The 449,874-nt window shown below is 61.1% G+C and carries 417 protein-coding genes, 1 tRNA gene and 47 pseudogenes (1 of these 465 cut by a window edge); 223 read left to right on the forward strand and 242 right to left on the reverse strand.

The window, feature by feature from the left end; translation table 11 throughout:
• Together WDJ58_RS23405 and WDJ58_RS23410 are read left to right on the forward strand one after the other, a co-directional pair.
• Positions 1-294, forward strand: a pseudogene (locus WDJ58_RS23405) (succinylglutamate desuccinylase/aspartoacylase family protein) (its annotated part extends 254 nt beyond the left edge of the window); the annotation flags it as partial.
• Positions 290-430: a hypothetical protein gene (locus tag WDJ58_RS23410; RefSeq protein WP_338918011.1), complete on the forward strand. Its 141-nt coding sequence runs from the start codon at positions 290-292 to the stop codon at positions 428-430. The pseudogene WDJ58_RS23405 and the gene WDJ58_RS23410, both read left to right, overlap by 5 nt.
• Before the next feature lie 120 nt (positions 431-550).
• Here WDJ58_RS23410 and WDJ58_RS23415 read toward each other — a convergent pair whose 3' ends face one another.
• The 4 genes from WDJ58_RS23415 to WDJ58_RS23430 all read right to left on the reverse strand — a co-directional run bounded on the left by WDJ58_RS23415 (position 551) and on the right by WDJ58_RS23430 (position 3,550).
• Positions 551-1,051 carry a hypothetical protein gene (locus WDJ58_RS23415; RefSeq protein ID WP_338918013.1) on the reverse strand — a complete coding sequence of 167 codons (501 nt, stop codon included), beginning with the start codon at positions 1,049-1,051 and terminating at the stop codon, positions 551-553.
• Between the two features lie 90 nt (positions 1,052-1,141).
• A complete protein-coding gene (locus WDJ58_RS23420) occupies positions 1,142-1,660 on the reverse strand; it encodes a hypothetical protein (protein ID WP_338918389.1) in 519 nt (172 codons plus the stop codon).
• A gap of 182 nt (positions 1,661-1,842) precedes the next feature.
• On the reverse strand, positions 1,843-2,235 hold the full coding sequence (locus tag WDJ58_RS23425; RefSeq protein ID WP_338918015.1) for a DUF5518 domain-containing protein: 393 nt from the start codon (positions 2,233-2,235) through the stop codon (positions 1,843-1,845).
• Positions 2,236-2,611: 376 nt separating this feature from the next.
• Positions 2,612-3,550: a DUF5694 domain-containing protein gene (locus WDJ58_RS23430; RefSeq protein WP_338918016.1), complete on the reverse strand. Its 939-nt coding sequence runs from the start codon at positions 3,548-3,550 to the stop codon at positions 2,612-2,614.
• 145 nt (positions 3,551-3,695) lie between these two features.
• Between WDJ58_RS23430 and WDJ58_RS23435 the strand changes: the two genes are divergently transcribed.
• Positions 3,696-4,367 carry a CPBP family intramembrane glutamic endopeptidase gene (locus WDJ58_RS23435; RefSeq protein WP_338918017.1) on the forward strand — a complete coding sequence of 224 codons (672 nt, stop codon included), beginning with the start codon at positions 3,696-3,698 and terminating at the stop codon, positions 4,365-4,367.
• A gap of 66 nt (positions 4,368-4,433) precedes the next feature.
• On the opposite strand, the gene WDJ58_RS23440 is transcribed toward WDJ58_RS23435, so the two are convergent.
• Entirely contained in the window at positions 4,434-4,988 is a 555-nt protein-coding gene (locus WDJ58_RS23440) for a hypothetical protein (RefSeq protein WP_338918018.1), read from the reverse strand.
• A gap of 170 nt (positions 4,989-5,158) precedes the next feature.
• Here WDJ58_RS23440 and WDJ58_RS23445 point away from each other — a divergent pair, with 170 nt between their 5' ends.
• From WDJ58_RS23445 to WDJ58_RS23455, 3 genes are all read left to right on the forward strand, one after another.
• Positions 5,159-5,521, forward strand: coding sequence for a hypothetical protein (locus WDJ58_RS23445; protein ID WP_338918019.1), 363 nt, complete (start codon positions 5,159-5,161; stop codon positions 5,519-5,521).
• 180 nt (positions 5,522-5,701) lie between these two features.
• Positions 5,702-5,947 carry a hypothetical protein gene (locus WDJ58_RS23450; RefSeq protein ID WP_338918020.1) on the forward strand — a complete coding sequence of 82 codons (246 nt, stop codon included), beginning with the start codon at positions 5,702-5,704 and terminating at the stop codon, positions 5,945-5,947.
• Between the two features lie 210 nt (positions 5,948-6,157).
• On the forward strand, positions 6,158-6,925 hold the full coding sequence (locus WDJ58_RS23455) for a hypothetical protein (RefSeq protein WP_338918021.1): 768 nt from the start codon (positions 6,158-6,160) through the stop codon (positions 6,923-6,925).
• 139 nt (positions 6,926-7,064) lie between these two features.
• Here WDJ58_RS23455 and WDJ58_RS23460 read toward each other — a convergent pair whose 3' ends face one another.
• Positions 7,065-7,487, reverse strand: coding sequence for a hypothetical protein (locus WDJ58_RS23460; RefSeq protein ID WP_338918022.1), 423 nt, complete (start codon positions 7,485-7,487; stop codon positions 7,065-7,067).
• A 119-nt stretch (positions 7,488-7,606) separates the two neighbouring features.
• Positions 7,607-7,957 carry a hypothetical protein gene (locus WDJ58_RS23465; protein WP_338918023.1) on the reverse strand — a complete coding sequence of 117 codons (351 nt, stop codon included), beginning with the start codon at positions 7,955-7,957 and terminating at the stop codon, positions 7,607-7,609.
• 336 nt (positions 7,958-8,293) lie between these two features.
• Between WDJ58_RS23465 and WDJ58_RS23470 the strand changes: the two genes are divergently transcribed.
• From WDJ58_RS23470 to WDJ58_RS23480, 3 genes are all read left to right on the forward strand, one after another.
• The gene (locus WDJ58_RS23470) at positions 8,294-8,647 is read left to right on the forward strand and encodes a hypothetical protein (protein ID WP_338918024.1); all 354 of its coding nucleotides are present in this window, start codon (positions 8,294-8,296) and stop codon (positions 8,645-8,647) included.
• Positions 8,648-8,859: 212 nt separating this feature from the next.
• The gene (locus tag WDJ58_RS23475) at positions 8,860-9,360 is read left to right on the forward strand and encodes a hypothetical protein (protein ID WP_338918025.1); all 501 of its coding nucleotides are present in this window, start codon (positions 8,860-8,862) and stop codon (positions 9,358-9,360) included.
• A gap of 81 nt (positions 9,361-9,441) precedes the next feature.
• The gene (locus WDJ58_RS23480) at positions 9,442-9,633 is read left to right on the forward strand and encodes a hypothetical protein (RefSeq protein ID WP_338918026.1); all 192 of its coding nucleotides are present in this window, start codon (positions 9,442-9,444) and stop codon (positions 9,631-9,633) included.
• 1,281 nt (positions 9,634-10,914) lie between these two features.
• On the opposite strand, the gene WDJ58_RS23485 is transcribed toward WDJ58_RS23480, so the two are convergent.
• Positions 10,915-11,088, reverse strand: a complete 174-nt coding sequence (locus tag WDJ58_RS23485) for a hypothetical protein (protein ID WP_338918027.1) — start codon at positions 11,086-11,088, stop codon at positions 10,915-10,917.
• Between the two features lie 121 nt (positions 11,089-11,209).
• Between WDJ58_RS23485 and WDJ58_RS23490 the strand changes: the two genes are divergently transcribed.
• From WDJ58_RS23490 to WDJ58_RS23515, 6 genes are all read left to right on the forward strand, one after another.
• Positions 11,210-12,037: a DUF6159 family protein gene (locus WDJ58_RS23490; protein WP_338918028.1), complete on the forward strand. Its 828-nt coding sequence runs from the start codon at positions 11,210-11,212 to the stop codon at positions 12,035-12,037.
• A gap of 2 nt (positions 12,038-12,039) precedes the next feature.
• Positions 12,040-12,753 (forward strand): hypothetical protein, encoded by a 714-nt coding sequence (locus tag WDJ58_RS23495; protein WP_380661793.1) that lies wholly within the window; start codon positions 12,040-12,042, stop codon positions 12,751-12,753.
• A gap of 123 nt (positions 12,754-12,876) precedes the next feature.
• Positions 12,877-13,323: a hypothetical protein gene (locus WDJ58_RS23500; RefSeq protein WP_338918030.1), complete on the forward strand. Its 447-nt coding sequence runs from the start codon at positions 12,877-12,879 to the stop codon at positions 13,321-13,323.
• 280 nt (positions 13,324-13,603) lie between these two features.
• Positions 13,604-14,494: an ABC transporter permease subunit gene (locus WDJ58_RS23505; protein ID WP_338918031.1), complete on the forward strand. Its 891-nt coding sequence runs from the start codon at positions 13,604-13,606 to the stop codon at positions 14,492-14,494.
• Positions 14,491-15,249, forward strand: a complete 759-nt coding sequence (locus WDJ58_RS23510) for an ABC transporter ATP-binding protein (RefSeq protein WP_338918032.1) — start codon at positions 14,491-14,493, stop codon at positions 15,247-15,249. Before WDJ58_RS23505 ends, WDJ58_RS23510 begins: the two co-directional genes overlap by 4 nt.
• A complete protein-coding gene (locus tag WDJ58_RS23515; protein ID WP_338918033.1) occupies positions 15,246-15,821 on the forward strand; it encodes a hypothetical protein in 576 nt (191 codons plus the stop codon). The genes WDJ58_RS23510 and WDJ58_RS23515 overlap by 4 nt, the downstream gene beginning before the upstream one ends.
• Positions 15,822-16,210: 389 nt before the next feature.
• Here the strand turns inward: WDJ58_RS23515 and WDJ58_RS23520 are convergent, their stop codons facing one another.
• The gene (locus WDJ58_RS23520; RefSeq protein WP_338918034.1) at positions 16,211-17,323 is read right to left on the reverse strand and encodes a peptidase; all 1,113 of its coding nucleotides are present in this window, start codon (positions 17,321-17,323) and stop codon (positions 16,211-16,213) included.
• Between the two features lie 171 nt (positions 17,324-17,494).
• Between WDJ58_RS23520 and WDJ58_RS23525 the strand changes: the two genes are divergently transcribed.
• From WDJ58_RS23525 to WDJ58_RS23535, 3 genes are all read left to right on the forward strand, one after another.
• On the forward strand, positions 17,495-17,899 hold the full coding sequence (locus WDJ58_RS23525) for a hypothetical protein (protein ID WP_338918035.1): 405 nt from the start codon (positions 17,495-17,497) through the stop codon (positions 17,897-17,899).
• A 124-nt stretch (positions 17,900-18,023) separates the two neighbouring features.
• A complete protein-coding gene (locus tag WDJ58_RS23530; protein ID WP_338918036.1) occupies positions 18,024-18,887 on the forward strand; it encodes a hypothetical protein in 864 nt (287 codons plus the stop codon).
• A 210-nt stretch (positions 18,888-19,097) separates the two neighbouring features.
• Positions 19,098-19,295, forward strand: coding sequence for a hypothetical protein (locus tag WDJ58_RS23535; RefSeq protein WP_338918037.1), 198 nt, complete (start codon positions 19,098-19,100; stop codon positions 19,293-19,295).
• Between the two features lie 149 nt (positions 19,296-19,444).
• Here WDJ58_RS23535 and WDJ58_RS23540 read toward each other — a convergent pair whose 3' ends face one another.
• Entirely contained in the window at positions 19,445-19,891 is a 447-nt protein-coding gene (locus WDJ58_RS23540; protein ID WP_338918038.1) for a DUF5518 domain-containing protein, read from the reverse strand.
• Positions 19,892-20,170: 279 nt separating this feature from the next.
• On the opposite strand from WDJ58_RS23540, the gene WDJ58_RS23545 reads away from it, so the two are divergent.
• Positions 20,171-20,626: a hypothetical protein gene (locus WDJ58_RS23545; RefSeq protein WP_338918039.1), complete on the forward strand. Its 456-nt coding sequence runs from the start codon at positions 20,171-20,173 to the stop codon at positions 20,624-20,626.
• Positions 20,627-20,744: 118 nt separating this feature from the next.
• Here the strand turns inward: WDJ58_RS23545 and WDJ58_RS23550 are convergent, their stop codons facing one another.
• From WDJ58_RS23550 to WDJ58_RS23570, 5 genes are all read right to left on the reverse strand, one after another.
• A complete protein-coding gene (locus tag WDJ58_RS23550; RefSeq protein WP_338918040.1) occupies positions 20,745-21,440 on the reverse strand; it encodes a hypothetical protein in 696 nt (231 codons plus the stop codon).
• 330 nt (positions 21,441-21,770) lie between these two features.
• A complete protein-coding gene (locus WDJ58_RS23555; RefSeq protein ID WP_338918041.1) occupies positions 21,771-22,625 on the reverse strand; it encodes a hypothetical protein in 855 nt (284 codons plus the stop codon).
• Between the two features lie 134 nt (positions 22,626-22,759).
• On the reverse strand, positions 22,760-23,137 hold the full coding sequence (locus WDJ58_RS23560; RefSeq protein ID WP_338918042.1) for a hypothetical protein: 378 nt from the start codon (positions 23,135-23,137) through the stop codon (positions 22,760-22,762).
• Between the two features lie 111 nt (positions 23,138-23,248).
• Complete coding sequence (locus WDJ58_RS23565; RefSeq protein ID WP_338918043.1) at positions 23,249-24,085, reverse strand: hypothetical protein; 837 nt, start codon at positions 24,083-24,085, stop codon at positions 23,249-23,251.
• Between the two features lie 10 nt (positions 24,086-24,095).
• A complete protein-coding gene (locus WDJ58_RS23570; RefSeq protein ID WP_338918044.1) occupies positions 24,096-24,875 on the reverse strand; it encodes a GIDE domain-containing protein in 780 nt (259 codons plus the stop codon).
• A 230-nt stretch (positions 24,876-25,105) separates the two neighbouring features.
• On the opposite strand from WDJ58_RS23570, the gene WDJ58_RS23575 reads away from it, so the two are divergent.
• From WDJ58_RS23575 to WDJ58_RS23610, 9 genes and pseudogenes are all read left to right on the forward strand, one after another.
• Positions 25,106-25,984 carry a prohibitin family protein gene (locus tag WDJ58_RS23575; RefSeq protein WP_338918045.1) on the forward strand — a complete coding sequence of 293 codons (879 nt, stop codon included), beginning with the start codon at positions 25,106-25,108 and terminating at the stop codon, positions 25,982-25,984.
• Between the two features lie 26 nt (positions 25,985-26,010).
• The gene (locus WDJ58_RS23580) at positions 26,011-26,439 is read left to right on the forward strand and encodes a hypothetical protein (protein ID WP_338918046.1); all 429 of its coding nucleotides are present in this window, start codon (positions 26,011-26,013) and stop codon (positions 26,437-26,439) included.
• Between the two features lie 16 nt (positions 26,440-26,455).
• Positions 26,456-26,554, forward strand: a pseudogene (locus WDJ58_RS26465) (IS5/IS1182 family transposase); the annotation flags it as partial.
• A 155-nt stretch (positions 26,555-26,709) separates the two neighbouring features.
• On the forward strand, positions 26,710-27,219 hold the full coding sequence (locus WDJ58_RS23585) for a DUF3592 domain-containing protein (protein ID WP_338918047.1): 510 nt from the start codon (positions 26,710-26,712) through the stop codon (positions 27,217-27,219).
• A 788-nt stretch (positions 27,220-28,007) separates the two neighbouring features.
• Positions 28,008-29,114 (forward strand): PQQ-binding-like beta-propeller repeat protein, encoded by a 1,107-nt coding sequence (locus tag WDJ58_RS23590; RefSeq protein ID WP_338918048.1) that lies wholly within the window; start codon positions 28,008-28,010, stop codon positions 29,112-29,114.
• Positions 29,111-29,554: a hypothetical protein gene (locus tag WDJ58_RS23595; RefSeq protein WP_338918049.1), complete on the forward strand. Its 444-nt coding sequence runs from the start codon at positions 29,111-29,113 to the stop codon at positions 29,552-29,554. Before WDJ58_RS23590 ends, WDJ58_RS23595 begins: the two co-directional genes overlap by 4 nt.
• Before the next feature lie 268 nt (positions 29,555-29,822).
• Positions 29,823-30,635, forward strand: a complete 813-nt coding sequence (locus WDJ58_RS23600) for a hypothetical protein (protein ID WP_338918051.1) — start codon at positions 29,823-29,825, stop codon at positions 30,633-30,635.
• Positions 30,625-30,957: a hypothetical protein gene (locus WDJ58_RS23605; protein WP_338918052.1), complete on the forward strand. Its 333-nt coding sequence runs from the start codon at positions 30,625-30,627 to the stop codon at positions 30,955-30,957. The genes WDJ58_RS23600 and WDJ58_RS23605 overlap by 11 nt, the downstream gene beginning before the upstream one ends.
• A 10-nt stretch (positions 30,958-30,967) precedes the next feature.
• Positions 30,968-31,339 carry a hypothetical protein gene (locus WDJ58_RS23610; RefSeq protein ID WP_338918053.1) on the forward strand — a complete coding sequence of 124 codons (372 nt, stop codon included), beginning with the start codon at positions 30,968-30,970 and terminating at the stop codon, positions 31,337-31,339.
• Positions 31,340-31,502: 163 nt separating this feature from the next.
• Here WDJ58_RS23610 and WDJ58_RS23615 read toward each other — a convergent pair whose 3' ends face one another.
• Entirely contained in the window at positions 31,503-32,360 is an 858-nt protein-coding gene (locus tag WDJ58_RS23615; RefSeq protein WP_338918054.1) for a type II CAAX prenyl endopeptidase Rce1 family protein, read from the reverse strand.
• A 291-nt stretch (positions 32,361-32,651) separates the two neighbouring features.
• Here WDJ58_RS23615 and WDJ58_RS23620 point away from each other — a divergent pair, with 291 nt between their 5' ends.
• Positions 32,652-33,035 carry a hypothetical protein gene (locus tag WDJ58_RS23620; protein ID WP_338918055.1) on the forward strand — a complete coding sequence of 128 codons (384 nt, stop codon included), beginning with the start codon at positions 32,652-32,654 and terminating at the stop codon, positions 33,033-33,035.
• 88 nt (positions 33,036-33,123) lie between these two features.
• Here the strand turns inward: WDJ58_RS23620 and WDJ58_RS23625 are convergent, their stop codons facing one another.
• From WDJ58_RS23625 to WDJ58_RS23640, 4 genes are all read right to left on the reverse strand, one after another.
• Complete coding sequence (locus WDJ58_RS23625) at positions 33,124-33,546, reverse strand: DUF5518 domain-containing protein (protein WP_338918056.1); 423 nt, start codon at positions 33,544-33,546, stop codon at positions 33,124-33,126.
• Positions 33,547-33,711: 165 nt separating this feature from the next.
• Complete coding sequence (locus WDJ58_RS23630; protein WP_338918390.1) at positions 33,712-34,875, reverse strand: PQQ-binding-like beta-propeller repeat protein; 1,164 nt, start codon at positions 34,873-34,875, stop codon at positions 33,712-33,714.
• A 211-nt stretch (positions 34,876-35,086) separates the two neighbouring features.
• Positions 35,087-35,389 carry a hypothetical protein gene (locus WDJ58_RS23635; RefSeq protein WP_338918057.1) on the reverse strand — a complete coding sequence of 101 codons (303 nt, stop codon included), beginning with the start codon at positions 35,387-35,389 and terminating at the stop codon, positions 35,087-35,089.
• 108 nt (positions 35,390-35,497) lie between these two features.
• Positions 35,498-36,190 carry a CPBP family intramembrane glutamic endopeptidase gene (locus tag WDJ58_RS23640; protein WP_338918058.1) on the reverse strand — a complete coding sequence of 231 codons (693 nt, stop codon included), beginning with the start codon at positions 36,188-36,190 and terminating at the stop codon, positions 35,498-35,500.
• A 159-nt stretch (positions 36,191-36,349) separates the two neighbouring features.
• Here WDJ58_RS23640 and WDJ58_RS23645 point away from each other — a divergent pair.
• A pseudogene (locus WDJ58_RS23645) lies at positions 36,350-37,569 on the forward strand (RNA-guided endonuclease InsQ/TnpB family protein); the annotation flags it as partial.
• 390 nt (positions 37,570-37,959) lie between these two features.
• Here the strand turns inward: WDJ58_RS23645 and WDJ58_RS23650 are convergent.
• Positions 37,960-38,643 carry a CPBP family intramembrane glutamic endopeptidase gene (locus WDJ58_RS23650; protein ID WP_338918059.1) on the reverse strand — a complete coding sequence of 228 codons (684 nt, stop codon included), beginning with the start codon at positions 38,641-38,643 and terminating at the stop codon, positions 37,960-37,962.
• 199 nt (positions 38,644-38,842) lie between these two features.
• Here WDJ58_RS23650 and WDJ58_RS23655 point away from each other — a divergent pair, with 199 nt between their 5' ends.
• Positions 38,843-39,277: a hypothetical protein gene (locus tag WDJ58_RS23655; RefSeq protein ID WP_338918060.1), complete on the forward strand. Its 435-nt coding sequence runs from the start codon at positions 38,843-38,845 to the stop codon at positions 39,275-39,277.
• A gap of 153 nt (positions 39,278-39,430) precedes the next feature.
• Here the strand turns inward: WDJ58_RS23655 and WDJ58_RS23660 are convergent.
• A pseudogene (locus tag WDJ58_RS23660) lies at positions 39,431-39,775 on the reverse strand (IS6 family transposase); the annotation flags it as partial.
• A 159-nt stretch (positions 39,776-39,934) separates the two neighbouring features.
• Between WDJ58_RS23660 and WDJ58_RS23665 the strand changes: the two are divergent.
• The 3 genes from WDJ58_RS23665 (at position 39,935) to WDJ58_RS23675 (ending at position 42,702) form a co-directional block, all read left to right on the forward strand.
• Positions 39,935-40,930 (forward strand): ABC transporter ATP-binding protein, encoded by a 996-nt coding sequence (locus tag WDJ58_RS23665; protein WP_338918061.1) that lies wholly within the window; start codon positions 39,935-39,937, stop codon positions 40,928-40,930.
• Complete coding sequence (locus WDJ58_RS23670) at positions 40,927-41,766, forward strand: ABC transporter permease subunit (protein ID WP_338918062.1); 840 nt, start codon at positions 40,927-40,929, stop codon at positions 41,764-41,766. The genes WDJ58_RS23665 and WDJ58_RS23670 overlap by 4 nt, the downstream gene beginning before the upstream one ends.
• Before the next feature lie 84 nt (positions 41,767-41,850).
• Positions 41,851-42,702, forward strand: a complete 852-nt coding sequence (locus WDJ58_RS23675) for a CPBP family intramembrane glutamic endopeptidase (protein ID WP_338918063.1) — start codon at positions 41,851-41,853, stop codon at positions 42,700-42,702.
• 97 nt (positions 42,703-42,799) lie between these two features.
• On the opposite strand, the gene WDJ58_RS23680 is transcribed toward WDJ58_RS23675, so the two are convergent.
• Positions 42,800-43,456 (reverse strand): hypothetical protein, encoded by a 657-nt coding sequence (locus tag WDJ58_RS23680; RefSeq protein ID WP_338918064.1) that lies wholly within the window; start codon positions 43,454-43,456, stop codon positions 42,800-42,802.
• Between the two features lie 61 nt (positions 43,457-43,517).
• On the opposite strand from WDJ58_RS23680, the pseudogene WDJ58_RS23685 reads away from it, so the two are divergent.
• Positions 43,518-43,985 (forward strand): annotated as a pseudogene (locus WDJ58_RS23685) (HAD-IC family P-type ATPase); the annotation flags it as partial.
• A 70-nt stretch (positions 43,986-44,055) separates the two neighbouring features.
• Here WDJ58_RS23685 and WDJ58_RS23690 read toward each other — a convergent pair.
• Entirely contained in the window at positions 44,056-45,078 is a 1,023-nt protein-coding gene (locus tag WDJ58_RS23690) for a DUF7544 domain-containing protein (RefSeq protein ID WP_338918065.1), read from the reverse strand.
• Between the two features lie 308 nt (positions 45,079-45,386).
• Between WDJ58_RS23690 and WDJ58_RS23695 the strand changes: the two genes are divergently transcribed.
• Positions 45,387-45,608 (forward strand): hypothetical protein, encoded by a 222-nt coding sequence (locus WDJ58_RS23695; RefSeq protein WP_338918066.1) that lies wholly within the window; start codon positions 45,387-45,389, stop codon positions 45,606-45,608.
• 228 nt (positions 45,609-45,836) lie between these two features.
• Here WDJ58_RS23695 and WDJ58_RS23700 read toward each other — a convergent pair whose 3' ends face one another.
• Positions 45,837-46,220: an SdpI family protein gene (locus WDJ58_RS23700; RefSeq protein ID WP_338918067.1), complete on the reverse strand. Its 384-nt coding sequence runs from the start codon at positions 46,218-46,220 to the stop codon at positions 45,837-45,839.
• A 411-nt stretch (positions 46,221-46,631) separates the two neighbouring features.
• Here WDJ58_RS23700 and WDJ58_RS23705 point away from each other — a divergent pair, with 411 nt between their 5' ends.
• From WDJ58_RS23705 to WDJ58_RS23720, 4 genes are all read left to right on the forward strand, one after another.
• Positions 46,632-48,842, forward strand: coding sequence for a histidine kinase N-terminal 7TM domain-containing protein (locus WDJ58_RS23705; protein ID WP_338918068.1), 2,211 nt, complete (start codon positions 46,632-46,634; stop codon positions 48,840-48,842).
• A 207-nt stretch (positions 48,843-49,049) separates the two neighbouring features.
• Complete coding sequence (locus WDJ58_RS23710; RefSeq protein ID WP_338918069.1) at positions 49,050-49,619, forward strand: OsmC family protein; 570 nt, start codon at positions 49,050-49,052, stop codon at positions 49,617-49,619.
• On the forward strand, positions 49,616-50,383 hold the full coding sequence (locus WDJ58_RS23715; RefSeq protein WP_338918070.1) for a methyltransferase domain-containing protein: 768 nt from the start codon (positions 49,616-49,618) through the stop codon (positions 50,381-50,383). The genes WDJ58_RS23710 and WDJ58_RS23715 overlap by 4 nt, the downstream gene beginning before the upstream one ends.
• A 5-nt stretch (positions 50,384-50,388) precedes the next feature.
• Complete coding sequence (locus WDJ58_RS23720; RefSeq protein WP_338918071.1) at positions 50,389-50,886, forward strand: hypothetical protein; 498 nt, start codon at positions 50,389-50,391, stop codon at positions 50,884-50,886.
• A 431-nt stretch (positions 50,887-51,317) separates the two neighbouring features.
• Here the strand turns inward: WDJ58_RS23720 and WDJ58_RS23725 are convergent, their stop codons facing one another.
• The 4 genes from WDJ58_RS23725 to WDJ58_RS23740 form a co-directional block, all read right to left on the reverse strand.
• Positions 51,318-51,950 carry a helix-turn-helix domain-containing protein gene (locus tag WDJ58_RS23725; RefSeq protein ID WP_338918072.1) on the reverse strand — a complete coding sequence of 211 codons (633 nt, stop codon included), beginning with the start codon at positions 51,948-51,950 and terminating at the stop codon, positions 51,318-51,320.
• A 232-nt stretch (positions 51,951-52,182) separates the two neighbouring features.
• Positions 52,183-52,893: a class I SAM-dependent methyltransferase gene (locus WDJ58_RS23730; RefSeq protein ID WP_338918073.1), complete on the reverse strand. Its 711-nt coding sequence runs from the start codon at positions 52,891-52,893 to the stop codon at positions 52,183-52,185.
• Between the two features lie 71 nt (positions 52,894-52,964).
• Positions 52,965-53,510, reverse strand: a complete 546-nt coding sequence (gene merB, locus WDJ58_RS23735; protein WP_338918074.1) for an organomercurial lyase — start codon at positions 53,508-53,510, stop codon at positions 52,965-52,967.
• Between the two features lie 414 nt (positions 53,511-53,924).
• Complete coding sequence (locus WDJ58_RS23740) at positions 53,925-54,137, reverse strand: hypothetical protein (protein WP_338918075.1); 213 nt, start codon at positions 54,135-54,137, stop codon at positions 53,925-53,927.
• Between the two features lie 401 nt (positions 54,138-54,538).
• Between WDJ58_RS23740 and WDJ58_RS23745 the strand changes: the two are divergent.
• Positions 54,539-55,066, forward strand: a pseudogene (locus WDJ58_RS23745) (HAD-IC family P-type ATPase); the annotation flags it as partial.
• 54 nt (positions 55,067-55,120) lie between these two features.
• Here WDJ58_RS23745 and WDJ58_RS23750 read toward each other — a convergent pair.
• Both WDJ58_RS23750 and WDJ58_RS23755 read right to left on the reverse strand, forming a co-directional pair.
• Complete coding sequence (locus WDJ58_RS23750; RefSeq protein WP_338918076.1) at positions 55,121-55,696, reverse strand: hypothetical protein; 576 nt, start codon at positions 55,694-55,696, stop codon at positions 55,121-55,123.
• Positions 55,697-55,730: 34 nt separating this feature from the next.
• Complete coding sequence (locus tag WDJ58_RS23755) at positions 55,731-55,988, reverse strand: hypothetical protein (RefSeq protein WP_338918077.1); 258 nt, start codon at positions 55,986-55,988, stop codon at positions 55,731-55,733.
• A 964-nt stretch (positions 55,989-56,952) separates the two neighbouring features.
• Between WDJ58_RS23755 and WDJ58_RS23760 the strand changes: the two genes are divergently transcribed.
• The 4 genes and pseudogenes from WDJ58_RS23760 (at position 56,953) to WDJ58_RS23775 (ending at position 64,655) form a co-directional block, all read left to right on the forward strand.
• On the forward strand, positions 56,953-60,933 hold the full coding sequence (locus WDJ58_RS23760; protein ID WP_338918078.1) for a hypothetical protein: 3,981 nt from the start codon (positions 56,953-56,955) through the stop codon (positions 60,931-60,933).
• Positions 60,934-61,106: 173 nt separating this feature from the next.
• A complete protein-coding gene (locus WDJ58_RS23765) occupies positions 61,107-62,768 on the forward strand; it encodes a pre-toxin TG domain-containing protein (RefSeq protein ID WP_338918079.1) in 1,662 nt (553 codons plus the stop codon).
• Positions 62,769-63,274: 506 nt separating this feature from the next.
• Positions 63,275-63,619: a hypothetical protein gene (locus WDJ58_RS23770; RefSeq protein ID WP_338918080.1), complete on the forward strand. Its 345-nt coding sequence runs from the start codon at positions 63,275-63,277 to the stop codon at positions 63,617-63,619.
• Positions 63,620-63,661: 42 nt separating this feature from the next.
• A pseudogene (locus WDJ58_RS23775) lies at positions 63,662-64,655 on the forward strand (transposase).
• A 349-nt stretch (positions 64,656-65,004) separates the two neighbouring features.
• On the opposite strand, the gene WDJ58_RS23780 reads toward WDJ58_RS23775, so the two are convergent.
• The 8 genes from WDJ58_RS23780 to WDJ58_RS23815 all read right to left on the reverse strand — a co-directional run bounded on the left by WDJ58_RS23780 (position 65,005) and on the right by WDJ58_RS23815 (position 74,637).
• Positions 65,005-65,793, reverse strand: coding sequence for a hypothetical protein (locus WDJ58_RS23780; protein WP_338918081.1), 789 nt, complete (start codon positions 65,791-65,793; stop codon positions 65,005-65,007).
• An 85-nt stretch (positions 65,794-65,878) separates the two neighbouring features.
• Positions 65,879-66,856 (reverse strand): hypothetical protein, encoded by a 978-nt coding sequence (locus tag WDJ58_RS23785; protein ID WP_338918082.1) that lies wholly within the window; start codon positions 66,854-66,856, stop codon positions 65,879-65,881.
• A 110-nt stretch (positions 66,857-66,966) separates the two neighbouring features.
• A complete protein-coding gene (locus WDJ58_RS23790; protein ID WP_338918083.1) occupies positions 66,967-69,561 on the reverse strand; it encodes a VWA domain-containing protein in 2,595 nt (864 codons plus the stop codon).
• Between the two features lie 93 nt (positions 69,562-69,654).
• A complete protein-coding gene (locus tag WDJ58_RS23795) occupies positions 69,655-71,265 on the reverse strand; it encodes an AAA family ATPase (protein WP_338918084.1) in 1,611 nt (536 codons plus the stop codon).
• A gap of 147 nt (positions 71,266-71,412) precedes the next feature.
• Positions 71,413-71,946, reverse strand: a complete 534-nt coding sequence (locus WDJ58_RS23800) for a hypothetical protein (protein WP_338918085.1) — start codon at positions 71,944-71,946, stop codon at positions 71,413-71,415.
• Positions 71,947-71,951: 5 nt separating this feature from the next.
• Positions 71,952-72,539, reverse strand: a complete 588-nt coding sequence (locus WDJ58_RS23805) for a DUF7437 domain-containing protein (protein WP_338918086.1) — start codon at positions 72,537-72,539, stop codon at positions 71,952-71,954.
• 324 nt (positions 72,540-72,863) lie between these two features.
• Positions 72,864-73,484, reverse strand: coding sequence for a cupin domain-containing protein (locus tag WDJ58_RS23810; RefSeq protein WP_338918087.1), 621 nt, complete (start codon positions 73,482-73,484; stop codon positions 72,864-72,866).
• A 157-nt stretch (positions 73,485-73,641) separates the two neighbouring features.
• Positions 73,642-74,637: a DUF7351 domain-containing protein gene (locus tag WDJ58_RS23815; protein WP_338918088.1), complete on the reverse strand. Its 996-nt coding sequence runs from the start codon at positions 74,635-74,637 to the stop codon at positions 73,642-73,644.
• A gap of 657 nt (positions 74,638-75,294) precedes the next feature.
• Here WDJ58_RS23815 and WDJ58_RS23820 point away from each other — a divergent pair.
• Entirely contained in the window at positions 75,295-76,662 is a 1,368-nt protein-coding gene (locus WDJ58_RS23820; protein ID WP_338918089.1) for an NAD(P)/FAD-dependent oxidoreductase, read from the forward strand.
• A 338-nt stretch (positions 76,663-77,000) separates the two neighbouring features.
• Here WDJ58_RS23820 and WDJ58_RS23825 read toward each other — a convergent pair whose 3' ends face one another.
• The 5 genes from WDJ58_RS23825 to WDJ58_RS23845 form a co-directional block, all read right to left on the reverse strand.
• Positions 77,001-77,402, reverse strand: coding sequence for a carboxymuconolactone decarboxylase family protein (locus tag WDJ58_RS23825; RefSeq protein ID WP_338918090.1), 402 nt, complete (start codon positions 77,400-77,402; stop codon positions 77,001-77,003).
• A gap of 360 nt (positions 77,403-77,762) precedes the next feature.
• Positions 77,763-78,206, reverse strand: a complete 444-nt coding sequence (locus WDJ58_RS23830) for an ester cyclase (RefSeq protein ID WP_338918092.1) — start codon at positions 78,204-78,206, stop codon at positions 77,763-77,765.
• A 6-nt stretch (positions 78,207-78,212) separates the two neighbouring features.
• Positions 78,213-78,980 (reverse strand): methyltransferase domain-containing protein, encoded by a 768-nt coding sequence (locus tag WDJ58_RS23835; RefSeq protein WP_338918093.1) that lies wholly within the window; start codon positions 78,978-78,980, stop codon positions 78,213-78,215.
• A gap of 13 nt (positions 78,981-78,993) precedes the next feature.
• Positions 78,994-79,599: an OsmC family protein gene (locus tag WDJ58_RS23840; RefSeq protein WP_338918094.1), complete on the reverse strand. Its 606-nt coding sequence runs from the start codon at positions 79,597-79,599 to the stop codon at positions 78,994-78,996.
• A 232-nt stretch (positions 79,600-79,831) separates the two neighbouring features.
• Entirely contained in the window at positions 79,832-80,656 is an 825-nt protein-coding gene (locus WDJ58_RS23845) for a helix-turn-helix transcriptional regulator (RefSeq protein ID WP_338918095.1), read from the reverse strand.
• A gap of 236 nt (positions 80,657-80,892) precedes the next feature.
• Here WDJ58_RS23845 and WDJ58_RS23850 point away from each other — a divergent pair, with 236 nt between their 5' ends.
• A complete protein-coding gene (locus WDJ58_RS23850; protein WP_338918096.1) occupies positions 80,893-81,195 on the forward strand; it encodes a DUF7351 domain-containing protein in 303 nt (100 codons plus the stop codon).
• A gap of 19 nt (positions 81,196-81,214) precedes the next feature.
• Here WDJ58_RS23850 and WDJ58_RS23855 read toward each other — a convergent pair whose 3' ends face one another.
• Together WDJ58_RS23855 and WDJ58_RS23860 are read right to left on the reverse strand one after the other, a co-directional pair.
• Positions 81,215-82,282: a methyltransferase gene (locus tag WDJ58_RS23855; protein ID WP_338918097.1), complete on the reverse strand. Its 1,068-nt coding sequence runs from the start codon at positions 82,280-82,282 to the stop codon at positions 81,215-81,217.
• Between the two features lie 573 nt (positions 82,283-82,855).
• A pseudogene (locus WDJ58_RS23860) lies at positions 82,856-83,236 on the reverse strand (transposase); the annotation flags it as partial.
• 1,207 nt (positions 83,237-84,443) lie between these two features.
• On the opposite strand from WDJ58_RS23860, the gene WDJ58_RS23865 reads away from it, so the two are divergent.
• Positions 84,444-84,821, forward strand: a complete 378-nt coding sequence (locus WDJ58_RS23865; protein WP_338918098.1) for a winged helix-turn-helix transcriptional regulator — start codon at positions 84,444-84,446, stop codon at positions 84,819-84,821.
• Between the two features lie 166 nt (positions 84,822-84,987).
• Positions 84,988-85,977 carry a class I SAM-dependent methyltransferase gene (locus WDJ58_RS23870; protein WP_338918099.1) on the forward strand — a complete coding sequence of 330 codons (990 nt, stop codon included), beginning with the start codon at positions 84,988-84,990 and terminating at the stop codon, positions 85,975-85,977.
• A 98-nt stretch (positions 85,978-86,075) separates the two neighbouring features.
• On the opposite strand, the gene WDJ58_RS23875 is transcribed toward WDJ58_RS23870, so the two are convergent.
• Both WDJ58_RS23875 and WDJ58_RS23880 read right to left on the reverse strand, forming a co-directional pair.
• Positions 86,076-86,264, reverse strand: a complete 189-nt coding sequence (locus tag WDJ58_RS23875; RefSeq protein WP_338918101.1) for a hypothetical protein — start codon at positions 86,262-86,264, stop codon at positions 86,076-86,078.
• Positions 86,265-86,337: 73 nt separating this feature from the next.
• On the reverse strand, positions 86,338-86,748 hold the full coding sequence (locus WDJ58_RS23880; protein ID WP_338918102.1) for an ester cyclase: 411 nt from the start codon (positions 86,746-86,748) through the stop codon (positions 86,338-86,340).
• Positions 86,749-87,242: 494 nt separating this feature from the next.
• Between WDJ58_RS23880 and WDJ58_RS23885 the strand changes: the two genes are divergently transcribed.
• Positions 87,243-88,028, forward strand: a complete 786-nt coding sequence (locus WDJ58_RS23885) for a methyltransferase domain-containing protein (RefSeq protein ID WP_338918103.1) — start codon at positions 87,243-87,245, stop codon at positions 88,026-88,028.
• Positions 88,029-88,103: 75 nt separating this feature from the next.
• Here WDJ58_RS23885 and WDJ58_RS23890 read toward each other — a convergent pair whose 3' ends face one another.
• The 4 genes from WDJ58_RS23890 to WDJ58_RS23905 all read right to left on the reverse strand — a co-directional run bounded on the left by WDJ58_RS23890 (position 88,104) and on the right by WDJ58_RS23905 (position 92,881).
• Positions 88,104-88,997, reverse strand: a complete 894-nt coding sequence (locus WDJ58_RS23890; protein WP_338918104.1) for a hypothetical protein — start codon at positions 88,995-88,997, stop codon at positions 88,104-88,106.
• Positions 88,998-89,274: 277 nt separating this feature from the next.
• Positions 89,275-89,898 carry a class I SAM-dependent methyltransferase gene (locus WDJ58_RS23895; RefSeq protein WP_338918105.1) on the reverse strand — a complete coding sequence of 208 codons (624 nt, stop codon included), beginning with the start codon at positions 89,896-89,898 and terminating at the stop codon, positions 89,275-89,277.
• A gap of 117 nt (positions 89,899-90,015) precedes the next feature.
• On the reverse strand, positions 90,016-91,758 hold the full coding sequence (locus tag WDJ58_RS23900; protein ID WP_338918106.1) for a S9 family peptidase: 1,743 nt from the start codon (positions 91,756-91,758) through the stop codon (positions 90,016-90,018).
• 199 nt (positions 91,759-91,957) lie between these two features.
• Complete coding sequence (locus WDJ58_RS23905; protein WP_338918107.1) at positions 91,958-92,881, reverse strand: winged helix-turn-helix domain-containing protein; 924 nt, start codon at positions 92,879-92,881, stop codon at positions 91,958-91,960.
• Between the two features lie 223 nt (positions 92,882-93,104).
• Between WDJ58_RS23905 and WDJ58_RS23910 the strand changes: the two genes are divergently transcribed.
• Positions 93,105-94,226, forward strand: a complete 1,122-nt coding sequence (locus tag WDJ58_RS23910; protein WP_338918108.1) for an FAD-dependent oxidoreductase — start codon at positions 93,105-93,107, stop codon at positions 94,224-94,226.
• Positions 94,227-94,428: 202 nt separating this feature from the next.
• Here WDJ58_RS23910 and WDJ58_RS23915 read toward each other — a convergent pair whose 3' ends face one another.
• On the reverse strand, positions 94,429-95,388 hold the full coding sequence (locus tag WDJ58_RS23915) for a quinone oxidoreductase family protein (RefSeq protein ID WP_338918109.1): 960 nt from the start codon (positions 95,386-95,388) through the stop codon (positions 94,429-94,431).
• 235 nt (positions 95,389-95,623) lie between these two features.
• Between WDJ58_RS23915 and WDJ58_RS23920 the strand changes: the two genes are divergently transcribed.
• Entirely contained in the window at positions 95,624-96,298 is a 675-nt protein-coding gene (locus WDJ58_RS23920; protein ID WP_338918110.1) for a helix-turn-helix domain-containing protein, read from the forward strand.
• Between the two features lie 196 nt (positions 96,299-96,494).
• The gene (locus WDJ58_RS23925) at positions 96,495-97,460 is read left to right on the forward strand and encodes a WD40/YVTN/BNR-like repeat-containing protein (RefSeq protein WP_338918111.1); all 966 of its coding nucleotides are present in this window, start codon (positions 96,495-96,497) and stop codon (positions 97,458-97,460) included.
• A 71-nt stretch (positions 97,461-97,531) separates the two neighbouring features.
• Here the strand turns inward: WDJ58_RS23925 and WDJ58_RS23930 are convergent, their stop codons facing one another.
• The gene (locus WDJ58_RS23930) at positions 97,532-98,083 is read right to left on the reverse strand and encodes a DUF4188 domain-containing protein (RefSeq protein ID WP_338918112.1); all 552 of its coding nucleotides are present in this window, start codon (positions 98,081-98,083) and stop codon (positions 97,532-97,534) included.
• 231 nt (positions 98,084-98,314) lie between these two features.
• Between WDJ58_RS23930 and WDJ58_RS23935 the strand changes: the two genes are divergently transcribed.
• Together WDJ58_RS23935 and WDJ58_RS23940 are read left to right on the forward strand one after the other, a co-directional pair.
• A complete protein-coding gene (locus WDJ58_RS23935) occupies positions 98,315-98,773 on the forward strand; it encodes a hypothetical protein (RefSeq protein ID WP_338918113.1) in 459 nt (152 codons plus the stop codon).
• Between the two features lie 40 nt (positions 98,774-98,813).
• Complete coding sequence (locus WDJ58_RS23940) at positions 98,814-99,548, forward strand: helix-turn-helix domain-containing protein (RefSeq protein WP_338918114.1); 735 nt, start codon at positions 98,814-98,816, stop codon at positions 99,546-99,548.
• 141 nt (positions 99,549-99,689) lie between these two features.
• On the opposite strand, the gene WDJ58_RS23945 is transcribed toward WDJ58_RS23940, so the two are convergent.
• The gene (locus tag WDJ58_RS23945) at positions 99,690-100,697 is read right to left on the reverse strand and encodes an NAD(P)H-binding protein (protein WP_338918115.1); all 1,008 of its coding nucleotides are present in this window, start codon (positions 100,695-100,697) and stop codon (positions 99,690-99,692) included.
• A gap of 110 nt (positions 100,698-100,807) precedes the next feature.
• On the opposite strand from WDJ58_RS23945, the gene WDJ58_RS23950 reads away from it, so the two are divergent.
• Positions 100,808-101,464 carry a helix-turn-helix domain-containing protein gene (locus WDJ58_RS23950; RefSeq protein ID WP_338918116.1) on the forward strand — a complete coding sequence of 219 codons (657 nt, stop codon included), beginning with the start codon at positions 100,808-100,810 and terminating at the stop codon, positions 101,462-101,464.
• A 38-nt stretch (positions 101,465-101,502) separates the two neighbouring features.
• Here the strand turns inward: WDJ58_RS23950 and WDJ58_RS23955 are convergent, their stop codons facing one another.
• The 6 genes from WDJ58_RS23955 to WDJ58_RS23980 form a co-directional block, all read right to left on the reverse strand.
• Complete coding sequence (locus WDJ58_RS23955; RefSeq protein ID WP_338918117.1) at positions 101,503-102,300, reverse strand: DUF6166 domain-containing protein; 798 nt, start codon at positions 102,298-102,300, stop codon at positions 101,503-101,505.
• Positions 102,300-103,280 (reverse strand): transcription initiation factor IIB, encoded by a 981-nt coding sequence (locus WDJ58_RS23960; RefSeq protein ID WP_338918118.1) that lies wholly within the window; start codon positions 103,278-103,280, stop codon positions 102,300-102,302. Before WDJ58_RS23960 ends, WDJ58_RS23955 begins: the two co-directional genes overlap by 1 nt.
• 161 nt (positions 103,281-103,441) lie before the next feature.
• Positions 103,442-104,041, reverse strand: a complete 600-nt coding sequence (locus WDJ58_RS23965; RefSeq protein WP_380661984.1) for a DUF7437 domain-containing protein — start codon at positions 104,039-104,041, stop codon at positions 103,442-103,444.
• 334 nt (positions 104,042-104,375) lie between these two features.
• A complete protein-coding gene (locus WDJ58_RS23970; protein WP_338918120.1) occupies positions 104,376-105,071 on the reverse strand; it encodes a hypothetical protein in 696 nt (231 codons plus the stop codon).
• Positions 105,068-105,742: an RNA polymerase subunit sigma-70 gene (locus WDJ58_RS23975; protein WP_338918121.1), complete on the reverse strand. Its 675-nt coding sequence runs from the start codon at positions 105,740-105,742 to the stop codon at positions 105,068-105,070. The genes WDJ58_RS23970 and WDJ58_RS23975 overlap by 4 nt, the downstream gene beginning before the upstream one ends.
• Before the next feature lie 89 nt (positions 105,743-105,831).
• Entirely contained in the window at positions 105,832-106,410 is a 579-nt protein-coding gene (locus tag WDJ58_RS23980) for a DUF7437 domain-containing protein (protein WP_338918123.1), read from the reverse strand.
• Between the two features lie 222 nt (positions 106,411-106,632).
• On the opposite strand from WDJ58_RS23980, the gene WDJ58_RS23985 reads away from it, so the two are divergent.
• Positions 106,633-107,748: a hypothetical protein gene (locus tag WDJ58_RS23985; protein WP_338918124.1), complete on the forward strand. Its 1,116-nt coding sequence runs from the start codon at positions 106,633-106,635 to the stop codon at positions 107,746-107,748.
• Positions 107,749-107,967: 219 nt separating this feature from the next.
• On the opposite strand, the gene WDJ58_RS23990 is transcribed toward WDJ58_RS23985, so the two are convergent.
• The 4 genes from WDJ58_RS23990 to WDJ58_RS24005 form a co-directional block, all read right to left on the reverse strand.
• Complete coding sequence (locus tag WDJ58_RS23990; RefSeq protein ID WP_338918125.1) at positions 107,968-108,753, reverse strand: thiamine pyrophosphate-dependent dehydrogenase E1 component subunit alpha; 786 nt, start codon at positions 108,751-108,753, stop codon at positions 107,968-107,970.
• Between the two features lie 707 nt (positions 108,754-109,460).
• The gene (locus WDJ58_RS23995) at positions 109,461-109,997 is read right to left on the reverse strand and encodes a hypothetical protein (protein ID WP_338918127.1); all 537 of its coding nucleotides are present in this window, start codon (positions 109,995-109,997) and stop codon (positions 109,461-109,463) included.
• 196 nt (positions 109,998-110,193) lie between these two features.
• Complete coding sequence (locus WDJ58_RS24000; RefSeq protein WP_338918128.1) at positions 110,194-110,604, reverse strand: helix-turn-helix domain-containing protein; 411 nt, start codon at positions 110,602-110,604, stop codon at positions 110,194-110,196.
• Between the two features lie 118 nt (positions 110,605-110,722).
• Entirely contained in the window at positions 110,723-111,271 is a 549-nt protein-coding gene (locus WDJ58_RS24005; RefSeq protein ID WP_338918129.1) for a hypothetical protein, read from the reverse strand.
• A gap of 129 nt (positions 111,272-111,400) precedes the next feature.
• Here WDJ58_RS24005 and WDJ58_RS24010 point away from each other — a divergent pair, with 129 nt between their 5' ends.
• The 5 genes from WDJ58_RS24010 (at position 111,401) to WDJ58_RS24030 (ending at position 116,829) form a co-directional block, all read left to right on the forward strand.
• On the forward strand, positions 111,401-111,814 hold the full coding sequence (locus WDJ58_RS24010) for a transcriptional repressor (RefSeq protein WP_338918130.1): 414 nt from the start codon (positions 111,401-111,403) through the stop codon (positions 111,812-111,814).
• A 103-nt stretch (positions 111,815-111,917) separates the two neighbouring features.
• A complete protein-coding gene (locus tag WDJ58_RS24015; RefSeq protein WP_338918131.1) occupies positions 111,918-112,307 on the forward strand; it encodes a hypothetical protein in 390 nt (129 codons plus the stop codon).
• Between the two features lie 1,182 nt (positions 112,308-113,489).
• Entirely contained in the window at positions 113,490-114,698 is a 1,209-nt protein-coding gene (locus WDJ58_RS24020) for a Cdc6/Cdc18 family protein (protein ID WP_338918133.1), read from the forward strand.
• Between the two features lie 758 nt (positions 114,699-115,456).
• Complete coding sequence (locus tag WDJ58_RS24025) at positions 115,457-115,750, forward strand: PadR family transcriptional regulator (RefSeq protein WP_338918134.1); 294 nt, start codon at positions 115,457-115,459, stop codon at positions 115,748-115,750.
• A 458-nt stretch (positions 115,751-116,208) separates the two neighbouring features.
• On the forward strand, positions 116,209-116,829 hold the full coding sequence (locus WDJ58_RS24030) for a YqjF family protein (RefSeq protein WP_338918391.1): 621 nt from the start codon (positions 116,209-116,211) through the stop codon (positions 116,827-116,829).
• Positions 116,830-116,839: 10 nt separating this feature from the next.
• Here WDJ58_RS24030 and WDJ58_RS24035 read toward each other — a convergent pair whose 3' ends face one another.
• From WDJ58_RS24035 to WDJ58_RS24060, 6 genes and pseudogenes are all read right to left on the reverse strand, one after another.
• On the reverse strand, positions 116,840-117,913 hold the full coding sequence (locus WDJ58_RS24035; protein WP_338918135.1) for a hypothetical protein: 1,074 nt from the start codon (positions 117,911-117,913) through the stop codon (positions 116,840-116,842).
• A gap of 221 nt (positions 117,914-118,134) precedes the next feature.
• The gene (locus WDJ58_RS24040; protein ID WP_338918137.1) at positions 118,135-118,581 is read right to left on the reverse strand and encodes a hypothetical protein; all 447 of its coding nucleotides are present in this window, start codon (positions 118,579-118,581) and stop codon (positions 118,135-118,137) included.
• Positions 118,581-119,438: a ParA family protein gene (locus WDJ58_RS24045; RefSeq protein ID WP_338918138.1), complete on the reverse strand. Its 858-nt coding sequence runs from the start codon at positions 119,436-119,438 to the stop codon at positions 118,581-118,583. Before WDJ58_RS24045 ends, WDJ58_RS24040 begins: the two co-directional genes overlap by 1 nt.
• 1,130 nt (positions 119,439-120,568) lie before the next feature.
• On the reverse strand, positions 120,569-120,925 hold the full coding sequence (locus WDJ58_RS24050) for a hypothetical protein (RefSeq protein ID WP_338918139.1): 357 nt from the start codon (positions 120,923-120,925) through the stop codon (positions 120,569-120,571).
• Between the two features lie 120 nt (positions 120,926-121,045).
• Positions 121,046-121,165 (reverse strand): annotated as a pseudogene (locus tag WDJ58_RS24055) (IS5/IS1182 family transposase); the annotation flags it as partial.
• A 141-nt stretch (positions 121,166-121,306) separates the two neighbouring features.
• Positions 121,307-121,876, reverse strand: coding sequence for a flavodoxin domain-containing protein (locus WDJ58_RS24060; protein ID WP_338918140.1), 570 nt, complete (start codon positions 121,874-121,876; stop codon positions 121,307-121,309).
• A gap of 296 nt (positions 121,877-122,172) precedes the next feature.
• Between WDJ58_RS24060 and WDJ58_RS24065 the strand changes: the two genes are divergently transcribed.
• The 5 genes from WDJ58_RS24065 to WDJ58_RS24085 all read left to right on the forward strand — a co-directional run bounded on the left by WDJ58_RS24065 (position 122,173) and on the right by WDJ58_RS24085 (position 125,474).
• A complete protein-coding gene (locus WDJ58_RS24065; RefSeq protein WP_338918141.1) occupies positions 122,173-122,751 on the forward strand; it encodes a cupin domain-containing protein in 579 nt (192 codons plus the stop codon).
• A 223-nt stretch (positions 122,752-122,974) separates the two neighbouring features.
• Positions 122,975-123,658: a hypothetical protein gene (locus WDJ58_RS24070; RefSeq protein ID WP_338918143.1), complete on the forward strand. Its 684-nt coding sequence runs from the start codon at positions 122,975-122,977 to the stop codon at positions 123,656-123,658.
• A gap of 202 nt (positions 123,659-123,860) precedes the next feature.
• Complete coding sequence (locus WDJ58_RS24075) at positions 123,861-124,028, forward strand: hypothetical protein (protein ID WP_338918144.1); 168 nt, start codon at positions 123,861-123,863, stop codon at positions 124,026-124,028.
• Between the two features lie 184 nt (positions 124,029-124,212).
• Entirely contained in the window at positions 124,213-124,797 is a 585-nt protein-coding gene (locus WDJ58_RS24080; protein ID WP_338918145.1) for a YdeI/OmpD-associated family protein, read from the forward strand.
• 194 nt (positions 124,798-124,991) lie between these two features.
• The gene (locus WDJ58_RS24085) at positions 124,992-125,474 is read left to right on the forward strand and encodes an ester cyclase (protein WP_338918146.1); all 483 of its coding nucleotides are present in this window, start codon (positions 124,992-124,994) and stop codon (positions 125,472-125,474) included.
• Here the strand turns inward: WDJ58_RS24085 and WDJ58_RS26470 are convergent.
• The gene (locus tag WDJ58_RS26470) at positions 125,413-125,769 is read right to left on the reverse strand and encodes a LiaF transmembrane domain-containing protein (protein WP_380661986.1); all 357 of its coding nucleotides are present in this window, start codon (positions 125,767-125,769) and stop codon (positions 125,413-125,415) included. The genes WDJ58_RS24085 and WDJ58_RS26470 overlap by 62 nt on opposite strands.
• Before the next feature lie 258 nt (positions 125,770-126,027).
• Between WDJ58_RS26470 and WDJ58_RS24090 the strand changes: the two genes are divergently transcribed.
• From WDJ58_RS24090 to WDJ58_RS24110, 5 genes are all read left to right on the forward strand, one after another.
• On the forward strand, positions 126,028-126,789 hold the full coding sequence (locus tag WDJ58_RS24090) for a DUF4386 domain-containing protein (protein ID WP_338918147.1): 762 nt from the start codon (positions 126,028-126,030) through the stop codon (positions 126,787-126,789).
• Complete coding sequence (locus WDJ58_RS24095) at positions 126,789-127,844, forward strand: NAD(P)-dependent alcohol dehydrogenase (RefSeq protein ID WP_338918148.1); 1,056 nt, start codon at positions 126,789-126,791, stop codon at positions 127,842-127,844. Before WDJ58_RS24090 ends, WDJ58_RS24095 begins: the two co-directional genes overlap by 1 nt.
• A 101-nt stretch (positions 127,845-127,945) precedes the next feature.
• Complete coding sequence (locus WDJ58_RS24100; RefSeq protein WP_338918149.1) at positions 127,946-129,622, forward strand: transposase; 1,677 nt, start codon at positions 127,946-127,948, stop codon at positions 129,620-129,622.
• Positions 129,623-129,969: 347 nt separating this feature from the next.
• Positions 129,970-130,494 carry a DUF7342 family protein gene (locus WDJ58_RS24105; RefSeq protein ID WP_338918150.1) on the forward strand — a complete coding sequence of 175 codons (525 nt, stop codon included), beginning with the start codon at positions 129,970-129,972 and terminating at the stop codon, positions 130,492-130,494.
• A 6-nt stretch (positions 130,495-130,500) separates the two neighbouring features.
• The gene (locus WDJ58_RS24110) at positions 130,501-130,944 is read left to right on the forward strand and encodes a hypothetical protein (protein WP_338918151.1); all 444 of its coding nucleotides are present in this window, start codon (positions 130,501-130,503) and stop codon (positions 130,942-130,944) included.
• A 218-nt stretch (positions 130,945-131,162) separates the two neighbouring features.
• Here WDJ58_RS24110 and WDJ58_RS24115 read toward each other — a convergent pair whose 3' ends face one another.
• The 11 genes and pseudogenes from WDJ58_RS24115 to WDJ58_RS24165 form a co-directional block, all read right to left on the reverse strand.
• Complete coding sequence (locus tag WDJ58_RS24115; protein ID WP_338918153.1) at positions 131,163-131,558, reverse strand: hypothetical protein; 396 nt, start codon at positions 131,556-131,558, stop codon at positions 131,163-131,165.
• Complete coding sequence (locus WDJ58_RS24120; protein ID WP_338918155.1) at positions 131,558-132,598, reverse strand: NAD(P)/FAD-dependent oxidoreductase; 1,041 nt, start codon at positions 132,596-132,598, stop codon at positions 131,558-131,560. The genes WDJ58_RS24115 and WDJ58_RS24120 overlap by 1 nt, the downstream gene beginning before the upstream one ends.
• The gene (trxA, locus tag WDJ58_RS24125; RefSeq protein WP_338918156.1) at positions 132,599-132,958 is read right to left on the reverse strand and encodes a thioredoxin; all 360 of its coding nucleotides are present in this window, start codon (positions 132,956-132,958) and stop codon (positions 132,599-132,601) included. It lies immediately after the preceding gene.
• A 158-nt stretch (positions 132,959-133,116) separates the two neighbouring features.
• Positions 133,117-133,521 (reverse strand): helix-turn-helix domain-containing protein, encoded by a 405-nt coding sequence (locus WDJ58_RS24130; protein ID WP_338918157.1) that lies wholly within the window; start codon positions 133,519-133,521, stop codon positions 133,117-133,119.
• Positions 133,522-133,661: 140 nt separating this feature from the next.
• A pseudogene (locus WDJ58_RS24135) lies at positions 133,662-134,671 on the reverse strand (sulfite exporter TauE/SafE family protein).
• A gap of 2 nt (positions 134,672-134,673) precedes the next feature.
• The gene (locus tag WDJ58_RS24140; protein ID WP_338918158.1) at positions 134,674-134,823 is read right to left on the reverse strand and encodes a DUF7512 family protein; all 150 of its coding nucleotides are present in this window, start codon (positions 134,821-134,823) and stop codon (positions 134,674-134,676) included.
• A gap of 302 nt (positions 134,824-135,125) precedes the next feature.
• The gene (locus WDJ58_RS24145) at positions 135,126-136,415 is read right to left on the reverse strand and encodes an MFS transporter (protein ID WP_338918159.1); all 1,290 of its coding nucleotides are present in this window, start codon (positions 136,413-136,415) and stop codon (positions 135,126-135,128) included.
• Between the two features lie 32 nt (positions 136,416-136,447).
• Complete coding sequence (locus WDJ58_RS24150; RefSeq protein ID WP_338918160.1) at positions 136,448-137,623, reverse strand: inorganic phosphate transporter; 1,176 nt, start codon at positions 137,621-137,623, stop codon at positions 136,448-136,450.
• A gap of 9 nt (positions 137,624-137,632) precedes the next feature.
• A complete protein-coding gene (locus WDJ58_RS24155; RefSeq protein ID WP_338918161.1) occupies positions 137,633-138,091 on the reverse strand; it encodes a YeeE/YedE family protein in 459 nt (152 codons plus the stop codon).
• A complete protein-coding gene (locus tag WDJ58_RS24160; protein ID WP_338918162.1) occupies positions 138,088-138,645 on the reverse strand; it encodes a YeeE/YedE family protein in 558 nt (185 codons plus the stop codon). The genes WDJ58_RS24155 and WDJ58_RS24160 overlap by 4 nt, the downstream gene beginning before the upstream one ends.
• 8 nt (positions 138,646-138,653) lie before the next feature.
• Positions 138,654-139,847 carry an MBL fold metallo-hydrolase gene (locus WDJ58_RS24165; protein ID WP_338918163.1) on the reverse strand — a complete coding sequence of 398 codons (1,194 nt, stop codon included), beginning with the start codon at positions 139,845-139,847 and terminating at the stop codon, positions 138,654-138,656.
• 248 nt (positions 139,848-140,095) lie between these two features.
• Between WDJ58_RS24165 and WDJ58_RS24170 the strand changes: the two genes are divergently transcribed.
• The 3 genes from WDJ58_RS24170 to WDJ58_RS24180 are packed head-to-tail and all read left to right on the forward strand — an operon-like array spanning position 140,096 to position 141,144.
• Positions 140,096-140,341 (forward strand): sulfurtransferase TusA family protein, encoded by a 246-nt coding sequence (locus WDJ58_RS24170; RefSeq protein ID WP_338918164.1) that lies wholly within the window; start codon positions 140,096-140,098, stop codon positions 140,339-140,341.
• A gap of 2 nt (positions 140,342-140,343) precedes the next feature.
• Positions 140,344-140,916 carry a DsrE/DsrF/DrsH-like family protein gene (locus WDJ58_RS24175; protein WP_338918165.1) on the forward strand — a complete coding sequence of 191 codons (573 nt, stop codon included), beginning with the start codon at positions 140,344-140,346 and terminating at the stop codon, positions 140,914-140,916.
• 6 nt (positions 140,917-140,922) lie between these two features.
• A complete protein-coding gene (locus WDJ58_RS24180) occupies positions 140,923-141,144 on the forward strand; it encodes a HalOD1 output domain-containing protein (protein WP_338918166.1) in 222 nt (73 codons plus the stop codon).
• Positions 141,145-141,269: 125 nt separating this feature from the next.
• Here the strand turns inward: WDJ58_RS24180 and WDJ58_RS24185 are convergent.
• The 7 genes and pseudogenes from WDJ58_RS24185 to WDJ58_RS24215 form a co-directional block, all read right to left on the reverse strand.
• A pseudogene (locus tag WDJ58_RS24185) lies at positions 141,270-142,077 on the reverse strand (aminotransferase class V-fold PLP-dependent enzyme).
• A 69-nt stretch (positions 142,078-142,146) separates the two neighbouring features.
• Complete coding sequence (locus WDJ58_RS24190) at positions 142,147-142,485, reverse strand: thioredoxin family protein (RefSeq protein WP_338918167.1); 339 nt, start codon at positions 142,483-142,485, stop codon at positions 142,147-142,149.
• A gap of 114 nt (positions 142,486-142,599) precedes the next feature.
• Positions 142,600-143,850, reverse strand: coding sequence for a M20 family metallopeptidase (locus WDJ58_RS24195; RefSeq protein WP_338918168.1), 1,251 nt, complete (start codon positions 143,848-143,850; stop codon positions 142,600-142,602).
• 461 nt (positions 143,851-144,311) lie between these two features.
• Positions 144,312-144,725: a hypothetical protein gene (locus WDJ58_RS24200; RefSeq protein WP_338918169.1), complete on the reverse strand. Its 414-nt coding sequence runs from the start codon at positions 144,723-144,725 to the stop codon at positions 144,312-144,314.
• Positions 144,722-145,276 (reverse strand): hypothetical protein, encoded by a 555-nt coding sequence (locus WDJ58_RS24205; protein WP_338918170.1) that lies wholly within the window; start codon positions 145,274-145,276, stop codon positions 144,722-144,724. Before WDJ58_RS24205 ends, WDJ58_RS24200 begins: the two co-directional genes overlap by 4 nt.
• A complete protein-coding gene (locus tag WDJ58_RS24210; protein WP_338918171.1) occupies positions 145,273-146,010 on the reverse strand; it encodes a thioredoxin domain-containing protein in 738 nt (245 codons plus the stop codon). Before WDJ58_RS24210 ends, WDJ58_RS24205 begins: the two co-directional genes overlap by 4 nt.
• A 1,946-nt stretch (positions 146,011-147,956) precedes the next feature.
• Positions 147,957-148,088 carry a hypothetical protein gene (locus tag WDJ58_RS24215; RefSeq protein WP_338918172.1) on the reverse strand — a complete coding sequence of 44 codons (132 nt, stop codon included), beginning with the start codon at positions 148,086-148,088 and terminating at the stop codon, positions 147,957-147,959.
• A 992-nt stretch (positions 148,089-149,080) separates the two neighbouring features.
• Between WDJ58_RS24215 and WDJ58_RS24220 the strand changes: the two genes are divergently transcribed.
• Both WDJ58_RS24220 and WDJ58_RS24225 read left to right on the forward strand, forming a co-directional pair.
• Positions 149,081-149,371, forward strand: coding sequence for a ribbon-helix-helix domain-containing protein (locus WDJ58_RS24220; protein WP_338918173.1), 291 nt, complete (start codon positions 149,081-149,083; stop codon positions 149,369-149,371).
• Positions 149,372-149,377: 6 nt separating this feature from the next.
• Entirely contained in the window at positions 149,378-149,563 is a 186-nt protein-coding gene (locus WDJ58_RS24225; RefSeq protein WP_380661853.1) for a type II toxin-antitoxin system RelE family toxin, read from the forward strand.
• A gap of 186 nt (positions 149,564-149,749) precedes the next feature.
• Here WDJ58_RS24225 and WDJ58_RS24230 read toward each other — a convergent pair whose 3' ends face one another.
• Positions 149,750-150,112 carry a hypothetical protein gene (locus WDJ58_RS24230; RefSeq protein WP_338918174.1) on the reverse strand — a complete coding sequence of 121 codons (363 nt, stop codon included), beginning with the start codon at positions 150,110-150,112 and terminating at the stop codon, positions 149,750-149,752.
• A 154-nt stretch (positions 150,113-150,266) separates the two neighbouring features.
• Between WDJ58_RS24230 and WDJ58_RS24235 the strand changes: the two genes are divergently transcribed.
• From WDJ58_RS24235 to WDJ58_RS24260, 6 genes and pseudogenes are all read left to right on the forward strand, one after another.
• Positions 150,267-150,635, forward strand: coding sequence for a DUF7718 family protein (locus WDJ58_RS24235; RefSeq protein WP_338918175.1), 369 nt, complete (start codon positions 150,267-150,269; stop codon positions 150,633-150,635).
• Between the two features lie 138 nt (positions 150,636-150,773).
• Positions 150,774-151,571, forward strand: coding sequence for a hypothetical protein (locus tag WDJ58_RS24240; RefSeq protein ID WP_338918176.1), 798 nt, complete (start codon positions 150,774-150,776; stop codon positions 151,569-151,571).
• Between the two features lie 379 nt (positions 151,572-151,950).
• The gene (locus WDJ58_RS24245; RefSeq protein ID WP_338918177.1) at positions 151,951-153,207 is read left to right on the forward strand and encodes a hypothetical protein; all 1,257 of its coding nucleotides are present in this window, start codon (positions 151,951-151,953) and stop codon (positions 153,205-153,207) included.
• Positions 153,208-153,339: 132 nt separating this feature from the next.
• Positions 153,340-153,756, forward strand: coding sequence for a hypothetical protein (locus WDJ58_RS24250; RefSeq protein ID WP_338918179.1), 417 nt, complete (start codon positions 153,340-153,342; stop codon positions 153,754-153,756).
• A gap of 554 nt (positions 153,757-154,310) precedes the next feature.
• Positions 154,311-154,460: pseudogene (locus WDJ58_RS24255) on the forward strand (DUF429 domain-containing protein); the annotation flags it as partial.
• A gap of 122 nt (positions 154,461-154,582) precedes the next feature.
• Positions 154,583-155,041, forward strand: coding sequence for a DUF429 domain-containing protein (locus tag WDJ58_RS24260; protein ID WP_338918393.1), 459 nt, complete (start codon positions 154,583-154,585; stop codon positions 155,039-155,041).
• Between the two features lie 70 nt (positions 155,042-155,111).
• Here WDJ58_RS24260 and WDJ58_RS24265 read toward each other — a convergent pair whose 3' ends face one another.
• From WDJ58_RS24265 to WDJ58_RS24275, 3 genes are all read right to left on the reverse strand, one after another.
• A complete protein-coding gene (locus tag WDJ58_RS24265) occupies positions 155,112-155,366 on the reverse strand; it encodes a PadR family transcriptional regulator (protein WP_338918394.1) in 255 nt (84 codons plus the stop codon).
• Between the two features lie 412 nt (positions 155,367-155,778).
• Positions 155,779-156,303: a DUF3368 domain-containing protein gene (locus WDJ58_RS24270; protein WP_338918180.1), complete on the reverse strand. Its 525-nt coding sequence runs from the start codon at positions 156,301-156,303 to the stop codon at positions 155,779-155,781.
• Complete coding sequence (locus WDJ58_RS24275) at positions 156,296-156,592, reverse strand: UPF0175 family protein (protein WP_338918181.1); 297 nt, start codon at positions 156,590-156,592, stop codon at positions 156,296-156,298. The genes WDJ58_RS24270 and WDJ58_RS24275 overlap by 8 nt, the downstream gene beginning before the upstream one ends.
• Before the next feature lie 852 nt (positions 156,593-157,444).
• Between WDJ58_RS24275 and WDJ58_RS24280 the strand changes: the two genes are divergently transcribed.
• Positions 157,445-158,461 (forward strand): hypothetical protein, encoded by a 1,017-nt coding sequence (locus tag WDJ58_RS24280; protein ID WP_338918182.1) that lies wholly within the window; start codon positions 157,445-157,447, stop codon positions 158,459-158,461.
• Positions 158,462-158,762: 301 nt separating this feature from the next.
• Here the strand turns inward: WDJ58_RS24280 and WDJ58_RS24285 are convergent, their stop codons facing one another.
• From WDJ58_RS24285 to WDJ58_RS24295, 3 genes are read right to left on the reverse strand one after another with little or no spacing between them, the layout of a single operon-like run.
• Positions 158,763-159,215, reverse strand: coding sequence for a type II toxin-antitoxin system VapC family toxin (locus tag WDJ58_RS24285; protein ID WP_338918183.1), 453 nt, complete (start codon positions 159,213-159,215; stop codon positions 158,763-158,765).
• Positions 159,216-159,221: 6 nt separating this feature from the next.
• The gene (locus tag WDJ58_RS24290; RefSeq protein WP_338918184.1) at positions 159,222-159,554 is read right to left on the reverse strand and encodes a type II toxin-antitoxin system HicB family antitoxin; all 333 of its coding nucleotides are present in this window, start codon (positions 159,552-159,554) and stop codon (positions 159,222-159,224) included.
• Between the two features lie 6 nt (positions 159,555-159,560).
• Complete coding sequence (locus tag WDJ58_RS24295; RefSeq protein ID WP_338918185.1) at positions 159,561-159,794, reverse strand: helix-turn-helix domain-containing protein; 234 nt, start codon at positions 159,792-159,794, stop codon at positions 159,561-159,563.
• Positions 159,795-160,285: 491 nt separating this feature from the next.
• Here WDJ58_RS24295 and WDJ58_RS24300 point away from each other — a divergent pair, with 491 nt between their 5' ends.
• A complete protein-coding gene (locus tag WDJ58_RS24300; protein ID WP_338918186.1) occupies positions 160,286-160,924 on the forward strand; it encodes a hypothetical protein in 639 nt (212 codons plus the stop codon).
• A 956-nt stretch (positions 160,925-161,880) separates the two neighbouring features.
• Positions 161,881-162,123, forward strand: a complete 243-nt coding sequence (locus tag WDJ58_RS24305) for a hypothetical protein (RefSeq protein ID WP_338918187.1) — start codon at positions 161,881-161,883, stop codon at positions 162,121-162,123.
• Between the two features lie 1,229 nt (positions 162,124-163,352).
• Here WDJ58_RS24305 and WDJ58_RS24310 read toward each other — a convergent pair.
• Genes WDJ58_RS24310 through WDJ58_RS24325 form a run of 4 tightly spaced genes read right to left on the reverse strand, consistent with a single transcriptional unit; the run spans position 163,353 to position 182,517 of the window.
• Complete coding sequence (locus tag WDJ58_RS24310) at positions 163,353-170,891, reverse strand: SpvB/TcaC N-terminal domain-containing protein (protein WP_338918188.1); 7,539 nt, start codon at positions 170,889-170,891, stop codon at positions 163,353-163,355.
• 34 nt (positions 170,892-170,925) lie between these two features.
• The gene (locus WDJ58_RS24315; protein WP_338918189.1) at positions 170,926-180,114 is read right to left on the reverse strand and encodes a neuraminidase-like domain-containing protein; all 9,189 of its coding nucleotides are present in this window, start codon (positions 180,112-180,114) and stop codon (positions 170,926-170,928) included.
• Positions 180,114-182,081 carry a hypothetical protein gene (locus WDJ58_RS24320; protein WP_338918190.1) on the reverse strand — a complete coding sequence of 656 codons (1,968 nt, stop codon included), beginning with the start codon at positions 182,079-182,081 and terminating at the stop codon, positions 180,114-180,116. Before WDJ58_RS24320 ends, WDJ58_RS24315 begins: the two co-directional genes overlap by 1 nt.
• Before the next feature lie 16 nt (positions 182,082-182,097).
• Entirely contained in the window at positions 182,098-182,517 is a 420-nt protein-coding gene (locus WDJ58_RS24325) for a hypothetical protein (protein ID WP_338918191.1), read from the reverse strand.
• A gap of 805 nt (positions 182,518-183,322) precedes the next feature.
• On the opposite strand from WDJ58_RS24325, the gene WDJ58_RS24330 reads away from it, so the two are divergent.
• The 3 genes from WDJ58_RS24330 to WDJ58_RS24340 all read left to right on the forward strand — a co-directional run bounded on the left by WDJ58_RS24330 (position 183,323) and on the right by WDJ58_RS24340 (position 184,580).
• Complete coding sequence (locus tag WDJ58_RS24330) at positions 183,323-183,547, forward strand: hypothetical protein (RefSeq protein WP_338918192.1); 225 nt, start codon at positions 183,323-183,325, stop codon at positions 183,545-183,547.
• 151 nt (positions 183,548-183,698) lie between these two features.
• On the forward strand, positions 183,699-184,034 hold the full coding sequence (locus WDJ58_RS24335; protein ID WP_338918193.1) for a hypothetical protein: 336 nt from the start codon (positions 183,699-183,701) through the stop codon (positions 184,032-184,034).
• 111 nt (positions 184,035-184,145) lie between these two features.
• Positions 184,146-184,580, forward strand: coding sequence for a TRAM domain-containing protein (locus WDJ58_RS24340; RefSeq protein WP_338918395.1), 435 nt, complete (start codon positions 184,146-184,148; stop codon positions 184,578-184,580).
• Positions 184,581-184,601: 21 nt separating this feature from the next.
• Here the strand turns inward: WDJ58_RS24340 and WDJ58_RS24345 are convergent, their stop codons facing one another.
• The gene (locus WDJ58_RS24345; protein WP_338918194.1) at positions 184,602-185,009 is read right to left on the reverse strand and encodes a hypothetical protein; all 408 of its coding nucleotides are present in this window, start codon (positions 185,007-185,009) and stop codon (positions 184,602-184,604) included.
• Between the two features lie 399 nt (positions 185,010-185,408).
• Between WDJ58_RS24345 and WDJ58_RS24350 the strand changes: the two genes are divergently transcribed.
• Positions 185,409-185,564, forward strand: a complete 156-nt coding sequence (locus tag WDJ58_RS24350; RefSeq protein ID WP_338918195.1) for a ribbon-helix-helix protein, CopG family — start codon at positions 185,409-185,411, stop codon at positions 185,562-185,564.
• A 56-nt stretch (positions 185,565-185,620) separates the two neighbouring features.
• Here the strand turns inward: WDJ58_RS24350 and WDJ58_RS24355 are convergent, their stop codons facing one another.
• Positions 185,621-185,992, reverse strand: coding sequence for a DUF5802 family protein (locus WDJ58_RS24355; RefSeq protein ID WP_338918196.1), 372 nt, complete (start codon positions 185,990-185,992; stop codon positions 185,621-185,623).
• A gap of 558 nt (positions 185,993-186,550) precedes the next feature.
• Here WDJ58_RS24355 and WDJ58_RS24360 point away from each other — a divergent pair.
• Together WDJ58_RS24360 and WDJ58_RS24365 are read left to right on the forward strand one after the other, a co-directional pair.
• Positions 186,551-186,895 (forward strand): helix-turn-helix domain-containing protein, encoded by a 345-nt coding sequence (locus WDJ58_RS24360; RefSeq protein ID WP_338918197.1) that lies wholly within the window; start codon positions 186,551-186,553, stop codon positions 186,893-186,895.
• A gap of 579 nt (positions 186,896-187,474) precedes the next feature.
• Complete coding sequence (locus WDJ58_RS24365; protein ID WP_338918198.1) at positions 187,475-188,188, forward strand: DUF7437 domain-containing protein; 714 nt, start codon at positions 187,475-187,477, stop codon at positions 188,186-188,188.
• A 137-nt stretch (positions 188,189-188,325) separates the two neighbouring features.
• On the opposite strand, the pseudogene WDJ58_RS24370 reads toward WDJ58_RS24365, so the two are convergent.
• A pseudogene (locus WDJ58_RS24370) lies at positions 188,326-188,752 on the reverse strand (hypothetical protein).
• Position 188,753: 1 nt separating this feature from the next.
• On the opposite strand from WDJ58_RS24370, the pseudogene WDJ58_RS26475 reads away from it, so the two are divergent.
• Positions 188,754-188,883, forward strand: a pseudogene (locus tag WDJ58_RS26475) (RNA-guided endonuclease TnpB family protein); the annotation flags it as partial.
• 125 nt (positions 188,884-189,008) lie between these two features.
• Here WDJ58_RS26475 and WDJ58_RS24375 read toward each other — a convergent pair.
• Positions 189,009-190,664 (reverse strand): phytoene desaturase family protein, encoded by a 1,656-nt coding sequence (locus tag WDJ58_RS24375; protein ID WP_338918199.1) that lies wholly within the window; start codon positions 190,662-190,664, stop codon positions 189,009-189,011.
• An 867-nt stretch (positions 190,665-191,531) separates the two neighbouring features.
• Here WDJ58_RS24375 and WDJ58_RS24380 point away from each other — a divergent pair.
• From WDJ58_RS24380 to WDJ58_RS24400, 5 genes and pseudogenes are all read left to right on the forward strand, one after another.
• Positions 191,532-192,413 (forward strand): mechanosensitive ion channel family protein, encoded by an 882-nt coding sequence (locus WDJ58_RS24380; RefSeq protein ID WP_338918200.1) that lies wholly within the window; start codon positions 191,532-191,534, stop codon positions 192,411-192,413.
• A gap of 919 nt (positions 192,414-193,332) precedes the next feature.
• Positions 193,333-193,656, forward strand: a pseudogene (locus WDJ58_RS24385) (hypothetical protein); the annotation flags it as partial.
• Between the two features lie 60 nt (positions 193,657-193,716).
• Positions 193,717-194,049: a ribbon-helix-helix domain-containing protein gene (locus tag WDJ58_RS24390; protein WP_338918201.1), complete on the forward strand. Its 333-nt coding sequence runs from the start codon at positions 193,717-193,719 to the stop codon at positions 194,047-194,049.
• A 245-nt stretch (positions 194,050-194,294) separates the two neighbouring features.
• A complete protein-coding gene (locus tag WDJ58_RS24395; protein ID WP_338918202.1) occupies positions 194,295-194,693 on the forward strand; it encodes a type II toxin-antitoxin system death-on-curing family toxin in 399 nt (132 codons plus the stop codon).
• A gap of 18 nt (positions 194,694-194,711) precedes the next feature.
• Positions 194,712-194,897, forward strand: coding sequence for a hypothetical protein (locus WDJ58_RS24400; RefSeq protein ID WP_338918411.1), 186 nt, complete (start codon positions 194,712-194,714; stop codon positions 194,895-194,897).
• A 357-nt stretch (positions 194,898-195,254) separates the two neighbouring features.
• Here the strand turns inward: WDJ58_RS24400 and WDJ58_RS24405 are convergent, their stop codons facing one another.
• A complete protein-coding gene (locus tag WDJ58_RS24405) occupies positions 195,255-195,623 on the reverse strand; it encodes a hypothetical protein (RefSeq protein ID WP_338918203.1) in 369 nt (122 codons plus the stop codon).
• A gap of 250 nt (positions 195,624-195,873) precedes the next feature.
• On the opposite strand from WDJ58_RS24405, the gene WDJ58_RS24410 reads away from it, so the two are divergent.
• From WDJ58_RS24410 to WDJ58_RS24425, 4 genes are all read left to right on the forward strand, one after another.
• Entirely contained in the window at positions 195,874-196,167 is a 294-nt protein-coding gene (locus WDJ58_RS24410; RefSeq protein ID WP_338918204.1) for a translation initiation factor, read from the forward strand.
• Positions 196,168-196,287: 120 nt separating this feature from the next.
• Positions 196,288-196,629, forward strand: a complete 342-nt coding sequence (locus tag WDJ58_RS24415; RefSeq protein ID WP_338918205.1) for a hypothetical protein — start codon at positions 196,288-196,290, stop codon at positions 196,627-196,629.
• A gap of 79 nt (positions 196,630-196,708) precedes the next feature.
• Positions 196,709-197,044 (forward strand): hypothetical protein, encoded by a 336-nt coding sequence (locus WDJ58_RS24420; protein WP_338918206.1) that lies wholly within the window; start codon positions 196,709-196,711, stop codon positions 197,042-197,044.
• A 112-nt stretch (positions 197,045-197,156) separates the two neighbouring features.
• Positions 197,157-197,591 (forward strand): TRAM domain-containing protein, encoded by a 435-nt coding sequence (locus WDJ58_RS24425; RefSeq protein WP_338918207.1) that lies wholly within the window; start codon positions 197,157-197,159, stop codon positions 197,589-197,591.
• Between the two features lie 102 nt (positions 197,592-197,693).
• Here the strand turns inward: WDJ58_RS24425 and WDJ58_RS24430 are convergent, their stop codons facing one another.
• Both WDJ58_RS24430 and WDJ58_RS24435 read right to left on the reverse strand, forming a co-directional pair.
• A complete protein-coding gene (locus tag WDJ58_RS24430) occupies positions 197,694-198,776 on the reverse strand; it encodes a HAMP domain-containing sensor histidine kinase (RefSeq protein ID WP_338918208.1) in 1,083 nt (360 codons plus the stop codon).
• A gap of 129 nt (positions 198,777-198,905) precedes the next feature.
• On the reverse strand, positions 198,906-199,262 hold the full coding sequence (locus WDJ58_RS24435) for a DsrE family protein (protein ID WP_338918396.1): 357 nt from the start codon (positions 199,260-199,262) through the stop codon (positions 198,906-198,908).
• 246 nt (positions 199,263-199,508) lie between these two features.
• Here WDJ58_RS24435 and WDJ58_RS24440 point away from each other — a divergent pair, with 246 nt between their 5' ends.
• Complete coding sequence (locus WDJ58_RS24440) at positions 199,509-200,795, forward strand: mandelate racemase/muconate lactonizing enzyme family protein (protein WP_338918209.1); 1,287 nt, start codon at positions 199,509-199,511, stop codon at positions 200,793-200,795.
• A gap of 193 nt (positions 200,796-200,988) precedes the next feature.
• Here WDJ58_RS24440 and WDJ58_RS24445 read toward each other — a convergent pair whose 3' ends face one another.
• Complete coding sequence (locus WDJ58_RS24445) at positions 200,989-202,419, reverse strand: dihydrolipoyl dehydrogenase (RefSeq protein ID WP_338918210.1); 1,431 nt, start codon at positions 202,417-202,419, stop codon at positions 200,989-200,991.
• A gap of 569 nt (positions 202,420-202,988) precedes the next feature.
• Positions 202,989-203,939, reverse strand: coding sequence for a DUF3179 domain-containing (seleno)protein (locus WDJ58_RS24450; RefSeq protein ID WP_338918211.1), 951 nt, complete (start codon positions 203,937-203,939; stop codon positions 202,989-202,991).
• Positions 203,940-204,119: 180 nt separating this feature from the next.
• Here WDJ58_RS24450 and WDJ58_RS24455 point away from each other — a divergent pair, with 180 nt between their 5' ends.
• The 3 genes from WDJ58_RS24455 to WDJ58_RS24465 all read left to right on the forward strand — a co-directional run bounded on the left by WDJ58_RS24455 (position 204,120) and on the right by WDJ58_RS24465 (position 205,874).
• The gene (locus WDJ58_RS24455) at positions 204,120-204,788 is read left to right on the forward strand and encodes an NAD(P)H-hydrate epimerase (RefSeq protein ID WP_338918212.1); all 669 of its coding nucleotides are present in this window, start codon (positions 204,120-204,122) and stop codon (positions 204,786-204,788) included.
• 290 nt (positions 204,789-205,078) lie between these two features.
• On the forward strand, positions 205,079-205,258 hold the full coding sequence (locus WDJ58_RS24460) for a hypothetical protein (RefSeq protein WP_338918213.1): 180 nt from the start codon (positions 205,079-205,081) through the stop codon (positions 205,256-205,258).
• Positions 205,259-205,499: 241 nt separating this feature from the next.
• Positions 205,500-205,874, forward strand: coding sequence for a hypothetical protein (locus WDJ58_RS24465; protein WP_338918214.1), 375 nt, complete (start codon positions 205,500-205,502; stop codon positions 205,872-205,874).
• 537 nt (positions 205,875-206,411) lie between these two features.
• Here the strand turns inward: WDJ58_RS24465 and WDJ58_RS24470 are convergent.
• The gene (locus WDJ58_RS24470) at positions 206,412-207,185 is read right to left on the reverse strand and encodes an NAD-dependent epimerase/dehydratase family protein (RefSeq protein WP_338918215.1); all 774 of its coding nucleotides are present in this window, start codon (positions 207,183-207,185) and stop codon (positions 206,412-206,414) included.
• Between the two features lie 162 nt (positions 207,186-207,347).
• Positions 207,348-208,745: a dihydrolipoyl dehydrogenase family protein gene (locus tag WDJ58_RS24475; protein ID WP_338918216.1), complete on the reverse strand. Its 1,398-nt coding sequence runs from the start codon at positions 208,743-208,745 to the stop codon at positions 207,348-207,350.
• Between the two features lie 164 nt (positions 208,746-208,909).
• On the opposite strand from WDJ58_RS24475, the gene WDJ58_RS24480 reads away from it, so the two are divergent.
• The 6 genes and pseudogenes from WDJ58_RS24480 (at position 208,910) to WDJ58_RS24505 (ending at position 215,619) form a co-directional block, all read left to right on the forward strand.
• Positions 208,910-210,778 (forward strand): glycoside hydrolase family 15 protein, encoded by a 1,869-nt coding sequence (locus tag WDJ58_RS24480; RefSeq protein ID WP_338918397.1) that lies wholly within the window; start codon positions 208,910-208,912, stop codon positions 210,776-210,778.
• Between the two features lie 309 nt (positions 210,779-211,087).
• Positions 211,088-211,393, forward strand: a pseudogene (locus WDJ58_RS24485) (zinc-binding dehydrogenase); the annotation flags it as partial.
• Between the two features lie 271 nt (positions 211,394-211,664).
• Positions 211,665-212,528 (forward strand): SDR family oxidoreductase, encoded by an 864-nt coding sequence (locus WDJ58_RS24490; protein WP_338918217.1) that lies wholly within the window; start codon positions 211,665-211,667, stop codon positions 212,526-212,528.
• Entirely contained in the window at positions 212,521-213,486 is a 966-nt protein-coding gene (locus WDJ58_RS24495) for a patatin-like phospholipase family protein (RefSeq protein WP_338918218.1), read from the forward strand. Before WDJ58_RS24490 ends, WDJ58_RS24495 begins: the two co-directional genes overlap by 8 nt.
• 3 nt (positions 213,487-213,489) lie before the next feature.
• Positions 213,490-213,963, forward strand: a complete 474-nt coding sequence (locus WDJ58_RS24500; RefSeq protein WP_338918219.1) for a L,D-transpeptidase — start codon at positions 213,490-213,492, stop codon at positions 213,961-213,963.
• Positions 213,964-214,113: 150 nt separating this feature from the next.
• Complete coding sequence (locus WDJ58_RS24505) at positions 214,114-215,619, forward strand: hypothetical protein (protein ID WP_338918220.1); 1,506 nt, start codon at positions 214,114-214,116, stop codon at positions 215,617-215,619.
• A 28-nt stretch (positions 215,620-215,647) separates the two neighbouring features.
• Here WDJ58_RS24505 and WDJ58_RS24510 read toward each other — a convergent pair whose 3' ends face one another.
• The 3 genes from WDJ58_RS24510 to WDJ58_RS24520 all read right to left on the reverse strand — a co-directional run bounded on the left by WDJ58_RS24510 (position 215,648) and on the right by WDJ58_RS24520 (position 217,971).
• Positions 215,648-215,950 carry a hypothetical protein gene (locus WDJ58_RS24510; protein WP_338918221.1) on the reverse strand — a complete coding sequence of 101 codons (303 nt, stop codon included), beginning with the start codon at positions 215,948-215,950 and terminating at the stop codon, positions 215,648-215,650.
• Positions 215,951-215,952: 2 nt separating this feature from the next.
• On the reverse strand, positions 215,953-216,531 hold the full coding sequence (locus WDJ58_RS24515) for a hypothetical protein (protein WP_338918222.1): 579 nt from the start codon (positions 216,529-216,531) through the stop codon (positions 215,953-215,955).
• Positions 216,532-216,609: 78 nt separating this feature from the next.
• On the reverse strand, positions 216,610-217,971 hold the full coding sequence (locus WDJ58_RS24520) for a dihydrolipoyl dehydrogenase family protein (RefSeq protein WP_338918223.1): 1,362 nt from the start codon (positions 217,969-217,971) through the stop codon (positions 216,610-216,612).
• 175 nt (positions 217,972-218,146) lie between these two features.
• Between WDJ58_RS24520 and WDJ58_RS24525 the strand changes: the two are divergent.
• Positions 218,147-219,516, forward strand: a pseudogene (locus WDJ58_RS24525) (FAD-dependent oxidoreductase).
• Positions 219,517-219,660: 144 nt separating this feature from the next.
• On the opposite strand, the gene WDJ58_RS24530 reads toward WDJ58_RS24525, so the two are convergent.
• From WDJ58_RS24530 to WDJ58_RS26480, 5 genes are all read right to left on the reverse strand, one after another.
• Positions 219,661-220,272 (reverse strand): helix-turn-helix domain-containing protein, encoded by a 612-nt coding sequence (locus WDJ58_RS24530; protein ID WP_338918224.1) that lies wholly within the window; start codon positions 220,270-220,272, stop codon positions 219,661-219,663.
• Positions 220,269-220,676, reverse strand: a complete 408-nt coding sequence (locus tag WDJ58_RS24535) for a helix-turn-helix domain-containing protein (RefSeq protein WP_338918225.1) — start codon at positions 220,674-220,676, stop codon at positions 220,269-220,271. The genes WDJ58_RS24530 and WDJ58_RS24535 overlap by 4 nt, the downstream gene beginning before the upstream one ends.
• 1 nt (position 220,677) lies before the next feature.
• The gene (locus WDJ58_RS24540; protein WP_338918226.1) at positions 220,678-221,046 is read right to left on the reverse strand and encodes a winged helix-turn-helix transcriptional regulator; all 369 of its coding nucleotides are present in this window, start codon (positions 221,044-221,046) and stop codon (positions 220,678-220,680) included.
• 206 nt (positions 221,047-221,252) lie between these two features.
• Positions 221,253-221,615 carry a DsrE family protein gene (locus tag WDJ58_RS24545; protein WP_338918227.1) on the reverse strand — a complete coding sequence of 121 codons (363 nt, stop codon included), beginning with the start codon at positions 221,613-221,615 and terminating at the stop codon, positions 221,253-221,255.
• A gap of 809 nt (positions 221,616-222,424) precedes the next feature.
• A complete protein-coding gene (locus tag WDJ58_RS26480; RefSeq protein WP_380661989.1) occupies positions 222,425-222,694 on the reverse strand; it encodes an Hsp20/alpha crystallin family protein in 270 nt (89 codons plus the stop codon).
• Between the two features lie 147 nt (positions 222,695-222,841).
• Between WDJ58_RS26480 and WDJ58_RS26485 the strand changes: the two genes are divergently transcribed.
• Positions 222,842-223,282: a hypothetical protein gene (locus WDJ58_RS26485; protein ID WP_380661886.1), complete on the forward strand. Its 441-nt coding sequence runs from the start codon at positions 222,842-222,844 to the stop codon at positions 223,280-223,282.
• 645 nt (positions 223,283-223,927) lie between these two features.
• Here the strand turns inward: WDJ58_RS26485 and WDJ58_RS24555 are convergent.
• Positions 223,928-225,433 carry an aspartate aminotransferase family protein gene (locus WDJ58_RS24555; RefSeq protein WP_338918229.1) on the reverse strand — a complete coding sequence of 502 codons (1,506 nt, stop codon included), beginning with the start codon at positions 225,431-225,433 and terminating at the stop codon, positions 223,928-223,930.
• 197 nt (positions 225,434-225,630) lie between these two features.
• Between WDJ58_RS24555 and WDJ58_RS24560 the strand changes: the two genes are divergently transcribed.
• Positions 225,631-226,038 carry an ester cyclase gene (locus WDJ58_RS24560; RefSeq protein ID WP_338918398.1) on the forward strand — a complete coding sequence of 136 codons (408 nt, stop codon included), beginning with the start codon at positions 225,631-225,633 and terminating at the stop codon, positions 226,036-226,038.
• A 308-nt stretch (positions 226,039-226,346) separates the two neighbouring features.
• Entirely contained in the window at positions 226,347-227,831 is a 1,485-nt protein-coding gene (locus tag WDJ58_RS24565) for a sodium:solute symporter family protein (RefSeq protein ID WP_338918230.1), read from the forward strand.
• Positions 227,832-228,003: 172 nt separating this feature from the next.
• On the opposite strand, the gene WDJ58_RS24570 is transcribed toward WDJ58_RS24565, so the two are convergent.
• From WDJ58_RS24570 to WDJ58_RS24580, 3 genes are all read right to left on the reverse strand, one after another.
• On the reverse strand, positions 228,004-230,778 hold the full coding sequence (locus WDJ58_RS24570) for a bacterio-opsin activator domain-containing protein (RefSeq protein WP_338918232.1): 2,775 nt from the start codon (positions 230,776-230,778) through the stop codon (positions 228,004-228,006).
• 79 nt (positions 230,779-230,857) lie between these two features.
• Positions 230,858-231,109, reverse strand: a complete 252-nt coding sequence (locus tag WDJ58_RS24575) for a hypothetical protein (protein WP_338918234.1) — start codon at positions 231,107-231,109, stop codon at positions 230,858-230,860.
• 180 nt (positions 231,110-231,289) lie between these two features.
• The gene (locus WDJ58_RS24580; RefSeq protein ID WP_338918235.1) at positions 231,290-232,564 is read right to left on the reverse strand and encodes a RimK/LysX family protein; all 1,275 of its coding nucleotides are present in this window, start codon (positions 232,562-232,564) and stop codon (positions 231,290-231,292) included.
• 227 nt (positions 232,565-232,791) lie between these two features.
• On the opposite strand from WDJ58_RS24580, the gene WDJ58_RS24585 reads away from it, so the two are divergent.
• Together WDJ58_RS24585 and artA are read left to right on the forward strand one after the other, a co-directional pair.
• Entirely contained in the window at positions 232,792-233,814 is a 1,023-nt protein-coding gene (locus tag WDJ58_RS24585; protein WP_338918236.1) for a succinylglutamate desuccinylase/aspartoacylase family protein, read from the forward strand.
• Positions 233,815-234,133: 319 nt separating this feature from the next.
• Positions 234,134-235,057 carry an archaeosortase A gene (artA, locus tag WDJ58_RS24590; RefSeq protein WP_338918237.1) on the forward strand — a complete coding sequence of 308 codons (924 nt, stop codon included), beginning with the start codon at positions 234,134-234,136 and terminating at the stop codon, positions 235,055-235,057.
• A gap of 168 nt (positions 235,058-235,225) precedes the next feature.
• Here artA and WDJ58_RS24595 read toward each other — a convergent pair whose 3' ends face one another.
• Positions 235,226-235,612, reverse strand: a complete 387-nt coding sequence (locus WDJ58_RS24595; protein ID WP_338918238.1) for a helix-turn-helix domain-containing protein — start codon at positions 235,610-235,612, stop codon at positions 235,226-235,228.
• A 346-nt stretch (positions 235,613-235,958) separates the two neighbouring features.
• Between WDJ58_RS24595 and WDJ58_RS24600 the strand changes: the two genes are divergently transcribed.
• On the forward strand, positions 235,959-238,148 hold the full coding sequence (locus WDJ58_RS24600; RefSeq protein WP_338918239.1) for a cupredoxin domain-containing protein: 2,190 nt from the start codon (positions 235,959-235,961) through the stop codon (positions 238,146-238,148).
• A gap of 260 nt (positions 238,149-238,408) precedes the next feature.
• On the opposite strand, the gene WDJ58_RS24605 is transcribed toward WDJ58_RS24600, so the two are convergent.
• From WDJ58_RS24605 to WDJ58_RS24620, 4 genes are all read right to left on the reverse strand, one after another.
• On the reverse strand, positions 238,409-238,789 hold the full coding sequence (locus WDJ58_RS24605; protein ID WP_338918240.1) for a winged helix-turn-helix transcriptional regulator: 381 nt from the start codon (positions 238,787-238,789) through the stop codon (positions 238,409-238,411).
• Positions 238,790-239,381: 592 nt separating this feature from the next.
• Positions 239,382-239,879 carry a histidine kinase gene (locus tag WDJ58_RS24610; RefSeq protein WP_338918241.1) on the reverse strand — a complete coding sequence of 166 codons (498 nt, stop codon included), beginning with the start codon at positions 239,877-239,879 and terminating at the stop codon, positions 239,382-239,384.
• Between the two features lie 514 nt (positions 239,880-240,393).
• Positions 240,394-240,993 carry a hypothetical protein gene (locus WDJ58_RS24615; protein ID WP_338918242.1) on the reverse strand — a complete coding sequence of 200 codons (600 nt, stop codon included), beginning with the start codon at positions 240,991-240,993 and terminating at the stop codon, positions 240,394-240,396.
• Positions 240,980-242,089: a DUF3179 domain-containing protein gene (locus tag WDJ58_RS24620; protein ID WP_338918243.1), complete on the reverse strand. Its 1,110-nt coding sequence runs from the start codon at positions 242,087-242,089 to the stop codon at positions 240,980-240,982. The genes WDJ58_RS24615 and WDJ58_RS24620 overlap by 14 nt, the downstream gene beginning before the upstream one ends.
• 576 nt (positions 242,090-242,665) lie before the next feature.
• Between WDJ58_RS24620 and WDJ58_RS24625 the strand changes: the two genes are divergently transcribed.
• Together WDJ58_RS24625 and WDJ58_RS24630 are read left to right on the forward strand one after the other, a co-directional pair.
• Positions 242,666-244,372, forward strand: a complete 1,707-nt coding sequence (locus WDJ58_RS24625) for a nitrite/sulfite reductase (RefSeq protein WP_338918244.1) — start codon at positions 242,666-242,668, stop codon at positions 244,370-244,372.
• The gene (locus WDJ58_RS24630; protein ID WP_338918245.1) at positions 244,365-246,083 is read left to right on the forward strand and encodes a Coenzyme F420 hydrogenase/dehydrogenase, beta subunit C-terminal domain; all 1,719 of its coding nucleotides are present in this window, start codon (positions 244,365-244,367) and stop codon (positions 246,081-246,083) included. Before WDJ58_RS24625 ends, WDJ58_RS24630 begins: the two co-directional genes overlap by 8 nt.
• A 119-nt stretch (positions 246,084-246,202) precedes the next feature.
• Here WDJ58_RS24630 and WDJ58_RS24635 read toward each other — a convergent pair whose 3' ends face one another.
• From WDJ58_RS24635 to WDJ58_RS24645, 3 genes are all read right to left on the reverse strand, one after another.
• Positions 246,203-247,639 (reverse strand): amidase, encoded by a 1,437-nt coding sequence (locus WDJ58_RS24635; RefSeq protein WP_338918246.1) that lies wholly within the window; start codon positions 247,637-247,639, stop codon positions 246,203-246,205.
• Positions 247,640-247,938: 299 nt separating this feature from the next.
• Positions 247,939-248,583: a DUF302 domain-containing protein gene (locus WDJ58_RS24640; RefSeq protein WP_338918247.1), complete on the reverse strand. Its 645-nt coding sequence runs from the start codon at positions 248,581-248,583 to the stop codon at positions 247,939-247,941.
• Positions 248,584-248,775: 192 nt separating this feature from the next.
• Positions 248,776-249,540, reverse strand: a complete 765-nt coding sequence (locus tag WDJ58_RS24645) for a pirin family protein (protein WP_338918248.1) — start codon at positions 249,538-249,540, stop codon at positions 248,776-248,778.
• Between the two features lie 394 nt (positions 249,541-249,934).
• Between WDJ58_RS24645 and WDJ58_RS24650 the strand changes: the two genes are divergently transcribed.
• Positions 249,935-251,098 carry a redoxin domain-containing protein gene (locus WDJ58_RS24650; RefSeq protein WP_338918249.1) on the forward strand — a complete coding sequence of 388 codons (1,164 nt, stop codon included), beginning with the start codon at positions 249,935-249,937 and terminating at the stop codon, positions 251,096-251,098.
• A 293-nt stretch (positions 251,099-251,391) separates the two neighbouring features.
• Here the strand turns inward: WDJ58_RS24650 and WDJ58_RS24655 are convergent, their stop codons facing one another.
• The 4 genes from WDJ58_RS24655 to merA all read right to left on the reverse strand — a co-directional run bounded on the left by WDJ58_RS24655 (position 251,392) and on the right by merA (position 254,651).
• Complete coding sequence (locus WDJ58_RS24655) at positions 251,392-251,697, reverse strand: putative quinol monooxygenase (RefSeq protein WP_338918399.1); 306 nt, start codon at positions 251,695-251,697, stop codon at positions 251,392-251,394.
• 230 nt (positions 251,698-251,927) lie between these two features.
• Positions 251,928-252,740 (reverse strand): DUF63 family protein, encoded by an 813-nt coding sequence (locus tag WDJ58_RS24660; RefSeq protein ID WP_338918250.1) that lies wholly within the window; start codon positions 252,738-252,740, stop codon positions 251,928-251,930.
• Positions 252,741-252,764: 24 nt separating this feature from the next.
• On the reverse strand, positions 252,765-253,004 hold the full coding sequence (locus WDJ58_RS24665) for a glutathione S-transferase N-terminal domain-containing protein (protein WP_338918251.1): 240 nt from the start codon (positions 253,002-253,004) through the stop codon (positions 252,765-252,767).
• A 135-nt stretch (positions 253,005-253,139) separates the two neighbouring features.
• Complete coding sequence (gene merA, locus WDJ58_RS24670) at positions 253,140-254,651, reverse strand: mercury(II) reductase (protein ID WP_338918252.1); 1,512 nt, start codon at positions 254,649-254,651, stop codon at positions 253,140-253,142.
• 77 nt (positions 254,652-254,728) lie between these two features.
• Here merA and WDJ58_RS24675 point away from each other — a divergent pair, with 77 nt between their 5' ends.
• The gene (locus WDJ58_RS24675) at positions 254,729-255,076 is read left to right on the forward strand and encodes a winged helix-turn-helix transcriptional regulator (RefSeq protein ID WP_338918253.1); all 348 of its coding nucleotides are present in this window, start codon (positions 254,729-254,731) and stop codon (positions 255,074-255,076) included.
• A gap of 82 nt (positions 255,077-255,158) precedes the next feature.
• Complete coding sequence (locus WDJ58_RS24680) at positions 255,159-255,419, forward strand: MarR family transcriptional regulator (protein WP_338918254.1); 261 nt, start codon at positions 255,159-255,161, stop codon at positions 255,417-255,419.
• 17 nt (positions 255,420-255,436) lie between these two features.
• Here WDJ58_RS24680 and WDJ58_RS24685 read toward each other — a convergent pair whose 3' ends face one another.
• The 5 genes from WDJ58_RS24685 to WDJ58_RS24705 form a co-directional block, all read right to left on the reverse strand.
• A complete protein-coding gene (locus WDJ58_RS24685; RefSeq protein WP_338918256.1) occupies positions 255,437-256,222 on the reverse strand; it encodes a sulfite exporter TauE/SafE family protein in 786 nt (261 codons plus the stop codon).
• Complete coding sequence (locus WDJ58_RS24690) at positions 256,219-257,487, reverse strand: M20 family metallopeptidase (RefSeq protein WP_338918258.1); 1,269 nt, start codon at positions 257,485-257,487, stop codon at positions 256,219-256,221. Before WDJ58_RS24690 ends, WDJ58_RS24685 begins: the two co-directional genes overlap by 4 nt.
• Before the next feature lie 19 nt (positions 257,488-257,506).
• Positions 257,507-257,992 carry a dihydrofolate reductase gene (locus WDJ58_RS24695; RefSeq protein ID WP_338918400.1) on the reverse strand — a complete coding sequence of 162 codons (486 nt, stop codon included), beginning with the start codon at positions 257,990-257,992 and terminating at the stop codon, positions 257,507-257,509.
• Positions 257,993-257,999: 7 nt separating this feature from the next.
• Positions 258,000-258,197, reverse strand: coding sequence for a hypothetical protein (locus WDJ58_RS24700; RefSeq protein WP_338918259.1), 198 nt, complete (start codon positions 258,195-258,197; stop codon positions 258,000-258,002).
• 152 nt (positions 258,198-258,349) lie between these two features.
• Positions 258,350-260,053 carry a glutamate synthase-related protein gene (locus tag WDJ58_RS24705; RefSeq protein WP_338918260.1) on the reverse strand — a complete coding sequence of 568 codons (1,704 nt, stop codon included), beginning with the start codon at positions 260,051-260,053 and terminating at the stop codon, positions 258,350-258,352.
• A 608-nt stretch (positions 260,054-260,661) separates the two neighbouring features.
• On the opposite strand from WDJ58_RS24705, the gene WDJ58_RS24710 reads away from it, so the two are divergent.
• Entirely contained in the window at positions 260,662-261,255 is a 594-nt protein-coding gene (locus WDJ58_RS24710) for a hypothetical protein (protein ID WP_338918261.1), read from the forward strand.
• A 168-nt stretch (positions 261,256-261,423) separates the two neighbouring features.
• On the opposite strand, the gene WDJ58_RS24715 is transcribed toward WDJ58_RS24710, so the two are convergent.
• Together WDJ58_RS24715 and WDJ58_RS24720 are read right to left on the reverse strand one after the other, a co-directional pair.
• A complete protein-coding gene (locus tag WDJ58_RS24715) occupies positions 261,424-263,409 on the reverse strand; it encodes a thiamine pyrophosphate-binding protein (RefSeq protein ID WP_338918262.1) in 1,986 nt (661 codons plus the stop codon).
• Positions 263,410-263,482: 73 nt separating this feature from the next.
• Positions 263,483-263,746 (reverse strand): annotated as a pseudogene (locus WDJ58_RS24720) (sensor histidine kinase); the annotation flags it as partial.
• A gap of 357 nt (positions 263,747-264,103) precedes the next feature.
• On the opposite strand from WDJ58_RS24720, the gene WDJ58_RS24725 reads away from it, so the two are divergent.
• Entirely contained in the window at positions 264,104-265,339 is a 1,236-nt protein-coding gene (locus WDJ58_RS24725; protein ID WP_338918264.1) for an MFS transporter, read from the forward strand.
• A gap of 73 nt (positions 265,340-265,412) precedes the next feature.
• On the opposite strand, the gene WDJ58_RS24730 is transcribed toward WDJ58_RS24725, so the two are convergent.
• The 5 genes from WDJ58_RS24730 to WDJ58_RS24750 all read right to left on the reverse strand — a co-directional run bounded on the left by WDJ58_RS24730 (position 265,413) and on the right by WDJ58_RS24750 (position 269,311).
• On the reverse strand, positions 265,413-265,775 hold the full coding sequence (locus WDJ58_RS24730; RefSeq protein WP_338918265.1) for a hypothetical protein: 363 nt from the start codon (positions 265,773-265,775) through the stop codon (positions 265,413-265,415).
• A gap of 162 nt (positions 265,776-265,937) precedes the next feature.
• On the reverse strand, positions 265,938-266,429 hold the full coding sequence (locus WDJ58_RS24735) for an SRPBCC family protein (protein ID WP_338918266.1): 492 nt from the start codon (positions 266,427-266,429) through the stop codon (positions 265,938-265,940).
• Between the two features lie 46 nt (positions 266,430-266,475).
• On the reverse strand, positions 266,476-267,750 hold the full coding sequence (locus WDJ58_RS24740) for an RNA-guided endonuclease InsQ/TnpB family protein (RefSeq protein WP_338918267.1): 1,275 nt from the start codon (positions 267,748-267,750) through the stop codon (positions 266,476-266,478).
• Positions 267,751-268,026: 276 nt separating this feature from the next.
• Positions 268,027-268,521, reverse strand: coding sequence for a peroxiredoxin family protein (locus WDJ58_RS24745; protein WP_338918268.1), 495 nt, complete (start codon positions 268,519-268,521; stop codon positions 268,027-268,029).
• A gap of 40 nt (positions 268,522-268,561) precedes the next feature.
• Positions 268,562-269,311, reverse strand: coding sequence for a DUF547 domain-containing protein (locus WDJ58_RS24750; RefSeq protein ID WP_338918269.1), 750 nt, complete (start codon positions 269,309-269,311; stop codon positions 268,562-268,564).
• A 52-nt stretch (positions 269,312-269,363) separates the two neighbouring features.
• Here WDJ58_RS24750 and WDJ58_RS24755 point away from each other — a divergent pair, with 52 nt between their 5' ends.
• A complete protein-coding gene (locus WDJ58_RS24755; RefSeq protein ID WP_338918270.1) occupies positions 269,364-270,938 on the forward strand; it encodes a radical SAM protein in 1,575 nt (524 codons plus the stop codon).
• Positions 270,938-271,642: a class I SAM-dependent methyltransferase gene (locus WDJ58_RS24760; protein WP_338918271.1), complete on the forward strand. Its 705-nt coding sequence runs from the start codon at positions 270,938-270,940 to the stop codon at positions 271,640-271,642. The genes WDJ58_RS24755 and WDJ58_RS24760 overlap by 1 nt, the downstream gene beginning before the upstream one ends.
• 316 nt (positions 271,643-271,958) lie before the next feature.
• On the opposite strand, the gene WDJ58_RS24765 is transcribed toward WDJ58_RS24760, so the two are convergent.
• Positions 271,959-273,008: an RNA-guided endonuclease InsQ/TnpB family protein gene (locus tag WDJ58_RS24765; protein WP_338918272.1), complete on the reverse strand. Its 1,050-nt coding sequence runs from the start codon at positions 273,006-273,008 to the stop codon at positions 271,959-271,961.
• Positions 273,009-273,687: 679 nt separating this feature from the next.
• On the opposite strand from WDJ58_RS24765, the gene WDJ58_RS24770 reads away from it, so the two are divergent.
• The gene (locus WDJ58_RS24770; RefSeq protein ID WP_338918273.1) at positions 273,688-273,969 is read left to right on the forward strand and encodes an NAD(P)H-hydrate epimerase; all 282 of its coding nucleotides are present in this window, start codon (positions 273,688-273,690) and stop codon (positions 273,967-273,969) included.
• Positions 273,852-274,538: a peroxiredoxin gene (locus tag WDJ58_RS24775; protein WP_338918274.1), complete on the forward strand. Its 687-nt coding sequence runs from the start codon at positions 273,852-273,854 to the stop codon at positions 274,536-274,538. Before WDJ58_RS24770 ends, WDJ58_RS24775 begins: the two co-directional genes overlap by 118 nt.
• A 28-nt stretch (positions 274,539-274,566) precedes the next feature.
• Here the strand turns inward: WDJ58_RS24775 and WDJ58_RS24780 are convergent, their stop codons facing one another.
• Complete coding sequence (locus WDJ58_RS24780) at positions 274,567-275,592, reverse strand: NAD(P)/FAD-dependent oxidoreductase (protein WP_338918275.1); 1,026 nt, start codon at positions 275,590-275,592, stop codon at positions 274,567-274,569.
• 65 nt (positions 275,593-275,657) lie between these two features.
• Positions 275,658-276,818, reverse strand: a complete 1,161-nt coding sequence (locus WDJ58_RS24785; protein ID WP_338918276.1) for a YncE family protein — start codon at positions 276,816-276,818, stop codon at positions 275,658-275,660.
• 355 nt (positions 276,819-277,173) lie between these two features.
• Here WDJ58_RS24785 and WDJ58_RS24790 point away from each other — a divergent pair, with 355 nt between their 5' ends.
• From WDJ58_RS24790 to WDJ58_RS24805, 4 genes are all read left to right on the forward strand, one after another.
• Positions 277,174-277,599, forward strand: a complete 426-nt coding sequence (locus WDJ58_RS24790; RefSeq protein ID WP_338918277.1) for a hypothetical protein — start codon at positions 277,174-277,176, stop codon at positions 277,597-277,599.
• A gap of 82 nt (positions 277,600-277,681) precedes the next feature.
• Positions 277,682-278,239 carry a carboxymuconolactone decarboxylase family protein gene (locus WDJ58_RS24795; protein ID WP_338918278.1) on the forward strand — a complete coding sequence of 186 codons (558 nt, stop codon included), beginning with the start codon at positions 277,682-277,684 and terminating at the stop codon, positions 278,237-278,239.
• Between the two features lie 83 nt (positions 278,240-278,322).
• On the forward strand, positions 278,323-279,351 hold the full coding sequence (locus WDJ58_RS24800; RefSeq protein WP_338918279.1) for a sulfite exporter TauE/SafE family protein: 1,029 nt from the start codon (positions 278,323-278,325) through the stop codon (positions 279,349-279,351).
• 103 nt (positions 279,352-279,454) lie between these two features.
• Complete coding sequence (locus WDJ58_RS24805; protein WP_338918280.1) at positions 279,455-279,604, forward strand: hypothetical protein; 150 nt, start codon at positions 279,455-279,457, stop codon at positions 279,602-279,604.
• A gap of 170 nt (positions 279,605-279,774) precedes the next feature.
• Here the strand turns inward: WDJ58_RS24805 and WDJ58_RS24810 are convergent, their stop codons facing one another.
• Entirely contained in the window at positions 279,775-280,659 is an 885-nt protein-coding gene (locus tag WDJ58_RS24810; RefSeq protein ID WP_338918281.1) for a hypothetical protein, read from the reverse strand.
• A gap of 71 nt (positions 280,660-280,730) precedes the next feature.
• Positions 280,731-282,092 carry a dihydrolipoyl dehydrogenase family protein gene (locus tag WDJ58_RS24815; protein ID WP_338918282.1) on the reverse strand — a complete coding sequence of 454 codons (1,362 nt, stop codon included), beginning with the start codon at positions 282,090-282,092 and terminating at the stop codon, positions 280,731-280,733.
• Positions 282,093-282,224: 132 nt separating this feature from the next.
• On the opposite strand from WDJ58_RS24815, the gene WDJ58_RS24820 reads away from it, so the two are divergent.
• From WDJ58_RS24820 to WDJ58_RS24835, 4 genes are all read left to right on the forward strand, one after another.
• Positions 282,225-283,634, forward strand: coding sequence for an FAD-dependent oxidoreductase (locus WDJ58_RS24820; RefSeq protein WP_338918283.1), 1,410 nt, complete (start codon positions 282,225-282,227; stop codon positions 283,632-283,634).
• A gap of 431 nt (positions 283,635-284,065) precedes the next feature.
• Positions 284,066-284,551, forward strand: coding sequence for a YeeE/YedE family protein (locus WDJ58_RS24825; protein WP_338918284.1), 486 nt, complete (start codon positions 284,066-284,068; stop codon positions 284,549-284,551).
• On the forward strand, positions 284,548-285,015 hold the full coding sequence (locus tag WDJ58_RS24830) for a DUF6691 family protein (protein ID WP_338918285.1): 468 nt from the start codon (positions 284,548-284,550) through the stop codon (positions 285,013-285,015). Before WDJ58_RS24825 ends, WDJ58_RS24830 begins: the two co-directional genes overlap by 4 nt.
• Positions 285,016-285,180: 165 nt before the next feature.
• Entirely contained in the window at positions 285,181-285,795 is a 615-nt protein-coding gene (locus tag WDJ58_RS24835; RefSeq protein ID WP_338918286.1) for a hypothetical protein, read from the forward strand.
• A 6-nt stretch (positions 285,796-285,801) separates the two neighbouring features.
• Here WDJ58_RS24835 and WDJ58_RS24840 read toward each other — a convergent pair whose 3' ends face one another.
• The 5 genes from WDJ58_RS24840 to WDJ58_RS24860 form a co-directional block, all read right to left on the reverse strand.
• Positions 285,802-287,100, reverse strand: a complete 1,299-nt coding sequence (locus WDJ58_RS24840) for a hypothetical protein (RefSeq protein ID WP_338918287.1) — start codon at positions 287,098-287,100, stop codon at positions 285,802-285,804.
• A gap of 248 nt (positions 287,101-287,348) precedes the next feature.
• Entirely contained in the window at positions 287,349-287,951 is a 603-nt protein-coding gene (locus WDJ58_RS24845; protein WP_338918288.1) for a helix-turn-helix domain-containing protein, read from the reverse strand.
• Positions 287,952-288,047: 96 nt separating this feature from the next.
• Positions 288,048-289,313 carry an RNA-guided endonuclease InsQ/TnpB family protein gene (locus WDJ58_RS24850; protein ID WP_338918289.1) on the reverse strand — a complete coding sequence of 422 codons (1,266 nt, stop codon included), beginning with the start codon at positions 289,311-289,313 and terminating at the stop codon, positions 288,048-288,050.
• 133 nt (positions 289,314-289,446) lie between these two features.
• On the reverse strand, positions 289,447-289,701 hold the full coding sequence (locus tag WDJ58_RS24855) for a hypothetical protein (RefSeq protein ID WP_338918290.1): 255 nt from the start codon (positions 289,699-289,701) through the stop codon (positions 289,447-289,449).
• A gap of 138 nt (positions 289,702-289,839) precedes the next feature.
• Entirely contained in the window at positions 289,840-291,189 is a 1,350-nt protein-coding gene (locus WDJ58_RS24860) for a RimK/LysX family protein (protein WP_338918291.1), read from the reverse strand.
• Positions 291,190-291,343: 154 nt separating this feature from the next.
• Here WDJ58_RS24860 and WDJ58_RS24865 point away from each other — a divergent pair, with 154 nt between their 5' ends.
• Both WDJ58_RS24865 and WDJ58_RS24870 read left to right on the forward strand, forming a co-directional pair.
• Positions 291,344-292,363, forward strand: coding sequence for a succinylglutamate desuccinylase/aspartoacylase family protein (locus WDJ58_RS24865; protein ID WP_338918292.1), 1,020 nt, complete (start codon positions 291,344-291,346; stop codon positions 292,361-292,363).
• A 53-nt stretch (positions 292,364-292,416) separates the two neighbouring features.
• The gene (locus WDJ58_RS24870; RefSeq protein WP_338918402.1) at positions 292,417-293,319 is read left to right on the forward strand and encodes a bile acid:sodium symporter family protein; all 903 of its coding nucleotides are present in this window, start codon (positions 292,417-292,419) and stop codon (positions 293,317-293,319) included.
• A 194-nt stretch (positions 293,320-293,513) separates the two neighbouring features.
• Here the strand turns inward: WDJ58_RS24870 and WDJ58_RS24875 are convergent, their stop codons facing one another.
• The 11 genes from WDJ58_RS24875 to WDJ58_RS24925 all read right to left on the reverse strand — a co-directional run bounded on the left by WDJ58_RS24875 (position 293,514) and on the right by WDJ58_RS24925 (position 304,897).
• Entirely contained in the window at positions 293,514-294,050 is a 537-nt protein-coding gene (locus tag WDJ58_RS24875; protein WP_338918293.1) for a hypothetical protein, read from the reverse strand.
• Positions 294,051-294,209: 159 nt separating this feature from the next.
• Positions 294,210-294,872, reverse strand: a complete 663-nt coding sequence (locus WDJ58_RS24880) for a hypothetical protein (protein ID WP_338918294.1) — start codon at positions 294,870-294,872, stop codon at positions 294,210-294,212.
• Positions 294,873-295,060: 188 nt separating this feature from the next.
• Positions 295,061-295,708 (reverse strand): DUF192 domain-containing protein, encoded by a 648-nt coding sequence (locus WDJ58_RS24885; protein WP_338918295.1) that lies wholly within the window; start codon positions 295,706-295,708, stop codon positions 295,061-295,063.
• Between the two features lie 455 nt (positions 295,709-296,163).
• Positions 296,164-296,382 carry a hypothetical protein gene (locus WDJ58_RS24890; RefSeq protein WP_338918296.1) on the reverse strand — a complete coding sequence of 73 codons (219 nt, stop codon included), beginning with the start codon at positions 296,380-296,382 and terminating at the stop codon, positions 296,164-296,166.
• A gap of 296 nt (positions 296,383-296,678) precedes the next feature.
• Entirely contained in the window at positions 296,679-297,029 is a 351-nt protein-coding gene (locus WDJ58_RS24895) for a hypothetical protein (RefSeq protein ID WP_338918297.1), read from the reverse strand.
• Between the two features lie 164 nt (positions 297,030-297,193).
• Complete coding sequence (locus WDJ58_RS24900; protein WP_338918298.1) at positions 297,194-298,207, reverse strand: hypothetical protein; 1,014 nt, start codon at positions 298,205-298,207, stop codon at positions 297,194-297,196.
• A gap of 143 nt (positions 298,208-298,350) precedes the next feature.
• Positions 298,351-300,996, reverse strand: a complete 2,646-nt coding sequence (locus tag WDJ58_RS24905; protein WP_338918299.1) for a VWA domain-containing protein — start codon at positions 300,994-300,996, stop codon at positions 298,351-298,353.
• 186 nt (positions 300,997-301,182) lie between these two features.
• Complete coding sequence (locus WDJ58_RS24910; protein WP_338918300.1) at positions 301,183-301,539, reverse strand: DUF5615 family PIN-like protein; 357 nt, start codon at positions 301,537-301,539, stop codon at positions 301,183-301,185.
• 3 nt (positions 301,540-301,542) lie between these two features.
• Entirely contained in the window at positions 301,543-301,917 is a 375-nt protein-coding gene (locus WDJ58_RS24915) for a DUF433 domain-containing protein (protein WP_338918301.1), read from the reverse strand.
• Positions 301,918-301,932: 15 nt separating this feature from the next.
• The gene (locus tag WDJ58_RS24920; protein ID WP_338918302.1) at positions 301,933-303,543 is read right to left on the reverse strand and encodes an AAA family ATPase; all 1,611 of its coding nucleotides are present in this window, start codon (positions 303,541-303,543) and stop codon (positions 301,933-301,935) included.
• Between the two features lie 106 nt (positions 303,544-303,649).
• On the reverse strand, positions 303,650-304,897 hold the full coding sequence (locus WDJ58_RS24925) for a hypothetical protein (protein WP_338918303.1): 1,248 nt from the start codon (positions 304,895-304,897) through the stop codon (positions 303,650-303,652).
• A 697-nt stretch (positions 304,898-305,594) separates the two neighbouring features.
• On the opposite strand from WDJ58_RS24925, the gene WDJ58_RS24930 reads away from it, so the two are divergent.
• Positions 305,595-305,873, forward strand: a complete 279-nt coding sequence (locus WDJ58_RS24930; RefSeq protein ID WP_338918304.1) for an amphi-Trp domain-containing protein — start codon at positions 305,595-305,597, stop codon at positions 305,871-305,873.
• Between the two features lie 139 nt (positions 305,874-306,012).
• Here WDJ58_RS24930 and ppk2 read toward each other — a convergent pair whose 3' ends face one another.
• Positions 306,013-306,903, reverse strand: a complete 891-nt coding sequence (gene ppk2 / locus WDJ58_RS24935) for a polyphosphate kinase 2 (protein WP_338918403.1) — start codon at positions 306,901-306,903, stop codon at positions 306,013-306,015.
• Between the two features lie 583 nt (positions 306,904-307,486).
• Here ppk2 and ppk1 point away from each other — a divergent pair.
• The gene (gene ppk1 / locus WDJ58_RS24940; RefSeq protein WP_338918305.1) at positions 307,487-309,880 is read left to right on the forward strand and encodes a polyphosphate kinase 1; all 2,394 of its coding nucleotides are present in this window, start codon (positions 307,487-307,489) and stop codon (positions 309,878-309,880) included.
• A gap of 103 nt (positions 309,881-309,983) precedes the next feature.
• Here ppk1 and WDJ58_RS24945 read toward each other — a convergent pair whose 3' ends face one another.
• Both WDJ58_RS24945 and WDJ58_RS24950 read right to left on the reverse strand, forming a co-directional pair.
• Complete coding sequence (locus tag WDJ58_RS24945; RefSeq protein WP_338918306.1) at positions 309,984-310,820, reverse strand: DUF6166 domain-containing protein; 837 nt, start codon at positions 310,818-310,820, stop codon at positions 309,984-309,986.
• On the reverse strand, positions 310,820-311,800 hold the full coding sequence (locus WDJ58_RS24950; protein ID WP_338918307.1) for a transcription initiation factor IIB: 981 nt from the start codon (positions 311,798-311,800) through the stop codon (positions 310,820-310,822). The genes WDJ58_RS24945 and WDJ58_RS24950 overlap by 1 nt, the downstream gene beginning before the upstream one ends.
• Before the next feature lie 311 nt (positions 311,801-312,111).
• Between WDJ58_RS24950 and WDJ58_RS24955 the strand changes: the two genes are divergently transcribed.
• Together WDJ58_RS24955 and WDJ58_RS24960 are read left to right on the forward strand one after the other, a co-directional pair.
• Positions 312,112-312,477, forward strand: coding sequence for a hypothetical protein (locus WDJ58_RS24955; protein ID WP_338918308.1), 366 nt, complete (start codon positions 312,112-312,114; stop codon positions 312,475-312,477).
• Positions 312,477-313,046: a hypothetical protein gene (locus WDJ58_RS24960; protein ID WP_338918310.1), complete on the forward strand. Its 570-nt coding sequence runs from the start codon at positions 312,477-312,479 to the stop codon at positions 313,044-313,046. The genes WDJ58_RS24955 and WDJ58_RS24960 overlap by 1 nt, the downstream gene beginning before the upstream one ends.
• Positions 313,047-313,068: 22 nt before the next feature.
• Here WDJ58_RS24960 and WDJ58_RS24965 read toward each other — a convergent pair whose 3' ends face one another.
• The 4 genes from WDJ58_RS24965 to WDJ58_RS24980 all read right to left on the reverse strand — a co-directional run bounded on the left by WDJ58_RS24965 (position 313,069) and on the right by WDJ58_RS24980 (position 318,282).
• A complete protein-coding gene (locus WDJ58_RS24965; RefSeq protein WP_338918311.1) occupies positions 313,069-313,317 on the reverse strand; it encodes an antitoxin VapB family protein in 249 nt (82 codons plus the stop codon).
• A gap of 363 nt (positions 313,318-313,680) precedes the next feature.
• A complete protein-coding gene (locus WDJ58_RS24970) occupies positions 313,681-314,526 on the reverse strand; it encodes an RNA-guided endonuclease InsQ/TnpB family protein (RefSeq protein ID WP_338918404.1) in 846 nt (281 codons plus the stop codon).
• A 113-nt stretch (positions 314,527-314,639) separates the two neighbouring features.
• Positions 314,640-316,316, reverse strand: coding sequence for a transposase (locus WDJ58_RS24975; RefSeq protein WP_338918312.1), 1,677 nt, complete (start codon positions 316,314-316,316; stop codon positions 314,640-314,642).
• A gap of 193 nt (positions 316,317-316,509) precedes the next feature.
• Complete coding sequence (locus WDJ58_RS24980; protein ID WP_338918313.1) at positions 316,510-318,282, reverse strand: PAS domain-containing protein; 1,773 nt, start codon at positions 318,280-318,282, stop codon at positions 316,510-316,512.
• 390 nt (positions 318,283-318,672) lie between these two features.
• Between WDJ58_RS24980 and WDJ58_RS24985 the strand changes: the two genes are divergently transcribed.
• The 5 genes from WDJ58_RS24985 to WDJ58_RS25005 all read left to right on the forward strand — a co-directional run bounded on the left by WDJ58_RS24985 (position 318,673) and on the right by WDJ58_RS25005 (position 324,917).
• On the forward strand, positions 318,673-319,197 hold the full coding sequence (locus tag WDJ58_RS24985) for a PadR family transcriptional regulator (protein WP_338918314.1): 525 nt from the start codon (positions 318,673-318,675) through the stop codon (positions 319,195-319,197).
• A gap of 224 nt (positions 319,198-319,421) precedes the next feature.
• Positions 319,422-321,287 (forward strand): bacterio-opsin activator domain-containing protein, encoded by a 1,866-nt coding sequence (locus WDJ58_RS24990; RefSeq protein ID WP_338918315.1) that lies wholly within the window; start codon positions 319,422-319,424, stop codon positions 321,285-321,287.
• Positions 321,288-322,051: 764 nt separating this feature from the next.
• Entirely contained in the window at positions 322,052-322,423 is a 372-nt protein-coding gene (locus WDJ58_RS24995; protein WP_338918316.1) for a response regulator transcription factor, read from the forward strand.
• Complete coding sequence (locus WDJ58_RS25000) at positions 322,420-323,511, forward strand: HEAT repeat domain-containing protein (protein ID WP_338918317.1); 1,092 nt, start codon at positions 322,420-322,422, stop codon at positions 323,509-323,511. The genes WDJ58_RS24995 and WDJ58_RS25000 overlap by 4 nt, the downstream gene beginning before the upstream one ends.
• Positions 323,508-324,917: a glycosyltransferase family 2 protein gene (locus WDJ58_RS25005; RefSeq protein ID WP_338918318.1), complete on the forward strand. Its 1,410-nt coding sequence runs from the start codon at positions 323,508-323,510 to the stop codon at positions 324,915-324,917. The genes WDJ58_RS25000 and WDJ58_RS25005 overlap by 4 nt, the downstream gene beginning before the upstream one ends.
• 339 nt (positions 324,918-325,256) lie before the next feature.
• On the opposite strand, the gene WDJ58_RS25010 is transcribed toward WDJ58_RS25005, so the two are convergent.
• Both WDJ58_RS25010 and WDJ58_RS25015 read right to left on the reverse strand, forming a co-directional pair.
• Positions 325,257-326,066 (reverse strand): mechanosensitive ion channel family protein, encoded by an 810-nt coding sequence (locus tag WDJ58_RS25010; protein ID WP_338918319.1) that lies wholly within the window; start codon positions 326,064-326,066, stop codon positions 325,257-325,259.
• A complete protein-coding gene (locus tag WDJ58_RS25015; protein ID WP_338918320.1) occupies positions 326,063-327,058 on the reverse strand; it encodes a hypothetical protein in 996 nt (331 codons plus the stop codon). The genes WDJ58_RS25010 and WDJ58_RS25015 overlap by 4 nt, the downstream gene beginning before the upstream one ends.
• A 201-nt stretch (positions 327,059-327,259) precedes the next feature.
• Here WDJ58_RS25015 and WDJ58_RS25020 point away from each other — a divergent pair, with 201 nt between their 5' ends.
• Complete coding sequence (locus WDJ58_RS25020; protein ID WP_338918321.1) at positions 327,260-330,670, forward strand: PAS domain-containing protein; 3,411 nt, start codon at positions 327,260-327,262, stop codon at positions 330,668-330,670.
• A 145-nt stretch (positions 330,671-330,815) separates the two neighbouring features.
• Here WDJ58_RS25020 and WDJ58_RS25025 read toward each other — a convergent pair whose 3' ends face one another.
• Positions 330,816-331,127, reverse strand: coding sequence for a hypothetical protein (locus tag WDJ58_RS25025; protein WP_338918322.1), 312 nt, complete (start codon positions 331,125-331,127; stop codon positions 330,816-330,818).
• Positions 331,128-331,548: 421 nt separating this feature from the next.
• Entirely contained in the window at positions 331,549-332,604 is a 1,056-nt protein-coding gene (locus tag WDJ58_RS25030) for a type IV pilin N-terminal domain-containing protein (RefSeq protein ID WP_338918323.1), read from the reverse strand.
• A gap of 396 nt (positions 332,605-333,000) precedes the next feature.
• Between WDJ58_RS25030 and WDJ58_RS26490 the strand changes: the two genes are divergently transcribed.
• Together WDJ58_RS26490 and WDJ58_RS25035 are read left to right on the forward strand one after the other, a co-directional pair.
• Positions 333,001-333,165, forward strand: coding sequence for an archaellin/type IV pilin N-terminal domain-containing protein (locus tag WDJ58_RS26490; RefSeq protein WP_380661942.1), 165 nt, complete (start codon positions 333,001-333,003; stop codon positions 333,163-333,165).
• 450 nt (positions 333,166-333,615) lie between these two features.
• The gene (locus WDJ58_RS25035) at positions 333,616-335,073 is read left to right on the forward strand and encodes a hypothetical protein (RefSeq protein WP_338918324.1); all 1,458 of its coding nucleotides are present in this window, start codon (positions 333,616-333,618) and stop codon (positions 335,071-335,073) included.
• Positions 335,074-335,915: 842 nt separating this feature from the next.
• On the opposite strand, the gene WDJ58_RS25040 is transcribed toward WDJ58_RS25035, so the two are convergent.
• Complete coding sequence (locus tag WDJ58_RS25040; RefSeq protein ID WP_338918325.1) at positions 335,916-337,880, reverse strand: DUF7289 family protein; 1,965 nt, start codon at positions 337,878-337,880, stop codon at positions 335,916-335,918.
• A 335-nt stretch (positions 337,881-338,215) separates the two neighbouring features.
• Entirely contained in the window at positions 338,216-338,575 is a 360-nt protein-coding gene (locus tag WDJ58_RS25045; RefSeq protein WP_338918326.1) for a hypothetical protein, read from the reverse strand.
• 9 nt (positions 338,576-338,584) lie between these two features.
• Here WDJ58_RS25045 and WDJ58_RS25050 point away from each other — a divergent pair, with 9 nt between their 5' ends.
• Positions 338,585-338,995 (forward strand): hypothetical protein, encoded by a 411-nt coding sequence (locus WDJ58_RS25050; RefSeq protein ID WP_338918327.1) that lies wholly within the window; start codon positions 338,585-338,587, stop codon positions 338,993-338,995.
• A 43-nt stretch (positions 338,996-339,038) separates the two neighbouring features.
• On the opposite strand, the gene WDJ58_RS25055 is transcribed toward WDJ58_RS25050, so the two are convergent.
• Together WDJ58_RS25055 and WDJ58_RS25060 are read right to left on the reverse strand one after the other, a co-directional pair.
• Positions 339,039-339,479, reverse strand: coding sequence for a type II toxin-antitoxin system VapC family toxin (locus WDJ58_RS25055; RefSeq protein ID WP_338918328.1), 441 nt, complete (start codon positions 339,477-339,479; stop codon positions 339,039-339,041).
• 9 nt (positions 339,480-339,488) lie between these two features.
• Positions 339,489-339,806, reverse strand: coding sequence for an AbrB/MazE/SpoVT family DNA-binding domain-containing protein (locus WDJ58_RS25060; protein WP_338918329.1), 318 nt, complete (start codon positions 339,804-339,806; stop codon positions 339,489-339,491).
• A 255-nt stretch (positions 339,807-340,061) separates the two neighbouring features.
• Between WDJ58_RS25060 and WDJ58_RS25065 the strand changes: the two genes are divergently transcribed.
• Entirely contained in the window at positions 340,062-340,346 is a 285-nt protein-coding gene (locus WDJ58_RS25065; RefSeq protein WP_338918330.1) for a hypothetical protein, read from the forward strand.
• Positions 340,321-340,803 carry a hypothetical protein gene (locus WDJ58_RS25070; RefSeq protein ID WP_338918331.1) on the forward strand — a complete coding sequence of 161 codons (483 nt, stop codon included), beginning with the start codon at positions 340,321-340,323 and terminating at the stop codon, positions 340,801-340,803. Before WDJ58_RS25065 ends, WDJ58_RS25070 begins: the two co-directional genes overlap by 26 nt.
• 729 nt (positions 340,804-341,532) lie before the next feature.
• Here WDJ58_RS25070 and WDJ58_RS25075 read toward each other — a convergent pair.
• Both WDJ58_RS25075 and WDJ58_RS25080 read right to left on the reverse strand, forming a co-directional pair.
• The gene (locus tag WDJ58_RS25075; protein ID WP_338918332.1) at positions 341,533-341,970 is read right to left on the reverse strand and encodes a hypothetical protein; all 438 of its coding nucleotides are present in this window, start codon (positions 341,968-341,970) and stop codon (positions 341,533-341,535) included.
• On the reverse strand, positions 341,967-342,857 hold the full coding sequence (locus WDJ58_RS25080) for a ParA family protein (protein ID WP_338918333.1): 891 nt from the start codon (positions 342,855-342,857) through the stop codon (positions 341,967-341,969). The genes WDJ58_RS25075 and WDJ58_RS25080 overlap by 4 nt, the downstream gene beginning before the upstream one ends.
• Before the next feature lie 1,012 nt (positions 342,858-343,869).
• On the opposite strand from WDJ58_RS25080, the gene WDJ58_RS25085 reads away from it, so the two are divergent.
• From WDJ58_RS25085 to WDJ58_RS25115, 7 genes and pseudogenes are all read left to right on the forward strand, one after another.
• Positions 343,870-344,853, forward strand: a complete 984-nt coding sequence (locus WDJ58_RS25085; RefSeq protein WP_338918334.1) for a site-specific integrase — start codon at positions 343,870-343,872, stop codon at positions 344,851-344,853.
• Between the two features lie 248 nt (positions 344,854-345,101).
• Positions 345,102-345,476: pseudogene (locus tag WDJ58_RS25090) on the forward strand (hypothetical protein); the annotation flags it as partial.
• Positions 345,477-345,577: 101 nt separating this feature from the next.
• Positions 345,578-346,273: a nucleotidyltransferase domain-containing protein gene (locus tag WDJ58_RS25095; RefSeq protein WP_338918335.1), complete on the forward strand. Its 696-nt coding sequence runs from the start codon at positions 345,578-345,580 to the stop codon at positions 346,271-346,273.
• On the forward strand, positions 346,266-346,775 hold the full coding sequence (locus tag WDJ58_RS25100) for a DNA-binding protein (protein ID WP_338918336.1): 510 nt from the start codon (positions 346,266-346,268) through the stop codon (positions 346,773-346,775). Before WDJ58_RS25095 ends, WDJ58_RS25100 begins: the two co-directional genes overlap by 8 nt.
• A gap of 411 nt (positions 346,776-347,186) precedes the next feature.
• The gene (locus tag WDJ58_RS25105; protein WP_338918337.1) at positions 347,187-347,585 is read left to right on the forward strand and encodes a MarR family transcriptional regulator; all 399 of its coding nucleotides are present in this window, start codon (positions 347,187-347,189) and stop codon (positions 347,583-347,585) included.
• A 101-nt stretch (positions 347,586-347,686) separates the two neighbouring features.
• Complete coding sequence (locus WDJ58_RS25110; protein ID WP_338918338.1) at positions 347,687-347,998, forward strand: hypothetical protein; 312 nt, start codon at positions 347,687-347,689, stop codon at positions 347,996-347,998.
• A complete protein-coding gene (locus tag WDJ58_RS25115; protein ID WP_338918340.1) occupies positions 347,999-348,394 on the forward strand; it encodes a hypothetical protein in 396 nt (131 codons plus the stop codon).
• A 205-nt stretch (positions 348,395-348,599) separates the two neighbouring features.
• Here WDJ58_RS25115 and WDJ58_RS25125 read toward each other — a convergent pair whose 3' ends face one another.
• From WDJ58_RS25125 to WDJ58_RS25140, 4 genes and pseudogenes are all read right to left on the reverse strand, one after another.
• Positions 348,600-348,809: a dodecin gene (locus WDJ58_RS25125; RefSeq protein WP_338918341.1), complete on the reverse strand. Its 210-nt coding sequence runs from the start codon at positions 348,807-348,809 to the stop codon at positions 348,600-348,602.
• Between the two features lie 365 nt (positions 348,810-349,174).
• A complete protein-coding gene (locus WDJ58_RS25130; RefSeq protein WP_338918342.1) occupies positions 349,175-349,324 on the reverse strand; it encodes a hypothetical protein in 150 nt (49 codons plus the stop codon).
• Between the two features lie 45 nt (positions 349,325-349,369).
• Positions 349,370-349,840: a hypothetical protein gene (locus tag WDJ58_RS25135; protein ID WP_338918343.1), complete on the reverse strand. Its 471-nt coding sequence runs from the start codon at positions 349,838-349,840 to the stop codon at positions 349,370-349,372.
• Positions 349,789-350,898: pseudogene (locus WDJ58_RS25140) on the reverse strand (methionine adenosyltransferase). Before WDJ58_RS25140 ends, WDJ58_RS25135 begins: the two are co-directional and overlap by 52 nt.
• Between WDJ58_RS25140 and thiL the strand changes: the two are divergent.
• The gene (gene thiL / locus WDJ58_RS25145) at positions 350,897-351,772 is read left to right on the forward strand and encodes a thiamine-phosphate kinase (protein ID WP_338918344.1); all 876 of its coding nucleotides are present in this window, start codon (positions 350,897-350,899) and stop codon (positions 351,770-351,772) included. The pseudogene WDJ58_RS25140 and the gene thiL sit on opposite strands and share 2 nt — an antisense overlap.
• 99 nt (positions 351,773-351,871) lie before the next feature.
• Complete coding sequence (tsaA, locus tag WDJ58_RS25150; RefSeq protein WP_338918345.1) at positions 351,872-352,333, forward strand: tRNA (N6-threonylcarbamoyladenosine(37)-N6)-methyltransferase TrmO; 462 nt, start codon at positions 351,872-351,874, stop codon at positions 352,331-352,333.
• Between the two features lie 248 nt (positions 352,334-352,581).
• Here tsaA and WDJ58_RS25155 read toward each other — a convergent pair whose 3' ends face one another.
• Together WDJ58_RS25155 and WDJ58_RS25160 are read right to left on the reverse strand one after the other, a co-directional pair.
• Entirely contained in the window at positions 352,582-352,968 is a 387-nt protein-coding gene (locus tag WDJ58_RS25155) for a helix-turn-helix domain-containing protein (RefSeq protein ID WP_338918405.1), read from the reverse strand.
• A 107-nt stretch (positions 352,969-353,075) separates the two neighbouring features.
• A complete protein-coding gene (locus WDJ58_RS25160) occupies positions 353,076-353,282 on the reverse strand; it encodes a hypothetical protein (RefSeq protein WP_338918346.1) in 207 nt (68 codons plus the stop codon).
• Positions 353,283-353,545: 263 nt separating this feature from the next.
• On the opposite strand from WDJ58_RS25160, the gene WDJ58_RS25165 reads away from it, so the two are divergent.
• The 3 genes and pseudogenes from WDJ58_RS25165 to WDJ58_RS25175 all read left to right on the forward strand — a co-directional run bounded on the left by WDJ58_RS25165 (position 353,546) and on the right by WDJ58_RS25175 (position 355,439).
• Complete coding sequence (locus tag WDJ58_RS25165) at positions 353,546-353,695, forward strand: DUF7512 family protein (RefSeq protein WP_338918347.1); 150 nt, start codon at positions 353,546-353,548, stop codon at positions 353,693-353,695.
• Positions 353,696-353,733: 38 nt separating this feature from the next.
• The gene (locus tag WDJ58_RS25170) at positions 353,734-354,732 is read left to right on the forward strand and encodes a sulfite exporter TauE/SafE family protein (protein WP_338918406.1); all 999 of its coding nucleotides are present in this window, start codon (positions 353,734-353,736) and stop codon (positions 354,730-354,732) included.
• 169 nt (positions 354,733-354,901) lie between these two features.
• Positions 354,902-355,439 (forward strand): annotated as a pseudogene (locus WDJ58_RS25175) (DUF1684 domain-containing protein).
• A 343-nt stretch (positions 355,440-355,782) separates the two neighbouring features.
• Here the strand turns inward: WDJ58_RS25175 and WDJ58_RS25180 are convergent.
• The 3 genes and pseudogenes from WDJ58_RS25180 to WDJ58_RS25190 all read right to left on the reverse strand — a co-directional run.
• A complete protein-coding gene (locus WDJ58_RS25180) occupies positions 355,783-356,631 on the reverse strand; it encodes a universal stress protein (protein WP_338918348.1) in 849 nt (282 codons plus the stop codon).
• A gap of 87 nt (positions 356,632-356,718) precedes the next feature.
• Positions 356,719-357,339 (reverse strand): DUF1641 domain-containing protein, encoded by a 621-nt coding sequence (locus WDJ58_RS25185; RefSeq protein ID WP_338918349.1) that lies wholly within the window; start codon positions 357,337-357,339, stop codon positions 356,719-356,721.
• Between the two features lie 2 nt (positions 357,340-357,341).
• Positions 357,342-358,277 (reverse strand): annotated as a pseudogene (locus WDJ58_RS25190) (NAD(P)/FAD-dependent oxidoreductase); the annotation flags it as partial.
• Positions 358,278-358,397: 120 nt separating this feature from the next.
• Between WDJ58_RS25190 and WDJ58_RS25195 the strand changes: the two are divergent.
• Positions 358,398-359,087, forward strand: a complete 690-nt coding sequence (locus tag WDJ58_RS25195; RefSeq protein ID WP_380661958.1) for a LiaF transmembrane domain-containing protein — start codon at positions 358,398-358,400, stop codon at positions 359,085-359,087.
• A gap of 307 nt (positions 359,088-359,394) precedes the next feature.
• Here WDJ58_RS25195 and WDJ58_RS25200 read toward each other — a convergent pair whose 3' ends face one another.
• The gene (locus tag WDJ58_RS25200) at positions 359,395-360,003 is read right to left on the reverse strand and encodes a PH domain-containing protein (RefSeq protein ID WP_338918351.1); all 609 of its coding nucleotides are present in this window, start codon (positions 360,001-360,003) and stop codon (positions 359,395-359,397) included.
• A gap of 607 nt (positions 360,004-360,610) precedes the next feature.
• Here WDJ58_RS25200 and WDJ58_RS25205 point away from each other — a divergent pair.
• The gene (locus WDJ58_RS25205; protein ID WP_338918352.1) at positions 360,611-360,934 is read left to right on the forward strand and encodes a hypothetical protein; all 324 of its coding nucleotides are present in this window, start codon (positions 360,611-360,613) and stop codon (positions 360,932-360,934) included.
• 33 nt (positions 360,935-360,967) lie between these two features.
• On the forward strand, positions 360,968-361,420 hold the full coding sequence (locus tag WDJ58_RS25210; RefSeq protein ID WP_338918353.1) for a CPBP family intramembrane glutamic endopeptidase: 453 nt from the start codon (positions 360,968-360,970) through the stop codon (positions 361,418-361,420).
• Between the two features lie 55 nt (positions 361,421-361,475).
• Here the strand turns inward: WDJ58_RS25210 and WDJ58_RS25215 are convergent, their stop codons facing one another.
• On the reverse strand, positions 361,476-362,327 hold the full coding sequence (locus tag WDJ58_RS25215; RefSeq protein ID WP_338918354.1) for a hypothetical protein: 852 nt from the start codon (positions 362,325-362,327) through the stop codon (positions 361,476-361,478).
• Positions 362,328-362,375: 48 nt separating this feature from the next.
• Between WDJ58_RS25215 and WDJ58_RS25220 the strand changes: the two genes are divergently transcribed.
• Both WDJ58_RS25220 and WDJ58_RS25225 read left to right on the forward strand, forming a co-directional pair.
• Entirely contained in the window at positions 362,376-363,236 is an 861-nt protein-coding gene (locus WDJ58_RS25220; protein WP_338918356.1) for a CPBP family intramembrane glutamic endopeptidase, read from the forward strand.
• Between the two features lie 78 nt (positions 363,237-363,314).
• Entirely contained in the window at positions 363,315-363,722 is a 408-nt protein-coding gene (locus WDJ58_RS25225; RefSeq protein WP_338918357.1) for a hypothetical protein, read from the forward strand.
• A gap of 319 nt (positions 363,723-364,041) precedes the next feature.
• Here WDJ58_RS25225 and WDJ58_RS25230 read toward each other — a convergent pair whose 3' ends face one another.
• The 4 genes from WDJ58_RS25230 to WDJ58_RS25245 all read right to left on the reverse strand — a co-directional run bounded on the left by WDJ58_RS25230 (position 364,042) and on the right by WDJ58_RS25245 (position 367,651).
• On the reverse strand, positions 364,042-364,599 hold the full coding sequence (locus tag WDJ58_RS25230) for a hypothetical protein (protein WP_338918358.1): 558 nt from the start codon (positions 364,597-364,599) through the stop codon (positions 364,042-364,044).
• A 347-nt stretch (positions 364,600-364,946) separates the two neighbouring features.
• Positions 364,947-365,732, reverse strand: coding sequence for a CPBP family intramembrane glutamic endopeptidase (locus WDJ58_RS25235; protein WP_338918359.1), 786 nt, complete (start codon positions 365,730-365,732; stop codon positions 364,947-364,949).
• A 186-nt stretch (positions 365,733-365,918) separates the two neighbouring features.
• Positions 365,919-367,049 carry a serine hydrolase domain-containing protein gene (locus WDJ58_RS25240; protein WP_338918360.1) on the reverse strand — a complete coding sequence of 377 codons (1,131 nt, stop codon included), beginning with the start codon at positions 367,047-367,049 and terminating at the stop codon, positions 365,919-365,921.
• 206 nt (positions 367,050-367,255) lie between these two features.
• Positions 367,256-367,651, reverse strand: coding sequence for a DUF5518 domain-containing protein (locus WDJ58_RS25245; protein ID WP_338918361.1), 396 nt, complete (start codon positions 367,649-367,651; stop codon positions 367,256-367,258).
• Positions 367,652-367,759: 108 nt separating this feature from the next.
• Here WDJ58_RS25245 and WDJ58_RS25250 point away from each other — a divergent pair, with 108 nt between their 5' ends.
• From WDJ58_RS25250 to WDJ58_RS25270, 5 genes and pseudogenes are all read left to right on the forward strand, one after another.
• Positions 367,760-368,524, forward strand: coding sequence for a sensor domain-containing protein (locus tag WDJ58_RS25250; protein ID WP_338918362.1), 765 nt, complete (start codon positions 367,760-367,762; stop codon positions 368,522-368,524).
• A 41-nt stretch (positions 368,525-368,565) separates the two neighbouring features.
• The gene (locus tag WDJ58_RS25255; RefSeq protein WP_338913585.1) at positions 368,566-369,438 is read left to right on the forward strand and encodes a universal stress protein; all 873 of its coding nucleotides are present in this window, start codon (positions 368,566-368,568) and stop codon (positions 369,436-369,438) included.
• A gap of 7 nt (positions 369,439-369,445) precedes the next feature.
• Positions 369,446-369,808: pseudogene (locus WDJ58_RS25260) on the forward strand (acyl-CoA dehydrogenase family protein); the annotation flags it as partial.
• A gap of 109 nt (positions 369,809-369,917) precedes the next feature.
• On the forward strand, positions 369,918-371,066 hold the full coding sequence (locus tag WDJ58_RS25265) for an MBL fold metallo-hydrolase (protein WP_338918364.1): 1,149 nt from the start codon (positions 369,918-369,920) through the stop codon (positions 371,064-371,066).
• Positions 371,067-371,082: 16 nt separating this feature from the next.
• Positions 371,083-371,274, forward strand: a pseudogene (locus WDJ58_RS25270) (ISH3 family transposase); the annotation flags it as partial.
• A 265-nt stretch (positions 371,275-371,539) separates the two neighbouring features.
• Here WDJ58_RS25270 and WDJ58_RS25275 read toward each other — a convergent pair.
• Complete coding sequence (locus WDJ58_RS25275; RefSeq protein ID WP_338918366.1) at positions 371,540-371,800, reverse strand: hypothetical protein; 261 nt, start codon at positions 371,798-371,800, stop codon at positions 371,540-371,542.
• Between the two features lie 10 nt (positions 371,801-371,810).
• Positions 371,811-372,764 carry an SDR family NAD(P)-dependent oxidoreductase gene (locus tag WDJ58_RS25280; RefSeq protein WP_338918367.1) on the reverse strand — a complete coding sequence of 318 codons (954 nt, stop codon included), beginning with the start codon at positions 372,762-372,764 and terminating at the stop codon, positions 371,811-371,813.
• Positions 372,765-373,225: 461 nt separating this feature from the next.
• Here WDJ58_RS25280 and WDJ58_RS25285 point away from each other — a divergent pair, with 461 nt between their 5' ends.
• From WDJ58_RS25285 to WDJ58_RS25310, 6 genes and pseudogenes are all read left to right on the forward strand, one after another.
• The gene (locus WDJ58_RS25285; protein ID WP_338918368.1) at positions 373,226-374,110 is read left to right on the forward strand and encodes an NAD(P)H-binding protein; all 885 of its coding nucleotides are present in this window, start codon (positions 373,226-373,228) and stop codon (positions 374,108-374,110) included.
• Between the two features lie 60 nt (positions 374,111-374,170).
• Complete coding sequence (locus WDJ58_RS25290; protein WP_338917916.1) at positions 374,171-375,595, forward strand: PAS domain S-box protein; 1,425 nt, start codon at positions 374,171-374,173, stop codon at positions 375,593-375,595.
• Between the two features lie 210 nt (positions 375,596-375,805).
• A pseudogene (locus WDJ58_RS25295) lies at positions 375,806-375,988 on the forward strand (TlpA family protein disulfide reductase); the annotation flags it as partial.
• Positions 375,985-376,649 (forward strand): annotated as a pseudogene (locus tag WDJ58_RS25300) (cytochrome c biogenesis CcdA family protein). The pseudogenes WDJ58_RS25295 and WDJ58_RS25300, both read left to right, overlap by 4 nt.
• Before the next feature lie 117 nt (positions 376,650-376,766).
• Positions 376,767-378,215 (forward strand): cytochrome ubiquinol oxidase subunit I, encoded by a 1,449-nt coding sequence (locus WDJ58_RS25305; RefSeq protein WP_338917917.1) that lies wholly within the window; start codon positions 376,767-376,769, stop codon positions 378,213-378,215.
• Positions 378,208-379,203 carry a cytochrome d ubiquinol oxidase subunit II gene (locus WDJ58_RS25310; RefSeq protein ID WP_338917918.1) on the forward strand — a complete coding sequence of 332 codons (996 nt, stop codon included), beginning with the start codon at positions 378,208-378,210 and terminating at the stop codon, positions 379,201-379,203. Before WDJ58_RS25305 ends, WDJ58_RS25310 begins: the two co-directional genes overlap by 8 nt.
• A 271-nt stretch (positions 379,204-379,474) precedes the next feature.
• On the opposite strand, the pseudogene WDJ58_RS25315 reads toward WDJ58_RS25310, so the two are convergent.
• A pseudogene (locus WDJ58_RS25315) lies at positions 379,475-379,561 on the reverse strand (IS5/IS1182 family transposase); the annotation flags it as partial.
• Between the two features lie 474 nt (positions 379,562-380,035).
• Here WDJ58_RS25315 and WDJ58_RS25320 point away from each other — a divergent pair.
• Positions 380,036-381,311, forward strand: a pseudogene (locus WDJ58_RS25320) (Cdc6/Cdc18 family protein).
• Between the two features lie 375 nt (positions 381,312-381,686).
• Here WDJ58_RS25320 and WDJ58_RS25325 read toward each other — a convergent pair.
• From WDJ58_RS25325 to WDJ58_RS25335, 3 genes and pseudogenes are all read right to left on the reverse strand, one after another.
• A pseudogene (locus tag WDJ58_RS25325) lies at positions 381,687-382,112 on the reverse strand (metallophosphoesterase family protein); the annotation flags it as partial.
• 86 nt (positions 382,113-382,198) lie between these two features.
• Positions 382,199-382,981 carry a 3-oxoacyl-ACP reductase family protein gene (locus tag WDJ58_RS25330; protein ID WP_338918369.1) on the reverse strand — a complete coding sequence of 261 codons (783 nt, stop codon included), beginning with the start codon at positions 382,979-382,981 and terminating at the stop codon, positions 382,199-382,201.
• Positions 382,982-383,278: 297 nt separating this feature from the next.
• Positions 383,279-383,776, reverse strand: a complete 498-nt coding sequence (locus tag WDJ58_RS25335) for a pantetheine-phosphate adenylyltransferase (RefSeq protein ID WP_338917919.1) — start codon at positions 383,774-383,776, stop codon at positions 383,279-383,281.
• 250 nt (positions 383,777-384,026) lie between these two features.
• Here WDJ58_RS25335 and WDJ58_RS25340 point away from each other — a divergent pair.
• The 3 genes and pseudogenes from WDJ58_RS25340 to WDJ58_RS25350 all read left to right on the forward strand — a co-directional run.
• Positions 384,027-384,452: pseudogene (locus WDJ58_RS25340) on the forward strand (nicotinate phosphoribosyltransferase); the annotation flags it as partial.
• A gap of 311 nt (positions 384,453-384,763) precedes the next feature.
• Positions 384,764-385,510: a SagB/ThcOx family dehydrogenase gene (locus WDJ58_RS25345; protein ID WP_338918370.1), complete on the forward strand. Its 747-nt coding sequence runs from the start codon at positions 384,764-384,766 to the stop codon at positions 385,508-385,510.
• Positions 385,507-385,719 carry a hypothetical protein gene (locus tag WDJ58_RS25350; RefSeq protein ID WP_338917920.1) on the forward strand — a complete coding sequence of 71 codons (213 nt, stop codon included), beginning with the start codon at positions 385,507-385,509 and terminating at the stop codon, positions 385,717-385,719. Before WDJ58_RS25345 ends, WDJ58_RS25350 begins: the two co-directional genes overlap by 4 nt.
• On the opposite strand, the gene WDJ58_RS25355 is transcribed toward WDJ58_RS25350, so the two are convergent.
• The 4 genes and pseudogenes from WDJ58_RS25355 to WDJ58_RS25370 all read right to left on the reverse strand — a co-directional run bounded on the left by WDJ58_RS25355 (position 385,712) and on the right by WDJ58_RS25370 (position 389,180).
• The gene (locus tag WDJ58_RS25355) at positions 385,712-385,861 is read right to left on the reverse strand and encodes a hypothetical protein (protein WP_338917921.1); all 150 of its coding nucleotides are present in this window, start codon (positions 385,859-385,861) and stop codon (positions 385,712-385,714) included. The two genes, WDJ58_RS25350 and WDJ58_RS25355, sit on opposite strands and share 8 nt — an antisense overlap.
• A gap of 718 nt (positions 385,862-386,579) precedes the next feature.
• A pseudogene (locus WDJ58_RS25360) lies at positions 386,580-387,796 on the reverse strand (CBS domain-containing protein).
• Between the two features lie 263 nt (positions 387,797-388,059).
• Positions 388,060-388,482, reverse strand: coding sequence for a universal stress protein (locus tag WDJ58_RS25365; RefSeq protein WP_338917923.1), 423 nt, complete (start codon positions 388,480-388,482; stop codon positions 388,060-388,062).
• A gap of 50 nt (positions 388,483-388,532) precedes the next feature.
• Positions 388,533-389,180 (reverse strand): phosphoribosyltransferase, encoded by a 648-nt coding sequence (locus tag WDJ58_RS25370; protein ID WP_338917924.1) that lies wholly within the window; start codon positions 389,178-389,180, stop codon positions 388,533-388,535.
• Positions 389,181-389,282: 102 nt separating this feature from the next.
• Between WDJ58_RS25370 and WDJ58_RS25375 the strand changes: the two genes are divergently transcribed.
• The 4 genes from WDJ58_RS25375 to WDJ58_RS25390 all read left to right on the forward strand — a co-directional run bounded on the left by WDJ58_RS25375 (position 389,283) and on the right by WDJ58_RS25390 (position 394,533).
• Positions 389,283-389,921, forward strand: coding sequence for a dienelactone hydrolase family protein (locus WDJ58_RS25375; protein WP_338917925.1), 639 nt, complete (start codon positions 389,283-389,285; stop codon positions 389,919-389,921).
• Positions 389,922-390,234: 313 nt separating this feature from the next.
• Positions 390,235-391,029, forward strand: a complete 795-nt coding sequence (gene prs / locus WDJ58_RS25380; protein WP_338918371.1) for a ribose-phosphate diphosphokinase — start codon at positions 390,235-390,237, stop codon at positions 391,027-391,029.
• Positions 391,030-391,849: 820 nt separating this feature from the next.
• A complete protein-coding gene (rdfA, locus tag WDJ58_RS25385; RefSeq protein WP_338917927.1) occupies positions 391,850-392,491 on the forward strand; it encodes a rod-determining factor RdfA in 642 nt (213 codons plus the stop codon).
• 80 nt (positions 392,492-392,571) lie between these two features.
• The gene (locus WDJ58_RS25390) at positions 392,572-394,533 is read left to right on the forward strand and encodes an archaea-specific SMC-related protein (protein WP_338918407.1); all 1,962 of its coding nucleotides are present in this window, start codon (positions 392,572-392,574) and stop codon (positions 394,531-394,533) included.
• A gap of 623 nt (positions 394,534-395,156) precedes the next feature.
• Here WDJ58_RS25390 and WDJ58_RS25395 read toward each other — a convergent pair.
• Positions 395,157-396,106: pseudogene (locus WDJ58_RS25395) on the reverse strand (transcription initiation factor IIB); the annotation flags it as partial.
• Positions 396,107-396,715: 609 nt separating this feature from the next.
• Here WDJ58_RS25395 and WDJ58_RS25400 point away from each other — a divergent pair.
• Positions 396,716-397,735, forward strand: coding sequence for a lysylphosphatidylglycerol synthase transmembrane domain-containing protein (locus WDJ58_RS25400; protein ID WP_338918372.1), 1,020 nt, complete (start codon positions 396,716-396,718; stop codon positions 397,733-397,735).
• Between the two features lie 108 nt (positions 397,736-397,843).
• Here WDJ58_RS25400 and WDJ58_RS25405 read toward each other — a convergent pair whose 3' ends face one another.
• Both WDJ58_RS25405 and WDJ58_RS25410 read right to left on the reverse strand, forming a co-directional pair.
• Positions 397,844-398,074, reverse strand: coding sequence for a DUF5828 family protein (locus WDJ58_RS25405; protein WP_338917929.1), 231 nt, complete (start codon positions 398,072-398,074; stop codon positions 397,844-397,846).
• A gap of 107 nt (positions 398,075-398,181) precedes the next feature.
• Complete coding sequence (locus WDJ58_RS25410) at positions 398,182-398,559, reverse strand: DUF7557 family protein (protein ID WP_338918410.1); 378 nt, start codon at positions 398,557-398,559, stop codon at positions 398,182-398,184.
• 436 nt (positions 398,560-398,995) lie between these two features.
• Here WDJ58_RS25410 and WDJ58_RS25415 point away from each other — a divergent pair, with 436 nt between their 5' ends.
• From WDJ58_RS25415 to WDJ58_RS25425, 3 genes are all read left to right on the forward strand, one after another.
• The gene (locus tag WDJ58_RS25415; protein WP_338917930.1) at positions 398,996-399,454 is read left to right on the forward strand and encodes a DUF2267 domain-containing protein; all 459 of its coding nucleotides are present in this window, start codon (positions 398,996-398,998) and stop codon (positions 399,452-399,454) included.
• 120 nt (positions 399,455-399,574) lie between these two features.
• Positions 399,575-399,658: transfer RNA gene (locus WDJ58_RS25420), tRNA-Ser, on the forward strand.
• Positions 399,659-400,196: 538 nt separating this feature from the next.
• Positions 400,197-400,439, forward strand: coding sequence for a YgaP family membrane protein (locus tag WDJ58_RS25425; RefSeq protein WP_338917931.1), 243 nt, complete (start codon positions 400,197-400,199; stop codon positions 400,437-400,439).
• 228 nt (positions 400,440-400,667) lie between these two features.
• Here WDJ58_RS25425 and WDJ58_RS25430 read toward each other — a convergent pair whose 3' ends face one another.
• Positions 400,668-400,886, reverse strand: coding sequence for a hypothetical protein (locus tag WDJ58_RS25430; RefSeq protein ID WP_338917932.1), 219 nt, complete (start codon positions 400,884-400,886; stop codon positions 400,668-400,670).
• 60 nt (positions 400,887-400,946) lie between these two features.
• Here WDJ58_RS25430 and WDJ58_RS25435 point away from each other — a divergent pair, with 60 nt between their 5' ends.
• From WDJ58_RS25435 to WDJ58_RS25445, 3 genes are all read left to right on the forward strand, one after another.
• Positions 400,947-401,636, forward strand: a complete 690-nt coding sequence (locus WDJ58_RS25435) for a mechanosensitive ion channel family protein (RefSeq protein WP_338918373.1) — start codon at positions 400,947-400,949, stop codon at positions 401,634-401,636.
• A complete protein-coding gene (locus tag WDJ58_RS25440) occupies positions 401,590-401,838 on the forward strand; it encodes a hypothetical protein (RefSeq protein WP_338918409.1) in 249 nt (82 codons plus the stop codon). Before WDJ58_RS25435 ends, WDJ58_RS25440 begins: the two co-directional genes overlap by 47 nt.
• Positions 401,839-403,056: 1,218 nt before the next feature.
• Complete coding sequence (locus tag WDJ58_RS25445; RefSeq protein ID WP_338918380.1) at positions 403,057-403,689, forward strand: TVP38/TMEM64 family protein; 633 nt, start codon at positions 403,057-403,059, stop codon at positions 403,687-403,689.
• Between the two features lie 14 nt (positions 403,690-403,703).
• Here WDJ58_RS25445 and WDJ58_RS25450 read toward each other — a convergent pair whose 3' ends face one another.
• Positions 403,704-403,952, reverse strand: coding sequence for a helix-hairpin-helix domain-containing protein (locus WDJ58_RS25450; RefSeq protein WP_338918381.1), 249 nt, complete (start codon positions 403,950-403,952; stop codon positions 403,704-403,706).
• Positions 403,916-405,547 carry a class III poly(R)-hydroxyalkanoic acid synthase subunit PhaC gene (gene phaC, locus WDJ58_RS25455; RefSeq protein ID WP_380661754.1) on the reverse strand — a complete coding sequence of 544 codons (1,632 nt, stop codon included), beginning with the start codon at positions 405,545-405,547 and terminating at the stop codon, positions 403,916-403,918. Before phaC ends, WDJ58_RS25450 begins: the two co-directional genes overlap by 37 nt.
• Positions 405,548-405,713: 166 nt before the next feature.
• Between phaC and WDJ58_RS25460 the strand changes: the two genes are divergently transcribed.
• Positions 405,714-406,442: an SDR family NAD(P)-dependent oxidoreductase gene (locus WDJ58_RS25460; protein ID WP_338917934.1), complete on the forward strand. Its 729-nt coding sequence runs from the start codon at positions 405,714-405,716 to the stop codon at positions 406,440-406,442.
• A 554-nt stretch (positions 406,443-406,996) separates the two neighbouring features.
• On the forward strand, positions 406,997-407,764 hold the full coding sequence (locus tag WDJ58_RS25465) for a hypothetical protein (RefSeq protein WP_338918374.1): 768 nt from the start codon (positions 406,997-406,999) through the stop codon (positions 407,762-407,764).
• A 153-nt stretch (positions 407,765-407,917) separates the two neighbouring features.
• On the opposite strand, the gene WDJ58_RS25470 is transcribed toward WDJ58_RS25465, so the two are convergent.
• From WDJ58_RS25470 to WDJ58_RS25485, 4 genes and pseudogenes are all read right to left on the reverse strand, one after another.
• A complete protein-coding gene (locus WDJ58_RS25470; RefSeq protein WP_338918384.1) occupies positions 407,918-410,029 on the reverse strand; it encodes an acetate--CoA ligase family protein in 2,112 nt (703 codons plus the stop codon).
• Positions 410,030-410,034: 5 nt separating this feature from the next.
• The gene (locus WDJ58_RS25475; RefSeq protein ID WP_338918375.1) at positions 410,035-410,415 is read right to left on the reverse strand and encodes a Zn-ribbon domain-containing OB-fold protein; all 381 of its coding nucleotides are present in this window, start codon (positions 410,413-410,415) and stop codon (positions 410,035-410,037) included.
• 2 nt (positions 410,416-410,417) lie between these two features.
• Positions 410,418-411,574: pseudogene (locus tag WDJ58_RS25480) on the reverse strand (thiolase domain-containing protein).
• Positions 411,575-411,905: 331 nt separating this feature from the next.
• Positions 411,906-412,811: an N-acyl homoserine lactonase family protein gene (locus WDJ58_RS25485; RefSeq protein WP_338917936.1), complete on the reverse strand. Its 906-nt coding sequence runs from the start codon at positions 412,809-412,811 to the stop codon at positions 411,906-411,908.
• A 654-nt stretch (positions 412,812-413,465) separates the two neighbouring features.
• Between WDJ58_RS25485 and WDJ58_RS25490 the strand changes: the two genes are divergently transcribed.
• Both WDJ58_RS25490 and WDJ58_RS25495 read left to right on the forward strand, forming a co-directional pair.
• A complete protein-coding gene (locus WDJ58_RS25490) occupies positions 413,466-413,936 on the forward strand; it encodes a universal stress protein (protein WP_338917937.1) in 471 nt (156 codons plus the stop codon).
• Positions 413,937-414,195: 259 nt separating this feature from the next.
• Positions 414,196-414,564: a hypothetical protein gene (locus WDJ58_RS25495; RefSeq protein WP_338917938.1), complete on the forward strand. Its 369-nt coding sequence runs from the start codon at positions 414,196-414,198 to the stop codon at positions 414,562-414,564.
• A 229-nt stretch (positions 414,565-414,793) separates the two neighbouring features.
• Here the strand turns inward: WDJ58_RS25495 and WDJ58_RS25500 are convergent, their stop codons facing one another.
• The 7 genes and pseudogenes from WDJ58_RS25500 to WDJ58_RS25530 all read right to left on the reverse strand — a co-directional run bounded on the left by WDJ58_RS25500 (position 414,794) and on the right by WDJ58_RS25530 (position 421,271).
• A complete protein-coding gene (locus tag WDJ58_RS25500; RefSeq protein ID WP_338917939.1) occupies positions 414,794-417,556 on the reverse strand; it encodes a cation-translocating P-type ATPase in 2,763 nt (920 codons plus the stop codon).
• Between the two features lie 73 nt (positions 417,557-417,629).
• Positions 417,630-417,890 (reverse strand): universal stress protein, encoded by a 261-nt coding sequence (locus WDJ58_RS25505; protein ID WP_338917940.1) that lies wholly within the window; start codon positions 417,888-417,890, stop codon positions 417,630-417,632.
• A 188-nt stretch (positions 417,891-418,078) separates the two neighbouring features.
• Positions 418,079-418,297: pseudogene (locus tag WDJ58_RS25510) on the reverse strand (universal stress protein); the annotation flags it as partial.
• 76 nt (positions 418,298-418,373) lie between these two features.
• Positions 418,374-418,439: pseudogene (locus WDJ58_RS25515) on the reverse strand (universal stress protein); the annotation flags it as partial.
• A gap of 107 nt (positions 418,440-418,546) precedes the next feature.
• A complete protein-coding gene (locus tag WDJ58_RS25520; RefSeq protein ID WP_338917942.1) occupies positions 418,547-419,692 on the reverse strand; it encodes a sodium:phosphate symporter in 1,146 nt (381 codons plus the stop codon).
• A gap of 159 nt (positions 419,693-419,851) precedes the next feature.
• The gene (locus WDJ58_RS25525) at positions 419,852-420,274 is read right to left on the reverse strand and encodes a universal stress protein (protein ID WP_338917943.1); all 423 of its coding nucleotides are present in this window, start codon (positions 420,272-420,274) and stop codon (positions 419,852-419,854) included.
• Positions 420,275-420,788: 514 nt separating this feature from the next.
• Positions 420,789-421,271 carry a pyridoxamine 5'-phosphate oxidase family protein gene (locus tag WDJ58_RS25530; protein ID WP_338917944.1) on the reverse strand — a complete coding sequence of 161 codons (483 nt, stop codon included), beginning with the start codon at positions 421,269-421,271 and terminating at the stop codon, positions 420,789-420,791.
• A 229-nt stretch (positions 421,272-421,500) separates the two neighbouring features.
• Between WDJ58_RS25530 and WDJ58_RS25535 the strand changes: the two genes are divergently transcribed.
• A complete protein-coding gene (locus WDJ58_RS25535) occupies positions 421,501-421,893 on the forward strand; it encodes a secondary thiamine-phosphate synthase enzyme YjbQ (protein ID WP_338917945.1) in 393 nt (130 codons plus the stop codon).
• Between the two features lie 592 nt (positions 421,894-422,485).
• On the opposite strand, the gene WDJ58_RS25540 is transcribed toward WDJ58_RS25535, so the two are convergent.
• Complete coding sequence (locus WDJ58_RS25540) at positions 422,486-422,872, reverse strand: cyclic nucleotide-binding/CBS domain-containing protein (RefSeq protein WP_338917946.1); 387 nt, start codon at positions 422,870-422,872, stop codon at positions 422,486-422,488.
• A gap of 181 nt (positions 422,873-423,053) precedes the next feature.
• On the opposite strand from WDJ58_RS25540, the gene WDJ58_RS25545 reads away from it, so the two are divergent.
• From WDJ58_RS25545 to WDJ58_RS25565, 5 genes and pseudogenes are all read left to right on the forward strand, one after another.
• A complete protein-coding gene (locus WDJ58_RS25545) occupies positions 423,054-423,434 on the forward strand; it encodes a universal stress protein (RefSeq protein ID WP_338917947.1) in 381 nt (126 codons plus the stop codon).
• Positions 423,383-423,928: a universal stress protein gene (locus WDJ58_RS25550; protein ID WP_338918376.1), complete on the forward strand. Its 546-nt coding sequence runs from the start codon at positions 423,383-423,385 to the stop codon at positions 423,926-423,928. Before WDJ58_RS25545 ends, WDJ58_RS25550 begins: the two co-directional genes overlap by 52 nt.
• 396 nt (positions 423,929-424,324) lie before the next feature.
• Positions 424,325-424,606 carry a universal stress protein gene (locus WDJ58_RS25555; RefSeq protein ID WP_338917949.1) on the forward strand — a complete coding sequence of 94 codons (282 nt, stop codon included), beginning with the start codon at positions 424,325-424,327 and terminating at the stop codon, positions 424,604-424,606.
• Positions 424,552-424,686: a universal stress protein gene (locus WDJ58_RS25560; RefSeq protein WP_338918385.1), complete on the forward strand. Its 135-nt coding sequence runs from the start codon at positions 424,552-424,554 to the stop codon at positions 424,684-424,686. The genes WDJ58_RS25555 and WDJ58_RS25560 overlap by 55 nt, the downstream gene beginning before the upstream one ends.
• Positions 424,687-424,728: 42 nt before the next feature.
• Positions 424,729-425,571 (forward strand): annotated as a pseudogene (locus WDJ58_RS25565) (universal stress protein); the annotation flags it as partial.
• Positions 425,572-425,643: 72 nt separating this feature from the next.
• Here WDJ58_RS25565 and WDJ58_RS25570 read toward each other — a convergent pair.
• Positions 425,644-428,186: pseudogene (locus tag WDJ58_RS25570) on the reverse strand (calcium-translocating P-type ATPase, PMCA-type).
• Positions 428,187-428,456: 270 nt separating this feature from the next.
• Here WDJ58_RS25570 and WDJ58_RS25575 point away from each other — a divergent pair.
• Both WDJ58_RS25575 and WDJ58_RS25580 read left to right on the forward strand, forming a co-directional pair.
• Positions 428,457-428,962: pseudogene (locus WDJ58_RS25575) on the forward strand (SDR family NAD(P)-dependent oxidoreductase); the annotation flags it as partial.
• A gap of 42 nt (positions 428,963-429,004) precedes the next feature.
• Positions 429,005-429,184, forward strand: coding sequence for an SDR family NAD(P)-dependent oxidoreductase (locus tag WDJ58_RS25580; protein ID WP_338918412.1), 180 nt, complete (start codon positions 429,005-429,007; stop codon positions 429,182-429,184).
• Positions 429,185-429,292: 108 nt separating this feature from the next.
• Here WDJ58_RS25580 and WDJ58_RS25585 read toward each other — a convergent pair whose 3' ends face one another.
• Positions 429,293-430,189: a universal stress protein gene (locus WDJ58_RS25585; protein ID WP_338918386.1), complete on the reverse strand. Its 897-nt coding sequence runs from the start codon at positions 430,187-430,189 to the stop codon at positions 429,293-429,295.
• A gap of 102 nt (positions 430,190-430,291) precedes the next feature.
• Here WDJ58_RS25585 and WDJ58_RS25590 point away from each other — a divergent pair, with 102 nt between their 5' ends.
• The 6 genes and pseudogenes from WDJ58_RS25590 (at position 430,292) to WDJ58_RS25615 (ending at position 434,222) form a co-directional block, all read left to right on the forward strand.
• On the forward strand, positions 430,292-430,783 hold the full coding sequence (locus WDJ58_RS25590; RefSeq protein WP_338918387.1) for a DUF2267 domain-containing protein: 492 nt from the start codon (positions 430,292-430,294) through the stop codon (positions 430,781-430,783).
• A gap of 46 nt (positions 430,784-430,829) precedes the next feature.
• Positions 430,830-431,719, forward strand: a pseudogene (locus tag WDJ58_RS25595) (universal stress protein).
• Positions 431,720-431,806: 87 nt separating this feature from the next.
• On the forward strand, positions 431,807-432,265 hold the full coding sequence (locus WDJ58_RS25600) for a pyridoxamine 5'-phosphate oxidase family protein (RefSeq protein WP_338917954.1): 459 nt from the start codon (positions 431,807-431,809) through the stop codon (positions 432,263-432,265).
• 544 nt (positions 432,266-432,809) lie between these two features.
• Complete coding sequence (locus WDJ58_RS25605) at positions 432,810-433,049, forward strand: hypothetical protein (RefSeq protein WP_338917955.1); 240 nt, start codon at positions 432,810-432,812, stop codon at positions 433,047-433,049.
• An 85-nt stretch (positions 433,050-433,134) separates the two neighbouring features.
• The gene (locus WDJ58_RS25610) at positions 433,135-433,437 is read left to right on the forward strand and encodes a cupin domain-containing protein (protein WP_338917956.1); all 303 of its coding nucleotides are present in this window, start codon (positions 433,135-433,137) and stop codon (positions 433,435-433,437) included.
• 105 nt (positions 433,438-433,542) lie between these two features.
• Positions 433,543-434,222, forward strand: a pseudogene (locus WDJ58_RS25615) (class I SAM-dependent methyltransferase).
• A 139-nt stretch (positions 434,223-434,361) separates the two neighbouring features.
• Here WDJ58_RS25615 and WDJ58_RS25620 read toward each other — a convergent pair.
• A complete protein-coding gene (locus WDJ58_RS25620; protein WP_338917957.1) occupies positions 434,362-434,793 on the reverse strand; it encodes a universal stress protein in 432 nt (143 codons plus the stop codon).
• 149 nt (positions 434,794-434,942) lie between these two features.
• Here WDJ58_RS25620 and WDJ58_RS25625 point away from each other — a divergent pair.
• Positions 434,943-435,216 (forward strand): annotated as a pseudogene (locus WDJ58_RS25625) (amphi-Trp domain-containing protein).
• Between the two features lie 4 nt (positions 435,217-435,220).
• On the opposite strand, the gene WDJ58_RS25630 reads toward WDJ58_RS25625, so the two are convergent.
• Positions 435,221-435,358: a hypothetical protein gene (locus tag WDJ58_RS25630; protein WP_338917959.1), complete on the reverse strand. Its 138-nt coding sequence runs from the start codon at positions 435,356-435,358 to the stop codon at positions 435,221-435,223.
• Between the two features lie 88 nt (positions 435,359-435,446).
• On the opposite strand from WDJ58_RS25630, the pseudogene WDJ58_RS25635 reads away from it, so the two are divergent.
• A pseudogene (locus WDJ58_RS25635) lies at positions 435,447-435,863 on the forward strand (universal stress protein).
• A 295-nt stretch (positions 435,864-436,158) separates the two neighbouring features.
• Here the strand turns inward: WDJ58_RS25635 and WDJ58_RS25640 are convergent.
• A complete protein-coding gene (locus WDJ58_RS25640; RefSeq protein ID WP_338917961.1) occupies positions 436,159-437,328 on the reverse strand; it encodes a CBS domain-containing protein in 1,170 nt (389 codons plus the stop codon).
• Positions 437,329-437,717: 389 nt separating this feature from the next.
• Between WDJ58_RS25640 and WDJ58_RS25645 the strand changes: the two genes are divergently transcribed.
• Positions 437,718-438,347, forward strand: coding sequence for a class I SAM-dependent methyltransferase (locus tag WDJ58_RS25645; protein WP_338917962.1), 630 nt, complete (start codon positions 437,718-437,720; stop codon positions 438,345-438,347).
• 248 nt (positions 438,348-438,595) lie between these two features.
• Here WDJ58_RS25645 and WDJ58_RS26495 read toward each other — a convergent pair.
• Positions 438,596-439,778: pseudogene (locus WDJ58_RS26495) on the reverse strand (APC family permease); the annotation flags it as partial.
• A 575-nt stretch (positions 439,779-440,353) separates the two neighbouring features.
• Between WDJ58_RS26495 and WDJ58_RS25660 the strand changes: the two are divergent.
• Together WDJ58_RS25660 and WDJ58_RS25665 are read left to right on the forward strand one after the other, a co-directional pair.
• Complete coding sequence (locus WDJ58_RS25660; RefSeq protein WP_338917965.1) at positions 440,354-440,713, forward strand: hypothetical protein; 360 nt, start codon at positions 440,354-440,356, stop codon at positions 440,711-440,713.
• Positions 440,714-440,947: 234 nt separating this feature from the next.
• Positions 440,948-441,868, forward strand: a complete 921-nt coding sequence (locus WDJ58_RS25665; RefSeq protein ID WP_338917966.1) for a sodium:calcium antiporter — start codon at positions 440,948-440,950, stop codon at positions 441,866-441,868.
• A 52-nt stretch (positions 441,869-441,920) separates the two neighbouring features.
• Here WDJ58_RS25665 and WDJ58_RS25670 read toward each other — a convergent pair.
• From WDJ58_RS25670 to WDJ58_RS25685, 4 genes and pseudogenes are all read right to left on the reverse strand, one after another.
• A pseudogene (locus tag WDJ58_RS25670) lies at positions 441,921-443,477 on the reverse strand (SLC13 family permease).
• A 514-nt stretch (positions 443,478-443,991) separates the two neighbouring features.
• Positions 443,992-445,176, reverse strand: a complete 1,185-nt coding sequence (locus WDJ58_RS25675; RefSeq protein ID WP_338918377.1) for a PHP domain-containing protein — start codon at positions 445,174-445,176, stop codon at positions 443,992-443,994.
• Between the two features lie 162 nt (positions 445,177-445,338).
• A pseudogene (locus tag WDJ58_RS25680) lies at positions 445,339-445,398 on the reverse strand (hypothetical protein); the annotation flags it as partial.
• 161 nt (positions 445,399-445,559) lie between these two features.
• Positions 445,560-445,856: pseudogene (locus WDJ58_RS25685) on the reverse strand (hypothetical protein); the annotation flags it as partial.
• 350 nt (positions 445,857-446,206) lie between these two features.
• Here WDJ58_RS25685 and WDJ58_RS25690 point away from each other — a divergent pair.
• Positions 446,207-446,494, forward strand: a complete 288-nt coding sequence (locus tag WDJ58_RS25690; protein WP_338917968.1) for an amphi-Trp domain-containing protein — start codon at positions 446,207-446,209, stop codon at positions 446,492-446,494.
• A gap of 82 nt (positions 446,495-446,576) precedes the next feature.
• Positions 446,577-447,455, forward strand: coding sequence for a universal stress protein (locus WDJ58_RS25695; protein WP_338917969.1), 879 nt, complete (start codon positions 446,577-446,579; stop codon positions 447,453-447,455).
• A 159-nt stretch (positions 447,456-447,614) separates the two neighbouring features.
• On the opposite strand, the gene WDJ58_RS25700 is transcribed toward WDJ58_RS25695, so the two are convergent.
• The 3 genes and pseudogenes from WDJ58_RS25700 to WDJ58_RS25710 all read right to left on the reverse strand — a co-directional run.
• Positions 447,615-448,037: a CBS domain-containing protein gene (locus WDJ58_RS25700; RefSeq protein WP_338918388.1), complete on the reverse strand. Its 423-nt coding sequence runs from the start codon at positions 448,035-448,037 to the stop codon at positions 447,615-447,617.
• A 164-nt stretch (positions 448,038-448,201) separates the two neighbouring features.
• Complete coding sequence (locus WDJ58_RS25705; RefSeq protein WP_338917970.1) at positions 448,202-449,320, reverse strand: aminotransferase class V-fold PLP-dependent enzyme; 1,119 nt, start codon at positions 449,318-449,320, stop codon at positions 448,202-448,204.
• Positions 449,317-449,874 (reverse strand): annotated as a pseudogene (locus WDJ58_RS25710) (pyridine nucleotide-disulfide oxidoreductase); the annotation flags it as partial. The gene WDJ58_RS25705 and the pseudogene WDJ58_RS25710, both read right to left, overlap by 4 nt.

Consider the following 449,874-nt stretch of genomic DNA (forward strand, 5'->3'; position numbering starts at 1 on the left):
TCGTCGGCCTGCCCGTGCTAAACGTCCCCGGATTCATCACTCAGGAACGGTATCTACCAATCTACGAACGGGATCTCAACCGGGCATTTCCGGGCAAGGAAGAGAGTACGAGCGCCTACCGGATCGCCCACCGCATCTACACGAATTTTTCTAGCCCCGTGCGATTTCGGGATCGATTTCCACACCTCGACGCGTGGCCGGACGAATATGTTCCACGTGCGAGCCGACATGGAGAACGAGACAGTCGCGCGACTGGCCCACGCGTTCGGGTCGCACGTGATAATCGCAGGTGAGGATTCTCTATGAACAGGACGCCGAAGCCGCCCAGGAGATCATCTGCCACGAGTCGATCGAGACCACCCACCAATCCTACCGCGAGCAGAACGTCATCGAGCGGCGAGATCGACTGGAACGGGCACTTGACGAGTAGTGCCAGCACTCCGCGTCAGCGCGTCCAGCTGGAGTTACCCCACGTGGCGCACGCTCTCCTTCTTCGTGGGGTAACTCCAGAATTTCAGAGAGGACGTCGTTACAGTTGGCTCGCTGGACCTTACTCATCAGACAAGATCTGTTTGAGTTCGAACTCCTCGTCACCTCCAACCGCGTCGGCGACATCACAGACGAACTGGAGCGCCTGAGTCTCTGCCTCGAGGGTGGCGATTCGATCTTCTCGCTCCCGAATTCTGGTTCTAAGCGTTCCCACGAAGTGAGCACTTGGCTCGTCGCCCAGAGAGTGCACCGATAGTGCTAGCTCCGGCAGTCGTTCGTCGGGGCGGGGAATCCGTCCTGCATCGAGTTCCAGTTGGACCCGTTGGACGTGCTTACACGGCGTCGGAGTCTCTGGGTTCTGATGGTCGGGACACGTACACGTCTCGTCCAGCAGATCGACTTCGTACGTGTTGCCCGACGCCGAGTCGACCTCGTAGCACCCTCCTCGATGAAGTGGTGCGACGTCCATATCGTCCTCTCGCGCTCGCTTGGAGCGGGTGTCATCCCGAAGTTGTTGTTCGTCCTCACTATCCGGAATCGTCGATGAATCGGTCACGGCCATTCTGAAGCACCAGTGTCGAAGGATGGGATCGATCGATCCCTCCACCCAATTCGGATCGATAAAATCGTATCACGACGTTCAATAATCTGCTCAGTTTTCTGGGAGAATATCCCCGAGAGACGCACCGACGCCCATAACGATACCGATCAACAGGGTTTGACTCCCCGCGACCATCGGTTCGCTCCACGAAACGCGGCCCCAGACTGTCATCAACCCAACAGCCATCACCCCCGCGATACTGATGATGCCAACCGGTCGTAACGGAAGGATCCCAAAGATCCGGTCTTCGACGACCCGTTCGAACTCACCGGCGTGTAGCACACCGAAAACGAGAGCTACTCCCAGTAGGGCTGTCAGGAAGAGAAACGGTGGACGAGCCGAAAGGAACCGTCCAATTTCGAGTGCGCCGTCCTCGACTATCATCGGCATCCCGAAGACGAAACTTCCGACCAGCGCTTCCCCGGCATCACGGGGGCCGAATTGGTCCTGGAATCGACCGATCACTCCCTGCGGGCGAACGTGTCGAGCGGTTCGCATCGTTTCCCGCACCTGCTCTAACTCCTCCTCTCTATCCACGATCGCCTCTAACTCCGCCAGTTTGGTCAACACGTCGTCGATATTCGCTTCCCTATCGGTCTGTCGTTCGTGGACCGTGCCATTAGCACGTACTGATTGCACCCCGACTTATGATTCCCAGTCGTCGTGGATGTCGACGACTGCCGCATGGACGGGTGGAGAATCACGCAGAGGATCGTGAAAACGAGACGAGAGAGCTCCCGGACTATTCCGCTTTATCCATTCCTCCCTTTTTTCACATGTATGCTTGATCCCACTCGCGAGGCGAGAACAAGTGATACCGCGGCCAAAATCACCAAGCTGTACGGTGATGGCCATGCCATCAAGGTAGCGATAGACGGTCCCTCCACCGTTACGACAGTCGTGAGTGGTGCTGTGATTCCCCCGAGTACGCCAGCTCGAAGTCCGGCGGCACCTGGGCTGGTCGAACGTTTTGCAGCGATAACTCCCGCGATGACTGCTCCAAAAATCATGATACCACCTGCAATGTCGGCCTCGGAATCCGGGAGCCAGTTCACGAGAACTGTGACGGGTAGTGAAACGAGTGCGCCAATAATCGCGAATCGCCACGCCGATGGGACGATATCAGAGCGGAGGAGTTCCGACATGTACGATCCTCACCCCCGATGAGATTTCAATCGCCCGATGAGATTTCAATCGGTCGGACAGTTCTACGGAAATTTCAGTATCCTATACCGATTGATACGCTTGTTTCGGTCGACGTATCGATGGAACTGGACGGCGATGGCTCGACAACAACAGCATTACATTCGAGATGGATGGTGTACTTGTTGAATCAAGGGTCATACAGCATGACTGGGTGGCCACAGAATCGAGCTGATTGGTGTCCGTTTCACCAGCCCGCTGAACGGACCGACACGTTTCCTACTTGACGCCCGAGCGACGAGGGACGTATCCTTTTACTGCGTGATCAGGTCGGTCAGTTTCTCGCTGCCGTGGGGTGTGAGTGTCGTACGTGGTCACCTATGGCTGGAGGTACGGCTTCGGATCGACCGGCGCGAACATGGGAGCGGTATCCAGGAAATATTTGAGACTCGGGAGGTGAGAGGCGCCGAAGACGAGGAGGACGCGCTCGTTTCCCTCGGGAATCGCGTTCCAGAGATTGGAGACGATCCGCAGATTTCGTTGATACCAGGCGGTCAGGACCTTCATCGGAGCGAACGACCCCGGATCACTCGCACCGATCGCTCCGGAGAAGAGAATCTCGTCGTTCGTCCGGGCCCGATCCAGACGGTTGAGGTGACGATAGAATTCGGGTAAGGCCTGTTCATCGAGCATCTGTTGTTCCTCTCGGAATTGGACACGGACGTCCGGAAGCGGGTAGTCGACCGCGGACGGATCGGGAAGCAACGAATTGAGCGGAGCGAGCCGTTGTCGTTCTGCCTCGGTGAGCAGCGCGGCGAGGCTCTGGGGATAGTCGACCGACGCCATGCGCTCTTGGTCGAGTTTCGCCGCCAGCCGACAGCCGATCTGGACGATCTCGTCCGCCGGTTCGATGTCGTCGGGAAGGGCATCCAGAGCGTCATCGCGGTACGCCGCATAGGCTTGATCGACGGCCGGTTGCCGGTCGTATGGGAATTCGACGGCGATTCGATCGGGCTCCCACTCGATCAACCGGTCTGTGAGGGTCTCGAGCTCTTGTTGGCGCTGCTCGCCGAGGACGTCCCCGGCGTCGTGGACCATCAGGTTTCCGCCGGCCCCAGCCTCGGAGATGGCGAGATGGATCGTCCCGAGGAGCATGACCTGCCGCTGGTTCGAGCCCGGGTTCGACCACCCTTCCGAACCCGACTGAGATTGGAATCCGGCTCCGATGCATCCGGCGATCCCGAGAGTCGCTCCGAGCGCACCCAGTCCGAGGAATCGGCGTCGCTCCACGTCGGCGTTCGAACGAGACGTCGTCATAGGTCCCACTCGAGTTTCTGTTCTGAAAAAATAACTTCTGGCTCAAACAGCCATTTGAGAACGACTCATCGGGTTTCTTATTCGGCGTCGCCGAGCCGGATGATACCGGAGGATGTCCCGGTCGAGATTTCGCCCCCTCGGTGCAATGAGTCGGGCCGCCTTCCTCGCGAGCGGGCTGTGGTTTGCTATCGACCTCGTGGCCCAGGTCGGGGGTGCGGTCGTCTTCGAGCCCGTCGTCGGGAACTACCTCGTCGGGAGTCTCGTCGGCGTCATGCTCGGGTTTCCGATTGCCGCGTGGGCCGTCGTTCGGTACGGCCAGCGACACGGCGTCACTCCCGGTGACTGGGGATACGACCGAACGCCGCGTGCGCTTCTGTCTGGTTTCATAGTCGGTGGGGGACTCGTCATTCTCAACCTCACGGTGGTCGTCACCGTTACTGAGGCGATCTTTGGGCAACCCGAACAGATCAGTGGCCTCCTGATCGAGGGACTTGCAGGTGGACTGCCGGTGGTCGTCCTCTTCCTCCTCGCGCACGGTCTCGTCGCTCCGATCACCGAAGAACTCGCCTTTCGGGGTGTCGTCCAGACAGCCCTCACGAGAGAGCAGGGTCCCCTGGTTGGTGTCCTCGGCGCGGCGACGCTCTTCTCGCTCAAACATATTCTCGTCGATGGGTCGCTCGAACGGGTGCTCCCCGTGGTCGTCCTCGCGCTGATTCTCGGCATCGTCAGGGAGCGATGGGGGACCGGGGCGAGCACGGTCACCCACGCGACCGTGAACGTCGTCCAGGGATCGCTCGTACTGATAGCGTTCCTCTGATCTCGTTCGGGGCCGTTCGAGACGAATCTGCCCGAAGCGCTGCGCGCCCTCGTGACCTGACGTGCCTCATCCAGCAACGCTGGCGATGTCGAGTGCTTCACGATAGTTCGCGACTGCGAGTAGCGCGTACCCGCCGACGAACAGCGCCCATTCCCGACGGGTCAACGACCAGTCACGGGGGGACTGGACTCTCTCGAAGGGCTCCTTCCACCGTGGTCCCGACGTCTGATGCCAGATCATGACACCTCTGGTGGCGACGACGATCGCGATGACAGCCGTGAGCTCCATCGGCCCGCTCCGCTCGACGAGTACCGAGAGCGACGGCGTGATACGAGCGCCACTTCCGAGCGCCAGCGAGCCCGTCCCCCATACCACGCCGTATCGAGGCGCCTGGATGACCTGGAGTACGTATCCGAGCGGCGTGTTCACCGATCGGAAGGTGTTTGCCCCGATCGCGATCAGAGACACACCCACGTTCCACGCGAACAGAGAGAGGAACTCCCGAGTGACGCTCCCGGCATACTCGCCCGTCGCTCCCGGATTCGCTCCCCGCAGGAGTCCCTGCGGCAGGAGAGAGTAACCCCCGACCCAGGCGACGGTGAAGAGTATCGCGACGATCACCCACAACGAAACGAACCGGATCAGGACGTCGTCGTGGTTGACGTAGCGTCCCACGATCCTCGAGAGCTTGGAGAGCGTGTCGGTAATCCATTCGTTCATGCTGGTGATGGCCGGGCGACACTTCTCAATTTATCGGAACTATTTACCCAAATCTAGCCAATTCGCCAACAATGAACGCACGTGGTTCGTGGCTCATTAGTATCGGGGTCGGTGCTTTCCTGGGCTATCTCTTTGGTGTACAGCGAGGAGACTTGTGGATTGGCGGTGTTCTGGCAGTTGTTTCGGCGATAGCGGGATATGGGATTCTCGCGTATCCCGAATACCGAACGAGGTGGTCTGCGCCTGAGGGATATTCCAGATTCTGGTACAGTCTCATTGGCGGGTTAGGTCCCATAATAATGCTCATCACGCCAAATAGTATGCTTCTCTCCGACGAACTTCCAGTCGTGGTCTTCTTGGGTTGTCTCTGGCTTGGCGGCGTATCTGCCGGGATAGCGCTTGCTCGTGAATCTCCTGTGCCCACCGATAACTAACCAGGTCCGACCTACCAGTCGATGCAACGAACGTCGGGGGACCGATCCCTTGTGATCGGTCTACGACGCCCTTGATGTACTGCTAACCTGGATCCCTTCGAATCTACCGACCCTCCCGTATCCATCCAAGTGAATTCTTCGACCGGAAGATATGCGTGTTCAGACCGTGACGAGGCGACTATGGCCGACGTGCTCCGCAAGTTCAGAACCCGTCTCCTCGCCTGGGACTGGGATGCGTGGAACCACGCCCGCCGAGCGGTGATACTAACACCTATTCTTATTCTCGCCGGCGGAGCAGCGAGCGTCATCCTCCAGATCGAGCTCGCACACCGCGGATACACCGTCGGGCCCGACGGGGTCGTGACACTCCTCTTCATCATGGCATCGTTGGTTATTGGGTATGTCGTGCTCGCACTTCTGGATTGACGACATTCACGAGGATGGCCGGTAGGAACGTCGGGCGACACGTCTCACGTCTTCATGTTGATTTGCCGATAACGTGAGTGGCTCGGGCTGTTACCCCCTGTGCGACACCACGATGGAGATCATCGATCGCTGACAAGGGATGCCAAGAGGGTACTAATCCCGTTTGAGCGTCTCGAGGATTTATACCCCGGCCAGGTGTGGTTGTGAGTGATGGCCCTCCAGCTCATCGACGCGATTACCGATGGAACCAGACGAGTGCTGACTCGAACCGGCGGCCTCCTGTTGGTGCTTCTGCTCGCCCAGCAGCTGTTGGTCGTCACGTCGATCAACACGCTGCTAGCAGCCGAAATTCCGCCCGAGGCAGCCGACGTGATCGGCCTCACGATACCGGTCTCGGGGACCGTTGCGGGCGCCATCCTGCTCGGGACGTTCGTCTTCAGTGGTGTCTACTTCGTGGTCCTCTCCCGCGCGTTCGCTCGCCCGCTGCCACAGCTCTCTTCGTTCCCAACGGAGCTGTATACCCGACGGGTCGGTCGAGCCACGCTCTCGACGCTCGTCGGCGGCATCGTCGTGTTCGTTGCCGTCATGATCGGGTTCGCCTTCCTGTTCCTGCCAGGAGTGTTCCTCGCGGCGTGCTTCCTGTTCTTCATTTTCGCCGTCGGTGTGGAGGACCGGGGCGTGCTCGGCGCACTCAAGCGGAGCTGGGGCCTCTCGAAGGGCAATCGGCTTCGACTCGTCGCGATCGTCCTCATCTCCGGCATCGTCGGTGCGTTCGTCGGCGCCATCCCAGCTCTCTTCCAGCTGGCCGGCGCCTCCGCGCTCGGCGACGTCGCGTCCGTGCTCCTCAACAGCGTCCTGTTCACGTTCGTCTACGGCATTACGGCGGCAGCGTACCTGCAGCTCGCTGACGGAGAGGGTGGTCTCGGTGGTCCCAGGTCGTCCGCGAGCACGAGCACCGGCCCCAATCCCGAGATATAGCTCGATCCCGACGACTGGTCACTCCTGCAGGTAGCACAGACGAGCCCTCGCCGAGGATAGTTTCTTGGATCTCGCTCGTACACGCAGACACCTCTGCGAGCAGGAGAGAACCGGAATGCCGACCGCGTTTGAGGATCGGTCAGAAGACCGGCCGAAGGCCGAATCGTCCGATAGCTCGATCGAGTCCGAGTCTCAATACCGCTTCTACGAGTGTGACCGTCAGAACGAACCCAAGGAGGATGGGCCAGACGGTGAGGTACGACGAGAGTGGATGAAGGTGCGTACCGTAGAGCCACTGATATACCGTCTCCCCTAGAACCCAGAGCGTCGCGAGTGGTGCGGAGACGAGCGAGAGACGGCCGAACAGATAGAGGGGAACGGCCGCTGTGAGAAACATCCCGACCAGGGCGTACCCGAAACCGACGACGACGATGAGGCTATTTCCAGAAGAGAAATACACGCCGGCCGAGAACAGCCACGAGAGCACGACGATCGTATATAGACCACCTCCGAGAGCAGCAACGGTGCGTGCGTCACGGAGACTGATGGAGGGAAGGACCATACGGACGGTATCTGATTTCGGTGTTAGTCAATCGGTCGGTGCCTCTCCAGCTCTGAGTGATTGTCGAATGACATCACTAGTTGTTACGGTGAGGCCGGCAGAGACGATAGAGCCTCTACTCATACTGAGGTTTCTTCAAACAGTCGACGGTCGACTTCCCACCCAACCCCCAGACTGCCGAGGACAGCGAGGACACCGAGCCACGGGAGGAGCGCGTGGTCCATGAGTGACAACGGAATCCCGACGGCGAACAATCCCCACTGCAGCGACTTGCGCTGTTCACCACCCTTGTAATGAGTGACAACCGACGGGAGGAGCATTAGCCCGGCAAGTACCCCGCAGACGAAACTCGTTTGAAAGGAGGTCGTGCCGATGGTCAGTGTTGGGAAGCGGGTGGCTACGATAGCTCCTCCGGCGACGAGTGCGAGAAACATCGTGAGGCGGACGACCGATGAATCGAGGGAGGGCATCGCGTCTAGATGACGCTCCGAACGTGAATAAACACTGTGTCGAGTCAAACTGTCCTTTAAAGGGTGGTCGAATCTTCATTCACTCTTGATTCTGCGTGTGGGTAGCGGTGGAAGGTATCCTCTCCGTACTCGGCGCAGTCATGTTCCTCAATCCGATGACGTACTATGTCGTCGCTCTCTCCCTCATTCAACGAATTCGAGAAGAGCAATCTCCAGATCATTCGATTGACCGTACTGACGTAGGGGAGGGTGGCGAGAGGCCGACTTCCTCGAAATCTGTCGCCGATGGAGAGCGACTTCGCAATCCATTAACCGCGCTGACGGCTTGGTCCTTGTATGTCCTCTCTTATCAAGTCGGTTTCATTGCTTCCTCTCGGACTTGGCGCGCTGATCGGCGTATTCGCGATCGTTCTCGTTTTGCTGGAACAGTATGAGCCCTCGCCGCTCACGACGTTCGCGATCGTCCTGCTGACGCTCGTCATCGCCACTCAGGGGCTGAAACCGTTCGGTGAAACCGTCGGATACCAGATCCTGCAGGCGCTCGTCTTCGCGTTTGTTGGCGTGGCAGAAGTCGCCACTGGCGAGCTCAATACGCTCGCCGTGGTCTTCATCCTCGTCGGATGCGCTGGTTTCCTCTACTATGGATCTCAGGCGAGACGACGAGGTGTCTGGGAATCGGTCAGTAGCTGAGGCGGTGAACGTACCGACTGTGGGTTCCACGGCGTCATGCAACAGATCACTTTTTTCGTCCAAATTTCCTAAACCGGTCAATCCAGAGAACTTCGCTATCGGTTCTGTTGAACTCTATCGGTTAGACACGACTGCAAGTGCAATACCCTAAACGCAGGTATGCATCATGCTATTCGAAAAGACATATCCATCTAACCAGTAACCGCGAAGATATGCCCTCTAGACGAACGGTTCTCGGTACACTCGGTTCTGGTGCCACATTTGCGATTGCAGGGTGCCTTGACTCTCCGGAACGCGTGGAAGGGTACATTCAGCTCAAGTCGATCATTGGCCTCACCAGGAGGTCTGGGGACACTGAACAAACATCTATTCTTCGTGTCACTGCTAGCTACGAGCCGAACAGCGCTCCACCGGAACTCGGACCCCTCGACGAGGACTGGGCAGATCGGTTTCCGGTTCTTAGAGCCCCGGTCGTCTCCGATGCACTACACAACGCGTTCACCGACCAGTTCGATACCGTACGCTATGTGGTCGGAACCACCAGCCCGCAGTGGGCCGAGGACGGCGAGTCACTCGGGAGCTTCAACGTCGCAACGACACGAACGAACTTCAACCGAGTGCAGGTCCACAACGAGGTAACCACTTCCTCGGACGGAACGTTCCTTGAGATTCACTCCGTTGATGGACTATGGGATTTCGATTCAAACAACTGATAGAGACAGCAGACACACGCCACACTCAGTCGAACTCTATGACTTCACAAGACCAATCTGCTGGTCGTACGATGTTCTCATATGCCCCGTGACACGATCGTCTCGTGGGGGACCTTTGCCCTCTTCATTCTCTTTCCTCCACTGGCTATCATTGCCATCGTCCTCTTTCCCCTCACACTGATTGTGCTCTTCTGGCTCTATTATCGTGGTAAGAGCGAGGCCAAACTGGGCCGTACTCCATCAGAATCGAGTCCGTCACCTACCGATACGTAGGTGGGTGTGCTGACGCTACCGGAAAAGCATATACTGTCCTCATTTCAACAGTACCGCATGCCCGTCCTTGCGCTCAAGCAAACAGAACTGCAGATACTTCGGGTCCTTTTCGTGATACCCGTCCTCCTCGGGATCGCGAGCAGGGCACTATCTGGTGGGTCTCTACTGGACTCTGTCGTTGGCGGAGGGGTGCTTGGGGGATTATCGGCTCTGTTGAAATCCTATTCTTCAGACACATTGTCGTCTGAAACAGCCGGTCGCTGAAGAGTGCTTACCGCTCACGATACCATTCGGACACGTACAGACAGACCCCCAGAACGACACCACCGAACGTCAGGGCTCCTGCAATTTTTGAACTGAAGGAATTGCCAGCGGAGAGTTGCCATCCAATAACAATGGCCGCCACAAACAGACTCAAAGCCCAATCAGTTGATGTAAGAGAGCTATCTAATTCCATGATCTCGAATTCAGTTCCCGCTGTTAAGTGAGTTTGGTATACTGACCACCCCCGGCCAGAATGTATCACTTCCTAAGGATTTCAACAGAGCAGGATTATCGTTCATTCCGTTGGCGCTCATCTACTTCGTGTACCTGTTCGGCAAGCGACGTTCGGTGATACCAGCCTAACTCGACGCCGGTGATTTCACAGTGTCCTTCCAAAAAGCGGAAACTCAACCGAGGACGTAGCGTTGATACCGTCGCTGTGAATACCAGTAGGAAAGGAGCGGAATCCCGACGGGAAGGCAGAGATACATTCCGGGCCCACCGACGAGGATGCGCGTTACAGTGGTTCGAGGAGAAAGCCCACGACTTCAGTCGTGGGATGAATCCGACAATTCCGTAACAACTATGTTGGTCTGCCCTGTCGGTTGTGGTACCGAGTCCGAGGTAAGGATATGCACGCCATCGGGCGGTAGATGAAGCCCGCTATCTCGGTCGGGGGCCGTACTGGCTCGGCCCACAACCCACCCGTGCGGTGCGACGAGTTGGGAACCTCCCGAAGTCGGGGCACGGTCTGTGACCGTGGAACCCCACGACTTCAGTCGTGGGAGGAAGTCAGCACGAGATTGCCAGTGAGACCGAACCACGTGATTCCGAGTCCGATGATCGTTCCCACGATCACGACGAACGAGTACCCCATGAGTACGAGCATCGACGGGGCGACGGTCTCTGCCCCCCATAGTTCACGTTCCTCGTAGATGGGATACGTACAACCGAGTCCGACGACGATCGCCCCGGCGATCCAACACTACTGATCGACTACTCTTGGGGTATCCGTGCCTACCGGTTCGCCAACGCGGCGCCGATAGCGATACCAGCGCCCATCCCAATAGCGATACCCAATGCAAGATTGTCCATCGCGACTCCGAGTGCAACGCCGATACCGGCCCCAATCGCAATACCCACACCGATCATCTGCCCATCCACACTGTCGCCCGCTTCGTCTGAACTCATTAGCACCGATGACGTAGAGAGCTGTGAAATACTACCCTCTGCACAGCCCAGAAACGGAACGTCCCTCCGAGAGAGCTGTCTCTCCCCGTGATTTATTTCGTGAAGACGAGTAGCCAGCACCATGCCCTCCAAGTACAGACGTGGTCTCGACATTACGACCGACAGCCTCGACGTGTTCAGACAGCATACGAGCCTCGCGGTACTCCCCGCCCTGAGCCTGCTCGCTGTGGGAAGTGCGTTAGCCGTCCTCGCCGCCGTCGCGTTCCGATTCGGCATCGTCGACTCGCTGTTCACCAACGACCTCTACAAGTACGGAGCGCTGTTCTGCGCGTTTGCGATCTCCTCAAGCGTTGCGACGTTCTTCAATGCCGCCGTCGTCCACTGTGCGTCGCGGGTCTTCGACGGCGAGCAGACGTCAGTCCGAGACGGGCTCACTGCCGCGTGGCGCGTCCGGCGGCAGATTGCGCTCTGGGCGGTCGTCGCGGCGACCCTCGGCACTGTGCTCTACATCCTCGACGAGAAGTTCGGTGCGATCGGCAGCCTCGCACGATTCGTGTTCGATCTCGCGTGGGCGCTCCTGACGTACTTCATCGTCCCCGTCATCGTTCTGGACCAGGAGACGGGGATTCGGGGACAGCTTCGCCGAAGCGGATCCCTCTTCAAGGACACGTGGGGTGAGAGCGTGTCCGCGACGCTGGGAGTCAGTCTCATCTTCCTCATCGCAGCCCTCCCCGGCCTCGTGCTCTTGGCCGTCGGCTACTTCGTGCTCCACGGACCCATCGCAGCGGGCGCCCTCGTCGTCGGTGGGCTCATCGTCGTCGCCGCAATTGTTGGTTCTCAGACCGTTACGGCTATCGTCAGGACGGCGCTGTATCGCTACGCGACGGCGGGCGAGCGCGTCGGGCCGTTCGAATCGCGAGAGCCCGGTTCCGTCTTCCCCGAGAAGTGACGGTGCCGATGTATGATCGGGGAGCGCCGGAAGATCCCGTGATCATCGACCGGTGGTCCGGCGGCATCGGGTGGCTCGCATACCCCCATGAAACCGGGATGCGAGCAAGTCACGCGTTCGTCGGAGACGACGGCGGTGTCTGGGTCGTCGACCCGCTGGACGCCCCAGACATCGACGACGAACTCGAGACGTTCGGTGAGGTGGCGGGCGTCGTCGTCCTCTCGAACTACCACGCCCGCGATGCCGATACCTTCGCTGCCCGCCACGACGTTCCGGTCTTCCTCCCCCAGTGGCTCTCTCGTGTAGCCGAGCAAATCGAGAGTCCCTCCGAGTACGTGGTCGAGAATATCGGAACCTCTGGATTCGAGATCCGTCGTTGTGCGCCGTTTCCGGGGTGGGATGAGGCCATCGCGTACCGCGAAGCTGACGGAACGCTGTACGTCCCGGACGTGCTGGGAACAGCACCGTTGTTCACTGTCGGAGAGGAGCGACTGGGGACGTACCTCCTGTGTCGTCTCTTTCCACCCCGTGGCGTGTTCGAAGATGTCTCACCCGAACGCATTCTCGTCGGGCATGGAACCGGACTGTTCGAGAACGCACCGACTGCCCTCACAGACGCACTCGCTGGGGCGCGACGGCGGTTTCCCGCAGCACTCCTGCAGAACGGCTGGGGACAAATTCGGGCGCTAACAGCGGCACTTGGGAGTGGTCGATGATCGAAGTTCGATGGCTGGGCTGTGAAATCCCCGCCACATTCCGATTACCCTGCTCAATGAATAACGAGACGAAAAGGTTGCCAGAGTGGGTGGTTTTTGACGACCACTCCGGTTTCGTTCGTAATGCCCTCCATTCTCTCGGTTGCGATCGGGAGCTTCGTCGGATTGTGGCTCGGAATGGGCGTTCTCTGCTTGCCGATACTGGTGAGTTCGAGCTGTCGACGACTCTTCGACTCGGGGCCGTTCGACCACATCGCCTTCAACTACGTCGGAGGAATGGGTGTCTTCACCTTCATCCACGTTGTCCTCATCTTCGCTGGTGCTCTCGTGAACTACGTCGTACGGGTGCAGATCAGTTGGTGGTTTCTTGGAGTAACACTCGTTCTCGCTGGCGGCGGGTGGATAATCGGAAGTATTGTAGTTCCGCGATACGGCTGGTGGCAACCGACTGAATCTGGCTTGGACGGTCGAATCGTCCTCGCCGTAGTGGCAATCTGGTACGAGGTCTGCACGCTGATCCTTGCCGCTCTCTTCGCGTTCGCGTGGTTTCTAGCGTATTATCCAGGATAAGGAGAGTCGTGAAGCCGATATATTCCGCTGACAACGCAAGATACAGCCGGCTTCAATCCAATTGGGGAGTATGGGACGTTCGGATTCGGACATCCAGTCGGACGGAGATGAGAATGACGATGCGCAGATTAACAGACCACTCGACCGCCTCATCAATTTCCTTGCGACATATCTCCCGTAGAGCTGTCTCTTACGGATAGTACAGGTCGGGTGCCTCGTCGCTTCTCTCAATGAGGCACACTCGACAAGATATATCACTCATGTAGAATTAGACAAATTAATGCGTTGGTCCCCGCTTGCTCGCAAAGAAGCCCGAACAGTCGCGACCTCCAAGGGCGTCTGGCTGCTCGCCGTCCTCCTCGTCCTCTGGGGCTATCGGCCCAGCTACGTCGGCTGGGATGGCCTCGGGTCGAATATAACCGCCGGATACGTCCAGGTCGCGGGAACAGTGCTCCTCCCGCTCGGCGTTCTCCTCCTGAGTTACCAGTCGATCGTCGGTAAACGAACCTCCGGGAGCGTCAAGTTCGTTCTCGGACTCCCCTTGACGAGGACTGATGTGCTCCTCGGAAAAGTCGTCGGACGGACGGCTGGTATCGCAGGGCCCGTCTCCGTCGCCTTTCTCGTCATAGCTGGAATCGGACTGGTCGACCACGGACTCTTCGATCCGCTCCCCTTCCTCGGAACCGTGTTCGTGACGCTCCTCTACGTCGGTGTGCTCGTCTCGATGGCAGTCTCCATCTCTGCCGTCGTCAGTCGAACGGTGACGGCCGCCGGGGCCGTCTTCGCGGGAGTCTTCCTCCCGTTCGTCCTGTTCTGGACACGAATCAGTACGACTGTGTTCACGCAGATGACCGGGGTTCCCGTCAACCCCTTCGAACCGCCGGCTTCGGGTCCACTGTTCTTCCTGCTTCGGCTCTCCCCGGCGGGTGCGTATCACGTCGTCTCGAACTGGGTGCTCGGAGTCGGCAACTCCGCGAACATGTACAGCCACGTCCTCACGAAACTCCAGCCCCAGACGTCGACGAATGCGTACGTCGTCGAGGCGACGTTCCCTCCCGGTACGGCCCCGGTCTACCTCCACGAGGCCGTCGGGTTCCTCGTGCTCCTTGCCTGGCTAGTCGTCCCACTAGGACTCGCCCGATACCGCTTTACGCGAGGTGATGTGGTGTGAGCGACGTCGCGATCCTGACCGAGGCGCTGACGAAGCAGTACGGGTCGATGGCTGCTGTCGAAGACCTCGACCTCACGATCGAGCGTGACGAGATCTACGGCTTCCTCGGCCCCAACGGAGCTGGAAAGTCCACGACGATCGGTATCCTCATGGACTACATCCGACCCACCGATGGCCGTGTCCGCGTCCTCGGCCGTGATCCACGGACGGACGTCGTCGACGTCCACGATCGGCTGGGCATTCTACCCGATCGATACAGCCTCTATGACGGCCTCACCGCGCGTCGACACCTGGAGTTCATCATCGACACGAAACGGGCCGGTGATAGCCCCGAGACGCTCCTCGATCGAGTCGGACTGGAGGACGCGGTCGACCAGTCCGTGGCAACGTTTTCACAAGGGATGGAGCAGCGACTGGCGCTCGCGATGGCGCTCGTCGGCGAACCGGAACTACTCGTCCTCGACGAACCGTTCACCGGGCTCGACCCACACGGCGTCCGGACCGTCCGGGAAATCGTCCACGAGGAGAACGAACGTGGGGCCGCCGTGTTCTTCTCCAGTCACGTGCTCGGGCAGGTGGAACTCGTCTGCGATCGGATCGGCATTCTTCACGAGGGGCGGCTCGTCGCTGAGGGCTCTATCGAGGAACTCAGTACCGAAACGGACGTCGGCCCAGACGGGACGGTTGAGGAGATATTCGTCTCGGTGACGGGCGGACACGCTCCTGTAGAGGAAATCACGGAGGTCGACCGATGAGGCGACGGACGCTGCTCGGCGCTGCCGCCGCGTCGATGGCGAGCCTCTCGGGCTGTCTGGGGGCGACCGAGTACACTGTTACGGACGTTCGGGTGGGTCAGTCGTCAGCTCCCGTCGGACTAGACGTCAGTATCATGGAGCCTGACGCTGTCATCGAGCACCCGGCAGGGCTCGAATTCGCGGTCACTAACCAGGGAGACGCCCCTATACGGGTACGGAACACGGGTATCTGGCCGTTCGGACTGCTGGAACTCGTACCGTCGCTCGATATCGAAGAGGCTGGGGGGACGCTCCTTTGGACGAGTCGATACGAGGAGAGTCAGTACGTCGATGCAACGAGTCGCAGTAACTACGGCACGGAGGACACGCCGCTGGTCCACACACTCGAACCAAGTGGAACTGCCAGCGAGACGTACGAACTTCACGGTGACGACATCCGTGGGGCGGGAACCAGGTACGTCCGGGGCGAGTTCGAGCCTCCGATCCTCGAATATTCGACCCAAGAATCCGAGGCCTGGCAGTCGTTTCTGCCGGAGGTCACGGTCACGCTCGAGAAGACTGACCTCCTCTGAGCGGTTTCACTGGCTCTAATGAGCTCTTCAACGGCGATGATTTGTGGGGACCGTGTTGAATACACCGCGTGATTCGGTCAATAATTTATATTCTCGGCTGAAGGTTTGAGCATGGCCAGTCCCTCCATCCGTTTTGTCCTTTGCCTCATAATCGGCCTGTTCACAGGAAGTGCTCTTGGAATACTGTTCGTCCCGGATCCTACAGGAATAACCGCATTCGGCCTTGCAGCAGTGTGTACTACAGGTATTACCGGCTATCTTTACCAAAGTAACTGGCTACGTGGCTAGCTGAGCGATACACCCACTGTCTGCAGCACGCTGTGCCCCTCACCTGATGAACATTTTAGCAGCACGGGTTCACCCTATCTGACCCGAGAAATGTAACACTTTCAAGCGCTGGTCCCATGATCGAGGCGGTCAATTCGGTCACCAAGCGCGACGTTCACCGATAGCGGATTCGGTATACGCCGCCGTGACGGCTCCATCGCGTGAATCTCGGCGTATCTATCGAGCGCTTCGGCAACCATGGACGCACTGACCCGCTCGGCGGCATACTCGTCGGCGGTCCGTATCCCACGACGGGAGGCCCAGAAGCCGACGAGAAGCACCCCGAACGATGCGCCGAGGAGGAGCCACTGTGGACCCATACCGGTTACTGAGGCAATCAGGGCGACCCCGGCGACGAGCACTGTACTCACCCGTATTTCGAACACGTTCGAACGAAGCCGGCCCGCCTCGATCGCCAGCAGGGCCGTCGCGATCTCGTCGTCGAAAGCGTTCAGGAACGTACTCGTGACGAACAGCCGTCGGTACCCGGGAGGACCACGGACGAGCGTGTTGGCCGTCTCCTCGTCGTCGGTGTCGAGTACAAGCACATCTCGAACGTCGAGACCAGCGTGGGTGCGGAGCGTCGAGAGTCGCTCGGCCGACTCACCGGTCGGTTTACTCGTCTCACGCAGGAGGGGAACGATCCACGGGGAGACGTAGAGGATGATGACTCCCACGAGGGCCAGACCGACCGTGAACCAGAACGGTGAGGCGCCAAACGAGACGACCGTCAGGGGTGCGATTAGCACCGCAACCACCCCACTCAATCCGATGACATAGCGGGCCATTTTCGCAAGCGCAGACCGTGTCGACACTTCGATGTCGCGAGCTTCCCGAACACCACGCACTGTGGGTGCATAAGCAGCGATCCAGACGAGTCCCGCAGCGAGGAATTCAACGAAGTTGGTGAGGACTGCGTAGAGGACGTCCGGAACGCCCGGGTTACTCCCCACGAGCGCGGGACCGAACCCAAGCAGTGCGAGGAGACCGTAGGCGAGGAGCGTCACCGGAAACAGCACCACGGCATACAGGAGACGATACTTCCCGACGGGATTCGACAGTCGACGGACGATAGCATTCCCGACCGCCCCGACGATCGCTCCGAGGAGGACGAGTCCGAAGAGCGCGGCGACGGCTGGTCCGAGCTGGGGCGAGGACGCTTGGAGGGGGACCATACGCACACGATTCTGTGAGAATGACAAAGTCGTGTCGAACTCCGGAGAGATGATAGCGGATCGTACCTTCGAGGATGTAGCTTCGTAATGACGAAGAGGCGTTCACGAGGATTTTGAAACATGAGGCTGTCCGGCAGTACAATTTTTGTCTCTCCACGGATTGCGCCAGGTATGAAGCAGTCGCAGTTCCTCTACCTCGGACTCCTCGATCTGCTCCTCATTGCAGGTCTCGCAGCCGTTTTTGGGCCAGCTGTACTGGTCTCGAGTCCGATCGTTCTGATGGGACTCGCTGGTCTCGGTGCGATCCTGGCTGGAACCGTCTCAGCACTGTCACTGGGCCCGATTACACTGTCGTGGCGCCACCTCGTCGGCCTGTCGTACGTGACGTTCGCACTCATGTGGCCGGTTACCTACGCACCGGAAATCGTCGCAGGGACCGCCTCCGGTCAGGATCTCTTTTTATTCGTGGTGGCAACGGTTGGAGCCTTCTCACTGGCGTTTTATGGCGTCGACATCGCGCGAGGTGGGCGCCATTTCTCCGTCCAACAGAACGTCGAACGAGTTATCGGGTTGTAGCATCGTTCCAGTCGTTGCATCACCTGCGTCCAAACGGGTCCGATCTCAGTCGTCCATTCGATTCGAGTAACGGGTACCATCGACGAGGGCAATACAGAAGCGGGAGGCGAGAGCAGGCGTACGTATGCCCTCCAGACGCCATGTATTGAGTAGTCTCCTCGTCGGAACGCTTCATGCGGGCTGTCTCCTCCTCGTCGCCCTCGATCTCGGCTACTCGGTCGGTCCGTCGAACTACTCGGTGCTCGGACTGAGCTGGCGCTACGGCGGCCTCGTCGTCGTCGCAGCGGTCCCTGTCTGGCTCGTGCTTCGATACCGGCTCGTCGCCCCGCTGGTAGCGCTCATAGTGACGACCGGCTACGTCCTCGGGATGGAGCTGACGCCACCGGGTCCGACCTTCCGAGACGTCGCCGAACTCGAACGACTGGCCGAACCGACCGGGATCATCGTCGTCGAGAACGGCCTGTACATCGTTCGCTACATGATCAACGCATCGGTCTGGACCGTGGGCTTCCTGTTCGTCGGGCTGCTCGAATACGCCACCAGAACACGCTGGGAACGGCTCCCGGATGTGTCCAGACCGATCTCGTGGCTATCGATTCCTGCCCACAAACGTCGAGCAGCGGGTATCGCCGCGATCGGTGGCCTGTTGCACGCCACGGTGATGGTGTGGTTCGCGTATCGACTCGGGGTAACGATGTCCAGTGGGTTCGAGGTGCTGCTGTACCTGTACGGGGCGGTCGGGATGTGGCTACTCGCCGCAATCCCGCTCTATCTGCTCGTTCGCCATCGATTGCTCGCACCGGCGACCCTGCTGACCATGTTCGTCCTCAGGGACGTTCAGGCGGAGTTCGCGGCGAATCCGGATGACCCCCACGCGTTCTATATCGGCGCGTGGTTCGTCTTCCTCGGCCTCGTCCTCGTCGTGGGAGGGATCGAATACGTACTCCGTCGAATCGGCGGCTATCAGCGGTTGGGCTCACTGACGTGATTCGGAGTGAAAGATAGCAGCTCTCACGACTCGCCAACAACGAGACAGCTCTGTGTAGTGGACGTAGTGATCTCCCCGAGAACTCTCGAAGGAGGTGTCAGAGGAGGGTTCACATGGAGCTCCACACAGTGAAGTCGGGGCCCCAAGACTGACCCACGCGACCGTACCACGGGACACAAGACCCATTAGACCATGAATACGTCTTGACGTATGTCGGACTGGAGACTCCGCGACACACTTGGTATCCTCATCGTGCTCGGAGGGACTCTCTCGGCGGCCAGAGTCGTAGACGGTATCGCACAGGCGCTTATCGTGCTCGTCGGTGTCGTCATTGCTCTCCTGTGGATGGGGAAATTCTTCTTCGAGGGATATACAGACGCGCTCAGATCGACGAATACCGGTGAGTGAACCAGGAGAGCTGATTTACCGTGTCGCCGACAGACGGTGTACGGCTCCGGTGGCGACTCTATTGAGCGATGGTTGCTCGGCTTCGAATGGACACGGTTAGTCGATGACGGAGTGGATAAGAGAGACGAGTATTCCGCTCGGGGCAGGTCTCAACCGTTGGCAACGGGGGTCGAACCGTCGGGTCGTTTGCCGGCTAGCCAGCCCCCAATTCGCGCCCCGACTTCACCGATGAGCGCAGCGAGTCCGAATCCGAGAACTGCAACCACGATCGTGAACCCGATCGTGAGCAGCGTCGCGCCCGTCACGAACCAGGCAGGTCCGGCCAGTCCTGATGTGGCCGCAAGAACGTCGAAAAGGACCCAGAGTACTGGAAGTCCGCCAACTATCCCGACCCTGGTTCCGACCCCGCTGCTCTCACTGCCAGCTCGGTTGGCCAGATAGCCGGCGAGAATACCACCGAACAACACCGCTCCGAGTGACAGTTCGGACCCCGTTTGCCAGTAACTGAGGGTCGTAAACGGGAGGGAAGCCAACCCACCGATGAGGGCGTACTTCCACGTCGTTCCCTTTTGGGGAGAGGGCCCAGTTTCAGGCATCGTATCTCGATCACCTGTTGAAGCAGACGAGTGATAAAATACCGGTAGAGTGAAACTGTTCTTGAACCGTTCCTCAGGGCGCGTATACGTCCTGTAGTTCTGACCGATCGCGCATTAATACCCGCAGTGAAATATAGTCACAACGCACTTCTCTCCAGGTCCGGTCGATGACGATTCCGATGGGATCGAATCGATGGCAGCACAGCTATCGGATTCGGAGTGTCGGAAGAGTTGTACGCCTTCGGGCGACAGTGATGGACAATACGGTAACCAGGAGACATGTCCGCACAACCAGAGACGCGAGCGCCACTCGTCGACGCACTCGAACTCCTCGGTCTGTTCGTCCTCCCGGCCCTCCTCGTTGGAGTCGTCCTGAGCGTCGTCAGTGGGACCGACGCCCTCGTTGCAGGGCTCGTGATCGGCGGGTTGTTCGGAGCGATCCTGGCCGGACTCAGGCGCGGATTCTACGCCGTCCGTACGGCGGAGGGGGTCGAGCGGCGACTACGATCCCCACCGGAGGACTCGGACAACATGTGGGCTCGCCTTGCGAACATCGAGTACGACCCGAAGTACGACCGACTGCTCGCGCTCGTTCTCTTCGTGGTGGGTGTCGGTTCGTTCGTCGCGATACCGGTCGTCGATCCACAGAACGGACCACTGATTCTGCGGCTGGTGCTCGTCGGCCTGTTCGGCCTGACGACCGCGCTCGTGACGTACGGCGTGCGACGTTCCTGACGCCTCAGCGGCGAGGTCCGAGCCCGCATCCGACGGAAACATCGATCGACCATCGTGAACTGAGGATGGATTTACGCCCCCCTATCGAGTGGAGTGATTGATCAGGTCTACCGTCCGATCAGGACACGAATTCGGCCTCGTCCGAGACGGAACCGGGTGCCTGATCTCCCCTCGATCGCACTCGAATCGTGTATCCACAGGCGGGACAGGTACCGTCGCTCGGTGAGACCTGCGAGCGACAGCGCTCACAGAAACAGACGCCGCGTTTCACGATGACTCGGTACGTCGTCTCCAGAGCCTCGGTACTGGGTTCTTCGACGTCGATCCCACGCAGCCGGAAGATCTCTGTGGCCTCTCGGACGTCGTCCTCGGTCGGAATCGAGAGCTTCGTTTCGGTCGGCTCGTTTCTGAACGAGGTAAAGTAGTCGTGATTCGACTCGTGTCTGACCACGAGTGTCCCTGCCTCCTCGTCCAGCGTGATGGTGTCGACGGTCGACAGCGGGATCGTGGTCTCGCCGACGTGATTCGACCAGAACATGTAGGCGAACAGGACGACGGCGAACACGTGTGAGGCAGACTGCGATCCCACGCCTGCGATACCCACCTGCGAGAAGTGGTAGGCCGTCCCGAGTATCGAAAAGAGCAGGCCACCGGCGCTGACCACGAGCTTCCCCCGTTCCCACCGGTCACCGTACCGCCAGCGGCTCCGCTGTCCGGCGAGGAAGTACCCCGGTGTCGACCGGATCCCAATGGCGTCTTCCTGGACGGTCACGACCCCTCTTGTGACTGTGAAGCGCCAGGAGTCCTCACTCATGGCTCCGCGATAGACCCACAGACGTCCTGTGGCCGCTTGCTGCTCTGGTGGACTGTCGTTGACGACAGGCGTTCGAACGCACGGGACCTCAGTCGGTCACGAATCCACGGCATCTCTGGACCCCGGGGTCTCCCACTGGTCACCACGAATCTGGGGGTACGAAACACGAGGACGCCGTCAGCTGGAATAGGGCGGACATGGAGGGCCATTGTCGTTCGTATTATTGGATGGGTGATAAGTATTGTCGAGGGGCTCGGCCACCGATCGTGAGGGGTCGACGTCGTGAGAAGGTGTTGAGTCCGATCGTGTCGTGTTGTCCGTCTCGCGTTACTACCGTCGTTTCGGAAGCCACTCGTCGACCGCAGCGACTCTGGCATCGGCATCCTCGATGTCTGCCCGATCACATCGATGGGCCGGGCGCCACCACGCGGCCGGTCGGATCACGAGTGTATCGGCGGTAAGTTCGTAGCTAGAAAAGGCCGACCAGGGCCGAAACAGCCGCTGAAGTGGGTGCTGGATCACGAGCCCAACATCGGTCACCCGGAACGTCCGCGGGTTCAGCAGGTTCATGAGCGGGATCGCGACGAAGAGGGCGTAGTACAGCCGCCAGCCCCACTCGATGCCGAATCCGAAGACGGAGACGAACCCGACGGTACTCGCGGTGAACGCGCAGATCATCACACCCCCAGCAACACGGCGCCATCGTCGTGGCCACCGCGCTTCCCACTCGGCGAACTCGGTCGCTCCCTCAAGGATGGCGTCTGCATACCGGGTTCGACTCATCGCCACCAGTATGATCCCTAGCAACATCCCACCGGCCGTGGCGAAGACCGCCAGCGGTATCGCGATGGCGGGAGGGTCGACGTGGAGCGCGTCGGCACCAAACACGCCGCCGAACCAGCCGAACGGGAGTGCGACGAGCACCCAGACGACGTCGTGACGGCCGAGCCGAATAGCGAATCCGGGTATCTTGGAGATCACCCAGCCCGCGACGCCGGTCACACCCATCACGGCGAGCAGAAAGCCGACGTAGAGTATGGCGGCGTCTGCGAACACGCGAGAGAGGGCGATGACGAGGGCGGGAACCACGAGGCAAGCGACGTAGAGCCCGGCGACGAACGCGTACTCAAGATCGGGCCGCTCGGCTTTGGGCTGCCGTAGCGCGGCCTCCGTGTGCGTCGCCATACTGCGGCGTACTGTTTCAGTCAGTAAAAGACCACCTCCGAAGCCTCGGAAGGCCGTTCTTCATATCGCAGTGCAACTAGTTTCAGGCGTCAACATTCAGGTGTCGAACCGGGACCTCACAGCTGAACGGTGTATCATTCCGTTTCGGGGTCACGGATTGAGGACGAAAGAGAGAGGCGATCGCCATCCGTATCAATCCCGATGCGGTCGTAGTCGGTGTCGTCCAACAACCGTTCCATCCGTCGCTCGAACTCCGTTTCGTCGATATCCCCGGAGATGTACTGGTCTCGGAGAGCGTCGAGTGGATCCTCATTCTCGGTCTCCTCATCGGTTCGGAGGAGTTCTGCAATCGGCGAGACGAGGATCACCGCGGCCAGCAACGTGACGATTCCGAGGACGGAACCCGTGCCGATTGGACCGGGACCAACGCCGCCGAGCATAAGCAAGCCAACCCCGATCACGACGAGAATCGCTCTGACGTTGTCAGCGATGACGTTGCGAGCGTCGTCCATGATGCACGTTTCACTAACCAGTCGAAAAAGCCTGATGTCGACCCAGGGATGTGGAGCGGCGTGGCAGGCACATTCAGTGACGCGGTCGAGATCGACTCTAACGAGAAGTACTCAGGCGCTATAGGCGTACCAGAGAAGAACAATCCCGAAGAGCCCGAACAGTGCGCCTGCGTACAGCGCAACGAGTTGCCCATCTCCTGGCGGAAGGATAATCCATAGAACCGGTCCGATCGCAACCATTCCCAGCCCGAACAGGCTCGCAACGACTCGCTCCGTTCGGTCGATCGTCGACGGCTCTCGCTCCGCTGATCCCGATGCGCGGTCAACCAGCTGACTCACCGACTCGAAAGATCCAGACGGAAGCACGATGATCCGTGGCGCGGATGGACTTCCCCGCAAATACGATAGCCAGCAGATGACGAACGCCCCTATACGAACTCTACGGAAGCCCTGGACAGCGTCAACTGGAACCTCGGTACCATCCACGACGAGCGTCTCCGTCTCCGGGTCCACGTGGCCACACGTGGGAAAGCCAGCGGTGAGTACGAGTGGAACCCAGCTCGCGACGAATACGACAAAGGGAGCGTCGGGATGCAGTCGCGTACTCCCGAGGAGGACGATGGCACCGAGTACACTACCCACAACGAGTCCTCGCCGCGAGTACCGCTCCCGGAATGGATCGGCGATGTTCGTCGTGAGTAGGGCTGGATGGTAGCGGCGAGTGAGGAGGCCGAGCAGCGAGATAACAACGAGTCCAATCACTCGGGCGAAATCCCTCGTCAGAACGGCCTGGAGCAGGAGCCAGCACAGGATTGCACCGACGAGAACCACGACTCCCCCCAGAACGCTCGGGAACACGTATGCCAGCGTCTGTAAGAGCGGATCGTCGGTCACGTCGAGTTCCCAGTCGATCGTGGGGTCATCCGGGACGTGATCAGATTCGGGCATGGTAAGCGCCTCAGAGCAGGACGAGAGCGATCGCCGCACCGAGGAGTACGATCCCGAGACAGGCCGCCACGAGCACGGGCCAGAACACGCGCAGTACGGTTCGGTACGGCGTCGTCTCGGAGAGGACGAGCGGATGCGAACCCGCCGCGAGTACCGCGTTAACCTGACCGGCACGGGTGCTGACTCCGGGTTCGTTTCGGACCTCGCCGAAGACCGTCACCGACTCGCCGGAATCGAGCCGACGTTCGATGTATCGGCGATCGTCCCCGACGTTCAGTTCGACGATCTTCAGATCCCAAGTTCGCTCCTCGGAGTCGACATCGGCGTTCCGTTCGATGAACTCCTGAATCCGGTCCGGCGGCGGTTCACCACCATCGACGTCTATCGTTTCACTCGTGTCGAGCCCGAGTCTCACCCGGGTCGGCTTGACGAGCACACTGCCCGTCTTGTCTTCCAGCAGGAACGGCACTGCGGCGCGACCGGAGTCGATCTCGACCCACGATGTGCCGTGTTGGGTCGTGCGACGTTCCTCGACTTCGTACTCAAGGGCCAGACAGTCGGTACCGGTGAACGGGCTCAGGAGGGTTTCTTCGTAGAGGACCGCCGTTCCCGAGATGCTGATCGGACCATTGGTCCCCGTCGAGAGTGAATAGATGTCCGTCGAGGTGCCGCCAATGACCTGTCGAATGGCACCAACCTCTCGTAGCGCAAATCCGAGCGCAAGCAGGCCACCTCCGGTTACCCCTGCGAGAAGGACTAATCCGAGCGGGGAGGTGGGAAGCCCAACCATGAACGACAGTTCCGAATGCTCCCACCTGTGTGTACCGCTTCGACAGACTCCGCTGTATCACTGCCTCAACTGGATCGGTTCGAAGTCAGTGGAGGCGATATATGGGTTCGATATATTCCCAGGTGCCACATGTAAGTAGCCAGTATTATATACCACAGATTCACACCACGAGATGGTACATGCGCGATAGCCCTCCAATAGACGCTGGTGGACTCGCCAGGTCCGCCACGGTGATCGGTCTCGTATTGCTCCTCCTCGTCTCGATGGTCGGCGGCGTGATGGCGTTCGAAGGCGTCAACGAGGGGAACGTGAAAGTTGTCAAGAATCAGGGTGCGGTCACGGGCACGGTCCTTGAACCCGGCTGGCACTTCATCACACCCATCGTCCAGGGGACGGTCAGCATCCCGACACGACCCCAGACGTACACGATGAGTCACCAGAGCGGCGAGGGTGACAACGCGAACCAGGACGACTCGGTGCGCGTCCTCACCCAGGACGGCCTGCACGTCGACGTCGACGTGACCGTCCGCTATCGCGTCACCCCCCGCGACGCCCCACGGTTCCACGAGGAGTACCGCGACCTCCCGACCGCGGAGACGCGCCTCATCCGCCCGACGGTCCGCTCGGTGCTGCGGACCGAGGGCGGGAACATCGACGTGACCGACATCTACACCGGCGAGGGCCAGACCCGCCTGAAGCTCGCCGTCGAACGAGCGCTCAAGAACGAGACCGATGGCAGCGGTATCGTCATCGAGAGCGTCCAGATACGCAACGTCCGGCTCCCCACCGAGTACGCGAACTCCATCGAGCAGAAGAAGGTCAAACAGCAGAAGATCGAGGAGGCCGAGTACGAGATCCAGGTCGCCGAGAAGAACAAACAGCGGCAGGTGATCGAGGCCGAAGCCGAGGCCGAACAGATCCGCATCAAGGGCGAGGCGCTCCGCCAGAACCCCGAAGTGCTCGACCTTCGCTACATCGAGGCGCTCCGGGAGAACGACAACACCATCTACGTTCCGGCGGAGGGCGGCGTCACCCTTACGCGTGACGTGACCGACGACGCCACGCCCACGAACGAGCGGGACACGCCCGGGAACGAGAGCACAGGCTGATCTCGATCCGACTCGGGAGTCTCGAGATGCGACGATACCTCAAAGTCGCGACCGTCGTCGCCCTTGCCTTCGTGCTGTTCGTAGCGATGGCTCGTGCCTCGGGCTTCCTCCTGCTCCCGCTGGCGCTCGCGCTGGTCCTCGGGCTCGGATACGTGGTTGTCCAGGTCGTGACCGGGTCGCCGTCACCCTACCCACGGATCGCGTCGGGCCCATTCGAACGGACCGAAACCACGACGATTCAGCTCTCCGAGACGGCCCCCTGTGAGTCCTGTACCGATTGGGAAGGTCCGGGGGAGCGTCGCACCACGTACCGGGAACTCGTGTTCCTCGGCGTCCCACTCATTGGTCTGTCGACGACGCAGACGGTACTCTGTGAGGTGTGCGCCGACCCGCTGGCTGCCACAGACGAGCGAGAGCTGGACGCTATCGACCGAGAACTCGAACGCAATGGGTGACACTCCGGCGGCCCCGTCTCTGTGGGCGAGAACGTGGTTCGGTCAATTCCGTGAACTTGTCATGAAATCGGCGGTGCGAAACATCGAACGCGCGATCGAGGGGGCAGACCGCTGAACGCTGGCGTCTAAACAACGCCCTGAGAGTGTATAACAGCAGTACAGCCGATCTGATGACCACCCCTGAACATCCCGTCTCGAATAGAGCGCTCGGTCGGACTCGCTCTTCTGGAAGCAACAGCCTTGTTGCATTTGAGATGGCAGTTGAGTCTGATGGGCGATGATGGTCTCTCGATAAACGGGCCGAAGACCCTTGGACAGTCCCTCCTGTTGCTCCTCGTTGCAGTCGGGTTGGCCGGCTATGGGGCAGTCGATTACGTCCAGTCGACGAACGCGGTGAGAGACTCGGTGGAGACCGAAGCGACGATCACCGAGGTGGGCGTCGAGACCGAGTCATCCACAGCCGGCACCGGTAGCGACATCGAGTACGAACCGGTAGTGGAGTTCACCTACATATACGAAGGGGAGACGTACACCGGGGACGAACTGTTCCCTGGTTCGGTCCCGACGAGATACGATTCCGAGTCCGCCGCTCGGAACGCGATAGCCGAGTACGAACCGGAGACGAAGACGACTGCGTACGTCGACCCCGACGATCCAGAAACCGCGTTTCTCGAGAACCGGACGTCCAATAGGCAACTCCTGTTTATCGGTGTCGGCCTGATCCTCGCTCTGTTCGGAGGGTTCTCCGCGGTGAAGAACTATCGGCGAGAGCGCACCTGAGCTGGTAGAGCGTTCGACCACGATACGTTTCCGTTACGGGAACGCTGTCCTCAGCGGAGCAATGATTCGGTCACGGACGGTTAGGGTTCGCTCACCATCCGAACTATAGTCGCGTTTGGAACCGATGACACACTCCGGACGGGGGCGGTCCCCCCGTTCGTGAGTAACGACTTCCAAACGCTACTATAATGGAACCCACGGTGAACCGGTCGGGCCGGGGGGTACCGCGTAGAGTTCAGAAGACGTATTCAGCGACGTAGTCCGTCCAGAGGAACCGAGGAGACGAACACACCTTTGGTTGTTTCGAGACGATTTCACCTATGGTAACTTGGCGGACGAGGCTGGTCGTCGCCACCCTTCTAACGGGAATACTGTTTCAAGCAGCTGCCCGTCGAGAGCCGTTTTCGAGACTCTGGTTTGGTTTTCTCGCTGGCAGTCTCCTGAGCGCGATACTCCTCATCAAAGTGTACCGCGAGGGTCAGCCGGAGTAGTACATTCGCGCTCTCTATGTAGCAGGTGGTTCCCCGGCTACTCGTACTCTGTCAGTAACCGCTTGTCCGGTAGAGACCGTGTATTCGGCGGCCCGTCCTCGTCTTGGCTGTGTCCCCGTGACTATATGAACACGACACAAACGGACAGACGTGCCCTCCAACAGCTCACTCTCTCGACGGGGACTGCTCGCAGCCCTTGGCGGGACTGTCTCGATAGGTCTCGCGGCGGGACTCGGTACGGACGCCGTACTCCCGCCGCTGCAGCTCAACGCTCGAGTGCCGGCCGGAGCGTGGCCGATGGAGAAACGTGACCCCCAGCGCACCGGCTACCAGCCGCAGGCCGGCCCTCAAGTCGGCCTCGTCGAACGGTGGCGCCAGTCGGTTGGCTCCGTCAACATCGTCCGTCCCGGACTGGTCGCGACGGACGGTCGGGTGTACACCGTCGGGCGCTACGCCCTAAAGGCGGTCGCCAGCGCTGACGGCTCGCTCGACTGGACGCGCCGCCGCCGCGACCAGTTCCCGGGCGTCTTCGCCGGTGAGCCCCCGTTCGAGTTCCTCCAGACCGGCCCCACGGTCAGTGACGACCGCGTCTACGTCGTCGGCGGAGTGACCCTGTATGGACAGGCTACCGCCACCGGACAGTCGACGTGGGCGTTCCGGACGACCAGTAGTTTCGAACACGTCCTGCCGGTCGGCAATCTCGTCGTCATCGGTAACTCCCTCTCGAACGGTGATCAGCTCGTCGCACTCGACCAATCGACCGGGCTTCGGCGCTGGTCACAGGCGGCCTCCGAAGTACCACTGGCGTTCGCCGCAGCCGAGGATCGGGGGATGGACAGCGCGCTCCTCCTCACTGGCACGAGTGAGACTGGGGCCGGCCGGTTGGTCGGGCGTGACCCGAGAGACGGCACCGTCCGCTGGCGGACGCCACGCGATCCAGAACTGTTCGGCGCGTTCGCGACGCCCGCAATCAACCAGGGACGGGTGTACGCCGGCGGCCCGATGCTCACCGCGTTCGACGCTGAGGACGGCAGCGTGGTCTGGCAGACGGAGGTACCGGGCCTCGAAGAGCCCGTCTCGCCGGTCACCGACGGGGATCGCGTCTACGTCGTCGGTGATGGGGCCGCCGTCGCGCTGGATGCAGCGAGCGGTGACCGGCGATGGTCGGTCTCGGTCGGTGAGACCTCGCCGTTCGTCGCCCCGGTGCTTGCCGGTGAAACACTGTATCTACCCGGCGAATCGGCGGTGGTTGCGCTCGATACGAACGACGGCTCAACCCGGTTCAACCACGCAGTGTCAGGGACGGACGCACGCATCTACGGGATGGCGAGTGCTGACGGGGCGCTTTATGCGAGAGTGGGGCGATCACTCCGTGCCTACGACCCGGAGGAGGCAGAACGATGAGCCGGTCGGGGTCTGGGGTCGGGGCGGCGATGTCCGGGTACGTCCGGCAGGTGGGGCGTGGACTCGTCTACCTTCTCATCCTCCAGTACTCGGTCGGAATCGCCGTCAGGTTTGTCGTGGAGCGAGCGGTCGGCCCGACGTCGATTTCGACGCCGGGCGTGGTTTCAACCCTCGTCGTCGCTGCGGTGGCCGGGGTACTGGTCAACAGTTCGAATCCGCCAACGTACCGCCGTTTGACGGGGTTCACACTCGTCTCGTTGGCGGTCGGGTTCGTGGCGGACGCGCTCATCGGGGTCGGTGACGGATACGTCGGTGCACTGTATCCGACGTTGCAGGCCGTACTGGTCTGGCTGGGAGCGTTCCTACTCGCGTACGCGGTGGCCTTCGAGATCAAGTGGAGTCGCGCGGTTAGCTCAGTAGAAGAGACGGACTCCGAGTGATTGACGGCTCGACCGACTGGAGTCCGACATCTCGTTTTGATAAGCTGGAGGTCTCCTTCTAGTTAGTCGCGATGTGCGGCCTCACACCCGTACTCACCGCTACAGACGCGCTCACCAATATCACGACCGCCAAATTATATCACCTGTTGGTTTTTCAATGAGTCCGCTCCGACCGGTGCCTCTGGTGAATCACCGGAACAGCCCGACCCCCCGTGACTCAAACCACCATTTGATAAATACTAATCAGCATCCTGAATGACCGTTCGATATGGCCGTCCTGAACGCCCTCCGCCGGACACCGGGCGCCCTCCAGCGCAACCCTGTCCTGTTCGTCCCGATCCTCGTACTCATGCTGTTCCAGGTCCCGCAGTTAGTTCTACAATCGATCAACCCGCTCCTCGCCAGCGTCGTCTCACTCGGGTTCTCGCTGGTGTTCGTCTTCGTGATGCCGTTCTTCCAGGCCGGTGTCATCGGCATGGCCGACGAGGCACTCGACGGCCGAACCTCGCTAGAGAGCTTCCTCAGAGAGGGTAAGGCCAACTACGTCTCGGTGCTCGTCGCCTACCTCGTCCTGGTGGCCGTCAACTTCGCCATCGGATTCGCGGCGTTCATCATGGCGATCCCGATCGGCTTCGCCGTCTTCAGCGATCTGCGTGGCGGCGTCGGTATCGCCGTCCTCGCCATCGCCGGGCTGATCGCCGTCGTCGTGGTGCTCGCGTATCTGCTGTTCGTCTTCTTCATCCAGTTCTACGGGCAGGCGATCGTCATCGACGACCTCACTGCCGTCGACGGGCTAAAACACAGTTACGCGGTCGTTCGTGTCCATCTCGCGAGTACGCTCGGCTACACGGTACTCGTGGGCGTGTTCGGCGCTGTCGCCGGCGGCGTCTTCGGCGTCGCATCGATCCTCGTCTCACCCCGGACCACGGCCGTCCTCTCGCTCCCCCAGCTCTCGATGGTCAGCACCATCGGCGTTGCACTCCTCATCGTCGTCCTCGGCGCGCTGTTCGGTGGGTTCTTCGGCGTCTACTCCGTCGCATTCTACCGGACGATCGATCCCGGAGTCGCCGATGGTGCTTGATCGGAAGACCGCCATCGCGGGGCTCGTGCTCGCTGTCGTCGTGCTGTCTCAGTGGTCGGTGATCGAGGAGCCGCCACTCCAGCTCGCGATCCTCCTCTGTGGTGGCGTCCCCGTCGTCGCGTTGGGTCTCTCCAAGCGGGCCAGAGCCAGTCGGCTCGTCATGGGGGCGATCGGGGTACTGTTCGTCGTTCAGGGGGTGTACGAAGCACTCTCGAGGATCTCCTGGATCGGTCTCGTAGTCGGGGTGGTGTACGGAGGCTCGGAGCGACAGTCATCCCCTACCAGTCGGGACTCGCACCGTGGGGCACACCCGGCGAGGTGACCGACAACCTATGAGTGACAGCACTACGAGCAGTATGCTCCGGGCACGAAAGCAGGAACTGCAGTACCTCCTCGCCGGAGCGATATCGCTCGCCTTCGTCGGGACGGCGATCCTGTATCCCGAGTTCGCGGGGGCCGAAGGGATCCCTGGCGATCTCTTCGTGATCGTCCTCGTCGGCTACGTGTTCGTGCTGGCGAGCGACCGTCTGCGACAATCGCAGTACTATCCACTCTTCCAGGCCGTCTTCTTTCTCTCGTGGGGTGGGTACAACCTCTCGCAGGGTCGATTCGGACTGTTGACGATGGTTCTCCTAGTCGGTGGCACTTCTGCACTCCTTTGGGAAGGGTATCAGCTCTCACGAGAGGGGGCTTCGACAGCATAGAATACTGGCGTGCTCCGTCGAAATACGTTAAGATTGATAAATATCCCGTGATGAATTTAGAGAATGTATGCAGCACTGGATTGTTGTGTGCTACTTGTTCGGAACTCTTGGACTAATCGAACTGGATAGAGAAGAACTAGGTCAGAGCGGTCGCGTGTTCCACTCAGGCATCCGCAGCTGTCGTCCTGTCCTCTTGCGAGGACTTGACGAACAGGCGTTCAATGCCAACGAGAATCGTCAACGCGACCAACGCCGTCGCCAGGAGGGGAACGAGTGGTTGCTGATACGTCGCGAGCTGTCCGGCTTCCGCGAGCGAAGTGACGATTCCGAACAGCGCCATGAAGTTGTGGAATACAAGCGCCCCGTAGAACGACCCGCCAACGAAGTAGATCAGCCCCGTTCCCACACCGACCACAGTGAGGAGACCGACCATCCCGACCGTGTTAAAGGGGGGGCTGTGAGCGAAGTGATAGACGCCGAAAAGCACTGACGAGACGACGAGTGCACTTCCAATCGTTAGGTACCGATTCACTCCACGATTACGCAATAGTGCGGCGATACTGCCTCCGACGACAACGTAGCAGACGACCACCTCGGCGATTGAGACGGGGAGCACCTGTGCGAACACGTTCATGATTACGATAGGGTCGGTCGTCGCAGGCTGTTGCAGAACGTAGAGTCCGAATCCGAGGACACCACCGACGATGATCCCGCCGATGGTGCGGGGACCTGACCGGAAGCCTAGATTCATTCGCGTAGTGAAGTCGGACGCGACGAATTCTCGGACGAGCAGCAAGCCCAGAATCGTCCCGACGACAATGTTCGCTAGGCCAGTGTAAATCAGCCGGTCCGTCACGGCCTCAGGACGAAGGAATGTTTGAATACGCCCTTCCAAGAGCCACGTCAGCGCCGTCCAAGCAACGTAGGTTCCGAGTGCCATGAGCGTCTTCCCGACGGGTGAAAGACTCCGGAAGAAGGGAAGTTTCAGCGCCTTACTGGTTGATTGGGCTATCAAGGCCATACATCAATATTCATCGGCCTGTGCTATAAGTTGTCAACCCGGGTCTCCGCGGCGGGGAATCAATAGAGCGGCGCTTGGTGCCCGACGAGCAACGGAGAAATGAAATACATAATGTTGTGTCGAACGGATCGACTGGACTAGTTAGCTCCCTATCGATGGTGACCGACTTGCGCGCTGTATGCAGCACGGGCACGACAAGTCATCAGCGACTGAGGATTTCAACAACCCCTACTGATCAAAAGCAAATTCGTGTTCGGTACGTATTTTCAACTCCCCCACGACCGACAGTCCATGTCGAGGTCCCCATGGTGGTACGGCATCGCGCTGTTTCCACTCGTCCTCCTCCTTGAATTCCTGGCCAGATTCGGTTCCCGTACGTTCATTGCTGCATCGTCGGCCCCTGGTGAGCCGAACCTCGCGGTCGGGATCGCGTCGTTCGTCCTCTCAGTCGCCGCGTTCTGGGGCGGTATCATCGTGGCGCTGATCGTCCTCGGCTGCCTGCTTGCAGATATCCGAGCGCTCGGTGGGGAGGGGACGTGGTCGCCGAATCCAGCGTGGGGACTTGCTGGACTGGTCCACCTCGTTGGTGCCGTCTTCTCGGTGTTGCTGGTCCTGTCGGTCCCAGCGCTGTCGTACTACCTGTACCGACGTCACGACCGCGTCGGGACCCCCTGAACACGAGGAACCGCGATCCACAGAGAAGGTGACCGAACGTACCACTCTCACCTGGACAGAGAGACCCAGCAGCCACTCGACCTGCCCGTCAGTTCCCGATGGGTGGAGTTCGGTGCGCGCCGGTCTTCTTGGCTAGCCAGCCACCGACCTTCGCCCCGAGAAGCCCGACGAGTCCGGCGAACCCGAGTAGCACCGCCGTGAAGCCGACGGCTAGCATCGAGACTGCGGCGACGCGGAACCAGAGTGGACTGGCCCACGCGATCGCAGCCTCGAGCAGATCGACCAGGAGCCACAATCCCGGCAGTCCTCCGACGACGCCGGCACGGAACCCGACGCTGGAACTGTTCGTCGCCGTCGCTGCCACGCTGGCGAGATAGCCGGCGAGGAGCCCGCCGAAGAACACCATGTTGAGGGAGAACTCGTTCCCCATTCCCGACAGCCAGTAGAGACCGATCGTGAACGGGAGGGAGGCTAGCCCGCCGATGAGGGCGTACTTCCACGTCTCGGTCATTCGGAGGGAGAGGGGACCAATTCGGACCATGGTCAACGGTTCTGTCCGTATCGATAAAAATTTGTGTTGTAGGTGTGCGAGCGGGTCTGATGGGTCAAGTCCATCGTACCGAAGCCATCACTTCTCAGGTCCAGTCAGTCCTGCTGGCCGACAGAGGCATGTGTGCTATGCTGCCTCAAGTGCGTACGCTTTCGACGCCTCGTCTTCGTGACCTTCGGTGAGTACGAAGACGGCGTCATCAGCGACGACGAGGCCTTGCTCGGGTCGCCCCTCCACGGGATGTGACCACCGCTTCGCTCCGGGTCGGACTGGACCCACGCCGATCCCGCCACCGAAGTCGTACGCAGTGATTCGGTCTTCGGACGCCGCGTAGATAGTATCGCCCGCCGCTGCGGGCCCACACTGGGCGGTCTTCCCACCGGTCCACTGTCGGTCTCCTCCCGAACGGATATCGAGCGCGGTGAGACGGTGTCCTGCGGCGATAAGTGTCCGGCCGGCCACGACGAACGAGTCGCTGCTCCATGTGTCGCGTCGCCACTGGACCGCGCCGGCACGTTCGGACTCGAGTTCGACCGTCGGCCCTCCGAAGACGCTGACGAACGCTCCGCGGCCGTTGGCCGTCGCCAGCGACTCGATGTAGCCGGGAAGCTTCTGTCGCCAGTAGCCACGCCCGTCGTCTGGGGAGAGACCGTAGACCTCCCCCGCTTCGGTCGCGACGAGGAGCTCCGGAATGCTCTGGGCGAAGGCGATGACCGGGCCGAACACCTGCCGCTGCCAGGACAGTTCGCTCGTGTCGGTGTCGAGCGCATAGACATTGCCACGGCCGTCGCCTGCGTACAGATCCCCTCCCTCCGGGTCCGATAACAGGGCTCGAATACCCGATCTGGACGGCGTGAACGTCCATTCGCGCTCGCCCGTTTCGGCATCGAGCGCGATGAGCGCCGGCTCGCCGATCTGCGTGACGTAGACGGTTCCGTCGTACCAGAGGACGCGACGGGGCCACATCGGCTCGTCGCCGCCGTTCTCGCGCCACCGTTCCTCGCCGGTCTTCGCGTCGACGGCTCGGAGGGCCGTCGCAGTCGGGAGATACGCGATGCCGTCGGCGACGACCGGACGCGAGGAGGGGCCGGAGATATCGATACTCCACCGTTCCGTGACTACCTCACGAGGACCGACCGATCGGGGATTGTAGCACGAAGCGATCCGGTCGAACTCGGGCTGGGGCCACCATCTCGTGTCGGGTTCCTCGCCACTCTCACCGACGTATCGAGGCTTCGGAGCGCCCTGGCATCCGGCCAGCGTGGCGATGCCAGCCGTCCCGGTACCGATGAGAAACCGCCGTGGAGGGCATTATGAACGACGACTCACCTCTCGAAGGTAATCCTTCGGTTCGGTCAACCCGAGGCTTACGCTATATCGGACCAGGAGAGCGTCCTGAGTCAGTCATCAACTCAGAGCCTGGCGACCAGTCCGTATGTTTCCGAGTGCGCAGCGAGAAACTGTCCGTCACACGTAGCGCAGGGTGAGAAGTACCGCGTCGTCAGAACCAGTCTCGGATCGGTGGGATAATCTTGAGCGTCGCAGCTGCGAGATAGACTCCAACAGCAGCCACTCCGATCCCGACGGCGACCGTACCGAACGACAGTGCCGAAAAGACAGCCTGTGCCCCCGCGATGACGAGCACGAACGCGATTCCGACCAGCAACACCGTTCCGATCACGTCCAGGAGGGCGTCCTTGACGGCGTCTCGAACGACGGTGTAGAGCGCCGCCTCGTCGAATCCGGGAGCGGGGTGTTCACCTCCATCCGTACCCAGGGAGGACCTCTTCGCGCGGTTCACCATCCCGTGGACGTTTCGAGTCGGGGACCATATCGAGGGCTATCCTCTTGACTGCTGAAAAATCCCCTCCCCCCTCCCTCATTCCAGCTGGACTGATTCGCACGAATGAATTCACAGAAGCGCGGGTAACACGAGGATCGTGAGCGTATTGATGACGCCGTGGGTACACATGCAGGCCACGACGTTCCGTGACCAGACGTACACACCCACAATGACGAGGGTGAAGACCGCCTGTGGAATCGCACCGACGAGGCCCCAGGCAGGATAGTGGACGGCCAGAAAGACGACTCCACTGACCGTTGCACCGATCCATATGTTTCCGGTCAGTTCGGTCAGTCGTTCGATCGGATAGCCCCGCCAGAGGATCTCCTCGGTGATGACTGCCGTCGCGACGATGGTGATCTGGACGGGGAGTGAGAGCCGGTTGATCGCCGACAGCGTCTCAGGTTGCTCGAGTTGTAGCGTGGCGACAGCAACCCCGATTGCGATGAGACCGAGGACGACCCCACCCAGCCCAGCACCGATTCCGACGGCCGCCTCCCTGCGGCTTGGCACCCGTAGCCCGATAGAGGTCAACCGGCGCTGCTCCCAGTAGACGACGATCACGAGGAGGACGGCGACCAGCAGCCAGCTGGCGAGTGAGTTCGCAAGAAACGATCGCGTCACCGACGCGTCGACCCAGCGCGGAACGTCGAGCCGTCCGAGTAACGGTGCTCCGAACAGCGACACGCTCAGGCCGATGACGACGACTGCAGAAAGCCCCCGATGAGACTCCGCTCGTGTGTCGCCAGTCGTGGAAGGCATACTGCCATTGTAGTAACGGAATTACAAAGATTCGATGAGAAAGCGCATGAGTTTACTCGTAGGATGAATCCGACACGACACGACCCCCGAGCGATGGCAGGCCCGAGTCTCCCACACGAGCCCATTCCTTTACAAACTAACAAGTCGTAGCACGTAGTGATGAAGCGAGCCAACCAGTTTACCGTCCGCCCCCGCTCTGCGAAAGAGCGTGAGGTGTTCGTGCGCTGGTTGGACGCTTCTTCAAGTCTCTGGAACGAGGCAACTACGCTCGCCGCCAAGCCTTCCTCGAAGACGGCGAAAACGTCTGGGACGCCGACACCGGCAGTCTCGAGAGCAAATACAAAGGTGTCCTCAGCAGTTCCGTCGCCCAGCAACTCATCCGCAAAAACAGCGAAGCGTGGCGGTCGTTCTTCTCCAGTAACGAGAAGTACCACGCCGGAAAACTCGATGAACGAACGTCTCCACCCGGATACTGGGGCAACGAAGAAGACGGGAGAGTGCTACGCACCTACGTCCGTAACGACCAGTACACCATCGAGTACGGGGAGCGTTCCCGACTCGAAGTCCCAATCGGTTCCGAACTCAAAGATGAACTTGGGTTGAACCGGAACCAGCGCCTTCGCGTTGAAGTCGCGGGCGACCCGAAGTGGAGCGGCGAACAGGGCCGACTCGAACTCGTCTACGACGAACTCGCAAACAGGTTCAGGGCTTTCCAACCGGTCACTATCGACGATTCTCGACTGGATTCACCACTGGCCTCGGAAGAGGCCGCTCTGGACGTGGGCTCTAACAACCTCGTCGCCTGCACGACAACGACCGGTTCCAACCTCCTGTACGACGGACGCGACCTCTTCAACGAGTTCCGCGACACCACAGAGCGAATCGCGCACTACCAGTCGCTCCTCGAAGAACAGCGAAAGTCCAGCAAGCGCATCGACCGCCTGTATCGCAAGCGCATGAATCGTCGTAACCACGCTCAAGATAGCGTCGTCCGCGACCTCGTGGAACGCCTGTTCGACGAGGGCGTTTCGACGCTGTACGTTGGGGACCTCAAGGGCGTGCTCTCAACGCACTGGTCGCCGATTGTGAACGAGAAGACGCACAACTTCTGGGCGTACCGACGATTCATCGACCGCCTTGGAGACGTGTGCGAAGAGTACGGCATCTCGGTCGAGGAGGAGTCCGAGGCGTGGACGAGTCGGACGTGTCCAGCGTGTGGCGAGCACGAGGAGACGGTTCGCCACGAGGACACGCTGACGTGTCCGTGTGGGTTTGAAGGACACGCAGACCTCGTGGCGTCGGAATCGTTCCTGAGACGACAGAAAAACGCGGTTGGGTCGATGGCACGGCCCGTGTACCTCAAGTGGAACAATCACGACTAGCGGGAACACCATAGCCCGCCCTTCATCGCGGAGACAACGGCCAACGAGGACTACACAGACCAGAGTACCGCATCGAGTGGAAATATCGCTCTCGGGGATTCAGACGACTGAGACTCCCACGAGAGGAATCCCACGACTTCAGTCGTGGGAGGATGTCAAAAAGAGTGGCGGCCTCACTCTCTCGCACCGAGAATCTCGATGAGGGCTGTGTAGAGCGGGGAAATCAAAGACCTGAGTGAAATCAGGACCGCGCCTCAAGTCACCGAGCGGTTCTCGCTTGTCGAGAGTATTAGTCCGTGTTCAATACCACCTAACACGTTTTTCTTTTTCCTGGGGTAGCCGGAACCGCCGGTCTCTGGAGGATTCGGTGCCCTGCAAACCATCAACTCAGATCAGTATAGCGGTGAGTACGAGGTTTGCGACAGTGACGACGGCTAGCCCGGGCCAGATACTTTGTGTTCGTTGGGCGGCTGCACCGACGATTACGCCGAGTCCGAACGCATATATGAGGAGATACAGCGCAGTCTGAAACGGTTCGAAGAAGAAGACGGAGATGGACTGGAAGAGAGAAAATACAACTGCCTGGCCGATGATTGCTACTCTCGGTTGTGTCCGGCGATTCAACGTCTGTAATAACCAGCCCCGAAAGAACAGTTCCTCGCTATACAGGGTGACGAAGCCGCTGAACAGAGCCAGACCCACCCATCCACCCAACCCATCAAAACGAACCAACCACGCGAATGTTGGATCCGGGCCTTCTAACGCGAGAACAAGCAATCGGTCATAGACACCGCTCCACGGTTCGACGAGGATGAGAAGTATCGCATAAATGATGCCTGCAGCGATCGCCGCTCGAAGTCCTTGCCCACGGTCAGGAGTTCGGAATCCAACACGGTCGGTGTCGCGATGCCGAACGAGACTGATAAACGGAACGATCAACCAGAACATCTGGAAGATCGGCGTCGTCGTCTGCAGTATCAGCGGAGTAATCACCAGTGCAGCGAGCGCGAGTCCTGTCCAGAGGAGGGCAATGGTGATCCGATGCCGCGATACCCAATCTGATAATGACACCGTTTCGCTAGTATGTATCGTACACATTGGCTTTACTTCTCACTATCATCAGCGAGATGAGGTTGCCGTCCGACTTACCAGTGAAACGACCAGTCGCTCCATTTCGCCCCGTATCACGTGAACCGCAGGTGGTTCCCATTCGCTGGGATACACCAGTCGTATTGAGGGTATGTTCGAGCGTACGTCTAGTATGGGAGTCATGTACCGAGCCGGCAGTAGCCTCCTCGTTGGGGTGCTCTGCTTTTTGATCGTCGGAGCTAGTGTCACGGTCGGTCTGGTCCCTTGGATCGAACTCTCGTTGATGCTAGGGATTCCAATGGGAGCCTCTGCGGGTCTGACTGCGCTGTTCTCGACCTACACGGCACTCGAGTACCGCGCGGTGCGTGCGACGGGAACGATCTCACAGCCGGTTATCCGACGGCTCTGGACGGCCGCTGGCGCCACCGTGACGTACGTCTTTACGACGGCGGTTGGATTCGCGCTCTTCTTTTTCGGTAACGCGCTTGACGGCCTCTGGGTCTTGCTCTTCGGACTCCCAATGGTGGTACTCGCAGGAGCACTCCTGGCCTACATCGCCGCACGAGTGACGAATGGAGCGATAGCGTCGTCACCAGCACCTCCACAGAACAGATAGGTCGCCTTGGACGTCGGAAACGAACAGCCCATTCCCGGTATGTGAGACCGAAAAAGGTCGGCCAACCAAGCCATGCTGAATACGTGCTGGGTACCTTGCACGACGTCGAGAAAATATGGCACATATATTATATAATTGTTATATCGGCACTGTCTAGTTGAGCACCTCCTCGACAGGCGTTCGGCCGTCGAGCGCCTGATTCGGTCGGTCGTGGTTGTAGTGGTACCTGAACTGCCGTAACCACCGGCGGGCGCTGGCCTGACTGCCCCGCCAGAACGAGTGAAAGCGGTCGATCCGCATCGTCACGGTCTGGAACCACTTTTCGATGTGGTTCCGGTCGCTGTAGTCGAGCTGACCGCTCAACCGATGGCGGGCAAGGGCAGTCAGGTAGCCCATGCCGTCGACGAGAAATTCTGCGTCGTCAAGGTCGTGGAGTTCGGTGAGCGACTCGAGGAACGCCGCCGCGGGATCGGTCCCGCGGCGGCTGGTCACGTCGACCTCGATGCGATCTGAATAGGTGTCCTCGCTGCATCCGGCGACTGACGTATCGGTAGCCACTCCCAGCAACCCCAGCATCTGTCTGCGTCTCATCCTGGTGTCCACCCAATACGTAGCAGTACACAGAGAGACTTTCAGAGGAATACACGTACGAGCAGTATGGAAATCTCATCTCGACCCGCGTCTGATTCGAGAGGGTCGACCGGCAATGAAGCGACTGCTATCCGGACGACTGGATTGACAAAACGATATGGGAAAGACGTTCTCGCGGTTGATGATCTCGATCTAACAGTCTACGAAGGCGAGATATTCGGCTTTCTCGGGCCGAATGGGGCCGGAAAGTCCACAACGATCGATGTGATCATGGACTACGTCCGCCCGTCGGCCGGGAGTGCAACCGTCCTGGGGTACGATGCCCAGGAAGAGACGCGAGAAATTCACGAACGGGTCGGTATCCTTCCGGATGGATACGGGCTCTACGACCGCCTCACCGGTCGTAAGCACCTGGAGTACGCGATTTCGTTAAAGCAATCTGATGACGCTGTTGACGACCTGCTTGATCGAGTCGGCCTCGATACTGCAGCTGCTGACCGAGTCGTCGGTGGCTATTCGAAAGGGATGATGCAGCGATTGGCCCTCGCGATCGCCCTCGTCGGCGATCCCGAACTGTTGATTCTCGACGAGCCGTCCTCGGGGCTCGATCCCAACGGCGTTCGCCTCGTCCGTGAGATCGCTCGAAACCACGCTGACCGGGGGAAGACCGTCTTCTTCTCTAGCCATATTCTCAGTCAGGTCGAAGCGGTCTGTGATCGCGTCGCGATACTCAACCGTGGGCGACTCGTCGCCATCGATTCTATAGACGGGCTTCGCGACACGCTCGGAACCGGATCGACGGTAACGCTCACAGTCGATGCTGTCCCAGACTCGCTGACCATCGGGGAGCTAGCCGGTATCTCCGATGTTGCCGTCGATGGCCGAACGATTCGAGTGAGCGTCGACGAGGCCACAGCCAAAGTCGATGTGATCGACCGCATACGCGATGATGGCGCTGCAATTCTCGACGTGACGATCGAGGAATCGTCGTTGGAAGATCTGTTCAGCGCCTACACTGGCGATGCACCCCCAGAAGTCGATACTTCGGGGGTGGAGCGATGACGCTTGGGATGATCTGGCTGACGATCGCTCGCAAGGAATTCGCCGACGCCCTCCGGGCGCGAATGATTTGGGGCATCGTCGTCATCATCGCCGTGATGACGTCGCTGTCCGCGGGTATCTCACTCCTCATCCCGGATGTCGAAGGCGGTGCCGAGATGGCCATCGGCGGCGCTTCGCAGTTCGCGGGGCTCCTCGTCCCGATCATGGCGCTGATCGCCGCCTATCTTGCGATCGCCGGCGAACGGGAATCGGGAAGTCTGAAGGTGATACTCGGGCTCCCGCCGTCGCGGGGCGAAGTGCTCCTCGGGAAGTTTTTCGGCCGGAGCGGTGTGGTCGCGATCGGTCTTGCGCTAGGGTTCGTGGTCTCAGGCGTGGTTACGGCGGTTCTCTACGGCGACCTACCTGTGGTTGCTTTCATTGGGACGACGACCTTGACTATCCTTCTCGGCGTATCGTTCGTCGGTATCGCCATCGGGATTTCGGCCGTAACGGCCACACGAGCCCGTGCGATGACCCTGGCGATCACGGCATACCTCGGGCTGACGCTACTCTGGGATCTGGCTCCCAATGCGCTTCATTTGCTGGTCACCGGCGAGATGCCCGGTGGAGTCGTGCCCGCGTGGTTCCTGCTCGTACAGGGGTTCAGTCCGACTGGGGCGTACAACGCGCTCGTCCAGCGACTGTTGCTCGGTGGTGGAACTGCCGTGGACGCGAGAATCGGCGGTCCAGCACCCAGTTATCTCGACCCAGCGGTGTTCATGATCATTCTGTTCGCCTGGACCGTCGGCCCGCTTCTCGTCGGATATCTCAGGTTCCGTCGAGCAGATCTGAGCTAACTGAAACTATCGGCACTATGGGATCTCTGAGGGGGTTATACGATAGACGGTATGCTTATGGGATTTCTTCTACCTGCATTTTTCATGTCACAACCGGACCCCGATTCCTCAGTCTATCTCGGTGCATTCGTCACTACAACATTGCTCGTAAGCTGGACGATCGCGTTGGTAACGATTGGCGATACAGTTCCCGCGTACACGACACCGCTCATAATGGTCGTTCCTGCGGTCGTGACACTGGCCCTGCGGCGAATCCAAGGCGATTCGATTATCCAAACGATCAAGACTTCGGTCAGTGGAACGACGGGACCGGCGCTCCTGTTCGCAGTCATCTATCCCGTTCTGTTCATCGGTGTGGCCGCTCTCGTCGCGCTTTCGAGTGGGCTTGGAACCTATCAACCCGGCGCAGACAACGCTATCAGCCAGGTCATCAAACAGGGCGGGATTGCGTTGGTCCCCGTATTTATTGTGCTGAACATGGCCCTCATGTACGGTGAAGAGCTCGGGTGGCGCGGCTATCTGCTCCCACAACTCACCGCTCGGTGGGGGCGAGTCTCGGCGACGGCAGCCGTCGGTGTTGTCTGGGGACTCTATCACTCGGCGTTCCTCTACACCGCGGCAACGGTTCTTGGGGTGGCGAATCCCCTGTTAGTGACCGTCGTACAGGCCAGCGCCGTATTCGTGGTATCGTTCCCCTTCGCGTACGCCTACTACCTCACAGACGGGAGTGTTCTCCCCGTAGCGATCTTGCACTTGATCTGGAACATCCTCAACCCCTGGATTCTCGGCGATATATATGGAAACGTCCAAGGACTCGTCGCAGGCCAGATCTTCGTCGTCAACGGCGAGGGTGTTCTCGGCGTGGTGCTCGGACTCGTCGCCGCAGGTGGATTCGTCCTCCTCTTTAAGCGGGGATACCGAATACACAATTCGTGAATCGTCGGTCGTCTCGTGGATTTAACAGGACATCTATACTTGTATAGTCAACAGAGACGATTTATCCGAATCTGGATTCACACGATCGCGGTTATTCTCACCCGGCGACCTCCGCAATCGCGATAGCTTCCCGATAACAAGCGATTGCCAGCAGCAGATACCCGCCGACCAGAAGCGCCAACTCACGGCGTGTCAGTGACCAGTCGCTGGGCGATCGTACGCGGACGAACTCCTCCTTCCATCGGGGCCCGGATTTCTGGTGCCAGATCATCACGCCACGCATCGAGACAACAATCGCAACGATGGCGGTGATCTCCATCGGCCCGCTTCGTTCGACGAGCACGGCCAGCGACGGTTCGATTCGCTTACCCGCCCCGATGGCGAGTGAACCGGTCCCCCAGACGGCCCCGTACCAGGGCGCCTGGACGACCTCGATAACGTATCCCATCGGCGTGTTCACCGACCGGAGCGTGTTCGCACCGATAGCGATCAGGGAGACCCCGACGTTCCACCCGAACAGCCACAGGAACTCTCGCGTGATACTCCCTGCGTATCCAGTGGCTGCGCCCGGGTTCTCGCCGCGTAACAGCCCTTGGGGAAGGAAGAGGTAGCTGAGAATCCAAGCCGCCGTGAACACGCTCGCAACGACGACCCACAGGGAGACGAACCGGACGAGGACGTCGTCGTGATTGACGTACCGCCCGATTCGCTTCGACACCCGACCGACCAGTCCGGTCGTGTTCGCCGCCGCCATACGGGCAGCCATCACGCGCCGCTACCAAATACATTAGCGAGTTCGACGATCAGCGCCAAGCATGCTGACGGGAGACAACGAACGCGTCGCACAGCAGATTGCCGACGAGGTCGGTATCGACGAAGTGCAGGCGGAACTGCTGCCGGAGGAGAAGGTGGCGACCATCGAAGAACTGGTCGATCGCTACGAAAACGTGGCGATGGTCGGTGACGGTGTGAACGACGCACCGGCGTTGGCAACTGCGACGCTCGGAATCGCAATGGGCGGTGCCGGGACGGATGTCGCGCTCGAAACCGCCGACGTCGTGTTGATGGGTGACGACCTCAGCAAGATCCCGTACGTTCTGGGATTGGGCCAGAAAACCCGCCGGACGCTCACGATCAACCTCGCCATCGCGTTCGGCGCGATCGCGCTGATGGTGGGAACGATCCTCCTGCGCGGGATTCCGCTTCCTCTTGCCGTGATCGGGCACGAAGGATCGACTGTGGTCGTCTCGTTGAACGGACTCCGTTTGTTGAGCTATCGCTGACGACGATCGGACTGCAACAAGTTTCGACCTCCTCGAAGTCAGCGAGGAATCCCGAATATCGAGCTCAATACTACCCTTCGTCTGCACGCACCGCAGCACGCTGCTCGGGGATGAGGTCGAGATCGCTCTCGATATCACCGAGCACGAGCAGCGCGTAGTAGCGCAGGTACGCGACCACTGGTACTTGAGCGAACGCGATGACGAGTAGCACCGAGAGACCGAACAGTAGCCCGACCACCACCAGAAGACCGATTCCAAACGGTTCAGCCACCGTGAGCAGGAACAACCCGAGTGCGCCCAGAATACCGAACGGGATCAGCAGAACGAGCACGGCCACCCCAACGACGATCGCGACGAGAATCCCCGCCAGGATATTGAGAATAAACCCGGCGACAGCATAGGCGAGATATTGCCAGGGATTGGTCGTGATCGTCGGCCAGAGTCGCCGCCAGCCGGCGAGCACGCCACAGTCCTCGAGGATCATGATCGGGACGAGAAACACCGTGGTGAAGCCGTTGACCAGCCCGACCACGAGTGCGAGCACGAAGACGATAGGGAGAAGCAGCAGGAAACCAATTATGGAGAATCCACCGGGGCCTGGGCCCGGACCGGGCCCGGTACCGGTTTCGACGACGACCGGCAAGAGGAAGAGCACGGCGGCGACGGCCGCGCTGCCGAAGACGAGCAGGCCGATCACGAGCCGGAACCCGAACAGTCGGGCACCCTGGCGCCAGCGCTCGCCCCAGTGCTGGCGGACCGTCACCTCCTCCCGACGGAGCGACTCGACGAGGACGAACTCCATGATCGACCCGTTGAGCAGGAACAGGAGACCGATCAAGAGCGCCGCAGCAACGACGACCGCGATTATGAGCCAGATGGTCGCCCCGATATCCGGTGGCATCGGGAAGTCACCCGGTAGTGAGCCCTGATCGGCCGGAACGTTGTACTGGAAGGCATTGAGGTTCGCTCCGGGGCCGCCCACGAAGAACACGACGACCGCGAGCTTGATCCAGGTCGACCGGTCCACCGGCCACGGGAACGCTCTCGTCGCGTCAAGCGCATCGTCGAGGTCCTTGAGCGCATAGAGCGGCATGAGGAATAGATACTGAACCAACTACATAAGACTACGTCTCGCTGACATGAGATTGGGAATTCGGGCGATGCGGCCCAAAGGCCATCATCTACAACGTCGAACCTCCATTCGACTGACTCGCAGAGCAGCCTATTGGGCCGTATACATTGCTGAAACTGATAGAATGGAGGGTGTGCGACACACAGCGCGTGAATCACTTACGCCACTCTCCCTTAGTTGCAGTTGTTCGCAGAGAAATCAGGCGCTGGGATTTGCCATGATACACTGGCGAACGAACACTTATTCTCGATGGGATCCAGACACACGGTATGACCCTCACCATATGGGAGATGTTCGTCGCCCTGTTCAAGGGGGGTGAAGAGGTCGGTGAAGAGTCCGAGGCGGAGGAAGACGAGAGTCGGTTTGTCCCGTCCCCGCTCGACTTGTCTGTACGGGTTGGACACGGAGGGACAGACGGCGAACGACTGCGGGAACTCACCAAAATCAGTGAGCAAGCACGAGAGATCGAAGAGCGTCAGCACGATAACTAGACACGAACGCTTGTACAGCATATTCGGCGACCCGACTGTGAAACGTAGTTCAGTGGCTTGCTGACCGCATCTCTCCATCTCGAATATCTATTCGACGTCAGTTGTGACGCTGCCACGTGAGAACCTTCGAAGACCCCGGCTGGGCACGGTCAGAACGATGCCTCCGACACCGTGCCTCTCATCGGTCAGAGCAAGCTGAATCGAGACTGTCTATCTGCGGCAAGGAAGTTACAGATTCGATCCCGAGCCAGTATCCGAGCCTTGCTCGATCCGCTCGTACACGTAGTACGAGTACACTATTGTGATCCCGACCGTCAGGAGTGCTGGGACGAGAAGGAAATATAATGCGTAGTCACCGAACAGCAAGCCCGCCAGCGTGCGCACGGCTGTCAGTTTGAACAGCCGGCCCCCGAGCGCATGCGTCCGATTCCACACTTCCTCGCTGCTCAGCGTCCACGGCGTTCTGATGCCGACGAACCAGTTTCGTTCGGCATGGGTGAGCAACACGCCGCTATAGTAGAACAGGCCTGTGACGCCGACGAGGATGAGAGCCGTGAAGTCGAACTCGTAACCGAGATTGAATGCGATAATGCCGGCGTGGACGAGAAACATGTACGGCGAACCGTTTTCACGCTCGTCTGCACGAGAGGGCGAACCGTTTTCACGCTCGTCTGCGTATCTGTCTCATGTCTAATGATAACATGAAACATGAGAGCTCGGAGTCATCGATCAGCAACATGGCGTATCTCGCGCGGGCCAAACACCGTATTCCGGCACTCGTTGCGCCGACAGAGCGTTCTCGGAGTCGCTCTGAATTCTGTGATTTGACCGGCGTTTCGTCCTGCTCGAGACGGTGGACGTCGGACGACTTCGAAGACATAGAGGGGGACCGATTCCTGTCATCGCACCCAGAGACCACCCCGATCCAGCATGACGGATTTGCCGTGGCTTGCTTGAACTCCGTAACGACGGGTTCTGGCGACGAATGCTGGACGAGATGGTCACCGTGATCGTCGATCACCAGTGAGTACAATCGCCGCCACCGTCATCGGGCTTCGCCTGCTCGCATGCGTCATCACGGGGAGTCTGGCGGTCTACGCTTGGAACCGACGAACAGAACCAGGATCACTGCCCTTCGTCGGATTGATGGCGATGATATCGTTGTGGACACTCAACTCCGCGATTTCCGCATTTGTATTCGATTCCGCGCTTCACATCCTTCTCCACCGGATTCGATGGATTCCGATCATGATTATGCCGGTGTTCTGGATCTGGTTCGCTGTCGCGTACACTGGATACGATGAGTATCTCTCTCCGGCGACCATCGCCCTCGTCTGTGCCATTCCGCTGATCTCGATCGGTCTCCTCCTCACAAACCCGATGCATCAACTCCTCTGGGAGATTTCAATCGGCGAACTACATGGACTCCCGATCCTCGAGTTGACCTACGGGCCGTGGTTTGGGGTGTTTACTCTCTACAATCTCACGATCACGTTCATCGGGACAGCCCTCCTCTTACGCCTCGTCGTCCGGTCGGATTACCTGTATCTCGACCAGGCAATCCTGTTGTGCATCGGCAGTCTCATTCCGTGGATCGCCGCGATAATATCGATAATGGGAGTCATCTTCCCGCCAGGGATCGGGATTACGTCAGTATCGTTTGCCGCCACGGGCCCGGCGTTCGGGTACGCATTATTCCGCCGTCGTCTGTTCGACCTCGCCCCGGCCACGCGCCGATTGAGTCGCGATGCGGCCATCGCCACGCTCCAGGAGGGTGTGCTCATCTTCGACGATTCGTTCGACCTCATCTATCTCAACCACCGGGCGGCCGAGATCCTGGAGCGTGACATCGAATCCACACTCGGAACCCCGGCCGAGGCGCTCATCGACATCGATACGATCGATCTCGGGGTGTCGGACGCCCTCAGCGAACTCCACATCGACGATCGAACCTACGAGGCGCGGATATCCACGATCACAGATCGGAATGATCGAACGATCGGTCACACCATCATTCTCGCCGATATCACCGCCAAGAAACGGCGAGAACGACTGCTGCAGCAACAACGGGATCATCTCGAACTACTTGATCGACTCAACGGGCTCGTTCGTGAGATCACGCACGAATTCGTCAACGCGACGTCCCGCAGTGAGATCGAGGAGGTCGTCCGGAACCGCATGCGCGAATCGACACTGTACACGGAGGTCAGAATCATCGACATACCGCCCGATATCGCGCACACTGAACATGACACCCTCCACCAAGAGCTGACGGGCGCATCTACAGCACTTCGTCTCACCGATCAGAACTTGGTGAACCTCCCCGAAGCACCGTTGCCGCTTCCCGAGCTGGAAGCCAATGGGGGCGAATCCTGGGCGTTCGTCTCGTTAGGATTCGGTCGGACGGTCTACGGCGGCCTGGCACTCCAAACGACGCGTACCGAGGCGTTCTCCGAGCGCGAACTCGCAGTGCTCGAGTGGTTCGGCGAGACGGTCAGTCAGGCGATCAATGCCGTCGAGAATCGCCGCCTGCTCTTTTCGAATGCGGTCACGGAACTCCGGATCGACTGCCCCGACACGCCACTGCAGACCGTCGCGGCGGATGCTTCCTGCAGTCTCACCCTCAAGGGGTTCATCCCCGCCAGTGAGGACCGAATCCTCGTCTACTGTGACACGGTATCGGTACCCGCATCGGACATCGCGGAGACGGCGGAGACGATTGATGAGATTCCGACCAGCCGAGTCGTCGGTGACGACGCCTCGAACGTCGTCGAGTTCACCATTACGGAGGGGTCGCCCCTGCTGGCGTTCGTCGGAGGGAAGGGTAACGTACGCACGATCCACGCCGACGAGCAGACGTGCACGGTTGTGGTCGAGATCGCGTCGGGGAGCGAAACGCGATCGACGCTGGAGCGTGTTCGTGAACACTGCCCGACCGCGTCACTTGCTGCTAAACAGGATCACGATCGGTCCACCTCGACCGAGACGAATCAAGTACCCGCCACGGTGGATTCGCTAGAGTCACTTACTGACCGCCAACTCGAGGTACTCGAAGCCGCGTATCGAGGCGGATACTTCCGATGGCCACGTGACGCGACCGCTGAAGAGGTTGCCGAATCGCTCGGGATCAGCTCGCCCACACTCCACAAGCATCTCCGTCACGGCGAGGCGCGGGTGTTCGAAGCGCTGTTCGACTCGGACTCGGAGACCGACAGTTCGAACGAACGTGAATAACGCCGCGTACTCTCTTCCGTTGGTATCCCCGTCGTATCTCCGCTCCGGAACACCATGCTATGCGTCGAGTCTGCAGTCCCTATCAAAACGGACCACATGACGCTCCTTGACGGAGCTTCGACATCCCTGATGACGCTACTGAGCGCGGCTTACGATAGCTAGCCCCGTGTTATTGGCCAGCAGACGGCGATCTTTACGAACGAACCGATGGCATCAGATCGACAGGTGATCCACGGCGTCGACGCAGAACAGCTCACCGAAACGATAGAGACGGTTTCCGAAAACCCCGAGGTCGGTCAGTTCAGATTTTACGCGGAGACCGAGTGGACGGACGCGCTGAAGTGCGTCACCGAGATCGACGAGTTCGACCAAGCGGGCGAGCGGATCCGAACGCGAGAGTTCCACGTTGAGGGCGACGAACCGGAGCAGATCCTCGGCGACCGCACCGCACCGAACGCCGTCGAACTGTTACTCGCCGCGCTCGGCTCCTGTCTGAGCGTCGGCTACGCAGCCAACGCCGCGGCGATGGGCATCGAACTCGACGACCTCCGGTTCGAGCTCTCGGGCGAGGTCGACCTCCGGGGGTTCCTCGGCATCTCGGAGGACGTCCGGGCTGGCTACGAGGAGGTGACTGTCACGACGTACGTCGACGCGGACGCTCCCGAGGGGGAACTCGCCGAACTCCGCGAGCGCGTTGAGGCCACCTCGCCGCTGGTGGACTCGATCGCGAACGAGGTCCCGCTCGAGACCGACCTCGTCGTGGAGGGATCGCGATGAGCGAGTCGCTCGACACCGAGAAACTCGAGCGCGAGGTCAAGGAAATGTACGACGGGGTCGCCGAGTCCGCCGATAGCGAGTTCCACTTCGAGATGGGACGGGACCTGGCCGAGCGACTCGGCTACGACCCCCGGGACCTAGAGTACGTGCCCGACCCAGCGATAGAGTCGTTCGCCGGCGTCGGCTACCACTTCGACCTGGCCCGCCTCGAAGCGGGCGAAACCGTGCTGGACCTCGGCAGCGGGTCGGGAATGGACCTGTTCGTCGCCGGCCTGCACGTCACCGAGACCGGGACTGTCACGGGAGTTGATATGACGGACGCACAGGTCGAGAAGGCCCGGGAACTCGCGTCCGATAACGGTTTCCACAACGTCCGCGTGCGCCACGGATACATTGAGGACCTCCCATTCGAGGACGCGTCGTTCGACGCCGTCGTCTCGAACGGCGTGATCAATCTCTCCGCCGAGAAACAGCAGGTGTTCGAGGAGGCCCATCGCGTGCTGAAGCCCGGTGGGCGGTTGGCAGTCTCCGACATCATCAGCGAACAGCAGATGCCGGAGAGCATCAAGTCCGACGCGGACCTCTGGGCGGCCTGCATCGGCGGGGCTGCCCAGATCGACAGCTATACCGACATTATCCAGATGGCCGGCTTCGAGGTTGAGGAAGTCCGCGAGAACCCGGGGTACGAATTCATCTCGGAGCGGGCGGCGAACGCCTGTCAGAAGTACGGCGTCAAGAGCGTCACAGTCCGGGCAACCAATTGATCATCATGGCAACAGATCAATCAGTCACGGACGAACGGGGAGAACAGGTCCAGTTCGAGTCACACGTCCGGAACGGAGCACTGTTGATGGCACTCGCCGGGATCGCGTTCGTCGGCTACGGGGTCGTGTTCCTCGTGTTGAATTTCGTGGGGAGTGGCTTCGAACTCGGCGTCAGTACGCTAGCCGGGATGACGGCCGCCGACCTCGATCCGACGGTGGCGTACTACATCAGTCACCTCCACGTCGCCACCGCGGCGTTCATCATCTCGACGGGCATCGCCGTCGCGGCCCTCTCGTGGTACGGCGTCCGCCAGCGGCTCACGTGGGCGTGGGCGACCGCGATCGTCAGCGCCGTCGTCGGTCTCGCGCTCGCGTTACCGATGCACTGGACGGCGGACGCGTTCTCTCACGATTGGGTGACGCATCTCGGCCCGATCTACCTCGCGACGGTCGTCTTCCTCGTCGGAGTCGTAGTGTCGTACCGAGGACTGCGAACCGCGTAGGTGGGTTCATCCACCTATGCCTTCGCTATTAATTTCAACAGGAGTTGTCGTATTGCACGCAGGAGAGGCAGTGACCCTTGCAGAGTACCTGATTTGAGTCCTTGTGTACTTGCTAGCCTTCGCAGGTCTCGGCGTCACCATTTTCTGGGGCGTCCGAGTGACCGGAATCGTCCACTCGGCGATCAGCAGGCGCATGGGAGTCACCGACAATGAACGATGAACCACCGTCATCGGCGGAATTCGATTTCTCAGAACCGTTCAGTTGGCCGATCATCAGGAACGCGCTCGAGTCGTGACGTGCCCTCACATTCCTTCTTGAGAACCGGCGTGATTACGGCCTCACCGTCTACGACGAGTTCCTCAACGAATCCATTTGTCAACTCAGTATTGTGGGGAGGGCCAGTGGGAATTCCTCGAGAACAATCAGTAATTCAGAGGAATTGACCGAGCAGGTTGCGTTCGGCGCGCTGGAGGTGCTCGTTGACTGTCGAGGATTCGAGATCTATCTCGGCAGCGATATCGTCGGCCGAGACTTCTTTGGGGACCTCGTAGTAGCCCATCTCCCAGGCCGTCTCGATGACTTCTCGCTGGCGGGCGGTTAGCTCGTCCAGTAGATACTCCGGGCCCTCGTAGCCGCCGATGCGCTGGAGGGTCGGCGAGACGCCCGCTCGCTCGTACTCGCCGATCTGCCCGGAGATCGCGTCGTGCGGACCGACAAGCGACATCGTGGCACCACCGTCGTCGACCTCCGGGTCGCACGTGCCGACGAGATCTGCCGCCGTCTCCTCGAGACTCTCCGGCAACTCGGAGGCCGTAAACGAGATGACGTACACGTGAGAGTCGGGTCGCTCGGCCACGTGATTCCACTCGTCGACACACTCGAGCACTGTCAATCGCCCCTCGTCGATTCTCGTCTCGACTTCGACCTGCAGGACGGCGCCGTTTCCGCGGCAGGCGAGTTCCTCCACGGTGCGGAGTCCGGCCTCCCGAGCCAGCGACAGGAGTCCGTCAACGCCCATCGCTGCCAAGTCCGTATCGGAGACGATGACCTCGGCTTCGCGCATACCGTTCGCTTGAGCGAGGAGTGCCTACAGTGTTGTGCCCAATATACTGGGAGGTGCAATAGGAGAATCACCCCGTGTGCCGAGCCTGACCGCCGACTGAATGGTCGGGCGGAGTCGCCTTCCGCACGCGCGAGCGAAGTGAGCAGTAATAGGGGAGAAGCGTGATTACGTAACCTCCACGAGGAACGCTCGTCTGCGGTCACAGCTGACGTCGCGGTGAGTGAGCCGGTCCTCACTTGGGGCGGGCCTCGATGGCGGTGATAATCCCGAGGAACGCACTTGACGTCTCGACGACCGCGAGCGGGGACCGTGCCACGGTATCGAGTGGGTTCTGGTTCAACCGGCACCTGTGCTTCTCGAAGTGCGCGTCGGCCCGCCAGTCCTGGAACCGGGCGATCGGCCCGACGCTGCTGCGACCGTGTTCCAGCAGCAGGATTTGCCCGTCCGGCGCACAGACCCGCCCCATCTCCGAGAGCGCCTCGATCGGGTCGGGGAACGTACACGTCGACAGTGACGAGATGACCGTCTCGAAGCTATCGTCGGGAAACGCCAGATCCTGGGCGTCCATTTCGTGGAGCGTGGTCTCGCGCGGCCGGTCGTCGAGACGTTGGGCTGCCCTGGCCAGCATCTCGGGGCTAATATCGACGCCGACGTACTCGCGGTCCTCGGGGAGGTACCGGGCGTTCGTCCCGACGCCACAGGCGACGTCGAGGACGCGGCCGTTCGCGTCACCGAACAGTCGCCGTCGATACCGGCCTGTGAGCAACCGGTTCAGCCAGCTCATCCGGTCGATCGTCGCCGCTTGGTCGCGGTAGGTCTCCCGCACGTCAGCAATGGACTGTAGCGGGTGGCCAGCGAGGACCCGCGTATCTACGGGTGGCGAACTGTCGTCCGTCGACGAGGCCGGCGTTGCGCCCTCGTCGGTGGTGGGTTCAACCATCATCCCTCTATCCGGGACGGCGCACCGAAGGGATGACGCCGAGAATAGTGGGAGCGTTTACAAACGGCGTCTTCTCAGGCGACGAGGGCGCTGGCCACGTCCGTGGCTCCCGCCAGCGGCAGTGCGACCGTCGCCGCCGGAACCGTGTCCGACCACTGTTCGTACGCCTCGCGGTCGGGGAAGGCCTTGACGTAGGGGCAGATCGCCGCATAGCCGTCCTGTAACGTTGGATTCCCGCCGGACTGCTCGTGTGCATCGGTACCGATACCAAGTGAGAAGACGGCCTCTTCCGGCGTGACCGAGAGCTCGTCGCTGCCGACGGCCCGTGCTTCGACGACCGTTCCACCGGGACTCACCGTGTGAATATCGACCGGGCGATCTTCGACGGCAGCCAGAATAGCCGCGTCGTAGAAACACTGGAAGTAGTACCGCTCGTCGCCAGCGTCCCCCCAGTGCTCGGTTTCGGTGTCCGTGTGGCACAGCTGGTCGACGTCTATCGCCCCGCCGCCGGTGAGACGGCGAATCTCGGTCGCCCACTCCCCGAGCGTGTCGATCGATTCCGTGCCGACGAAGCGTCCGAGTGCCGACCGCAGCTCCTCGGGCAGTTGCGCGTCGAGCACGTCGACCTCGTCGATCCAGTAATCTGTGTCGCGGTTGCGATCTGTTTCCGGTGTCTCGGAGCCACAGCAACTTCTCGTGTCGGCCTGCGTCGTGGTATCGTTCTCTGGATTACACATCGTCTCCACTCGTGACAACGCGGCACGCCGGCGTCGGCCTTGCTCCCAGCAACGTGGGGGTGTTTATTATCTCCAGAAGATGGGTATCAAGCGACGGTCCAGCAGCCACGAGGAGACCGATTCCGTGATCACCAGCGTTGCTACGCGTCTCAGATATCGAGCGATGCGACGACAGCAACGAAGCGATCACAACAGTCCCCGTGGAGCGAATAGCCGTCGGCCGAACGGGCCAGAAAGTGATCCGTGAGTTCCCGCAGGTGGTACGAAAAGCGGCCACTGTCGCGAATCTCCACCGTCTCACGAAGGGTCGAAAAGGAAAAGCGGCGTCTCACCGCGCTCGTCCGCTCGAACGATTGCTTTGAGAATCGCCAGCCGATCCTCGTTTGCCAGCAACGAGAACGTCTCGACTGGCGCCGATTCACCAGCACAGTCGGCGCTCTCACAGACGACGCTCACGGTTTCCCCGCCAATAACGTGAGCACCTCCGGACTGGGTCTCTTCTCGGTCCACGATGGCTTGGCTCGACATGAGTGGGTCTGTAGAACCACACGGTAATCGCACTGGTGCCCAATAATCTGGATCCATTCATTACCCCGTCCACGAGACCTGGCCCATCTGGTGGTGTTATTCACTTCGTCCTTCTAACATCGGCCAGCAGTGAATGGGTGTTTGCGCTTGAGGCAGATATCCGCCTACCATCTATCACGACCTACGGTATCCGCTCGATTCACTGACGTCGCGATTGAGGCGTGACGAGATCTATCCACCACCTCGGGAATGATCGATCAAGATCAGGTGTTGCTCCGTGCTCGACGGTCCCCCTCGTAGAGGGCCGGCAGTCCAAGCGGTAGTGCCAGTACGCCGAACCCGAAGAGCACGTACCCACGAGTCCGTGTTCGCTGGAGTACGAGGAACGTAGCGACGTCGCCGAGGCGGTCGCTGACGAACTGGGTATCGACACCGTCTTCGCAGAGGTGCTTCCCGAGGACAAGGACGAGAAGGTCCAGGAACTCCAAGACCACGGGAAGTTGGTCGGGATGGTCGGTGACGGCGTCAACGACGCGTCGGCGTTGACCCGGGCTGACGTCGGCATCGCCATCGGCAGCGGGACAGACGTGGCCGTTCAGTCGGCGGATGTCATCCTCGTCCAAAACAATCCCATGGACGTCGTCCGACTCGTGAAACTGAGCAAGGCGAGTTACCGCAAGATGCAGGAGAACATCATCTGGGCCGCCGGCTACAATGTCTTCGCCGTTCCGCTAGCTGTAGGCCCACTCGCCCCGACCGGGATCCTCCTGTCGCCTGCTATCGATGCGCTTCTGATGTCTATGAGTACGGTCACCGTCACGATCAACGCGCAGTTGCTTCGGCGGATCGATCTCTCGGTCTCGAGTCTTCCGGGAATATCGCCGCCGGGGCAGGCGCGACCGGCAGACTAGTGATTTCGGAGGTACTCTGTTGATACCGATGGGTATCGGATATCGAAAATCAACCTAGGGGGATTCTCCACTCGATTCACGATCTTCTTCGGCAAGCAACTTCTCTCGGGCCGAATTGACGTTCGAGCGGACGGCGTCCTCGGTGACGCCTCTGATGTCGGCCCACTGGGCGACAGTGTAGCGCTCGGCCTCCTCGACGACGGTCCAGTCGACGGCTTCATGGAGCGAGCAATCGCCGGACACCAGATCGGCGATTCGTTCGAGGAAATCCTGCTCTTCCCAGGCCAGCGCGACGTCTTCGAACCGATGGTGCTCCCGATTGTAGACGGAGAACATCTGGACGGCGCCGTCGCGCTCCAGGTCGGCTCGAACGTGAGCCGGCAGCGACTCCAGCGCGGCCTCCGGGAGCGGATACGCGGGAACGTCGTGGAGCGAGGCAACGTCGAACGGCGTCAGTCCCCGGTGTGAGACGTCACCGAACTTCATCAAGTACCCTGTCTCCGAGGCGAGCTGCGTCCGGCCCTCGAGGAGGTGCTCAGCAAGGTCGGGGTAGTCGTCTCGGTCGACCGAGCCGGTTTTGAAGATCGTCACGAAGTCACGGTCACCGCCACTAGGGGGATGTTCTGGCATCCGTCATCATCCTCCGGGATCTGATAGCAATTCGTCAGTACAGACCATGAGTCTGGCTCCCAGCTGAGCCATCTTCGGAGGCGGATTCCCGAAGCGCCGCAGCACGATCGGCGAGCATCCGGAGCACCCAGCGCCGGCGTTGGTGCTGGTTCTCGTAGCCCACGTACTCTCGGACTGTCTCGACGTCGTGCATACAGGCAAGGCCACCCCGGATGAGCCGCCGGTTGTCCGTCTCGAGGAGCATCGCAGGAGGGAGCGCCTCCAGAATCGACCGGGAGGAACGTTCGGACATGAGTGGCTACTGGGCCGCTGCTTCGCAGTGGTTACCCCACAAATGAGATCTGAATGCCGATAGTGGGGTAACTCGGTCGCCTGGAGCCGCCGTGGATCGGAATCCCATCGGTACTCACTCCTCGGCAGTATCCGATGATCGACGGTCGGACCGATCACCGAAAAGCGGGACCATCGAGGCGTCACGGTCGTCGAGTGTCCGCTGGCCGGGGGTCGAAGAAGCGAATAGCGGCTCCTGTTCACCGGCGTCCACACTGCCAGCGCTCGTTTGCGGCCGGTCGTCGACGAAGCTCTCGCTCGTGGGAACATCGAGCCGGGTCGATCGCTGATGACCAACCTCGATGCCGTGATCGGTGAGCGTGGTCTCGACCGCACCCGTCTCGATCTCCAGTCCCTCCGTCCCGAAGACTGCTTGGCGGTGGATAGAGAGATAGAGTCGTGAATGGTCGTCTGTCGGTTCGTGATCGGACGGCTGTGAATCGTCGGTGGGCATGGGGTACCGAGGAAACTGGCGTTGCAGAATCGCCAGCTCCCTCGCCCCATTCGAGGCGTTAAATTTCGTCCGTCAGCAGTGATGTTGAGGTTTTCGACGAACACATCTCGGGGAAGTCTCGACGGAAGCACCATACATCTACAATAAGCGCGTCGTCACGCTGCCGGAGGTACTCAGCGGTCATTTGATATACTGCATTTTGAGCGCCTCGGCTTGTGGCGGGTTAGCACACCGAGACACGAAGTTTAGGATCTACTTATTTCGACACGTAGAACACGGCTTTTCTATATATGGTGCGTCGGTTTAAGCATTTGACCTCAGGAGTCTATAAGGGGATTCCAATGGTCAGTGACGGTCCCTATGTGTGTCATGTAAGCGGGCTCTCGATCACTCATGATTTTAATGGACAATAGTTATATAGTCTCAACTATAATTAGTACTGTTTGACAGGCGTTCCCTAGAAACAACCCCGATGAATACTATCACAGGCAAGGTAGAGTCGAAAGAACAGCACGACGGGATTCCAGACGTACTCGTCGTAGCGTATGACATGGGCGTCGACGGTACGGTAGACGACAGGGGCGAGGATGTCGATCTCGAGGAGGAACGCGCAGAAGATCTCTGGAACGTACTGGCAGGTCAGGGAGCGTCTCGGTTGGGTTCCGTACTCACCGACAGCGGAGGACTGTTCGAATTACGGTACGACGAGGATCGCGAGAGGGGTCGAGACAACTCACGAGCGGATCTGGTCCTGTTCATTCTGGGCCCAGAAACGACACAAGAGGCCGATGAGGTCGAGTCGAGAGAGGATGGTCGATTTCCAACAGCGACGCCCCTCTCGCGGCAGATTCTTCACCACTCGCACATCACCCGGGTAGAAGCAGGAGAGACGGAAAGCTATCTAATTCAACTCAGCCAGAAACAGCTCGAGACGGCTGGAATCTCCCTTCTGCAGAGAGATATCGAATCGTTTGAACCTGCAATAGAGGCGAATCGCCATCTCGCAGCCATCGACAAGGCCTCGGAGTTCAATCAAACAGTCAAGGACGGACTCGTCGACAGAGGACTAATAGAGGAACCCCAGACACGAGTCGATCGTTCGCGGAAGAATCTCGAAACGATCCGCAAACAAACACGGAGATTCACAACCGTCCCGAAGTCCCAGCGGACGAGTGAGTACTTCGTCTCGGACAGCGACGGCGAGACGGCGAGGGCGACTGCGATCACCAAGGCACGACAGACGGGGAGCGAGACGCTCGAGCGGTATCGTGAGCGTCAGACGGAGAGGAATCCACTCGTCACTACTGTCTCTTCGGAGACGGCTGATCAGTTCGGGTTCGAACTCCCGGAAAGTGGCGGCCCACCGACACAAATACAGCAGTCTGAGGAGGTTTTCTGTTCCCTCCTCCGCCCTTCGGAGAAGGGATACGATCTCACTCGCGTCCGCAGCCTACTCGAACAGGGTCTTATACCAGACGAAGAAGACATCGCGGAGACGAAAACCACGATCACCTTCGAAGGGGAACCGAGTGGCAGCTACTCGTTCACGGTCAACGGATCGTTAGCGAAGTCGAATGCAATGGGGGCGTGGAACAACGCCGACGATACGATCGCCGAGTCCGCAACCGACGAGTGGACGGCGTCCGGGAGCGTCGACGGCAGAAGTGGGCGCGATAGCTACGAGTACACGGGTGAGGTCCTCGACATCGACGTCGACCCCGAAGTGAGTGTGTACATCGATGGCGAGGCGACTGTGCTGGCAGACGGAGATAACCTCGAAACGGAGCTTCGCCAGCGAGTGCTCGGTCAGCTGACCGACCTCGCACGATTTGACGCCAGTGACGGTCGAGCAGCGGACACCCTGGCACAGCTCCGCGATTCCATCGACCAGCTTCAGTTGTCCGGTGGACCGGCGAACGTGACTTCGATCCACGATTTCCACGCATTGCAGTTTGCGTTCCCCGGCGTCTGGACGGAGGCGTTCGACGATTCCGTCAAGGGGAACGTCGAGAAGCTCTACGACACACACGTTCAGTTACACGAAGAGTACGGCGTCACACTCCCCTCGTTCGTCGAAATCGAGGAAATAGTGGACATCAATGCGTTCCTGAAGGAAGTCGAGCGAGAGAGCGAGATACTCCTCGAGCCCGTGCCGGAGGACGTTTCGGGATTCTGGGAGGAGGCCACATTCGAAACGTGGAATCTCTTATCAAAAGGGCAACAAGAGGAGTTAATTCGACTCTCCAATGCAGGTCTCTGGGAAGCCTCAAGAGACGATATTCCTGAAGTCATGGCCTTTCGGATAAGGGATTCCGTATGGAAACCCGAGGGCCTTCAAGAGGAGGTTGCTACTGGAATGGGAACCACAAAGGTCCGATACGAGAAAGGACTTAAAATCCTGGCCAATCCCGCAGGAGCCCGAACCCGTCTCACTCGCCTCCTGAAAGAGATTCGGGAGCGGCTCTCGGAACCCTATTCGTTCCACTACTTCGAACCTAACAGCGTCAACTACGGTATCCTAACGACCTACCGACAGGAGTGGCAACCGGGGCCGTATCAGGTAGCCGACCTCGTCTCGACGATCCCGCTGGCACCGGGCGAGACGAGAAAGTACACTAAGAAGGAGACGGTCAAGCGGTCTCGGGCAGAGAAGGAGGTCGAAAAGGCGCTCTCGACTCAGCGTGGTGAATCGGCAGTGACGGATCGAGCGGAATCAGAAATTATCCGCAAGGCGACGGAAGACACGAAGTTCAAGCTATCCGCATCTGGATGGTTTTCCAGTACCGCGGAATTCGCGATGAACCAAGCAAGTGAATCGGCACAGACCAAGAAAAATTTCCGAGAAGCGGTAGTCAAGGCATCACACGAGTATAAAAACGAACGCAACCTCGAAGTCTCGACCACCGAAGCGTTCACCGGCGAGACGACGACGTCGGGCGAGTTGTCGAACCCGAACAACGAACTCACCGTCACGTACCTCCTCTACGAACTGGAACGTCAGTACCGGATCTCGGAGCGCATTCACCGGGTCACACCGGTGGTCTTCGTCGCACAGGACATCCCCGCTCCACACGAGATTACCGAAGCCTGGCTGTTAGAACACGAGTGGGTTCTCCGGCGCGTTCTGCTCGACGACTCTTTCCACGGTGCGCTAGACGACCTGCACGATTCGTTCGCCGGGGACGAACTCAGCGTGAACATCAAGGAGCAAAACTGGAAGACACAGAGGGAACTAATCGAATCACTGCAAGAGACGCTCGACTCACAGAAGGGAATCCGAAAGGGCCTGCGTGAGCGCCTCATTGGCTCACGGTCGGCGTTAGTGAAGGCACAGACGGAAGAAGATAGTGAGGGATGGGCCCAAGACTTCTGGGAGGACACGTACGCCGGTGACGACGAGGAACACGACATTGGAAACGCTGAGGCAAAAGTTGAGGCGCTCGAAATGGAACTGGAGTACCTCGAAGCCTCGGTTCAAGAAATGGAGGGGCGACTACAGAGCGAACGGGGGGCTTTCAACGAAGGCACCCGCGCCTACACCGACGCGCTCGAAGAGCGGTCGAATCGTCGGACGGCGATCGACCAGTTGCGAATGCACGTCAAAGAGAACATCCTCTACTACATGCAGGCGATCTGGGATTACGAACCGCCGGACCAGCGGTACTTCCGCCTCTACCACAGGGAGGTGTACGTTCCCCGTGCAGGGACGGTAACGCTAACTCTCCGGAAAGCGGACGAGAACGAGTCGACGGGACTTCTCGGTCTCAAGCGATTCGTGGATGTCGACGGGGACAGGTACGTCGTGGAAGTCGAATCCAGCCCGATTCCTGTCGACGACGCTGAGGAGAACACCGCTCGTCTGATCGAAATCGCCGACCTGGACAACCCGATAGGCTACAAGGGGAACTACATCGCGTTCCCACTCAAGACCTGCACGTTCCTCACCGATTACATGATGAACGAGTACGTCGACGACTACTTCGGCATTCGAGACCCGGATGACCTCGCGGAGTTCACCTCCGAGGAGTTGCGCCAGTTCGTGGAGCTCAAGCACAACGAACTCGTGAATGACGAGAGTCTGACCGAGCAGGAGCGACAGACCGAAATCGACGCCCTCGAAGCATCTATCGGGGAGATTATTCGCAAGCGGCTGGCGAACCCCCGTCGTGAAACCGACCTTGTGGTGGTACCGACGGGACAGCTCTACATGGAGGCAATTCTGGGAGAGAAGGAACTCCTCGAAGGATTCAAGCTGGCACACCGCGGCTACGATGCAGCGAAAGCACGGGCCGAACTCCGGCAGGAGGAACTCGAGAACCTTCGGTATGCCGCCCGACTACTTGATGAGGATCCCGATTTCGGTGACCCAGACGTTGATCGTCATGTGATTGTCGAAGGTATCGATTCGACTGCCGTCATTTCGGCAGATAAGGATGATGATGAGAATGAATAATATACAAGCTGAGAGCCCTGTTGCCCAGAGAAACATCAATCATGGGTGACGGACCTAACTCTTCAACAAGTCTCAACCGGGGAATTAACAGAACATTACCGGGTCCAGGAGGCCTCATCGACTCAAGCGTTAGTGGCATCGATCCCGATATTCTCCGCGGGGCAGAAAATGACGTGGAGATTGAGAAAATTCTCCGCTCCAAAGGTGTTGATGACCGTGGACTTGGAGAATATCGCCTTTCACTACTGGGCGAACGGATCGCCCGGCAATCTAGTTCTGCTGAAGTACTAGCGAGTAACCTTAGAGTGCAGCTCTCTTCTCACGGAATTAGTTCAGTTTCTGCCGCTCAGACAGTCATACATTCTGCTTTCGAAAGTTATGCAGAAATTCACGGTATAACAGATCCAGATTGGGTGTGGTACTGGTCGCAATTTCCCGTTGAAGAGTATAAAGAAAAGGAATGGAAAGCGAAACGTGAACGAATTCTCCAGATCGCTAAAGAACGTCAAGAAGACCGGGAACATAAAGAGTGGTTGCTTCGCGATAGACAAAAATGGGAGCAGCGGATCCGTAAGCTCGCATCGGAAAATGAACTTGATTACACATTCGTAGAGAATTTCGTCTTCGAGCATGATCGGCTATCGAGTCCATTCGGGGTTGATCTTCCATTGAAGGTAGATCCAAGAGGGGTTATGGGAATTCAGCTCACAGCACCAATCGCGGGTAGTGTTGACATAATAAAAGATTATATCCCTTTTCTCGGCCAGGGGATAGCAATCTACGAAGCAGCATCCGGTGAAGGATTAATATCTGGTCGTCAATTGAATAATTGGGAACGCGGCTTGATAGGCGTGCTGACTCTCGTACCGTTTGCTGTTCGAGGCGTATCTCGTGCTGGGAGGGCAGCTCTCCGAGGAGTGGCTGCTGGAACCAAGACTACGTTAAAGCAAGTGATTCATTCAGCGAAGACACTATCAGCTTTAGCAGTGCAACATCGTATTCCCCCCAATGAAATGCTCCCGTTTATAAAAGAACTGTCCCGTATTCCAGTCAAGGATGCACATAGGTTGCTAGCTCGGATGCGTCGTGCAAGGGGGTCGGCGGGCTTAAAAATAAGCAGGGATGAGGCTGCAGTTCTGGAGCAAGTCCAACAATCCCGTGATGTGTTAGTCGGCCGCTCGAAAGCGACACCAAAAAGTAGCCAAAAACCGCCCGAGATGACCTCCCAATCTACTGGTAAGCCCCGTCACCGAGCGAAGGTCAAGGGAGAGTCCACTGACGGATTTGAAATCCCCGAACACCCTATCGCCAGGCGTTTTTCGGAGGGACCGCCACCGCACAAGCTTGACCGTATTCGTAAAAGGTATCCTGAAGTGCGGAGGAACGCGACATTCGAGGAAGCTGAGACGGAATATCGCGCGATCTGGTACAGTCAGAATCGGAAGAGTATAAGACCGAACTCCATCGTAGCGGGCGAAACAGCGGCTGCTGATCTCCTCGGAGTCCCGAGAGGGCTCAATATGGTTGATCATGTCGCAACCCAGCGTAGGGGCCTGCTTGTGCCTATTGAGGTGAAGGCCGAAAGTACAATAACACTCGCTGGGAAAGGGAACGCCGCGTTTAACAAATTCGAGATGATCGCAGAACACGCTAATATGGCGAATATTAGTCATTTCGAAGTGATCGCGCGAGCAAATAGTAGGCTCCCCCCCAATTTCCGTGTTAATCGAGACGGCAATCTTGAGCGACTGGTTGATGGACAGCCGTGGACCCTTGTCGAATTTGGCGGAAGACCCGTCAAAGTTTACCGAGCACCCCTTAGTCGCGGAGGCTGAGTCTGGATCTAGTTTAGTTCCGTATATTGTCAAGAGGAAAATATAAGTAGTCTCCTCAGCAGTTAGAGTTTATATGGAGACTCCAAAGTTGCATGCGGGCGAGAGGGCCAACGAGTAGAACGGTTCCGCGTCACAAGGTGTATCACATGGAGTCGCGAACTGCAGCAACTGCCCCTAGAAGTTGCTGAAAGGGTGATGAGTGGCAAGAGCAGTCCGTGACGTCATCAGCGAAGAACAGATGACAGGATTGGGCGACTGTGACCCCTGCTGCTCGCCGACAAAGGCGTCCCTGTTGGCCCTGTTACCGGGTGAAATCCGGTCAACTGACGTCCATGTGACCTCTGCAAACGCGGTCCGTCCTTAGATTGATAACTATCCCGTTTGTCTTATCATCGTAATGAGAACAGAGATTGTAATTGAAACTGAAACAGAGAATCCTGTGGAAGAAATTGAGAATATATTAAAAAAATCTGAATCGTTTTAATGGTTAGATCACACATATTCGAGTGAATTTATCACTTCAGGGTGAGGTCGCGCGTGGCAAGGCGGATTCCACTGAAAGACAACCTGGACAGATAACAGGAGGAACACATCAGCACATCATTCTTTCACTTCTCGATAAATACTTAGAAGAATCAGACTCAGACCAAGCGACTCGTGGTGATATTGTAGAGATGAGCAAAAATCCATTGGACAATGATGAAACTGGAAACGAACTTAGGGGCATGAAGGATAAAAATTTGTTAATTGTAAAGAAATTGGGTGGGGGCTCTCGTTACAAAAATCACGATCAGGTCAATAAATATGGTCAGAACGAACTGAAAAGAATCGGATACCACGAGGTGTCATAGAACGATTACCACACCAAAGAGCAGGGTGAATGCTGAGGTGGTATGGACTCAGCGACCCTGCAGCATGAGCCTTCGGTAGAGTCGTTCTTCAATGTCGCGGAGACCGAGACGTTAGCGTTGTTTGAGCATCTCTCCTTCGAGTTTCTCGACGAATTCGACATGTTCGCCCCGGCGCAGACGGGGCGAACACGAGAGCACGAACCACCAGAGCTGATGCGTGGCTTCCTCCATTGCTACTACCACGACATCTACGGTATTCGTCCGGTTGAGCGGGAGCTTCGGAACACGATCGTCTGGCTGAGTTGTGGCTTCGATCGACCGCCGTCGAGAGACGCGGTCGATCGCTTCCTCACTGACCTCGAACACGTCGTTGACGAAGTCTTCAACCGGCTCGTCAAGCAGGCCGCCCGGCGTGGCCTACTCGACTTGACCTACTGCATCGATTCAACCGACGTGAGGGCGATGCCCGCCGATCAAGACGCGTCGAAATGCTACGATCCAACCGACGACGAGTACTACTACGGCTACGGCTGTACGATCGTCTCGACTGGGCAAAAGATCCCGATTGCAACGGAGTTCACAGAGAGTAAGCAGGCGCCAGAGGAGACGGCGATGCGCGTCACACGTGACGCGCTCGCCGTCGCCAAGCCGATCTGGATGGTCGGTGACAGCGCCTACGATACGCTCGACTGGCACGACCACCTGCTGGCCGCAGGGGTCGTGCCAGTCGCTCCGTACAACGCGCGAAACACCGACGACCCGAAAGATATCGAGTACAGGATCGAGGATCGTATTGAGGAACATAGCGAAGACGTTCAACTGAAGCAATCGACGCTATACGAAACGTATAACCGCCGGACAGGAGTTGAACGAACCAACGAATCAGTCAAGGACTGCGGCCTCGGGCGAACGCACGCCCAAGGCCGCGTCCACGCACGAGCGCAGATATATCCTCGCGCTGTGCCTTCGTCTCGTTGTCGCTATTACCAACTACGAACGCGGAGACAATCCGGGCAGTACTGTGATCACGGTGTGAGAACTCTTCTATGACACCCTCTACCACGAATACGCAGGTAGTTATGGAGACTGATATTCCATTGTCAGACCCCCTCCCTCTCCACCACCATGTGGTTTTGAGCGGGTTAGAAGCGGTGTTAATCGCTGTTAGCACTAATTCGACACCCACACCCTGCAAGTGAGATGCTCATGAAGTAACCCCATTACTGACCGAGATCTCATGGCCGATCTACTTGAGGCAGATGTCTTCGGGTGGAAGCGCACCCTATCAGTGTGCATTAGCGTCAGGGACGCTGAACCTGAACGGCGTATTCTATGTCCACTCCGGTACTGAGTCAAAAGTGGAGTCTAATTAAAAGCTGAAGACTTCAGTTACGGGCAACTGATTGGTTGGCCCTCGCGAACGAGCCTCCCCGCGGACCGTCTCCCTCAATGTACTGCCCCTCGAGGTGAACCTCCAGCGCGTCCGGTCGTCCACCGGCGAAGCGCCCGGTCACAGTGAAGGGTGTAACCCACGGCCCTCGTCCCTCGTCGTTGTCACTGGTTCGGCACGCATCGTTGGGAGCGGCTTCGACGTACACCTCGGCCGTTCGGGCGTCGACGAGGACGTGAGCGAGCGCGAATTCGTCACAGTCCCACTCGAGGTGGCCTCGCCCGTCGACGGTGAATCGGTCGTCGTCGACGCTAATCGAGAGCTCGTCGGGCTCTGTCCCGAGGAAATCCCGAGTTCGGTCCGTACCAATCGAGAGAGTCACCTCCGTCAATCCCAGCCCATCGGCAGGATCGTCGACCCAGGGGTGATCGTTGGTCGGAGGGCTGTCGACGGGACCGTCAATAACCTCGCCGCTGCGTTCTGACGGCTCTCGGCTGGTCTCATCCTGCTCCGCATCACCGGAGGTCGTCGCTGGCTCTGCCGTGTCGGTCGTGCGTCCCGAATTCGAGTCATCGGCATCGCTCCTCTCCCCGTCACCAGCGCTGACAGCCGGGGCATCGCCGTCCGGGTCTGGCTGCCCGAGAATACTGGCACAGCCCGCCAGCGATACCCCCGCGGCTGACGAAACCGCCGCAAGAAGGCCTCGCCGTTGCCATCCCCGTCGCTGGGAACGACTCAGGTGCTGGTCCGGGCGGTCTGGACTGAGCCGACGACGCGAGGACATATCTCGTCTATTTCCTCCTCAGCGGTACTCTACTAAGTAATTTCAGAGGCTGCGTGACACGCAACTGTGCGCCCCCCGGCGCGAATCACGGCCATTCATCGTCCGGGAGTTGCGGCGTATGAGTGCTCGCTACGGTTGGACTGACAAACCGGCGAGCGCGATACGGGACATCGAGTCCGTCGGTCACCGGCAGAAAGATCGACTCCTGAGCACCGAGGACGATCGACGCGAGCAACTCGTGTTTACACATCACCCGCCACGGAGCGCCGGTCTTGAATGGGCACGAACAGACCAACCCATCGGACCACGGGAGCAACGGATATTGGCTTCCACTCGCATACTCACCGACGAGCAACGGAGCCGGTAGGTCGAGCCCGTACTCGCTCGAACACGCTCCTTCCTCAGCTTTCCCACTGGAGAGATCCTGCTCGTGAACGACATATCGTGACGGGAGGTTTCGCTCTCGGGCGTATGTCTCGGGATCGTGATCGGGATCGAGGACGATCACCCCGACGAATCCGTTGTACTCGAGGAGATCGTGGTCCTCTGGCATCTCGCCGGAACCGTCGTCGATGAGCGTGCCGTATGAGGAACGCTTCAACACCGAACAGAGGTTGAGGCGGGGAATCAGTGTCCGGTACCACGTCTCCCGGCGGTCGCGCTCTGACCGGAGAGCAGCCTCCGGATCCGCAGCTGAGCGAGCTTGCCGAAGGCGATGGGCGAGAAACGCCGGAGCATCGACGAGTGCACCCTCGTCGTCATAGCTCTCGTAGTACCGCGCCTCTTCGATGAGGCGGCGCTGACAAGTCCCTTCGGCGTACTGCATCCCGAGAGGCTTCGCACGCCCTGCACGATGCCAGGGGTCGAACTCGGCCGCGTCGCGCTCTCGGGAATCGGAGTTCGTCAGGAGCTGATCGTACCGAATCGTCCCACCAGCCATGAAATCGAGGCGAATACGATGTTCGACCGGCTCGATAGCCGGCGGGTCGGTTTCGACATTGTAGTCGTAGGCTGTATCGATATCGGCTAGCGACCCCGGCGACAGTCCCAGCGACGGTAGCATCGACGAGGAGGCGTGGATGTGTCTTCGTGGCATCTGAATCAATCACTGTTTCTGGATTCTGTCCACATCCCGTTCGGACCGATAAAGCTGTGAGAGGCTCAGATATGTACTCAGAATCCGACGAGGAGACTGGCGAACTGATCGAGCCGGTCGTCGAGTCGCTCTCTGCCGTACACCGTGGTCTCGCGCTCATAATAGTCGGCGAGTTCCGAAGCGTCGGTCGAGAGATGGCCTGGCTGGGTATCGGTGGCGATGGTGAGCGAGCAGACGGGGGCATGGGTGGCCCGAATCTGATCGATGACGTCGTCGACGCTACTCGGCTCGCCGTCGGTCACGGCAACGATGAGGGGTTCGTCGCGGTGATCCTCGACGAGTTGGCGTGCAAGTCCGAGAGCGTCCGCCAACGGCGTTCCCCCACCACAGTCCGTGTCGAGTAGTCCCGCTTGGACGTGGCGGGTTTCGACAGAGAAGGGCTTCACGAGCCGAGCGTGACCGTCGACGAAATCGACGATCGCCACCTCGATCCCGAGCCCCTCTGCGGCGACGGCGAACCGCGCCAGCGCCTTCGTCGCGACCTCGATCTTCGGGGGCTCGCCGTTTCGCATCGAGCCCGAGCGGTCAAGGACTAACACCAGCGCGTAGCGTTTCTCGCGGCCCGGCGTGTCAACCTTGCAGACCCGGGGATCGCCGATCAGAAGCCGGTGGCCCGCGGTGGTGTCGTATCCACCGGCGGTCAATCCTCGCCGGACACCACGCTGACGGTCGAGCCGGAGCTGTTTCTCGAGCGTGCCAGCAACTCGGGCAGCGCCGTCTTCGATGTCGGCCCACATCCCCGGTGGTGCATGGTCATCAGCGATGGGAACGAGTTCTAGTTCGTCGAGCTGGCCCGGTCCCGCAGAACTCCCGCCGGCCGCTTGGTCGTCGTCTGAACTACCCCGACCGAGCCGGTAACCAAGGTCCTCCAGCTCACGCTCCAGTGCGTCGGTATCGATGCTCTCTCGATCTGCCTCGTCGTGAGCCGTAGTCCGGTCGGCGGTGAGTGCTTCCTCGTAGGTGTCTGACTCGTCAGCAGGATCTCGATCGAGGACCTCAGCGTGTGCCGGCTCGGGAGCGGCTGTGGGTTCCGATCCGTCCTCAGAGGAGGTACTCGTGGTTGGGGCCTTGCTTTCGGCTTGATCGTGGCCGTCGTCGCGCTCATCGTGAGAGTCACCCGTCTCCTTAGAGGAGCAGTCGTTACGAGGAGCGCCGCCGGCGTCGAAGTCCCCGATGGTCGACTGTTGTGCGGTATCAGAGCCGTCATCCACCTCGTCGCCGCTGGAGGCACGTTCACCGTACGAGGACTCGGGTTCTGTGTCCGGGCACTCGATGGAGCGAGCGAGTGCCCGCGCTCTGGGGTCGAGAGGCTTCGAGGTCGGCGAGGGCTGGTCTTCATCGCTGCCCACCGATTGGGATGAACCATCAGAGTCTGAGCCGGGGGTATCGCCAGTATGGGCGTTCGGATCGTCAAGGCCAGGTGTCTCGTCGAGGTCTTCGTCGAGCGGATCCGGCGTGATTGTAGGCTGGTCGAGGACATCTTGGAATGGATCGTCCGTTGCGCTCCGTTCGAACTGCGGGCGCTCGTCGCCCCCTCCATCAGTCTCCTCGTCGCTCGATGAGTCGGGTTCGGTCTCAGGATTAGCTGTTTCCGAGTCGCCCAAATCCGGCGATGAGACGGAGTCCGCAGCGGTCTCTTGAGTATCGCCCTCCATTGGCGACTCGGCGGATGCTTCGGAACGGTCCTCGAGGAGCGGGAGGATCGTCGACTGCCAGATCTCGACGACGAGCCGAGCTCGCCGTACGGATGCGGTCTTGTCGTGGCTGTGGGTGATATCCTCGGGGTTGGCGCTCCGGATCGCGAGGGCATCCCGCGCTAACCGCTGGAGCGCTTCCTGAACAGCATGGAAGCCCGTGGCATCCGCCTCCGACGCGAAGACGATCCGTTCGTCGTCCTCATCGAGGAGTACCTCCGTGATGCCCGTCGGATAGATCGCCCATTCGTAGAGCGCACTCGTCACGGCGTCCCAGAAGGAGAACCGAATCTGCTCACCGTCGGGAATATCATCGGGGACCTGCGAGTGGATTCGGCGGGTGAGTTCGAGGCGAATCTCGGCGTTGTCACTGAAGTTCGCCCCTTCAATGGCCTCCTGTTCGATGGCCCCGTCCTCGATGATGTTGACGAGATCGTGGACCTGTTGGCGATAATCGGTATCGATCTCGGTTTCGAGGAGTTCTGCGATGGGGCCGATAGCCGTCTTGAGGATATGGAGCAGTTCGTGAAAGGCGAGCCCGAACTGGTGGGCGTGATCGGCGGTCAGCTGATCGTTCACCGGGATTCGGCCCAACGGCGCCGGTTGGGTCGTCACGAGGACGAGGAATTCGGCGTCAACGTTCTCGAGGAGCTGTTCGGCCTGCTGCCGCTCGAATTCAGTTGCGTCGCTGGCCACGAGCGCATCGAGATTGGCAGGAAGGACCGCAGCGGTTTCGACGGCTGGCGTGAGAACGACCTCGACATCGGTCTCCGTTGGCAGATGACCACGAATGAATGCACGAAGTCGCTCTGTTCGTCCGGATGACGTCCGCACTTGAGCAGCCACGTCAGGGACGAATTTCTGTGCTGTAGGCTCGGTAAATGAAGTGGTATTGAACATGGTGATCACGAGAAGCACCTAGCCTCCTCGTTCATTTCCAAGTGATAAACGCCTGCAGAGCCGTTACCCCACGAACGATAGAATATCTAATTTGTGGGGTAACCTAAACGACTATAGATAGTCGTTGAGCGTCTCGTAGGTGTCGTCGGGATACTGATTCGGCTCCGCAACCGCCCACACCTCGTTCTTGACCGCTGCCTTCGGAGAAGCGCCGTCCTCGATTTGCTCGCAGAGAATCGTCAGATTTCGCGTCGAGAGTGTCGGCCAGTTCTCGTTCTGTCTAGTCTGGTGGGCGAACTGGACGATCTTTCGGAGCGTCCCTCGGTCCACAACCTCGTGACTGGCGTTCACTTGTGCATCCAGCGTCGCGACCTCCTCGTCGATGTCTTGGATGTAGGGCTGTTCGAGCGCCCGGAACCGACCACGAGTGGCCGAATTCATCGGCTCGGAATCGCGGTACTCACGGGTCGGCGGATTCATCGTGATCACGATTCGTGCCGACGGATGGGGTTCTACCAACTCGCCATGCGCTTTCACGAGGAGTTTGCCCTCGTTGAGCAGGCGATGGAGCGACATCGCGGCGCCGGCACGCATCACGGGGAACTCGTTGAGCACCAGTACCGATCCATTCAGTAGCGCTTGCTTGGCCGGCCCGTTCCGGGGCGCGATCAGCCCATCCTCGGTGGGCGTGAGCGGTCCGAACAGGTCCTCCGTGTGGGTCGCCTCGTCACAGTCCACCGAGACGTAGCCACGGTTCGTCCGGTGACACAGGTACTTGACGAGGTAGTTCTTCCCGGAGCCGCGCGGGCCAACCAGACGGACCGGAACTAGCCCACGGGCCAGTTTCTTCGCGAGCAGCTCGTCTAGTGGAAGCTGGAGCCGTGGCTCCGTCGGAATCGCCGGTGGAACCACTTTTCCCGATTCATCGACCGGCAGGGCATCGTCACCCGCCTCGGGATGCGTCGCGGCCTTCGGGACGTCGGGGTGATCGGGGTCGTCGAGGATGTGTAACCCAGTCGGTACTGGATCCCGCTCGTTCCGGCCGATATCGGAGACATATTGGGCATCGACAGAATCCGGTTCGATTCCCTCGGATCGATAGCGGGGTTCGCCGACTGGTTCGGTGGCGGCCGTGATGTCGAGTACCCGTGCTGTTCCTCGGCCCGTCGTCTCGTCGACTCGACGATCGTACCGGATGTCAGCGCTCCGGGCGAGCCATACGCCGACTGGGACGTGCCGGGGTGCTGCCTGGATGATCGCCTCCGCACGACTCTCGGTTAGCGTCCCGGTTAACCCAGCGAGGTCGTCGAGGTCGGCGTCCGCGAGATTGGTGAATGTCACGTAGCCGGCGTCACGAAGTGCGGTCGCGATACTCTCGGTGACGACCTCAATGGATTGAAAATCGGCAGTACCCGTCGCATCAGCAGGACCGCCGAAAGCCTCGGTGATCACAGCCGGCTCCGGTTCCTGTGGCGAGACGCCGACAATAGTCGTGCTCCCGCCGGACCCCCGATCGAGAGTGAAAATCCCCTCGGCAGCACCGGCATCGATGAGGTCGGCGGCCTCCTGATCGCCGATGTCGACGTAGTCGCTGACCCGGAAGGTAACTCGTTCGAGCGGGACACTACCCCCCTCGCGCTTGAGCAGGCGATGGACGAGGTGGGACAGGACCACGAGCGGTTCGGGGCGATCGACAGCTGGATCTGAGTCGGATGCAGACATGAATATGAGACGGAACTCGCGTGGAAGTCCCGCCACCCGATTGTGGGTTGGTAAAATCAGCGGTCAGGATGCGTCGTGGAGATCGTCGAGCCGGTGCTGAATGCAGTGGTAGTTCGGTAATACTATCCAACAATTCGGGCGGAGCGATTACCCCTCGAACTGATACCGGGCTTCGACAGCGTCGACGAAATCGAACGCTCGGACCAACTGGACGCGATCCTCGTACCCGTGTTCGGTCAACGCCCGTTCGATCCCTCGAAACGCTGGTAGATCATGCGTGTAGACGGCGACCGAGTCAACGTCACTACGTTCGAGGAGCATCGCCGTTGCCCCACCGACCTCGGCATCGGCCTGCTCGATATCGTGTTCGGGACGGTCGTCAGCGGCAGCGATGTATCGACGGACCATGTCCATCGTCGCCGAGACTACGGGGTTCGTATAGTCGACTTCCTCGAGGACCTCCACCCACCCAGCCTCGATCGCATCATCGACCGGCGGTGTTTCATACGGATAGTTCGCTGGCGTCAGCTCCTCGTATACCCGCGACGGTAGGAGGAGGACGATATCGTGGGCTCGGACGGCCCGTTCGAGCAGGGCGACGGTTCCGTGGCGCTCGAAGGTGACGAACAGATTCGTATCGATGACGTATGCCTCCACGTCCGGAAAGAGCGGGTCCGACACTCGACTCACTCCCCGCTACGGTCGTCGACCGCCGCGTCCAGCTCGTCAACGTCGGGGCTCGCTTCGAGATCGGGATCGACATCCAGAAGTACGTCGCGCAGTTCCTGCAGGATCGTCTCCGCTTCGAGCACGGGGAGGTCGTGCTCGCGCGCCATGATCCGGGCATTCATTCGGCCCTGGACGTAGTCACGGGCGTACTCAAGAGCGGTCGCTAGGCCACCTACTCCGTGTCGGTCGAGATACAGCTGAATTTTCTCGTTCGTCTCGCGTCGGGCGAGCGCAACGAACAGGGCCGGCGTGATATGATAGGAGTCGTCGTCCGTCCCAACGTTGAGGTCGATCCGGCGGGCCCGGTATCGATGCGGCTGGGTGTCGGTAACGCGCTCGAGGATGCCGCTCTCGACGAGGTGTTTCACGTCCTCGTAGACGGTCGTCGTCGAACTATCGAGCCCTTCAGAGAGTTCCTCGACCGTCGGCGTATCGAGCGTGAGCACCCGGGCATAGATCTGCGCATACCGCTGGTTCGTCACGACATCGGAGATGGCGAGCATCGCATCGAGTGGATGTGAGCCCCGGGAAGCGGCGTTGGCCATGTATTTCACTTTCCGCGGATTCTTTAAAACACTGTCGCCGGACGATTCCTTTGAGTGATTCGGTCACAACACTGAAGAACTACTAGCAGCTGTTGGAGGTCGTTGAGTGATAGATTCGCCGGGATTCCGGTACGCTGTTTCAAAGAATCCGCTTCATCCCCGTTTCGTCCAAGGGTTCGCGGATAGTCGGTCACAATAATGTCACAGACACCGCTAGTAATTTCGAAACCATCAAAGACTGACACCGGTGGAATGTGAGGCGGAGAGCACAGGTGATATTCGGAGTTGTGTACGGATTCTCGTCCCGTAACTCACCGTCGCTGATTAGTCCGGTATATCGTATCCTAGTACGCGGCCGATGCCAGCCAGGATTTGAAAAGCCCATTGCGGTGGACTTACTGCGCGGATATCCTCTTCATGTTCTGTCGTCAGCATCGCTATCAACACGATATCACTGAAGCCCCCTGGCGGTAATGACACTCCTCGCTCCGCGACGAGCTGATGAAACCTGCGGAAGAACTCCTCGTGCTGGAGCGCGGGCTCGTGGATATTGATGAGCTCGACGGGCCTCTTGTTCCTGAACGTATGCGGCGTCCCTGGAGGGACGGTGTGTTTTTCGCCAGCGGGAACGTCCATCCACTCTCCGTCTTCGTACACTTCCAGAACACCCGAGAGCACTTCGTAGCTCTCCTCGGCGTTTGGGTGAGTGTGGACAAACGGGCCGTCCTCGGGGACGGATTCAATCTCAAATCGCATTTCCAACAGCTCGCCGTCCGTCTCCTCAGTCGATCTTGTGATTTCCCACCGTCCAGGGAAATCTCCCCAATCGAGAATACGATCCTGCCTGCTTTGCTCTGTGGCCGTCATGCTGTCGCCCCCAACCAGAAACGGTCGATGTGCGGGTTCGTGTTGTTTAGTGGTGTCATTGGCTGCCTCCTGTGGCATCCAACCGAGGTCTCGATATTTCTTTTCCGTCCTTCCACGAGACGGACGCCACGTCGCTCGGGTCTTGCTCCGCAACTGGCAGACGATACTAGAGGCGAGAGTGGACATATATGTTAGGAGAATAATATTTCTCCCATCGAACTGAGGCAAATCCGGGTTACGAGGGAGCGGTTTCAGATTGAAGCCTTCGGTCGAGATCGACGACGTTCATATCGTCGTCCAGCGTGATAGTGAACGTACTCGTCTCGCCCTCGATAGTAATCGAGGCACGAAGCGGCCCCTTCGAAACAGTGGTCTCGACGCTGCTTTGAAGCAAGCTGACGGCCTCCTCGAAGGAGGGGGAATGGATATCCAGTTCTTGATTGTCTATCAATCCGGTCGCCATGGCCAGACCGGTGGCAAACATTTCTACCGGCAACCGCTTGGCGAACCCGCAGGTATCACACCGCATGTCTGCCCACACCGAGAACGGGGTCCCACAGGTGGCGCATGGTTCGCCCCTATGATTTTCGTGCGCTTCACAAACCGTTACTGACGACGAGATGTGGCCTGCACACTCCCGACAAATACCGTACATCATGTAGGTAATATCCAGCGCACACCGGTAGAGGCCGGTTGCGAGTGCTTGGTCAGGGTTGCGGGTCGTCATTCCAGCGGCCGGATAACTCGTGAGGAACAGCGTCCCCGTCGGTGCCTGGTCCCCGAACAATCCATCGCACTCAGTACACCTGATCCGAAGCCACTGGTCCTCATAAGTGGCCTCTACGTGTGCTCCACATAACGGACAATCGTCTTCGATCTCCGTAGAGAAGTCGAGTCGGTCCGTTCCGGAAACAGCTATTACCGTTCTGGCAATTTGTTTGCCCGCACCGCTCAAGCGGTATCCATCATCAGTGCGGCGGATGAAATGAGGGGCCAGTTGTGAGAGGTGGTAGTTGAATTTTCCATTATCGTCGATATCAACCTCATTTTGCAACCCGGAATACGACATCGTATTGGCTGTATCAGAGCCGTCATCGTATTCGTGAGCAGCGTCTGCACGCCAGAGAACCCGGATAATCTCTAACCGGATTTCATTTCCTAGAATGGCAAAGGCCTCATTTGGCGAGAGTCCATCAAGGTCCAGATCGGGAGTGAACCGAGTTTGATCCATGGTAACTAATCGCGTGGCAGAACGAATAAACGTACCTCTAGGAATGTTCCGCAGGTTGATCCAATTACACGATATCCGTACGTATTTACTAGAACCTCGACAACGGACCAGTCCGTATGGACGAACAGCGTACCGGTGATGTGTAGGATGCCGTGAGAGGGTTCGTATTGATATCAATGACCGATTTGATTACCTCAATCCGCCACCGAGTCGTGGAACGCGAATCCAGGCCAGCGATGACCCCCGACACGAATCGTCACAAATTCTACGCGGATTCAGTAATGATATCCGCGGCGGGGAGTAGAGTTCCTGAAACAGCCGAAAACGCCGGATAAGGCAAAAGTGGACTCGCTAGGAATCCGTTTAATCCCTGTGCTGTCCGGGGGTTTGTGTGGCAGTAGAATCTTCGCACTCGTCGATCAAGTCGCCGACCGCCTCAATGATAGAGTGTAGAGCTTGGTTTTCTCGGTCGGGAGTACTCGATGCCGGACGGGATCTCGTCTGTGGCTCCCGGCTCATGATGCTCGCCTCACAGAGTTCCTGTAGACCATCCGCCAGCGTCGTCAGGCATCCTGAATACCGGGCACGGTTCAGCAAGCGCTGTAATCGTATCACATCTATGTGCTAGCACTTAACATAGATGGGTGGCGATAACGTATGAGACGGGAGATTGCCATGACGTTAGCTACTGTTCCCGAGTACGGTTCTGCCCAAACCACTCGTAAGGCCGGGCATGCAGTTGTTGCGGGGGCGGGAATGGCGGGACTGCTGGCAGCCCGCGTGTTGGCGGATCATTTCGAGCAAGTGATGATCGTCGAGAAGGATTCACTGCCGGATGCCCCCGTGACCCGAAAGGGGGTTCCGCAGGCAAACCACATTCACAACCTGCACGAAGCCGGGAGAAGAACACTCGAAGATCTATTTCCCGGTTTTAGCGAGGATTTGATCGCTGCTGGAGGGAACCGAATCGAGATCAACAGCGACTCTCGCGTGTTCATCGAGGGGGACGTGCTGGCTCACGGACCGGGTCGATTACCGATGTATTGTGCCAGTCGGCCGCTGTTCGAATTGGTCACGCGACGGCGAGTTGACGACGTCGATAATATCTCGCTCCGGGAACACTGCCAGTTCATCGATTACATCGTCGGGGAGACGGCACCGAACGTCGAGGGGATATCGATACGTCAGGACGGGCGTACAGAAGAGATCCCTGCGAACCTGGTTGTCGATGCGACTGGACGAACCTCCCGAACCCCGGACTGGCTGGCGGAACACGATTATCCGACGCCGACGGTCGATGAAGTTCATATTGACGTGGTATACAGCACTGCTCTCGTCAATCGACCTGTGGATGCACAGCAAACGCGTGTTGTTCTGCCGAACCCCCCGCGCAAACGCGGCGGTGGCATGTTTCCGGTCGAAAACGGCCGGTGGATGATGACGCTCTTCGGGGTCCATGGCGAACACGCCCCACCGGATCCCGAGGGTTTCGCTGACTTCGCCGCCAGCTTGCCGATCCCTGATTTCAAGCGTGTTATCGACGAGTACGGGCTGGCAAGCGAAATGATCGAGCAGTATCCGTTCCCCTCGAACAAGCGGGTCAGGTACGAGGAGATCGACCGCTTTCCCGACGGGTTAGTCGTGGTTGGTGATGGAATAGCCAGTTTCAATCCGATCTACGGCCAGGGTATGTCGGTCGCTGCGCTCGAAGCCCTCCAGCTACACCACGTCCTCGCGGCGGACGGAACCGACGACCTTGCACATCGGTTCTTCCAGCGAGCCGAAACTGTCGTCGACGACGCCTGGATGCTCGCAGTCGGCTCTGATTTCCAGTTTCCACAGACCACCGGGCCCAAACCCACCGGGACAGATCTCATCAACAAGTATCTCTCGCGGCTGTTACGGAAGGCTCGGACGGATGGCAAAGTCGCTGATGCGTTCAACAGGGTCATTATCATGGAAGAGCGCCCGACCTCGCTGTTCCGGCCCCGCATCCTGTGGCGAGTCCTCACGCCAAGTATCTGAATCGAGCAATGAACGAACATCCACCTGCAGAACAGAGTTACACCACTCGTGATACGTGGAACGGTGTAGCGCACGACAGGTTATTTCGGAATCGATGACCGATTGATCACCTCCCGCGTTTCCGAATCACCGAACGGAATCCAAGCCAGTGATGACCGCTGACACGAGTCGTAACGAATTCTCCACGGTTCCAGTAATGCCATACTCAGTGGACAGTAGAGGTTCTGAAAACCTACGATCGCGTGCCTACCTCGATCAGGAATCTGCTCACTATCGTACTGTGGAATGGCTAGTAAGGTCATATCAGCCAATACTGAACCCGATCGACTCGATCGGGGTCAGTCGTCCGCCGTGGATTCCTCTTGTTCCCTGAGGTGCTCAAAGATATCGTCCGTCTCGGCGGCGAAGTCGTCGTGCTCATATTCGTTTCCGTGCAGCAGCGTTGAGAAGTACCGGGTACTGCCAGCGAGGTTGACTGCCTCTTCGATTCCGGCCTCCGAGACATCCGCGAATCGTGCTTCTTCTTTGTGGAAGTAGGCGCAGTAGGGACACTGCATAGCGGCGGCTGCACTCACTCCGGCGAGCGCTTTCTCGCGCGGGGACAGCTCGGTTTCGGCAAGGAGCAGGTCCCGAAATATCCCCCAACTGTGGTCGCTTGCCGGCTCTGCCATGATCTGCATAAAGCCGGGTACCTGTCCGAACGTTTTTTCGATCTCCCGTACTGTCTGTTCTGATGCCATGTCGTACCCTCCCGCAAACTACCAATAGGACTGCGAGGGCCACAACGTTACCTCGTAAAATTCTGGCACCGTCTGCCGTCAACGCAGTCGCTGGAAATCAGTCAACATCTGCAAAGGGAATCAATCATGTAGAGAAACGGGCCGTGTCGTCCGGTACTGGTCGATCTGGTGCAGGAACGATAGTGAGAGATACGCGCGGTCTATGCAGCAGTGTCATCCTCTACTGCTGGATTCCTGCCATCACCGTAGTCACCGATTCAGCGAGTGCATTCGGCAGAACGGTATCTACAGAGCATGTTGTATTGTCTGCAAGAGGATTCTACAGTGAGATGTGATGAAAATACGGATATATATCCTGGTTTACTCTCCGGGCGGTTCGACGAGGCCGACCTGCAGGAACAGACCGTATAGATCAGGGAAGCTGATCACTTCTACCACCTTCCCGTCGTTGAACCGGTAGTACACGAAGTCCCATGCCTCGACCGAGGCACCGGTCGGCTCGACGCCCATTAGGTTACCTTCGTGGGTTCCCCCGAATGTGCAATACGCCATCACTTTGTCGTCTTCGGCGACGACTTCATGGGCTCGAAAGAACAAATCCGGGAATCCCGCCCGGACCATTCTGAGGTTGTCCTTGTACGCTTCTCGTCCATGAACTTGTCCACCTAGGTGGTCTGGTTTATCGAATACTACGTCTTCGGCTATTACGTCATCAAGCACGTTCTCATCCCCGCCGTCCCAAACATCATAGATCTGTTGTGCTGCTCGTTTGTTCGCTTCTTGCTGGTCTTGTGATTCTGCCATGGCAATTCACTTGATTGCCGCGAGTGAGATGCTCTTGACGCCGTACTTCTGACAGGCGTTCGCCGCCTGTTCCGAAATAAACTCGTATTCAGTGTTCTCTTGGACCTCCACGAGGTCGAAGCCAGCGCTTTCGATCAGCGACGTGTAGCTGTCGACCTGTTCGGCACCACCGATACAGGCGGCCCACAGATCCGCGTCGGACTTGATGCTCTCGGGCATCTGCTGTTCGCTGATGATGTCGGACAGAGCCAACCGTCCGCCCGGTTTGAGCACCCGGTTCGCCTCCTCGAATACCGTCCCCTTCTCGGCGGAGAGGTTGATCACCCCGTTCGAGATCACCGCATCGAACGAGGCGTCCGCGAACGGGAGGTCCTCGATATAGCCCTCGCGGAACGTGAGGTTGTGGAAGCCGTTGTTCGTTGCGAGGTCGGTAGCCTTCTCGACCTGCTCTGTGGTCATGTCGATTCCTGTCACTGTTCCCGTCTCAGTCACGTGTAGTCCGGCGACAAAGGCGTCCATCCCCCAGCCACTACCGAGATCGAGCACGTCCGCACCTGATTCGAGTTCTGCCAAGTCGAAGTAGTAACCGACACCCGCGAACGAGTCGATCGCCGCGTCCGGAACGTAGTCGAGGTCGTCGGGGTCGTACCCGAGGCGGACGGCGAGGTCGCGCCCCGTCTCGAAGTGGAACTCGGCGTTGGCGGACTCCGCGACGTCCTGGTACATCGACTTGACCTCGCGTTCGAGTTTGTCCGTGTCGAGTGCTTCGCTCATCGGTGGTCACCGGTTAGTCGTCTCCCGCCACCTCGGCGGGCGTAGCGACGGTCATCTCAACGTCCTGAGCGAGCGAGACGAGCGTGTAGACGGGTGCTCGTCGTGCCCACTCGTCGATCAGGTCCTGGTCGAGGTCCTCGCCGTCGATTTCGACCTCGGCGGTTAGGTTCTCGAAGACTGTGTCGGCCCCTTTGAGTTCCTTGAGGCTGAACAGCACCGCTGGATCGAAATCGGTCCGAACACGCGTCTGGAGGTGTTCGATGTCGACATCGTTGGCGGCGGCGTTGATAGAAATGCCGACGTTGATACAGGCTGCCAGCGCCGATAGCGCCGCTTCGACCGGCTCTAATCGGTCGGTCGCGCCCATCCATCCACCAGCGTCCAGCACTTCCTTCCAGCCGCCGTAGGGAATCGTGTATTCACGCGTGTCACGAGAAATCGTCTCCCCTCCGAGCTCGTAGCTATCGATCTTTGCCAGGCTGTGCGCGGCTGTCCCTTCGTATGTCGCGGACGCTCCGAGTCCAAGTTGAACGGCTTCTGGATTCTCTGCTGCGTGTGCGGCGAACCCTTCGAGTGTTTCGAGTTCGATACCATGTGCAGTTTGCTGGTCGTCAGTCATGTGGGTTGCCTCCCTCCCAAAGTCACTACCACGCCGAGGCTGTTGTAGCTAATTCGTGCCAATTCTGCAGGGGCTGCCGTTCCTGTACCGACTGAAAAACACTCAACTGCTACTATCCTGAACCCGGTTGTGGCGGAACCGGGTCCTGCTCACCGCTGCTCGTCACCGCTCCATGGAACCCGCTGCGAATACTTCAGATCTGGTATCGAAATCACACACGTCGCTGGAGTCGTCACTCTACGATGGGTGTGGATTCGAGTGGCCGAGCGTCGGATTTGTAAGAGGCGTAGACCGACTCCGCCCACTCGCGTGCGTCTGATGCATCAGTATCGATCAACCCCTTTACGCTCCCGCTATCGGGATCGCAGCCGCTGATAGCGATTCGGTCATCGAAGAGGTTGAGCCCGTAGGACGGCACATCGTCGTGGATAAATCCAGTCATATTGTCGCAGTCGAGGATCTCGGAGGAAGCTTCCGGGTACATCGATATGACATATTTGGCGGCGCGCGACGAATCGATGATCTCGGTCTGCATCCCATCGAGAACTCGCCGTCTGAACAGTTCACGACAGGGTTCAATCAGGGTAATGCCGACTCCGAGGTACCGGAACCGATCGGTCTCTTCAAGCAGCGATCTGTATCGGTTTATCGGACGGTACGGGGCGTCGTATTCGGGGATGCACAGGGTCACTCCTGAACTCGGTTCGAGTGCGAATTCGGTAGCATCGTCAGGAAGCCAGTGCCAGATGTCACGCAGCTTTCGCTCGGCGCTGACCAGAGCAATCAGCTCTTCCATCCCGGACGCGATTGCTTCTCCCGATTGTGTTATTTCGTACTTGTATCCGTCCTTGCGGGTCCAGTTGCGGTCTTCGAACTCATCCAGTGTCCGCCGTATCGTGGAGGACGAAACCCCGGTCAACTCACAGAGTTCAGAGCGACTTCGAGGACGCTCTGTCAGCGCGACGAGTGTCGGGACGCGGTGTTCGGACCGCGCGAGATACGCGATGTCACCGATTGGTGACTCAGTATTTTGGTGCGGTATGCTATCGTGGCCCATGAGTCGAGTACGTATACGAGCCTGAAAACGATTGGTTCCACTTACAATACGATGCCGAGTGATTTACTGTCTCTGCCTAAGCAGCCAATTCAGGTGAGTGGCGACACGCAGACTTTTTTATCGACAGTGCTGGCGTCTGCTCGCGGTGCTCTGCCAAACTCGAAACGGCCGTTGATGTGTGTGAAAACCACGACGCCAGTACCGGGGTTTGTGACGAATGCGAGAGATGCTATGCGATGACGTTCGACCTCTACTGTCCGAACTGCAACTACGACCCGAACTCCATCGCGCCCGGGACCAGCCTGGCCAACACGGAGCCGCTGGCGTGTCTCACTGCTCATGGACTCAATCCATTCACCCCCGAATCACTCGATCGTGCGAGCCGAACGCTTGCCCACGATGACCAGGACGTCGTTTCGACGGACCCGTTAGAGTCTCGGCTCACATTTACCGCCAACGGGCATAGCATCACGTTGGTACTCGACGAAGAAGTCTCGGTGATTGCTGTTACGCGAAGCGAGACCGGCGAAACCGCCTGATGAGGATACTCTCTGAAATTCAACGCTTGTGTGCAATCCCCATACTCGCTGGCCCGTTCAAATGCTGAATCTGGACGTCCTCGAAGCCCGCGTCCTCCGCCCACGACACGAACTGCTCGCCAGTGTAGTCGAAGGCGTCACCGTAGTACACGAGCATGTTCAGCGACATCATCAGGCCCATGGTATTTGCCTGGCGGTCGTCGTCGATGATGTGGTCGATAGCGACGAAGGTTCCGCCCGGGTTGACAGCGTCGTAGAACTTCTCCATGAGCGTCTTTTTCGTCTCCAGGTTCTCCTGATGGAGGACCAGACTCGCTGTCACGAGGTCCGCGTCGGGAATGGGCTCCTCGTTGTAATCGCTGCTGACGGCGTCGATCCGATCCTCAAGGCCGTCAGCCTGGATGCGCTCGTGGGCCAGTTCAGCCACCTCCGGCAGGTCCGTCGTAGTGATCGAAAGGTGGGGTTCGCGTCGGGCCACGATCCGAGACAGGTCGCCGAGAGCACCTCCAACGTCCGTCATCGAATCGTAGTCCGAGAAATCGAACTGCTTGGCAAACGCGACGAAGTTCCCCTTCGACAGCCCGGCCATCCCCTCGGCGAACGCCTCCAGTTCCATGGGGTCATCGTACATCTCCTCCCACAGCGGTTCGCCCGTCTCATCGATGACTCCCTGTGGTTCGCCTGTTCGCAGACTCTCTTCGAGCCCTCCCCACACGTCGTAGGTTTGCTGGTTGAAGATGTCGATTGCGCCACCGATGTACCGTGGATCGTTCTTGTTCAAGAATGCCGCAGTCTCCGGGGTGTTCCGATACCGAGGGTCGTCCCCGTCGCCGTCGCGTTCGAGGAACCCGAGCGACGCGAGCGTGTCGAGAAAATCTCTGGTCGCTCGTGGATGCAGGTCAAGTTTCCGTTCGATCTCGGAGGCTCGAAGCCCTCCGTCTGCGAGAACAGTAAAAAGTTCGAGATCGACGGCTGCACCCAACACTTTCGTCCCCCAAAACCCCGTCGCCACCTGCATGATGTGTTCCGGATCCGGTTCACTTTCTTCGGGCGTGTGTTCTCTTTCGTCTGATGTGGTTTCTGCCATGCGTACTCACCGTGTAGTTGGACAGCGTCGGTCGTGCTTCCGCGTCACGTTCTGCGTGATACTCCGTGCCGACAATCGTCCACGAGGTCATTTAGCGGGCATTGGCGGCTGGCACCGTGCCCTCACGACTCACCTACTGGTACTGTTGGGAGGACAAAAAGTATAATCTGTATGAGGTTTCAGTAAGCACACTGTCTGTCTGATCCACTCTGTACGCCGTGTCTCGGCGACACAGGCGCGCTACTGGCTACGGCTCGGTTCTGACTGGCGCGGGGGATGGGGTTCGAAGGCTCTACGAAGTCATATGTAGAAACCAGGACTCGGACGAGATTCGAATCAGGCATCGTATTCTCGTTCTGTCTCGTCGGGTGAACTCGGTTCGCCGTCCGAGAAGACTGATCGCGGACCTGGATTCGTTTGTGACCAGGTGATAGAACAGGTGGAGGTTGATTTCAGTGCCCCGGAGCACTTCCGAACATCCAGTTACTTCGGTTGTGTATCGGAGGCCGATTGTCAGACCGAGTTCGACCGCGTTACGGCTGTCACGACAGTCGATTCGGTATTCGCTGTACTGCTGTCTCGAACCTCGTGAGCGAATTCTAGAACAGCTTTGTAGGAACGATCGAGCTGTCGCGCAATTTGCGTGATTTCTGTTGTGTTCATCTCTCGGATGATATGGGTCATTTCCGGAATGGAAAGCTGATGGTCGGCGAAGAGCGTCCCCGTCAGGTCGTTGAATTTGCCATCGCAAGTGTGGCACTTGTACCGTTGTGCGCCCTTGCTCGTCGTTCCTTTCTTGATCGTATCCATACTGTCGCAGTTCGGACATCGAGTTCCATCCGGCCACCGAGAGCGTCGGAGCGTCTGTAGGCAGTCCTCGGTGTCTGGAAGACTGACCGAATCATCGCTCTCCTGTCTGTCTGTGGAAGAGACCTCACTAGAGGAATGACTCACAACCCGCTTGTTCGCAGCTCCCTCCAAGTCACGATCAGTCCCGGAGTCGTTGCGGCTGACATCTACGACAGTGAGATTCTCATCGAGGGTCAGGTGGAGCTCCGCTCCATCACATATGGCTGTCACGCGAATCCGAACGGGATTTCTGGACACGACCGTCTGTTCCTTTTTGAGGCGATCGAACAACCGGCCGCAGACCTCGGGGTCGTCGAGGCCGTAGGTCATGTCGAATCCGTGCTCGTGGTAAAACGCGACGACCGCAGGATGGTCGAAGACAGCCACCCACGCAGGATAGGACGCGCTGTGCTTGCAGACCGAGCACACGTAGCTGACCCGGGCTTCGTTCCAGCCACCACGTATCGACGTGCCGCAATTGGGACAGAGTTCCTCCGACGGAGCGTCGTGGGAATCACAGATCTCCAGGGATTCCTCGATCGGTCCGGAACATTCCGGACAAACACCCCTGATGAGTAACTTGACGGTTTGAACGTACTCAATCGTTCCTGCCACGAATACCCCCTCGGGCGTCCGATGGGACAAGCCGGCGGGGTTGAAGTCGTCGTAGACGATGAGCGTTCCCTCGGGCGTCTGTTCGGTAGACTCAGGGCCAAGATTCCCTTCGCACTCGGTACAGATCTGATAGAGTCGCTCGTCCTCGTAACTGAGTTCCACTGGCGCACCACAGTGGTAGCAGGACCGAGGAATCTCGGTTGGCGAGAGGTGACGCGTTTCGAGACCCGATCCCGCGATAACTGCCCGGACGATTTTGAGCCCGGAGTTTCGAAGCCGGTAGCCGTCCTCGATTTCCTCGACGTAGTGGCCGACCAACTTGTCGAGGTGATAGCTGAAATTCCCGCTGTCACGCACGCCGACGCGGTTCAGCAGTTGTGAAAACGAAACGGCGTTGTTCTGTACACGGGGATCGTAGACCTCCCACAGTGCCAGCAGGATGGCCAATCGAATCTCGTCGCTCAACAGTTTGAACGCCTCGGTTACGTGGGGTTCGGCGGCCCCGGCCGCTAGTTCAAGCGGAGATTCGGGTATATCTGACTCTGGCTCTTCCATGTGATACATTACCACGTATTGGGGAAAAAGGTGTGGCGAGTGTCGTAGTCGTCGGCTCAGAATATCTGACGCCTCTCCATGTTGACGGGTGATTCTTTTTTGTGGCTGTGTGTGGTAGATGTTCACACACAGGTGTTCGCTGATGCCACCAAATTCCCACGAGTCCGAAACCGGCGACGATAATCATTTTTCGGTGTGCCCGATGACACAAGCGTTCGAGGAGATCGGATCGAAATGGCGACTCGTCATCTTGCACTACCTCGTGATGAATGGTGAACAGCGGTTCAACAGCATAAAAGAGGATACGCCTGCTGATTCCTCTACTCTCTCACGGGTTCTCAAGGAACTGGAGGAGCGAGACCTCATTCGGCGGCGTCTAGAAGATCGCCCCATTGCCACGTACTATGACCTGACCGAGAAAGGCGAATCACTCGCTATCATGTTCGATGATATCGAAGCTTGGGCTGACGATTGGACCGACGCGGACAGCGAGAGCGAGTCATTACCCAATTCGGAATGAGTGATGATTCGGACTTACCGATAGTTACTAAGTGGTACTGCTATCACAAAATCCTATAAATATCACATAAATTATATATCTCGCCGAAACGTCATTCGTGATGTGGTCACAACGACCACGGAGGCGAACACACATGCCAGACCAAGGCCCCACACCCGGTCACCTCATGGAACTTGGCTTCGGTTTCCAGGCGTCGAAGACCCTTCTGACGGCAGTCGAACTCGGCGTGTTCGACACGCTCGCTGCCGGACCCAAGACGCGTGAAGATATCGAAGACGAACTCGGCCTCCATCCCCGAGGTTCGGAGGATTTCCTCGACGCACTCGTCGCGTTGAATGTCCTCGACCGCGAGGAGGGTCGATACCGGAACACGCCCGCGACCGAGGCATTCCTCGTCTCGGGGACTCCCTCCTACATCGGCGGATTGCTGGAGATGGCCAACGACCGCCTCTACGGCTTTTGGGGAGATCTCGAAGAGGCACTCCGGACGGGACGGCCAACCAACGAACTCGAAGACGACCAGACCCACCCCTTCACGGAAGCCATCTACCAGAGCGACGAGAACCTCGAACAATTCGTCGGTGCGATGACCGGGCTGAGTATGGGCGTAGCGAACGCGCTCGCACGTGAATTCCCGTGGTCGGAGCACGAGACAGTAGTCGATTTAGGAACCAGTGAGGGAGTTGTCCCGACGCGAATCGCCGAAGAGAACGAACACATCACCGCCATCGGCCTCGACCTGCCACGAGTCGAACCGCACTTCCGTGAATTCACAAGTGACAGTCCCGCAACCGACCGTATCGAATTCCGAACCGGCGATTTCTTCGGTACCGATCCCCTCCCTCCGGCAGATGTCTACGTCCTCGGGCATATCCTTCACGACTGGAGTCTCGATCGGAAACAGGAGATCCTCAAAAAAGTGTCCGAGGCGGTGAACTCGGGCGGTACTGTCATCGTCTATGGGACGATGATCGACGAGGAACGCCGCGAGGCTGAAATGCCGCTGCTAATGAGTTTGAACATATTGGTCGAAACACCGAACGGATTCGACTACACACCGAGTCAGTGTGTCCAGTGGCTGCACGAGGTCGGGTTTGAAGGCGGCGAGGCCAGAGAGTTGCCCGGTCCCGAGACGATGGTTCTGGCGCGCAAGTAACGCTGTTGTGGGACGCATCTGTATCCCGCAAACTCCCAAAGCTCAACCCTTCACGCCGGAGAGGTTGATTCGTTCGACAGCTGAACTGGAGTCTGAAGTCAGTCCACCGTGACGTAGACCCGACCGAAGAGGAGCTCGTCGTTCTCGTGTGTTTCGTCGGTTCCAGACCAGTCGTCGTGAACGTTGACATCCCCGCTCCTGGATAGCCTCTTCGTCAACTGACGCCGGTTCCGGATATCTGTCGTCTTTCCCTGCTGACTCCGCTGTGAATTCGGAACGATTTCCAAAACACGTTACTAGTTAACAATTAAAACAGAAAAATATCAGTAATACAGATTCAATAGCCCCTTTCCCCTTCGATTATTCCAGTTCTAGTTGTTCTGCGAACGATTGCTTGTCGAAGTAATCCCGCCAAGATGTGATTCCATCCTCGGTGACATCGATTATCGTTACGCCGGGTAGAGCAACCGTTTGCCCGGTCGGCGGAATACCGTTAAATTCTGCTTCGTGAGTACCGTGAATCGTCACCTCCACCGCCGTCGCTCGTTCGTCCCCCGAGATGACACGGTGTTGTTCGTAGCGGACGTCCGGAAACGCCTCGAATACTTCTGCTGTAAATCCTTGAAGTTCGGATTTGCTCAGTTTGTCCTGAAAAGGATCGGAAAACGTAATATCCTCGGCGAATTCAGCCATCAACCGTTCAGTATCGTGGTCGTTGAAAGCCTCCATGGCCTGCGCGATTGTGGGGTCCAGATCGGTGGTTTCTGCCATTGGTAGTCAGCTCTATTGACGTTCTCTGCAACAACTCCTCTCCCACTCTTCTTCTCTTCGGAGAGAACGGTTTCTAGTAATTATCGTGCTACGAGATAACATTTCACACCCCGGCGAAAGTATTCTATGAGTGGAATCATGGCTGGTCGAAAAACAACACAGCTCAGAGTCCAAGACAGATGATCGCCCGGAGGCGTCGAGATTGTATTCCGATCGAGCGTAGCGATGTTGTTCTCCTTCGATGGGCAAGCGATGGAGCAGTCTCCACTGGTTTCGCGTACAGCCAAACAGGAGACTTCCCGAGAAATTCAATCTGATTTATATTTCCCGGACATCTCGACAACAGCCTTTCACTGACGGTGTCTAGCTATGATACCCTATGATTAGACCCATCAATAGGAAGAGCCTTCACATTTGTTATCAAATAGCACACATGGAACACAGTAGATCAAAACAGGTGGACACGGCTTTGGGCTGTATGCCTGTGATCCGTCATGAGTGAAGAGACCGAGTTCGACGAAGAGCGAATTGCGGCGATGGAGCGTATCTATCGGACAACATCGATGGTCGAACGACGGCAACGAGTCAGGGACGCGTTGGCCCTCAAGCCGGGCGAACACGTCCTCTCGGTCGGGACCGGGCCGGGATTCGAATCACGAGGGTTGGCTAAGGATGTCGGCGAGAATGGTCGAGTGCACGGGATCGATACCGCGGAACCGATGCTAGCGACCGCCCGTGAGCGGTGTGAAGACCAGCCGTGGGCAACGTTTGAGCAGGGCGACGCTGCGAATCTGCCTATTGAAGACGGAGCGTTCGATGCGGCTGCCGCTGTCCAAGTCTACGAGTATGTTCCCGACCTCAACACCGCGTTCGATGAGTTGTATCGTGCTCTCCGTCCCGGCGGACGGGCCGTCGTCTTAACCTCCGACACGAGCACGATGACGTACCACGCCGCGGATGAGGCGCGTTCAGAGCAGATCGTCGATACGTTCGCCGCCCATTATACCCAACCGCGTCTCGCCCGGACAATCAAGCCGAAACTCGAACAGGCGAACTTCGAGGTGAACGATCAGGATGTATATGTTCACTTCGAGACCGAACTGACCGAGGACGCGGTCAGTGGAGCGTTCATCCCGGCTCTCAAGGAGATTGCTACCGAACAGGGCGGCGTCGACGAAGTCGATGTCGAAGCGTGGGTTGACGACCTCCACGAGCGGGCCGAAGCAGGCGAGTATTTCTTCAACTACAACCAGTACCTCTTCGTGGTCGAAAAGCCGTAGGAGGGCACCTAATCAGAAACAGGTCGATAGAATTTCTCTTCCGTACTCCTCCCATGATGAATCCGCTCTGTGTATTCAGCAGATTCGCCTAATTACGTGATATATCTGGAACTTCGAAGGATTAGTCCGGTCCAGGCTACCGGTTCCCGACCCACTAGCGGCTACTAGTAGTTCTCGAATGTGGAACGCCCACAGCGTCTGCGTCCCGCGGAAGTCATACCCGGTCTCGAAGCCACCGTACACGATCAAATCCGTCTCATCCGAGTCACCAACGCTCGTTACCCCGTCGGTGTCGTCGTCGAACTCGGTGTCCTCACCCCCAGAGACGGTGTGTTCGAGGCCCGGACAGACGACGAACATCGTGAGGAGGCCACCCCAGTCCCGGTAGCTCGCCCAGCCGAACGCCTCGGTCTCACCGCGCTGCTGGAGCGCACCGATGATGGGGAGATATGCCTCCTGTGGGTTGATGATCGAATATCGGTCCGAGGCGATCTGCCAGCGGAACGTGACGTCGTAGCCGAGGGCACACAGCGCCTTCCGGGGCTCGTCGACGATGTCCTGGTGGTCGCAGATACGAACCAACGGGTCCGACGACGCTCTCGTCGCAAGCTCGTCGAGTGAACACCCCGCATCGTCCTCGAGCACGTCGACATCCAATCCGTGAATGTCGCGAATTGCCTCGGTATCGACAGTCCCGTCGACGCCCACGAACTCGTTGGTCGCCCAGAGCTCTCCGGAACTCGCCTGCGGGAGCGTCGCGATGACCTCCTTCAGCGATCGGGGATCGGGATCGAGACACCGAGCTTCCGATGAAACCGCATCAGGATAGTCGCCCTGGTCGGCCGGAGTGAGGCCAGCAAAGGAGAGGGTCGTCTCACAGGCGAGCAGGTCTGCGACCGGAACGGTCGCCGCTATCGAGCGTGGCGCGTCGTCACCGGTGGCTGTGTCTGGTTGTGTTGGCGTGGACATGATCGTCGAAGGCCGAGGCTCTCGATGGTTGGAGAACGCGGCTGGTTCGCCCCTCAATCTATTAGAAGAGATAAATCACGCCCGTACTGCAAATTGCCGTGAGGTACGACCTTCGAATCACGAGGGATCGGTATTCGGCGCTTGTCGCCTCGTTGTCCACTATCCCTCGGACCTCCTGAAGCGTATTGATACTGTACCAAGCAAGTCCATACGAGAGGCACGTTCCGACGAGGATCAGACGAGCAAACACGATCACAACACGGTCCCTGTGCGTTCATCAGGTCCCGGTATCTTCTCCGGGAGTGATCTCGAAGGTGGTGATCATACCCGCTAACCCGGTTCGAACGTCTCGGACCGACAGCCCTGCCTCTGTAACGATTTCACGTGGTTCCTGCGTCCAGCGGCAGCCGGTCTTCGCATAGTGGGCATCCGCGCGCCACTCCTGATACCGCGCGACGAGTTCCACGTCACTCCGGCCGTGCTCGACGAGGCGGATCGTCCCCTCCGGCTTGCAGACCCGCTCCATCTCCCGGAGTGCCGCGACGGGGTCGGGGAACGTACAGGTCGACAGCGCAGAGATCACCGCATCGAAGCTATCGTCGGGGAATGCGAGATCCTGTGCGTCCATCTCCCGGAGCGTCCCGTTTCTCCCGAGGTCCGTGAGGGTGGCCTCGGCCTTTGTCAGCATCTCCGGGCTGATGTCGATCCCGACGAGCTCGACCGCCTCGGGCAGATACCGGAAGTTCGTCCCAGTGCCACAGGCGACATCCAGTACCTCGCCGTTCACGTCGCCGAATCGATCGCGCCGATGGCGGCCGGTGACGAGTCGGTCGAGACGCTCGAACCGATGGATCCAGTCCGCGTATTCGGCGTACGATGCCTTGATGTCCGAGATGGACATCGGCCGATTCGGGATCGAGTCGCCCTCGGTTGGCCGCTCCGCTCGATTGACCCGGACTGGCTCCGTGTCTTCCGTCGACGTCATCGTATCGGTGGATTGTCTCGCCATTGGTGTGGGTCAGACGTGTGCGCTGAAGAACTCGATCGTCCGCGTCATGTACTCGATGCGGTTCTCGGTCCGCTCGACGCCGTGGCCCTCGTCCTCGAACAGCAGGTAGTCGTAATCGACGTCACGCTCCTCCAGCGAGGAGACCAGCTGTTCGGCTTCGCTCTGGGGGACTCGCGGATCGTTCGCTCCCTGGACGACCAGCAGGGGGACATCGATGTTGTCGACGTAGGTGATGGGCGACCGGTCCTCGTAGAGGTCGGGCTTCTCGTCGGGGGTCCCGTCGAGCTTGCGCATGAGCACGTCGCCGAGATACGCTCTGGCGTTCTCGACGGTCGTCTCCCAGTTGACGACGCCACAGACGCTCGCGCCCATGTCGAACGCGTCGGTCGCACCCACGCCCATCATCGCCATGTACCCGCCGTAGGACGCGCCGAAGATCCCGACCTGCTCCCGGCCGCGATCCCGGAGGTAACTGGCTCCGGCGACCACGTCCGTGAGGTCGTCGCCGCCGAGGTCAGCATCACTCGCCGTCCGGAACGCCCGACCGTACCCGAGGCTGCCGCGGAAGTCCGGCGCCAAGACCTCAAACCCCGCGTGGACGAGCGCCTGGGTGGCGATGTCGAGCCGGTTGTAGTGCTGGGCTTCCGGGCCGCCGTGGGCTTTGACGATCCCGCCGATCGGATCGCCCGCCGGCCGGTAGAGCCGTGCCGCGATCTCCGTGCCGTCGAACGACTCGTAGGTGACCTCGTCGGGCGCGACCGTCTGGACGTCGACCCACCCCTCGTCGACGACGGTCTCGCCGTTCCGGCGGAGATCGCCGGCGGTCGCCGGACTCCAGTGCTTGTAGTAGACGGCCCCGTCGAGGCACTTCACGTCCATGTTCATGCCGGTCCGCTCGATCGTCGTGACCTCGCCGTCGTCGAGCCGGCGTAGCCTGCGATCGCCGCCGTGGCTCTCGAGGAAGACGACGTCGCCGTCGGCCGTCCACTGGGGGTCGTACTTGTCGTAGTTGTTCACGTAGCGAAGGTCGTACTCGCCGTCGGCGTCGGCCACGGCGAGTTCCCGGTAGCCCGTCTCGTGGTTGGTGGTGAAGACCACTCCCTCCTCAGACCACGCGCCGTAGCCGTCGTCGGTGAACGCGAACGACTGCTCCGAGTCGGGCTCGTCGACGAAGATGTCGTCCCGCTCGGTGCGGCAGTCGACGACCCGGAGCGCCGAGTCGTCGAGCATCCCCGCCTGATAGACGAGGCGGTCGCCACCGGGCGACCACGCGTACCCCATGACTGACTCGTCAGCCTCGGAGCGTCGCGTGACCGTTCCGTCGTCGAGGGCGACCGTGTACAGGTCCAGCGAGCGGTCGCGGTTGGAGACGAACGCGACCACGTCCGGGTCCGTGGGGTGCTGTCGGGCCTTGAAGTTGAGGAACTGGTCGTCGAGGATCGGCGTGATCGACCCGGTGTCCGGATCGATTTCCAGCAGGTCGAACTGTTCGTTGCCCTGCTCGTCGCGGTAGGCGAGGATCGTTCCACGCTCCTGCAGCCACGTCGGGGACGTGATGTCGCCGTCGGCGTCGGTGAGTCGGCCGTCGGTCGTGTACAGGTCGTACGTACCGTCATCATAGGCGGCGTAGACGAGCGTTCCGTCAGGGGTTCTCGTGTAGCCCGACACGCCGTGGGTCTCTGCGAGGCGGTTGACGTACCTGGCGAGCGATGCTTCAGACTGACTCTCGTCGATGGTTTTGGGTGGCGTCATTGGTTCGAACACCGTGTTCCGCACTCGATACCTCGAACTACCCGCCCATAAGAACTATTGAATATTTGATATAATACCGGAACCGTTTCAAAATCGAATTTGAGCGACTCGGTCGGAAATAGAGCCTATATGAGTCCGGTTTCCCGATCAGCATCGGATTCGCCCTCTTTCGCTGAACCGCCTTTTTGAAATAGTTCTGTTATGAACGGTACTCGCTCTGGTCTCTGCGTCGCACGCGCTCGGTTCGTGTGACGACGGCGCGTTCGTCGAGGAACAGGCGGAGCGAGGTGGTATCGTGCCGGAACTCGACCCGGTACTCGTCGGGGTCGGTGCCGATCCGTTCGGAGGTCCATTTACTGTCGTGGAGGTAGCGGTTGAACTCCCACACACCGGATCCCAGGATGTCGAGGCCGTGCTCCCAGTGGAACGAGATCGACTCCGGGTGGTACCCGGTGGCGGTGGGCAGTGGCAGGCTCAGTACCCGCAGACAGTCCTGACATTCGCTGACGGTAGCGAAGGAGAGCGACACGTCACCGGAGGCCGGATGGTTCTCGGCGGCCACCACCTGCTTCTCGAGGCGGCCCGTGCAGTCCGGACAGACGCCGCGACGGGTCTTGAGGAGATCGCCGGCTTGTTCCCGGATCACGGCCTCGATCAGATCGTCTCCGGTGCGCTCGCGCACCTGCGCCGGCCGGACGCGGTACGCGTACGCAGGCCGGTCGCAGGCCGTACAGTACATCATGAAGTACTGGTCCTCGAGCACCGCCCGGAGGGACGTCTCGCCACAGAACAGGCAGCCTCCGTCCGTCTCGATGGGGCCGACGTCCGGGGGCTGGCGGTAGTTCTCGGCGAGGACGAAGCGAACCATCTGCTCGCCAGCGTGGGTGAACGCGTAGCCGTCGTCGTGTTTCCGGAGGAACGTCCCGGTGAGCTCTCCGAGGTGGTACGAGAGTTTGGACGTGTCGTCGACGTCGACTCGGTCGTAGATCTCCGAGAACGACAGCGCGGCGACGCCCGTCTGTTTGTTCTCGTGTTGAGCGACCGCGACGGTCCGGAGTACGTCGAGTCGGATCTCGTCGGACAGCAGTTGGAAGACCTCGTCTGCCGTCTGTTCGGACCCCATACGTGTCGGTTTGCCACTACAATATTGAAACTACGGTCGTAACCCCTCGATACTGTCCACTCAGGGGGCCCGTCTGACGAGGGGCGTTCCTGCTGACCGTGGAAGGCGACCGGTCCCTTGTATCGATAGTTTTGCAGCCCTGCGGCAGCTGTCTGTCGCTTGCGGATAGCGGAGTATCGGGGTTCCACTGTGATTTATGTCGCCGAACTATGAAAAGAACGCTATGTCGGGCGGTTCGACTGATGACATCCTCATCGTCGGCGGCGGACTCGCCGGCCTCGCACTGGCGGGGTACCTTGCTCGACAGGGGCGCGAACCGACGATCGTCGAGCAGGCCGACGAGTGGCGAGCGAGCGGGTACGGAATCGGCCTCTGGGAGGATGGGCTCGCGGTCCTCGACGAACTCGGTTGCCTCGAGTCGGCCCGCAAGCACGCGGCCGATCCCGACCAGTTCGAGATCCGCGCCACCGGCGGGGAGGTCCTGACGCAGACCATAGTACCGGCCGATCAGACGCTGTTGCTGGCGATCTACCGGGCAGACCTCCACGCTGCGCTTCGTGAGGCCGTGCCGACGGACTGGATCCGGATGGGAACGGAACCGAGGGATGTCGAAGAACGCGCAGACGGCGTCACCGTCACCTTCGAGGACGGAACGACAGAAGCGTTCGACCTGGTAGTGGGCGCAGACGGGGTTCACTCGACCGTTCGCGAGCAGTGCTTCGCCAACTGGAAGAAACGGGACCTGGACACCTACGTCTGGTCGCTCTGGGCGCCACAGGACACCGACATCGGGAGCGACATGGTGAGCGTCTGGGGACCGGGCAGCGAGGGCTTCGTCGCCCGGGTCGGCGACCGAGTCGGGTTCAATCTCGCGGCACGACTCGAGACGCCGCCAGCGCCACCCGGGCGCGAGGAGTTGCGAGCGCACGCGGAAGCGATCGACTGGCGGTTGCCCGCCATCCTCGACAGCACCGACGACGAGCCATTCTTCGACCGCGTTCGTGAGATCTCGTGTGCGTCGTGGAACACCGACCGCGTCGTCCTCGTTGGCGATGCCGCCCACGCGGTCCACCCCATCTCCGGGATGGGTGCGTCGCTGGCTCTGCAGGACGCCCGCGTGCTCGCCCAGGAGCTCGCGACTGCGTCTCCCGGCGGGGTCTCCGACGCGCTCGCGCAGTTCGAGACACGACGCCGGCCGGCCGTCACCCGCGTGCAGCGGCAAGCCCGAATCGAGGCCGCCGTGACGTTCCTCGAATCTGCGCCGCTCCGACGGGTCCGGAACGCGGTCACCAGGCACACGCCGCTGTTCGAGTGGTTCGTTCGACGTCAAGCGATCGACCGATGATCGCACGCACATCACGTGCCTGTTCTGCTGCACGTCGTCGGAACGACCGCTGTACCGGCCTGAACCCCCCGCACACACGCTATCTGCCACTTCGATCCGAACGCGAGCCGATGGATCTGGGACTGTGCAGTCACCTCCCGGAATATCGGTCCGTCGCCGCCTCTCGTCGGGGATCCACCGTGACTCCTGTAGCTGCTGGTAGTCAGGGCGTGACGACGAGCTTGCCGACGTAGCCACCTGTGGCCATGTCGCGGTGGGCCTGGGTCGTCTCCTCGAAGTCGTAGGTGTCCGCGACGACGGCGGTCAGCTCCTCCCGCTCCATGAGCCGGGCCAGCCGCTCCAGCGTCGGCGCCCTGACGGGATGGTTGTCCATCCGTAGCCCGCGGACGGTGATCTCCTTGGTGTACAGCGGAACGCCGCTCGCCTCGGGCACGTGGCCCATGATGGCGACGATCTGGCCACCCTCGGCGACGGCCTGGAAGTCGACGTCGAGGTGCTCCTCGAGTTTGTGATCGAGGACGGTCTCGACGCCCGCTCCGTCGGTCGCGGCCAGCACTTCCTCGGCGAGCGCGTCGCTCTCGTAATCCAGTACCGCCGTCGCGCCGAGCTCCCGGACGCGGTCACGAGCGTCCTCCGAACCGGCGGTCGCGATCACGTCGGCGCCACCGCAGGCAGCGATCTGGACGGCGGCGTGGCCGACCCCGCCCGAGCCGCCGTGGACCAGCACCCGGTCACCGGGCTGGATGTCAGCGACCTCCGCGAGCGCCGTCCAGGCAGTCGCCCCGACGTTCGCAATCGCGGCGCCGATTTCGAACGAGACGTTCTCGGGGAGGTGTGCCAGTTTCGTCTTGGGAATCGCGGCGTACTCGGCGAAGGTGCCACCCGCTGCGCGGTCCATCCCAGAGGCGAAGACCCGGTCGCCGACGTCGAACGACGCGACGTCGTCGCCGACCGCTGCGACGACCCCGGCGCCGTCACCACCCGGAACGGACGGAAGTGGGACGTCCCCGTACGCGCCGGTCCGGATCATCAGGTCGACTGGGTTGACGCTGGCTGCCCGTATCTCGACCAGCACCTCGTCGGCATCGGGCGCCGGCCGTTCGATCTCATCGACATCCAGCACGTCTGCCTCGCCGTAGTCGTGGTACCGAACGGCTCTCATGACTCCGTCACCCCCCGATCCGTCGTCCGGGCGGTCATCACTCCCGTGCCAACCGTGGAGGGATGCACCACGGACTGCGAGAGGGACGACTCGGTACGCCGATCATCGCTGTGCGAACTGCACCTCGTGTGGGATGCTCCGAACATCGCAGTTCCAGCTATCTCCTGGCAGTCGGGTAGCGGTTCTGTGAGGTATGGTCAGGGGGTTTAAGTCACTCCATCGGCCGCTCTCACGCATGAAGCACATCCGGATCACGGCTCGTCCGGACCCGGACCGGGCACCGCCGTTCGTCGCGTATCTGCTGGATTCGCCGGATATCGCCGAGGCACGGGCCGTCGACTGGAACCGGGCCGCCGCGGAGATGACCACCCACCTGTACGCGATCGACGGCGACGCCGAACCGTTCGGCGAGGCGGCCGAGGACACGACCGGGGTCGAGGCAGTGGCGCTCTCGGCGTTGGACGAACCGCGCTCGTACGCGCTCCTCAGCGTGTGCGACGACGAGGTGGCGATGTTCGGCGTCATCGAGGAGGCACTCGCCCGGGCCGGCTTGGTCGTCCGACGGCCGCTCGTCTACCGCGACGGGCGGATCCACGGCCACGTCGTCGGCGATCCCGAGGCGCTCCAGACAGTGCTCGACAGGGCCCCCGACGCACTGGATCTCCGGGTCGACGAGATCGGGCAGTTCCCGAGCGCCCGGGCCAACCCGGCATCGGAACTCAGCGACCGGCAGTGGGAGGCCCTCGAGGCCGCCCTTGACCTCGGATACTACGACCAGCCCCGTGAGGCCACCCACGAGGAGATCGCCGAGACGCTCGACTGTGCGCCGAGCACCGCCAGCACCCACCTCCAGAAGGCCGAGGCCAGACTCGTCCACGCCGTGACGGGTGATATCGGGGTGAATATCTGAGGATTCAGAGTCGTGGTGACGAACAGTGCCGGGGCAGTGAATGGTGGCTCCTGACAGAAGATGATACAATCCGTTTGGGATACTCTCTCCCCCTCGAGACGGCACTGACACGGTATCTCCGGATTTCTCGACGGTAGTCCTCGACGCTGTGCTAGCGTCCGTGGACATTTTGGTAAACCATAGCAAATATCTCCACATGCTCATCGCAGGGAGTGACGACGGAATATACCGACTCCGCGGCGTCCACGAGTCGGACGATCCCGACGTGCAGAAGGTTCTGGACTCGGGGCGAGTCAGACGCGTTCGGGCGTTCGAGGAGATCGACGGCGTCTTCGCGGCAACGGGAACCGGCCTGTATCACTCATCGGACGGAACCGACTGGACGAACCTCGGCGTGCCCCATGAAAAGGTGTACGCGGTCGGCGCGAGTCCCGACGGTGAGCGGCTCTACGCTGGCACCCGCCCGGCTCACATATACGTCGCCCGGACGGATAGTGGCCCCCTGGAAGAACTCGGATGGCGAGATCTTGACGGCTTTCAGGAGCTACCGTCGCGCGACGAGTGGCGGTTGCCCCGTCACGAGAACGTCGCACAGGTCCGGGACGTCCACGTCTTGCCCACGTCACCTGATCGGGTGGTGGCGGGGGTCGAAGTCGGTGGCGTTCACGTCAGCACCGACGGTGGCGACACTTGGACGGAACGCACCGAGGGCGTTCACGACGATATCCACGAACTCCACGTGGTCGGTCCCGGCGAACTCGTCGCCGCGACGGGCTATGGGCTATTTTATACGGCGGACACGGGACGGTCGTGGACGCGCCTGGACCAGGGGTTCGACCAGCGATACTTCCGGGCGGTGGTCGCGGTTGACGGGGTGCTCTACGCCGCCGGGGCGCTCGCGAACTCCTCAACGTGGGAAGACGATGATACCGACCCGATGCTCTTCGCCTCGCACGACGCCGAGACCGTCGAACCGATCGACCACCCCCGCCCCGACGAAATGGTGACCGGGATGACTGCTGCGAATGGGCATCTGTTCGCAGCGACACACCGCGGGACGGTTCTGGTACGGCGCTCCGACGAGTGGGTCGTCAGCGGCTCCGTCCCGGTTCCCGGTGACGTTACAGGTCGGTACAACCCGTTGGTGTGGATGGATGACTGAACAGTCACTCGGTCTCCTTGACGTTCCCGGCGCCCACGAGAAAACGACGGCCGTGAAGCCTGCGGTAGCCGTCACTTCGATTCAGCAGTCTGGAGTGGGGAATCGGTCCCGTCAGTCTGTCCCATTCGGCCAGCGGCGGTCTTCCGCTGGTCGGAAGCCGGCACGATCTCCGTATCGTCGCTCGCGGCGAGGCCGTGGGGCGGCATGTTGTTGTAGACCGTCTCGTACTCGTCGGGGTCGACGACGTAGGTCTCGTGCCAGATGCCGACCGCGGCGTCCTCCTTGGTCCCGTCCTCGTAGTAGTCCTGCCAGGCGGGGAAGTGGAGGCGATCGCTGTCACGCGCGTACTCACGCAGGGCCTCGAAGGAGTCCCAGTACTGGACAAACCCGACGTTTCGGATGCCGGGGCCGACCACCGTTCGACTCTCGAGCAAGCCCGACTCCGAGTCCGAGACGAGTTCCCGGACCATCCGTGGAGCGATCAGAAAGATCGGGACCCATCGGTGGAGCTTCCAGAACGCGTTGATCCGGAGGCCGATATGGAAGACCACGAACTCCTCGTTCCGCTTCGCGGCAACCCGCTGTGCGATCGGCTCGTCAGTCCGGCGGTGACTGTCTGACACCGTTATGTCGATGTGATGCCATCTGGTTGAGTATTACCCCAACATGTTGGAGTAGAAACTCCGCCCTGACATCCGTTACCGAGCAGATATTCACTGTCAACTCCTTATCCGCATTATGATAGTCTGCTGTCAGATAATGAGAGCCTCAACAACGGTCGGGGCGACCGACGAAACGCACTGTACCCAACATGTTGGACAAACTCTGACCATGGTAGTCCACGATCTACAGATATGGACGTCGAAGACGAGCTTTCGATCGACCTGCCAACGACGGACACCAGTTTGACGCGGGCGTTCTACCTGTTCGTGCTGGTACCGACGGTGTTAGGAGTGGCCCACCACGTCGACCACATCGTCCGGGGGAATCACGTCGGCTGGCCGATCACGCCCGAGGTGAACGCGTTCACCTACAGCCTCGCCATCTACCCGCTGCTCGCCATCAGTCTCTATCTGACGGTGACCCGCCGCGTTGAGGCACGGTACTGGGCCGGGTTCTTCGCGTTCAGTGCCGGGATGCTCGCGTACTTCCACATCAGTCCGTGGGCGGTCGAACCACCCCAGGACGTGATGGTGCCGTACGCCGATCCCTTGGTCGGGTATCTCGCGTTCGCGATCGTACTCGCACTCATCGCGTCGGTCGTCATCGGATCCGTGTACGGGGCGGTGCTGTGGTACCGAAACGGCTCATGAGCCGGCACATCAGAGTGGCCGAGGCGGGGATACGAGACCCGTGACACTGGGTGACGAAAGGGTCGACGCTTTTTCCGAGGCGGAGCGAACGACGACCCACGATGATGAAATTCTAGCCACGTCGCTCACGTCGGACGAGGGGGCCATGATTCGTGCCCGCTTCCGTATGGCCCTCTCCGAGGGGATCTGGGTCACCGAGGTATCGACGTCGTTTCCGGACGCGACGCTCCGACTGCTCACCGGCGTCCCGAAGGGCGATCGTGCGCTCGAACTCGGCGAAGTCCGGGCCGAGGATCCGGAGGCGGTCACCGATGCGATCCGGACGCACCCGGACATCTCCGGGTACGACCAGCTGTACGTGGACGATCAGCGAGCCATCGGGCAGTACGAAGCCGACGAGAAGGGCCTCTACGAGTTCCTCTGGGCGTCCTCGCTCCCGCCGGAGTTCCCGATCGTCGTCGAGAACGGCGCGATGGAGTTCGACCTGACTGCGACACGGGAGCAGTTCGAGGCGTTCGGCGCGGCACTTGACGACACCGGCCGTCAGTACGAGCTCCTGACGCTCGTCCACACCGACGAACAGGAGTCTCTGCTGACCGATCGCCAACGGAAGTACTTGACCGTCGCGCACCGTCGCGGGTACTTCGACGTGCCTCGAGAGTGTACGCTCGCCGAACTGGCAGACACGCTCGGCGTCGACAAGTCGAGTGCGAGTGAGACGATCCGACGTGGTGCAGGTCGTATTATCGGACAGTTCATCGTTAGTCACGACTGACAGTCCAGGCCCACCACCACATTGTATCGAGGATCCGTCCTGAATAGAACCACTCTCCGAATGTCTGGAGAGACTCATCGCGGCAGGTCTGAAACAGAATCGTGTGTTTGTCTGAGCACATCGGAGTAGTCCGCTCGTAGCTTATTGTCCAACACCAGTCAGTAGTCGGTACCAAGAAACGGTCTGTTCGAGAGCCTCACGATGGGGCGTTGGCCTGAAATCGAACGACTGCTCGAACTTCGTACTATCCACGACGAACGGCTTCGAGCGCTGGTACTGCGTGTCTGTCAGTTGACTGAGTGTTTGTGAGACGGCCCCCAGCGGTCTGACGAGCCACGACGGGAGACCGCGCACAGTCGGGTTGGTGCCTGCTACGTCTCCGGCCAGGGTCACGAACTGGCGCGTCGTGAGCGTCCTCGCACTTGGGACGTGCCAGACCTCGCCCAGTGCCCGCTCGTATTCTCCCAGCGTTACGAGCGCACGAGCGAAGTCACGAATGTACGTGTAGGTGTGTGGAACGTCCGGATTCCCGGGGAACCACACTGTCCCGCCGTCGACGACCTTCTCAAACACCTGCGCGCCGACGATCGACGTCGTGACACCCGGGCCGTAGAAGTCGCTCGCACGACCGATCGCTGCTCCAACGCGACCCTCCTCGTGTGCCTCACGTACGGACCGTGCCATCTCGGCGCGGATCGCTCCTTTTCCGGTAGTTGCTGTTGCGTCGAGATTCTCGTGGACCGGGCCCGAGACCGGACCGTACATATAGAGATTGTCCGCCATCACGAACCTCGCGCCGGCCGCTTCGGCGGCTGCGATCGCCCCATCGAGAAGCGGTGGGAAGAGTTCCGCCCACTTGTCGTACGGCGGCTGGAGACAGAAGTAGACGACCGACGCACCCTCGCAGGCACTCCGGGCTGCGTCCGGGTTCGAAACGTCGGCGCAAACTGTTTCCACCTCCGTCCGGATGTCTTCCGGAACGGTTCCGGAGCGGTTGACGACCCGGACATCCGCGTTCCGTGCACACAGAAGTTGGGTCACAGCGTGACCGACCTGGCCCGTTCCAAGCACGGCGTGAGTCCCAGATAGTCGTCGTTCCGTGTCTCCGCTCATTCTGTCGGCCGGTGGGTAGCGTGGGTCGGTCGCCATGAGTACATATTAACGACCGCAACAGAGGAATTGTCCCCTAGCATCCCAGCGATATTTATATAGAGAACCCTATCTTTCGAAGAACTAGATCACTAACGGTTCAGCTTCCGATGAGATACGCGACAGTACTGCTCCGGTGGGAAAACACAGAGTTGCTCCCGCTGAATAGTGCCATCGCGGCTGAACCAGACCTCCGCGTTGAGGCGATCTATTACATCAATCCAGTACGCGGAGAGAGGTACGCCGAACTCAGTCGATTCCGTGGCGATATGACCCGTGCCCGAGAACTCTTCGATGAGAGTCCACACGTCAACCAGTTCGAGGTTCCTGGGGAAACTGACGGAATCGTGTATCTCCAGTACGAATCGGCGCCTGTCCTCGACGATTTAATGAGTTTATTCTCTGACCACGCCGTCGTCATATCGTGGCCGATACGGTTCACCGAAGACGGGCTCGGAGTCGAACTGACCTTGCTGGGAACGGAATCTGTTCTTACTGATGTGTTTGCAGCGTTTCCGGATGCGATTGAGCAATCACTCCTTCGAACGGGCGATTATTCTGAAGGCATTTCAGATCCCGTCGCATCGTTAACCGAGAGACAGCGAGAGGTACTTTCAGTCGCAGTTCGGAACGGGTACTATGAGAGTCCGCGAGCATCGACCCACCGGGAGTTGGCCGGGGAACTCGATATCGCTCCCGGAACGGTGTCCGAACAGCTACAGCGTATCGAGGCACGGTTGATTGGCTCTCTGACAGAGTCCTGGTAACGAATAGAGAAATCATCGACTTCCTCCAGTAACTCCATCTAGACCATGAGCGTCTCTTGGTCGTCGTCGAATTGAGGAATGTACTCCTCGCCCCCGAACCATCGAACGAGCGTCGGCCGGAGGCCCCGAATCGTCGTCGCCGTCGATTCCCCGACGTGCTCAACCGTCGTGAGCGAAGTGGCATAACAGGCCCAGGCGGCGAACTCGCCCATCGTCTCGAACTCCTCTCCAAGCGCACGTTTGGCCGCCGACGAGGTGAGCCGCCCATGTGTCGAGAGCCACTGCTTGGAGAACGGCTCGGCCGCCGGGTCACGCTCGCCACGTCGAATCGCCTGAAGTCTGGCCAGATTGCCGCGAGTGTTCCCCTTCTTCCAGAGCACCTCGTCATACCGGCGGACCAGCGCGAGTTCCTCGGCGTAGGTGATCGTGTCCAAGTCGATGATCTCGATTTCGACGTCCGCAGGGGCAGGAGCGGTATTCTTCGGATAGTCCCGATGCATGTACTGCTCTCGATAGCTCGACTCGCGGAGGTCCTGGAGACGAACCGACCATTCATCGCCAGTGAGTTCTCGACGGACGAAGTTCTCTGCGAAGAGGTGGTAGTCGTCGACAGCGACTTCGAGTCCGAGTGTCGGCGCGAGTAGCGCGATGGCGAGCTGGCAGGCACGTTCAGGAGCTGCGTCCGGTCCCCAGTCGAAGCCGCCGGGCGACACTGGATGAACTGAGAGGTGCTTGTCGAGGAGATCGTCGCCGGCGTAGACGAGACAGCCCCCGAGGGTTCGCTCACCGTGGTATCGACGCGCTCGGTACGTCGATTGACGATAGCTGGTGTTCATCAGTGGGACGCGTCGCTCTCATCCACCAGCTCGCATCGACTGGCGTCGAGAACGGACCGAACCTTCTCCCACTGGGCACGGAGCGTCATCGACGTCACGTCCGCGAGGTCGCCAAGCGCGGCCTGTGTAACTCGCTCGCCGTGTTCACGAGCGGCCTCGTAGACACAGGCCGCCGCGATGCCCGATGGCCGACACCCGTTCCCAACACCGGCCTCGCTCGCCAGTCGAGCGATCTCGAGCGCCCGACGCCGCGCCTCCGTCGAGAGCCCGAGTTCCGAGACGAGTCTGGGAACGTACTCGGCAGGTGCAACCGGGACGGCCGGAAGTTCGAGTTCCCGGTTGAGCACGCGATAGGCGTTGCTGATACGCTTGCGAGAGACGGCCGACACTGCATCGATCTCATCGAGCGTCCGCGGCAATCCCGTACACCGACAGGCGGCATAGACGCTGGCGGCGGCCATCGCCTCGATCGAACGCCCCCGGATGAGGTCCTCGCCAGCAGCCGTCCGGTAGAGCGCACAGGCCTGATCACGGAGACTCGTCGGGAGGTCCAGCGCACTCACGATCCGGCGAATCTCGGTCAGTCCGTGAGCGAGATTCTGCTCGGCCTTGCCGGTCCAGCGCCCCCGTGTCTGCTCCCGCCGGAGACGACCGACCTGTCGTCGCTTGCCAACAGAAATGACGGTACCGTGGGCATCGGTGTGGTCGTACCCTATCTCGCTCGATAGTCCACGATCGTGTCGAGTGGGGGTGAACGGTGGTCCTGTGCGTTCGGGATCACCCGGCTGGTCCTCGAAGGTACGCCACTCCGGCCCGTGATCGATCGGCTGGTCCTCGAGGACCAGCCCGCAGTCCGCACAGGCCGTTTCGATCGTATTCGTCTGGACGGTGCCGCCGCATTCAGGACAGGGTCCGGTGGGCCGCGTTTCCGCCGGGATGTCCTCGTCGAACGTCCGCTCGTAGATGTCTCTCAGTGCCATATCGACTCACCGAGGGCCCTCTCTCCCCGCGCTCGGCCCTCCCCCCGTTAGGGGCGATAAACCAGTGTCGGGGCGATGATGACGAATGCCGATTCTGAGCGCCCCAATACGGACTGAGAGTGGATGACGACGCCCCGGGCCGTACCCAGCGGATCGGCGGTTTACGCCTCCTCAGTCGGAGGCACGTGCACAGCCGTTCGGATCTGGTCGAAATGCGAATCGTGCGCTTTCATCTCGAGGATGACGTCCCGAAGCGCGTGCAGGACGGCGATCCCGAAGGCCGGCTGGAGGTCGAGTTCACGGGCCGCGAGCCGTTCGCTCATCTTCCCCTCGACGAAAGGAATCGCATACGTGAGGGCAGCAGCGAGCTTGCCGATCCCGTGCCGGTCGAGCAGGAGATTCAGATCCAGATCAGTCGGAGCCCGTCCGACCGCTTCGATGAACGTCGGCGTGATCGTGTAGGTGTCCCCATCGAGATTCGCAGACAGCACGATCGGGATTGCGGTGAAGGTGTGGGTTTTCTGCTCGGTATTGCGAGTCAGCACCCCGAGGTCAGCAAGGGTTCCCGCATCGGAGTACGCCGTCGTGCGTGGCATCCCCAGCTCCTCGACGATGTCGTCGATCGTTACCTCACCCTCCCGGAGGATGTACGTGTAGAGCCGGGCGAAACGGGGTTCCTCGAGGAGCTGTGCCACCGAGATGAACCCATTGATGGCTTGTTCCGGATCGCCTTCGTCGATGGCCTGCGACATATGATTCATAATTCGTGTATTGTGTAATTGGGCTTTGGGACTAGCCACAGAAAATCCTCCGTCCTTCACCAAGGGACGGTGAGGATCTTGTGGGGACTATCGAGAACGCAGACGTTTCTATCCCTCTAACGCTGTCAGACCTATGCCGGCTAACGTAAGTTGAGTGAGTATCCCGTAGTAGTCGAAAGTAGTCGTTGGTCTCGTACCGATGTAGATCAGGCGGTCGAGCGTGAATCGAGCGGCGCCAACCGCCAAGCCCCGTCAGCTGCAGGGATGAATACTTGGTTGTGCATGTGCACGATCGCCGTTCCTCGCTCCCTTCGGGGCAGATAAATCGGAGACCTCAGGAGAGGCGGTCGATCTGCACGGAGAGATACGCTTTGAGATCAGCCACCGTGGACTCGGAGACCGCCGACGCACCGAAGTCGCTCCGAAATCCATGCCGAAGTTCGTCGCTCTCGAGGATCTCGACACCACGTTCGAGTTGTGCTCGGAGCGCATCTGCATCCCCTCGGTGAAGATGTGGCGTCACTGCCTCAAGATCGATCTCCTCGGCAATGGCAAGGACGTCGCGGAGGTCGGTTTCGCGACCACTGTGGAGTTTGGCAGCGACGAGGACTGCTCCGTCGACCACACGAGCGGTGGTCGTCGCGGTGCCACCGCTGATCTCCTGCTGAGCGCTGTGCTTGTGGAGGTAGTCGAACGACCACTGCGCCTCCGTTTGTCGGCATCCGAGGCCGTTCACGAGGAGATCGAAACCGATCGGTTGCTGGGGGGACAGTCGCTTCTCGTACTCGACCACTTCCGTATCGTAGACCCACTCCTTCGCGTGGCTGTCGGTCTCCTCGAAGTCGCGGGTTTCGAGGAACTCGACGAACCTGTCTTTCTCATCGGGCAGGACGACGATATCGAGATCCGTCGAGAACCGCGTGTTGAAGGCTGAAACCGCATACCCACCGACGAGGACGTATTCAAGGTCACTCTCGTTGAGCTCCTCAAGAAGTTCGATCAACGCAGTACTGCGGTCGTCGAAGCTCACGAGTGAACCCGTTCCGACTCGCGGTAGGCCACGTCGAGATCGAGGTCGTCGTACATACGATCGAGCATCGACAACGCCGACTGGAACTGCGCGTAGTGCTCGCGCATGTAGGCGACGGTCTCGTCGCGCGGGACGACCGGGTAGCCGTCGACGTGGTTGACCTCAAGCGTCGGTCGCGGATCAAGGACGATCTGGAGCGGACCATCGAGTCCATCCCGCGGCTGTCGCTCGAACGCCGCTGGTAGCCCGAACCGCTCGAAAAAGTCCTGCCACGCCTCGACGTCCTGGTCGCGGACGGCGAGAAACAGCGGATAGTCGTCGGGATCGCGACCGACCTGGTAGCCCCCCTGCGTCCAGACGTAGACTGCATCGATCCGGGCGAATGCGAACGGCCAGTCGCCGAACTGCGGGAGGGCGTACGCCTCCTCGATGGACGGCGGACTCACACCAGCACTCGCAGCCAGCAAATCGCGTGCGGCTTCGCGAACGCGATCGTCGGTGACGAACAGACCATCGTCGTACGCGAGATAGCCCGCGTCCTCGAGCCGGTTCACCGCCTGCCGGACCGTCTCGTAGGGTGCGTGGAGGTGCTGGGCAACCTGCCGGATCGAATTGCCGGACTCAATCGCGAGCAGCACGCGGGCCGCTGTCTCATCGAACAGTTCGTACATCTAATAGTTACCAATAATCCGGTAATCCTCAAAAGTCTTACTCCAGCAGAGACACCAGAGGTCTATATATGACGCTGAGGGAGGGTCTTCTACGAGTCGTTGGTCCCCCGGACCGTCTCTGCACCGACGCCTTCGACCCCCACATCAACATGATGGTGGACGACCGGACGGAGTGCCCCGAGGATGACCTCGGCCTCCAGCGGCGAGATATCCAGATCTCGCGCCATCAGCTGATGTGTGACCTCGCCGCGCTCGCGAGCGACGGCGTACGTGAGCGCCGTCGCGAGGCCGGCGATCCCGTGTCGATCGGTGTAGGTGTCGATGTCGTCGTTCCCGTCACGCCGTCCAACAGCGTCGACCAGCATCGGCGCGACCGTGTACGTGCGCTCGCCGCGGTCGGCAGAGAGCGAGAGCTCGATGTCGACCGCTTCGTACTCGCGCGGTTGCTCGTCGGAGACCACAGCGAGAACACCCGCCTCCTGGAGTCGGTTGACATAGCTGTAGGCCGTCCCCTGCGGGAGATCGAGAGCGTCTATTGCTTCCCGAACCGTCGCAGGGCCCTCACGATGGACATAGGCGTACAGTCGAGCCAGCGGGGGCTCCTCGAGGAGGGCAGCAACCGACAGGAGATCACGAACGACATCGCCGTCCCGGGCTGTGCGTGACATGAGTCCGTCTTAATTACGGATTACAGATAAACTATAAAGTACCTTGGGGATGCGAGTGGCTCGGCGAGCTCGATAATCGAGAGAAATCGATTGTGGGATCGGTGTGGGTTATTCCTCGAAAACGCTCGAATAGAGGCTTCTAGCGGCGATACATCTATGCGTCGCTGGTCGGTGTAGAATGTGAGGCTGGCTAGAGCCTCACGAATGGAATGGAGTAATGCAATGAACAGTAGCAACAACGGCGATAAGAACCTACCGGCGACGGTAGAGGCGACGACACACAGAAACCCCAATGGGACCGCAGACTCGCGGACCGACGCCCGCCGCTCCCCCTACTTCCGGGACTACCGGGAGGAACAGGAGCGCCGCCGCTCGACCGACACGGCCGGGACGACCACGCTGGTCACCAGACTGGCAGGGTTGCTCTGGGCCATTGTCGATCAAGCGACTGCAGACAGCTCTGCTCGTGACACTGACGTCGCGACGGAGCCGGATGCAGATCCAGCGCGCTTCACGGAGCGGACGGCCTCGAAGACTGACTTCGGAACGCGAGCGGAACCCGTCGACGGACTGTACGGCTACACTCCCGACGGTGACCCTGTCGTTCCCGAGCGAGGCCAGCTCATGAGAGCTCGGACCAACTCGAACGGTCAGCCCGCAGACGCGCTCTTAGAGCCCGATGCTGCCGGCGATCTCGCGACCTGGACGCCCGGCAACGCCAGCTCGAACTTCGTCGATCCGACCGGCGAACAGTTCGTTGGCGTCGCCAGTGGCCTCGACGAATCCGCGACCCGGACGGCTGCACCGGAGACGACCGCTTCCGCGGCTGTCGACGACCTGCAGACGGACGACCGACCGGAGGAATTCGAGGACGACGACACCACGACCGGCATCGAGACCGCCGATCTGGAGGTCCTGACGCCCGGTGGTGAGTACGTCCGTCTCGGTGACCTGCTCGCTGAACCCGAGCAGTTCGCCGGAACGTCACTGGAGTCCATCGAGCGTTCGCTCGCACTGGAAGCCGAGAAGCAGAACGTCACGGACGGAATCTGCCGCCCGGGCGAACTCAGCGATGAGATCGGACTGGTCGGACACGCGAAGTGGCTGAACAATCGGTTCGACGAACTCGCCGCAAAGCGCCCGACGACGACAGCAATCGCCGCGGCTTGCGCCGAGGCTGCCAGACAGGCCCGCGATGAGCGTCTGCGTCCGCTCCTTGAGCTGGATTCGGACACGCACGACGAGGTCTGTGAGATGGCGAATCGGCTCCTGAGAGCGAGTGGATCAATCCCGTCTCGAACTCGGACACCAGCGTCCGCGTCGCAGCCCCGGCTGTAAGCCCGAGATTCATCAACACCCATTGCTGCGTGACGGGCTCCTCGGCTGGATCAAGATTGCCGGTGTGGATCTCCTGTAGGCGTCGCATCTTCTCTCGCATCGCCTCGCGTAGTGCGCCACGGAAGCTGGGTGCGTCCTGTTCCTCCTCGGAGAGCGCGGCGTCGCGTCTGAACGCGTTCCGCTCCAGTATCCGCGTCCGGTCCAGCATCCTCGTTTCAGTCATGACCACAGGTCCTCGTAGGCTTCCTCGGGCTCCGGATACGGACTCTCGCGTGCGAACTCGACGGCCTCGTCGACCTCTGCCTCGACAGCCGTTTCCATCTCTTCGAATTCGGCCTCGGAGAGGACGTCCTCCGCGGCGAGTCGGGCCCGAAAGCGCTCGATCGGATCTCGGGCCCACGCGTCGGCGAGCTCCCCCTCCGAACGGTACTTCTGCGGGTCGTGCGTGAGGTGGCCGTCGAGACGGATCGTCTGCGCCTCGATCAGCGTCGATCCACCCCCGCGTCGGGCACGTGCCGCCGCCTCGCGTACGGTCCGGTACACCGCGAGAGGATCGTTTCCGTCCACCAGCTTGCTGGGGATGCCGTAGCCTGCGGCGCGGGAGGCGATCGACGGCCCCTTCACCGCCTCGTCCACAGGCTGGGAGATGTTGTACTGGTTTTTCACACAGAGGAGGACCAGTGGCAGGTCCCACATCGCGGCGAGGTTGATCGTCACGTGGATCGCTCCCTCGTTGCTCGCCCCTTCGCCGAAGTAGGCCAGGCTCACCTCTTCCGTATCGCGAAACTGCTGTGCCAGCGCCTTCCCGCCGGCCACGGGAACCTGTGCGCCGATGATCCCTCCCATTCCGATGACGCCTCGCTCGACATCTGTTACGTGATAGGATTTCCCCTTGTTGTACCCGTCCTTCCGAATGTAGAGTTCGGCGAGGATTCGACCGGGATCCAGCCCGCTCACCGCCATCGGTGCCTGCCCGCGATGGCTAGTGAAGCGGAAAACGAGCACTGGGCGAACAACGCCAGTGGCGTCTTTGCGGGCTGTTCTCTCCTGCCCCGGGAAAGGTGGCTCCCACGGAGGTCAGCCCAATGGATCGACTACCTCTGATCAAGGAGACCTTAGAGGCAGATAGCAGGCGAGGCACTTCGATTCGAACGTGTCAGTCTCGTAATCGCCGTGCTCGAAGATGGTTCGATCGCCGAGTCCTGCCGCGTCGACGTTTCGCTTCGCGATATCCTTGACGGCGGGGTATCTAAACGATGCTGACCATATTATTGTATCTCTTAACTTTGATAAAATACGGGCCCTGGTCGTGCCGAGCCTTGCCAACTGGTTAATACCCTTGCCTTACTAACTACCTCAACTCGGAACTCTTGCCAAGTTGTTCCGAAAGATTAAGTTAAACTTTATTTCAACTTATTGCCACTATCTGAGGTTCGGTCGCCCACACGACTCAAAGATCCCATTCACAGGTATGCCACTAACGATATGGATCGTACTGACCACCTTTCCTCACTGGAGGTCGAGTAGAAGTATCGTGCCAAGTTTCTCGAGAAGCTCAAAGACAGATGCGGTCTATGAGACACGGTTTTATTGAATTCACGGACGACACCGGGGTAAGTCGGCAGAACGATTGAAATGAAGCGGAAGAGGCGTCTTTGTGCAGAAGATTCTGTTCCGCTTCGTCAAACAGGCTGTCTCGATAGCACGAAACCTTACTGAATCGATCGGTCTCCGACGGACATTGCGCGGTACGCAAAGGCCCTCGAAGAGCGGGTGTGTGCAGCCGCCCGAAAGATCCGGCTGCAGACGGACGTCGAGGCGCCGGCGATTCGAGACAGGACGGTCGACAGGGTCGTCGTGGCGCTCGGTGACGAGGTAGACGTCGGAACCGGCATCGAGCTGGTGCGAGTCGCGGACCGGCTGATGGCGATCGCCGACCTAGATGGATATGTTGAGGCGTCACAATCGAATCCGAGCACGATAACGATATCGCGCTCGGTCTCTGGAAACTCGAGAAACCGGACCGGATCTGCTCCGTCGAGTTCGAGCCCGAGTGTCGAGAGCGTCTCGAACACGGGTCGAAAGACGCCCATCTTCCGGGTGTGGCCCATCGTTACGACGTCCGACACGAGGGCCACGAGCTGTGCTGGTGTTGGCCTGATGAGTGGATCGTACATCGGGTCGTTGGTGTGTAGTTTGGTCGGAGGAACCTCGACCCCGATATTCCGTGGCGTCCAGTGCTCCGTCATGAGGGTAGCTATTCTGAACCTCTATGAAGGAAGTGTAAAGTGCTAACAGGATTTCGACACTCGTTATCGCTGGTAAAAGCGGTCACAGACCGCCAAGTATGTCGCTTGCAATAGGAGTTACCCCACGAGTGGCATACTGTCCTCTCCGTGGGGTAACCCAGACCACCGGTAGAGTGACTCTCGATCAAATTTTCCGTTACCGCTCGGGGCGCGGAGCGCTCTCGTACCGCTCGATCTCGGGAGCCTTCTCGACGCGAGCGTAGATCTCTCGAAGCGTCTCCTCGGCACGGAGGAGTTTGTGCTCCTCGAGGAACCGTCGCCCGAGCTCGCTGAGCCCGTAGAACTTGTACGGCAGGTCGTTCCGTCGGCGATCCTCGGGAAGCAGGACCTCCTCGACGATGCCGACGTCGACGAGCCGATGGAGATGCTGGCGGATCGTCGTCTGACTCTTGCTCGGGTTGACGTAGTCCAGTTCCTTCAGCGTCGGCAGTCCCGACGGGTGCCCGAGGATGTCCTGGACGAGCGAGAACCGCGTCTCTTGCGTGACGACGTTGAGTCGTTCGCGAGCGTCCTCACGAGTCTCGCTCGTCGGACCCGATCCATTCATTATCGATGATCGTTCCAGTTCGCTCTAAAGCGTTTCGCCCAGAACCGAATTACTCTAATCAGCCGTCTCTGTGTCGAATTCCGATATCGTTCGAGAGGAATTGGGGTCCGTACCGAGATCACGGCAGCTCACCAGTCACCTCCACGAGGTCATCTTCAGTTCGCCAGCGATACAGGCGGCCTTCCGCATCGAACAGTTCGAAGACGCCATCCTGCATCCAGCCGAATGGCTGGTCCTCGTCTTCATACTCCCGTTTGAGCACGTAGCTCTTCGCGAAATACTCAATCGTGCCGACGAGGAGTCCCTGTTCGACGAGGAAATCACTTGGTTCCTTCTCTGCGACACCGACGAGGGACGTGACGATATCAGCAATCAGGCAGAACTTCTGAATACTGTTGTCCCACTCCCCACGAATGTCCACCATCCGGAAGGCGTACGCGTCGTTTCGACGATTGAGACGATCCACGACCAGATTCAGCCGTCGGATCGGCTCTCGGTCGTAGTTGCCGAGGACGAAGTACGATCGATCGTTTTCGTAGACAGGCGTCAGCTCACTCAGGGCGTGCAGGATCTCCTCGTTGTCCGCCAGCGAAATCTCCTCCTCGTCGAGTTGCTCCTTCGCACTCGTGAGAACCTCCTCAGGGAGCGGCGGCTCCTCGTCGGTCATAATCACTCCCTCTCGCGGACATGAGATATGGTTTATGGAGTAAATTACCTATTCAGCCAGTAATCGATTTATCATAGAGTGATTTACTCAAGAGTAAACTACTTGCCTCCAGGCCGCATACTGTGACGTATGAGTACCGATCTTGGGACTGTCGAGGGGACGGAAACCCGTGAACTCGTCCACTTCGTCACGCAACAGACGAGGTTCGCGCTCATCAACAACATCCTCCAGCATCCCCAGCAGCTGCCCTCGATGTACGAACTCGAGGAACTGAATCCGAGCGTTAGCGAGGCCACCGTCTACAAGCATATCCAGAAGCTCATCGACGCCGGCATCGTCAAGGAGGTCGCACTCGACGACGGTCAGCGCCGGCAGGGCTACCCCTGGAAGTTCTACGGCCTCACCGACGACGGACGTGACTTCCTCGAGGCGCGCAACCTGCTCGCAGCCGAGGACACGCTCCAGCAGATATACAGTACCATCTCGGACAAGCCCGAGAAGATGGTCAAGTACGAGAACGCGCCCCGTCCCGGGGAGCGGTAACGCCCGCTTTTTAGCGAGTTACACTTCGATGACGAGGTGTTGATCTCGTTGTGAGATAGAGTTACCCCACAAATTGATGTATAATGGCGCTAGTGGGGTAACTATGGCTGAAAACGACTCGGAGAAACCGCCCACACCGGATCTCCCGAAGTATCTCCGTGAACCTCTCGAAAAACAATCTCCTAAACGGCTGAAGACGGTAGCGACGTACGCAACAGAGCTCGCTGAGTGGAAGCGCGGTCAGCGTCAGCTAGAACTCGAACGTCGACGAGCTGAGGACGAAGTCGAAGATGAGGAACTTGAGGAGTTGGAAGATCGCGGAATCTCGACCGACCCGACGGATTACGAGGACGTCCCAGCCAGCGGGGCCTACATCACGATTAAGACGACCAAACAGACCGGCGAGAAGAGCTACAGATACTACTACTTCCAGTGGCGGGAGGGCGACACCTGGAAGAACGAATACATCGCTCCCGTTAACCCGAGAGAGTAACAAGAAATGGAGGATCGACGGTGGCCACTGCTCAGCCAAACACACCCCTCTATCGATCTGTTCGATGTGTTCCTAACCACGGGGTTGAGTCAGCACATTGAGGACTGTACCCTCGATCGTCGCTATTCATCTCTCGGGCTTGGACGCTCCGATATCGTTCGTCCTACGCTCCCTCGGGGTGATTGGACCAGATGAAGAGCTGGTGGAGCAGATGGCTGGTCGAGCGGATAGCTCGAGCAGCCCTGATCTATGGATGTGGTTGGATCAAGGTAGAAAGAACACATCGATAGGAGAGTCTCCGGAACCCATCGATGATGTTGAAAGAGAGTAGTACGAACGGGGACACCACGTTTCCGGTGAATCGGAGTCGGTGAATCCGTGCAGAAACGCTCCTTACTACCAGATATACATGAGAGAGGGAACAGCTGATGAAATTCAAGACACGCACACCGGATTTCCGGTGAAACCTACAGGGAGTTGGATAGAATGGCTCAGAAGGGGCGTGAACAGCAGCGATGCGTCCATCCGAACGAACCAGGCGGGGAAGAAATCGCGGAAATAGTGACGAGGACGCTCGAGAGAGTATAGACCAGTCCTTCGAGCTGGGTATCGAGACGAACTCGGCAGACACGCACACCACGTTTCCGGTGAAATCCGTCCAGAGGGAGGGCCGGACAATCCTCACCACCGACTCGGAGAGCCGTCATGGGAAGGAACCGCGAGGATACGACGCCCAGACTCAGCGGATTCGTCCACTCACGGCGGGAAGCACACCACGTTTCCGGTGAAATTCGGGAGAAGAGGAGCGCTCGTCCGGACCTATCAGAACGTGAGCTATTGTCTGACGTAGATTTATAACCCCACCAGTCCTACCGCTCGCCGAGTACGTCGCAGACCGTACTAGAGAGCGACGTCTGTCGCTCTATTGACCGGCATCCTGCAGGCGCAACCGTCCTCTCCAACCTTCTCTCTCCCGAGTTCGTCAGACCATCTGGTCCGCGACGTATGGTCTGCTGGACCGCGCATGAGGCTGACACTGTGATCGACCGTGTTTCCGATGGTGCCTAACCTCCGTTTCGCCTGGACCGGAGCCACGCTCGAGACCGGTTTCACCGGAAACGTGGTGTGTGTGTGCGGGGGAAAGTATCAAGTCGTTTCACCGGAAACGTGGTGTGTAAGGGTATGTCCGAATCCGACGATCTGTTCATCCGGGAGGACCCGATTTTCGTGAACAAGGAACTCCTCGAGATCAGTCACCTCCCGGACGAAGACCGTATCGTCGGGCGCGACGAGGAGATCAGCCAGCTCGCCAATGCAGTCAATCCGGCAATCTTCGGCCAGAGTCCGAGCAACGTTCTCATCTACGGGAAGACGGGAACCGGCAAGTCCCTGTGTGCGAAGTACATCTCGGGTCGGCTCGTCGACACGGCGAAGGAAGAAGACGTCGACGCGACGTTCGCCTACGTCGACTGTGCCCAGGACGGCACTGAAACCCAGGCCGTCCAGACCATCGCCGACACTGTCAACACCACCGACACCGACATCTACATCCCGGACAAGGGAATCAGCACAGCAACGTACTACAAGCGGCTCTGGAAGATTCTGGACGGACAGTATGACGTCGTCCTGGTGATCCTCGACGAGATCGACAAGCTCGAGGACGACGCCATCCTGATGCAGCTCTCGCGAGCGGGCGAGGCCGGGAAGATCGAGGACTGTAAGATCGGCGTCATGGGGATCAGCAACAAGATCAAATACAAGGATCGGATGGACGAACGCGTCAAGTCCAGCCTCTGTGAGCGCGAGTTCGTCTTTCCCCCCTACGACGCCAACCAGCTCAACGACATCATGGAAGCCCGGAGCGACGCCTTCCACGAGGGCGTCCTTGAGGAGGGCGTGATTCCCCGGGCGGCAGCACTGGCCGCTCGCGAACACGGTGACGCCCGGAAAGCGATCGACATTCTCCGATACGCTGGCGAGATCGCTCAGTCGACGAACGCCAAGACGGTCTCGGAAGAATTCGTGGTGCAGGCACGCGAGCGCGCCGAAACCGACCGCTTCCGCGAGTTGCTCAGTGGGTCGACGCCCCACTCGCGATACGTGCTCCAGGCGTTGACGATCCTCTCGCTCAATCATACCGAAGACGACTCCGAGAACGCTGGGTTCCGGACGACCCGGATCTACGAGGTGTACGAGGAAATCTGTCGGCAGGAGAACTCCGATGCGCTCTCGTTGCGACGCGTTCGGGATCTCCTCAAGGAGCACGCCTTTCTCGACGTGATCGAGCAGACGCGCCACAGCGGTGGCAGTGCAGAGGGGAGCTACACCGAACACACGCTCCTCGAGGAGCCCGACGTCGTCCAGAACGTCCTCGCTGATACGATCGACTGAGCCGTCGCCGTCACGTCTCAACCGACCCTTTTCACCGGAAACGCGGTGTGCCCCTAACTCAGCCGCGGTGCGACTGGGTGCTCCGAAGGTTACCCCACAAGAGTAACTGAAGTGCGTCTTTGTGGGGTAACTATCCAAAAAATTAACGCCGTTTTAACCCTGCAAGTGATCGGCGTCAAAGAGCGGTCAGGCTGGGAGTTTCACCGGAAACGCGGTGTCCACGGCGGTCCGTTTGCCCGAAGACTTCGCGAACCCGTCGGGGTACTCCGAGGGGATCTCTAGACTCTCACACCACGTTTCCGATGAAACACGTCGTAGTTGGTTACGCTGGATGATTTCAAGACGGTTGAGGCGAATGTTCCGGGGGGCAAGCGCCAGGGCGATTCACCAGTCTCTTCTAATCCCGGGCTCCCGCTGCGTCGAAATCTGGTCCCAGGCGGGGAGTTTCGAGTGGAAATATGGGGCCGAAAACTCTCGAATTGGGCCATTTGGCGGCCGAATTCACGGGAAACTCGGTGTGCGAACTCCGTAGTTCGAGTGTCATCGGATGGAGCTGCGTGAGCCAGCCTCGTTGTTCGTTGTGACGCTCCATCACGAGAACGAGACGCTGGTTTGAACCCCGAATATCCGGGTACGATAGCAAGGGGCAGTGACTGATTACACCACCTCTTCGTAAGACACGCTCACATCGTGGCCGACGTGCTCGATGATCTCACGACTGGGACAGATATAATTATCAGCATGATAGATATATTACCATGCACGATCTGACTGGCTTCCAGCGCGATCTCCTGTACGTGCTCGCTGGGCTCGAGGAACCGCACGGCCTCGCGATCAAGGAGGAACTCGAGTCGTACTACGAGTCGGAGATCCATCACGGGCGACTTTACCCGAACCTCGACACGCTCGTCGACAAAGGCCTCGTCGAGAAAGGCGAGAAAGATCGTCGAACGAACGTCTACACGACGACGCGCCGCGGACGCCGTGAACTCGAAGATCGGCGCAAGTGGGAGAACCAATACGTCGAATCGATTGATGCCAACACCGCGTGACAAGCGTGGGTCGGGCCACTCCGTGACCCGTCGAGTTCGACTCGCCGGAGATCACACTTCGTCGGTCGCGATATTCGTCGAACCATACTCCAGACACCGGTAACCTCTGCCGGCAGGGTCTGCCCGCAGTCCCAGTATTCGATGAACACCTCAGAACCGGAATGTCCCGTGGTTACGCGGTTGATCCGCGATGTCGGACACAGATAATTCATTCCGTAACAATTTGTAGTACGCATTAGGGTCACGATCCATCCGGACGACAGAACGCTGACCAGGAACCGATACTGACGATCCTCGTCCCAGCCCGTACTGCCCCGAAGCCTATTGGAAAACACGTCCTGCTCAGACTAATTACCCCACAATTCTAGTGCTATTATGAATGTGGGGTAACTATATTTGCTTGACTGGCGGCGAGCTCCGGAAACGGATTCGGAAAGTGCCGTCTTCCCGAATTCAGGATCTCAACAGGAGGCTCGACTCGTCTCCCGAAACGTTTCCAGCGTGGATTCCCGCAGCTCAATTTCAGAACCTACGTGACGATGGACGACGAGCCAGGTGTCTACTTCCTTTCCCTCGATAGTGGCAGACGAGCTCCAGCAGCGGTCGGTCGCCGAGCGTTCGGGCTCCCCTTCCATCACGCTCGGATGCGGATGACCCGCCGGGGCGACGAAATTACGTTCCAGAGCCAGCGAGATGGTGACCACTCATCGCAAGCTGTGTTCCAGGCTCGATACCGCCCGACGGGCGAGCCGTACCAGGCTGCCCCCGGTACCCTCGAGGCCCACTGTGTCGAGCACTTCCGCTACTATCTTCCAGCACCTGAAGACCGTCGTGCTAACGTTCTCCGGGCGTTCGGCTCCGAGCAGAACGAGATGTATGTCGGAACGATTGAACGTGAGCCGTGGGAACTCCGCCCGGCGACGGCGACGATCCGCCGAAATACCCTGTTCGAAGCCGCTGGCCTGCCGACACCGACGATGGACCCGGTTATCCAGTTCAGTCCAGGATTCGAGATGGCAGTCGGACCGCTGGACACGCGACCTGCATCCGAGGACCCCTCGACGCTGGAGTCCATGTGATCGATCAGATTTAGTCTCCGGCCTGGTGCTGAGGTCCCGGCGTGTAGCCGAGGCTCCTGTCGAGAAACGTCCGTAGCGGCGGTCGACCCCTCTCGTGGTAGCTTTCGAAGTACGTCTTCGCCCATTCGACGATTTGGGGATCGGTCGAGTCGATCGCCGACGCTTCGATGTCAGTCACACCTGTTGAGGGTGCCAGGGAGATGATTACACGAGTGCCATCGAAGATAGCCAGGTGAATCGGAGGCAGCTCCGGGACAAACAGTAACTCTGCATCCCTTGCGGCGAATCCTTCTCTGATATAGGACGTGAATCCCTGCTGTTTCACGTAGTCGATGAACTCGGGATCTTTGTGGAGGCCGAAGAGGACCTCGTCTGGAAAGACCCCAGCCACTCTGGTGTTTCCACTGAGAACTGGTCGGTAGGCCTGTGCGATCGTCGGGCTCACGATGGTCGCCATTCCCTCGAATGTCTCGAGTGAGGGGTCTGCAACACGTAGGAGTGCATTCAGCACGTTGTGAGGATGGTCTGGACTGTTCTGGATGAGTGTCGATGTACTGAGAGCACTGACAGGGAACGATTCGATATCAGCTGGCAACCACCGAAGGAACTCGCGTTTGTCGAGCGCCTGTGCGACCGTCTCTCTGAAGTCGGTGTACGCCTCAAGCAGGGCACGACCGCTTCCAGTCAGTTCGTAGTTGCCGGCGTGTTTGACCACGTAGTCGCCGTCGAGGAGTGCATCGACGATTCGATGAACTGTCGCTCTGGAGGAGCCATCCTCCTGGTGAGCCTTCCTCGCGAGGTTCGCTTTCCGAGCAGGGCTCGTGTCGAGAGCTTCGAGGACCCATGGCTGGTGTCTGGAGCGGGCAAGCCGAATGAACGCATCTCTCTTGATTACCTCGACCGTCTCGTAATAGGCTCGTAGAACTGCACCTCCTGAACAGGTAAGCGCATATTCTGAGTCAACTGAGCGAACTAGCCCTCCATCGATGCACGCAGCGAGAGCCCGATATGCCGTCTGTCTACTGATATCTATCCCATCTGCGAGTTCATGTACAGCAAGGTTCTCCCTGAGGAGCGCTTGCATAGCTTGCATCTTCGTTGGATGAGCTACGCGATCTACCGCGCCAAGGGCCGACTGGCCCCGCGAGTCGAGTAGCGTTCGAACCAGTCCCTCAGGAGTCACGGCGGAGTCACCGTCGGACTACACGGTGTCTGGGAGAATATCGGTTACGTCAGGGGAAAATGACCGTTGCCATTCTTTGCCTGCCGCCTGTATAGGGTGAGACTAACGATTTCAGACCAACGTCACATCGTATCGAGGTCGTAGCCCCACTCTCGGAGGACTTCGGCGACGAGTTCGGGGTTGCGCTGGGCGACGATCATCGCCGCCTCACGGTAGTCGGACTTGTAAACGTCCTCACCGAGCATCTCCTCAAGATTGTTCTGCAGTCCGTCCTCGGCGTCGATAACGTCCTCCCGGAGGAAGAACGGTACCTGTTCGCGTCCTTCGTTCACCCGGTCCCGACGGAGCTTGTACGGGATCGATTGCATCGTCGGTCGCTGTGACTCGGTCTGCGTCAACGTGGTCGTGGATGATTCCTCTGGCGTAGGTGCGTCACCCGTCTCGGATGTGTCGCTCGCCTTTGGTGCGTCCTCAGATTCGGTCTCAGATGAGCTCGGTCGATTCGCCTCTTCGACGGTCTCTTCCTCGTCGTCAAGGCCAGCGTCACGTGAGCCGGATTTAAGTCCCATCAGGCCATCACCTCGGGGGTTTCGAGGCCCGCTTCGCGTTCGAGATGGCGGGCTAGGTCGTCGAACTGATCGAGTGTATCGAGCTCGTAGTCGCGCTTTCGGTCACGGTACTGCTCGACGTACGTGTACGGACTGCACTGCTGTTTCCAGCAGCCCTCCATCATCGAGCCTCGCTCGCCGATGACGACCGGAACGGAGAAGCCGCTCTCTCGCAGTTCTCCAAGGATCTCCCGCTGGTCGCGGGTGTTCTTGTACCCGATCGGGACCACCGCGAGCACGCCAACGTCGACGCCGATACTCGACTCGAGACCCTCCACGAGGTCGTCGAGCCCCTCGATCGACTCCTGGCCCTTGGCGGTCGCCTCGAACGGGATGACGACGTTCCTGACGGCCACAAGCGCGTTGTAGAGGATCGGGCCGGCCTTCCCGGCCGAATCGACGATGACGACGTCGTACTCATCGCGGACGTTCGTCTCACGGAGTACCCGGTGGAGCTGGTGATACATGCTGTAGGACTCCCCGAGCTTCTCCGCCTGATTTTTTTCGTTCAGGAGGAACTCGTGGAGGTCCTCGAGCATGTTGTGCGATGGAATGAGGTCGACACCGTGTTCGACCTCGTGTGCGAGGTCCTGAAAGCTCCCCTTCGGCCGGCCGACGAGGTGCCGGACGAGGTTGTCGATCTGGGTGTCTCCACGATCGTACTCGGGCCCGAACAGGTAGGTGAGACTACCGTTCTGGGTGTCCATGTCGATCGCGAGGACGTCGTGCCCGGCCCGGGCGTGACTGACTGCGAGCGTCGCCGCGGTCGTGGTCTTTCCGACGCCCCCCGCCTCCGATACCGGTGTATAGGTCAGCATATGCCCGATACTCTGAATCTGTGAATATAAATCTAAGTCAGACGTTATAGCGATAGCAGCCAGCTATAGTTTGTAGCTATACGGTGTGGCTATACACTCTAACTATATTATCCAACTATACCGTTTGCTTGTAGTCTCCAGCCAGAGTTTGTATTTGAGAATAGATCTCGGGGGTATTTCGCCCACAATCACTCTATGGCCTTCATGCTTCTATCTCCCGAATCTCCGGAATTCAGGCGTTTCAGTGGGTCTGGCAGTCAAGAACGAGTACGAATGTACGATTCACCTATCGCTTATACCTATAGTTTACACCTATACCGACTATTATCACTCTCTGGTGGCTGGGACAGACGGACCGCTACGTAAGCTGCCTGTTCGCGTTAACTCCGACGCTCTCATGGACTTATCCTGATCGGAGGCACACGTCCACGGCTGGCGAGTACGGTGGCCACGATCGCGACCACGAGACAGACCGTGAGATGAACGGGGGAACGTAAACACTTCGTCGGCACCAGGGACGTTCACGTAGCTCAGGCCAGCAATCGCGAGGAATGCGACGCCGAATGCCCCGACCGCCACGAGGGCCGCTGCTCGCAGGCCGGAGAGTCGTCCGGCGGTGAACGTGACGACGGCACCGACGAACAGGGGCGTGATGACACCCACGCCGCCGGCAAGAATCCCAATGCCGAGACTTTCACCGTACCACGTACTGAGTATCTCGATGGTCGCAGCGCCGACCAGTAGGAAGGTCGTGACGGCGCTCGCAAGTTTGGGGAGAACATCTCGAGAGTTCATAAACCACATACGACGATACGACTCATTCCCTCCTGAAGTTGAGACCGGTGCGCTCAATGCATATTCCTACTTCCGCGGTTTAATCTGAACGTGTAGCACGATTCCCCCGAGAGGTGGTGCACTCCGCCGGTTTTGATGGTCGATCTGGAAAGGCATCATCGATGGGATACGCTTCACCGTGGAGCTGACATGAGAACCTCCCACCGCTGATACGGCACAGACGCGGCGGAGAGACTCCCTCTGTAACTCGCGGAAACAAGCTCATAACGCCGATCTGCTAAACCGCGGAAGTAGGACTAGGAGCCCCCGCAGTCTCCTGTGAGAGGGTGGGGCCGTTACTTGGAACCTGCGATCCGAGTAATCCCCCAGGCACCGATAACTGCGAGAGCATATGCGCTTGCGAACACCAGTACGTCGCCGCGAGCGTTTAGAATCGCAGGGATCGATTCCGGCGAAACCCCCACAAGTGAGAGCGCCCACTCGACACCGAGGGAGATACCGATTGCAGGAATCGAGAGGATGCCCAGCGGGAGTAACAGAAGCTGAACGAACTCGGGAAGCGTCCGAACCCATGCGATGGCTGGTCTAGGGGAGGGATCGATCATCGCCGCGATCACGACCCACCCCAGGATCTGCACGACGAAGATTATGAGAACGTACCTATTGACGAACGTCGAGAAGCGAGAGTCCATTTGATAGTTGAAGGCGTCCAGTATGTTAATACGTTGCCTTGTTTGAGGGTGTTATAGAACTCATCAATGTAATCGGTGCCGCCGGTGATCTCTACATCTTATTGGTGTTACTCCGAGGGTGTCATAGAAGAGTTCGAGAAACTCGAAGGAGAGATGCTCAAACAGCGCTAACGTCTCCGTCTCCGCGACATTGAAGAACGTCTCTACTGAAGGATCATCTTGCAGGGTCGCTGAGGCCATACCATCTCAGCATTCACCCTGCTCTTTGGTGTGGTAATCGTTCTATGACACCCTCGTGATGTTCAACCTCTCCCACACAGATGCTTTCACTTAGGTGAGTTAGGGACGCTCGAATCCGCAACTCCACGGTTGATGAACCACTCAGTCTGCTTCGACCGCTTCGCCCAGTCGTTCCTCGACGAACACGGCGAACTCGCCGGCAAACGACACGACCGATTCCCAGTCGGTAAGTTCGGCGTCTCCCGACTCGTCCGTCTCGAATTCCTGGTTCCTCACGATGAACTTCAGCAGCGCTCGCTTGAGGAACCCGTACTCTGAGAAGCGGAGCGCGCCGCCAAAGAGGGCGATTCTGTCGGGCTGCCAGTTCGTGGCGTCGATAAACTTGTCGAGATATCCCGTCGCCTCCGCGACCCCCTCGTCGTTTTTCGCCCCGGACGCACCGGAGACTTGAAAGAACCCGTTCGGCGTTCGCACCAGCACGTCGCGGTTCGTTTTAACCCACTGTCTCACCGACTTCTGTTGTCTCCCATAGTGGACCGACGCACCGATCAAGACAGCGTCGAACTCGTCGACATCGAGTTCGGAATCCATCTCCGCGACGTTTACCGTCGTTGCCTTGTGGCCACGGACTCTGAATTCCTCCGTGATGCTGTCGGCTATCTTTTCGGTCTGTCCCTCGCCGGTTCCGAACACAGTAAGGATGTGGGCCATGCATCTAGTAACGTCGACAACAGTCAAATACTAGCTGTAGCCCCTCGTGAGCGAACGTCTTGTCACTGACGCTCTCCGTTGGGCTACTATTCTGATCTTCACGGATCGGAGCTCCACAGTGAATCCCATTGCCCACTTCGGTCTCTGTATCTCCTAGGCCACTACTGGGGGAACACTCGAAGAGCCGCTACGGGGAATAGACTCGACGGGACGAGGGTCCGTTGGAGGAAGGACACATCCAGCCAGCGAACAGCACGTACGGAATGGTTACGACCGCTGGAGCATTATTGAACCGGATGAGCCGATTTTCGAACGAACATCAGTCGATGGTACCAGGTGATCCCTCAGAGAACGATTCAGTCAGATATCCAAGCACAGTCGAGGATCTATCGACGGGAGCACGTATCACGTTCCTCGAACGCGGTGTCGATGAACAGGGGGCGTACTTGATGATGGATGGCGTTCTCCCGCCGGGAGTAGACAGTGGGCCCGCCCGTCTGCACCCACAGTCGGAGGTACGCTCGAAGGTGATGGCGGGGCGGGCCAGCGTGACGGTTCGCGGTGACTCTCACGTCCTGCTTCCCGGCGAATCGCTGACCATCGCACCCGGAGAGGCCCACAGTATCCGAAACCGCGACGACGACACCCTCGTCGTTCGGACGACCCTCCGCCCGCCCGGCGAGTTCGAAGCCGCAACTCGGGCGCTCTATGAGGCCGGGGCAGGGGGCCGACCGGATCTATTCGCGGTGTCCGCAGTCCTCTCTCATTACCGTTCGGACGTGCGTCTCGCAGGAATCCCGTGGGTGATTCAGCGACCGCTCCTGGGTGTGCTCGCCGGCACTGCGACGATACTCGGTCGAAACCCACTCACGTAGTTCGCTCCCCTGTCGCGGTCAATTGGGAGTGACACAGTCTCTGGCTGACCGTCGAGTACGGTGACGAGCGTATCCTGCACCGTCCGCATGGACGAAGACAGTCTGACTGGCGGTTGAGAAACCCCCGACACGACTATCTTCTCAGATGGCTATTGTAACATCAGCGATAATAATGGCATCGTCTACTAACCAAGCAGTCGAGAGTATTGAGCGGCCGACCGGTGTGAGTCGGTGGAACTACCTGCGTATCGGCGGACTGGCCGCGCTCACCGAGGCGGCCATCTACGTGGCCGGTATCGCGTACTTCCTCGTCATCCTCGATTTCGCGAGTGTCACCGGGTCGCTCCAAGAGGTCGAACTGTTCGTCGCGAACGAGACGAGTCTGTACGCGATGAACCTACTCATCTACGTGGTCTTCGGTATCGTACTGGTGGCGCTCGTTCTGGCGCTCCACGAGCATCTCAAAGCCGACGCACCGATGCTGATGCGCGCGACGACCGCGTTCGGGCTCATCTGGGCCGGCCTCGTCATCGCCAGCGGGATGATTGCCACCCTCGCGACGGGCGTCGTCGTTGACCTCTACAGTACCGACCCGACGCAGGCGACCACGGTCTGGCTGGCAGTTAGTCCGGTCATCGACGGGTTGGGCGGCGGTAACGAGATTATCGGCGGGCTCTGGACGCTACTCGTGAGTGTGGTGGCGCTACGGACGCGGGCGCTCCACCGACTGGTGAACTACTTCGGGCTCGTGGTCGGGACTGCAGGTATCATCTCGGCGATTCCAGCACTCGGTGAGATCGGCGGTGGCATCTTCGGGCTTACCCAGATTGTCTGGTTCGTCGCGCTCGGCGTCCTCCTGTTAGGCGCGGGACGCCGTGAGGCGTCCGCGTCCCTTCGTGAGGAGTGATGCGACCGATGGTGGTGTGAGACGAACATGGACGGGGCGCTGAGTGAATCCTCTGTCTCTCGCACGCTGATACTGACAGAACTCGGTGAGATGTCTGCAGTCGTGCTGAACTCACAGCGCGTATCGGTCACGGGAGACTGGCGCCACCGAACGAAAGTGGGGGAGAGTAAGCTTATGCCCTCGACGGAACTCTCTTCCCACCGTGTCTGACTCAGAAACAACGGGACAAGGAGTTGCGCTTGGCGTCGGCGTTGGCCTCGCTCTCGGTGTCGCCGTGGGGGTGGCCATCGATAATATCGGTCTCGGAATCGGGGTCGGGATGGCGCTCGGAGCGGCACTCGGTCTCGTGTGGGACCAACAGGAAGCGTAAATCGCAAAGCGACGAATCTGTACATTCCTCCGCTCAATCTACCCAATTTCTCAAGTGCAAATCAAAGAGTAAAGACGTGCTGAACTCAGCCTCGATATTCAACACGGCTCCGACAAACTATCAACAACCGCGGATTTCAACAAGGCCGACTAGGGTTATAGACGCGCGGGGTCTTTGGTGATCCATGGACCCACTATTCTTCGACTCTCGTAACGAGTTCCGCACCTGGTTGGAAGGGCACCACGACACGAAAAAAGATCTGTGGGTCGGCTACTACAAGGCCGACGCCGAGAGATCTGGTATCGGGTATGGGGAGTCGGTTGAGGAAGCGCTCTGCTTCGGATGGATCGACGGTCTGGTCAAGGGTATCGACGACGAGACGTACACCCGTCGGTTTACGCCTAGAAGCTCCGACAGCAAGTGGTCGAAGGCGAACAAGGAGCGGGTCGCAGCGATGATCAAGGCGGGGAAGATGACCCTGGCCGGAATGGAACTCGTCGACGCGGCGAAGGAGTCGGGCGAGTGGGCGGCTGCCTATCGGCTCGGCGACGATCACGAAATTCCGGCCGAACTTGAGGCGGCGCTGCGTGAGAACGAGACCGCTTGGGAGAACTTCCAGGACTGCTCGAACACGGACCAGCACGCATTCATCACGGCCGTTGAGGAGGCTAAGACGGACGAGACCAAGCAAAAGCGCATCAAACGAACAGTCGAACTCGCGGCGCAGGATCTCCGAGCATACGACGAAAACAACAAGCGACGGCTGTGATGTGGCCGTTTCAGAGGTAACAGTTCTCAAGAAAACTCGCTTCTCGAGTTCTCTCCCGTCACCATCGCCGACGAAGTTACGGCATTGCTCATCGAGAATGTTCGTGCAGTACGCGCCCTGTAGTGACCGCTCTGCTCTGTCCCTTCCAGCTCCTCTAATATCAATATACTAATGTTTAACCCCTCAGGACCCCTATGGAACTGTGGACCAACACCATGAGTAATAACGAAAACAACGAGACGAGCGCCCGACGACTATTCAAGGAGGTCTGGCAGGACCACAACTACGAGGCGACCGACGAACTCGTAGCCAAGGACTACGTCCTCCACGACCGGTCGATGCCGCAGGGTACCGAGTGGGCTAGTGGCCCCGATGGGTACCGACTGATGGCCGAGATGTGGCACGGATTCTTCGATGGTCCTGTGGAGCTCGACCAGTTGATCCCGGCGGGGGAGTTCGTTGTCCTCCGCTGGAGCCAGACCGGAAAGTTCGTCGGCGAGATGGGGTCCATCGAGCCGACGGATGAAGAGGTGACCATTACCGGAATCGAAATCAACCGCTTCGAGGACGGCAAGATCGCCGAAACGTGGCAGGAGACCGGCATGATTCCGATGCTCACGCAGATCGGAGTGATCCCGGAGGATCTGTTCGCCCCGAAGATGCCGGCAGAGAACTGATCCGGTGGACGGTTGCGAAGTCGAGTGCGACGGCCTGCCAGACCGCCCCGATTGTGATAAAGACGGCCGCCCCGACGATATTCTGGAGCCGACTCTGGAACAACACCCACACACCGACAACGACGGACAGCGACGGGGCGCACAGTAACGGAGCAGACGTCGGGAACACGACAGTGGTATCGAGCAGGAGCGACACGCCGAGGACGACGACGAGGTCACCAAACAGTACCTGGACGGACGGGAATCTCCGGGTTGAAGTAGTGCTTATATGTGTATGTAAGTCAATCGAAAATATAGCGTTTACTTGTCCGAAATGGCTGGTGCGGGAACTGGTCTAATGACACCTGTAGCCGGTATGGTACCGGATAAAAAGGGGCATCGTAACACGGCGGAGACGATCGATTACACCAGTTACGAACGCTCAGGAAGTGTTATGTCCGCTGACACCTTACTCTCATACCAATTCTTTCCGACGGTCCCCAGTGACCGGAGCGCTGTTCCTCGGCGCTCCCGCACTCGGAGTCGTTCAGACAGGATGACCGGAGCTACACTAATGGCAACCACGACAACCGACTCCGTCGAGACGCATCAACCACGTCGCAAACGGACCGTATCGACCAAAACGATCGCACGGATCACGGGACTGCTCTACATCCTGATTTTCGTCACCGCTGGCTTCAGCGAGGGGTTCGTTCGCGCCACGCTGATCATACCGGGGGATGCGACCGCAACGGCCGCGAATATCCTCGCTTCGGAGGGCCTGTTCCGGCTCGGGGTCGCGAGCGACCTGATCGCATTCTCGGCCGATGCCGTCGTCGCCGTCCTGCTGTACGTCCTCCTTCGGCCCGTGAGCAGGACCCTTGCACTGGTGGCTGCGACCCTCCGCCTGATCGCCCACCCTGCAATCGCGAGCATCAATATGCTCAACCAGTTCATGGCGCTGCAACTCCTCACGGGTCCGGAGTACACGACTGTCTTCAGCCCCGAGCAACTGAACGCGCTCGCGCTGCTGTTGCTGAACGCTCACGGGTACGGCTATCTCATCGGCGGGATCTTCTTCGGGTTCCACCTGATCGTACTGGGGTACCTGCTCTACCGATCCGAACTGTTCCCCGCGCTCCTCGGCGTTCTCGTCGTCCTCGCGGCGTTCGGCTACTTGACCGAGAGCTTCACGTTCCTGCTCGTGCCCGCCTACGAACCGATTGCGTCGACGATCGTCCTTGTGACGGCCGTCGTCGGGGAGATGGCCCTTGCGCTCTATCTGGTCGTGAGAGGAGTCAAGACGCAGCAACCGGCGACGGCGGAGGCGGCCTGATGGCACGAACGGAGCCGCGGCCCACCCCACCGTCCCGGTCGCCGGTCACGCCCGACGGCGACGCGGCCAGCATGCACGCGGTCATCCAATCGGAATACGGAGGGCCCGAAGTACTCGAGTACACCGACGTCGAGAGACCGACGCCGGCCGACGACGAAGCTCTCGTTCTGATCGTCGCCGCGTCTGTCGGTGCCGGTGACTGGCACCTCATGCGCGGAACGCCGTTCCTCGTCCGGCTCGTCTACGGCGGCTATCGCCGTCCGAAGTTCCCGACCCCAGGCGTCGACATCGCGGGACGGGTCGAGTCAGTCGGTCGAAACGTCACGGCGTTCCAGCCGGGCGACGAGGTCATCGCCGACCTCTCCGAACACGGGTTCGGTGGCTTTGCCGAGTACGTCTGCGTCCCGGCGACAGCGCTCGTCTCGAAGCCGGCCACGGTCCCGTTCGAGGCGGCAGCGGCGGTCCCGACGTCGGCCGTCGCCGCTCTCCAGGCGCTCCGCGATGCCGGGCGGCTCCAAGCCGGCGAACACGTCCTGATCAATGGGGCGTCCGGCGGTGTGGGGACGTTCGCAGTGCAGATCGCAAAACATCTCGGAGCCGAAGTCACCGGGGTCTGTAGTACCGCGAAGATGGAACTGGTCCGCTCGATCGGCGCCGACCACGTCATCGATTACACCGAGACTGACGTCACCACTGCAGGAGTGGAGTACGACCTCATCCTCGATACGGCGGGCTCCCATTCGATGAGCGCCTACCGGCGTGCGCTCACCCCGACGGGACGGTACGTCATGGTGGGCGGGCCGACCGGGCGATTCCTGCGAGCGCTGATCCTCGGTCCAGTGCTCTCGATGCCTAGCAACCGAAAATTCGGAGGCTTCAATCTAACGGCCGACCGTGAGGATCTGGCGTTCGTGACAGAGCTGCTTGAATCCGGTGACCTCACGCCTATTATCGATAGACGATACGAACTGCGTGAAGTTCCCGAGGCTATCCGATATGTCGAGGACGGTCGCGCGAAGGGAAAGGTCGTAATCACATCGGAAGAGACCATCTGAACTGTGCGGCCCCGGGGAGGGAATCTGAGATTCGGCACTTCTGTCTTTGTTCCAAAGAGGTACGATTCACTTATTGGAGATGTCGTTTCCAGCGACTGGTAATGCCACCAACTCAGGAATCTCGTCGAGATGTCTTTCGACGGATTGCCCAACGACCACACGCTAACTGGCCAGTGTACGATGCGACGCCGTTGTATGAGCGAGATTCGCCTGACGGACTGGCGTCAGATATTCGGACAGTCTCACAGGCTTGGTTCAAACACGATGCACATGACTCTGTTGAGGAATTCGCCTGTGCACTCCCGCTGGCGTATTTCAGACTCGATGCGCACGACCGCTATGGACGCTCGACACGCTACGAGATGGACACCCTCTTTCGGATGTTCGTCCTGAAGGAACTCCACGGGTGGGAGCACGAGACAGCACTCCTCGAGTACCTCGAAAGCCATCCCAAACTGTGTGAGCGTCTTGAGCTGGACAGAGTACCTGACCAGTCGACGCTCTGGCGCAGTTGGCATATGCGCTTCACCGATGACCTTCGTAAGACGGCCCAGAAAGCGGCCCGAACAATTCTCATCAAAGCGCAGAACGCGGGTGCCACTGTCCCCCGCGAACCAGAACAATCCCTCCCATGTCGTGAGGATGACGCAGATGAACCAGACCCAGATGACGAACTTATCCTCGACAAAGCTGGCACGATTACCGAACACGTCAGTCGATTCGTCTTCCCAGCCTTCTCACTGAATCGGGGTGAGGGCTGTGAGATCCACGAGAACGCCTACTGGGGTCTGCAGACATATCTCGGACTTCGCGAACGGCTGGCTGCGAAGGAAGGGGCTCGCAGTTTCGTCTACGAATCGACTCGGGATCGGACGCCGCTGGGGCACGCCCATCGCGAGCACATCCGCGACCTCTCGGTTGACCAAGTGCGAGCGATGTACCGGCAGGCCATCACTCGGCTCCTGAGCGAAGTTGCGGAGACAGAGCAGTTCTTTCGAGCCGGAATCGTCGCGATCGACATTACCGAAGCTGACCAGTTCACCGGCGATAGAACTGGTCACGAGGACGAGATCATCGGAACAAAGGAGAAGACTGACGAGTACGCCTATCAGTGGGCGACAGTCCAGTTAGTCGGCAACGCCGTTCCGCTCGTGCTTGATGCACGACCGGTTCGACGAGGAGAGTCACGCAAGGAAATCGTCGAGGATTTGCTGGATTCGGCTGAGGACCTCGTTCACGTCGATAACGTGCTGATGGACCGGGAGTTCGATAGCCAGCACGTCTTGGAGATGATCAGCCAGCGCGGACTCTCCTACGTCGTTCCGAAGCGGATGCAGACCAGCGAGAAGGCGCAGGCGAAGCGATTGCTCCAGCGTGACCAGGACCGATACGAGACCGACCGGAAACTCCATCTCGGGAAGAACGAATGGCACGAGACGACGCTGATCTACCGTCGGAAAGAGGACTCCGAGCACGACGACTATCGACAGTATTCGGTGTTCATGACGAATGGCGGGAGTGGTCACCTCACGGAGTACGGGTATCGGTGGGAGATTGAGAGCGGCTACAGGTCGATCAAGCGGTTCATGGCTGCCACCACGTCAAAGGATTTCGGGTTGCGGTTCTTCTACTTCGCGTTCGCGTGTCTGCTGTACTCGATCTGGCGGGCTGTCGATCTACTCGTCCAAGCCGAGTTGACTGGCGAGTATGAGCACTCACCGGTGATTACAGCGGACAACACGCTGACGCTGCTGAAGAAGGAAACTGGAATCGGGTAGTGAGGAACTCTATTCGGGTTAGCGTGCCGCTGAGTGGCTACGCTGCTGGAAGTCTCGAAAATTTGCCCATATAGTTGAGTGTGTGACAGGAATAGCCGCCTGGAAAGCCATCTGGAGCAGTTTCCGCTGGCCGAATCGGTCAAATTCACGCATCACAGCCCTGCTAAACCCCCTGTAGTCTCAACTTCCCTTCCCTCTCAATCGACGAGAACCAAGCGATCGGTGCAGGCTCGACATCGACTGCCCCCTGAGGGTTGTTCCTGATGTCTTCGCCACTGGAGAAAAATCGATGGACACCATATATCCAGTACGATGGATATATGTTCCTACAGAGCCTTGCTGCAGGTATGTCCGGCGACTCGAACCAGGAAGACGACCGTGTTCGTGCGTCGATGACGCGTGGAGAGCGGGTACGCGCCGCTGCACGGACGCTCCGGACGCCCCGTTCTGCCTCTCAAATCGCCGAGGAGACGGAAGTGTCGGTAAAGACGGCACAGAAGTATCTCGACCAGCTCGTCGAGGACAACGTCCTCCGGACGGTCGAACAGGGCGACCAGCTGCTCTACTGTATAGACCAGCTTATGGCGACCTATCGTGAGGTCGCCACCCTCCAACGCGAACACGACCGCGAGGAACTCACCGCTACGCTGGAGTCGATGCGTACCCGGATTTCGGGCTGGAAAGAGACCTACGATGTCGAGACGCCGGGTGAGCTCAGAGCGAGCATCGCGGACCTCGATACTACTGACGAGATCGAAAAACGGCGTGAAGTCGCCAGTGAGTGGGAGCATCTCGACGATCGTATTCCGGTCGTCCGAGCTGCACTCAACGAGTACGACTGGGCGACCGAGCGAGATACGATTTCCGTATAGCAACTGATGGGTCTCCCGGGAACGACCGATAGCTCGGTCTACGAGGGGCTGAAAGATGTCCTCCAGCGACACCCGTTCGTCACGACTGTCACGTACGAACCGGACAGCATCGTCAAGCAGTTCCTTCGAGCGCAGATTGACCCCAGTCGGGTCGTGCCGACAACCGGCCCGGAATCACCGACACTCGATGTCGAGTGGCGGTTCGTCGGCGATGACCCGTATTATCGAATTCACTATGCCGACCCGAACTCGGGATTCAATTGTGGCTGGCATCGGGACGATGACCACCCTGATCTCGGACCGGTTCACTTCCAATACCATAACCCAGAAATAGGAGAACGAAACCACGAACGTGCTCAGTTTGAGAAGACGATCCCAACAGAGATTCTCTGGATCGCCCTCGATCGACTGTTTAAGGAGAGGATTCCGATGCTAGGCGGCGAAGACTAACTTAGGTGCTTGACTTGAAGCATCGAGTGTAGTTGCGAACGACACGAAATGTGCATCTGCATTTAACGCGGAGTTCTACGCACCTACGTTTTAAAAGTGGAATTTGGCAATACCATGATAGGAAATCATCTCAATGAATCTACGACTACTATTTGGAATCGGCTTCGTAGCAATTCTAGTTGCTGGGGTTATCCAAACAGCCGAAGGCCAACGTTAAGCTACTGCTCGTTGCCAGCCGGCGAGGCAGAGGGTTCGTTTTCGACGACAGTTTTCCGTGAGACCACGTCGATCGTCGTCTCTGACCCGATGGCAGTCCCACCATCGATTTCTTCTACACGGAGGGTGACGTCCTCAGGGCTCGCACAACCGCAATTGACGAACTCGTCCCACTCATCGCCGATGGAAACCTGCCCGGCGTGTGCCCGTCGGAGGTATTGGCGGTACGTGTGTTCCGTCATGTTTTCCTGTAGCCACTCGTTGTCGGCGACCCACCAGTCATCGGTGTCATCCGGATCGGTCTCCGGCGGCCGGAAGGAGACGCAGACTCGATCCGCCTGATTCTCAACGGTACTCGGGTCAGTCGTATTGACGGTTCGTCGGTCGGTTCTGTTCATTAGTCGTCTGCCTCCGTGGCGATGGGCTCGGTGCTATCGGTAGCTACCTCGGCTGCCGATTCGAGCCAGTCTTCGACGTCCAAGGCGGCCATACTGCCCGTTCCCGCGGCGGTGACCGCCTGCTGGTACTCGCGGTCCATGACGTCACCGGCCGCGAAGACACCATCGGTCGCCGTCGCCGTCGTCGCCCACGCGTCCCCGGTGTCTGCAGTTTGTACGTAGCCGTCTTTGTCAAGGTCGACGGGCGTCTCCCGGAGGAAGTCGGTGTTGGGCTCGTGACCCACGGCATAGAACACACCCCCAACACCGAAGTCTTCAGTTGCGACATCCCCGCCAGCCTCGTACTTCTCCCTCGGGTACCCGTTCGGGTGGGAGACGAGCGTCGCACCGGTCACGCCGTCCTCCTGTGAACCCTGGATAGTGACGAGTTCCGTGTTCCGGGCGAACTCGGTATCGTCGTGTTCGCGGGCACGGTCGGCCGTGATCTTCGAGGCGCGGAGCTCCTCGCGGCGGTGGACGACCGTCACGTTGTCGGCGAACTTCGCGAGGAACACCGCTTCCTCCATGGCACTGTCGCCGCCGCCGGCGATGAGGACGTCGTCGCCGCGGTGGAACGCACCGTCACAGGTCGCACACGTCGACAGCCCGTGGCCCATCAGTTCGTCCTCATTCTCAGCGTCGACCCAGCGGGCGCTCGCGCCGGTCGCGACGATCAATGCCCACGTGTAGACAGTGTCCCCGGTCGACAGCGATAGCTCCAGCGGCTGGCCGTTCAAGCCGGCCGCCTCGATGCTGCCATGCTGGAACTCGGCGCCGAACTGCTCGGCCTGCTCCTTGCCGCGCAGAATCAGCTCCATCCCGCCGACACCCTCGGGGAACCCGAGATAGTTCTCGACGTCGGTCGTGAGCGTGAGCTGACCGCCCGGTTCGTCGCCCTCCAGCACGAGCGGGTCGAGGTCGGCCCGCGCGGCGTAGACCGCCGCCGAGAGCCCGGCGACTCCCGAGCCGGCGATGACGAGCTTGCGGATCTCCTCGGTCATTTACTCGGTGTACCTCCCGATCAAGGAGCGCAGCTGCTCTTCGCCCCGCACCCCGACGACCTCTTCGACCTGCTCACCGTCGGCGAACAGGACGAGCGTCGGGACGCCCTGGACGCCGTAGGCAGCAGCGAGCCCCTGGTTGGCGTCGACGTCGACTTTGGCGACGGTCGCGTCGGTCTCGGCAGCCAACTTCTCGACGATCGGTTCGAGCATCTGGCACGGCCCACACCAGTCGGCGTAGAAGTCCGTGAGAACAACGTCGTTCTCTTCGACGATGTCGTCGAGGTGGGACTGCCCGTCGACGTGAAGCGGTTCGTTCGTGGACGCGGTGCCAACGTCGGATGCAGTATCAGTTGCCATCACCAGTACGTATGCACCAGCGCTAATTAAGAGTTTTGTGAGATATTTACAATACTAACCAAGATAAATCGTCAGCCAAAATACCGATCGGAACTCGAGACCGCAAAATTCAGCTCCCGTGGAGAGTCTTTGACCCAGAGATCGAGAAAAGTAGAGCGTTAGCTTTCGGCTGCAGGAGCCGCAGTGTCGGTCTGTTCGTACTTGGTTTCGAACTCCTGGATGAGCTGGCCCATCTTCGCGTACCCGTCGTTGAGCAAGCGCTGCATGTCATTGGCTATCTTCGAGGGGTCCGTCGGCGAGTAGACGTGGTAGTAGCCGCCCTGGTCATAGTTGATCTGGTTCTTCTCCATGAAGCCGGTCTGGAGCAGCCGCTGGACGGCGCGGTAGGCGGTCGAGCGTTCGCGGTCGACTGCGTCGGCGATTTCGTCGACGGTCAGCGGTTCGTCGGCCTCGACGAGCGCCTGGAAGCATTCCTTGTCGAGCTCTTTGAGGCCGTGGAAGCACTCCAGCAGCCCCTCGCACTCCATGTTACTGCGGAGCTGTTCAGACATCGAATCTGGCATTGTTATCACTACGTAGTGGTTATGCCGATAAAAGGCTTGTGTATAGATTCCACAATCACGCGCTACACAGGCTTTACTCGGTCAAAATCCGGAGTAAAAGTCCTGCGTAGTCGCCAACCGGTATCGTAATCGAAAGCGGACTATCCTGATTGCGATGTAGTTAGACGACACCAGCGCCCAGTCACATCGGAGCGCAATCGACAGATGGCCGCAACCACGACAGCACCACTAACGAGGAAAGCGGCTCCGAAGATCAGCGCGGTACTCAACACGTTGAGCACCTCGATATCGTAGACGGTCCCGAGTTTGTTCGACGCGACGGCGAGACTGCCGGCGAGTAGCATCGCGGCAAAGTACCCTTTAATCTCGTCTTCGTCGACGAGATTTGTCGCGCCCGCTCCGATGCGCGCACCGAGAGCGCTCCCAAGGAGGAGGAACGCGACAACTGGAAGCGCGACAGCCCCGGATTGCGCGTAGGTGAACGCGCCGAACGCCCCCGAGATCGTGATCTGCAGGATGTCCGTTCCCACGGCGATCGCAGCGGGGACGCCGAGCCCGTACATCATCGCGGGCATTGGGAGGAATCCCCCGCCGACGCCGAGGAACCCAGACAGAATCCCGATGACAAGACCGACAGCGAAGACGATCGTCCCTGATACGCGGACCCCACCGCGCAACGTCACCATCGGCGGGAGGTGAATCGACTGGACGCGATCGGCGAGATCGGTGCCGGCATCGCCGTCGTCACTGCTGTCAGCCCAGGAGTCACGGAGCGTAAACAGCCGACGGTAGCGAGCAGGCCGACGTATGCGACGTTGATGACGAGATCGGCCATCCCGGTCGCTTCGAGGAAGAACACGACGCTCTTCCCGGCCTCGATACCGACGGTCATCGCGACAGTCATGATGACTGCGAGCTTGTAGTCGACCTGCCCGTGGTCGCGGTGGCGGAGCGCGCCGATCACGCTCGTCCCGAAGACGAACGCCAACCCGCTGCCGACGGCGACCGTCGACGGATATCCCATCACGAGCAGCGCGGGCGTCACGAGAAACGAACCACCCATGCCGAAGAACCCGAAGAGGGTCCCGATGAGCAGCCCGAATCCAACGAACACGCCGACCATCAGAAGACTCAACCCGAGTATCTCCATTATCACTCACCCCCCAGCGCGTCGAGTACGGTTGGCTGGGCGAACCTCGTCAGTGCTCCGTACCCCACGTACAGCACGATAGCTTGCAGAAAGACGATCCCAACCGTAACTGCGGCCTGTGCTGATCCGCTCAGCGTTTCGAGAGCGAACATCTCACGACACCCCCGATAGTATTGTGAACCTCATGGAAATCTACTCGATTCTACCTAACCGACTACAGAACTTAATAGTTGTGGAAATACTATACAATACTATCGAAGCAGTACGCTATATGTTATAGAAATCGAACGCAGGCCTTGGCGAACATGTGCATGCCTCACTCGACCTGGACAAAGAAGGAACTCCGGCTACCCCCAATATCCTGTACGTTACGTCAGCTACGGCTGGCCCCTCGTCACGTCCCCAACGGGCACAACGTTGGAGTGCAACGGACTACTACGACCGAAAGAAACTGTTAGTCTTGGGCAGTCATCACGGAAGACTCGGTTTTCGCTGGCGCCGGTGGCTCGTGAGTACCGAACTCGGGATGGGTCTCCTCCATCCAGACGTACACCACGGCGCCGGACGCGAACATCAGGCCGGCGGTTAAGTAGAACGCGGCAGCCGCGTTCACGAACTCCATCGAGAGTCCGATCAAGACCGCACCGACGACATAGCCAGAGTCGCGCCACATTCTGTAGACGCCCATCCCCGCCGAGCGCCACGTGGGGTGGGCCGCATCGCTCGGAACCGTCATCAGGTTCGGGTACAGCAGCGCCATCCCCAGTCCGGAGACGCCGGCCAGCACTGCCCACGGGACGTAGCTATCGACGAGCACCATCCCGAGGACGCCCCCGCCCGCGAGGAACATCCCGGCGATCACGGGCGGGCGACGGCCGATGCGGTCGGCGAGCCCGCCGGTCGCGATCTGGAGGAAGTACATCGCGCTGTGGACGCTGACTACGACCCCGACCGCCGCGATGCCGAGCCCCTGGCTCGTCAGGTACAGCGGGACGGCGATCCAAAACAGCGTGTCGACGAAGTTCTCGATGTGACCGGCCTGCGCCGCGGCGAACAGCGTCCGGTCGCCATAGGTCGCGCGCTTTAGGACCTCGTCGAACGGCAGATTCGCGTCGTGGTGGTCGTCGTCGCCCTCGGCTTGGGCGTACTGGACGGTCTCCTTGATCAGGAAGATCGAGACGAGGAACGCCAACACGACGACGACGCCGAGGAAGTAGAACGGTTCGGGGCGCAGCCCCCACTGGCCGGCGATGACGCCGGTGATCCAGGCGCCGACGGCTAGGCCGGTGTAGCCGAACGCCTCGTCGATCCCGACTGCGAGCCCGCGCTGGTCGGGGCCCGCGAGGTCGATCTTCGCGTTTATCGCCATGCTCCAGGTCAACGCCTGGTTGACACCCAGCAGGATATTCCCGACGGTGATCCAGCCCCAGCTCGGGGCGAAAATGAGGATGACCGGCAGCGGGAGTGCCGTTGCCCACCCGGCGATGAGGACGGGCTTGCGGCCGTACTCCTCACCCCACTTGCCGGCGTAGAGATTGAGGATCGACTTCACGACGCCGAAGGACACGACGAACGAGCCGATCACGAGGAACGACTCAACGCCGAGGACGTCCTCCCCCAGCACGGGGACGACGGTTCGTTCGGAGCCGATGGTCAGCCCAGTCGCGAAGACGAGCAGGACGTGCAGCGAGAACTGCCCGAGGTGTTCGCGGATTCCTTGTTCGAGTTCAGTTGTCGTAGGCATTAGTTCGTGAGTTCAGCAGGTTCATTTGTGGGTTACAGTAGGAGGAGCGCGGTGCCGTACGCGAGGCCGAACGACAGGACGAACGACCCTGCCCACGCCCCGACTGTCAGGAGAATCTTTCTGGCATCCACAGCCTCCCGACCGCCGACCGCGGCGCCGCTCCCGATGATGGCACTGACGACGATCTCGTTGAACGAGACCGGGACGCCGAGCAGGACTGCCAGCTGTGCGATCAGGAACGACGGTACGAGCGCCGAGATAGAGCGCCGCGGCCCCAGCGACGAGTAGTCCTGGGCGAGCGACTTGATCATCCGCGGCGCGCCCGTCCACGAGCCGACGAGCATTCCGAGGCCGCCGCCGACGAGCACGGCGAACGTCGAGACCATCCCCACCTCGTCGAGCAGCGGCAGCAACGGCCCGACAGCGAGGCCGACCTGGCTCCCGCCCGCGGAGAACGCGACGAGCGAACCCAGCGCGAGCAGCACCCGACGCAGGCCACCGCGCTCGTCGCGACTGACGTCCCACCAGACGACCGTTGCGACGGCTAGCGCAGCGAGGCCGGTGATTCCGAGCGCCGATACCAGTCCATCGACGGTCAGCACTCGCTGTCCGAGCCCGCGGACGGTTCCCGCCGTGCTTCCCTCGCCGAGGAAGCTGAACTGAATGTTCACGAGAGCGGCTCCGACAAGCCCGGTAAGGACGGGGATGCTGTACCGTTCGGGGACGTCGGGCCGCGGGAGGAGGCTCGCTATGGTGAACGCGATGCCGCCGCCGACGAACGGCGTCAACACCCAGACGGCAGCGATCTGGCGGTACTTCGGCCAGACCGGCGACCCGCCGAGCGCGAGCCCGACGCCGATGACTGCGCCGGTCACGGTGAACGCGGTCGCGATCGGGTACCCGGTCGTGATCCCGACCGCCATCAGCCCCGCGCCCAACACGAGCACGAGGATGACGCCGGCGACGGGGAGGCTGATGCCGCCGACGAGGCCGCTCCCGATGGCTTCCGAGACGTTGCCGCCCTGCGTGACGGCGCCGGCGAAGCCGAAGATGCCGACGAGTAATGCGGCGCGCATCGTCGCGATGGCGTTCGAGCCGACGGCCGGCGCGAAGGGGGTCGCGCCGCTCGACCCGGCGCCGATGACCCATGCCATGAACAGGCTGGCGAGCGCTGCACCGACGAAGAGGGCGATGAGAGCGGGGTCCATAGAAGTGGGTTAGTCTGCGCCCGCTGGGGACGTGTCGCGGCTCTGGCTGCGGCTCCGCCAGTAGCCCTGGGCGTACGCGCCGAGGAACATCCCGGCGAGCGCCCAGAGTATCGTGACGTTGCCGGTGCCGAGGCTCGCGTACGCGGCGCCCGGGCAGATGCCGGAGAGCCCCCAGCCGACGCCGAAGATGGCGCCGCCGACGAGGACGTTCCGGTCGAACGGCTTCAGCCGGCGCTCGTAGGGGTCGCCCGTGAGGGGGGCGGCGTCCCGGATCCGCGGCAGCAGGGCGAACGCGATGCCGGAGACGATGGCGGCCCCGAACATGACGAACGGGAGGCCGAGATCGTCGAACTGGAGGAAGTTAAGCACGACCTCCGGTCGCGCCATGTGGCTAAACCCGAGCCCAACCCCGAACACGATGCCGCCGACGAAGATCAGCGGCTTGAACAGCGGGTGGCGGTCGCTCATGGGCTCACCCCCAGCGCGGCGACGACCTGTGCCGTGCCGATTGCGACCGTCAGGAACGTCAGGACGCCGACCAGCGACGTCTTCGACGCCGAACCGACGCCACAGACGCCGTGCCCGGACGTACAGCCCTTTCCAATCCGGGTGCCGATGCCGACGAGGATGCCGCCGACGAACAGCCGCCACGGCTGGACGTCGGTCGTCCAGAGCGTCACCCCGGCGACCTCATACAGCTGGCCGGTCGTCCCTGGCTCGTACAGCGAACTCGTGACCAGTCCGGACTGGAACGTCGCCGCGAACGCTAGCCCGCCGAGGATGATGCCGGCCGTGAACACGACCCGCCAGTCCCGCGAGCTGACGTACTGCTGGAAGCGGGACTGGTCGGAGACGTACGACAGCGTGGACTCCAGGAACGTACTCGCCCCGGCTGGGATTCCCGTCCCGATGTAGATCAGGACGGTCCCGAGCCCGACGAGCAGTCCGCCGACGGCGTACCGACTGATCCCGTTGGGGAACAGGTCGGCAGCCGCTTGGAGCAGTACTGGGTCAGCAACCATCGGCGTCGTTAGTCACCCGCGAGGGAGTCCTGGCTGGCTGCGCAGTTGTTCGGCCCGAGTTCGAGGGTGAACGCCTCCTCGTCGTCGACGACGTTCTGGCCAAGGTTCGTCGCGATGATGTCCTCGTAGTTGGCCGGCCGCGGCGGCATATCCGAGAGGATCAGGTCGACGAACTCGTCCTCGTCTATCGTGAGCGCGTCCATCTCCTCGACGAGTTCGCCGATGGGCGCGGTGTAGGTGCCGTCGTCGGCGCGCTCGGCGGCGTCGCTGAAGTGCGCGCCACCGACGAGCGTGTCGTCGGGCAGCGTCAGCACGCGCTCCTGGAGCGACTCGTAGAGCATGCGCGCGGCGTCGGGCGCGCCGTCGTCGCCCTCTTCGAGGTCAGGGCGGGCGACGCTCTCGACGAACAGCCCGTCGCCGGTCGCGAGCAGACTGTCGTCGACGAGGTACGAGGTCATTCCGGTGGTGTGGCCGGGCGTGTAGACAGCTTCGATGGTGGCGTCGCCGACCTGGAAAGTGTCGCCGTCCGCGGCCGTGGTCAGCTCGTCCGCGTACGTGACGCCGCGGTCGACAGCAGCCTCGGGGATGACGCCCTCGACACCTTCCTCGTCGAGGTCGCGAACGCCGGAGATGTGGTCGGCGTGGACGTGCGTGTCCGAGGCGTACTTTAGGTCGACGCCGAGGTCGTCGGCGTCCTCGATGTAGCGGTCGGTGAACGCCCGGAGCGGATCGATGATCGCCGCCTCGCCGTCGTCGTAGAGGAGGTAACCCAAGCAGCCCGAGGAGGGGCGCTGGTACTGGAGGAGGGTGCCGGCGCCGTCGTAGCGCTCGACCTCGACGGCCCCGTAGATGCTGGCCCAGCCGTTCATGCCGTCCTCGAGGTGGTCAACGTCGTAGCCGCGCTCCGCGAGCGTGCCAGCGACGAACTCGCTGGCGCCGCCCTTCGCACACAGGACGGTCACCTCGCGGTCGTCGGGGACCTGCTCGAGAACGTCCTCGTCGATGTCGTCCTCGAGGAACTCGAAGTACGGGACGTTGATCGACGTGACGTTCTCGCCGTCGATACGCCACTCCTCGTAGTCCGATTGCATGCGCGCGTCGAGGAGCGTGACGTCCTCGCCGGCGTCGATACGATCCTTCAGCGCCTCCGGGTCGACGGAGTCCACGTCGACGTCCGGAGTCGGGAAGTCGTCAGAGTTCATGTTGTGCAGTCGCTTCTACTGGGTGAACGCACAAAAGAATTTGCATAGTAGTTCCTTTTTCGAACAATACTATTTTGGGGCTCCGTCACTAAAGCCGGATTAAACCGCCTTTATGGGGATTATTCCCGGTTCGGTGCCTTAATTAGGGCGTGGAGTAGTTGGCAGTGTCCACAAGAATCGACAATCTTTTACTTGGGCGGGAGGTATTGTGCGATAGCTCCAATACAGACTCACGGAGCAGATAACCAATGAGTGCTGAATTCGACATCACGGAGACGCTCGACGTCAAAGGCGCATCGTGCCCTATGCCAGTAGTGAAGACGAAGTCCGCCATCGACGACCTCGCGGAAGGTGAGGTCCTCGAAGTGCTGGCGACCGACCCCGGAAGCATGAGCGACATCGACGGCTGGGCCGCCGGCACAGAGGGCGTCGAGCTCGTCGACCAGGAGGAAGGCGACGACGTCTACAAACACTACGTCCGCAAGACGGAGTAACGATGAACACGGACACACCCGACGCGCCGGCCGACGACGCGCCCTCGCGTGCGGAGCTGGCCGCACGCGTGGACGAACTGGAGGACGCGCTCGCCGAAGCCACGAGCGAGGACGACGCCAAGAAGATGAGCATCATCGCGACGAAGGGGACGCTGGACATGGCGTACCCGCCGCTCATCCTCGCCAGCACCGCGGCCGCGTTCGGCTACGACGTGACCGTCTTCCACACGTTCTGGGGGCTGGACATCCTCCACGAGGAGCGCTCAAAGAACCTCAAGCTCAGCTCCGTCGGCAACCCCAACATGCCCGTGCCGAACGCCGTCGCCGCGCTCCCTGGCATGGACCGCGTGACGACGAAGATGATGGAGAAGAAGATCGCGGACAACGACACCGCCACCATCGAGGAACTCATCGAGACGAGCCTCGACATGGGCGTGGAGTTCCAGGCTTGCCAGATGACCATCGACCTCATGGACTACGACGAGGACGACTTCTACGACGGCGTCACCACGGGCGTCGGTGCGGCGACCGCCCTCCAAGACATGGCCGACGCCGACATCCAGCTCCTCGTCTGAACTCCGATGAACAAACTCGAGAATCCGATTCCCCAGATTGTCGATGCCGTCGCGGAAGCGGAGGGCGTCGAGCCGGTCACACTCGATCCGCCGCTAGCCGAGGTCGTCGATCCGGATGCAGTAGAACGGTTGGTCGGTAATTCGACGGCGTCTGACCTCGAAGTTCGATTCGCGTATCGTGGTCACGACGTCGTCGTCGACGAGAGCGGTCGCGTGCAGGTCGACTGAAGCCGACAGAACTTCTCTTCGATAGCAGTTCCCCACCGACAGCCACTCCAGCAGCGGCGTCCGATTTCAACGAGTGGACTCTGAGAGACTACCGTCGCGGAGGACAGCGGAGAACAGTAGTCGCGTTAGGTCCACTCCGATTCGAGGGCGTCCAGCAGCCGCTCGACCTCAGCGTGAGTGTTGACCGCATGGACTGATGCGCGGACGGCGTCCGGGATCGGCAAAGCGCGAACGACGATTCCCTCCGACGCGAGTCGGTCGACCGTCGCTTCGGTAACCAACTGTGGTGGGCAGCAGGGAATCAGCAGCCGTCCGGTCGACGTAGAGGAAGCCGCCGCCCCACAGCCCCAGCAGCCACTTGTGACCGGCCGCCGCGACGGCATCGGCCCCCCAATCGCCGACATCGAGGGGAAGCTGTCCCGGCACTTGCACAGCGTCGACGAGCGCGAACGCGCCAGCTTCGTGAGCGATGTCGACGAGGTCGGCGACCGGTAACTGGGTGCCATGCGTCCACGTCACCGCGCTGAAACAGGCCAGGCGTGCGTCGGCGACGGCCTCGGCGAAGGCGTCGAGATCGACGCGACCGTTCTCCGTCTCGACGACGCGAACCTCGACGCCCTCCTGTTCTAGGCGTTGCCACGGGAGCGTCCCAGCCGGGTGTTCGAGGTCGGTTCGAACGACGGTGTCGCCGGGCTCCCAGTCGATGGCGGTCGCGACGGCGTTGATGCCCGCGGTCGTGCTCTCCGTGAGCGCGATCTCGTCGTCATCCGCACCGACGAAGGTGGCGACGCGCTCCCGCACGCGGTCATAGGCGTCGAACGCCGCCTCGTAGGGGTCGTTTTGCGTGCTCGTTTCGTACTCGTGTGACCGTATGAACTCGTCAGCAGCCTCGACGACGTACCGCGGACTCGGTCCGTGGGCGCCGAAGTTCAGGTAGACGTCCTAGTGTAAGGCGGGCGTGTCGGCGCGGAGTTCTCTGGGAGTCATCTCGTTGTCGGTGAATTAGTCCCGATATCGGGCGATCAGGTCGCGGAGTGTCTGTCCGTTCTGGCCGCCGCGAAGCTGTTTCACCGGGTGCCCGTCGACGAAGAGGACGAACGTGGGCGGGCTCTGGGCACCGAACTCGATCGCCGTTTCGAGATTCGATTCGATGTCGATCGTCAGGATGGTCGCGTCAGTGTCTTCGGTGAGTGCTTCGAGGACCGGCTTCATTCGTTTGCAGGTGCCACACCACTCCGTGTAGAACTCCACGAGCGCGACGCTGCTGTCTTCGACGACAGTTTCGAGGTCGTCGTCACCGAGCGAGACCACGCGGTCCGTCTCCGCTGTCTGTGTTGCCATTACGAGACTCTACGCACCGAATATTAATAGTCTTGGGCCAACTATACAATACAATTTTGCTCAGCCACCCCCTCACTGCCTAAGCAGTACGGTAGAACTGTCAGTCTGGAGGCGTTACTGACCGATCTGTGACTGCCACCGTGCTGGTAGCTGAGCGTAGACGACGGCGTTGTCGACGAGTACGTCGACCGGAACGTACTCATCCGGCGCGTGGACGGTGTCGGTTCCTAGCGCGAACTCGACGGTCGGGATGCCGGCATTCCGGAGGTTCTTGGCGTCACCACCACCCGTAGCGCTCCGCCGGAAGACGCGATCGCCTGTGGCCTCCTCCGCGGTCGACGCGACGGCTTCGACGAGCGGGCTGTCAGGAGCTTCGGCCGTACCGACGCTCCAGGAGACGTCGGCAATTGTGATACCTTCGCAGTCGGCGACGCACTCCCGAATCTCCGCGAGCATGTCGGGCGTCTGGACACCTGCGGTCAGTCGCACGTCAATTTCGGCGTGCACAGACTGCGGGACGCTGTTTATCGCGTCCCCGCCCTCGAGGACGCCGAGATTGATCGAGGGGTACCAGAACAGCTCTCGAGCGGCGGCCTCACCCAATGAGGGGGCGTAGTATTCGACTGACTCCTCGACGATCGGTGCCACGTCAGCGTCGATCTCGAGTCGCTGGGTCCCAAACCGTTCGCGCATAGTCTCGACGGCGTCGTAGAGCCGATCGATGGCATTGACGCCGAGTACCGGTCGGGAGCCGTGGGCCCCCTCACCGCTGGCTTCGAGTGTCAGCCAGATGCTGCCCCGGTCCGCGATTGTGACGGAGTGGCGGCCTTCCTCGCAGGTCGGCTCGCCAATCACGCATGCGTCAGCGTCGAGCTCTCCAGTGTCCAGTAACGCTGGCAAGCCGGCGTCACCACCCACTTCCTCGTCGCTCACGAACGCGAATTGGAGGTCGACAGGTGGCTCAGTGTCGGTGGCTGCGAAGGCCTGTATTGCGAACAGCATCGACGCCACGGCACCCTTCATGTCGGTTGCACCGCGACCGTAGACGTGTTCATCGACGCGCTCGCCAAGTGGATCGTGGGACCAGGCATCTCCGTCGAAGGGTACCGTATCGAGGTGGCCATTATATAACAGTGTGTGGTCAGACCCACCCGGTAGTCGAACGAGCAGATTTGGCTTTGCTGGATCGACTGCAAAACGCTCTACTTCGACCGGAAGCGGGTTGAGGAAATTTTCGATTTTGGCGACGATTTCGCGCGTGTCGCCGGGCGGATTCGACGTCTCAATCGCGAGGAGATCGAGGGCGAGCGCGACCAGTTCCTCTCGGTGTGCTCGCACGTACTCGGTGGGCGTGACATTGCTCATACGTGGGTGAGTTTGCTGTCAAGGGGGGCCGCTACCGAGAGCGACGAGAGCCAGTGATGGCCAAGCGGCAGTGCAGAAGCCTGGTTTCCGTTCCGTAGCCCGGCCATTACCAAATTCGCCACAAACGACGTCATGTTCGTATCGCGCAGCTTTGGTCGGTATCGCCGGAAGAGTAGAGCCAATATAGGGTGCCAATCACGCCGACCGTTATCGCAGTCACTACGATTCTGATGAGCCCACCACCGAGTGCAGCCGCCGTTCCCCCGGCAGCGGCGGCACCGGCCGTCGGCGCCGCAAAGAGACAGCAGAGGCTCACCGCGCCGCCAACAGCGAGTAATCCCCACGGAGGGGTCGACGCGTCCTCGGCACTCCCGCCCTCGTCTGAACTAGTCATCGATTGGGCTCTCCTTCGTCTGATTGACCCAAGTGCGTTTGGGTCGTCGAGGCCGTCGCTCGCACGGTCAGCACACCTCGCAGCGCCGGCGCTGGTAGACCAGAAGCGCGGCGAAGCACACGACGCTCACGGCGCCGAGGATTGGGCGGAGCGGGTCGAAGTACGTCATGAGCGCCGACGAGCTGAACAGCGCGAGCAGCACGGCATTACAGATCGGACAGCCGAACGCCAGGAATCCGCCGACGATTCCTCCGGCGGCGAATCGATCGCCGATGGGCTCCTCGGCCAGCGAGCGCTGGTAGACGAACGCGCCGGCGAACGCCGCAGTCGCGACGAGGAACAGGTAGTCCGCCGGGGTCCGAGAGACCATCCGGACGTAGACCGGGTTCGGCAGCAGGCCGGTCACCGCCCCGAACAGGACAAACACCCCGATGCTCACGCCGACACTCCGGAGCAACCGAGGACGTGGCAGCGCAGTCATGCACGCCCACCTCTGCCGACCGCGCACGTCCGCGGGTCCCCCGCCTGACCGAGGAAGACGAGGAGCAGGGCGATACCGCCGAGTCTGAGGAGGTTGCCGTCGAACGGCAGCGCCGCCATCGCGCCGACGAAGCCCAGCGCGCCGAGCACGCCGGCGCCACAGCTCGCACAGCCGGCGGCGAGCAGTCCGGGGAGCACCCCGACGATCGTTGACGCGCCTCGGCGATGTGCGCGCTGGACCAGCGCGAGCGCGTTGGTCACCGCGATACCGGTCAGAACGGCGTACGCGGCGACTAGCGCGAGCCCGAGATAGCCGGTGGTCAGGTACACTTCTCGTGTGAGCGCCGTAACCGCGTAGCCGACGTCGGTCGGGTCGGTCGCGAGCACCTGGACCGAGAACTGCGGGAACGAGCTTAACACCAGGACGGCGTATGTGGCGACAGTCACGACGGCGGTCACTAGCAACCGCGCGTCCGACGTGAGCGGATAGCCGAGCGCGTCGCGGAGGTCACGGATCCAGTCGTGACCCGCGGCGGCGCGGTTCCCAGTCACGCCTCCATCACCTGATTGATCGCCTCGGCGAAGTTCTCGTAGGGGTGGGCGCCGACGAGCTTTCCAGCCGCCCCGGAGTCACGGTTGTAGAGTACGAACCCGGGCGTCCCCTGGATTCTCGACTCCCGGGCCACGGCGACGTTCGGCTCGATGCGCTCCCGAATGGACGAACTGCGTTCCTCGCGGCAGGTTTCGACCGCGGACAGGTCAACGCCAGCCGTCTGTTCGGTGACCGCCGCGAACGTCTCCTCGTCGGCCCAGTCCGTGCCGGAGTCGGACTGTTCGGCGAAGGCCGCCGTGTGCCAGTTCCAGAACGCGTCGGGGTCGCTGTCGGCGACCTGCGACCACACGCAACGCCCCCAGACCGCTGCCGGCATCGAGTACTCTCCGATGTTCGGGTAGGGCAGCACGGCCAGGCGTGCGTCACCGGTGTCGAGGAATGTCCGGCCGAGCTCCGGGAGCGCCTCCGTCTCGAACTGCTTGCAGAACGGGCACAAATAGTCCGTCCAGTAGTAGATGTCCACCGGGGCATCACGTTTGCCGGCGATGGGGCGACCGTCGAGGTCGACGTCGAATCCGGTCGTCCCGGAACCAGCGTGCGTTGTGTCGGGGACGTAATGCTGTCCGCTCGAATCGGATCGCGACCCGATGTAGGCGACACCACCGCCGAACGCGAGAATCGTGCCGCCGGCGATGAGTGCTCTCCGGCGAGTGATATTGCCCTTTTTGTCCATCTATACACAATACTACTTCGCATCGGCTGATAGACGTTATGGTCCTAACTGAATCCCGAAATTATCCTGTGTGGACACCTATACCGCGCTTTCGACCGTCTCAGTTATCGAATAGGGGTCGTGTGTGCCATCATTCCGTACCACGACAACGAGCCCGGTCGTCTCCTTGACTGGTACGGTGATGGTGACCAGCGTATCGTACACGCGAACGGTCGCATGCAGCGACTCTCCGTGGTACTCCTCGTAGACTGCAGTGCCGTCGCTTCCAGCTGAATGTGCTCTAGAATCGCCCGGATATCCGACGCAGCGTCCTGTGAGGACGCCCGCCTCGTCTCGGTACAGGACATCGTACTCGCCATCCTCGTAGGACGCCAGGCCGACCAGCGTCTCACCGATATCAGCCTTCAGTGTCGATTCGAGGGCCCCAGCGATATCCCCCAGTGAGCGGTCATCCGCGTCAGCAGACTCATCGACCCTCGTTGGTTTACGCGTGCGCTTCGATTACAGAGCGAAGCTGCGCTTCGTCCTGCATTCCGACGAGTCGTTCCGCCGGCTGGCCGTCAGCGAACAGGCCATCACTCGCGCATAGCCTCGCCGATTCGAGTCTCGGTCGGTTCAGTGAGATAAGGCTCGATCGCCGAGTAATCGGACCACCCCCCGATGGCCATCATCGTCCGGACGTCAACCTACCGCTCGACGAGGTGGTAGGTCGCCCACGATCGGCGGAGGTCGTGCGAAGGGACGTGTCCCCCCGCCAGTCGTCGGTTTCCTCCCGGAGCTGCTGGCGGACCTCATGGACCCAGCGCCGGACCGTCGATGTCGAGGGCACTACCCAGGTTTCGTCGCCCGCTAACCTCCGTTCACGGCCGTACTCGCGGATGTCGGCGGCGACGACATCGGGCATCCAAGCGTCCCGAACCTTCGGTCGCCGCCTGCTGTGTTCTTCCCTCGGGGCTTTGCCACCATCTGGTCGCCCCCCCCCCCAGGCGCTGCGGCTCTGGCAGGCTCTTCAGCAGAGACCGAACAGCGAGTGAACAGAGGCGGAGCATAGCCATGGCTCAGTAGGTGCTTTTTCTCAGAACACGTTGATTCCCCAGCGTTCGCCGGAGAGCAACTACGCGCCTCCATCTAGAATGAAGGCGCGTAGGGTATATCTCATTTGACGCGCGTACTCGGTGCCTCCTGTTCTCGCGCTGGACACCGTCCAAGAGAAAGCTGACTTCTACGTCCTTGACGCCACACGCGAGCGCTACGAATGGTTGACGCTTAGCGAATTACCCCATGAGTTGGCTCGTGTTGCTATGTAGATAACACTCCTCATTCGCGGCGTCCGATCCGGAAGGTATCCATCAGAAGCCTCCGGAGTGCGCACTCAATGGCGAGTACCGTTACGGATCGCGCGGCGGCTCAGGACCGAGACGAAATATGCCATCGACAGCGCGCCGATGAACGACTCGACGGTCGCGAGTCCTCGCGCCCATCCAGCCGGGAACACGTCGGTTCGAAGGATAACAACGCCGGTACCGACCGAGTCGATGAACTCGCGACGTGGCTCGCGCACCCGGGGGAGCGGCACCGATCGCCTGCCGGAGGAATAAATATGCGACCGCACACGGAGGACACCATGAGCCGGTAGGAACAGGAGGTCGACGAATCGTTCTCGGAGCATGCCGACCGGATCATCGACCGCGAGCGGACTGTCCTCGATCGGCTTGTCGACTGATTAGAGACGGAGTATGAGCCAGGAGTCGCCGGGCGAGGATGCCCTCACACCCGAGGAGCTGAGTGAGCTCGTCGCTGAGGCGACGGGCACGACTCCCGAGGCGATCGGCGGGGTGCCACGGCGCTCGAGATCGTCCAGCCGGACGAGGCGACTATCGTCAACGAGTAGCCCATACCCTCGTATGTACTCCGCTGATTCACCGAAATCTCGGGTGGAGGTCGTCTCACTCGGCCGAATAAGATTTCGCGCCGTCGCCGTTGACACCGAACAGTGTCGTTTGTACATCGAGATAGTCCGATCTCACGGCCTGAGAAGCGTCGATAAACAGTCTCGCCGGTGCTGCGTCGAGGTACATCGAGCGTAACGTCCGGAGTCTAGGTGGTGAATGTTCGATGTACTTTCATGTGAAGGGGCGGCCAGGGGCCATCGGCTGCCCGGACCGCGCGGCTGCTCTGTCGTTGATGCGGCAGCTCGTCGACGTCCAGCGTTACTCTGCTCTCGTCTCCCTCGCGCTCCGCCAACTCAGAGCGAACTCCGGGAAAAGGTCCCGACGATCTCGGGGGCGAATCCGTGGACGATAAGATCGACACCAACCAGTCGGCGACCCCGTGGCTGACGGTGCCGACGGGTAGTCTCACACCCTTCTACAAAAACCCGATTCACCGGATTCTCGGGTAGAGTGTGGCTCACGCGGCTGAATCGGGTTTTCAGCGAACGTCATTTGCACCATTTGGTGCCAGTTTCCACAACGCGATTGAGCGCGCTTACGACCTGAGCGTCGTCGATGAACGGTCTTGCGGCCGCTGCGCCGCCACACAATCGCGGGTTTCGTCCGGAGGTATGGGCACTGAGCGCTCTTTGTAGTTCGCTGTGAAGGGGGCTCGCCCGGTGGTCAGGTAGGTGGGAGTGGCGAGTTGAGTTACCCCACTCGGTGTACAAGTGGGCCGATTCGTGGGGGTAACTCTTAGCAGCCGACCCGAGACGTCCCAGCGTCAGACCCCCCGTCGAAAATCCGGTACTCGGCTGATCTGAGGTAAAAATCGGCCAGGCGGCAGCTCTCGTACCCCACTGTGGGCCAACAAAACCTGGGTAGTGTCCTGTGTGGAGGGGAGTCTTCCTGGAGCCCTCGGTATCGGCCGGACTGCCTGATGGCGTATTCGCGAGCAGGGCCAGAGCGGGCCGTGAAGGGGTCGAGCTTCGATCTGATACTACTCCCATAGTAGCACAGCGACACGAGAGCCGGGACAGTAGCGCGCTCGTAGAGCCACCGGAAGCACCCCCACGAACTCGGCGGATCCGATCACGATCTCTCGAGGACGTATCTGTGAGACGTACGTCTCACACAGTATGAGTACCGACACCGAGGAGCCGGGCGACGGCGAGGGCATGACCAAGATCGACGTCCGCGTCCCGACGCGCCTGGTCGAACAGATCGACGAGGCGTACGCCGAGCGGGGCTACACCTCTCCGTCGGAGGCGATCCGGGACGCCCTTCGGGCGTGGATCGACCCACCGGTGCGGCTCTCCGAGGAGATCCTTGAGGACCTCGCGGTGAGCCGCGAGCAGCGCGAGCGGGGAGAGACCCGCTCGCTCGAGGAGGTGGCCGAGAAGTACGGCATCGACGTCGACGGGGCATAGGCGTAGATGACTGGCGTCGAGTTCACGCCGCAGGCTGAGGACCACCTGGAACCCCTCGACCCCGAGGCCCGCGAACGCATCTTGAAGAAACTCGGCGAGGCCCAGGAGTGGACCGAGCACCGCCTCAAGCCGCTGTCGAACTACCCGTACTATACCCTCCGCGCTGGGGACTGTCGGGCGATCATCACCTAGGATCGGGAAGCGGATGTCCTGATCGTCGAGGCCGTCGGCCAGGGGTTCGTCGACGTGGTACGTGTCAGCGTTGTCGTCCGCGGGGTCCTCACCGAGATCGAGCGCAAGGTCAAGCGGGCCGTTGACGGAGCCATGGTCCGGGCTACGGATGCGAGGCGGCGTGTTTGGTGACTTGAGACGTTTCCACTACTCCCGATTGACAAATAGGGGCTCGACCACGACAGTTCCCTCGCGGAGGACCGGACGCTTCGCATTCCCGTCTCGTTCCAGGGTCGTGATACCGTGTTCTGCAAGCGTCGAGAGATCACGGCTGACTGCTCCCTGGTCACGATCAAGGTCACGAGCCAGTGCTCTCACCGACTGATACTCCTTCTGCCGGAGGGTCTCGATGAGTTCGATGCGTCGGTCTGTTAGTACCGTCCCTGCATCGGCGAGCGAGAGCACGTGAACCTGCTGGTACCCCTCCTGAGCGAGGGCCTTGGCGTATTCTCGGCGAGTATCGATTCGGCCGGCGTCATTTGGTTCAATAAGGGGAGTCGATTCAGTCATATCTGATTCAGTAGCGTTGTATATAAGCTCAAACACTAAAAATGTTTCTAGCGCGTTCTGAAGCCTGATTCAGTCTCGAATTTGATTACTTATTTATTATCAGAAAAGATAGTATTTATAAACATTGGAGCCTTGGCACGGATACGGAGGCTACATGCCGGACCGCACCGAATCGTACGACTACGACTATCCTCTCGGCAAGATCGGGGGGAAGACCGTCTACCTCGCAGTTGATTATAGCGATCGTGTCACAGATGAAGCAAGCGCAGTCACAGACGACTACGCTGTCTGGCTCTTTTTCTGGTCTCCGCTTGAGAATGCCGAGGACGCCGAACAGGTCCACATTGTACGCATCGATGACCGGAAACACGGCGGCCCCCACATCGACCGATTCTACTCGGAGGAGGGTGGCAAGGACACTTCTCTACCAGTGGACTTTGATGTCGAGGATGCGATCGAGAGATTAGAGGATCGGTGGGAGCACTACGCCCGGCAATACCGGGACAACTTCGGCTTCGAGTAGCAGTTGTGGTTCCGGTGCTCGGACGAGATGTTGAAGTCGCCCCTGTCGACGTAGCCGAGCCCAGGGCTCGATCCTTCGGTGACTAAGAGTTATGCACCGGCACTGTCGACGGATGTGATCGATCTTTCCGGTTAGAACATGACGGCCGTGCGTCTCACGACCGGTGATTCGCGTCGGACCATCTGGACACGCCAGGACGGCGAGTACGCTCTCACTGATGCAGCGGTAACCGAACACGCCCGGCTACCAGATATCGCCACGGCCTCGAAGGATCGGTTCCCCGCGGTCTACAGTTACGACCGTGCGACCGGCGATTACACCGTTCACGAGGCCGGAGAAACACACCACTACGAGTCGAAGGCGGCCTTCCGCGAGAACTGGGTGAAGGTGAAGCAGCCGTTCGTCCCCGAGCACGAGCTTTCGGTCCCTGATTACGCTCGTGAGAGCTATGCGATCGTGATTCTCGGAGGTGATGGCGAGGACGGAGACAGGCAGTTGGAGACCGCCCGCCTGTACGAACGCGGCGAAACCACACCGCTATCGACGATACTCGATTCACCACCGTCCCTCTCGGCAGAATCCGAGGATTCCACAGAAGCAGATGTTCCTACTCGTGTGCTCCCTGAGGAGCCCGAGTCAGCTACCGAGACGAGGAGTGGAGACAACGTAGTCTTCGAGGACGAGGATTCCTTCCTCCGGGCGTTCGTCGACGCCCGGCTTTCCGCCGTTGAGGGAAACTACCTTCCCGTGGCCGAGGCTTACGCGGCGTATTCATCTGCGGCGGCAGAGCACGATATCCCAGTCCGCAACAAGAGCTGGTTCTCCAAGAAGCTCGGCGAACACATCGAGATCGAACGGGCTCGAAAGCGGATCGACGGGACGCTGACCCGCTGTTACGTTGGCATCGAACTTGTCGAACCCGGAGAGGAGCTATGAAATCCGGTGCAGTTAATCGATTTTGGTGGTGTGTAACGGGAAAATCCCGACTCGAAGAATGCCGTCACAGAACCGCTCCCGGAACCGCACTACGGAAGCCTGTGACGGCCCCGGTTAGGCCGAGCAAGATATCGCAGGCTGTCACGGAGTGCTGTCACAAGACGCAGTCATACACTTTTGATATTGGAACAGGGGTCTGTGACAGCAATCATCGACTAATATATGGGTGGGGGATACCGTCGAAAGCGGTTGTTCGGGCCACCACGGCCAGGAACCGAGGTCGTCATCCGAGACAGGAAGGGAAACGAGTAGCGAGTACTCCATCGCAGGAGCGGTGCTGTAACCGAGAGAGATTGGCCGGTCCGCGAGCGGAGGTGGCGTGACCGTGGGAATAGATGTAGACTCGAAGGATTTCGAGGCCTCGATTCCAGCGGACCTCCGGGACTGCGAGCAGTGGATCTGCTGGCGGGAGGAAGTCCGAGACGGTCAGGACAAACCGACGAAGGTCCCCGTGGATCCGCAGACCGGGAGCTTCGCCTCGACGACCGACCCGGCGACGTGGACGGACTTCGAGACCGCCCGAGCCTATGCTATCGATGCAGCGGACGGTCTCGGCTTCGTGTTCAGTGAGGCCGACGATTTCGTCGGGGTGGACCTCGACGCCTGCCGCGAGCCCGAGACCGGAGCAGTTGGAGATTACGCGTCGAGCATTATCGAGCGCCTCGACTCCTACACGGAAGTGAGCCCCTCGGGGACTGGCTTTCACGTGATCGTCCGAGGATCGCTTCCGAGTGGCCGCAACCGCAGGGGGAACGTCGAGCTATACGAGACGGCGCGGTTCTTCACTGTCACCGGCGAACACGTCTTGGAGACACCAACGGAGGTTCACGAGCGGACCGAGGATCTCGCGAGAGTCTACTACCAGTTTGTTCACGAGCCATCAGAGGATTCCGGGCGTATTGACGACTCGCCCAGGTTTCCAAACGTCGGAGCATCTGACGATAGTCCCGACGACCGTACTAACGAAGAGCTCCTCGAGCAGGCCCGTAACGCGGCGAACGGCGAGAAGTTCCGGCGGCTGTGGAATGGGAGTACTGCCGGGTACGAGAGCCACTCGGAGGCCGACATGGCTCTTTGCTGTCTGCTGGCGTTCTGGACGCGTGGGGACGCTGGCTGGATGGATTCGCTGTTTCGAGACTCTGGGCTGATGCGCTCCAAGTGGGACGAGGTGCATTACGCCGACGGCTCAACGTACGGGGCCAAGACGATCCAGCGCGCGATCGCTCGAACCAGTGAGTTCTACGATCCAGAAATAAGAGCAGAGTCTTCGGCCTCGAACACTCCCGACGGAGTGAAGACGTCTACAGGACATGTCGGAGATGAACATACTGTACAAAACACCAAACCGACCTCTGCATATCTTGAGGAGCAGAATCGGGTTCTAAGACAGCGCGTCCGTGTCCAAGAGGCGATGATCAAACGATTGACCGACCATGTCGAGGAACTCGAAACTGAGGTCGAGGCACTTCGGAATAAGATAGCCGACCGAGAGAGCCAGATTGAGACATCAGTAGACCGGTCCGCCCCTCCTTCCGTTGGGATTTTGACCCGGATCTGGCAGAGGCTCAAGGATTAACAATAGAATCCAGATATTCACCTACCATATTATTTCATATAATAGGATTGGCGTGTGAGATACAGAGCATGAAATCGGCACGATGATCTGAACAGTACCAAATATTTTATTTATTCGTCGAAAATCACGGGTATGGAGTTAGACTACGATCCCGACGATCTTGATAAGTACTTTTCAAAATACGAGGCATTAAAACAAGACACTATTGACAAAACGATTGAATATACTGGTTATGAGGACAGAGATGAGTGGGAATGGGATGACGTGTGGGCGATGGCCCAAACAGCCGATGATGGGTACCCGGTCGAGTCATTAGAAGAACAAGAAAAACTGGCTGAGGCTGCATATTACTCGGTCAGTGATGATATAGAACATCAGGAGTGGATTGAAGCAAGACAGCGAATCATGATGCCATTCACATCAGCTACTACACAGGACATCACTGAGTTTTTCCCAGCAAGATTCGTGGAAGTCGCTGCCTCCGAGATATTATGGCATGCAGTCACCTTCGATATTTTAGGGCAAGCACCACAGGATCACACGTATTGAGTCGTTGAGCACAGGTTTGAACGAATAAGAGAAAGTCAATCGCGTGAAGTTTTTGGGAAAACAATCATGAGTGATGCGTAGAGTTTTCTCGGAGATAGCACCATGCTGTATGCGCGCTCTATATTTAGCACGGTCACTGAAATCCATCACTGTCGAAGGGTTTCAGTAGCGCCTCGCTACCTGATGTCGAGTTCGCTGGATTCTCACCGGTCGCTCTCGAGTGTGTCGAAACCCCCTGAAGCAGGGGGGCTACAGATCGCCCGTTCACCGGGAACGGGTACCGCGCTACCAGTCGAACCACTATCGGTGGGGTCACGATATAATCCTATGAACCAGTACAGCCGCTGGTAGTTCATCAATGTGAACGCTTCCGATCCGTACAGACCTGAACAGGGTGACCCTTCCAAACAGAGACGACTTGGTTCCCCTGTGGCGCCACCAGACATAGGTGCATCTGCAGCGTTCCCCGCGCCATCATGAGATCTGGACGGACACATTACGTCGGCGTCGACTGGTCAGCTGGTGCGTGGGTCACAGTCGTGTACTCTGATCGTATGGGGTCTCCCGATATTGGGATCTTCGACGAGATAGAGGAGCTTTGGGAAACGCACGGGGACACAAGTCACCGGATCGTCATCGACGCCCCGATCGGCCTGTGTGAATCGCTTGACGCAGACGGGTGCCCCTGTCTGGAAGAAGAGGATGAACTCTCTAGAGAGTGTGACGACCTCGCCAGACGCGTGGTCGGGAATCAGTATCGCTCGGTGTTCACAGCCCCGCTCGGGGAGCAGCAGAACTGGCCGCCGATGGCAAGGAGTACGCCGAAATCACTGAGAAGAACAGGGTGCTCACCGGGGAAGGACTGTCGCAGCAGGCCGCCAGCATCTCGAGGGGTATCGTCAAGGTCGAGAACCTGCTCCGGAACGGTGGGGACGAAGAGATCTTGGTCAAGGGGCACCCGGAGGTCTGTTTCCGGGCATTCAACGGCGAGTCGCTCACCCACAGCAAGAAAACGGCACCCGGCGTCGGCGAGCGATTCTCCGCGATTTCGGGCGTTCCCGAGTACCGCGATGGCGACTGGCGAACACTCGCAAGGGCGCTCGGGGACGAGGATCACACTGTCCAGCTGGACGATCTTCTTGATGCTCTCGTACTGGCCCCCACCGCCCGTGCTGACGACGTGAAGCTGCAGACGCTCCCGCTAGAGCCACCTGTCGATGCGAGAGGATTGCCGATGCAGATGGTCTATCGGAGCGAGGAAGAACTGAGAACCGGGTCTGGGTAGGTTTCGTGATATCGGGGGGAGAGCAATCAGTTGCCTCTGGGCGATCGAAGGACGAGTTACAGAGGGGGTGTTACGCCGATATGGCTTTCTCGGCGTACTCGTTCTCCCACTCTCGTCGGTCTTCGATCTCGCGCCGACCGCGCCGAGTGAGCGTGTAGGAGTTCGTCCGCCGATCTATCTCACCTTTCTCGACCAGCCCCTTGTCGACAAGCGTGTCGAGGTTCGGATACAGCCGGCTGTGATGGATCTCTGTCTCGTAGTAGGTCTCGAGCTCCTCCTTGATCTCGAGGCCGTGGGGTTCGTCCAGGCCGGCGATCGTGTACAGGAGATCTCACTGGAATCCGGTAAGGTCGTGCATTAGTCTACATACGGTATCTCGGCTGATAGGTCATTGCAAACGGGTGTCCCCGCGTGCGCCGTCGATCGCAGCCGTAAAGCCCCAGGTAGAACCGTCCAGTCGTCCGCCACCGGAGGCCATCCGAGGTAGTATCTCTGGCCAGAGCGGATTTCGGGGAGCTGCGTCGAATCGGAGCGATTAGTACGTTCTCTTACCAAACAGCTAGCCCTCTTCTTTCCCCGATTAGTTTGGTAAGAAGTTGGTACTCCGCACAGCGGCGTCGCAACAGTCTCGACACGGTGGGTGTAGCCGGCCCGGGACCTCAGTGCGAACTGGAACTGGTAAATGTTCGCGCGTTACGGTGTGGCTGACCGGCCGATAGTCGGGTCCTGCGCCACGGTTACTCGTGCTCGGCCGCGAGCTGGCGTGCCTTTCGGATCGCCTCCAGATAGACGGCTTCGTCCAGATAGAAGCCCTCCTCGAGGAGCGTTTCGAGTAGCTCGAGAAACTCGTCGAACGTGATCTCACCGTCACGAACCGCCCTGAACAGGAAATAGAGCGTTCCGCGTGGACGGAGGTCATGCAACCGGGCGACGTCGCGGACGCTCTCCTCGTCGACGAGGACCTCGTCGTGTTCCCGAGCCAGCGCCAGCGAGAGCACCTCGGTTTCACCCGCCTCGAGGTCGTACTTCTGTATGGCCTTCCACGGATCGATCTCGTGTACCTCGACCCAGCCGTCGTCGATTGCGTTCTCCACGAGGACCGCATCCCGTGCGCCCAGCTCCTTGCCGTTCACAACGACCTCTTCGTAGACTCTGGTGGGAATGAGGACGGGCTCGTACGCGGCACGCAGCCAGTCGAGCCGGCGAAGTTTTCCGAGGAAGATCAAGACCGTCGAGTCGGCGACGACTGCCCCCTCAGGCATCCGGGAAGTCCTCGCGCAGACTCTCTTTCGAATACTGGAAATGGACGCCGCGTTCGCGGAGTTCGGCGAGGACCTGTCGAAGCGAAAGGTCAGCCTGTTCGGCGAGCGTTCCCAACGAGATCTCCCCGCGCTCGTACCGCTCGAACGCCTGCTCGCGCCGGTGTTCTCGCACGGCGCGGTCGAGTAATCGTCGGGCGACGGCACTCTTATCGAGTTGCTCCTCTTCGCTGATGCGCTCGATCTCCGCCGCGAGGTCGTCCGGGAGGCGCGTGGTGAGTGTCGATCCCATGTGTATACGATTATCTACGTGTTGACACATATATAATCGTTTGCACCCCGGAGTGGTCGTTCTTAGGACGGATACTGCGGTGACTCGTCGGGGTACCACACCTCGAAAGCCCCCACCGGTTCAGCTCCCGCGGCTCGCTGCGGTCCTCGTCGCTCCCGCGGCTCGCTGCGGTCCTCGTCGCTCGCACGGCTCGCTCCTGTGGTCCTTGTTCCGCTGGACTCGCGTCGCTCGTCCATCGACGTTCGCCTCACTCCGTTCGGCTCACCGTCGCCGGGGGTCGCCGAACCGGCGGCCCCTTTCACTCCCGCCCCACAGAGGCTCGCCCCGCTCGCCGCTGCCGCCCTCCGCGTGCTCGCGGGTCGTGCCTCCCCGCTCGCATCGAGGCGCTCCACGCTCGCGGTTCCCTGCGGTCACCGCTCGCCCTCGTGGCCTCCCTGCGGTCGGCCACGCTGGTCGCGCCTCGCGACGCTCGGCACCGACCGTTCCGGGCGTGCGGCTCGCGGCCGTCGCGCCGCTCCGGCCGCTCACCGTTCCGGGCGGGTCACCGGGCGCGTGGCTGGTTGGTCGGGTTCGAGGGCGCGCTCCGCTCGCGCCCGTCTGGCGACGGGCGAAGGCGCGAGCGAGAGCGCGCAGCGATGATGGAGTGGCGCTGGTCGAGCGAGACGGCGTTGGTTGGGAGGCCGAGAGCCGCGGCTGGAGAGTCGTGGAGTCGGAAAAGGCGCCGAGTGAGCGCCTTCACGGAATGCACTTGGACCAGTGATTCCAATGTCAGTTAGAGAGTTCATCACTTATAAAGGTACGGTAGAACAGACACCAGAACACCCAGAGACGGCATCTGATCCCGTCTCGAAGGTGTGGTCAGTCGAACACGAGCGGTCGGCACTGACGATTTGCCCCGAATGCGAGGGACAGGTCGTCGCGGCCCGGTACGACTCCTACTGCGAGCGGTGCGGGTTGGTCGTCTCGGAATCACACCTCGAGCACGGCCCGACGCTGGCCGATGTGGGGAAGGGACAGAACAGTGGCGGCGCTCCCCGGGTCGAGACGGCATCTCCCTACCACGCGGACCCGATGGGGTCGACATTCTCATTCTCCTACTACGACGGGAAGGGTAATTCGCTCTCGGGCTCGCAGCTCAGGCGGGTGCGGCGGATGGAAAAGCGGATCCGGTGGGAGGGTGACTCGGCGGATCGGCTCCGGACGGATGCGCTGATGGACATCAGGGCGGTGGGCCGGAGTGCAGGCCTTCCCGAGTTCGTTCGCGAGCGGGCGACCGACCTGTTCAGGGACGCGCTCGAGGCCGGACTGGCCGACGGGCGGATGGCCTACGAGTCAGTGGCCACGGGGGCACTCATCGTGGCGATGCGGGAGGCAGGATGTCCACACTCGATCGACGCGATCACCCCGTGGGCACGCACCCCCGAGGAGCGCGGATGTGCCGGGGCGCGGAAGGTTCGACTCGGACTCGGACTCACCGACAGCTGTCCCCCGGTGCGGCCGGACGCCGTCGACGTGGTGTTCGAGTCGCTCGACGAGCAGATGGATGACCGTGACGGTCGGTTCGGAAGTTCGTATCTGGAGGTTCGGCAGGTGGCTTCCCACCTCATGGATCTGGCGGACGAGCTGGCGATCGGATCGGGGACACCACGACTGACCGTGGCGGCGGCGGCCGTCTACGCAGCCACCAAGCTCATCGGCGGTGTGCGGCTGACGCAGTCGGAACTCGCCGAGGCGGTCAGCCAGATCGTCGAAACCACCCCTGGGCGGGTCAGCCGGTACAACTGCCTGCTGCGGGCGGCCTACATCGAGCGACACGGTACCGACGATCCGACGATCGTCCTCGAGCGGGACACCGAGCGGCTGGAGTAATCGACGCGGCTCTTTTTTTGCGGTGGTTCGCCACGCCCCCACGAACCCGCCCGCCTCCCCACCCACCGCTGCCGACGCCGGGAGCGGCGCCGTGAGGGGCCGCGGAGGCGTCGGCAGCCACAACCTCGCTTGTGGTCGAATTGGCCAGGGGATGTTTTCCAGCGGGGGCTGCTGAGCCTCCAGCGCTGAGTGACCCTCCCTGTATAGCATGTTCACGGTGAATCAAAGTCAGTCGCGGTCTTTTATCATGAGTACAAATGCCGGAGACGTACCGAAGTCACGTGGTGGTCGTTGCTTCTGATCAGGCATCCCCCGTGTCGACAGGAACAGCGGTGAAGCCCAGAGTGCGGAAGTCATCGGGATCGAATGTGAAGACGTGAGTCACGTCTCGCTCCTCGGCGAGGACGCCACTCAGATGATCGACGAGCGTGATTTCCTGATCATCGTACTGCTCGAATTGCTCACAGGCACGCTCGAAGCGATCGTCGTCGACATCGAGTATAGTGAACAGTTCGCCCTGGCGGATGGCCGTGAGGGCCGTGATCGCAGCCTCGTGGCTGACTCGATAGAGCAACAGCCGCGTCGTCTCGGCGAGAATGTAGCGTGAGGTGTACACCGGCCGATAGAGGAGCTCACCAGTGCGGATCCGCTCGAAGAGACGCATCGTTCGGTCGTGATGCGCGTCGTCATCGTCGAACCGGGCGTAGAACGGCCCAGTATCGACGAAGAGCGGCGTCGGCTCGAGCCCGCTCATCGACGATCAGGACTCATCGTCGGAGGCAACTTTGTCCCGATAGAGATCCTCTGTGAGGTATTCGTCGACGTTCTCAGAGACGTCAGACTGCCCACTCGAGAACGTCGGGGCCGAGAAAAACGGATCGTCTGAGCCGATCTCCCACTCGTGCTCAGCCGATCCAGTCCGATTCGCGACGGCCTCATCAAGGGCCTCAAGGGCTTCCTCACGGGTGGGAGCCTGAACAGTGACTCCCCGTTTGTCGTCCCGTGCGATCCAGTAGCCGTCTTCGTCATCCGCTCCTTCTTCGTACGTCAGCGTGATCCGGGTGGTTGCTGGAGAGCCGGTGTTCGTGCTCATGGTCGGTCACTCCCCGTCGCCGAGCCGCCAGGCAAGCGAGTTGCCGATTTTTTTGCTCGTGACACGACCCATGTCTTCGAGCCGTCGCAGCCGGTAATCAGCGCTGGGTCGCTCGATTCCGAGTTCAGCAGCGACTTCACTCGTCGCTGCCGGTTCGTGTTTCCCCACCGCCGCGAGGACGTCGTCATCGGTGTGCTTCGGGATGAACCGCCCACGCTCGTCCCGGTCGCTCTCGCTCATGCTGTGACGGAGATAGGCCAGGAGTAAAAATCCATCTACTATGAAGTAGACGGAGAAGACATCACATAAGTGTCGTAAATGCTGCTCTCGATATCGACAGCCACAACCGAGATGGGAGTGACGGGGATCCACCACACACGCCAGTCCAGACTCCCCGTTATCGATTTGTAACTCTTGGCGTTTCGGGGCCGTCAGACCTGCTCGATGGACATCTGGCTGGGAGGCGAGAAAGGGGAATTGCACCTGCATCGCTGCGGTGGAGACGTGCGCGTCCGGCCGTGCGACTCTCGTTACCCCACGTTGGGGCACATCATCCGACCAGTGTGGGGTAACGATAGTACCCCCTTGGCTGACGACCACACCCTCGCGTCGTGTCGATCGGGGCATCGGTCCTGCCGTCTACTGTTTGTCAGCTATCGGGAGATGCAGACGTCACCTCGAATCACGGTCGGTGGTTTGTCTGCCCCACAGGGTGGAGCCAGACTCCAGCTATGAACCACCACTCCGAACGAACCATCGAACTCGACCCCACCGCCGCAATCGCGCTGCGTGACTGGCTGGTCACGCTCAGCCAACACCTCGGGCTCAACGCCGCGACAGCTGCCGAAGCCCCGACACCACCGACATCCGTCGCACCGGATGAGATTGCACCCTACCTCGGCGAGCTCGCCTTCCTACTCGACGCAAGCGGGTGTCCAGATCCCGAAACCGCCAGTGTTTGCATCAGTATTGCAAGCGAGCCAGCCATCGACATCGATCGCAATCGCGTCTTCGAGAGCCAACTCAACGTACTCGACGACCGTGCCGATACGTCCGACGCCGACCCCGTGTTCGACGACCCGGGCGCGTACTCGTCGTCTCCCGATACCTGGGGGCCTCGTGACGCTGCGCCTGATACTGCTGACGCTTCCGTGCCTGCGCGAGGCTACTACGTCGACCCCGAACACGATGCCCGAGAGTACGACCTGGGTATCTACGCCCCTCTCGAGGACGCCATCTGGCATGCGACTCCAACGCGGTCTCCTCGATCGGGTGCCGACCCCTCGCCCTCCCATACCGCGGGTAGAGACCCGGACTCGGAGACGACTGCATCCGGGGATGAGTCAGCTGACACTGATCGCTCGGGCTGACTGGAGCGCGGAGCGGACAGCTCTATCGACCCCGAGCAGCAGAATCCCGCGAGGACTCACGAGAGGCGGTCACGGGACCGACAGAACGACGGAAACGTGGGGTGGGGAGGCCGCGAGTCGGACCCGAACGGCCACCACCCCAACTCTCCTGACTGTCCCAACTCCCTACCCAGTAGCTGTCTAACCGAACGATGCTTTCGGCCCGGACCGCGCGCTCTGCAGTGAGTGAACTCGAGAACGTGGGCCTGGTCACGGAAGAGGTGTACCTCCCGGACGCCCGCAAGAAGCTCTACCGGGCGCAGCCAGTGACCGAGCCCGCTGAGTGGGAGTAGTCGACCAACCACCCGAGTCAATAGCATATCGTTCTTGTCGATCGCCCCGGCGTGATGAAGCAACCCCGCGGATCATTCCTCCACAGACGTCCATCGCTCGACCGTTGTCGCAGGGGAAGTCTCAACCGCACAGACTCGATACTGAGACCATGGCCCAACGTGACGCGGCCAAATCGCTCGAGTGTCGTTGTACCCGCTGCAAGTACAACAATAACGGGACCTGTGGGTATCAGGGCCGCCTCCTCATCAACCAGAACGGGGAGTGTGAGATGATGGAAACCGGCTTCGGTGGACCGCCCGGCCCGTATGGGGATAGCGGCGAGCAATAGGCCCCCTCCGTAGAGCCGATCCAACACCGTCCTGCGTGGCGGTGGGGCGAATGGATACGACCGTTCCATCGCTCACCCGACTGTAGGAGCGTGGTAACTACGACGGGAGATGGAAGGCCGACGTTCGCGACTCCCGTCGAGTAGCAGGACTCTGTCCCGCCCGCGTGGCCAGCAACGCCCCTGCCCCTCGATTGTGGGGCGCCCTCAGATATCATATCTCGGTCATAAAGACGGCGGCGTTTTAAGTACTCCTGGCCCGAATCACCGTACGCCGGCGAGTCGAGCGTGAGCCCAGATGTGGTCAAACGAACCCCGGCCGCTGCCCGACTGGATCCAGGACGCCTACGAGATCCTGCTCGCTCAGTCCACCGACCGTCAGGAGGGTTTCTCCCACGAGCGGGCGTACGACCTGCTGCTCGGGCACAGCGACTTTCCGGACGAGCCAACCGACGCCGAGTATGCGATCGAACGACTGCTCAGTTCCGGGTGGCTCTACGAGGTCGACGGCAACCTCCGCATCACTGACCCAGAGACCTGAGCCAATCAACACGACACCCGTCGGAGATCGAGGCTCTCTTGAAGAACGTTACCCCACAGGCCCTGACAGATACCCGCATGTGGAGTAACGACTGGTAAACGAGGGAGGAGACCGACGGTTATTCGAACCGGCATCCAGCTGATAGACTGCTCACAACGCCCCTGGAGAGACAGGTGAGTGTACCCCTTCACAACGGAGTGAGACGCTCGTCTCCTAATCATCACGGCAAAGAGTTGGTCTAACGAAACCATCGTTCGATTGAAGATACCACTCGGCATTAAAGCAGGTCGGGGGCTGAGCTACGACACCACCGTCCTGAAGATAGCGGTGAAAAAAGAACGGTGAGATGGAATCAGACCGACTCCTGACCCGGCGGACGCCAGTCGGACGCTCATTCGTCCCGACGCCATCCATAACTTCGCGAAGGTGATTTCAATTAAAAAATTACATATTTGACAGGTAATACAATAGTTACCCGACATCTAAGACCGCCGAAATAGCACCCGAGCATCGTTAAGCAAGCCACGGATAGTTAAACTATTAGAAAATGACTATTATGATATATCATGATTGGATCGGGACTTATAAGCAATCGCATCAAAGCCAGTCTTTCCGAGGTTCACGATTCTAATCATTTTGAATGTTCATTCAGCATAGACACGTATACACAGTAGTAGGACATAGATGTCTGAATCGATGTACGATGTGAAGCCACCCCTATCGGGGGTCATGAAATTCGTCGCCGCTCCTTCCGCTGGCTTCACACCGACGCCTCCCCCAGCGATGCCAAGGGCCACCGCGTCCGTGGTGGTTTATCTCAGGCGGTCCGCCTTCCATCCTCACCCTGACAGTCTCATAATAACTACTATCGCCGTGTCCCTTCCAACCGCCGACTCGCCGGGCCGAGGGCACGGCGAACGACCCGCCCGGGAGCGTCGTCTTGATGGGCGCTACGTTCGTAACTGTCTCACTTCCGGCTCCATGGTGCCCTTGGAATCAAGCAACCGTACAGATCAGCGTCCTCGAAACGAGAGCGGGCGTCTTATTCCCGTCGTAGACGTAGCGCATGCTCGCGAGGAATAGAGCTGGGCTTCGTTAAGAGAAATTCGACTGCAGCCATGCCTGTATCCACATGAATAGGAAGATCATGCTGTGGCCTTAGGAGACGTTCTGATGCCATCTGTGGCGCCAATTGAATGTCTCGTTACCTCCAGACGAAGGACTGACTGCTATATCGGCCCCTGATATCCCGGATCGCCCGGCATTGGCCGCCGCCGGATCATCTTGTCGATCGGTGGGTTCACTAGGAACATGATGCCGTTCCTGAGGCCGATGTACCACGGTGGGTCGAATTCCCACTGGGCCTGACCTTCCTCCGTACCTTTATATTGGTATCCCTGCTCTTCGTTTATCTCGATCTCTTCTTTGGTTGGTCTCCCGGATTGCTGACGTATATCCTGGGCACGATCCAGGTTTCGTCTCGCCATATAATCGAGAACAAAGAGGGCAGCATCGGGACCGACGGCTTTCAACGTCGTTTTGCCGAATCGCTTTGCACTTTTTGACATACTCGCGCCGCCTCCACTGTCAGCCCCAGTTTTGCTGCCACCGCCGCCTCTGCTCTTTCCACTGCCACCATCACTGTTACTACCGCCGGATCCTGACGAACTACCAGCAGAGCCACCGCCAGACGTGGACTCGCCATTGTCGACGAGGTTCTCGGGTGCGTCACACAATCGCGCCTTAACGGGATGTTTCTTGTAGGCCTGCTTCCGTTTTTTGATCGTTTCTCGACAGATACGTCGTCTCGGCTGCTTTCCGCTGCTTGATTTCGATCCCGATCCGGAACTGGATTTCGAACTCCCCGACTTCGAGGTGCTCTTACCGCCGCTAGTCTGTTCAGGCTCTAAAGTGACCTTTTCCGACGGTTTGCCCTTTTTGTACGTCGAATCCTCTGGCGGATCCGCGTGGTGGGCCGACTTCCCGTCCTCGTGGGACATTTGTTTGGCGTGATCGCGTGCCTCTTTGTGACCGACATCACGCGTCTTCTCCGTATCTGTCGGCGACACGAGCGTCGCCGCCAGTTCAGCGTGTCTGTACAACGATTCTTTCTTTTTCATCGACTGGAGGACGCACCGACCACCTTTTGTCTCCCCGCTCAGCGTGGATTTTCCGCCCTGTTTGACGTACTCCTCCGCAGCGTTCGAGGCTTTGGAGCTTTTTGTCATCGCCTTGTTCTCGTCGGAGGTACACTTGTTGGCCTCATTATACTCCGAAGAAGTCCCAGTCGGATCGGTCGCTCGGAGCGGATTGTTCTTCACGTACGAGTACGTGTTAAGACCATCCGTGGTCCCTTTGGGGTCGGTCGTCGTCCACCGCACAAGCCACGGCGCGTAGTAGCGCTGGCCGTGGTAGTACAGACCGCTCTCCTCGTCACGTTCTTTGCCAGTGAAGCGGTACCGCTTGCGAGCGTAGCCGCCGAAGGCGGTCGCTCCGAAGGGAGTAAACTCCTCATAGTCGACCCAGTCGCCGTCGTCGTCGACTACAAGCGTGCTGCTGTCGAGATGATCGCTATGCTGGTACCGAACGCTGGGGGTCGGATCCGAGGGATCCAGTGGTGAGCCGACACGGACCAGCGCGACGCGGTCAGTGTCGTCCATGACGTGGATTGTGTTGTTCGCCCGAGCCTCCCTGCCATCGGAGTCGAACTCCCGCGACCGATATTCGAAGATGCCGTCGATGTACACCGTCACCTCGGTTTGCCCTTGCTTTTCAATTACCTTCTTGACGCGCTGGCCGCCAGCGTCGTAGGCGTAGGAAGCCGTGACCGACGGGGGACCGTCACCCGCCGCCTCCTCGTAGTACCGCAGGCGGTCCCGGTAGTCCCACCCGAACGTAGCGTTTTGCTCCGTCAGGAGATTCCCGGCCTTGTCATAGGTGTGCGTCGGCATCGAGTGCCCGTTGGGATCTCTGACGTGAGTCACCCGGTTGTTCGCCGGCGTGGACGCCCACCCGTTGCTGGTCCATTCTCTTGGATGCGTGCCTCCGATGCCAAAGGTCCGCGACCAGTCTGATGCGCCAGCGTGGCCTATCTTCGTCAGGTTGCCGGCTGCGTCGTATTGGTAGGTCTCCTCATACAGTGCAGTCTGGTCGGGCGCGTTCGTCCGGGTCACATCCGGGACGCCGTAACGCTGCTCCTGATCGGTCGTCGGGCTCGTATCGCCCCACGGTCGTGGTCGAGGCATATTCGATGTCTCCCGCCCGGTCGCTTTCGTCAGCCGGTTCAAGGTGTCGTACTCGAATTCTCTCTCAAGTGCGTCGACTCCATCGGGGGTATCTCTGACGCCAGAGTTCGGCGTCCGGTCGGCGATCGTCCGTACGTTGCCGACCCTGTCGTATTCATACCCGAAGTCTTGGAGAACGACCGACGAAGCGTCCGTGTCTGGCTCGTATCCTCCGCTGGCCGTTGTCTCGTAAGGCTGTGTTAACTGCCGCCGAAGTCGCTGTGTCCGGTCGTCGTACGCGTAGCGGGTCATCACGCCGTTTCCGTACGCGATTAGCGTCCGATCACCACCTGCGTCGTAGCCGATACACTCAACGTACGAGTCTACCTGCTCGCCTTCCGTAGCGACGTTCGAGGCCAGATCCACGCGTTCGAGCGCACCGCCCCGGTTGTACGACATCCGGAACTCCTTGCGATCGCCGGACTCGTCTGCCGGGAGCCGGCGTCTGCGCACCCGCCCCAAGGCGTCGTACTCCATGTCGAGTCTGAACGTACCGCTCGCGAGCAGGTCTCTCTCGCGACTGGCGACGTCGCTGCCGCTCACAGGGGTCCAGTCGATCACATCGGACGTTACTGCATCGTCGTCAAGCACGCGTCGTTGCTTCTTCTGTGGATTTCCTTTGAAATCGTAGGCCTCAAATTGCACTCGCCCTGCCTCGTCGTAGCTCCGGTTAACCCGCCCGAGGATGTTCCGGTCGCGCGCGTCGCCTGCCGACAGCGTGTCGTCCGTCTCGCCATGATAGACCCGCCTACGAAGCGTTACTGACTCCGTAGTAGCGTCCCGCCCCCATGCGTGTGTAACACGATTCTTTAGGTCGTATCGATGGCACTCGAGTGCACCCTTGGCGTCGCGCCGTTCGAGTTCGTTACCCGCCGCGTCGAGCACGATCCGCTTCGTGCCGCGATCGCGCGTCTCCGAACGAAGTTCATTATTCGCGAGGTCATAGCCGTACTTGAACGCCGTTCGCCCGAGCTGGTCGGTGACCGATACGACGTTGCCACGGATGTCGTACTCGCGTTCCGTCTGCACTCGTTCGATCGTCGCGTCGTCACTCGTCCGATTGCGCTCGACGGTCTCGATCACGCGTCCAAGCGGGTCGTACCGTCTACTCGTGGGTGTGTTCCAGTGGTGATCGTACTCACCCGACTCGCCGGGGTGCGTTCGGCCCGCATTGTCGTTGGCGTCGTATTCGAACACCTCCCAGGGTGTGGGTTCGTAGGCGTCTGGATCGTTGAGGCTGTCTTCCGGGACGCTCCCGCGGATACTCCGCGATTCGGAGCCGTCGGGATACACGCTTCGGACTTCCCGACCGAGTGGGTCGTAGTAGGTGTCCGTGTGCCGACCGATCGTCTCCCGGTTCGAGGTGGCGGCCTCGCTCCGCGAGAGGAAGTCCCAGCCCTCGCTGACACGGAAGAACGGTTCGTACTCCTCGACTACGTTGCCCTTGTTGTCGAACGTTTCCCAGCCGCTGACTCGGACGCGTTGCTTGGTTGCGTTGACCTCGTGAACAGTAACCGGGTGAGCTTCAAGATCCGACTGGTCGAGTGAGAGGACCCCCTTACCGAAGGTTCCATCCTCGCCGTAGATCCGTGTCTCCGCCTGGGACTGGCTCTGGACGATACGTCCGAACCCGTCCGAGTACTCTCGGGACTGCTGGAACCGTTCGGGATACTGTTCGATTTCGGGCCGCTCGGGTATGTCTGCAGTGGGGTCCCGCGGGAAGAGCTCCTCGATATCTGCCTCAGTCAACTCCGACTCCCCGCGCTCGCGCCTTCGTTCGTTCTCCTGCTCGATGACGTCAAAGGCGTGGCGGGTCCGCTCGATCGCGTGGACATACGCCGGTTCGGGATTCGCCGGCGGACTGCGCTCGAACGCGCGGAAGTGGTAGACAAACCGCTTGCTCGGCTGATCGGGGGTATCTCCGTTTTGCTCGCCCTGTTTGCCGAGGTTGGCGACCGACTTAACCTTCCCCAGCGGGTTGTACTCGTTTCGAGTTCTGTTCCCGTTTGGATCGGTCGTTTCCCGTTGCTTCATCGCCGCGTAGTCGTAGGTCGTGGTCGTGGACAGGCCCGCGGGATCGATGACTTCTGTCGGAGTCAGATCGTAGGGGTCGTAGGACGCGAGGGTCGTCTCGTTCCCGAGTGGATCCTGAGTTGCCACCAGGAGTCCGCGGTCACTATTCCTGCCGGGCTGCTGGACATCGTAGGCGGCGCGGTAGGTCGTTGCGAAGTAACCTGTCGTCGCACTCGTGGCGTCCGGGAGGTCCTGTCTGACGACGTAACCGGCACGTTCGGCCATGCCGTCCCTGAACTCCGTCGGATAGGCGCTTGACCAGGTCGGTGCGTCGGCCGTGAGATACGACGGCGGACCGGCGGCCGGCGGATTGTCGCCCCCCGGATAGACGTCGGCGATGATCTCGTTGGTCAGGACCAGCTCTGTCGTTCTTACGCGGTTCCCATAGTCCCCGAGTTCACCTAGCGACAGCCCTTCGAAAGCCTCTCCATCGTAGAAGTGCCGGGTCAAGCCGATCAGTCGTCGTGTGACCTCATCGTCCGCAATTGCGTCGAGCAATTCGTCGACGGTCCTGTCACGCTCGACTTCGATCTCGTATGCGCGTTTCGCCGCGAGCCGATCGACAAGATAGTGGGTATCATCGCGTCTGTACGCGAACCTGGATCGCTCCTGTGTGACGAGATAGCCGTCGGTTGCGGCGCCAGGCTCCCAGCCCTGCGGCGCCGCGATTTCGATCGTGTTTTGTGGCTGTCCATAGCGGTCGTAATCTCCGACGACAGTGATCGTCGTCTTCGGATCCTCACCGCGTTCCCAGGAGGTCTCTCGTGATTGAGCTTGATAGGGATAGAATACCGTCCGCCGATCGTCCCCGCTGTCGCCCGCAGACTCTTGACGGAGACCGTAGGCCCGCTCAGAAACGGTGTAAGGACGGTCGTCCCTGCTCGCACCGTCTCGGGCGTACACCTCCGTTCGGATGGGCCGCCCCTGTAATGCCCTGACGGCATCGCGTCGATCTCGTCGTTTTAGCCGATCGAGAAGACGCTCCGTCTCCGCCGGTCGATCGATCAATCTGGAATCGCCGTCCCAGTACTCGTTCGTGTACTCGATCTCCCGCCAGTCGCCGTGGGCCCTGCCAGCCGGCCCCAGCTCGAACCAAGTCCTCGTCAACGAAGGCGGCGAGAACTGTTCGCGTCCACCGATTCGTCCGGTCGACACGTCGGCGTCGGTGCTGCTCTCCGTGTACGATTCGAACGACTCGCTATCGGACTGTTCGACCATCCCGAACCCGCGGTACTCCCGTTCGACCCCGTCGTAGTGTCCGTGGTGATAGGTGTACTCGGTCGTCTCCCGTCCGCCGGAGATTTCGTCGACGTTCTCGACCCGCTCGACCACCCAGGTCGGCTGTGGGAGTGTCGTTTTCCAGCCCTCGCCTTCGCGCTCGGACTGTAGGTAGAAGGCCGTCGAGGGTGCGTACTTGATCCTGGTCGTGGCACCCATGTTGTTCCGGCTCTCGGTCAGCAGGTACGGCTTCCGGTCGCCGATGAGGTTGAGGAAGTACATCTCATCGCTGCCGGCGCGTCCACCGTCGCTGTACAGCAGCCCGCCGATCCCGTCGCCCTCAATGTCAACCAAGCGGACGGCGTCCGTGTCTGTGACTGTCGGTGTTCCCGTGATTTCGTAGGGCTCGCTCCAGCTGTTGCCACACTGGTTCATCCACACCCGAACTCGGTCGTCTTCGACGTAGACAAGGTCGGTCAGGCCGTCCCCGTCGATGTCGCCGAGCAAGATCCGCCCGGGATCGTGTCCCCTGGGCAGATTGGGTGGGTCATCCATTCTGACCCGCCGACCCCAGTCAGCGTAGCCCCGGTTGGGCCAGTAGGAGACGTGCCCGTCGTCGATCATGACGATGTCTTGAAGTCCATCGCCACAGCAGTCCGCCAGCCGGAGCCGTGGGTCGCTGAAATCGACCCGTTTGAGCCCGTCAATCCCGCCGGTGACGGTCCGGGTCTCTGTCCAACCCTTTTCTCGATCCTGAAAGAAACACTCGAACTGTTCGCTGGTCCGGACGATGTCGGTCACGCCGTCCCCGGTGAGATCTGTCATCTGTACGTTCGGCGCGTCAAGATTGACGCTCGGGAGCCCTTCAAACGCCTGAAAGGAGGATTCGGCCCAGCCGCCGTCCCGGTTGAGCGGGAAGTACCCACTCAGTGGCGTATCGAAAGTGACGAGATCAATCCGCCCGTCGCCGTCGACGTCCATTAACTGTACATCTGTATCGGCGAGGCTCAGCCCGACCGGAGATTCGTCCATCGGCCGGGGCTCGTCGAACTCGCCGTCGCCCAGGTTGCGCCAATACCGGATCTCATCGTCAATCTCTACTATGTCGGGGAGGCCGTTCCCGAACAGGTCAGCGAGTTCGATTTCCGGTGCTGAGAGCGACTGGCTCGGCACTGGCCCGGAAAGTGACTCGAAGTCACGACCTTCCGGATCGAACTGCGAATACGATAGCTGAACGGGAGGGAGCCGCTGTGTGTCGCCGTCGTCATGGCCGACGACCTGGATACGTGTGAGCTGTGACGCGCCGTTTCTCGGCGTGGACTCGCCGGCCAGCTCATCGGCGTAGGTCAGCTCGTAACTGCGGATGGGACGATCCCGATCCGCGTGCGTGCGGACGATGATCCGTGAGCCACGCTTTCGCGTCCGGATCTCAAACCCGGACGTGTAGCTGGCGATCGGTTCTGGCCGGGGTTCGTACTCGAACTCGACCGTGACGAGAAAGTCCGACCGTCCGCTCTCATCCTCATAGTCGACGTAGCTGATGGCGTCGAGATACAGCTGGTCCCAGTGATGCTGATCCGTCTCGCCGGTGTCGCGGGCGTACTCGTACTCGATCCGGTTACCGTGCGTGTCGACTGTCTCCGTGAGGTACCACTTGAAAACCCTCGTCCGATCGCTTGGATCGGCGACGGTTGCTGGATCACTACCAACGCTGTCGGGCGTGCCGTATCGACGGCGTGTCTCGTCTTTGGCCTCGACGATCCAGTGGTCGGTCGACGGGCTGCGGTGGTGCTCAATGCGTGCGAACTCGCTCTCGATCCGTGGTCGGTACCGCGTGACACGCGTCCCGTCGGACTCGTCGTACTGATCGACCTGAACGAGATCCTTCCCGCCCAGCAGGAACGTGTCCTCTCCGTCATCGTAGACGGGCACGCCGGTCTTTGTTTTCCGGCTGATCGACGGCACGCCAAGCGCCCAGCCCAGTCCGTACCGCCCGTCGCCGTTGCCCGAGCTGTACGCAAGGTTCAGATCTGGCTGGAGGCCGTTCCGTCCGTCGGGGACGTCGATCGGCATCGTATAGCTCGCCGAGCCGGTCTGTTTCCGCGTCGAGAACTTCCCACCGGTTCCTTTGAGAGCACCCCCGCCCGACGGGAGCGACATCACCTGATCCGAGACGCCGGACTTGTCGCTCATCGCCACACCTCCGCGCTCGATCGGGTCCCGCCGTTCATTCCGGCCACCCCGGTGCACGGCCCTCCAGATCGAGGATCACGAGCACGTCCTCGATCGGGCCGTCCTGGAACGGCTCGCTCACGGGACCGGTGTCCGGCGGCGTGACGGTCAACTTCCAGGTGCCCGTCGGGGCGATCCCGCTGAACTTGTCCGAGGAGACGATCCCGTCGACCGGCCGTTCGGTCGCCTCGGCGGTCGTCCCGTCTGGCCGGCGGAGTCCGAGCGTGAACTCGATGTCCTGGAGGTCCTCGCGCTCGTTCTCGCTGATGGGGCCGACCAGGTACAACCGTACGCCGCCCATCTCGAGGTCCGACAGCGTCGCCGGAACGTCCGTCTGGTCGACCTCTAACTCGACGGACCCCGGGGTCGCGGTCCCCTCGGGGTTGTGGAGATCGTACCAGGCGTCGGCGAAGTCGTCGTTCAGGCTGAACGCCCGCTGGCGGCTCCGCAGGGTGCCGATCCGACTCTGGATCTGCCGCCGGTACTGATAGCTCTCGAACGCCGAGTAACTGATCGTCACCCGGACGTCCTGGATCGTGGCGTACTCGAAGTCGTTAGCGGCCTTAGGTACTCGCAGCTCCCAGTCGGCCGCCACGCCCATGTTCTCGAAGGGGCGGAGCCGTTTGCTCCGATCGGGCTCAAGTCGGGTCCGATCCCTCCTCTCCGGCGCCGTCGACCGGTTGAGTACGACCGTCTCGGGGCGCCGTGAGATCTCCTTCTCCCGGAAGAGCGTATCGCCGACAACGACCCGCGAGGTGCCGCTGGTCCGCAGCGTCGCGTTGATCCCCTCGTCGGGCGGCGTCAGGGCGACCAGATCGACCGACACGTCCTCGATCAGGCGCATATACTGCCCCGGGTGGTCGCGATCGAACTGGTCCAACGTCGTCTCGAAGGGGAGCACGCCGGTCTCACGGAACTGCTGGAGCGCGATCGGATCCACGTCCGACAGGGAGATCGTTTTCTCGACCTGGAGCTTGCGCTCGTCGGTACGGAACTCCCACTGGTCCAGTTCCGTGATGTCCTGTCTGAGCCGCTCCGATCCCGTGATCCCGCGCCGCTCCTCGCCCTGCCCGTCGCTGGAACCGTCGTTGGAAGGCAGCTCCCAGTAGTCGGTCTGGATGAACTGTCGAGGCATCGACTGGCGCTCGAAGGCCAGTTGCCGTTGGGCGAGCCGTGCTACAGAGGCCGTCTGCTGGAGAAAGTACCGGTAGATCCGCTTGAGCACGCCGCTCATCCACCGATACATCTCCGTATCGAAGAACTTGTTCCGGTGGAATTTCACCATGTCACGGGCGTGTTCGGTTCTGAGCTGGGCGATCTCCTTCTCCTGCTCGACGATCTCGATCCTGTCCTCGGCCAGCGTCATCTTCTGGTCCTGGATGCGCTGGTTGTGCTGTGCGAGTTTGCGCTTGAGCTTCCATCGTTGCTCGCGGCGGGCCTGGCTCGCTCGAACCGAGGAGATCTTCGCGGTCGTTCGGGCCGCGACAGCCTGGTTGCGTGCACTCATCTCCATGAGGTTGAACACTTGGGCCCCGGCGGCGAGCGCTATAGCGGCTGGTGCGGTCGCACCGCCGGTCGCGGCGTTTGACATGAACTGGAGGAACTGTTCCATCGCGCCGAGCCGGTTCGCCCGCATCGTCGCCTGCCCAGCCCTCTTGTAGGAGCTGATCATCTGCTGCTCGAACTGGTTGAGCCCCGCGTCGATCCACTTCTTGTACGTCTCCGAGCGGATCTGGGCCCGCCGCTTTTGGAGTTCGATCAGGTCGATCCTGTCCTCAGCGCGTTGGAGCCGGGCGTCTTGGAGGGTGACCCGCTCCCGGGAGAGCTCGACGTCCTGCTCGGCGTTCGTGAGCTTGAATTGCTCGCTCTGGAGCTTCTCTAGCGCACGGATGTACTTGCTCTCCATCTGTTCTGCGACCGCCACCAGCTCCTTGGCGCGCTCAATGAGCGTCTCGTACCGGTAGTCGGTGGCCTGTGTGCTCTGTGCGCTCCCGGCGGCTGCCACACCGCCGGCGCCGCCCCCGAGGTCGGGCGCGGCGCTCTCGACGCCGGTCGACGCCGCGTACGGATCGACCGATCGCTTGATCCCGGCGATGTTGCGCCCGCTGCGAATCTTCTCGAGGTTGAGCGACGCATGGCGCCGAAGGGCGTCTAATACCGGGTTCTTCGGCACGCAGAACTCGTGGGGCGTCGACGCCAGCAGGTCCATGCTCGCCTGCGAGACGACCGCCGTGCTGTCGTACTGGGGCTGCCAGGGGCTGGCCGTTTCGTCATCCCTGGCGGGACTCGTTCTCTCGCTGCCGGTGGTGTCACTCTCGGTCTCGGCATCCCCGTCCCCCGCAGTATCGCCGTCATCGCGCTCTCCGCTGATCTCCTCACGCTCCTCGTGTTCTCGTTCCTCTTCGCGTGGCTGCCGTGAGTCGTCCTCGCGGGGCTCGCCCTCCTCGGGTCGCCCCTCGTCGGGCTGGTCCGCCGGCGGCCGATCGACCCGGTCGCGTTCTGGATCGACGCGCTCGACGGTCGATCGCCCGATCCGACTCCAGAGCCCAGGATCGGAGTACACCGGTCCGGGGATCGCCGTGATGTTCGTGTCAGAGATACTGCCATCGGCACCGACACCGGTGCCACTCGAGATCCCGCTGCCGACCGATCCGATCCCGATCGGTCCGTCGGGGCCCACCGCCCGGCCGAACAGGTCCCAATTCCCGCCGGGCCGGTCGGTCACCTGAAGACGCCTGAACTGGGCGGCTGCGTTCCGTACCGTCACGCTCGTGGACGCGTCTCTCAGCATCGCCGTCTTCGCCGTCCTACTGGAGGAGAGGTCGGCGTAGGTCGTGAGTCGCTCGTCGCGCTCGGCCCACTCGTTTGCTGCGTCGAGCGCCGCCTGCAGGTCCTCGTTCCGGAGGTGCGTGACTACCGCCGTCGCCGCCCGGTACCGGTCCTCGAAGGATCGGAGCCCGGTGACCGCGTCGTGGAGTTCCTCCTTGCGAGCGTAGACCTCGTCCTGCGCGAGGTCGCCGGACCAGTTCCACGCCTCGCCCTCGATCAATAGCGTCTGGAGCTTCGCCTCGAAGTCGGAGGTGAGCTTCGTGCATGGATCCTCGTCATCGCGGAGCACGTCGTGTGAGAGGACGTCCAGCGCTCCCTCGTAGAGGGTCCGGGCCTGGGCGATCGACTCGCGGGTGTCCGTGGCGAACTCGTCGTCGGCGTAATCCAGCAGGCACTGCAGGATCGAGAACAGGGTGAACCGCGTGTACGCGTTCGATCGCCCCTCCGCGAGCGCGTGAGGATCGATCGGGTCCCGGAGCCAGTCGGAACTGGGGGTGAACTCCCGGACCGGCGACCGCTGTTGCTCCTTCGCGAGCCCGTGCCAGACGGCTTCGCCACCCGTACTGGCAAGCGCGTCCTCGTCCGCCGTCCACTCGTAGATCACCCGGTAGAGTTCCAGGGCGGCCTCATAGTAACCGGCCTCCGACAGCTTCCGGGCTACGAACAGCGGGACGTGGAAGTATGCCTCCTCGATGTAGACCTCGTTTTGTTCCCAGCCCGTTTGGTTGTGCGTGTCGACGAGTTCCTTCGTCTTGTCCTTCAGTGTCTCCTGCTGGGCCGGCGAAACGTCGATCCTGAGGTCGCCGTCGCTGGCCTCGAAGTCGATGCCCCACAGTGCCGCTAAGCCGAGCCCCCACTTCGTGTTGGGGTGGAACGTCTCCGCCGGCACCTTGTACAGTTCACCAGGGATTTCAATGTAGGTGTCGTCTGACGTGAATTTGAGGAGGCCGGTGAGCCGCACGCCGGCGTTCCGGGTGCTGTGACCGCTCGTATCCAGCGTCGGCAGCTCGTTGAGGAAGAACGCCGTCGCTTCGCCGATCGGGTCCTTCGTGTCCAGTGAGAGGTTGTTCACTTGTACAAGGTCGGGTGCAGAATCCGGGAACGCTGACATTGAACCGACCGACAGCGACGACACTGCGTCCTTCGGATCCCCAGTCGGAGAATTGAGGACCCCGGGGTTGTCAACTACCATCGTCTCCTTCTTGTACTCTCCCTGATAAATTCGGTAGGAGTAATCGAAGAGAATGATCTTGTCGGTGAACGAGCCTCCGGGGATGAACGCCGCTGCGGTACAGATGAAATCAGATTTGTCAGAGAGAGTGTCAAGCGATTCAGATTTGGCCGGGGCGGCATGGTTCAGCTCCTGATAGTAGATGTCGCTGTCGTCGACCCAGACTACCTCGCCATTGAAGTTGGCGACCAGTTCGATGTTCCGGACGATGCTGTTGTGGAGGAAGTCCCACTGGCTGCCATCCGGCGGCGTCCTGTCGTCGTTGAACGTGGCGTAGTGGGCGCCGGTGTAGGTGTCATCGTCGTCGTCCCCCATAACGAACAGTTCAGGAGGGTCGTGAATGCTGTCGGATACGACGATGTGTGCCGAGTGGAGGTCGTCCAGTCCACTGGGTATGGAAATCTCCGTGAACTCGCCCCACCCCTCGGCCGGTTCGTCGGTGTAGTACCCGAGCGACCCGTCGTCGGTACGCACGAACAGGTAGATTGTCGATGTGTTATTCCACGCACCGATGACCTCGCTGATGTCCTTTTTTGTCTCGATAGGTCGCCAAAGACTCGGCGCCGTGTCGGGCTCTTGGACCACGTTCGGCTCGCCACACCATCGGTAGTACACGGTATCAGTCGCGTTGCCACGGCCGAACACGTATATCGCGTCGTAGGGATTGCTCGTGAGCGACTCCCTCACCTTCGGGTTCCTGGCCATACAGGCAGCCTCGGCCGTGAGCGTCGCCACGTCGCGGTAGTACTCCTGGTACGCGTCGACTGCGTCGACGATCCGGCGTGGTGTGCCGCCGCCGGAGGGGAACCGCCGTTCGAGTTCCTCGAATCCGGGCGTCTTGTTCCGCCGCAGCGACGGGTTCAGGATGTTCTCGGGGTAGAAGAACACGCCCATCGCGGCCTTCCAAGCCGGGTAGGTCCCCAGCCACTCCCAGCGCGTCTCGAATCCCTCGTCGCCCTCGGTGAGCCGCAGGGTCCGGCCGGGGAGTTCCATCTTCCGGCGGCTCAGGTCCACCACCAGCGACTGCAGGGAGGTGATCGCCTGGCTCACCCGGGTAGTCATCTTCGACTCGTGGGCCTCCGTGTCGATGAACAGCCGCTCGCTGAGGTACTCCGGGCGCTCGTCGACCGGGACGGACGACGGCAGCGAGAGCTCGTCGATCAGGCGCTCGTTGCGGATCGGCAACGCCTCGACCTCCGCCCTGGCGACCGCCTCGCCGATCTCGTCGCCGATCGCCGTCCGCTGGTCGGTGCGGGACTCCAGCATGTCCAGCCAGTTGCGCCGCACTGCCGCATTGAACCGCCAGCGGAACGGATCGTCGTCGTCGACGTTCGGGACCCGGTCGCCCTGGTCGGGGAGGTCGAACAGCTCCGGTCGCAGCGTGATCCTGTAAGCCCGTTCGACGCGCCGCCAGACACCGAACTGCCGTCGCTTGCGGGCCTGCACGATGATATTCTGGACGCTCTCCCACTCCTCGTCGGTCAGCGGCACCCGATCGATCAGCGACGACCTGACCGTCGTGAGGTGGTCGAACTCGGCGATGCCGAGGTTCAACTGGGCGATGCGCGCCGAGATGTCCTTGCCGTTGTGGCGCCGCTCGATCAACGTCGCGAACTCGCTGGCCGTCAGATCGAGCTGGTCCGCTAGGACCGTCTCGAAAGACGACTGCGCGGTCGAGAAGTCGTAGGGGGCCGACCCAGTCGTCTCGGAGATGCCCGTCTGGATCATCCCCTCGAGTTGCGTCCCCGGGCGAGTCCAGGAACCGAGTTGCTGCTGGCGGTCGGTCCAGACGTCGAACTGGTCGGTCCCGGCCGCCGGCGACGGGAACTCGTCGACGGACTCGATCAGATCCGGATCGATCGTCGGGTTGCTCCCCCGGGCCAGCAGCGCCCGCTGCCAGGTCTTTCGCCGCTCCAAGCTGGCCCTGTGCGGCGGAAGCGTCGCCTTGTAGGCCTGCCAGTACTGATCGATTCCCTCGTCGCGCTCCTCGGCCCGCCAGTCGCCCGTATCGTACTTGCGGCGGCGTTTCCCGATCCGGGCGAGGGTCCCGAACAGGTCCTCCAGCGTCGCGGTGTCCGGATCGCCGCCCGCACCCGTCGGTCCGGTGACGCTCCTGAGTCGCCAGAGCGTGTCGAACGTGTCGGCGTCGATGCCGAGTTGCTCCAGCGCCAGGGGCGAACGCCCGGCGTCGAGCGCAATCCGGATTGAGCGCAGCTCCGATTCCCAGTTCCGCGAGCCGTAGACCGTAGTCAGCGCGGCGTCGATGGGGTTCTGGCCGCTGGCTGCTCCGTGGTACGCCCCGGCGACCTCCTCGCGGATGGCCTCAATCTGGTCGGCCCGGTCGTCGTACAGCATCCGTGCGGTCCCGGCGAACGTCCGCTCCGGGAGATCCGAACGGGCCATCCGCTGTGGATCGATGAACGGCTCCGTTCGTTCGTCGATGCCGACGGCGCGGGGCCACGCCCGGTAGAACACGAGGATCCGGTCGTGCTCCGTCGTCGAGTCACCCGTCGTCGCGACCGACGAGAAGTCCAGTTCGAAGCCGGAATCGGAGATCGACGACACCGCGGCGGTGTCCGTTCCGGTGACTGTGCCGTCGGCCTCTACGTAGGCGACGGTCACGGCGTTGCCGGTTCCGCTCGCGCCCGCGTGGCCACTTGCGTCCGGGCCGCTGTGGCTCGCGCCAATCACGCGCTGGCGGTCCGTCGCGGTCGCCGCGCCCGACGACCAGGCCAGCGAGCCGGCATCAGTCATCGACGAGGATCCGATGGTGTCGATCGGCCCCCACGCGGAGAGTTCGATCAGCGCCGGCCGGAAACCTGTCGAGACCGGGACCGTCCCGGTCGAGTCCGGACTCCGTACGTGTCCGATCTCGGGCTCAGCGACGCTTCCAGTCTCGACGGCGACGTAGGTGACCAGCCGCCGGGGGACCGGGTCGTCGCCGGCGCCCTGGTAGATCGAGCCGTAGTCGAGGGTCAGCGTCTCGCCGAGCCCCGTCGCGCTCGCGGACGTTTCCCCGTCGATGGAACCGCCCGTCTGGAAGGGAAGATACAGCGCCCTGTCGTCGTAGGCGGCGGCCGCGTAGCCGTCGTCGTCGTCAAGTCCGAGCGTAACGCTCCTGACCGACTGGCCAGTGACGGACTTCCCGACAACCTCGCCGTGCGAGATCGCAGCGTGGTCACCGGCGATACGGGTCGTGTCGACGGTCGTGGCGCCGCCGTTCCCGATCAATCGGACGTGGCTGGCGTCGACCGCCAGCGGGATCTCCTGGACGTGGCCGGCCGTGGCGTCCGGCGTCCGGAAGTGGCCGACGTCCGCCCGAGCCCCGGCGGCGGTCTTGTAGGCCGTGTACTCGACGACCAGTCCGTCCTCGGCGAAGGCGTCGACCCGCTCGAAGCTGACATCGAACCCCGCGGGCGTCAGCCCGGTCGCCGACGCGCGCAGCGTCCCCGAGGGGCCGCCGTCGTGGCCTCTGAGCGTCAGGACCGCGTCGGTCCGCACCTCGGCGGTCGCCTCGTCGCTGCCGGCCGCGTCGCTCGTGAGACTCGTCGCCGTCTGTTCGATCCCGTCGTCGCCGACGGCACGGACGGCGCCGTGTCCCCAACCGATGGTTCCCGACAGCCCGCCGCTCGTTCCGGACTGTTCCGGGGCCGTCGCCGCCGCGGTCCGCAGGACCACCAGGTCCGGCCGGAACCCGACGTCCCTGACGGAGACGCTACCCGGTTCGGTCGGGGTCGTGAAGCTGCCCGTCTCGACGGCCGCGATCCCCTCTAGCTCCTCGTCGACACGGTCTCCCTCCTTCGGTTCGCGCTGGGAGAGCCAGAATGTCCCCGGACCGAGGTCGATCCCCTCGCTTTCCTCCTCCGCCAACCACTCGGCCGTCAGGCTGCCCTTGCGTGACTCGACGAGGATCGACCCCAACTCCCAGTACCCGGCGTCCGAGAGGCCACCGCTCGTGCTTTCGACCGCCGTGGTGCAGAGTTCGACGAGTCGCGTGAACGCGCTGATCGGGAGATGGAGCCCCTCGGTGACGGCCGTCCGTGCCGTCTCCGCCGCCGTGTCGGCGGCGGCGTCCAGGTCCGCGGCGATCGACTGGAACTTCTCGACCGTGGTCGTCCCCGACCAGTTACCCCGGTTCCAGCCGTCCCACGGGCTCGGCCGGGACTGGCCACCGACGGGGTACTCGAAGCCGCTGTCGACCCATACGAGGGCCCGCTCCACGCCGGATGGGGCGTGTTCCCACATGGCCGCGAGCTGGTTGTCAACCCACTCCCGGCGCCGCTTCCAGAGGTCGTAGGCCGGGGTCCCCGACTCGGGATACCGCAGTTCGTCGGGGCTTATCACGTCCGGATCGATCACCGGCTGCTCGCCGGCCTTGTCTACCGACGGTCCCCCGGGCAATTGATGATGGAGTGCGAAGGGATCCTCCGAGTAGTCCTCCGAAGCCCACTCATGACGGAGGCGATCGAGCCGCCAGTTTCCGATCGCGGGCGGAGTTGGCTCGCTCAGCGGATCCGCGCGGGTCCAAGTGCCCGACGCCTTCTTCGTCGTTTGTGGGTACCCGAACCGGGCGGCCAGTTCGGCCTCCGTCACTGCGTTGTCGTCGGAGCGCGGCGCCGACGGATCGAGCCGCAGCGACGACACCTCCGACTCGGGAACCCCGACGACATCGGCGACGAGAGTCCGGGTCTCCTCGTCGCGGTTGGCCTCTCTGAGTTCCTGGAGCGAGGTTCCCCACTCCGAGAGCAGGGCCTGGTACACCGCCTTGCGGTACTCGCTCGTCGCGGCGTGGGCGGTGAAACCGTCCAGATCCCCCTCCTTATCCTCGAGCAGGCCTAGCAACGCCTCGACACAGATGCGGATGTGTCGCACCCCCTCCTCGTCCCCGTCGCAGGTCGCCGGCAGGTCGGCCATCGGCTGATGGAACAGGTTCGAGATGTCCGACAGCGTGATCGGATCCCCGGAGCTACCCGATTCGCTTTCGTCTTCGAGCGTGACATGGGTGGTCACGTACTTGAGGAGGGCGGCCAGGTAGGCGCGCGGGCTCACGGCGGAATCGCAGTCGCTGCAACTGCACTTGTGAGCCTTCAGTTCCGGCGGCAGTGTCTCGTTTTCGGCGGACATCAGGCATCACCCCCAATATCAAAGGCGGGCACGTCAGTCCCGTTCGCAACCGCCGCCCGGCGCCCGGCGAGTGTCGCCGAGAGGACCGCCGACTGGACTTGGGACGTCGTGTGGATCTCCCTGGCTACGTCCGGGTCGACCCCGTCACCGATAGACTCAACGAACGTCTCGACGGGAGTGTCCGCGACGCTTACCGGGCTGTCGTATCCCGCCGTCGCGAGGGCCGAGGCCGTTTCGAGGTCGGCCATCAGGGCGAGGCGAGCCACATCCGCCACATGGTCGCCGACCTCACTGTTTAAGTCGATGCCGAGACTGGCGACGTCGCCGGCCGACCTGATCTCCGCCAGACTGACAGCCTCCAGTGCCGCGGTGGCCTCCTCCGGGAGTCCGATCGTTCTGGGATCGAGCTCCCCAATCGCGGTCCCGTCGTCGCCGACGCCGCGTGGGAGCGTCACCGTCGACGGCGATCCCGCCGTCACCGACAGCTGTTTGCTCACGATGGCTTCGCCGACCTGGTTCGTGACGGTCGCGTCCAGGGCCCGCATCGCGTCGTCGCCGGGGGGCATCGTCACCTGGATGGTTACCCGCCCCTCCGCGTCGGTCGTCCCGCTGGCGATCGAGCGCCCACTCAGCTGGTCCGCGAGGCTAAGACGGTACCCCGGGGCGGGATCGCCGTCCACGTCGATGACCTCGAAGATGACAGCCCTCGACTGCCAGTCTCGCCGCTCGACGCTGCGGGAGGCGCGCCGCTGGATCGCCGTGATGTCAGACTCGGCATTCTCCCGGTGGCCCACGATGTTTTCGGCGACAGCCGTCTCGTAGCATATCATCATCTCTTCGGTGGAGGTCGTCGCGAACGTTTCGACACGAAGCTCCACGTCCTGCCTGCCAAGCCCGTACAGCAGTTCCGTGTCCGCGGGGAACCGCTCCTCCAGCGCCGCCGCCTCGAGTAGCGTCGTCAGCGTCTCGCCGCCGGCGGGGTACGCGGCCCGCCCGGCCAGATCAAGTTCGTGCCGGAGGAACTCCACGTCCTCCTTGGACAGGTCCGTCAGTTCGACGCCGTTCAGCACCGCTTTCAGCTCGTGTCTAAGCCGCGCATACTCGCTGGGCTCGACGACGACCTCCGGTGGGATCTCCAAGTCGATCGTCTCGCTGGCGTCGGCGTTGTACCGCACATCAGAAGCGGCGAGCCGCCCGCCGACCTCGTCGTAGACCCGAATCAGGAGGTCCGCCGACGCGCGCTCGCCGGCCGCGAACACGTCGGGACCGTACGCGATTCGGTAGCGGCCGTCGGCGTTAGTGGTCGCCTCCCCGAGCCGTTCGTGTCCCCTGAGATCGCGGTCGTACGCCCGGACCGTCAGCCCGCTGGCGGCCGTCCCGTCCTGGGTGATCCGCCCCTTTACAACTGACCCGCCGTCGGCCCCGTCTGCCGGGACGACCGACGTCCCGTCGCTCCTGAGCATACACTTGAGGTGGAGAGTGGCCGACTCCAGATGCCGGAGCGCCGTCCGCGCTTCGTCGACGCAAGCCAGTGCTCCCTCGTGGTCACCCTCCTCGATCCGGTCCGAGAGGCCCGCGGTGACCGCACAGAGCCGGTCGTGGTGGTCGGTCAGCTCCCCGATATAGCGATCCTTCGTTCCGGGCGTGAGTTCGTCGCTTCCGTATCCCGGATCAGCTGCGAGGAGCTTGGAGAGCTCTCTGTCCAACGTCTCGTACGTGTCCTGTCGAGCACTCCGGACCGCCTCTAGGAGGTCGGCGACCATCGACTCGACCTCGGCGTCGCGCTCGTCGACGAACGTCTCCTCGACCTCATCGAGCACCTCGGCGACGGTCGACCCGACGTCGTCGTCACGCTCGTCGACGAGCGTCCTGCCGATCACATCGAGCATCTCGGCTACCTCGTCGCAGTGGTCAAGCAGGCGCTCGATCCGAGCGAGACACGGTTGTGCCAGCGGTCGGTCGTCCATGTGACCGTATTCATCGTCACGCGCCATCGGACGGACCCCCGATTGGAAGCGGCCGAACTCCGCAACCTGTGCCGTCGAAAAGGTCGGACAACGAGAACAATACCGCATTTATCTTCTCCACGTACTGATCTGACTCGACGAAGTTTGCGGCCGCATCCAGTATCCCATCAGGGTCACTCCCCTCCCGCGGTGTTTGCAGGTTTGGCATGAGGGGTTGAGTTGGGGCGTCTTCGACCGAACGGATGGTGCCGGGCTCTGTGGCAGCCGATGCGGTCGACTTGATCAGCATGGAATTCAGGAGATCATTCCCTTCCGTCACGGGCGCGGAGTCACCAAAGGCCAATTCGATGTCGAGAACCTTGACCACATCTGGGTCTGGTATGGGATCGGCTGAGGCGATTGATTCTCCTGCCGGCGAATTCAGCGTCACGGCCATCCGAAGCTCTCGCTGTCTAGCGGGCGATAGTGGGGGTCGTAGCTCTGATCGGGTCGGAGTTAGGTCTCCGCGAGTGCCGGTCAATCGCCGTTTACCACGACCACCGTAGCACTCTCCGGGGGCGCGTCGTCCGTGACTGTCTCCTTCACACGGCCGGGGGTAACGACGGGCTCGAATTCTCCACTGGGTCCCTTCCACGCCACGTCGGCGGTTTCGTGAACCTCCACTTGGGGGGTCTGTACCAATCGTTCTGTTTTGTCTGGATCGTTTGATCTGAGGATCACTCTTCCGTTTTTTGACCTTGCACTTCGCTACTTGAGTAAGAGCCGTTGCACTGGCTAGGCAGCCGATCAGCGATTCCGTATCACTTTTTCCTTCGCCGGGTTTCATCAGCAGGCCAAAATCTATCACTATTTATCACCGTTATCAAAATCAAATGTTATTAAACTATCCAGACGGGCGTAAGTAATAATCGACAGACAAGGCGCACCCGCTCTGACTCTCACCCAGCCCATGTCGTGGATATATGAATTCAAAGATTACTGGGGCCGGAAATCACACACCACATAACCCGCTTGATCCCCTTTGAGCTCTTCCACACCGTCCCCAGCATCGTTAGATCGGCTGACTGCCGAAGTTCCAGTATTTTCTATTATAAACCGACTGACCCCTTGCTTTTGTATTGGCAGAAAGCTGAATGAACATTCCCCGCTACGATGAGGCTAATGGAGGTAGTCCAATAGCGCTTCGACGAAAATCAGGACGTACCCATCGGATTTATTCCACTCTTCTCTTTACTGGATGTATGGTCCTGAATAATGACCCGCCGAACACGTCCTCAGGAGACGGCTCCCTTCTAATGGGCCAGCGGAAATGGGCCGTTGGTGTCGGCGTCGTAGTCCTGGTTGTTGCCCTCGTCGGCCTGTGGCTCAGTTCGGGTCTGGGTAGGACGGGCGTGATCCCGGTGCTTGCCATCGCGGTCGCCGTCCTCGGCGGTGTGGGGATTACCCTCTGGCTCATCGGGGAGTGAGCGCACGGTCCACGTCTCAACGCTCCTCCGCCAGATCACGAACCGTCTCGACCAGCAGCGAGCAACCAATATAACTGGCCAGCCGGGCAATTTTCGCTGTGAGAAGCCAGTCTGCATGGTTTTTGTGAGATGACCACACACTGCCGTACTAATGACCATGAGCGTTGAAACAGCCGACCTGACAGCTCTCCTCACGGACATGAAACAGGAGAACCCGCAGGGCTACGGCTATCTCGACGGGTACTGGGACGATGCCAAGCAAGGTCTGGACAATACGGACCGGAACTACGCCCGTGTTAGGCATATCTACGAGAATATTCCAGACCCCCAGATCGGCACCCGCGGTCTGGGCCAGACGCTCGTCCTCCTCGCGAAACTCGATGTTCTCTCGATTTTGACCAACCGGAATAACGCCACCATCTACGATCTCACGACGTACGATGCGAACAGACTGACAGCCATCGGTCAACTCCTGGATGCCAAGTAACCGCTCCACTTGGAGGAAACCCTCGGGCTGCACTATTCGTGCGACACTCCTGCTATCGCGTTGACTTACCTCGGAACTAAGTGTTGTACCGTCCGAGTGTCTACGATTCCGATGGTCGAGATTCCAGATTCGCTGCGATCTATCTTCAGTACGACTGTGCAGGAACAGGACGGCACGTACGTGCTTGAGGTTCCGTCGAGAGAGATCGACCACGACGCCGTTACCGCTGGCGAGACCTACCGCGTTGCAATGCTCTCGTCTCCTACGTCCGAGGGGCGTCGCGACGAGGCCTCGCAGGGGTCGACCCGTTCCGAGGCCGCCCGTCAGCAGGGCCCGCCGGAGCCACCGGTCAAGGAGGGCGAGGTTCGAGAGGTGACGGTCGAGACGCTCGGTGACCAGGGTGATGGCATCGCGAAAGTCGAGCGGGGATATGTCGTCATCGTCCCGGATGCCCAGCCCGGCGACGAACCGACCATCGAGATCGACGATGTTCGCCAGAACGTCGCGTTCGCCAGCGTCGTCGAACCGGATTCCCGAACGCTCTGAGCCCCAACCGCCACGTCCAAGCTAAAAGGGATTCTCGAGGCCCGTGTTGGTGAGTCGGATCGCGCCCTCGCGAGTTGCCCGGTCGACCGCCGCCTGGTCGGTCATCAGGAACGCGTTGTAGCCGTCGACACTGCGGTGGATCACCGACCCCTTGAAGATGTTCTCCGGGTGCTGGGTGTACTTCTTGACGACGACGGCGAACTCCGCGACCGCGTCGACGACCACGAGCCCGTATCCGTGCTCTGCGAGAAACGAGCGGAGGTCCTCGAAGGCACCGACCGGGACCTCGAAACGATACTGCTGGTTGTTGTAGTAACGTTTCAGGCGGTCGAACACGTCCTCCCCGTCGAAGTAGTGCTTGAACAGGTACGTCTCGTCGATCTCGAAGACATTGACCTGCTCATCCCCCGCCCGGCGGAATTCCGCCATTCATCATCCAATTCACCGACAAAGAGTAAGAACATTACTGCGATTCGAGGGAAAATCTCGCGATGCCGGCTCGCGTTGGTCTGGATGTGCCCGTGCGGAGAACCAGACACGTTCTGCCGGGACAGTACACGTACTCCCTGGCAGCAGCCGCTCCAGAGCATTTGCAGAAGCGCGTACCGACGAAGCACAATAGGTCGTCGGTGCAGTTTGGATGCGGTTATTGAAGCGTGTCTTACCAAACAACGTAGGATAGTCCGAGACCGATGTTTGGTAAGAACGCAAGCCAACGAACCCCAACCGTCTCCTCAATCAGTCGTCACCACGTACGCCACACGCACACGTTCGCCCGACGGTCGTCTGACTGAGCTATTTGAAGCCACGTCTCATCGAGGCATCTCGATGGACGAGTCCCTCGCGGACCTCGAAACGGTCACGCTCGAACTGGAGGACGAAACGATCGAGGCCGTCGACGAGAAGGCATTCGCCGAGCATCGAGAAAATCGGGAGGCGGCAATCCGGGATCTACTCGACGAGTGGCTCAAAACTCGGGAATGAGATCGCCAGTACTCGATCCGAACACGTCGCGATTCCTCTAGTGGCCGGCTGTAGGACTACGCAACGGCAGATTCGGTCACAGTATAGGGGGTATACCAGTCCAGCAATTGGGCAGCTCGCGCTGCCTTGGCCACCAAGACCGATCGGAGCGTCGGTGGTGTGTCCACCTGAGTCGCCTCGAGGACTGCGTCGGGGAGACCGAGCATTTCCTTTGGTACGTCTTCGGCGCCGAAGATGAGGAAATGCGTTTCGTCGAGCTTCACGATGAGTGGGTGATCTACCCGCTCGACCCTCTCGCCAGTGGTGTAGATCTGCTCGTTGGCCGCCTCGTGCTGCTCGCGCTCCATGACGGCGTGCTCCCCGTCGGTCGGTTCGATGTAGAGCTGGCCGACGTAATAGCTCGCCGAGAGCTCTTCAAACTGTGCCATTATATAGCATGGTAGGTTCCTCGGACGTACTCTCTCCGGGCTTTATCCGGAGAGGCGCTGGCCTATGGAGAGGCACGTTCGGTCCACGACGGACCGACCGGCTGACTCACACCGCTTTAATTCTCGGTGGCCTCGAACGCGGTCGTTTCACGAGTCGGTTACTCCGACCCGGAGGGACGGCGGCATCGGCCCCGAGTTTCTGCACATCGCCGGGATGTTTAATCCGGGGCACGCCTACGGGTGCCCCTACACCCGAGTCATTTTGGCTCGGATGCAGTACCATGACACACAATCAACACTCAGTTAGCAGTACCGCTCACGTTCGGAAACCGGACGGTCGAAGAACAGTGGGAAAGACGGCACCCTGTCGGCTTCCTCCCGCGTTCACGAGACGCGGTTCGTCTCGTGCAGCCCACGAGAACGCCTCTGGCGTTCTCGGGACGCCTGAAGACGCGGGTATCCGCCTCGATTCTCTATGATCTCGAACATCTCGGCCTATGTCTTCCACGGGTTGGTGCAGACCAAGCGGTTATCGACCCATGTCTCCAATCGCTAGTCATGAGTACGCAGGGCCGTGATGACCAGGGCCGGTTTGGGCCGAAGATGCGCGACCAGGATGTACTGAAAGCGTTCGACTACGACACGACTGACGAGGACCCGTACCTCACGGTGAAAGAGGTGACTGCCGCGCTTGCCGAGCACTTCGGTATCGAGGTGAGCGACGAGGCCGTTCGGACTCGACTCGAAGCGCTGCGAGACGACGAAATCATTGCCAAGCGCCGGTTCGGAGCGGGTGTCGCCTATCGGGCACTCGTTGCGCCGCAGCTGGCCGACGATGTCGAAGCCGTGTCGAACGATCGTCGCCGGACGGCTCGTGAGGAGTTCGTCTCCCTCGAGAACTGATCGCGAATGGCCGACGTGTTGTTACACCCTGGCGTAGGGACGGGGTTGCAGCGACAGCAACCTGATCTCAAATCCAGCGGGGCAGATCAGCAAGCGCACACGAAATCGCTAGACTCCGCGTTGTCGAGCCACTTTGTCGAAAGGGTACGCGCTGGCTCTCTGTCGACCCATCCCGATTACCACTCGACAGACTGCAGCCGTGCGGTTTTCACTCGAAACCCGGTGTGTCGAGCCATTCGAACGCACTGATAGAGAGGTGGGGGATACCCTGAGGTGGCGGGGAACAGACGGAACGATGGCAGATGACCTGCGGGAGCAATACGAAGGGATGGGGACACTCGTGACGACGGCGCTCCGAAAGCGACCGTCACTGACGAGTGAGACGGACCCGGCTGACGACAGTGTGGGGACCGCCGAACGAGGGCCGATGAGGGACAGAAACCGAATCCCGATCGAACGCAGGCAGGAATAGCGCGGGTGTCGATGGACGCGCCCGGAGACGGAGCGCTGCAGACAAAATCGACGACGTATCGGTCGTGCCGTCGGAAGTCTGAAGTGTATGGACTTCGAACTTTACATATGGCTCCTGACCGCAATCGCGATCGCGTTCGTCCGGATGGCGGGATCGACACGCTGGACCCCCCTCCGATCGATGTGGTGGACGAAGAGACGCTTGAGCCGGAGACGCTGGCCCAGAACGCGCCTCGGCTCGAAACAATCGTGGAACTGCTCAACCGCCCGGCACTCGCCCGTGTCTACGTCTACATTTGCTACTGGGGCCCGGTCGCCCCACCAGAAGTCATGGATGCGCTCGACGTCTCGAAATCGACGACCTACGAGTACGTCGATCGACTGGTCGACCTCGGTCTCGTCGAGCGCGACGACTCGACCCGCCCCCAGCAGCTGACCGCCGACCCGATCGTCATCGTCGAGCAGTACGTCCCGATCGTCATCACGCCGACGGTCCTCCACGCCCTCGCACTCCAGGAGATCGACGAGGATGTCGAGTACTTCGTGGACCGATACGGTCTCGGCAAGCTCATCGCCGCGTTGCGCGGTGCCGGGCTCCACTTCGCGGGCAACACGACCCAGCGGATGGTCGCTAGCGACATCGACGTGCGCGAAACGGAGGCGATGATGATCATCTACGCGCTCAAACCCGCACTGGTCGTCGGCCGGGAGCACGATCCGTTCTTCGAGTATCTCTTCCCGGATGTACACGACGAGATGGATCTCCCGGATCCGGATACCGTGGAAAACGCCCCGACGCGATCGTCGGATACCGACGGGTGAGTCCGTCGGATAGGGCGAGACACGCCGTTAGCTGCTGACCAGGACGTCCTCGTCGACGAACCGAATGAGATACTGCCGCGCCTCCTCGGGGGACAACTCATCCAACCGCTCGGGATGGTCGCGGTCCGTAGGCATCCTCACGGTGGATTTGATGCACTATTCAGCCGATCCAGATCCCCGGTCTCGTATGTCGCTCGCCACATCGTATGGACGGCACGCGTCATGAGTGACACCTCGGTCACGTCGATACAGGAGGGGTTCGGCTGCCGTCGTCGCGGCCTCGGGTGGCGGGTGGAAATGGGTCTCGGGGGAGTGTGTATTCGGGTGGCGATCGAAGCGTCAGTTGCCGTCGTCGCTATCGACGTCATGGAACGAATACATCCCCAGTTCGCTCCACTGGATATCGAACCGGGCGCTCTCGGCGTCGCCAAACCCATCGCTGCGACTGATCTGCAGTTCCGTGGCGTCGACGAGCGGGTCGAGTTCGAGCCACAGGTCACGAATCCGCTGGAGCGCCGGCAGATCGATCGGCCCGAGCTCGCCGGCACGGTCGTCGTCGGTCATTGGCTCCGGTGGAGGCACACCCGTAGGCGTGCGCTTGAACAGCGGGACGTTGAACGCGAACGGAGAGTATAAGCCTCCTGCCGACTGTGTCGGCCAGAGCGGGAGTCCACGCTGAAAGCCCACGGCTTTAGCCGTGGGTTAGCTTACCCAGATCTGGTCCTGTGGATTGACTGTCTCCGTCCGAAAGGAGGTAGCTGCCAGAATGACTGGAATCGTTCATCTAACTCCGACGGAACACGCGAAACTGGACCGAGTACTATGACAGACGCCGCCGGATGGCCGCCGTCGCATCGCCGACGTACTCTTCGGCCGTCTCGATCGCGCGCTCCTCGAACGGCGGCGTCAGCACGCGGTGGGCACAGAGACGACCAGAGGCCGCGTTGTTCCCGGCGCCCGGCCACGTCGACGCCCCGCAGACGTAGAGGTCTTCGACGGGCGTGCCGTACCGCGACCAGCCGGGGAACGGTCGCCACAGGAAGTTCTGGCGGAGGTGGTGACTCCCGGCGACGCTGTCGCCGCCGACGAGGTTGGGGTTCGTCGCTTCGAGGTCCGCGGGCGAGTGCACGTCACGATCCCGGATTGAGTCCCGGATTCCGGGGGCATACGTCTCGAGTTTGTCGAGAACGCGCTCGGCCATCGGCTCGGCTGCCACCTCCCAGTCGGTCGCCTCGATCTCGTCGGCTGCATCGCCCTCGATCTCCGAGGGGAGGGCCCGCACCTGGACCCAGAGGATATGCCCGTTGTCGGGCGTTCGGGTCTCGTCGACGGCGGTTGTCTGGCCGACGACGAGCAGCGGCGATTCGGGGAGCTGGCCGTTCTGGGCAGCGGTGTACGTCTCCGCCAAGTCGTCGACGCTCGGGGCGATGTGGACGTACGCGAACTCCGACAGCTCCGCACCGGCCTCCCAATTCGGCAGGTCATCGAGTGCGAGATGGACCATCATCGTCCCCGGTCCGTACTCGTAGCGGTCGACTTTTTCGCGGAACGACCCAGGGAGGGCGTTGTCGTCTACGAGCCGGTCGTACAGCACCGTCGGCGTCAGATTCGCGACGACCGCTTCGCGAGCGCGGACCGTCGTGCCGTCGGCAAGCGTGACACCGGTCGCCCGGCCGTTCTGGGTGTCGACGGCGGTGACCTCGGCGTTCGTGCGGATCTCGCCGCCGCGGGCCTCGATGAGTGTCGTCAACGCCTCGGGGATCGCCGACGCGCCGCCAGTCGCGACGGAGATGCCCTCCGAGAGTGCAGTGAACGATTCGAGGAACGGAAACATTGCGCCGCCGGAGACGTCCGGGCCGAAGTCGATGTGGAGTCCCCAACAGGCCATCAGCGCTTTCGCCTCCGGCGTCTCGAAGTAGGCGTCGCCGAGCTCGCGCGTCGAGCTCAGGGGTATCTGTGCGAGATCGACGAGTCCGCTGGGGCCTTCCCGCCGAGCGGCGTCGAAGAGCGTCCGGCCGGCCGCGACGGAGGGGAGTGGCTGTCCCAGTAACGGTGCGAGGTTCTCGGCGAACCGGCCGAACTCCTCGTGGAGCGTCTCCCAGCCCTCGGCGTCGGCTGGGGAGTGCGCTTCGAACTCCTCACGGGTTCGGTCGGCGTCCTGATAGACCCGGAGAGCGTCACCGCCCGGGTAGACGTTCGCGAACGGTTTGTCGGTCTGTGAGAACGCGAGCCCCGCCTCACGGAGTTCGTCGCCGAACTCCTCGAAGACCTGCGAGCCGAGGAAGAGGTTCTGGTTCGTCGAGTGGGTGTCGTGGATATAGCTCTCGCGAGTGAGTTCGTCGCTGCGAACCGAGCCGCCGGGCTTGTCGTTGCGTTCGAGCACGCAGACGTCCCAGTCCTCGTCGGCGAGGTACAGCGCTGCTGTGTGGCCGTTGTGTCCCGCCCCGACGACGATGGCGTCGTACGTTTCGGCCATGCCCCAAGAGTTGTTTCGACGGAGACAGAAAGCTTTCGGCGGATGGAGGTCGTCGCTGACCCGATCGGCAGTAGCACGGCTCGCTCAGGAGGGGCTGTCGTTCCTCGATTTGTCTCACGTCTTTGGGACGATCGTCGACAAGAGAAGTCATTCGGACTTCCACATCTGCTCCACTGGTGAGCGCCGCGAGTGGCCACGGCAACCATGACCCCGCCCCCAGAGCACTCAATGAGGTTGATGCTCCCATCTCCTGATGAGCGATCTCTAAATTAACGAATAAACTATCTTTCTTCAAGGAGAGAATCCCACCGTTTACGGCGGGCGTGAATCCGACAATTCCTCCACGGACCACGTTCTGACGCTAATATGGATATTTAAGTAACCTCACATCGTAGCATGACGTACACCGAGGCGGTCTCACCGCCACCTAAATGCACAATATCGGGACTCCGAGAACCAGAATGTTCGAGACACCCTCTCGAACCGCTGTGGTGTCTCGGTCAAGATAACTCCGAGTCCCCTGCCGGGGATAGGAGTAACGGCGGTGTGGCCCCGCCATCGGCTCGTCATGCCGACGAGTCGTCAACCAGTAAATATCCCAAACCAGCGGTGCGGTGCCGTGGGAAGCCCCGTCGTTTACGACGGGGAGGAGGTCACGTCTTCGCTCCTGTTACGATTGCTACGATTCAGTACAGTCGTATCTATCACAACTGCCGGACCCGGCCACTGATTGCGGGTTTTAATAAAGCTTCATCAGTAGATGATTGAGCGTGTTCATCGCTTCGTCTCGCATCCTCATCGAGGCCCATCTGTAGTCCGCCCCACGGAAATATATAAATAGACACTGTCTGTCGATTGACTCGAATCATGTTGCCAGTTCAATTAGGGTTACCACTCGACCCACAGCAGTACATCCCACCACTGGTCAGTGCAGTCGTAACAGTTGTGTTGTTCGTCGTCGCGTTCGTGGCCATCTACCTGCTCGGGAAATACTTCATGACCCGCGCAGTGAGGGGGAGTCTCCAGCACCGGGACTTCGACGACACCCTTATCGACCTCGCCGTGAGCACGACGGTCGTCGTAACTGCCGTCGTGGCAGTCGCGCTGGCTGCGACGATTGCCGGGGCAGGCGTCGTTCTCTCGGCGTTTGCCGTCTTGGCTGGTGCGCTCGCGCTCGCCGTCGGCTTCGCTGCGCAGGACCTCATCGCCAACTTCGTCGCTGGGGTGTTCATCATCCAGGACGAACCGTTTACGGTCGGTGACTGGATCGAGTGGGACGGCAACGGCGGCGTCGTCCGAGAGGTCCAACTCCGCGTGACGAAACTGGATACGTTCGACAACCAGCTGGTCACCGTCCCGAACAGCGACCTCGCCAGCGCGGCCGTGATCAACAACGTGGCGAACGAGAGGCGCCGGGTGTCGGTGGGCTTCGGCATCGGCTACGAGGACGACATCGAACAGGCCCGCGACGCCATCATCGATGAGGGCTCGCGGATCGATGGGGTCCTCAGCGACCCTGCACCGGCGGCTCCCGTCACCTCGCTCGGTGACTCGGCGGTCGTCCTCGACGGCCGGATTTGGATCGATCCGGACGAGAGCGGCTACGGGGCGGTCCGTGCGCAGTTCGTCGAGGGCGTCAAAGAGCGCTTCGACGCCGAGGGAATCGACATGCCGTACCCCAACACGGAACTCTCGGGCGAAATCGAGGTTACGAACGTGGGTAGTACCGAAGGAATTACTGGCGACTGAACGAGACAATCCTCGACGCCATAGAACGTCCCTCGTGGGAGCTCTCCTGTGTAACGTGTGAGAAGCGTGAGAGACGCGGGGTATGCGACGGAGATTCGTCGAAACGACTATACGTTTAGTTTCGGGGCGTTATAGAGAGCAAGGAGAATACCTGACCCTTCAGGATCAGGATGAATCCGACAATACACTACACGAACCACGTTCGATGGCTGTTCTGAGTTTCCAATCCGTAGTTTCAAGTCTTGTTCCTTCGTAGCAGTGAGCACGGTCAGGTCGGAACGGAGCGATTCCGAACGACCTTCGGAGGCGGTCTACCCGCCACTAATGAGACAATATCCGAAACGCCAACACGGTGCACACGAACGCAGAAACGTTCGGCTCGTGCCTGTTGGTCGAGCAAGCCCAAAGGTAACTCCGAGTCCGTTGAAGCGACGTTGACTCCCTGCTGGCAAAAACAACAGATGGGAGTCGATTGACGCCGAGGATAAGAGTAACGGCGGTTTGGTACCGCCAGTCAGCCACTGTCCACGATGGCTGGGTTAAACGGGTTCCCGAAAAGTGGCAGAGACATGGTTGCGAACCTGAAACTCCCAACGCTCGGGATTCCTGCGTCTTCAGGCGCAGGAGGATGTCAATTCGGATGCCATCGACCTCCCGAGCATCTGGGCGTACATGATCCCGGCTGACTCAAACAACCTCATAGCAAACCCGCTGACGTTGTCGATCTGAATTTCGCCTCGGTCTTCCACTATCTGCTGTACACGACGTAGTGTTCTCGGTCCAGTCCGGCAGAATAGTATTGCCCCAAGTGGGTTGAAAGATTTCAGAGGATGCTGATCTCGGAATCGGCCTGACCGATCGATTGGGGGGGACCACCTTTCTGAATGACGTTGAATGCCCGCATCAGATCTGTCCGGGAGATGATCCCGATGAGCGAGCCGACACGCCCGAATCGCGACCGACGTTCGGCCTCGACGACGGCGAAACCGACGGCATCGTGCTCGCGAACGCCCTCGACGTCGACGGGTTTCTGACCGACGAGTTCGGCGGCACGAATTTCGCGCTCATCCATGCGGTCCTGCAGGGCCCGCGTATCGTCCCGACACCACGGTTGCTCTGTGATTACGCTCGCAACGACCACATGGCCCACGAAGCAGCACGGACGCTCATCGTAACCATTAGCACGCATCGGAGTTGGGAGAACAGCCCCTACATCGCTCAATTATTGGCTCTCTTGGAGTAGAAGTACGGCCCGAGCACGGTGACCCAGTCGTTTAGGTTTCCGTAGAACGATGGTATTACCGTGAAATACGCGAGTGTCAGCGTCAAGTTCCCGGTCGAGTTCGACACCGAGATCGAGCGGTTCCTCGATGAAACAGGGATCTACACGAACAAGAGCGAGTTCATCAAGGAAGCCTGCCGCGCCCACCTCCGCGAACTCAACGACGACACGGCAATCGCTGCGCTTCGGCTCGAGCAGCTGCTCGCGCAGGCTGAACAGAGCCGCAAGTCCGATAGTGAGATCGACGCCGAGCTCGCGGCGCTCGGCGAAAAAGTCGATGCGGACGACCTCGAACAAGCCGTCGAAGAGGCACGGGAGGAAACGTCCGAGCAGGTGTACGGGTCGGATGCGTGAGGATTCTCGATACGGATCTGTGGGTCTTCAGGACGCTGCGAACCAACGAGCAGGCCGCTGGATTGCTTGCCGCAATCGGCCGCGGTGAGACGACGTCGGCGATTAACGCGCACATGGTCCAGAGGCGCTGGCTGCAGGGAACGCCTCGCTTCCCTCGTGACCGACCATTCAGCTAGATTGCATCGGGGTGGATGAGAGCACCCTCCTCAGAAACGATTATCGGCTGGCGTGAGAGAGTCCAGCGTGTGACTGCTGACATCGCGTATCCCTCCGTTGACCTCATCCTCGATCTCCACGAGCAGATTGTCGAGGAAGGCGACGCCACGGAACCCGGAGTCCGATCGGAGGACGCGATTGAATCCGCGCTGCAGTACATTTCGGAGGGGTTCTTCGACGAGGTGCCTCAGACCATTCACGAAAAAGCGGTGCATCTGATGCGGTTTCTTGTTGCGGATCATCCGTTCGTCGACGGGAACAAGCGAACGGCGCTCCGAACGGTAGTCGTCTTCTACATGCTGAACGGGTACACGTTCGACTACGGTGACGAAATTCGCGCCTTGCTGCACCGCTTCGCGACCGACGAAGCCGCCGTCGACACCGAAACAGCAGTCGTCTACTTCCGAGCGTGCGCTCGTCGCAACTGATAAAGGGACACACAGAGTATGTTCGACACAGAGATGGCGTCCAGCACCGATTCCTCGGCGACGGTCGACGACGAAGTCCGCCAGCTGTACGAGCGCTATCAGGCGGCCGAGACCGACGAGGAGCGGCATGCGATCGCCCTAGAGATGGGAAAACTCGACGGGCGACGCCACGCAGAGATCTACGCGGCACTCGAGGACGAGTGACCGACTCCCCTCCCCGTTGCATTATACGGTGTCGTTCGTGACCGACGGCCAGTTCATTGAAGACCTATTCTCTGGGTTTCGGCTGACAACTAACGAGGCTGCGCCCTGCAACAGGCCACACAGTCTCGAAAGCCCTCGACCGCTCTGCATCCCGCGACCCATGCTGCGCGCCTCGTTTCACTCGGTGACTGTGGCACGGTCGTGACGCTCGATTTCCGCAGGGCTGGAAACGCTGTTGCACCCCTCTCGATCGAGAGGGAATCGTGACCGTCCACACGGGCGATTGCATCACGGTATCGTCCAGGTCAGCGATCCCTTCACATGGCTCAGTCGGGAATCTTCACTTGTTGATCAGAATTAGAAGGCACTAAGATCAGTCTGTTCATCGTCGTCTGTGTCACCCTCGACATCGGGTGGTGGCTCCTCGGGGAGTTGCGCCTCGAGGAAGGGTGCGTCGTAGTCACTCAGGAAGATGCTGAGGTCCGAGGCGGCGACCGTGACACTATAGCCCCGATCGAGGAAGTGTTGGACAGCGGTGTCGAGCGCGGCGAAATCGAGCTGCCACGCCTCGCCCGTCCACTGCCGGTGAGTCTCCTCCCAGTCGAGGGCTTTGATATCCGTCCGGTGGTCGTAGTTTGCCTCGAGGGCGATGATTTCGGTGTTGTACTCGTCGAGCCCGTAGTCGTGGACGTGGAGGTCGGCTGGGTAGGTCGTCCACTCGCTCACGACGACCCCGTCGTCGGTCGTTAGTAACAGGCTCGGGGCTGGGTGAGATACCATCTCGCCTCGGCAGTCCTCGTTGGCTGCTCTCTCTTATCGCCTGTATTAAATTTCTCGCCTACCCCTCATTAGGTCGGGAAGCGAGAGGATGAGGACTGGTCGTTCGTAGATCGGCGGAGGCGATGTGCGGTGAATCCAGCCAGCACGCTGGTAGTAAATAATCTTTATTGAGGGATGCTCCCAAGCTCTGAGCGGCATGGCAGCAGTCTGCCCCACGTGTGGGCTGCCCGACGAGCTGTGTGTCTGTGAAGAGATGGCGAAATCAGCCCAGCCCGTCACGATCGAGATCGAAGAACGTCGCTACGGAAAGGAGGTGACGATCGTGAAGGGCCTGGACGACCGAGACATCGATCTCAAGCGACTGGCCTCCGAGCTCAAGTCGGCGCTGGCCTGCGGCGGGACGACCCACGAGGACGCGATCGAACTGCAGGGCAATCACCGTGACCGGATCGACACCGTTCTGGCTGAGAACGGCCTCGAAGTCCGGTAACCACTGACCGAATCTCCGAACGGGTTCGCGTCGACCAGTTGGTCACTCGCTCTACGATCCTGTCTATGGTAACAGTTAACACGGAATACGATCTCGGTGCCTACAGAGCTGAGACGTCTCATGGCCACGCCAGATCCCCCCGACCGACCCCGTTCCGTGAACCTGTCGCTCCCCCCCGAAGCAGTGTGGACACTCCACCACGTGCTCCTCGACCGGATCGAGCAGGAAGCAGCCGAGGCGACGCCTGCGAGTGTCGAGGCGCCGCCCATCGAGGTGTTCCAGGCGTTCGAGCGGCTCGACGCCGGCAAGACCAGCTTCACCATCGCCCAGCTCGAGGCGATCCAGACCGTCCTGATGGAGTATCACCACGCCTCGACGTGGTGGGAACTCGAACGCGCCGAGATCGAACGGCTCCTCCACCGGGTCACACGCTGCCTCAACCAGCAGCAAGCCCCCTGTTGAGCCGATTGAGGGTGCCGATTCTCACCGAGAGAAGCCAGTCAGCATGGTTTTTGTGAGCTGCCGACACACCGTTGTAATAATGGCTATGAACGTCGAAACAGCGGATCTGGGAACTCTCCTCACGGAGCTGAAACAGGAGAACCCGCAGGGCTACGGCTATCTGGCCGGATACTGGGACGACGCCCGGGAGGGGTTGGAGAATACCGACCGGAACTACGCCCGTGTCAGGCATATCTACGAGAACATTCGCGACCCCCAGATCGGCACTCGTGGGCTCGGCCAGACGCTCGTCCTCCTTGCAGACCTCGACGTGCTCTCGATTCTAACCAATCGGAATAACGCCACCATCTACGACCTCACGACGTACGACGCGGCCAGACTGCGCGCCATCGGCCGCCTTCTGGACGCCCAGTAGCCACGCTCCTCGGGTTGAAACGCTTGGACTGTTTCTGTCGCTCTCCCACTCCGTCCTTCACTGGACCGCCCTCGGAATTAAGTTCCGTACCCTCCGAGTTGCTACGGATTCGATGGTTGAAATTCCTGATTCGCTACGCTCTGTGTTTAGTGCGACTGTTCACGAACAGGATGGCGCGTACGTCCTTGAGGTCCCATCGAGCGAACTTGAGAATGAGGCTATCACGCGGGGCGAGACGTACCGGGTTGTGATCCTCGACTCGCCTTCGACTACTGGCCAGGCCACAGAGCCCGCCGAGCGAGCAGACGATACACAGCGCAGAGAGCAACGTGGTCCGCCCGAGCCGCCGGTTGACGAAGGAGAGATCCGTGAGGTGACGATCGAGACAGTCGGAGACCAGGGCGATGGTATCGCCAAGGTCGAACGGGGCTACGTCGTCATCGTTCCCGAGACCCAGCCCGGCGAACAGCCGACGATCAGGATCGATGACGTCCGGCAGAACGTCGCGTTCGCGAGCGTCGTTGAGCCTGACCAGCGAACAGTCTGAACCGCTCTGCTTTGCTTCGGTCGAGTCAGAACGGATTCTCGAAGTCCGTGATGTCCTAGCACTCCGCCCGGTACGATGTGGAACGGACCCGTCTCGGCGAGGTCACATTCCCGTGATCTCGAACCGGGCTCCGCCCTCCTCGGATTCGGTGACCCTTATCTGCCACCCGTGGGCAGCCACGATATCGGCGACGATCGTAAGCCCGAATCCCGTCCCCTCTGCACTGGTCGTCTGCCCCCATTCGAAGACGGTCTCACGGCTGTCTATCGGAATTCCTTCCCCCGTATCTTCGACGAAGAACCCATCTTCATCCGCCGTATCGATACTCCCCACCCGAACGGTTACGGGAGAGCCGCCGTGATGGAGCGCGTTGTCGAACAGGTTCTCGAACAGCTCGCGCAACCGCTCGGGATCGGCACTTACCGTCCTCGATGACGTGATCCCGAGTGTCGCATCGCCCGTGTCCATGTCGGTCCAGATCTGTCGAGACAGCGTCCCTATACGGACGTCCGTCCGGTCACCGATGACGTTCCCTTCGCGCGTTAGACGCAGGAGCTTCGACAGCATCCCATCCATTCGATCGACTGCCTCATCGATCGCGTCCAAACGTTCGAGTTCGCCGGTTTCGCGTGCCAATTCGGTGTGGCCCTTGATGATCGAGAGGGGGTTTCGGAGATCGTGCGAGACGACGCTAGCGAATCGATCCAGCCGCTCGATTTTCTTTTCGAGCCGACGGCGGTGTTCGACACGTTGAGAGATATCACGAAGCATCGCGATCATCCGCGTCGATTTACCGCCCTCCTCCTCCGGGTCGAGTGCGGCCCCGGAGATCTCCACCGGAATCGTCTCCCCGGACTTACTGAGACACATCAGATCGTCCGTGAAACCCGTCCCTTCCTCGTGGACCTGGGTGATGAACTCCTCGCGTATCCGTTCGACGTCGTCAGGGTGGATGTCCTCGGGATGCATCGAGAGCAGTTCCTCGCGTGAGTATCCGAGGAGTTCGCAGGCCGCGGGGTTGACATCGACGAACGCCTCCGACTCGATATCGACGATCATCACCGCGTCGTTGTTGTGTTCGAAGATCTTCCGGTATCGCTCCTCCGTAGACGTCACACGCACTCCCTCTTCGGACTCTGATACCCGGTCTCGTCCGTTCTCGCAATCCGAGTTAGTGGGGGTCATAGAAGCGATGTACCTCCGTGAGTCTCCTCTCTTGGTCCGGGTATATCCCTGGGCGTTTCAGTACGTAATCCGATCATGAGAAACGACGGTCGGAGGACGGGGACGGTGTGATAGAATGACCTGTACGCGTTAGAACGTGATGACCTCGTAGCCTTCGTTGACCAACGATCGTACGCTGGGGTGACCGTCGTTGTCGTCGAGGCGAACCACACCGGCCTCGTCCACCGCATCGTCGACCCCGAACGCACCTGTACAGTAATCACACACCGACGCATCACCCCGGACAGCCTGGTAGAGTTCGTGAAGATCGTTATTCTCGTCTTCGAGTTCGGGGATCCACTGGGTCCCGGCACCGTCGAAGATGAGCTCCACTTCGTCGCCGTCAGCTTCTGCGAACTCCTTGGCCGTCTCGAGACCGTTCACGACCCGCCCGAGGTTAGCGTGTCCGTCGGTACCTGCGAGGATGATGACTGCTGCTTTCGTCATAGCGAACAGCAGTAGACGCGCCGCCGGTATAGCCCGTCGGTGTACGTGCAGTCCGAGTGCGGTCACGGCGAGCGTTTATATATCGGGCCGCACCACTCGACCGAGTTGAATCGCAGAAAAGCGTCCGATTCCGTCGAATATCGCTGAGAGGGAGCCCACAGACAATTTCTGGTGCAACGACGAGGAACCCTCCCCGCATGACCGGGCCGGAGACCAGTATTTAGGGTAGAGTCGGCGATCCTCGCCATGGTCCTCTTCGGCGGCCGGTGTGACCCGTTCCGGTGTCGCGTTTATCGAGGTACGGACAGGAAGACCGATCCGGGATCCCCGACAGCTACTTCTAGCGAACCGATACTTCGACGACCACATTGGACGAACGTCGTGTCACGATTACGCTTAACAGGGCTCGTCGTACATCGACAGTCGATGGAGATAACCAACGTCGAAACAGTTCAGCTGCAGTACGAGATGGAGGAGCCCTGGGGGCTCTCTCGCGACCGAGAGGTGGGCACTCGAACTGCAGCAATCGTCGTTATAGACACGGATGCGGGAATCACGGGGATCGGCGAGGGAGTGGGCCCGGAGCCGTACATCGTAGAGCGGATCGTCGAGGAAAAATACGCCCCTCGTCTGGTCGGGGAGGACCCGCTCGATATCGAGTTCCTCTGGCAGACGCTACTGACTGACGACCTCTACTGGGATCAGAAAGGGCAAGGCGTCGCTGCGGCGAGCGGCGTCGATATCGCCCTCTGGGACATCGCCGGGAAGTACTACGAGGAGCCAGTGTATCGGCTTCTTGGCGGCGATGCGGGCGGAAACGGGCAGCTCAAGGCGTACGCGAGCGACCTGTTCTGGACGGACACCGACACGATGGCTGACCGCGCCGCCGAGTACATCGACCGCGGGTTTGCGGGCGTCAAGACCCATCTCGGACGAGGGATAGACGCCGACGAGGAGCGTGTCGCCGCCATCCGTGACGCCATCGGCGACGCGGCATTGATGGTCGATATGAACTGCGGTTACGATCGACCCGAAGCGTTCCGCGCCGGACAGATGCTCGAAGAGTACGACGTGTACTGGTACGAGGAACCGCTCTCACCGTACAACGTGGACGGGTTAGCAGATCTCAGGCGAAAGCTAGACGTCCCGATAGCGACGGGCGAGAACGAGTATACCAAGTGGGGTTTCCGCGAGCTCTTCGAGGCGGGAGCCGTCGACTATGCGATGCCCGATACGATGCGCTGTGGGGGAATCACGGAAGCGAACAAGATCTGTACGCTCGCCGAATCGTTCGGCGTCGTCTGTTCGCCACACTGCTACACCACCGGAGTCGGTCTCGCCGCGACGATGCACGTGATGGCCGCCTCGCCGGCTACCCAGTGGCTCGAGTTCGACCCGACCGATTTCCCGCTGTACGAATCCCTCTTCGCCTCGTCGCTGGAAGTGTCGGACGGTCAGGTGTCACTCCCGACCGATCCCGGACTGGGGGTCCAACTCGACGGGGCGACGGTCGATAGATATCGCCTCGACTGAGCACCCGAACGACCATCGACCGGAAAACGGAAGATCCGAGAGTGGAGAACGGTGCGATCAAGCGGGGGTGATCGACGGGCCATTCATTTCCCGGGCACGTGTTCTCCGGGCACGACGCGAAGGAGGTGTATTAATATCGATCGGGCCGATCGCTTACGTACTGATTCGGGACGACCGGCGATCGAAGTACGTCTCAATGCGAGTGGCCACTGCCCCCACGGCGTGAGAACTGTCCCGAGAACGCCCGCTGGACGACTTCCGAGAGGGCGGGGTGGATGTGGACCGACTGTCGGATATCCTGGACCGTCCCCGATCCGGCCTTCATCGCGACGACGACTTCCTGGATGAGATCGGAGGCCTCGGGCCCGATGATGTGACAGCCGAGGATCTCCCCGTCGAGGTCGATGATGACCTTCACGAACCCGTCGACTTTCATCGCGCTCCCCCTGGCGGTCTGGTCGTACTGGTAGGTTCGCGTCGCGTACTCTCGACCGGCCTCCTTGAGGTCCGCCTCGTGAGCGCCGACGCCGGCGACCTCGGGGGAGGCGAACACGGCGAACGGCATCGCGGTGTAGTCGACCGGCTGGAGGTCGTCGGCGAAGAGGTTCCGGGCGACGGCCTGTGCCTCGTGGTTGGCGCTGTGTTTCAGTAGGTATTCGCCGACGATGTCACCGAGTGCCCACACGCCCTCGGCGGTCGTCCGGAGGTACTCGTCGGTCTCGATGAACCCTCGTTCGTCGGTGTCGACACCCGCCGCGTCGGGATCGAGTGTGTCCGAGTTCGGAGTGCGTCCCGCGGCCACGAGGAGCTCATCGCCGGTCACGTTCACCGTCTCTCCATCCAGTACCCCGCCGTCGTCGCCGTACTCGTAGGGGTGTGCTTCGATAGTCACCCTTCCGTCGGTCTGTGAGGCAGCGGTGGCGGCGTATCCAGTGCGGACCGTGAAGCGGTCGGCGTACCGCTCGGTGAACGCTTCGGCGACCTCCTCGTCGGCTTCCGGAAGCAGGTTCGGCCGTCGCCCGATAATCGTCACGTCGCTTCCGAACGTGCCGAAGAAGTGGCCGAGCTCGGCGGCGATGTATCCGCCGCCGACGATGACGAGGTGATCCGGTGGTCGTTCCAGTCGCAACGCTTCGGTGCTGGTGAGGTAGTCCACTTCGTCGATCCCGTCGATATCGGGTATCGACGGGCGCGTCCCGGCGGCGATCAGCACGGTCTCGGCCCGGATTTGGGCCCCGTCGTCCTCACCGCTGACGATCTCGACCGTTCGTTCCTCGACGAACCGCCCCTCCCCCTCGTACAGGTCGTGTTGTGAGGAGGAGCGCAGCCCCCGACGTATCGATCCGGCGTCGGATTCGACCTCCTCGTTGACCTCGCGGACGATCTGTGAGAACTCGACGTCGCGTACTTCTGCGTCGATGTGGAACTCACTGGCCCGCTCGACCGTCTCGAGTACGTCCGCGTGGTAGAGCAACATCTTCGAGGGGATACATCCCCGATTGAGACACGTCCCACCCAGGGGCCCCTTCTCGACGACGGCCACCGACCGACCGCGATTCGCGGCGGCGTTCGCGACGTCGAGCCCGGAACCGGAGCCCACGACCAGAAAGTCGACTTCGTTCATGCGCACCGTCGGGGACCCGCGCGTAATAATCAACCGTCGATGTGCCTCTTTTTTACACTCCCGCTATAGAGGTGTCGCCCTCCCTGGCTCGGTCTCCGGTGACGTCGAGTCGACTGCGTTCCGGGAGCGACTCGAGCTCGACAGGCCTCCGATCCAATCTGTTGTCAGGGACTGCTCAATCGGGCCCGATGACCGCTTCGCATTCGGGGCACTCTGCGTAAACGCCGATCGAACCGTCCGATCGCCGGTAGCTGATGAGCTCGTCTCCCGGTCGAATATCACCACCGCAGTTCGGACAGATCCCGGATCGTCGGTCGTCGGTCATCATGAGGGGGAGAGGGGGAAAATGGATGGCGCGGACGCCTGTTCTCTCCCATCCTCGGGTCGGGGAAGCGGTGAAATAAACACTTGGTGGGTGTGCAGGCCGAATTCACGACCGTAACCACCAGAGATCGGTCCTGAAACATAGTAGCGTTCGGACGCTTTACTCACGAGCGGGGGGACGTCCCCGCCCAGAGTGTGTTATCGGTTCCGAACGCTACTACGGCTCTCGCTTCCCAGGCCGGGCGTCAGTCGAGCCCGTAGACACTGTTCCCGCCGTGATCGTCGAGCCAGGCGAAGGCGTAGAGACGCCGTGCGGGGACGCGAGATAGCGTCCGTCCGTCGCTACTTCGCCCCGTCGCCACATCCCACGAGACACCGTCCCCGTACAAGGCGCCGTTTCGGAGCTCGAACTCGTATCCCGGGTCCTCGTACGCGTGGATTTCGGCTCCGGAGCTGACGACGATGACGTCCCGGTCGCCGACCGAGTCGAACACCATACCACCCTCCTCCCGGACTCGCGGTAGGGGATAGGCGACCGCGGCGTCGTCTCGGACGATCCCCAGCACGACCTCCTTCGGGCCGATATCCTCGCGGTCCCAGGATCGCTCCCTCCCCTCTCCACGCATCGCCCGCAGCCCGAACTCCTCCGCGGCATCGTACTGCTCGTACCGAGTCATGTTGTACACCGATCGTGGAGACTGGCCTTGCGGATCGTTCTCCCCGCCGTGAACCGGTTGCAAGACGATCCCGTCGGGATACTCGGATCGAAACCGTTTCCACGACATCATCGGCGCTGGCAGGACGGATAGCTCCCGGTTCTCGAGCGGGCCGCTGATGGACCTCCCGAGTGGTTGTTTCCACTCCGAACCGGTCTCACGGTCGTACATCACCAGCGCGTCGTCGGCGAGTTTCCCGGACGTACCGAACGTCAGGATCTGCCCGTCCACCGTCCGGTCGTAGACGGCGGCGCTCGCACAGATCGGACACCACGTCACCGCGACCGGTCGCCGCTCGCCCTCGAGGACGTCGTTGACGATTTCGTGATAGCTGAGGATCCGTACCGGATAGGCCCGGGGCGGATCGTCCTCGACCACGATCACCTCGTCATCATCATCATCGCCGAAGTACGCCGTTCCGAACGACGGGTCGTCGATACTCGGGATGGCATCCCGGGGAAGGACGTCCTGGATGTGCATACGCCGACCAGGGGTCATCGACCGATAACTACTGGGCTCTTTCGAGTTCCGACGGTCCGGTTCGCCCGTCACTCGCACCGGAGTCGTATGTATGCCCGCCTCGAAGGGGGAGTCGGTATGCCCAGGAGTTCGTTCCGAACGTCCACTGGCCGCGATGTACCGGCCGTATCCGCGTCGGAGATGCGAGACGTCGACCGGGTCGCCGTCGAGGAGGTCGGCCTGCAGCTGCTCCAGATGATGGAGAACGCGGGGCGAGCACTCGCGTGGCACGTCCGCGACATCCGGGAGGGAGACACGGATCGTCGTATCCTCGTCGTCGCCGGGAACGGGGGAAACGGGGGTGGGGGATTGGTCTGTGCACGCCACCTCGCGAATCGGGACCTGCCTGTTCGTGTGCTACTGGATAGATCACCCGAGACGTTGACCGGTGTAGCAGCCCACCAGCACCGGATCATCGACGAAATGGGGATTCCATTCACTAGCGATGTCGAGCAGCTCTCCGGACTCGAGGAGGCGATGGTCGTCGTGGACGCACTCATCGGTTACGGCATAAGTGGAGATGTCCGGCCGCCATCGAACACCTACATCGAGCGGATGAACCGACGATCGGATCCAATCGTCTCGCTGGACGTCCCGTCGGGTCTCGATGCGACGACCGGTAAGACGCTCGGCGTGTCGGTAACGCCGGATCGGACCGTCACGCTCGCCCTCCCGAAAACCGGCCTCGATGGAATACCCGGAACGTTGTTTCTCGCGGATATCAGTGTACCCGGAACCGTTTACGAGCGTCTCGGAATCGCGTACACGAATCCGTTCGAAGACCGAGACTGGATCAGGCTGAAAGAGTAGGCCACGGTAGCATTGCCCCGACGGGAATCATCAGGACCGTCGTCTCAAGTCACGGTAGAGGGTCGTACTTGGAGCCCTCCGCAACGAGACCGAGACGAGAGTCGGGTCACTGCGGTGGTCTCAGATTCGGGGTGCCCTCCGAGGCGTATCACCGGATCTCAGCGCGCGTTCCGTCCGGTAACGTAACAGCACCGGTCGATAATGGGTTGTGTGAGTTGACAGAGGTGTCGCAATACCGGCTAACACCCAATTAGTTACCAGTGGTACCTCCTCACACAGGGTGATTCGACATGGCTACATCAAGCACCTGCCCCGACGAGAACTGTTCGACCCTTGGCGTCGACGCGGTGTCGCTCGAGCCGTTCGCCGATGTCAAGACGAACGACGGTGAGCTCATCATCTACGACGAGGAGAACGAGGAGGCGTGGATACAGTCCGATACCTACTATCACAGGCGTGGTACGACCTGATCCCTCCTCGTAGCCGGTCAACGTGGGACTGGTTTCGTCTTCGTGGCGGTCCGGTCGCGACCCGAACGGATCTGCCCGGGCGGACCCGCGTTTCGGGCCGTACTCGAGGATAGCGTTCCGTTCGAAACTTTCCTCGCTTGCGAAACAGGCTCCCGAGCCGATCGAGTTCGACCCGCCGGTCGTGCGTCTCGGTCACACACGCCGAACGGTTACTTATGGTAACCAGACCCACTCTCTATCTATGACCGGACCCGATGAAACCTACGGCGAGCGGCGGTCAGACGACTGCACGACGACCGGTTCGTTCAGCGACCACGGCATCGGAGACGGCGTCGATCTCGTCACGCGAACGTACTATCGGCTCCAGGCAGCCGAACGACACGAGTTCGATCCGACCGAGCGGTTCTTCGACCAGCTCGAGTCGGCGTTCATCTGGGCCTATCTCGGCTCCGTCGACGAGCCGGGAGTCCCGACACACGTCGAGCTGGCCATCGAGGATGCACGAGCCCACACGCAGACCGAGTTCGATGATCGATCGGACGCCGACCTCCGGACGGAGGTCCTTCCCGCGTTCTATCGGCGAGTCGCCGAGTTCCACTGTATCTACCGCGAGTAGACTCCCCCGTCTTACTCGCTCCCTCCTGTCGCTCCTCGAGGCCGGAGGTCCGACTCGAATTACGCTGATACGAAGCCTCGGAAATCCCTCGCCTTTAGTCGCCGACCTCGTCGGGATGGTCACCGGCAGCTCGTTACGACGATCCGTGCGGTCGGACTCGAGTATGAGGAGTTTCGAATTGTCAGGGTCGATACACGCCTCTCGGCATGCCAGTGCTCGGGTGCTCCAGCGCAACGGCATCCGCTCGGCCTCGGTACTCGTGAAGCGTCGTACCGACGGTGCCCTCACAATCGATGGCCGCACGCGCAGTTCCCGATACAGTAGGTCCTCTCGGGTTGCTCGGCCGAGATGCCGAGTCGAGCCATTGCGAGCGCCATTGCAGCCGACGGATCGCTCTGTGGCCGGACCCGTGTCGACGTCGCCCCGTACGGACTCGGGCCGACGCTGATCCGTTCAGTTATCTCCCCGCTCTCGTGAGTAAAGACGTCCAAACGCTACTATGGATGGCGCTTGTCGTGACCGTCGCAGCTAACGTCATCAGTGCTTGAGGGTTTCCTCGGCGTTGTCTCGGGGCTTGTAACCGAGCGTTCGCATCGTCTCGGTGAGTGTGAAGTACCGCTGGTCGTTGCGCGAGACCGCGTTGACGGTAACGGGGCTCTCCGGGAGCTCGGCGATCGCCGCCCGGCGATGGACAGCACGGCAGTCCCGGGGGCTCAGCCACGTCGCCCGTGCAAACCGATCCTTCCCCGGATCGACATCGTCACCGGTCTGTTTACGGAGGTCCGCTTCGTCCATGTACCAGCCGATACGGAGGTTGACCACCTCGATCTCGTGGCGGTCGGCGTAGTATTTCGTCAGGTTCTCGCAGGCGGCCTTGCTCACACCGTAGAACGAGTCCGGAGCGGTGGGCGAGTCGGCCGGGACGGGCCGGTTGTCGGCGATCGTCGCGGTCTCGGGGTCGTCGTCGACCGAGTTGTAGGTGCCGACGGCGTGGTTCGAGGAGGCGAAGACGATACGATCGATCCCGTTCTCGACGACGGCATCGAGGACGTGTTTCGTGCCCTGCACGTTCGTCTCGGAGACCGTCTCCCAGTCGGCGTCCGGCGACGACGCCCCAGCGAGATGGAGGACCACGTCGAACGTATCCAGCTTCTCCAGCACGTCACCGGGGTCGGTCACGTCGAGCAACTCGCTGTCGATCTCGTCGGTCTCGGAGTGGGTGAACGGGACTACGTCGTGGTCGTCGCCGAACGCGTCGAGTACCTCGCGACCGACGTTGCCCCCAGCCCCGGTGAGTGCGATGTGGACCATCGGTCGCCGGTAGAATCTCGACGCGGGTATGCCTGGGGTCCTTTCGCGCGGGCCGTGCGAGCGCGCCGTCCCGGCGCCGGTCTGTCCGATCGTACGTAGTCAGTCACCGGGATCGTCCGGACAGTGTCGGCGATCGTCGGTAAACCGTCACGCACGACCGTATCAGAGACCGGCCGGGGCTACGTCACAGACATCTCGGAAGGCGCCCTGAACGACTTCCGAGATAGCGGGGTGGACGTGGATCGTCTCGGCGATCTGTTCGGCGTCTGCCCCGGCCGCGACGGCCGTGCTCACCTCGTGAATCATCGTCGACGCCTCGGGGCCGACGACGTGACAGCCCAGTACCTCGCCGTCGTTCCCGACGATGGCCTTCGCGAAGCCACCCTGGTCCCGTAGCGCCGCCCCGAGCGCAGTGTCGTCGTAGGCGCACGTTCCCACCTCGTAGTCGGTATCCTCGTCCAGGTCGTCCTCGGCTCGTCCGAGGCTGGCGACCTGGGGGGACCCGAAGATGGCGTGGGCCATCCCGGGGTACTCGACCGACCGCTCGTTCCCCCGGATGGCGTTCTCGACGACGTACTTGGCCTCTTTGTCGCCGGAGTGTTTGAACATGTAGTTGCCCGCGATATCGCCCATGGCGTAGACGCCCTCGACCGACGTCCGGAGGTACTCGTCCGTTTCGACGAACCCCTTCCCGTCGGTCTCGATACCGGCGGCCGAAACGTTCCAGACGTCGCTGTTCGGTTTCCTGCCCGTCGCGATCAGGAGCCGGTCGCCGCGGACGTCGATCTCCTCGCCGCCTTCCGACTCGGCGGTGACGATGCGCTCGCCGTCCTCGTCGGCGATAGCCGTCGCTTCGAAGCCGAGGTGCAACTCGTGTTTCTCCCGGTAGGCTTCGGTCAGGCGCTCGGCGATGGCCGCGTCCTCCCGGTCGGCGAGGACGTCGCCGTGGCCGACGATGGTCACGTCGCTGCCCATCTGAGAGAAGAAGTGGCTCAGTTCGACCGCGATGTAGCCGCCGCCGACCACGACGAGGCGGTCGGGGAGCGCGTCCAGTCGGAGGGCTTCGTCGCTCGTGAGGTACGGTGTCTCGTCGGTACCGTCGATGGAGTCCGGGACCATCGGCCGGGAACCGCCGGCGAGGACAATCTTCTCGGCAGTGAACCGTTCGCCCCTTGGACCGTTATTGTTATCGACTTCTACCGTGTGTGGACCGACGAAGCGTCCTTCGGCTTGATAGAACGTGAGGCCGCTCCGGTTGCGCGCGCGGCGGGCCTTCTCCTCGGCCGCCTCGGTGACCGTCTTTATTACGTCGTCTACGATCGCCGCAAACTCGACGCCATCGACAGACGCGTCGATGCCGAGTTCGTCGGCGTGACGAATGGACTCTGCGACGTCCGCGCGATGGATGAGTTTCTTCGTGGGGTTACAGCCCCGGTTCAGACAGGTGCCACCGAGCCGCCCGCGCTCGACAAGCGCAGTGTCCAGTCCGGCGTCAACCGACGCGTTGGCGACTGCGTTACCAGTCCCGCCTCCCAGCACGATGATGTCATACTCGGACATACCGTCCGGCCGCTAGACAGCCCAGGGGGAGTTACTTTTGCCGGGAGTGCAGAGTGGATCGCAGACCAGGCCAGGCTTTTCTGACTGCCCTTCCCACCTGCGTGCATGATTCGGCAGTCACTCGGCCGGTCGATACCGGACGCCCTTTACCTGAGGTGGATCCGGTGAACGACGGCAGATACGATCCGATCGAGGAGTACGGCTTCGTGGGGAACCTGGAGACTGCCGCGCTGATCGGCCCCGACGGCTCGGTCGACTGGTTCCCCTTCCCGCACGTCGAGTCCCCGAGTATCTTCGCCGCGATCCTCGACGCGGATCGGGGCGGCCATTTCCGCGTCAGTCCCGCCGACGGAGAGGAGGGTACGCAACGCTATCTCGACGGAACGAACGTTCTACAGACGCGGTTCGAAACCGACGGCGGTGCGCTCACCGTAACCGACTTCATGCCGCCCGCCGGGGGCGTCGACCACCCGAAGAAAGTGCTCTACCGGAAGCTCACCTGTTCCGGGGGCGCTATAGACGCCGAACTCGCGTTCGACCCGCAGTTCAACTATGCGCGCGAGGATGCGACGTTCGAGTGGACGTCGGCCGGCCTACGAGCGGAGGGCCGGGACGAACAGACCACGCTCGAAACCGATTTCGGCGTCGGTCTCGACCGCGAGGCGGGGCGAGCGATAGGGACGTCGACGCTCGAGCCCGGGGAGACAGAGTGGGTGCTCCTTCGGTGTACCGGCGCGGAAGACGCCGCCGCGGAGCCCGAAGCGGCTCTCTCGGACACGGTCGAGTACTGGCGGAACTGGGGGCACGACTGTCCGTCCGGCGAGCAGTGCGTCTTCGGTGGGCCGTGGCACGATCTGGTCGTTCGCTCGGGACTGGTCCTCAAGCTCCTCACGCACGCCGAATCGGGGGCCATCGCCGCCGCGCCGACTACTTCGCTTCCCGAGGACGTCGGCGGGGTCAGAAACTGGGACTACCGCTACAACTGGCTACGGGACGCGGGTTTCACCGTCCAGGCTCTCTCGAACCTAAACCACGTGGAGGCCGCCGCGGACTACGTCTCGTGGTTCCTCGACCTCTGTGAGGCGAACGACCCCGAAGCGATCCAGCCACTGTACGGCCTCCACGGCGAAGTAGATCTTACCGAACGTGAACTCGGCCACCTGGAGGGATATCGGAACTCGCGACCGGTTCGGGTCGGGAACGGCGCCGCCGACCAGCGCCAGCTCGACATCTACGGCGAGCTCCTGCTCGCGGTTGACGAACTCCACAACCACGATCGCCGCCTCTCCAACGAGGACTGGACGATCGTCCGCGACATCGTCGAGTACGTAACCGAGGTCTGGGACGAACCGGACTCCGGCATCTGGGAAGTCCGCGACGGTCCGAAACAGTTCGTCTACTCGAAGATCCTCTGCTGGGTCGCGCTCGACCGCGGGATCGCCATCGCGAACGAGTACGACTTCGACGCGCCGGTCGACGAGTGGCGCGAGGTTCGCGGAACGATTCGAGAGTCGGTACTGGAAGAGGGCTACGACGACGACCTCGGCGCGTTTGTCCAGACGTACCAGGACGCGGAGACGCTGGATGCAACGGGACTGCTCCTCCCAGTCGTCGGGTTCCTCCCCTTCGACGACGAGCGAGTGCAAGGGACGATCGACGCCGTGGAGGAGCGACTACTGGAGAACGAAGTGCTCGTCAGACGCTACGACGGCGACGATGGCTTACCCGGGGACGAGGGAGCGTTCGTTCTCTGCGCGTGCTGGCTCGTCGACGCACTCACCCTCTCGGGCCGCGTCGACGAGGCCAGTGACCGCCTGGAAACGCTGGTCGATTACGTCAACTCGCTCGGACTCATCTCCGAGGAACTAAACGCCGCGGATGGAACGTACCTCGGCAACTACCCGCAGGCGTTCAGCCACATCGGCCTCGTCAACAGCGCGCTCTACGTCGGCGCGGCTCGGGGGGAGGAGCTCCCCGGTCCGCCGCCGATGGGTATCCGCCTCGGGGATCCGGTAGGGATCGACGGGTACTGAGAGCGAGGACGTTCTACGTCGCCAGTCCGATTCTGGTCTGGGCGGACTCCGGCGAACGGGACCGTCACTACCGGATATCATTTCTCGGCTCGCGTAGACTGACGACGCCATGTGGCCGCCCACTGTGGATCACGGGCGGGCGGACCCTCTGTACTCGGTGTACGCCGGGGCCCAGTTCGTATAAACCAACCCCCTCCCGGCGATCGACTTTGGCATCGAACCGATTCGACCGATGTCACGGAGCCACAATACGGTAGCCGATCTCGGAACCAGCCGCCCCAGCGGGTCGTTCGCGCCGCTCGAACGGTTGATCGAACGGGGGCCGACGAGACCACCGCCTACGCCCCCGACGTCGTCGCCCAGGGGGGCGACCACCACGTCGTCGGCTACGGCGGCCACGTCCACGAGCCCGCACAGGCGCTCGTCAACGGCGAGTTCTCGTTCAAGGGGACGCTGGTGGGACGGTACGCCGAACTCCAGGAACTCGTCGCGCTGGTCGACCAGGGCGACGTCGGCCTCCACACCTCCCGCTACGACCTCGACGAGATCAACACGGTTGCCGAGCGGCTCGAACACGGCGAGATCGAGGGTCGGGCTGTCATCACCCCTCCGTAGAGGTCGCGGTCGGTCGCCGGTGGCACTGTCCCGGCTCGGCCACCGCTCGCCCCCATCGTTCGCAGGCCAGTCTCGGTCCTCGCTCGTACGTTCGAGGCGGTCGCCGCGTTCACGCCGCGGTCGCCGGCCAACGGGCAGAGGAGAGACGGTCGCGGGATCAGGCTACCAGCGCGCCGATGGCCCCGCCGATAGCGCTGTCGGTGAGGATGCGCCTGCATTGCACACCCGGCACACCGCTTTAGCCTCTGTCCGGGTGAACTATACTGTAAAAATGTCTACTGAGGAATTTGATCTCACCGAACCGGCCCTGACGGCCGACGACCTGCTCGTCCTCGAAGACCCGCACTTCGGCCCCGGAACCACGGCGGTCGTCACGGGGGCCGCCTCGGGGATCGGGCAGGCGACGGCGGTCGCGCTAGCGGCGAACGGGCTCACGGTCGTCGGTGCCGACATCGACGAGGATGGCCTCGAGGAGACGGTCGACCTCGCCGACGAGACTGACGCGCCCGGCACGGTCCACCCGGTCCCGACTGATCTCACCGACGACGGGGACGTGGAGACGATGATCGAGGTCGGGGCCGACCAGGGTGACCTCCGGTATGTCGCGAACGTCGCCGGGATGCAACACATCGCGTCGATATCCGAGTTCCCGATGGAGAAGTACGACCTCCTCCTCGACATCATGCTTCGGGCGCCGTTCCTGACGGCGAAACTCGCGATACCTTACATCCGGGCGACCGACGACGGGGTCGGCGCGATCGGCAACATGTCCTCGGTCCACGGCCACTACGCCACCCAGGACAAGCCCGCCTACATCACCGCCAAACACGGCCTCGAGGGTCTTACCAGGTCGATCGCTGCCGAGGGTGAGGGTACACTCAGAGGGTTCTCCGTTAGCGTCGGATACGTCCTGACGCCGCTGATGGTCAACCAGATCGAGGACACCGCCGAGGAACGCGGCATCTCCGAGCGGGAGGTCGTCGAGGACGTGATGCTCGGGCAGGCCCGCACGAAAGAGATGATGACGCCGACGGAGGTAGCGAACCTCTTCGTCTTCGGCTTCTCGAGACACGGCAAACACCTCAACGGTGGCGACCTGCTCTGGGACGGCGGCTACACCACGACCTATGAGTGAGACCGAACCGACGAAGGTCGCTATCGCCTGTCAGGGCGGCGGCAGCCACACGGCGTTCACTGCCGGCGTCCTGAAAGCCCTCCTCCGAGAGTGGAACGACGAGTACGAACTCGTCGGCATCAGCGGAACCTCCGGCGGCGCCTTCAACGCGCTCGCGGTCTGGTACGGCCTCGTCACCGACGGCGAGGAGCGGGCGATCGAACTCCTCGACGCGCTCTGGGAGGACCTCGCGGCTGACAGCGTTACCGACTGGATGACCAACAACTGGGTCGTCGGACTCTCGCGCATCGGGAGCACCGGCGTCCCGGTTCCCCAGGTTAGTCCGTACTTCGGACCCGGCTCGAAGCTCGGGAAAGACCGGATCAGAGGGGCGCTCGAACGCCACATCGACTTCGACGTGCTCCCGGACCTCTGTGATCGGGACGTGCCGGAACTGGTCGTCGGCACGGTCGATATCAACGCCGGCGTCTTCGAGACGTTCACCAACGAGGACGTGACGGTCGACGCCGTCCTCGCGTCGGCGGCTGTCCCGACACTCTTCGAAGCCGTCGAGATCCACGGGCATTTCCACTGGGACGGCCTGTTCAGCCAGAACCCGCCGATCGACGACCTGATGACCGTCGATGCGGCCCGCAAGCCCGACGAACTGTGGGTGATTCAGATCAACCCGCAGGAACGGGAGGGCGAACCGACCTCGCTCGAGGAGATCGCCGACCGCCGGAACGAGCTCTCGGGCAACATCTCGCTGAACCAGGAGCTGCGGGTCATCGAGCGCGTCAACGAGTGGGTCGACGCCGGCCACCTCCCCGAGAGTGACTTCAAGAGAACCGAGATCCACCGGATCGCGATGGGTAGGGCTTATCACTGCTCGACGAAAGTCGATCGGAGTCCCTCGTTCATTCGGGAACTGATTGAGCTGGGCGAGCAACGCGCGGCGGAGTTTCGGACCAGACGATAACGGATGAACCACCACGAGCCGAGGACGGACGTGCGGGTCGAAGTGTGGATGCGAGACGCCTCACCACTGCCCGATGACCCTCGAGCGACAGTACTCGCACGGCTCCGCGAGTTCGAGGCCGAGGGGATCGTGGACGACGTCTCGGTACGGATCTGGGGGACGTTCCTCGCGGTACCGGAGGATGGGACCGACGAACTCGATCCACCGATTCGCGGTCGGGTCGGGAAGTTCCAGCGATGGGCCGAGCGTAACGGTCACTCCCTCGAGCCGGCCTTCGACCGGTTCGAACGATCGTCGATAGTTTCGGAGGGAGAGACCGACGTGATCCGGCTTCCCATGCAGTGTCTGGCGGTCTACGAGGACGACCGCCTGGTCGGGGTCTTCCCCTGCTCGACAGGTGACGGGACGAACACGGTCGCGGACTGCGTAGACCGTCTGGAAACGGGTGACGTCGTCGGTGATTCGGACGTCGAATAGCTGGATCCCGGGGCCCGGAGGCCGACGAAACGTATGACCCCGCACCCGGTCGACACCCGCACCCGAATCCGACGACGGGCAGCCCCGTTACTCGCCGCCGTTCTCGTCGGGACCGCGAGTGCCGTTCCGCAGACGTTTCCCACGCAGCCGTTGCTCGAGACCCTCGTCATCGCGCAGGCGTCGCTCCTGGCCATCGTCATCTCCGTGTCGATGATGAGCATGCAGGTGTCGACGAACCGGTTCGCGCCACAGCTCTCCCAGCTCTACCGCGAGAGTAGCTTCAACGCGATCGTCGCGAGGTTCGGGATCTCGATCCTCCTGGACCTGTCGCTGTTCGCGCTGCCGGGAGCCTGGATGGATCAGGCGGCGGTCAGGGTCGGCGTCGTCGGTGTCGTCATCGGCGTCGCATCGTGGGCGTTCGTCTCGCTACTCGACATCGAGGATCGGTTACTCGTGTTCCTGAACCCGGAGCCGGTGCTGGAGTCGCTGGTCGAGTCCGTCTCGTTCGACCGGTACCACGCGTTCTCGGTCAATCGACGCGAGGAGGGACTGGTCGCCCGGAATCCCATCCTCGAGATATTCCAGCTGGCACAGACCTCCCTCGAACAGAGCGACAACTACAGCGCCTTGCGCGCCGTCGACGCACTGGAAGAGGCCACCGAGCGGCTCCTTTCCGGGTACGCCGAGCTCCCGGGAGAGCGTCGGACCGAGGCTACGTCGAGCGTCCACAAGCTGTTCGACTACTGGGACCGGATCGCGGACAGGGCCGTCGAACGCGGGGCCGACGACGTCCTTCACGCGATCGTCGACGCCGAACTCGCCGTCGGGCGAGAGGCTATCGACCTCGACCTCCCGACAGCAGCTACGGGTGCCGTCGATGCGGTGTTCCACTTCTGTGCGGTCACGCTCGCGAACAACAGGCTGGAGTCGGGATACCACGCGACCCTCGGTGACCTGCTCTCGGCGAGTCTCGAAGCGGGGATGCTCGAGGTCGCACGGCGTGCCGTGACCGACCTCGCGAGGCTCTCCCAGCTCGTGGACCGCCGCGACGACGACCTCCTCGTCGCCGACGACGAGCGAATCACGCCACACGAGGAGTTCTTCGACAACTGGGCGTACTTCCTGGACGTCCATCACCCCCGGCTGGGGACCGACCAGTGCCGGTCGCTGTACGTTCACTTCGAACGCCAGTACCGGAACGTCCGCGAGGAGGCCACGGCTGACGGCCGAGTCGCCGATCTCGATCGCGTCGCGGCCCCGGGGTTCCGTGCCGTCGGCATCGCCGCCGCAACCGCCGACGTGCAGTGGGCGGTGAGTCGAACTACTGAACACCTGCTCGAACTCGCGCTGCTCACCGAGCGGACGTCGGACCCCTACGTGGACGATATCGGGCGGATCGTGGACGCCGGTGGGAGGAACGGCGTCGAGGACGCGATCCACCGACTCCGTGACTGGATTGAATCCGGGGACGATCGGCCCGGTGCGGATTCGTCCTGGCTCGTCGCCGATCCCGTTACTGACGACCACTCCGGAGCCGACGGTCGCGAATCGACGGACCATGCACGGCCCGTTCGTCCCTCGAACGCCGACGAGGAGCTCGATCGTCTGCTCGACACCCTCGAAACCACCCTCACCGAGACGGCGAGTGTGGAGTGACGAGCCCCTGTCCCGGCCATGACCGCTACTACGGGAGAAGGACGACCCGCCCGGTCGCTGCTGCGACGACGGCCAGGTAGAACGCAGTCCCGAACGCCGCACTCGTCACGACGACCGGATCGGGGTCGCGCCGGGGCAGAGCGTGACGGACGAGCGGGAGCCCGGTGAGCTCCGGGCGCGTCAGGACGCGATTCATGAAAACACCGAACGCGCCCACGAGCACGGGACCGAAGAGCACGCTGTTGAACAGCCGAAGCAGCCACTCCGTCGTCCCGTCCCCGATCCTGAACGTCGCGACGGGGCCGAGAACCGTCCGCGGGGGTGGTAGCACGGTCAGTGCCGCCCCGTAGTTCGCATACAGGAACAGCACCGTCCCGAGCACGATGGCGAGCAGTTTGATCGCCCCTCCTCGCCGGGGGGAGAGCGGACGTGGAACCAGAACACGCCGAGGAGAAACACGGCGTTCATCCCCAGCCACGGCCCGAGGTTCTGTATCGCGAGCGGGAGGCCCGTCGCCAGGATGCCCATGCTGAACCAGTCGAGGCTCAGGAGCCGCGTGTTTGGACACGATCCACCGAGAACCTGTCTTCGGTGAACCGGATGGAGCAGGTGGACGACGGCCCGTACGAGAAGAAACGTCGGGACCAGTAACACGTACGCGAGCAGACGGAGCTGGAGTCCTGCCGGTGTCGCGACCGTCCCGATGGCGAGGGCGGTGGAGAAGTCGATCACCCCGTTCACTAACCAGAACGTGAGCAGTGACGGTGCGAACAGACACCCGTTGAGAATCGTGGCGAGATGGTCCAGGGAGTACGAGAACTCCTGTGAGAACAGGTCAACGAGGGCGGAACGAAGGTTCGCCCGGAGTTCGAGCAGTGGACCGAGCCGATCACGAGTCGCTTCCAGTCTCATCCTCCGATCAAGCTAACCTGCTCGTCCTCGGATATTCGCCGGGGAGTCGGGATCCCGACCTCCCCCGAACGGGGGCGATCAATCCCTCACGTCGCGGAACGCCGCCTCGACCACCTTGTTCAGCGTCGGGTGGGCGTGAATCGCGCCGGCGACGTCGTCGACGGTCGCGCCGGTCCGCATCGCGAAGACGGCCTCGTGGAGGAGCGTCGACGCCTCGTAGCCGATAGCGTGCGCGCCGAGAATCTCACCGTCCGGGGCGGCGAGCACCTTCACGAATCCGTGGTCGAGCTTCTTCGCCCGGCCCATCGCCGAATCGGCGTAGTCCGCCCGTCCGACGGCGTACTCGGTGCCGTCGGCCTCGAGTTCCTCCTCGGTGGCCCCGACGCCGGCGATCTGTGGCTCGGTGAAGATCGCGTGGGGCATCGCCGAGAGGTCGAGCGCCCGCCGTTCATCGCGAACGACGTTCGCGACCGTGTGCCGGGTCTCGTAGTCCCCGGCGTGTTTGAACAGCGCGTTGCCCGCGATGTCGCCCTGTGCCCAGACGTTCTCGGCGGTGGTCCGGAGGTACTCGTCGGTTTCGATGAACCCCCGGTCGTCCACCTCGATCCCCGCGGCATCGAGATCGAGCGTGTCGCTGTTGGGCCGTCGTCCGAGCGCGACGAGCACCTCGCTCCCCGCGACGGTCAGTTCGTCGCCGGCCTCGGTCTCGGCGTGAACGGCGTACCCGTCGCCCGTCTCCTCGACGGCCGTCGCGCGGTGACCCGTGTAGACTTCGTGGCGGGCAGCGGCGATCTCGGTGAGTGTCTCGGCGATCTCGTTGTCCTCGCGGTGGACCAGCGAATCGTTCATCTCGATGACGGTGACGTCGCTCCCCATAGCCTCGAAGAAGTGTCCGAGTTCGACGGCGATGTACCCCCCGCCCATGATGACGAGGCTCTCGGGTGTCTCCCGAAGGTAGAGGGCGTCCTGGCTCGTGAGGTAGTCGACCGCCTCGAGTCCCTCTATCGGCGGGACGAGCGGACGGCTCCCGGCGGCGACGACCACCTTCTCTGCGGTAACGGCCTCGCCGTCGAGTTCGACCGTCCGCTCGCCGACGAACGAGGTGCGCTCTCTGAATAGCGTCAGGTTCTCCTTCTCCTCGTATCGGGCCTCCATGTCCGCTGAGATACCCCCCAGCAAGTCGCCCATCTCGTTGACCACGGCTTCGTGGTCGACGCCGTGTAGCGTGGCGTCGACGTGGAACCGGTCGGCCTCCCGGACGTGGTTGACCGCGTTGGCGGCCTGAATGAGCATCTTCGAGGGGTTGCATCCGCGGTTGAGACAGGTTCCGCCGAGCGGACCGGGTTCGACCAGCGCCGTCTCCAGTCCGGCCTCGGCTGCCGCGGCGGCGACGTTGTTCCCCGTTCCTCCGCCGATGACGAGCACGTCGAAATCAGCCATACGTGCCGGAGCGACGGAACCGCTGATAAAGAACCCCTCGCGGTGGTCCGTCCCGGTTGCACGGACGTCCGTCCGACTTGGAAGCGGACTGCACACCCGAACCGTATTAATAACTGAGCCGGACGGCCGTTCCGTCGTGTCAACGTTCGTCGTCGTCGGTGGTGATGCCGCCGGGATGTCAGCAGCCAGTAAAGCGAAACGCGACGATCCGGATCTGGACGTCGTGGTCTTCGAGCAGGGCGCGTGGGTCTCCTACGGTGCCTGTGGCCTACCGTATTACATCAAGGGGGAGATCCAGTCGCTCGAGGATCTCGTCTCCGTCACTCCCGAGGAGTTCCGTGAGGAACGGGATATCGACCTCCGAACCGGACACGAGGTGATCGACATCGATACGGGCGAACGGACCGTCACGGCACGTACCGAAGACGAAACGGTGAGACAGGAATACGACCATCTACTCGTCGCGACCGGCGCGGAAGCGGTCACGCCGCCGATCGACGGGTTAGGTCGTACCGGCGTGTACACGCTCGGATCCATGTCGGACGGGAAGGACCTCCGGGAGTACGTCGGGCGGGCACGATCCGACGGGAACCTCCAGCAAACCGATCGCGGACCCGCCTGTCAGTTCCTCGAATCGTGTGCCGGGCCCGTAGGGATCGTCGGCGGCGGGTACATCGGCGTCGAGATGGCCGAAGCGCTCGCGGCCAACGGGTTCGAGGTCCACCTCTTCCAGCGCGGCGACCGCACCTGAAACCGTTCAGTACGGCCACCAGCGAGGCCGTCCTCGACCACCTGAACGAGCAGAACGTCGCGGTCTATCTCGAGACGGAAGTTCAGGAGCTCGCCGGTGGTGACGCCGTCGAGGCAGTCGTGACGGCCGACGACCGCGTCCCGGTGGAGATGGTCCTCGTCGGGACGGGTGTCCGGCCCCGGACCGACCTCGCCGAGGACGCCGGCATCGATCTCGGCGAGACGGGAGCGATCGCGACCGACGCGTACCGGGAGACCAATCAGCCGGACGTGTACGCCGCGGGTGACTGTGCGGAAGCCGAACACGTCGTGACCGGCGAACCGGCCTACGTCCCCCTCGCGCTGACCGCCAACCGACACGGACGGGCGATCGGCCGGACGGTCGCAGGTGATCCGACCGAGGGTGGCGGTGTTGCGGGAACGGCGGTGGTCAAGGCGTTCGACGTCGAAGCGGCGCGGACGGGGATCCTCGACCACGAGGTGGCTCGCGAGGCCGGCTTCGATCCGGTGACGGAGACGATCGAAGCCAAGTCCCGTGCCGGCTACTATCCCGAGGGTGGGACCGTCCGGGTGACGCTCGCCGTCGATCGCCCGTCCGGGCGCGTTCTCGGGGGAAGTCTCGTGTCCGAGTACGGGGAAGGCGCTGTCCACCGGAGTCACGCGCTCGTCGGGGCGGTAACCGAAGGAGTCTCCGTGGGCGAACTCTCCAACTACGACCTGGCGTATGCGCCGCCGTTCAACACGACGTGGGACCCGATCCTGACGGCTGCGAAGGTCGTTGACGATCGGCGATGACCGTACACGGGCCAGTAGCGCGATCGAGAGATGAGAGCGCGGGCCGATCCGGACAGGTTCTCCCGGGTACGCGGTCCTGGCAGGCACGAGGCTGTGGAAACAGGTCCGACTCTCGGGCCCGATCGAGCAGATATCTCTCCACGGTCACCTATCAGAGAACGAATCCCAGAACACGTCCGGCAATTCTCGGTCGGTGTTCTCCTGGAGGTACTCCTGTTTCGTCAGGTTGGCCTCCTCGATGAGCGCGGCAGCCTCCCCGGCCCAGATGCAGAAACCGATCAGTGTCTCTCGCCGCGTCCGCTCGAGATCAACCGAGTGGTACACGTTGACAACGCCGCCACCTTCGCGATTCAGTTCGGACCGCTGGAGGAGCCCGAGATCTACGAGGTCGTTCAGGTACCGGGTTACGGTACTCCGGTCGTATCCGAGTGATTCGGCGATCTCGCTGGCCGGAAGGGGACCGTCGCCGATAACTCTCAAACAGATATCCAGGCCGGCCTTCGGGAGTCCGAACACCTGGAGAAGCACCCGTCTCACTTCCGGTGGTCGAACACGCATTTCCGGATCGGTTACGGGATCCATCGGTTCCCCGTGACAGGTCATCGACGGATCATCGTGACCGACCGCAAGGGCGGTGTTGTCACAGTCCGTACACTCGAGAACGGTGTACAGGCTCGTTGATGGATCGTACTGCACCTTCTCGGTGGCGTCATGATCCGGATCCGACACGCCCGTACTCGATGCCTGGTAGCTCATGGTTCGGGGACGAGAACGCCCTGGAGCTCGTCACGTGCGCGCTCGGTCCACACGTCGAGCCCCTCTTGGAGGAGTTCCCGGGCCTCCTCGACCTCGGTCGCGGTGTAGACGTAGCAGTGTCCACCCCCCTCGAGGAGCCGGCGTCGACGGTGGGCGAGATCGAGTTCACCAAGTCGACGGAGCGAGCGATTGACGTTCGAGCGGTCGATCCCGATGATCTCCGCGAGTTCCTGCGTCGTCGCGTTGGGTCGGCCGAGCAACGCGTGGTAGACCTGAAGATCGCGCGTGTTCAGATCGAATGCTACCGAGAGGATGTCGTCGATCTGGGGAGTGACCGAGACGGGCGTCCGTGGATCGCGACCGGGGAACCCCATCTCCGGCGATTCGGCGGTGTTACCGGACATCTCAGACTACCTCCGGGTCCATGTGTTCGGTCGCCCAGGTGAGCATCTCCCTCAGTAGCGGGGCGAGCGACTCACCGCGTTCGGTCGGTTCATACGTGACCCTGAACGGACGGTCGCTGACGACCGACCGCTCAACGACCTGGTACTGGCCCTCAAGGGTATCGAGGCTCTCGGTGAGCATCTTCCCCGAGATGCCGTCGATGTCGCGTTTCAGCTCGCTGAACCCCATCGGTCCGTCGCGAAGCAGTCGATAGAGGACGACAGGACACCACTTCCGGCCGAACAGGTCCGTCATGGAGATCAGCGACTCCTGAGGGTGGGCCACGGTTCCCTTCCGCCCGGGTGTGATCTGTGGTTCGGTGCTGCTCATAGTGGTTCACTCCACTCCTCTCCTGTGCGGTCTCCCACCTGAAACGCGTCCCTGTGATCGTCGGTCGGGGGTACTCGAAACACGTTGGTACACATACTCCACTCGATTCGATTTCCTGGAGCTTACCAACGTACGTCGGTCCCGAGCCCTGTCGTCCTGTGTTTGTGTTCCGACCAGGGACCGCCGTGGAACCGGTAAACCGTCGCTCAGCCGACCGCGAGCAGTCGATAGCCGTCGGTTGCGAGTCGGCCCACGTCGGGACCGTGCTCATCCGGCCCGCCGTACAGCCGGAGCCCCGCCTCCAGACAGGTCTCCTCCGCGCCGTACCTGTGGGCACAGAACCCGCACGCGCCCGCGATCAGCGACCGTTTGCGAGCCTCGTCGTAGTACTCCCGAAGCGGGTGATCGGCCATAGACTCCAGTTCGGCAGGCCACTTCGTCGCCGGGCCGTCAAGGAACACCGAAACCTCGTGACTGTGGCTGTCGAGCCCGAGGGCGTACTGGAGGGCGTTGACCGGGGGACCTACGCCCGACGGACCGGCGTTGAGCAGGATCGCGTATCGCGCCATCACCGATGCTTGGGAGGGGACGAACATATGTCGCTCTCACCCGCGAGTGAGGGCGTTTCTCTCGCGTAACAGCCAGTCGGTTATGCCCCCTGACGGGCTTTCCGGACTTCCTCAGTGGGCCCAAAACTTCCGTCCAGACCGGCCAGGGACGTCCCGGCGAGGGCTTGGTGTGATCATCGATAGAAGGACCGTCGGTCGAGCGAACGCCTTCGGACTCGGCGGGTGGTTGAATCCAATGACAAGCATCTCATCCGGGACTGCATTGTCGACGTGCCGAGCGACAAGCAATGCGATGCCACCACGGGGAACCGTCGTGGGGACATCGGATGTTCGGGCCTTCTCGGTCTTCCCGGCCAGAACCCGATCACATCTGTTGGAATTCTGTTACGTACTGTTAGAGCGGGTCCCCTCTCCACGAGTCTGAATCGCTCCAGAACCCGTCTCACGTATTCCAGTTAACGATCAAGGATCTCGATCGCTGAGGAATCGGTCGCCAAAAGGACCGACTGAAGGGAAGAATCATCAAAATTCGTATTCGAAGACAGTGGAACCAGATTCCCGGGGATCGGGGTTTTGAACGGTCGTTCCTGCGCTAATATCACCACGACGGACGAGTGTCTCCGATATGATCAGTCTAGACCGTGGACAAGAATAGACCTCCATACGGACGGACGTAACGACCGTACCGGTGTGCGTCCGGGCGACACTCACCAATAAAAGACTACGACTGTCCGATCAGGGAGGAGGTGTGAACCAACAGGCTATTAATAAGAACTCTGACACGCAGCCAAAAATATCAAAGTAGTGAATTATTGGAAGGCGATCTCCCGCTGACGGGCTTCCTCTGACTTCGGGAGTTCGACTCGGCAGACACCGTTCTCACAGGTGGCTACTGCTTCGTCGGCCTCGACTGCTCCTGGTAATTGAACCACTCGTTCTGCCGGCGGTGCCCGTTCTTGCTGGACCGATCGTCCCTCTTCGACCTCCTGGTCAGCGGGCTCTGCTCTGATAGTCAGTTGGTTGTCAGTAGCCTGGATATCGAGATCTGCGGCGTCACAACCAGGGACATCAGTTGTCACGACGATGCTATCGGCCGTATCAGTTACGTCGGTCGCCGGCATACGCCTTGCTCGGGACTGCTGGCTTGGGGACTGACGCCCGACCTGTTGGGCCTGCTTCGACGGCTGTTGGGCTATCTGTCTAGTCGGCGATTCCTGCTGGACAGGTTGCTGGACGACATCCTGCTGAGCGCCCGCCTGGACGGCTCCCTGAACGGGTTGTCGGACGACTCCATCTTGTACGGCTCCCTGAACGGGTTGTCGGACGACGCCTTCTTGAACAGCACCCCGGACGGGCTGCTGGACGACACCCTGCCGCTGAACACCCTCTCGAACAGCACCCTGAACAGGTTGCTGGACGACACCCTCTTGAACAGCACCCCGGACGGGCTGCTGGACGACACCTTCTTCAACGGCTCCCTGAACGGGTTGCTGGACGACACCCTGCCGCTGGACACCCCCTTGGACGGGCTGCTGTTGGGGGACGGCTCGTTGAGCTTGCGGTGCTACCTGATTCGAGTTTCGAGTAGACTGAGTTTCCCGATTTTGCATTCTCAACCACCTTTGGTCATCGTGACTGTGCTCACGTTGGTATTGGTGCCATCGTGAACACACTCGTGGAAACAACGTATGTCCATTAGTGTTAATTGAGACTAATGTAAGACGGTTACACCGGTGAAACCGACTAACCTCGATCTTAGCCCCGTTATAGAGAGCAAGGAGAATACCTGACCCTTCAGGGTCAGGATGAATCCGACAATACACTACACGAACCACGTTCGATGGCTGTTCTGAGTTTCCAATCCGTAGTTTCAAGTCTTGTTCCTTCGTAGCAGTGAGCACGGTCAGGTCGGAACGGAGCGATTCCGAACGACCTTCGGAGGCGGTCTACCCGCCACTAATGAGACAATATCCGAAACGCCAACACGGTGCACACGAACGCAGAAACGTTCGCCTCGTGCCTGTTGGTCGAGCAAGCCCAAAGGTAACTCCGAGTCCGTTGAAGCGACGTTGACTCCCTGCTGGCAAAAACAACAGATGGGAGTCGAATGACGCCGAGGATAAGAGTAACGGCGGTTTGGTACCGCCAGTCAGCCACTGTCCACGATGGCTGGGTTAAACGGGTTCCCGAAAAGTGGCAGAGACATGGTTGCGAGCCTGAAACTCCCAACGCTCGGGATTCCTGCGTCTTCAGGCGCAGGAGGATGTCAACGGCAACTGCTGTGGAAGGGCGTCCCTTTCGCTCGAAACGCTTTATTCAGCCATTATTGACGCGAGCTCCCGCTCGGCCCGATCGCCGTACTCACGGATCAGGTCCAGCACTGTCTCGACGTCCTCGACCGTCGTCTTCGGATTGAGGATCGTGAACTTGAGATAGGTCGTCCCCTGGTGCTCGGTCCGCGCGACGATCGTCTCGCCTTCGTCGAGCGCGATTTCTCTGATACGGTCGTTAACCTGGTTCGCCCAGTCTCTTGCGGGCATTCCCTCTGGCGTTTGTGTCGGGCAGTAGCGAAACACCACGGTCGTGAGTTCCGACTCGTTGATCAGGTCGAAGTCGGGATCGTCCCCGACGCACCTCGCGACCCGGTCCACGAGCCCTATTACGCGGTCGACCATCGCTCCGACATCTTCGCGCCCCACGGCCCGGAACGTGACGAACGGTTTGAGCACATCAGCCCGACGCGACCACTGGACGGACTTCTCGGTGCGGTGGGGGACGCTGTCGCGTTCGGGGTTCAGATACTCCGCCTCGTGTCCGAGATACTGGTACATCTGTTCGTCTCGGACCAGAAACGCCCCGCAGCTGACGGGCTGGAACAGGAATTTGTGAAAGTCCACCGTGAGAGAATCAGCCCGTTCGATGCCGGCGAGCAAGTCGCGATGGCGGTCGCTCATCGCCAGCGCGCCCCCGTAGGCGGCGTCGACGTGGAACCAGCAGTCGTACTCATCCGCGAGGTCGGCCAGTTCCGAGAGCGGGTCGATGCTGCCAAAGTCGGTCGTTCCGGCTGTCGCGGCCAGCGCAATCGGGTGTCGACCGTCGGCTTCGAGCTCTTCGAGAATCGCTTCAGCCGCCTCCACGTCCAGTCGATACTGGTCGTCGGTGGGGACGTCAACAACCGCCTGTTCGCCGAGCCCGAGCTTCGCGGCCGCCTCGTCGATCGTCGGGTGGCCGGCGGCCGAGCGCAGAATGCGGAAGTCCTCGGCCACTCGAGGGAGTCCCTCGGCCTGGACGTCAACGTCGAAGTGTTCGTCGGCGTACCAGCCCCGCGCGAGGAAGATCCCCATGAAGTTCGCTTGCGTCCCGCCGCTCGTGAACACTCCGGCAGCACCATCGGGGTAGCCAAAACGGCACCTGAGTTCGTCGATCATCGCCTCCTCTAATACGTCCACCGAGGGACCCAAATCCCACGAGGCGTGGTTCTGGTTCATCGCCGCGACGATCGCGTCGGCCGCGATGCCCGGAATCCCAGGAGCGCAATTCAGATGTGCCAGGTACTTCGGATCGTGAAACCGGACAGCGTGCTCGAGCACTGTCTCACAGACCGTCTCGAGTGCGCTCTCGATACCTTCACCCTCGTCTGGCATCGGCTCGATGTCTTCGAACGTGGCACGCAGTTCCGCCGGACTCGCACCGGAGTATACGTCGTTCCTGTCAACCAAGGCTTCGATGACTGCTGCCTGGGCTCGCTCCATCGCTTGCTCGTAGCGAGCGACGCTCCGCTTGTCCGGATCGAGGAACAGCGCATCTGCCTCTACCATAACCGCCACTGCAGTATCTATAGAAAAAACAGTAACTTTCGATATCGTAACCACCGACCGAACTGCTGACCGTTCCCTTACTGAAACCTTCCTGCAGTCATGCGGTTTCATATCATATCGTGTTTCTATGGCATCAGCAACGGTCGAGTCGTAGAGACATTTTTTCAAATAATTGTTGAATACTTTGTCGAAGTTAGATCGAAGATCCCGACACAGGACCCCCGGTTACACGGGTCGCAAACATGTTGAACGACGAGCAATACGACGCCGTCACGACGTACTGTCACGAGGACGTTGTCATGCACCGGCCCGGTGACGTCGACGAGGTAGGCCTGGACGCGTACATCGAGCACTACCGCCACCTTCACGGGACGTTTCCCCATTTCCAGGCAAGGATCAGGGATGTCCTCGCCGATGACGACCGCATCGATCTCCGCCTCGCGCTGACAGGTACCCACGAGGACGAGCTAATCGGTCGAGCCCCGACAGGCACGAGTGGCGCGTTCTCCGCACAGATCATCTACCAACTGTCGAACGGCCGGATCATCGAGGAGTGGCACGAGAGCGACCGGCTCGGGCTCCTCCGACAGCTCGGTACGTGTTGATACGACTCCGTACCCATCGGTCGGTCGAGCACGCGAGCCGGGAACGTCCTCGGGAATCGGGTGTACTCTCGGCAACCAGAGGAGGGACCGTTCGGCACGACCGCCAACGCGGGTCGGTCCTACGACGAGAAACAGTACTAGCACGACATGTCTTTATTAAGAGATAGCATACAGTAGGTCCTATACGTGCTAGCGGTCGTGTCCCGAACGAAACCGGCGAACATCGACAAAAGCCCTGACAACGAGGCCCAGGGAACGCCTGTCTGTCCGATACGTGAGAGTTCCACGAGACACCGCGAGAGGCTTCAATGACGAGTGACCTTGACCTCGCGACGGTCGTCGCGGTCGGGGGGTATCTGTGTCTGGTGGGTCTGATCGCCTACTACGGATACACGCGGACCGTCGACGAGGCGGACTTCCTGGTCGCGGGCAGAGAGGTCGGGCCCATCGTCGGCGCGGGAACCCTCCTCGCCTCCCAGATCAGCGCCAGCACCGCCATCGGGGCCGTCGGAATCCACTACCTGTTCGGACTCGGGTTCATCTGGGTCTGGGTGGGCATCCTGGTCGGCTGGCTCGTCGCACTCGCGTTCGTCGCCCCGCAGCTCAGGCAGTTCGGTGGCATGACCGTCCCGGACTTCGTCGGCACCCGGTACGCCGACGACGGGGCGGACGGCGACTACGCCCGCGCCATCAGCACGGTCCTCATCGTGGCCGTATTCACGCTGTTCCTCACGGCCCAGTACACCGCTGGCAGCCTCGTCTTCCAGCGACTCCTCGGGGTCACCGAGACCGTCGGGATCGGCCTCACGGCCGCCATCGCCATCGCCTACACCGCCTTCGGCGGGATGCGTGCCAGCGTCGTGACCGACGCCCTTCAGGCGGTCGTACTGGTCGGTGGTCTGGCGCTCGTGGTTCCGGTCGCGCTGGCCGAGGTCGGCGGCATCGGGACGCTCGTTACCCGACTGGAGGCCATCGATCCGACGCTGGTCGGACAGGCGTTTCCGCTCCCCCGGATAACCGGATTCGTAGTGGCGTCGGCGGTGGGGATCGCCGCCGCGCCGGTCGAGATCTCGCGCTTCTACGCGATGCGCGACGAGGATACCGTCCGGACGGCCATCCGCATCTCGCTAGTGGCACAGGGGGTGATCGCCCTGTCGGTCGCCACGCTGGGGCTGAGTGCACGGGTCCTCTTTCCGGAGCTGGGTACGCCGGACATCGCGGCGTTCGTCCTCACCCAGCAGCTTCTCGGTCCAGTGCTCGGCACACTGTTCGTCCTGGCGGTACTGTCGGCGATCCTGAGCACCATCGACTCGGTGATGCTCGTCTCGAGCGCCGGGCTCGCCCACGACGTCTATGCACGACTGATCCGGCCGGAGGCGTCCGAACGGCGGAAGCTCTGGGTCAACCGCGTTGCCGTCCTCCTCGTCGGAGCGCTGCCGGTCGTGCTGGCGTTCTACCGGGAACTGTTCGGTGGGCTGATCACCCTCATCACGCTGTTGAACCTCTCGCTCCAGGGCTCGATGCTGTTCGTCCCCGTCCTGCTGGGGATGCACTGGCGACGGGCGACGACCGCGGGGGGGATCGGGGCGATGGTGACCGGGTTCTTCACCGTCGTGGCGTGGCACGTCGGCACGGAGTTGACCGGGATCGTTCCGCGCGCACTCGCGGCGAGTATCGGGGACCCGGTCGTGCCCGGGATACTCGTGAGCTTCGTCGTTCTCGTCGGGCTCTCGCTGGCTACGGCTCCTCCGTCGGATCGCTCGACGGAACCGTTCTTTTCCGAGGCGGAGTGACTGCGGCTGTCCGGGCTCCGGCCGGGGGCTTGAACGGTTGGGAGGGGCCTGACTCGTCGGCGAGCGATGGCGACGTGGACCGGAGCGACGGCGAGAAGACATGGCCGTGGACGAACACGCAGGCGATTGAAAACGAGCTCGAACAGACGGGAGTCGAGTACCCCCGCTGTGATCAATCCTTGAGGACGGCGGCCAGTAACTTCCGCTCGGCTGCACGGAGGTGCTGGTGAAGGGTGGCGGAGGCGACGTCCAGCGACTCGGCGAGCTCCTCGGCCGTGCTCCCTCGCGGCCAGTCGTAGTAGCCGGCGTAGTAGGCCGCAGTGAGCGCCGATTCCTGCTTCTCGGTGAGTTGCTCTTGTAGTCGTTCGCGGACGGAACTCGTCGTCCGTGCGCCCCGGTCGACCTCCCGCTTGGCGACCAGCGACGACTCGGGGTTCCGGGCGGTGTACCCGTCGATGACCTCCCGGATGTCGGCGTCCGGCGGCGCCTCGACCACGAGCGTTCCGACACCGTCTTTCGCCGTGGCGGTCGTGATGGTCGCGCCGACGTCCATCATCACCTCGGCGCCGGATTCGGTCTTGCGGACCTCGAGGAGACAGCCGTCCTCGTACTCGTCGACCACCCGGCAGTCCGCGACCGCTGTCGCCTCGGCCGTCACGGCCACGGCCGTCTCCGGATCCACCCCGTCGACTCGCAGGTAGCAGAGGTGGTTCCCCTCCCGGGTGAGTAAGGCCTGCTCGATGGCCGCGTAACAGTCGAGTTCTTTGGAGACATCGACGGCGAGACACCGTTCGTCGGTTACCTCGAACTCGAGTTCAACGACCTCGTCGGAGAGCAGCAGACGCCGGTTCTCGACGGCGTGGATGGCGAAGCCGATCGTGTCACCCAACACCTCCAGGCCCGAACGGATCTCGGGACCGAACGCATCGGACTCGTCGGTCTTCAGGACCAGGACGCCGTAGAGGCGATCCCCATAGCTCAGCGGTACAGCAGCGGTCGACTCCACGCGGGTCGGCTCTTTGTCGCCGCCCCCCGGCGTGCCGTCGGTCCAGTAGTCACAGGCAACGCTGAACTCGCCGGTCTCGGCGGCCCGGGCGACGACCCCGTCGTCGACCTGTTCGAGCGGCAGTTGTTCGACGAGCGTGCGGTACCCCTCGGGGAGTCCGGCACTCGCCTTGAGCACTCGCCAGTCGCCACTAACGTCCGTTTCTGCGAGCCACGCCCCCTGGTACCGGTCAGTGTCGGCGAGTCGTTCGCAGATCCCCTGCTCGAGTTCCTCTCGCGTGGGCGCTTCGATGAGCTCCCCAATGAGGTCCTGGACGAGTTCGTTGACCCGGTTGAGCGAGGTGAGCCTGTCGCGCTGTTCGCGAACGGCCCGCTCGCTCTCGCGGAGCTCACGTTCGCGTTCGACCCGTTCGAGGTCGGCTGTGACCGTCTCCGCAAGCGTCTCCGCCAGCCGTCGATCCGCTGTAGAGAGGGTCTCCCCAGCACCGGTGAGGAGGGTGAGGGTCCCGTACTCGCCCAGCGGGAGGTGAATGCTCCCCCAGTCCGGCGTCTCGACGAACGGGTCGTCGGGATCCGGTCGGTCGAGTACCGGCTCGCCGGCCCGATACGCCCGGCCGGCGAGCGTGGATTTCAGGTCGAATGCCGGACGGGACTCGACCAGCTCCGAGGCACCGTCGGTCATCGCCACCGGTTCGAACGAGTTCGAGTCCCGGTCGAACAGCCGGACACAGGCGACGTCGGTTCCGAGGAGATCTGCGGCAGTCTCGACCGCGGTCCCCGCGACCGCCTCGGCGGTGCGTGCCTGCGAAAGGTCGCGACTGGCCCGGTTGAGTAGATCCAGACCGCGTGTCCGTCGGCGGGATTCGCTGACGTCACGGACGACACAGACGTGTCCGCCGTCGTCGAGCCGACTAATGGAGACCTCCTGCGGGAACGTCGAGCCGTCGGTGCGCCGTCCGGTCGCCTCGCCGCGCCACGCTCCCTCCTCGTGGACGGTCGGGAGGACGTCCCAGCGGAACCGTCTGGCTTCCTCAGCCCCGTAGAGGGTCTCCCACGACTCGCCGACGAGGTCTGACCCCGAGTCGTGGCCGTACACCTCCGCGTGAGCCCGATTGACGTAGACGAACTCGCGGTCCTCGTCGAGGATCGCGATACCGTTCGGGGCGGCGTCCATCGCCTCGGACCGACGGCGCAGCCGTGCCTCGCGCTCTTGATGCTCGGTGACGTCTCGGAGGTGGACCAGTACGTGACGGTGCTCACCGACCGAAAAGAGCGAGAGCGTGATTTCCACGGTCGGTCGCCCGTCCCTGTCCGTACAGCAGTCGAGCTCCCCGGTCACTCGCCGACCGGTCTCCGCGAACTCCAGGAGAGACTCTAGGTCATGCGGGAGGAGATCGCCCGGTTGTTGGGTGAGCAGGTCCTCGCGTTCGCACCCGAACAGTTCACAGGCCCGGCCGTTGCAATCGAGGACCCGGTCGGCGGTCGGGTCGATCACGAGCAGCCCGTCGTTGCTTTCCTCGAAGACCCCTCTGAGGACATCCTCCGTCCGATCGAGCGGCTGTGGCCCGGTCTGCCGTAGCGGCGCCGTCAACGAGAGCGTGTAGTGTTGTTGCCCGTCGTGATCGGTCGTCCCGACCTCGATCCGGACGGGGAGACGACTGCCGTCGGCGTCGACGAGGCGGGCAGTCGAAGCCTCGTTGAGGGGTCCAGCATCGGACCGTGCAGCCTCCCTGACTTTTCTCATGACACCACCGTCCTCGTCGACGAACAGATCATCAAGGGGCCGGCCCGACAGCCTCGCGGCCGAGCGACCGACGAGCTCTGCGGCGGCATCATTGCTGAACACGATCGTTCCCGACCCGTCGACGACGACGAGACCGGTCTCGAGACTCTCGAGGATGTCGTGGAAAAACGTGTCCTCCCCCGTGCGAGTGATCGACATACTCGATACAGAGTGAGTGAACAGTAAAAATACCTACCTAAGCACGTTGGTACCAGGAGGAACCGGCTCCGGGCCCTTTTTATTCGTTTAGCGAAGTCGGCGAGGGATCTACGAGTGCTGCCCCCTCGGTCTCGAGGTTGAGGAACTCCTCGCCAGTGACTGTCACCCGCACCCGGCCGCGGGGGTAGATCCGCGCCAGCTCACAGGCCGCCAACCCGTACAGGTGGGTTTCGACCTCGTGTCTCCCGGCATCGAGCACCAGCGCGAGCGTCCCGACGGTCGTCGTATCGCGGCGGTCGGCATCGCTCGCCGTCGCGAGGTGCTCCAACACGGTCCGTCTCATCAGCGTCATAGTATTACTGATCCGACCCAACCAGGCGTTTTCGACCGATATTCCGGGACCACCAGCGGTCGCCTCTCCGGACGACTGTCCCCGGTCTCTGGACGAACGTCCCGGTTGCCGGTTCGGTCCGTCGTCCTCTGCTCCCGGCTCGGTTCGTGCTCATCTCGGCTATTCTTCGACTGTCCGGCTGATGTCAAGCGTGTACTCCTCGAGGACGTCCCGGCCGAGGAGCACCGGATAGGTCATCTGCGACCGGTCGGTGATACTTGCCGTGATGGTCCGCCACTGACCGTTCAGCCGCAGATCCACGTCGACGAGCGGCTGCGCCTCGGTGCCGTTACCGGGTCCCGATCGGACCTCCATCGTACCGACAAGCGGCCCGGTGCCGATCCGGCCGGCGAGTTCGGTATCGATGCTCGTCCGCTTGGCACCCGTATCCGACTTGGCTACCGCCCGTTCGGTGCCGTCTCGCCCGCTAAGCCGGACCCGGGTCGTGTACCCGAGAACGTCGTCTTCCCGCTCGTCGGCGAGCGGCGGTTTGCAGCCGGGGACGGAATCGTCGAGCGTCGATTCGAGGTCGGTGACTTCCGACGCCCCGATGCTACCGCCGGCACGCTCGATAGCCAACTTGGCGATGTGCGGCGCGACGGAGACACCTGTCGCGGTGAACAACCCCTTGAATCCAGCCGTCGCGTTGACCTCGAGGATGTACCACTCCCCGTCGACCGGCATCAGATCGACGCCGGCGAGGTCCAGCCCGAGTACACTCGTCGCCTCCACTGCGAGACGGCTGGGCGCCCTCCCGAGTTGGTCGGTCACGCCCTCGACCTCACCCCCGAGGGCAACGTACGTCCGCCAGTCACCCTCCGGCGCGTGGCGACGCATCGCGCCGACGATCTCCCCACCGACCACGTACACCCGAACGTCCGAAGGCCGGTCGTCCGAACCCTCCAGGAACTCCTGGACGAACGAGCGCCGATCGGCGATCCTGGCCCCGACGGCCTCATCCGGCGAGACGATCGACAGCCGCCGTCCGTTGGTCCCGATGGTAGGTTTGTGGGCGGCCTCGTCGGGCAGGTACTCCGGCCATGCCTCGAAGGTTCGCGAAGAGCGTCCGAAATACGCGTCCTGAACGGGGAGCCCGGCTGCCGCGAGCTTCGCTCCGGCTCGGTACTTGTGGAGCGTCTTCGCGACCGCCTGTGGCGGGTTGATCACCGGCACCGTGTCCTCGTAGAGGGCAGCGAGCTGGAGATCCTCGAGCTGTTGGTCGCTCTTCGTGAGGAGCAGCCGATTCACGAGCACGTCCACTCGAGGTGAAACACGGACGCTCCCGTCCTCGATCCACGAGCAGACGTTCTCGTCGCGGATCCAGACCGGCTCGTGGCCCAGCGTTCGAACGGCGTTCAGGATCGACTTGGTCTCCTTGCTGTTGTGTGTACTCAAGACACCGACTCGTCTCGTTCCGGACGTCGTCTCGGAGCGATCGACGCTGGCGGACCGGACCGTCTCCGCCGTCCGCTCCGATCGCGCTGAATCGGGAGAAGCGCTCGTCATGGACGGTGCCTACCGCCACCATCGTGAGTGTCGACTATTACGAGTTCGTCGGCCGTGCAAGGTGATTACACGCACTCTATTCGTTTAATCCGTACTCGGACGGAAGTCGATGACCGATGAGCGACCAGCAGTCCGAGCCATTCACTTTCGATGGCGGGCAGGTCGAACCGGGAGAGATCGAGAAACTCCGCTACGCGGTCAGCGAAACGTACCTCGGGGATCCGGTTCGGATCCCGGTCACGATCATCAACGGGTCACGACCCGGCCAGACTGCGCTTCTTTCCGCGGCGGTCCACGGCGACGAACTCAATGGGATCGAGGTCTTTCGGGAAGTCGCACAGGAGTGGGATCACACGGACGTCTGCGGAACGATCGTCTGTCTCCCCGTGCTGAACGTACAGGGATTCACTGCACAGGAACGGTACCTTCCGATCTACGACCGGGATCTCAACCGCTCCTTTCCTGGAAAACGGAACAGTACGAGTTCGAACCGGACCGCCCACCGAATCTATCAGAACTTCATCGCCCCCTGTGACTTCGGCCTCGACTTTCACATCTCGACGCGTGGACGGACGAACGTGTTCCACGTCCGCGCCGACATGGACGACAAGGATGCGGCCAGACTCGCACGCGCGTTCGGGACGAATCTCATCATCGCCGGCGAGGGGTCGTCTGGGACGCTCCGCCGGGAGGCGACGGAGGACGGAGTGCCAGTGATCACGTTAGAGATGGGTGAGGCACATCGGTTCGAACGAGAGTTGATCGATCACGCTCTCGAAGGGGTCCGAAGCGTCTTCGCCGAGTACGGGATCTACCAGCAGGAGACAGTTCGGTGGCCGGGATGGCGAACGATCATCGATGGGTGGGGTGAGAAAACGTGGCTCAGAGCCGACGTCGGTGGACTCGTCGAGATGAACTACGAACGTGGCGATCTCGTTCACGAGGGAGAGACTATCTTCCAAATTACGAACCCGTTCAAATCGGAGGCGACTGTCGTGGAGGCACCCTGTACTGGTCTTCTCGTCGGCGTCCTCGAGAACCCGGTGGTCTATCCGGGGAATCCGCTCTGCCCCTTCGTCAAGATCGGCACCGTACAGGAGCGGATCATCGAAGCGAAAGCGGGGCGTACACACGGATGAACCGCCCTGAAATCCCTGGTGGAAGAGCGTTCGTCGTTTGATCCTATCGAATGCGGCCGTTCCGTACGACCGGCGCCGTACGTCCCCAGTCGCTCGACCGAACGTGGATCGGTCCTCTGATCGAGGATCGGATCCACGAGGGTTCATACGACCGGCAGGACCGGCCCGACCACGCCACGCGCTGGACTTACAAATGAATGGTTCGTGGAGAACGCTCCGATATGCTCTCCCCATCGGTTAGGCTCCGGTTCATACTGAACGGGAGCAGCCGGGGAGTAGAGCGGTACATGTTTGGCTTTGGCGCCGTAACGGCCGGTTAATGCTCGGACTCGTCTCCGACGGACTCGCGTGGGCTGCTGTCGTCATCTTCCTCACCGGTGTAGCACTATGGCCCCGCCGACGCGAAACCGGTCGGCGAGTGCTAACCGTCGCCTGGGGGGTATTCGGGCTCTTCTGGCTCCAACTCGTCCCCCACTTCGCGTTCGTTCAGAAGAGTTTCGTCGAGGGGTTCGGCGCGCTGCTCGCCGTCCCGCTCTGCTGGTACGCCGGGTACCATCTCTACGGGGGGCGTGACTCGCTCGTCACGCTCTCGCGTTCCGTGGCGTGGATGGGACTGATCTACCTCCCCTTCCAGACCATCCCGGCGGTCGTGGTCGGGGGAACGACTATCCCTGCGCCACGGACGGTGTTGATCCGCTTGGTTACCGCACAAACGGAGTGGGTGATCGAGGTTCTCGGCTACGAACCGGTGCTCGTGACCGGCGACACGGGCCTGCTGAACACGTTCAGGTTCGTTACGCCAGAGGGACACGTCATCCTGTTCTCGCTGATCCTCGCCTGCACGGGGTTGGGGAGCATCTCGATCTTCGCCGGCCTCATCGCAGCCGCCGACGCCCCGTTCGGCCGGAAACTCCGGGCCCTCGCTGTCGCAGTTCCCGTCATCTACGCCCTGAACCTCGTGCGGACCACGTTCATCGCCCTCGTCTTCGGGAAGCAGTATATGCAGTGGTTCGTCGACGAGGTGCTACTCCTCTTCGGCGGGTCGGACCCGTACATGGTCTCGTTTTACCTCTCGGACAGGGTCGTCAGTCAGAGTCTCGCGGTCGTCGCGCTAGTCGCGGTCACGTATCTCGTTCTGCGCGAACTCCCCGAACTGCTTCAGGTCGTCGAGGACACCCTCTACTTGCTCACACGTAGAGAGTACGATCTCGCTGATGCACTGAACCTCCCACGACAGCCGTGAACCGACGGTGGATCATCGATGGGAGATAGATTGACATATTCGACTTGTCTGACGATAGCCGCTGGCAGCTATAGTACGTTTGCAACCGATGACCCATGCCTGACGGTGGACGGTCCCCCCGTCCGTGAGTAACGACCTCCAAACGCTACTGTAGCATAGGCTCCCCGGTCACACCGAATCGGCACCGAAATCGTCGATGAGTTCGTGGACGTAGCCGCACCACTCGTCGAGCGTCTCGTTCATCAGACTCCGGGCCTCCTCGACCGGCGTAGCAGTGTACTGGTAGACGTGCCCTCCCGAGTCGAGTAGTCGACGCTCGCGGGAAGCGAGATCCTTCTCCCGGAGGGTCGTGAGCGAGCGGTTGACGTTCGAACGGTCGCGGTCGACGGTCTCGGCGAGTTCGGCTGCCGTACTGCCGGGTGCTTCGAGCAGCGTGAGATACATCCGGGCCTCGTGGCGCTGGATGCCGAACACGCACGCCATCACGTCTTCGAACCCCGGTTCGTTCCCGAGCATGAGATCTCGAAAGCGCTCCGGGTCCGGGTTTGTACTCATACCTCCGGTTCACTGTCGTCTATTAATATTCCGGCGCGCGTGCGCACGGCTCTCGCCCGAGCGGTCTCCGTCGATTCCCCGGCAACTGGTCCAGCCGTTAACCCCGGTCGGTGGCTCTGCTGCGGACGGGCTCTCGCCGGGAATACGAATCCGGACGTGTAGTAGCGTTTGGGACCGATAACTCACTCCGGACCAGGATGCTCCCCTGCCGGCGAATAAAGACATTCAAACACCACTATAGGGTCAGCTAGATCGTAGGTCCTCGGCGGCCTTGCGGATATGCGCCCAGGCCACACCGCCACACGACCGGGGCACGACTAATCGTGGTCGCGTGGACGAGTCGGATATGGACCGAAGGACCGTGCTGAGACTCGGCAGCCTCGCAATCGCGACCTCGATCGCCGGGTGCTCCGGGAGCAGCCCCGACACTGGCGGCGGGACGGACGAACCGACCGACGCCGCGACCGCGACACCGGAGCGGACCGCAACGGCGACCGAGGGGTCTTCGGCGGAGACGTCGTCCCCGGGCGGCGCACCCCCGGGTGCCGACGTGCTCGGCGGTCCCGACGACCTCCAGTCGGACACGAGCATTCGTGCGGCGACCCTCGACTCGGATCAGGGGGCCGGTCAGTTCGTCTTCACCCCCGCCGTCGTCTGGGTGGAGGCCGGAACGACGCTCACCTGGAACATCGAGGGGGCGTCCCACTCCGTGACGGCCTACCACCGCGACAACGACAGGCCACACCGCGTGCCCGAGGACGCGACGGCGTTCGACTCGGGGGTGCTCGAGGGCGGCGAGACGTTCGAGCACACCTTCGAGACCCCTGGCGTTCACAACTACTACTGCACTCCCCACGAGGGCCTCGGGATGGTCGGACTCGTCGTCGTCGAGGGATCCCAGGGCGGCCCCGGCGTCTCCGAGATCACCGACCTCAGCGGGGCGGCCGCCGAGAACCTCGGTCGCCTGCTAGACGTCGCCGGAATCGGCGGCGGTGGCGGCGGTGACGGGGGGCCGAGCTACGCCTGGACCGACGCCACCTGGGACTCCTACTGGTACTCGCTGTACAACATGAGTACGAACATCGCGATGGCCGGCAACGGCGTCCCCTTCCCGCTCAACGATCAGATGGCGGAGATGCGCGACCAGCGGCTGCCGGCGATGCTCGAGAACGCCGACGCCGAGCGGCCGCCGATCAAGGACCCGAACCTGATCTTCGCGGCGTTCACCGAGGGCGATCCGCACTTCACCCAGCAGCCGGTGCTCGCAGGCGATGACGGGCGGCCGGACGCGTCCACCCTCGCGTGGGACAAGTCGAAGTCCTCGGGGGTCGTGAGCCCCTCCTCGCTGGCCTGGACCCACCTCAAGGGGGTCACCTGGGCGAAGAACTTCGAGAACCACTTCGACGTCCTGCCGTCGGAGATGGCCCCGAAGTTCCGCGCACAGTTGCTCACGACGCTCGCACAGGTCGGGATCAACGCGGCGCTTCTCGTCGGCGGATCCCGTGGGAACGGCGCGCTGACCCACGAGAACACATGGGAGCTGCTCTCCGAGTATCGACCAGCCGAGGGGCGGATCGAGGACGAGACCCGTCGCCCGCACCACCACGCGGCGATGCTGTGGTTCCTCTCGGACATGACGAGTCTCGCGCAGAACGGCTGGTTCGGCTACGTCAACCCGCGCCCGCTCATCCCGAAGGACGCCGACAGCGACGGCGTCTTCGACCCTCCGGTCGGCATCCAGGAGATCACCGACGGCACCGCCCGGACGACGATGGACCTGTTCGAGCCCGCGGCCGTCGCCGACCAGGAGTCGACCCGCTCGGTCGGGCTGATGCTCGGGGCGGTCGGCTACTACGGTCCCCAGGCCGGGAGTGACGATCTCCGATCGGCGGCCGCCGACTACGCGGACGGGCTCGCCGCCGTCGTCGAGGAGAACCTCGCGGGCAACGGGATGGTCGAAAACGGTGCGGCCAACCAGGCGGCCACCCAGGGCATCGTTGCCCAGGGGCTGGCGTGGGCCTCACAGCTCGACGGTGTCGATCACACCGGGACCGCCGAAGACGTGCTCGGATACCTGCTCGAGGAGCTGTGGGACGAGGACGCCAGCACCTTTGCCACCGGCGAGGGCGATACGACCTACGCGATGACCGCCCGGGACGCCGGCGACGTCACCGGGGGCCTCAACGCCGCCGACGCTGTCCTCGGGATGGACGTCAAGGACGTCTACGCGCGGTACTTCGACGAGACGTTCAATCGCGGTCGCCTCCAGCGAGCCGAGCGCCCGCCATCGCGGGACGAGAACGCCGAACACACCCTCCCGCTCCCGCCCGCTGCCGGGGGGGAACACGGCCAGGCTGCCGTCTACAACGGCGAGATAGAGTACGACACCGAGAGCGGCGAGTGGTCGGTGACCGACGACCGGTTCTACACGGCCGAGGCCCTCTACCTCGCCAACCAGGACATCTGGATCAGCCAGTGGGGCGGTGAGTTCTACCAGGGGCGGGGCGTTCCCGGGACGACCGACACGCCGCAGTAGGGGACACACGACTGCCCATCCCTTCGGTATCGCTCCGGCGGACATGGTCCCCGTATCGAGACCACACCGCCGGACTCTCGTCCCCAACTCGGCTTCGGGCTCGGGCAAGCGAGTAGAGTGGGGCCGGAGTGAGGGTAATCGAAACGGTAGCACAGAGTCCCATTCTACTGGGAACTCGATCGGTTCCAACTACCCGGATAACGTTACGCCTACTATCAGGTCGCTGTAGTGAGAGCGAGAGGGAGTCCTCAGGCGGTCGATCAGATCTCTTCTGCTGGCTCAGCGAGGTGTTCGAGCCCCCAGTCCCGCATCGCGTAAATCACCGGTTCGAGCGATCGACCGTGATGCGAGAGCGAGTACTGCACCCGAAACGGTTTTTCGCTGACTACGGTCCGTTCTACGAGCTGTTTCTCCCCGAGGTCTTCGAGGCTCTCGGAGAGGACCTTGCTCGAGATACCGTCGACCTCCGCCTGGAGTTCGTTGAACCCACAGGGCCCGTTTTCGAGGAGGCGATGGATTATGACCGGATGCCATTTCTTGCCGATGAATGTCGCTGTGGTCGTGACCGGACACCAGTCCTCACCGGCACACCAGACTTCGAGTTGCTCGATCGGGTCAGTCTCCTCTCGCCCGTCTTCCATAACTATCGAATCGACCGAGAGAGGATAATGGTTACTGGTAGATACCGGGTGACGAATAGTAACGTGTCCGACCGCGAACTCGCTCTAACGAGTGAACGAAACAAGGAAGGGGACGAGTTCGCAAAACACCAGCGGGGCTCCGAGCGGAGGGCCCTTAGACACCTCTGACCGAACGAGACATGGCCGACGCACGGACGCACGGGACACACGTCTGCGTATTACGAACGTACTCGTGTAAACGTAATCGGGTTACTCTCGGCTCACCTGATTTCGGACATCCGGAATTGGCCCCGATTCTTCGCGTGGCTGCCCCTATAGTAACGTTTGGAAGTCTTTTATTTACCGACGGGGGGACCGTTCCGGTCCGGTGTGTGTCATTGGTACCAAACGCTACTGGAGTCTTACCACGATTCCGAGCCAAAAACGTGCGACCGGAAAATCCGCCGTTTAATCGCTCCGGTTGGTCTGTCTCATCCCCCAACCTCCACGAATGATCCCGCCGGATCAACCGTGTTGTCCTCTGAGAATAATTAGAAAAATATAGCTATTAGAGTCGATACTACATTCGGATGAAACCGGTGCCAGGACTCGATTATAGATCGTGTAGCACCGGAAAGAGTCCTCCGAGCACGAGGCCGTAAATCAGATGCCAGATGAGCATGGGCCTGGTGACGTTCGGGATCGACGGCGGCGTGGGGAACCCAGCAAAGCCCAGCCAGATGGGCATAATAATCCCAGCGCCGACGATGGCGAGCATCATCCCGAAGACGACGCCGGCGACGATCGTTTTCCAGTACCACTCGGTGACTCTGTACAGACCGGGGTCCGCTAACACGAGTGCGAAGATCATCCCGAACAGCGTTCCGTGCACCAGATGGGCGAACCAGCCGGCGAAGAGATTTCCCGTCTGACCGTAGAGCCCGGCGATCGCGACCTGCAGCGTCGGCAGGTTCATGACGCTGATGAATACCCCCATCACGACCGTGGCGAGGAGTCCGGTGACCGCGCCGCCTTTCCAGGCCCAGGTCGCCCCGAACGGATCCGTCGTCTCGTCCCCGGTCTCCGAGTTCTGATCGTTGGTGAGACTCATCGGATGCGGTAGGTGTTGTTCGTTCCTCGGAGACGGTCCCCGACGAGACGTTGCTCATCCGCGGAGCGTGCTCCGACGACTGGGGGTGCTGCCAGCGCGGCTGTTCCCTCTTGAGTGTGTACTTCCCACTCCAGTCGCGCTACTCTGCCGATCGCACTGGTATCTTGGATCGCCATGTCACCGGTTCCCGCACGAATCAGATAGGTGTTCGTCCCTTCTGTGTGTATCTAGCACGAACGGGAAAGGCACGAATATCCGCTCCGAGAGCACGGCATACACGAAGATCGTATCCGGGCCCGTGAGCGACCTGTTCGACAGGATCGGCTTCCGTCGGTACGCTGTGGCTGGGATACTATCACGTCGATCGAGCCCTCTCGTTCCGATCCGAGAACGGTTCGTCGCGGGATGAGCCGATGGAAAAAGAGACCAGATCGCCGCGTCGGACCGGCCGACCTCGAGCGAACCGACGAGTCATGTCACGCGTGCCTGCCACTGAAATTTCGCCGAAGGGGGTCTACAGCCTGGTCGGATCGACCTGCCGTCCGACCAGCACGAGACTCCCGAGCAACAGCACGACGGCGACCGGCAGGAGGAACTGGAACGCCGTCACGACGATCCCGGACGCCTGGATGCCGAGGAGGATGAGCACGACGGGGCCACAGCAGGCTGTCCCGGAGAGGACTGCCGGGATGCTCGCGAGAAAGCCCGAGGAGGAGGACCCGACCCCGCAGGCCGCCGGCTGTCGCCACGCGAGATACGTCAGACCGAGGTTGAGACCGACCAGCACGGCGAGTCCGAGCCCCAGCACCGTGTTTAGCGAGAACAGATAGGTCACCGGGCCGGCCGACACCTGTACCACCGGAGTGAACGAGAACGGCCCCAGTTCCGGCCGGAAGAACTTCGCGAGCGCCCCCGGGACGACCGTCACGTCGAACCCGCCCAGCCCCGGTGCCAGGTGCCCTAGGGCGTACAGGTAGACCAGGAGGTACCCGGCCGCCGTCCCGGCGACGACGAGTGCCGAATCACGACGACGGAGGACCGCCATCGTGGCTCCGAACGTCCGGGAGAGGGCCTCCTCGAACCGACCGAGTGGTGAGCTCCTACGCGTAGACATTGGTCTCGGGGTAGTAGCCGTGCCAGGCGAACCACATCGCGTCGAACGTGTGGATCCGCGTGAGCGGGAGATCGTCCGGACTGTACGACGAGTCACCGACCCGGACCGAACCGTCGTCGAGCCCGACGGCCCGTTCCTCGGGGTTCAGATAGACGTACCCGGTGTCGAACCGGGAGTCGGCAACTGCGACGGCTGGTGTCCCGCCGAGTTCACCCCTCATGACCCCCTCGTCGAGGAGGGTGGACTTGTCGAACGCCACGGCTCCGTCGGCGGTGCGGGCACCCATGAAGACGCGTTTCTTGCTGAACCGATCGTCCTCGGAGAGCGGCTCGAACAGCGTGTTCTCGCTCGCGTAGTACCCCTTCGGTGGATTGTACGAGCCGTACGGGTCCCGGCCGTAGTTCCTCGCGAAGCCGGTCGACGTCGAGAGGACCTGCGTCTTGGGATGGACCGTCTGCCACTGCTCCCAGCTCGTCCACACCAGTCTGAACTCCCGTAACGAGCTGGTCCCGGGTGCCTCGTTCCACGGGCCGGGGATCGAGGTGGCGAGGATCTGTGGCCACCAGGCCTCCGTCGCCCGGTCGTACATGATGAGGTTGTTGTTGATCAGTCGCCCGGAGACGCCGAAGGTCGTCCGGCCGCGCTCGAACCCCTGGACGGTGCCGGTCAGTGGGCAGTAGGTCACCGCGACCGGGAGGTCACCGAGACGATCGTTGACGATCTCGTGCTGGACGAGGATCTTCTGGGGATACGCTTTGACGACGCCGTTCCGGGCGACGCCGAAGACGGGGTCGCCGGGCTCGAGGAAGTCGACGTCGTCGGGGCCGACGAACGATGGGTCGTCGATCGAGGGGATCCCGTCCTTGGACGGCCCGCCCGAGACCGCGAGCGACTCGAGCTCCTCGGGAGCCATCGGCAGCGGCAGGGCCGTCTCGGCGGTCGGCACGGCCCCGTCGGCGGTCGCCGTCGACTCGTCGCCACTCGGCTCTGCTGTCGGGGTGGGCCCGCCGCCCGGCCCCGAGTCGGCGCTCCCGGTACACCCCGCGAGCGCAGCGAGGCCGGCGGCCGCGACGAACTGGCGTCGAGTGGATCGCATCACCGTACACGACGGTCGAGACGGGAATAACGCTTGATTGCCTGTGCGGTTCTCGTACCCAAACCAGCAGGTACCCCTCACCACGACGCAGGAGCCAGTAGGGGGTGACTGCTTCCCGACGAGCTACAATATCGTCCTTTGGGAGCGGTGAGTGTCCACTATCCTGTTCGATCCACCCGGGCCGCTTTGCAGTAGTGGAGGGAAGAGTACAGGGCAGGCGATAAACACCACGGTCACCGCTTCCCACAAACAGGCGATATACTCCGGCAATTCGATCTACAGACCGACTACGAAACCGCCTGACTGGGGAGGATTTCCCAGGAGGTGAGGGTTACGGGATGATGTGACACACCCTGGTCTGACGTTGTCCGATTAGAACGCCGAATTCTGCCGATTAATCCCCTTAGAAAGCCATCTATCGTCAGGATCGAGGGTCGAACTGTTCGACCGGATACCAGCAATTCCGTCCTGTTCCGAGGAACCACGACAGGCGCGGCCGGGACAGGGAGCGACTTACGGGGAGGTACGGTAACGTGGGGCAGATAGGCACCCATGGGGTGTCACAGGTGATCCCGCATGAATACGGTAGAGCGATGGAAACAGGAGAAACACCCGCTAGACGTGGTCGAAGACGTCAGAGAGTACGCCGAGGGCGGGCTCACGTTCAACGAGATCGAGGAGCGGGCCGGCGACGGTGAATGGGAGCGCCTGAAGTGGGCCGGGCTGTACGCCCACGGCCGACAGCGTGGTTACTTCATGCTCAGGACGAAGGTTCCGGGAGGATACCTCACCCCCGATCAGGCCGAGGTGATCGGCGAGGTCGCCGACGAGTTCGCCACTGCCCCCGATGAGTACGGCGGCGAGGACCAGAACGAGGTCTGGGGCGACGCGTTCCTCGACATCACTACCAGACAGGACGTCCAGATGCACTGGATCGAGATCGAGGACGTCCCCGAGATCTGGGAGCGGTACGACGAGGTCGGACTCACTACCGTCCAAGGCTGTGGCGACAGCGCCCGGAACGTGCTCGGCTGTCCCGCGGCCGGCCTCGACGACCACGAGTGCTTCGACGCACAGCCCGTCGTCGAGGCAGTCTCGGACTTCTTCACCGGGAACCGCGAGTACGCGAACCTCCCCCGGAAGTTCAAGATGACCGTCACCGGCTGCCGGCAGGACTGCGCGCAGTCCCAGATCAACGACGTCGGGCTCGTTCCGGCACGAAAGCGACTCGAGGATAGCGAGTACTACGGCTTCCACGTCCGGGTCGGCGGCGGGCTCTCGGACGGCCCGCGAATGGCCTCGGACCTCGACGTCTTCGTCAGACCGGAGGACACCGTCGAGTTCTGCCGCGCCGTCGCACAGACGTTCAAGGAGCTCGGTGACCGCAATAATCGAGGGGTCTGCCGGATGCGCTACCTCGTCCAGCAGATGAGTCCACCGAAGTTCGAGGAGGCCGTCCGTGACCGCTGTAGCGTCGACCTCCCGACGCGAGGGACGGACCTCACGGAGGGGTATCGCGGCGACCACATCGGCGTCCACCCCCAGAAGCGGGATGACCTGAACTACGTCGGGTTCAACGTTATCGCCGGCCGGATGGGCGGCGAGGAGTTCGCCGAGGCCGCCCGCGTCGCCCGCGAGTACGGCACCGACGAGGCGTCCGTTCGGTTGGCCACCGACCAGAACTTCCTCCTCACGCACGTCCCCGACGGGCGGGTCGAGGACCTCACCGACGAACCGTTCGCCCGGAAGTACCGGCCGGACCCGGGGCCGTTCTCCCGGGGTGCGGTCGGCTGCACGGGCTCGGAGTTCTGCAACTACGGCATCATCGAGACGAAGAGACGAGTGCGACGGTGGGCGAAGGCGCTCGACCGCCGGGTCGAGACGCCCGAGGACCTCGAGGTCATCCGGATGCACATGTCGGGCTGCTCGGCCTCCTGTGCCCAGCCACAGATCGCGGACATCGGGTTCCGCGGGGAGACGGTCAAGATCGACGACCCCGAGGGGACGACGAACGAGGAGGGCGACAACATCGTCGAGGGGATGGACTTCGGCCTCGGCGGGTCGCTCGGCGCCGACAACGAGTTCCTCGACTGGGTGGAGAACGCCGTGCCAGCGAGCGCGGTGATCCCGGCCCTGGAGGAGCTGTTCGCGGCCTTCAGCGAGGAGCGCGAGGACGGCGAGCGGTTCTACGAGTGGTGCCGGCGCGTCGGTAACGACCGGCTCCGTCGGGTGATGCAGGGCGCCGAGGCGAACGTCGCCGGAGGTGTGGCAGCCGATGACTGACGAGGGCGACCAGCCGGTAAACGCACCCGCCGACGCGGCGCCCGAACTGGTCGAGGGGACGGACGAGCGCAAGCGGTCCGGATCGAAGCCGTTCCCCCGCGTCCCGGACGTACCGGAGGAGGAGAAGCCCGCGCTCGGCGTCCCGCAGGGTGGCGGGTACGGCCACGGCGGCCCCGGGAGCGAGGGTCGCGAGCGGCTCAAGCCCATTAGGTTCCGCCGAGTCGACGGCGACTCCCAGTCGAACGGATCGGTCAGGAGAAACGAGGGAAGCCCACGCTCGGACAGGGGCTGTGGCTGCGGGTCCGCATGCGCCTGCGACGAGAGCGGGGACCGGAGAGCGAACCGGCCGGTCGCCGACGGGGGTGCGCCCCCGAAGAACGTCGACGGCGAGGGGAGCCTCGGTGACCTGGAATTCACCCCGCCCACGGAGGGACGGAGTCAGGACGTGTACGACGATCGGCCGGACAGACGGGTCCAGGTTCCCGACGGGGTGGACCTAGACACGCCGGACTACTCGATCCGCCGGGAGATGAACGACATTGAGACGCCGGAGGACAAGACGTGGTTCATGGAACTGGACGAGGCGGTCATCGACGCCGACCGCTGTATTCAGTGTGGGACCTGCGTTGCGTCCTGTCCCTCCGACTCCATCGGTGTCGGCGAGGACGGCCTGCCCGAACTCGTCAAGATGTGTACGGGCTGTTCGCTCTGCTGGGACTTCTGTCCCCGCGGGGGGCTCCGCTACGAGCGCCAGTGGAAGATCACCGGCGGCGAGGACAACGTGAAGGGGGCGGGCGACCCCATCACGGAGTTCTCGGCGAGGGTCGAGGAGGAGTGGCGCGAGGGCGCACAGGACGGCGGCGTCGTGACCTCCGTCCTGATCCACCTGCTGGAAGCGGGGGAGATCGACGGCGCGCTCGTCGCGACCGAATCGGAGGACGAACCCTGGAAGGCCGAGGCGTTCCTCGCCACCACCCCCGAGGAGCTGATCGAGAACGCCGGGAGCTTCTACAACCAGACGATGGCGCTCGGGAACCTCGGACTCGACCGGTGGGAGCACAAACTTCCTGATAAGGACCCCAAGGACCTCTCGCTGGCGCTCGTGGGAACCCCCTGCGAGATCGAGGGAATCCGGGCGCTGCAGGACTTCGAGTGGGAGTACGGCGCCGAGGAGGCCGGCGTCAGGGCTGTCGACTACACCATCGCCCTGATGTGCACGAAGAACTTCAACTACTATCGGCTGGTCGGCGACCTGATCGAGGAGGAGCGTGCCATCGACCGGGCGGACATCGGGAAGATGGACGTCCTCCACGGGAAGATGATGGTCTACGACCGCGACGGGGAGATGATCCTGGAGGAGGACGTCGAGAACTTCCACGGCGCGGCGCTCAAGGGCTGCGACGAGTGTGCGGACTTCACCGGCTACTGTGCGGACCTCACGGTCGGCTCGGTGGGGTCGAGTGAGGAGTACTCCTCGGTAATCGTCCGCACCGAGCCGGGGCTGGACGCCTGGGATCTGACCGCTCCGGACCTGGACTACCACGACCTGGAGGACCGGAGCGCGGTCGGCAAGCTCCAGGGCTGGGACAAGAAGAAGGCGTTCGAATCGTTGAAACGACCGTTCGACCCCGACGCCCCGCGGTTCATCGAGTACAGCGAACACGCCGAACACTACGGCACCGAGCTGAACCCCCACGAGGCCGACCACTGAGAGGGCTCGTGCTGAGTGGTCGATTCTTTCCGCTGGTTCCGTCACCGCGTCCAGAATCTACTTAAGACCACCAACAAGTGATAGTGTGCTCGAGTCCTCCCACCGATCTTTCACATGTGTCACTCCGGAGGGGATCTATCCGCCCACGGACGAACACGTTCCAGTGCTGCAGCGATCGAGATGACGCGTTCGTCGTCGAACCGCGGTCCGACGAGCTGCAGTCCGACCGGGAGCCCATCGGCGAATCCGGCAGGAACTGACGCGGCGGGATGGTCGGTCATGTTGAACGGCCAGGTGAGAAACCACCCGTACAGGGGATGGACCGATTCGCCCGCGACTTCGTCCGGACCGAGCATCTCGGTGTCGAAGGGAGGGAGAGCGACAGTAGCGGTGAGCAACATATCGTACTCATCGAAGACCACCTGAACGGCGTCGAAGACGTCCGTACGGACGATATCTGACCGCTTGTACTCGACTGCGGAATACCCCATTCCGGCCTCCATCCCTTCGATGACCTCCGGCGTGAGCTCCTCGCGGCGGTCGAACGGGTCGCGGCCGTGCTCGGCGAGCACGCTCGCGCGCTCGGCCATGCCGACCCTGTAGCCGGTCATCCACGACTCCAGCATCGTCTCCCGGTCGTGTTCGAACTCCGGATCGACCCGGTCCACGGTCGCCACGACACTCGAGAGATCGTCGACGGCGTCGTCGACGACGTCTCGTACTCGATCTTCGAGCGGGAAGACGCCCAGATCCGGACTATAGGCTACTTTGACGTCGTCGACCGGTACGTCCACGGCACCGAGGAAGTCCGTGCCGTCCTCCGGCAGAGAGAACGGATCCGTGCCCGACGGCCCGGCCAGGACGGAGCAGAGCAGGGCGGCGTCCTCGACCGTCCGAGCGAGCGGGCCGGCCTGCCCGAACGGCGTATGGCCGAACCCGTCAGGGCGGGAATCCGACGGGACGCGACCGAAGGAGGGTTTGAGCCCGACGACGTTGCAGCAACTCGCTGGGATACGGATCGAGCCACCCCCATCGGATCCCTGCGCGATCGGGACGAGACCGTCGGCAACGGCAGCCGCGGAGCCGCCGGAGGACCCTCCCGCAGTCCGAGTCGGGTCGTAGGGCGTTCCAGTCGCGCCGAACACCGGATTGTCGGTCGTCCCCTTGTGGCCGAACTCGGGAGTATTCGTCTTACCGACGACGATCGCTCCGGCCTCTTTCATCCGCTTCACGAGGATGTCGTCGGCGTCCGGGACGTTGTCCGCGAACAGCGGCGAACCGAAGGTCGTCCGGATCCCGGCCGTCTCGTTCAGGTCTTTGACGGCGATGGGGACCCCGTGAAGGGGACCGAGTTCCTCCCCGTCCTCGACCGCGCGCTCGGCATCTTGGGCGGCTTCACGAGCATCCTCCGCGGCGATGGTCACGAACGCGTTCGTCCGAGCGTTACGGTCTTCGATTCGTTCCAGACACTCGTCGATGACGTCCGTGGGAGCCCGTTCCCCGTCCCGTATCTGTTCGGCGAGCTGTCCAGCGGACGTGAACCGGCTGTCAACCATGAACGATCATGGGATCGGGAATTTAAAAAGACCGAGCGTATCAGCGACGGCAAGCAGTTACGTCACCAGGGGATGAATAGATCGAAACAAAGGGGAGTGCCTATAGTAGCGTCTGGAACCGATGACACACGCCGGACGGGGACGTTCCCTCGTTCGTGAGTAAAGACATGCAAACGCTACTACAGTCGTTCAGTAAGAACTCCGGATTCGGGCGGAACGCGATGTCGAGGAGGATTTCACCGCCTGGTCGGATGGGACGTAGACGATCGGTGGTCAGGGTTGAGACTCGCCGCCCCCGACTACTCCCCGGTCGCGAGGCTCTCGAGAACGGATCTGATCTGCTCCAGTCGATCGGACTGATCGTCGATATCGTGACGCTCGGCGAGGTAGGCCGGGTCGTTGTAGGCGACTCTCGTCTCTTCGTCAGCTTCCCAGACGAGCATCTTCTGCGGTAGATCTATGGCGACCGTCCGACTGGCCTGCATGAGTGGCGTCCCGACCGCCGGATTACCGAAGACGAGTAGGGTCGTCGGCGGGAGGTCCAGGTCGGCCGAGGCGGCGTTCGCGGCGTGGTCGATCGTCGTTACGAGGTTCAGTGGGCTCTCCTCGATGTCGGCTGTGATGCGCTCGACGGTCGCGTCGAAGCTTTCCTCCGACGCGACGGTCACGAGACCATCATCGGCGGGCTGAGTGGTGGTAGTGGTGGTGTCTGTCATTTCGGTGTTCGCGGGTGTCGCCGTCTCGGTCGCTGTCGGACTATCAGTCGATGTCGGTGACTCGGTTTCACTCACAGTGGCTTCGGTGTCGTCGTCTTGTGCCGCACATCCGGCGACGCTGGTCGCCGCTGTGACCCCGAGGAGTCGGATCAGGACGCGTCTATTCACGACACTCCCGTTGGAGACTCGACAGCCTCTAATGATTTGGGATGGCGTCCGGCTGTACAAAATTCGGATAGAATCGGATGGACGGCGCGAAGCCGTTTTCCGAGTGGACTGACGAGTGTCCGAATACGATGCCCGTCTGGTCATCGGACGTGCGGTCACGATAGCCGACCAGCGATCCTCTATCCTGGAGCGATCGGTCTCGTCTCGAAAGGTCGGCGAGATGGCGCATCGTAGAGGTGGCCCCCCGCTCAGTCAGCGGCCGATGGTTCCCTGTCGGGTGATCGGCGCGTCGGAGTTGATGGAGAACGCGACGAGAACCGAGTCTTCGATTGCGGTGACTGATGCTTCGATATCATCGATCACGAGCGCACTCTCGGTCCGACCGACCGGCTCACCGGCTATCTCGATCTCCCCTTCGAACACGTAGTAGTAGGTGTCCCAACCTTCTCGACTGGGGAGCGTAGACGTGACACCGGCTTCGAGTCGGCAGTCGTAGAAGTCGACGTCGTTGCGGACATAGAGTGGGGCATCGGTGCTCTCGGGACCGAACAGGTGACGCCACTCGTTTGAGGTCGGGTCGGGGATCGGTTCGTGCTGGATGCTGGGCTCGAGGTCGAGACTGTGCGGGCGGACGAAGATCTGGAGCATCCGTAGCGGCGGGTCATCAGCGAGCGTCTCCTCCGAATGCCAGAAGCCGCTACCCGCGTTCATCACCAACAGGTTGTTGCGATCTGTGATCAGTTCGTTTCCCTGCCGGTCATCGTGACGCATCACGCCGTCGGGGACCCACGAGACGATCTCCTCGTTGCGGTGCTGGTGCATCCGGATGAGCGTTCCCGGGTCCATGAACGACTCGACGACGGTCGCCAGCGGGCCGTAGCCGTGGTCGTCGTGGTCGGGGACGGCCCGGCCGGGGAAATTGAAGTGGATCCTGAACTTGCCCTGGTTCTGCGAGACGTCCGTTCGTGGAGTGGTGTAGATTCGTGGCTGTGCCTCTGCCGAGGGGGAATCGTCCATTAGCCTCCTTTAGTCCCTCGGACGCTATATGGATTCTGCGTGCTGGTCTCGTGCCTGGAGTGTCGTAGTCTCTACCACCTATCTTTCATCAAGGAGAGAATCCCGCCGTGTACGGCGGGCGTGAATCCGACACGCACACGTATGTTGTCTGGGGAGTGAGTAAGTATCACCGACACAAAAGAATTGAGATACCTCCGAGTCACCGGGGCAGAACCAGTGGAACCCACCGGCCGATAGGAGTAACGGGGGCGTGGCACGCCCATCGGCACGTCGGGTCGGAAACGTACGTTCCCAACCCAGCGGTGCGGGGCCGTGGGAAGCCTCGCCGTGTACGGCGAGGAGGATGTCACTCGGTAATGGTGCTGTCTCCCGGTGAGACAGGAACAGATCGACGGTGTCGTCGAGTATACTTTTATTAGATCGGTCGATTCGTGGGTGTGTGAACCATATCGAAACGGATGCATCCGATGAACCGCCTGTAGAGACGATACTCGACCGTGTTCGGACCCACGAGTTCCACTCCGTTGACGAGACGAGCTTTACGACCGATCGGACGCTCGAAGAGCACGGTATCGCGGATCTCGACGACGACGATTGGCGAGTCCGACTGCTGGCCGTCCGCGACCTCGTTCGGCTCGGTGACGCTGCAGCGTCCGCTGTCGCCGCTGGACTCGAGGACGACGCTGTTCAGGTACGCTACGTGTGCGCAACAGCACTGGGAGTGCTACGAGCACGTTCGGAGATCGAGCACCTCGAACGTGTGGTTCGCGAGGATCCGAACGCACTGGCACGATCGCAGGCTATCGTCGCCCTGGGACAGATCGGTGCCACTCGATCACTGGATCTGCTTCGTGACCGGTACGCGAACGACGATTCGAAGGACGTCCGTCATCAAGCCGAACTCTCGATCGACCGCATCGAAAAGGGCGCGGTCGTCGAGCCTGAACTGGAGGCCGCGTACCGAAATCTCGACGAGGATACGTTCGAACAGCTCGTGGTCGGTGAGTCCGCGCCGTCGTTCGAGTTGCCGGATACTGACGGACGGACGTGGGACCTCGATGACTCGATCGGAGACGACGAGTGGACGGTCCTGATCTGGGTGTTCGCCGACTGGTGTCCGGTCTGTCACCGTGAATTCGACGAACTGATCGAGCTTCGTGAGGAGTTGCACGACGCGGGCGTCAACGTGGCGACGATCGAGTGTCACGGCCGCTATCGCGGCCGAGTGATGGTCGGTCGAGAGCTCGAACCGGAGTACTGGTTCGCCGAGGATTCGTTCATCGAGTCGTACACGGAGCAGATCTGGTGGCCACACCTCCTCGACCGTGCTGGGGCGGTCGGCGCGAGATACGGAGTCGACCCGATGGCCTACGCCGTCCACGCCGCGTATATCAATCGCCCCGCGACGATCATCATCGATCCGACCGGAACGGTTCGATTCGCCTATTACGGGACCTTCTGGGGGGATCGTCCGTCTATCGAAGAGACCCTGGAAATGATCCGATCGGAGGAGTTCGAGTTCGAGCATCCGGAACGACGTCAGGTGGTGTCCGAGTGATTATCCGTACAAGTGAGTGAGTGAGTGAGTGAGTATCCGTACAGATTGAGCGTGCGATGCCATATCGTCGCTGTGATGGCACGCGGGACCGTGTCGTCGTTGCCCCCCGCCGGACACGATCTCGACCGTCGAATCAGGTAATTCGGAGCGGGTAGTGGGCCCATCTCCGTCGTGGGTACTATAGAGGAAGGCATCCCCCCGGTCGGAAGGGGGCGTGACGGCCACTCCGACGTTAGATCGGCACCGTATAGTGTACTGACTGGCGTCGGACGGAACCCACGGAGTTCCGGTCGTTAGAGCTCGAGTTCGGTCGCCGATTCGACCTCGAACTGGAGGACTTCGGGTTCACCTGCGAGCAGGTTGGGAAGTCTCTCTTCGAACTCCTGGAAGTGGTCCGTCTGAGAGTGGGACTTGAATGCAGCAGCGTCTTCGTACTGTTCGAAGAACCGCACGACGTTCGGATCCGAGACGTCGGTCGCGGCGCGGTAGTCGATCATCCCGTCTTCCTTCCGGGAGTGTTCGACGAGGTCTTCGATGAGGCCGAGCGCTTCGTCACGGGTCGCTGGGTCGAGCGGAAATACCGCGTGCAGGACAATCACGGTGGCCGAAGTAAGGGGAGGTTCCAAAATAAACCCTTACCGGCCTGGCGCTCGACCAACACTAACACCTTCGATGGCTGTCCGATCCACGGACGGTTGCTCGCTCGGGCGAATCCCTGCCGAGCGGTTTTTTATTTCCACTCGACGAAGTAACCCGGGGCTGATGGGTTCTCCGGAGGGTAGCCACGGGACGACGTGCTGCGGCGCAGTACCGGATGTATATCTACCGTTTAGTGGATTGTGAGCGTGAACAGTGCGAGATTGTGAACGGCCGGAACGAATCCGGTTCCGGCGGCAATAACGAGTACCCCGACCGTCTCTCGACCGGCACGGTCGGCGTCAGAGTCGAGTGCCGATAGAACGAGCACGGCAACGGTCACTTTCACCAGTAGAAAGAGGATGACACCGGACGGGCCGATTCCATCTCCCATCTGAATGACCGTCGCGGAGATCGGGTTCCGTTCTGACATCCCAAGTCGTTCGAGTCCGACCCCGGTCGTCGTCGCGTCGAGGACGTGTGCAAAGAGGACACTCCCACTGAGCCATCCATGGGCGGTCCGTTGTCCCCCCAGAACCGTCCCGAGGACGAGTGCAGTGATGCCTATCGCCAGGCCGATCGAAACGGCGTTCCACGCGAGAACACGCAGTTGAAGTGCCTCAGCCATCAGGAGACTCCCCCCTCCAACGGCGATCGTGGTGAGGACTCCGCTGGCAGCCGTCCACTGCGAGGTATCGTTCACATCGACGGCATCCAGTGTGACCCACAGTCCTGCGACGAGCGCCCCGACCACGAGATACACCGTTGGACTCCGGAGGAATCCAGCGGTCAATCCCGACACGGGCACCGCACGTCCGATAGCGACCGCGATACCGATGACGGCGAACCACGGAAGCGTCGCTGCGATCTCATCCGCGGTCACAACGACGCGACGATGACGAAGGCTCCAAGCCATTGTGGCACCCACGACGCCGGCGAGGACGAACGCGATGACCGACCCATTCATATCGACCGTATCGGACGACGGAGTTCCGAGGACCTCCACGCTCGACGGGCGTCCGAAACCACGTCAGGCGTACGTGTTTTCGAGGTGAGCGACGATGTCGTCACTCTCGGCCATTCCCTCGATTCCGTGTTCGGGATCGACGAGAACCGGAACACCGGACTGACCACTCACCGATTTCACTTCGAACCGGAGGAAGCGAAAGGGGAGGACGTTGTGTGACTCGTAGTCGAGGTTTAGCTCATCGAGCTTGCGCTCGACCTTCGCACAGTACGGGCAGCCGGCGAGTCGATAGAGTTCCAACATCGAATCTTGGTACAGTGTGAGCACGGTCACATTAAAGACTCATCGCGGATCCGAACCGCGGTCGCACGAGCGTCGGTACTGTCAGGTTGTACAAACGGAGGAATTGAGATCCGCGGAAGTTGCTTTGAGGGCAACTTACTCGACACAGCAGCTCATTATCGAGGTATCGCGACGGAACGCCTGACAGGCCTGTTTGAACGCTTCACTGAACGTCGGGAACGGGTGGACGGTGTCGATGATGTCGTCGACGGTCAGGCCGAACTTCACCGCTAGCGTCGCTTCCATGATCATGTCGGCGGCACGGGGACCGACCATGTGGACGCCAACGATCTCGTCGGTCTCGTGGTGTTTCACGACCTGGACCAGGCCATCCGTGTCCTCGACTGCCTTCGCTCGCGGCACCTCGTCCATCTGGACGGTCCGGCACGAACAGGTGCCGTGTTCGTCCATGTACTCCAGCTCGGTCGTCCCGACAGAGGCGACCTCCGGGCTGGTGAACACGACTGCTGGCACCGTATCGTAGTCGATCGTGACTCCCTCGTTGTCTTCTCGCGGGCTCTGCCCGCTCGAACGGCCCGCGGAGCGTTGCTCCGCGCTACCGAAGGCGTTCTTGATGGCGTGGTTGCCTTCTTTTGCGGCAACTGTCTCCAGTTCTGGCTCACCGATCACGTCACCGGCCGCGTACACGTCCGGGTTCGTCGTCTGGAAGTGCTCGTCGACAAGGATTGCCCCGTCGTCGTTCGTCTCGACCCCGACTGTCTCGAGGCCGATCCCTTCGCTGTTCGGGGTAACGCCAGTCGCGACGAACAGCGCGTCCCCGGTGACCGTGCGCTCGGTGCCGTCGACAATCGTCTCGATAATTACGCCTGACTGTCTCGTGTCAGCGCTTCTGTCGGGCGCTGGAGTGCCGACGCGCTGGAAGTCGTTACCGGTGACCACCGCGATACCCTCTGCTTCGAACGTGCGCTGTATCTCACGACCGAGCTGGCCTTCCATTCCCGAGAGGACGCGCTCGGAGCGCTGGAGAATCGTGATGTCGACGCCGACCCGGTGGAGGATCTGTCCCCATTCAAGCGCGATGTAACCGCCACCGATGATGACGATGTTCTCGGGGAGATCGCGTTCCTCGAGAATGGTTTCGCTCGTGTAGTAGTCGACATCGTCCAGCCCGTCGATGGGTGGTGCCCAGGGTGAACTCCCCGTCGCGACTAGCATTTTATTGCCGGTGATCTGGATCCTCTCGTCGGGGCCGTCGACGATCTCGATGGTCGTGTCGTCAATCAGTTGGCCGTAGCCCTCGTAGATATTCGTCTCGAAGTGCTCGGCGACGTCGACGTAGTTCTCCTGCCGGAACCGCTCGACCAGAGCGTCGGTGCCGTCGAGTGCCTTCGCCCAGTCGACTGTCGGCTCGTCGTCGCTGTATCTGACCGCCTCGAACGGATTCTCCTGCGGTGCGGCAGCACTCTCGCCGACAGCGAGGAGATGTTTGCTCGGGACACAGCCGACGTTCACGCACGTCCCGCCGATTGGGAGTCCTGTATTCACCATTGCTGTCGAAAGCCCTCGTCCACTCGCTTCCGTGATGGCAGCAAAGGCAGCGGCTCCGCCGCCGAGAATCACGAGATCATACGAATTGTTCTCCTCCATCTCGTCACAGATTTAGAACGCGAAGTAATTGTACTGTGGAGTCCAAAGCTATGGAGTAGGTCGGAGGCCACGAAGCTATGGCAGATTCAACATCATCACCCGCCCCTACGTGCGATGTCGACGGAACGTGCTACTGTCCGCTGACCGGTGTCATCGACACGCTCAGCCAGAAATATGCGATGCAGCTGATTAGCATCATTGGCGCTCACGAGTCACTCCGGTTTGGGGCGATCGAGGAGCACCTCTCGAGCGCCAGTACCTCGACCATCTCGAAACGGCTCGACGAATTCGAGGAGGCCGGACTGGTCTCTCGGACTCAGTATAACGAGATTCCACCCCGCGTCGAGTACTCGCTGACCGACGACGGGGGCGAGGTGAGAACTCGGCTCGAACCCCTCTTGGAGTGGGCCTCGACGGACGAGTGATTGATGACCCGCGAACGGTTGTGTAACCGTGTTGCATCTCCGGTAGTCGGTTAAGATGATTCCATCCCATTCTCTGATATTGATGCCAGACCAGTCGTCTTTGTCCACTCAAGCACCTTCGGCTGCCCTCCACGACCTCCCGCCGAGTGCAAAACTCGTCGCGAAAACACTCGAATATGAGGGCGATAGCACCCAGTCGGCCCTCGCCGAGTCGACACTTCTTCCAGCGCGAACCGTTCGCTATGCACTCACCCAACTCGAAGAGAACGGGCTCGTCAAGTCACGTATCTCGTTTATGGATGCCAGGCAGCGTATCTATTCACTTGAAGCGAATCTCGACTGAAATACAGACCTCGCTATTCACAGTATTCCGGCCCCGCCGCCTACCAGACGGATTCCCACCACGGTAAGCAGTCCCAGCACGACGAGTCTGCGAGAGCGCTCGCTGGCGGTGATTCGAAGTCGCTTCCCGACTGCGACTCCGATGACGGCCGGGATGGCAGCGACGACGGACGCGAACAGGACAATTCCGCTCGGATATAGCCCGAACAGCCCCGCCACACCAACGCGGATACCGTTGAGTCCCAGGAATACGAGCGCGACGACGCCGACGAATAATCCGTGTGAGAGGTCGAAGCTCCGAAGATACGCGATGAGCTGTACACCGACGTTCGTCCCACCGAACAACAGTCCCGAAATGCCGCCGACACCGAGCATCCCAACTCGCGTTTGAGCGAACGTACCGATCCCACCTGCCGACCACTCTGGGAGGGGGATCCGTCGCTGAGCGGTCGCGACGAAGCCGAGCGTCAATACCCCGAGGCCGACACGCAGGGGGCCCGTCGGAATACTACTGAGGACGGCCATCCCGACAACTGTGCCGACCAGTGCTGCACCAATGAGTGGTCCAAACCTTCGACTACAGGTTCGAAGCTCTTCCCGGGAGAGATCACGTACCAGCGAAAGATTCACCGCGAGAATGGGGATAATCATGAACACGACTGCCGTCGCCGGATCGATTACTGTTGCAAGCGCCATTGTTCCGACGAGGGCGAATCCGAAGCCAGCCAGTCCATTCGTCGTTCCGGCGATCAGAATAACGAGCGTCATCAGCCCGACTGTCGTCCCCTCAATAGCTGCAATCATCCGTCAGTACTCGTGAATTGCTCGTAGAGGACTGGGAGCGTTCCGTAACTGATGGCGTTTCGAACCAGGGCCTCGGTCGTTGTGTATTCATCAGTTCCGTGTGCTGTCTGGGTGCCGACGCCGAACTCGACCGTGGGAATTCCGTTGTGTCGGAGGACCTTGGCGTCGCCACCACCAGTCGCACTCCGTCGGTAGACCTGGTCGTCGACGACATGTTCGGCTGCCCGGGCGCTCGCTTCGACGATGGGACTCCCGAGCGGTTGGTACGACCCACGGGTCCAGGAGATGTCCACAATCTCGATACCATCCATCCCGGTCAAGCAGTTCCGTATCCCGCCGAGTGCCTCTCTGGTATCGACACCGGCGGTCAATCGAATATCGACTCTCGCACACGCCGAGGCCGGCACTGTGTTGATCGCCGTTCCGCCCTTGATGATGCCGAGATTGATCGTCGGGTACCGGTACAGGCTGCGGGCAGCCTCGCCCCCGGCCTCCGGCTCGTAGAAGTCGACGGACTCCTCGATAATCTCGTCCATCGATGAATCGACCGACAGTTTCTCCTGTCCGAAGTCGTGTCGCAGCCGCTCGATTGCATCTGTTAGTCGGTCAACCGCGTTCTCCCCGATCATCGGCCGTGAGCCGTGGGCAGCAGTGCCCGCCGCTTCGAGCGTCAGCCAGATGTTCCCACGGTCGGCAACAGAGACGGAGTAGCGCCCGTTCCGGGCAGTGGTTTCGCCGACAACGCAGGCGTCGGGGTCGAACTCCGTCGTCTCTAACACGGTCGTCAGGCCGGCGTCACCGCCCGTCTCCTCGTCGCTCACGAACGCGAACTGGAGTGTCACTGGTGGCTCCGTTCCGGTGCGAGCGTAGGCGAGTGCGACCTGCACCATCGCGGCGACGGCGCCTTTCATGTCGGTCGTCCCGCGGCCGTAGATGCGTTCGCCGTCTCGCTCCCCCATTGGATCGTACGACCAATCGCTCTCGTCGAACGGAACGGTATCGACATGGCCATTGAAACACAGTGTGCGATCTCCCCGGCCGGGAAGCGTGGCGACGAGGTTCGGCTTTTCGGGGTCGACTTCGAAGCGCTCTACGGACAACGAAGGTTCCTCGAGCGTATCTTCGAGCCACTCGACGACATCGATCGTTCGCCCGGGTGGATTCTGTGTCTCGTAGCCGACGAGCGTCTCCGTGAACTCGAACAGCTCTGTACGATTGGCGGAGAGGTACTCGGCGACAGGTGTGGGCAGATCAGGCGTATCCATAGTTGGTCAGAGACACTCGTTAGCTCAGTTCTCGCACCCACTCTTCGAGGGTGAAGTCGTCGTAGGGGGTGCGATCGACGACGGTCCACTCATTCGCATCCCATTCCGGGAAGTAGGCGTCACCGTCGTATTCACCGGGTATCCGGCTGAGCACCATCCGGTCGACGACGGGCTGGAACAGGTCGTAGATGCCTGCCCCACCGATGACGTAGGCGCGGTCGGACCCAAGCGACTCGACGGTTGCGACCGCGTCGTCGATGCCTCCTGCGTGGTGTGCTGATTCGACGTCGTATTCGGACGCTGATCGGCTCAATACGATCTGTGCCGTTCCGGGCAGGTCATCACGCATCGAGTCGAACGTTCGACGACCGAGGATGACGGGCCAGTCTGCGATCCGCTTTCGGTACTGTCGTTTGTCGGCCGGGATGCTCGGCCACGGTAGTTCGCGGTTCCGGCCGATAATGCCGTTCTCTGCCACCGCAGCGACTGTGACCAAGGTCGTCATTTTGCTGCTACTCACAGTCCAGTTCGCAGTCGTAGGACCTGCTGTATATCCAATACCCCTCTTTTGTGGGCGACGTCAGTGTCGCGTGTTCGACGGTCAGTTTCGGATCTTCGTCGTGGTCGAACATTTCCATGAAACGCCACTCTCCGTCGGGAGCGGAGATATCGACACGATACTGCCACACGCTGATTCGTCGCTCGTCCACACGAATCGCATACGAATCCGCGATGACATCGTTTCGATCTGGGGTCGACCCCGGCGGAGTAGTACTGCTGACCATACTCGAATTAGTAGGAGAACAAAATAATCGGTATCGGGCGTCGCCGACGAGCAGGCACGTCTGCGATAGTTTTATATTCACCGTTCAGTCCCTCGGCCAATACCGGCGTACTCGACACCAGTGAGGTCGGCGATGTCTTTCTTCCAGGTCGTCAGATCACGGCGTTCGAACCCGGAGAGGCTATCGTGTCCACAGGCACGGGCCATCACCTTCATCAGTTCGACGGTCGCTTCGAAGAAGTTCTGCAGCCCGTCGGCGGCCGAGTCGATGACGAGCCGGTTTCTGAGGTCCTCTCGTTGGGTGGCGATCCCGACCGGACAGTTGTTCGAGTCACAGGCCCGCATCCCGAGACAGCCGATAGCTTGCATCGCGGAGTTCGCGACCGCGACCCCGTCGGCGCCGAGCGCCATCGCCTTGATGAAGTCAGATTCCGTCCGGAGGCCGCCCGTCGCGATGAGCGTCACATCCGACCGGTCGCGCTCGTCTAAGTGGCGGCGGGCACGCGCGAGCGCTGCCATCGTCGGGACGGAGATGTTGTTCTTGAACACGTCCGGCGCGGCGCCGGTCCCACCGCCTCGACCGTCTAGAATCAGATAATCGGCACCAGCCTCCAGTGCGAAGTCGATATCCTCCTCGACGTGCTGGGCGGAGAGCTTGAATCCGATCGGGATGCCGCCGCCGACGTCGCGTACCCGGTCAGCCATCTCGGCGAAGTCCTCGGGCGTCCGCAGGTCGTCGAACCGCGCCGGGCTCACAGCGTCCGTTCCCGGTTCGAGATCACGAACCTCGGCGATCCGGCCCTGTACCTTTTCGCCCGGGAGGTGGCCACCGGTTCCGGTCTTCGCGCCCTGGCCGGCTTTGAAATGGAACGCCTGGACCCGTTCGACGAGGTCGATGTCCCAGCCGAACTTCCCAGTCGCGTACTCGTAAAAGTACCTGGAGTTGACCTCTTGTTCTTCGGGGAGCATCCCGCCTTCACCGGAACAGATGCCCGTGCCGGCCTGGTCTGCCCCTTTCGAGATCGCGATCTTCGCCTCCTCGCTGAGCGCACCGAAACTCATGTCGCTCACGAATATCGGGATGTCCAGCTGGAGCGGGTTCTCCGCGTTTGGTCCGATCACGAGCTCCGTGTCGACTGGAACCTCGTCGTCGAGTGGGGTACGTGCGAGCTGGGCAGTCAGGATCTGGAGGTCGTCCCAGGACGGGAGCTCCGAGCGCGGAACGCCCATCGCCGAGACGTCACCGTGTTCACCGATTCCCTCGGGTCCCTTCTGGGCGAGGCTCTGGATGTAGTGTGTGTAGGGCTCGTTCTCGTAGTCGGGTTCGCCGTAGAACTCGGGGGCGACCGAGCCGCCCTCAATGTCGTCGGTGGCTCCCTGCATCGCCCCGTCGTCGCCGTCGCCAGCTTCAGGTGGATCGTACGGTTGTGGATTCTCTTCCGCCCACGCCGCGACTTCTGACGCGTCGACGAAGACGGCATCGTCGTCCTCGTCGACCCACGCGGTGAACGTCTCGAGGACTTCCGAATTGTCGTACTCGCTGACCCCCGTGTCGTACCGGTAGTCCCAGCCGTGGACACCGCAAATGAGGTTGTGGCCCTCGACGTGGCCGTCGCCGAGGAGGACCCCCCGGTGGAGACACCGACCGTACAGAACCGACACCTCGTCTTCGTAGCGAACGACCACGACGTCGACGCCCTCGACACGGGCGTGTGTCGGTTCACGATCGGGAAGTTCGCTCCAGACGGCAACGGACTGTCGTCGGCTATCAGATGGACTCATTGAGTTGTCTTCTCGCTAGGGTGATATTTGAGCCCACTGCGGGCGTGTGACTGAGCCTACCGGTTGCGAAAGTCTAGTACTGCAGGTTGGCGAATGGACCCGCAAACGACTACAGGTGACCACTCGTACACGACCGGCGACGACGGCACTCGATTCTACTGTTGGCTACCCTATAGTGACCTACAGCTGTATTGGATCTGGTGTTCGGGGGCTATCGACCGGGACAGGAATATAAACGTGTCTGCATCTGGCGCGAGGACTACATTCTCTCCCGTTCCCGTCGTAAATAATACGAGCGGTGTCGTCGGTATGCGTGTTCGTTACACGGTAACACGAACAATGGAAAACTATGAATCGACGTGATACACTGAAAGCGATCGGTGTCGGTGCATTGCTCGGTGCTAGCGCTAGCACCGCGACTGCGGCCCCCGGTGGCCGGCAGGGAGGCGGCGACAACCCCGGCCGCGTCGGAGCGTACAACGGACAGAAGACACTCGTCCCACCGAATCTGGGGGGGATTCGACCACTTCCTTCTCTTCGTCGCCGACGCCGAACCGTTCCCCGACTGGAACGGACTGGAGCAGGCGGAGTTCTTCAACCGGGAGATCATGGGACGAAGTACCCAAGAGATCTTCGAGGTACGTAAAGAGGCGATCGACTTCCACTGGGAGCGGTTCGGGATCGACTTCCCGTACCCCGAGACCGAGGCGGATCTGTTTGCCCCGGTGGATTCACAGGGCGACATCAACGCGACGTTCGCTCCGAGTATGCTAAATCCCGGTCGAGGGTACACCGCGTACGTCGTCTCCGGCAAGGGGATGCCGAACACCCACGGCGACGGGATGACGAATACGGATACGAACTCGACCGGAAAGGTTCGTGACGGGAGTTGGGGTGCCAGCCTCAACGAGGCGACCGAACTCGGCGGCACCTACGGCGCGACCGGCGAATCAGCGGTCCCGGCCGGGGCAGCGGTGACGTTCGGTGACTACAGCATTCGGATGGGTGACAACGAGGACCCGATCGAGATACGGTTCTTCTCCGAACATCCCATCGTCGCTGCCGGACGGGCCCCGTCGGCGTTCAACTGCGACCTCCACCACGAGGAGTGGGGTGCAGGGCAGGTCCACGGCACCTTGGGCGGGACGATGGGGACTGCTCTCAGAAACGTGCTGACGTTCCCGCCGTCGCTCGACGGGTAGGGTCTGTCAGTACCTCTTTTCGAGGCTACTCGAAGATGTCGTCGCTCTCCCCTCGGAGGATTGTTTTCACCGCCAACACTACGCCGACGACGATCGCACAACGGACCACTCGTTCACATGCTCACGTGTCCGCTCCGAACAGGGCTTCAATCACGACCCTCCGATCGCTCAGATCGGGTCCGAGTCAGTGAGGATCTCGACGAGTGCGGGTCCGTCGTGACCGATGGCTGTCTCGAGAGCCTCGTCCAAGGAATCTGAGTCCTCAACGCGGATGCCGTGGCCCCCACAGTTCTCCGCGAAGTCGGCGAAATTCGGATTGACGAGGTCTGTCTGCCAGACGTCCCAGCCGCCGGTGCGCTGTTCTTTGCTGATCTTCCCGAGTTCGTCGTCGTTCAGCAGGACGTGTGTAATATCCATGTCGTACTTTACGGCGGTGGTGAACTCGCCCATGTACTGGCCGAACCCGCCGTCGCTAGAGACTGAGACCACCGTTCGACCGGCAAACGGTGACTCCGGTTCCTGTGTGGCCGCCCACACACCCAGTGCGGCCGGGAAGGCGAAGCCGATCGACCCGAGGTAGCCGGACATGAGTACGGACTGCCCTTCAGGTTCGAAGTACCGCCCAAAGGCGTAGGTGTTGTTTCCGACGTCGACGGGGACGATGGCGTCGTCGGGAACGAGCCGGGTCATCGCGTCGAAGGCGGTGGCATAGTTGACGCCACGCTCGGGCGTATGGGCACGCCGTGTCGCCTTCTCCTCGCGCCAGAGTTCCCACCGGTCGGCGAGTTCCTCACGCTGACTCTCCGCCTCAACATCGTCGATGCGGTTGAGCAGTTCGTCGACGGTGACTCCGATCTCGCCCCACACGGGAGCGTCGATACTGTGGAACTTCCCGAGGGTCATCGCGTCGTAGTCGACGTGAATCGTCGGCTTGTACTCGGCAATCCCCGTGTGGTTCGAGAAACTCGCGCCGAAGACGGCCAGCAGGTCCGCCTCGTTCATAAAGTGGCTCGCGATGGGCGTCCCGCTCCGGCCGAGGACTCCTCCGGCAAGCGGATGCGAGTCAGGAATCTGCCCTTTGCCCTTGAACGTCGTCAGGACCGGACAGTCGAACCGTTCGGCGAGGTCGACGATCCCGTCCATCTCGAAGCGCGCCCCGTGGCCGGCGATGATGACCGGCCGCTCGGCGGTTTCGAGCAGGTCCACAGCACCCTGGAGCGCGTCCTCTGGCGGGCTGATGTCCCGCTCGGTGATACGCCCCTCGGGATCACCGGGTTCGACTCCCTCCGTAGACTGGGTCTGTATCTCGTCCGGGAAGATCAGGTGCGAGACGCCTCGTTCGAGGATTGCGGTCTTGACGGCGCGGGTCGCGAGTTCGGCATGCTGGCTGTCCGGCAGGACGGTCGCCTCGAACTCGGCGACGTCACCGTAGGCGGCTTCGAGGTCGACTTCCTGGAAGTTGCCCGTGCCGAGCACTTGCGACTCGACCTGGCCCGTGAGCGCGATCGTCGGCGATCCGTCGACATTCGCGTCCCACAGCCCGGTGAGCATGTTCGTCGCGCCAGGGCCGGCGATGGAGAAACAGGCCGCCGGACGCCCGGTGAGTTTTCCGTAGGCCGACGCGGCGAACGCGCCAGCGCCCTCGTGACGGACACCGTAGTACGCGAGGTTCCCCTGGTCGGCCTCACGGCGGAGCGCGTCGGCGAGGCCGAGATTCGAGTGGCCGACGATGCCCCAGACCTGCCGGACGCCCCAGTTGACAAGTGTCTCGACGATGACGTCCGACACTGTCCGCTCGTGGGGCTCCTCCTCGGGAAAGCCGATGTAGATGCCGTCGTCGCGTTCCTCGACCGGAAACGTCTGGACGCAGTCGTCGTGTGGACCGGGGGTCTCGCCGGTCAGCGGGTCGAAATCCCACCCATGCCACGGGCAACGGAGCCAGCCAGTCTCGATCGAGCCCTCGCCGAGGGGACCGCCCTGGTGGGGACAGTTGTTATCGAGCGCAGCATATTCACCGTCGTGATGGGTGACAGCGACGGTCGTATCGCCACAACTGACAGCCTTGACTCGGCCCTCAGGTAGTTCACCGGGAGAAAGTGCCTTGTACCACGTCATGTCCCCGTGTGGCGTGTTCGGGGACGAGTTTGCGCCCATGTAATTGCGACCCGTGGAGAACGGGCTTAATCACGCCGCGCGGTTTACATTCTGTTCCAACCCACCACAGTATTTATATACTAATTGCTGAGGGATGTCCCGTTCTCCCTCGCTCGAGTTCAGGAGAATTCGATCTCGAAGCGAGTTCCCCTGCTTCGGCATCACAGACGGTAATTTCCCAGCCGTGCGCCTCGGCGATCTCGGCGACGATAGCGAGGCCGAAACCAGTTCCGTCACTGGTCGTCGTATGTCCCCACTCGAATACGGTATCTCGCTCGTCCGCTGGGACCCCTTCGCCGTCATCTTCGACGCAGAACCCGCCACTGTTGTCTCTGTCGAGCGTTCAGACACGGACGGTGACGGACGTCCCACCGTGAGTGTGTGCGTTCTCGAGTATCCAAGCAGGTTACAGGCTGCGGGATTGACACCGAGAAAGGATCCGATCTCTAGGTCGACGACCATCACTGCGTCGTTGTTGTACTGGAAATCTTGCGATAAGGCTCTTCAGGAGACGAATCCGTGGCCGCGGACGTACTCGCCGAAAGGTCGCTCGGAGGACCATCATGATCCCGGTCATCGGTCATTTTTTAGCGTGGGCACGGATGTCTTCTGCACATATAATACACGCTGCGGTGTGCAATACACCCGAACCCTCTCGTGAGTTTTTATTTACGTTGATTAGTACACCAGCGTGATGGGTACGGAGTCACAGAAACAGGAACCGACGAAGACGAGTCGCTACCGTGTCCTCCTCGTTCTTGCTGTTGCCGAACTGCTAGCGATGACGCTCTGGTTCAGTGCATCAGCGGTCGGGCCGGAACTCGCGGCGCTCTGGGATCTTTCGAGCGCTGAGACAGCATGGTTGACGAACGCGGTGCAACTCGGATTCGTCGTCGGCGCCGTGCTTTCTGCGACACTCACCCTCTCGGATACGATTCCGCCGCGGTACCTGTTTGCTGTCTCAGCCGCCATCGGTGCGGGAGCGACTGCACTTATTGCTCTTGCCGCGTCGTCGTTCCTCCCGGCCGTTCTGTTACGGTTTCTCACCGGTGTCGCACTGGCCGGTGTGTACCCGACCGGTATGAAAATCATGGCTGGCTGGTTTCGGGAAGGACGCGGGTTCGCTATCGGCACGCTTGTCGGCGCACTCACGATCGGATCGGCAATGCCGCATCTGCTTCGGGCGATCGGTGGCGTCGGGCGTCCGCGACTCGTCTTACTGGGTGCGGCTGGGCTCGCAGCAGTCAGTGGTGTGCTCGTTCTCTTCGTGCGCCCGGGTCCTCACCAGGCTCCGGCAGCCCCATTCGATCCTGGAGCCGTTCGGCGGATGCTCGGTGACCGCGGAACGATGCTCGCTAACCTCGGGTACTTCGGCCACATGTGGGAATTATACGCCGTCTGGGCGTGGATTCCCGTATACCTGGCTGCGAGTTTCGCTGCCAGCGGCGACCCGGCACCGACACTCGCCGCGCTGCTTGCGTTCGGAACCATTGCAGTGGGGGGTATCGGTGCCGTCGTCGCCGGTGTGTTTGCAGACCGAATCGGACGGACGACCGTCACGAGCGGAAGTATGATTGTCAGCGGCACAGCCTGTATTGGTGCCGGCTTCGTGTTTGGTGGGTCCCTCCCCATCCTTATTCCATTCCTGTTGATTTGGGGGTTCGTCATCGTCGCTGATTCCGCACAGTTCTCGGCGGCCGTCTCCGAACTCGCCGAGGACAGTTACGTCGGATCAGCTCTGACGCTGCAAACTGCCGTCGGCTTTCTCCTCACGGTGGGGTCGATCCAGGTCACACCGATTGTTGCCGGTGTCGTCGGCTGGCAGTGGGCCTTTTCGCCACTGGTAATCGGACCCTTCGTCGGGACAGTCGCAATGCTGTGGCTCCGACGGCTTCCTGAGGTAACTGCACTAGCTGGCGGTCGTGGGTGACCCCCGAAACGGGGATACGGAGGAGAGTGTTCGTGTCGTGACGGGACCGAGACGTGTGTCGACGTTTCGAACGTCAGAACGTGATGACTTCGTAGCCGTCGTCGACGAGCGAACGGATGCTGGGGTGGCCGTCGTGGTCGTCGAGTCGAACCACGCCGGAATCATTCACTGCATCATCGACACCGAACGCCCCGGAGCAGTAATCACACGCGGACGCGTTATCCTTGACAGCCTGATAGAGTTCGTGGGGGTCACTGTCCGGATCTTCGAGTTCGGGAATCCACTGGGTGCCGGCACCATCGAAGATGAGTTCCACCTCGTCCCCGTCAGTCTCGGCGAACTCCTTCGCCGTCTCCAGCCCATTAACGAGGTAGCCGAGGTTCGCATGTCCTTCTGTTCCAGCGAGAATCACAACTGCTGCTTTTTGCCATTGCATCAGTCGGTATAGCCCCGGAGAGTATAGTCCGTCTGCGGCCGTGCAACGACGATACGTCTGTGAACGTGATTTATAGATCAGCGTATCGGTTGACAAGACCCAAGACACCGAAATCCCTCACATAGTGACCGTCTCGGACAGGTTTTGATGATGGAGATGCGGTCACTCGGATAGTACACCCGTTTGCTCCGTCTCTGTACTGTCCTCTCGGTTAGCGAGGACGTATGCTTCGAGGCCATCGAGGACTTCCTCGAACGTACTCCGGAAGCGAGATTCCATCACCAATTTCGCCATTATAGTCCCGACGAATCCGTACTTGGGTTCGAACGTGGCGGCCATCGTGACCGCCGCTGCATCACCACGCTCCTCTACACTGATCTGAACCCGATTCCGCTTCAGTGGCATACTGCCGACATCGATGAACTCCACCGTATAGTTCGATCCAGGACTGTATTCGACGATCTCCTCCTCGATACGACCACCATCTTCGAATACACACTCGCGGGTCGCGCCGACACCAGTCTCCGGACCGTTGATGATCTTCGATGTCGCAACGTGTGGGTTGTACGCCGAGACGCGGCCGAACTCATCGAGTGCAGCCCACGCGTCTTCCGCGGGGACTGAAATTACCTTCTCAACACTGACAGTGTGCATGTCTCAGTGAACTGCCTCGGGGTCAAGCCCCAAGGCTTCCCGTGGATTAATCAGACACTCCCCTCCAACCATTGGCAAGGTTGCCTCGAACGGTCGGGTGGGTCACGGTCGGGGCGTCCACAGCCCCCGATGCCCGCCGTCGCACCTTCCGAACTTGGGGAAGGCTGTTGAGAGCAGGCACATTCCAATCCTGATACTTCTCGAGGCTTTTCACGGCGATGTTGACGCTTGCACCACGGTCGCTGTGGTCTTGATGAGAACACGACCGACACTTGAACCGCTTCTTGTTCCGGTTCGCTCGCTCCGTGTGACCGCATATCGGGCACCGTTGACTCGTGTACTCGGGATTAATCCAGTCAGTCGGGATTTCCTCGAATGCGGCCTTGTAGGACGTATAGAACTGAAGAACGCGGAACGGAAGGTGGTGCAAGCGTCGGTTCATCCGCGTGCCGTAGTCGATATGGTCGCGCATCTCTTTGAGGTCTTCAAAGACGATGCACGGTTTCTCGAACTGCTGGCTCCACTCCACGACGTGCCGAGACACCTTGTGGAGGCGGTCGCGGACGACCCGTTCCTCACGTCCTTTGAGCGTGTTATGCATACTCGACTTCCCTGCCTTCTGCACGCGTTTTCGTATCGTGAAGTAGCGGTGGCGTTCGAACTTGATTTCGGGGAAGTCGATGACCAACGAGTCCTCGACGCCATCCTCGGAGAGGGCGGTAAGCGCCACGTTATCTTCATTCACGTCCACACCGACGACCGTCTGCGAGTCCTGCTTGTCTCGAACGGTTTGCTCGGTGTTGCGGATGTTGACGTGGAGTTCGGGGTCACCGTCCCGCCAGAGGGTTTCGCTGGTTGTGACCTTCCACTCGTCACTCGCGAGTGCGGTCTTGAGGAGGTTGAGGTGGTCGTCACTTCCTTCGAGGACGCCTTTGACGTGGTTGTACGGCTTCGCGCTGATGCGAAACGCCACATCCCCGTCGTCGGTGAGCGACAGGGTGTACCCCTCCTCGTAGTTGGCTCGAAGTGGGTACGTACCGTCCTTTGTGTGACTCGGGCGTCCGAAGTCATCGTACTCGTAGTAGTTCTCTATCGCCCCGAGTGCCTTGGCGACGATCCGTTGGGTTGTGTTCTTCACGAGGTTGGCGCCGTCTTCGAGGCGAGGCGAAATCGCGTGCCAGTCCACGCCTTGATTGGAGAGACGGATGGTTTCGTTGTACACTCGGCGGGATTCGAGCGTAGCATCGTACAGCAGGCCCTCGTTATCACTCCGGATATCAAGCTGGAAGTCCAGAGTCTTCACGAGGGCCTTGTCGTCCATTTCTGGGGCATTCATTGCTAGGTTTGTATCAGTCATAAGCCCGCGCCATGCAGGGTGAAAGTGAAACCCTATGTCGGCTTCACCCTCGGGGTCAGGCCCCGAGGCACTCGCCTTGAGTTATCTGTAGAGCAATCTTCCCGATATAGCGCTATCCTGGTAGTGCAAAAAACAAACACAGGGAGAGCGGGGAGACCCGTGACATCACCGACCCCACGTGGCAGATATCCTCTGTAGCAGTGGTACTCTGAGGAGCGAGACTCCGATCCGTGTCGAGAGCTAAGTTTGCGAGAACTCGTCGATCTCGTCGAGAATCTCGTCGATTTCGGGTCTATCGAACGTCGACGACCCCCGGTGGACGTACACGACTTTCGGCTCCGTACTACGTCTATCGATGATAACCACTTCGGGCATCCGACCGAAAAAGTCAGAGAATCGGCCGAGGAGGCCGAACCGAACCGGCTGATCGTACGCGTCTCCAGCTTCCGCGTTCGGGTCCGCCAATAACGCGTATGGTAGATCGTACGTCTCCTGCCACTGTTCGACGCGTTCGACCGGCTCCGGAACGATCGAGACGACTTCGGCATTGCGCTTCCGGAATTCTTCGATGCGATCTGCGAGTTGCTGGACCTGTTTCCGGCAGTTCGTACAGTAATAGTCCCGCTGGAAAAAGAGGACGACGAACGAGACGTCTTCCGAAAGCGCAGAGAGGGTGAACGGATTCGGTCCGACAGACACGTTCGGTAGCGAGAAATCTTGGACTTGCTCGGTCATGTGGTACGGTGTTTTTCGGTCGTCAAAATGGTGGTGATGGCTACTCCACGAACTTGCCAGCCGCTCTCGTCCAATCCCATGAGTTGTGTCGTATCTTTGGCGTCGCGTCGTCCGGAATCGCGTCGTACGAGCGCAACAGTTCACGGATTCCTGAGCCCCCACCGAAATCACCGCGGAACCACAGGAACACGCGCGGCACGAGAACGGTGCCGGCGTCTGCATCGTATTCTACTGTCGCGTCGAGGTAGCTACGGGTTGCCAGGTCCAGCTGCTCGTCGACACGATCTGGTTCGTACGCGCGGATCGCTGGACAGCTCTCGGCACCGCAGTTCAGTGCGAAGTGGATTCGTGGGTCACAGCCGTCGAGCCGGTAGCGCCGCTCGAAGTTCGTGACGTTGATTTTCGGTAGATATCCCAGTCCGTACTTCGAGCGGCCACCACGCAAAAGCCCGTTCTCGATGCGGTCCAGCGGCAGCGAAGTGCCACCGACCGTCACTGCCGGTGCGTGAAAGAACCGAACGAATCGGAGCGGGCTCTCGTATAGGTCGGGGCGCTCCTCGAGGAGGAGCTGGGTTCCAGCGTTGTAGCAGTTGAGCCAGAACGCCAGCCCGGTTTGTCGGTCCTCACGGATCTGGCGGAGATCGGCGTCTGTGGCTTTGGCGAGCGCGGTCCTGTACCGTTCGGTCGAGTCTCCGCGCCTGCACGCGACGAGCAGGTCCTGTGCGAGTGTCGTCGGTGAGCCGTCTCTCTCCGGCGCCGACGATGTTGCCTGCTCTGTCGAACGTGCCATAGGACTTCTCCGGCACCATGTGGAAAAAGGGTTGTGCGCTGTGGCAACCCCTGTGTCCAACGGCGATACCCGCTCCCGCTCTGCTATTGCACACCCGCGGCATGTTTATTGGAGAGTATTCCGCGTTTTAAGTGTGAAGAGTAGTGACACGCTCGCGACAACGACGAGTCTTTGCCCGGACTGTCTCGAAGAGGTTCCCGGTCGTTACGAAGAACGCGATGGAGGCGTCTTCCTCACCCGAGAGTGCCCGGATCATGGTTCGGCCAGTCGGCAGGTCTGGGGGTCACTAGACCACTGGGAGTGGGCTGCCGACTTCGGCCCGAACCCGGAGTACGACGGCGGCGGTTTAGCCGTCGATCCCGACCACGCCTGTCTGGCGGTCGTCGAAGTCACGGAGGGCTGTAACCTATCGTGTTCCTACTGTTTCGCTAGTTCCGGTCCCGGCGGCGCACACCGTTCGATCGATGAAATTGAGGCGTTGCTGGATACTGTCGCTGACGCCGGGGGTCGACCGATACAGTTCTCCGGCGGTGAACCCACGATCAGAGACGACCTGCCTGATCTCGTCGAGCGTGCTCGGGGCAAAGGAATCGATCACGTCGAGGTGAACACGAACGGAATCCGATTGGCGACGGAAGACGGCTACGCGGAGGTGCTCGCCGACGCAGGCGTCACCGCGCTATACCTGCAGTTCGATGGTCTGACGAGCGAGACCTACGAACAGATCCGCGAGGTTGACCTCGTCGAGGAGAAACACGCGGCGATCGAGGCCTGCCGGGCCGCGGACCTATCGGTCGTTTTGGTTCCGACAGTCGTACCCGGAGTCAACGACCACGAGATGGGTGACATCGTCCGATTCGCGCTCGAGAACAGGGACGTAGTCCGCTCGGTCAACTTCCAGCCGGTGGCGCACTTCGGCCGCTACGAATCGAACGATGGCCGGTTCGCTCTCGACGACGCCACGCGGCTGCTGGCCGAACAGATCGAGACGCTTGAGCCCCGAGATATGTTGCCCGCTCCGTGTTGTTCGGCGTACTGTCAGATCGGGACCGCCTTCGTCCCCCGGGACACGGACCCGACCGACACAGGCGACTCCGGAATCGATCGATCAGATGCGTGTGGCTGTGGCGACGAGTGCGCGGACGCTGACTCGTTCGTCCCGCTCACACAGTACATAGATGACCGGCTCTGGGACACCCTCTCCGGAATGGTCGACGAGGGTGACTACATGGAACTGCTGGCTGGCACCGCCGCTGGGGAGGAGTGGGCCTGTAAGACTGCCGGCTGCTGTGGAATCGACGTTCCTGGTGGCGTCGAGGGACTGTTCGACGAGGTCGTTCCGGTGTCGTTCACGGGGTTCATGGACGCCGACGCGGCCGACGTGAACCGACTGAGCAACTGTTGTATCTCGGTTCCGACGATGGACGGCGAGTTGGTCCCGTTCTGTGGGTACAATATGACGACCGAAGATGGCGAGTACGCGCTCCGAAACCGCAACGATTGGGGCGGTCGGAGCACGGTCGAGGATCCGCAGACATCGAGTGATACCGCTGTCGGCTATCAGGCCGACGGGACGGTCACGGACGGGGGATGCGTCCCTGACGAGTGCGGAGACGGGTGCGACTGATGAGTGGACTGTTCGACGCTGCCCTCGCGAACCCGTGGGGAACTCTCGACACAGTACTCGACGGGCCGCTCCACCCGGGCGGGACTGAAGCGACAGCTCAGCTGCTCGACCGAGCTGATGTCGGCTCAGGAACACGGTTGCTGGACGTCGGCTGTGGCGCCGGCGACGCGCTGACGGTTGCCCGCCGGCGCGGTGCCGACGCCTTCGGTGTGGATTCAGCCCCGTCATCGAACACTGATCGGGTGGTCCGGGGCGACGCGACTGCGTTGCCCATCCGGGACGGAGCTGTAGATGTCCTGCTCGCGGAGTGTGTCCTCTGTCTCACAGACTTCCCCGTCGCACTCGGGGAAGCCCATCGCGTTCTGGACAGCGGTGGTCGGCTCGCGCTCTCGGACGTGATCGTCGACGGCGAGGGGCCCGTGGTTCCGGACCAGATTGCTGGGGCGTTCTGTCTCGACGGCGCACGGAATCGTGATCAACTGATGATGCAGGTGACGGACGCAGGATTCGACGTGAAGACGGTGTACGATCACCACGATGATCTCCTCGCGATGCGTGACCGAGTGGTCGACCGCGTCGACTACGAAGGGATACTCGGTCTGCTGGGCGAGCGCGGCCAGCGTGCCCTGAACGCGATCGAGGAACTCGAAACCGCGGTCGAAGCCGGACGCGTGAGCTACGTCTCTCTCGTCGCCAGCGCGTAACACGGGTGGTCCGTGAGCGTTTTGACATCCTCCCCGCGCTAATGCGCGAGGATTCCCCGAAGGGGATATTCAGGTTGCGCGTTTCCTCGGTTCTCAAGTACGCTTTCGCGTGGAACCTCAAAGGTAGCCACCGAGTTGTGACCAATGGTGTGCGTTCCAGCGCGTGTAGCCCTGTCAAGGGGGCCTTCCTCCCCGCATACAGCGGGCGTCCCCAGAAGTCGAAGACTTCTGGTGTGCGAACGAGACGCAGAGCGTCTCGTCAACGACGGCGGGTTCTTCAGCCCGCGAGGTAGCACGGTTCGCGTCAGCCGAACTGTTACGCCGTGCATGGTTCACCCTCCCGTTGTGCGATATTCTCCGACGCGTTCAGGTCGGCGTGGCGTTCCCGACCGCACTCCAAACACGAAAAGTGGTCGCCATCACGGGTTCCCATCGAACCACACGCCGAACACCGCTGGCTGGTGTAGTAGGCGTCAACCTTCTCGACGCGGATACCAGCGCGTTCGGCTTTGTACGTGATGAACTGTTGGAGTTGGTGGAAGTACCACGAGTGGACACCCGACCACGAACTGTTCTCGCGGATCCCTTCGAGGTCTTCCATCCGAATAATGGGATTCTCGAACTGTTCCGCGAACGTGATGAGACGACGGGAGAGTTTGTGATTCAGGTCTTTGATTCGACGCTGTTCTTTGTCACCCACGCGGTTACGTGCGCGAAGCGCACCCGCTTCCGAAAGCGAATCGCGTAGGGAACGATATTTGCGTCGAACGTACTTCGCCTCACCACCCGACACCAGCATCGACTCGCTCTCACCGTAGGCCGTCACAGCGATGATGTGTCGTTCACCAATATCGACGCCGATGGGTGTCTCACCCGACGTGTCGGCGTCGTAGTTGATGTTGAACGTACAGTACCAGTCGTCGCCACGGCGGTACACTTGAAGTCGTGTCTTCTTCGCGTCACCCTCTATCAGTCGGCCTACGGGGTCGGCGATGTCGTCGTACACTTCGATGGGCGTGTACCACCATTGGGAGACGCACGGGAAGCCGACGACGACTGTACCGTTTTCGGTCGTGTCGAGTTCCCAATTCTGGTTGTTGACGGCGAACGGTTGACTCTCTCGGTAGTGAACTTCTCCGTCCTTGTTGTGGTCGGATTTGGCCTCTCGAATGGCTTGGTTCTGGATGGCCGAGTAGAGGTCGTTGTCGATGCTGGCTGTGGTCACGGATTTGTCGAAGTTGCCGTTCTCCCATCCGTCGATACAGAACTGCTTGGTGTCACGGTAGAGACGAGTGGCGTGTTGCCACTCTTTGCGTCGTGAGAGGGATGGGTTGTGGAACTTTGCGGTGACAGTCACCGTGACCATTACAATTGTAATTAGACGTGCTATCGGAAGAAGGCATTGGAATATCAGGGCGTGCTATCGTCGGTGACTAGTGGAGGGTAGTGTCGGATTCATCCCCGCGCTACAGCACGGGGCTTTCTCCTTGCACTTCCGTAATTTGGTAGTCGGACTCAATTGGTCCAGGAAGGCCACTTACTCGGGGTCGATGATCTCTCCACAGGCAGGGCATTCGGCAAAGACACCGATAGTACTGTCTGACCGTTCGTACGTGATCAGCTCGTCTATCGGCTGGGTATCGTGACCGCAGTTCGGGCACACGCCGAGGCGTGAATCGTCGCTCATCATCAAGGGGCGGGAGCGTGTGACAGGACAGCCCGTTCAGTAGTCAGGTGAAAAAGCGCATAAGCATTGGCCGGGTCTGCAATCTCGTTCCACAACAGCACTGAGAAATGACTGACGTTTGTACTCAGTAGTCCCGTTGTGGCTGCTTCTCACGCGAGTCTGTAGAAGCTCTTCGGGCCGTGGTCATCTTGCCAGACGAAGGCGTAGAGTCGTCGACTCGTCGGTCATGAACGACCCCACTCGCACAGATCGGACACCACGTGACCGCGAGGGGACGGAAGCCGGCGGTTGAGTTTCCGCGCGAGCCCGTCTCCCGTTCGGGTCGCTCACCGTCTTCGAGTACGCCGTTGACGATCTCGTGATAAACGAACTATCTGGCCCGACTGTATCGCTCGACGTCCCGTCCGGTATCGACGCCACGACCGGCAAGCCGCTGGGCGAAGCAGTTGCGCCGGATCGCACGGTCACACGCGCACTTCCCAAAACTGGGCGCCCGGTTCCCTCACAGGGGCCATCTATCTCGTGGATATCAGTATCTCCCGAACAGTCTACGACCGACTCGATATCGAGTACGAACTTCCGCTCGGAGACGACGACTGGGTTCGACTCGAACAGCAGGCCGATCTTCGCTTCTGTGTGACACTGGTGCACGCCCCCCGCTTCTTGAAGTCCGTAGTCGTGTTATCTGTTCGCATGATCAGGGTCGGGCAGAATGCACCGGATTTCACGCTTCCCGGAGCAGCTGCAGGAACGATCGAAACGCACGGCCTTTCGGAGTATACGGATCGGGGCTGGGCAGTGGTTCTCGTCTTCTATCCCTTCGATTTTCACCCGGCGTGTACCGACCAGTGGTGTTCTCTCCGGGATGCCGACTGGCTCACGCTTCTGGACGACGTGGTCGTCCTCGGGATTGGATCGGACGGAGCCTACGCCCACCGCGAGTACGCGGCCAAGCACAATATCCAGTTCCCTCTCCTGTCGGATACCGATGGACAGGTGAGCCAGGCGTACGGGGTGTTAAAAGACGAATTCGAGGGGCATCGCAACGTCCCAAGTCGCGCAACGTTCGTCATCGATCCCGATCGAGTTGTCCAGTTTGCGTGGTCAGCACGCAGCCCTGAGGAGCAACCCGATCTCGACGCGTTGCGGAAAGCGACGAACTGCTGTGACGACCGGTGTGCGATCGACGAGTCCGAGGAGTCGGTCTGACGCCGCGCGCCCCCTGCGAACGGTTATCTCATTCTCCGTACGTGTGGAAGTCGACGGCCTGTTCGAGCAGTTCGTCCGGGATTCCCGGGACCTCTTCAGAGCGGACTGGTCCCTGCTCCTCGAGGAGGTCGGGGTCCCGTGGGAAGTCTCGGAGCTGGAAGTGAACGTCGATGCCGGCTTTTGCGCCCTGACCGAGCGCGACCGGTATCTGATTGTGCCCCGGCGTACAGTCACCGACGGCGTAGACCTCCTCGACCGACGTCCGCCCGTGGTCGTCCACCTCGATCGTGCCGTCGTCGTTGATGTCACACCCGAGCTCCCTGGCGAGCCCGTTGTTGTACTCGGCGCCGTACATTGCGAAGCCGCCTTTGTACTCCCGGACAGTTCCGTCCTCGAACTCGAGGGCTTTCAGCCAGCCGTCCTCGCCGTTCTGGACCCCCGAGACGTCGTCGTGTACGACGTCGATCGGATGATTCTCGAGCATCTCGGCGGTCTTCTCACTCCACTCGGGGTCGTTACCTCGGGTGAGCAGGTCGACCTCGTCGGTGAAATTCAGCATGATACCCGCGACGTGGGCGGCGCTCTCGGCGTGTCCCATCACGTACACCGACTCGTCGACGAACATGTGGGCGTCACAGTGCAGACAGTAGTGGAGGCCACGCCCGGTCCGGGGGAGTGGCGGCTCCGGTCGAACGTCGTTGAACCCGGTCGCGAGAACGACACGGTCGGCTTCGTACTCCGCGCTGTTACCCGATAGTCGGATGCCGTCCGAGTCGGTCCGCGCACAGGTCGTGACCATATCGCGGTGGATATCACACCCGTACGCTTCGAGTTGTTCTTGACCGATTCCGAGAAATTCCGCCCCACTCGTCTCCTCTTTCACGCCGAGGAGATTGTGCACCTCCTGCATCATCGCCGCCCGTCCACCACCACGGTTGACGACGGCCGTATCGTGTCCAAGTCGCGTGCTGTAGAGGGCTGCCGTCATTCCAGCGGGCCCCCCGCCGACCACGACGACTTCGTATTCGTGCTTCTCTGTGGAATCTGACGCCATATGCGAGGTGTCTCGGTCGAATAGCAAAAGTCCCGCGTCGTCGCACTCGGGAATCGTAGGTGCCCTCACAATCGATGGCCGCACGCGCAGTTCCCGATACAGTAGGTCGTCTCAGGTTGCTCGGCCGAGATGCCGAGTCGAGCTATTGCGAGAGCCATTGCAGCCGACGGATCGCTCTGCGGCCGGACCTGAGCCGAAGTCGCCCCGTACGGGCTCGGCCCGACGCTGATTCGCGTAACTACCTCCCTACGCTCGTGATCGATCACCGCCACCTCGTCAGCGGTCTGGACGGGAACGTAAAGCTTCGTCCGTGAGGGGTCCCACGTCCCGACGAATGCTGATCCACCAAGGTCGAGTCGCGTGGTCACAGTCCCGTCCGTGAGGTCGACGACGGTCACGTCGTTCGAGCCCGGCGTGAACACGTATCCTGTCTCGGAGTCCGGACCAATCTCACTGGTCAGCGGTCGTCGTCCGAGTCCGTCCTCGACCGTCAGTCGACCCGTCTCACTCGGTGCGGCTGGATCGTCGAGGGTCCAGATACTCTCGCTACCTCCGTTGGCCTCGTTGTGTTCGACGAGCAGGGTTTGCCCGTCCGGTGCGACGGTCCCCATCCACGGTCGGGCAGGACCGTCCTCGACTGGTTCTACGTCTACCTGAGTAACGATCTCGAACGGTTCGACGGATAAGACGGTCAGTGTATCTCCGAAAAGATCCGGAACGTACGCATATTCACCGTCAGGGTGTATCGTGACGTCACACGGGCCAGGACCGTCTCTCTCACCACGCCCGCCCTCCAGGGCCCGATCGATTACTGCGGTAACCTCACCGAACGTTTCCGATGCCGAATCGGCGTCGAGCCGGAACTGTCTGTGACTGGGTTCTCTGGCGCTGACGATGACGTGGCGTCCGTCGGGCGTCTGTTCGAGCCAGTTCGCGCCGGATCCCGTCTCGACGGCCGCCGTCTCCGAGAACGATCCGACTGCGAGGCCTCGAACCCCACGACCGACGTTGAGCCACAGCGAGTCGTCCAGGTCGTCAGTCAGGCCCGGGGTGTACTGATTCGAGGGAAACGATGACGAGAGGTCGATAGCTCGTGTCTCGACGAGTTCGTCACTCTCGGGATCGATCAGACTCGCCGTGCCGTCGCCAGTGTTGAAAACGAACACCGTTGGCTGTTCGGCGGGTTCGCTGCCGCCATCTCCACCGACGCATCCCGCCGTCGCCACGACTCCGGCAGTTGCGCTCCCAGCGAGTAAGTTTCGACGAGACACCCCTTCCGCAGAGGTGGGTGGATTCCGTCTATTTGGATAGAGAACGGTATCTGTATCCTCTCCAGTCATGTTCATCCATTCGCTCCCAGCGTAATAATCAACCCTGACAGAAACACCGGCACTGACCGGCCACGTGAGTGCAGGCAGATCAGCCCTCGGTTACACATATTCCCAGCCTCATTCCGTCTCTCCATGTGACTCTATCAGACTCTCTGTGGTGGCACTTTCAGACGCTTTCGCGGGTGTGCGTCTTTCTTCAACGGCCGCATCGTGGTTTAGTAGTCATCGTGCGTCTGATAGAACTGAACTCATGGCATCAGTTATTGCCGGTCTCGCTGGCGGCGTGGTAGCAACGATCGTTATGACCATCGCGATGATGATGATGGGCGATGGGGGGCCGCCGCCGACGGCAGCGCTCGTCGCGAAATTCGCCGGCGGTGAGCCAGAGGACTACGCGATGCCGGGGATGGCGTTGCACTTCGTCTACGGCATCGTCGCTGGCGCGGTGTTCGCGGTCGGCGTTCCGCTGATCGGGCTTAGTCTCGGTTCTATCGGCGTCGCCATCGGCCTCGGGCTCGTCTACGGCATCGTCCTCATGATCGGGGGGATGATGTTCTGGATGCGGATGATCATCGGGATGGAACCCGATAGAAGCATGATGATGATGTTCGGCACCGTCCACGTCATCTACGGCGTCGTTCTCGGCGCCTTCCTCGGAGCTGGCATCCTCGCCTAAGAGGACACCGAGTCACGACACGAAGCGAAGCGAGCATCCCCGCAAGACCCACGATTCCACCAATCATACTACACAGACGCACATGTCCCGACTCCCGCTACTCGAATTAGACGACATCCCAGAGGAGTATCACCACCTGTTCACCGACGAGTATCTCGGCGATCGCCACATTTTCCGGGCGTGGGCGCACAACCCGGAAGTCCTCGAGGCGACGCTGGAGTACCTGAACGTCTTGTACGATCAGCTCGGCCAGCGACGCAAGGAGCTGGTCATCCTGACCGTAGCCCGCGCCCGTGGGGCTCGCTACGAGTGGCACCAGCACGTCGACATCGCCCGCGACAAGGGGGTCACGATCGAGGAGATGCAAGCCATCGGTGGGGGCGATCTCTCCATGTTCGACGACGCCGAGTTCGTCCTGCTCCAGTACGCCCGTGCCGTCGAGTCCGGGACCGTCACCGACCAGATCCACGGCGCCCTGACGCGTCACTACTCGTCCGGCGAGATCGTTGCCCTCGGTCTGCTCGTCGACTTCTACGTGGGTTTGTGTAACTACATCGCCTCGGTCGATCTGCCGTTCGAAGGCGGCGAGTTCGTCGGCTGGACCCCTGACGAGGAAACCGTCTCGGAACTCTTCGAATAGATGGCAGGGATAGGAGTGACCAGCAAAACTGACCGCAGACTGCCTATCCGGGGTCAGAATCGCCAGCCACCTGGGTCGCCCATGTGTCCGAAGGAACGACGCTCTCGCTGGGGGCTCCGAGCATGACTCGGTCTACCGTTCTCGCATTCGGTGGTGTCGTCGGACTGTCTGGAGTACTCACCCTGCCGCTGTTCGGAGGGGGGACTGGTATCGATCTCGGGACGGTCGCGTTACAATCGCTTCCAGTTCCGGCTGGCTTTCCGGTCGACCAGTTCCTTGCCCACTGGTGGGTGTTCCCGGCCTCGATCCTCTTTTCGATGGTCGCCCTCGCCTCGGGCGTCTCTGGAGCGCTGTTCTTCAGTCCGTTCTTCATGTTGCTCGTCGGGCTGTCGCCCTCGCAGGCGATCGGTGCTGGCCTCCTGACGGAAGTCTTCGGGATGGGAAACGGACTGTTGAACTACGTCCGACAAGGGGTCGTCGACTACGCCACGGCAAAGTGGCTCCTGCTCGGTGCGGTCCCGGCCGTCGTAGTCGGGGCGCTCGCCGCCCACGTCGTCCCGACGGCGCTACTCACGATCGCATTCGGCGCCGGACTCCTCCTTTTGGGTGCGTTCCTCGTCTACTACGACCCGCCCGAGGAGTGCGTCCCGGGCGAGTGTGAGGGCGAGTTCCTGAAAAAGAAGAACACTGGACGCGGGACGACGACCATCGAGACGAGCGACGGCGAGACGTACACGTACGACACCTGCTGGCGACCGCCAGGCGTCGGCCTGGCAACCATCGGCGGCTTCATCACCGGGCTGATCAGCGCCGGGCTCCCGGAGATCACGACAACCCAGCTGATCGTCCGGTGCCGACTGGCGCCTCGGGTGGCGATCGCGACGAGCGTGTTCGTGCTCGCGGTGGCCGCCATCGCCGGCGCAGCGGTCCATGCACTAGCCGCTACGCCTGTCTGGTATGTCGTAGCGTGGTCGATCCCCGGTGTCCTCATCGGCGGGACGATCGGCACCCGGGTCGGAAAGTACGTTCCCAGCGAGATTATGGAACCGGCGCTCGGTGTCGTCTTCGCCATCGTCGGCGTGATCGTGCTCGCGAGCGAATTGCTCGCGTAGAAGCAGAGGCCCTATTAACTCGAGAGAGCGCCGGCTGGCGTTGCTCCTGCGTTACACGCTCGACACACCTCTTTACGCGCTGCCGGCGTACTCCCGTATGCGCATGTCTACCGATACGTTCGACCTCTCAGAACCGGAGGTGACTGCCGACGACCTTCTCGTGCTCGATGATCCCACTTCGGTCCGGACACCGTCAAGAGAGCTGGTAGATCTCGGTGAGCAACGCGCGGCGGAGTTTCGTGCCGAGCTGTAATCCGTGATTGATAAACACAGGCCGGGAACGTACGTCTGGAGGTTGGGATACGGGAGTTTCTCGTAACTATGCAATGACTCTCGTAAAACGGCCCTCTCCCTGCTCCACGGGGTCGGGAGCTACCGTTACCGAGACAACGGGCACGGTCGCCAACCCGTTCTCTCTGTTTGTTACGGCACCAGAACAGCGTGTCCGGTTGCCGCCAAGACGACCAATAAATAAAACATGGTTCCCAGGGCTGCGCTCGTCACGACGACAGAATTGGGATCGCGTCGGGGGAGCGTGTGATGGAGAAGGGGAATCTCGGTGAGTTCCGGGCGCGTCAGCACGTGGTTCATGAACACCCCAAACGTGCCCACGACTAGAGGACCGAATAGGAGGCTGTTGACCAGTCGAAGGAGCCACTCCGTAGCCCTGTCTCCGAGCGCGAACGTCGCGATCGGGCCGAGGACCACTTGTGGTGGCGGTAGCACGATCATCGCCTGCCCGTACTTCGCATAGAGGAACAGCGCGACACCGAGGACAACCGCAGTGAGCCTGACGAGTCTCGCTCGCCGGGCAGAGAGAGGGCGTGGCAGGACAAAAAGACCCAGCAGGAACGCGATATTCATTCCCAGCCACGGGCCGAAGTCCTGTAAGGCGAGCGGGAGCCCCGTCGCGAGAATCCCCATGCTGAACCAGTCAAGGCTCAACAGTCGAGCATTCGGACACGATCCCGTCAGAATCTGTCGCCGGTGAGTCGGGTGGAGCAGATGGATACCGACCCTCAAGAGGAAGAACGTCGGGATCAGCAGGACGTATGCGAGCAATCGTATCTGGAGGCCAGCGGGCGTGGCGACCGCACCGATAGTGATAGCGGTGGAGAAGTCGATCAGGCCATTGACGAACCAGAAGGTGAGCAACGACGGCGCGAACAAACAGCCGTTCAGTATCGTAGCGAAATACCCCGTCGAATAGGAGAACTCCTGTGAAAACAGGTCGAGAGCTGCGGCTCGAAGATTAGTTCGGAGTTCGAATAACGAATCTACCCGCTCGTTAAACGCTTTCAAGATCATCCAGTAATCGATTGATATAGTATAATATCACTACAAGTGGGTGCTGAGATGGTGTCTTCCGACGAGGCTGTTTAGAGAGGGACATCCTGAAACGCCGCCTCGACCACCTTGCTCAGCGTCGGGTGGGCGTGGATCGCCCCGGCGACATCGTCGACGGTCGCGCCGGTGCGCATCGCGAGGACCGCCTCGTGCAATAGCGTCGAGGCCTCGTAGCCGATGGCATGAGCGCCCAGAATTTCGCCGTCGGAGGCGGCGAGCACCTTCACGAACCCGTGATCGAGCTTCTTCGCCCGGCCCATCGCCGAGTCGGCGTAATCGGCCCGTCCAACGACGTACTCCGTATCCCCGTCGTTTAGATCCTCCTCGGTCGCCCCGACGCCGGCTATCTGTGGTTCTGTGAAGATCGTGTGGGGCATCGCCGAGAGGTCGATGGCCCGCGACTCCCCGTGGACGACGTTCGCGACCGTGTGCCGGGTTTCGTAGTCTCCCGAGTGTTTGAACAGGGCATTGCCCGCGATGTCGCCCTGCGCCCAGACCTTCTCGGCTGTGGTCTGCAGGTATTCGTCGGTCTCGATGAACCCTCGGTCGTCGATCTCGATATCCGCCGTCTCGAGGTCGAGCGTGTCGCTGTTGGGGCGGCGTCCGAGTGCAACCAGCACCTCGCTCCCCTCGACAGTCGTCTCCTCGCCAGCGTCCGTCTCCGCATGGACGGCGTACCCCTCGCCGTCTTCCTCGACAGCCGTCACCCGGTGGCTGGTGTACACGTCGTGGCGGTCGGCCGCAATGTCGGTGAACGCCTCGGCGACGTCGCCGTCCTCGCGGTGGACCAGCGAATCCATCATCTCGACGATGGTCACATCCGTCCCCATCGCGTCGAAGAAGTAGCCCAGCTCGACAGCGATGTACCCGCCCCCGAGGATCACGAGGCTGTCCGGCGTCTCGCGGAGGTACAGCGCGTCCTGGCTCGTGAGGTAGTCCACGTCCTCGAGGCCGTCGATCGGCGGCACGATGGGACGGCTCCCGGCTGCGACGACCACTTTCTCGGCCGTGACCGCCTCGCCGCCGAGACGGACCGTCCGCTCGTCGACGAACTCCGTGCGTTCCTTGAACAGCGTGAGATTCGCCTTCTCGCGGTAGCGCGACTCCATGTCCTCAGCGATGCCGCCGAGAAGGTCGTCCATCTCGTCGACGACCGCGGCGTGGTCGACAGCGTCGAGTGTAGCCTCGACGTGGAACCGCTCGGCCTCACGAACGTGATTGACCGCGTTGGCCGCCTGGATCAGCATCTTCGAGGGGTTGCACCCCCGATTGAGACACGTCCCGCCGAGCGGACCCGGTTCGACCAGCGCCGTCTTCAGGCCGGCGTCGGCTGCCGCCGCCGCCACGTTGTTGCCCGTTCCACCGCCGATCACGAGGACGTCGAAGTCGGCCATATCTCTCTCGACGACACTGACGACAAAGAAGCTCTCCCGGCGGTTCGATTCGATTGCACGGACGCTTCCGACACTGAAACCGGGTTACACACGCGAGCCGTGTTTATAAATCGGCTGTCCGTTGCAGTCTCTATGTCAACTTTCGTCGTTGTTGGCGGGGACGCCGCTGGGATGTCTGCAGCTAGTAAAGCGAAGCGCGACGACCCCGACCTCGATGTCGTCGTCTTCGAGCAGGGCGAATGGGTGTCCTACGGTGCCTGCGGACTCCCGTACTATATCAAAGGAGAAATCCAGTCGCTGGAGGATCTCGTATCGGTCACACCGGAGGAGTTCCGGCAGGAACGGGACATCGATCTCCGGACGGGCCACGAGGTCGTCGACATCGATCCCTCGAACCGGACCGTCACGGCCCGGAGCGATGAGGGAGAAGTCGTCCAAGAGTACGACCACTTGCTCGTGGCGACGGGGTCGGAGGCAGTTACTCCACCGATCGACGGCCTTGACCGGACTGGTGTCTACACGCTCGGCTCGATGTCTGACGGCAAGGAACTCCGCGAGTACGTCGGGCGGGCCCGCTCGACCGGGGACCTCCAGCAGCCCGACCGCGGCCCCGCCTGCCAGTTTCTGGAGACGTGCAACGGGCCGGTCGGGATCGTCGGCGGCGGATACATCGGCGTCGAAATGGCCGAAGCGCTGGCTGCCAACGACTTCGAGGTCCATCTCTTCCAGCGGGGCGACCGAATTCTCAAGCAGTTCAGCACGGCTACCAGCGAAACCGTCCTCGATCATCTCGGTGAGCAGGATGTTGCAGTCTATCTGAACACTGAAGTGCGTGAGCTCGCGGGGAGTGATGCGGTCGAGGCAGTCGTCACCAAGGATGACCGCGTCCCGGTCGAGATGGTCCTCGTGGGGACTGGCGTCCGACCTCGGACGAACCTTGCCGAGGATGCAGGGATCGAACTCGGCGAGACGGGCGCAATCGCGACTGACGCCTACCGGGAGACGAATGTCCCCGACGTGTATGCAGCAGGGGACTGTGCGGAGGCCGAACACGTCATCTCCGGCGACCCGGTGTACATTCCTCTCGCACTGACGGCGAACAGACACGGACGGGCCATCGGCCAGACCGTTGCAGGCAAGCCGACCGAAGGAGGCGGTGTCGCCGGCACAGCGGCGGTCAAGGCGTTCGAGGTGGAAGCAGCCAGGACCGGGATTCTCGACCACGACACAGCCCGGGAAGCCGGCTTCGAGCCGATTACGGAGACGATCGAAGCCAAGTCTCGCGCCGGGTACTACCCCGAAGGTGGCACCGTGCAGGTGACGCTCACCGTCGACAGGCCATCCGGTCGCGTCTTAGGCGGCAGTCTCGTCTCCGAGTACGGCGAAGGTGCGGTCCACCGGAGTCACGCGCTGGTCGGGGCAGTGACTGAGGGGACGACCGTCGACGAACTCTCCAATTACGACCTCGCATACGCACCACCGTTCAATACGACCTGGGACCCTGTACTGACGGCGGCGAAGGTCGTCGACGGCAGGCGGTGAGTGTTCCACATACTCCCACTTTCGAAGTCGGACTGCTCGTAGTTGTGGCTGCATCTGGTCGGTTGGTCGTTCGCGTAGCTTGCGAGATTCTGATCGAGCGATTCGGCGAAATCGTGGTCAGGTCAGCTGTGTGGCTCGCCTGCACGTCCGATGTGTGCTTAACTCGATATCCCGCCCAGATCGGGGCAAGATGCTCGCTCGACCCACTGTGTCACCTTCTTCGAGATCGGAAGAACAGCCACATATTGCGACAGCAACTCGCATCCTTGACGGAGAAAGAGACCACATCCAAGTACAGCTCGGGGTAACGGTGTTCACTCGGCCACGAACTGTTCGATACGGAGTGACAGCGGCCGGAGAGCGGACGACCTCTCTATCACCAACCTCGCCCACGAACCCGGTCGCGTCAGACCAGACGGTGGGGGTGTAACGTGGACCCTCTCGCGGTCGTCGCCGGCTTCTTCCCGAATGGAATCACCCGATATCTGGTCGGTGGCCTGTTGATCGGAGTCGGCGTTGCAACGATCTATCTCGGTACCGGTATCATCGCCGGTGCGAGTACATTCCTCGAAACGACGCTCTCGTACGCCTCTGGACTTTCGCGGTTCAATCGAGCGAAGTACGTGGGGTCGCGAGACTGGCGGGTCGTGTTCACGGTCGGAATCGTCGTCGGGGGCGCCGTCTACGCGGTCACCTTCCAGGATGGTATCTGGGTCACCCAGGTCCAACCGTGGCGTCTCGCCGTCGGTGGGGTTCTGGTCGGTATCGGAACCCGTCTCGGGAAGGGCTGTACGTCCGGACACGGCGTCTGTGGCGTCGGTTCCATCTCGAACACCTCGCTGGTGAACGTCGTCACGTTCGTGGGCTTCGCCGTCGGCACCGCCCTGCTCGTCCAGGCAGCGGGGGTGTCCCCATGAGCGAGGCTCGCCACCCACTATTCATGCCAGTGATCTTCGTGGGTGGTGTCGTGTTCGGTCTCGGACTCGGTGTGAGTCACATGACCCATCCCGAGGTCGTCCTGGACTTCCTCCAGATTCAGGATCTCGGCTTGCTGTTCGTGATGGGCGCAGGAAGTCTAGTAATGGGCGGTGCCATCGCGATCATGAGTCGCACGTCTCAACTCGCGCCACTCACTGGCGACGTCTACGGTCGCCGGGTGAAGTCTCTGGACCGTAACGTGGTCGTCGGCGGGTCGGTGTTCGGTGTCGGCTGGGGCCTGTCAGGAATTTGCCCGGGAGCTGCATACGCGAGCGTCGGAATCGGGAACTACCCGATCCTGATCGCGATTGCCGGAATGTTCGTCGGGGCATACGTCCAGGGCTACTGGCGAGAGTTGCGAGCGGAACCGGCTACGGGGGTCGCTCCGGCCGATGATGGATGATGCTCTATTCAAGGATGCGGCCACAGCCGACGACCAGGTCCCACACGTTCAGAACGAGAGCGTCTCGGCTTCTCGCAAATCGTGTATGACGAAGAGGTACTTGAACCGGATGTTGCAAGCGGGTAACGAGTGGCGTTATTTGCCCTCCCTGCGAACGCTTGATTCATGAACAAAACGCGGTATCTCTCTCGACGTCGTCTTCTGAGCCGGTGGAGCGTGATTCCACTCGCCGCACTGGCTGGCTGTGCAGACAGCGGGCAAGAGTCACGTCCCGGGGAAGATGGTCAGGACACGACCGACGAGGCAACGACGGGGACGCGCGATACCTCGGACACGTCTACAAGCGACGGCTTAGGAACCGACAGTACTTCTGATGCAGAAACCACCGATAGCGCCGGAACTGACGACCTTGACTTACGAGAGGCGAACGTCGTCGACGTCTCTTTCGAGGAACAGAACGGGACGTACACGTTCGACGTGACTCTGCATCACGATGACGACGGTGAGGAAGGATACGCAAACTGGTGGCAGGTCGAACGACTAGACGGGACGCGTCTCGGTCGGCGCGAACTTCTGCACGCGCACTCTCAGCAGCCGTTTACGCGGTCCGAGACGATCGAGATTCCCGAGGACGTAACCTGTGTCGTTGTCCGTGGACACGATCAGATACACGAGTACGGGGGACTGGCGATAGTGGTCAATCTCGATTCGGGAGAAACGGGGCTGAGAGACCAAGGATCCGAGAGGCAATCGTTCGACGATAGTGATTGTCCCGGATAGCGTCGATTAGGCTGACCAGACGAATACGTCCTCGGCAGTGGCGGCACCCACTGCGACACCACTGTCATCGAGACCAACGCCAGTGAGATTACTCGTCAGCTGGTCATCTAACTCCCATTCCCACTGAATCTGTGCGTCGCTAGACGTTCGGACGACGGCCACGAGTCGGCGACGGTCGGTCGTCGGGACGAGGAGTTCCACAGTACCATCATCATCGAGATCGGCTGCGACGCCTCCGTCGAGGTTGCGGGACCCGTACGTGTGGGACGAAACTCCATCGACGGTGGCCCTAACGTTCAGATCACCGTCTTCGAGCCGGTAATACTCCAGCGTGTGGGTGACGTGCGGTTTCAGAACGGCGGCGAGTTCCGTGGTACCATCGGGACCGAACGGTGCGACTGTGAGCTGGTGACGCCAGCCGGGGCCGTATACGGGGCCAGTCGCGATGCGCTCACCAGCTGGCGAGTAAATAGCGATGCGTGCCCCGTTCTCGGAGTCGGCAATCGTGGTGACGATCTCCGGTTCCCCATCGCCGTCGAGATCTGCGACGAGTGGTTGCAACCCCTCGAAGACGAGGGGAGCATCGAGCACCGTTCGAGCGACCACCTCCGGACCCGTCGGGTCGACCACGACGAGAGACGACGGTTCCAGTGTGTCACCGAGCGCGCCGTGCCCGTAGCGGCCCGTCACGTCACCGTAGACGACGTACGTCCCGTCTCCGATTGCTGCTGGTCGGATATCGGGCGGTGCGTCAATAGGGAGACGAGAGCGGTCGTCGCCATCGACGACGAGGTCACCGTTCTCTGCCACGAACAGCCGGCGGGACATCCCCTCCCCAGACGTCATCATCTGGCCCGCGTTCTGACTCATGATCGACGGATGGTCGAGAAGCTCCGGCTCGGTGTCGCCGTCTGCTACTACCGGCGGGCGTCCGGGAATCTGTTGTGGCAGACGCGTCTCGTCGGATATCGCCCCGTCGTAGACCTGGAATCGGGTAGCGGTACCCTCCGCCGTGACGACAGTCCAGTAACTCCCTCGCGGTGCGGGATGGGCGACCAGCCACACTGGCCGACCGTCGACAGCGAACCGAATGGGCTCGGTGTTCCGGAGATCCGTGGCCCCGGAGAGGAACCGATTGCCAGTCGACTGGGGGTGGGTGTACCAGTATGGGCCAGAGGGGATGTCGGTAGCTGGCGTCGGGTTCGACTCGACCGTTGGAGTCGGATCGGACCCACGACCTCCACAGCCCGCGAGCCACAGCAGGGTCCCAGTACTGGCTGTCAGCACCGTTCGACGTCGGGTCATTAGTCGTAAATGTTCAACACGAGAGTAAACGTATCCACTCCGCGGTGAGGTTCAAGCGATGGGGATCTGATGAGTGACCGCTCGTCAAGCGTGCCGAGGATCGGGACGTGTCTCGGCTTCGGAACTCAATGTGATTACCGGGCCGCTGGTCATATCGGTCAACATGCCACCTCTGCGGAGGCCGTAACGAACTCATCGCCGCTCTCCGTGGTTCGGTATAGCTGTTCCGTGATGTTCCCTTCGAACAATTAGTCATCCGGGAACGACTCCCAGAAGACATCCGGCAGGTCTTGATCCGGATTTTCTTTGAGGTAGTCCTGTTTCGTCAGGTTCGCGTCTTCGATGAGGGAGGCTGCCTCCCCAGCCCAGACGTAGAACCCGATGAGCGTCTCACGGCGCATTCGTTCGAGGTCGACCGAGTGATACACCTTGACGACGCCGCCACCCTCTCGATTGAGCTCGGACCGCCTAAGCAATCCTAGCTCGACGAGTTTGTTGAGATACCGCGTGACCGTACTTCGGTCGTATCCGAGCTGTTCGGCGACCTCGATCGCCGAGAGGGGCCCCTCACCGATAACGCACAGACAGATATCCAGTCCGGCCTTGGGAAGACCGAACGCCTGGAGGAGGACCTGTCTCACGTCCGGTGGTTTCACACTCATATCCACCTCTGTAACCCGCTCCATTGGTTGATCGTGACAGGACATCGGTGGATCGTCGCTCCCGACCACGAGAACGACGTTGTCACAATCGGAGACGGAGCATTCGTAGATATCGTATCGACCGGAGTTCGGATCGTACTGGACCTCGTCACTCTCGTCGTCGGACTGGGTTGTACTTCGATCAGACATCGGTAGTGTGTACCTCCATTTGTGTCGACTGTTATGTGGGGAGCCGGTGAATCGTTTCGGGGTCAAGTGGTTCGAGAGAGCTTCGCTCTCTAGTCATCACGAAACGGCTTCGCCGTTTCGGTCGACCCCGAGGCTTCCCGTTTCTACGACGTGACGTGCAGACACAGACTCAAACTGAGTCGTGTCCGTAGCGGTCACAGTCTCCACGGGCGTGTCTTCGGGCCATCCCAGCCCTAATCTAGCAAAACCACGCGTGAGGACATTCATCGCCGCGTTCGCATCCCTGTCCGTCTCGAATCCGCACGAAGGACACGAGTGTTCCCGGAGCCAGATGGGTTTCGCCGTCTCCACACCACATCGAGCGCACTCTTTGGTCGTGCCTCGTGCTTCGACCTGCACGACGTGACAGCCGTACAGGTCGGCCTTGTATTCGAGGAGTGTGATGAACTGTCGCCACGCCGCGTCCTGCTTGTTGCGAGCGTTGTGCGACTGGTCGAGCATCCCCTTCACGTTCAAGTCCTCAACGAACACGGCGTCGTATTCGCGGACGAGCCACGTCGTAATCTTGTGCTGGTAGTCCAGTACCTTCCGCCGGATATGTTGCTTGACCTTCGCCACTTCTCGGCGTTGTTTCTCGTAGTTGTTCGACCCCCTCTCCTTCCGCGAGAGTTTGCGTTGTTCGCGGCGGAGACGCTCGTAGTCGTCTTCGAGGTCGAGCGAGTCCACGGTCTTGCCGTCGCTGGTGTGGATGTAGTGGAGGATGCCGAGGTCAATCCCGACGCTGTTGCTCGCGTCCAGCGAGTCCACGTCAGGTTTCTCGGGGAGGTCACCATCATCCGTTTCCAACCCGAATGAGATGAACCACTCGCCGGTTCGTTCTTTCTTGAACGTGACTTCTTTGATGGTGGGGTGGTCGGGAATCGGGCGGTGGTAGCGGATTTTGACCCAGCCGATTTTGCTGAAGCGTACGTAGGCATACCTGTCGCGGCCCCTCTTTTCATCGAGGTCGAAACCACTCTGATTGTATGTCACACTTCGGTAGTCGGTGGGTGCTTGTCGCTTGAGACGACCGACGTTGTATCCCTTCTCTTTCTTTTTGCGAAGGTTCGAGAGATTGTGGTGGAAGCGAGCGACGGTGGCTTGTGCGGCTTTCGAGTGCAGTTCGCGGAACACAGGCCAATTGCGTTTCCACTCGGGGAGTTTGTTGTTCTGATCGTACTCGCTCGGTTTGTCGTCCTCGGGACTGTTCGTGGAGTCCCAGCGGACGTGATTGTAGAGTTGGCGATGAAGGTCGAGATGGTGTTCCAGTCGTGCCGCTACCTCTTGTGTCGGGTAGGCGTGGTAGCGGTGACTGTGTTCCATCGCTGTCTTTTGATCAGTGATATTTCGACTTAATGGTTTGTGTCCCTGTGTGTCGGCTTCATCCCAAGGTCAAGCCGTGCGGTATTCGCCTTGGCCACCGATAAATACTGGCCTCTCGATCGGTTCGAAGCTCCTACTTCGAATCGACGATCACCATTTCATCGGTATCGAGAGCCAGTAGCTCTTCGCCGGTAATCGTTATCCTGACTCGACCGTCCGGGTACGTTTGGACTAGTTCGCACGCTGCGAGTCCATTCAGATGGGATTCGATCGTCCCTTCGTCGGTCTCGAGCATCGCTGCGAGAGCCGCCGTTGTCGTCGTCTCTCGCTGGCCCGCATCGCTTGCTGTGGCGAGTTGTTCCAGAACGGTTCGTCTCGTTACGGCCATGGTTGGGGGGCGTCTGTGTGTCCTGCACGGGTCGATACGGGCGGTTGTACCGGGGGTAGCGAGTTGGGGACAAGGATTCGCTCCGGAGGTGGTTCATCGGTTCGATGTCCATTAGGGGATCGACTTCTCTGCATGTGGTTATTCCTCGCCTGTCTGGCTGATATCGAGCGTGTACGCTTCGAGGACGTCACGTCCGAGAAGAACGGGATAGGTCATCTCGGACCGGTCGGTGATGCTGGCCGTGACAGTCCGCCAGCTCCCGTTCAGACACAGACCCACGCCGACGAGTGGCCGTGTTTCGGTCCCACTGCCAGTCCCGGAACGCACCTCTGTCGTCCCGATCATCGGGCCGGCCCCGATTTGACCGGCCAGGTCGGTGTCGATGCTCGTTCGCTTCGCACCGGTGTCTGCCTTGGCGACGGCCTTCTCTGTTCCGTCCCGGCCGTGAATCCTGATCCGGGTGGTGTACCCGAGGACGTCCTCGTCTCCCTGGTCCTCGATGAGTGGTGGCTTGCAGTCCGGAACGGAATCGTCGAGGGTCGATTCGAGGTCGCTGATCGCAGAGTCCTCGACGGACCCGCCGAGGCGTTCGATCGCCAGTCGGGCGATGTGCGGTGCCGCAGAGATCCCGGTCGCCGAAAAGAGCCCCTTGAACCCAGCCGTGGCGTTCACCTCCAGAATGTACCACAATCCGTCGACAGACATCAGGTCGACGCCAGCGACGTCTAATCCGAGCACCTGTGTCGCTTCACGCGCGAGCCGACGGGGTTCCGACTCGAGTTCATCCGTTATGCCTTCGACCTCACCACCGAGGGCCACGTTCGTCCGCCAGTCACCTGCCGGAGCGTGGCGTCGCATGGCACCGACGATGTCGTCACCGACGACGTACACCCGGACATCGGAGGGACGGTCACCACGTTCCTCGAGGAACTCTTGCACGAACGATTGCTCGTCGTCGATCGTCGGACCGACAGGCTCGTTCTGGGAGACCACGGACATCCGCTGCCCGTTGGTTCCGATCGTGTGTTTGTGTGCGGCCTCGTCGGGCAGATGCTCCGGCCACTCCTCGAATTTTCGCGGTGATCGGCCGAAGTAGGCGTCGGGCACCGGGAGCCCCACTGCGGCGAGTTTCGTCCCCGATCGGTATTTGTGGAGTGTGTTCGCGACTGCCTGCGGTGGGTTCACTACGGGTGTAGTGTCGGCGTAGAGTGCGGCCAGTTGGAGGTCCTCGAGCTGTTGGTCGCTTTTCGTGAGCAACAACCGGTTGACGAGCACGTCGACCTGCGGCGAAAGTTGGACGCTCCCGTTCTCGATCCACGAGCTAACGTTCTCATCGCGAATCCAGACCGGTTCGTGACCCAGAACGCGAACGGCGTTGAGGATCGCTTTGGTCTCCTTGCTGTTGTGCGGACTCAACACACCGACACGGCACACTCCCGTTGCAGTCTGGGCACAATCGACGCTCGCAGATCGCGTCGTCCCCGTCATCCTGTCCGACTGTGATGAGTCGGGAGAAGCGCTTGTCATGGGAGTTGCCTCCCGTCTAGATCATCGGTGTCATCTATTACCGGTTCGGCGGGCGTGCAAGACAGTTACACCCGTTCTTCTCATTTAATTCGTAAGCCGTCCGAATTCTTGGGCGATGAGTGATCAGCCAGAGCCTTTCACGTATGACGGTGGCCAGGTCGACCCGGGAGAAACCCAGCAGTTGCGCTACGCAGTGAGCGAGACATACCTGGGCGACCCGGTTCGGATCCCAGTCACGATCATCAACGGGCCGCGTCCTGGCCCGACAGCGTTTCTCTCGGCAGCCATCCACGGAGACGAACTGAACGGGATCGAAGTCGTTCGAGAAGTCGCGCAGGAGTGGAATCACACGGACGTCTGCGGGACGATCGTCTGTCTGCCCGTGTTGAACGTGCAGGGATTCACCACGCAGGAACGCTATCTACCGATTTACGAGCGTGACCTCAACCGAGCGTTCCCGGGGAAACGAAACAGTACGAGTTCGAACCGAATCGCCTACAGCATCTACGATAATTTCATCGCCCCCTGTGACTTCGGCCTCGACTTTCATACCTCAACCAGGGGTCGGAACAACATGTTCCACGTCCGCGCCGACATGAACGACGAGGGGGCTGCCAGACTCGCACGCGCGTTCGGGACGAACCTCATCATGGCTGGTGAGGGTTCCTCGGGGATGCTCCGGCGGGAGGCCACCGAGGACGGAATCCCCACGATTACCCTTGAGATGGGCGAGGCGCACCGCTTCGAGCGGGAACTCATCGACCACGCCCTCGACGGCGTACGAAGTGTCTTCGCCGAGTACGGGATCTATCAACAGGAGACCGTCCGCTGGCCAGGATGGCGAACGGTCATCGAGGGCTGGAGCGAGAAAACGTGGCTTAGAGCCGACGCAGGTGGGATCGTCGAGATGCACCACGAACGGGGTGACCTCGTCCACGAGGGCGAGACCATCTGCCGGATCACGAATCCGTTCAAATCCGACCCGACCGTCGTTGAGGCGCCGTTCACGGGGCTGCTCGTCGGCGTGCTCGAAAATCCAGTTGTCTATCCAGGGAACCCACTCTGTCACTTCGTCAAGATCGAGGAGATGCAAGAGCGGATCATCGAAGAGCGAACGGGACAGACCCACGAATAGACGGCGTGATTACGCGATGTGATGACTTCGATATCCACAGGCCGATGCTTGGACTGACGCTGACCGATCTGATCGAGGATTACCTCCTGCTGTGGATCCTGCTCTCGGTCGGCCTGGGGGTCGCTCTCCCGCAGTTAGCGGTCGTAACGCGCGCCTCGACACTCATCCTCGCGGTGATGATCGGCAGCATCTCGCTGACGCTCTCGGTCGAGCAGTTCCGTGATATCGACGCCCGGACGCTCGGCTTCGTTCTCGCGGGACACGTTACGATGCCGTTTTTCGCCTTTGGCGTCGCCCGAGGATTCGGGTTGTCGCCGGAACTCACCGTCGGGTTCGTCGTCCTCGGTGCGGTCACACCCGAACTCGTGACGCCGGTGATGACCGACCTCGCCGGTGGCGACACGGCACTCGCGACGACTGCACTGGTCGTCATCGGTGTCGGTAGCGTGGGATTCATTCCGCTCGTCGTCGCCCTCCTCGCCGGTGGGATTGATGTCCCGACGACGCCGATCGTCGAACAGCTGGTCGTCGCTGTCGTGGTGCCGATGCTGGTCGCCGTCGGCGCACGGGCGTACCAGCCAAATCGTGTCGGTCGCTATGACGCCTACTATCCGGCGGTCTCGGCGGTGATGGTGATCCTCATCATCGGTGGCGTGACCGCCGCGAACGCCGATATCATTCGGACGAACATGTCGCTGCTGGCTGGGGTTGGGGCCGGCGTCGTCACGCTGAACGGACTCGGGTACGCGGTCGGGTTCCTCGTCGGGCATCGGGGGCCGAGACCGACGCGGGTCGCCTCGATCCTCTCGGTCGGGATGCGGGACTTCGCCGTCGCAGCCGCACTCGTGATCGCGGCGGGGCTCCCGACGATCGCGTCGCTGCCGGCGGTCGCGTTCGGCGTCGTCGAGATGGCCACGAGTGCCGGGCTCGCAAAGTGGTTCAGTCGCACGGAGTGAGTCCCTGCCCCTGACCTCCCATCTAGATCGAATCCGGGACGCGACGAATCCAGGCCCACATGTTATGACAGGAAGCAGTTAAATACTCCTGTCAGACGTTCCACCGTGATATTTCGATGATGAGCTGTTGTATCAAATGAGTCCTACAGAGTGCTGTGTATCGTGCAAGTACCTGTTCTGGCCGGAAGGACGCCTCATTCGATTTTCCCCGTCGGGTCACGGTCCTCCTCTGCAAGCAGCTTCTCGCGAGCCGAATTGACGTTCGAGCGGACGGCGTCTTCGGTGACCCCTCTGATGTCAACCCACTGCGCAACCGTGTAGCGCTCGGCCTCCTCAACGACGGTCCAGTCGACGGCCTCGTGGAGCGACAGGTCGCCGGCAACGAGTTCGGCAATACGTTCGAGGAACTCCTGGTCTTCCCAGGCCAGCGTGACGTCCTCGAATCGGTGCTGGTCCCGGTCGTACGAGGCAAACATCTGGACGGCACCGTTCTGCTCTAAATCGGCTCGGACGTGCGCCGGGAGTGACTCCAGCGCGGTCTTCGGCAGGGGGTAGGCCGGGACGTCGTGGAGTGACACCACATCGAACGGAGTCAAGCCTCGGTGTGAGACGTCACCGAATTTCATCAGATACCCTGTCTCCGAGGCGAGCTGCGTCCGCCCTTCGAGCGGGTGCTCGGCCAGCTCTGGATAGTCGTCAGGATCGACCGAGCCGGTCTTGAAGATCGTCACGAAGTCACGGTCGTCGCTACTGAGAGGCTGCGCTACCATGGGATTGTCCTCCGTTGTGGGATGCAACTCTATCGTCGGAGACTATGTGCCTACTCATCACACGTACCCTCGGATGCCGTCGTCCCACCGATACTGTGCATATGATCGATACAAGTCGAATCAGAGCGCTTCCGTGACGAACACACCAGAGTTTTCGATGAACGGGCCCTGAATACTCAACTGCAACGAGTCGGGACGACCACCGACGAACACCCCCGTAACGGTGAACGAGACGCTCCAGGGGCCACGTCCAGCCTTGTTCTTGGGCGTCCGGCAGGAATCGGTCTCAGTCGTCTCGAGGTAGACGCGCGCGTCACGGCCGTCGACCACCACCGTCTTGAATTGGACGCCGTCACACTCCCACTCGACGTGCCCGCGCCCGGTCGCCGTAAAGCGCTCTCCCTCGATGCCGATCGAAATCGTATCATCTATCTGATTGAAACTGTCGCGTCGGAACGGCGCTGCCACCGCGAGCCTCACGTTCGTCAGCGCGAGGCCATCGACGGGATCAGCATAGGGACTCACGTTGGACGCCCGACTCTCGACGGGCCCCTCGATGATCTGGGCCTGTGCGGTGTCTCGAGGCTCATCTTCCGGCCCGGTCGACAACCCCGGGCTCGGAGCCGCCGACGTCACGGATGACTCCTCACTGGTTGGCTCGGCAGGGGCATCCGTCCCGCTTGCAAGGACTGACTCAGCAGTCGCATCGGTCTTCGGTGACCCGAGGACGGTCGTACAGCCGGTGAGGGCCCCCAATCCACCGATCGTCAGGACACCGAGCACGCCTCGGCGAGAGAGTGCCCCATCAGCAGCGGATGCAGAACCCGTAGTTGATGATCGGGATGGGAGGCTGGTCGACTCGGACTGCGGCGGACTGTCGGCTGATTGTGTGGGAATCATGAGCACACGTATCGGGTGGTCGGGGCGAACAGGATGGTCGTTCCTGCGGAGTGTGGTCGGGGGTGATCGCATCACCGAGCGCTCGTTCTGCTGTCATCACGGCGGGTCACCATCGACACCGCACCCTGTGGAGTGACGGCATACGCTGGGCCGGTGATTCGAACCGTCGTCCCCGGCACGATGTAGTGTCTGTCTGCGCTGCGGTGGGGAATCTCCAGCACCCACCTCGCCCGGCCGGCGTAGCGGGTGAGGTCTGCTTCTACCGTCCCGGGTTCAGGGACAGCCGAGTGCACGGCCGTCACCGTGCCTGTCCCATCGATGAACACGATATCGATCGGATAGCGCATCCCGCGCATCACGAAGGTCCGCCTGTCGGCCTCTTGATTGTAGACGAAGAGCAGCCCATGATCTCGTGAAATCTTCTCGGTGTCGCTGAGTCCCTGATACCGCTCTCGGGGAGTATCGGCGACCCAGACGTCGTAGACCCAGAGGGACTGCCCCCGCTGGTTCTCGAAGAAAACGCGATGCGTGGGCTCCTCCTCGAGAATGACCGATGTAGTAGCCGGCGCGACAGGAGCGGTAACACCCCTGGGCAGGACGAGGAGTCCTGCGACGGCCAGCGTGACCACGCCGATGAGGAGCAGCGCCGACCTCGTCGACCGCCTGAATCCGGATTGCATGATCGATTCGGCCTCCAATCGAGGCTCCGGAAGATCCACCAGCAACGGTGAATCCATTCCGGGAGTGACTCGTCGAGGCGCATCCCCTCTCGGCGGTAGGTCGGTATGAAGATGCAGAATGTACGCAATGCGTACACCCTCGAATCCACCCAGTGCTCACGGACCCCAGCAGTCACGGTCCTCTCTGTCAGAACGTCGAAAACGATAACAGAAATCAACAGCGGCTGATCAACGGTCCATCTCAGTGAACGCGCTCCGTGATTGGCGTAAATTGCGTAATCTACGTCGTATCCGTACGACGTAAACCGTGATCCCATTTACTCCAGTAGCGTCCGTCGGTGAAATAGACCCTCAGTCATGGGCTGTGAATAGCTCCAGAACCAGTGGGAGGGATCAAACGCGGAGGCGAGACTCCTGAGAAGGTGGATGATCGACCGACGTCTCGGATGGGCTCCCGGCGTCGGTACTGCAGCGAGGATACTGAAGGAGGAGGGCTACCGGTCTCGGTCGGTGATGCGAAGTTCCCCGTCGACTTCGTACAGCCATCCACGGCTGAGCAAGCGCTCGATGGCGTATTCCGCGTCGGCTGCGTCCTCTGAAAACTCCTCGTGGGCAACCAGCAGTTCCTGGGCCCGACCCCGTGGGATTCCGTCGGTGGTATCTGCGGTGTACGAGACGAGGATCTCGTAGGCCCGCTGGATCCACTCGGGCATCGGCCGTGGGTCATCCGACCACATGGTGGGTCAGGCCTGCCGGACCTGTACCTCGAAATTCGGGCTCCTCGGTACTAAAGCTCAGGAATTTGGCTGACGTCTGGCTGACACCTCATACAGAGAATTGGAACCACCACGACTGCTGGATGGGGTCCGGAGAGACACTGTGTTCAGCCGAGGCTCTAGCAGGCTCCCTCACGAGTCACCATCACATCCCGGGCGGAGAGAGATCTATCCCGAATGCTGACTTGAAGACACCGCATCACCCGTTCGGTGACGGGTCGCGAGCCCCCGACCTAGCCGTCCGAGGCGGGGGTGAACACGACGCCGTCAGGGCCAGCTTCGAGCACATCTCCGTTGGGGAAGACGTACCGCGTGGTCCGCTCCTCGAACGCGATCAACGCTTCATACAGGAAGAGGTCGCGTTCGTCGACGGACATCCCCGCCGACTCTCGAACGACAGCACGGACGTGATCGGCAACCGGCTCGGGCACCTCCAGTTCGACCTCGCTTTCCAGCCGGTGGGTCTCTTGTAGGGCACGCCCTTCGTCAAACCGTTTGCGCTGCTCGATGGTATCCCGCTCCATGTCACGGAGATCAGACCGAATGGCACTGAGATCGACCTCGAAGTCGTCTGGAGACCGCATACGCACCCCTCACCGAGCGGCAGATTAACTGTTACCACAGGCCAAACAGGTGGATCCCACCGAGCAACGAGAGAGAACCGAACTGGACCGGTTCGATACCGGACGCTTGGAAGGTGGATACCGGGTAGCGATCTTCGACCTCCGTGTCCATCCCCAGGCGAGTCTCACCGGGGACGACCTCCCGGCTCAGGAGCCGGTGTATATCGACTGGCGATCGTCGGACTCACGAACCGTCTCGCTCGATGTGGGACCGCCACCCCACGGGTGACTGGGAGAAAGATCGACTCGCGCCTCCCGGCGATCTCGGCAGCGAGCAACTCGTGTTTGCACAGCACGCGCCATGGTTTGTCCTGCTTGTACGGGCACGCACAGACGAGCCCATCCGACCACGGAACGAGGGGATACCGACCTCCGCTGGCGTACTCACCAACAAGCAGTGGAGCAGGCAGTTCTATCCCGAACTCGCTTGGCGTCGGTGCGACGGCATCACCACACGATGAGAGACGCCGCTCGCGAATGACGACTTGCGCTGGAAGCCCCCATTCGCGAGCCACCGCGTCGGGATCGGCCAGGTCCTCGACGACGACCATCCCGACGAACGCGTTCTGCTCGAGAAGTGACTCGACATCACGAGATTCCGACTCGGTATGTGGAATCAGGGAGCCGTACGAGGAGCGCTTGCAAACGTGATACAGGTTCATCCACGGGATGATCTTCTGATACCAGTTCTCACGACGCTCGCGTTCGGCCTCAAGAGCGTTCTGCGGATCCTCGGCGTCACGACAGGCTCGAAGCCGATGGGCCAGGAAATCTGGTGCCTCCTCGAGTCCGTGGTCGTCGTCGACCTGCTCGTAGTACGGCCGTTCCTGCTCGAGCGCTCGCCGACACGAGGCTTCGGCGTAGACGAGCCCCTGCGGCTTCGACCGGCCTGACGAGTGCCAGGGGTCGGGATCATGCGGGCCACTCATCCACGGATTATACCGCTCGAGGAGGCCAGACCGCTGGATAGGCCCACCAGTCATGAAGTCAAGCCGAATCCGGTGTTCGATCGGCTCGATTGCCGGTGGCTGTCGGTCGACCTCGTAACCGTAGCCCTGGTCCCCTCTGGAGAGGGCAGCGGGAGGTAACCAGAGTGGGGGAAGCGTCTCATCTGTCGGGTGGATACGTCGCTCGGGCATGTGTGGTCTCTGAGCGGGGTAGCTCTGGCCCGCTCAGCCCCCTGTGGCAGCTAAATGCTCGCTGCAGAGAGACACACCCCCAGATATGGGGACTGCGTCCGTCGAACAGATTCGGAGACGACCTCCCACCCCACCGGGAGGAATCAGAACCCGGTGAGCAGGCTCGCGAATTGATCTAAGCGAGCATCGAGCTCTTCGACAGTGTAGACGGCGGCCTGTCGTTCATAGACGGCCGCCAGCTCGGCGGCATCCGACCCCAGCGTCCCGGGGGCACAATCGGTCGCGATGGTCAACGAGCAGACGGGGGTATACGACGCTCGGACTTCGCGTTTGACCGCTTCGGCATCGCTGGGCTGATCGTCAGTAACGGTGATGATGAGCGGTTCGTCACGCTGGGTTTCGACGAGTGTCCGAGCGAGACGAATAGCGTCAGCCAGCGGCGTTCCGCCGCCACACCCCGTCTCAAGCAGCGTCGACTGGACGTGGCGCGTCTCGATCGAGAACGGCTTGAGGAGTCGTGCCTCGCCGTCGATGAAATCGATGACTGCGACCCTGATGCCGAGTCCCTCAGCCGCGACGGCGAACCGGGCCAGCGCCTGCGTCGCGACCTCGATCTTCGAGGGTGTCCCCTGCCGCATCGAGCCAGACCGATCGAGGACGAGCACGAGACTGTACCGTTTCTCTCGACCGGGGATTCGAGTTTTACAGACGCGCGGGTCCCCGATGGCGAGGCGGTGTCCGGCCCGCGTATCGTAGTTCCCCGTCGTCAGGCCAGTCCGCGTCCCGCGCTGGCGTTCGAGGGCGAGTTCCTTCTCGAGAATCTGGGCGACCCGAGGGGCACCGTCTTCGACAGCATCCCATTCGTGAGTGGGTACCAGCTCATCGCTGACGGGAACGATTTCGAGGTCCTCCAACTGGTCGACGCCTACACCAGCCCCGCCAGCCGACCGATCACCAGCAGATGTCCTGGCAGAATTCATTTCGCTCTCTGACTGACCCGCTGACGCCCGTTGGAGTTCCTCTTTGAGACGATCGATTTCTCGTTCGAGCGCAGCCTGGTCGAGTCGCTCAGCGGCGGCCTCACCGTGAGCCGCCTCACGATCGCCCTGGAGTGCCTCCTCGTAGGTCGAGACCTCGTGGTCGGAATCGGGCTCGTCGGCGCCGTGAGCAGGCCCTGCTGGCCACAGATCCACTTCCGTCGGTTCCACACCGGACGGGTCTCCGGGCGACTCTAGAGCGGTCCCCGATGGCGAAGACTCGCCGAGGGGGGATTCAGTCGGTGTTTCCAATGAATCATCAGCAGACGACGGATCAGCCGACCCAAACGCATCAAGCGACGTCTGGCCAGCGATCCGCTCTCCATCGGCGGGACCGGCTCCAGCCCGACCGGGAGCCACGTCCGCACCGTTTTGTCGGCGCTCGCGAGCTCGCTCGACAGCACCAGCGAGTGATTCCTGTCGTGACGGGGATTCCTCGGCTCCCTCGTCGTACTCGACCCCTGGATGTCGATCCTCTCGTATATCGCTGGCACCGTCCTGATCCCGAATCGAAGTCGAGCCCGACGAATCTCTCCCAACTTCAGCTGCGGATGAGTCGGTGGCCGTCCTCCTGGATGTCGTCGCATCGGCTCCCGACGACGAGTCAATGGAAGTCGAGTCCGGGTCTGGCGTCACCGACGGCTGGTCGAGGACGTCCTGATAGGGATTGCTGGTCGCTTCGCGGTCGAGGGAGACACCCGGTCCTGTACTCTCAGGTGTCGGTCCAACCTCGGCCTCCGTCAACGCAGACTGGGATGTGTCGCGCTTGCCTTCACCCTTCGGTCCGGGCTCCTCGACTCCGTGACCCTCCGTCTCGGGCTCCTCCGTCGATCGCGATTCGATGAGGGACTGGAGCGTAGAAGTCCACGTCTCGATCACGCGGTGGGCTCGCCTGAGCGAGGCGGTCTTGTCGTGCGTGGCGGTCGTATCGTCGGGATCAGTACTCCGGATCGAAAGAGCCTCCGCAGCGAGTTGGTCGAGGTCGGCGTGGACCTGGTGGAATGCGTCTTCGTCGTCCGAGGACGCGAACGCGATTCGGTCATCGGTCTCGTCGAGGAGGACGTCAGTCGTACCGGTCGGGTAGATCACCGCCTCGTACAGGGCGCTCGTCACCGCATCCCAGAAGGAAAACCGCGCCTGCTGGTCATCCGCGATGTCGTCAGGCGTCTGCGAGTGGATGCGCCGCGTGAGTTCAAGGCGGACGCCGGCGTTATCGGAGAAGTTCGACCCGTGGATGGCTTCGCGCTCGATCGCCCCATCCTCGATGATGTTAATGAGGTCGTGGACCTGCTGGTGGTACTCTGAATCCACCTCGTCGTCGAGCAGGTCGGCGATCCGGAGGATGGCCGTCTTGAGGATGTGGAGGAGTTCGTGGAACGCGAGGCCGAACTGATGGGCGTGGTCGGCGGTGAGCTGGTCGTTCAGCGGGATACGCTCGAGTGGCGCGGGTCTCGTCGTGATGAGCACGAGAAAGTCCACGTCGACCCCGTCGAACAACCGGGCGGCCTGGGCGCGTTCGAGGTCAGTTGCATCGCTCCGCAGGATGGCCTCGAGGTCGGCAGGGAGGACCGCTGCGGTCTGGACAGCCGGGGTGAGCACCACCTCGATGTCGATCCCAGGGGGGAGGTGGCCACAGATGAACTCCCGAAGCCGATCGGCCCGCTCCCTCGAGGCTCGGATACGGGCGGTCACATCGGGCGTAAGCATCTCAGCGAGGTGACTGGAATCGGTGATGGAATCTGATTCAGGCATGATCAGGGGAAGCGTGATTGGCGAAGGGTGACTGCAGCCCTCTCGCCCTATTGGAGGGGATAAATCGAGTCGAAGTTACCCCACACAGGATGGGATGTTAGCAGATCTGTGGGGTAACGACGAGGCGAACTAGCGCTCGGACATCGATGGACCCGAGACGTCAGCTCCACTGGAGCAGTGTCTCGATTACTTGACCCACTGGTCGAGAAATTCGACGTGATCGCGGAGCGCGTCACGAGACGGGTACGCGTCGACGATTCGGAGGATAGCAGCACCCATCTCGGTGACGGTGAGTCGGTGACTGTTGATGAGAATCACCCCTTCATGAGCAGTCGGACTGAGCGCACTGAAATCCGAGACGTCCTTCGTGACGATGATGAGGTCCTCCGCGTTGGCGTATGGAAGCACGTCGCTCAAATCGTCGACTCCGGGCTCAAGAACCGACACGACATGGTCTGCCCGGTAGCCGTGCTCGCGGAGATACGTACCGACCGCGCGCTCGACGTTTTCGTCGAGGAGAAACCCCCAGTCGTCGCCCCCCATGCCCTACTCGGAATCGGTATTGGACGGGGTAACACCCTCGGGCCGAGTCTGGTCGGCCCTCTCTCGAAGTTCCGCTGCGGTGGTCTCACGCTCCTCACGGACCCGCTGCATCTCCTCAGGATTGGCGTGGTAATACGCGAGGGCGTAGTAGATCTCGGCCACGTCAAGGTCGTATTGATCGGCGACGTCGTGGGGATCAAGGCCCAGCTCCTCGACGCGTTCGTACAGCTGGAGGACGGACACCCGCCGGCCGGCCACGTGGGGTTCGTCCATGAGATCGTGCGCAATCGGAGCCGCCTGCTGGGCCATCGTACAGGCGTCTATGCAGTAGAGGGATTTGAACGTGTGGGCGATCCGTATCAGTACTTTCTGAACCATTCGAGGAAGACGATCTTAGAGGTAGTCGTCGAGCGTTTCGTAGGTGTCCTCGGGGTACTGATTCGGTTCGGCGACCGCCCACACCTCGTTCTTCAAGGCAGCCTTCGGCGAGGCCCCGTCCTCGATGTGCTCACAGAGAATTGTGAGATTCCGGGTCGAGAGCGTCGACCAGGTCTCGTTCTGTCGGGTCTGATGCGCGAACCGAACGATCTTCCGGAGGGTCGCCCGGTCGACGACCTGGTGCTCGCGATTGACCTGGGCGTCGAGCGTATCGAGTTCCGTCTCGACGTCTTGGATGTAGGGATGTTCCAGTGCCCGGAACCGTCCGCGAGTAGCCGAGTTCATCGGCTCGGAATCGCGGTACTCCCGCGTCGGCGGGTTCATCGTGATCACGAGCCGAGCCGAGGGATGCGGTTCGACGAGTTCGCCGTGGGCCTTCACGAGGAGCGTCCCCTCGTTCAACAGCCGGTGGAGGGACATTGCAGCTCCGGCGCGCATCACCGGGAACTCGTTGAGCACGACCACACAGCCGTTCAGTAACCCCTGTTTGACGGCGCCGTTCCGCGGGACGATCCGCCCGTACTCGTCCGGCGTGAGTGGTCCGAACAGGTCCTCGGTGTGCGTGGCTTCATCACAGTCGACCGAAACGTAGCCCCGGTTTGTCTGGTGGCAGAGATACTTGATCAGGTAGTTCTTCCCCGAGCCACGGGGCCCGACCAGCCGGACGGGGACGAGCCCCCGAGCGAGCTTCTTCGCGAGCAACTCGTCGTTCGGGAGTTGCAGGCGTGGTTCGACCGGTACTGCGGGGGGAATAACACGCCCCTGGTCGTCGACCGGGAGCGCGTCGTCGCCGGCGTCGGGATGGGTCGCGGCCTTGGGCACGTCGGGGTGGTCCGGATCGTCGAGGATGTGGAGACCCGTCGCAACCGTGTCGGCGGCGTTGCGGCCGATCGTACTAACATACTGGGCCTCAGGGTCGTCCGGATCGAGGTCCTGTGTTCGGTACAGCGGTTCGCCGACCGGTGTGCCAGCAGCCGCGAGATCGGTGACACGGGCGACGCCCCGGTCGGTCTCGGCATCGACCCGTCGGGCGTAGCGATGCGCCGCCACGGTAGCGAGCCGCGTCCCGACGGGGATGTGCTGGGACGCTTCCTGAATGATCGCCGCTGCTCGACTCTCGGTGAGCGGGCCGGTCAGACCAGTGAGGTCGTCCACATTGGCCCCGGCGAGATCGCTGAACGTACCGTAGCCTGCCTCGTGGAGTGCCTCGTTGATACTGTCAGTGACGACGCTCACAACGCGGAAGTCTGCAGTGGTGTCGTCGCCCTGAGCAGGCCCGAAGGCCTCGACGAGGACCTCAGGTTCCGAACCCTGTGGACTGACGCCGGTGATCGTCGTGCTCCCGCCAGGGGCCCGATCCAGGGTATAGATACCCGACTCGGCCCCCTCGTCGATGAGGTCAGCAGCGGCCTGCTCTCCGAGGTCGACGAAATCATTCACGCGTAAGGTCACTCGTTCGAGGGGGATTCGACCACCCTCGCGCTGGAGCAGTCGCTGGACGAGATGACTCAGGACCTGTTGTTCATCGGACTGGGCGTCGGAGCTATCGCTCGTGGTTGAAGGCATGGTATACTGGGATGGTAGTCGGGGAACAGCCGTGCGTGACTGTCGTACCCGTCATCCGATTGGAGATGCGAAATCGGTGGGCCGGTGACACACGAACCGACCGGCGTTAGCCATCGTTCAGCTGCCGCTGAACCTGGTCGTGAAGCCGCTGGGCCTGCTCGTCTGAGAGCGCAGCTTCAGTGTCGACATCGATTCCTGGGATGTCGACGATGTCCTCAAGAGCATCGCTCAGAGTCTGTTGATCCTCGTCCAGCACCCGTTCGGTCGGCTCATCAGTCTGGCAGTCGTGCTCTTTCACCGCCAGCTGGATCATCATCGCGGGCGTTCGAAGGAGCTCACCAGCGACCTCGAGATACTCCTGGTGAGTATTCGACGCCCACGACCCTCCATATTCGTCGAGAAGCGCGAGTAGCAACGAGAGTTGCAGATTATATACTGTCGGCCGCGACGCGGGCTCGGCGAGCGTCGTCGCTCGGTCGGCCGCCAATAAGGCGTACGTCTCGGCGATGCCCCAGTAACGGTAGCAATCGGTCGTCGAGAAGGGGAGTGTCTCGAAGTCGTAGGCGATCGCTCGGGCGCGCCGTATCGTCCGGTCAACCTCGACCATCCGCAGATCGATGTCGTCGTAGATCGACTGCCACCACTCGGTGATGGGCACTCGGTCGTTCGCCCGCTCATGGGCCGCATCGGTCGCCCGGCCGTAGTGCCGTCGCGTGTAGCGCTTACCCGTGTCGGGAACCACCGCACCGGTCTCGGGGAAGTAGAGGATCGGTTTCGCCCAGAGGGTCTGCGTGCCACGGAAATCATAGCCGGTCTCGAAGCCGCCGTACACGACTATGTCCGTGCCGTCCATCTCGGAAACGGCTGTCAGGCCCTTAGTGTCCGTCTCCGGGTCAGACGCCTCGCCTCCAGTGACGGTCTGCTCGAGGCCCGGACAGACGACGAACAGTTTGAGCAGGCCGCCCCAGTCGCGGTAACTGGCCCAGCCGAAGGCCTCCGTCTCACCACGGTGCTCGAGCGCGTCGACGATCGGGAGGTAGGCCTCCTGTGGGTTGATGATCGAGTAGCGATCGGAGGCGATCTGCCACCGGAATTTGACGTCGTACCCGAGCGCATGGAGCGCTTTCCGGCGCTCGTCGACGATATCCTGGTGATCCTCGACCGGGACGATCGGCTCACCACGAGCCTCTCTGGCCGCCGCGTCGAGTGACTGGCCGGTTTCCGCCTCGAATCGCTCTGCGTCGAGGCCGTGAACCGCCTTGATCGCCTCTGCGTCGACGGTTCCGTCGGTCGCGACGAACTCGTTGGTCGTCCAGAGTTCGCCAGAACTGGCCCGGGGAAGGATCGAAATCACCTCATTGAGTGAGATCGGTTCGTCGTCCCCACACCGGACTTACGGTGAAACGGGCCGAGTCTCCCGAGCTCGGGTCGCCGCCGCGTCCGTGAGGCCGACGAACGGGACGGTGCGTTCCTCGGCGAGGAGTGCCGCGACGGGAACCGGATCGGCTTCCGTGACCGGGGCGGTCGAAGCCCCGTTTGCCGCTTCGCTGGTTGGTTGCTCCCCGTCGCTGTCTGAGGTGTCGATACGAACGTCGGTCTGGGTCTGTTGATCGGTCGCCATGAGCGTCGGTGCAGGTGGGACCATTGAACCGGGGACGGGCATGTCGTGACCGCTCAGGTCTGCCGTTCGTGACACGACTCGTTGCGCTTCCCGGTGCTGGGTCCCTCGCTCCCTTGTGGGAGCTAAAACCCGTATCGAGCGGTCCAGCCGAGGGATTCCGACATCTGCTCATACAGTAACCCCACCCTGACGATCACCCGAAGCCGATAATATACATGGAAAGTGGCTCTCAGAAGTCTTTGGATGGTCCCGGGTGACAGGTACTCGAATGATTGAAATCGTACTGACCTACTCAGAAGAGTGTATTTAGCAACCTATCGTCGTCGTTCCAGTATGCTGGCGATAGTACTGTTATTAGATATATATATCAACTATGATATATTTTTCACAGATACGCATCTTCAATAGCCTGTCCATCGTATGTCGAGGAATGCCCGAAGAAACGCTGTTCGAATTCGAGCGGAACATGGACACAGCTGAAGTCGCACAGTACCTTCGAACGGTCGCAGACCACTTGGAGTCCGGTGATGAATTCACTCTCGAATCCGGTACCGAGTCGGTGACACTCACTCCCCCGAGACGCGTCGAGTTCGAGGCCGAGGTCGAACGCGAAACGTCGAAGTCTGGGGGTTCAGCGGAGATAGAACTCGAGTTCGAGTTGGAGTGGGACGAAGACGGAACCGGTACTGGAGATCTCAATATCGAGTGAGGAATCTCTTACAAGCCGAAATCGATACGATGTCGAACACGTGGCCCAGAGCACCGAAAGGAAAGGCTGGCCTGAGCACACCTCGCTTGCATCGGGCGAGGATGCACAGCGGCAACCGCACGATACGAGACCGGAGCGGTCAGGATCGCTCGACGTCGGTCGCCGGTGGGTTCGACCCATATAGCGCAGGCACCCAGCTCTGGCCGTCGATCGCCGGGCGCTCGTAGTTGGGGTCTTGTTGTCGGTCCGGCAACTCGGTCGGCCCGGGCATGGTGTCCTCGTACTCGATCTGTGAGAGGAGGTGACTGATACAGTTGAGCCGGGCGTGTTTCTTGATGTCAGCGTTGATCACGTGCCACGGCGAGTTACTCGTATCGGTGTAGGTGAACATCGCGTCTTTCGCCCGCGAGTACTCGACCCACCGCTCTCGGGCTTCGAGGTCGACCGGGCTGAGCTTCCAGCGACGTTTCGGGTCGTTACTGCGCTTCTGGAAGCGTCGTTCCTGTTCCTCGTCACTGACCGAGAACCAGTACTTGATGAGGATGATCCCCGAGCGCATGAGCATCCGCTCGAACTCGGGGGCCGACCGGAGGAACTCTTGGTACTCCTCGTCGGTACAGAAGTCCATCACGCGCTCGACGGTCGCACGGTTGTACCAGCTCCGATCGAACAACACCATTTCGCCGGCCGCCGGGAGGCGTTCGACGTACCGCTGGAAGTACCACTGACTCTGCTCGCGTTCGGTGGGTTTGCCGAGCGCGACGACTTTCACCACCCGGGAACTCGTCCGGCGAGTGATTCGGTGGATCGTTCCGCCTTTGCCAGCCGCGTCTCGACCATCGAAGAGCACGACGACCCGGAGTCCCTGCTCTTTGACCCACATCTGGAGCCTGACGAGTTCTTCCTGGAGACGTTCGAGTTCCCGCTCGTAGTGCTTGTTCTTGATCTTGCCGCTGTCCTTGTACAATTTCTCCTCGTCGACGGTGGTCAGTACGGACTCCTCCGCCGGTAACACCGGGTGCTCGGTCATCGGAGCAGCCGCCCCTCGTCTCCGCCACTGGGTATCGATGCGTACACGTAGAACTATCAATGGTAGTGGTACATAACTCTCTGCCCACGAAACGCAGGCCACTTCCCCGACTGTGCGGTGTCCGGGGAGGCGCTCGGCGAACACGCCGGTCGGCCGTCCACGGCGAACCGTCGATATCAGGGAAGCTGGCGTGCATCGAACTGGAGTACGGGAGAAGGCACGGCTGATACTGTATCTCTCGCTATCGTGTGCGTGATCTCCCCCAGCGCCGGCAAATGGTGCGTCTCGGGGCCGACAGGGTATATTCCGTTCCGAGGTACGACACCACTCCCGGTGGCTGTGGGTGCGATGCTGACCCGATGACCGATACACGCTCCCTATACAGCAGTATCAGGGGAGGCTGCCAGGATTCCGTCTAACTGGATTGCTGCATAGAGAAAAACATGCAGCAGTCCGGATCTGCTCGTGCAGACGCTCGCTACCTGCGAGTACTCATTCCGGGTTCAGTCTCCGAATACCAACGTGACTACCCACATTGGGAAGTATGAGAACTCCCAATATAGATGCGGTCCTAAGGGAACAAATGAACGAATCAGATCTGACGGAGCCTCCGTACTACCTCAATCGAGAACTCTCGGAGCTCGATTATCAGGAGCGTGTTCTCAGTGAAGGCACGAACGATCGCAACCCACCACTCGAGCGCCTCCGATTTCTTGCGTTCTTCACCAAGAACACCGACGAGTTCTTCATGAAACGCGTCGGCGGACTCACACAACAGGTCACAGCCGGCGTGACTGTGACGACACCTGACGGCCGCACACCCAGCGAGCAGCTGGATGAGGTCATTGAGGCCGCACGACCACTGTTCCGCCGCCAAGACACCTACTGGCAGACCGAACTCAAACCCGAGCTCGCGGACGTAGGTATCGCGATCCGTGAGTACGACGACCTGAACGGAGAACAGCGCGATCAACTCCGGACGTACTTCGAGGAATCTGTTCTTCCCACCCTCACGCCGCTCGCCTTCGATCCCGCCCACCCGTTCCCGTTCATCTCGAACCTCTCCCTCTCGCTCGCCGTCCTCTCGACGGAGACGGGTGAGGACACGACGTTCACGCGAATCAAGATCCCGCCAAATCAGCCCCGTCTCGTCGACGTCCCGGACACCTCCGAACAGTACGTCCTGATCGAGGATCTCATTGAGGCAAACCTCGACATGTTCCTCCCCGGTCTCGACATCCTCGATGTCTCGAAGTTCAGGGTGACGCGGAACGCCGAGGTGCGGCGCAACGAAGAGGTCGCCGAGGACCTCGTCGAGATCATCGAGGACGTCCTCGAGCAGCGGCGGTTCGCGACCGTCGTCCGCCTCGAAGTCGACGCAGATATGCCCGATGAGTCGATCTCGATTCTGACGGAGCATCTCGACGTCGATGATCGCGAGGTCTTCCACCGAGAGGGCCCGATCGACTACGAGGATTTCTTTACGCTCCTCGAGTTGGAGCGGCCGAACCTCAAACTCCCGTCGTGGACACCACAGCCACATCCGCGACTACTGCCGCAGGCTGGCGACGGCCGAATCGAAACGACGACGACGATCTTCGACGAAATCCGCGCGGGCGACATCCTCGTCCATCACCCCTATCACGCCTTCGATGGCACGGTGCAACGGTTCCTCGACGCGGCCGCGAATGACCCGGACGTCCTCGCAGTGAAGGCCGCGATCTATCGGACAGCGAGTGACTCGAAGGTGATTCAGAGCCTCATCGACGCTGCGGACAACGGGAAACAGGTGGCGGTGATGGTCGAACTCAAGGCGCGCTTCGACGAGAGGAACAACCTCGAATGGGTGCGCCGCCTCGAAGAGGAGGGCATTCACGTCGCCTACGGGACCGTCGGGCTGAAGACGCACACGAAGACGGCGCTTGTCGTCCGTCGAGAGGAGGATGGAGTCCAGCTCTACTCACACGTCGGCACGGGCAACTATCACTCCAAGACCGCCAAAGGGTATTGCGATCTGGGACTGCTGACCGCTGATCGTGACGTCGGGCAAGACCTCACGAAGGTCTTCAACTTCTTCACCGGGCCGACGCTCGACGAGCGCTTCCGGAAGCTCCTCATCGCACCGGTGACGATGCGTGAGCGCTTCACAGAGATGGTTCGTCGCGAAGCCGATCACGCCCGTGCTGGCCGACGTGCGCGAATCGTCGTGAAGGTGAACGGCCTCGAGGACCCGAAGATGGTCGAAGAACTGTATCGGGCCTCGATGGCCGGCGTCGACATAGACCTCATCGTCCGCGACATCTGCCGACTCCGGCCCGGCCTCGAGGACGTCAGCGAGAACATCACCGTGCACTCGATTATCGGGCGATTCCTTGAGCACGCCCGTATCTTCTACTTCGAGAACGCCGGCGACCCCGACTGGTACATCGGCTCCGCGGACTGGATGACGCGCAACCTCGACTACCGCGTTGAGGCCGTCACCCCCGTCGAGGCAACGCGACTGCGCAACCAACTCCGATTCATTCTGGCGGCCTCACTCACTGACAACCGCCGCCGGTGGGTGATGCAGAGCGACGGGACCTACGAGCAGGTCACACCGGGCGACGAGCCGGTACGGGACATCCAGGAGATCCTGATGACGGCTACGGACGCCGCCCTCGAACGCGGCTACGGACCTGGTATGGAAGTTGACATGGACCTGATCGTAGAGGACTTTCTCATCGAACCAGTCTCCGACGAGGGTGTCGAAGGTGACCGTGACTCGTCAGCTGCCATCGACGATTCCGATGGGTACGAAGAAGATCATTCGGGCAGCGGGACTGTATCAGTTTTTGATAGATACGCGGAGCACTGCTATCATCCCGACAGCGAGACGTACGAATGGGCGGTTCGAACGGGAGACGGCGACCGTCGGTACTTCAAGACGCGTGACGGGGCCCGTGCCCGGCTTCGTGCAGAGTACGAGACATCCTCCTAACCCAAGAGTATTCCCGTCGTTAAGTTCACTGACCTCGACCTTGGTTAGTAACCGATACCCAGGCTGTGTCTCGCACGCCGATTCTATCAGATATAGCATCGTATTAGAATCCATCTACAGATTGCTCTGTCCCCCCACTATCAGTAGCGGTCAACGTCTGTTGGTCGTCATCATACTGTGGGATGTACTCCTCGCCACCGAACCATCGAATGAACGTGGCTCGTCGGGCCCGGAGTTGCTTGGCCGTCGATCCGTCGATATGCGGCCTGTCAGTCAGGGAGGTGGCGTACAATACCCAACTCGCGAGCTCGCCCATCGTCTCGAACTCGGACACCAGTGCCCGCTTCGCAGCCCCGGCTGTGAGCCCGAGGTTCATCGAGACCCACTGCTGGGTGACGGGCTCCTCGGCCGGATCGAGCGTACCGGTGTGGATTTCCTGTAGGCGTCGCAGGTTCGCCCGCTGGTTGCCCTTCATCCAGAGGACATCCTGGTATCGACGAACGAGGGCAATCTCGGTGGCGTAGTCGATCTCATCGAAATCGATCGTCGCGATGTCGATCTCCTCCGGATTCAGCGCCGTATTCTCGGGATACTCTCGATGAGCGAACTTCGTTCGGAGGTCGCTCTGCTTGAGGGCCTGGGATCGAACCGTCCAGGAATCACCGGTGAGCCCGCGCTTCACGAAGTTGGTCGCGAACAGGTGATACTCGTCGACGGCAACCTCGAGTCCGAACGTCGGCGCAAGCAGCGCGATCGCCAGCTGGCAGGCCCGGTCATCGTCTGCGTCGGGTCCCCAGTCGAACACACCCGGTGAGACGCGGTGGACGAACAGGTGCTTATCCAACAGGGTCTCACCAGCGTAGACGAGACAGCCGCCGAAGGTCTGCTCACCGCGGTAGCTCCTGGCCCGGTGGGCCGATCGCCGATAGCTGGTATGCATCAGACCGACAGGTCCCCCTTCTGTGCCTGCTCATGATCACTGGCGCCGAGACTGGCTCGAATCTTGTTCAACTGGGCACGAATCGTCATCGCCGATACGTCAGCGAGATCGCCGAGCGCAGCCTGGGTGACCCGCTCGTTGTTCTCCCGAGCAGCCCGGTAGACACAGGCCGCCGCGACGCCCGTCGGCCGACACCCGTTGTCGACACCGGCCTCGCTGGCCCGTCGGGCGAGGTCAAGGGCCCGCTGGCGGGTCGCTATAGAGAGATCAAGGGCTGAGATGAGTCGAGGCACGTACTCGGCGGGAGCCACTGGGACAGCTGGCAGGTCCAGTTCCTGGTTGAGAACCCCGTAGGCATTGCTGACCCGAGCATGCGACACCGATGTAACCGCCTCAATCTCGGCGAGCGTTCGTGGAAGCCCGGTACACCGACACGCCGCGTAGACACTGGCGGCGGCCATCGCCTCGATCGAGCGCCCCCGAATAAGATCCTCCCCCGCGGCCGTCCGGTAGAGCGCACAGGCCTGATCCCGAAGGCTCTCGGGGAGTTCCACCGCACTCACGATGCGGCGAACCTCTGCCAGGCCGTGCCCGAGGTTCTGCTCGGCCTTGCTCGCCCAGCGACCGCGGGTCTGCTCCCGGCGAAGACGGCCGAGCTGTCGGCGCTTCCGAGCCGGGATGACGGTCCCGTTGGCATCAGTGGAGTCGTAGCCGATTTCACTCGATAGCCCGCGGTCGTGCCGAGTCGGCGTCAGCGGCGGGCCTGTCCGCTCGGGATCATCGGGCTGGTCCTCGAAGGAGCGCCACTCCGGGCCGTGGTCGATGGGGCGTTCCTCGATGACGAGTCCACAGTCCGCACAGGCCGTTTCGAAGCTATTCGTGTGGACGGTACCCCCACATTCGGGACAGCCAGCGGTGGACCCGTTCACTGTCGCGATATCCTCGTCGAACGTCCGCTCGTAGATGTCTCTCAGAGCCATGGTGCATCACCGAGGGCGCAACTGGTTCGCGACCGACCCTCGCACCCCGTTGAGGCAGATAAATCAGGCTCGATCGGATCCTATCGGTCCAGCGCCGTTGACACTCGCAGATCCACGTTCCAAGCTCCGATCATGGCGACCTATCGTTGTCTCGAACACCTTCCTGCCGCGGTCGGGAGAGCTCCAATTCGCTGAGAGCCTATCCCGATAGACGCCGACACGCTCGTGTCCACACCAAGCCACCACCGATGGCCATCGGTGTGCAATACGACGAAACGGTTATCAGTCTATGTGCAAAACTTGCACATAACATGAGCGCGAGTGACGAGCCCAGACGAGTCCACTTCCAGTCGCCGGACTATCTCGTCGAGCGGCTTGATGCGATCGCCGACCTCTTCGACAAGGATCGGACGGATCTTCTCGTCGAGGCGATCCGGGAGTATATCGAGGAGACCGCGAACAGCGACACCTTCCAGGAACTGGTCGCAGCGAAGTACTACGACGGCCAGCTCGAGTTCGAGACGGTCAAGCAACTGGTCGGCGCCGAAACTGCCCAGCGACTGCGGCTCCTCAAAGCGGATCTCGAGGGGGAACCGCTGGACCTTGCCGCGCCCGAAAACGTCGACATCTACGGTGGGGACGCGACGACAGTCAGCACTGACGACACTGAGGGGTGATGAGCGGACCGCGCTTGCGGACGGTCGTCGTCGACACGAGTGCGCTCGTCAGCCTTGCTGTCCCCCGTGCCGACCCCGAGTATGACACCAACAGTGCCCCGGATCCGCTCCAGTATCTCCTCACCTCGTGCGACGTCTTTCTTCCGCCCGAGGTCATCGAAGAGCTTCGGGACATCGCACAGTACAATGATATTCACGGCGCCGCTGCGACGAACGTGCTCGCCGCTCGGGACTACTACACGATCGAGAACCCGTATGAACGAGAGGGGACGCCCGGCTCACGGCCCACGTTCGGGCTCGACGATGGCGAGACCGACGGGATCGTTCTCGCCAACGCCCTGGATGTCGACGGCTTCCTCACTGACGAGTTCGGCGGTACGAATTTCGCACTCGTCCACGCGGCCCTTCGTGGCCCACGAATCGTCCCTACTCCCCGGCTCATCTGTGATTACGCTCGCAATGGCCACATGACGACCGAGGCAGCACGAACCCTCATCCAGACGATCAGCCCACATCGGAGCTGGGGAAACAGCCCCTACGTCGCTCAATTGTTGGCTCGCTTGGACTGAACCTTGCGTTTGGGATGGTGGATCACCCGTCGGCGCCCTCGCCATCGAACGCCTCACGAACGGCCTCGAAGCAGCTGCCATCCCGGTCTCGAAGGTCCTTGACGGCCTCCTTCGCCTCGTCGGCCTCTTCGCTTGTGAGGAGGCCGGCGACGTCCTCGGGATTCGGCCCCCGAATCAGTCGGTGGAGCGTCTCCTCCATCGTCTCGTCGTCGCGTTTATGCGCACACAACCACGCGTAGTATTCCTCCGATACGCGGATCGTCTTCACCATGTCATATATTCGAATATATGCTCTTCAAGAGCGTTACGCTCCGCTAAACCAGCCGGGGCAGGATACCACTCGCCACCTCAACCTGGTGAAGGATTCAAGAAAGAACCGATATTGGTCCTCGGCTCAAGATGGAGGAATCGAGGTCTATGGATCCGTCGGTGTGGCACGGTCTGATCGTATTCGTGGGGACAGTGCCAGTACCACCGCACTTGGGACAGCCAGCGGTGGACCCGTTCTCTATCGCGATATCCTCGTCGAACGTCCGCCCGTAGATGTCTCTTGGAGCCATGGTGCATCGCGGAGGGCTCGAGTGGTCTGCGACTGGCCCTCCCACTCTCTTGTGAGTGGTGAATCGCCTCGGGGTCAAGCCCCGAGGCTTCCCGTTTCTACGACGCGCTTTGCAGAAACACGCTGAAACTCAGGTGTGTCCGTAGGGAGCGCAGTCTCCACGGGCGTTGATTCGGGCCATCCCAGCCCTACTTCAGAAAAGCCTCTCTGCAACACGTTCATCGCCGCGTTCGCATCCCTGTCCGTCTCGAACCCACACGACGGGCACGAATGCTCACGTACCCAAATGGGTTTCTCCGTCTCCACACCACACGATGCACACTCTTTGGTCGTCCCTCGTGCTTCGACTTGAACGACATGGGTCCCGTACAGATCTCCCTTGTATTCGAGCAAGGTGATGAACTGACGCCACGCGGCATCCTGCTTGTTCCGAGCGTTCCCGTCGCTCTGAAGCATTCCAGCAACATCGAGATCTTCCACGAATACGGCGTCGTACTTGCGGACGAGCCACGTCGTGAGTTTGTGTTGATAGTCAAGCACTTTCCACCGAATCTGACGCTTGACTTTTGCCACTATTAGCCGTTGTTTTTCGTAGTTGTTCGAGCCGTTCTGCTTGCGAGACAACTTGCGTTGCTCACGGCGAAGACGCTCGTAGTCGTCTTCGAGGTCGAGCCAGTCAACGGCCTTGCCGTCGCTGGTGTGGATGTAATTGAGGATACCGAGGTCGATACCGACGCTGTTGCTTGCGTCCAGCGAATCCACATCGGGTTTCGCGGGCAGGTCGGCATCGTCGGTTTCGAGGCCGAAGGAGACGAACCACTCTCCTGTTCGTTCTTTCTTGATGGAAGTTGAGACTACACCGGGTTTAGCGGGGTTGTAATGCGTGGTTTCGGTCGAATCAGTGAGAAAGAGTCGCTTCAGATCGCCTCAAATTCGCCCCATCATATCAAAATAGGAACTAGATCAGTCGTTTTCGGAGACTCCCCGCAGTCTTGCCACTCAAACACCGACGCTATCTCGGATTGAGAGCCCCACTACCCGATTCCCGTCTCCTTCTTCAGCAGCGTCAGCGTATTATCTGCCGTCACCATCGGCGAGTGCTCGTACTCACCAGTCAACTCGACCTGCACCAGCAAATCGACGGCTCGCCAGATCGAGTAGAGCAGACACGCGAACGCAAAGTAGAAGAATCGGAGACCGAAGTCTTTCGAGGTAGTCGCAGCCATGAACCGCTTGATCGACTTGTACCCGCTCTCGATTTCCCACCTGTAACCATACTCAGTGAGGTGTCCACTCCCTCTATTCGTCATGAACACCGAATACTGCCGATGATCGTCGTGCTCGGAGTCCTCTTTCCGACGGTAGATGAGCGTCGTCTCGTGCCATTCGTTCTTGCCGAGGTGGAGCTTCCGGTCGGTCTCGTAGCGGTCCTGGTCACTTTGGAGCAATCGCTTCGCCTGCGCCTTCTCGCTGGTCTGCATCCGTTTCGGGACGACGTACGACAGCCCGCGTTGGCTGATCATCTCCAGGACGTGCTGGCTATCGAACTCCCGGTCCATCAGCACGTTATCGACGTGAACGAGGTCCTCGGCGGAGTCGAGCAAGTCTTCGACGATTTCCAGTCGTGTCTCTCCCTTTCGAACCGGGCGCGCGTCCAGTACGATCGGGACGACGTTGCCCACGAGCTGGACGGTCGCCCACTGGTAGGCGTACTCGCCGGTCTTCTCCTTCGTCCCGATGATTTCGCCTTCGTGTCCCGTTCTGTCACCAGTAAACGGGTCTGCCTCAGTAATGTCGATCGCGACGATTCCAGCCCGGAAGAACTGTTCTGTCTCCGCAGCTTCGTTTAGGAGTCTGGCGACGGCCTGTCGGTACATCTCGCGGATCTCCGTGATGGAGAGGGCACGGATCTGCTCGCGATGAGCGTGGCCTAACGGCGTCCGGTCACGCGTCGACTCGTAGGTGAAACTCCGAGCACCCTCGTTAGCAGCGAGATTCTCACGGAGCCCCAGATATGTCTGTAAGCCCCAGTAGGCGTTCTCATGAATTTCACACCCATCGCCACGGTCCAGCGAGAACGTCGGGAAGACGATCCGGCTGACGTGGTTCGTGATCGTCTCCGTCCGCTCCAAGACGTGTTGCTCGTCCGGTGTCGAATCATCGTCGTCGCTGTTCCGATGACGGAGCTTCCGCTCAGGATCCCGTGGGACCGAGACACCTGCATTCTGGGCTTTGATGAGAATGGTCCGCGCAGCTGTCTCGACTGTACGACGAAGCTCAGCAGTGAACCGTTTGTGCCAGCTGCGCCAAAGCGTCGATTGGTCCGGCACCGTCTTCAGACCGAATTGCTCGTAGAGTTCTGGACGACACTCGAAGTACTCAACGAGTGCTGTCTCATGATCCCATCCGTGACACTCTTTCAGGACGAACACGCGAAAGAGCGTGTCCATCTCGTAGCGAGTCGGCCCCGCGTAGCGGTCGTGAGCCTGGAACTCGAAATATGCCAGCGGGAGTAAGCGGACGAAGTTCTCAACCGACTCGTGGCGATCGTGTTTGAACCAGGTCTGTGACACTGTCCTGATATCTGATTCCAGCCCGTCGAGTGAACGCTGATCGTACAGCGGCGTCGCATCGTATACTGGCCAGTCGGCATATGGTCGGTGGGCGATTCGTCGGAAGACACTCCGTCGAGACTCACGAGTCGGCGCCACTACGTGATTCCAGAACACGACATGCTCAAAAACGCAGCTACACGACTGCAAGAGAACGAGTCAGCGGCTCTGTCGGGACCTCTTCGCCGCCCTCCGATCTGGTTCGACAGATCCACCCACTATACCAGCAACGGAGGGATGGCAGACCACCCCGTTCGAATGTCAGCGACGAAGACGTCAAGACCGGATTCGGTTACCCAGTGAGTTCGACACCAGTGACCTCGAATCGGGCACCGCCGTTCGCACTCTCCGCAACGGCGATCTGCCAGCCGTGTGCAGTCGCGATCTGTCTGACGATGTTCAACCCGAATCCGGTCCCCTGTGCTGCCGTCGAGTACCCCGCTTCGAAGATATCGTCTCTGTCGCTCTCCCCAATCCCTACCCCATCGTCCTCAACGTAGAACCCGTTCTCGATTGTCCCGACTCGAACCGTCACGTCATCTCCGCCGTGTTCGATCGCGTTCCGGACGAGGTTCTCGAACAGTTGTTGGAGTCGATCCGGGTCCGCTGTAATCCTCACGTCGGTCTCGCACTCGATCCGCAGGTGGGCGTCCTTCGTCTCGACGGTCTCCCAACAGTTCTCACAACACCCGACGAGACTGACTGACGCCGGATTCGTTATCGTCTCCCCTTGGCGAGCTAATTCGAGGACATCAGCAGTAATGGCTTCCATTCGGTCGAGGGCAGTCATAACGCGGTCCAGATGCTCGGTCTCTCCCGTGTCCTGTGCCGTTTCGGTGAACGCTTTGGCGACCGAGAGGGGGTTGCGAAGGTCGTGAGAGACGATGGTTGCGAACTGGTCGAGCCGCTCGTTCTGTCGCTGCAGTTCGCGTTCGCGCCGCTCCCGCTGGCTCATATCGGCCACGGCCCAGACGGTGCCACTACCGTACTCGTCACCCAGTCCAGTGACGCGCGACTCGGCGGGAACCGACTCGCCCCTCGCCGAGAGTAGCCGCCACTCGAGGGGGCTCGCCTCGTTCGGAGGTACTTGTTTGTGGAGCGATTCGACCTCCGCCCGAGAGTCTTCGTGAACGATGCGTGACACGGGAGCGCCGAGCAACTCCTCGCGGTCGTACCCGGTCAACGCGGTCAAGCGCTGGTTCACCAGGTCGAACTCGCCGGCCTCGTTCAGAACGAACACCCCGGCCGCGACGGCATCGATCACTCGTTGGTACCGCTCTAACTCTTGTTTCCGTTCCTGTCGGGCGGTGATATCTCGGATCGCCCCGATCATTTTCCGCGGCTCACCATCTGTAGCAGATATCACGTATCCGTCGTCCTCGACGACAATGTATGAGCCATCAGCGCGTCGGAACCGATATTTGCCCGAGAACGTCTGCTGGCCCGCAGTGAGCTGGGTCTGGAAATTCGACCGGATGCGGTCACGGTCGTCGGGATGGATACGATCGATCCACCACTCGAACGAGAGAGACCCGTCGTCGAGAGAGTACCCAGTCAACTCCGAAAACCCCTCTGAGACGTGAACCTCGTCCGTCTCCGGATCGCGTTCCCAGACGACATCCGAGACAGCCCGTAGTGCGTATTTGTTCCGACGGTTCTCCCTCTCGAGGGACTGCTGCGTTCGATACCGCCCGGCGTAGTTGCGGATTCGATTGGCGAGCAACTCGAACTGATCGGCTCCGTCGTGCTTCGAGAGATAATCCGTCACGCCAGCAGAAATCGCACGACTGGCGAGCTCCTCGCTGCCTGTCGCGGTGAACAGAATGAACGGTACGTCGGGATGGGTCTCTCTGACCTGATCGAGGAGTTCGAGGCCGTTCATCTCGGTCAGCTCGTACTCAGCAACTAGACAGTCAGTACCGTGGTTCTCGCGGAGTCGTTGTAGGCCGGCCTGTGGAGACGTCTCGCCGATTATGTCGAGCGATGGCCGTCGTTGGAGTGTCGTGACTGATCGGTCGAGAAAGGCCCGATCGTTGTCGATGTGGACGACACGATACTCCGTCATGACTCTCTCTTCATCCTGTTAGAGGAGGGATTGTTTATCTTTTTGCACGCGAATCGGGATTTCAACGGAGCCACGATGTTGCGTTTATGTTCGGACCACCAGTTGTCGTTCGTTTCCCGACCCTGATGGATAGAATGCGCATTGGTCGATCGTCCCGACGGCAGCCGAGAGGGAGTCTCGGACCTTCGTTCTGAGTGCCCGCTACCGGTCCTGGACATCTCGGCCTCATCACACTGCTCGTCGGCTCCGCACAGCCTTCCGGTCAGACCGCCCTAACCAGCCCCTTCCGTTCCCTGTAGGAACGGCAGAGCCTGACAAATTCTTGTGGCGTTATCAGGGAGAGAAATCCCTGGCACCTATTTATCGAAATCTGGACGAAGAAAGGTAGAGATGCGCCAGAGGATATCGGCGGACGAGGATTCGGGGAGATCTAGTCGAGTTACTGTCGGATCGCTGTTGGCTGAACTGGAGGACTACGAGCAGATCGACATCGAGCCGTCGGCGCAAAGCGGGACAGAAGGGCGAGAGCAGGAAGAAGACAGACCACAGGAGGTTCTCACAACTGTCACAAACGCGTTGTTTCCTGGCGCAGGCTTCAGATTCGATGAAGACCTCATCAAGCAAAACCTCGACGAGACGCTTCTGATGCTCGTCTCACTTCGTGAGGGGGGGATACACGGAAAAGGACTGATGGACGATCTCGCGCGCCTGTTCAACGCCCGTCTCAGCCCGGGGACGGTCTACCCACAGCTTCACGAACTCGAAAACGGGGGGCTCCTCCAAATGCACGAGAAGGTCCGCACCAAGGAGTACAATATCAGCGATGACAGGGGGGTGCGCACCCGTCTCGAACGAAGTATGTATCAGCATCTCGCATTCGGGTATGCGATCTACCTCGCGCTCGAGGACGACTGACCCGGTCAATTACTCGTCGACGATTTCTATGATGAGACCTGTATGACCCTCCCGGTACCATCAGCGGTGATGCGACAAGAGATCTGACCGTATCCATCGAGAGCATCAGTCACAATTTTCAAGTATATTTCCAGAGAGCCGTTATCAACCTCGTTCGGTAAACACAGTCTTTTCCGAATACCGTCAACGGAACCCTCATTTACCAATCGAAGTGTCACTTACGCATGGATGATCCCGCGAAGAGTGACACAGAAGAAAAGGTCCTCACCGTATTCAAACGGGAGGACAACCGTGGCGTTCCTCTGACGACGAACGAGGTCGCAGACGCGCTCGACTGTGCCCGTCGGACAGCGTACAACAAACTGGATACGCTGGTGGAGCGCGACCTATTAAAAACGAAGAAGGTTGGCGCCCGAGCGCGGGTCTGGTGGCTTCCTGCACACTCTCACGACAGCAACAACAAAGCATCCACGTTCGCCCGGAGTTTCAGCCTCTCAGAACTCGAACTCTTTTCTCGTCTCTGTGATGCGAGCCCGATCGGTATCGCGCTCGTCGATTCGAACCACTCGATCGTGTTCGCGAACGAACGCCTCGCGGAGATTCTTGGGCGGTCGGTAGAGGAGATAACCAGTCGGAGCTACAGCGACTCTGACTGGAAGATCTACGACGAGTATGGCGATCCGATCCGCGAGGGAAACCATCCCGTAACACGCGTGTTTCAGACGGGCAGACCGGTACGAACATTTCGACACGGCATAACACGTCCCGATGGAACGGAACGATGGCTGTCCAGCAACTCGGCACCGATCGTAGCTGACGATGGGACGATCGAGGGGGTCATCGTTGGACTCGAAGACGTTACCGGACTCAAAGAACGAGAGAAGGACCTCCAGTCACAGCGGTCCGAGTTGCTGCGACTCGATCGGATCAACTCGGTGATCCGGGGGGTCGCACACGAAATGACGAGCGCGAGATCCCCCGAGGATGTCGAGAACGCGGTGTGCAGGCTGATTGCGAACTCTGAGCCGTATCTCTTCGCCGTTCTCGGCCAGTTCTCGTCATCGTACACCGAGTTCATCCCCCGCGCATCGGCCGGCGTCGGCGACGAGTATCTGGATGCGATGCTCGACAACCCGGACGCTCCGCCGCTCGACCAGGGCCCCGGTGCCATAGCGGCCAAAACGGGCGAGATCCAGGTGGTTCAGCACATCACCGACCTTCCCTACGAGTACTGGCAGGATGCCGCCGAGAACCATCGATTTCACTCGTACGCCTCGGTACCACTCACACACGGTGAAGATGTCTATGGGGTGTTGGGCGTCTATGCGAAACTCCCGGCCGCATTCGATCGAGAAGAACAATCACTGCTCACTGAACTCGGTCAGATGGTAGGCTACGCACTCGAGACCCTGGAAACGCGTGAGAAATTACGGCAAGAGCAGGTCGTCGAACTCACGTTTCGCTCGGAAGCATTGGCCCGATCCATCACCGGAGAAGACAGCGATACGCTCCGCGTGACGGGTGACAGTATCGTCAACGTGGCTGACGACGAACATCTCCAGTTTTATACCGTTAAAGGAATTCATGCGAAGGAAGCTACTGACTTGCTCGATCGCTTGCACACGGGGGAGGTACGGCTGCTCAGCACGACTGACGATCGCGTTGAGATGGAGGTCCGAATGCCACCGGAGAGCCTGGCGTCACGTCTAATCACTGTCGGAGGTAAAACCGCGTCGATCAGCATCGAAGACGGAGTGTTCACACTGGTCGTGCGACTTCCGGACTCGGCCGATCGGCGTTCGGTGACATCAAGCGTCCGAGAGGTGTATCCGGAGCTGGACCTCGTCTCGGAGGACCTCGTGTTTAGTTCACGGACGTTTCGACACGTAGTCGAGGCACGATTGACCGATCGTCAGATATCGACGCTAGAACTGGCGTATCAGATGGGATACTTCGAACAGCCGCGCCGGGGTACGGGGGAGGATGTAGCCGAACGAATGGGGGTGACACCAACGACTGCTCATCGCCACATGCGAAACGCTGAGAAACGGATCTTTCAGGAGCTGTTCGACATGTCGGGGCGGGGATAGGCCGAGGAGTCGGATCCATCGGCACCGTGGGTACTCGCGAGTTTCATGATCCTTGAATGGCTCTCGCTGGTCTCGGATCCTCACTCGGGTCGTTCGACGGCGCTATTCTTTGCGGAACCGGAGTGATGGCCAGCCCGTCGGGAATCAGCCCGAGAACGTGAACAGTTACGCTATATGGCTATTATCTATCGAGGTGAGCATATCTCTACGCAGCCATTGGCGCTGCGTACGGGGGAGAGGTCCGTGGCCGACGGTCCGTCACGGACGGAGTGAGTGAATCAACAGTTCACTATCTCCGTCGGTTCGTTGAGCCGATACACCTGCGAAGCGGCCAGGCGAGAGAGGGACCGCAGACGCCTGTTTCGCCGAATAAGACCGATCGATCCTATTGCTTGGTGAGGAGTGGATGAAACGCCTGCTGATTTCGAACGTAGTTGAATATCTGACCGTGGCGTCCACATATGACTGAACCTCTGGTGACTCGGAGTGGCCGCTCGTACAGGAGTTGGAGATATCCACACCAGGGAGGGACCGTGAACAGTTACGGTGGAGTTTTTTCATCCCTGGCCACCATCGAATGAATAATTGATTTGGCACAGTCTCGGATCGGTGTTCCTGTGTTGGACCTATGGACAACGGACACTCCAGCTGGACGAACGTCTGAACTGCGGAGGCAATGATCTCGAGTTCCTGTACCGCGGTCCGTGAACCCTCTGTTGAGTATTCAGACTCGGAGGACTCACCAAACTGATCGGAATGGTCTAATGATGGGCTCAGTTTTGATCGCCGACGACGACGCGGAGATGCGCGAGTTACTCCGGTTCAATCTGGAGAAGAGCTACGACGTGACGACCGTTACTGACGGTGAAGAGTGTTGGAATTATCTGAATGCGCATGCGGATGACCCGCCCGACCTAGTCGTCCTCGACGTCATGATGCCGGGGCTGGATGGCTATCGGGTTCTCGATCGAGTCTCAGAGGACGACCGGTTCAAGGGAGTGGATATCATTATGCTGACGTCCCGCGGGAGAGACGACGACATCGTTCGGGCACTCGAGAGCGGCGCGGCTGACTACCTGACCAAACCGTTCTCTTCGAGTGAACTCATTATCCGAATCAAAGGCATCCTCTCATGAGCATGGCTCCAATCACGTCATTCGACCTCATTCTATTCATCTCGGTGGTACTGCTTGCGGTTCTGGGAGCGACTGCTATCGTCACGCTCGGTCGCGCTGTTCAAGCCGCTAGACACGATCGACGGTCCGAAGCGGTCCGGCCATCGGTACGATATGAGATCATCGAACGGATGAGCGCATCCGATCCGGGGTGGGAGCAATGGGTGAATGACCTCGACCCCTTCGAACGTTTCGTCGCCAAGGAGGAACTCCAGGGCTACCTGCGACAGGTGCGTGGCAAGGACCGGGAGACATTGCAACGGCTCGGAGACACACTCGGTATCGACACCTGGGCAGAGTGTATGTTCAAGAGGGGTGACCGGTTCGATCAGCTCGCGGCACTGACGTGGATAGCATTACTCGATATCGATGTCACTCTGGAGACGCTCCGGGCAACCTGTATGGCTCACCCGGATACCAGGGCTGCGGCGGCCCGGGTTCTCTACGAGCAGGATCATCCGGCTGCGACAACAGAGGGAACCGATGGTCTGCTCGCCGAAAAGCGACCGCTCTCGATGCTCGGGCTCGATACACTGTACCAGTTGAACAAAGAGGACCCCAGATTTTTGTTAAGTCGTGCTGAACAAGCAAGTGATTCCTGGCCGGACTCGCTGCTGGTCCAAGTACTGCGTGTTATCGGGGAAGCCGGCCCGACGAGTCCCGACGTCTCGCTCGACTGGCTCGGCTCCCTATTCGCCGATGATTCACCACTCGTTCGAGCCGCCGTCGCAGACGCACTCGCAGGCTACGGGTGGCACGACCACGCTCGAACGGTCATCGAGATCGAGAACGTCCGAAGAGACAGTTCGCCACGTGTCCGACAGGCGGTCTACCGCATGCTCGGTTCGTGGGGTGACCAACCGGCCCGCGACGCGCTCCGCGACGCAATCCGGACGGAGTCCGATCCACGGTCTGCAGTCGTCGCGATCGAGGCGCTCAGTGAACCGACATCCCGGCTGGGTGACGCTGAACTGTCCACGGCTAGCCAGACAGCACTGGCCTGGGTCGAGGCGACATCTCCGAATACCGAGGCGGAGGCCGCCGGATGAGCTCTTTCGGGACGTTCCTGCTCCTGACCGGCTGGGCCATCCTTTGTTATTACCTGCTCATCAACGGCGTGTATTTCCTCGTCCACGTGGCCGCACTCTTTAAGCTCAGAACCGATCTCAACAAGCGAGAGTGGGGACCGATGTACCAACAGTTCGCGTCCCCATTTCTCCCCGGTATCGCTGTCATCGTCCCAGCATACAACGAAGAGACGGTGATCGTCGAGAGCGTGCAGTCCCATTTGAACCTCAACTATCCCGACACGGAGGTCATCGTGGTTAACGATGGATCCTCGGACGGAACGCTCGACCGCATCCGCACGGAGTTCGAACTGTTCCAGATCGACGCTCCGGTTCCCTACGACATTCCAAGCGAAGAGATCCGGGCGATCTATCGCTCGGCAGATGCCTCGAATCTGGTGGTCGTGGACAAAAAGAACGGCGGCAAGGCCGACGCCCTCAACACAGGGATCTGGCTCACTGATCAGCCGCTGTTCTGTGCGGTCGACGCTGACTCGCTCATCGACCGTGAAGGGCTCTTGCAGGTCGTACGACCGTTCCTCGAACGTCCCGAAGAAACCGTCGCGACCGGCGGCACCGTTCGCGTCGCCAATGGGTGTCGTGTCGAACAGGGGCAAATCAAATCGGTGGATCTTCCCGACAACATGCTTGCCGAACTGCAGTCCATGGAGTACCTTCGGGCGTTCTATTCTGGCCGGCTCGGCCTCGATCGGCTCAACTCGTTGCTCATCATCTCTGGTGCATTCGGGATGTTCAAGACGGATGTCGTTCAGGAGGCCGGTGGCTACGACACAGACAGCGTCACCGAAGATTTCGAGATCAGCGTTCGTCTTCACCAGTACCTCAAGGACCAGGGACGGGACTACCACGTGGAGTTCGTTCCCGAGCCGGTCGTCTGGACCGAAGTACCTGAGTCCCGGGACGTCTTCAGTCGCCAGCGGCGTCGATGGTATAGAGGGCTCCTGGATACGATGATTCGACATCGAGGGCTGATGGGTCGGCGGCACTACGGGTCCGTCGGTCTGTTCGGGTATCCGGCGTTCTTGCTCGGCGAGATACTCGGCCCACTCGTCGAGGGGTTTGGATACGTGATTGTGCCCACAGCCTTCCTGCTCGGCGCAGCTGATGTGGAGTTCGTACTCGTGTACTTCGCGATCACCGTTGGGGTCGGTGTGTTCCTCTCGTGGTTCGGTGTCTTCAGTGAAGTCTGGAGTTTCCGACGCTACGATCGTCCCCGGGAGATCGTCCGCCTCCTCGGCGATGGCGTGCTCGAGAACTTCGGATTCCGGCAGTGGAAAACGTTCATCGCCTGGCGAGGTCTCTTCGAGTATCTTCGCGGCGACACCTCGTGGGGCGAAATGCGTCGCTCGGGATTCGACGAAAACTGAGACAGGAGATCAGCTTGAGTTCGTTCTCGGTGTGCCGGGGCATTGTTCACCCCCAATCACGATCGGATCTCGTGGCGGCGAACTCCATAGAGCTTCAATTCCGATTTTAGGAATTGTTCACATTTTCGATAGACAGGTAGTGTTGAACGCTGTCAAAAGCGGGCTGTAAAAATCAAGAGTACATATTCAGGAGAAGCCAGTACTCGTTTCAGGAGGTAGAACACGAACTAAGCCGTTACAACGAGCGGACATCTAGCTGGGCCTGGGAAGTAATCAGCTCCGGTATCGACCGTCGAGACACGCGCTTCGATCGGTCGAACCGGCAGGCGACACGTAGAGTCAGCGGTGTCCGGAGACGTGGACAGGCGCTTCAGGCATTTCGATCCCTTCGCTGGCGAAGGCGGCCATCGAGCGCTCTGTCACGTCCGAGGCGAACGCGAACTCATCACGCAGGTCGGCCACATATGCCTTGCCGCGAATCATCCGATAGTAGGACTCGTCCTCGACCAGAACCGCGAACGGGTGATCGTCGTCGACGTAGACGTACTTCGAGGTCACCATGGCCTCCTTGACGATCGCACTCGCCCGATCGACATCGGCAGAGGCAGTGACCGCGAGTTCGACGACGACCATCATCTCCGGGTGGCCATCGTTGGCGTTCGAAACGTTCGCGGTGAACAGCGTGGCGTTCGGAACTCTGACAGCGCTGTCGTCGGGCGTCGTCAACGTCGTCGCCCGGAGGCCGATGTCGGTCACTTCACCGTAGTCGCCGTCGATGGTGACCTTGTCACCGACCTGGTACGGACGCTCAGTGATGAGTACCAGCCCGCCGATCACCCCCGCGAAGAGGTCCTTTAGCCCGAACCCGAGGGCCGCCCCAAGCAGTCCCGACACTGCGAGCAATTGTGCGGTCGAAAGGTTGAGTAACGGTCCCAGAACCAGAAACGCCGCGATCCCGTAAATTAGAAACCGCAGTATCGGGATCAACATCTTGATACTGATTCGCCGACGGGGGGTCCGTTCGGCGACAGCGGAAAGCACATATCCAAAGATACGGGCAGTCACGTACGCGGCCACAAGTACGCCCACGCTTCCCACGAGCGTCTCCGAATCTATCCCCAGATCTACTAGTGACTGGAGCACCGTCACAGTATCCGCCCCCGCTCAGTCGCCGCTTCGGTGGCCGGCAGAGCCGCCGGGACCAGTTCCACGATGCCGTTCTCGACCGTGACGAGGCCGTCGCGCGCGAGGCGTCCGAGGACCCGGTCGAGTCCGTTGACGACCCTCGAGAGCTGTGTCCGATCGATTCGCTCTTTCGCAAGCACGAGCCGCAGACAGAATGCCTCTTCGCGGTCCAGATCTCGATCGGACGCGGGGACGGCGATGTCACTCGGGCGCACCTCCGTCCCCTGACGGGCCTCCCAGACCGCGGTGGCAACGCCGAGGTTCCCCCTGGAGATCGCAGCGAGCCGGCCAAACGTCACGTCCTTCGGATCCAGATCACCACCCGAGAACAGTTCCTTGATCACGACCGGGCTCACCATAGGGACCGGCACCGACACCGACCGATCCCGCCAGTCGAACTCGTGGCGTGTGGTGACCACCAAGCCGCCCCGGTCGGGATCGTCGGCGACGAACGTCGGCACCTCATCGTACCGACTGAGGACGAGTTCTGCGATCCGCTCTACAGGAAGGGGCTGGACCTCAACGGTGAACGGAAACTCCCGGTCGAGGGCCTGCACCCGGCTGAGGTACGCCCACGCGTACCGGTTCCAGCCGGTCACCACCGTCGCATCGATGCTCGTCAGATCGTTGAGAAACGCAGACAGCTCCTCGAAGCCGCCGATGCGACGCTCATACAGGTGCTGGCAGTCCTCTATCACGACAGGGCCGCCGTTGATTTCCGCCCGGATTCGGTCGATCCCATCACCCGGATCAAGGCTGACTCGGGTTGCGTCCAGATCCCACACAGCACGGTCTAAGACGGACTCCCGTCCAGAGAAGGGGTCGCCTACGATGGCGACTGGTCCGGCACTCTCACTCGAGAGGACCGCCCTGAACTCCTCGTAATCGTCACCGAGGAGCGTGGGGGCGTCGACGTCCAGCCCCCGATGCCCCTTTTCGACGGTGTTATCACTCATATACCTCAATTTTTGCGTCGAGTCGATGATAATACCGCGGGTCGACCTCGCCAGGCGGTCTCGAGGAACCTATCGATCTGTCTGGTTCGCTTCTCAGTACGGCTGTGAGATGATCAATAAAAATCGCTCCCCACCGTCCTTATCACGACCAATATTCAGTTGAAAATCCTTATATTCATATGCGTGATCTTATTGGCTATCGTGACCCGTTTGTCAGCGCCGTCGGACGATTCGCTCCGGGTCCTCTACGTGAACTCCGACCCGGATTTCACCGAGCTGGTTCGAACGAAACTGAAGCGAACTGAGTTCGATATCCACTGTGCCTCTGCTCGGAATCTAGACGCTGCGCTGGACGTACTGTCTTCAGAACGTATCGATTGTGTCGTGACAGCGTACTCGCTCCTCGAGGAGACGGGGATAGCTCTCTCCCGATCGATTCGACAACAGGACGATGAACTCCCGATAATCCTCTTTACCGGCAAGGGAGACGAAGAGGTCGCAAGTGAAGCGACCCGGGCCGGTGTGTCGGACTACATTCCGATCCGCGCAGACCGTAATAACTTCGAGCTGCTCGCAGGTCGTATTCGGACGCTCTCACACGCCGCTCGGGAACGACGGGCGGCCGAGCGAGCCAGTACGCAACTTCATCGAACGCTCGAACGGACAACTGATGCGGTCTACGCCGTCGACACCGAGTGGCGTATCGAATACATGAACGAGACGATGGCCGAGCGAGTCGACCGTAATCCGGACACCATCGTCGGGGAAATGCTCTGGGAGGAGTTCCCGTCGATCGTCGGGACGGAACTCGAAGAGAGATATCGAACGGCGATGGAGACCGGTGAACCGGTTTCGTTCGAACAGCGTCTGGGAGATCCGTTCGACTACTGGATCGAAGTGCGCGCCTTCCCGGACGAGGACGGACTCACGATATTCTCCCAGGACATCACCAACGAGCGCGAGCGGCAACTGGAATTAGAACGAAACGAAGCTATCTGCCAGACCATCCAGGATATCGTTTTCGTCCTCGACGAAGACGAAACCGTTCGATTTGCAAATCCAGCCGCGGCACGGGTGCTGGGAGACACAGAATCCAATGCCCTTGAGGGGACGCAACTCAGTACCCTCGTCGGGGATCGCGTTCCGGAATCGGACGCAGAGGCGTTTATTCGTGCGGTCGATGAAACGCTACGCGAGAGACGAGCAGACGGCGGCATCGCCGCGTCCCCCGACTCTGACCTCCGGATCGACGTGGCGACGCCAACGGGGCAGCGAACGTTCAACGTTCGACTCACGCCGTTTCAGGCCAGTGAACGTCCACAGGTGGTCGTCCTCGCCCGGGACATCACAAGTCAACATGAAATCAGACAGGAACTCGAACGCCAGCAGTTCCTGTTCGACCGCGTTCAGGAGATCGCAGACATCGGAATCTGGGAATACGTTCCGTCGACTGGTGAGCTCGACTGGTCAGACGGGGTTCGGCGGATTCACGCGGTAGAACCGGAGTACGACCCGGACCTCTCGGATGCCCTCGAGTTCTATCCCCCCGAGGATAGGGAGACGATCACATCGGCCGTCGAGCGTGCAATCGAGGACGGGGAGTCGTACGACCTCGACCTCCGGATCGTTCGATCCGACGGTGAGATACGTAATGTGCGAGCCTGGGGCGAACCGGTCGACAGCGCCCGACAGGAAGAAGAGGTGATCCGTGGCGTGTTCCAAGATATTACCGAGCGCAAACAGCAGGAGCGAGAGTATCAAGAACTCGCCGAGGAGTACGGGGCGCTGCTCGAAACCTCCGGGGATGCGATTTTCCTCGTCGATGTCGACATGAACGATCAAGAATCGGAGTTCCGCTTCGCCCGACTCAGTCCCGGATACGAGACACAGACTGGCATCACGACTGAAGACGTTCGAGGGAGGACCCCACGGGACGTGTTCGGCGACGAGCAAGGAGCGGAGCTGGAATCGAATTATCGACGCTGTGTCACACAGCGGAAGCCGATATCGTACCGCGAGGAGTTGCCGGTCGCGGAGGATGCCCGATTTTGGGAAACGAATCTCGCTCCGGTTGTCGTCGACGGGGAGATCGTTCGAGTCGTCGGAATCGCTCGGAACGTCACCGAGCAGGTCGAACGAGAGCGCGAACTCGAAGCGACGAACCAGCGACTGGAGTCACTCATCGAGACAGCGCCGCTCCCCATCATGGAAATCGATACCGATGGGGCCGTCGTACTCTGGAATGAAGGAGCAGAGGAGATGTTCGGGTGGTCGCGAGAAGAAGTCATCGGCGAGTTCAACCCGATGGTGCCCGACGATCGGCAGGCTGAGTTCGAAACCAATCGACAGCGGGCACTGAACGGTGACCGGATACATGGAAAGGAAATCCAGCGAGAAACAAAGGATGGTGAGCGATTGGATCTGCTGTTATCGGTAGCCCCGCTCACAGATCCGGATGGCGACGTGTCGAGCGTTCTCGCGATTCTCGAAAACATCACCGAACAGAAACGGTTGGAAACTCGCCTCCGCTCTCTCCAAGAGACAGCACAGCAACTTAGCGGCGCTGAATCAAGCGACGAGATCGGAACGATCGCCGTCGATGCGGCCGTCGAGATACTCGGCTTGGATATCACCGGGCTGTGGGAGTACAACGACCGAGAGGACGTACTCGTCCCGGTTACTGAAACGCCGGCGGCACGAGCGCTGTTCGGCGAATCCCCCCGGTTTGCCCCCGGGGGCGGTCTCGCCTGGGACGCGTTCGAGTCGGGAGAGATCCAGGTGTACGACGACGTCCAGACCGAGAATCGAGTCCACAATCCGAACACGGAGATCCGAAGTGAGATCTTCGTCCCACTGGGCGACTATGGGCTTATGTCGACGGGGTCGGTCTCTACGCAGGTCTTTTCCGAGACAGACGTCGATCTGTTTCGGATTCTCGGCGCGACTGTCGAGTCAGCACTCGCACGAGCGAGTCGGGAAGCGGAGTTACATCGACAGAATGAGCGACTCGACCAGTTCGCGAGCGTCGTTGCCCACGACCTTCGGAACCCGCTCAACGTTGCAATGGGATTTCTGGAGATTGCGGAAGAGACCGGAGACGCGGAGCATTTCGAAACGGTGGAGTCAGCACACGACCGTATCGAACGACTTATCGAAGACCTACTCACGCTGGCACGTGGAGAGACGACGATCGAAGATACAGACCACATAGACCTCGAGAGTATTACAACGGAGGCATGGGGATATGTGGACACTAAGGAAGCAGCGCTTACAGTTACAGATGACGTCCCGACAGTGACCGGTGACGGGGGACGTCTGACCCAGGTCTTTGAAAATCTCTTCCGGAATGCAGTCGAGCACGGTGGTGCCGACGTCACGGTGACCGTGGGTCGACTGGACGGGGACGACGGATTCTACGTTGAGGATAACGGCAGCGGGATTCCCCCGGAGAGCCGTGACGAAGTGTTCAAGCACGGCGTCACATCCAGTGAGGGGGGAACCGGGTTCGGGCTCTCGATCGTGGCCGACATCGCGAAGGCACACGGCTGGACGGTTTCGGTGACAGACGGAACTGATGGCGGGGCACGGTTCGAGTTCAAGGGATCGAAATAATACCCGTTATCAGTGAGCAAACTGTGCCTGCGGCCTATGCATTGAAACAAGCGGTCTCAACTTCTGTTCATAGGAGGATGCGTTTGGCAGAATGACGCGAATGATTCTGCTTTCCAGTCGCGGACGTTCTGGTAGAGGAGTGGCGCTACGGTGTATCGCCCTCTTCGAACACCACGCGATCCGCGACCAGTTCGAGTTTATCAGCCAACGACAGTGCCTCATTGACGTCGATTCTTGCCATACAATCCTCGGCTGCTGACTCGATCGAGAGGGCGACAGTCGTTTCGTCCTCGTTCTCGGGTTCAAGCACCCGTACGCGTCCTGGTGATTCAGACTCCTTCTCGTCACCGCTCAGAACCGTCACCTGAACGTCTTTTTGTTCGTGCCACCCACCGTCGGCGATCCGTTGGGCGTCAAGCTCGTGTCCACGTTCGTGAGTAGGGTCATTTGCGGTCATAGAGGTGAAGCGGGATTTTCACCTCTGATTGTCGGCTGGACAAGGAGGTGATACGTATGAACGATGATTCTATCAACTAATCTCCTCTCCTTGCATTATCATCGCTGGAGGGGTTCCGGCGGAAAGTAGCCGCATTGGTGCCTCCTCGATCACTACCGCGGCACCTACTCCCCCGAGGTGCAACGGGAGGCCCGCGACAGCGTCTCGTGGCTCTGACGCGACAGGGTCGCACGCGCCCGTGAACTCACATTTTCCCGTTGGCGTTGACACGTCGGGGTAACCCCCATCGTGGTACTCGTCGACCGCCAGTTCGGAAACGGCCAGTCTAAGGCCGCCCTCGCTACGACCGACCGACAGGTGTCGTGTCTGCTCAGCCGGTACTGATCTGCTTGATCACGAATGGAGACGCCCTACGCGTGATTCACGCCTCAGTCGGACATAGGATCACGTCTTCACCCTCGTCGTTCTGGCCGACTGTAACGGTCTCCGTGTTCGTCTCTAGTGAGACGAGCACGACTGCGTCCTGAAAGTCGGCTCCCGAATTCTCGGTCGAATGGCTTAGCTCGAACAGATAGATCGCCTGGTTGTCGTCCAGTTCGATCGCCCCATCATCGACGTACTCCGCGACAAACGCTTCCGCATCATCCTGGTCGGCGAATCCCTCGACGTCAGGGGCGTCCGACCCGTCCCGGAGGACGTGGACAAACGTACCCTCGTCGGCCACCGAATCCACCTCGTGGCCCGAGTATCCCTCATGCGGCTGGGCCTCCGCGGTCACCACGATGCTCTCGCCGGCCTCGCGGTCCGCGTAATTGGTTGTCCGCGGGTTCCCTCCGTCGTTAACGTTGCCGGGCCACGGCTGGTTGGTCTCGTCGCCGACGGTCACCTCCATCTCGATCGGGATGTCCGGGCCGCCCGCGCCGTACGTGAACGCCGTGCCGAGCAGCTCCACATCCGCCGAATAATCGACAGTCGGTTCGACCGAACCCTCGCTGATCACGAACTGGCCCGGCTGGACTGGGACGGTCTGAGAACTGATCTGGTGGGTCCGCTCGGCATTCGTTTGCTGGACGAGCGTGATTTCGACCGAATCGGGATCACCCGCACAGACCGTGCTGGTCTTGAGGGGGAGCGTGACGGGCTCCCCTGCCGACCACGCCCCATCTGCAAGCGCCCCTGTCGCTGGGACCGCCGTCCGCGTGGTTGACTCGCCGCCCGAGACGACAACGGTCAGGCTCTCGACTGGGATGGTCTGGCCCGAGTGATGGACGAGTTGAAGCGTGTGGCTCGTCTCGTCCGCCCCAATAGTGACCTCAACGGATTGCCCAATGCCGGCCACGGCGGCTGGATCACCGAGATACGACGTGAAACCCAAGCCGAGCGTTGCCACAATGGTGGCCAGGATCACAGCGATCGCAACGATCAGCACGCCCCCGACAACGGGCGTCAGTGCTCGTCGCTCTCTGTTCCCCACCACTCGACTATGACTTCTGTCCCCCAGCATCTCCCCTGGGTCACAAGATTCTTGCAGAGACCTATTAATCCGCAATAGGATGTTCAGACACCGATAATAGCGTCACGAAGTCCCCCGAGCTGTCGGCGCGGCCGTGTCTCAAGGAATCGAATAGAATTCGACGAGGACCAGTGTCTTGGCACGGGAGATATACGCCCTGTATCTACTGAAGCGCCCGGATGACATATCACGGAACATCCGAAGGCGATTAGAATCCTCTCGGGCCCCCTTTGCTGTGACTCCGCGGGGTCGTACACCAGATCTCAGTACCTGTCTCGTGAGAAACAAGCAAATAGGGTTTTCTCACGTTTTGAAGCCTCTCGTGGATGTCTACGTTCTTCGACCTCGTAGAGACGGTCAATGACTTCACAGCAAGAGAGGTGGGACTCGAATCGTGGGTTATCACCGGTGATCGGGACGGTCTTTTTAGTCGCAATTGCCGTCGTATTGGCCGCGGTAGTCGGGAGCGTAGGTCATCTTCAGGAGGGACTCTGCTCGAGGAGGCAGGTCTGTAGCCATTCCTGAGATGACTCTCACGTAGTGGAGATCAGTCCTGAAATGAGGTCCCCGCCCCGACAACGTGGGGCTCACCTGAGACGAGTCACTTCGGGATCTGTTGGCCGCATTTACTGTACTGGTGTGAGGTGAACGGGACCGCTCCACGGTTTACGTCTCTCTGGTGCTAATGGTGTTGCATAGAGGAACACTGACGAGCGGCTGCTCTATCAGCGAGGCCCTCGGCACGATTCTGAGATCCAGTGGCTAATGACGGTGAGCAGCGGTTCCCTCTCTCGCGCAGCACGAGACAGCTGTTGTGCTGTAGGGAGAACCGAATACCCTACTCAGAGAACGACATTCCCCATGATCTGGCGAATTACGGGAGTCACCAGACCAACCGTTGGTTCCTTCGGAGGCAGAAAACACTCGTCGGACTATTTACTGGTTCGAATTCAAACTCGAATTAGGGGGGGGAGGATGAGCAACACAACACCCATAACCGACGAGGCAACCGTATCGCACGACGCTGTCACCGTCACTCGACGACTCACGCAAAAAGGCGAGGGGATCATTGGTACCATCGACATCACGCCAACTGGGCAGAAACCGGTGGTGCTGGTCCACCTTGTAGACGAGTTCCCGACAGACCTTCCGGTGGACGCTGCCGGATTCAAACCTGATCAAGAACCGGAAATGGGGAACGTCACGCCACAGCGGGTCTCGATCAAGCAGACTGTCGAAAGCGACCCCGTTCAAATCGAATACGGTATTACGCTCTCTGAGCCCGTGGAGACGGTGCAGTTCGATTCTCCAACTATCCAGGGTGTCGAAACCGCCACCATGACGCGGTCGGCCGCCTCCCACACCGATGAGGGCGAGCGAGCTGCCGCAAACACCAGTGGGACCGACAAGTCCTCGAAATCAGTATCCTCGCTTCTTCCCGGCCTCGGCCGGGATTCGGCGAGAGCAGAACATCCGGATGAGCATCAACTATCCGATGAGATGGCAGAGACCCAATCCACCAAGGTCACGGAGACCGACGGAACGGGCGCAGATGGCGCCTCGAACGCGGCTATCGAGTCAGCAGTCCAACAAGCTGTCGACCCGGGCGCTACTAACAATGAGACGGGCGAGACAGAACCCGCCTCCGGTGAGGGTCAGGTGTTCGACGGGGAGCCCGAAGCTACTTATGGTAGAGGGGTCACGGCCGGATCCCCTGCACGTGGTGATGAGTCACCGACGAGCGCTGAACGGACGGCTAGGGAACCAGACGAGAAAACAGAACAGGGGAAGCGGCGAAGCGTCGGCGTCAGGATCGACCGACTCAACGCACGCATCGAAGAATTCGCGGCCTACGCGGACGCGCTTGAGGACCTCATCGACGACCACGGGACGGCACCGGAGTTCATCGACCGAACGGAGCGCGACCTCGCGGACCTCGATGCGCGAGTGGAGTCGATCCGCCAAGAGGTCAACACAGTCGAGGAGACCCATGACGAGGACGTCGACGACCTCCGCGAGAAGACGGACGGGCTCGACCGGCGCATCGACAGCGCGCGCCAAGCACTCGAAACGGAGCTCGGTGATCTCCGCGGGCAGGTTGGAGTTGTTCATTCTGAGGTCGACCGTGTTGATGCGGCCGTCGAGCGCATCGATACCGAACTGGCCGATCAGGGATCGGCCGTCGGAGATATCGAAGGCGATCTCAAGGGGCTCGATGATCGGGTCACCGGGGTAGAAGATGGGCTCCACGATGTCCAAGCAACGATTGAGGCTGTAGAGAACGATGTGGCGGCGGTTTCCGACGACGTCCGGGCCATGCGTGAGGAATTGGAATCACTCCGGGGCGCAGTCGAGAGCCTCAACGAGTTTAGAGACTCACTGGCGTACGCCTTCGAAGCCCCGGCGGACACGACAGCCTCGAGCGACGACTAAGGCTGTCGGGCGAGGGCGTTCGTACAGGAGCGCGTAACTCTCAGAGTACAGTCGACGACGGTCGGGACGGCTCGCTCAATAATGTCGGTCTGACGCTAATGAATCCGTGCAGAGAACCGGCGAGCGGCGTCCCCATCGATGTCCGTCCCGTTTCGATTTTGACGCGCTACGCTATTCGTTCTCTCGACCCGGTGATGACCATGATCCACATTAGATGGACACTCCATGCTATCGCCGTGGGGTACCAACGCCGGGTATTCCTCGGTTGACTCGGCTGGTTAGTGGCACGAGTATCGCCGACTCGGCCGGTCAACCACCGCCAGCATCCCAGGACGTCACCGACGGGAGCTTTTGCGACCCCCCGGCTCAAAACTCGGGGTGCGGGTTCGGGAGTCGGGGCTCAATGAGATCCTGGTACCACCCGTGGAGCGCTGCGGCCGGCAAGCCAAGGGAATCCAAGAACTGAACTGGATCAACAGTCTGAGAGAGGACCGTCATCAAGGCGACCAAGGCGGTCGCCAAGACGGCCCGGAACAGGTGGGTCGAAACGACGCGTTCGGTCGTGACCGGGCTAGGTCCGTCATCACGGACAGAAGCACTAAGTTCTCTGGCGTTGTCAGTAGACACTTGCTATTGAATCGGGGCGTCGCCGCTTGAGGTTTAATATACATTGCCTCTGTGAGCCGGGACGAACTCAAGGGTCAGTTCCTCAAATTCCCCAAATTCGTCGGATGGACCGCGCTAGAGCAGCGTTTTAGCGTCTCTTGCGACAGAACCTCTCGGTATTTATGAGCCGATATACCGGTATAGTAATCTCTCCCGAATGAAAGTTCTATATCCGATCAGGGTGGACCGCCACCAGGTGGACCTCCGCCACCGGGTGGGCCTCCGCCACCACCACCGCCACCACCGCCACCATCGCCACAACTGGAGCAGGAGGCGATTCGTGCGGTCGAGGAAGTGTCTCCTCCGGTATTCGTTGCAGCCACCAAGACGCGGTACTCGGTGGCGACCGGATCAGAGATTGTTACTGTCGTCGAGCCTGATTCGGAATCGGCGCCTGCGGCAATGGTCTCGATCTCGGTCTCACCGAGTGCATCGACCATAGTCACCGTGATCGTATCGAGTTGCTCGCCCGAGGCCTTCCAATCAACTGTCACTTCGTGGTCGGTCGCGCCGGTTTCGGTCACAGAAACACTGCTGATCGACGCCGTCGGTGTTTCGAGTGGGTTAGGCCCCGTAGTTGGTACTCCGTCGACTGTAACTTGGTTGGCAGAGATGTGTAGATACGTCAATGGCGGAGCTAATTCCTCTTCATCGAGGGCCGGGGCAACGTCTCCGAGGGTCTCGTCGTAGTTGAGTGCCGAGGCCTGCGCTATCCGGAGTGGTGCCCCAATGAGAGCTCCGTCAATCTCTGCACTACCCGTTGCGACACAGAAATCAGCGTAGGGAGCACCCCCACTCGGCCCGTTTAGACTACACATATTTGCCGCGGTCGTCGTAGCCGTATTCTGTCCTGTAGTTTCTGACGTCCGCGGAGCGTAGATAACGCCCTCGAAATAGGCCCCGTTTACCACCGCGACTTGCGTGGTTGACCGGCCAAACATCTGGATGTGCTTCGCGTCAACGCTGGGCTCGGTCACATCTACTGTTCCGGTCCCATCAAGACTCAGATCACCGGTAATAAACACACGGAGAACGTGGTCGGTTCCTGCAGGATCGACCGCGAGCGATCCTCCGTGGAGGTTGACGTCCCCGTCGACCACAAGGGTCACGTTTCCACCACTGAGATCCACATCCACATCATCACCACTCCCGAGAGTGAACCCCTCGTTATCGTAGTAAGTGGTCCCGTCCTGAAGCGTCGTCGCGTTGTCACCGATATCAACCGCCTCAACATCCGGGTCAATCGGGGCTGCGTCGACCTTTGCATCGATGACCGAGTCCAATGGCGTCAGGGTGGACTCCACGTTCTCCTCGGGAGATTCGCTGTAGCCGCCAGCCGCGCCGGGCGACGTCCCCGTCGTGCCCGTACTCTTGACAGGCCCGTCGATCGTTGCGCTGCCGGTTCCTAAGAGCACGCCGGTCTCACCGGACGAGACGCCTGTAGCGAAGGCTGCCTCCGTGAATTCGGCCATGAGTTCCGGACGACCGAGTTCGACGGTCACCCGATTATTCACGTGATCGACATGAACCGCAGACCTATCAATACGAGTATGGAAGTATTCCGCCCAGCCGTTGTAGTGGACGCTTTGGATTTCGAGGACCACAACCCTATTCTCGACAACACCCGGCCCTAGGTCGAAGACTTTTGATCGATCACTAACCGTCACCTGATTGCCGGGCGTTGACTCACCTGGGACAGCAATGACAAGTGGTAACGTGAGTGTACCCTCTCGGTAGTGGACTTCTGGGGGAGAAACCATTATCGTGTTTCGACCGGTCCCTCGCCAGACTCCTCCACCCTGGTAAGCGATCGTAGTCCGATCATTGTGATATTCAAGACGCCCAAGTCGGTGTCGGAAGATAACCGGCCCGTCCTTCTCCCGGAGGGTCATGGTGCCCTCATATTGCATTTGCACGGTACTACCATCATTCTGATCGATACCGAGCCCGACAGTCTGGACTTTGCTGTCACCGAGTCCAACCTGGGCCATCTGCGCGTCCACCTGTGTGAATGCGAGTTCGGCTTGGGCGGACTTGGTCTGAGTTTCGGCGTCATCAAGGGCGCTCGAACCAATTAAAATGACGCCCATCGTGACCGAAAGGACGAATCCGATAACCAGTACAAAGCCGATAACGGACATCTGGGCTCGACCATTACTTTCGTCACCTAAGGATCGTAGAGTTTGATATGGAAGCGGGCGTCTTGATGACGGCATTATTTCAGTAACCGTCTTAGTAACAAATATATACCGATGAGAATTTTCTCGGGATGAAAACGCCTCCGGCCCTAGTAGAGTTAGAAAGATAGGCAGGCTGTAGCGGTGACAGTGCCTCTTCTGTATTGATCTGACTCGCTGCGCTATTTGTGTCTCTGACCAATAACAATCCTTGTTCACGTGGGAGGTTCACTGATGTGAAGGTGCTTCGTGACTCTGACCGGCCGTCCTTTCAGTGAACAATAATCAGAGAGAGAGAATCAGAATTTATAGAGGGAGACGTCGCGGGCGGGTGGGCAGGCATTCAGTTCGAACGCGGTAGCGAGATCTGGGGCGCGACCGACCTGTCGACCATATTTTTCCTTCCCTACCAAGAGGCGCTGGCCGTCTACTACGTCTTCGGCGGCCCGCTCGAGGAGCCGATGGCCGAGCTCTGGCGGTTTGACGTCCTCGGGCAGCGGCCACACGCTGTGCGACTCGTCGCTCGCTGGTCGTATCTCGATAGTGAGCGCCTGGACTGTCCCGACCCACTGCCGGAGCCACTGGCGCTGCTGTTCAGGAAACGCGAGATCGACGTTGTGTGACTCGGGCAGCCGAACACTCAAGCCCGCCGACTGCAACCACCCCGCATGGCCCACCCGTTCGACTACGTCGATGACATCAACCCACTGACCGCGCTCGAGGCCACGTTCGCGATCAGCATTGGCGCTCGGGGGCAGTCGAAGGACGGCGACATCAGGTGGGCCCAGTTCTTCGCTCCCAACGGGGCCGAGCCCTGGATCGCGATCGAGCCCACCCGCAAGCGCTTCGCAACGCTGGGCTATCACGAGACGCTGGAGGTCCTCTACGCCTACGAGTACCGCCTGCACAGGCCGACGGTCATCTGGCGCTTCGATTACAAACAGCGCCGGCCGCCGCAGGTGTACTACGTCGGCCGCAAGGGCATCAGCGAGATCGACGGCCGGAAGGGCCTGCGCAAGCCGTTCATCCCCGACACGATCGAGGTGCTGTTCGAGGCGCTGGAGATCGAAATCGTATAAAATTCTGGGGGCGGCGAGGGCTCGATCGGGGCACTACCCTCCGCTAGGCTGATTCGTCACGGATCCGCTCGATCTCGACATCAACCGGCAAGCCGTCGAAATCCTCATCGGCGCCGACCAGCAGTGTCGCGTCGTGGTCCACGGCGAGGGCGACCGCATACGCGTCGGCCAGCGAGAGGCCACCGTCGGCCTTGATCTCGCCGGCCAGCCGCCAGGGTGCCCGCTCGATCGCCAGTCCGCGGCGTTCGAGTATGCGGATATCCCGTTCGGCTGCCTGGAGTGATTCTGACGTGGCTGTCCCGTCCTCGCCTTCGAGGCGGGCGATCTTGTACAGCAGTTCCGAGGCGATGACCTCGGCGATTGCCCCGTCGACGTCACCAGCCTCGATGCGGGTCAGGATGTCCTCGACCACTTCGTAGCCGGGTTCTTCGTAGAGAAACGCGATCAGCGGCTCCGTATCGATGACGTACGTCGTGGATGCCATCGACGCAACTCACTCGTCGTCGCCGTGGCGCTCCAGCAGCGCCCCCATCTCGGCGTCTTCACGCTCGCGTTCCTCGCGGTCCATCTCGCGGCTCTTCGCAAGGATGTCGCCGGGCTCGGCGTCCTCACGGGTATGGATGCCACGTAGTTGCTCGAGCGTCGGCACGGGTTCGATGACGACGCGACCGTTCTCGACGCTGACGAAGACCTCCTCACCGGGCTCGATGCCAACCGCTTCGCGGACCGCCTTCACGATCGTCACCTGGCCCTTCTTCGATACCGTGACCGTCGCGGGGTCAGATTCGGACTCGTCTGTTGAACTAGCCATCACGTGTTGAACCTACACGGCTGCGTCGAACTAAAGCTGTCGGAGCCACCCCTGAATCCAACAGTTCACGTCGACCGTTCGCGGCTACCGCCTTTGACTACTGTTTGCATTTTCAGTTTGCGTTCGCTGTTTGCGTTTACTATCGCCGATATACAACGACATGACAGTGGCCACCCGGAGCCGACCGTATTCCGACTTGCTCGTTTCCACATGATCTCCCAACAGAAGTATATATTCGGATTGTTCTGTTGCAATATGGGCGACTTCGGTGACGAGCTGCGGGCGAAGATGGCGGAGAGATTTGAGCGGAAGATCAAGCGGGGAGTCATCGACTGCCCGACTGACGGATGTGATAGTAATCAGTTCGATGCCGAGGTGTGGGTAGCCGACAGTGGAGGCTTTGAGGCGACCGCGCTCTGCCGAGCCTGCAACACCCGTATCGAACTCAACCTCGAAGATTCGGGAGCCCAAACGGCGGCCGACAAGGTGCAGGACAGCTACGACGACCTCAAGGATGCCCTCGATAGCCTCGATGGTTAATGTCGACTCGGTACTCGTCAGCGTTGTCGCGTCGGTCGCTGCTTCTGTGCTGTACGTCGAATACCGGTATAGACGTGAGGATAGTCGGAAGGCAGCACAGGAACGCGAGGGTTGGTATGCCGAGGCAGCCCAACTCGGGCGAGCCGTCCAGAGAACTTGGCAGACGAGATTCCAGCGGCCGAATCGAGACGCTGGGCGCGTGAACTACGACGAACTTCAAAGCGAGATGAACATCTACTCGAAGCAGTTGTCAAACCATGCGACCGAGGCTACGCATCTAGAGGTAGCCAACGAGGTGGTGGCTGCCCTTGAGACGACGGCCGATGCCTGCCGCGAGGTGTACGAAATCCCGTCAAGCATCAACTCTCATCCTGCTTTCGAGAAGCGTGGTGATGCCGTCATGGAGACGGCCAACGAGTTGGAAGAGCAAGCGTTAGACCAGGTTCAGAACTCCTGAGCCTTACTGCGAAGATACTCTTCGTAGCCTGCCCGCCCGGCTTCCAGGACATCCTCGTCGAGCTGTCGGAGCCCGAGCCGGATCAGCAGGCTCGCGGCGGCACTCCGCGTCGCCGACTCGGGATCTGGCTCCTTACCGAGCGCGGCCTACGCGTTCGTGACCCCTCCCGTGAGTTCGCCCGGCTGTTCCAGACTGACCAGTAGCGCGACCAGCCGCTCGTCGCGGAACTCGAACGTTGAATTCAACTCACCGACTTTGAGCCCCGCCCCGGTAGCGTCACGAACCGATTCAACTCGTCATTTCCTCTTTGAGGTAGCGAGCTACCTCGTCGGCGACGTCCCGCGTTCGCTCGCGCGTGCAGCGGTCGCACTCGCCGCAGCGGTCAGTCGGCCGGCACATAGGCCCACTATCGATACGCGATCTACGGTGAGGTGGTCGTCTGACCACTGGAGCGGCGCCGTGTCGTGACGCCGGGGAGGGATATTACAAGCCCTGACGCGGTTGTCCTCGTCCCGGTGTGCTTCAGGCCGTACACCTCCTCAATCCAATCTTGAATGGAGCGAATCGCCTCTGGCGTCGGGAGTGTCGGGTCACCTTCGCCTGCCATTCACTGGTCCGTACTCCCCGCGGATCTCTGCGTCCGACGTGTCGAAGAACTCACATTCGTCCCCAGCTCGTTCAAATGCCTCCTGTCGCGCTCGGAGAGACGATTTCGAATTGGTCCGTGGACTACTCATCTGCACTCCCTACGTCGTAGCCCATCCGACCGAGTTCCCTCAGGACGGCCTCTGGCCGCTGGAGCGCCGCCCGATAGGCCGCCTCTCGGAAGTCGAGCTTCGGGATGTCACGACCGATATGCTGTGCGACCTCGGCGAGGGCCTCGCGCTCGGCGTCGGCCACGTCATCGTGAACGAAGATCGTGAGCCGCTCGTCACGCTCGAACTGGATTCCCTTGTCCTGCATCGCTCGGCGGACGATGTAGGGATGTTCGGACCCCCCGTCCGAGGCATCATCACCCGTGGGTGACTCCGACTCGGTATCGGTGGTCTGTTCGGTGCCGCTCTCCTCCGTCGATTGCTCCTCAGCTGCTCCTGACTCTTTCTCGTCTTCCTCGTCGGTGTCGTCCCCCCACAGGTCGTCACCGGTCCCGGACTTCAGTCCCGTCATGGGGCCACCTCCACGTCGTGATCGACATCCCCGGGTTCTGGTGGATTCGGCGCCTCGATACCGCCCTGTGACTCGAGGAACCGGGCGAGTTCATCGAGCTGTGCCAGCGTCTCGAGTTCGTAGTCACGGCGACGGCTCCGGTGCTCGCGTACGTACCGATAGGCCGAACACTGCGTCCGCCAGCAGCCCTCCAGCAGCGACGTACGGTCGCCGATGACGACCGGGACCTCGAACCCACGACTCTCGATCTCCGCGATGATGTCGGCCTGGTCGCGGGTCCCCTTGACCCCATTCGGGACCGCCGCGAGCACACCGATGTTGATGTCCAGTTGCTCCTCGAGGTTTCCCACGAGGTCGTCCATTCCCGCAACCGAGGCTTGCCCCTTACCAGACGGTTCGATCGGGAGGACGAGATTGCGCGTGGCTGTGAGTGCGTTGTAGAGGTGTGGGCCAGTGGAGGCTGGCGGATCGACGACGAGCACGTCGTAGCGTTCCTGTACGCGGTTCTCCTTCAAGACGTGGAGCAGTCGAGTGAAGCGATTGAACGAATCACCCATCCGGTCACGCTGGCTTTGCTCCTCCTGGAGAACCGCGTCGAGATCCTCGAGAATGTTGTGCTCGGGAATGATGTCGACGCCCTCTGCGGTCCGTACGAGGTCGTAGAAGTCACCCTTCCCCCGGCCGATGAGGTGCCGGACGAGGTGGTCGATACCCTCTGTCGAGCGATCGTCGTCAACGGCGAAGAGGTGGGATAGGTCGCCATCCTGTGGGTCGAGGGGGACGACGAGGACGTCCAGCCCGGCGCGGCGATGGGCGACGGCAAGGTTGGCCGAGAGCGTGGTCTTGCCCACGCCACCAGCCTCGCTGTAGACGGTGTACGAAAGCATGTACCAATGGGAACGAACAGATGTTACAAATAGCTGTGTGTGACGATTGTCAGACACAGTTGTATTAAACAGATGTGAACATCAATTGAAACAGTCGTATGAATCAATTATTTGAAACAACTGTTTGAAGTAGTTATTTGAGGTAGTTGTAGTAACTATTTGTAATGAGTGTTTCAAACGCAAGACTGCGACGGGATTCACGGATTCGAATTCGTTATCACTGAGCGTGTTCTGACCTCATGTCGAGGAGAAACCTGCTGCCTACGAAGTCGTAGTTCCGGGGCTGGAATGATCACGCGGTGATACGCCGCGAGCAGCAGACTTATAATACCATCGTGAGGATGCCGGCCTTCAAGCTCGCCAGGAATGTGGACACTCGGAATCACGAGGTCTAGGGGGTATCCGAGAACATCATTCAAGCAACCAGGACCGCGAAACATCGTACGATCAATTCGGTGGATCTGGGGGAATTGGTGTGAGGAGAGGACTGCCAACTCCAAGCATCACCCATCGCTTGAGAGCGACAGCACGTGGATTACGCAAAGATCGCTCTACCCTCAAAGCGAAACGAGAGCTGGTGAAATATGGCGCAATATAGAGCTCACTTGTATTTTCAATTCCTTCGAATTCCGGGCCTACGGTCATTCTACATCTTGATATCAGCAATCTCCATCTCCCGAAATTTTGTATAGCAACATATAGTTTATAAACATCCTGTCCGGGGGAATTTGATGGGGGAAGGCTCTGAAACATCGAAATACGGGCGAATTCTGATCTGTCCAATTCACTTGTTTGTACGGTAGTACACACGAGTAGACTTTTGCACCCCCGCGCCGTCCGTTCATCGGAACCGATGGATCAGCCCGAGACGGACGCTACTCCGGGGGAAGAGGCCAGGAAGACGGACGTCCACGAACTCGTCGAGAACTATCTGACGGCTCGTCGTGACGAACACGGCTCGGGGACCTACGCTGCCAGCGCGAAGTCCGAACTCGATCGGTGGGTGAACTGGATGGCAGAGCGGGACTACGGACTCGATACCCTCGATGAGCGTGGCCCCGAAATTCTTCGCCAGTACGCGACCCGACTCCGTCAGCGGACACAGAGCGGCGGGATCGCCGCTTCGACTGCTCAAACGTACTTCGCGTACGTCTCGGCCTGCCTCTCGTTCGCCGTCCGTGAGGGGCGACTCAAGCGGAACCCCGCTCAGACCGAGACGGCGCGGGAACTGCTCCCTGAGGATTCACGGGATCGTGGCGACCAGCAGCACTGGTCCCCCGAGCAGCGGGCCCAACTGATGAACCACGTCGTGGATCGGGCCGAGGCAGTGATCGACGAGGATCCGTTCGACGCGTACACGGAGGCGCGTGACCGGGCGCTCGTGGCGATGCTGTACTACGCGGCAGTCCGGGGCGCTGAGGTCCTCCGGCACCGCCAGGACGAGCGTGACGGGCGCCAGGGCCTCCGCTGGGGCCGTGTCGACCTTGAGGTCGGAACGATGCGGATCCTCGGAAAAGACCAGTCCTGGGAGACCGCACCGATCCCCTCGCCGGCGCTCTCTCCTCTGCAAGTGTTGAAAAAAATCCAGCGGCCCGCGAGCGACGACTGGCCCGTCTTCGCGACCTCGCACGCGCCCTCGCTGTGGAAGGCCGCTCGCGAGCAACTGGATGGCGACATCGACACGCTCGTTGAGGACCTCGGAAGCATCGATGCGGTGCTGCGAGAGCACGACGTCGCCCCGCCCGCGTTGACAACCGACGGGGCTCGGTCAGTGTTGAAGCGGCTCACCGAGGCCGCGGAGGTCGATGTCGACGAGGGCTACCTCCAGCCCCACGGCGCCCGCCGCGGGATGATCGGTGAAGTCTACAAGCGTGATCGCGGGGAAGCACAGGATCTCGGCCGGCACAAGAGTATGGAGACGACACGCGAAGCCTACTCTCACCTCGACGCCGAGGAACAGCGCAAGCGGTTAGATGATCTTGTTGAGGAGTTCTAACCCTTCCTCCGTTAGCGTCCTTCAACCAGGAATACTCTCCGATTTGATTGGCCCCAGGTACGATTCTATAGCGACCATTGAAAATAGTTGATCATATCTAGAAACGCAAACTCGACCTAATGAATTGTCGATCATGGTGGTGGCGGGACTGTCCGCTCCCCCGAGAGACGCCCTCGTCTCCCCGGCGTTACCGCAATCAGCGAGGGGAAGGCTGAGAATGAGACAGCACTCGAAAGCGGAGGCTCAAGAGCGTCGACGATGGCGTTCTCCACCGTGACGACACCGGGGTCCACACAACATACTTCCCCGATTATCGTCGTCAAGCGCTCAAGGAGGCCATACGCCTACGGGACAGCGGCCACACCGTCGAAGACCTCACCGAACGGCTCACCGAAATGAACGCTCAGATCCGAGGATGGGAGGACGAGTTCGATGTCGACTCGCCGAACCAACTTCGCGGAACGATCGCCGACCAAGCACTCGGTGCCACCGAAGAGGACCGTCGCCGAGAGATCGCGCGTGAGTGGGAACAGCTCCAGCGGCGGATCGAAATTATGGGTTTTGCCATCCGAGAGTGGAACTTTCTAGCCCCAATGACGGAACGTAGTGAGGCCCGGAGTTGACGGATCTCTTTCTCCGTACGTCCATTGCTGTTAGAGTGGACATTTAGGATAACCCCGACTCACGTATAATGTTTTTATAGTAGTGGTCCGTGATACGGCATATGAACCGTGAGGCGGATAGCATGAATTCGTCTGGGGCAGCTATTTCCCTTTCAATCCCCCCTTCGGATCCGACTTTATTCAAACACAAGGCGACGAGCGACATCCTTCTCTTTTTAACAAATCATCGATTCAGTGATTTCTCACTGCGAGAGCTCGCGACACAGATCGGTCACTCACACCAGTCCGTCCGACGGGCAGTAAACGTTCTCAGCGTGAACGACCTGGTCGTCGAATCACCCGAAAGCAACCAGCGACTCGTCCAGATAAACAGACAGCGCCTGTCTATCCCGGACGATCCGATCCTCCGCATTCCCCAATCAGAGTATCACCAACCCGTCAAAGCTGCGGTTACGGAGCTCCGTGAGAACATCAACGACGTCGTCGGCATCATCCTGTACGGGAGTGTGGCTCGGGGCGACGCTGACCGACGGAGCGATATCGATCTCTGGGTGTTAACCCGGTCTGGGCGGGCGGAAAACCAACGAGAAGCGAACGCTATCGCCCGTGAGCTCGAAGACACGGCGTTCGATGGTGACCGATACGCCTACGATATCGACGTCGAGGCCGTCCAAGCGATCCCGGCGTACACCGAGGATATTCGGGAGATCGTCGTTTCAGGAATTCCGGTCTACAAGACGAGTGACTTCGAAACCGTCGAAAACCTCCTCTTGGAGGAAGGAGCCGCCGATGAGTAACGGCTCGGACCCGACCGCTGTACTCGCAGCGCTCGACCGCGCCCAGGATGCTTTCGAGATGGTCCGACGCGGCCGGACAGCGTTCGAGGATGGAATTAGTGCCGATGAAGACTGGAAGACACAGCTGACGAAAGCGTGTCGTCTCCTCGAGGTTGTTGACACTCTCCAGTCACAGGACGGGTACTACACGGCCGTTATCGAGGTCTGTTTCGGCGGGATCGAACGGTCGATCGAGGCGTACGCGCTCGCGATGACGAGCGATACGCTCCAGGATTTTCAGGACCACCAGTTCAGCTACGAGCGTGCCCATCAGATGGGACTGTTTGAGCAGGAGACTGCAGAGGCGATGAAGGACCTCTACAGCGAAAACCGGACAGAGAGTTATTACGGCGGTGGGCGTCCAACCCAAGAACAGGCGGAAGCAATGACCGATCTCGCCAGTGCTGTCCATCAGTTCGCAGTGAGCCAGATCCGGGAAGGCGGCGTCTGTCTGTGTGACTGACTGCATTCAACACTTTAAGAGAGCATGGATCGGAATACATCGACGGAACGGACGCCGTTACCCTCACTCCCCGAGTCGTTCGAGCGCTACCTCCAGGACAAGCGAGAGGGCCGACAGGGCCTCCGTTGGAGCCGGGTCGACCTCGAGACGGGGACGATGCGGATCCTTGGGAAGGATCAGTCCCGGGAGACGGCACCGATCCCCTCGCCGGCGTTGCGACCGCTCCGGGTCCTGAAGGAGCGGTGTTCGGAGAGATGTTCGTCCGCCGTTTAGCCACCCAGAAGTCTCGGATTGGATGAGCATGCTCACATCCCTACCCCGGAAAAAGACCGCGAACATCGAGAACCACTTGAGCTGATCGAGGAGATGGTGATAAGGTCTAATAACTTCTAATATAAAACAATACGTACGATGCCTATCGCCAAGGACGAATTCCAGGCCATCGACGAAGACGGGCCCTCACTCCCGGACCTCGCGCCGGACACCACGCAGGGGAAGGTGTACCGCTTCCTCCTCGAGCACGCTGATCAGGCCTTCCGACAACGGGAGATCGTCGACGCGGTCGACGTCCCAGAAGGGAGCGTCGGTCCGACGTTGAACCGGCTCGAACAGCACGGGCTCGTCGAGCATCGCGACCGGTTCTGGGCGATCGTCGACGCCGAACACGCTGTCGCCTCCGCCGGCCTCCACGGCGCCGCGACAGCGGACGAGCTTGATGGTGGGTTCTCCGACGAAGACGTCGACGCATGGATGGAAACGGCCGTCAACCCGATCGAGGAGGAGCACGATCACACTGACGGGGGAGCGTGAGGCTGGATGGTCGACCGAGGAATCGTCACTTTGCGGCTAGCGTTCCCTCGTGTTCACACATAGGGGAACAACTTATCACACGGGCCAGTCTACCTGCCGTTATGAGTCAGGAATCGCTCGACGAGACGATCAAATTCCGAGCCGGGCCGCTCAAAGAGGCCGCAACCGAACTCGATGCGGTCCACCTGGGCGGGATCAATATCAGTGAACTCGCACGGGAGGGGCTCACTCAGATGCTCCGACGGACGTTGACGGACGACGATAAGATCGCGATTTACGAACGCTATTCGGCGGGTGACCTCTCTGAGGACGCCACCCGAGTGCTCCTCGGTGAAGAGTTTGACCTGCTCCAGGAGGACATTGACGCCTTCCGCGAGGCTACTGCGGACGACACCAGCGACTATCTCGTCTAAATGGCCAGCGACGACAGGCGGTACCCGATCCTCGTCGATACAGACGCGCTGATCGCCGTCGCGAACAGCTCCCTGTGGAACCGGCTCACCGAGCACGTCGGTCTGACGACGACGAACGTTTGTACACAGGAATTAGAGCGACACGTCGAAAACACGCGAGAGACAGCGCCGGAGGGAAGCCGTCCGTATCGACTTCATTACGGGAGCCGTGCCGTACCCGAGGCGGCCCCAGGTTCCGACGAGCAGCACGGCGACGACAACCCAGAGGACGACGAGAATCGTCGTGGAGTCGCCAGCGCTGATGACTTCGAGTGGGACCGGACGACCGTGCTGTTGTCCTTGTTGAACCCGATGTACGTGAGGATCGCGAGCAGGATGCTTCCGGTAGCGTTGTAGATCCACGTCAGGATGAATGCGACCCCGACGACGTCCACGAGTTGTTCACCGGAGTAGAGGCAGCCCACGAGGCGGTCGACGAGGATCGGGTGATCACGATGCTGAAGATCGACGACAAGCGAACCGTCCACTAGCACGCCAGCGAGAAGGTCACGGCCGTCGAAGAACGGCTCGGAAGAGAAGCCAGGCGCGGCGACTGACCGAGTTACTCGCCGAGCCCTTCGTCGAGTTCGAACGCGACTTCGACTTCGGCTTGGTACTCGCGCTCGGGCCGGTCCAGTTCGACCGCCTGGTTCACCACGGACACCCACATGAGGTTCTTGAGCGTCTGTTCGGCGCGGTCGATGGCGTCGTCGACGGCGTCCTCGAAGCTCTCGTTGCTCCGCCCGATCAACTCGATCTTCTTGTATACCATAACACTTCACCGTTTACGGATCGAGAGTAAATACGATAGCGGCACTTCTCGGTAGCTGGATGTAACACCGCTGCTTGATTATCATCCGTAGCCACGTTCCATGGATCATCGGGAGGAGAACGGGACACGAATACCAAGGACGTCCCGATCGTCGATACGGTGAGGGGAGGCGTACTCATCCATACGGACGGTCGTAACGGTACACCGGTGATCGCCGATCCCATCCGCGCGATCACCGGTAAAAGACTACGACCGTCCGTATCAGAGACGCCCTGTCTCCGGCAGTGGCGACACGAGCTCTCCCCTCGCCATGGTACCAGCGTGCTGGATACAGCGGTTCTGTTCGGCAGGGTCGCCGGATCCCATCACTGTTCGAGAGTTTCTACGGAGTCGTATTCCCGGAGATCCACGCCGTCGTCCGAGATCTCGGCGGCGTGGACCCCGACGCCGGTCTGGACGTCCCGTTCGGCTGCACTCTGGATGGCGCGACCGGCGACCCGTCGTGCCTCGGACATCGTGAGCGACGATGACGCTTCGGCGTCGAGGATCCCGAAAGCGACCTACCGGCCGCTTCCGACCGCCGCGTACGCCTTCTCAAGTACACTTCCATCTCCATCGAGCGTGAAAACGTGCGGGCCGTCGTCGTCGACACCACCGAGGAGGAACGTCGAATTCGGGACGGATCTCTGCGGGAGTTCCGACGCCACAACGGTACTCAGGGCAGTCATATCCATCGGTTGGCCGTGGGAGACCTCGTAGCGTTCGCTTTCGGAGCGGATGGTTCGAACGAACGATTGCACGGCGCCGAGATCGACGGTCGATCCCATCACCGCGGTCGGATGAACCTGAAAGATCTTCTGGATCGTCTCGCTGCAGACACTGGCTTCTCGACTCGTGCGAGTGTCGGCCACCACGAGTACGTCGTACTTCGTCGTCAGTCCCACGAGCGTGCCGCCCGACACGGATCCGTGGCCATCGGTCAGATAGACCGATTCGACTGCTCGCCGAGTTCCCGGCCGGGATCGGTCCATGTCGATACCCGGGAGGCCCGTTCGTTCCCGTCGGCATTAAACAGCGACACGTCGCCGGCTACGAGGTCACGGGTGAGCGACTCGATGGTGTCGAGTTCGGACCCGACGATCCGTCGGATCGCCTCGTCGTCGCGCGCCGTCGTATCGACGTCGATCGCGATGGGGTCCGTGACGGGGGTCCCGATCTGTGAGAGGAGTTTGACCTCGGTGTGGTCGGCTCCGAGCGTTCGGTGGACGCGTTCGGCGGCGTTCACGTCGACGTGGACTGCACGGTCCGTTCGCTCACTCGCGTATCGGCTGGCGATCTCTGCGACCTGTTCTATCACCTCGACGTATTCGTCGATATCCGAGACGTATCGAGAGACGACGGCGGCGGCGACGGTGATCCGGTGCTCGTCGTCGGTGCGCCAGCCCATCAGATTGATGTCCTCGCCGATCGCTGGAACCTGCTCGCGTAGCTCGGGTTCGAGTCCCCTGATGATCCGGTCGGTCTCGGAGAGTGGTGCGTAGCCGGTGCCGACGCTGGTGTCGTTCGCTCGGGGGACGTCCTGTGCGTCGAACAGCGAGTGTAGCTCGGCCGAGGTCTCGCCGATACGCGAGTCGAACTCGACCATATCCGCGGACAGCTCCTCGAAGCGAGCGTCAACGTAGTCTCTCGCGGCATCGAGCGCGATGTCGTCGACCGGAATCCGCTGTCCGTCGACGGTCTTGGTCGCTCGGCCACCGAGCAGGACGTAGATCGGGTCGACGATCTCTCCGCCACCGAACTACGGATCCGTCGTCCCGGCGACGAGCTGGACCTTGTCGGTGTTGTGATGGAGGATCCGACCGAACTCGTCGAGATAGTGTCGGGAGAGTTCCCGTGAGATGGCTTCGGCGATGCCATCGCAGATCGAGTCCGGATGACCGATCCCCTTCCGTTCGACGAACTCCGTCGACCGCGACGAGATGGGATCCTGTTCGAGGTGCCGAACCGTAACCGCGGATTCCGTCATGGATGTCATCATCGAGGTGCCCCGCGGACGAATAATTCGTCGCTGCCACCACGTTCTGTGCATGGACGAACGCGAATCGCTTGCCGCGGTCTACGAGTGGGTGCCCGATGCCGGCGACGACGCTGCTGTGGTCGACGATCTGGTCTTCACGACGGACATGCTCCACCAGCGGACCGATTTCCCGTCGGGGACGACCCGATACACGGCCGGCTGGCGCGCCGTCGGGGCCTCGCTGTCCGATATCGCGGCCATGGGGGCCGAGGCGATCGCCGCCGTCGCCGTGTACGCAGCCCCCGAATTCCACCCCGAGGAACTCCACGTGTTCATCGAGGGGGCTCGCGACGTGTGTGAGCTGACGGGCAGTCGGTACGTCGGGGGCGACCTCGACCAGCACGAGGAGTTCACGGTCGCCTCATCGGCGATCGGTCGTACGGACGCTCCGACGCTCCGGTCGACGGCCTCACCCGGAGACGCCGTCGGTGTGACGGGGACGCTCGGACGGACCAGGGCGGCCTTGCGGCTGTTCGAGCAGGGAGCCTACGACCGGGCGAACGCCCGCTTCCAGTTCGAACCCCGAGTCAGGGCTGGTCAGGTACTCGCCCCGCACGTCTCCGCCATGATGGATTCGAGCGACGGACTGGCCCGCTCGCTCCACCAGTTGGCCGAAGCGAGCAACTGTGGCTTCGCGATCGAATGGGACCGGATCCCCATCGACGAGACGGTCCGTGAGATGGCGACGACAGATACGGAGGAACACGAATTCGGGCTCTACACGGGCGAGGACTTCGAACTCGTGTTCACGCTTTGCCGTGATCAGATCGACGCCGCTCGTGACGCCTCACCGGTCCCGGTCTCGATCGTCGGAGAAGTCACCGACCACGAAGTGACGATCGATGGCGAACCACTTCCTGATCGGGGGTACACGCATGGTCGCTGAGATACGCGAAGGCGGCCAACGGCTATCGACCCCGATAGACCAGACGGGAGAGTCCACTTCGACACCTACCGATAACCTGCCGGAGATTACGTGATAACCATGGAACCAGTCGTCTATCATCCGATCGGCGTCGTCCGGTCGCCCTTCGATGCACCCGAGGACGTGCCATGCGAGTCGAATCGATCGGTCGACGCCGCTGGCCGAGTCGAGCTGGACGAACAATACCAAGACGGTCTCGCGTTACTCGATGGGTTCTCCCATATCGTGATCGTTTCCCACCTGCACCTGATCGAGGGGTACACGCTCAGGACGTCGCCCCCGTTCGTCCACCGGCTCCGTCCCGGGATATTCGCTACGCGCGGCCCGAAGCGGCCGAACCCGATCGGTCTCACGGTGGTCCGGTTGACCGATATTAGCGACATCGTGCTCCACGTCGAGGGGATCGACCTGGTGGACGGGACGCCCGTGCTCGACATCAAGCCACACTATCCCAAACCGGACGAGTATCAGGACCTCCGCGGCGGGTGGATCGAGGACAACTCAGAGCAGACGTCAGAGTAGAGCTCTCGCCGTCGCGAGGGTGCTCCACGGCGGGACGACCGTCGAGGACGTGGAGCCCCTTGGCCTGGCCTACGGCCGCCGTTCAGCCCGGGACACCGTGACAACCGTAGCGGGCGTGCTCGGTGGAAAAATAGAACAACGTCCCAATTACAAGACTTGCCTCGTATACGGGCGGAGGAAATCGAGGTTCGTTCAGAAATCAGGAAGGAGCAGCCACTTTCAGATCGGGCCCGGTCCGTGCGGCGGGGTCAGGAGGAGACCTCGATGGAGCCAGCTCCCTCGTACTTGTCCTCGAACTCCTGGATGAGTTGGCCCATCTGGGCGTACCAGTCGTTGAGCATCCGCTGCATGTGCTGGGCCATGTCGGAGCTGTCGGCAACCCGGTAGACGTGGTAGTACCCCCCGTGGTCGTAGTTGATCTGCTCTTTCTGAAGGATGCCGGCGCCGAGAAGCCGCTGGATGGAGCGATAGGCAGTCGAGCGCTCCCGCTTGACCGCAGTGGCGATTTCGTCGACGGTCAATGCCTGTTCGGCGTCCGCAAGGACCTCGAACACCTTGCGGTCGAGGCCCTTCAGACCGTGAAAGCACTCCAGCAGCCCCTCGCACGCCATGTCCTGCTGGAGGTACTCTTTCATCGCTTTGGCCATTCGTGTCCGACCGTTGGTCCTCGAGAAGTATAAAATTGTGCATTTTTACCAATACTATGTGGTGTCCGCTCGCACCATCCACGTCTCCGCGACGATCAGTCCTCGGCGTACAGCAGCGTCCGGCGACAGTCGGGACAGACGTACGGGACGGGTGTCAGGATCTCGTCCGCGCGCATACTCGAGAGAAAGCCCTCGGAGGGCTCCGACGAGACGATGGTGAGCGAGGCCATGGCGTCGGTACCCTGGAGTTCCATCCGATCCAGCTCGGCTCCGCAGTCCGGACAGACCCTAGTCCTAGTCATAGAGGATACTAGGATTTCCACACGCATACATCCACCCCACTGTCCGCGTTGGGCCGCGGGCGTATCGTCGATCGGATCAGTCCGCCCCACCACAGGGAGGCTCCGGCATCCCCTGTAGCCATGCATAACGTATCACCAACCACGTGTTACTCACCGAGATATAGTATTGTACAATATCTCCATAACCGTTAAGTCCGGCCACCGGCTACCGTCTTCCGCGCAGAAACCCATGGAACACGCAAGACCAGACGAGGTGTCTAACGATGTTCGGTATTGAAAGTCTCACCGGACCGACGGGCGCCGCCGTTCTCATCGGTGTCGTCCTGGTAGAGGCGCTCCTGCTGTACGTCGGATACGGAATACTGGAGCGCGTGCTCGGTCCGACCATCGCCCGGGTCCTCCGGGGTGAATAGTCGTGGAGGTGTTCGGTGTCGCCGTGAGTCTTCTCGCGATGTTCGCGAGCTTCGGCGTCCTGATCGGCCTCCTGTTCGGGTTCTTCGGGATGGGTGGCTCCTTCCTGGTCACCCCGGCCCTGCTGGTGATGGGGTACAGGCCGGACGTCGCGGTCGCATCCGGCCTCGCGTTCGTCTTCGGGACCTCCGTCATCGCGACCCTGAAGCACCGCGACCTCGGGCAGGTCGATTACAAGCTCGGCGTGCTGATGATCGCCGGGACGACCGCCGGTATCGAGGTCGGCAAGATCGGACTGCACTGGCTACAACACATCGGACTGGCCGACACCGTCGTCAGCGTCGCGTACGTGGCGCTGCTCGGCGGTATCGGCGTCTTCATCACCTACACCGCGGTGAGGGGTGAGGGCGGCGGTGGCGTCAGCCACGACCAGGGCGATGGGGAGATCGACGCGGACGACATCCCCGACATCGCGAAGAAGATCCAGTCCTACCGGATCCCGCCGATGATGAAGCTCAAGGGGGGCATTCGTGTGTCGCTCTGGATGATCCTCGGCGTGGGGTTCGCCACGGGACTGCTGTCGGGGCTCCTCGGCGTTGGCGGCGGGTTCATCCGTATGCCTGCGCTGTTCTACCTCGTCGGCGTTCCGGTCCCGGTCGCGGTCGGGACGGACCTGTTCGAGATCGTCTTCTCGGGCGGCATCGGCAGCTTCCTGTACGCCATGGACGGCGCGGTCGATCTAGCCATCGTCGTCCCGCTGCTGGCGGGGAGTGCGCTCGGAGCCCGGCTCGGCGCCGCGGCCACGAGCATCGTCGACGAGGACGACATCAAGGTTTATTTCGGTGTCATGCTGCTGCTCGGCGCCATCGCGGTCGCCGTGCGGAAGGTCGGCGGCGTCATCGAGATGCCCGTTCTGGACACGGTGGCCCTGGTCATTATCCTCGGCGCGGCGTTGCTCGTCAGCGGCGCAGTGGTCGTCACCTCTATCCGCGAGATGCGGACCGAGGAGGCCCCACCGACTGCACAGACTGCGGACTGAGGGTAGTCGCTCCCTCCCGGGACCCGACTTCTACGCGCCCTCATTCACGCTTTTCACCTCCAGGCGGCGCGTCTCCACTGCCGCTCCCGGCTCCTCCATGCCGAGAGTAGTTATGCATATATTTTGCAATACACAAACACTTGAATCCCCGGAGCCACTATCCTCGCATATGAGTGCCGATTGGAAACAAGAGCTGGAGACCCAGCGACGACGGAAGGAGGAGTATTTCGCGGAGAACGAGCACTCGCCGCTCCCGTCCCACGATCGGGCGGAGTTCGAGGGGCTGTCGCACTATCCGCCGGACGAGGCGTATCGGTTCCGGGTCCCGCTCCACGAGCACGACGAGAAGGAGCGGATGACGGTCGCCACCAGCACGGAGGGCGAGCAGGAGTACCTCCGCTGGGGGGAGTTCCGCGTCGAGGTCGACGGCGAGGAGGTCGTCATCCAGGCCTACAAGAGCGACCCCGGGGAGGACCGCCTCTGGGTCCCGTTCCGGGACGCGACGAGCGGCGACGAGACCTACGGCGCGGGTCGCTACATCGACCTCGAGCCCGACGAGGACCGCTTCGACGACGGGACGTGGCTGCTGGACTTCAACCAGGCCTACAATCCGACGTGTGCCTACTCCGACCGGTACGAGTGCCCGCTGACCGGGCGAGAACTGGCTCGACGTCCCCATCGAGGCCGGCGAGAAGGCGTACCACTGAGCGGCTGGCGCGACTGGATAATGCGGGGCGGACCCCTCCCGCCCGTGAGTAAGGACTTCCAAACGCCACGATAGCTGCCGCCCGGCATCGGTACGGCGATCAGCAGATAGACGGACAGTAGCGTCAGCAGGCGCGGGGAGATGAAGACGGCAGCGGAGTCCGAGATACCGAGCTTTCTCGGGCACCTGAGCCACCCGAGTGTGGGTTGCCACACGGCAAGAGGGCCCGGTAGACGTAATCCCCGGAAGCGACAGCCGTCGACCGGCTCGATATCATCTGTCGACGCGGCACGCGAGAAGAGAGTGTTTGTGCGCCCGGGCGGGGGGAACTGCGGACGGCTCGCTCAGCGCAGGCCCGTGGGCGGGACCAGCAGGACGTTGGAGTTCGCGCGGGCGGTCACGTCCTCGGACGTGCTGCCCAGCAGGAGCCGCCGGAGGCGGCTCTGGCCACGGGCTCCCATGAGGATGGTCGTCGGGTCGACCTCGGCCTCGACGGCCAGGATCTCCCCGACCGCTTCGCCCTCGCGGACCATCGTCCGCGTCTCGATACCCATCCCATGCAGCCGGTCGGCGAGCTCCGCGAGACGCTCCTCGGCGTCCTCTACGAGCTCCGGGTCCGAGCGGCGTTCCGGCGGAGCCACGTGGAGCAGTGTTGCTTCCTGGGTCGCCCGCTTGAGGTTGCGGAACTGATCGAACGCCAGCTCGGCGTTCTCGGAGAAGTCCGTCGCGTACAGCACCCGCTGGAACAGGTGCTCGTTGGCGACCTCGTGGCCGTCCTCGTCCTCGACGATGCGCTGGACCAGCAGCGGGCGGACGGCGGTGCGGGCCACGTTCCGGGCGGTGCCGCCGATGAACCGCTCGCGGAGCGGGCTCCTGCCGCGCGAGCCGACGATCATGAGGTCGGCGTTGACCTGCTCGGCCAATCCGTTGATACGGCGGTGGGGCGTCCCGCGCACGACGTGGGTCTCCACGTCGAATCCCTCGGCCTCCAGTAGTTCACGCTGTCGCTCGAGCCCCTTCCGGGCCCGTTTCCCGAAGTCGCTGCCCGGCATCCCGGTCGTCACGTTCGGGCTGGTGACGTGGACCAGATGGATCTCCGTGATGCCGTAGCGCTCCAGACACTCCAGGCAGATGCGGGAGCTCATGGCGGTCTCGATGGCGTCGGACAGGTCCGTGGCGTACACTGCGCGCATACGTGTACCGTGGCGATGGGTGGCCATAGTATTGTTGGCATTTCCCAATACGTGCAATTCACCCGGCGGATGGGTCGTCGTCGGGTATCAGTCCGTCTCCGATGCGTCGGAACTACTCGCCCCGATGGCTCGCGCGAGTGCGATCACGTAGGCCAGCCCCTGCTTGACCTCGTCGTCGCGGAGCGACTTCAGGAGCGCGAGGGTGCTGGTAGCCGCCGGCTCGGTCCGTTCCGCAGTCCCGACCGCCGACAGCATCCGGACGAGCCCGTCGCGGGTGTCGGGTTCCGCCGCCGTATCTGCCAGCTCACCGAGGCTGGACCCGGTACCGGCCAGCTCGACCACCATCTCGTCGGTCATCGCGTCGGTGAACAGCGAGAGGACGCCGGTCAGCTCGGCCAGTTCGTCGAGGGCCCCGCTGCGCTGGAGTTCGACCAGCGTCCCCATCGTGTCGGCCAGTTCGTCGCCGTTGGCACCGACGCTCTCGGCGAGCGCCAGCACGTCCAACAGCTCGTTGACAGCGTCCAGCCGCTGGACGAACGCGGCGACGGCCTCGGAGTTCTCCTCGATAGCGGCCTCGAGCTGCTCGCGGCCCGACAGCTCGTCCGTGACAGTGGTCGCCTCCTCGGTATCCGCTTCGACCGTCTCGGCGGCCCCGGTCGTCTCTCCGGAGTCGCCCGCTTCGGTCCGGGTGTCCTCGTCGTCTGCCATGGTCAGAGCAGTCCCCGTGCGGTGAGCCAGTAGGACTCGGTGTACGCGAGCTTCGCCCAGTGGAGCTTCCGGGACGGCGTCACCGGCGAGGGCGGGTTCTCGTAGTCGAATTCGACGTACGAGGCCTCGTCCATCCCGGTCTCGACGAAGCAGAGCGTCTTCCCGTCGTAGGTCTCCGTCGCCGGTCGACCCCGTAGCTCGCTGGCGATGCGCTGGGCCACCACGCCGGCCTCGTAATGGGCGACACTGCCGGCCTTCGGCACGCCAGCGTCGGCGGTGTCACCGAGCGTGTAGACGTTGTCGGCGTGTTCTGCCTCCAGCGTCTCCTTGTCGACCGCGACCCAGCCCCGTTCGCCCAGCCCGGCCTCCTCTACGAGGTCGACGCCACGGTGGGGCGGGATGCTCACCAGCAGGTCGTAGTCGAGTTCGGTCCCCTCCATCGAGGTCACGACGCGGTTCTCGGCGTCGACCTCCTCGGCGTTGAAGAACGTCTCGATGGCGATGTCGCGGTCCTCCATCAGCGGCCGAGCCCACTCCGCGATGTGGGGGTTGCCGTGAACCCGCTGGATGGGGTAGGTGTACGTGATGTCGATGTCCTCGCGGAGCCCGCGCTTGCGGAACCAGTCGTCGGCCATGAAGACGAACTCCAGTGGGGCGGCCGGGCACATGTGCGGCGACCCGATGACGCTCAGCACGAGGTGGCCCTCGGCGAACGCGAGCAACTCGTCCCGTAGCGCCAGTGCGCCCTCCTCGGAGTAGTAGTCGTGACCACCCTCGGCGAGCCCGGGGATCTCGTCCGGAGCCAGCGTCGACCCGGTCGCGAGGACGAGCTTGTCGTAGCGTCGCGGCCCGCCACCGTCCCGGTAGGTCAGGCGCTGGGCGTCGGTGTCGACGTCCGTGACGCGGTCCACGACGACCTCGACCCGGTCGTCGACGAGACGATGTGGGAACCCCACGTTGATTTTCTAACACAGTTGATACAGTCCACCCCTGTCTCGTCTTGGTCTTCGATTCATCAGACGCAAGCGTAGAAGAGGTTGGATAGCGTCTGAACAGGCATGGTCCGAGGGCGAGTCTCGACGCAGGCGCTCACCGGTGCAGTCATCGTGATCATCGGCGTCCTCCTGCTCCTTAGTACGACAGGCGTCTACGACGTTGGAATCCTTTGGCGCTACGTCCCATCGCTGTTCATTCTGCTGGGGGGGTGGGCGCTCTACCGCAGCGGCTTTCGGAACATCACCGGACCGATCATCCTGATCATCATCGCAGGCACTGTCCAGCTCCTCGTACTCGATATCATCACGGGGGATGTCATCGCGTCGTGGTGGCCGGTGCTCATCGTGCTTTTTGGCCTCTCACTCCTGTTCGGGCACTGGCGTCGGAGTCGGCGCGTTCCATCGGTCGCGACCGACGACTTCGACCTGATCGGGATCTTCGGCGGGTCCGACCAGCGTGTCGCGTCCACCTCGTTCCGGGGTGGGAGCGCCACGGCGGTGTTTGGTGGGGTGGAGGTTGATCTCCGAGAGGTCGAGGTCGACGACCCACCCGCCGTCGTGACCGCGACGGTGTTGTTCGGTGGCGTCGAACTCGAGGTACCCGAGGACTGGGTAGTCCACATCGATGCCCTTCCGATCTTCGGCGCGGTCGAGGACGAGCGTCCCAGGCGGCCATCTGGTGCCGAGGTGAAAGCGGAGCCGGACCTGATCGTCACTGGATTCGTCTCCTTCGGCGGGATTTCGATCAAGTAATCGCCATTTGCCTCGGAAGACCCCGCTCGAAGCGGTAGATCTGGGTCGATGGCCGCTGTATTCTCTTTCCTGTGTGATCCCTCTGAGTCACCTGAGCGGCCGGGAGATCACCATGTACGCGTTCCGACTGGTCTACTACATCCACTGGCACACCCTCTGGGGTGTCGCTCGATTGTAGATACTGTTTTGACGTCTGGAGGTGGTTTCCGATCCAATCGGCCCCCTCCCGGTGAGAGTTGGGCCGGATGTCACGACATAATCTTCGATAGGTCTCTCGCTTGGCGGAAGTGGAGGTCAGTAGCGCTGGTTACGCCGTTCGACCCTGCTCCAGGAGTTCCCGGATGCGACGGATCTCTCCGAGCATCTCACTGGACTCATCGTCGGGAACGTTTCGGATGCTGATCGAGTCCATGGAGTCGTCGCCCTCTGTCGCTCTCGCGGGACGGCCTCTGACTTCGGCCAGGATCTGGTCTTTGATGTCTTCGAAGTCACCGAGGCCACCGATCGTCAGTTCGGCACCCGTCTGTCCGCCGTAGCCAGCGGTGTGGATGCCGACGGAGCCGACGTTCACGAGGCGCTGGATCGGCCCCTGGGAGATGCCGACGTTCGTGATGCGGTTGTAGGGCACGGTGGTCTTCTGCTGGAAGAAGACGCCACGCCGATACTCGATCTCGTCATCGGTGAAGCGGTAGTCGGCCGTTCGGTAGAACGTGGGAATCCACCACGTCAGATAGCCGAAGACGACCACCAGAACCGCGCCACCGCCCAGTAACACCCACGGTTGGATCGCGGTGAGGATACCCGTGATAGCGAGAATACCCACGACGGCCAGGACGACCGCCAGGGCGATCACTTCGTACGCGAAGTAGTACCGCCGCAACTGTTCGGGCTTGAACCACTCGTTTTGAGGTCTCATACGTAGAGAGACGCACTCGGGGATATTGAACGCAGGCCAACACTCTCGCCAACCGAGAACCGCTTGGTGACTCAAGACACGGTCAGTCCCTGACCGTACTGGGCTGAGAGTGCGAACCACCCTCAGGTCAAATGACCTAGCAATAGTAATTTTGCTCTTCGAACAGGAGTGGGCCTATGGCCTCCGACCAAACGACCAACAGAGTGGCAATCGCAATTACGGCCCTCTACGTGGTCGGTATACTCGTCTACGGCCTACTTGTTATCCAATCATTGCTACTTTCGGTCCTAATCGCGCTCCCTGGGGTACTGATATATCTCGCATGGCGATATCTGTTATAGGAGCGGCACTCGACATACTCAACGGCTGCCCCGAGCAGGGACTCGTTGTCGCTGACGACGTCGTCTTCGTCCACCGAGATGCTGGGCGAACTCCGCCGCATCCGGGAGCTCCTCGAGCAGGGGCGAACCGTGTAGCACTGCGGTGGTTTCCTTGCCTCCGATGGACGCCTGTGTTCCTATGTCGGCGATACAATACAGTTCGAGAGGGAGAGCAGGATGGTGCCGATGACTGACCGGATAGGAACGCTGGCACGGTCGAGCACACCGTGGGGGTTCCCCGTCCTCTATCTCGGCTGGGCCTACCTGTTCTGGGCCCCATCTTCGGCTCGAACACGTCCGTCTGGGAAGGGACCAACCTGATCCTGTTCCTCGCCGGCGGTGCGAGTCCGCTGCTGGCCGGCGTCACGATGGCCTGGCTCACCGGAGGCAGGGAACGGGTCAATGATCTGGGTCGACGCCTCGTCGACGTGAACCGCATCTCGCGCCGGTGGTGGGTCGTCGTCCTCCTGTTCTGGCCAGCGTTCAACCTCCTCACAGCCGGGGCTGCAATCGCGCTGGGCGTCACCGACCGACCGATCAGCGTGGTCTAGGGAGTCCTGACCAATCCCGCGACGCTCGGGTTCATGCTGGCACTCGGCCTGCTGTTCCCCGCCATCGAGGAGATCGGCCTCCGCGGGTACTACCTTGACCGGTTGCAGGACCGATTCAGCCCGCTCGTCGCCGGTGTCATCAACGGGAGCACGTGGGCCGCCTGGCACGCCGCGTTCGTCTTCTTTCCGGGCTACTACGCGAACACCAGCTACGATCCCCAGTTGTGGTGGTGGCTGCCGAGTATCGTCCTGCACACGCTCGTTTTCGTCTGGATCTACAACAACACGGACCGGAGTATCCTCGCGGTCCTGCTGATACACTCGGTGATGAACCTAAGTGGCGAGTTCCTAGGGCTCGCCGACGAGATATTCCCGTTCCAGGTCCCGGCGCTCGCACTCGTAGTCATCGTCCTCGTGGCGAGCGTGCGGCTCTCGAAAACGTCCGTCGGTCGAGAATCGGAAGCGGATACCCGACAGATAGCGTAATCGAGCAGCTCTCCACAGCGATCCTGGACCGTCCCTCCCGTGATGAATCGCCCACTCAGACGGAGTGACCGCGATCACTCTCTGTCGATGGCTCCGGCCGTCGTCCCATCGAACGGAGGTATGTAACGGCCAACAACGTGGAGACGAGTATCGGCAGGAACGTGAAGAACGCCGCCACGGGGCTGATGGTGACAGTATCGCCAGCCATGAAGACGATTGTCATGATCCCGATCGGGGCAGCGAGGGTCGCGCCGAGGACCAGTTCGACACCGGCGAAGACGAAGCCCCAGGTGCGTTCCCGGTACAGCCACGCGGCCGAGACGAAGATCGACGGGACGACGACCCCGAGGTCAATGACATGTGTCACTATCGCCTGCGGGCCCGACTCTTCGATCAGTGACGGTTCCGTTCCGCTGAGCAGTGGCGGTACGAGGTCCGAGAGCCAGAGCGCGCCCAGTCCGAGGCCGATGACCACGAGCGCCACGCTATACAGTGTCGTGTTGAGGTGCCCATCGAGTGTTTCGCGGATCGCATCGGCATCGGTCGTCACCATCCCGCCGAGGAACGTGAACAGCGAGAGTCCGAACAGCGCGACGTACACGAGGAAGAACGCGTTGAACGGGATCTGCACGGCGATCGAGGCCCCCATGTAGGTCATGTACGCCAGCCCACCGAGCCAGACGATGCGACCACGGGGCGAGCTCCGCATCGCGTACCAGAGTCCGACCGCCAGGACAGGAATCCCGCCGACGAGGATCGTGAGGTCCTGCATCCGGTAGGATTCGACGATGACGAGTGCGGCGTGGTAGTGACCCGGCCGGAAGAGCCCGGCCAGTGACGAGACGGCGGCGAGAACGAGGACGGCGACTGTCGCGAGGACGTGCCACCGGCGGAGTTGCCTGTCCATCGTATTCACCAGACGAACAGACGATCGACCAGAGGATAACTGCTGCTGGTGGTTCCCACTGGGCAGGAACCGACATCCCCTTCGGGGGAGGCGTGGTTTCATGACTCGTGGATTCATCATATCGCGACAATGACTTCGGCAGTGCAGCTCTTCGGGGGTGCGCTCGGAGCACTCGCGTTCGTCGACATCGCCCGCCGCTGGGGCGGGCCCTATCCGGAACGCCTGCCCTCGACAATCGAGCGTCGTCGCGAACTCCTTGAGGTCGGGGTTCTGTTCGCGCTGACAGCCGGCGCGGTCACGTACCCGATTTTGCTCTTCCGCGACGTGCTTTCCTACAACCCCGTGTTCGCCAGTATCGGCGGTCAGACGTTCGGGTTCGTGTTCCTACTCGGTGCGCTGACAGCAATCGTCGTTCCCGCAGTCCTCGAACTCGGCGTCCACGGCCGATCGCTCGCCGACTTGGGGTTTCGGCGACCGGCCGCCTGGCGACCCACGCTTCTGTTGGTCAGCGTCGGTGTCCTCTTCGGTCTCGCACCGCTCGCGTTCGGTTTCAGCGGAACCGAATCGGCCGCCGCACTGTTGCTCGGCCTCTACACGCCGGTGTTCAAAGAGGAATTTCTCTTCCGAGGTGTTCTTCAGACGAAACTCGAGCGGGTCGTCACCCAGGAGCGTGCGTGGATCATCTCGGGCGTCCTGTTCGGCCTCAGTCACGTGCCAAACGACTTCTTTGGCTTCTTCTGGGTGGCCGACGGCGGCGATCCGATCATCGCACTGGGACGACTACAGCAGACGGCGAAAGGACTGCTCTACGGGCTCCTGTTCATGAAATCACGGACGCTCGCGGCTCCAATCGTGGCGCACTACTGCTCGAACAAACTGGCACTCTTCGTGAACTCCATCTGGGGGTGACGGGAAGTGGCGCGATGAACCGATCGGATCGAGACGGTTGTTCGAGAGCGGCCAGTCCCCGCGTTCGTCTGTGTCACCGTGCTCACCACCCGGGGAATCTGGTGGCCGGTCGCGTTCGGTCTCGTCAAGGCCGGGCCCATCGAGAAAATCGGCGGCTTCGCACCCACTATCGTCGGCCTCGTCCTCACGGCCGTCCTCACCGGCGAGCAGGGGCTCCGTGACCTCGGAACCAGACTCGTCGACTGGCGGGCCGGTCTCGGCTGGTACCTGCTCGCCCTCGCGTTCAGTCCCGTGCTGTTGCTGCTCGCCGTCAGCGGTTACCGGTCACTCGGTGGGAGCCTCGCGCTGTCGACCCCCGACCCACCGATCCTGGTTATCGGGTTCGTCTACGTGCTGGTCACGAGCGTCGCTGGCGAGGAGGTCGGCTGGCGCGATCAGATTGAGGGGGAGATCCTCCTTCAGTGTGAGGAACAGTCGCCGAAATGAGGTCGTGCTGAACCGTCCTACATCGAACGGTCGCTCTCCGCTGCCGTAGTGGTACACGAGCGTCGGGGACTCCGGCCCCAGCCACTGCCAAGACAGAAACGCGGTCTCGAACTCCCCCGGCGGAGTGTCGGCCGCTACGTCGCATCGACCGGCGGCGTCGTCTCGATGGTGGCGTCAACAAGCGCCGGAGCGTCGACGGATCGAACGAAAAACGTCGACTCGCCTAGGAGAAGGGCACTCAGTCGGATCGTCGCGATGTCGATTAGTTCTTGTCGATTTATTGTTTGCTGGTCGTCAGTAGCTACGTTCGGAGATCTGTTCAGTCCGCTGAGAGTGCGTGAATCGCCCCGATGACCAGCCTGTCCAGAGAATGGGTAGCTATACCGTACGCGACAAAAAACGCGACCATCGCGAGAAGACCGATGATGTCGAATCTAGCAGGATCCACTGTGGCGAAAAGAGGGATTAGCGACACCAGTGTCTCAATCGCACGCTGGAAGGTCAGGACCGCGACGCCACCCCCGACGACGACAGCTACGAGGTAGCCCGTGGTTCGCAGCGATGAGGGTGTCACTCGCGACCACACCCGGAGCTGATACTCATCATAAGAGACGAGTCCGAGTGCCGCTAACTGACGACGCACCTGGTCGACGGCAGTCACGGCGAGGACGAACCACAGTGCCATCGCCAGCCCGAACTCGAGGAACGACGACGACAGGTCGAGCACGGTTTCGCTGAACGTCTCGACGACGACCGGCGTCGCCCGATCGACCAAGACGTAGAACAGCACGTACCCAAGGATGGCCTCAATCGGACCGTACGCCGGGAATTCCCGGTGTATTGCGGCCTCTGTGCGAGCAGCGTCGAACGTCTGCATACGCAAAGAGACGACGCCACGGGTCTTCAAACACGTCGACACTTCCCGGTCGGAACGAATCTCAACGACCGTGTTCCGAGCCGCCCCCACTGTGACCCAGGGGATCCCGTTCGGTTGGCAGATGGAAGCCCTCACGACTACGGGTAGCGGCGTACGCTTCCGTTACTTCTTCAAACGACCACTGCAGTTTCACGCTTCAGTGCGGGACCAGGGGCTCAGTGGTTCACCCATCGTGATTTGTTCGTCAGCGAGGAGCCGATCGTGTGCTACACACGCTGCAATGCCAAACAGTGCGGACACGATTCCGATGACTCCAAAGGGAGAAATCACGAGTTCTCCCCTACCTGTCAGGAACACTGACGTAAATACACCAAAAATGAATGATCCATGAAAAACGTCGCGGCGAGCACCGACCGGGCCCGGACGGTCAGGTATGTGTATATCGGCGACCATGCCAGGGTCGCAATAGTCATTGTGAAGATCCCGACCACTGGCTCGTCCGGGAACTGGAGCCCGAGAAAGATGAGCGGGGTGTGCCAGATTCCCCAGATTAGGCCCGTCCAGAGCGACAGTTTCCAGAATCCGAGTGGTGCCAACTCCGAGAGCAACAGCCCCCGCCAGCCAAGTTCTTCGCCGAAGGCGGCGAGCGCAAAGAGCGTTCCTCCGAGGACCAGTCCTAGACCGGTCAAGAGAATCACTACCGGAACGCCGGTCGTCTCCAATTCTGCGATCGTGTCCACGGCTTCTGCCTCTGTGAAACCGAGTTCAATCAAGAACGCCGAATAATCGGTCGTAAATGTGGTATCCGGAGGCATGAGACCGACGCCAATCATCGCGGCGGTCAGCCCAACCGGTGCTACCCACGCAAGGGCAACCCACAGGATGCGCCCGAGGTAAAGACCAGATCCCTTCCGAATGGACACTCGGCGAAAACGCAGGAGTGTGATCGCCGCGATGGCAGGGGCTCCCATGAAGATGATAGTGCCAACGCCTTGCCCGGCACTACTTCCGAGATCGACATCGGCAAAATAGAGCGCAGTCACACCACCCCATGAGATGGCAAATGTGAGGACAAGGAACCGCAATACTATTTGAATGTCTACCGAAGTCTGTTGTAACTTTCTTTCCATCATGTCTATGCCCGTTCAATATAGTGATATACTAAGGTGACCCTGTTGAAATCCTCTTCTCTGGGTACTTGTGTTCGTGAAGCTGCTGTACACTATAGCTACCATATCGATTACTCACCGATATGCCCAAGATTGGTACGAGGGCTCCTGACTGCGAACTCGAAACGTGGGTTTTCATCCCCTCTAGAGCTATTGTCCGGCTCGCTCCACCTTCGAAATCGAACGCAGCGTTCGGAGGAGGAACATCATGCTCTTGCGCATGTACGACCACTGGTTGAAGGTCCCGATCAGATAGACGTCGATTGTGGAATTGTACACCATGAACGCACTGCTCGCACCCAATCCGCCCCACGAGTGGAAGCGTTTGAGAAACGGCAACGGACGGATGCGGACGATGCCGTAGCCGTAGTCGATTCCCTGCCACAGTTTGTTCCACTGCTGCATCTCCTGGAGCGTCTCCTCGGCTACGAGCTCCCCCTCGACCAAGGCCCGATGGAACCGGAATAGTTCTTCTGCGGTGTTTACCGTCTGCCCACCGGCGTAGAACGCGCTCAACGAGGGCACGTCGTCCACGTCGATCCTCGTCTCGTCGATGTAAAACGGGGCCGTAGGAAGCTCACTTTCGACAGCAGGGTCGGAGAACGGCGGTAAGTACGAATGCTCCATCCCCAACGGATCAAACAGGAACTCCGAGAGCGCCTCGTGATACGGTTGCTCAGTCACGCTTTCGATGATCAACCCGAGCAAGTTGTACCCGAACTCCGAATAGTAGCAGTCCTCCCCAGGCGGGAAGTGCGGTTCCAGATTTTGTTTTGCCCACTCGATCGTCTCTTCCGGCTCCCATATCCGGTCCGGTTCCTCTAACATTTCGTCGAACAGTGTGTTCCCCTCGGAGGATTCTTCCAATCGGGTGTTCAAGAACATCTTCCCGCCTTCGGGAAGAGAATGCGGGAGTCCGGACGTGTGACCGAGGAGATGATGGATGCGGATATCGTCTGTGTAGTCTGTGCCGTTGATCGTGTGAAGACCGTCGAGAAGTGACTCTGACAGGTACTTCGAGATCGGGTCATCGACGCTCAGTTGCCCGTCGTCGGCGAGCATAGCCACGATTGTCGAGGTAAAGGTCTTGCCAATGCTGGCCGCGTAGTATGGTTGCTCTGGAGCGGCTTCGATACCCGCCGTCTGACCAGTGGCGAGATTCCAGTGAAGGTCACGGCTGTCGGAATGGACCAACAAGTACGCGGAGTGGAGGTCGGAGTTGTCTTCGACGGTAGATTGTAACCTGGATTCCAGACGGGATTTGGCTTCTTGGCGTTCCATAATGTTCGAATATTGGAATTTCAGGATTTTAAATGGTGGTGTCGTTCCCGACCCCGAAGAACGTCTTCTACAAGAAATCGTACTTCGAGACTTTGCCAGAGCCCTCCTACTAGAATGATGGTTTTCTACAAAACTATCCTTTGGATTAAGCGATAGGTGATATAAGAAGACGTATTGGGCAGTTGATTCGGTTTCTACCGTGCTTATCACTCCCTCGGAGCTCCCGATTCACGGCTCTTCGACTGCGCGTTCGAGTAGAGGTACGCGCCCACATAGCCGCCGACCGCGCTCAATCCGATGATCCAGGCAAACAGCAGCGGGAACATGACGAACAGGATGATGGCGAGTTCCACGCCCCCGGGAACCCCTAGCGCTCCAGGCTGCCAGAGGAAGAGCCCGAAGCCCAGAACGAGCACGAAGAGTATCGGAACGACCGCGATACCACCAGAGATGGCACCGGTCTTCGCACCGCGCTTCGGGGGTACCTTCTGCAGGTAGCCCGCAACTCCCCCACCGAGCAGCGCCGAAAAGCCCGTGAACGAGAGGACGATCGTTACCACTGCGCCGATGGCTGCATTCTTGAGTTCGGTTCGTTCGACCATGCTATATAGATGGTCGAACTGGCAACAAAATAGAGTGCACTCCCTGTTCCAGCGGGCTGAGAACCGCCTTCTGAACTAATATAATTTGGATTTACATATCCATACGTGATGGCCTCGAATCCCGCTTCCAGCCAGTCTTCGGGAGCCGCTGAGTCTACACTCTCTACGACCATTCGGCGAAGCCTCGGTGCTCCCCTCCAGGTACAGACGTACAAGAACCTCCTGTATCTCGCTCTCGCGTTCCCGCTCGGACTCGTGTACTTCGTCGGTCTCGTCTTCGGCGTGGCGCTCGGCGTCGGGTTGCTTATCACGTGGATCGGGCTACCGATCCTCCTCGTGACGCTCTTTGCCGCGACGGCTGTCGCTGGCCTCGAAGCCGTGCTGGCCAGATACCTGGGTGGCGTGACCGCCTCGGTACCGACGTTCCTCGCAGAGTTTGACATCTCTGGCGGGCTCGTCTTCCCGGGGAATGGGTTCGTCGACGCCGTCAAACGACTCGTAACGGCCCGGACAACCTGGACGAGTGTCGTCCTCGTGCTGGCGAAGTTCGGGTTCGGATTGCTTTCGTTCGTCGCACTCAGCGTCAGTGGTGCCGTTACGGGTGCGTTCCTGGCAGCCCCGTTCATCTACGACGATCCAGATGTGCTCCTCGGAGTCGGTGGGGTGGTCGTCGACGGCGAGTACACCGTCGGTCCGTGGGTCGTAGACACGTTCCCGGAGGCACTCGTGGCCGCCGTCGTCGGTGTCGTGTTCCTGTTCGTCGCGCTCAACCTCCTGAACAGCCTCGCCCGATTCCACGCCCAGTACACCGCCAAGCTCCTCCAGGTAGACGACGAGGGGAATAGGCCTCCCGTGTCGTCTCCATGCTCGTGAGTACGTGCTACCGCGAACTGTAGATACCAATAGAGGAACCCATGTACGACCACATTCTCATTCCGACGGACGGAAGCATCGAGACCGAACAGGCCGTCAGCCACGGGCTCGGACTCGCCCGGACGTACGACGCGACGGTTCACGCGCTGTACGTGACCGACGAGAGCGAGTTCTCGGCCGTTACAGACGCCTCGGCGCACGAGCAACTGCGGTCCTCAGCAGAGAAGCTGGGACGACGAGCGACCACCGACATCGCCGAGACGGCCGCCGAGTTCGATCTGACGGTAGAGCACGAACTCCGGCAGGGAACGCCCTACGAGGAGATACTCGACTACGTCGACGAACAGGACATCGACCTCGTGGCGATGGGAACGCACGGTCGAGCCGGAGTCGGACCGGACCTCGGCAGTACGACGCTCAGAGTCGTTCGAAACGTCGACGTGCCCGTGCTGACGGTCCGATTCCGCGAGGACATCGACATCGATGTGGCGAACCACTACGAAATCTATGACAATGTTCTCGTGGCTACTGACGGGAGTGACGGGGCGATGGTCGCCGCCCAACAGGGCATCGACATCGCCGAGATGTACGGTGCAACGGTTCACGCCCTCTACGTCGTGGACACGAACACATACGCCTACGAGGACGTCCCCCGGAGCATCGTCGGACTCCTCAAAGAGAGCGGGAACACCGCGCTCGAGGAGATCGCAGCGATGGGCCGAGAACGAGGAGTCGACGTCGAGACGCCGATCCGGCGTGGACGGCCGTCCCGAGAACTCCTCAACTACGTCGACGAGAACGACGTGGACCTCGTCACGCTGGGCGCACATGGTCGCACGAGCGAGGTCCATCTCGGGAGTACCACCGAGCGCGTGATTCGAACGTCCAGGCAACCAACGCTCTCTATCCGATGAGGGGATCGTGTGCTGTTATTTTGGAATTACCATCGCCGCACCCGGAGTCGGTATTGCCCACGCCGCACTGGACGCGGCACCCAAACACAGCCATGAGCGCGAGCAGTTCGACGAGCCTATCGGCGACTTCCAGGCGATCCAGCACAAGCTCGCGGACAGGGACACCAAGATCCAAGCCGCCCGGCTCCTCATGCACCAGGCCGCGGAGAAGAAGATCCGTGGGGAGCACTTCATCAAAGAGGCTGCCCAGGCCAAGTTGTACGCCTCGGAGCTCTCCCGAGAGGTCGCAAAGGCGGCATCCAGATCCACGGCGGCTACGGCTACACGACGGACTTCCCTGATCGAGCGGTTCTACCGGGACGCCACGCTCGACGAGATCTACGAGGGAACCAGCGAGGTGCTGCAGAACACGATCGCCGACCGGTTGCTGACATGGAACGACCTGGGCTATAACCTCACGCGGTGCCTATCTACGCGATATGGTCGAAACGATCACAGCCTCACGGCTTCGAGAAAGGATCGACACGGGAGAGTCCTTCACACTGCTGGACACCCGTCCCGAGGAGAGCTACGAGGCCTGGCACATCCGGGACGCGCTCCAGTACACGTACGACCCCGACTCCGAGTTCGACGCCGGGGAGTTTCGGTCGCGGACGGGACTCACACCGGACGACGAGATCGTCACCATCTGTGCGAAGGGCATCTCGTCGTTCGACATCGCCAAACAACTCCAAGACACCGGCTACGAGAACGTCACCGTCGTCGAGGACGGCATGGAAGGCTGGAGCGAAGTGTACGACGTCGTCGAGATACCGACGGCGAGTGACGTCGAAATCGTCCAGTTCCAGCGGCGTGCGAAGGGCTGTCTGAGCTACCTGATCGGCGATCCGGCGTCGTCCCTGGCGGCCGTCGTCGATCCGACGCGACACGTCGAACGGGTAGCCGCAGCGGCCTCCGACCGGGACTATTCGATCGAGTTCGTCTTCGATACGCACGTCCACGCCGACCACGTCTCAGGGGGGCGTGAACTCGCCGACCACGTCGGCGCGACCTACTATCTCGGAGCCGACGCAGCCGATCGCGGCGTCGCCTACGACTACCGGCCGCTGGAGCGAAACGAGGTCGTCGCGGTCGGCGACCACGATATCAAGACCGTCCCGTCGCCCGGCCACACCTCCGAAATCGTGAGCTATCTCGTGGACGACGAGGCGGTCCTGACGGGCGACACGCTGTTCGTCGACTCGGTCGGCCGTACCGAACTGCAGTTCGGCAACAGTGACGCCGACGCCGGTGCAAAACTGCTCTACGAGTCGCTTCACCGGACGCTGCTAGCCGAACCCGACTCGGTCACCGTCTTGCCGGGCCATTTCTCCATCGGAGCCGACGGGACGACCGACGTGACCCCCGGTGAACCCGTCTCGACGACCATCGGCCAGGTGCGCACAGAACTCGAACTGCTGAACGTCGACCGCGAGACGTTCGTGCGCCAACTCACCGCAGCCCTCCCGGAGAAGCCACCGAATTACGAGCGGATTATCGATATCAATGTCGGCCGGGACGCCGCCGATGAGGCGGCGACGACAGAACTGGAACTCGGCCCAAACAACTGCGCGGCGACTGGGGACTAAATCCTATCACCCCAACCTTGACGTGCAGGTCAAGGCCGTCTACCTCGACCGCGGCTTCTACAACAGCACCTGCCTCGAGCTGCTATACGCGCACAACTACGCTTACGTAATGCCGATCGTCAAGTGTGGGGAGACGAGTCAAGACGCACTCAGCAGCAGTTGGAGTCGCGTGATTGAACACGAACTCGCTGGGCAGGTACCATTCCCCCCTAAAAAACCCCGAATGGGTGAACCTCTGTTACACGCGCTGCGCGTCCCGAATCACCAGATCCCAGCAGTGATAGCAGCGGTGTGAGTGCGTAGCCGAGGAAGCTAAGGGCCGCCGGGCCGGCGCCGCTTAGTGGTCGGCTGATTTTGAAGCCGGAACACACCTGTCGGGTTTCGTCGAACTGTGTCGGGCCACTGACCGTCTGGGAAACGCTCCCAGGCGGTCGGAAAGCCGTGGATGTGATCGTGAGAAACGTATCCCAGGTCTATGGCTGGGACGTGTGACCGCCGTGTTTCCGGTACCAGACACGCTCGCCGACGGGTGACTCCTCCTCGTCGATATCTAGCCGACTCACGAACAGGTCGCGAACGGCGAGCGTGACGACGAGGTCTATCGTCTTGCCCTCCTCGGGGGTGACCGTGACGACACAGTGGCCGTCCCGCTGTGCGACCGACGCGATAGTCCCGACCGACCACCGATCACGGTGGTGAGCGGGCTCCCGTGCGTGAATACGGTCGTGACTCATGCTGGGGGAGTCAGACGTCACCCGGGGTCGTCCCATCGCCGGCCGCGGCGGGCTGTCGGTCGCGTTCCGCCAGTGGCTCGTCGATGCCGAGTAGCGTTGCACTCTCCGACCAGAGCCGCTGGGAAGCCTCGCTATCCCGGGCGGCCTCGGAGGGGGTGCGCGGCTTCTGGTTCGTGAAGTACCGCCCGGATACCTCCGCAGCGCGTGGCGAGACGGCGACGAACAGGATTTCTGCGGCCCCGTCGACGACAGACGTCACCCCGGGGACCGCTTCAAGTCGCTGGAACAGGCCTGGGAGCGGGCCAGGGAGGAACCGACTGAATCCACTCCCTGGAATCGCGCCCGGGTGGATGCTATTGGAGGTGACCTCGCGACCGGTTGTGTCGAGTCGTCTGGCGAGTTCCGTGGCGAACAGGACGTTCGCGAGTTTCGAGTGGCTGTATGCCTTGAATCCGGTGTATCGGTCGGCACCCCGCACCCGGTCCAGATCCAGCGAGGCCCCCTTGTGAGCGCCGGAGGCGGTCGTGACGATCCGGGCGCCCTCGCGGAGGTGGCCGAGCAACTCGGTCGTCAGTAGGTATGGCGACAGGTGGTTGACGTGGAAGGTGTACTCGACGCCAGCGTCGGTCAGCCCTCCGTTCCGGAACAGCCCGCCGGCATTGTTGACGAGGAGGTCGAGCCCCTCGGTCTCTTCGCGCACAGCGACCGCGAGATCTTGGATCGCATCGAGATCCGCGAAGTCCGCTTGGACGAACGTCGCGTCGGCACCAGTCCGGGAGAGTTCCTCGACCACCGCCGCGCCGGCCTGTGGGTCCCGGCCGTGGACGACGACGTCCGCGCCGAGTCGGCCGAGCGCCAGCGCGGCGGCGCGACCGATTCCGCTCGTCGATCCCGTGACCAGGGCCTGGAGTCCGGTACAGTCGACGTCGGACACGCCCGCCAGGGTTTCTGGGAGTTCACTCATTACGCGTTATAGGAGGACGACGGACAAAACACCCCAACCTCGACCCGAAGCACTGCGGGTCGCCGGGGGCTCCTCACTCTCAGTCCCTGGAGTCTTGTAATATCTATTTCATTAGGTCTAGTGCGGCTTCAGCCGTGAATCGCTATATTCATGGGACACAGCATCTCTCAGTTGGTTCTAGCAGTTCAGACTTGACGCAGCACTAGCTTGAGAGAGACGGCGAGACCAAGTATCGTCGCCGGTCCCAGTCCGACGAACTGCCCTCGCTGTTTTTCACCACCGACGTAGTAATGGTATAGGGGGAGCGCAACGGACCCATTACTGTCATCGCCCAGGGGCCGAGGCCGCTCTCGTTCAGTTCTCATGCGACTCTTGTCGTTTCGCTAGTTGATTCACTCACAGGTGAGCTGGCACGGTAAGCCAACCGAACACCCTTGCCGTAGCGGCCCGTACATTCACGAATGCGTGTCCTCGTTGTTGGAGCGACCGGGTTCGTCGGCGGCCGGCTCGTCGAGTCGCTGCGCTCAGCCGGCCATGAGGTCGTCGCCTTCTCCCGGAGCGCGAGCCAGTCGAGATTCCCCGACGATGTCGAGATCTTCGAAGGCGACCTCGGCGATCCGGCCTCGCTGGAGGGGCTCTGTGAGGAGATCGACGTGGCCTACTACCTGATCCACTCGCTGACGGCCGAGAATTTCGCGGAACTAGACCGGACCTACGCCCGTCGGTTCCGGGAGCTGGCGTCGGCAGCCGGCGTCGACAGGGTGGTCTACCTGAGCGGCATCAGCGGCGACGAGCGGGACCTCTCGCCACACCTCGCATCTCGCCGGGAGGTCGAGTCGGTGCTCGAGGCCGGAAGCTTCGATCTGACCGTCCTCCGGGCGGCGATCATCATCGGTGCCGGCAGCGCAAGCTTCCGCATCATTGACGACCTCACCGACCGGTTGCCCGTGATGGCGGTTCCGAAGTGGGTGCGCACGCCGTGCCAGCCGATCGGTATCGACGACGCTGTCGCCTATCTGGTCGGCGTCCTCGACGTCGAGGAGACCCGGGGCGGCATCTACGACATCGGCGCGCCGACAGTGTGGTCCTACGAGTCCCTGCTGAAGTTGACCGCCAAGGAGAAGGGAAAGCGGATCCTGATCGTGCCGGTGCCGGTGATGTCCCCGGGCCTTTCGTCGCATTGGCTCCGACTGACAACGGACGTCCAGTACGCTATCGCCCGGCCGCTGGCCGAGAGTATGCGAAATCCCGTGACGGTCGACCCCGACCGGGATCTGCAGTCGGTCGTTCCCATCGAGCAGACGCCCGTCGAGGTGACGGTCCAGCAGGCGCTTGCGGAGGGATGATCCGATGCCTTTTGTTGATGTTTAGGACTCTTTTTATATGTACTGGTCATATTAGGATTAATGGAAGACGGTACGACCCCCGGAGAGGATGATAAACAGGGGGCTGACTGGTATCGGACGCTCGTTGAAGAAGTGAACGATCTCGCAACAGTCGTCGATACCGACGGGACGATAACCTACGTCAGCCCAGCCGTCACACGCATTCTTGGCTACGAACCTGACGAGTTGAATGGCCACGAGGGATACGAATTCGTCCATCCCGACGATCAAGAGCGAAACGCCGAGGCGGTCGAGACCGTTCTATCGAACCCGTCTGAACACCAGACTGTCGAAGTCCGGTTCCAGCATGCTGACGGATCGTGGCGCTGGATCGAGGCTACAATGAGGAATCGACTTGACGACGGCCTCATCAAAGGGATTCTCCTCAGCAGTCGAGATATCACTGAGCGAAAAGAGTACGAGATCGAAGTTCGGGAACTCGCCGAAGAGTACGAAGCCCTTCTGAACAATGTGGAGGACGCGATCTTTCTTATCGATGTTAAACAATCGGATGATCGTGATGTCAGATTCGAATTTGAACGGCTCAGTCCATCCTATGAGCGACAAACTGGTATTACGACTGAGGAAGTGCAAGGTCGGACGCCACCAAACGTCTTCGGTGACAAGCAGGGGGCGGACCTCGAAGCAAACTACCACCGCTGTGTCGACGCTGGTGAGCCAATTTCGTACCAAGAGGAGCTACGGGTCGGGGAGGAAGCACGCTTCTGGCAGACGAAGCTTGCGCCGGTTGTCACCGATGATGAGATAACTCGCCTCATTGGGATCACTCGGAATGTGACCGACCGCGTCGAACGGGAACGACAGTTACGTCAGCAAAACGAGCGACTCGACGAGTTTGCAAGTGTTATTTCGCACGACTTGCGTAATCCACTCAACGTCGCACAGGGGCGTGCGACGCTCCTTGTCGAGCAAGCAGAAAGCGAACATCTCGAGCCACTCCTGCAAGCCCTCAACCGGATGGAAGCTATCGTCGAGGACACGTTGACGCTCGCTCGTCAAGGCGATACAATTGACGAGATGGAGTCAATCGGTTTGACCGCTCTCGTCGGGAAGTGCTGGGCGACAGTAGACACCAAAAACGCGACCATCGAAATCGTCGACGGGATGACTTTCCAAGGTGACCCCGACCGGTTACAGGACGTGTTCGAGAACCTGTTCCGGAACGCTGTCGAACACGGTGGGTCTGGCGTGACCGTTCGTATCGGACGTTACGGCGAACAAGGAATTTACGTCGAGGACGATGGACCGGGAATCCCGGCGGACGAGCGGGAGGAAGTGCTCGAACCGGGCCATTCGTCGGCCCGTGGTGGCACTGGCTTCGGGTTGACTATTGTAAAACGAATTGTGGAAGCTCACAGCTGGGAGTTGTCCGTGGGCGAGGGAACAGATGGTGGAGCACGGTTTGAGTTCGAGATGGTGGAATAGGGAGAACTAGTGTGGGTGGGCAGACAAATGCTGCCACCTATGCATCGAGAGCCTCAGTCTCAACTTCTGCTGCCGGGGGGAAGTTGAGACTACACCGGGGGTAGCTGGCCTGTAATGCGTGGCTTCGGCTGAATCGACGAGTGGAAACTGCTTCAAATCGCTCTCTGAACAGGCATTATTATCATATTTCCAACTAGACGGGCGAATTTCGAGAACGACGGCGACTGGTTGGTCGCTGCCGATGTAACTGCTGAACTTGCAGCGAAGCTAAATGTGGGAGCCTATCCGACTGCTGTGGCACTCGATCCGACTGGCCGAATCCAGTGGTCTGAGTCCGGCATTCACACCGCCGACGAGCTTGTCGCAGGAATCGAAATCGCTCTCAACGCATGATCAGCGAGACGCTTCTGACAAACGCCTCGTTCGCGCTCACAGCGGGTGTAGCAACGTTTTTTCACCGTGTGCCTACCCACTGCTGCCGGGCTACGTTGGCTTCTACGTGAACTCTACTGACACCGGAAGCGCCTCTATCACAGGCGCGGGGATTCGAGGAGTGGCAGCCGCGTTGGGCGTACTTGCGACGTTTGCGTTGCTGGGCGGGGCCACGGCGTGGGTCGGCCACGAGGCACTGTCAGATATTACCATTTTTGAGACACTGGTCGGCGGATTGCTCATCATCTTCGGATTACTTGTCGCATTCGACCGCGCTCCGTCACTGTCGTTATCACTTCCAAAGCGCCGATCAAGCGTTCTGGGCTTCGGTCTTTTTGGCGCGGGATACGCATTAGCTGGTGCCGGATGCGTCGCCCCAGTCTTCCTCGCAGTTGTAGCCCGGGCTATCACCCTCTCGACCGAAGCAGCGATGCTCGTATTAGGAGTCTATGCCGGTGTTGTTGCTGTACTAATGGCTGCAACAACCGTCGCAACCGGAGTCGGTATCATCAGTAACGCAAATCGCGTAATGGCTCATGTCGGATGGCTCAAGCGGCTCGCCGGCGTTGTGATGATCATCGCTGGGATCGGTCAACTCTATCTATCAGTTATCGTATACTGATACGGCGATTGAGGCGTACAAAAAATATGGTTCTAATAATCAAAACTGTTGTGGTGAATGCTCCAAAGTGGGAACCGTGTGGCTACTCAAAAGCTATTGTGCCGTAGCGCAAGGTGAATGGGTCCAATCACACTACTGGGTGCCGTCGACCCAGTATGGGTGGCGTTCCTCTCTCCGGAAGTCGCGAGTCGCATGCAGTTCGGATGGACGATCTCCGTTCACATCATCTTCGCGTCCCTTTCGATCGGGCTCGCACCGTTTATCATCTACTTCACCTGGAAAGACGTGCGGACGAACGAGCAGCGGTATGCGCGATTGCGCTCGTTCTGGGTGAAGGTTTTTGCTGTCGGCTTCGTGATGGGTACAGTCACCGGGATTCCGATGAGCTTCCAGTTCGGCACGAACTTCCCACAGTTCGCCGAGGTAGCCGGTGAACTGATCGGCGGCCCGCTGGCCTTCGAAGCGAAGATGGCGTTCTTCTTAGAGGCCGTCTTCCTCGGCGTGTTGCTGTACGGCCGCGACCGTGTTGAGGACCGAACATACCTCATCTCGTCGATGCTCGTCGGCTTTGGCGCCTGGCTGTCGGGGTTCTGGATCCTGATCGTCAACGCTTGGATGCAGACCCCACGGGGCTACGAGATGGTCACCCGCAACGGGATGGAAGTCGCCAAACTAACCGATCCGTTCGCCGCGTTCCTCACCCCGCGAATGCCCTGGATGTACGTCCATATGATGAACGCGTCGGTGATCTCGATCGCACTGCTGGTCGCGGGCGTCTCGGCGTACATCGTCTGGAAAAAGCCCGACACTGAAGCCTGGAACACCGCACTCAAGCTGGCTGTCGTACTCCTGATCATCTCCGCACCGTTCCAAGCGGTCCACGGCGATGCCTATGGCCGCCACGTTGAGGACACCCAGCCACAGAAGTTTGCCGCGATGGAGGCTCACTACGAGACGGGGCAGGCCGACCTACACCTGCTCGCGTTTCCGAAGTCACCTGAGGCACTCACCGACCCGCGAGCCGAGAACCTCGTCACCGTGAGCCTTCCCGCAGTCGGGTCGTTCCTCGCCAGTGGCGGGGACTTCGACGCCGAGGTCATCGGACTGAACGAGTACGAGGAGAACCCCCCGGTAGCACTCGTGTTCTGGTCGTTCCGCTTCATGGTCGGGCTCGGATTCCTGTTCATCGGGTTGGCACTGTGGGGCGGTTACCTCATGTACCGCGGGCGGCTGTCCGACAGCACACGCTATCTGAAGGCGATGATCGCTGCATCGCCGTTCGGCTACGCTGCGTTGCTCACCGGCTGGTACGTCACCGAGATCGGCCGGCAGCCGTGGGTCATCCAGGGCGAGCTCAAGACGAGCGAGGCGGTGTCATCGACGCTCACCGGGGCCGAGGCGACACTGACCCTGGTCGGGTTCGTCGTGCTCTACGTCGGGCTGATGCTGACTGCGCTGTACATCCTGAAGTGGCTGGTCCGGGAGGAACTCCGGTCACTCGGCGTCCGAGAGTCGAGTGGCGGCCGCTGGCACGGCCCGATTCCGTGGGTGAGTAGCGATGACTGACCCGCTGTTGCCCGTCGACGCGTACCTCGTCGAATCGCTGCCGGAGATCTGGTTCGGCGCCGTGCTGTTCGCGTTGGGGATGTACGTCGTTCTCGACGGGTTCGACTTCGGTATCGGGATGCTTTACGCGACCCGGGCGGACGAACGCGAGCGGGAGACGTTCCTGGCGGCGTTCGGACCGGTCTGGGACGCGAACGAGGTGTGGGTCGTCGCCTTCGGGACGATGCTGCTAGCGGCGTTCCCGCGCGTGTACTCGCGCCTGCTGGCGGACAACTATCTGCTCGCGCTCGGGTTCGTCCTCGCGTTGGTGTTCCGCGGCCTCGGTCCGGAACTCCGCGAGCAGCGCGACGACGAGCGCTGGAAGCGCTACACCGACTACGCGTTCATCGGCGGGAGCGTGTTCGCGCCGCTCCTGTTGGGGATGCTTGCGGGTCGCTGGCTGTTCGGCGGGGCGACGCTACCAGTGGCGTTGACTGGCGTCGGCCTGGTCGCCGTCTCGATAGTCACGGGGGCGGCGTTCCTCGCAGCCAAGACCGAGCCCGGTCTGGCATCGGAACTGCGAGCGTACGGCATCGGTGGGACACTGGCGTACCTTGGCGGTGTGGTCGTGCTGCTGGGAACCGTCGTCCTGACCGATGCGGGCGGCGCTGCCGACGCGGTGCTCTCGCTGCCCGTCGCTGCAGTGGTCGCTCTCTCGGTCGCCGTCGGGCTGGGCGGGAGCGTACTGGCCAGACGCGGCCGGTACCGAGCCTGGCTCGCGAGCGCGCTGGCGCTGCCCACACTGTTGACGATCTTGGTCGCAATTCTGCTGTACCCGACGATTTATCCGCCGACCGGGCTGTTGGTTAGAGAAGCGGTCGTGTCGCCACTAGCGCTGAACCTCGTGACCGTCCTCGGGTTTCCGGTCCTGCTGCTGGTACTGTGGTACTTCAAGTTCCTCTACGGCGTGTTTAGCGGTCCAATCGAGGGTGAGGGCTACGGGGGGTAACCCCACCAACCTCTCGTCGTTCCATTCTCCGCTCAGTACTGGTGACTCTCCGATCGGGGATATGTACGATATGATGGAATCACATCCTCGCGCCCGGCCGCCCAAGTTGAGACCGGTTGGCTCAATGCATATGGTATAGATGCGGGTGGCACATTCGTATCTGGTCAGCTGGCTTCGGTTAGTCGTTGTGCGCCGGACTCGGGTCGGGGACTTCGACGGCGCTGCCACCTCGGAGATGCCAGTATGCACCGGTACACGGCGCTTGATCTCTTGGATATCTCACGCTCCGTCGGAGGTTGTAGACGGTGCATTTGAGGATCATCTCGAGGAGTTCCAGATGACAACTTCGCGCATGCACCTATTGGCAAATATATAAGATAGAAAACAATTGAATACGATTGCAGTTCACTCTTGACTGGGGGGTGGTGGGAGGACCGACTCCGACGATTCGCTCGATTCGCTCGGGAAGGCAATCTATCGCGACTGGTTTTCACTCTGGACGAGGGGTGTCCGCCACGCGTCTGACGCTTCTTTCATGTTCTTACTTAGTGGGAATTGACACTTCTTCCGACGGGAGTTACACTCTGGATCAGGGGTGTGGTCTCGATCGTCCGGGCTGTCCAGAACGACAGTGTGCGATACACTCTTGATGAGGGGTGTCCATTCGTTCGAATAGCTCTCCGTGATCGACGCTTACACTCGGGATAGGCCCGATACTTCTGACGGATGATACGCGTCAGACAAAACATAAGAAGACGGTCAAAGGCAGATTTACACTCTGGTCGTGGTAGCCGAATTGTTAAGTAGCCTGCTTGCGCGGTGTCTCATATCGATGGCCGAGGAACCGTCACAACTCACTGATTTCAACGAACGATTCGAGGACCCCTCCGAGGATCCGCTATTCGACTTCGACGAGGAGGACCCCGACCGGGCCAACATCTTCGCTCGAAAGGAACTGCTGAAGGTGGGACACGTTCCCGAGAGTACCCGGATCGTCGGTCGCGACGACGAGATCAAAGCCGTCGCAGCGGCCCCGGCCGATCGTCCAGGGCGACCCTCCGAATAACGTGATGATCTACGGGAAGACGGGGACCGGGAAGTCCCTCGTCGCCCGTCACGTCACCGAGCGAGCTCGACGGGCGGCGATCTCGAACGACGTGGCTGTGGGAACGGTATACGTCGACTGCGCCCAACACAATACGCAAACCCGGGTGGCGAGGACCGTCACACGATCGCTCAACGAAACCGACGCGACCGACTTCGACATCCCGCGTGCCGGGATCGGGAGCGGGGAGTACTATGACTATCTCTGGGAGATTCTCGACACGGCGTACGAGTCGGTCATCATAATCCTCGACGAGGTCGACCGGCTGGACGACGACGACATCCTGATGCAGCTTTCCCGAGCGCGTGAGTCCGGAAAGGCTGACTGTCACCTCGGCGTCATCGCGGTGAGCAACAAGATCGAGTACCGCGATCGGCTGAACGAGCGGGTCAAGTCGAGCCTTCGCGAGGAGGAGTTCGTCTTCCAGCCTTACGACGCGAATCAGCTGCGGCAGATCATGAAGCACCGGCGGGACGCCTTCTACGACGATGTTCTCTCCGACGACGTGATTCCGCTGACCGCGGCCATCGCTGCACAGGAGCACGGGGACGCCAGAAAAGCGATCGAGATTCTCCGCCATGCCGGTGAGCTCGCTGAACGAGAGAACGTCGAGACGGTCACCAAAGAGCACGTCCGCGACGCGCAGGAGTGGGCGCAGATCGACCGGTTCGAGGAGTTGCTCCGCGGTTCGACGACTCAGGTGAAGTTCATCCTGTACTCACTCGCGCTGCTCTCCGAGGAGAACCCGAAAACGGAGGGTTTCTCGACGAGCCGGATCTTTGATCGGTACAAGGAGATGGCAGAGAAGATCGACGCGACCGTCCTCAGCGAACACCGGGTGTACGAGTTGCTGAAGGAACAGGCGTTCCTCGGAGTCGTCGAATCGACGCGCACCGGTGGTGGTCGTGGTCAGGGGAGTTACCTCGAACACCGACTCGTCCAGGACACCGAGATCGTGCTAAAATCGGTGCTTCGCGACAGCCGGCTTGAGGATCTAGCCTGAGGTTTCGAATCCCTGTCCGTTGATTTTTAGATGTTCCGTTCGGCAGCAGCTTTCTGCTCTGAGTTACCCCACAATCCAAACATAATTCTGACTTCGTGGGGTAACCACCTACTCCCGTAATGCGAGCTTGGAGAACTGGCAGTTGACTCGGTGTTTGCCGCGGCGAGAGACGAAACCAAACAAATAAGATGATATTCCCTATTTTATTAAACAATAAGGTACCTCAAAGCCCTTATAGGGGACGAGTAACGGCTTCGTGGCAGAGATACTGGCTGACTGTCCAGCAAACATTCAACTCCCACCCTTCAGGATTGACCTGCCCGGCCAGCACCGGGTAGGAGGCCCGCGCCTTTAAGCGCGGGAGGATGTCACTCGCAGCAGACCGTGTGGCGCCTCGTGGGCGAGGAACACGTCGACGTCGGTTAGTTCTAGAGTTCGCTCTACGTCCTCCCGAACGAAATGCCGACGACGTTCGTCTTCGAGTTCTGAGCGCGGCTTGTCGAACTGAGTGGGCGCATAGTTTCCCGACAGCCCCGCGACTCGCAGTCCCTTGAGGTCGACGGCGTCACTCGCGAGGACGTGTACATTCCTCACGCCTTCTGGTTCCCTCCCCTCTCTCAGTGCCTCGATGACGTTTAGATCTTCGTCGTTGCCAGCAACGAACCACGTCGGGACCGGCAGCTCGTAGTACTGGAGGTCGCCTACCTGGAGGGCGCGATCCGCATCCGTTTCGCCGAAGGCCGCCAAGAGCGCCTCTCGTTTCGCTTTTTCGTCTGCGTGGGCGTCACCCAGGACGAGCATCGGATCCAGTATTCATCACGGTCGGATAACTCTCCTACGCGCGACCCGATCAGTGGTCGGTCAGGTGCCGCGTCGACGGGGTTCGTTCACCATTCCATCCCCCCGTTGATCCCGAGCACCTGTCCCGTCATATAGTCTGAGTGATCGCTGGCGAGAAACCGCACGACGCCGACGATGTCACGCGGATCGGCGAATCGATTCAGCGGGATGTTTTCCTTGATCTTCTCCCGGACCCTGTCGGGGACCTTCTCGAGCATATCGGTCTCGGTGAACCCCGGTGCGACACAGTTCGCTGTCGAGCCGTGCCTGGCGAGTTCCAGTGCGATAGTCCGAGTAAACGCGATGAGCCCGCCCTTCGAAGTCGCGTAGTTGGCCTGTCCGTAATTGCCCTGCTGGCCCACGACGCTTGAGATGTTGATCAGTCGACCGTGATCGGCCGATTTGACGTCATCATAGAACGTCTTCGTGCAGTTGAACGTCCCGTTGAGATTGACCTGCATGACCCGGTTCCAGTCCTCGTGGGTCATGTTCTCGAACTTATTATCGAGCGTGATCCCCGCGTTATTGACGAGGACGTCGACCGATCCGAGCGTCTCGTGAATCTCGTCGGCCATCCGTTCGACCTGTTGCGGATTGGCGACATCAGCGCCCACGCAGATCGCCGTGCGATCGTTCGCTTCTATCACGTCCGCGACCTCCCGGGCCCGGCCTTCGGAGGTATGGTAGTTCACTACGACGTCACCGCCACACCGGGCGAATTCGAGCGCGATTTCACGACCGATGCCACGGGACGACCCTGTAACGACACAGGTCCGACCGGAGAGGGGCGATTGATCCAGTGGTTCCAAACGCTGTGACGTCTGCGCCATGCGTCTGACACCACCACGAACGGTGATAAACCGGGTAGGATATTCCCAGACGGTCGGAATTGCGATGTCCTCGGACTTGTTGCGTAGTTCACCAATCGGGCCGGGGAGCCGCTAAATCGTCTCGGCGCAATCCGGCTGCGTATTCGAGTCGACCAGATGATCCGTGACAGCGGGAGCAGTCTAGTGGTCTGTCACGATGTCCGCTGACAGCGGATGATGGGGCCGTCCCCCAGGAACCATCCCTTGGTTGCCGGAGGAAGGCCGGTCGCAGGTAATATCGCTCACCTGTCGTGTACATCACTCCGTCCGATCAGAAGGGTCCAGAACGCGTCCGTGGATATCGATCTCCCCGTTCCGGATGCGGGTGCTACTAATCCGCTCGTTATCTTCGACGACTACGAACGGTGGGATGTGAACCTCGAGTGGCGGGAGCCCAGCGTCCCGGCGTCGCCGGTTGAGTTCGTATACACGATGCTGGGCTTTCGTCTCCGGAGAGGCTACGAGCGCGCCCACGTCCTCGCGTGTCGCGGCAGGCCCGTCGAGGTCTTTCAGCCGGATCACCTCGTAGGAGGCCGTGTAGGCACCCTTCATACGATCGAGTTCGGTTTCGAGGTTCGAGCGACGCTTCTCGAAGGGCTCGATCAATTCGACGTGGGCAGGATCACTCCGGGTCTGCTTAGCCAGACCGGTTGGGGTGATGCCGATGATGACGTGACCGTCACCGTCTTGGCTTGCGGTCTGGAAGCCCTGTGCAGGAAGACGAGATGGCTGCTGTGAATCGGCGAGAACGTCCAACCGAGGATGGCGATACGTTCAGTCAGATCTATACCGAGATGGGTGCTCCCCGTCTTCATATATCAGTCGGGGATGCCCTGGTGGAAGAGATAGGGGTACTTCCGCCCTTCGATGCCGTGTCCAGTCAGTCACCATCGGGCGTCGTTTCTGCCCTGGGTTCCCCACCCTTGGATGGATGCCTGCGTCTTGCGCTCTTCGTGGTGAGCCTGTCGGAGACGGGCGGTCGTCGGCGTGCGGGGATTTAACCGAGTTGGGGGGAAAGGACCGCTCGTCGAGCACGAACGACACCGAGTACGGGTACATCACGCCGGAGAATCTGGCGCTCTTCACCGACCTCTACGAGCTGAAAATGATGCAGGCGTACCATAACCAGGAGCACGATCCGGAGGCGACGTTCGACCTCTTCTTCAGGGATCTGCCGCCGGACAGGGGCTATATGATCGCGGCGGGGCTGGAACAGGCGATCCACTATATCGAGACGCTGTCGTTCACCGATCGGGCGATCGACTACCTGAGCGACGAGGGGTTCGACGAAGCGTTCCTCTCGCATCTGGAGACGTTAGAGTTTACAGGGGAGGTGCGGGTGCTTCCGGAAGGAACGGCCGTCTTCCCGAACGAACCGCTGCTGGAGGTGACCGCCCCGATCCTGCAGGGACAGCTGCTGGAGACCATCGTCGGGATCGACCGAATCCGACCGAGCGATTCCCGGGAGACGAGGATATTCTTGTAGTCACCCACGTGTCCAGTTAGCGGTAGTGAGTGTTCCCGCAGGACGAGAACTCTGAACCGAAGGCATTGGTGACCCTTGACTGGGGCCGCTTGAGGTGCACGGAAATCAGCGAGGATCGCGATCGTGACTCGCCGAGAACTAGCCGATTCACAGAGGGCCGATCAGCCGCCCATCAAAACCTCCGGGAGGATCGATTTCGATTCCCACCCGACGGTACTCGTGGCGAGGCTTTTGTCGCTCTCTTTCTGCATCCCAGTATGGACATCGAACAGCCATCCCGACGTACGGTCGTCACGCTGGTCGCCGTCGCCGTCGTGTCCGTGGTTCTCGACCTCGTGTTCGGGGCGTTCAGGATCCGCCGGACGGACGGCGAGGACGGTCGTCGAGTCATCGAGTCCGTTCCGTTGCCCGCGCCTGCCGAGGAGAGTGACGTCTCGGTCGAGGAGGCGATTGCTGACCGCCGCTCCCGGCGCGAGTACGGCGAGCGCGCACTCGAGCGCCGTGAACTCGGACAGTTACTCTGGGCGGCACAGGGCGTGACGGAACAGTCGACCGGCTTCCGGGCGGCGCCTAGCGCCGGCGCCCTCTACCCGCTCGAACTGTACGTCGCTGTCGGAACGCCCGGCGTCGAAGGGCTCGAATCCGGCGTCTACCGCTACCAACCAAGGAGCCACGAACTCGCCCGTGTCAGCTCCGGAGACGTCCAATCGGAGTTACAGCGGGCCGCAGTCGATCAGGCCTTCGTCGAGGCGGCGGCCGTCGATATCATCGTGTGTGCGGTCGACGATCGGACGACGGGGAAGTACGGTGAGCGGGGGCGACAGCGGTACGTCCCGATGGAGGCCGGTCACGCGGGCGAGAACCTCTATCTGCAGGCCGAGGCGCTGGGGCTGGCGACCGTCTCGGTCGGTGCCTTCCACGATAGCCAGGTGCGAGACCTCGTGGGTGCCCCGGCGAACGAACGGCCGCTGTACGTGTTTCCAGTCGGAGGGCGAGCCCAATGATCGAAGTCGTCTTCAGCCATTGGGGTCTCGCGACCACGACCCTCGCGCACGCAGTCCTGACGCTCGTGACCGGGGTCGTCTTGCTGGCGGAACGGTACTGCTACCTGCCACGGGGCCGCTGGCGGCCGGTCCTGCGGGTGGCTCACACGGCGTTCGGGGTGCTGCTGGTCATCTACCTCGTCGCCACGTATCTGGTCGTCCCTATTTGAGTCCCCCAGGCCCGGCCCAGAGCATCCCCCGGACCGTGAGGCAGAATAGCATAGGAGTCCCGACGCCGAGCGCCACCACCAGCGACGAGTTGTCGAGGAGGTTGCCGTCCCGATGTGTCTCGGTGAACACGATGTTACTCACGGGCGGGACGGGCCCGCCAGGAGTGTATCGTTGGTTCCCAACGCCACAATCACTCGACGCGCGAACTACGTTCTACGCTCATCTCCTGCCTCCAGCTCGGAAGGCGAACCTCGAGTGGGCTTGGCGATACCTCAGCAGTACGGTCGAGGCTCGATCTCGACGGTGTGAGTTCGATCCGAAGGAACGGTTCCGCTCGTGATCCCCGGCCTCTCACCGAGTTCCGTTCGGCGGTTCGACGAGCCGGACCTCCTGGGTGCAGCTGTCACCGCATCTCATCAAGTGGGACGAACGACCCTTCGTGGGCCGCGATCCACTCGGAGTGCAGCATTCGCTCACTCTTCGGGAGCGGCGAGATCGTACATGTCTGCACGTCATCGCCCCGCTCCGTGATATCGGCCGTGAACAGCTCTCGTCGATCGGACCAGGGCAGGTCTCCGTCGTCGGCTCTCGTTGGCGGGGTACTCACTCTTATCACCCGTGTCGTGTCACACTGGCGTGCTACACGGGCGTATGCCCCACGTCGATTTAGGTACCATCGTTGTTCCAAGAAATTGGGACTGGACAACCGGAGAGAATCAACGTCGCTCTCAGCCACGAACGAGCCCATGCTGCCGAATCGATCCCTTCCCGCCCGTCACCGCTGGTCGGTCCGACGGTGACACGGGACACTCGATGCCGAACGGGTCGGTTCAAACGTTGCGCCCCAGGAGGCAGTTGGCTACTCCTCGAGCATCCAGCCGAAGCGCCGCTCCCAGAACGTCTCGTCCGGGGGCTTCTTCGTGCGCCCTTGGGTCTTCTTGTCGCGAATCTGCCGCTCGAGGACGTCCCGCGCCTCGTTGAGCGCATGGCTCGCGCCGTACCCCTCCCCCGATGCGACGTAGAGCCCCTGGTCGGTGTGCAGGCGGATACGGGCGAGCAGCAGTGGCGTCCCCCGATGCTTCTCATCGTGCTCGTGGAGGTGGACCTTCGCGTCGAGAACGTTCATCCCGTGGTCCCGATCGTCGAACTTCTCGACCATCGCAACGACCTCCTCGTACTGCACGTCGTCGAGCAGATCCGCGCCGTAGACCTGGACAGCCCGGTTGCCGCCGGCCTCCCAGGTGAGCGCGTCGATGACATCCGTCTTTGTGACGATTCCGTAGGGGTGGCCGTCCTCGGTTACGACCAGGGAGGATCCCTCGATGGCGAACATCTCTTCGACGGCGTCTTGGAGCGTCGCGTCGGGTCTGATCGTCCGCACCGGCGAGACCATGACGTCCCTGACCGGGAGGTCGAGCACCCGTGCGAGCTCCCCTTCGCGTGCCCCGAACCCGCCACCGCGCGTCCGACCGCTGCTTGCGGAGACGTTCCCGCCGAACGAGTCCGTCCCGCCCGCGTCGCCGCCCTTGCTCTGCTCCGCCGGACGGATCGTGAGATCGGTCACGTTGTAGAGACTCAGGATACCGACCACTGTGTCGTTCTCAACGACTGGGAGGTGCGTGATCCGGTGCTCCCGGAAGACGTGGAGCGCCTCGCCGAACGTCGAGTCCGGATCGACCGTGACGAGGTCAGCGGTGTACGCGTTGGCCACGGTCGCCGCATCGAGGAACGGCTGGACTGCCTGTAAGATCGCATCAATCGTGACCACCCCCACCAGATCGCGCCCCTCGAACACGGGGAGGATCTGCGAGTCGCTGTCGATCATGAGCTGTGCGACCTTGCGAACGTCCTCATCGGGCGTGAGCCTGGGACGTGCCAGACCAGCGATCCGAGCTTCTCGTGGGGCTGGTGGTGTGAGGTGGCGAGTTGTCGCCGCGTGACGACTCCCTCGAACTCGTCGCCGTGCACCACCACACCCTTGAGGGTGGGGTCGTCAAACGCACCGACGAGTTTCGACACGGGCGTCTCCGGGTCGAACTGAACGTACTCCTCCGAGACGATATCAGTGATGTCCATGGTTGGGGGTGTATTCAGCTGGGGCAGTCGTTCGGTCACGTCCGTCCGACTGGGTGACTTCCAAGCGGACCTTCGCGAGATACCTGCAAGTACTCGCCGGTGGTTCTCGTCGTCTGGAAATCCACAGACGATCCGCCCAGTACGGCGACCGGTGACGTGGCAGATCATTGCCCTCATGATAGCCGGGGGCAGTAGAGCCGAGAGCGGTTCTACGGGTCCCAAATCGAGGTATGGAGTCCGGCATCCTGGCATGGCAAGAGAATCTATCGGACCACGGTGACCGGGATGTCGGCGTGCAGAACCACACCGAAGGCGACGCTCCCGAGGAGCAGTTGCGGGACGTTCGACATCCCTCTACCGCCGATGACGATCTGGTCGATCCCGCGTTCGTCGACGTAGTCGAGGACTTCGCGGACTGGATGTCCGATCAGGACCTCCGTCTCGATCTGGACGCCGGCCTCCTCGGCAGCCGTCTCGGCGTCCTCGAGGAGTTCTTCAGCCCGTTCCGTGGCCCGTCGTCGTAACTCCTCGCGTCCGACGAGGAGCTCTCCATAGGGGGCCCCCAGGTGAGCACGGTCGATGACGTGCAACGCCGTGATGTCTGCATCGGGAAACGACTCGATGGCGTACTCGAGCGCATCGAGGGACGTATCGGAGCCGTCATAGGGGACCAGGATGTCCGTCATCGGTCACGGACCCCCCCGCATTCTGGAAGGGATGGTGTCCAGTCGACCCGTCATTCTGCTCCCGTGTCAAGGTACGTCATCGCCTCCTCGTCGGAGACCTGCTCGAACCGTTCATAGAACTGGCCGACGCCCATGAAGCTCTCCGGCGTTTCAAGGCAGACGACCTCATCAGCCATCTCCTCCAGTTCGTGGATGGTCTCCGGCGGGCCGACGGGCACCGCGAGCACGATCCGATCGACGCTGGCGTTGCGAAGCCGAAGCAGACATGCCTTGATTGTTGAGCCCGTCGCAACGCCATCGTCGACGACAACCGCGGTCCTGCCGGACAGGTCGGGCTCGGCCCGGTCGCCCCGGTACCGCTCGGCCTTCTGGCGAGCGTTAGCCGCTTCCTCCTCGCGCTTGCGCTCGAAGTACATCTCGTCGCCGCCCGTTCCACGGAAGGTCTCCTCATTGCGCCAGACGCTCCCGTCGCTCGCGACGGCGCCGATGGCGTACTCCGGGTTTCCCGGCGCACCGATCTTCGTCGCGACGACGATGTCCAGCGGGACATCGAGCGCGTCCGCGACGGCCCGCCCGAGCGGAAGGCCGCCCCTGGGAATGGCGAGGACAATATCCGCGTCGATCTCCCGCTCGCGGAGTGTCTCTCCGAGCAGTTCTCCCGCTTCCGTTCGATCCCTGAATCGACGAGGTCTCGGCATCGTTCTCTGAAGAGAGCTGACTCACACCAATGTAGTACACGGCTGTTCCTGTGAGATGGGAAGGACCGTGTCTGTGAACCTGCTGGGAGTGTCGGTTCGGGCATGCCCCGGAGTTCAGAGGACCTGGTATCAATCCCGGTCGATGACGTCGAACTCGAGGGAATGCTCGAGATTCCGGATGGTACGTCGGGACTGGTCGTTTTCGCTCATGGGAGCGGTTCCAGCCGGAAGAGCCCGCGAAACAACTACGTCGCAGAGGTCATCCGCGAGCGAGGCCTCGGGACGCTGCTGTTCGATCTCCTGACCGAGGAGGAGGAACGGGCCCGCGAGAACCGCTTCGATATCGAGTTACTGACCGACCGACTCGTCGCAGTCACCGAGTGGCTTCGAGGGCACGGGGCGACCCGCGAGCTGTCTGTAGGATACTTCGGGTCGAGCACGGGTGCCGCCTCGGCGCTCCGGGCAGCGGCCCGGCGCGAGGACGTCGACGCGGTCGTCTCGCGCGGTGGTCGCGTCGACCTGGCCTCGGCGGTGCTCGAGGAGGTCCAGGCACCGACGCTGTTCGTCGTCGGGGAGGACGACACGCAGGTCCTCGAACTCAATCGCGAGGCCTACGACGAACTCCCCGGCGAGCGGGACCTTCACGTGGTGCCCGGCGCGGGTCACCTCTTCGAGGGCGAGGGCGAACTCGAAGAGGTCGCCGACGTCGCCGCCGACTGGTTCGCCGAGCACCTCCGATGACGGTCTCCCGTCACTATCCCCTCGTCGATCCGACTGTCGCTCCTCGCATGTCCGATCCGATACTACTCGGGCGTGCAGCTACGACCATCCCACCCTTCCGACGATCCGCGCCCTCGGGGAGACGGTGGGTCGGAAGCAACGACGTGTCGAGACGGCCGGTCGGCCGGCGCTCGAACGGGGTCGACGTCAGGGAGTCCCATCGGGAGATCCGTCGCCGCACGGAACCGTTCCGTGTATGGATTCGGGGCCATCCTGTACCGGCTGTTCGGGGACGAGCTAGTCGTGACGCCACGGGCCCAGGGGTGTGGTCCTGATGGATTTCGTCGTTACGCCGACGGCCGAACACTTCGATATCGACGCACACCGACTCGGGGAGCATTCACAGGACGAGACTCGCACCTTCCCCGATGGCGAAGTTTACGTTCAGTTGGAGGCGCTCGCTTCGATCGACCGTGCCACGGTGATCCACTCGGGACAGCCACACCCGAATCGCGGACTGGCATACCTCTACGGCGTGCTCGACCTGCTCCGGACGAACGGCTGTACGATCACGCTCGTGTTCACGTACGTCCCGTACTGTCGACAGGATTCGGAGTTCTACGCCGGAACGCTGAACTACGCTCGATCGCTCCTCCGTATGGTAACCGACTGCTACGGGGTGGATCGTATCTATGCCGTCGATCCGCATTTCAGTCACCAGGAGTGGATCCGAGACTTCCCCGTAGAGCGGCTCGAGGCGTATCCGCTGATCCACGAACGGGTCGAAATGGAAGACTACGTGGTGGTCGGGCCGGATCTCGGCGCAGTCGAGCGGTTCGACATCCCGGGCTTCGAAAAGACCCGGACAGGCGCACGCGACGTCGAACTGGCGGGCGAGTTCGATGTCGGGGGGCAGAACGTGCTGGTGTTCGATGACCTCATTGCCACTGGGGGGACGATGGTGAGCGCCTTCGAGCGGTTGAAAGATCAGGACGCGGCCACCGTCCAGGCTGCCGCGATCCACGGCGTCCTAGAAGACGGCGTCGAGCGTGTTCGGGAGACCGACGACACACTCTATCTGACGAATACGATCGCGAGGAAGCAGCCGACATCGGCGCCGAACCATTGATCGAGAACACGGTTCCTGGGTGAACGGCTGTCTCTCCGACGATCGGGTATCGATCGCGGTACTTGGAGCCCGCGCGTCGAATACAGGCTGCTCGCAGTCCCCCTCTCCATCCGACCCCCGTCCCGTAGTCCGGAACAGTTCCATGATCGCGCCGTGTATTCGCCGTGTAGTGTAGACGAATATACCGCGCAAGCCGGGCGTTCAGCGGATGAACTCGCTTACGATACCACCCGCGATGGCCAAAGTGATTGCACCGGCGATAAAGGGCGCTCCCGGAGCGAATCCCGCGACTACGACGAGGTACACGCTAATGGCGCTCACGGTGCCGACCGCGATCGAGACGCGGATGGCGAGCGACTGGATACCTCCTGACCGAGTTCCCGTCGCATTTCGACCGAGGGATATGCCACCGAGAACGCCGAAGAGGAGGGCGCCGATCGAAACGACAGCGGCAGGAACAGATTCCCGATCCGGAAAAGTGGCTCGATACCAGTACTAGGGGGTGGATAGGCGATTACAACAGCGATGAATGCGACGACGACCAGTGCTTCACCGAGTCGATCCATGTCGGCTACAATTCCCTCGTTTGCCCCTACTGAAAAGTACCTTCTGGATATACCGGGTTACCAGCATCGACGCCGGTTCCATTGAGTCGGTGATCTCGGCTCGATATCCCGGATCACACACTCGATACCAGGTGGGTGGACAGGGATCAGGATCGCGAGCGAACGGGGATGCCTCGAGAATACGGGGGTCCGGTACGATTCGAACATCACGAACAAGAGGTATATAGCGCAGGAGGAGTACAGAACCGTGTGCGATGGGTAGCGACGACACGTCGCCGACGACTTCCACGGGATCTCGGTGCAATTGTAAGATCGGCAAGGCGATCGAGCGGTTCGGCCTGACCGAACTGAACGGCGACCTGATCGACGCGTGGACGGGGGCGGCGGACGGAGCGAGCCTGCGGGACCTCGAACGCGAGATCAATCGGCGCGTGCTCTCGGCCGCACTTCGAGCGGCGGCCGTCGACCCGCCCGAGGGCAGTGTGGAAGCGACCTACCGCGTGCTTACCGAAGACGACAGCGGTGGGGGCCGCGTGGCGATCCGGAACCGACTCGACCGACAGGGAGTCGATATCGACGCTGTCGAGAACGCCTTCGTCTCCCACCAGACGGTCCATAACCACTTGCGGAGGTGTCTCGACGTCAGTCATAATTCCGAGTCCCCGACTCCCGAGGAACGGCTCGACACGGGCCGCCAGACCGTGACAGCCCTCCGCTCTCGGCTCGAGGCCGTGACGGAGACCGTCGTCGACCAGTTACGACGCGCGGACGTGCTCTCGCTCCCGCCGTTCGATGTCTACGTCGATGTCAACGTCGCCTGCCGCGAGTGTGGACGGTATCACTCGATCGAAGAGTTGCTTTCGACTCGTGGGTGTGCCTGTCGCGACGATGACTGACGGGCGGGGAACCGGCCTGTTTTGAGACGGTCGTGACGTATATAGCGTTTCACACCGACCTTCGAGTTCGTATGTCGGAGATGTCGTCGCCGGAGGTGACGAACGCATCGGCGGAGGTCGATGTCGTTAATATCGGAGGGATCATTGACACGTCGGTCTCCCTCCGACCGGGTGTGAACGTGCTGACCGGTCGGAACGCGACTAACCGGACGTCGTTCCTTCGAGCACTGATGGCGGCACTCGGCAGCGACAGAGTGTCGCTCAAGAGTGACACCGAACAGGGGTCAGTCAAACTCACGCTCGGCGACCAGACCTATACCCGGACGCTACGGCGCGACGGGTCGGGGTCACGTATCCAGCTCGACGGCGATCCCTACCTCGAGGAGTCCACAGCCGCGAACCTGTTCGCCTTCCTCCTCGAGGACAACGAAGCACGGCAAAGCGTCGTCCGGGCGGATGGGCTCCGTGAGGTCATGATGGAGCCGGTCGACGTCGAATCGATCCGAGCCGAGATCGAACGGCTGGAGGCGAAGAAACGCGACCTCGAAACCCGGCTGGACGATCTCGAAGGCGCCCGCGACCGACTCGTCGAGCTGCGATCCCGACGTGCGGAACTGGAAGACGAGCTCGAGGAGAAGCGGGCCGAGCTGGATGACATCGAAGCGACCATCGAGGCGGCCGACACGAGCGTCGAGGAGACGCGTAAAGAGCAGAAGACGTTCGAATCGACGTTGGGTGCCCTCCGGGATGCCCGTTCGACACTCGAGGACATTCGGTTCAAGATAGAATCCGAACGGGAGAGCCTCACGTCGACCCGAGACTCGATCGAGGCGGCCCGCGAGGAACTGGACGAACTCGACGAGGTAGAGTCGGAGATCGCGGTCGTAGAGGAGCGGATAGAGGCGCTAACCGACCGGAAACGCGAACTCGATTCGACCGTCAACGGACTTCAGAACCTCATTCGGTTCAACGAGGAGGTGCTCGACGGCGAGAACGACCTCCGGGAAACGCTCCGGTCGATCGAGGACGGTCCCGCCGATGATGGTGACACCGGCTCGATTACCGACCAACTCGTCGCGGACGAACGGGTCTGCTGGACCTGCGGGACCGAGGTCGAACGGAACCGCATCGAGTCGATGCTCGACCGATTGCGGTCGACGAGCCGAGAGAAACAGCAGGAACGGAGTGACCTCACCTCGGACCTCGACGAGCTTCGTACACGCCGACGAGAACTGGTGTCGCAGCGCGATCGTCGACAGGAACTCAAGGAGCGTATCGAACGCCTCGAAGAGGAGGCCGACGAACGTGAAGGTCGTCTCGAGCGGTTGACCGAGGAACACGAGACCGCCGAGCGCCGAGTGAGGAAGTTAGAGTCCCGCGCGGACGAACTTCGGACTGACGATGACGACGAGCTGCTCGAACTGCACAGTGAAGCCAATGAAATCGAGTTCGAGATCGGTCGGTTGAGTACTCAACTGGAGGAGATAAGCGATGAGATCGAAGATATCGAGTCACAGTTGATACAAGAATCGGAACTCGAGAACCGGCGTCAGGATATCCAAGCCGAACTCGAAGAACTCCGGACAAAGGTCGACAAGATGGAGCGAGACGCGGTCTCGCAGTTCAACGACCACATGGAGACACTCCTCGAGATCCTCGAGTACAATGATCTTGAGCGCGTCTGGATCGAGCGCCGGAACAGCGAGAGGAGCAAGAGCCGCCGATCGACGTCAGACAGTCGATTTGACCTCCACGTCGTACGGAAGGGCGAATCGGGAGCGGCGTATGAAGACACCGTCGACCATCTGTCGGAGAGTGAACGAGAGGTAGTTGGGTTAGTTTTCGCGCTCGCGGGCTACCTTGTCCACGAGGTCAACGAGGAACTCCCGTTCGTACTCCTGGATTCGCTGGAATCGATTGACGCGAACCGCTTGGATGCGCTCATCGGATACTTCAGCGGGTATGCGGACTACCTGGTCGCCCTCCTCCCGGAAGACGCGTCCGAAATCACCATCGAGCACCACCGAGTGACCGACATCTGACCCGGCTATTCTACCGGCGGGATCCATTCGAACGGAGCTCGCGCATCGGTACTGCTTCGGAGTCGGCGCCAACCCGTATCAAGCCAGGGAAACGCCGGTCTGAATCGGATCGGATCTCCCGGGGCCGGTTCCGTTCGTTTTGAGTGGCAAACCCCTGCTCCGTACGGTTGCTGAAGAAGAGCGTACAGTCGCTCGCTCCGGGGAACACGAGATGATCCTCCCGTCCGGCCACATGTGGTCAAGAGGGCATCGGCCACCTCGCACGAACTGGTCATGAAGGCCAGTTCGTTCGACGGAGCGGAGCACCGACAGTCGACGGACATTTGCGCAGGAATCGGTCTGTCTAACGGTAGGTGTGACCCGACGTTCGACTCTTCTGCTGACGTTTACGTTGAGTTGGGATGCCACGAATCCGGATCGACCACCCCGTGAAATACAACCATTATTAGGTAATTTTTCGGATGTGATGTATCGGAGTTTGACGGCACTAGTTCCGTCAATCACTGGATCACCTCCAGTGAATCTGTATCCCGAGTTCCCTGCAACTGGGATAGTCGAATGGGATAACTGTACGACGGTTTAGTCGAGAGGAAGTGACCTCGGTTGGGGAGAGACCACTTCTCGGATGCGTCTGCGACCTCTAACAGCTCTTGGTATCGGTTGCGGATAGTCACGACACTGACCGCCTTCTGTGAGGGCTTTTCGCCGGTGAGTTGCCCGGCGGCGTAGATCGCTGCTGCGGCCAGCCCGACCGGGCTCTTCCCGTTGAACACGCCCGTCCCTTTCGCCTCGTGGAGGAGTTCGCGGGCGTGATAGCGGGTTTCGTCTCCCACTTCAGATCGTCGACGATTCGGTCGACGAACCGGAGCGGGTCCGCGGGCTCGACCGCGAGCCCGATCTCCCGGTTGATATACCGGTAGGTACGTTTGAACTCCATCTCACCGATGCGGCTGACGGTAGCGACTTCGTCGATGCTGCGCGGTCGGTTCATTTGCCGGGCCGCGGCGTAGATCGCGGCGGTCGCGACGCCCTCGATCGATCGACCCGGCAGGAGGTCCTCGTCGAGCTCGCGTCGGTAGATGACCGAAGCGGTCTCGCGCACGTCCTTCGGGAGCCCGAGGGCACTACCCATCCGTTCGATCTCCGCGAGGGCCTGCTTGAGGTTGCGCTCCTTGTGGTCGCGTGTGCGGAAGCGTTCGTCCCACGTCCGAAGTCGCTGCATCTTCCGGCGGTGCCGCGAACTAAGCGCGTTTCCGTGGGCGTCCTTGTCCTGCCAGTCGATTACGCTCGAGAGCCCTTTGTCGTGCATGAGATTCGTCGTCGGGGCCCCGACGCGGCTCTTCTCGTCTCTCTCCTCCGGGGTGAACGCGCGCCACTCCGGGCTGGGATCGACCTCGGCCTCGTCGACGACCAGCCCACACTGGGCGCAGACCGTCTCGGTGCGGTCGGCGTTGGACTCTAGCTGTCCGCCACACTCGGGACACGTCGACGCTCGACTCGAAACCCGCGAATCTTCGGTCGATTCCGTATCCAGTGACTCGTTACTGTATGCTCGAAGTGTGGTCTCACTCATTGGGATACCAGTTTGGGAAAGGGGACCTGGAGCTTCCCCACCCTAATACTAACGTAAGATAAGTACTATAAATGTATAACTCTTACTCACAAGAGCCTCCGGCGATCCTGGAAACAGCAAAGAGCCCGTGGAATACCGGAGTCAAGCTGTTGTGGGCGGAACTCTTTCACAACCGGGCGACTCATCGACGTGGAGGCTCGAGTCGATTCCCCTTTATAACTCTATCGTCAAACTTCATGGGATGGCGGTAACCGTACGACCCGAGTCAACAGCCGGAGATAGGGTCCCGTGACTCCCCATGCCGGAATGCAAGAACTGCGGTTCGTTCGTCACGCCCGGATTCGCCCGGGTGTTCGGTGACAATCGAAACGAGGTTCACGGGTGCAAGAACTGCCTGAAGATGGCCGAGATACGGGACGGGGGCACGGCTTAGTTCGGGCCGTCATTCGCTATTCGCGATACGTGCGCCCGAACACGACAGAAGCCAATTCGTCCGGTCAGATAGTCCTCGGTCCGGCAGGTAAACGGGAGGTGTCCGAGGTAACGTGGTGCGAGTCGCCGATGTCATATCAGTACAGTTGATACCCGACGATGCGGACTCTCGAGCAGATGGGTTCACGGAAACCGCAGACGAGAGCGACTCTCGTTAGTTTCGTCCTCGCGATCGTTCTCCTCTCTGCGCTTCTCTATATCGTCGGCGTGGCGGATATACTCGCGGTTCTGGGCGCAGTCGATCCCGTGGTGGTCGGTGTCCTCTCGGGCGTCGTCCTGTGCTGGATCGGCGTGTGGAGCGGATCGTTACGCATCGTCCTCCGAGTCCTCGATCTACCCGACCCGCCCGTTCGGACGTTCCTCGCATATACCAGCATGATGTTCTGGGACAACATTACACCCTTTTCGACGGTCGCTGCGGACCCTATCGCTGCGGGGATACTCGCCGAGACGTTCGATGTGGAGTACGAACGAAGCCTCGCTATCGTCATCACGGTCGATTTCCTCAATTTCGTCCCAGCACCCCTTTTTGCCATCGTTGGCCTCCTCTACGTCGTGGCGACCGCCGCCGCGGGGGATATCATTGGGACTATTATGATCCCCCTCATTGCGGGCTTGGTGCTCCTGACGCTTGTCAGTTACCTCTCCTGGCAACATCGACAGCTGCTCGGCAGCGCGGTCGTCACAGCGATCGCAAGGACGACACGGATGCTCGGGCGGATCGTCCCGGGTATCGAAGCCCAGGAGCGACACGAGCTCCAGTGGCGCATGGATACGCTTCTCGAGCAACTAGAAACGGTCGCGACTCATCGACGAGCACTCGTGCTCGTCCTCCTGCTCGCGGTTACCGGGTGGGCGTTCCTGTCGCTCGCCCTCTGGCTTTCGCTCTACGCTGTCGGCGTGGTTATTCCGCCCGGTGTCACTCTCTTCGCCGTCCCCCTGGTGACCGTCGTCGAACTCGTCCCCCTCCCCGGCGGTGTCGGTGGACTGGAACCTCTACTCGTGCTGCTCCTTGCGTCAACAACGGGCGGTTCACTCGCAGCCGTGACGGCGGGCGTTCTCGTGTTTCGACTCGGCACACACTGGGTTCCAATCGTCCTCGGTGGAACCGCGCTCCCCGTTCTCCTGGCTCGTTGATCGACGGCCTACCTTGACGGGAAGGGCGACTCCGACGTCGCTGGGATGGCACCTCGGCCCGGCCTGGGTCGTGTCGATCACACGAAGCCCATGCTCGATGGCGCCCTCTCACTTTTCGAGCATGTCTTCGGGCCCATCCCCTTCGACCTTCTCGATCGATTCGAGGACCCGTTCGATATCCTCTTCGGCTGCCTGTCCGGCCTGTTCGCCAGCACCTTCTTCGATGCGAGTCTGTTCGACGGTCTTCTCGCTCACTTCCTCACCAAGTGCTTCGTGAGCTTTCGGCCGCCAGTCGTCACACTCGGCGAGTGCGTCCGCATCGATGTCGCTCTCTCGCAACGCTCGGGCGATCCGCTCACCGTGAGCGACGACCTCATCCCATCATCCGTGGACAAGAAAGCCGGAGACGCGTTCTTCCATAACGGACGGTCATCTCGAACGGTGACTCACTCCGAGTATCCTTCCTGGAGGAATTCCCCTTCCGTCTCGTAGATGGAAACTAACTCCGTGATGAACTCCTCGTGGAACCAGTGGTCCTCCTCACTGTATCCCTCGAGAACAGCCCCGTTGGCCTCGATGATCCCCCTGATAATGTCGAGTTTGCCGAGGATCCACTCGATGCGATAGAGCTGCTGGACGGTGTCCGGCGCTTCGCCCTCGAACTCGTCGAGGGTCGAGACCGACGATATCTTATCGCTTTCTCGGAGCGTTTCGGTTAGCGCCTCGAGCGCGGTCGGCGATCCCGTGACCCAGACGTATGGTGGCCCGGCTCTGCGTTGGGACGATCCGCTCGAGTTCAGCAGAGAGTCCGTTGCCACCAGCAATGTAGCTCCCGAGTTCGAAGCGCTCCGTCGAGATCGTAAACTCGACCAGTATAGTCACACCCAGGAATCTCCTCGGGGCGATTCTTCGGACGACATTGCGGTGTTCGAATACCGGAAACCGTCGGCGAATAAACCGGTCGCCCGAGCTCCGGCGGAGTTCCGACCCGGATTCGCTATCCAGGATGGGGATGGACGAGAGACCCGACTGGCCCCTCGCTTTCAGGCGTGACTGATTGGAGAACTTCGGACTGTACCTGGCCACCTCAAGCCCCGTTCGGATGAGCAGGAGAAGGAGAACGCGTGGCTAACTGACTTCCAGCCCGGCGACGCCCTCCGGGATGGCACCCGAATCGCCACGACGTGCTGTAGTCTCTTTCCCACACCGCAGGAATAGGCGCGATGATTGATGCTACCGTCGCGGGAAGGGTCGAATGGCATGGATTTCGACGAGTTCACAGGGACGGTCCAGCACCGACTCGAACTGCCGGCTACCGGCGAGACGATGCGGGCGATTCGGGCGACGCTGATGACACTGGGACAGCGGATCCAGGACGGAAACGCCGAAGACCTCGCCGCCTCGCTCCCGATGGAGATTAAGTGGTACCTGACCGGCGCGGTTCACGAGCACGGCCAGCGGTTCGACTGGTCGGAGTTCGTAACACGGGTCGCCGAGATCGAGCACGTAGACAGGTCGGATGCCGCGTATCACGCCCAGGTCATCATCGACCTCGTGAGGACGCTGGTCCCGCCGTCGGACTTCCAGCAGCTCCGGGACCAACTCCCGGAGAGCGAAGACGACGAGAACTGGCGGAAACTGTTCGAGGTCGTCGACGCCGGTGGCTGGGGCGACGCTCAGGAGGCACAGACCGGTGGCGGGCCACAGACTGAGGGATAGAGACGACGGGGCAGCCCTCAGAGTGACCCCCAGCGCTGTACGTCGAACCTGCAGCGGTCGTCGACGGCGACTAAGGACGAAACGATAAACCCCACTCAACGGGCACCGTACGTCACAATAGGTGGGATGGCAGAGTGGACGAATGTGCCTGCCTGGAAAGCAGGTGGCCGAGAGGCCTCGTGGGTTCGAATCCCACTCCCACCGTTCTCCGAGGAGTGAAATACGACCAGCAAACGATCGACATTTTGACCGAGCCACCCTGTACAACGCACACGAGCAAAGGGAGCGACCGTCTCTCGGCCGGCCCAGAATCCTGTCGATATCGCCACGACTACTCTTACGAAACGCGATACTCACATTTCGGGACGCGTATACCGAGGTCGTATCCACGAGCTCCGATCACGACGCTGTCGGCAATGCTCCGAGTCTTGCCAATCTGCCGACCTCGGACTGATGAAGTCGTTGTCCCCGCCTGGAATCCTTGGTACCGGATTCTTTCATCACGTCACGGAGACGGCGTACGTACCGGTCTTTTAGCCTTGCTGAGAGGTTCAGTCGAATCCCGCACGAACCCCGCTAGTGAATCAGGATTCCCGCCGTTCGGACGGCCGACCCGGGGGGTACGCGGGCGAGTAATAACAGACCGAACGGCTGCCACACACAGGGATTCTTCTCCTCAACTGGGATCCATCTTACGAGCTTTTGTTTATGACGCACCATGATGTGTACTGGTGGAGACATCATGGATAAGAACGTTGGCGGTTACGATCGAATCGGGCGGTTCGTGGTCGGTGCAGTATTCCTCGTGGCGGGAATCGCTGGCTACGCCGGTATGTTGCGAGTCGCTGTAGGACCCGTCCCACAGGCTCTTCTGGCGTTGATGCTCGTCCTGATCGGAGCGATTTTGCTCGCGACTGGATACATCCAGAAGTGCCCGATCAACAGCGTGCTGGGGATGAACACCTACGAGTCCCGCAGTCGCTGACCCGGGCCCAACTACCATCTGTTTGATCCGCTCTCCATGTACTAAGCGCGACTTTCACATATCCGCAGGATGCCCGTTTCCAGTGGTATCACGTCAGGGTTGTCGCTCATCGGGAGGACCGGATCCGATGCCCATCGATTGGGTGGCCGAACCACGACTCGGGACTGACGGGCGAGCTCTTGTCAAGAAAGAGTAAACACCGAGTGTCCGCTTTCACCGTGCCCGAAATCACGGCTCCCGGGCGTCGTTGAGCTCGCGATCGGACGTCGCGATGACGAGGTCGTCCGCGTTGTAGACGACCTCCGTCCCTTCCTGGAGGTCGCGGACGGTTACCTCGGTCCCGTCGGTGGTCCACTCCGCTCGGAGACCGTCTCGTTCGACCGCGTCGAAATCTGTCTCCGAGAGGGCGTGCGCGAGTCGATCGAACGCGTCGTTTCCAAGTGGCATTTATTACTGGCTCGGACGCGGCCTCCGAAGTTAATACCCTCGGAGTGACACTCCGGGGATATGGTGCTCCCCCTGACGTTCGGTGGGCTGGTCACGTCGGCGCTCGGTGACCTCCTCACACGCCTGTTCGATGCCGCGCAGGCGGCCGGCCTCTTCACCGGGATCCTCTTGGTAGTGTACCTCCCTGGACGGCTGCTGGTTGTCCCGGCGCTCCAGCGACTGGAACCGGTCGTGCCGATCTCCGAGACGGTCACCCATCCGTTCATCAAGATCACGAACGCCGCCTTCGCGTTGTTCTCCCTCTACCTGGCGGTTCCGTTGTCGGGACTGGCCACGACGCCGACGACGATCACGGCCCTCTCGGCAGCAGCGACCCTCGCTATCGGCTTCGCCTCCCGGGACGTCCTCAGTAACCTGGTGAGCGGCGCGTTTATCGTGACCGACCCGAAGTTCCACATCGGTGACTGGATCATCTGGAAGGACAGGCAGGGGATCATCGAGGACGTCAGTTTCCGCGTCACCCGCGTCCACACGTTCAACAACGAGCTCATCACGGTTCCGAACTCGGAGCTCACGGCGAACGCTGTCGTAAATCCCGGCGCGAAGGACGCGCTCCGTATTGCCCAGGAACTTCCGGTCAGTTACGAGGACACTGTCGCCCACGCGGAGGGTCATCATCGACGTCGCCCGCGAGCACAAGGAAATCCGCGACCGGCCACGAGCGACCGTCCGGGTCGAGGAACTGGGTGACTCGGCGCTCGTGCTGATGGCCCGGTTCTGGATCGACGACCCAGCGCGGGCGAACGTCCTCCGCATCCGGTCGGAGTTCATCGAGCGGGTAAGCGAGCGATTCGCCGAGGAGGGCATCGAGATGCCGTACCCGCAACGCGAGCTCTCGGGGAACATCGAGACCCACGCGGCACCCGGACAGGCGTCGCTTGTCGATGAGTGACGCGGAGTCGAGCGACGGGAAAGCACGTCCCTCGGTCGGATCCCTGCCCGGCAGTTCTGGCAAACTCCGATCCCATCCAGACGTTCACTCATGAAGAGTCCTCCCTGCCGAGTCCCGGTCGAAGGAAAGACCACACCGTTCTGGCTATCGATCCCGGTGTTCTCACCCATAGCCTGATCTCTCCATCGAGCCGCGCCGAACGTATAGTTAATAGAATACTACCTCCCGAGCCAGATCGGCTTCAGAGAGCCGCTTGGTGAGACCGAGAAAGAGACTGTGCCGCGTGTCGTACTCCCGCACCTCCCAGACTAATTTCCGCTATTGGCTTAGAGTTGGTCACGGTTTCGACCAATGCGATATGTTGACATTGATGAAATCGTTGCCTTCCCCGGACATGTGGACGTCTATCCGATCGACGGTACAACAGTACCGGCCGAGATGTTTGCCACAAGCCGAGAGTCGGGGCATTCAATAAGCAATATATCGGAGAGTCGTTCGAGTTTCCGATAGGCCGTTGAAAGGGGTAGACCTCACGCGTCGGACAACTCGGAAGCGGTGAGTCTCTAATTCGTCGTCACTCGGGAGATAGCTTTCTATCTCGAATCAGCCAGTGCGATCAGATCGGCTTCCCGGGATTGTTCGTCGGTGCGAAACGCCAGCTCCGATCCGTCAGGGGTTCAGTATCGGTCCCAAGTCACGACTCGGTGATTTTTCATATGCCTGGTGAATTTTATAGTTATCTGTGTAGAACTGTCTCGAGAGATCGATCGGGTCACCGTCTTGTATCGGTCCGGTCTCTGGACCTTCGAACCCGAGCGCCGGTTACCACGAGTCAGACGAGCTGGACTGGGCGGTCGGATTGGGCGACGAACCGACTCCCCACGACCTCGCCCGGTTGATCGACGTAGACATCCCCGTCGTGCGAGTCCGATACGAACTCGAGGAGAAGAATGTCACGCTAAAGACGGTGCTCGACCGGCACACGGAGGAATTAGGCCTCTGACCGCCGGACGCCGGGCCCTCATCGGTCGCAAGGCGGGCAAGCGGAGAGACGAGTCGTCGCGGATGTCTGGACTCCTGAGACTATAACAACCGGATCCCATCATGGTGAACGGAGACGGGATGGATACAGCTCTCGGTGGAGGGCGAACTCGGAGCAGCGAGGTACAGGTATTCTCGTCGGCCCGGAGTCGACGACGGTTTGCGACTCACTTGCTCGTGGCTGTCGTCGCCCTCGTCGCCGTGACGGTCGTCGTCCGACAGCACTTCACGTTCCTAGCCGACGCCGACGCGCTACGGTCGATCATCCGACAGTACGGGTTCTGGGCGCCGCTCGTTCTGGTGGTCCTCCAGATACTGCAGGTCGTTCTGGCGCCGATCCCCGGACAGGTCCTGGCGGTCGTCGCCGGCTATCTCTTCGGCGCGTGGTGGGGTACCCTCTACAACATGATCGGGATCGCCATCGGGAGTTCCATCGCGTTCTGGCTGTCTCGACGGTTCGGCCGGGCATACGTGGAGAACATCGTCCACGAGGAGGCGCTCGCATCGTTCGACGCGATCAGCGACGACTACGGCCGGGCGACGCTTTTTCTCCTGTTCCTCGTCCCCGGCCTTCCGGACGACGTGCTCTGTTTCGCCGGCGGGCTGACCGAGATCCCGCTCCGACAGCTCATTTTTCTCGCGGTGATCGGTCGAACGCCGGCGTTCTTCCTCGCGAACGTCGTCGGTGACTTCCTCGGCACCGGCCGGGGCACGGCCGCGATCGCGCTGACCGTCGCTCTCTCAATCCTGGCCGTGCTCGGATACCTGAACCGTGACCGGATCGTCCGTCTGTTCTCGAGCGAACCATAGAACACACGGCTCGGTCAGTCGTCGGCGGTTCGTTCGATCGTGGTGGTTCGGTCGCCCCATTCGGTGGCCTCCTCAACACTCACCCCGGCAGCGTCGGTAACCGCGTCGACGTCCGAATCCGCGAGGTCCACGATCCTGCGGATACCCCCTTGCCGGAGCCGTTCGGCGTAGGTCGGGCCGATACCATCGACGGTTTCGAAATGTCGACCGGACTCGCCCGACCGCTCTACCCCTCGGCCAGATCGCGTGCCGACTCCACCCAGTCTTGAGCTTGATCGCGGGTCGCCTCGGCGGCCGCGGCGACGGTCTCCGGCTCAGTGGTGGCGAGCGACATGACGTCCTCGATCCCTGCCTCGCGCAGTCGACCCGCGTAGGTGGGTCCAATCCCCTCAACGTCCTCCAGTTCGACCGCGGCCGCGAGGTCGGCGTCCTCGATTGCCTCCTCGATCTCCTCGCTGATGGCCGCGGCGATTCCCATAACGACTACCCTGCCGGCCGTCTCATCGCCCTGTACCTGGACGACGATGCCGTCGGACCCTTCACTGATCCGGATATCGACGCCCAGTGCATCCTCAACGAACCGTCGGATCGACTCAACGTCGCGCTGGACGATCCCGTGATCGATGTGACCGGATTCGCCGGCGATCCGGACCTCTACTTCGTCCGCGCCCCCGACAGTCACGTCCGTTTCGACATCGTAGCCGAGCACCTCTTCGATGCCCTCGCCGATGACGTCCGCGAGCGAGGGCGCTCCCGACTGCTCGAAGAACCACTCGGCGACCTCTGGCCAAACGTCACGGTGGACGGTGTCGGACATCGACAGGCCGACGTGCCCTGTCGGATACTGAATGACCGTCACGTCGGCGGGGATCACATCGTTGAACGCTAGACTCGCCTCATTCGGCACGAGGTTGTCGTACTCGCCGACGATCTGTAACACCGGCATGTCGAGATTCATAATATCGACGTGTTCGCCGCCGACCTCCAGTTCGTTTCTGTAGAGACAATTGCTCTGATAGATATCCTCCAAGAATTGGACGTAGACTTCGCTGGCAACGTCGACCCCGTCGGAGAGCCAGCGCTCCATCCGGGCGAAGTTCTCGACGAAATCCTCGTTCTCGAGTCGGTCGTACAGGTGGACGTACTTCGTGAGGTAGTTCGCGATGGGATCCATCAGCGCGAACCCGATAGCGAGGAATTCCGCTGGAACGGTCCCAAACATCTCGGTCACACCGCGAGAGTCATAGTACGCCCCGTCACCCCACAGCTCGAGGATTCCGCCGCTGTCCTCGAAGTAGAGGCCCGTCGCCATCAGCCCGAGCGTTTTGACCTTCTCGGGGTGGAGCGCGGCGTAGATGGTCGACAGCGTCCCCCCCATGCAGTAGCCGAGTACGTTGATCGCGTCCTGCCCCGAACGGTCGCGAACGACGTCCACACAGTTGTCGATGTAGCGTTCGACGTAGTCGTAGATGCCGAGCGATACGTCCAGCCGTGACGGTTCTCCCCAGTCGATCAGATACACGTCGTGACCTGCCTCCAGCAGACGACGGACGACTGAACGATCGGGCTGGAGGTCCAGTATGAAGGGTTTGTTGATCAGGGCGTACACGACGAGGATGGGGACGTCGTGCTGTGACTCGGTCAACGGTTCGTAGTGCAGGAGCTCCAGCTTGTTTTCCGTGTAGACGACCTCACTGGGAGTCTCACCGACGTCTACCGATGCCATCGAGGTCAGGCGGTCGTCAGCGATAGCCGACTTCCGAATCACGTCAGCGGCCGTCTTCATTACCTCGCGTTGAATGGCCGCCGTATTCGTGACTGGGTTTGACTTCGTCGGCTCCCAACTATTGTCGGTCATAGGATCGGACCTCGCTTCGCTCACTCGGGTGTCCACAGTCGAGCTCTCGTAGCATTCGACTTCTCCGCGAGACTCGGTCCCCGGTGAGGGTATATCCTCCTTCGGTTCTCATGAAATGGGTACCAGGAATCGATTGATTTCAGCCGAGGATCCACGCCTACGTACCATGCTAGACAGCAAGGTCGCCATCATCACCGGCGGTGCGTCGGGGATCGGCCGGGCCACCGCTGCGGAGTTCATCGCGGAGGGTGCGGAGGTCGTGATCGCGGACATCGACGAGGACCGTGGAACCGCCGTCGCCGAGGAACTGGGCTGTGAGTTTGTCCGCACGGACGTGAGCGAGTACGACCAGGTCGATGAACTTGTCGAGTCCACCGTCCAGGAGCACGGGAGGCTCGACGTCATGGTGAACAACGCCGGGATCGGCAGCGAGACCAGTATCGAAGAGATGGAACTGGAGGAGTGGCATCGGGTCGTCGAGGTGGACCTCAGCGGGGTGATGTACGGGATGAAGGCCTCCCTCCCGCACTTGGACGAATCGGACGGATGTATTATCAACACGGCTTCGATCTACGGGCTGGTGGGCGGAAAGGGCGCGGCCTCCTACTCGGCGGCCAAGGGGGGCGTCGTCAACCTCACCCAGCAGGTGGCGATCGACTACGCCGACGAAGGCATCCGCGTCAACAGTGTCTGCCCGGGCTTCGTCGACACGCCGATGACGGAAGAGTTGCTGGAGTCAGAGCGGTTCTACAGTTTCCTTGAGGCGAACACGCCGATGGACCGCCCGGCCCAGCCCGAGGAGATCGCCCCCGTGATCGCGTTCCTCGCCTCGGAGAAGGCCTCCTACATGACCGGGGCGAACGTCCCCGTCGACGGTGGGTGGACCGCGCACTGACCGATGTTCCCGACCCACAGCCGTCTCAGGCCCGGTTCCGGAGGGAATCTCCTCTGGTTCTCGATAGACAATCCCGCACGCCGACGACAGAGACTCGAGGAGTAACGGTCGAGCGGGAGCTCGGATCCCCGAAACTCGCCCCGTGTGACGCACACAGGTAAAATATCGCTTCGCCGCCTCACCGGAGCCCCACCGGTAGTCATCACGCCAGTAGTCCTCCGACCGTCGATAGTCCGGGGTTCGTATTCCACGCGCCGGAGGAGAGGCACACTGACTGACGGAGCGACCGGGCAAGACAGAGAAAGGGAACGCAGTTCGCTGCTGTCCTCGGGTTGAGGTCCCTGGCTATCTCGGGCGCACGCTTTTTTCAAGCCACACCCATAGGTCAGGTACAATGAACACCAACCAGAATTCTGGATCGCTATCCAGGATCGGTGTGTGGCTCTCGAACCCGGGACCGAGCTGGTAACGCCGCGTTCAGCCGGCCGTTTCGAGTCACCGAGATCTCACCCGATCGTCTCCGGATCCGCTTCGACGATAGCGGCGAGGAGCGCGTGCTCAGGCGGGAACAGTTCGGGATCCTCGCCGACCGTCTGGAGGAACACCGACTCGCCGTTGCCGAACTCCCACACGGCGTCGAGCCGTACGCCACGATCCTGACGCCGCTGGCCGACTATGGCGTCGAGGACGACGACATCGTCTACTTCTCCGACCCCGAGATGGGCGGCGGGAGTCCATACCTCATCTCGCCGGCAGAGGCCCGCACGCACCCCGAGCGTCTCTACGATGACGCAATCTTGCTGGCGGACCTACTCGAGTCGCTGGATGCTGGCGATCCCGAGCGGCTCGAGACAGACTCATTGACCGACCTGTACGTCCTCCTCTCGGATGTACAACACGAGGCGGACCGCCTCCGACAGACCGCTCGGGAGTCGCTTCTGGCCCGCCTCAGTTCGGATCAGGAATTACACGGCAGGTTCGGGACGATACGTCGAACGACCCGCGAGCGCCGGCAGCCGAAGGACGACGAGGCGGTATTTGACGCCCTGGACGAGCGCAGTATTCCCCGCGAGTGGGTGCTCGGAGTAGATCGCGACAGGCTCGACGTCGTGTTGGCCGTGACCGACCTCGATGAGGACGAAGTGTACGATATCGAAGAGCAGGACTGCGTCCAGAAGATCCACGTCGAGGAGGAGGCGAAGTATTCCAGACTGCAGGACCTCGCGGACCGACTCGAGGAGATCGAAGGGGCGGATGCCGAAGAACTTCGCGATGACATCCTCGAGTTGGAGGCCCGCTTGAACGAGGCGTTGTCGGCCTGATGCTGGCGCCAGATGCTGCTGTCGATACGTTGTGCTGCTGAGGACTGCCCCGGGGTTGGATCGGATGGAACAAGAGAACCCGATGTAGGGATTCGATCGATTCGAACTCCGGGAGCGATTGGACCGGAGTAACGGACCCGACTTGACGGACGATCAGGAGGTCGACAACGCCTCCGGATCGATGGTCAGGCGCAGGTCGATCGCGTACACGCTGTCGGGAGAGACGACGAGCGGATTGACGTCGAGTTCTTCGATCGCGGGGAAGTCGGTCACGAGCTGGGAGATCCGCTGGATCGTCTCGACGACGGCGTCGAGGTCCGCCGGCGCCCGGCCCCGTGCACCGCGGAGCATCGGAGCGGCCTGGATCTCCTCGGTCATCTCGCGGGCCTCGCGCTCGGTGACCGGTGCCACCCGGAACGACGTGTCCTCGAAGATCTGGACGAAGATTCCGCCGAGCCCGAACATCACGAGGTGGCCGAACTGGGAGTCCCGCTTCGCGCCGACGATCGTCTCCGTACTCTCGTCCGGATCGACGAGTGCCTCGACGTGCACACCGAGGATCGTCGCCTCGGGGTCGTGATCGGTCGCCCGCTCGCGGATCGCCTGGAAGGTCTCTCGGACGTCCTCGAGCGGAACACCGACCTCGACGCCGCCAACATCGGACTTGTGGACGATGTCCGGGCTGACGATCTTCATGACGACCGGCCCGCCGATCTCCTCGGCGATCGACTCGGCCTCCGGGGCGCTCTCGGCGAGGCCACTCGCCGGCGTGGGGATCCCGTACGCGTCGAGCAGGTCCATCGCCTCGACGCCGAGGTAGTCGACCCCGCGGTCGACCGCCTCAGCGAGTATCTCGTGCGCCCGCTCCCGGTCGACGTCGAACTCGGTCGGCGATCCGTACTCTCGCTCCCTGACGTCCCGGTAGTTGGCGAGCGCGGTGAGGCTCGGGACCGCCCGGGCGGGGTCGAAGTAGTTGGGGATACCGTACGACGCCAGTTCTTCGGCCGCCCGGTCCGCCTCCTCGCCGCCCATCAGACACGCCACCACCGGCTTCCCGTGCCGTTCCTGCAGATCTCCGATAGCCTCGGCCAGCTCGTCGAACTCGAAGAGGGCCGTCGGGATCGAGAGGACGACGGCACCGCCCACCGTCTCGGCGCCCAGGACGATATCGAGCGCCTGCCGGAACCGGTCGAGGTCCGCATCGCCGATGATATCGAGCGGGTTGGTCGGGTCGGCCTCCTTCGGGAGTAGCTCCACGAGTTCGGCGCGCAGGTCCTCGTCGAACTCGGCAACGGTCAGCCGCGATTCGCCGATGGCGTCGGTCGCCAGCACGCCCGGCCCCCCGCCGTTCGTGACGACCGCCACGTCGTCGCGGTCGAGGAGCGGTTGCCCGGCGAGGACCTGCCCGAAGTCGAACACCTCCTGGATGTTCATCGCCCTGAGCGCCCCCGCCTGGCCGAGTCCGGCCTGGTAGGCCTGGTCGCTGCCGGCGATAGAGCCGGTGTGTGAGGCTGCGGCCTCGGCGCCTGCCTCGGTCCGGCCGGACTTGATGACCACGAGTGGGGTGTCCCTCGTCACCTCCCGGGCCGTCTCGATGAACGCCTCTCCGTCGTCGATGTCCTCGAGATACGCGAGGATGACGTCCGTGTCCGGGTCCTTGCCCCACTCGGCGAGGAAGTCGACCTCGTCGAGGACGGCCTCGTTGCCCAGCGAGACCACGTGTCTGAACCCGACCCCGTGCTGGGCCGCCCAGCCCAACACCGCGGCGATGAACGCCCCCGACTGGCTCATCAGCGAGACGTTCCCCTCCGGGGGACATCCCCGGGCGAACGTCGCGTTCAGCCCGTTGGACGTGTTGATGACGCCGACGCAGTTCGGCCCGACCAGGTCGAGGTCGTACTCCTCGGCGACCTCGATCAGTTCCGCCTCCCGTTGCCGACCTCGGTCGCCGGTCTCGCTGAATCCCGCCGTGATGACGACGACGGTCCCGATGCCGGTTTCGCCGGCCCCCCGGAGGACGTCGACCGCCTCAGAGGCAGGCACGACGACGATGGCCAGGTCTATCGACGACGTGTCCGGGACGGCGTCGATCCCTGGATAACACCTCTCGCCGAATACCGTCTCGCGGTTCGGGTTGACCGCGAGCACCTCTCCCTCGAACGACGAGAGGTTCTCCATCAGTGCCCGGCCGACCGAGCCCTCGCGATCGGTCGCCCCGATGACCGCAACTTGCTCCGGCGCGAACAGCGTCGAGAGGTCGGACACGGCGCTCACGCCTCCGCCGGACGGAACGTGAGGAGCGGCGCTCCCTCATCGCGCGGTTCGGTGTCGAGAAGCACCTCGTCGCCGATGGCAATGTCCTCCGCGGTCGCCTCCCGGAGTTGGCCCGTGAGTTGTATCCCCTCAGCCAACTCGACGAGGAGGACGGTGTAGGGGGTCTCCCCGTGGAACTTCGGGGTCGTGACCGAGATCTCGGTGAACGACAGGACCTCACCCCGGTCCGAGAGCGCTTCCCGCGTCAACTCGGTCGACCCGCAGTCGGGACAGATCTGACGGGGTGGGAGCGTCGCCTCCCCGCACGCCTCGCAGACGAGGTACTGCCCGTCGCCCGATGCGATGGCGTCCGTGAAGTCGTCGAACCATGCAGGCATACTCACGCACCTCCGAGGACCGTCACGGTGGTGCTCGCACCGCTCCCGCCGACGTTGTGTGCGAGGGCGATCTCGGCGTCGTCGACCTGGTTCGGATGCCGTCCCTCGAGCTGTTTCGTCAGTTCGACGACTTGGCCGATCCCGGTCGCGCCCACCGGATGGCCCTTCCCGAGGAGGCCGCCCGACGTGTTGACCGGGAGTGTGCCATCGACCGCCGTCTCTCCCTCGACTGCCCCCCGTGTCCCCTCGCCCCGCTCGTAGAACCCCAGCGCCTCGATCGCCAGGACCTCCGCGATGGTGAAGCAGTCGTGGACCTCCACCACGTCGACCTCGTCGGGCGTGACGTCGGCATCGCGGTAGGCCGCCCGGGCCGCGCGCTCGGCCGCCGGCGTCCGGGTGATAGACGCCCGGTCCTGGAGTGCCACGGCGTCGCTCGACTGACCCGTCCCGAGAACGCTCGCCGACGTGTCGAGGTCGTTCTCCGCTGCGAACTCGTCGCTCACCATGACGACGGCGCTGGCCCCGTCGGAGACCGGACACGCGTCGTAGAGGACGAGCGGCGTGGCGATCGGTTTCGATTCCAGGACCTCCTCGGTGGTCAGTTCCTCTTGGAACTGTGCGAGGGGTTCTCGACTGCGTTGTTGTGGTTCTTGACCGAGACGGCGGCGAGATCCCCGTTCGTCGCATCGAACTCGTGCATGTAGCGGCGGGCCATGAGCGCGTAGATCCCGGGGAAGGTCAGCCCCTGCTCGTTCTCGTAGACATCGTCGGCCGCGTTGGCCAGCGCGTCGGTCACGTGCTCGATATCGGCGACGGACATGAGTTCGACCCCGCCCGCGAGCACCACGTCGGCAGCCCCCGATTCGATGGCCGACACGGCCTGCCGGATGGTCGCACCTCCGGACGCACAGGCGCTCTCGATCCTGACCGAGGCCGCCTCGCGGGCGCCGACGTGGTCCGCCAGGAGCGGTCCCATGTGCCCCTGGTCCTCGATGAGGTCGCCCATGAAGTTCCCGACGTAGACGGCGTCTACGTCACCGGGGAAGAGAGGGGTCCCTTCGAACGCCTCGGCGGCCGCCTCGCCGAACAGCTCCCGCGACGAGGACTCCGGGTGTTGGTCGTACTTCGTACTCGCTACGCTTGCGATTATCGCTCCCATCTCGTGCCCCGGTACCGTAACCCGGGGATTAACATCACCGGTCGTTCCCGTTCGACAGGAATCGACTATCGTCGCGCTTCGATCGGACACGGCTGACGTGAGGTCTTTCTTCCGATCAGCGATCGAGGCTAGGGTTCGTATCACTCATGCCTATCGTGGGCGATCGCCGGGTATGCCCAACTGGTGCGCTCGGTGTGGCCCTCGGCGAGGACGATATTCGTGTCTCCGTCATGGATGCACTCTCCCCACGGATCTGGATGACCGGCGCAGCGCTTCTCGTCCGGTCGTGCGCCACACACCGTCTATCGATGAGAAAGGATTGCGGAGCCGATTACGGCGGACCGGGATTGTCAACGAGGGTGCTGTGCTCGCTGAACATGAACTCGGGAAGGCTGATCTCTTCGGGATCGTATTCCGTACCGGGCACTTCGTTGTAGAGACGTGACACGACTTCACCGCGTTCGTTCGTCCGTGCAGGACGGTCGTGTACCGGCAGGACGAACTCGCCCTCGTAGAGCGCCTGCTTGACCGCGGTCTTCTCCTGTCGTTTGCTCGTCCCGTGGTTCCCCGTCGGTGCCGGCTCCTTGACGCCGACGCGCCCCGAGTTGGCGGGCGGGTGAGGCTCCTGAACCTGATCGTGGATATCGTAGATGACGTCGCCGCAGATGACGGCCGTCCCTTCGTCGGTTTCGACGTGCACGTTCATCGACCCCTCCGTGTGACCGCCGGCCGCGTGGCACGTGACGCCCGGGATGATCGTCTCCGGGCCGTCGTCGAGGTCGAGCAGCGCGAGCGCTTCGTCCTCGTGTAACCGATCGACGAGGTGTTTGACGTCCTCGGGTGGGTACTGCTTGCCCATGATCCCCGAGACGGAGTACTCCATCTCCCGGCGGTTGAGTGCCACCGTCGTGCTCATCGGGAACTGATCGTCCTGGCCCCCGTGATCGATGTGCATGTGGGTGTGAAGGATCCACCCGATGTCCTCGAAGTCGTACCCGTGCTGTCCGAGTTGGTTCTCGAGTCTCATCTCCGGCGGCCGGTAGCCCTGCATCCCAAGCCGCTGCATGATGTCCTCCTCGCGGAATCCCGTGTCGACGAGTACGGGTTCCTCGCCGCCCTCGATCAGGAACGCGTTGGTCGGCGCGGGGACGTCCTGACCGAGCTCCCGACCCAGGACGAGGAAGCTCGACTCGAGCGTGATGTCACCTGTGTCTAGTACCTTTATTTCGAGTCCCATGGGGATCAACCCGTTCGATCACGGGGCTCCAGGGGAGGTATCGCTTCGGATACTTCTCGATCACTGGGATGTTACCGATCGACTATACGTGTGCGGAACTCCCCTTCTCGCCTGGCGAGGGTCGAACGTCGAGACCCCGGAGTGAAGGGGGCGGCGCATCGCTGTGGACGTCCCCGATCGCACCGACGGAACGATCACGGACGACGATCCCGGAGGAGGTTCTCGTTTTCCTTCCTCGGGTCGACGGCGAGTCCGAACTCGTTCTCATGGTTTCGGACGGGGCGAGTTGCCGTTGGGAAAGCAGGTACGCCAGCGGGGACTGCGCGAGGAACTCGAACCCGATCTCCGACGCGATCGACACCGAGTGGTGTTGACGGCCTCTCCACGCGGCCCGCGAGCGAAAGGCACCGAAACGATTCCTGCTCGGTGGAACCCGATCGGAGCAGCCCTGGCTCGAGAGACCATCTCGAGCCGGGGGACCGTCCCCACGGGCGAGGCCGGATCGGTTCTCGGACCGATCGGTACCCTCCTCCGATGCTGTCGACGAGAACGGTGCGCTCGAGCGCCGGTTACCGACCATCGGGACGAGACGATCCCGCGGCGGTCGACCGGGACGGCGATGTATATTTGCGGCTACACGTCTCGCGTTATCGTATGCCGACCAGAGTGCTTGTGCCGACCGAAGGTTCGCCCCTCTCGATGAAAGCCCTGGAAGTCGCCTTGACGGATTACCACGATGCCGGGATCGTGGTACTGCACGTCATGGATCCCATCGGATCGGGACTCAGCATCATCGACGTGATGCGGCCGAAGTTCGGCGACGGCGCCCCACCCGGCTCGGTGACGCCCGAGTACTGGGAGGAGTGGCACGAGCGGGCCGAAGCACGCGCCGAGGAGGTATTCGAGCGTGCTCGCGAGGTGGCCGGGGAGTACGACCACGCCGTCGAAACCGTCCACGAGTTCGGCGACCCCGACGACGTCATCGTCGAGTACGCCGACGAGCACGACATCGATCGCATCGTCTTGGGCAGTCACTGCCGGACCGGCGCGGAGCGCTATCTCCTCGGGAGCGTCGCCGAGACGGTGGTCAGACGAGCGTCGGTCCCGGTCATGGTCGTCAGGTGAACGGGCGCGCGAGTCGAGGGTCGTCCGGCGGATGTGAGCCGAACGGACGGGATCGACTCTGCGCTTCGACTCGTCGGACGTAGATAGCGGAGATACGTTACAGCACCCGTACCGGAGGTCTGGCGGGACTGGGGCAGTCGGGTACTCGACGCACACTCGAGTGGCGAACGGATGAGCGACCTACCTCCGTGCGAAGGGAAATCCAACGGGATGGGAACGACTACGGAGACTTTTGAAAGATCCGCGTTGAACCGGTACCATGGCGAAACTCAACCGTCTCGAGTACGACGGAGTCTCGCACCAGCCGTGGAGCGAACCCACGCTCGCCGATCTCACGAGCGGACATACGGGGATGTCCGAAACGAGCGAGTGGGACGACCTGACACGGGGCCAGAAGCGACACATCAGGCATCACTTCCTCGTTACCGTCGGCGAGACCGATTCGGACGGACTCCCGGAGACGTTCGGCCAACTGAAACTCCCCGTGGTGACTCCGAACCACAAGCTATCGAAGCAGGCAGTGGACAACGCCGACGCCCGGTTGGGTCAGGTCGAAAGCCTCGGAGACGTCGAGTCGGACGCCCGTACCCGCCTCACCAACCTCCAGGAGAACGAACTCGGCGAGTAGGGGTCGGCGAGGGGTCCCCGGATCCGACCCGCCCTGAGAGCCCGTCAGTGGATCGTCCGGACGCTCCGAACGGAGGGCGTGTATCTCCCATCGAATGGGTCGAAACACGACGAGTACAGAACCCGTACACGGGGGGGCCGGGTTCCGATGATCGGTCGGTAAGGAAGCTTCCGTCGTACCGACTGCATTCCTCGTGGAGACCGTTTCGCCGTCCGGAGGCCGAGAGACGTCACTCGGCGTCGGGGGGCGCGAACACCCGGTCGAGGACCTCGCTCGTACCGAGGTTCAACACGAGGAAGCCGACGAACGCGGCGCCGATCCAGGTCCACTCGTCCACCGAGAGCGGTCGAACCGCGAAGAACTCGTTGAGCGGCGTGTAGAGCACGAGTAACTGCAACAAGAGCGTGATCCCGATCGACCCGATCAACCACCTGTTCGAGAGGATCGAGAGGTCATACCGCGCCCGGATCACCTGGATCCGCACCACCTCGACGACGACGAGGAACGTGAACAGCAGCGTCTGGGCGCGGATCAGGGTCGTGACCGTCAGCAGGCCGTAGAAGAACAGCGCGAGCCCGGTGACCGTCATGACGAGACCGATCACCGCGATCGAAGCCATCATCTGTCGGTTGATGACCGGCTCGTCCGAACCCCGTGGCGGTCGGTCGAGGATGTTCTCGGTCTTCGGATCGGCACCGAGCGCCAGCGCCGGGAGCCCGTCGGTCACCAGGTTGATCCAGAGGAGCATGACCGGCGTGAGGATCAGTGCCTCGGACTGCTCCGCGAAGAGCTCCGGGAACAGGAACGTCCCGACGAGGACGCCGACGAACACCACGAGCACCTCGCCGGCGTTGGCCGAGAGGAGGTAGTTCACGAACTTCCGGATGTTGTCGAAGATGCCCCGGCCCTCGGCGATGGCGTCGCGGATCGTCGCGAAGTTGTCGTCCTGGAGGACCATGTCGCTGGCCTGCTGGGCGACGTCCGTCCCGCGGATCCCCATCGAGATGCCCACGTCGGCGTTCCGGAGCGCCGGCGCATCGTTGACGCCGTCGCCCGTCATCGCCACGTTGTGCTCGTTGGCCTGGAGCGCCTCGAGGATCCGGACCTTGTGGTCCGGATTGACACGAGCGAACACCTCGACGTCCTCGACGGCCTCCCGGAGTTCTTCCTCGGAGAGCGGCTCGACCTCCTGCCCGGTCATGGCCCCCTCCGAGTCGAACCCGACCTCCTCGCCGATGGCCTTTGCCGTCTCGGCGTTGTCGCCGGTCACCATGACGACCCTGATCCCCGCGCTCCGGCAGTCCGCGACGGCGTCCGGGACCTCCTCGCGCGGCGGATCGAGCATCCCCTGGAGTCCGAGGAAGACCATCCCGTTCTCGATCTCCTCCTCGCTCGCGTCCGGGTCGCCGACCTCTTTCGACGCGAACCCGAGGACACGAAGCGCGTCGCCCGCGAAGGTCTCGTTTGTCTCGAGGATCGCCTCGCGCTTCTCGTCGGTGAGCTCCGAAACCTCCCCGTCTTCGAGGACGCGGTCGCAGTGGTCGAGCACCACCTCGGGAGCGCCCTTCATGTACGCGGTGGTGGGGTCCTCCTCGACGACGACGGTCATGCGCTTGCGTTCGGAGGAGAACGGGATCTCGCGGCGACGGTCGTGGTCGTAGTCGAGCCCGGCCTTCTCCGCGGAGACGAGGAGGGCCGCTTCGGTCGGATCGCCCAGGTACTCCTTCTCCTCGGATTCGGGGGCGCGTTCGGCGTTGTTGCAGACCGCGCCACACCGGAGGACGGGTTCTAACTGGCCCGGATCGATCGACTCGTCGTTTAACTGGAACTCGCCCTCTGGTTCCGTCCCCGATCCGGTTACGGTGTACGTCTCACCCGACGTGTAGATCCGCGTGACGGTCATCCGGTTCTCCGTGAGCGTCCCGGTCTTGTCCGTCACGATGACGTCGACAGACCCCAGGCTCTCGACGACGGGGAGCCGCCTGACGAGCGCGTTCCGGTCGACCAGTCGCCGCGAACCGAGTGCCAGCGTGAACGTGACGACCGCGGGGAGGCCCTCGGGGACGGCCGCGACGGCGAGCGTCACTCCGACGAGGAGGATCGTCAGCGGGCTCGCCGCCGTGAGCAGAAACTGGACCACGGCGACGAGCGCGATGAGGGCGATGACGCCGTAGCCGATCTGTTTCCCGAGCTGATCGACCTCCTTCTGGAACGGCGTCCGTTCGTCCTCCGCCTCCTGTATCTGGGTGGCGATGCTGCCGACCTCCGTATCCATGCCCGTTTCGACCACGACAGCGGTTCCCCCGCCCCTGACGGCCGAGGTGTTCATGTAGACCATGTCGGTCCGGTCCGCCAGTGGCGCGTCCTCGTCGACAGCCTCGACCGATTTTTGGACGTTCGTGCTCTCGCCGGTGAGCGCGGACTCGTTCGTCTCGAGACTATTGCCCTCGACGAGTCGGGCGTCGGCGGGAACCGCGTCGCCCTGTTCGAGGACCACGACGTCCCCTGGGACGATCCCGGTCGCATCGATGGAGACCTTCTCGCCGTCCCGCAGTACCGTCGCCTCGGGCGAGGACATCTCCCGCAGTGCCTCGATGGATTTCTCGGCCTGATAGTCCTGAACGAACCCGAAGACGCCGTTCGCGAGGAGGATCAGGAGGATGAGCGCGGCGTCGGTATAGTGGGGTTCGAATCCCGGGAACAGGCCGACGCCCAGCGAGAGGAGTGCTGCGAGGACGAGAATATAGATGAGGAAGTCCTGGAACTGCGAGAGGAAGATCTTCACGGCGGAGATCTCCTCCTCTCGACGGATCTCGTTCGGACCGTATTCCTCAAGTCGACGCTCGGCCTCCTCAGACGTGAGTCCCCCTTCGTCCGTGTCCACCCGTTCGAACACGTCCTCGGGTGCCAGACTGTGCCAGGCAGTCGATCCGACGTCCCCGTCTCGCGCTCCCTCTCCTCCTGGCTGCTCGGAGGACGCCGTCGTACTCATTGCCCGGGGGACGAAAGCGAGAGCGCGTTCGACGTATCGAGTCCCCGTCTTATCATCAATATGTTACCTACGACTACGCATGCGCAAAAGACGGCACCGATATTCCCGGTCGGTGGGAAGTGCCCATCCCCGGCCGATCGTCGTCCGATACGAGCACACCGGCCGCGGGCCAGGTCCGCTGGTAGCGGACGATCCCCGGCGGCAACTCTCCGAGCTCGAGGACGTGGACGATGCACAGCTCGGCATCGAAGCGGTCGGCGAAAGCGATGGCCGCCTCGGCGGCGGCGTCGGCGACATCGCTCCCATCCGTGGGGACCAGAATCCGATCGTACATGCGTTCTCTCTGTGGCTGGAGTCGGTGTGGTCATAAAATCGACCCGTGAACTCGGCGATGGACCCCGCGAGAGTCTGGATAGGGCCACACGGATCGTCCATCGGACGGCCGTTTGAGGCCCCGACTCCTCTGACGACGGTCACCGGGACAGGCGCCCGCTGGACGACGGTCCCTGCGACGTCGCCGAGTAGCACCCGGGAGACGAGCGACCTGCCGTGCGAGCCGATCACGATGAGGTCGATACCGTGCGCCTCCGTGCACTCCGGAATGACCCGCGAGGGCTTTCCGAACTCCGTGACGGTTCGGACCTCGCTGGCGTGGTCTTCCGTCCGCTCGCGAATCTCGCCGAACAGTTCCTCGGCGCCCTCCACTGGACGGTCCCGGATTTCCGCCGGTCCGACGAGCATCTCGGCCCCCGTACCTCTCCTCGACGTGGTCGATGACGCGGAGAACGGTGATGCTGGCGTCCGGGTGGATGTCCAGTGCGAAGTCGAGAGCACGCTCGGCGAGCGGTGAATCGTCCATCGGAACCAAGACGTGTTCGACCATACCACGAACCCTCGTCAACGGGTGCAACAGGTTCTCACGATACTTCCCCGTCGCCTGGGTTGTAGCCCCCCGTGACCCACTCGGGCCGGACTCGACCGGAAGGCACCTCAGTTCACCGCCAGCGGCACGAGCAGGAGCGCCAACGGCACCACCAGCAAGAACAGGACGAATGCGAGGAACACGCGTCGATCCTCGAGAAGCCGCTCGTCGATGGCGACGATGACGCGACTGTAGGTGTCGTGGACGAGGAGCGCTCCCAGCGTGAGGAGCGTCGCGATCGCCAGGAGTTCGAGGACGACTGCGGTACCGACGGCCGACTCGAGGAAGACGGCCACGACCAGGGTATCGATTAGCGTGCCGATGTTGGCGCCGAGCACGTACGGGATGAGTTCCTCGCGTTCGACGTAGCCCCGGTTGTAGAGGGGGACGATGACACCGAGCGAGAACGCCACGCTCGTCGTCACGCCAGTGACCAGCAGACCGATGGCGAACGACACCCAGGTGCGCTGCAAGCGACTGAAGAACCGCTTGCGGAGTGTCGCCGTGTCGACGTTCGCGAGGATCCGGTCGAACAGCTTCAGACTCGCGAACAGCACCCCGACCGCAACGAGGAACGACAGCACCGGGCCGATAGCGTTCGTGATCGTGGCGGTGAGCGGGTCAAAGAATCCCAGCGGGTCGGCGCTGACGGTCCACCCCCGACTGGCGGCGCGAAACGAGTCACCGAGGTACGGCAGCGCGAGATACCCGAAGGCGGTGACCGGGAGGTAGACAGAGAGCGTCAGGAGGAAGGTGAGTAGCCCCATGCTGACCGATTTCTGCAGGGAGTAGCGCTCCTTCTGGAGGTAATCGAGCGCGCCGATGAAGACGACGATCGCCGCGGCGCCTAGCCGCGACCCGGCGACCATCAGGAACAGCTGTGGCGCGGAGACGATGTCGACCGTGAACAGCGAGAGGGCCAGCGCCGCGACCACCGACCCATTGGCGAGGGCGTACGCACCCGACCAACTCAGCCCGAGCGCGGAGGCGTCCCCGACGACGACCCGGAGGAACACCCGTTCGAGGAGCGGGGCCGCGGCGTCCGTGGCCGTCCCGAGCAACTGGACGGCGAACAGGAACAGGAGGATCGCGCCGGCGGCACCGATGGGGAGGAGACGGGAAGACGAGAGTTCATCGGCCAGCTGGGAGAACCGAAATCTCATCGGATGCGCCTCTTCGGAGCGGACGGATTCCACCACGAGCGAGACGGGCATCTGGGTCCCTCGTCCCACCGACGTACCGAGATAATGGCGCGACTGTCGAATCGAATCATGCTGTTGCTAGCGACACTCCCGATCACTGGGCGCGTCGAATACCTACCGATGAAACCCTCCGCCCCACGATAGTCCGAACGGGCTCGTTCGATTCCATGGCTACTGCACTCCGGCTTCGACGACTTCCATGTCTCGGTCAGCCAGATCCGCGACTTTCCGCCCGACCCCACGGAAGTGTTCGTCGTGATCACCGTGTTCGCCCATCACGATGACGTCCGCGTCCACCTCCTCGGCGTATTCGAGGATTACGTCGTGAGGAACCCCGTGTCGGGTCTCCCCCCGGACCACCACGTTGTGTTCCTCGGCCATATCGACCACTTCATCGACGCATACCGCCGCGTGGTCCTCCGCGTAGATGGTCGCGAGCTCCGCCGAACTGAGGACCGGGTCCTCGAAGCGTCGCCGGTCGACCACGCAGATGACGTGGAGTGTCTCCCCCCTCTCTTCGGCGAGGTCGATGGCACGTTCGGCCGCCTGCCGTGCGTATTCGCTTCCATCCGTGGCCAGTATGATCACTCCCATAACGTAGTAGTCGCCGGGAATCAATTAACTCTGTACCGTAGTTCCCAGTGGCTCGGAACAGCTCTGTACGAAGCGCGAGCGTGCCTCGTCGAACACTCCGTTCCCGGTCTCGAGAGCGGGGAAGATTGCGCCCGCAACCGAACACCCGATCCGCTGTTCGTCGATCAGCCCGTCGAGGATCCTCATTCCGTTCCAACACCTCCGGCCTGGTTCCGGATTGCCGAACCGAAACGAGCAAACGACTGCGACGCAGCCATACCGACGGGACCGTCAGTACAGGAGGTGCGATCCCTCTACTCGGGATAGGTACCGTCGTTCGGTCACATCCGGGACCCGGTCGCTACTGCGGGGAAGGTATGCGATGTGAAGGGAGAGGTATGCCACTGGCGGGTCCACGCCTCACTGTCTGTCCAGTCCGGGATATCTCTCGGTATCGAGCAGGGAGATCCGGGCTGTTGACCCTGCGAACCCCGGTTCGAGTGTCGGTCCGACCGACTCGAATGAATCGTTCCGATCACGCCTCGTCGGACTCCCTCTCGAACCCCGGTGGAAGCCCGATATGCTCGATCCCGACCTGTGCGTCGATCTCGAACCGGTAGAGTTTGGTCTCCTCCACCGCGCTGGCCTGTTCGAGCGCGTCGGGACGCCGCCGTAGCTCCATGACGTCCTCCACGGCCTGTCGCTCACTCTCGGGCACCTCGCTGATCGTCCCGGTGAGAAGCACGCTCTGCCAGTTGAACATGGTGTCCGCACGATACACGAGGAATCGTGCGACATCCGTCCGCGTGCTCAACGCCGCCTTCCGACTTTCCGAACCGAGGACGTAAATAAAGTAGAGATGGGACTCCCCATCAAACCAGTACGACAGCGGACGCATGCTGGGTGCTCCATCAGTGGGAAGTCCGAGCACGCCTACGTTCTGGCTCGAGAGAAACCCCTTGATTTGGTCCTCGTCCATCTGGACGACGCCGTAGTCGGAAAACTCGTCGATTGTCATTGGGAAACACAGAAGAGACAGATCGTATAAAAATGGTTCGTCGGTTCCTAAGTTACGAGAGCAGACACAGGACGACTCAATATGCGGCTCAGTTGGCGATTGTATCGAATGGGACGTAACCGAAACGACGAGCAGTGCGTGTTCGAACGAGCTATACGACCAACGCGCGTTTGCGCTCGACGATTAAGCAGCGGGTAGACTCATCACCGCGTCGATCGTACCTGTCTGTATGACTATCCAAGTCGACACTACCGAACGCATCGACATCGTGGACGTCACGTCGGACGTGATCGATATATTCCCCTCCGAGTTCGACCGTGGCGTCTGCACTGTTTTCGTCCCACATACGACGGCTGGAGTCGTGGTCAATGAACCCGAAAGTCGCCTCCTTTCAGATATCGAGCACGCACTTGAGCGGCTCGTCCCTCGCGATGAGGAGTACGACCACAATACGATCGACGATAACGCGGACGCCCACCTACGGGCGATGCTTCTCGGCGAAAGCGTCTCCATCCCGGTCGTTGACGGTGACCTCGCTCTCGGGACGTGGCAGTCGATCCTTTTCATAGAGTGTGACGGACCACGAACGCGGTCGTTGGAGGTCACGACCATACCGGCGTAGTTGACTGGGGTTACCCTGACTCGGAAAAGAGAGAGAGAAGTTTGGATCTCCCGGACCAGCGCACCGAAAGGTCGACAGCCCTCCATAGGGCTATCCTGAGACTTGCGCAAAAGTCGATCGAACATCCCGAGGAACGAGCCGTCGGATCCCTCCCACGGCTAACGCTGTGTGACCTCCTCCCCGTCGTTCACGACGGGGCTTCCCACGGCCCCGCACCGCTGGGTTGGGATATTTGCTGGTTTGCGACTCCTCGGCATGACGAGCCGATGGCGGGGCCACACCGCCGTTACTCCTATCCCCGGCAGGGGATTCGGAGGTATCTTGACCGAGACACCACAGCGGTTCGAGGGTGTGGCTCGAACGTTCTGGTTCTCGGAGACCCGATATTGTGCCGTTAGGTGGCGGTGTGACCGCCCCGGTGTGGGTCATGTTAGGACGCGATGTTACGTAAATATCCGTATTAGCGTCAGAGCGTGGTCTGGAGAGGAGGTGTCGGATTCACGCCCCCCGTAAACGGCGGGATTCTCTCCTCGAAGAAAGATAGGCTCCCTCCTGGCATCCGGTTGAACAGTGAAAGCGACGCCCTCGGGGGCTACGAGGAACGTGACAAGGATGCAGTGAGATCCATGGTCGTGACCATCCCGATGACTTCTCCTCCGTCAACGACCGGGACGTGATGGATCAGGTGTTCGAGCATCGCATTGATAACGTCGCTCACGGGCGCGCTCCGCTTAGTCGTAATAACGTCAGTCCGCATGAACTCGGCCACGGTCGCATCTGACGACACCATCTGATCCCTGACGATCAGGACGAAATCAGTCGCCGTGAGGAGTCCCTCGATTTGGTTCGCATCGTTAACGACGACGAGGGCACCGACATCGTGTTTGATCAACTCCTCTGCAGCGTCGTGGATCGGGGTACTCGGGAGGACCGTCTCGACGGGTCGGGACATGATCTGGTCGACGTAGAGTTTTTCCATGGTCTGGCTATCGATGGATCGACACAAAGAAGTTCGCCCTTCGATCTGCCTCCGATCGGATTGGTAGCTATTGAAACGTATCGTCTGAGTCAAAAGGACTCTGGCGTGACCCTCTCGGAAAGGACGATGGGCATCACGTAATGTGGCTCATTCCAGAACCGATCGTCGAGGGGGAGTCTCGATGTACGATACGATCCTCATACCAACGGACGGAAGCGAAGGGGCTGAAGTTGCAGCACAGCATGGACGGACGCTCGCGGCGGCGTTCGATAGTCGGATTCATGTCCTGAGTGTCGTCGACGAACGGTCGTATAGCAGCGATCTGACGGACCTCGATCCAGCGATTTGGGACCAGCGAGAGATGCTCAAACAACAGGCGATCGAGAGAGTTGTTGATATCGAGGACATCGCTAGCGACTCATCTATCACGTGCCACACAGCGGTCGAACATGAGGTTCCTCACGAGTCGAACTTTCCCACGTTACAGACCACGATATCGATCTCATCTCGATGGGCACCCACGGTCGCACGGGGCTCAAGCGATTGCTACTCGGGAGCGTGACCGAACGTGTCGTTCGAACGAGTGACGTTCCCGTTTTCACCTCTCGACTCGCGCTTGTTGACGAATCGGGCTACGACCATATCTTGATCCCAACCGATGGAAGTGAGGCCGCGACTGGCGCAACCGATCATGCGGTAGTGATCGCTGAACAGCATGATGCGACGATTCATGCGCTCTCCGTCGTCGATATTAGTGCGCTAGCTGGGGTCTACGGTGTTGGAACAGGCACTTCCGACGTAGAAAGTCTTGAGGAAGGATGTGAGCAGGCCGTCGGAGCAGTCGAAGAACGATGCGCGGACCGAGATCTTGATGTCGTTACGAACGTGGCAGAGGGGAGTCCGTACCGTGTGATCCAACAGTACATCGACGACGAGGGGATCAGCCTCGTCACGATGGGGACGCCCGGCCGGACAGGCCTCGAACGCTATCTTCTCGGTAGTGTGACCGAGCGCGTGATCCGGACGAGTGATGTTCCGGTACTCATTGTGCGATGATAGTGAGGCTGTGTCAGGGCTCGCTGGACAGACATCATGAGCGTAACTTACAGATCACGCTGTTGCAGCCGTGTCGCTTGATCTATTCTGCGTTCGATCACCATTCCATTTCGACCTCGTCACGAGGGATTGCCGCTATTCGATAAGACCCGCTCCCCGTCCCACGTCGGCCGTCAGTGGGAAGCCCCCACTAATCAGGTAGCCGGTATTTAAGTGCTCGCTGGACACACGCCGAGATATGGCTACGGCACGGTGGTCATCCGGATTCGGGTTCGTTCTCGCGACGGTCGTTCGTGTTCAATCTTGGTTTCGACCGCAGACTCGGAGGCTTGGGTCGCCTGCTCTTCGGATGGAAGCCGTGGTGCCGAACTCGCATTAGGTGAGGGAATCGCCGTAGTGAAAGCCACCGGCGCAACGCTCCATCTGCTTCACGTCGTCGAGGTAGGGAGCCTGGGTTCCGACGCTCGATCCGTCCTGAAAGAGGGTGAGTTGACGGAGCGAGTGAACGAAATCGTGTCAACAGCTATCGAGACTGCAGAGGCGTCGTCACTCGATGCCATCGAGAGCGAAACCGAATCCGGTGTCCCGTCCAAGGAGATACGAAACTACATGAAGAGAACGCGATTGACCTCGCTGTCCTTGGGACGCACGGGGAGATCGATTTCAGCCGATATATGATGGGTGGCGTAAGCGCGAAAATCGTCCGAACGACACCAGTTCCGGGGATGTGGGTTCGTGAGCCGGAATCGAGTGGGTGACAAACCATTTGGACGTGATTCCCGTAGTCACGCACAGTAGAGATGTACGAAGACATTCTGCTCCCGTTCGACGGCAGCGATGGGGCTGCGGAGGCACTACATCACGCCGCCGAAATTGCACACTGGGCCGACGCTACCATCCACGTCCTCTTTGTCGCGGATACGACACGGGATAGCGTCACCGTCGTTGAAACCCAGGTCGTCGACGCCCTCGTCCAGGAGGGCAAGGCTATCGTTGAAGAGGCAGAGAAGACACTGCGCACGCTCGGGGTGGACTACGATTCCGATGTCGTCCAGGGGAATCCAGCGCCGACGATCGTTGAGTACGCTGAGCGATATGGCCACGATGTGATCGTGATGCCAACCCACGGCCGGAAGGGGGTGTCACGATATCTACTCGGAAGTGTCACGGAAAAGGTCGTCCGTCTGGCGTCTGTCCCCGTTCTTACGGCACGGATGCAGCCCGACGAGCAACTGATGTTCCCCTACGAGAACATCCTCATCCCGACAGACGGGAGTGATGGTGCGATCCACGCTGCGGGCCATGGTCTCTCACTTGCAGCGGCTCTCGATGCGACCGTTCACGTGCTCTCCGTCGTGGACGACACCTCGCTTGGCCCGGACGTTCGCTCGACCGTGTCCGGACAGGATAGTGAACAGACCGCGACCGATGCCGTCGAGGATGTCGTGTCCGAGGCCGAGACTCACGGGGTCACAAATACACTCCGCCACATCGAACACGGCGCACCCATCGAGAAAATACTCGACACTATCGATTCGAACGACATCCACGCCGTCGTGATGGGGACGACGGGAAGGCGGGGGACTGATCGAATCCTGCTCGGGAGCGTCGCTGAAAAGACTGTCCGCTCCACGCCAGTGCCGTCATCACCGTTGGACACGGCGAGTAGCGGCTCAATAAGGGGTCTCAAGCTTGAAGGAATGAGCAGTGAAACCTCAGTAAGGGTTTTCTCCGGGGTCCTCGTCGAGCGGGAGATATCGTTTGATTGCAAGCACGACAGCGAGGTATGCGGGGAAGCCGAGGACGAGTACAGCGCCGATGATCCCCCAGTCTTCGAGGCCGAGTGGCACTGTTCCAAAGTACTGATTGAGTGGGGTATACAGTACGGCGAGTTGCAACACCACCGATCCCCCGACCGCGAGTGCGAGCCACGGATTCGAGAACGTCGGCGTCTCCCGGAGCCAGCGGATGACGTACAGCTTCTCGAATTCCAGGAAGACGAACCCCGTGAACACCATCGTCATCGCATACGGCGTCACTGCGGCCGCTCCACCGACCACGTAGAACATCAACCCGAGCATGAGTACGGCCGAGACTGTCCCCGCGCCCCCGATGAGGCCAAGCATGGGGCGTTCGATAATGCCCTTGTCGGGATCACGCGGTGGTCGGTCCATCACGTCGCCACTTCGCGGGTCTGCACCCAGCGCCAGCGCAGGCAACCCGTCGGTGAGCAGATTGATCCACAGTAGCTGAACCGCAGGGAGCACGAGGTAGCCGTACAGCGATGCGAGAAAGACGAGTGCGACTTCCGCCACGTTCGCACTAAGCAGGAAGGCCACGAACTTCCAGAGGTTGTCGAAGATGGCTCGACCGCGTTCGACCGCTCGTTCGATCGTGGCGTAGTTGTCGTCCAGCAAGACCATGTCGCTCGCCTGTTTGGCCACGTCAGTCCCTCGGACACCCATCGCGACACCGACATCAGCGTTCTTTAGCGCCGGTGCGTCGTTGACGCCGTCACCCGTCATCGCGACGATGTGGCCGTTCTCTTGGAGCGCCCGCAGGATGCGTACTTTGTGTTCGGGAGAAGTGCGGGCGAACACGTTGACCTCCTCAACCCGTTCAGCCAGTACTTCCTCATCAGCTGATCGAGGTCACGTCCCTCTGTCACCTCTTGGCCCATCCCGAGTTCTCCCGCGATCGCGGCGGCCGTGCGGACGTTGTCGCCGGTAATCATCTTCACGTCGATCCCCGCCCGCTTGGTCGCCGCGAGCGCGTCGGCAACCTCCGTCCGTGACGGGTCGATCATCCCGACGAGCCCAACGAACACCAGGTCGTCCTTCAAGTTCTCTGGATCGTCCGTGTAGGCGATCGCGAGCACACGGAGGGCTTCGTCGGCGAACGTCCGGACCTGTTCCTGAACCGTTCGGCTCTCTCTGAGGTGAGATCGGTCGGTCCGTCGTCGGTGAGGACGCGAGCGGACTTCGAGAGGACGACCCCCGGGGCGCCCTTGACGTACCCCACGTCGCCGTGGACGGTTCCCATCCACTTCTGCTCTGAAGAGAACGGAAACTCGTCGGTTCGGGGATGCTCCTCGCGGAGCGCCTCGACGTCGAGCCCGTGGTCTTCGCCCGCCGCGACAAGCGCCTGCTCGGTCGGATCACCCTTCTCGGCGGTGGCGTCGTTGCAGAGCCCCCCGGCCCATAACAGGAGATCGACGCGGTCGGACGAGGACTCGACGCCGGCGTCGTCGAGGTCGACGGCGGCGTCGTTCACCCACACCTTGCTGACGGTCATCTGGCCCTCGGTGAGCGTCCCGGTCTTGTCGGTGCAGATGACGTCCACCGATCCCAGCGCTTCGACGGCCGGCAGGCGGCGAACGAGGGCGTTCTCCTCGGCCATCGTCCGTACCCCCAGTGCGAGGGTCAGCGTCACCACGGCCGGCAGTCCCTCAGGGATGGCTGCAACGGCTAGCGACACTGCGGTGAGCGCTGCCTCGACGAGTGGCGTGTCCCGGAACAGTAACAGCGGGATCACGAGCGCGGCCAGCGCGAAGACGCCGAGGCCCAGCCGGCGGCCGAGTTCGTCCAGTTCCTCCTGGAGCGGCGTCTGTGTCTCTTCGGTGGCCGCAAGTTCCCGTGCAATCGAACCGACTTCGGTCTCCATCCCGATCGCGGTGACGGCCGCCACTCCTCTGCCACGCGTGACGTTCGTGCTTTTATACACCATATTGTCCCGCTCGGCGAGTGGTGTATCGGAATCGACCGGTTCCGGCGACTTCGAGACTGGTGCACTCTCACCGGTGAGCGCCGCTTCATCAATTTCGAGGTCGGTATCTTCGAGCAACCGTCCATCGGCGGGGACGACGTCCCCGCTTTCCAGTTCAATTACGTCTCCGGGAACGAGTTCGGTCGCATCAATCTCGACAGTTGTTCCGTCCCGGCGAACCGTCGCCGTCGGTGCAGTCAGTTCACGGAGTGCCTCGAGGCTCTGCTCGGCGCGGTAATCCTGGACGAATCCGAAGATTCCGTTCACGACAACGATGACGGCGATCAGAACGGCGTCGATGGAGTGGCCGGCCCAGGCCGAGAGTACAGCCGCCGCCAGCAGTACCCAGATGAGTACGCTGTTGAACTGTGCGAGGAAGATCGCTAGTGGCGTTCGTTCGCTGGCCTGGGCGACCTCGTTCTCGCCGTACTCCGCGCCGTTGCTGGGCCGCCTCAGAAGTCAGTCCTTCAGTGGAGGTGTCGTGGGCTTCCAGGACCTCTTCGGCCGAACGGCTGTGCGGATGGTCGTTCACTACCGGTTGTTCACTCTCGTCCGTAATGGAAGTTGTCGGAACGATCCTGCTGACAGTACTATCGGTCCAGCGCTGTGGCAGACCAGCGTTTTGACCTCCGCCGCGAACAGGCGCGACCAGTTCGGAAGGGTGACGGACGACCGAGCCAGTCAGTGTTACTTCAGCCCTCGAAACATCATAGAGTAGTCGTCCAGGAGTCTTCTTATCCAGACTCCGAGTGTAGGCGCTCCCGTGCTCGATGACAAGATTGCGATTGTCACGGGCGGGTCGACAGGTATCGGACGGGCGACTGCAGAGAAGTACCTCGAGTACGGGGCCGACGTCGTTATTGCGAATCGCTCGACCGAGACCGGTCGAACGACGGCGGAGGAGCTCGGTTGTGACTTCGTCCAGTGTGACGTCGCCGAGTACGAGCACCTGAAAGCGCTGGTGGAGACGACCGTCGAGGACTACGGCCGATTGGACGTGATGGTGAACAACGCAGGCATCGGTCGCGTCGGGTCAGTCGAGGATATGTCACTCGAGGACTGGCACGACGTGATGCGGATCAATCTGAACGGCGTCATGCACGGGACGCGAGCCGCGGTGCCACACCTGAAAGAGTCCGAGGAAGTATCGTCAATATCGCGTCGATCTACGGCCTCGTCGCCGGGCCGGCAGCAACCGCCTATGCGACGGCCAAAGGCGGGATCGTCAACTTCACACGATCTGTTGCCGTCGATTACGCCAAGCAGAACGTGCGAGTCAACAGTATCTGCCCTGGGTTCGTCGACACACCGATGACCGAACCCGTCTTCGGTGAGGAGGAATTCTACGAGTACGTCCACGGGCAGACCCCGATGGGGCGGGTCGCACAACCAGAAGAGATCGCCGGCTTAGCAATGTTCCTCGCCTCCGACGAGGCCTCATACATCACAGGAGCGAACATCCCCGTTGACGGCGGGTGGACAGCACAGTAATTGACTACCGGATCACCATTCGGGCTGTTTGTAGTTTAGTCTTCATCGCTCCTATTCTGTGATTACGAGGGCAACTGGTAGCCACAGGTACGTGATCTCCTCGGGGGATCAATCGGATCGCTTTACCACAAGGACAGGGACATCGACGGTTCGAAGCACGGTCGAAGCGACGCTCCCGATTAGTTGCCGCTGGAGGTTCGACCGGCCGTGAGAACCCATGACGACGAGGTCAACGTCGTTTTCCTCGACGTACTCACGGACACCGCCAGCGGCACCCTCGAACGAACGAAGTCGTTCGACGGCAGTCTTCACAGTCCGATTCGGGGCGGATTCCTCGATTTTGTCTGCAACTCTGTCGACAGCGTCCTGCCCTCTCGCGTCGAGCCGGTCGACGAATTCCTTTTCGAGCCCCCCGGCGTTGAAGACACCGCCTGCAGCCTGCAGATCCACGACGTTCAACACGTGAACGTCTGACTCATAGCGCTGAGCGATCGCTATTCCATGAGGGATCGCTACTTCAGCGTTTTCGCTCCCGTCCGTCGTGATGAGGATTCGTGAGTAATCGGACTCGCTCCCGCTGTCGTGGTTCTCGCCCGAGACGACAAGCACGGGGACGTCACTTCGATGGAGGAGATGCTCGGTAACGCCGCCCAGAAGACGCCGGCCAAGCCCGGTCAATCCCTGTCTCCCGACGACGATCAGATCTACGTCCTGCTCATCCGCATACTCGCTAATCTGGACTGCCGGCTTGCCTTCGGTCAGTCTCGTGGTAACAGAATGGCCAAGTTCTGACGCGAGTTCCTCTATTTCTGTGAGGGCCTCTTCCCCACGTGCTCGTAGCCGGGTCTTCTCGTCAGAGGTTTCCGTGAGCCGGAGTGCCTTCTGTTCAATGACAGACAGAACATCGACGGTCGCGTCGAAGCCCTGAGCGAGTTGGAGCCCACGTCGTGCTGCTCGCTTCGCTTCGTCACTCCCATCCACGGCGATCACGATACGGTCATACATCGTGAGTGGGATTTTGAGAGCGACTCCCTTCATCGTTTGCCAGAGTGACTTCGACGGCCAAGATATTATGAGAGCGTGTCTCGTAGCTCCATGGAGAGATCCATGAATTTCGATGAATTCACAGGCGAGGTACAGCACCGGCTCGAACTTCCGGGAACCGGAGAAACGGTTCGAGCGATTCGGGCGACGTTGATGACGCTGGGCCAGCGCATTCCGGAGGGGAACGCCGAGGATCTCGCCGCCTCACTCCCGACGGAGGTCAAATGGTACCTGACCGGGGCCGTCCGCGAGCACGGCCAGCGATTCGACTGGCGGGAGTTCGTCAACCGTGTCAGCGAGATAGAGGGAGCAGACCGACCGGAAGCGGCCTACCACGCGCAGGTTATCATGGACCTCGTGAGCACCCTCGTGCCACCATCTGATCTGCAACAGCTTCGGAACCAACTTCCGGAGAGTGAAGACGACGAGAACTGGCACAAACTCTTCGCCGTGATCGATTCGGGAGGCTGGGGTGACGCCCAAGAAGCACAAACCGGTGGAGGTCCCCAACCAGACGAGACACCCGTCGATCAGCCGGAGGACTCCGATACGTGATCCGCTGGCCGGACAACTAACTCGTACTTCAAAAATTGCGTCCATTATGTATACCCACATCCTGTTCCCGACGGACGGAAGTGATCCCGCAGAGTCAGTTCTGGAGTACGCACTCCAAATCGCGTCCGAACACGAGGCCACAATTCACGTCCTCAATGTCGCGGACACCGGTCGAGACAACCTCACGACCATTCGTGGGAAAGTCATCGATGTTCTTGAAGAAGAAGGGCAGGAGATTGTGGACGAAGCGGCGCAACGTGCGAGAGCAGAGATGTGGCCGTCGTTTCTGAGGTCCTCCAGGGCGACCCGTACAGAACGATCGTCGACTACAGCGAACAGTCGGATATCGACTGTATCGTCATGCCGACGCACGGACGCCGCGGGATTCAACGGTTCCTCCTCGGGAGTGTCACCGAACGCGTCATCAACACTGCTGCGGTGCCCGTCATCGCGGTCAATCCGGATCGAGATCGGCCACTCGCGTACCCATCCCAGCGCGTTCTCGTCCCGACGGATGGGAGCCGTGGCGCCGAACTCGCGCTGACAGAAGGGATCGATGTCGCGAGAGCGACTGGGGCAACGCTCCATCTGCTTCACGTCGTCGAGACGGGAAACCTCGGGCCCGATGCTCGTTCCGCCCTGAAAGAGAACGAATTGACTGGCCGAGCGAACGAGATCATGGCTGAGGCCGCCGAGACGGTGGAGGAAGCGTCAGTTGAAGCAGTCACCAGCGTAATTGAGCACGGTGAACCCTCGAACGTGATCCGCAACTACATCGACGAGAACGAAATCGAACTCGCAATTTTAGGGACACACGGACAAACCGATTTCAGCAGATACGTCATGGGTGGTGTCAGCGCCAAACTCGTCCGGACATCTCCGGTCCCGGTAATGTGGGTTCGCGAACCCGGATCAGATGTCACCCCCGATTCCTGAATAGAACCCCTGATAGCAAACCCACAAGTCCGATAGCGTTTGGAGTGTGGGGCCACATCTTTTGGCATCCCAATTCGAAGTACTCGTATGGAAGACGTCCGCTCGGTACGGTTGAGTGAGGGCGAACGGAACGAATTTTTAGGCCGCGGTGGAACGGGTATCATCTCGTTCGATACCCCGGGCGATGAACCGCCGTATTCCCGTCCGGTTTCGTATGGATACGACGCAGAGACAGGGCATTTCTACTTCCGGTTTGCCGTTGGCCCCGACGACGCTGGGAAGGCAGATATTGTAGACGAAGACAGGGTGGTTTCGTTCGTCACGTATGACCAGACGGACAGCGGCTGGCGGAGCGTCATCGCCACGGGGAGGCTGGAAGAGATAACGAAATCGGCCCTTGATCCAGCTGTCGCTGATGCGATGGAGCGAGTCACCATCCCGTTCGTCGACGTGTACGACAGCCATCCACTCACGTTGGAGTTCCGATTCTTCCGACTCGCGCCCGATGAAGTGACCGGAAAACAAGAGGCTGGGACTGCGCGCTGAGCAGTGTGAACAGGACGGGTTCGACGACGCTCCTGAAACAGAGCATCCACGGTAACGACCTGTCCACACTCTGCAGCCGGGGGACAGTCGCCCGGCACTCCGCAAGATCGGTTCGTTTGATGGCAGCGTACTCCCGACCCCGGATCAAGGATTGACAATCGGTCTCGTCCTTTTCTACGGTAACCTCGACCACATCCTCTCCTCTCAACGGATCACCGGAAGGATCGCTGCCGCAACTGCCTCGCTCGCAATCCCGACGAGAAACAGAAGGAGCAGAAACAACCCCAGGATGATAACGAGGACCGTTTCTTCTTTCATCCGTTACTCCATGCAATTCTCTTCGACGGTGTGGACTCTCCTGTGTTGACGTGTTCCGTGCTGATCCATCGAGAATCACCGTGTCTCGTTGGCTTCCATTAGCATATGCAATCGGAAAAGGAGCGGGCCTACGTTCGTCAGAGCCATACTGGTGCTGGACAGAGAGGAATACTTTTTTAGTCGTCTCCTCTCGACTCAGCTATACTAGTTTAGGTGGTCCTAAAACATGATCCGCGATCACATCAGGCATATCAGAGCGCACCTCGACGAACAGTCGGTTCCAGTCCGTGGCGGCGTTACCGTCGGTGCACTCGTGTCGCTCCCACTGTTGGGAAGCGGAGTCCGAACAGTCGGGAGTGCGCTTGACCTCGGGATGTGGACGCTCCCGCTACTCGCGATCGCGCACGTGCCAGCCGTCATCGCCCTGATCGCGATTTGGTCCATCGTGAGTGCCGTCCGGGGGTGACTACCGATGTGGAACCAGATTCCTCTGCAGGACAGTAGTTCCAAGTGGACCGGTCGAAACACCCCCGAAACGGGATGATCAAACGATGACGACCGTCGAAAACGTTCACGAGGGTCCGGGAGCGCCGCACGCACAGCTCTTCCCCGAGTCCGAACCGAAGACGATTCGACTCACCCTCGAAGCGGGCGAACGGGTCGAACCACATCGGCATCCTGACAGGGAGATCGTCTTCTACGTCATCGACGGAGCTATTGAACTCCAGCTCGGCTCGGAGAGCCATGACATAGAAACGGGTGACGTCGCTCGCTTCGAGGGCGATCAGGACATCTCGCCGCTCGCTACTGAAGCGAGTACCGCGTTGATCGTGCTGGCTCGCCAATCGGAATGAACACTCCGTGGACACGATTAGGGGTGCCGATGTCCCGGGAACCGGGTCGTCCGTGGGAAGCACTTGAGCAACGGTGACGAGTTTCGAAGACGGGAACCGGGAATGATGACCATTCAACAGGAATTCGACCAGTGGGCCGCGTCGGGGAGAGATCGCGACATGGAGGATGACCACTGGCACACGGCAAAGCAAGCCCTGGCGATGATGCCCGTCGAGGCGGGCGACACCGTTCTCGATCTCGGCACCGGTTCGGGGTATGCGCTTCGGGCGCTCAGCGAGATCCACGAACTCGACCGGGGTGTGGGTCTCGACGGAAGTCCGGAGATGGCGACCAACGCACGCGAGTACACTCAGGCCGACTCTATCGGTTACACGGTCGGCGACTTCCATCACCTTCCGTTCACAGACGACAGTATCGACCACGTCTGGAGCATGGAGGCGTTCTTCTTCGCGCACGAACCGGTCACGATGCTCGAGGAGATCCGGCGGGTGCTCCGCCCCGGTGGGACGGTCTTCTGTGCGGTGAACTTCTTCGAGGAATCCGAACAGTCCCACCAGTGGCGGGAGCGAATCGATCCGCCGATGTACCTGTGGAGTCAACAAGAGTATCGAACGCTGTTCCGCGAGGCCGGATTGAGCGTCGCTGTACAGGACACGATTCCGGACGAGGAGATCGAATCCCTCCCGAAGACCAGTTCCCGACCGACGAGTGGGAGACGCGCGAAGCGATGGTCGATCGCTATCGGACGTGGGGGACGTTGTTGACCGTCGGTGTTGCACCGTAGCCGGTGGGAGTACGCCGTGACCGACTCGCGCCCTCCATCTTGCAGGCGCTCGGAGAACTATCCAATACGATACAGATGAGTGGTGAAGCGCGAACCCGCAACTCTACGGTCGACGAACCACTCACCTCCGGACGAACCCCTACCGGATAATTGAGACGAGGACGGGCGACCGCCGCATGACCGTCTCGGCGACACTCCCCAAGGGAAGTGGCGAATCGTCGTCTCTCCCGTGGCTCCCCATAATGATGTGATCGATGTCGTTCTCCTCGGCGTACTCGACGATAGCCCGCCATGGTTCGCCCACGGCTACCTCAGTGGTTATCTCCGCACCATGATCGGAGGCCACCTCCCGTGCCTCGTCGAGTATGTCGTCGGTTTCCTCCCGAGCTTCGTCGTACCAGTTCTCGAATTGGGCTTGTGAGAGCGATTTATCGCCGTCGTTCCATGCGCCGTGTGGCGTCATCACAGAAAGAACCGTGACCCGGTCCTCGGGGTACGTCGTTACCGCGTACTCCAGCCCCTCCAGAGACTTCGGCGATCCGTCCACGGGTACGAGGATTTGTCGTGACATGACTACACATCAGACCGCGAAACGAGAAAAGTCTGCAGGCAAGCCAATCTGACTGCAGCCACACTTGCATCCCCTATCTCGACAGCTCTCGCTTGAACACCTACAGTGACCCATCTCTTTTCCCTCTCACGGAACGTAGACCCTCTGGTATGCCAGAGGAAGTGCTCTTCAAGTCTGAGCAGCGCCAGAGTCGAGAACAGATCGCATCGTACCTCCAGACGGTCGTCGATACCCTCAGCGCCGGTGAACCGATCACACTCCAGGGTGGTGGTGACTCGGTGACGCTTGAGCCCCACACAGCCCACCTTCGAAGTAAAAGCCGAACGAGAAGGCCCGACGAACGGCCCGAAAGAGTTGAGTATCGAGTTCGAACTCGAATGGCCCGAAGACGGTGATGACGGCGGCGAGCTCGAGATCGGGTAACCTCTCAGTTGACTTCTCGTAGGGACTTCTCGTACACGTTCCGACGGGACCCCTCCTTCTGTTTCGCCTGACGGCGTGTCTCAAGATCGAACTCCTCTTGGACGGTGTCATCGATCGCTCGGAATGCCTCTTCCACGGTCATATCTGTTCATTCGTAGTGGAGTCAGGAAACTCTACGTGGTGATTCCCGTAGAACGGGGCTTGATCTCTCACCGGACCTAGGAGACAGCATGTACTTCGATATCCTGATCCCCACGGATGGAAGCCAGGGAGCGCAGGTAGCTATCGAACACGGACTTGAAATCCCACAACAGTCCGCGACCACGGTTCATGCCTTGTACGTGGTCGATACGCGAGTGTCGCGATCCGGTCCGCTTATCGAATCGCTCCGGCGCGAAGGGCGAGAGGCAGTGCGAGAACTCGAGGTGGCTGGAACTCAAGCCAGCCTCTCTGTCGTCACGGAGGTTGTTGAAGGAATTCCACATCAAGAGACTCTCGAGTAGAGTACGACTCATGGGATCGATCTTATTGTGATGGAAACCCGGGGTCGGACAGGTGTTGATCGTTTCGTGATGGGAAGTGTCGCTGAACGTGTGGTCCGCCACTCTCCAATCCCCGTGCTCACGGTACGAAGAAATAAACTGTAGCCGAATACCCACACATATAGCCGCCACAGAGAGGACCACTACTCTCTATCGCAATCGGTCGCAGCTTCGGCCTCGAGCTGGACCCACAGATCCTGAAAAACTCACACATTACGAGACGCGGCCTCAACTACTGAGCGCTTTGGGGAGTGGAACTACAGTTGGGGTATCGGGGCTGTAATGCGTGGTATCGGACAAATTCTATCTACCCGACCGAAATGCGACTGGTATAATGTCTCCGGCACATCAGGGTTTGCAGCAGGTGCCGGCGACAATGCTCGATGTATGCTGCAGGATTTCACACACTGCTGATTTCGGCCTCAGACTGACTAACAGACCGTGGGAGACCACCTTTCTGGATCACGTTGAATGCCCGCATCAAATCTGTCCGGGAGATGATCCCGACGAGGTTCCCGGTTTCGTCGACGACAGGCAGGCGACCGACGCCGTTCTGCTGCATTTGCTGAAACGCCTCCATCGCGTCGGCATCGGGGGCAATCGTCTTGATGTCGGTTGACATCACGTCCTCGACCCGGAAGGCGTCTCGTTCGACCTCTTCGATAGCGCCCGCATCATCCAGTGTCACCATTCCGATGAGATCACCGTTTCGTACCACCGGATATCCGATATGCCGTTCATTAAACATCCGCGCAACGAGGTCGGTGATTGAGGTGTCCCCGGTAACCGTCTCAAGATCCTCTTTGTGGGTCATCACGTCCTCGACGGTGACGCCTTCGAAGGCCGCTTTGACCGAGATCTGTTGCGCTTCACCGGATGCGGCGATGTAGATGAAGAACGCCAACAAGACGAGAAACAGATTGGTGAACAAGCCGAGCAGGCCCAACATGAACGCGAACACTTTTCCGACGGAAGCTGCCTGTTGTGTCGCCCGAGCGTGTGGCTGATTGCGAGCGAGAATCGCCCGGAGGATACGTCCCCCGTCCATCGGAAAGCCGGGGAGGAGGTTGAACGCAGCGAGCACGATGTTGAGAATGGTGAGATAGCCGAAGACGAAGCGGGCGGGGTTCAGACTCGACGGTAGTGAGACGAACGCGACGTAGGAGCCAATGCCGATGAGGACACTCACGATTGGCCCGGCGATAGCAATCACCAGCTCGTGCTGCCAGTCTTCAGGGAATTCGGTGAAGCTCGCCACGCCGCCGAGCAACCAGAGGGTAATCGAATCGATCTCGTACCCGTACCGCAGTGCGACCAGCGAGTGGCCGAATTCGTGTAGGAGCACGCCAGCAAAGAGGCCCAGAGCTGATGCCAGTCCAAGTATCCACGGAAGATATCCGCTTGTCAGTTGCTCGGAGTCGATCGTTGTGGTAAATGTCTCGTTGATTACGAGTACCAATTCAGTGATGTCCCAGGCGATGAACGCAGCGAACAGGGGCAGGACGATCAGAAAGGTCCAGTTGAGCCTGATCGGGATCCCGAACGCCGAACCGATCCGAAATCCTCGCATACGTGAGTGATTGCGTGGAATAGGTTAAAAAGCGTCCGTTGGCAGGAGCTACGTGTATCGGTGAGACTGGTAGTATCGCCCTCACTATAATCTTGTAACTCATCAGCGGACTCGGTCTGGATGCCTCTACGACTTGTCTAGCCGAGTGCGAGATATCCTTCTGAGGGCGTTTTCGGCTGTCCTGTTCGTTTCCGCGATCGGGGAGCGAATTCTCGCACAGCACGAGTTTGACCCATTCGAATCGGGCGCCGCCTTACTTGACCGCCGATGGATCCGTAGGGGATTCCTTCGTTCTGGGGTACGATTGATCTGAGAGACCTCTCCCACAGACCCAGACTGCATCGAGCGATCTCCAGTACTCGTAAGGGAACCACGCGTGAACGACTACCATGCCCAAGTCCGAACCCTTCGAACGATACACCGAGCGATACGAAGGCTGGTTCGACACACACGAAGCCGCCTATCAGTCCGAAGTCGAGGCGCTCCAGCGACTGGTCGCACAGCCGGGATTCGGTATCGAGGTCGGCGTCGGCAGCGCTCGGTTCGCTGTCCCGCTCGGGATGCAGGTAGGACTTGATCCTGCTGGCGACATGCTGGTTCGCGCTCGCGAGCGAGGGATCGACGTGGTCAAAGGCGTCGCCGAATCCCTCCCGTTCAGAAACAGGACATTCGACACTGCGCTGATCGTCACGACGATCTGCTTCGTCGACGACATCCCCCAGACACTGGCTGAAGCCCAGCGAGTGCTGCGCCCGGACGGATCGCTCGTCATCGGCTATATCGACAAGGACAGCCCCGTCGGTCAGATCTATCAGGAGAAGAAGTCGGAGAACCCGTTCTATCACGAGGCCGTGTTCGTCTCGACCGACGAACTCGTCGATACGCTTGACGCTGCGGGGTTCTCGGAGTTCGAGTTCGTGCAGACCATCTACCACTGGCCCGACGATATTGACGAGCCCGAACCGGTTGACAAAGGGTATGGTGACGGGTCCTTCGTCGGAATCAAGGCTACCATGTAGTAGCAATAGTCCAGTACTGGACCGCGTCTACTGTTGAAGATGTGTTCATGGCCGCGGGCAATCTACTCTAGTGACTCGGTCGAATCGCGGGTTGATGGGGAGAGAATCCTGCTTTCGCGACCACCAAGTGCAGCCGGATTCGATCAGATATCATCGAAATCAAAGAGCTACGGAACGTAGGGTGTCGGAAAATTCGAAAAACGGCGCGGTAGGTTCACGGACTGACCCCTCCGTGAACGGACCTTTATCTACATCAGATCCCCGAGAAAGATGACGAGAAGCCCGAGAGAGGTGACAAGCCCTAAGAGAGCGGTAATCGAGAGCCGTCCGACGGTGAGCGGGGCAGTAAACCCGTCCCGTACGCGTGGGGCGTCAAACCGCAGCTTCAACAGTGCCCCGTTCACCAGAACGAAAACGATGAGCAGTGCTGCGTTAGCCAGCCCAGCCACGGCTCCGAGGTCTCCAATCAGGACGAACGGAACCGTGAGACCGCCGACCAGAGCGACCGCCAAGTACGGCGTCCGACGGGTACGGTGAATTCGCGAGAATACCGTCGGGAACGACCGATACTCCGACTTTGAAACGCCGTAGAGTAGACGGGATGTCGAGACCAGCAGGATGAGGACCGTGTTCGCCGTCGAGGTTAACGCAATGGCCGCCACGAGCGTTCCGAGTACCGGCCCGCCACCGACCTCCGCGACCAGCGCGAGCGGCGACGCCGACGCACCGAGGGCCCGCCAGTCGACGACGGCCACCGCAGAGACAGCGACGAGTACGTAGAGGACCGTCGTGATGCCGATAGCGATGAGGATGGCTCGCGGGATGGTTCGTGTGGGGTCTTCCGTTTCCTCGGCGACGTTAACGATTGAGCCGAACCCGAGGTAGGCGAAGAATACGAAGAACGTTGCCTCGAACACGCCAGTAACGCCGTACGGCACCTCGAACGGCGCGACGGTCCCCCAGGATCCTCCCCCCGACCCAGATGACCAGTGCCAACCCGGCCACTTCAGCGACCGTGAACAGCAAGTTGAGTTTCGCCGAGGTTTCGATCCCCCAGAAGTTGACGGCTGAGGCGGCCACCACCAGAGCCACGGCGACGGCGACGGCCGGCGTCCGGAGGAACGACGTGAGGTATCCCGCGAAGGCAAGCGCCACGGCTGCTGCCGAGACGGCTCCGACGAAGACTCGGAGAAACGCCGCTATCTCCGCGAGACGCTTGCTCTGGATGGCCTCGCGGACGTAGACATAATCGCCCTCACCTTTCGGAAATCGTGACGCGAGTTCGGCGTAGCTCAGACCGGTGAACGAGGCGATGACCGCCGCCAGGAGAAACGAGAACGGGACCGCCTCGCCGGCCACGGCAGTTGCCTCGCCCAAGATGGCGTAGATACCCGCGCCGAGGATGAGTCCGACACCGTAGACAACAACCTCGACGAGCCCCAAATCACGACGTAGCGTCGGTACTGCCGACCCGCTCGCTCCCGGTCCTTTTGGGGTCGTCATCTAGTCCCTCCCGGATATCGTCGCCAAGATAACGCCGCTACGGCGACGTGGCTCGAGGATCGTGTATCATCCATTAGCGGCGTTGTCACATTCGGAACCAATTGATCTGTGATTCTGGACGCGGTGCTATTGGCGTTAGGGGAGTGTCTTATCCCCACAGATGGGTGATCACCGTCATGGTCAATCTACTGTTGCATCCGGTACCGAGCTGTCTTGCGAATGGATAGTTCCCAGTTGGGGGTAATTACAACGTTACCCTTCGTTGGGCGAGGGGTAAAGTTGCATGACGGAAGAAAATGCGCACTGTAGAACTGTTTCGACTTCTCGGAGATATCCCCACCGGAGCGGTTCCCCGACGGACGCTGCTCACCACGGGGGCGAGCGTTCTGGGCGGTGCGCTCGCAGGGTGTCTGATCTCCCCATCATCAGGCGGTCCGCCGTACCAAACGCACGAGATCGACGACGGTGCAGTGTACGGTCCTGGTCTCCAAGACGAGCAATCGATGCAGTTCTACGCCGCCCTCGTCGAGGACGAGACCGCGACGAACGCCTTCGACCCGCATGGGCTCATGGAAACCAATGCTCGGGAATTCATTGAGCGGACTGACTTCCGGAGACAGTACCTTGGAGTCGTCCAGATCGGGGGCATCAACTCCTCAATGCGGGTCCGTGTACCGGACGTCTCCGAGAGCACCGTGAACCTCACGGTGATCGCGTCTCTCGAGGATGAACCCCCGTATTCCGAGGACAGAGTAATTACGACGCTTTTGATCCGAGTGACCCGGACGCGGCAGACGGTTCCCGACAATATTCGGGTCGAACTATCGATCGATGGCCGCCACGAAGTATTTACTGGTGACTGAAATGAATCAGTACAGCAAGAATTCAGGTGTGTCTTCCCCTATCTCCCTGCATGACACGCGCTCGCCAGCGACGGGGACACGCTCTTCACGGGGGAGTAATAGTTCCAATAGATCGCAGACGGCGCTTGCGATGACGACTCCACGAACTCTAGTTCGTCTCCGCGGAGGACGAACCCTCCACGAGACGTATGCCACGGGAACATATTACCACTCCTCAAGAGGGGACGATCGGTAATGCTGGTGGAGGCGCTACTGTTTCTGGGCGGCTTGGCAGCCCTCGTCATTGGGGCTGATCGGGCGGTCACCGGCGCGGGGGATCTGGCGCTCTATTACGGCGTTTCGCCGTTTTTCATCGGCGTCACGCTCATCTCGATCGGTACCTCGATCCCGGAGATGGTCACGTCGGTCTACGCGGCCCACTACGGCGCGGGCGACCTCGTGGTGGGGAACATCGTCGGCTCGGAAATCGCCCAGATCACGCTCGCCATCGCGGTCGTCGCGTTTATCGCCCCGTTCGTCACGCAACGACGCGACGTCCTCGTCTACGGGAGCGCGATGATACTCGCGATGATCATCATGCTGTTGACCCTCGACGACGGGATCATCGGTCGCTCGGAGGGGTTTCTGATGATGCTTGCCTACCTCCAGTTCATCTACACGTTGTACACGAACAGGGGTGGCGAGGAGATCGCCGAAGAGGTCATCGAGGAACCCCGGACGCCACGTGAGACGTACCCGTGGATCGTCGGCGGGTTACTGCTGGTCGTCGTCGGTGGGCAAGTGATGGTCACGAACGGTGTCGCTATTGCCAGATTGGTTGGTATCCCGGAGTTCCTCGTCGGTCTGCTGACCGGCCTGGGGACGACCCTTCCGGAGGTCGTCGTCGCCGGGATCGCGGCCCACGAAGGCCGGGGCGGTATTTCTGTCGGAGCGATCCTCGGGAGCAACATCACCGACCCGGTGTTCTCGCTTGGCGTCGGGGCGCTCTTTTTCGACGTCGTCGTCGATGACATCTCCGCACTGCAACCCTCGCTGACCTACATGCTCGTCGTCTCCATCCTCGTGTTGGCCCTGTTCTACTGGCGAGAAGGGATTGACCGGAAGGCAGCCGCCATTTGCCTATTATTATACATTCCTACGTTCTTCTTGCTGTGACCCACGCCCGGGTCGATATGATGGCTTTCCCGTCTCTCAGTAGCTCCATAACTCAACCCAGCAGGACCGGCCAGACCAGTCTGATGAGCAGGTACGCCACTCCTGTTGTCAGAAGGATAACGATGCCATCAAGTAATGCTCCCGCGCGAAGCATATGTTCGCGTCGGATGTATCCGGCACCGAACACGATGGCGTTGGGCGGTGTCGCAACCGGCAACGCGAACCCGTAACTGGCGGCGATCCCGCCTGTCACCGCCAGCAACACTGATGCGACCTCCGACGACGTGCCGAACGCGGCCGCGTATACCGGGCCGATGTTGACGAGGAGCGGAGCGAGAAGCGCTGCCATCGCCGTATTCGACGCTAGCTCGCCGACGACGATTGTCATCGCCACGACGACGAGGAGAACGACGACGATCGAGCTCCCCTCGAACTGGCCGAACGTCACTTCGGCGAGCCATCTCGTGGCGTTCGTATCCGCCAGCGCGTTCGCCAGCGAGATGCCGCCTCCGAGGAGCAATAACGTCCCCCAATCGATGTGGAGCAGGTCGTCCCACGCCGCTGCACCGCTGACGACCAGTGCAGGCACGGCGAGAAGCCCCACGAGGACATAGAACAGAACCCCTTCGTGGCCGACCGTTCCGAACACGCTGGTCGCTGTCCCGCCGAAGAGGGTGACATATCAAGTATGCGGGAGCAGATCCGCGAACAGGAACCCGAGCCCGCCGAGCAGCCACAGGAACGCCGTCGCCCCGAAGATCGCGACGGTTCGGTGTGCCGGCGACGATAGCGATCCCATCGAACGGCGGTGCTCGTTCGCCCACTCTCGGGCCCGGCTCACGTCGAACGATTCGGGCGGATACGTGACGTACGTCAGGAGCACCCACGCGACTGGGAGCGTGACGATGACCATCGGCATCCCGATGGCCAGCCACTCCACGAAGGTGATCTCGATGCCGACGAGTTCGCTGAGTTGTCCGACGACGATCGCGTTTGGCGGCGTCCCCACCAGCGTCCCGACACCACCGAGGCTCGCCGCGTACGGGACGCCGAGCAGCATGGCGATCTGGAGGTTCGAGCTGGCCGGGGTGTCACCGTTCGAATCGTCCTCGAATTTCGCTACGTCCGTGACGCTCTCGACGATGCCGAGAACGATGGGCACCATCATCGCGACCGTCGCGGTGTTGGAGATGATCATCGAGAGGAGTGCCGTCGACACCATGACACCGAGGACGAGTCCCCGAGCCGAGGTTCCGAACCGGATGAGGATCGTGAACGCGATACGTCGGTCGATAGCGTGCTTCTGGAGCGCCTCGGCTAGCATGAATCCCGCGAGCAGGAGGAAGATGACCGGATCGGCGAATCCGGCGACTGTGTCCCCGAAATTCGGGTAGACGCCGAAGATTGTCAGGAGAATCGGGATCAACAGCGCAGTGAGCGGGAGTGGAACGGCCCCGGTCACCCAGAGGATCGCCGCGAACGTCATCGTCGCGACCGCATACTGACCGGCCGTGGTGAGTGTTCCTGACGTGGGAACTGTTGCGACTCCGGCCATGCAGAATATGGCGGCACAGATCGTCAGGAGTCGTCCGTGTTGATTCGACGCCACGAGAAGTCACTCTCCACCCACTCTGTGTCCTCGTCGGTCGGGAGCTGACGTGTATCAATTTCACCAGCGAGTTTGCGATACAGATAGGGAATCTCGACGAGAAGGCTCAAGCGTTGATGAATGATCGCGGCTTTTCGCGGTGTTTCACCGGAGGAATCGAAAATATTGGTTATCGGTCTTCTTGATCGGTAAGAACTACTGCATTAGACTGACCGACTGGCAGACGAAGGTCAACCGAATCATGAGTGACTTCGACGAGGTCAACGACGCGGTTCAGCGGGTCAGAGACGCCTTCGAGAATGTGGTTAAGAAACCGAGGAAATGAGCGAGCAAGCGAGACAGAGCGTCGAAGAGGCCATCGACGACCTCGAACAGCGAATCGAGGCGCTCAAAGATCGCGAGTAAAGGGACTGTGCATTAGATACGGCTTCGACGTCCTTTCTCCACGGGCTGACGGGAGTGACTGAGAGATGGGGCCCATACCCTACGCAATCCCCCCGACTCCGACGAGTGGTTAGGAGTCGAAAAATGACAGCAGGTCATCGAGCGATCGAGTATTCAGAATGTTGTTCGCCTCACACCACCCCCTGCGTGCTTGTGAGACGCCGAGATGCATGAACTCGAGTTCACCAGTCGTGTGCGCGTCGGTGCAAATGACGTACTCAACTGTATCGCGATACTCTTTGACGGACGCCCAGTCGAGATCCAGTCGCTCGGGTTGGGCGTTGATCTCGATCGCCACATTCTCCGCAGCAGCCGCTTCCATCACCGTTTTCGTGTCAAGATCCAGCGGTCGCCGCTCGTTGATCAATCGATTGGTGGGGTGGGCGAAGATATCGATCGGGAAGTCTTCGAACGTGCTGATCACCTGTTCGGTGGGATCGGACGGGGTGCTGTGCATCCCTGCAACGACGAGGTCGCAGTGTTCGTACCACTCCTCGGGGAGTTCCAGTCCGTCGCTCGTGATCTCGGCCTCGATCCCCTGAAGGATCGTGATATCTAGATCGTCATTCACCACTTCGATATCGCCCCGTTGTTCGTCGAACGATTCCGCATCAAGCGTGCTGGGAATCGGGGTGTGTGGGCCGTGATCGGTGACGAGGATGTACTCTAACTCCCGGTCGACTGCGGCCTCGGCCATCTCACGGACACTGTGGGAGCCGTCGGAGTAGTCGGTGTGCAGCTGTAGGTCACCACGAACGTCGTCGAGTTCGACTAAATCGGGCAGTTCCCCGGTTGCGGCCGCGTTGATTTCGCCAGTGTCCTCACGGAGTTCGGGTGGGATCCACGTGAGATCCAGTGCGTTGTAGACGCGTTTCTCCGTTTCACTGGCGATGCGCTCGCCGGCACGCTGGCTGTTATCAGTGTCATCGACCTCACTTACGTCGAACAGGCCATACTCGTTGAGCTTCCAATCACGATCGATAGCTCGATTCCGGAGAGAGATGTTGTGGTCTTTTGACCCCGTGAAATAGACGAGCGCAGAGCCGTGCTCGGCCTCGTCGATGATGCGAAGATCCATCTGGAGGTCACCGGAAACTACGACCGACGATTTTGTTTCGCCTCGAGACAGGACCTCCTTCACGTCGTCGTGGGTGCAGAAGACTTCCATCGCCGTCTCCGAGTCAGACGCGGTCGCCAAGATGTCGATATCGCCGACAGTCGGTCGTCGCCGCCGGAACGAGCCGACGATATCCACCTGATCGAACGCATCGGTGGCTTGGAGACGTGATTCGACGTTCTCTGCGATCGGAAAGGCGCGTCCCAGGAGCATCCGCTCCTGGCTTTCCTTCGCTCGATCGATGTGATCAAGGATGTTCTCCTCGGATTTCTCGCCGAATCCTTCGAGGTCGGCAATCTCGCCCGCCTCGGCGGAACGTTCGAGATCTTCGAGCGTCTGGACATCGAGTTCCAGATACAGCTGCTTGGCAGTCTTCGGACCAACCCCTCTACACTGGTGATTGCCTCGATGTTAACGGGGAGGTCCGCTTTGAGATCCTCGTAATAGGCCAACTCCCCCGTTTCGAGGTATTCCGCGATCTTCTCACTGATCGATTCCCCGACGCCTTCGATCTCTTCGAGTTCCCCGCGCTCGTAGATGTCTTCGATATCTTCGGACAGCGACTCGATGTTCCGTGCTGCCATCCGATACGCACGCGGCTTGTACTCGACATCCTGGATTTCGAGGAGATCCGCAATCTCGCGGAGTAAGGTGGCGATTTCCTGGTTTTTCATCCCCGTCTGCTCCTCCTGTGCTGCAGCATCTCCGGCAGCAGGTAAGTAGTCAGGTCTCGATTCCCACGAACGAGGGAGACTCCTTATTCGGGAGATCGTCATTACAGAAGACGCCCCGTTTGCTTTCCTCACCGCCGTCACCATCGCTGGCGTTCAACTGGCTACGACGGTCAGTTGCGTTCGCTTCCGAGACACCTCCTAAACCTCTCGCTCCACACGACCGCCACCGACCTGCCAGAATCAATGTCGACACAACGGCTCGTCGGATGTGTCGTATGTGAACGTCGATCTGAGGTCGGCATTCTTGTGGCCCGGTGAGCCATCTCTCGTTGATGCGTATCATCTGATGCTTTGACCGAACCTGTGTCAACTCACCACCAATTGGCTGAGAAGAATCCCCATGGTTAAGGGGCGGGAGTACCCCTGCCGTAGGAGTTCTCAACTGGCGGGATTAACGGCCTTAGTATATACGACTTCTTGAGATATATCTCCTCATGGGAGAGCTTGAAACAGAAGAGCAGAAAACCCGAGTCGAAATCGCCTCGTATCTCCGCCAATTAGCCGATCAGCTCGACGGAGGCGACGCTGTAACGCTCGAACTCGGAAATCAACGCGTAGATCTCGATCCCGTCGATCCGATCACGTTCAAACTCGAAGGCGAGTCGGATTGGGCCGAGGGCGATACGGAGGCCAAACAGAGCATCGAATTCGAGCTGGTGTGGTGGCGGGAAGCACAGACAACCGAAGAAGGGGCCCTGAACATCGAACAGACGGAACCGTGAGCAGCTTTCAGTAATGTTTCTCGAACGATTTGATATTGCTTTATGAGAACCGTGCTCGAACACCACAAGAGGACACTCCTGAATGTACGACACCATACTCGTTCCAACCGACGGTAGTGAAGGGGCTGAAGCCGCGGCGCGACACGGGCTGGATCTCGCGACGGCATTCGATAGCCAGATTCATCTCCTGAGTGTCGTTGACGAACGGTCGTACAGCAGCGCTCTGGCGGACCTCGACCCGACGATTGGAGAGCAACGAGAGCAATTCGAACAACAGGCCACTGAGGCTGTCGACCGTCTCGAAGAACTCGTCTCTGAATCGTCGGTCACGTGCCACACGGCAGTCGAACGCGGAATTCCTCACGAAGCGATTCAGTCCTATGTCGCAGAACATGACATCGACCTCGTTTCGATGGGGACCCACGGACGAACTGGGCTCGACCGATTGCTGCTCGGCAGCGTGACAGAACGCGTCGTTCGAACGAGTGACGTGCCCGTTCTTACGACCCGACATGAACCAGACGACCGCTCGAGCTACGATCGAATCTTGATTCCGACAGACGGCAGTGAGTCTGCGACTGCAGCGATCGACCTCGGGATCGCTATTGCCGAACGATTCGATGCGACTGTCCACGCGCTCTCGGTCGTCGACGTTAATGCCGTCGCAGGCGCCTACGATGCTGGACCCGGCATTCCCCATCTGCTCGATAGCCTCGAAGAGGGATGTGAGCAGGCTGTCGCGGCAGTCGAAGACGAATGTGAGAACCGTGACGTCGACATCGTGACGGACGTCGTCCAGGGAACTCCGTATCGGGCGATCCGAGAGTACGTCGACGGCGAAGGAATCGATCTCATCACGATGGGGACGCACGGTCGGACCGGTCTCGAACGCTATCTCATTGGTAGCGTGACTGAACGGACCGTCCGAATGAGTGACGTTCCCGTACTCACTGTGCGGTAGATATCGCTTCCTATTACACCACGTTCCGTAACCCGTCCGATGCCATCTCCTAGCCGGAAGCTGCGGCCATCGCCTCGCACGTCTTCCCTGTGATCTTACCGGGGACAACGGTCCTCTAAAAACAGTTTTGCAGCCCCGTCTTCGGTTCGGGGCTTGTATTTAGTACTCGGGTCGTTGCGCCTGGATGACCGACGCCAGCTGCTGGTTTTCGTCGGCGAGGAGTTCGGTTAGATCGTCGGCAGTGATGATCCCCACGAGTTCGTCGTTCTCGTCGCAGACGGGCAGGCGACGAACGCCATTCTCGCTCATCGCCTGTGCGGCCTCGTAGAACCCAGCGTCGGGGCCGACTGTACACAGGTCCGTCGACATGACATCGTCGGCAGTCTGGTCGGCCGGAGTGGTCTCTTCGGCAAGCACGCGCGTCGTTAGGTCCCGATCCGTGACGATCCCGGTCGGGCTGTTGTCGTTCGTGACGACGACGCTCCCCACGTTTTCGTCTCGCATCTGTTGGGCGAGTTCGGAGACCGATGTTTCGGGGCTGGCACTGACGACTTCTGTTCGGGCGAGATCTTCGATTGGCATTGCTGTTGCCTCCGTGTAGTTCATCGCCGAGCGTGCACATATACCGAGATGCCCATTCCTAATCGTCTGGAATCTCCCGGATACTCATCGGGGGTTAATCAGGCACAACAGTGAACGACGACGCTTGAGTCAAACAGCGACCATAATACGGTGAGAGACGTGGATTACCAAGCGTTGCCGAGCTCTTCAAGAAGTGTCCCAATATCTTCTTGGGTGTTAAACACGTGGAGAGAGGCTCTGATTGCGTCTGGATCCGGAAGTGACCTGATAATGATATTGGCCTCTTTGGAACGGTCGACAGCCGTCGCTGGATCGTCGACATCGATCGTAACGAGACCGGATTCAGGACTCGTCGGACTCAAAAGCCGGTCATCCGGGACACCGTTGACGAGACGAGTTGTCAGTTGCTGGATTCGGGATTCGACTGTGTCGAGACCAATTTCATCGAGCGTTTCGATGGCTGTTTGTAATGCGACGTAAGGAGCTGGATTTGTCGTGCCGATTTCGAATCGTCGTGCGTCGGGTTCGAATTCGTAGGTTTCGTCCGTTGGCGTTACGACGCCTCGGTACCCGATGGTTCGCGGATTGAGTGTGTCGATCACGTCATCAGACACGTACAGAAAACCGGCGCCCCAGGGCCCGAGAAGCCATTTATGACCCGCGGCTGCGACGATGTCTGCGCCCCACTCGTGGACATCGATCGACGTCTGGCCCACGCTCTGGACGGCATCGACCAACACAAGCGCACCGGCATCGTGTGCGATGTCGACCAACGTCTCGATCGGCAGTCGAGTCCCGTAGTTCCAGGTGAGCGAACTGACGCAGACGAGTTTTGCATCCTCGACTGTCGCCCGATAGGCGTCGATATCCAGCCGTCCCGCGTCACCTTCGACGACCCGAACGTCGATCCCACGAGTGCGCTCGAGTCGTTGCCAGGGGAGGATCCCGGCGGGGTGCTCGAGGTCTGTCCGGACGACCACATCGTCCGTCGTCCACTCAAGCGCGCAGGCAACACGGTTGATCCCGTCAGTCGTACTTTGGGTCAGGGCGATTTCGCCGGGATCGGCTCCGAGGAATTCTGCGACGGTTGCTCGGACATCGTCGTAGGCATCGAATGCAGCCGTGTACATGCCTTCGGCGGCCGGCGCTTCGAATTCGTGGTGTTCGAGGAACGTCTCGGCGGCCGTGACGACTCGGCGCGGACTCGGACCACTCGCTCCGGTATTGAGATAGACAGCATCTTCGAGAGCGGGAATGTCGGCACGGAGATCGAGTGGAGTCACGCTGCCTCCTCCAGCGAGCCCGCAAGTACCTTCGCTGCGGTCGCGATCGGATCCCAGACGGGGCTGAACGGTGGCGCATATGCCAGATCGAGGTTCTCTACCTCACTAACGGTCAGGCCCGCGTGAAGTGCAGTCGCGATCGTGTCGATCCGTTTCGCCCCTTCGCGTCCGACGACGCTCGCCCCGAGAACGCGCTCCGATTCGCGGTCGGCGACGAGCGTGACCGTCAGCTCTTCTGCCCCCGGATAGTAATGGGCCCGCGTCGGTGCTGTGATCTCGACGGAAACCGGATCGAATCCTGCGTCACGAGCACGCGCTTCGTCGATATTCCCTGTTCGTGCTGCGCCGAGGTCGAACGCTTTCACGATCGCCGTGCCGGCGATTTCACCGACTTCCGTCGGCGTTCCCGTGACCGTCTGGCCGATCGCCCGTCCTGAGCGGTTCGCCGTCAGTGCTAACGGGACGTGATCGGCCTCGCCGGTGACGACGTTCGTCGCCTCGGCACAGTCTCCTGCTGCGAAGACGGTCTCGTAGTTCGTCCGGCCGTACTCGTC

The sequence above is a fragment of the Salinirubellus litoreus genome, assembly GCF_037335815.1.
Lineage (GTDB): Archaea > Halobacteriota > Halobacteria > Halobacteriales > Haloarculaceae > Salinirubellus > Salinirubellus litoreus.

Bases quoted from the DNA above. Each gene is read 5' to 3' on its own strand.
- WDJ58_RS23415 (WP_338918013.1), bottom strand. From the start codon at position 1,051: ATGGCCGTGACCGATTCATCGACGATTCCGGATAGTGAGGACGAACAA.
- WDJ58_RS23425 (WP_338918015.1), bottom strand. From the start codon at position 2,235: ATGTCGGAACTCCTCCGCTCTGATATCGTCCCATCGGCGTGGCGATTC.
- WDJ58_RS23430 (WP_338918016.1), bottom strand. From the start codon at position 3,550: ATGACGACGTCTCGTTCGAACGCCGACGTGGAGCGACGCCGATTCCTC.
- WDJ58_RS23435 (WP_338918017.1), top strand. From the start codon at position 3,696: ATGAGTCGGGCCGCCTTCCTCGCGAGCGGGCTGTGGTTTGCTATCGAC.
- WDJ58_RS23445 (WP_338918019.1), top strand. From the start codon at position 5,159: ATGAACGCACGTGGTTCGTGGCTCATTAGTATCGGGGTCGGTGCTTTC.
- WDJ58_RS23450 (WP_338918020.1), top strand. From the start codon at position 5,702: ATGGCCGACGTGCTCCGCAAGTTCAGAACCCGTCTCCTCGCCTGGGAC.
- WDJ58_RS23455 (WP_338918021.1), top strand. From the start codon at position 6,158: ATGGCCCTCCAGCTCATCGACGCGATTACCGATGGAACCAGACGAGTG.
- WDJ58_RS23460 (WP_338918022.1), bottom strand. From the start codon at position 7,487: ATGGTCCTTCCCTCCATCAGTCTCCGTGACGCACGCACCGTTGCTGCT.
- WDJ58_RS23465 (WP_338918023.1), bottom strand. From the start codon at position 7,957: ATGCCCTCCCTCGATTCATCGGTCGTCCGCCTCACGATGTTTCTCGCA.
- WDJ58_RS23470 (WP_338918024.1), top strand. From the start codon at position 8,294: ATGTCCTCTCTTATCAAGTCGGTTTCATTGCTTCCTCTCGGACTTGGC.
- WDJ58_RS23475 (WP_338918025.1), top strand. From the start codon at position 8,860: ATGCCCTCTAGACGAACGGTTCTCGGTACACTCGGTTCTGGTGCCACA.
- WDJ58_RS23480 (WP_338918026.1), top strand. From the start codon at position 9,442: ATGCCCCGTGACACGATCGTCTCGTGGGGGACCTTTGCCCTCTTCATT.
- WDJ58_RS23485 (WP_338918027.1), bottom strand. From the start codon at position 11,088: ATGAGTTCAGACGAAGCGGGCGACAGTGTGGATGGGCAGATGATCGGT.
- WDJ58_RS23490 (WP_338918028.1), top strand. From the start codon at position 11,210: ATGCCCTCCAAGTACAGACGTGGTCTCGACATTACGACCGACAGCCTC.
- WDJ58_RS23500 (WP_338918030.1), top strand. From the start codon at position 12,877: ATGCCCTCCATTCTCTCGGTTGCGATCGGGAGCTTCGTCGGATTGTGG.
- WDJ58_RS23505 (WP_338918031.1), top strand. From the start codon at position 13,604: ATGCGTTGGTCCCCGCTTGCTCGCAAAGAAGCCCGAACAGTCGCGACC.
- WDJ58_RS23515 (WP_338918033.1), top strand. From the start codon at position 15,246: ATGAGGCGACGGACGCTGCTCGGCGCTGCCGCCGCGTCGATGGCGAGC.
- WDJ58_RS23520 (WP_338918034.1), bottom strand. From the start codon at position 17,323: ATGGTCCCCCTCCAAGCGTCCTCGCCCCAGCTCGGACCAGCCGTCGCC.
- WDJ58_RS23525 (WP_338918035.1), top strand. From the start codon at position 17,495: ATGAAGCAGTCGCAGTTCCTCTACCTCGGACTCCTCGATCTGCTCCTC.
- WDJ58_RS23530 (WP_338918036.1), top strand. From the start codon at position 18,024: ATGCCCTCCAGACGCCATGTATTGAGTAGTCTCCTCGTCGGAACGCTT.
- WDJ58_RS23535 (WP_338918037.1), top strand. From the start codon at position 19,098: ATGTCGGACTGGAGACTCCGCGACACACTTGGTATCCTCATCGTGCTC.
- WDJ58_RS23540 (WP_338918038.1), bottom strand. From the start codon at position 19,891: ATGCCTGAAACTGGGCCCTCTCCCCAAAAGGGAACGACGTGGAAGTAC.
- WDJ58_RS23545 (WP_338918039.1), top strand. From the start codon at position 20,171: ATGTCCGCACAACCAGAGACGCGAGCGCCACTCGTCGACGCACTCGAA.
- WDJ58_RS23550 (WP_338918040.1), bottom strand. From the start codon at position 21,440: ATGAGTGAGGACTCCTGGCGCTTCACAGTCACAAGAGGGGTCGTGACC.
- WDJ58_RS23555 (WP_338918041.1), bottom strand. From the start codon at position 22,625: ATGGCGACGCACACGGAGGCCGCGCTACGGCAGCCCAAAGCCGAGCGG.
- WDJ58_RS23560 (WP_338918042.1), bottom strand. From the start codon at position 23,137: ATGGACGACGCTCGCAACGTCATCGCTGACAACGTCAGAGCGATTCTC.
- WDJ58_RS23565 (WP_338918043.1), bottom strand. From the start codon at position 24,085: ATGCCCGAATCTGATCACGTCCCGGATGACCCCACGATCGACTGGGAA.
- WDJ58_RS23570 (WP_338918044.1), bottom strand. From the start codon at position 24,875: ATGGTTGGGCTTCCCACCTCCCCGCTCGGATTAGTCCTTCTCGCAGGG.
- WDJ58_RS23580 (WP_338918046.1), top strand. From the start codon at position 26,011: ATGCGACGATACCTCAAAGTCGCGACCGTCGTCGCCCTTGCCTTCGTG.
- WDJ58_RS23585 (WP_338918047.1), top strand. From the start codon at position 26,710: ATGGGCGATGATGGTCTCTCGATAAACGGGCCGAAGACCCTTGGACAG.
- WDJ58_RS23590 (WP_338918048.1), top strand. From the start codon at position 28,008: ATGGAGAAACGTGACCCCCAGCGCACCGGCTACCAGCCGCAGGCCGGC.
- WDJ58_RS23595 (WP_338918049.1), top strand. From the start codon at position 29,111: ATGAGCCGGTCGGGGTCTGGGGTCGGGGCGGCGATGTCCGGGTACGTC.
- WDJ58_RS23600 (WP_338918051.1), top strand. From the start codon at position 29,823: ATGGCCGTCCTGAACGCCCTCCGCCGGACACCGGGCGCCCTCCAGCGC.
- WDJ58_RS23605 (WP_338918052.1), top strand. From the start codon at position 30,625: ATGGTGCTTGATCGGAAGACCGCCATCGCGGGGCTCGTGCTCGCTGTC.
- WDJ58_RS23610 (WP_338918053.1), top strand. From the start codon at position 30,968: ATGAGTGACAGCACTACGAGCAGTATGCTCCGGGCACGAAAGCAGGAA.
- WDJ58_RS23615 (WP_338918054.1), bottom strand. From the start codon at position 32,360: ATGGCCTTGATAGCCCAATCAACCAGTAAGGCGCTGAAACTTCCCTTC.
- WDJ58_RS23620 (WP_338918055.1), top strand. From the start codon at position 32,652: ATGTCGAGGTCCCCATGGTGGTACGGCATCGCGCTGTTTCCACTCGTC.
- WDJ58_RS23625 (WP_338918056.1), bottom strand. From the start codon at position 33,546: ATGACCGAGACGTGGAAGTACGCCCTCATCGGCGGGCTAGCCTCCCTC.
- WDJ58_RS23635 (WP_338918057.1), bottom strand. From the start codon at position 35,389: ATGGTGAACCGCGCGAAGAGGTCCTCCCTGGGTACGGATGGAGGTGAA.
- WDJ58_RS23640 (WP_338918058.1), bottom strand. From the start codon at position 36,190: ATGCCTTCCACGACTGGCGACACACGAGCGGAGTCTCATCGGGGGCTT.
- WDJ58_RS23655 (WP_338918060.1), top strand. From the start codon at position 38,843: ATGTACCGAGCCGGCAGTAGCCTCCTCGTTGGGGTGCTCTGCTTTTTG.
- WDJ58_RS23665 (WP_338918061.1), top strand. From the start codon at position 39,935: ATGGAAATCTCATCTCGACCCGCGTCTGATTCGAGAGGGTCGACCGGC.
- WDJ58_RS23670 (WP_338918062.1), top strand. From the start codon at position 40,927: ATGACGCTTGGGATGATCTGGCTGACGATCGCTCGCAAGGAATTCGCC.
- WDJ58_RS23675 (WP_338918063.1), top strand. From the start codon at position 41,851: ATGTCACAACCGGACCCCGATTCCTCAGTCTATCTCGGTGCATTCGTC.
- WDJ58_RS23680 (WP_338918064.1), bottom strand. From the start codon at position 43,456: ATGGCGGCGGCGAACACGACCGGACTGGTCGGTCGGGTGTCGAAGCGA.
- WDJ58_RS23690 (WP_338918065.1), bottom strand. From the start codon at position 45,078: ATGCCGCTCTATGCGCTCAAGGACCTCGACGATGCGCTTGACGCGACG.
- WDJ58_RS23695 (WP_338918066.1), top strand. From the start codon at position 45,387: ATGACCCTCACCATATGGGAGATGTTCGTCGCCCTGTTCAAGGGGGGT.
- WDJ58_RS23700 (WP_338918067.1), bottom strand. From the start codon at position 46,220: ATGTTTCTCGTCCACGCCGGCATTATCGCATTCAATCTCGGTTACGAG.
- WDJ58_RS23710 (WP_338918069.1), top strand. From the start codon at position 49,050: ATGGCATCAGATCGACAGGTGATCCACGGCGTCGACGCAGAACAGCTC.
- WDJ58_RS23715 (WP_338918070.1), top strand. From the start codon at position 49,616: ATGAGCGAGTCGCTCGACACCGAGAAACTCGAGCGCGAGGTCAAGGAA.
- WDJ58_RS23720 (WP_338918071.1), top strand. From the start codon at position 50,389: ATGGCAACAGATCAATCAGTCACGGACGAACGGGGAGAACAGGTCCAG.
- WDJ58_RS23725 (WP_338918072.1), bottom strand. From the start codon at position 51,950: ATGCGCGAAGCCGAGGTCATCGTCTCCGATACGGACTTGGCAGCGATG.
- WDJ58_RS23730 (WP_338918073.1), bottom strand. From the start codon at position 52,893: ATGATGGTTGAACCCACCACCGACGAGGGCGCAACGCCGGCCTCGTCG.
- WDJ58_RS23750 (WP_338918076.1), bottom strand. From the start codon at position 55,696: ATGCCAGAACATCCCCCTAGTGGCGGTGACCGTGACTTCGTGACGATC.
- WDJ58_RS23755 (WP_338918077.1), bottom strand. From the start codon at position 55,988: ATGTCCGAACGTTCCTCCCGGTCGATTCTGGAGGCGCTCCCTCCTGCG.
- WDJ58_RS23760 (WP_338918078.1), top strand. From the start codon at position 56,953: ATGAATACTATCACAGGCAAGGTAGAGTCGAAAGAACAGCACGACGGG.
- WDJ58_RS23780 (WP_338918081.1), bottom strand. From the start codon at position 65,793: ATGTCCTCGCGTCGTCGGCTCAGTCCAGACCGCCCGGACCAGCACCTG.
- WDJ58_RS23785 (WP_338918082.1), bottom strand. From the start codon at position 66,856: ATGCTACCGTCGCTGGGACTGTCGCCGGGGTCGCTAGCCGATATCGAT.
- WDJ58_RS23795 (WP_338918084.1), bottom strand. From the start codon at position 71,265: ATGTCTGCATCCGACTCAGATCCAGCTGTCGATCGCCCCGAACCGCTC.
- WDJ58_RS23805 (WP_338918086.1), bottom strand. From the start codon at position 72,539: ATGGCCAACGCCGCTTCCCGGGGCTCACATCCACTCGATGCGATGCTC.
- WDJ58_RS23810 (WP_338918087.1), bottom strand. From the start codon at position 73,484: ATGCCACAGGAGGCAGCCAATGACACCACTAAACAACACGAACCCGCA.
- WDJ58_RS23815 (WP_338918088.1), bottom strand. From the start codon at position 74,637: ATGGATCAAACTCGGTTCACTCCCGATCTGGACCTTGATGGACTCTCG.
- WDJ58_RS23820 (WP_338918089.1), top strand. From the start codon at position 75,295: ATGAGACGGGAGATTGCCATGACGTTAGCTACTGTTCCCGAGTACGGT.
- WDJ58_RS23825 (WP_338918090.1), bottom strand. From the start codon at position 77,402: ATGGCATCAGAACAGACAGTACGGGAGATCGAAAAAACGTTCGGACAG.
- WDJ58_RS23830 (WP_338918092.1), bottom strand. From the start codon at position 78,206: ATGGCAGAATCACAAGACCAGCAAGAAGCGAACAAACGAGCAGCACAA.
- WDJ58_RS23835 (WP_338918093.1), bottom strand. From the start codon at position 78,980: ATGAGCGAAGCACTCGACACGGACAAACTCGAACGCGAGGTCAAGTCG.
- WDJ58_RS23840 (WP_338918094.1), bottom strand. From the start codon at position 79,599: ATGACTGACGACCAGCAAACTGCACATGGTATCGAACTCGAAACACTC.
- WDJ58_RS23845 (WP_338918095.1), bottom strand. From the start codon at position 80,656: ATGGGCCACGATAGCATACCGCACCAAAATACTGAGTCACCAATCGGT.
- WDJ58_RS23850 (WP_338918096.1), top strand. From the start codon at position 80,893: ATGACGTTCGACCTCTACTGTCCGAACTGCAACTACGACCCGAACTCC.
- WDJ58_RS23855 (WP_338918097.1), bottom strand. From the start codon at position 82,282: ATGGCAGAAACCACATCAGACGAAAGAGAACACACGCCCGAAGAAAGT.
- WDJ58_RS23865 (WP_338918098.1), top strand. From the start codon at position 84,444: ATGCCACCAAATTCCCACGAGTCCGAAACCGGCGACGATAATCATTTT.
- WDJ58_RS23870 (WP_338918099.1), top strand. From the start codon at position 84,988: ATGGAACTTGGCTTCGGTTTCCAGGCGTCGAAGACCCTTCTGACGGCA.
- WDJ58_RS23880 (WP_338918102.1), bottom strand. From the start codon at position 86,748: ATGGCAGAAACCACCGATCTGGACCCCACAATCGCGCAGGCCATGGAG.
- WDJ58_RS23885 (WP_338918103.1), top strand. From the start codon at position 87,243: ATGAGTGAAGAGACCGAGTTCGACGAAGAGCGAATTGCGGCGATGGAG.
- WDJ58_RS23890 (WP_338918104.1), bottom strand. From the start codon at position 88,997: ATGTCCACGCCAACACAACCAGACACAGCCACCGGTGACGACGCGCCA.
- WDJ58_RS23895 (WP_338918105.1), bottom strand. From the start codon at position 89,898: ATGTCCATCTCGGACATCAAGGCATCGTACGCCGAATACGCGGACTGG.
- WDJ58_RS23900 (WP_338918106.1), bottom strand. From the start codon at position 91,758: ATGACGCCACCCAAAACCATCGACGAGAGTCAGTCTGAAGCATCGCTC.
- WDJ58_RS23905 (WP_338918107.1), bottom strand. From the start codon at position 92,881: ATGGGGTCCGAACAGACGGCAGACGAGGTCTTCCAACTGCTGTCCGAC.
- WDJ58_RS23910 (WP_338918108.1), top strand. From the start codon at position 93,105: ATGTCGGGCGGTTCGACTGATGACATCCTCATCGTCGGCGGCGGACTC.
- WDJ58_RS23915 (WP_338918109.1), bottom strand. From the start codon at position 95,388: ATGAGAGCCGTTCGGTACCACGACTACGGCGAGGCAGACGTGCTGGAT.
- WDJ58_RS23920 (WP_338918110.1), top strand. From the start codon at position 95,624: ATGAAGCACATCCGGATCACGGCTCGTCCGGACCCGGACCGGGCACCG.
- WDJ58_RS23925 (WP_338918111.1), top strand. From the start codon at position 96,495: ATGCTCATCGCAGGGAGTGACGACGGAATATACCGACTCCGCGGCGTC.
- WDJ58_RS23935 (WP_338918113.1), top strand. From the start codon at position 98,315: ATGGACGTCGAAGACGAGCTTTCGATCGACCTGCCAACGACGGACACC.
- WDJ58_RS23945 (WP_338918115.1), bottom strand. From the start codon at position 100,697: ATGGCGACCGACCCACGCTACCCACCGGCCGACAGAATGAGCGGAGAC.
- WDJ58_RS23950 (WP_338918116.1), top strand. From the start codon at position 100,808: ATGAGATACGCGACAGTACTGCTCCGGTGGGAAAACACAGAGTTGCTC.
- WDJ58_RS23955 (WP_338918117.1), bottom strand. From the start codon at position 102,300: ATGAACACCAGCTATCGTCAATCGACGTACCGAGCGCGTCGATACCAC.
- WDJ58_RS23960 (WP_338918118.1), bottom strand. From the start codon at position 103,280: ATGGCACTGAGAGACATCTACGAGCGGACGTTCGACGAGGACATCCCG.
- WDJ58_RS23965 (WP_380661984.1), bottom strand. From the start codon at position 104,041: ATGAATCATATGTCGCAGGCCATCGACGAAGGCGATCCGGAACAAGCC.
- WDJ58_RS23975 (WP_338918121.1), bottom strand. From the start codon at position 105,742: ATGTACGAACTGTTCGATGAGACAGCGGCCCGCGTGCTGCTCGCGATT.
- WDJ58_RS23980 (WP_338918123.1), bottom strand. From the start codon at position 106,410: ATGTCACGCACAGCCCGGGACGGCGATGTCGTTCGTGATCTCCTGTCG.
- WDJ58_RS23985 (WP_338918124.1), top strand. From the start codon at position 106,633: ATGAACAGTAGCAACAACGGCGATAAGAACCTACCGGCGACGGTAGAG.
- WDJ58_RS23995 (WP_338918127.1), bottom strand. From the start codon at position 109,997: ATGACGGAGCACTGGACGCCACGGAATATCGGGGTCGAGGTTCCTCCG.
- WDJ58_RS24000 (WP_338918128.1), bottom strand. From the start codon at position 110,604: ATGAATGGATCGGGTCCGACGAGCGAGACTCGTGAGGACGCTCGCGAA.
- WDJ58_RS24005 (WP_338918129.1), bottom strand. From the start codon at position 111,271: ATGACCGACGAGGAGCCGCCGCTCCCTGAGGAGGTTCTCACGAGTGCG.
- WDJ58_RS24010 (WP_338918130.1), top strand. From the start codon at position 111,401: ATGAGTACCGATCTTGGGACTGTCGAGGGGACGGAAACCCGTGAACTC.
- WDJ58_RS24015 (WP_338918131.1), top strand. From the start codon at position 111,918: ATGGCTGAAAACGACTCGGAGAAACCGCCCACACCGGATCTCCCGAAG.
- WDJ58_RS24020 (WP_338918133.1), top strand. From the start codon at position 113,490: ATGTCCGAATCCGACGATCTGTTCATCCGGGAGGACCCGATTTTCGTG.
- WDJ58_RS24025 (WP_338918134.1), top strand. From the start codon at position 115,457: ATGCACGATCTGACTGGCTTCCAGCGCGATCTCCTGTACGTGCTCGCT.
- WDJ58_RS24035 (WP_338918135.1), bottom strand. From the start codon at position 117,913: ATGCAAGCGCTCCTCAGGGAGAACCTTGCTGTACATGAACTCGCAGAT.
- WDJ58_RS24040 (WP_338918137.1), bottom strand. From the start codon at position 118,581: ATGGGACTTAAATCCGGCTCACGTGACGCTGGCCTTGACGACGAGGAA.
- WDJ58_RS24045 (WP_338918138.1), bottom strand. From the start codon at position 119,438: ATGCTGACCTATACACCGGTATCGGAGGCGGGGGGCGTCGGAAAGACC.
- WDJ58_RS24050 (WP_338918139.1), bottom strand. From the start codon at position 120,925: ATGGACTCTCGCTTCTCGACGTTCGTCAATAGGTACGTTCTCATAATC.
- WDJ58_RS24060 (WP_338918140.1), bottom strand. From the start codon at position 121,876: ATGGCCCACATCCTTACTGTGTTCGGAACCGGCGAGGGACAGACCGAA.
- WDJ58_RS24065 (WP_338918141.1), top strand. From the start codon at position 122,173: ATGAGCCGATTTTCGAACGAACATCAGTCGATGGTACCAGGTGATCCC.
- WDJ58_RS24080 (WP_338918145.1), top strand. From the start codon at position 124,213: ATGGACCCACTATTCTTCGACTCTCGTAACGAGTTCCGCACCTGGTTG.
- WDJ58_RS24085 (WP_338918146.1), top strand. From the start codon at position 124,992: ATGGAACTGTGGACCAACACCATGAGTAATAACGAAAACAACGAGACG.
- WDJ58_RS24090 (WP_338918147.1), top strand. From the start codon at position 126,028: ATGGCAACCACGACAACCGACTCCGTCGAGACGCATCAACCACGTCGC.
- WDJ58_RS24095 (WP_338918148.1), top strand. From the start codon at position 126,789: ATGGCACGAACGGAGCCGCGGCCCACCCCACCGTCCCGGTCGCCGGTC.
- WDJ58_RS24100 (WP_338918149.1), top strand. From the start codon at position 127,946: ATGCCACCAACTCAGGAATCTCGTCGAGATGTCTTTCGACGGATTGCC.
- WDJ58_RS24105 (WP_338918150.1), top strand. From the start codon at position 129,970: ATGTCCGGCGACTCGAACCAGGAAGACGACCGTGTTCGTGCGTCGATG.
- WDJ58_RS24110 (WP_338918151.1), top strand. From the start codon at position 130,501: ATGGGTCTCCCGGGAACGACCGATAGCTCGGTCTACGAGGGGCTGAAA.
- WDJ58_RS24115 (WP_338918153.1), bottom strand. From the start codon at position 131,558: ATGAACAGAACCGACCGACGAACCGTCAATACGACTGACCCGAGTACC.
- WDJ58_RS24120 (WP_338918155.1), bottom strand. From the start codon at position 132,598: ATGACCGAGGAGATCCGCAAGCTCGTCATCGCCGGCTCGGGAGTCGCC.
- trxA (WP_338918156.1), bottom strand. From the start codon at position 132,958: ATGGCAACTGATACTGCATCCGACGTTGGCACCGCGTCCACGAACGAA.
- WDJ58_RS24130 (WP_338918157.1), bottom strand. From the start codon at position 133,521: ATGCCAGATTCGATGTCTGAACAGCTCCGCAGTAACATGGAGTGCGAG.
- WDJ58_RS24140 (WP_338918158.1), bottom strand. From the start codon at position 134,823: ATGTTCGCTCTCGAAACGCTGAGCGGATCAGCACAGGCCGCAGTTACG.
- WDJ58_RS24145 (WP_338918159.1), bottom strand. From the start codon at position 136,415: ATGCCTACGACAACTGAACTCGAACAAGGAATCCGCGAACACCTCGGG.
- WDJ58_RS24150 (WP_338918160.1), bottom strand. From the start codon at position 137,623: ATGGACCCCGCTCTCATCGCCCTCTTCGTCGGTGCAGCGCTCGCCAGC.
- WDJ58_RS24155 (WP_338918161.1), bottom strand. From the start codon at position 138,091: ATGAGCGACCGCCACCCGCTGTTCAAGCCGCTGATCTTCGTCGGCGGC.
- WDJ58_RS24160 (WP_338918162.1), bottom strand. From the start codon at position 138,645: ATGGTTGCTGACCCAGTACTGCTCCAAGCGGCTGCCGACCTGTTCCCC.
- WDJ58_RS24165 (WP_338918163.1), bottom strand. From the start codon at position 139,847: ATGAACTCTGACGACTTCCCGACTCCGGACGTCGACGTGGACTCCGTC.
- WDJ58_RS24170 (WP_338918164.1), top strand. From the start codon at position 140,096: ATGAGTGCTGAATTCGACATCACGGAGACGCTCGACGTCAAAGGCGCA.
- WDJ58_RS24175 (WP_338918165.1), top strand. From the start codon at position 140,344: ATGAACACGGACACACCCGACGCGCCGGCCGACGACGCGCCCTCGCGT.
- WDJ58_RS24180 (WP_338918166.1), top strand. From the start codon at position 140,923: ATGAACAAACTCGAGAATCCGATTCCCCAGATTGTCGATGCCGTCGCG.
- WDJ58_RS24190 (WP_338918167.1), bottom strand. From the start codon at position 142,485: ATGGCAACACAGACAGCGGAGACGGACCGCGTGGTCTCGCTCGGTGAC.
- WDJ58_RS24195 (WP_338918168.1), bottom strand. From the start codon at position 143,850: ATGAGCAATGTCACGCCCACCGAGTACGTGCGAGCACACCGAGAGGAA.
- WDJ58_RS24200 (WP_338918169.1), bottom strand. From the start codon at position 144,725: ATGACTGCGCTGCCACGTCCTCGGTTGCTCCGGAGTGTCGGCGTGAGC.
- WDJ58_RS24210 (WP_338918171.1), bottom strand. From the start codon at position 146,010: ATGGACAAAAAGGGCAATATCACTCGCCGGAGAGCACTCATCGCCGGC.
- WDJ58_RS24215 (WP_338918172.1), bottom strand. From the start codon at position 148,088: ATGTACCTCGACGCAGCACCGGCGAGACTGTTTATCGACGCTTCTCAG.
- WDJ58_RS24220 (WP_338918173.1), top strand. From the start codon at position 149,081: ATGAGTACCGACACCGAGGAGCCGGGCGACGGCGAGGGCATGACCAAG.
- WDJ58_RS24225 (WP_380661853.1), top strand. From the start codon at position 149,378: ATGACTGGCGTCGAGTTCACGCCGCAGGCTGAGGACCACCTGGAACCC.
- WDJ58_RS24230 (WP_338918174.1), bottom strand. From the start codon at position 150,112: ATGACTGAATCGACTCCCCTTATTGAACCAAATGACGCCGGCCGAATC.
- WDJ58_RS24235 (WP_338918175.1), top strand. From the start codon at position 150,267: ATGCCGGACCGCACCGAATCGTACGACTACGACTATCCTCTCGGCAAG.
- WDJ58_RS24240 (WP_338918176.1), top strand. From the start codon at position 150,774: ATGACGGCCGTGCGTCTCACGACCGGTGATTCGCGTCGGACCATCTGG.
- WDJ58_RS24250 (WP_338918179.1), top strand. From the start codon at position 153,340: ATGGAGTTAGACTACGATCCCGACGATCTTGATAAGTACTTTTCAAAA.
- WDJ58_RS24270 (WP_338918180.1), bottom strand. From the start codon at position 156,303: ATGCCTGAGGGGGCAGTCGTCGCCGACTCGACGGTCTTGATCTTCCTC.
- WDJ58_RS24275 (WP_338918181.1), bottom strand. From the start codon at position 156,592: ATGGGATCGACACTCACCACGCGCCTCCCGGACGACCTCGCGGCGGAG.
- WDJ58_RS24285 (WP_338918183.1), bottom strand. From the start codon at position 159,215: ATGAGCGGGCTCGAGCCGACGCCGCTCTTCGTCGATACTGGGCCGTTC.
- WDJ58_RS24290 (WP_338918184.1), bottom strand. From the start codon at position 159,554: ATGAGCACGAACACCGGCTCTCCAGCAACCACCCGGATCACGCTGACG.
- WDJ58_RS24295 (WP_338918185.1), bottom strand. From the start codon at position 159,794: ATGAGCGAGAGCGACCGGGACGAGCGTGGGCGGTTCATCCCGAAGCAC.
- WDJ58_RS24300 (WP_338918186.1), top strand. From the start codon at position 160,286: ATGAACCACCACTCCGAACGAACCATCGAACTCGACCCCACCGCCGCA.
- WDJ58_RS24305 (WP_338918187.1), top strand. From the start codon at position 161,881: ATGTGGTCAAACGAACCCCGGCCGCTGCCCGACTGGATCCAGGACGCC.
- WDJ58_RS24310 (WP_338918188.1), bottom strand. From the start codon at position 170,891: ATGAGCGACAAGTCCGGCGTCTCGGATCAGGTGATGTCGCTCCCGTCG.
- WDJ58_RS24315 (WP_338918189.1), bottom strand. From the start codon at position 180,114: ATGTCCGCCGAAAACGAGACACTGCCGCCGGAACTGAAGGCTCACAAG.
- WDJ58_RS24320 (WP_338918190.1), bottom strand. From the start codon at position 182,081: ATGGACGACCGACCGCTGGCACAACCGTGTCTCGCTCGGATCGAGCGC.
- WDJ58_RS24325 (WP_338918191.1), bottom strand. From the start codon at position 182,517: ATGGCCGTGACGCTGAATTCGCCGGCAGGAGAATCAATCGCCTCAGCC.
- WDJ58_RS24330 (WP_338918192.1), top strand. From the start codon at position 183,323: ATGGTCCTGAATAATGACCCGCCGAACACGTCCTCAGGAGACGGCTCC.
- WDJ58_RS24335 (WP_338918193.1), top strand. From the start codon at position 183,699: ATGACCATGAGCGTTGAAACAGCCGACCTGACAGCTCTCCTCACGGAC.
- WDJ58_RS24340 (WP_338918395.1), top strand. From the start codon at position 184,146: ATGGTCGAGATTCCAGATTCGCTGCGATCTATCTTCAGTACGACTGTG.
- WDJ58_RS24345 (WP_338918194.1), bottom strand. From the start codon at position 185,009: ATGGCGGAATTCCGCCGGGCGGGGGATGAGCAGGTCAATGTCTTCGAG.
- WDJ58_RS24350 (WP_338918195.1), top strand. From the start codon at position 185,409: ATGGACGAGTCCCTCGCGGACCTCGAAACGGTCACGCTCGAACTGGAG.
- WDJ58_RS24355 (WP_338918196.1), bottom strand. From the start codon at position 185,992: ATGGCACAGTTTGAAGAGCTCTCGGCGAGCTATTACGTCGGCCAGCTC.
- WDJ58_RS24360 (WP_338918197.1), top strand. From the start codon at position 186,551: ATGAGTACGCAGGGCCGTGATGACCAGGGCCGGTTTGGGCCGAAGATG.
- WDJ58_RS24365 (WP_338918198.1), top strand. From the start codon at position 187,475: ATGGCTCCTGACCGCAATCGCGATCGCGTTCGTCCGGATGGCGGGATC.
- WDJ58_RS24375 (WP_338918199.1), bottom strand. From the start codon at position 190,664: ATGGCCGAAACGTACGACGCCATCGTCGTCGGGGCGGGACACAACGGC.
- WDJ58_RS24380 (WP_338918200.1), top strand. From the start codon at position 191,532: ATGTTGCCAGTTCAATTAGGGTTACCACTCGACCCACAGCAGTACATC.
- WDJ58_RS24400 (WP_338918411.1), top strand. From the start codon at position 194,712: ATGTTCGACACAGAGATGGCGTCCAGCACCGATTCCTCGGCGACGGTC.
- WDJ58_RS24410 (WP_338918204.1), top strand. From the start codon at position 195,874: ATGGCAGCAGTCTGCCCCACGTGTGGGCTGCCCGACGAGCTGTGTGTC.
- WDJ58_RS24415 (WP_338918205.1), top strand. From the start codon at position 196,288: ATGGCCACGCCAGATCCCCCCGACCGACCCCGTTCCGTGAACCTGTCG.
- WDJ58_RS24420 (WP_338918206.1), top strand. From the start codon at position 196,709: ATGGCTATGAACGTCGAAACAGCGGATCTGGGAACTCTCCTCACGGAG.
- WDJ58_RS24425 (WP_338918207.1), top strand. From the start codon at position 197,157: ATGGTTGAAATTCCTGATTCGCTACGCTCTGTGTTTAGTGCGACTGTT.
- WDJ58_RS24430 (WP_338918208.1), bottom strand. From the start codon at position 198,776: ATGACCCCCACTAACTCGGATTGCGAGAACGGACGAGACCGGGTATCA.
- WDJ58_RS24435 (WP_338918396.1), bottom strand. From the start codon at position 199,262: ATGACGAAAGCAGCAGTCATCATCCTCGCAGGTACCGACGGACACGCT.
- WDJ58_RS24440 (WP_338918209.1), top strand. From the start codon at position 199,509: ATGGTCCTCTTCGGCGGCCGGTGTGACCCGTTCCGGTGTCGCGTTTAT.
- WDJ58_RS24445 (WP_338918210.1), bottom strand. From the start codon at position 202,419: ATGAACGAAGTCGACTTTCTGGTCGTGGGCTCCGGTTCCGGGCTCGAC.
- WDJ58_RS24450 (WP_338918211.1), bottom strand. From the start codon at position 203,939: ATGCACATCCAGGACGTCCTTCCCCGGGATGCCATCCCGAGTATCGAC.
- WDJ58_RS24455 (WP_338918212.1), top strand. From the start codon at position 204,120: ATGCGAGACGTCGACCGGGTCGCCGTCGAGGAGGTCGGCCTGCAGCTG.
- WDJ58_RS24460 (WP_338918213.1), top strand. From the start codon at position 205,079: ATGGCTACATCAAGCACCTGCCCCGACGAGAACTGTTCGACCCTTGGC.
- WDJ58_RS24465 (WP_338918214.1), top strand. From the start codon at position 205,500: ATGACCGGACCCGATGAAACCTACGGCGAGCGGCGGTCAGACGACTGC.
- WDJ58_RS24470 (WP_338918215.1), bottom strand. From the start codon at position 207,185: ATGGTCCACATCGCACTCACCGGGGCTGGGGGCAACGTCGGTCGCGAG.
- WDJ58_RS24475 (WP_338918216.1), bottom strand. From the start codon at position 208,745: ATGTCCGAGTATGACATCATCGTGCTGGGAGGCGGGACTGGTAACGCA.
- WDJ58_RS24490 (WP_338918217.1), top strand. From the start codon at position 211,665: ATGTCTACTGAGGAATTTGATCTCACCGAACCGGCCCTGACGGCCGAC.
- WDJ58_RS24495 (WP_338918218.1), top strand. From the start codon at position 212,521: ATGAGTGAGACCGAACCGACGAAGGTCGCTATCGCCTGTCAGGGCGGC.
- WDJ58_RS24500 (WP_338918219.1), top strand. From the start codon at position 213,490: ATGAACCACCACGAGCCGAGGACGGACGTGCGGGTCGAAGTGTGGATG.
- WDJ58_RS24515 (WP_338918222.1), bottom strand. From the start codon at position 216,531: ATGAGACTGGAAGCGACTCGTGATCGGCTCGGTCCACTGCTCGAACTC.
- WDJ58_RS24520 (WP_338918223.1), bottom strand. From the start codon at position 217,971: ATGGCTGATTTCGACGTGCTCGTCATCGGCGGAGGAACGGGGAACAAC.
- WDJ58_RS24530 (WP_338918224.1), bottom strand. From the start codon at position 220,272: ATGAGCTACCAGGCATCGAGTACGGGCGTGTCGGATCCGGATCATGAC.
- WDJ58_RS24535 (WP_338918225.1), bottom strand. From the start codon at position 220,676: ATGTCCGGTAACACCGCCGAATCGCCGGAGATGGGGTTCCCCGGTCGC.
- WDJ58_RS24540 (WP_338918226.1), bottom strand. From the start codon at position 221,046: ATGAGCAGCACCGAACCACAGATCACACCCGGGCGGAAGGGAACCGTG.
- WDJ58_RS24545 (WP_338918227.1), bottom strand. From the start codon at position 221,615: ATGGCGCGATACGCGATCCTGCTCAACGCCGGTCCGTCGGGCGTAGGT.
- WDJ58_RS24555 (WP_338918229.1), bottom strand. From the start codon at position 225,433: ATGGTAGAGGCAGATGCGCTGTTCCTCGATCCGGACAAGCGGAGCGTC.
- WDJ58_RS24565 (WP_338918230.1), top strand. From the start codon at position 226,347: ATGACGAGTGACCTTGACCTCGCGACGGTCGTCGCGGTCGGGGGGTAT.
- WDJ58_RS24570 (WP_338918232.1), bottom strand. From the start codon at position 230,778: ATGTCGATCACTCGCACGGGGGAGGACACGTTTTTCCACGACATCCTC.
- WDJ58_RS24585 (WP_338918236.1), top strand. From the start codon at position 232,792: ATGAGCGACCAGCAGTCCGAGCCATTCACTTTCGATGGCGGGCAGGTC.
- artA (WP_338918237.1), top strand. From the start codon at position 234,134: ATGCTCGGACTCGTCTCCGACGGACTCGCGTGGGCTGCTGTCGTCATC.
- WDJ58_RS24595 (WP_338918238.1), bottom strand. From the start codon at position 235,612: ATGAGTACAAACCCGGACCCGGAGCGCTTTCGAGATCTCATGCTCGGG.
- WDJ58_RS24600 (WP_338918239.1), top strand. From the start codon at position 235,959: ATGGACCGAAGGACCGTGCTGAGACTCGGCAGCCTCGCAATCGCGACC.
- WDJ58_RS24605 (WP_338918240.1), bottom strand. From the start codon at position 238,789: ATGGAAGACGGGCGAGAGGAGACTGACCCGATCGAGCAACTCGAAGTC.
- WDJ58_RS24610 (WP_338918241.1), bottom strand. From the start codon at position 239,879: ATGAGTCTCACCAACGATCAGAACTCGGAGACCGGGGACGAGACGACG.
- WDJ58_RS24615 (WP_338918242.1), bottom strand. From the start codon at position 240,993: ATGTCTACGCGTAGGAGCTCACCACTCGGTCGGTTCGAGGAGGCCCTC.
- WDJ58_RS24620 (WP_338918243.1), bottom strand. From the start codon at position 242,089: ATGCGATCCACTCGACGCCAGTTCGTCGCGGCCGCCGGCCTCGCTGCG.
- WDJ58_RS24625 (WP_338918244.1), top strand. From the start codon at position 242,666: ATGAATACGGTAGAGCGATGGAAACAGGAGAAACACCCGCTAGACGTG.
- WDJ58_RS24630 (WP_338918245.1), top strand. From the start codon at position 244,365: ATGACTGACGAGGGCGACCAGCCGGTAAACGCACCCGCCGACGCGGCG.
- WDJ58_RS24635 (WP_338918246.1), bottom strand. From the start codon at position 247,639: ATGGTTGACAGCCGGTTCACGTCCGCTGGACAGCTCGCCGAACAGATA.
- WDJ58_RS24645 (WP_338918248.1), bottom strand. From the start codon at position 249,540: ATGGACGATTCCCCCTCGGCAGAGGCACAGCCACGAATCTACACCACT.
- WDJ58_RS24665 (WP_338918251.1), bottom strand. From the start codon at position 253,004: ATGTTGGAACTCTATCGACTCGCCGGCTGCCCGTACTGTGCGAAGGTC.
- merA (WP_338918252.1), bottom strand. From the start codon at position 254,651: ATGGAGGAGAACAATTCGTATGATCTCGTGATTCTCGGCGGCGGAGCC.
- WDJ58_RS24675 (WP_338918253.1), top strand. From the start codon at position 254,729: ATGGCAGATTCAACATCATCACCCGCCCCTACGTGCGATGTCGACGGA.
- WDJ58_RS24680 (WP_338918254.1), top strand. From the start codon at position 255,159: ATGCCAGACCAGTCGTCTTTGTCCACTCAAGCACCTTCGGCTGCCCTC.
- WDJ58_RS24685 (WP_338918256.1), bottom strand. From the start codon at position 256,222: ATGATTGCAGCTATTGAGGGGACGACAGTCGGGCTGATGACGCTCGTT.
- WDJ58_RS24690 (WP_338918258.1), bottom strand. From the start codon at position 257,487: ATGGATACGCCTGATCTGCCCACACCTGTCGCCGAGTACCTCTCCGCC.
- WDJ58_RS24695 (WP_338918400.1), bottom strand. From the start codon at position 257,992: ATGACGACCTTGGTCACAGTCGCTGCGGTGGCAGAGAACGGCATTATC.
- WDJ58_RS24705 (WP_338918260.1), bottom strand. From the start codon at position 260,053: ATGAGTCCATCTGATAGCCGACGACAGTCCGTTGCCGTCTGGAGCGAA.
- WDJ58_RS24710 (WP_338918261.1), top strand. From the start codon at position 260,662: ATGGGACGAAGTACCCAAGAGATCTTCGAGGTACGTAAAGAGGCGATC.
- WDJ58_RS24715 (WP_338918262.1), bottom strand. From the start codon at position 263,409: ATGGGCGCAAACTCGTCCCCGAACACGCCACACGGGGACATGACGTGG.
- WDJ58_RS24725 (WP_338918264.1), top strand. From the start codon at position 264,104: ATGGGTACGGAGTCACAGAAACAGGAACCGACGAAGACGAGTCGCTAC.
- WDJ58_RS24730 (WP_338918265.1), bottom strand. From the start codon at position 265,775: ATGCAATGGCAAAAAGCAGCAGTTGTGATTCTCGCTGGAACAGAAGGA.
- WDJ58_RS24735 (WP_338918266.1), bottom strand. From the start codon at position 266,429: ATGCACACTGTCAGTGTTGAGAAGGTAATTTCAGTCCCCGCGGAAGAC.
- WDJ58_RS24740 (WP_338918267.1), bottom strand. From the start codon at position 267,750: ATGGACGACAAGGCCCTCGTGAAGACTCTGGACTTCCAGCTTGATATC.
- WDJ58_RS24745 (WP_338918268.1), bottom strand. From the start codon at position 268,521: ATGACCGAGCAAGTCCAAGATTTCTCGCTACCGAACGTGTCTGTCGGA.
- WDJ58_RS24750 (WP_338918269.1), bottom strand. From the start codon at position 269,311: ATGGCACGTTCGACAGAGCAGGCAACATCGTCGGCGCCGGAGAGAGAC.
- WDJ58_RS24760 (WP_338918271.1), top strand. From the start codon at position 270,938: ATGAGTGGACTGTTCGACGCTGCCCTCGCGAACCCGTGGGGAACTCTC.
- WDJ58_RS24765 (WP_338918272.1), bottom strand. From the start codon at position 273,008: ATGGTCACGGTGACTGTCACCGCAAAGTTCCACAACCCATCCCTCTCA.
- WDJ58_RS24780 (WP_338918275.1), bottom strand. From the start codon at position 275,592: ATGGCGTCAGATTCCACAGAGAAGCACGAATACGAAGTCGTCGTGGTC.
- WDJ58_RS24790 (WP_338918277.1), top strand. From the start codon at position 277,174: ATGGCATCAGTTATTGCCGGTCTCGCTGGCGGCGTGGTAGCAACGATC.
- WDJ58_RS24795 (WP_338918278.1), top strand. From the start codon at position 277,682: ATGTCCCGACTCCCGCTACTCGAATTAGACGACATCCCAGAGGAGTAT.
- WDJ58_RS24805 (WP_338918280.1), top strand. From the start codon at position 279,455: ATGTCTACCGATACGTTCGACCTCTCAGAACCGGAGGTGACTGCCGAC.
- WDJ58_RS24810 (WP_338918281.1), bottom strand. From the start codon at position 280,659: ATGATCTTGAAAGCGTTTAACGAGCGGGTAGATTCGTTATTCGAACTC.
- WDJ58_RS24815 (WP_338918282.1), bottom strand. From the start codon at position 282,092: ATGGCCGACTTCGACGTCCTCGTGATCGGCGGTGGAACGGGCAACAAC.
- WDJ58_RS24820 (WP_338918283.1), top strand. From the start codon at position 282,225: ATGTCAACTTTCGTCGTTGTTGGCGGGGACGCCGCTGGGATGTCTGCA.
- WDJ58_RS24830 (WP_338918285.1), top strand. From the start codon at position 284,548: ATGAGCGAGGCTCGCCACCCACTATTCATGCCAGTGATCTTCGTGGGT.
- WDJ58_RS24835 (WP_338918286.1), top strand. From the start codon at position 285,181: ATGAACAAAACGCGGTATCTCTCTCGACGTCGTCTTCTGAGCCGGTGG.
- WDJ58_RS24840 (WP_338918287.1), bottom strand. From the start codon at position 287,100: ATGACCCGACGTCGAACGGTGCTGACAGCCAGTACTGGGACCCTGCTG.
- WDJ58_RS24845 (WP_338918288.1), bottom strand. From the start codon at position 287,951: ATGTCTGATCGAAGTACAACCCAGTCCGACGACGAGAGTGACGAGGTC.
- WDJ58_RS24850 (WP_338918289.1), bottom strand. From the start codon at position 289,313: ATGGAACACAGTCACCGCTACCACGCCTACCCGACACAAGAGGTAGCG.
- WDJ58_RS24855 (WP_338918290.1), bottom strand. From the start codon at position 289,701: ATGGCCGTAACGAGACGAACCGTTCTGGAACAACTCGCCACAGCAAGC.
- WDJ58_RS24860 (WP_338918291.1), bottom strand. From the start codon at position 291,189: ATGACGGGGACGACGCGATCTGCGAGCGTCGATTGTGCCCAGACTGCA.
- WDJ58_RS24865 (WP_338918292.1), top strand. From the start codon at position 291,344: ATGAGTGATCAGCCAGAGCCTTTCACGTATGACGGTGGCCAGGTCGAC.
- WDJ58_RS24890 (WP_338918296.1), bottom strand. From the start codon at position 296,382: ATGCCCGAGTGGATCCAGCGGGCCTACGAGATCCTCGTCTCGTACACC.
- WDJ58_RS24895 (WP_338918297.1), bottom strand. From the start codon at position 297,029: ATGCGGTCTCCAGACGACTTCGAGGTCGATCTCAGTGCCATTCGGTCT.
- WDJ58_RS24900 (WP_338918298.1), bottom strand. From the start codon at position 298,207: ATGCCCGAGCGACGTATCCACCCGACAGATGAGACGCTTCCCCCACTC.
- WDJ58_RS24905 (WP_338918299.1), bottom strand. From the start codon at position 300,996: ATGCCTGAATCAGATTCCATCACCGATTCCAGTCACCTCGCTGAGATG.
- WDJ58_RS24910 (WP_338918300.1), bottom strand. From the start codon at position 301,539: ATGGGGGGCGACGACTGGGGGTTTCTCCTCGACGAAAACGTCGAGCGC.
- WDJ58_RS24915 (WP_338918301.1), bottom strand. From the start codon at position 301,917: ATGGTTCAGAAAGTACTGATACGGATCGCCCACACGTTCAAATCCCTC.
- WDJ58_RS24920 (WP_338918302.1), bottom strand. From the start codon at position 303,543: ATGCCTTCAACCACGAGCGATAGCTCCGACGCCCAGTCCGATGAACAA.
- WDJ58_RS24930 (WP_338918304.1), top strand. From the start codon at position 305,595: ATGCCCGAAGAAACGCTGTTCGAATTCGAGCGGAACATGGACACAGCT.
- ppk2 (WP_338918403.1), bottom strand. From the start codon at position 306,903: ATGACCGAGCACCCGGTGTTACCGGCGGAGGAGTCCGTACTGACCACC.
- ppk1 (WP_338918305.1), top strand. From the start codon at position 307,487: ATGAACGAATCAGATCTGACGGAGCCTCCGTACTACCTCAATCGAGAA.
- WDJ58_RS24945 (WP_338918306.1), bottom strand. From the start codon at position 310,820: ATGCATACCAGCTATCGGCGATCGGCCCACCGGGCCAGGAGCTACCGC.
- WDJ58_RS24950 (WP_338918307.1), bottom strand. From the start codon at position 311,800: ATGGCTCTGAGAGACATCTACGAGCGGACGTTCGACGAGGATATCGCG.
- WDJ58_RS24955 (WP_338918308.1), top strand. From the start codon at position 312,112: ATGAGCGCGAGTGACGAGCCCAGACGAGTCCACTTCCAGTCGCCGGAC.
- WDJ58_RS24960 (WP_338918310.1), top strand. From the start codon at position 312,477: ATGAGCGGACCGCGCTTGCGGACGGTCGTCGTCGACACGAGTGCGCTC.
- WDJ58_RS24965 (WP_338918311.1), bottom strand. From the start codon at position 313,317: ATGGTGAAGACGATCCGCGTATCGGAGGAATACTACGCGTGGTTGTGT.
- WDJ58_RS24980 (WP_338918313.1), bottom strand. From the start codon at position 318,282: ATGACGGAGTATCGTGTCGTCCACATCGACAACGATCGGGCCTTTCTC.
- WDJ58_RS24985 (WP_338918314.1), top strand. From the start codon at position 318,673: ATGCGCCAGAGGATATCGGCGGACGAGGATTCGGGGAGATCTAGTCGA.
- WDJ58_RS24990 (WP_338918315.1), top strand. From the start codon at position 319,422: ATGGATGATCCCGCGAAGAGTGACACAGAAGAAAAGGTCCTCACCGTA.
- WDJ58_RS24995 (WP_338918316.1), top strand. From the start codon at position 322,052: ATGATGGGCTCAGTTTTGATCGCCGACGACGACGCGGAGATGCGCGAG.
- WDJ58_RS25000 (WP_338918317.1), top strand. From the start codon at position 322,420: ATGAGCATGGCTCCAATCACGTCATTCGACCTCATTCTATTCATCTCG.
- WDJ58_RS25005 (WP_338918318.1), top strand. From the start codon at position 323,508: ATGAGCTCTTTCGGGACGTTCCTGCTCCTGACCGGCTGGGCCATCCTT.
- WDJ58_RS25015 (WP_338918320.1), bottom strand. From the start codon at position 327,058: ATGAGTGATAACACCGTCGAAAAGGGGCATCGGGGGCTGGACGTCGAC.
- WDJ58_RS25025 (WP_338918322.1), bottom strand. From the start codon at position 331,127: ATGACCGCAAATGACCCTACTCACGAACGTGGACACGAGCTTGACGCC.
- WDJ58_RS26490 (WP_380661942.1), top strand. From the start codon at position 333,001: ATGACTTCACAGCAAGAGAGGTGGGACTCGAATCGTGGGTTATCACCG.
- WDJ58_RS25035 (WP_338918324.1), top strand. From the start codon at position 333,616: ATGAGCAACACAACACCCATAACCGACGAGGCAACCGTATCGCACGAC.
- WDJ58_RS25040 (WP_338918325.1), bottom strand. From the start codon at position 337,880: ATGTCCGTTATCGGCTTTGTACTGGTTATCGGATTCGTCCTTTCGGTC.
- WDJ58_RS25050 (WP_338918327.1), top strand. From the start codon at position 338,585: ATGGCCCACCCGTTCGACTACGTCGATGACATCAACCCACTGACCGCG.
- WDJ58_RS25055 (WP_338918328.1), bottom strand. From the start codon at position 339,479: ATGGCATCCACGACGTACGTCATCGATACGGAGCCGCTGATCGCGTTT.
- WDJ58_RS25060 (WP_338918329.1), bottom strand. From the start codon at position 339,806: ATGGCTAGTTCAACAGACGAGTCCGAATCTGACCCCGCGACGGTCACG.
- WDJ58_RS25065 (WP_338918330.1), top strand. From the start codon at position 340,062: ATGGGCGACTTCGGTGACGAGCTGCGGGCGAAGATGGCGGAGAGATTT.
- WDJ58_RS25070 (WP_338918331.1), top strand. From the start codon at position 340,321: ATGCCCTCGATAGCCTCGATGGTTAATGTCGACTCGGTACTCGTCAGC.
- WDJ58_RS25075 (WP_338918332.1), bottom strand. From the start codon at position 341,970: ATGACGGGACTGAAGTCCGGGACCGGTGACGACCTGTGGGGGGACGAC.
- WDJ58_RS25080 (WP_338918333.1), bottom strand. From the start codon at position 342,857: ATGCTTTCGTACACCGTCTACAGCGAGGCTGGTGGCGTGGGCAAGACC.
- WDJ58_RS25085 (WP_338918334.1), top strand. From the start codon at position 343,870: ATGGCAGAGCGGGACTACGGACTCGATACCCTCGATGAGCGTGGCCCC.
- WDJ58_RS25095 (WP_338918335.1), top strand. From the start codon at position 345,578: ATGAACCGTGAGGCGGATAGCATGAATTCGTCTGGGGCAGCTATTTCC.
- WDJ58_RS25100 (WP_338918336.1), top strand. From the start codon at position 346,266: ATGAGTAACGGCTCGGACCCGACCGCTGTACTCGCAGCGCTCGACCGC.
- WDJ58_RS25105 (WP_338918337.1), top strand. From the start codon at position 347,187: ATGCCTATCGCCAAGGACGAATTCCAGGCCATCGACGAAGACGGGCCC.
- WDJ58_RS25110 (WP_338918338.1), top strand. From the start codon at position 347,687: ATGAGTCAGGAATCGCTCGACGAGACGATCAAATTCCGAGCCGGGCCG.
- WDJ58_RS25115 (WP_338918340.1), top strand. From the start codon at position 347,999: ATGGCCAGCGACGACAGGCGGTACCCGATCCTCGTCGATACAGACGCG.
- WDJ58_RS25125 (WP_338918341.1), bottom strand. From the start codon at position 348,809: ATGGTATACAAGAAGATCGAGTTGATCGGGCGGAGCAACGAGAGCTTC.
- WDJ58_RS25130 (WP_338918342.1), bottom strand. From the start codon at position 349,324: ATGTCCGAGGCACGACGGGTCGCCGGTCGCGCCATCCAGAGTGCAGCC.
- WDJ58_RS25135 (WP_338918343.1), bottom strand. From the start codon at position 349,840: ATGGACCGATCCCGGCCGGGAACTCGGCGAGCAGTCGAATCGGTCTAT.
- thiL (WP_338918344.1), top strand. From the start codon at position 350,897: ATGGACGAACGCGAATCGCTTGCCGCGGTCTACGAGTGGGTGCCCGAT.
- tsaA (WP_338918345.1), top strand. From the start codon at position 351,872: ATGGAACCAGTCGTCTATCATCCGATCGGCGTCGTCCGGTCGCCCTTC.
- WDJ58_RS25155 (WP_338918405.1), bottom strand. From the start codon at position 352,968: ATGAAAGAGTACCTCCAGCAGGACATGGCGTGCGAGGGGCTGCTGGAG.
- WDJ58_RS25160 (WP_338918346.1), bottom strand. From the start codon at position 353,282: ATGACTAGGACTAGGGTCTGTCCGGACTGCGGAGCCGAGCTGGATCGG.
- WDJ58_RS25165 (WP_338918347.1), top strand. From the start codon at position 353,546: ATGTTCGGTATTGAAAGTCTCACCGGACCGACGGGCGCCGCCGTTCTC.
- WDJ58_RS25170 (WP_338918406.1), top strand. From the start codon at position 353,734: ATGTTCGCGAGCTTCGGCGTCCTGATCGGCCTCCTGTTCGGGTTCTTC.
- WDJ58_RS25180 (WP_338918348.1), bottom strand. From the start codon at position 356,631: ATGCGCGCAGTGTACGCCACGGACCTGTCCGACGCCATCGAGACCGCC.
- WDJ58_RS25185 (WP_338918349.1), bottom strand. From the start codon at position 357,339: ATGGCAGACGACGAGGACACCCGGACCGAAGCGGGCGACTCCGGAGAG.
- WDJ58_RS25195 (WP_380661958.1), top strand. From the start codon at position 358,398: ATGGTCCGAGGGCGAGTCTCGACGCAGGCGCTCACCGGTGCAGTCATC.
- WDJ58_RS25200 (WP_338918351.1), bottom strand. From the start codon at position 360,003: ATGAGACCTCAAAACGAGTGGTTCAAGCCCGAACAGTTGCGGCGGTAC.
- WDJ58_RS25210 (WP_338918353.1), top strand. From the start codon at position 360,968: ATGCTGGCACTCGGCCTGCTGTTCCCCGCCATCGAGGAGATCGGCCTC.
- WDJ58_RS25215 (WP_338918354.1), bottom strand. From the start codon at position 362,327: ATGGACAGGCAACTCCGCCGGTGGCACGTCCTCGCGACAGTCGCCGTC.
- WDJ58_RS25230 (WP_338918358.1), bottom strand. From the start codon at position 364,599: ATGCAGACGTTCGACGCTGCTCGCACAGAGGCCGCAATACACCGGGAA.
- WDJ58_RS25235 (WP_338918359.1), bottom strand. From the start codon at position 365,732: ATGATGGAAAGAAAGTTACAACAGACTTCGGTAGACATTCAAATAGTA.
- WDJ58_RS25240 (WP_338918360.1), bottom strand. From the start codon at position 367,049: ATGGAACGCCAAGAAGCCAAATCCCGTCTGGAATCCAGGTTACAATCT.
- WDJ58_RS25245 (WP_338918361.1), bottom strand. From the start codon at position 367,651: ATGGTCGAACGAACCGAACTCAAGAATGCAGCCATCGGCGCAGTGGTA.
- WDJ58_RS25250 (WP_338918362.1), top strand. From the start codon at position 367,760: ATGGCCTCGAATCCCGCTTCCAGCCAGTCTTCGGGAGCCGCTGAGTCT.
- WDJ58_RS25255 (WP_338913585.1), top strand. From the start codon at position 368,566: ATGTACGACCACATTCTCATTCCGACGGACGGAAGCATCGAGACCGAA.
- WDJ58_RS25265 (WP_338918364.1), top strand. From the start codon at position 369,918: ATGGTCGAAACGATCACAGCCTCACGGCTTCGAGAAAGGATCGACACG.
- WDJ58_RS25275 (WP_338918366.1), bottom strand. From the start codon at position 371,800: ATGAGTCACGACCGTATTCACGCACGGGAGCCCGCTCACCACCGTGAT.
- WDJ58_RS25280 (WP_338918367.1), bottom strand. From the start codon at position 372,764: ATGAGTGAACTCCCAGAAACCCTGGCGGGCGTGTCCGACGTCGACTGT.
- WDJ58_RS25285 (WP_338918368.1), top strand. From the start codon at position 373,226: ATGCGTGTCCTCGTTGTTGGAGCGACCGGGTTCGTCGGCGGCCGGCTC.
- WDJ58_RS25290 (WP_338917916.1), top strand. From the start codon at position 374,171: ATGGAAGACGGTACGACCCCCGGAGAGGATGATAAACAGGGGGCTGAC.
- WDJ58_RS25305 (WP_338917917.1), top strand. From the start codon at position 376,767: ATGGGTCCAATCACACTACTGGGTGCCGTCGACCCAGTATGGGTGGCG.
- WDJ58_RS25310 (WP_338917918.1), top strand. From the start codon at position 378,208: ATGACTGACCCGCTGTTGCCCGTCGACGCGTACCTCGTCGAATCGCTG.
- WDJ58_RS25330 (WP_338918369.1), bottom strand. From the start codon at position 382,981: ATGGCGCAGACGTCACAGCGTTTGGAACCACTGGATCAATCGCCCCTC.
- WDJ58_RS25345 (WP_338918370.1), top strand. From the start codon at position 384,764: ATGGACATCGAACAGCCATCCCGACGTACGGTCGTCACGCTGGTCGCC.
- WDJ58_RS25350 (WP_338917920.1), top strand. From the start codon at position 385,507: ATGATCGAAGTCGTCTTCAGCCATTGGGGTCTCGCGACCACGACCCTC.
- WDJ58_RS25365 (WP_338917923.1), bottom strand. From the start codon at position 388,482: ATGACGGACATCCTGGTCCCCTATGACGGCTCCGATACGTCCCTCGAT.
- WDJ58_RS25370 (WP_338917924.1), bottom strand. From the start codon at position 389,180: ATGCCGAGACCTCGTCGATTCAGGGATCGAACGGAAGCGGGAGAACTG.
- WDJ58_RS25375 (WP_338917925.1), top strand. From the start codon at position 389,283: ATGCCCCGGAGTTCAGAGGACCTGGTATCAATCCCGGTCGATGACGTC.
- prs (WP_338918371.1), top strand. From the start codon at position 390,235: ATGGATTTCGTCGTTACGCCGACGGCCGAACACTTCGATATCGACGCA.
- rdfA (WP_338917927.1), top strand. From the start codon at position 391,850: ATGGGTAGCGACGACACGTCGCCGACGACTTCCACGGGATCTCGGTGC.
- WDJ58_RS25390 (WP_338918407.1), top strand. From the start codon at position 392,572: ATGTCGTCGCCGGAGGTGACGAACGCATCGGCGGAGGTCGATGTCGTT.
- WDJ58_RS25400 (WP_338918372.1), top strand. From the start codon at position 396,716: ATGGGTTCACGGAAACCGCAGACGAGAGCGACTCTCGTTAGTTTCGTC.
- WDJ58_RS25415 (WP_338917930.1), top strand. From the start codon at position 398,996: ATGGATTTCGACGAGTTCACAGGGACGGTCCAGCACCGACTCGAACTG.
- WDJ58_RS25425 (WP_338917931.1), top strand. From the start codon at position 400,197: ATGGATAAGAACGTTGGCGGTTACGATCGAATCGGGCGGTTCGTGGTC.
- WDJ58_RS25430 (WP_338917932.1), bottom strand. From the start codon at position 400,886: ATGCCACTTGGAAACGACGCGTTCGATCGACTCGCGCACGCCCTCTCG.
- WDJ58_RS25435 (WP_338918373.1), top strand. From the start codon at position 400,947: ATGGTGCTCCCCCTGACGTTCGGTGGGCTGGTCACGTCGGCGCTCGGT.
- phaC (WP_380661754.1), bottom strand. From the start codon at position 405,547: ATGACCGACAATAGTTGGGAGCCGACGAAGTCAAACCCAGTCACGAAT.
- WDJ58_RS25460 (WP_338917934.1), top strand. From the start codon at position 405,714: ATGCTAGACAGCAAGGTCGCCATCATCACCGGCGGTGCGTCGGGGATC.
- WDJ58_RS25475 (WP_338918375.1), bottom strand. From the start codon at position 410,415: ATGCCTGCATGGTTCGACGACTTCACGGACGCCATCGCATCGGGCGAC.
- WDJ58_RS25485 (WP_338917936.1), bottom strand. From the start codon at position 412,811: ATGGGACTCGAAATAAAGGTACTAGACACAGGTGACATCACGCTCGAG.
- WDJ58_RS25490 (WP_338917937.1), top strand. From the start codon at position 413,466: ATGCCGACCAGAGTGCTTGTGCCGACCGAAGGTTCGCCCCTCTCGATG.
- WDJ58_RS25495 (WP_338917938.1), top strand. From the start codon at position 414,196: ATGGCGAAACTCAACCGTCTCGAGTACGACGGAGTCTCGCACCAGCCG.
- WDJ58_RS25500 (WP_338917939.1), bottom strand. From the start codon at position 417,556: ATGAGTACGACGGCGTCCTCCGAGCAGCCAGGAGGAGAGGGAGCGCGA.
- WDJ58_RS25505 (WP_338917940.1), bottom strand. From the start codon at position 417,890: ATGTACGATCGGATTCTGGTCCCCACGGATGGGAGCGATGTCGCCGAC.
- WDJ58_RS25520 (WP_338917942.1), bottom strand. From the start codon at position 419,692: ATGCCCGTCTCGCTCGTGGTGGAATCCGTCCGCTCCGAAGAGGCGCAT.
- WDJ58_RS25525 (WP_338917943.1), bottom strand. From the start codon at position 420,274: ATGGGAGTGATCATACTGGCCACGGATGGAAGCGAATACGCACGGCAG.
- WDJ58_RS25530 (WP_338917944.1), bottom strand. From the start codon at position 421,271: ATGACAATCGACGAGTTTTCCGACTACGGCGTCGTCCAGATGGACGAG.
- WDJ58_RS25535 (WP_338917945.1), top strand. From the start codon at position 421,501: ATGACTATCCAAGTCGACACTACCGAACGCATCGACATCGTGGACGTC.
- WDJ58_RS25540 (WP_338917946.1), bottom strand. From the start codon at position 422,872: ATGGAAAAACTCTACGTCGACCAGATCATGTCCCGACCCGTCGAGACG.
- WDJ58_RS25545 (WP_338917947.1), top strand. From the start codon at position 423,054: ATGTACGATACGATCCTCATACCAACGGACGGAAGCGAAGGGGCTGAA.
- WDJ58_RS25550 (WP_338918376.1), top strand. From the start codon at position 423,383: ATGGGCACCCACGGTCGCACGGGGCTCAAGCGATTGCTACTCGGGAGC.
- WDJ58_RS25580 (WP_338918412.1), top strand. From the start codon at position 429,005: ATGACCGAACCCGTCTTCGGTGAGGAGGAATTCTACGAGTACGTCCAC.
- WDJ58_RS25585 (WP_338918386.1), bottom strand. From the start codon at position 430,189: ATGTATGACCGTATCGTGATCGCCGTGGATGGGAGTGACGAAGCGAAG.
- WDJ58_RS25590 (WP_338918387.1), top strand. From the start codon at position 430,292: ATGAATTTCGATGAATTCACAGGCGAGGTACAGCACCGGCTCGAACTT.
- WDJ58_RS25600 (WP_338917954.1), top strand. From the start codon at position 431,807: ATGGAAGACGTCCGCTCGGTACGGTTGAGTGAGGGCGAACGGAACGAA.
- WDJ58_RS25605 (WP_338917955.1), top strand. From the start codon at position 432,810: ATGATCCGCGATCACATCAGGCATATCAGAGCGCACCTCGACGAACAG.
- WDJ58_RS25610 (WP_338917956.1), top strand. From the start codon at position 433,135: ATGACGACCGTCGAAAACGTTCACGAGGGTCCGGGAGCGCCGCACGCA.
- WDJ58_RS25620 (WP_338917957.1), bottom strand. From the start codon at position 434,793: ATGTCACGACAAATCCTCGTACCCGTGGACGGATCGCCGAAGTCTCTG.
- WDJ58_RS25630 (WP_338917959.1), bottom strand. From the start codon at position 435,358: ATGACCGTGGAAGAGGCATTCCGAGCGATCGATGACACCGTCCAAGAG.
- WDJ58_RS25640 (WP_338917961.1), bottom strand. From the start codon at position 437,328: ATGCGAGGATTTCGGATCGGTTCGGCGTTCGGGATCCCGATCAGGCTC.
- WDJ58_RS25645 (WP_338917962.1), top strand. From the start codon at position 437,718: ATGCCCAAGTCCGAACCCTTCGAACGATACACCGAGCGATACGAAGGC.
- WDJ58_RS25660 (WP_338917965.1), top strand. From the start codon at position 440,354: ATGCAGTTCTACGCCGCCCTCGTCGAGGACGAGACCGCGACGAACGCC.
- WDJ58_RS25665 (WP_338917966.1), top strand. From the start codon at position 440,948: ATGCTGGTGGAGGCGCTACTGTTTCTGGGCGGCTTGGCAGCCCTCGTC.
- WDJ58_RS25690 (WP_338917968.1), top strand. From the start codon at position 446,207: ATGGGAGAGCTTGAAACAGAAGAGCAGAAAACCCGAGTCGAAATCGCC.
- WDJ58_RS25695 (WP_338917969.1), top strand. From the start codon at position 446,577: ATGTACGACACCATACTCGTTCCAACCGACGGTAGTGAAGGGGCTGAA.
- WDJ58_RS25700 (WP_338918388.1), bottom strand. From the start codon at position 448,037: ATGCCAATCGAAGATCTCGCCCGAACAGAAGTCGTCAGTGCCAGCCCC.